The organism is Rhodococcus sp. BH5 (genome assembly GCF_027583855.1).
Lineage (GTDB): Bacteria > Actinomycetota > Actinomycetes > Mycobacteriales > Mycobacteriaceae > Rhodococcus_F > Rhodococcus_F qingshengii.
Map to the genome: position 1 here is coordinate 57,283 of NZ_JAJHVW010000002.1, position 461,373 is coordinate 518,655.

Sequence of the window (461,373 nt, forward strand, 5' to 3'; positions counted from 1 at the left end):
GAAGGCCGGACAGTGATGCGAGCGAGGAGAATCCGGCGCCGAACTCGTCCACGGTCAGCGCGATTCCCATGTCCGCGATGGCGTGCAACGCAAACTTGGACTCGTCGGTGATCGCCGATGATTCGTTGAGTTGGAGCTCGAGCTGATGTGCACTGACACCTGATCGTCGAAGCGAGTCCCCTATCGCGACGACAAAGGAATCCGATTCGAGCTGACGCGTCGATACCGCGACGGCTACCCGCAGGTGATCAGGAAGGCGGGACGCCGCCTCGCAGGCCAACTCGAAGACGGTAGTCCCCAGTGAGTACGCCAAACCGGTGTCGTCTGCGACGCTCATGAATTCGGCGGACGTAACGGCACCGAGGCGGGCGTTGTGCCAGATCACGCGGACTTCCACGGCCACGATCTCGCGGGAAACCACGTCGATCCTGGGCAACAGCTCGAGTTCGAGGTCCTTCTCCGCGACAGTGTTTCCCAGATCTTCGAGCAGGCGGGCCCGCCGATCGGCCACGGACTTCATCGAGTCTCGATATTCACGTACGGCCCCGCGCCCGGATTCCTTTGCCGCGAACAACGCCAGGTCCGCAGCGCCCATCATCTCGTCGGCGGAGGACGGCAGCTCGTCGGGGAGGTAGTACCCGATGCTGCATCCGATCTCCAACCGCGTACCGGCCACTGTGATCGGCTCGTGCAGAGTTTCGATGTAGCGGCCGAGCAGAGTACGAACTTGTGAGCTGTCACCCACATCGGTGAAAAGAACCGCGAACTCGTCTCCCCCCAGACGTGCAAACAACTGTGACACTCCGCCGGCTTCGGACAGGCGATCCGCGACCTCTCGCAGAACCGCGTCGCCAACGGTGTGTCCCAGTGTGTCGTTGACCGACTTGAAGTTGTCGAGGTCGAGCATGGCCAACGCGAGACCACTTTCGCTTGTGTACGGCTCGCGCAGCAGTCGCTCGAGCTCGGTCCAGAAGCTGTGCCGGTTCGGCATACCGGTGAGTGCGTCCACACGACCCATCCGCACGATCTCGTCACTCTGCAGTTTTACTTCCGTGACGTCGGAACCGACTCCTCGCCAGACGAACTCGTCGGGTGTACGGCCGGGGCGCGGGCGTCCGGAGATCTGCCACCACCGAATTTCACCGTGAACTCGGACCGGAACGAGCACGTCGACGAATGCGGTCTTCGTGTGGCGGGCCTGCTGCAACTCCATGAGCGCATCGATCCCGCCGGGGATCCGTAGGGTGCCCAACTCCATGAACAGGTCCTGCCACGCCGTTCCCTGCAACTCGGTGGAGTCCAGCCCCGCTTCGACCGCGAGCCGCGTCGGGATTCGGTTGAACTTGCCTTTCTGGTCCGTCTCCCACACGAAGTCCCCGGCGTTGCCTTCGAAGTCTTCGAGAAGCATCTGCACGACCGATCGTTCCGACGCGGCGCTCAATTCAGCTCGATAGCGAGATTCCAGGTTGCCCGAGACCACTATCGTGCCGCCGATCAGAGCCGCGCCATAGGCGATCATTCCAATGAGAATTCGTTCGAACTCGGGTCCCGGCTGAAGCCAGAATGCCACCCCGAGGATTATCAGATTGGACAGGACCCAGGTGACCCCCACCACTCGCAACATCGCGGTGGCCACGGCTCCGGCACCGGTGATCGATGTGGTGACCGCTATCAGGATCAGATCGCCGGAATCGTCCAGGATCGGGTACAGGACCAGGGCGAGCGAGGAATACAGGATCCCGACTACAGCAAATTCGACGATGAGAAACGCGTAGGACATCCGGTACGTGGGTGTGATCAGGTTGAAATGAATGGCGAGACCCACGCACATCCCCACCAACCCGATCACGCCGGACAGCAAGGGCCACACACGCGGCAGCGGTCCGCCGTCCGGGGGAATCACATACAACGTCAGCCCGAGTGTGACGACGAGGTGGACGGCAGCGGCCCATGGCAGCACGCCGAAGGTAACGGCTATCTGCTCACGAGTTACGTCATCACGTTGGGCGGGCGTCAGTCTTTCTCTCTGGCGGGGTTGCAGAAGCGACAGGACTGGCATCACTTACCTCCCGCTCCCACGACTCAATTGAATCGGACGTCCGACTCAGCAATTCTTCCGTAATTGGACGTTGCCGTGTCAACCAGTGCGTCCACCCTATTTCGGATTCGCGTCTGCCCACAGACACAGTAATCAGCAAACTGCTGGTCTGCCGCAAGTTGGCGCCGCAAGTTTGATGCCCATGGGTTGAAATCAGACATGAGGGACAATGGCCGGAGATCGCCGATCACGTCGGTGGAGATTCCTCGACGGGTAACACGATCGGACTCATTCGAGTTCAGACAAGGACTATCACGATGGCAATCGACTACACCCGACGTTCCGGCGAGTCCACTCCGTCGCAAGCGCCGGTCAGCTTGAGCAAGATCACGCTCACAAAATCGGCGCCGACGGTCAACCTCGCGAAGGCGGGTGAACGACAAGGCAATATGCGCGTGAACCTCAACTGGTCACAGGGGGCACCACCGAAGAAGACCGGTTTTCTCGCCAAGCTCGCCGGCGCAGGCTCTGGTGCGGTCGACCTGGACCTCGGATGCCTCTACGAACTTGCCGACGGGTCCAAGGGAGTAGTTCAGGCCTTGGGTAACAGTTTCGGTTCACTGACTTCTCCGCCCTACATCTCCCTCGACGGCGACGACCGCAGTGGTGCGAACACCGGCGGCGAGAACATGCACGTCAATCTTGGTGACCCAAGCGCCTTCCGGCGAATCCTGATCTTCGCGATGATCTACGACGGCGCTCCCAACTGGGCGGCGGTGGACGGCGTCGTCACCTTGTATCCCACCAACGGACCGGAGGTGGAAGTGCGACTCGACTCCACCAGCAACCAGGAGCGACTGTGCGCGATCGCTCTCATCCAGAGTTCAGGTCAAGGCGTGACGGTGACGCGCGAAGTTCAGTACATCAACGGCAGTCAGTCAGATCTCGATCGGGCCTACAACTGGGGAATGAAATGGGCTGCCGGACGAAAGTAGGGGCTGCGGACGGGATCTCCCCCATCCGAATGACAATGTCCGAATCATCCACAATGTCGCAAGTTACTGGATAGTGTCGAGAAGTGGGGTCGGACATGAGGGGTCACGCTCGACACCGATAGTGGGTCGGTGACGCTATGTGCTTGGCGGCGCCGACGTTCGACCGGAAAGGCCCTCGATTTCCCCCGAGATCGAGGGCCTTTTCGTATCTTGCGTCACTGTTCGCACCCTTTCATTAGTTGATCGTTAAACTAGGCGTTCGTCCAACATGCACCGATGGAGAACGTGAATGTCCACGAATTCAGATCGACGCCCGCGCCTGCCCGTGAGAATCGCCTACCTCGCCGCAGGAGTTCTCTTTGTCGCCGCCATGCTCCTGTTGGCAAGCGTCGTCAACCCTGATCGGGACCGCGATTTCTCGATGAACCACGTCCCCGCGGGGACGTCGACGACCGCCTTCGCCGCAACGTCCGACCTCGGCTAACGAAGGTACCGGTACGTAAGTGGCGCACGTCACGAACTGTGGGTAGTTTCAACGCCGATGGTTCGCCGTAGGTCGGTATTGAGAGGGACGGCCAACCACTGCCCTGCCTGGTTGCCCCACCCAAGCAGGCAGGGCACCCCAGATCAGGCAGGCACCCCAGATCAGGCAGGCACCCCCGATAATTTAAGTCTCAAGTAACTGTTACTCGGGAAAGACTTGTATCAAACCGGGACGAATCGTACATTTCATCCGGCAGTCGGCCTTCGTCCGACGCCTTTGCCGTCAATGTCGACGGAACTTCTCTGAACACCACCACAAGTCGGCCACTTGTCGTGACCGCATTCGTCCTCGCGAAAGGCTCGCCCATGTTCGATTTCTTCGGCGCAATCTCCGGCTTCTTCGGTCTACTGTTCGGCACCGGCTCGTCGAGCGGGAGCTCGGGAGGAAGCAGCGACGCACCCGTCGCCCCGCCTACCTGATCCACAAGCCTCACCCGGCACCGATCCGCCGGGTGAGGCTCTCGCGAATCTCTTTGAAACACAACGTAACAGCACTTCAACTCCACCGACTTTTCTGCGGATCCACGCCGACGCACTCCGGCGTCCGGACAGTTTCACCACATCGCCTGCAGTAATGGGTCCTGTGTCCGCCATTCTCCGTCGAGGCACACCCGCAGACCTCCCAACCGACAAGGCATGTGTTCGCCGTGAGCCGGTGTCCGTTGGGGCAGCAGTCCGGGGATTGCTCGGTCAACCGCATCTCCACATTTTCGCACACATGTTCGACAAGTTGGTACTGCACGCTGCACATTCGATTGCACCGGCCGCTTCCGGTCGGCCCGAGCGCAACTATCCCTTCCGTCACTTCGGTCTGCCTTAATACGAAGGCTTTGTCGGGGGTTTACCAATGTCCGAAGTTGTCGAGTTTCTGCGAGCACACGCAGGCGAACACGGGGTTGAACTATGGGTTTCTTCAAGAAGGCGGCAGTGACTGCTCTAGCGGTCGCTGCAGTCGGAGCATCAACAGGGATCGCATCAGCTGATCCGTCGACCGACGTGAATTACGAAGCGAAGGTCGTCGACAAGTCGATCGTCACCACCATCGACGCCGGGCTGTTCAAGGTATCCGGCGACGGCAAGTCCGTCGTCTTGCAGGACAGCAAGGGAGCCGACCTTGTTTCCCTGCCTCTCGCATACAACCTCGGGGATCTACAGTTCCCCTTCGATCGCACGATCAGTGAAGACGGTAAGACCCTCACGCTGACACCGATCACCGATTCTGCGAAGGCAACACCTCGACCCGAGAGTGCGCCTGCGGCAAAGGAATGGACGCCCGTCGCCTCGCCCGAGGAGAATGATCGGGCGATTGCGCACTTCCAGAGCCAACTCGGCCTCGGCACTCAGGTCGGCAGCCTGCTCGGCACCATCGTCGGCGCCGGAATCGGTTGCGCTGTCGGCGCTCCGCTGGGCTTGACCATCGTCGGACTCCCCGTCGCCGCGGCACTGTGCCTGGGTGGCCTCGCAACAGGCGCCGGAATCGGCGGTGTCGCCGGAACGATCCTCGGCGGCGGCGCGGCTGTCGTAGCCGGCATCGATCTCGTCAACACGCTGAATGCTCCTGCCGGGACGACCGTCTGGGCTCAGTAGCCACTTGGTGGTCAGTCGTTGCTCCACGGAAAACCCCGCCCGTCCCTATGAGGACGAGCGGGGTTTTCAATACCTCATTGAATGTTGGACTGCGCCCCGTCGGGCTCGAACCGTTACTCACTGCAGTTAGGGCACAACGACCACATTGAGTTGGGACCCGAATTCTGCGGGCCTGCCAGTGACGCAGCGCACGAAGATCCAGAATATCAGGCCGCGACAAATCCTGATGGCTTAGCGAACTCGCAATCGCGTACAGCAAACTCATGGGTGAAAAAAATTTGACCTGACCAGGGCGCAACTACTCGTTGGCTATGTGATTCAATTATCGAGACCACGATACTGAGCGACGAACTCAATGTGGATCAACAGAATATCGTCGACGAATCGAGCCGCATCGACGTGCTCTACGGTACGATTCTCATGACTTTGTTCGTCTCGAAAGCCTTCGACTCGATCCACTCATGACCGTGTATTCCAACTGATGATTCTTCCTGCACCGGGATACTCGACCGATCGGTAGAAGTGGGCGCGCATCCGATATCGACTCGTTCAGATAGCCGGAACCGACCGTGATTTAGAAGTGGAATCTCCAGCGCACGCCCCTGGCTGCCGATGGCGCGGCACCGAGGCGTCATCGAATGTCAGTCCAGTAAATGAGAGAATTTTAAGAACACCTTTGGAACTTGCGGCGGCTGTCGTGCCCGACTGGCAGTCCATTGGCACTCACGGTACCTAGCTAGCAGGACGCAGAGCGGAGCCCGGCGTTGCGCGGTCAGAACTTTGCGGCGATCGCCGATTGAGGCCGTAACGGCGGAAGATATAACGCCGTCACTGCTATTCCTCGATTCGCCTGAGTCGTCGGGCGGAAGAAACCGAGAGAACGGCTGAACATTCAGCTGATAAGTGGCACGATTTCATCATCTTTTCGTAGTTGCCGTTCAGCGACCAAAGTCGCTGCAATCGCTACCAGTCCGGCGACAAGTAGATACGCGCCGCGCATGTTCATGATGTTGACGCATGGATCATAGCCTCGCGTGGTGCAGATTTCGGTCATGTGGTTTCCATCCCACCAAAGGAGGGCGATACCGATTACCGTGACGCAACCTGCAATTGTCCACAGTCCGCTGATCACTGCCTTCTGGTTCTGATTCATAAGCTGATTAGTACCAGATCGTTTCGGACCCCTATTCGATGCGGGTGGCTTTTCGATCGCGTGCGGGTTATTTCACCCTCCGACAAATACGGATCACGGACCTTCTACCAGCAATTTCACTGTGCCCCCAGCCGGACTCGAACCGTTCTGGGCATGCAGGTTAGAGGAAATCTCTTGTGCACCTTACCTTTTCCCGCCTGATCTTACCTCAACTCGACCGTCCTTACTGCAACAATTTGGGCAAAATGTGGGCAGAGATCACAGAGAGCCACAGTTGGGTTGATGCGACCAACGTCAGTGATGAATTCAGTGATCGTGGTCAAACTGCTCATGCTCGTTGATATAGCGCCACAGTTCGACAGTCGACACCTTCCTCCCCCGCCCGATGCGGACACACTTCAACTTGCCATCTCGCCATAGCTCTCGAACGGTTGTCTGGTCCCCCCGAGGAACTCGCCAGCTTGAACGGCGGTGAGTAGACGCGGAGTTATGACGTCACGGTCTACTGGCTCGGTGACGTCCGGTTGTCTGCTCAACGCAAGTTTGTCGATCGCGAGGCGCGTGAGGATCATGCGAAGTTCGCTGACGATAGCCGGCGAGACGAGATAACAATCGGTTCAGTTTTGGCCATACACCGATTGAAACTCAGAGCACCGGCCATAGTATATCCACATACACCTTCACGCGTGTCCGGACGGTCTGGTATGTATTTGTCACCGATCTGTTGAGAGGACCCAGGGCAATGGGCATCATCCGCAAAACCATCAGCATCAGTACTGCAGGCGTCGTTCCGTTCCGCAATACCGAGGAGCGCACTGCAAAATACACGAAGCAGACCCGCAATGCTGCACGCGCTCAGGTCGTTCAGCAGGGCGTGAATCTAGACCTTCAGCGTCAGCAACTCGCGGCACTTAACCACGCGAACACTCGCGAGGAACTGCGTCCGAACACCACACCCGCGAACTGGTATCCGGACCCCGGAAACCCTGGCTACATCCGGTGGTACGACGGCGCCCAGTGGACCTCCCACGTGCAGCCATCTGCGACTCCCCCACCGCCTCCGAGTTACTAATTCAGACAAGGTATGTATTTGCGATGAAGAAGACTCTCACGATCGCCGCCCTAGCCGGCGCGCTGGTCCTCGCAGGTTGCAGCAAGAACGAACCGCAATCGGTATCCGAGCCGATTATGCCTTCCACTTCTGCCAGCGAGGTGGCAGCCACAACGTCGGCAGCCGCCACGACCACGAAACCCGGAAGTGGCGTTCTCGCACCCAATGAAATTGGTGTCTCGAAGAACTACGGCATCGAGACCAGCATCCTTTCGGTGACTACCGAACAGTCATCGTCATACGGGCCGCTCACTGTTTTCACACTTCAGCTCAATAACGGCAGCGACGAAATCTTCGAGGGATACAACTTCCCAACCCCTACCCTGACGTACGGGGAGGCTGGGTTGCCTGCCGAATCGCAGTTCTCGATTTCTGATGGTTTCGGCGACGGCGTTAAGGGATCGATTCCACCTGGATCCCGACAAACCGTGAAATATGCCTACGACGTCGACATCGCAGAATTGAATCCCGCTGTGGTGACGATCGGGTCGATCGTCTGGAAGGGCGACTTCACCGCCTTCTCACGCTAACCAGCTGTTACATCCGAAGGCCCCACCAAACGGTGGGGCCTTCACTGCATGCAGACCGAAAAGCCAGGTTCGGATGATGCTGACAGATTGCTGCACGCGATGATTCTCGGACAACAGAGAACAGCCCCGGCGGATACGGCAAACACCCCCAAGGCCCGGCCGACAGGCGAAATGTCGACATGAAAAATAGAAGCGCCTTGTCGCAACGGCTTAGCGATGCCAAGGCACTAAAGTATGACCCCGCCATAGCCGCGCGGAGTGTGACCTAGTACGCCGACCTGAGGTCGGCGACACAAACCTCTGGCGGCCATGTCACCTTGAGACATCCAGTGGTCTGAGTGGGCCATCGTTGAGAGGTGTCATGTCGAAGTTCAGAAACAAGTTCGCCATGACAGCACAGTTTTCAATTCTGCTCAGATGTTTCGACCGAACAACGGAAAGGTCCGCGGCGCACGACAAGGAATGACTCCTGGCTCAGTGGAGCTGTAGCTCGATGACAGGAAGGCTGCCGCTGCCGCACGCGAAGCCGAGGGTAAGAACCCGACAACTCCCCCATTTCCTCGCGTCACCGCGCACGACCTCCGGCACACGGCCGCTTCCTTGGCAATCTCCGCCGGCGCGAACGTGAAGGCAGTAGAAGATGCTCGGGCACACGAGTGCAGCCATGACTCTCGACGTCTACGCCGACCTTTTCGACGACGACCTGAATGCCGTCGCCGCGAAGTTGGATTCAGTTGTGGGCAAATTGTGGGCAGAGACCGCGTAGGCGTTCGAACTAGCTACCGAAAAACTCTTCTGACCTGCATGTTCGAATATCCAATTCTTGTGCCCCCAGTCGGACTCGAACCGACACTTGACGGATTTTAAGTCCGTTGCCTCTGCCAATTGGGCTATGGGGGCCTTGCCGCACCCGACGGGTCGGGTGCGGCAGGGATCAGACTATCGGGTCGGTCTGAGCTACCGACATCGCGATGCCGTCGAGGATGTCGTGTTCGCTGACAACCAGTTCGGTGATCCCGGCTTTGGCTTCGAACGCTTGAGCCAGCACCGTGGTGATGATCGCTCCGCCGCCGATGACGTCCACCCGCCCCGGATGCATCGGGCCGAAGGCAGCACGATCAACCCGAGGCATAGCAATGAGACGCTCGCACACGTCGAACAGTTGATTGAACGAAATCCTCGACAGGTGCACCTTCTCGGCGTCGTACTCCGGAAGATCCTGCGCGATCGCGGCCAGCGTCGTCATGGTTCCAGCGACACCCACCCACGTGTGCGCCTTCTCGACGGGTACGGCCTCGAACGCCTCGGCAAGTTTCGCGGTCGCGAAAGCCGTCGCCTCGGAAACCTGCTCTGCTGTAGGCGGATCCGACGGTAAGCACCGCTCCGTGACGCGCACACAGCCGATGTCGGTGGAGTACGCAGCCTGGACGCCCGACGTGTCGCCGAGGACAACTTCGGTGGATCCGCCGCCGAGATCGACCACCACGAAGGGGCCCTCGGACGGATCGAGTTCTCCCACAGCACCGCTGAACGAGAGGCGCGCCTCTTCGTCGCCGGTGATGACCTCTGCTCCGGATCCGGGAATCACCGCGCCGAGCACGTCCCGCGTCATCGTGAAGAATTCTTCCCGATTCGCAGCGTCGCGAGTAGCCGAGGTGGCGACCATGCGAACGGCGGTTGCTCCGGCATCGGCGATCATCGACGCGTACTCGACCAGCGCGACCCGGGTGCGTTCGATGGCCTCGGGCGCGAATGTCCCTGTCGCATCAACACCTTGACCGAGTCGCACGACGCGCATCTCGCGCCGGACATCCACCAGACGACCGTCGGCGCCGAAGTCCGCGATCAGCAGTCGAATGGAGTTGGTACCGCAATCGACTGCGGCGACACGGCGAGTCACCGGTCGGTGTTGTCGGCATCGTCGATGCCAGGCCAGTCCGCGGGAATTGCAGTGCCGCGCAGCTTTCCGTGACCGGCCAACGCGACGGACTCGTCACCGAGCGGATTGACGCCGGGTCCCTTGGCAAGCGAATGTGCCATCAGCACGTGCAGGCACTTGACACGATCCGGCATCCCACCGCCGGCAAAGTCGGTTCCCAGAGATTCGATCGCGTCCCGCTCGGCAAGGTACGACTCGTATGCCCGTCGGTAGGCCGCGGCAAGTTCCGGATCCTGGGTCAGGCGTTCGGTCATTTCACGCATGACGCCGGCGGATTCCTGACGGCTCGCTTCGGCAGTCAGTCGCGGGTCCGTGAGGTAGTACAACGTCGGGAACGGTGTTCCGTCCGGAAGTTTGGGGGCGGTCTTGACCACGCCCGGCTGACCGTCCGGGCTGCGGTACGCGATCTCGATCACTCCGCGTGGCTCACGGCCCAATTGAGCGGCAACGGCGTCGAGATCCGCTTGTGAAACCTGTGGGGAATTTTCGGACGTGTTGCTCACCCGGTGGGTACTCCTTGTTCTTCTGGCTCTATCGGCGCCAACGGCATCGGGGCCGGTGTCGTCGTCTCGGGAACCACTGGCGGTTCCGAAATCGTTTGCCACAGATCGCGATACCACGGACCTGTGAGCGGTGTTTCCTTTTCTTGCTTCTTCTCGGGTTCCTTGTAGTCACCGGGAAGCTGAACCTGGAACGGGGTCTCGCCCGGTTTGACGTACCGAAGGCGTTCTCGTGCAAGAGCTTCGATGTACGCAGGGTCGTCGAAGCGCGCGTTCTGCCCTTGCAGCTTTCGCAGCTCTTCCTCGAGTACCTGACGTTCCGCCGCCACCTGCGCGGCGTCCGAACGCTGGCTGATGTAAGTACGGAGCGGCACTGCCAGTGTCAGCGCCAGCATGAGCACAACCATCGCGAGCACAACTGCCCGACTGGTGGACAAGCCGAAAATGGTGTTGTCCGACTTCGGAAGCCGAGACCAGAACTTGTTGGTTCCGCTCTTCCCCCGGGCCGACTTCGACCCTCGCGCCGACGCTTTCTCGGCGGAGACCCCCGGTTGCGCGGGGTCTGTCACAGCGGAATCGACTGCTTCCGGATCTACCGAAGGTTCCGACACGCGTGGGCGTCGGGCACTGTCCCGACGCGCACGCGACGGTGTGTCCCCACGACGGGAACCACGACCCCCCGGACTTCCGCCGGGGGATCGTGGCTTACCGCGCTGTGCAGACACTACTGAATCTTAGATTTCCGTCAGGCCTCGAAAGCGAAGCGCGGGAACGCAACCTCGCCGGCGTAACGTGCTGCGTCGCCGAGGTTTTCCTCGATGCGCAGCAGCTGGTTGTACTTGGCAACGCGCTCGCTGCGTGCCGGAGCACCGGTCTTGATCTGGCCGCTGCCGACGGCAACCGCGAGGTCGGCGATGGTGGTGTCCTCGGTCTCGCCGGAACGGTGGCTCATCATCGTCTTGTAGCCGTTGCGGTGAGCGAGATCGACGGCGTCGAGGGTCTCGGTCAGGGTGCCGATCTGGTTGACCTTCACCAGGAGTGCGTTGGCCGCACCCTTGACGATGCCTTCTTCGAGGCGCTCGGGGTTGGTGACGAAGAGGTCGTCGCCGACGAGCTGGATCTTGTTGCCGATCTGATCGGTGAGTGCGACCCAGCCGTCCCAGTCGTCTTCGTCGAGCGGATCCTCGATGGAAACGAGCGGGTAGGCGTCGATGAGCTCGGCGTAGAACGCCGCCATCTCGGCCGCGGTACGGTTCTTGCCCTCGAACTTGTAGCCGGTGCCGTCGGTGTAGAACTCGGTGGCAGCGACGTCGAGAGCGAGCGCGACGTCGGTACCCAGCTTGAGGCCGGTCTTGTTCACGGCGATCGTGATGAGGTCGAGTGCTTCCTTGGTGCCTGCGACGTCGGGCGCGAATCCGCCTTCGTCGCCGAGACCGGTGGAGAGGCCCTTCTCCTTGAGAACCGACTTCAGAGAGTGGTAGACCTCGGCGCCCCAGCGCAGCGATTCCTTGAAGCTCGGTGCGCCGATGGGAGCAACCATGAACTCCTGGACGTCGACGCCGGTGTCTGCGTGCGCGCCACCGTTGAGGATGTTCATCATCGGGACAGGGAGAACGTGAGCGTTGGGGCCACCGACGTAGCGGAACAGCTCGAGGCCCGAGGACTCGGCGGCGGCGCGAGCCACGGCAAGCGAGGCACCGAGCAGAGCGTTTGCGCCGAGACGCGACTTGTCCGGGGTGCCGTCCGCGTCGAGCAGCGCCTGGTCGACCGTGCGCTGCTCGGTTGCGTCGATGCCGATGATGGCAGGAGCGATCTCGCCGAGCACAGCCTCCACGGCCTTCTCGACGCCCTTTCCGCCGTAGCGTGCGCCACCGTCGCGCAGTTCGACGGCTTCGTGCTCACCGGTCGAAGCGCCGGACGGCACCGCAGCCCTGGCGAAACTTCCGTCTTCGAGCAGAACCTCGACCTCAACCGTGGGGTTACCACGGGAATCAAGGATCTCGCGAGCTCCGACCTGCTCAATACTGGCCACTGTGTGGTTCTCCTTCGAATGGGCTTCGCATTGGGGCACGCTCTGCGTGCTTGACACTTGGGCTCCGACCCCTCCGGTCGAAAGAGGACCACGATCGCGGCTGGGCCTCTGCAGTGCCAGCACCTCTGTAGTGCCAGCACCTCTGTAGTGCCAGCACACAGCCTAACCGCACGGGCCGAAGGCTTCTTTATCGACGCGCGGTCACGGGTCCGACCTGCGGATCGATCACCGTCAGTCCGGCCGTACCCCGACTGAATACGCCGACGCACGATCACGAACGAGTGCGAGATAGTCGCCCGAGAGGTTGTACGCCATCAGTGCCTGCTGCCATCCGGCAGCGGAAGTGAGGTCTCCCCCGCGTGCACACAGGTAGCGGGCGGCCGTGAGGGCAGCGTCGTCGATGTTGTCGGGGTCCACCCGGCCGTCGCCGTTGGCGTCGACTCCCCATTTGAGCCACGTTTCGGGGATGAACTGCATGGGCCCCATCGCACGGTCGTGCACTGGATCGCCGTCCATCGCCCCGCCGTCGGTGTCGGGGATCTCGGCAACTCCCGGGCCACCGTCGAGGGGGATTCCCCGAATGATCGGAGCAACCTGGCCGAACGCGTCGACCGACGAGCCGTCGTAGGTCCCGTGGCGGCTCTCGACGCTGCCGATACCGGCCAAAGTTGTCCACCCGATTCCGCAGCCGGGAAGCGTCTCGGCCATGACCGCAGCGGCGTACCCGTAGGCCTCGAGTGCCGTCGTCCCGATCCCGATGTCGTCCGACAATCCCGCTGCCCAGTCGGCGAGTTGATCAGCACTGCGGCCGGGAGCATTGATGTCGATCGGCGGCGTCGGAGAGCCGGTACCTGGGGGTATGCCCTCCGGAATGGCTACTTTCGGTTCGTTCGATCCGCAAGCCACGACGCCTGCGCCCAGCAAAGCTGTTCCGGCAGCTACTGCTGCTACGGCTCGCGAGAGACGCCGGGGACTTCTGCGGGCTGCGGGAGTTCGGTACACCCCTCCATCATCCACATGCGAGTGAACTACTCCCGAATCCATTGGTAAAGAACAGCAAAAGTACAGGTGAGAGCATGGTTCACTGTCGATGATGGAGTATCTTCTTCTGAGTTAAGGCTGGCCTAGCCTCATGCGTTCGTCAGAAGCTGTTGCACTCACTCAGTCAGGAGTCGCCCGTGCCCGTGTCGGTACTCGCTGCCGCGAGCACACCATCAGTTGCCACCCAGTTATTCGGCAGTGGCCTGATCGGTCTGCGCGAAGGCCTCGAAGCGGGCATCGTGGTGATGATTCTCGCCGCCTACCTCGTGAAGGCCCAGCGCAAGGACGCACTGAAATGGGTGTGGCTCGGCGTCGCGATCGCCGTCGCGATGGTGGCGATCATCTTCTTCGCGATCCACTACGGAACGTCGACGGTCGACGGCCTGACCGCGGAGATCATCGCGGGCGTTGCCTCCCTGATCGCCGTCGTCATCGTCACGATCATGGTCCTGTGGATGCGCACGGCCGCCAAAAACATTTCCGGAGATCTGAAAGCGGGGATGGAGAAGGCGTTGATCGCCGGACCCGTCGCCATCTTGTCGCTGTCGTTCTTCGCGGTCGGTCGTGAAGGCGTCGAGACTGCGTTGCTCATGGTCGGTTACGCCGAGAACACCGCAGGCAGCTCCTGGCCGTTGGTCGGACTGCTCCTCGGAATTCTCCTGGCCGCCGTCTTGACCGTCGCCATGTACTTCGGCGCCCTCCGTCTCAACCTGACGACCTTCTTCCGGTACACGGCGATCTTCCTCATCGTCGTAGCCGCCGGAATCCTCTCGTACGGTGTTCGCGCTCTGCAGACCGGAAACGTCCTGCCGGGCGGTTCGAATCTCGCGTTCAACCTGACACCCGGCTACGACCCGTCGACCTGGTACGGCACCGTCCTCGCCGGAATCTTCAACTTCCGCCCGGACCCGACCGTCCTGCAAGCCGTCGCATGGGTCGTCTACCTCGTAGTCGTCCTCGCGCTCTTCCTACGTCCCCTTCCGTCGAGCCCATCGGAACCGACAACCCCGCCTGCGCACGACACACACGTTCCCGAAAAATCCTGAGAGGCATTGCCGACATGCGTAAATCCACCCTCGTACTGGCCACGGCCGCGGTACTTCCCTTCTCCCTCGCCGCATGCACCGAGAAGACGACCGCGAGCGACGGCGACATCGTCGTCACGGCCACCGACGATTCGTGTGACGTCAGTGCCACCACTGGAACCACTGGCAGTTCGACGTTCCAGGTGACGAACAACGGCTCGAAGGTCACCGAGTTCTACGTCTTCGCCGAGGGCGATCGAGCGATGGGCGAAGTCGAGAACATCGGCCCCGGCCTTACCCGGCAGCTGATCGTCTCCCTCCCCGAGGCTGCGACCTATCAACTCGCGTGCAAGCCGGGCATGGTCGGAACCGGCATCCGTCAGGACTTCGTCGTCACGGGCGATTCGCAGGCGGCCACCGACGGGAGCGGCCAACTCGCCGAAGCTGCCGACGGCTACCGGAGGTACATCCGCAGCCAGATCGTCGCGCTGCAGGACACCGCAGCTCAGTTCGTCGCCGCCGTCCAGTCCGGCAACGTCGACCAGGCGAAGGCACTCTTCCCGATCGCACGTACCTACTACGAGCGCATCGAACCCGAAGCCGAGAGCTTCGGCGAACTCGATCCCAAGCTGGACCTGCGCGAAGCGGATCTGGAGCCCGGTCAGGTCTGGACGGGATTCCACCGCCTCGAGAAAGATTTGTGGGTGACCGGGCTTCAGCCGGATACCAACGCGGTCGCCGATCAACTGCTCGAAGACATTCAGTATCTTGCCGACCAGCTGAATGCCGAGGATTACACGATCGATCCAACCAAGATCGCCGGCGACGCCCAAGGACTGCTCGACGAGATCTCGACTTCCAAGATCACCGGCGAGGAAGACATCTTCTCGCACACCGACCTGTGGGATTTCCAGGCCAACGTCGACGGCTCGCAAGCGGCGATCGCGGCACTGAACCCGATTCTGCAGGAACGTAATCCCGAGCTCGCCCAGCGCATCGCTGACCGATTCGCCGACCTCGACGCTGCGCTGGCGCAGTTCCGGGTCGGCGACGGATTCGTGTACTACGACACCGTCACCGAGGCGCAGCGTCAGGAACTCTCGCGTAAAATCGATGCACTGTCCGCCGAGGTCAGCCAGGTCCAGGAAGTAGTCGCGGGACAGTAGATGACTGATTCACCAGAAGGCACACCCGCTGCGGAAAACTCAGCACCGCACGCAGTCTCACGACGCCGACTGTTCGGCGCCGTGGGGGCCGGCGCCGTCCTGGCCGGTGCCGGTGCCGTCATCGGGCGGGTGACCGCCGACGAGAGTTCCGGCGCCGATCACGCAGACGTGGTCGCCTTTCGCGGCGAGCACCAGGCAGGCATCACGACGCCGGCCCAGGATCGTATGCACTTCGTCGCTTTCGATGTGACGACGAAGTCGCGCGACGAACTGATCACGCTGCTGCAGACGTGGACGGCGATGGCCGAACGAATGACGGCGGGTCAGGAAGCAACCGAAGACGGAGCGACCGGCGACGGTCCGTATGCACCACCGAGCGATACGGGTGAGGCACTCGATCTCGCGCCGTCGCAACTCACCCTGACCATCGGATTCGGACCGTCACTTTTCGACGACCGTTTCGGGCTCGCAGACAAGAAACCTGCTGCCCTGCTCGATCTCCCCCACTTCCGTGCGGACAACCTCGACCCGAATCGGAGCGGGGGCGACATCGCCATCCAAGCGTGCGCCAACGATCCCCAGGTTGCCGTCCATGCGATCCGCAACCTCGCGCGAGTCGCGTTCGGGACCGCGTCGGTCAAATGGTCGCAACTCGGGTTCGGACGAACATCCTCGACCTCGACGACGCAGGCGACGCCACGAAATCTGTTCGGGTTCAAGGACGGAACAGCCAACATCAAGGCGGAAGATCCGGACGCACTCGCCCAGCACGTCTGGGTTGATCCCACTGACGATCAGGCCTGGATGGCAGGCGGATCATTCCTCGTCGCCAGACGAATCCGCATGCTGATCGAGCAGTGGGATCGCGCAGTACTCAAGGAACAGGAAGCTGTCATCGGCCGCTCCAAACGGAGCGGAGCGCCGCTCGGTGGCAAGGACGAGTTCGACGAGCTCGATCTCGATTCCAAAATGGGACACGACTTCGTCATCCCGGAGGATTCACACGTGCGCCTGGCCTCTGCCGAGGAACTCGGTGGGATTCAGATCTTGCGCCGCGGATACAACTTCACGGACGGCTCCGATGGCTTCGGCCACCTGGACGCGGGACTGTTCTTCGTTGCGTACTGCCGGAATCCGGTCGAGCAGTTTGTTCCGATGCAGCAAAACCTTTCACGACACGATGCGCTGAACGAATACATCCAGCACGTCGGTTCTGCGGTCTTCGCTTGCCCCGGCGGTCTCGCCGACGGCAAGGACTGGAGTTCCCAACTGTTCACCTGACGCGAGTCTCTGTGTTCAGTACCTCCACGAACGCACCAAATTGACCGGTGCCCGATTCCGCTCGGTCAGTGGATCGATTGCTCTGGTCGTGGTCGGCGGCAGCAAGTCGGAGGTAGGTACCGGCGCGACAATTGCCGTTGTTTGCGCCTGCGGCGGTTCCGCCTGTGCAGGATCCGAAAACGGGCGCAGCACCGCCCACGCGAGGAAGCTGGTCAGCGCAACCATCGAGAACCCGACGCCCACAAGGATTTGCATCCTCCCAAGCCCACCAGCAGGTAGCGAATCCGATTCGGTGTCTTCTTCGGTTTCACCGACGCTGTGCACCACGGCCTGATCGGAAGACATTTCTACAGTATCCGTTGCGATTTCCGAGTCGGAGACTGCCGAAACCGCGACGTCCGAAACCGCGACTTCCGAGCTGGGGTGCTCCTGATGTAAGACCTCGGCTATCAATGCTGCGCCCTTGGCCGAGGCGAGCTCGGGCTCGGCCGGCCTGATCACCGGTACCGAAAACTCCCGCGCGAGTATCTTCTCCACCAGTGAAATTCGGGCGCCTCCTCCGACGAGAACCAAAGCGTCAGGGACACACCGAGCTCGTGCCGCAACTTCTCGAATCACCATCAGCGTGTCTTCGACTTCACGCTCGACAACCGAATCGAAACGGATGCACATGGATTCGGGAACGGGCATCACCTGCGCACGACGGGAGCCACTGGCGAGATACTCCTTGACTTCGCGGGCGTCGAACGCTGAATCAGCGTCGAGGGCTGCATCAACAGTGGTTGCCGGAAGTAACTCCGCGACAACCCCGTCGAGCCTGTCACCGGCGAGCGCCGTCGACCGCGTGGACGCGATGGTTGTCGCGGTCCCGATCTCGATCATCGAGACAGTCACTCCGGTTCGACCGATATCGAGAACTGTAAGTAACCGAAAACCTTCGGCCGCACCCGAAGTCCGTACCAACGCGACAACGGCAACCGCTTCCGGCACCGTGACAACGCCCTCGATACCTCGGGCACGCAGTTCTGATTCGAGCGCTACGTTCTGCCGCTCGTCGGGAACCGAAATGACCATCCGTGACGTGTCCCCGCGAACCGCAGCAACTAGGTGAATCGCGGCTGTCCGGACCGGAGAGGCGTCGTATGCATCTACAGTCCGAGTCAGGAATCGACCGCTCGTGGATCCGGTTTCCGGCTGGGGGTCGGCCCGAACAATACGAACCGAGGCAGCGCCCAACGACGCACCGAACACTGGATCCATCGCTGTACGCACCCCCATATCCAACTCTTGCACTGTTCATCCGCCGCAAAACATACTTGCGGTATGTTATCTGTAGCGGGAAGTTTACCGGATCCTCTGGAAACCGGAGAACTACGCGAAACTGGCAGGCCGAATCAATGTGTGGAGAGGTCCTTGAACAAATCGATGGCCAACATGACAACCGTGATGTCCGCACTACACGCACCCAACCCCACCCTGCTGGCGATCACCACCCGGCGCCTCCGCGACCGCCAGACACCGACCGGGATTCGCACGATCGACACGTGGATTCCGGGCCCTGGTGATGGGGCACTGTTCGCCTCGGTTCACCTGCCGTCGGATGCTGCCGTGCGCGGTGCCGTGGTCATATGTCCACCCCTCGCGAAGGAACACATCAGCGCTTATCGGGGACTGCGCCAACTCGCCCAAGAACTTGCCGAGCACGGATTCCTCGCTCTTCGTTTCGACTATGAGGGACAAGGAGATTCATCCGGTCGGCAGGATGACCCGCTAGCAGTTGCGCACTGGCAGGCCAGCGTGACAGCAGCCGTTTCGTACGTGCGGCGCACAGGTATCGAGTCCGTTGCCGTCGCAGGTTTGCGTGCAGGGGCCCTACTGGCCGCGTCCGCCGTAGATACACTTGGCGACCTACGTGCGATGGTCTTGTGGGATCCGGTCATATCCGGTAGGGCTTATGTTCGAGAACTGACGTCGCTGTACCGCGTTTCGGTCGACGACGACCCCCACCACGACGATTGCACATCGATCGTCGGCGGCCTGCTGGCTTCCGCAGCGGTGAATGACCTTTCCGGACTTGACCTCAGCACGTTCGATCCGAGTTCGTCGACAAAAGTCCTCGCCGCGATTCGCCCTGAATTCGCTGATTCGCCCCGCGTGGTACGGATGCGCGAGCGATCCGGTGCTGAACGCATATTCGTCGAACGCCAGAATCAGTTCGTTTCCCCCAGCAGTTTCGTACTCTCGGTGCCTACGCACGACATACAGCGGATTTCGAGTTGGGTGTCGCGACAATTCGGCGAGGACAAGACTTCCGTCGATCCAGAGATCACGTCGGCGGCGCATGTCGCGACGGCTGACGACGGCGAAGAAGTCTGGGAAATATTGGAACGACGGTCCACCGGATCACTATTTGCAATCTCCACCGCATCCCGCACGACCGCGAGCCACGCTGCCACAGCGATCTTTCACAGCACCGCGAACGAGCACCGGATCGGGCCGGCGAGACTGTGGGTCGAGTCCGCTCGAACTCTCGCCTCGCACGGTATTCGCTCGATTCGCTTCGACAGGATGGGCACAGGAGACAGCGGCACGGTCTGCACCGACGAGAGCACGCCCATCGTGTCTCCGGAAGCGCGCCGCAATGTGTTGGATCTCGTCGACACTCTCGACGTGCCGCCGTCCCGCCGGATGCACGTCGGAATGTGTTCCGGCGCATGGATGGGCGCCTTTGCAGCAAGCCAGCGCGGCGCAAGGTCCGTGGTGCTTCTCAACATAGTGAACTGGTCGATCAACAATCGCCGACCACCAGTGAAGAAAGCACACGTCGATGCAATGGAGTCTGACGTTGCAAACCGAATTTTCCTCGTGGCCAGAACAATTCGCAATTCCGGACGACGAGCTCAGCGGTACGTTCCCTACCCGGTGTGGCTCGGTCTCGGTTTCCTCGGATTGGTCAATGCCCCCGAGTCGATGCTTCGGACCTTGACCCGCCGCGGGACAAAAACTGCAGTGTCACTCTCGCCGGAAGACGAAGCGTGGTTCGAGGCGAACAGAGGCCGACGAGGTATAGCGCGTCTTTCGAGATCGAGGAATCCTCCACAGGTCTTGTTCTCAGGCTCCGGCGATCACAACCTGTTCCATCGCAGTTCGCGAGAACGCGTCCGCCGGTTGATAGTTGCCTCTGCACTCGATGCGTTCGGAGACCGAAAACTCGCCGTGTCGAAGCGCGATCAGGAGCGACTCGGAGCATGATGCGCACGTCTACCCGGGACGGAATTACAACGTCGTCCCAAGTATTTGTAGTCGTTGCAGCGACAACCGTGGCGCTTCTGACCGGTTGCACTGCCCACACAAGGCCCTCAAAACCGACTCCTACGTCCGTACCTCTTCCCTCGATCAGCGCCGACGCCGTCGCGGCCAGAGGCAAACTGGAAAGTGCGTCCGCGTTCGACGAAATCGATCCACTGATCGCCGACGTGGGCGCGACTGCCCACCAGATCACGTACCGATCAACTTCAGGTATGGACGGAAGCTCAACGGTCGTGTCTGGAGTCGTCTTCGTTCCGGAAGGCGATCCACCACCCGGCGGGCGGTCTGTTGTCACCGTCGGTCACGGCACAACGGGAGTGACTGCGGAGTGCGGACCTTCGATGTACCCCAATCTCCTGGGTTACGCGAGCACGATCGTCCCTTTGATGAAACTTGGGTTCGTCGCAGTCATGACCGACTACCAAGGATTGGGTCCGGCAGGCGGCATCAACCCGTACCTCGATCCGAACACCAGCGCATTCAACCTGATCGACGGAGTTCGCGCGGCGCGAGAAATGGTCCCGGACACGTCCGGGAAATGGGCAGGACTCGGCGTGTCGATCGGCGGGCAGGCGACATGGGCGGCGGCAGAGTTGTCCGGTTTCTACGCGCCCGAATTGAATTTTGTCGGATCGGTAGCGCTGGCTCCGGCGGCAGATCTTTCCAAGCTCGCCGACTTGGCCCAGTCGCAGTGGCTGACGCATGAACAGCAGATCATGATGTCGTACGTAGTATCTGGGCTGACCATCGCTCGACCCGGCACCGATCCAGGCAACTACCTACACGGCGCGCTGGCGAGCAACTCTGCGATGTGGCTGGCATGTGCGGGTCCGGTGTTGAAAGAACGCGGCGAACAAGCATCACGACTGAATCCCGCCGATACCCTGCCGAACTCCGACGAGGCCGGAGCAGTCTTGCGCGACTGGCTCATATCGATCGCCCTTCCGCAGCGTCCGGCCGGAGGACCACTCTTGGTCATCAACGGCGACGCTGATCAGACGATCCGCCCGCAGTGGGTGCAAGAGGCCGTCGACAATGCCTGTGCGTTCGGCGATTCGGTGCAGCACATCGTCAGGGCAGGCCAAACTCACAATAATCTGGATCCGGGGTCCGAGACCGCAGTCTGGCTCCAAGCGCGCTTCAGAGGCGAGTCACCGCCGTCGGACTGCTGATTATCGTCCAAAACTCGAATCGACCAGGTACTCCATGTTCTGAACCGCAGGAGTGGACACGACGTCTGAATGTGCCTTCGCCGAAGCCACTTCCGCCCCGTTTCGAACCACGCTGACCGAGACGGCGCCGACCGCCGATGGAACCGTGCAGATGTCCATCCCTGTATCGGCACTGCACGTGGTCGTCGTACCGCCGACCGTAACTTTCACTTCGGCACCTTCGACCAAGAAGGTCAAAACCTCGATCGTGTCGCGAACCGGGGACGACCCCGCACGCAGAATCATCGGTGATACCGAGGGTAGTGCGGGTTGCGCGGACGACAGCTGGTTCCGATAGGTGACGTACGCGATATCACGTGCAATCGCCGGTGCCGTTCCGGTCTTGAACCAGTCGACAAAATATGCGTTCAAATCGAGCAGCGCACGACCGTGCCCCTCGCTCGGTGCAAACGCCGTACCTTCGCTGTAGTCGTTCCACGAAATTAGTTGCACCCATTCGCTATCCGATTCGCGCGCAATCTGCCAGGTGTTTCGGAGATTCCCAGTGTTCTGCGCTTCGTCGAAAACCGATTGGCTGGGACGCGCATCCTGGAACGAGACCGACTGCATCCATATCTTGCCGAGAGCGTGCGCTCGGTTCACCTGATCCAGTGGCGAGCCGATCCCGGTGTCCGTCACTGGATTGAAGGAAGGGTTACGTCCACCCCACGTCGACATTCCATAGCTTATCGACGCGAATGAATCCATATTCGTGGTGGAGTTCAGGAAGAGTGGAACGAAGGCCACCTCGATCCCGTAGCGGGCCTTCATGATTTCGAGAAACTGCGACCACCACGCCGGGTCGTGTTTCTCGGCAAGAAAGGGCGAAATCACCACCCGGTTGTCCGTCAATCGAAAAACCGACGGCGATGACGCGTACTGCGACAACTCGCCTGCCAGATTCGCGGGGTCCAATGTGCCGAGTTCGCCGTTCATATCCGGCATCAGCATTATTTCGAACGCAGGATCAACCGCAGCCGAAGCGGCGAGAAGTTGGGACGGAACGGACGAAGACCACAACGGGTTCGACGACTTCGTCAGAATGTCAACCGAGAACCCACTGATTCCCGCGTCGATTGCCTGCCGCACTTCATCTTCGAGATCTCGCTGCCTCCACTGTGGGTCAGCTGAAACAGGCCGTGGTTGCGGTCGGTCTCGAAGAAACCCTCCGAATGCGGCGTATGAACCTCGTTCACCGTTCGGATTGAGATACTGCGTGGCGTAATAGTCTTCGCCCGACGGTAGGTTGTCGATCGAAAGGGGATACGGCGGGAAGTAGTGCGCAAAGACCATTTTGGCGGTCGACTGTCCGTTGTCCGGAAGCTCGACGGCGGGATGTGATGACACCGCCGCGTCAACCCTCGCGTTTGGGTCCACTCCATCAGAGAGCCTGAGGCCGGCCACTACGAGAAGCACTGACGACACCAGCGCAATGCCGATGGCAACTGCACGAAATTTCCTGTCCCGCGAACCTTCGATACTCACCCGTTTCCGTTTTCGAGCATCGGCGTTCACCGAATCAGCCACCCCTTCTCACACACGGCCTTACGCCGCAATGTCCGGTGACGTTGACATCCCGAACCTGGAAATCGAATTCCAATTCAATTCTGCTGCACAGAATCCGAAGCTTGCGGCGGGTGATTCGACCTGGAATCGGAATCGCCGTTCCCACCGAGTGATCTTACCTGCCGCTTATCGGTCGGCAACTCGTCACTCGAGAGGTTCGCCTTCTGCGCGACCTTTGTGCGGAGCATCGAGCGAGGGATCGCCACTGTCGGACTGTCCAGATCACTGCGCGTGTAGCGCCCCTCAGTCTCCGCCGGCTCCCATTCGTCGAAATCGATGCGCATATCTTCGGCCGGAGATTCGACCGAATCCCCCGAATCATGCTTCTCCACTTCATTCTTCCCCGTCGATCCCACACCTGGTTCTGCGTGTATTACCTGCGCGCCGGCTCCTCCTTCAACGGGAGGCCACGCGCCGACTGGTTCATTCGATGCATCATTCACCGGAGGCTCGTTCGCCGCAGGCTCGTCCACCACACTCACACGGCTGCGGACCTTGACCAAGCCACCCCGTCCGACACCCGACAGCACCGCGCCCAACAGGTTCGCGCCGGCAGCGCGCAGCGTGGTCGCTGCGCCTTCCACCTCGTCGACCGACGAAATACTCTGTGTTGAAACAAGAACCACGCCGTCGACGACTGAGCCGATCACAGCCGAATCGGAATAGAGCGACAACGGTGGACCCACGACGATCGTGTATTCGAATTTCTCGGAGGCTTCCGAAAGCATCTCGCGTGCCGAGACCGATGCGATGGCATCACCGGAATCGGATCGTATCGAGCCGGCGGGCAGCAGAGTCAATGAGCGACCGGGTACCTGAACGAGCACGTCCACGAGCGGAATCGCACCGGCCAGCACGTCGGAAAAGCCGACTGCCGGCTTGATACCGAGGTATGAATCCAAGCTCGGCGACCTCAAGTCACCGTCCACCAACAGCACTCGACGTCCCGCTTCGGACAGGACAACCGCGAGATCGGCTGCGATGCACCCCGCAGGCTCCGAGTACCGAGGCGAGGCGATGAGGACCGAACGGATCGCGTCGGCACTCGGGCCGGCGAACTCGATACCTGTCCTGAGCTTGCGTATCGACTCGGCATAGGCGGTCGCGCCGTCGGCGGGGAACGTCAACGCGCGAAATCCCCGCGAGGCCGATTCCGGAACTGTCGCCAAAATCGGTACACCTGCAACGGCCGAGAGCATGGAAGCGCTTCGAACGGACCGGTCGAGTCGCCCAAGGAGCACCCGGACGCCGATGCCGACGACCAGGCCACCGATGAGGCCGAACAGGGACGTCATCACGAGATTCGAACCCCCACTGGCATCTTCAGCGTTGGCCTCGGTGACCACCTGGACGGAGGTATTCGGACGGCCACCACCGTTAGGGGTCTCCAACTGCCCCACATATTGTGCAAAATTCTTCGCATACGCATTGGCGATACCGGCCGATCCTTCGGCCGTCGAATCCGTGACAGAGACCTGCAAGAGCACAGTTTTCTCAACTGCTGCCGCCGAAACCTGCGAGGCCAACTCATGTCCGCTCATTGGAAGACCCAGGTCGTCGATCACCTTGACCGCCAGATCGTCGCTCGAAAACAGTTGGGCATAGGTCGCCGCTCGTTGCTGAGAAAACAGATCGCCCTGGTAGGCGCCAGCCGAGTCAGCACTGATCGGCGAGCCGATGAACAGCACAGTTGTCGACGTGTAGGACGACGGACTCGAGATGGCCATGAAAGCACCGAGGATCAAGCCGAGCACCGCGAAGACAGGTATTGCCCACCCCCGCCTCAGAATTCGCGCGGCAGTGCTGAGTGCATTCATGTGTTCGCCTTTCTTGGAGATCGCTGTGTGCGTGTGTCTCCGTCGCGCCGTGGCGTGTAACTTGCCACCGAGTCAGTTGTGTCTGGCCGATTCACGGGCAACACTGCCCCTCGCTGCGTTCGGCGCGTGGTCGTCAAGAGGACCGAACCTTCGATTTTCGCTCCTGCGATTTCCAGATCGTGAATCTTCGTCATCACCGTCTGCATGTTTGTCGAATGAGACTGAACGACAAGGATTATCGAACGGCATACCTTGGCCAGTCGGCCCGAGTCGGCGTACTGCGTCCCGCCGGAGTCGAAAACAACCACTACGTCGAACCTGGCACTCAGATCTCGCAGCATGCGCCTGAACGACTCAGACTCGAAGACTCGCTCCGGAGTTTCGGTCGGCGAACCGCTCCGGAGGAGAGTCGGATGCAGCGGTGTCGAGATCAGAACATCATCGAGGACGCTGTCCGACATGACGATGTCGGTGACCCCGAACTCGATATGTGCACGCGAGGATCGGAAGTTGCAGTCGACGAGAACCACCGAATACCCCAGAGCGCAAGCAGCATCGGCGATGCCGCCAGCTGCGAACCTGCTGATCTTCCCCTCGTCGGCAGCGGTCACGAGCACGGGTGACGCGGGCGTACCTGACCCGATGAGATCTCGGTTGAACTGCAGTCTCTCAAAATAACTTCTCGATGCCGACTGAGCACCTTCCTCGGCGGACAATCCCCTGTCACCGAGGTACGGGATCGACTCGAGCACAGGTAGACCCGTCCAGGCCGCTAATTCGTCGACACCCTGAACTGCTCTCGACCTCGCAGCAGCCAAGATCACACCAGTCACTCCAACCAGCGATCCGACGACCAACCCCAGAAGAACGTTCGGAATCGTCTGCGGACCAGCCGGGCTCGTCGGTGCTGACGCCGTGACGACAGTCAGCGGCTGAACCGTCGGGATCAAAGTCCCACTCGGCGTCTCGAGTCGCCGGATCGTCTCGTTCATCTCATCCGAAGCCGCGTTCGTCAGTTGCAACGCCCGGTCTGCGCTGTCGGTGGTGCCAGAGATTTCGAGCAACACGGTGTCGGGCACAACGCGAACCGAAATGCTTTCGACGTCACGCAGACCACTCTCGCCCAGACGACTTGCGACGCGGGCCGAGAAGTCGGCACCCTCCGCCAGACGCGTGTACGTACCCGCTCGTTGCTGCGAGAATTCGTCACCTTGGAAAGGGCTCGAATCGGCATTGCCCAGAGTGGTCGGTGTACCCCACCCTGGCGTGGTGAGAAAGAGCTGGGTCGAGGACTTGAAAGTGGTCGGCGTGAGCAATGTCAGCAGAACGCCTACCAGCAGGCCGAGCAATGTCGAGATGCCGACGACAACCCACTTGTCACGAAGGACTCCGAAGAAGCGGGACGGGTTCATCGCAGAATCCCCCCATTCGGCGCGCCCTCGCGAATCACACCGGAGGCGGTCAGCGATTCCACCAGTTTCTGAGCAATCACTGCGTTCCCCACTGCATTCGGGTGCACACCGTCCTCGAATTTCAGTGTCGTGAGGTCCACGTCGGCGTACCAACCGTCGGCAACAGGATCGATCACGGTCGCGGCAACCGATTCCCCGTAACTTCGCAGCGCTGATACGAATTGGTCGTATCCGTCGTACGGCACAGGTGTGACGTATGTCGGCACGATGATCACCAGACGCGCATCCGGCCATGCATCCCGGACGGTATCGATGTACGACGTCATGACGGGAAACAAATCCATCGGACTCATGTGCAGATCGTTTCGCCCACCGTCCACGAAAATGATGTCCGCTCGATACCGCTCGATCGACACCTGTAGTCGATTCTCGAATCGTGTTGTAGTTCCCTGATACTCGGGTGCGCCGTCGTTGGTGAAACCGGTGCTTCCCTGAGCATCGACATTGCAGTCCCACCCCATCCGGACGCAGATGATTCTCGGGTATGCCCCGAGCCCGATTCCGTTGATGCCCGCAGTGAAGCTGTCGCCGAACCACATCGATGCCGGCGCTGTGTCCGGCGGCAACTGAGGAACCGTTGTCGCTGCTGTGAGGGCGGACCGGCCGTTTCCGGCAGCCGAATTCTGACGCACCGCCAGCGCCGTCGCACAAACGACCAGTACCACCAGCAGAGCAAGGCCCACGAGTTCCAGCGGGCGACGGGCAGAGATTCTCGACGAGAATCGGTTCGTCCGAGTCATCGAGTCACCTCCCGCCGTGAGACAAAGAATGCACAACCGATGATGACGAGGAAGTACGACATCGCTTGCAGCAGTGATCCTCTGAGCAGAATGATCAGGTAGAAGGGCAGGATGCAGGCAAGGATCGTCGGCGCCCTGGACTGGCGCAGCGACAGTTCGATTCGCCTGTCCTGAATCCCTGCGATCAAGCCTAGAGCAACCATTCCGACAATCAGCGCGATCCACCCACCGTTGACGAACAGCTCGGACCACAACGGAGCAGAAAGGTTCTTGACCGTGTAGTTGCGGCTCTCCGCGAGCAGGATGCCCGTGTCCGTAGCTTTGCCGGGCCAGATGGTCCGCGGAATCCAGAAAAGAACAACTCCGAGTGCCTGCTTGCCATCGGTAACCCCGTGCGTATTCACAAAGTTGACGGTGTTGTTGACCTGCGCAAATGCGTCGTAGTCCGGAGACGTGAGCGATTCGAGAGGCGAGCTTGTCTTGAACTGTGCCGACGTGCTGTACCTGAACGCATCGGCGAGCGGAAAGACCAGGACAAGTGCAGCCACGGCAAGCAAGGCAACCACACGGAAACGACCACGGGTCGCGAAGAGTCCGAAAAGTGCCGCCACGGCTAGTGCTGCAGTACCGAACAGATACCTCGCACTCGAGATCGGATTGAAAGTCAACAACAGCACGGCTCCGAGCACGATGGCGCAGAGAAGAAATAAACGATCGGCTCCCGGATTCTGATCACGGTATTTGACCACCGCGATGAATGCGACAAGCAAGGACATCATCGCGACGGCGCCGATGATGCTGGCGACCGTGGATTGCCCCAGCGACGCACTCGCCTGCTCCACCACGGCACTTCGGCTCGACAGAAGCGTCCCTACACCAAGTTTCTTGATGTAGTACGCGTTGGCGACCAGGGCGCAACCGGCAAGAATCAAAACCCGAACGGGATCCACACGCACGCTTGTGGCGTTTCCCCATCGCGTGTCTTTGATTCGACGCCACACCGCTCCGGAGAACACTAATCCCACCAGGAAGCCGCCGATTCCCAGAAGGACGATAGCCACCGCTGTCGAGTTGAGGGACGGATCCACTCGGGGCGTCGTAGGAGGAATCTCTCGCAGGCGGAGCTGGGCAAGTGGGGCAAGACCCATGAAGACATAGGTGAAAACCCAGAACGACATCTCGACGAGCCGACGAAAGCCCTCGCCCACAATCCACGCATAGCGCAGTCCCGAAATCGTGGTGACGGCAAGTACCGCCATCCATACACGCCCTGGCGGTGTCGGAGTGAACTCGACGACTGCGAAAGGCACGATGATCACCATGATCACCGCGGTCCAGATCGCAATCAGCGGTGGCATCAACGAGTCCTGCCGCCCGACGTCGAATTCCGCGAACTCGTGAGGCTTTGTCCGCCCGCTGGAAATTGTTTTCACGTGGTCGTCCCGGCCAGTGCGCCTGTTCGTGTTCGGCGCAGATCGCCTGGTTCGGCACGATCAGCAGTGGACGGCACGCTCGCGGGGTCTTCACGGCCGGAGTGCTTCCGTTGGGCAGCGACCACCAGGCACACCGCAACGAGGACGGACGAGACCGCCAGCCCGATCGCGACTCCGACCGCGGTTCCCGTGAGGGCCGCGGCCGCGCTGCAGATGACGATTGCCGTGAGACTCTGGACAATTCGCAGCTTGAGCAGTCGTCCGCTGGCTCCTTGAGTGCGGTAGAGATTGTAAACACCCGCTATCCAACAGATCGCCGCGTACTCGAGTCCGAGAAACGGCAGAACATGGCGAGCCTCGGCCCAGGACTCTCCTAGAACGACTCGGCCGAGTGCATCTGGAAGGAAGGGAGCGGCGAATCCGATCGTTGCCGCCATCGCAGATGTGAGCCACGCTGCATAACGCAGTGTGCTCCACACCTGGCGCGCGGTATGGCCGGCCCGCACCGATTCGGGAATGACGATCAGTGGAAGAGAACTGATCAGCACGGCGAACGGCCCCAGGACGGTCACGGCTCCGCGCAAAGACGCGGCAGCCACCGTTCCGATGAAGGCCGTGGACACCGCGACGATCACGATTGCAGCCAGTTGGTCGATGCCACTCTCGAATCCGAACCGGATTCGATGAGTCCAGAACGACGCCCACCAGCGATACAGACCAGTCAGTCGCGGTAGCGTCTGTACGCGAATCATCAGGTAAACGAGTGCGAGTCCTCCGGCGACGGACCACAACCAAATCATCTCTGCGATCGAAAGTGCCTCTGGTCGAATCCAAGTCACGACAAGGACACCGAACGCCGCACTCGCCCACAACGCGTCGCTGAAGAACGCGTGTTCCGGTTCTCCCATCGACATCGCGGTGAACCGCAAGGCATCCTGCGCGAGAACAACCGGCGCGGCAACGGCGTATGCAATCCCTACCTGCGGTTCGTGAAGGAAAACCGAGACTCCGAAGGCAACGATCCCAACCAGGACTCCGAAGGTGGCAGCACCCGAGATCGCATGTCTGCTCTCCGCGCGAATCCTGTTGCGACTGTGGGCACTCATCAACAGCAGGGGTGTGCCAACTGCACCTCGAACGAATCCGAGCGCAGCCGTGAGGATGGAGAAAACAAGGATCGCCAGACCGAACTCACTGACGGAGGACGGTCCGGCCATCGCGAACAGAATCAACGCGTTACTTACGCTGGACAGCACTTGGTCACCCGCACTGAACAGCACTCGCAGCTTCAGACCTGCCACGACCCCACCTCCCTTGCACACGTGGTGTCTCCAGACTGAGATCAAATTGAAACCGTCGGTCGGCTCAGTCCACCTGAAACAGTCTATAGGATTGTTTACTGCGAAGTAGCCGGGGTTGCCTTCGTGCATTCCTCCAGAGAGAGAACCTCCTCCAGACGAACCTTCTCTAGTCGAAGTGCGAGCCAGTGTTGACCGCGATTCGAAGCCCGAGGTAGGCGGCCGCAGCGTTGACGGCCGAACGCATCTTCTCGAGATCGACGAAATTACCCGAATGGCTGTATGTACAGTCGGCGTAGCGGCCCGTCGTGCGCATGTTGGACGCGAGAACTGCCGGCTCGAGTGTCTGCATTCCCCTCGCGAACGCCAGATCACCACCACTGAACGCATGATCTCGATCACCGGGCACCCGAAAACACGACATTGTAGTTGCAAGCACCATCGGGGACGCCACGCCATCAGGGTCGGCCCGGGACCGACTATTGCGCCGTCCGACCAACTCCCCAGCAGCACGCCGGACGAGCGCCTCGCCGGAGCGAATCCTCGACCGAACCTGCGAAGCCACTTCGAGGGGACTACTAGCTGTCCAATCTGCCCGGAAAGGAATGTGACTGAACGCATTCCCCCCTGTCCTCGCCAGTAGGGGCGATGCCGATCGCAGGTCGACAACCACGTGATGAGTGACGTCGGGGCCGCACTCCAGAGCCGCGAGCACTGCGCAATAGAAATACACGGAAGGCACACGGGTTCCAGGTGCTGCAACCAAACGAACGGAGAGCCACCACCCGCGAACAGGTTCCGTGGATACGGCCGAGGACGAGATTGCGTTTCCCGATGCCCGCCGACTCACCACCTCACGCTGGAACATACTTGTACCACTGAGGATTCGCCTCAGGGACGTCGCGGCAATCAAGGGATTGGTCGACGCCATCAAAAGCCCGGCAGCAACGATCCGACGCTTCGACAATCTGCGCACAGCGGGAGAGCGCGGACCAAGCGCCGGATCCAGACCCGACAACGCAAGAAAGAGTCGTTCTGATTTCGGCATGAAGACCGTCTCGTCACCAAACATGTGTGAATAGATCAGGCCGATCATGTTGCGTGCAACGACGACAGTGATCTCGCGAGGGTCACTGAATCGTCGCGCATTGAAATACTTGAACAATGTCCGGTCGAATACCTCGACGCCTATCGCCGAAGACACGTCGGCCACGCGCATTCCTTCGACGGCACCCAGTCCGTGTAACGAGGCAGTAGGCGAACCCTCACCAGCGGTACGCATCTCGAAAATCAGGGGGAAGACCCCGATACCCGCTTCGAAAGTCTCCGAGATCCACTCGTTGACAACGGCTACGACACCAGCTCTATCAACTGGGCCGAAGGACTCCTGCGCGTGACAGCAGTACGTGCTTGCCAGCGGATCGACCTTCACTTCATCCCTCCACGATCACGTGTGCCCGAAATTCAATCCTCACCGACCAATTTCCCTTCGTTCGCGGCAAAACAACCGTGCGCCGGTTTCAGCGAGTTTGCAGAACCTCCGAGGGAACCCGCGGCCGGATCGAAATCTCCGCCTTCCGCCAGTGCGCTCCGCCACATTCGAAATTGCCTAACGAGGCCAGTCCACCCATCACCCTGTTGCAACCTGCTGGTTAACACTACGCGCGCACAGGCTCGCCTCCATCTGATGCAGCAACATCGCTCCCGGCGATCGAAGCACGACATGAGACCAGTTGATAAACCGTGGAAATAGGGCTTAAATAGCGTAAACCAAACCATTTGACTGTTTGAAGCGCAGTTTACCAACTGGAGGTTCGTCATCAGCACCCAGATCGACCAGATGCACGACAAACCTGGTGACGTCTCCGCGACTTTCGAGTTATCCAATCGTGGTCCCGTCGAATCGCTGAACATCACGATTCTCGGCATCAACTACGCGCCGGAAACCACGGGGATAGCCCCGTACATGACGGACCTTGCCGAGTCCCTCGGCGAGCGCGGGCACAAGGTGCACGTCGTCACCGGGTACCCGCACTATCCGGCGTGGGAAATCGACGCTTCCTACCAGGGACGGTCGATCGACGAGGTCGTGAACGGCGTTCACGTTCACCGACGCCGCCACTTCGTGCCCAGCCCACCGAATGCCTTGGGACGAATCAAGATGGAGCTGAGTTTCGGCGCACGTGCCACCAGTTCCGGATGGAACACACCTGACGTAATCGTGTGCACCAGTCCGGCATTGCTGGCCACTGCGATGGTCCTCGGACGTGCTCGGCTGACACCCAAACGTCCGGCCATCGGGGTCTGGGTACACGACTTGTACGGTCAAGGCGTCGTGGAGACCGGTGCGATGACAGGCCGCAGTGCCCGCGCAACGTCCAGGCTCGAGGCGGCTGTCGTGAAGTCCGCCGACGGAATCGCCGTCGTCCATGACCGTTTCGTCGACCATGTCGTCAACGAACTTCACGTCCCACGCGAACGAGTCACAGTGGTTCGGAACTGGACGCACGTGACGCCGATCGATGTGGACGATCTCACCGCCGCACGCACCAAATTCGGTTGGTCGCCTGACGAAACCATTGTTCTGCACACCGGAAACATGGGCCTGAAACAAGGTCTGGAAAATGTCGTCGAGGCCGCTCGACTCGCCGACGAGCAGAGTCTGCCAATCCGATTCGTTCTGGTCGGTGACGGCAATCAGCGACCGAACCTCGAAGCCGCGGCAGTCGGAGTCGATCGAATCGACTTCGTCCGCCCACTCGACGACCAGGATTTCCGCACTGCCATGGCCGCCGCCGACGTTTTACTGGTCAACGAGGCACCCGGGATCGTCGGGATGGCAGTGCCGAGCAAGCTGACGTCGTATTTCAGCAGCGGTACCCCGATTGTCGCCGCAACCGATGTGGCATCTACGACTGCCGACGAGATCCGTGCCTCCGGTGCTGGGGTCGTCACTCAGAACGGTGATCCCGCAGGCCTGCTCTCTGCAGCCCTACAACTCGCGGGCGACGCGGAGACTTCCGCCAGACTTGGTGCCGCCGGGGTCCATTACTGCGCCACCTCGGTTGGCAAAACCGCGTCCATCGACAAATGCGAAAAGTGGATCCGCGAGCTGGTGGCCGGCCGCAGTTAGTACGCGAGCCGCTCGGAACAAAACCTCACACATCTCGACTCGGATCTGAAGACGACGAACATAGACAAGGCAGCTGACGCTCGATGACCAAACGCGCACTCATCACAGGGATCACCGGACAGGACGGTTCCTACCTGGCAGAACTGTTGTTGGCCAAAGGTTACGAAGTTCACGGATTGATCAGACGCGCATCAACTTTCAACACGTCACGCATCGATCACCTCTATCAGGACCCTCACGAACTGGGCGCACGGCTGTTCTTGCACTACGGTGACCTGTCCGACGGCGCACGACTCGTCACGCTCCTGTCGAAGATCGCACCAGACGAGGTATACAACCTCGCTGCGCAGTCGCACGTGCGGGTCAGCTTCGACGAGCCCGAACACACAGGCAACACAACCGGAATCGGGTCTATTCGTTTGCTCGAAGCAGTCCGCATGACGGGATTGCAGTGCCGCTTCTACCAAGCTTCGAGTTCAGAAATGTTCGGAGCCAGTCCGCCTCCACAGAACGAGGACACCCCGTTCTATCCGCGGTCGCCGTACGGCGCTGCAAAGGTGTACTCGTACTGGGTCACCAGGAACTATCGCGAGGCCTACGGAATTCACGCGGTGAACGGGATCCTCTTCAATCACGAGTCACCCCGCCGCGGTGAAACATTCGTCACGAGAAAGATCACGCGTGCAGTCGCGCGAATCCAGGCCGGGATCGAAGATTCCCTGTACCTGGGCAATTTGGACGCGGTCAGGGACTGGGGCTACGCACCCGAGTACGTCGAGGGTATGTGGCGGATGCTTCAAGTCGACGAACCAGATGACTACGTGTTGGCCACTGGAGGAAACTTCACGGTCCAAGATTTTGTCGTGGCCTCATTCGAACATGTGGGTCTCGACTGGCAGAAGTACGTCAAATTCGATCCTCGTTACCTTCGCCCCACAGAGGTGGACGCTCTGGTCGGCGATGCAGGCAAGGCCGAGGACAAACTGGGCTGGAAAGCGACAGTACAGACCCCAGAATTGGCTCGAATCATGATGGACGCCGACATCGCAGCATTGGCGCATGCCGGCACACCGTGGATCGACACGCCGCATCTCCCTGATTGGAAGATCTCGCTCTCATGATCACAACGAAATCGATTGCACCTCTTGATCGCAGCGCCCCGACTTACATCGCCGGACACAAGGGACTGGTGGGATCCGCGCTCTGGCGCAAGCTCGAACAGAGTGGCTTCACCGACCTGATCGGCCGCACATCTGCCGAACTCGATCTGCGAAACCGAGCAGACGTATTCGCCTTCTTCGAAGCCGCCAAACCGTCGTGCGTCGTCTTGGCTGCCGCGAAGGTCGGAGGAATCGTCGCGAACAACACGTATCCGGTCGATTTCATCTCCGACAACCTTCAGATCCAGACCAATGTGCTCGACGCAGCGCTGCGGCACGGCGTGCGCCGATTGCTGTTCCTCGGGTCCTCGTGCATCTACCCGCGCCTGGCGCCACAGCCGATCAGAGAAGATCAATTACTGAACGGCCATCTCGAACCGACCAACGACGCATATGCGATCGCCAAGATTGCGGGAATCATCCAGGTCCAGGCTGTTCGTAGGCAGTTCGGGTTGCCCTGGATCTCGGCGATGCCGACAAGCCTGTACGGACCCGGCGACAACTTCTCGGAGAATGTTTCGCACGTACTTCCTGCGATGATCCGCCGTCTCGACCAAGCCAAGAACGAGGGAATTGAATCAGTCACAAACTGGGGTTCGGGGAGCCCACGTCGAGAATTCCTCCATGTGGACGACTTGGCCGATGCACTCCTTCACCTACTTGACACCTTCGACGAGTCCGGGCATGTCAACGTCGGTACCGGTCACGACGAAACCATTAAAGAGCTCGCAAATATTGTGGCCGAAGCAGTGGGATATGAAGGCCGAATGGACTGGGACACAAGCAAGCCCGATGGTGCACCGCGCAAACTACTCGACGTGTCCACATTGATGGCCACCGGTTGGAAACCACAGATCTCAACCCGCGAGGGCATCGAGTCGACCGTAGCCTGGTATCGCGAGCACGTACGGGATTCGTCTGCAGCGGTCCGACTGTGAGCACAAACCGCACTCTGTCCGGGTTCACCGGTGCAGGATACGACAAGGGACGCGGCCCGCTGGTCCAAATCTCCTGGCTCGCGATTTCCGGTGTGCTGCTTTCTCATTGGTGGTGCCCCAATGGAGTACGCGTTGCAGTTCTCCGGCGGTTCGGTGCCGACATCGCCGACGGGGTCCTGATTCGACACCGCGTCCGTATCCACTGGCCGTGGAAACTGACGGTCGGAGCAGACTCGTGGATCGGCGAGGGAACATGGATACTCAATCTCGAACCCGTCACGATAGGGGCGAATACGGCTATCTCGCAGGATGTCCTCCTGTGTACGGGCAGTCATGATCACCGAAGTCCCACATTCGAGTTCGACAATGCTCCCATCGTCATCGGTGACCAAGCATGGATCGCCGCCCGTGCGACGATACTCCGCGGTGTAACGATCGGGGACAACGCAATCGTCGGCGCGACGGCTTTGGTGACGTCCGATGTTCCCGCCGGAGCCACGATGTTGGCGCCACGGGCCGGCGCTGCACGATGAAGATACTGCAGATCGTCACTCTCTTCTCACCGGACGCCGCCTACGGAGGGCCTATCAGGGTCGCCCTAAATCAGTCGAAAGCATTGCAGGACAATGGGCATGACGTAACTATCGCCGCGGGTGAGCGTGGATACGCGGTGCCACCGACACGCGAGCAGGGTATCGCTCTGCAATTGTTTCCGGCGCGAACCGTGATCCCCAAAATCGGGTACGCGGGAATCGGCGCGCCGTCGATGCTTGTGTGGCTTCGCAAGCACGTACGAGAATTCGACGTCGTGCACATTCATCTCGCGCGTGACCTGGTGACCCTTCCTGCCGCGAAATTGGCTCTTGCATACGGTATTCCAGTTTTCGCACAAACTCACGGGATGATCGACGAGACAGACAAATTGCTGGCAAGGCCGTTGGACGCTGCTTTCACGATCCCGGTCCTCAAACGAGCACGGACAGTGTTCTATCTGACCGAACGAGAGCACACAGACCTGCAGTCTGTTGTCGGAGACAGTCGCGTCAACTTGGTGGAACTCAACAACGGGATCCCCGAGGCCGAAGACCTCGAGTCACGGCCAGTCAACAGTTGCGACCCGCCCGAGGTCCTCTACCTAGCACGACTACAGGCAAGAAAGCGACCCCAGGTCTTCGTCGAAGCCGCAAAAGAGTTGTTGGACAGCGGACACACGGCGCGCTTTTCGATAGTCGGACCGGATGAGGGTGAAGCAGAAGCCGTCAACCGACTGATCGAACGCTCCGGACATAGCAATTGCATCCAGTACGAAGGCCCACTACCGTTCGACAAGTCTCCCGAACGATTTCGTCAAGCCGCTGTATATGTCTTGCCCTCCGTGAACGAACCGTTCCCGATGTCTGTACTCGAGGCGATGGCCGCTGGACTGCCCGTAGTCGTCACCGACACGTGCGGCCTCGCACCACTGATCCGGGATGGTCGGTGTGGCCTCGTGACCGATGACGCCACCGAATCAGTGACCGCGGCGATCTCGTCGCTCTTGAAGGATCCCGTCGCCGCTGCAGAGATGGGCGCCCGCGCGCGAAATGTTGCTCGCGAACGACTAGGAATGCCTGCCGTTCGTGCGGTGCTCGAAACCCAGTACGGGCTCTGAGCGGCTCCCACATCTGCACTACAGGAAGTAATTGTGAAATCCACTCGCCCCAAGGTCCGTCGACGCGTACTCGTTCTCAGCGGGATTGTCGGCGGACTTACTGCAATCACTGCCGCCGGCTGGCCGGTCTACGTCGATCCGGTGATCGACACACCCGAAATGGCCGACGCGATAGTTGTTCTCGGCGGTGATCACGACGGCAGAGAAGAATACGGACTGTCCTTGGCCGAGCAGGGCTACGCGCCCCAGATCATCTTTTCGAATCCGTATCGAAGCAATGATCCGAGGATCACCGCAATATGCGAGGGCACCTACGACTTCGAGGTCAGCTGTTTCAAGCCAGATCCGTCGACCACGCGTGGTGAAGGACAGGAGATTCGGCGTCGCGCCGAGGCACAGGGATGGAAGCGTGTCATCGTTGTGACCTTCGTTCCCCATGTCTCTCGCAGTCGCTACATCATCAACCGTTGCTGGGACGGTGACATCGACGTAGTCGCGGACCCCCGACCACTTCCGGTCTGGGTCTGGGCCGCGAACTATGTGTGGCAAACCGCCGGGTATGTTCGCGCCCAGTTCCAGGAATGCTGACTGCCTCTGTCCGGTCAGTACGCTCCGTCGCTCCTGAGCACTGCGGATACGGTCCTGGTGATGATCGAGATATTCTGCGCCGCAGACCAATTCTCCACGTAGGAAGAGTCGAGACGAACAGATTCTTCCCAGGAGAGATCACTGCGACCACTTACCTGCCAGAGACCGGTGATGCCAGGCTTGACCAGCAGGCGCCGGGCAACCTCGTCGTCGTACATCTCGACCTCGCGACGCAATGGCGGCCGCGGGCCGACAACGCTCATCTCTCCGCGAATGACGTTGAAGAACTGCGGTAGCTCGTCGATACTCAATCGACGAAGGATCTTGCCGACGGACGTGATTCGTGGATCCTCACGCATCTTGAACAACACACCTCCGGCGCCTTCGTTGTCCCCCATCAGATCGACAACCTGCTGATCGGCGCCTTCCACCATGGTACGAAACTTGAACATGGGGAACGGTTTCCCGTTGAGGCCGATGCGTTCCGCCTTGTAGAACACCGGGCCTTTGGACGTGAACTTGACTGCAGCGGCAGCGGCGAGCATGACCGGCGCCACGAGGAGGATCATCAGCATCGAGAACACCGCGTCGAAAACAGCGGGCTCAAGCCGGTTCGCGCCCTGGTAGCGCGGCCGCGCAACGTGAATCAACGGGAGTCCCGCCGCAGGGCGAAACATCAAGCGAGCCTTCGACACATCGGCCACGACCGGTGAAACCACCATGTCGACGCCCTCGGCTTCGAGGTCCCACATCAGTTTGCGAATGCCCACCTGTCCGAGGTCTTCGGTCCCGGTTACGATGACGGTGTCTGCGCCACTTGCGCGCATCGCCTCGACTACCTCGAACTCGTTGCCCATTACCGGGACTGCTGCTCCGTCGACAACGATGTGATCGTCCAACGCGGTCGCCCGACGCGGAATGCACGCTCCCACAACGTCGTAGCCTGCCGAGGATTCCCGCACGAAGGCACGCGTAGTAGCAACGACGGACGCATGTCCACCAACCAACAGCACCGAGTTACGGCAATCCCCGATCGCACGCTTCTTTCGAATGTCGCGTCGCCAGAGGTAGCGTCCGAGAAGCAGCGCAGCGAGTCCGACGGGCAGTGCGATCATGAGGTAGCTTCGCGCAATTCCCACGCCCAGAATGATCCCGGCCAATGCGCCTACTCCGAAGACCTGGCCGGTAGCGAGCAGTACCTTCTCGTACTCGTCACTGCCCTCGCCCAGCATCGCCTGATGACGGCTACGCCCCCGTGCGAGGGCGATCATCCACAGTCCGCCCAACGCTGCAGACGCGATCACTTTAAGTGGTGTCAGCCACTCGATGGGATGCGGCCACATACTGCCGATCTGAGCGAGTGCGATCACGAACAGGACCGTGATCGAATCGCTCACTGCGATCCGCTTCCGGTATGCCCGGCGCCAGTCTGTTCCGACATGAGCGGAATCCTGCGATACCGCCGACCGGCTCTCCACCTCAGCATGAACGCTCATTTGCCATCAGTCTTTCTTGTCATACGAACGGCGTCAGCGGATCGAACGGCTTGGGGGATCGCTGATCGGTAGCCACCGCGAGCGTCCAGGTACGGCAACACCCCGCCGGTTGCCGTACCTCGCTGCTCGCAGTGCAGAAATGAACCGTCATCGGACCCCCCTACATAACCGCCGATCAAAGGCCAATTCATGCAAGAAAACGACCCAGTGTTGCTCATTTCGTACGTAAACATACCTTAGGTTTGTTTCAACTGCACTCACCAAGCCCAAGCTATTTTCCGATTGCCAGGTGATTACCGGGCAATTACGTCAAAGTGGGCTAATCCTCCACGTCTTCGAGACGTCTTCCCTCACGAATCCGAATGTCGGCGATCAGCATGTCCAGGGCGCCCAGGAGTGCAGTGTCGGCGCGTCGGCACTGCTCGATCAGAGCTTCCAGATCAGCTTCATCGGCGCTTTCGATCACACCAGCTTTGGCGGCCCTGCTCAGTACTTTTTCGGCGAGGAGCAACGGCGGCTGCGACCGAGCGATGCCGTCCATGGATGACGCGCGAGCCTTCTCGGCAGCCTTCAAAGCGTCCCACGCCCGCTCTTGCTCAGCGATGTCGACCGCCCCGGAACTGACCAGGTGCGGGCTGCGGTGCACGAGTTTCGCGATCAATGCACCGGCCACGTCGTCCAATTCGAAAACACCGTGTGCTTGAGCGATCCGCGAGTGGAACAACACCTGAAGCAACAGGTCTCCGAGTTCCTCCCGAAGATCGCTCTCGTCGTCGCTTCGAATCGCGTCGAGTACCTCGTAGGTCTCCTCGACGAGGTAAACGGAGAGGCTCTCGTGCGTCTGGGTCGACTCCCAACCGCCGCGATTCCACAACCGGTTCATGATCGACGCCGCTTCCACAAGCCGATCGCCGTGAATGGGTTCGGCGCGAATCATCTTTACACCAGCGGCAGACAACGCCTCGGTCTTCGGCTCGGCGGTGTCCATCATCACAGTCACCGCGGCGCCGGGTGTCGTGGCCGGCAGAGCGCCGCGTACCGAGTCGGGAACGTCCGGGTCGATATCGATCGCGCCGGACAAGAACGGGAGCGCCTCCAGCGGAAAGACATGCGGCCGCAAAGGATCGAGCAGTACGACGACGGGCGATTCGTTCACCGTGTGCTCACGCCTCGACCAGGACGGCACCGGCGGCGCGCCCGTCAATCGCCAGGATGAAGTCCGCGATGTACTGGAGCAATTCGACGTCCCGCAGGCGATCCGAGCCGACTCCGCCGGTGCGAGGCAGCGGGAGTTGCACGAGCCCGGTCGTTGCCCGGTACTGCGCGCTCGGATAGATCCTCTTGAGCCTGATCTGTTTGGAATCGGGCAGTGACATAGGCGAGATCTTGAGCTGAGTTCCGGTGACGGCGACTTCCTCCAGTTGATACTCGCGGCAGAGCAGTCGAAGCTTGGCCACCGAGATCAGCCGTCGAACCTCTTCGGGCAGTGGGCCGTAGCGATCGACCAGTTCTTCGACTACGGCAGCGATGCCGTCGGAATCAGTTGCCGCAGCGAGCTTGCGGTACCCCTCCAACCTGAGCCTGTCACTGGTGACGTAGTCGGGCGGGATGTGCGCGTCCACCGGTAGGTCGATCCGGACTTCCTTCGTGCCCTCGTCCATTGTGATCGGTTTGCCGTCGGCTGCAGCCCGGAAGGCTTCGACCGCCTCACCGACCAGCCTGACGTACAGATCGAACCCGACCCCCGCGACGTGGCCGGACTGCTCTGCGCCCAGAACGTTTCCGGCTCCACGGATTTCGAGGTCCTTCATCGCGACGGCCATACCCGCGCCGAGGTCCGAATTCTGCGAAATCGTTGCCAGTCGGTCGTATGCCGTTTCCGTCAAAGGCTTTTCGGCCGGGTACAGGAAATAGGCGTATCCACGTTCACGACTACGCCCGACGCGTCCGCGAAGCTGATGCAACTGCGAGAGGCCCAGCGAATCCGCACGTTCGACGATCAGTGTGTTCGCGTTCGAGATGTCCAGACCGGTTTCGATGATCGTGGTACAGACCAACACGTCGAAGTCGCGTTCCCAGAATCCTTGCACGGTCTTTTCGAGAGTGTCCTCGTTCATCTGACCGTGCGCGACGACGACGCGAGCCTCCGGGACGAGTTCGCGGATCTTCTTGGCTGCCTTGTCGATCGAGCTGACACGGTTGTGAACGTAGAAGACCTGACCGTCGCGCAGAAGTTCACGCCGGATGGCCGCGGCAACCTGCTTGTCCGCATACGCGCCGACGTACGTGAGGATAGGATGACGTTCTTCCGGCGGTGTGAGGATCGTGGACATTTCGCGGATCCCGGCCATGCTCATCTCGAGAGTACGAGGAATCGGGGTAGCCGACATCGTCAGGACGTCGACGTGGGTGCGTAGCGCCTTGATGTGTTCCTTGTGCTCGACTCCGAATCGCTGTTCCTCGTCGACGATCACAAGCCCGAGGTCCTTCCAGCGAATACCGGTCTGCAGCAACCTGTGAGTACCGACGACGATGTCGATCTCACCTTCCGCCATGCCTGCGATGATTTCCTTCGAGTCCTTGGCGTCGGTGAACCGGGACAGCCCTCGCACCTTTACCGGGAACGACGCCATTCGTTCAGTGAAGGTCTGAAGATGTTGCTGTGCAAGCAGAGTCGTCGGCACCAGCACCGCCACCTGCTTGCCGTCCTGCACTGCCTTGAACGCGGCGCGAACGGCGATCTCCGTCTTGCCGTACCCGACGTCACCGATCACCACCCGGTCCATCGGAACCGGCTTCTCCATGTCGGCCTTGACCTCACTGATGACGGTCAACTGGTCGATCGTCTCGGTGAAAGCGAATGCGTCTTCGAGTTCCTTCTGCCACGGGGTGTCCGGGCCGAACGCATGCCCGGGAGCAGCCTGACGCGCTGCGTAGAGCTGAACCAGCTCGCCCGCGATCTCACGAACTGCCTTGCGGGCCTTACGTTTGGTGTTAGCCCAGTCGGATCCACCGAGCTTACTCAGCGCCGGCAACTCCCCACCGACATATCGGGAGAGTTGATCGAGCGATTCCATCGGGACGAACAGACGATCGCCCGGGTGACCGCGCTTGCTCGGCGCGTATTCGATGACCAGGTATTCACGACGCGCCCCACCGATGGTGCGTTCGACCATTTCGACGAACCGGCCGATACCGTGCTGATCATGCACGACCATGTCCCCTGCCGACAGCGCGAGGGGATCAACCTGATTGCGGCGCTTGGCCGGCAAGCGCTTTCCGTCGCCGACCGCAGCAACGCGGTTGCCGGTCAGATCGGACTCGGTGACGATCACCATCCCAGGCGTCGAGTCGTCGCCGGCGAGTACCAGTCCGTCATGCAGTGATCCGCGGAGCACCGCGACCTGTCCACGGGCGGGGGTAGCGCCGGCATCGAGCATCTTGGCGGGCACTTCGGCTTCACCGAGTCGCTCCACGACGCGGCTTGCGGTTCCGGCACCTGCCACCACGATCGCCGCGCGACCGCCCGTGCTCACGTGCGCCCGAAGGCTGACGAACAGCTCGGCCAACAGGTCGTCGGAACCGCGCACCTGCGGTGCCGCATGCACCGGGAGTTCGAGTTCTTCACCGTTTCCCGACGCCAGCGGGCTGACTGTCCACCAGGGTCGGCCGGCAGCTTCGGCAGATTCGCGAACATAACGAAGCGACCGGTACGCGGAGGCACCGAGATCGACTCCTCCGCCGTTGAGGATCGACGTGTCGAGCGGTGCAGCGCCGCCGATCGACGCCGCCGTCCACGATGCTTCCAAGAATTCCTGGCCGGTGCGCACCAGGTCGGTGGCGCGGGTGCGCACCTTTTCCGGATCACACAGAAGAATGTGCGCCCCTTCGGGAAGTACATCTGAAAGTAGTTGCAGTTCACCGGGTTTGAGAACCGGGAGCAGAGCTTCCATCCCCTCGACGGGGATACCTGCCGAGATCTTGTCCAGCATCTCGACCAACGACGCGTCAGCCTGGTTCTCAGCAGCGAGTGCGGCAGCTCGATCACGAACATCAGCTGTCAAAATCAGTTCACGACACGGCGGCGCGATCACGGAATCGACGTCGACGTCCGCTAGCGAACGCTGATCGGCAACTGAGAAGTAGCGAAGCTCCGATACCTCGTCGCCCCAGAATTCGATACGGACCGGATGATCCGCCGTCGGCGAGAACAGGTCGAGAATGCCACCACGGACCGCGAACTCACCACGCTTTCCCACCATGTCGACGCGGCTGTACGCCATCTCCACCAGACGAACCAGAACGGAATCGAAATCGATCTCGGTGCCGACGCGCAACGTGATCGGTTCTATCTCGCCCAGGCCTGGTGCCATCGGCTGAACGAGAGAGCGCACCGTGGTGACGATCACCCGAAGAGGCGATCCGTACGAGGCGTCGTCTGGTCTGGCGAGTCTGCGCAGTACCTCCACCCGTCGCCCAACGGTATCCGCGCTCGGCGACAGTCGCTCGTGCGGCAATGTTTCCCACGACGGGAACTGCGCCACGCCTCCACCGAGCATCTCGGTGAGTTCCGAAGTGAGATCGTCGGCTTCACGACCGGTGGCCGTCACCAGCAGCACCGGCGTGCGAGCGGCGAGTGCAGCGGCGATGAACGGTCGAGCCGGCTTCGGAGCCACGATGTCCAAGGCGGCCGAGCCGATGGATTCGATCACCGGAGTGAACGCGGCATCTGCGAGGGCGACCTCGGCGAGTCCAGCGAGCGCAGTCTGGGCAGAGGACAAGGAAGTCAACGAACGCGCTCCTGAACAGTGATGACGGGTTGCGGACGCACAGCCCGAGCGCAATATCCCCACCGAGGCAGAGTTGTGCGCCGGTTCGATTCTATCGGTGTGCGATCTCGCAGCGCAGTCCGATCCGTTCAGTTTCCCGTAGCACTCGTCTTCTTCGACGTCCGCTTGGACGGCGAGGATTGTGTGACCGGAGTGATCGGCGGCGCCACGGCCGCACTCACGTATGAGTTGAGCGCCCGAACGCGACCGATCACCTTCGTCGCCTGACCGGTTCTCCGTAGACGTACAGTCCTGCGACCGTTCGGCGCGAGGTGGAACCAGGAGTCTTCGGGCTCGAAGCCCTGCAGTTCGAGGGCAACGTATTGGGCGGAAGCATCCGTCGAGACGTCGACTACCCACTCCGAGTCACCGACGTTGCGCGCTGTGGCAACAAGTCCGACCGATCGCTCGCGAGGCCGCGCCGAGCCACCCAGGAGGTGGACCGCTTCGTCCACCATCTCGCCGTCTTCGTCTTCGAGTGTGACGGTGACGGCGTCGTATGTCCGCGCCCCGAACCGAAAGACGTGAGTGAGGTCGGTGAAACGTCCGACAAGGCTGTCCACGGACCAGGTCAGACTTGAATGCGCTTCCACCTTGACCGGTAGCGCGACGTCGACCGGGACGACACCTGACCGACTGTGCGCTCGAAACCTGATCTCGCCGACGACAGGTTCGGCGGTCTCGTTGATCGCGTCGAGCCTCAATCCGTCCATACCGTCGTCCGTGACGAGGAGCGCGATCGGTTTGGCGCTCCTACGGAGCACGAACCACGGAGCTTTGGGGCTGCCGCTCCAATCGAGGACCCCCCACCCCGGTCCGGGCTCCATGTCTCGCAGTGCGAGTGTCAAGGCGCCGTCGCACCGAGAGTCCGGGCGACGCCAGTATCCGAGCGTCGATGCGAACGCCTCACATACAGCTGCTCGCCCCAGGTCGAGATAGCGTTCCGGGTCGGACCACCGGACTTCACGAGCGTCTTCGCCGAAAAGCGCGTGGACGTAGTGGTCCCGAACATCCTCGAAATCCCACGACGATCCGTTGTCCCGAGGCACCGCGGCTTTCCATGCCGGGTGGTGCCCCGCGACGGCGAGTGAACCGAATTCGTTCTCGATCACGGCATTCGACGGTGGAATCGAAAATGCCAATGATTCGGTCGCAAAACGTACTCGCGCGCTGAGCACGTCGGCCAGTGGACGACGATAGGCACCCACCCCGAAGTAGTGAGCGACCCCGCTTCCGACATGCGTTGCCAATTGCTCGCCCCCGCGAGGCGCCGAGGGGGACGACGTCACGTACTCGAGTTCGGGTGCCACCGTCGAGATCAAGTCCGGCAGTCTCGAATGAATGAGCGGGATGTGCTGATCGACCAAGCCCAGCATGGTCGGCTGCTGTTCGGTCTCGCTGCCGCCGCAGAAGACTGCCAAAGCGGGATTTCCGCGCACTCTGTGCAAGAACTCGGTGACCTCGGTGGCAACGAGTTCGAAGAATTCGTCGGTGTCGGGCGGATCGAGCGTCGCCAACATCATGTCCTGCCACACGAGAATGCCCAGTCGCGCGCATTCCTCCCAGAAGTGGTCGCTCTCGTAGACCATCGTCCCCGGGATTCGAATCATGTTCAGTCCCGCCTCTGCCAGGCGTTCCAAGACACGAGTGGTGCCGGCGTCGCCTTGAAGCGAGATCGGGTCGGTCGGCACCCACACCGAACCACGGCAGTACACCCGGATGCCGTTGACATACAAACGGAATCCACCATCGGATCTGTCGAACTCCACCGTCCGGAAGCCAACTGAACCGAGATGCTCGGAGACTCCGACCGCTTCCATCGTCACCGGATAAGTGCGCGGGGTGCCATGAGTGTGCGGCCACCACAACTGCGCGTCCGGCACTACGACGACACCGGACACCTCGAGAAATCCATCCGGTCCGGCGGATACAGCCAATTGCCGCGAGTGTTCGCCGACGCGCACGGTCACGTACTCCAGCGAGGCCGGCAATCCGGTGAGCCGAGCACTGACGGCAACGCGACCGGTTGTGCCGTCAACACTCGCATGCTTGACAGCAGAGACTACGGCGGCAATCCCCTTGTCCAACAAGCGGATACCCCGCCACGGACCCACCGGTACCGGTACACCACTGAACACGGGAGCCATACCGAGCATCGTGGTTCGGATCCACCGAAGGCCCTGTTCACGGACCATCGACGAGCGCCAACGTCCTCGAGGACGCCTCGATCTCAAAATCGCGGAGAGAGAATGAAAATGAACAGCCACCTGGACACGTTTACCAGCGCCGACTCCGGCCGGAATGCTCACTTCCCCAGGTGCGAACATGGATTCAGTGGACGCGACACGGACACCGCCGATCCAGACATCCGCAAACGCCGTCATACCGTCGAACTGGAGCAGCCACGACCCCTCACCGGTCGTGGCCACGGTAGTCACGAACCACCAGTCCGATGATGAAACAGACGATTCTGAAACAGACGACGACGAAACGGACTTCGTGCGTCCGGCGTCCGTCTGCTCCGCACGTAACGCACCGACGACTGTTCCAGGCACGGACGCTGCGACCCACTCGGTCACGGCTTCGAGGGCATCCGGGTCGGATATGGATCCGGGTTCGGTTGCAGCGCATCGCCATATCGCGCCGGCCAGCAGGTCTGCTGACGAACGAGGCACTGTTAGACCAACCTCAAGTGTCGATGCGAGTCGACGCCGACTGTGTCGGCAACGATTTCCATCGCCCTCTTCCACGACACGGCCATCTCGTCGAGTTGCTCACGCGGGTCCACCGCGCGGCCCCTGGAGGCACGCGCCATCTGAAACTGCACGCTCTTGGCACCGGATGCCACTTTGCGGAAATCTGGCGCAGCTTCGCCTGTCCCGGAGAAACCTGCAGTGTCCAAGAACTCGCTGGCGTCGGCAGCCAGCTCCGCGCTGGCCCCGCACTGACGAAGTAGCCCGAAGGACCAGAGGTGAAACGCATCCATACCCGCCCCCTGCACCCATTCGAGGTCGTCGATCACCTTGCGTCCCAGCTCTCGCACCGGATTACCCACCGCTCGAACCGCTACATTCCGCCGAGCCACTTCGGCGATGTTTCCGGCGTTGGTCGCGTGAACCGGATTCAACCTGATCTGTTCGACATAGGGCACGAACGAAGGAAGTGAGGAACGATCGAGATCGAAGACGCCGGAGAAATCGTCGCCTCGCAGCAAGTAGTAGCCGCTGTTGTGAAAGTACTCGAGCTCGCCGGCAACGCGATCGATCCGATTGGGCACGATCGTGGTCTTGGTGTGCCCCTCGTGATAGCTCGTTCCAAGAGTGTCGGGAAGCCAGTATCCGTCCACTTCAACCGTCGACAGCATCCCAACCGCGAGGTTGTCCTCGACATGGATCAGCGGTGCCCGCCAGACGTTCATCTCGGCGACTTCGATTCCGTACAGCGCGTAGATGTCCTCGGCCTTGAGCTTGAGGAACGTCCACTGAGTCCCGTCGAACCGCGATGAGAAGGCACATGCCAATGCCGGGACGGGGTCCAATCCCAGCGAATGCAACACTTCGATCCACAGATCCGTGTAGCAGTTGGTCTGCGCCCACACGCGGTCGTCCTGGTGCAACGAATGGGGCCGGTAGCGATCAGGTGAAATGTCGATGAGCCGTGACATCAGATGCCCATTCGTTCACGAACGGAGGTTGGCCATGCAGCCACGTCAAGACCATGAGTCCGCAACAAGGACAACGCGATTCGCTCCATCCCGAAGCCGACGCACGAGCTGTGTGCCACCTCCCCCTCCGCCGTTCGGATGTCGAAGTTGACACCGAAATGGTCGAGATGGTTGTTCGAGGACACGATCGCCGTGCCCTCGTCGAGATCTCCGTAGAGCCGAACTGTCAGTTCCGTCTTGAGATTCTCTTCACGCTGGTTGGCTGCAAGCATCTTTCCGGCGCGCCCGAAGAAAGGATCATTGGCGATCACCGGGGTAGCGTCGAGTTCGAGCCGGCCGAGCACCTCGAGCCCCCGCTCGATCCAGTGCTCGCGATGCGCTCGCGCTGCCGCGGCGTCACCGATCGTCACGAACTCGTGCATCCGAAACGCTTGCATGCGAGCCGGATCGATGGCCGGTTCGTGCCGGAAGCAAAAACCGTAGATGTCCAGCAGCACTCCGCCTTCGGGCAGAACTCCGGTGTACCGCGCATAGGCAGGATGGCACGCTGCGGACACGAGCATGGTCTCGGTCGGCTCGAGGTGGCGGTCCCACGATTGTCCGTCGGCGCGATCGGCCAGCAGTCGCGCGTGATCGCGATTGGAACCGGCGAAGGTGTTGATGGCGCCGGTGAGGTTGGGAAACGAAGCGATGTAGTCGGTGCGCTCGAAACTGCTCCGCGGGAACACCGGCGGGAACCGCAGCCGAGTCGCGGCGTCGCCTGGCCCCGCTGCAATCACCACTCGGTCGATACCGTCGACGATGTCCTCGAACACTCCGGAACGCCCGTAGAGTCCCGGCACCTCCGTCTCGACGAGAAGTCCTTCGACGAGCAGTTCACGTTGAAATGCAGCCCGGGCCCGATCCAGATCGGTCTCGCCTGTCACAGTCTCGGTCGTCACAGTCTCGTTCGTCATAGCGTTCCCCGGTATCCGATGGCCATGTGCGCTGAACCTGCCATGATTCGATCGTTGTTCACCATCACCGCTGCGCCGTGCGCGTCACGAAGGTGCCGACCGAGCGAAAATTCGGTGTCCTCGCGATATCCCGAGATTCCACAGATCAACATTGTCTGCCCCACGATTTCCACCACCGCTGTCGACGCTGTGACTTTCAGGTTGTTCATCGCGAGCGAAAATCCCACCGCTCCCGTCGCCTCGAAATCGGCAACGCCTTCCTCCGCGTGGACTGCGCGGTCGTACCTGCGCGCAGAGGCGCCGACGAGATCGGCGAATTGTTGTGCCGAAGCGGCAACTTCGGCGAGCCGCAGCGCTCCGGGGGAAGTGACCCCGGGCTGCTTGCGGGCGGCGGCACGCACGTACTTGCGCGCCTTCTCGACTGCAGCGTCGGCAATTCCCAACCACACCGAACTCCAGACGACGTGCGAGACCGGAAGCATGGTGTGGGTGGAGATATCGGAATACGGTACGCCGGCGACCATCTCCGGCGTCGAGGTGGCCCGAAGGATGTAACCGAGACTGCAAGTACCCCTCAGCCCCAGCGTGTTCCACTCGGTGGTGCGTTCGAGCGTCAGGTCTGGGGTACGACACACCACGAGAACCTGATCGTTCGGCTGACTCTCCGGTGTTCGCCGAGCCGTCACGACTATCGCGTCGGAGTGTTCACCGTACGAAATGACAGGCGCGTTCTTGATCAACAGCAGGTGACCGCCCAAGTCTTCCACCGCGCAGTAACTCCGGCTGACGTCACCACCGATTCCCAGCTCAGTGGTTGCCGATGCCAACAGCAATTGCTTGTCGACCGTTTCTTCGACAAACTCGCGTAGTGCTTCGGTGTTGCCGTGCTTGACCAACGAGTATATCTGCGTCTGATGCATCGCGAAAATCATTCCGCTTGCTGCACAGCGCGTTCCGATCACACGGGCGATCTGCGACACTTCCTGCAGCGAGAGCCCTTCGCCGCCTAGTTCCCTCGGCACAGCTACGGACAGCAGCCGTTCGCTTCGCATGGCGTCGACAGCTTCACGCGGAAACCTTGCTTCTGCATCGACTTCGTCGGCCCACACCGCTGCAACTTCGTCGGCCAACCGTGCGGCCCGCTCGAGGGCCGTTCCGGTGGAGCACTGCGATTGCGGAGCGTTCATGCAGCACCCAACTCCGTCAACGCACCCTCGATCGCCTTGACGCTTGCGAAAGTACTCTTCCGCAACAACTCGTCAGGGAACTCGATGTCGAACGAATCCTCCAGCGCCAACATGACATTCACGCTCGCGTGCGACGTCAAACCCAACTCGTAAAGATCGGCCTCTCCGTCGATCGTGCTCACGTCGACTGCCAGCCGACCGTGCTCGACGAGCACTTTCCGAATTGCCTGATCAATCATCAGCGATGTCGTCCTTCTTTTCGATGCGAGCGCCCGAGCGTGTTGCGATCACCATTGCGATGGCCACGTCCGCTTCGTGCGAGATAGATACTTGAAAATCGTGCAGATCCTGGGCCCGCGCGAGTTCCGCGGCATTACCGGACAGTGTCACCCCACAGCCACCCCACTCGGCCCGAGTGATTTCGATGGAACTCCACGGAACGGGAACGTCACCAGGCCGCAGTACCTTCACCACAGCCTCTTTGGCAGCGAAACGTGCAGCCAATCGTTGATCCCGCGCCGGCCCGGCGCACGTCTGCAATTCGTGCGGGGTGAAGGTCCGATCGAGATACCTCCGCCCGAAGAGTTCGATACTTCGAGTGACATCCACGACGTTCACTACGTCACAGCCGATCCGCGGGCCGATGTCGAGCATCGGCGTCGGCGCAGTGTCACCCATCTGTTGACTCCCCATCTGGGGTCGTACACGCCGGGCAGCCCCCTATGCTGCCCGGTGCGCCGACGCCGTCACCCTGCCCTGACAAACCTTCATTCTCAGCAATTCTTCAGCTACCGATAGAACATACCGTAATCCGAAGATTGACGGCAAGATCGGACTTCCAGATTCCCATCAACACTATAAACATACTCTTAGTTTGTTTCGAATGCAGAACAAAGAGAACAATGTCCCTACCAGGACATTTGCAGCAAATTGACCAAAGGAGCAGTGCGGAGAGCCAGTGATTTCAGTGATCACTGGCAAGGCGACGGGCCGCGAATTGCCTGAAGTACTCCACTTTCGATTCCGGGACCACGATCGGAAGTATCAGATTCCACGATGCCTTCATGGAGTCCGAAAGCTCACGAACGGTCCCGGTCGCGGCTGCCATCAGCCGAACTCCCGACGCAACTTCCAACAGGAAACGAGCAATGTCAGCAGAATCCGCGTCCGAACGCAGATCACCTTCGTCGGCGGCACGGCTGGCAAGTTCACGGTAAATGTCGAGCCACACGTCCAGAGTCGCCGGCCCGGAGCCCCGATAGTCCCCGATCTCGACCAACAAGCGGAACGTCGCTCTAACCATGGCGTCATGCGCACCGATGTCGACGATGACCGACGAAATACCGATCAGTGACTCGAGCGCGGGAGTTCGACGGTCCAACCAGAGCTCACATTTTGCGTCGAAACGTGCCGAACCCTCGTCGATCACTGCCCGCGCGAGTTCTTCCTTGGACCCGAAATGGAAGTACAGGGCGCCTTTGGTCACCTGCGACTCGGCGATGATCTCGCTCAAGCTGGCATTGGCATAGCCCAGGCGCAAGAACACACCCGCTGCTCCGCGCAGCACCGAATCACGGGTGGCTTCTGCCCGCTCTTGCCTCACCATCGATCCGGCCTCCAATCACCACACATCGAACGAATTCTTGGTCTTACCCGTTCACAGCGTCAAAATGGATGGCACGGTTCGGCATTCAACCCACCCTGCAAACAAATGAGACATTTGCCCATCAAACGATCGTGATACAGCGAACACAGCTTAGACCGCGATCCATCTCTGCGCGGCAGGCGCGCCTGGTTAACCCTCCAATTGTGGATCGGCTTCCAGATTCGTCAGCCCATTCCAACACAAATTCACGAGGTGAGCGGCGACAACTTCCTTCGACGGAGTCCGTTCGTCGAGCCACCAAGTAGCCGTAGTGGACACCATGCCGACAAGCGCCTGTGCGTACATCGTTGCTAGTCCGGGGTCGAAACCGCGTCTGGAGAAGTCCCCCGCCAACAGGTAGCCCACCTGACTGATCGCGTCGTTGAGGAGGCTCGAATATGTCCCACTGGGCGCGACAACGGACGAATCGCGCACGAGTATCCGAAATCCGTCGGTGTGCTCTTCCACGTAGGTGAGCAAAGCCAACGCAACCCGCTCGACTCGAACTCTCGAGCGATTTTGTGAGAGCGAAGACGTGATCATCTCGAGGAGTCGCGACATCTCCCGGTCCACTACGACGGCGTACAGCCCCTCCTTGCCGCCGAAGTGCTCGTACACGACAGGCTTGGACACGTTCGCGCGCTGGGCGATCTCCTCGATCGAGGTCGCTTCGTATCCCCGTTCGGCGAACAATGCCCGCCCGATCTCGATCAGCTGTTGCCGACGTTGGGTACCGGTCATCCGGATCCGTGTCACTCGTTCGGGAACTGGATCCCCGCCACCCGAACCGGACACCGTCGCCATTGTCTTCCTCTCGCCGACACACAAATCACTGCTGTGGACGCTCAGCCTATCGGGACTTCGGGGGCCCGATCGGAGGAGCGGTTCGACCTACGGCGGGTCGGCATGCGATTATTCTTTCGCGCGTTCGGCCGCAAGGCTCGGCAATGCGTGGCAATCCGCCGTGGTGTAATGGCAGCACCTCTGATTTTGGTTCAGATAGTTCAGGTTCGAGTCCTGGCGGCGGAGCTGGTGAACAACATGCTTTCCCGAGCGGAATGTATGTCTTGATCGACAGTTTGATCGACAGTTTGATCGACAGAGGGAGCTCAAACCAGTGCAGACCGCCGTGATCGTTCTCGCAGCGGGTGCCGGTACACGAATGAAGTCGAAGACTCCCAAGGTCCTCCACACTCTCGCCGGACGCAGCATGCTGGCACATTCGCTTCACGCGGCAACCTCACTGAATCCCACGCACCTGGTGACCGTCGTCGGTCACGATCGTGAGCGTGTCACCGAAGCCGTGAACGCAGTCGCCGGGGAACTGGACCGTTCCGTCACCGTCGCTGTTCAGGACGAGCAGAAGGGCACCGGGCACGCTGTCAGTTGTGGGCTCGAGGGGTTGCCGGCCGACTTCTCCGGGACCGTACTCGTCACAGCCGCCGACGTGCCTCTGCTCGACGGCAAGACCATCGCAGACCTCCTCGCCCAGCACACGGCTGCTCCCGCGGCCGCGGTGACGGTGTTGACGTCGACGGCCGTCGACCCCACCGGCTACGGGCGAATCCTTCGTACGACGGACGGCGAGGTGAACGCCATAGTCGAGGAGAAGGAAGCCACCGATTCGCAGCGCTCGATCACCGAGGTCAATTCAGGGGTCTACGCCTTCGACTTCGAAACTCTGCGCGACGCGCTGGCGTCCCTCGACTCCAACAACGCACAACACGAGTTCTATCTCACCGATGTGATCATGATCGCCCGTCGCGCGGGCAAGCGTGTTCGTGCTCAGCACATCGCGGATTCGGTTCTCGTCGCGGGCGCCAACGATCGCGTGCAGCTCTCGACTCTCGCCCGCGAGATGAACCGTCGGATCCTCGAGAAGTGGATGCGTGCCGGCGTCACCGTCGTCGATCCTGCGAGCACATGGATAGATTGCGACGTGCACGTCGCACAGGACGTGACGCTCCTGCCCGGAGTTCAGTTGACCGGCACGACCTCGGTGGGCGAAGACGCCGTGATCGGCCCGGATACCACCTTGGACAACGTGAGAGTCGGCGAGCGCGCAGTCGTCGTCCGCTCGCACGGGACCGACTCCGTTGTCGGCGCGGACGCGACTGTCGGCCCCTTCGCCTATCTCCGGCCTGGTACCCGCCTCGGGGCACACGGCAAGATCGGCGCCTACGTGGAAACCAAGAACGCGGATATCGGCGAGCATTCGAAGATTCCGCATCTTACCTACGTCGGCGACGCCACCATCGGCCATCACAGCAATATCGGAGCTTCGAGCGTCTTCGTCAATTACGACGGGGTGAACAAGAGCCGTACTGTGGTGGGGTCGCATGTCCGAACAGGCTCCGACACCATGTTCGTCGCCCCTCTCGTCGTGGGAGACGGCGCATACACGGGTGCGGGCACGGTCTTGAAGAACGACGTACCGCCTGGGGCGCTCGCCGTCTCGGGTGGGGTGCAGCGCAACATCGAGGGCTGGGTCCAGAAGAATCGTCCCGGCACACCCGCGGCCGATGCCGCTGCAGCAGCTGCACAACCTGACGGCCCTGCAACAACCTGACAGCCCTGCACAACAGACAGCACAGATCACCACCAGATCGACCGGCAAGTACAAAAGGACGGCATGAACCAGTGACTGCGAATTGGATCGACAACCAGAAGAACCTGATGTTGTTCTCGGGTCGCGCACATCCCGAGTTGGCGGAGCAGGTGGCGAAGGAACTCGACATCCGCGTCACCCCGCAGACCGCGCGCGACTTCGCGAACGGTGAGATCTTCGTTCGATTCGAAGAGTCGGTTCGCGGCTCCGATGCGTTCGTCCTGCAGAGTCATCCGGCACCGCTGAACACGTGGGTGATGGAGCAGCTCATCATGATCGACGCTCTCAAGCGTGGATCGGCAAAGCGCATCACCGCCGTTCTTCCGTTCTACCCGTACGCCCGCCAGGACAAGAAGCATCGCGGACGCGAGCCGATCTCCGCTCGCCTGATTGCCGACCTGCTCAAGACCGCCGGCGCCGATCGCATCATCACGGTCGACCTGCATACCGATCAGATCCAGGGCTTTTTCGACGGCCCCGTCGATCACATGCACGCACACAGCCAGTTGGCCAACCACATTCGCGCGGGCTACAACCTCGAGAACATCACGGTGGTGTCCCCCGACTCGGGGCGCGTTCGTGTCGCCGAGAAGTGGGCCGACTCGCTCGGCGGAGCACCGCTGGCATTCATTCACAAGACGCGCGACCCGTTGGTACCCAACCAGGTCAAGTCCAACCGCGTCGTCGGTGAGGTCGAAGGTCGCACCTGCATCCTGATCGACGACATGATCGACACCGGCGGAACCATCGCCGGCGCGGTCAAGGTGCTCAAGGAGGCCGGTGCAGGTGACGTCGTCATCGCTGCAACCCACGGCGTCCTCTCCGACCCTGCGGCCGAGCGTCTGTCGACGTGTGGCGCGAAGGAAGTTGTTGTCACCAACACACTTCCGATCGACGAGTCGAAGAAGTTCCCGACGCTGACGGTGCTGTCCATCGCACCGCTGCTCGCTCGCACCATCAAGGAAGTTTTCGAGAACGGTTCTGTGACTTCGCTGTTCAACGGCAGCGCCTAGTCTCGCGCCGCACTACGGGCGCGTACCTGTGACTTCACGGTCACCGGTACGCGCCCGTCGTCGTCTTCGTGAAGGTCTCAGAAACAGACCACCCGGTCATCATGAAACCACCTGTGGGACACACGAATACCGCCGAATGCGGCGATTGACATGATCTTGATCACGCTCCCGTCGAGAAACCCAGGTCGATGTTGGGGCGGTGTTCACCGCGCCGCAATCTTCGCCTAGTGTGGCTCGTCGTGATCGACGCGCAAACCCTGGAATCCCGGCCCGAATCTCATTCCCTGAATTCATCAGTTCCGACGATCCGGCGGTGGCGCCCAGGATCTTGTGTCTGGTGCGGAGACGACAACTCCGTGGACATGTTCCGCAACGAACCCCGCTGCGGAAAATGCCGTGAAAACGAAGGCATCATCGACGACGCCAAGCGCTTCCTCGGCATGTACGGTCTGCGCCCGCTCGGCGGCACGCTGCAGTCCGACGACGACGAAGAGCGCGAGTACCGCGTCAACGCACGCGAGGCACGCCGAGTCCTGAACGAGATCCGTATGGACGTCCTTCCTGATGCGGCCGCTGTTCGCAAGGCAATTCGGCCCCGCGCCGCAACGGTTGTCGCCGACACGTCACCCGCACGCGCTTCCCGCCCCGCCAGCACGGGCACAGCGACGCGTGTTGCCGCTCCGGTCAAGACCGACACCGTGGACATCGACACGCTCCAGACGCGCGTCCTAGGGCTTCTCGATCAGCTCGGTTCGATCGACGAGCAGATCAAGGTCGCCGAACTCGCACAAGGGTTGCCGGCTCGCGCACGACTGAGCGATCTGAACAAGCAGAAGGCCACGGTTCTTCGCACGCTGGCCGCTCTCGAGAAGGCCCGCATCGCCGCCTCCAACTAATTCCCCTCGCGTCCGTCCCACGGCCCCGTCTCACTTGCGAGACGGGGCCGTTCTGTATGAGCAGGTACCTTTACGAATCGTGAATGACATCACCATCACTTTCGTCGTGCTTGCACTGGTCGTGGCGCTGTTCGTGATCGGCCGAATCCCGGTCGGCATCATCGCGATCGGCACTGCCCTGGCGCTGTACGCCACCGGTGTGATCACGATGGAGCAGGCGCTCGCCGGATTCGGCGATCCCACGGTGGTGTTCATCGCCGCGCTTTTTGTCGTCAGCGAAGCCCTCGACGCCACCGGTGTCACCACATGGGCGGGCGAGAAACTGCTGGCGAAAGTCGGCGAATCCCGAGTCCGTCTCGTGAGTGCGATCATGTTGCTGGTTGCCGCGTTGACCGCATTGATCAGCGTCAACGGGGCCGTAGCCGCGTTGGTACCGATGGTGGTCGTCTTGGCGGTACGTCTCGGTAAATCGACGTCACAACTGCTTCTGCCGTTGGCATTTGCCGCCCATGCCGGATCGATGCTCACCTTGACCGGAACACCGGTCAACATCATCGTTTCCGAAGCCGCCGAGGAATCCGGGGCCGGTGCTTTCGGGTTCTTCAGTTTCACCTTGGTCGGTGCGCCGCTCGTATTGGGAACGATTGCGATCGCCGTACTTCTCGGTCCTCACGTCCTCCCCCATCGTGCGGGGACGTCGATGTCGCCTGACCTGAGCCGGCATGCCAAGACCCTCGCGAAGCAGTATCAGCTCATGGGAAAGGATGCGCCGTCCGCAGAGCCCTTGATCACCAAGCACGACGGCGTGGTCGAAGTGATCATCCCGCCGCGCTCGGAAATGATCGGCGACAGGGCTTTTCCGGGCATGGTGACCGACAGTGGAGATCTGGTGATACTCGCAGTCCAGCGCGCCGGTGAGGACTGCGGCCCCAAGGGCGTCAAGTTGGCGGCCGGTGACACGCTTCTCCTGCAAGGAAGCTGGGACGATCTCGACACCCACACCGCCGTCGATCCGAACGTCCTCGTGGTCGACGCACCTGCCCAGATCCGTAAGCAGGCAGCCCCGTTGGGAACCCGCGCGGTCATCGCTCTCGTCGTCGTTGCGGCGATGGTAGTGATGCTGACGTTCGGATTGGTGCCGTCCGCGATAGCCGGACTCCTCGCGGCATGTGCGATGGTGCTGCTACGAGTCATCAGCGTCGAGCAGGCGCATCGGTCCATCTCGTGGACCACGTTGATTCTCGTCGGCGGAATGATCCCGCTGTCGACCGCAATCCAGCAGACCGGCGCGGCCGAAAAGCTCGCGCATGCGTTTGTCGACGTCGTCGGTGGGGCAAGCCCGTATGTCGTCGTCGCTGGACTCTTCGTCGTGACGGCGACTCTGGGCCAGCTGATCAGCAACACTGCAACCGCGTTGATCATCACGCCGATCGCGATCTCGGTCGCCATCGAACTCGACATCTCGGTGCTGCCCCTTCTGATGACGGTCACCGTCGCTGCCGCGGCCTCCTTCCTGACGCCCGTAGCCACTCCCGCGAACATGATGGTGATGGGCCCTGGTGGTTACAAGTTCGGCGACTACTGGAAGCTCGGACTCCCGATGTTGTTGTGGTTCCTGATAGTTGCAACGGTGTTGATCCCAGTGATCTGGAGTTTCTGATGTGCTCACCGAAGGTCTTGTCGGAGGTCTACGAATCGATAGGACGCGAAGGCACGAAGATCAGCCGTCGATCGATGTTCGCGGCGCTGGGCACCGGTGCCCTCGGCGCGACCGTCATGGCCGGCGCTGTACAGCCCACTGCGTCGGCAGCACCAACAGGTCAGACCATCGTCGATCTGACCCACGTACTGACGCCGGAGTTCCCGGTGTGGCCGGGCGCGCGCTCGTTCGAGATGAGGAACCTAGCGAAGATCGCCGACGCCGCCGGATCTCTGGGCTCGCTCGGCTCCGCCGGGTCAGGTGGAAACTTCTACCTCAACGAACTCCGCCTCGAAGAACACACTGGTACTCACATCGACGCTCCCGCACACGCCAGTGCGGACGGAATCACCGTCGAGAAGATTCCCGTCGCCGACCTCGTCGTGCCGATTGCGGTCGTCGACATCAGTGCCCGAGCCTCCGTCGACCCCGACACACTGCTCACCCGCCAGGACATCCTCGATTGGGAGTCCCTCCACGGGACCATCGCTCCCCGCAGCCTGGTTGCGATGAACTCGGGTTGGGATACCCGGGCCGGTGCCGGTGGCGCCTTCACGAATCGAGATGCACTCGGCGTGCAACACACACCGGGATTCAACCCCGAGGCGATCGACTTTCTCGTCCGCGAGCGCAACATCTTCGCCGTGGGCTCGGACACCCTCAGCATCGACGCGGGCCGAAGCACCACCCACGGGGCTCACCGAAGCGCTTTGGGCTCAGGAAAGTACGCAGTCGAAGCCCTCGCAAATCTGTCCGCACTTCCGGCCGTCGGCGCCACGGTGATGGTGGGAGCGCCGACGCATGCGGGTGGTTCGGGTGGTCCGTGCCGGGTCATCGCCTGGTACTGAAGATCAGGGCGTAGGCGTCACCCGCAGCACCTTGTCGCCGGCGCCGTTGTCGGTGGTCACCAGGAGCGAGCCGTCGGGCGTCGGGGTCACCGACCGCAAGCGACCGAACTGGTTCTCCAACCCGAAGGTCTGCGCGTCGACCGAGCGTCCGTCGGCACTCAGGCGGAGGAAGATCAGTTCCTTGCTCTTGAGGCCACCCATTACGAGCGCACCGTCCCAGGCACCCCATGCAGCTCCACCGGTGAAGGCAGCGCTGGCGGTAGCCAACGTCGAGCTACCCGAACGCCACACCGCCGCAATCGCTCCCGGCACTCGCACGGGATCGGTCATCGGCACGGATTCGTCGTACGTTCCGGGAAGCCGATCCGGGCGGTAGCCGTAATTTCCGCCGGGGGTAAGCAGGTTGACTTCGTCGTCGACGCTTGTGCCCTGTTCAACCGAGTACACCCGGCCGGTTCCGGGTTGCACGGCCAAGCCTTGGACGTTGCGGTGCCCGAGCGTGTAGACCGGGCTGGAAGCATTCGGATTCCCCGCCGCCGGAGTTCCGTCGGCGTTGATGTGCAAGACCTTGCCGCCCAGCGAATTCGGATCCTGGGGGACGCTCGGCGTCGCGGTGTCACCCGTCCCGACGAACAGCGTTCCGTCCTGCGCCGCAAGAATTCGGCAACCCCCGTGACGCCCGGACGAGACCGGGATTCCTGGCAGTACAGTTCCGGTTCGCGTGAGTGCGGTCCATCCGGCGTCGACGGTCCACGAGATCACTCGAACGTCCGTGACTCCCCCAGCGCTGAATCCCTGGCAGGTGTAGAGGGTGCGCGACTGAGCGAAGTCGCGGGCAAGCGCGATACCCATGAGACCGGTTTCGGACTGCGCGTAGAGATCCGAAAGGTCAGCAGCGACTGGACCTGTCGTGTTGTCGCCTCGGCGAACGAAGAATCCGCCGGATCGTTGTCCGGTCAGGATTGCACCGTCCGGGGCCGCCACCACGTCCCAAGGGTGGTCGAGTCCGTCGACCAGTGTGGTGACCGACAACTGCGGGAGGGTGTCCTCGATGGGTATGTCCGGGTCGTCGCTCCCCAACGATCCGGTGCTTCCGTTGCCGAAACTGCCGGGGTCGAAGGGGAATGGTTGAGCCACGCTCTGCGTTACCGGCATCACCAGTACTGCAATCAGGGCCACGGTCAATGCGGCGAGCTTCGGATGACGCACGCGTTCTCCTCGGGTCGGAAACCGTTCTGCGCCTCACTATAAACAGACAAACACCATTTTTCGGGCCCTCTCGCTATACCCGCAGGCCACAGGAGAAACGAAACCCCTTCAGAAGTCGGCAAACTCCGGCAAAGCGTTCGCCAGTGGGGATGCGTTACGTCTTGATGCAGATCGTGCCTTCCGCCAGCCGGGCACACTCCAGTCCAGGAGGTATTCGAGATCCGCTTCCACTCCCCTGTCCCGAAGTCCGAAACGTCGTTCCAGCGCATCGCCGTCCGTCAAATGCAGTCTCGCCGCGTCGGGCACTCTCAGTTCGGGGTCACAGAATGGGCCTACGGGCGCGGTAACCGTTCGTCGTCCTGACGGATCTTTCCACTCCAGAAGACCACCTCCGATTTGCTTCACTGTCCACCTGCCAAACGTCTTCAGTCGGTGATGTTTTCGACACAGACAGGCCAAGTTCCGTTCTGCAGTAGGCCCTCCCTGAGCGGGGTTGCCGTGATCGAACGGCACCGTGTGATCGATATCGCAACTATCAGAACGCACAACACAATTCGGAAAGCGGCACGTACCGTCTCGCGTCCTTACAATCGTCACCAACGCCGCGGACGGCTGGTACGTGGATTCACCGCGCCGCGAACCACTGTTCCTTCGCGAGCGATTATCCCTTGCCGCAGCGGGCAATATCTCCGGTGAGCGCATCGACCGACCCACGCCGAGCACCGGTCCGGCTGCCCCCGCAGTCGAACAATGTTGCACCTCGGACGGTGCAAGGGTGAGGACTCTCTGCCACGTGGCGTCCGCGGCGATCGCGCGCGCAAGGTCGGCATCGATGTGGCCGTACCCCTGCAAATAGCCTGGCAGGTCGTCGAATCCGAGCAGGGTGGAAGCGTTGACACCCACAAGAATTGTCGCAATCGGGAGCGCGGAGGTCTTCGTATCATCCCTACGGGTGCAATCGCCGTCGCACTGACAATCCAACGACGTCTTTCCTTCCGCCAATGCGATCAGTGCATCGGCACGCCGTTGCCCGAAAGTTCTCGGATCGGAACCACAGACCTGCATCGACATCGCACGGAGCCTCGTGGCCAAAGTCTGAGCGCCGACCGCTGGAAGCATTCCGTCCAGAGTCGACATACCGTCGTGCGACGCGCACGTCCGAACGTCCCGATCCGCCTCCGCACGAACTCGCCTGGCACGCACCCCATCAGGGTCGTGCCGAGCAATGAGACCTCGTGCGCGCGCCTTCAACTTGTTACCGGTTACACGGCAGGCACCGTCCACGAGGAGTCGCTCGATGTCATCGAGCGCGTGCTCGGAGACGTTGGCGAGAGCTTCGGACAGTGCCATCGCTTTGGCCAGATCGATGTCACCGCAAGCAAAAGCGGCCGCCACCCGCGGAAGTCGCCAGCGCAGGTCACATCCCAGTGCAATCATTTTCTGCGCGGCGTACTCCGTAATGCTCAGTATCGACGCGATCTCCACGTGCGCGAATTGACCCCGAAAAGCCTCATTGACTCCAACCGCGGCATCCTCCTCACAACGGTCCAAGTACAGCGCAGTGACCGCGTCGATCTCGAGGAAGTGGGCGCGCGCGATTTCCGCATGCTGCCGAAACAGCGCGTCCGCGGAAGTCTTCGATTCGAACATATGAGCGATTCTACGGGCGCCCACCGACAAGTTTTTGCGAAATCCCGGGGTATTCACCGATACCTTTTGCGCTCCGATGTCACTACGTTCAATCGCATGACTCAGCATCCGACACGAGATCAACCGTACTTCGGCATAGCGATATTCGAGTTGGGGAAGAATGACGGGGTCGGGTGCTTCCACCGAGAGGACTGTTATCTCATCTGGGCTGGCGACCCCGCTGAGGCGCAGTCAAAATTCGAGCGCAAGGCCGGCGAGCAGGAGTATCCGCTCGGCGCGAGCGATGACCAGTCCTATGTAAAACTCGCGCATCTCGTGGATCTTGCGCCGGTGTCGGACGCTGTCCATACTGGCACCGCAGATCTCTACTCTCGACACTTCTCAAATATTGCCGCCTACAGAACTTTTGAGACACTTCTAGGGGGAGACAGCATCCTCTGACAAGCGCCCACTTCACGCCCGCTGCGCACACAACAGCGCAAAGCGCTGATCCCGATCCGTCCACACCTTCCGCACCCCGAAGCCCGCGGACGCGAGTTCCGCGGCAATCCCGTCCTCGGTGAACTTCGCCGAGATCTCGGTGCGCAGCTGCTCGCCCGCTGCGAAGGTGATCTCCAGATCCAGGTCGTCGATGTGCACCGAGACTTCACGAAGTGCTTCCAGGCGCATCTCGATCCACTCGTTCTCGGCATCCCAGAGCGCGACGTGACGGAAGTCCTCCAAGGGAAAGTTCGCTCCCAGTTGCTTGTTCAGGACCGAGAGAACATTGAGATTGAACTGCGCAGTCACACCGGCAGCGTCGTCGTAGGCGGGCACGAGGACTGCGGGATCGATCACCAACCCCACGCCCAGGATCAGGTTCTCACCGGGATCGAGCACCGCTGCAATGCCCGAGAGGAACTCGGCGCGTTCCGCCGGAACGAGATTGCCGAGAGTTCCACCGAGAAACGCGACCGCCCGCCGTCCACCACCTGGCAGATGATGCAGCGAACCGGTGAAGTCGCTGACCACTCCGAGCACGTCGATTCCGGGAAACTCGGCACCGACTTGCTGCGCCGCACCTTCGAGGGCCGTCACCGAAACATCCTGTGGTACATACGTTCGCAGAGTTCCGCGAGCCGTCATCGCGTCGAGGAGCAACCGCGTCTTCTCAGAGGAACCTGAACCCAGTTCGATCAGGATCTCGGGTTCGGTCAACGCCGCGATCTCGTCGGCGTACCGAGCGAGCAGGCCGCGTTCGGTACGGGTGGGGTAATACTCGGGTAAGGCCGTGATCTCCTCGAACAGTTCACTTCCACGCGCGTCGTAGAACCATTTGGGCGAGAGCCACTTCGGCGTAGCGGTCAAGCCCTCCCTGGCCTCGGCTCGCAATGCGTCGACCGATTCGGCCGGTGTCAGATAAACCTCGAGCGTAGGGGTTTTCATTGTTCTCCCATCGGTATCGGGGTGACGATCAAATGGCCGGGACGCGCGCAGACGATGTGCCGGTCCGGCACCTGCTCCCAGTCCGGCGAACCATCGGACGGTTCGGAAACGATCAGTGCCCGCGACTCGTCGACCCGTGTGTACAACGTGTGGCCCCACGCCGTGGCCCACAGTTCCTGCCCGTCGCCGAACAGGAGGTTCAATCGTGAATCCGGTGCCGCCGCAGCCACATCGTGAACGAGGCTCGTCACGGCGGCTTCCGCGGGCTTCGACTTCAACCGATGCCGAAGCACTGTCCACAACAAGGCAGCATCCGTCGGCGCGGGCATCTTCAGCAATTCGACGGCCGGAACTTCTGCTGCCAAGTCGGCGAGTGAGCCAGGCCAACCGGATACCGCTCCGTTGTGGCTGAAAGCGTAGGTTCCGTCGACGAACGGTGCGCAGGCACCGATCTCGACGGCCATCCCCTCCGTCGCGGAACGTACGGCGGCGAGAACGGATCCGGAAACGATGTGGGACAATGTCTCGTCGACTGTCGGGTCTGACCAGATCGGCGAGATACTGCGGTACCGTCCCTGCCTTCCACCGTTCCACCACACCGCGCCGAATCCGTCGGCATTGATGGTCCCGCCGCCACGCATCTCGCGAGGTGCCCACGACTGTCGCATCAGTGAGTTCTCGCCGTCGTGGAGGAGTTCACGAACCGAACGCGGCGGCCCGAGATACCCGAGGTGCCGACACATGTCAGGATCTACCCGAAATCGTTCTGGCGCAGCGAAAACCCGAGAAGATCTGGCGCCTGATCGGGTGGTCCCAGTTGCGGAACGTCCCCCGGCAGGCAACGCTGTCGGTCCCGAACGATCCCCCTCGCAACACTTTGTAGTCGCCGCCGAAGAACACCTCCGAGTACTCCCGGTAGGGGAAGGCCCGGAAACCCGGATACGGATGGAAACCCGAAGACGTCCACTCCCACACGTCACCGATCAACTGCTCGACACCTGCTGCCGATGCACCCGCCGGGTACGAGCCGACGCCGGCGGGACCGAGATGGCGCTGACCGAGATTGGCAAGTTTCTCGTCTGCGGACACGTCCCCCCACGGGAATCGTCGCGATCTTCCGGATTCCGGATCCCACCGCGCGGCCTTTTCCCATTCCGCCTCGGTGGGAAGCCGTTTGCCTGCCCAGCACGCGTAGGCCTCGGCTTCGTAGAAGCTCACATGCACGACGGGCTTGTCCGGTGGGACCGGAGCCTCGACGCCGAAAGTCTCGTGCCACCAACCCGAACTGTCGCGTTCCCAGAACAGTGGTGCACGGAGCTTCGCGTCGACGCGATGCCGCCAACCGTCACGGGACCACAGTTCCGGTCGGGAATAGCCGCCGTCCTCGATGAATTCGACGAACTGCCCATTGGTGACCGGGAATCTGTCGATCGCGAAGTCGGTGAGATAGACCTGATGCGCAGTGCGCTCGTTGTCGAGTGCCCACGGTTCGTCGTCGGTCCCCATGACGAAGGGGCCGGCGGGGATCGTGACCTCGTCGAGTTCCGGCATGCGGGCCGCTTGCGGAGCGGGTGTGGCAACGAGTGCCGTGGGTCCCGAACGCAATTGGTGTGTTGCGAGCATGGTTTCGGCGTGTTGCTGCTCGTGCTGCGCGATCATCCCGAAGGCAAAACCGTCCATGTCGAGTTCTGTGCGTCCGAAGGTGCTGGCTTCGAGCACATCCCAGACCTTCCCGCGAACCGTACGTACGTATTCGCGCGCCTCGGCCGGGTTGAGCAGGGGAAGTGTGGGTCTCGACGATCTCGAATGCTTGAACGCGTCGTACAGCTCGTCTATGTCGCTACGCACCGGATCGCGGCCACCGACATCTCGCACCAGCCAGAGTTCCTCTTGATTGCCGATATGCGCCAGGTCCCACACGAGTGGACTCATCAACGGGGAATGCTGAGCGACCAATTCGGTATCGTCGACGCAGTCGGTGAGCAGCGTCGACCGCTCACGCGCTCGCAGAAGTACGGCCTCGACCGCTTCCTTGGTGATCTCCCCCGTCATGTGTCGCTCTCACCGGGCACAATTGCGCGACAACACCGTTCGGCTGCGGCATCGAGAAGACGGACAAACTGCGGCTCCGGCGCGTATGACGCGGCAAGCGACATCAGAGAGGTTGCCGCCGAACGCAGTTCGACGTCGTCCAAACCGTACTCTGCCGCATCCCGCCATCTCCCGGCCGTCGACGCTGCGGCATCACTCGCCTCACGCATCACGGCAGGCCCGGACAGCAACGCGTCGATCGCTGCTACCGGTACTCGCCACAGATCTCCCGGCTGCGCATCGATGTAGCGAACCTCCAGATGGCCGACAGCGCGAACCGGCGGGAACAGCGTGGACAGGTGATAGTCCAAGTCCGCCCAGACGGGTCGGCGTCCGATCTCGGCATCCACAGCGCCGTCTATCCAGTCCCCGAAAGTGGCACCCCGCGGAGCCGTCCAATCGTCGCCCTCGTTTCGCACACACATCAGCGGAACATCGAGCGCCCAGCCGGCGTAGTCCTGCACTTCCGGGACTGCGACCGTTCGCCAGGAATCGAGTTCGAGCCACGTCCGCATGCGTTGGGACGCCCAATCCCCTCTCGGAACCCCTTGCAAGCGTGGAGAACACGCAAACGCAGCGATGAGCGCCGGCCCCATGTCCCCGAGGAGCCGCCAACGCTGGGCAATGGACTCCGGGCTGCCGCCGGCATCGACACTGACCTGCACTGCTGCTGTATTGCACATCATCAAGGTGCCGTACGGTCCTATCCCGGCGAAGCGGGATTCCATTGCGCAATAACGTGGCAACCGGAGAATCCGGGAAGGTGGTCGGGCGACGTCGGCCGCGGCAGAACTGATTTCGATGGAGTACGACGCGAGGAGTGTTTCGAGAGTACGACGGTCTTCGTCGAGACAGTCACACAGTTCTCGGGCGGACGTCCGCGGCGCTGACGAGAGTTCGATCTGTCCGCCAGGTTCTACGGTGACGAGGCTGCCACGAGGAAGCGGAACCGCTGGTGAATCCGGGTCGATACTGGTGGGTGCGTGTCGCCCGAGTGCCTTTGCCAGAGTCGCTGCTGACGGCCGCTCCCCACCGGGAACCTGGCTGGTCAGCCATTCGAGCTCAGCTCCGACCAAACGGGGTGGCCCCTGTTTGAAGCACACACCACCGACGTAGGCCTCGGCCGCAGGACGTGAATCCACCTGCGTGGTCTGTGCTGCTGTCAACGCTGCTGTCACCATTCGACTTCCCCTTCGGGCGGTCTTCGCGGTCGCTACCGACGATAGAACGCCAACGTCCGAGATGCACCCTTTGTGGTGTTACGTGTCGTTGAATTTCTTCAGTCGTATCCACCGGTACCCACAACCGGCCAGAACCACACCTGCGCCGGAAACAACCGCGATCCACGGAAGTGTGACCACCAGAACGACACAACCAGCCGCGCCGACCGCTTGCAGCCACTTCGGATACATCCGGTCCACACCGCGTTGGCTGTACGCACTCACGTTCGCGACGAAGTAGTAGAGCAGCACTCCGAACGACGAAAAGCCGATCACCCCACGAAGATCGGTTGTCGAGACCAAGGCGATCACAACGGCACCGACCACAAGTTCCGCATGGTGAGGGACCCCGAACCGTGGATGGACTGCAGCGAGGGCCACTGGCAGATCGCGCTCGCGGGCCATCGCCATCGCCGTACGACTCACGCCGGCGATCAGAGCCAGCAGCGCCCCCGCCGACGCCGCCGCGGCACCGATCACCACTACGGGAACGGCCCAACTCCAACCGACTGCGCCCACCGCATCTGCCAGTGGTCGCGCCGAATTCGCCAGCCGATCAGGTCCCAGCGTCACCAACAGCACCACCGCTACCAGCGCATAGAGGATGACGGCGACGGTGAGTGCGATCAGGATCGCCCGCGGAATCGTTCGACGCGGATCACGCACTTCCTCCCCCAGCGTCGCGATCCTGGCGTACCCGGCGAAGGCAAAGAACAGCAGTCCCGCCGATTGCAGAATGCCGTACCACGACCCGAATGCGAGATCCGGGAACTCGCGCACCGCACCAGGACCGACGACGGCAACCACCAGCGCTACACACAGCGCCGTCGTCGACACGGCGACGATCACCCTGGCCATGTGCGCCGTCCGCGTGACTCCGCGGTAGTTGACTGCAACCAGCGCTGCCACCACCAATACCGCGACGGGGACACGCCAGGCCGTAGGCGCAACATACGTCGCGAAAGTCAGGGCCATTGCCGCGCAGCTCGCGGTCTTCCCGATCACGAACGACCAGCCGGCGGTAAACCCCCACCAGGGTCCGAGCTGCTCACGTCCGTAGACGTAGGTCCCGCCTGAAGTGGGGTATCTGGCCGCAAGCTGCGCCGACGACGTCGCGTTGCAGAATGCGATGAACGCTGCAATCGCCAGGCCCACAAGCAACCCGGTACCGGCTACTGCGGCAGCGGGCGCGAACACCACGAAGACTCCGGCGCCGATCATCGCGCCGAGGCCGATCACCACGGCATCGGCCGTGCCCAGTCTTCGCTCCATCGGGACAGCTTCGTTCACAGGTAGTTTGAACCACACCGACATGAACGGAAGGTGCCATGTTCGATCTCGACACGATCCGCCGCGACACTCCCGGATGCCTTGACAAGGTGTTCCTCGACAGCGCGGGATCCTCGCTCCCGCCCGAGCCGGTGCCGGCCACGATGATCGAGCACCTGCGACGTGAAGCCGACGTCGGCGGATACGTCGCAGCTGCTCGTCAGAGCGGCGCCCTCGCTGCTGTTCCCCATTCGCTGGCCCGGGTCATCGGTGCTCAGGCAACCGATATCGCTTTGACGGACAGCGCGACCCGTGCGTGGAACGACTTCCTCGCTGCCGTTCCGCTCGGACCTGGTGATCGAATCCTCATCAGCGGAGTCGAATACGCGAGCAACGCCATCGCGGCACTGGGGCGGGCGCGTTCGACCGGTGCCCACGTCGAGATCATCCCGAGCGATCAGTACGGACGCATCGACCTCGACGCACTCGAGAACATGCTCGACGATCGGGTTCGCGTCGTCTCCGTCGTCCACGTCCCCACCAACGGCGGCCTGATCAACCCCGTCCGCGAGGTCGTCGAACTCGCGAGGGCCCACGGCTCGCTCGTTCTGCTCGACGCATGCCAGTCCGTCGGCCAATTGCCCATCGACGTCACCGAACTCGGCGTCGACGCCCTCAGCGCAACCGGCCGCAAGTGGCTCCGCGGGCCACGCGGAACCGGATTCCTGTACGTCCGCCCCGGACTCGTCGACGCACTCGAACCCGCTGCGATGGACCTGCACGGAGCGGAATGGACCGGCGAGAACAGCTTCGTACCCGCACCGGACGCAACACGATTCGAGCTCTGGGAAACGAGTGTCGCGGCGCGCCTGGGTCTCGGCGTCGCCGCCGACTATCTGCTCTCGATCGGCACCGACACGGCGTGGGAGCAGATCGAATCCCGAGCAGTCACGCTGAGGGAAGGTCTGGCAGCGATTTCCGGAGTCGAAGTCCGCGATCGAGGAACCCATCTGAGCGGCATCGTTTCCTTCACCGTCGACGGTATTTCCGAGCACCTGGTTCGGGATCAGCTTGCAGCACAGAACATCACCGTCACCGTCAGCGGTCGCGGGTCCACCCTCCTCGACATGGATGCCCGCGGGCTCGATGCCGTGGTTCGCGCATCGCCGCACTACTTCGTCGACGAAGCCGACCTGGACACATTTCTGGGCGCGGTCAGGGGATTACAAACCTCCCGTTGACCGGGACCATGCCTGATCTGCGGAAGTCGAAACTGCAACTGTGGGGTGATCAGCAGTTTCGCCTTCCGAGAGGACTATTCGCATGGCCGACCCCACCGTCAGACCGATCTCCGCTGCCGACATCACCACCTGGGACTACGAGGCCGACGTCGTCGTCGCGGGATACGGCATCGCCGGCGTCACCGCTGCGATCGAAGCAGCGCGTGCCGGCGCCGAGGTGCTCGTCCTGGAGCGGACGGGCGGTTGGGGCGGAGCCGCGTCATTGGCTGGTGGATTCATCTACCTGGGCGGTGGAACGCCGTTGCAGAAGGCGTGCGGGTTCGAGGACTCGGTCGAGAACATGAAGACGTTCATGAAGGCAGCGCTCGGCCCCGGAACCGACGATACGAAGATCGACGCGTACTGCGAGGGCAGCGTCGATCACTACAACTGGCTCGTCGACGCCGGGGTCCCGTTCAAGGAATCGTTCTGGGGTCAGCCCGGCTGGGAACCGCCGTACGACGACGGCCTGATGTACTCGGGAGGCGAGAACGCCGCGCCGTTCAACACCCTCGTCGATCCCGCGCCCCGCGGACACGTTCCGCAGATGTCCGAGAAGAACACCGGCGAGAAGGGCGGCGGCTACATGCTGATGAAGCCACTCGTCGAGACGGCCGAAAAGCTCGGTGTCCGAGCAGAATACGATCTGCGCGTCCAAACTGTGGTGGTAGACGGCGATCGGGTTGTCGGCGTCGTCGCCAAGCGCTACGGCAAGGATGTCGCGATTCGTGCCCGCAAAGGCGTAGTGCTTGCGATGGGCAGCTTCGCGTACAACAACGAGATGGTGCGCTCGAACGCACCGCGCATCTTCGGCCACCCGGCGGCCTCCATCGAGGCGCACGACGGCCGCGCAATCCAGATCGGTCAGGCACTCGGCGCCGACACCGCACACATGGACGCCACCGAGGTCGCGTTCTTCTGCGACCCACAGTTGATGGTGCGCGGCATTCTTGTCAACGGCCGCGGTCAGCGATACATCCCCGAGGACACCTACCCCGGCCGCATCGGCCAGGCAACGCTGTTCCAGCAGGACAACCAGGCATTCCTCGTGATCGACGAAGCTGCGTACGAGGAAGGCATGAATGCCGAATCGTCCAGTGCACAGTTGCGGGCGCAGCCGAGCTGGGTGGCGGAGACCGTCGAGGAACTCGAAGGCGAGATGGGATTGCCCGTCGGATCGCTGCAATCCACCGTCGACCTCTACAACCGGCACGCGGCTGAAGGTTCGGATCCGGTGCTCGGCAAGAAGTCCGAGTGGGTGAAGCCGATCGTCGGCCCGTTCGCGGCAATCGATCTCCGTGGCCGCACAGGCGGATTCACGCTGGGAGGATTGAAGACCACCGTCGATTCCGAGGTTCTGCACGTCTCGGGTGCGCCGATCCTCGGACTCTTCGCAGCGGGTCGCTGCACGTCCGGTGTCTGTGCGGGCGGTTACGCCAGCGGGACAAGTCTCGGCGACGGCAGCTTCTTCGGACGTCGTGCCGGAATCAGCGCGGCGCGCTAGATCACCACAACTCGCACGCCCTCGGCAAAGCGGTACGGCTGAGTCTGCAGGACCGCGCCGAGGTGTTTCCTCAGTCTGGACACCTCGGCGCGCACTGCCACGACATGCTCGCGATCACCGAAGAGCACTTCGCTCAGGCCTGCGGCATCCACACCTGCCGAACCGACGGCTGCCAGTGCCCGCAAGATCTGGGCGTGACGCGGCGAAAGCGCGCGCGTCCAGTTGGCGTCACCACGCACCGTCACCTGCGGCGATGCTCCGAGGGCCAGCTCCAGCTCGATCAACGGCCCGCCGACGCCGGTGCGCAACAGCCAGCCGTCTCCCAGCGGCTCAGGCAGACACATCCCCAGACCTGGCACGATGACGGGCTTTCCCGCACTGGGTGCTGCCACACGGTCGGGCGCGGCAATCCCGCTGGCGCCGGCTACCCAGCCGAACTCGTCGACCACCAATGCCGGACCTGTGCCTGCCGCGAACAACGGCGCCGCGCGCGAGCGCAGGCGCTCGAGCGAAGCTGCGTGCTCGCGCCACAGCGTCGCCTCCGCGAGGCGAACCGCGGTGCGCACCAGCGCGACGGTGGTGGGATGAACCGAAGCTGCGGATCCACTGATGTCCACCACGCCCAGGATCTCGCCCGTCCGTGGGTCGTGCACGGGCGAGCCGGTACACGACCAATTGTGATGCGTGGGCGCATAGTGCTCGGCCGAGAAGAGTTGCACCGCAGAGTCTTCGATCAGCGCGGTACCTATCGCGTTGGTCCCCACCGACTGCTCCGACCAGCGTGCGCCTTCCGCGAACCCGAGAGCGTCCGCCGCACGTTTGACGGTCTTCGCCCCTTCGCGCCAGAGCAGGACACCGTCGGCGTCGGCAACGACCACGATGAAGCCCGCGTCCTCGGCGACCTCGGTGAGCGTGGTTCGCAGTTCGGGCAGAACGCTTCGCAGCGCGGTACGCGAACGCCTCGCCTCCAACTCGGAGAAATCGGCGACAGTAGACGCACCGCAGTGATCCGGCGTGAGCCCGCCGGCGGCCACCCTCGACCACGACCGCGCCACGACGGTCCGCGGCTGCGCCGGTGGTTCCTGGCCGGAGAGAACTGCGTCGTGCACCCGACTGAGTAGGCGAGCATGCTGCGACAGGTCGGTACCCGGCACGACGGCACCGAGCCGACTGCCTTCGGGAGCGTTCCCCACGATGGTCACTCCGTCAGGCTACCGCTTTCGATGTGACGCGAACCACGTCCACACGGCCAGGTCCCCACCACCTGCGATTAGCGGCCGGGAGCAAACTCCGGTAACGTATCCAAAGTTGTCTCGGCGAGGGTGAATCGCAGCAGTTCCACACGTTGCAGGTTTACCGTGATCGACGCGGCTACGGCTCAGCTCGAGCGTTTCGCTCCTGGCCGTGTGCGCGCCTGTCCGCCTTGCCGCAGGCAAAACCACACGTCAGTAAACCGAGCACGAACCCCGTGAGTTGTAGGAGCCGTTTCATCATGTCTGAAGAAAACAACCTCGTCGCCGTCGTCCGCACCGAATTCGGCAAGGGCGCAGCTCGCCGCGCACGTCGTGACGGCCAGGTCCCCACGGTTCTGTACGGCCACGGTGAAGATCCCCGCCACCTCAATGTGCCGGCTCGCGACTTCGCCGCCATCCTCCGTGCACACGGCACCAACGCCATCCTCACCCTCGACATCGAGGGCACGGAGCAGGTTGCACTGACCAAGTCGGTCGTCGTGCACCCCATCCGCAACTACATCGAGCACGCCGACCTCCTCGTCATCAAGAAGGGCGAGAAGGTCACGATCGACGTGAACGTCATCGTCGTCGGCGATGCTGCTGCAGGCACGATGGTCGCGCAGGACGCATCCACGATCTCCATCGAGGCCGACGCGCTTCACATCCCCGAGCAGATCGAGGTTTCGGTCGAGGGTCTCGAGATCGGAACCCAGATCCTGGCCAGCCAGCTCGAACTGCCCAAGGGCTCGACCCTGCAGGCTGACGCCGACACCCTGATCGTCAACGTCGTTGCTGCACCCACCGAGGCAGACCTCGAAGAGGGCGCAGAAGCTCCCGCCGCCGACGAGGCTGCAGAAGAGGCCTGATCCTCTCGGTTCCAACAGAACTCACTGCGCGCGGCGCGTCATTCCGATTCGGAGTGACGCGCCGTTCGTGCGTAGCAGGAAAAATCAAGCCAGAAAGTAGCGTCCGTTGAGCACAGATACCGCCCTCGTCATCGGCCTGGGTAATCCCGGCCCCCAGTACGAGAAGACCCGGCACAACGTCGGCTTCATGGTCGCCGGCACCCTTGCCGGGCGCATGGGCGGAAAGTTCAACGTACACAAGAAGAGTGGTGCCGAAATCGTCGAAGGTCGCCTCGCCGGCCGGCGCGTGATTCTCGGAAAACCACGCTCGTACATGAATCTCTCGGGTGGCGCTGTCGCCGGTCTCGCACGGTTCTTCTCGGTCGACGCCGCGAACATCATCGTCGTCCACGACGAACTGGATCTCGATTTCGGGACGATCAGACTCAAACTCGGCGGCGGCGAAGGCGGCCACAACGGCCTGCGGTCCATTTCGAGTTCGTTGACCACCAAGGACTACCTGCGCACGCGCGTCGGGATCGGTCGTCCGCCGGGCCGCATGGACCCGGCGGACTACGTTCTCAAGCCGTTCTCGTCCACGGAGCGAAAAGAACTCGATCTCGTATGCGAAGAGGCTGCGGATGCAGTGGAGCTACTGCTCGAACTCGGGTTGGAAGCCGCACAGAACCGCCTGCACTGACGGTCAGTTACCCAGCAGTGCAGCCGAATTCGCGCGGCGGAGCTTCCCCGACGACGTCTTCGGGATACTGCCGGGACCCAGGACCGCAACGGCGCGAGGTCGGACACCGACGTCGGCAACCACGGCGTGGACCACTTCGCGTTCGATACGCTTGACCTCTTCCGGATCTTCGAAAGCGTTGGTCTCGACGGCGACTGCAAAGCTCTCACGCTTCTGGCCGGCGTCGAGACGAATCGCGACGGCGTTTCCGGGACGCACACCGGCAACGGTTCCGGCCGCCCGTTCGATGTCTGTGGGGTACACGTTCCGGCCGCCCATGATGATGACGTCCTTGACACGCCCGCACACCACGACCAGTCCTTCCTCGGTGAAGTACCCGACGTCACCGGTGTCGAGCCAACCGTCGGCGTCCTGGGCCGGCTTGTGTCCGTCGACCGTGACGTACCCGGGGGTGACTGCCTTGCCGCGAACCTCGATGATTCCGACACCGCGGGCCGGAAGCACCTGACCGTCACGGTCGACGATGCGTCCCTCGAGGTCAGGCACCATCTTGCCGAGTGTGGCGAGGGCACGAGCGTTGGGGCGATTGGACGGCACCGCTCGAGACATCGATTCGAGAAAGTCTGGATCGACGTAGTCGAGGACCTGACCTTGATCGGGATCCGGAATCGACACGGCGAGCGTGGTTTCCGCCATTCCGTACACGGGCGCCAGCGCAGTCGGGTTCAAACCGAAACGCGCACCTGCCTCGGCGAGTGCATCCATCGTTTCGGGATCCACCGGCTCGGCGCCGTTCCACATGTATCGGACGCTGGACAGGTCGACTGCCCCGTCTTCCGCCTGTGCGAGTCGACGAGCCAAGAGCGAGTACGCGAAGTTCGGTGCGGCGGTGACGGTTCCGCCGTACTTGCCCATCAGTTCGGCCCACAGCACCGGGGTGCGCAGGAAATCCATCGGCGTGATGCTGATGACCTCTGCGCCCACCTGCATCGGAACCGTGAGAAAACCGACCATGCCCATGTCGTGGAAGAGCGGAAGCCAGCTCACCATCACGTCGTCTTCGATGGAGAACTTGATGCGGTTGATCATGGCGTAGGCATTTGTGTAGAAGTTCTCGTGCGTGATCTGCACGGCCTTGGGCGAACCGGTGGAACCGGACGTCAACTGCTGGAGTGCGATATCCGATTCGGCCGTCTCCACGGGATCGATCGACGTTCCGCTGCGAAGCTCGTCCACCGTCACGACGGTGATGCCACGCTCTTCGAGGAGCGGCTTGGCCGCGTCGAAGGGCGCACCAAGAATGACGGCTTTCGCGGAGATCATGTCGATCACAGTCTCGGTGTCCTGAGCCCAGACGCCCAGATCCGTTCGGGGGGTCGGCTGATGCAGCATCGTCACCGACGCACCGCGCATCCACGTCGCCTGGCAGGCAGGTGCGATGTCGACGGGCTGTCCGGCGAGAATGCCGATCGCGACGCCGCGATCGATACCGACCTCGGCCAGGCCGCCGGCCATGCGCCTAGCCTCCTGGTGGATGTCGCCCCAGGTCTGACGGAAAGCGTTGTCCGGCTCTCCCGTCACCAGGCCGCGGTCGGTGACTGCGGCGGTCGCATACATCTCTTCGGTGAACTTGCTCAACGCAACTCCTCGGTCAGTGTCACTCTTCGATCAGTGCAACTCTTCACAGGACACAAATGGCTGTGTGTTCGAACACACACATACATGGATAATCAGCGATCGTTCGCCGAGTGTTACGCCGCAGTGGCTATTGCATCGTGGTCTGCGAGTATCCTTTCTCTGTTGTGCTGCCGCACTCTCCACCTGTCCGCGCACCGGCACGTCGCCGGCACCGACGCCCACTTCGAGAGGTTCTTCGTTGACTACCCCGTCCGACTCGACCGTCCCTTCCGACTCGACTGTCCAGTCCGACACCGAAGGCCCCGATTCAACCGAGAGCGGGTCGGTCGCGGTCACGACGACGACCAAGGGCCTGTCCGCCGAGGCAGAGCGTCGCCGCACCTTCGCCGTCATCTCGCATCCCGACGCCGGAAAGTCGACGCTGACCGAAGCGCTGGCACTGCACGCGAAGAAGATCTCGGAGGCAGGAGCCGTCCACGGCAAGGCAGGCCGCAAGTCGACGGTCTCGGACTGGATGGAGATGGAGAAGGCCCGCGGCATTTCCGTCAGTTCCACCGCACTGCAGTTCAACTACCACTCGTCCGAGACCCCGGACGAGCAGATCAACGTCATCAACCTCGTCGACACCCCCGGTCACTCCGACTTCTCCGAGGACACGTACCGCGTCCTGACCGCCGTCGACGCGGCGGTCATGCTCATCGACGCTGCCAAGGGCCTCGAACCGCAGACGCTCAAGCTGTTTCAGGTGTGTCGTCACCGCGGCATTCCGGTCATCACCGTCATCAACAAGTGGGACCGTCCCGGTCAGACTCCTCTCGAACTGCTCGACGAGATCAGCGAACGGATCGGCCTCACGCCCACCCCCCTGTACTGGCCGGTCGGCATCGCCGGCGACTTCCGCGGACTGCTGCGGCGCGGTGAAGACGGTGAGGCTCGCGAGTACGTCCGCTTCACCCGTACCGCAGGCGGCGCGAAGATCGCCCCCGAAGAGGTCATGGACGCCGACGCGGCGCTCGCCAAGGAAGGCTCCGAGTGGGAGACCGCGGCCGAGGAGAGTGAACTGCTCTCCGCTACCGGCCAGGACCACGATCAGGAGATGTTCCTCGCCGGTCAGACTTCCCCGGTGATCTTCGCGTCCGCGATGCTCAACTTCGGCGTCCGCCAGATCCTCGACACCCTCGTCGAATTGGCGCCGCCGCCGCGTGGGCGCGAAGACCTCAGCGGCAAGCCGCGCGAGGTCACCGATCCGTTCAGTGCGGTCGTCTTCAAGGTGCAGGCCGGTATGGACACCGCGCACCGCGACCGTCTGGCGTTCATGCGCATCGTCTCCGGCGTGTTCGAGCGCGGCATGGTTGTCACACACGCCCAAACCGGCAAGCCCTTCACGACCAAGTACGCCCAGACGGTGTTCGGACGTGAACGTTCCACCGTCGAATCCGCGTTCCCCGGCGACGTCGTCGGCCTCGTCAACGCCACCGCACTCGCACCCGGCCACACGCTGTACACCGAGAAGAAGGTGGAGTTCCCGCCGATCCCGTCGTTCGCGCCGGAACACTTCTCGATCCTGCGCGCCGAAAGCGCCGGCAAGTACAAGCAGTTCCGCCGTGCTGTCGACCAACTCGATTCCGAGGGCGTCGTCCAGATTCTCCGCAACGACATCCGCGGCGACGCCTCCCCCGTCATGGCGGCCGTCGGCCCGATGCAGTTCGAGGTCGTCGCAGCACGCATGAAGGCCGAGTTCAACGTCGAGGCCAAGATGGAACCGCTCGGCTACGCATTGGCTCGCCGTACCGACGCCGCGTCCGAGGTCGAACTGAACCGTCAACGAGGTGTGGAGGTCTTCACCCGTTCCGACGGTGTTCTGCTCGCCCTGGTCAGTGACAAGTGGCGCCTGCAGTACATCCAGAAGGAACTCCCGGATCTGACGCTCGAACCCCTCGTCGCTGCTGCGGACTGATGAGCCTGATCGAGGCGCTGTTCGACGCCGAACTGCACATCGGCAGCGCCACGATTCTCTGGCGAGAGATCATCGGAAACGCGTTCGGAATCGGCTCCGCGATCGCGGGCGCGCGACGCTCGGTATGGGCGTGGCCCGTCGGTATAGCCGGAAATGCCTTGTTGTTCACGGTGTTCATGGGCGCACTTTTCCACACGCCGCAAGAGCTCAATCTCTACGGCCAGGCCGGCCGTCAGTTGTTGTTCATCACCGTCAGCGTCTACGGGTGGACTCAGTGGCGACGCGGGGCACGCGACTCCGGTCGCGCAGTCCTGCCCCATTGGGCGACAACTCGCGAGCGCGTCGCCATGATCGCCGTCATGACCAGCGGCACAATCGCTTTCGCCTGGATCTTCGACCTCCTCGGCTCGTACGGAGCGTGGGCAGAGGCCTGGATCTTCACCGGCTCCATCCTCGCGACATACGGCATGGCGCGCGGCTGGACCGAATTCTGGCTCATCTGGATCGGCGTCGACGCCGTTGGTGTTCCCCTTCTTTTCCGAGCCGGCTATTACCCTTCGGCGATCCTCTATCTGGTCTATGCATTCTTCGTCCTGTGGGGCTTCGCAATGTGGCTGCGCATTCAACGCCGAACTCCACAAGGGGTGTGACCGTAAACCAACTCCTGGTATGTTTGCGTCGATTAAGCAAACCGGCGGTCTGTTTACGGGCATCAGGAGCGAAACAATGGAAGACAAGAATTCTCACGGAATAGCGGGCCCCAACGGTTCCGGCAACGGATCGAGAGCCAATAGTTCCGCAAGTAATGGTTCTGCAAGCAATGGTTCTGCAAGCAATGGTTCTGGGAGCAACCTTTCCACGGGTAACGGTTCCAGCAGTGCCACCGCCACAGCGGATTTTCTGTCGACCGCACCCAAGCAATCCGATGCATTCACGTTTCCGCTTCCTGCCCGAACCACGGCCGCACACAGCAGCGGAGAGGACCTTTCAGTGCCAGCTTCAACACGCGAATCATCGAGGACGCTCGAAACTCGGAGTCGTACCGTCGTACGTCGCGACGCGATGGGCGTAGCCGCCGTTCGAGTGGCCGGTCGACTCACCCACACCGAACTCATCGCAAATCAGGCCTCACCCTCGAGCGCACATTCCTCCGATCCCACGACGGATCTGGACGAGTTGCTCACGATGCTCGGCAGCTACCTGTTGTCCTCGGGGTTCGAACATCCCGAAATCCACGCCAAGCTGGGCGGACAGTCGATCGTCGTCAACCTCGTATCGCCGGAGATCAGCGCGAGCTGATCTGGGCCCAGCTGCCCCTTAGGGCCACAGCACTGCTCGTGTCCATGCTCGGTCCGAGCCGCGCCGGTACAACCACCGCTGATGCCGACGCCCGGAGTCTGCCTGCCAGAACTCGACAGACTCCGGCTGGAGGCACCACGCACGCCAGTCCTCCGACACGAACCCTGGGTCGTCGCTGATTCTTGCTTCCGCAGCGGCCACCGACGTGTCGTACGCCCCTAAGTCTTCGAGCACCTCGCTCTGCTCACTTGCCGTCGCCACCGCTCTCGCCGTGACGGAGCGTTCGACGAAGTCTCGGCGTCGAAGTGCGTCGTCGCCCTCGCGAACCGTTCCGCGAATCCGGATCTGTTGGCCTGTTTCGCGCCAGTAGAAGGCGAGCGATGCTCGCGGATTTTCTTTCAGCTCAACACCTTTCGGCGAAGCAGCTGAACCAGAGAACCAGAACCCACCCTCGGTCACGTCCTTGAGGATGAGGAAGCGAGAATCAGGCATACCGTCGCCGTCCACGGTCGAGAGCGCACACACGTGTGGCTCGACGACGCCGAAGGCCACGGCCGCACGGAGCCAGTCGAGGAACAACTCCCCCGGCTTTTCCGGAAAACACTCGGGCGCGGGCGGCGGAGTTCCGGTCAGCGCGGGGATACCGCGAATCCACGTCCGTACGTCAGGCAGCGAAAAATCTGCATCAACCATGAGCCGACTCTAATCGCGGGCGACCTCAGGAGACGTTGCGAACTACCGAGTCGCCGAACGACGGTTGCTGCAGCAGCGCCCACTTGTTGGACGTCAATCGGAAACTCGGCATGTCGGCGAGCGCCACCACCGATTCCCAGGTCCGCTCGTAGCTCGTGTGGGAGATTCGCCATTCACCGTCGCTGCAGCGGGTGTATCTGTCGTGATAGAAGGCCGATCCGCGAAGCAGCATGCCATCTTCGGGGATGACCACTGTGTCCGCGAGGCACCAGATCCCGGTTGCGGTGTCTCCGTCGACGTCGATCTCGGGTTGCCCGCACTGATGTTCGGTGATGATGTGTGATCCGAGAGTGTTCTCGAGGAAGGAGACGAACGAATCTCGGGAATCGAAACTGAGTTGTTCTCCGTAGATCGCGGTGGCGTCGACGGTCAGAGTGTCGGCGAATTCGACCCACGATTTGGTGTCCAAGGCGCGTGCGTATCGGTACTTGAGTCTTTGGATGAGAACAATCGCTTCGAGATCCATGATCCCCGCCTCCCGGTGCAGCAACCACCCGTCCTATGTGTGCACATTAGCCTGTATCACGCCGAAACGGGCATTACTCTCAAAGCTAGTAGAAATGTCAGCCGATAACACGCTTTTCCAGGCCGTCGAGCATGATCGTGATCTTCTCGTCCAACCAACCTCGCCCGTGCCACGTCGATTCGTCGCCGATTCCCTCGACCAACGACTCCGATGCATTCCAACTTTCCTGATACGCCTGTCGCGCGGAACGTGAATCGGCGGAGCTGACGGTCTTGTCCATCGCCGCCATCATTGCGAACTGCGTCATCGTCACCTCGGAGATGAAGTCCACCGCCAATATCGCATCGTGGGGTGTGAAGCCTTGCGCAGTCAACGAACCGACCAGTTTCTCCACGATGTCGATTATCGCCGGCGGCGTGCCCGGAACTGCGAGACCGACCTGGGCCAGACCTGGATAGCGCTCGAACGAGGACCACAGAACGTCGCAGAAATCCCTCAGGAATTCGCGCCACGGACGATTCGTATCGGGCCATACAGTCTGACGCACAACATGATCCGAGCAGGCACGCAGCAGCGCTTCGCGGTCTGCGAAGTAGCGATAAAGTGCAGAATGACTGACGCCCAGCCGCTTTGCCACGCTCGGCATCGTCAGTTCACTCAGATCACCGGCGAGGGCGGCCTCGACGATGTCCGTTGTCGACAACGTCGGCGGCCGCCCCGTCTTCTTTCCGGTCTTCTTTCCGGTCTGCATTCTGCTCAGCTTGCCACCAACCGCCATCCCGACGCACGGTGGCGCTGGTTCCAGAACGCGGCGTAGTTCCCACCGGCTGCGAGCAGAACTTCGTGGGTTCCCACTTCGACGATCGATCCGTCGTCACCGAGCACGATGATCTGATCTGCGGCCACGACGGTCGACAGTTTGTGAGCGATCACGAGCAGTGTGCTTTCCCTGGCGAGTTCTTGCATCGCACGCTGCACGTGTGCCTCGTTCTCGGGATCGAGCGCGGCCGTCGCCTCGTCGAGCAGAACGACAGGTGCGCGTTTGAGGAGTGCGCGCGCAATGGAGACCCGCTGCCGCTCTCCACCGGACAGTGCCGTCCCGGCCTCACCGACACGGGTGTCCCAACCCCGCGGAAGCCGCTCGACGATTTCCGCGACGCCCGCGATCCGAGCCACGTCGAAGACTTCCTCGTCCGTGGCTTCGGGGCGGCCGAGGCGGATGTTCGCGATCAACGTGTCGTCGAAGAGGTACACGTCCTGGAAGACCAGAGACAGCTGCGACATCAGGTCGGCACTCGTGAGGTCCCGCACGTCGACGCCGCCGACACGCACCACACCGGAGTCGACGTCGTAGAAGCGCGAGATCAACCGGGTGACGGTGGTTTTGCCGGACCCTGACGGACCGACCAACGCCGTCAACGACTTCCGTGGCACGTCGAAGGAGATGTTTCGCAGAACCTGCCCACCGTCCGCGTATCCGAAGTCGACGGCGTCGAACTGCACTGCCGTCTCCCCCGTCGCCGTCCCGCTGGTATCGGGTTCGACCATTGGTTCAACTTCGAGGATCTCGGACATTCGCCGGATTTCATTGCGTGCCATTCTGATTGCACCGCCGAACTCGCCGATCTCACCCAGCGGCTGGATGAACCGTGCGGTCAGTCCGAGTAGCGCGATCAACGTGACCGGATCGATGTCGCCGCCGAGCGCGAGGAACGCGCCCAAGATGATCACGGCAGAGAACACGAATTGCAGGGCGATCCCGTTGACCAAGGACCCGATCACCACGAACCACAGTTGTGAACGACCCGCAGTGTGTTGCGCTTCGATCGCGTCGTCGAGCGGTTCGTACACCCCGTGGGTGCGTCCGAAAGCACGCAGGACCGGTTGGCAACGCGCGTATTCGAGCACTCGATTGTTCGATTCGACAGCTGCGGCATGGGCCTGATCGTCGGCCTTGGCAGTCATCGTCGAAGCAAATCGTGCTGCCGCGAAGAGAATCGGAACGCTGATTACCAGCGCGAGCCCGAGCCGCCAGTCGAAGAACAACATGCACACGACAATGGTTGCCGGGCTGGCAATTCCGGAGATGATCGGTGTCATCAGGTGCGCAGCCGCCCCCATCACCGAGATGGTGCCCTTGCTGGCAACCTGCGATACCTGCCCGAGTCGGCCGGCGCCGAACCAGCCGAGCGGCAGAGTGACGAGATGATCTCCCAGGCGCAGATGCATCGTCCGCAACAGAGTGAGGGCCGACTCGAAGCCCTTCATCGCCTGCAGGTAGTGCGCAATCGAACTGATCACAGCGCATACGGCCATGGCGACGAGCCACCGAACGAAACTGCCCCAGTTCTGATCGAACAGTGCCTGCACCGCAGGGACCAGAAGCGCCACTGCCAAACCCTGCATCACGCCGTACAACACTGCCCACACCAGGAACTCGCGATAGCGGCCCTGATTCTGCGGGCCGAGTATCCGGAAGAGATCGCGAATCATGAGTTGGCCTTTCCTGCTGCGTCAGACGTACCTGCGATGCTGTCGGCCCGACTGTGCTCAATCGAGTCGGCCCGACTGTGTTCAATCGAGTCGGCCCGACTGTGACTCGCCCACATCCGGGCATAGGTTGAACCACTCGCCACAAGCTGATCGTGCGTGCCCTTCTCCACGATCCGTCCGGCGTCGAGGACCACGATCTGATCGGCACTCACGATCGAAGCCAATCGGTGCGCGATCACCAGCACGGTGCGGCCGACCGTCAAGCGCGACAACGCCTCCTGGATATCGGCTTCGGACTCCGGATCGGCGAACGCGGTTGCTTCGTCGAGCACGAGAACAGGAGTGTCCGCGAGAATCGCACGCGCAATGGAGACTCTTTGGGCTTCACCACCCGAGAATCTGGCGTCGACCCCGACCACGGAGTCGTACCCTCTCGGGAGCGCTTCGATTCGGGTGTCGATCTGCGCGGCTGCGGCAGCGGCCTTCACCTCGGCCGAAGTCGCCTGCGGTCGGGCAAGCCGAATGTTGTCGAGCACGGTCGCTTCGACCAGCTGCACGTCTTGCAGGACGAATCCGACGTGGCGGTACAGCTCGTCGGTAGCGACTTCCCTGACGTCGACACCACCGATGGCCACGGATCCGGCACGCACGTCGTGGAACCTCGGAACCAGCGTTGCCAGCGTCGACTTACCCGAACCCGAAGGTCCGACCAACGCCGTCACCGTGCCCTCCGGCAGCGTCAGATCGATGTCGGACAGGACGTCGGCGCCGTCGTCGTATGCAAAGGAGACTCCGGAGAATCGAACTTCGTTCCCCACAGGCTTTTTCGGATGATCGGTTTCCGGCAGAGCGTCGGTTGCGAACAGCGCAATCAGTCGCGCCGCAGCGGCGGCTGCCTCACGGCGAGCCTGCATACCGAAACCGATGGTCGTCACCGACACCGGAATCACCATCGCGACAAGAGAACTGGTCAGCACATCGACGGGTGGCACCCATCCGGAGTGAACGAACCACGAGCCGAGGCCAAGGTTGACCACCAGCACAACCGGTGCGCTCAACGCAATCGAGGCCAGCGCCTCGGTCCGGAGCATCGGGCGAACCCAGCCCTCGTACGAGACGGCAAACGCCTTGGCAGCGTCGCGGTATCGAGAATGTGACTGCTTGTCCTGACCGAAGGTCTTGACCACTGCGATGCCGGTGACGAACTCGACGATGGTGTTGCTGATGGCCGCGATGCCCTCATTCATCCGGCTCATCTTGACGGCCATGTCCTTGGTCATCATCGCGTAGGCGATCATGTAGATCGGGAGGGTGGCAATCGCGACCAGTCCCAGACGCCAGTCGATCGAGATCACGTAGCCGAGCCCGACGAGCGGCACCGCAATGGCGCCGGTGGTCTCGACGGCGCTGTGCGCAACCAGGTAGTGGAGATCGGAGATGTCGTTCTGCGCGGCTTTTCGCACGGTTCCGGACGAGTGGGAGGTGAACCAGCCCAGTGGAAGTCGACCGAGTGTCGCTGCGATTCGACGCCGAAGCACAGCTTGAAGATTGACATCGGCGAAGTGCGTCACGATCAATGCACCGCCTCCGAAGAACGCGCGCATACCCAGACCGAAGACGACCACCCACACTATCGTCCAGACGCGAGACGAGTCGATGTCGCCGCCCACGATCAGCGTCTTACCCAACTCGGCGATGGCCACGTACGGCACGATGGCCGCGACCGCGGCGATCACCTGCATCACCATCGCGATGGTGGTCCGTGTACGAACTGGCGCAAGGAGTTCGCGAAGCGCGCTCTTGTGCGCCGCCGCTTCAGCTTTGGCTTGCGAGGCTTCGGCCGTCGCTCCTTGTGATGCGTCGGCCTCTTCAGATGAAATGTCTGCTTTCGTAGCCTGTGTCGTCGTCATTTCGAGAACGCCTTCCATCGGGTTACTGCGTCGGCGTCGGATGCGATGCGGCCTTGGAGTTCCGCGCCGGTGAGAGTGCGATCGGCAAGAGCCTCGAGGTCTTCGAGGATCCAGTAGACCGCGAAAGGATAACTGCCGAAACAAAGTTCACCGCTCACGTCCGCCGTGCGTCCGGCCTTCACTGCGGAGATCTCGTTGAACAGTGGATTTGCGTGAACTAGAGCGCCGTCGTAGATGTTGCCCGAGGTCACGACCATCGCGTCCGCCGCGTGCTGTCCGACCTCCTCGCCGGACACCGAAGACGTGGCAACACCTGTGTTGGGGCCGATCTTCGCGTCGAGTTCGGCTTGCGGGCGCCCGAAACCGGCTTCCTCGATGATCGAGGACATCGGCGACTGTGGGATGACGGTGTAGATGCCGCCGGAGAATCCCACCAGCACTGACAGTGTCTGCGGTTGCGCCTCGACCGTTCCGGATACTTCGGCAAATTTGGCCTCGAGCCTCGACACGATTTCGCGAGCTTCGGACTCTCGACCCAGTGCAGTCGCCGCGGTATTCAGAACTTCGCGCCACGGCGCCGCATAGGCGAGCACCGTCGTCGGGGCAATCTCGTTGGCCTGCACGGTGATCGACGTCAACGAGCCGACATCACTGAGCAGGATTCGGTCAGGATGAACGGCCGCGATCTGCTCCACATCTGGTGATTGGAAGAACGTCGGTTTGTCGACGACCTCGATCCCCTCACTCTGCAATATCTCCTTCGCCGCCTGCGACTGCAGCGTGGCGAAGACCGTATCGGGCTTGACCCCGAGCGTGAGTGCGTTGAGCGCTGCGAACTCGTCCAGTGCGAGCAGTTTCTGAGATGCAGGTACGGCCGACGACTCGCCTGTTTCCGATGCGTCTGCGTCATCGCCGCCCACGGAGCAACCGACAAGCGCCGTTGCTGTCGCTGCGAGTGCCGTTGCTCGCAGGCCCCACTGCTGCCGCATCCTTCTCTCCCCGCTTTAGTTACACGCTGTCTCGATTAGGGGAGCCTACAATAAGTCACGCCTTTTGTGCAGTCCTCGTCGCTGGAAGTGCAATCGCCGGCAGACAGGCGACAACACTGATGACGGCACCCATCACGAACGCCAGCGCGAACGAGTCGCCGGAAATGCCGATCGCCAGGACCGCTGTGGTCACCGGGGCGCCCACCGCCGAACCGACGGTTCTGATCACACTGTTGACTCCACTGGCTGCTGCCATTTCCGATGGCGGGACGATCGAGGCAACCAACAGAGCACAGACCGCGAACCCCACGCCGTTCCCCAATCCGACGAGGGAAAAGAACGCCACGATCGCAACCACCGAACTCGGCCAGATCGCGAGTCCGACTGCGCCCGCCGCCATGAGGGCCAGCGCTATGACAGCGGGCACCCGCGGCCCGAATCGCCGCGCGAGAGCCGGCGTCAAGCGGCCACCGAGAAAGACGAGGACAGCGGCGGGCAAGAGCGCCAAGCCGGTCTGCACAACGGTGAATCCGCTTCCATACGTGGACGTTTCCGGCGCCTGGAGGATCCGCGGCAGACAGAGATAGAAAATGTACGGCACGAACCCGAACACCAGGGTGAGTGCGCTGGTGATCATCATCGGCTTGTCCCGAAAAACTCGCATGTCGACGATCGGCGCGTCGTGGCGGGAATCGACGGCAATCAGTGTCGCGAACGAAACGAACGCGACTACCACCAGACCCCAGAATCCGAGCGACAAAACTCCCCAGTCGGAGGCTTTCGTGATCGCCAATAGCAGGCTCACCAATCCGAACGCCAGAGCGCCGGCACCGGCCCAGTCCGTCGGCATACCCGGGCGGCGATGCGAGCCCGGAACCACGGCCACCACTGCGACCAATGCGAGCACGATCAAGATCCCGGTGATCACGAACAACCACTGCCAACTGAGATACTCGAGGATGACACCGCCGATCACCAATGCACTTCCGGCACCGATTCCCAAAGTCCCAGCGAGCCAACCTATCCCTGAAGACAACTCGGGACCTACTACCGTTCTCCGCAGTACTGCCATCGCAAGCGGGAAGCTCGCCATGCTCACTCCCTGGACAGCTCGAACGACAAGCAGCACCCCGATATTCGGGGCGGCTGCCGCGGCAAATGTCGCGAGAGCGAAGATGATCAGGACGATAACCCGGACTCGCTTGTCGCCGAATCGGTCACCCATCGCGCCGACTATCGGAGCCATCACCGCGGCCGCCAACAGGTACGCCGTCAGGATCCAGCCGGTCACCGCCACGGACGTGTCGAAATGCTCACCCAACACCGGCAACGCCGGTACCAGCATGGTCTGCATGAGCGAGTAGACGAGTACCGCCCCCGCAAGCGCGGCGATCACCCGGCTCCCGGATCGCGTGGGCGCCTCCGCCAAGGTTGTCATCGACACCTTCCTCCAATCATGAATCGAATCGGAACGGAACACTCCGTTCCGATTGAGTAAACCATGCATTGCTAGCCTGTGGGAATGGCGAAAGAGAATGCGAGCCTCCCCGGACGCGCCCGAGAAGCCGCAGACAACGACGTCACCGTACTGCGAGCAGCGCGCGAGATTTTTGCCGAACAGGGTTGGAATGCACCGGTATCGGCAATTGCCACCCGGGCCGGAGTGGGAGTAGGCAGCATCTATCGCCGATACCGAGGCAAGGAGGAACTGGCGCAATCCCTGCGCGTCTGGGCGATCGACCACCTCGCCACCCTCGCCCGAGAGTGCATGAGCACCGCGAAAACCGATGAAGCCGTATTGAAGACGTTCTTCTCGCGATATCTCACCGAATCAGTGGGACCGCTCATTCCGGTCCTCGGCGGCAAGTTACCTGAACACGCCGAAGTCACTCGTGCCGCCGAAGAATTGGAGGCCGCACTGCAATCGATGGTCGACGTCTGCATCGACGCTCGCGAAGTCCCGCCCGACTTCACTGCTGCAGACGTCATGCTCATGACAGTGCATCTGCGGCCGACTCTGCCGATCGAGGGTGATCGAGCCACCGAAATACACACGCGCTATCTCGACTTCATGCTCGACGGACTTCGTGGCGGAACACCTCGACCAACGATCACTCCCCCGTCCTGGAGCGAATGGCTTCAGATGTGGCAGGGCAACTGACCCCGAGAACACCCGAATGACATGTCAGGTTAGGCTTACCTAGCTTATTTCGCCATGTTCGGAAGGTTCTCATGAAAATCAATCGCCGGCTCGCCGGCTTCGCCGCACTACCCGCCGTCGCCACGCTCCTACTCGCCGGTTGCGGAAGTAGCGACGCAGCGCCCTCTACCGAGACCAGGTCTGCCGACCAGTCCTGGAGTTACACAACGGGATACGGAAACACGATCACCCTCGACCACGCCCCGGAGCGGATCGTCGTCGACGCGTACTCCGCTGCGGCTCTGTGGGACTACGGCATTCGGCCGGTCGGCATCTTCGGTTACGGCGTCGGCAATCCAGACGTCACCGATCGCGCTGACGAGTCGACGATGACCGTCGTCGGCCGTGAAGGTGAACTCAGCGCGGAAGCTCTTGCGGCGCTGGACCCAGACCTGGTCATCGGGTACGGCAACAGCGACGACCCGACACGATGGACTTGGTGGGACGAGCCGATGGGCAAGACCGTCAACAATGTTGCACCGTTTGTCGGCGTCAAGTTCTCCGGAGCCTCGACACCGGACGTGTTGAACGAGTACGCCTCACTCGCCGAAGCACTCGGCGGGAACACCGACACAGCCGCAGCACGCGAGGGCAAGGAAGCATTCGAATCCGGTGCAGAGCGCATCCGAACTGCTGCGGCCAAGGTCGACGACATCGAAGTCCTCGCCCTGAACGGTGACAGCTCCGAGTTGTACGCAGGCACAACGGCGCTCGCTCAGTTCGGGTACCTGAAGGAACTGGGCGTGAAGTTCACCGGTCCGGGAGGCGACAAGGGCTGGGCCGATCTCAGCTGGGAACAGGTACCGGACTATCCGGCGGACATCGTGTTCCAGTTCGCGAAGTCGGCAGAGGCATTCGCGGCATCACCCGTGTTCGTCAAGCTGCCCGCGGTGACCGCGAACCAGGTGATCGACTTCGACGACAAGCGTCCCAACACCTACGCCAATTACGGCGCCTGGTTCGAGCAGGTTGCACAACTACTCGACCAGGCCCGCAACGTCGCCTGAATTACTGCCCAGCAGTGATTCGTCCGGCCGCTTCCTCGAGAACGTCGAGGAAGATGGCCGCGGTGAGCGCAAATCCTTGGTTGTATCGCGCGTCGCTGGTCAACACGCTGCCCGCTTGAACTGCAGGCAACCGCTGCCACGTCGGCTGCGACTTGATCGCGTCGAGCGCTTCCTGATCGCGTGCTTGGGCGATGATCACATCCGCCGGAGCCAAGGTGTCGAGTTGCTCGAACGACAACTCGAACGAGTTCTCTGCATTGTCGTCGTCACGGAAAAGCACGTCCAGGCCGGCATCGAGTGCAACACTGATTCGCAGATTCCGTTGATGCACAAGGAAGCCCGTCGGCGTCTGAACGCCGAACACGATCTTCTTTCCGCCCAGCTTCTCCTGCAACATCGGTCGCAGTCTCGCGAGCTTGTCGTCGTACTCCGCAATGGAAGCCTCGGCGATCGTCACCCGGTCGAGCTGGCTCGCCTGCGCCATCAGAGCACCTCGCCAGTCGACCGGGTGCCCGGCAATCGGTTCGACGTCGTCGCCGACGACCAACAGCGGCGCGATGGAAGACAAGCGCTCGGTGCCGTACCAGTCACTGGTGTATCCGATCGCAGTGATGACGATCAGATCGGGCTCGAGAGCGAGCAGAGCCTCGAAGTTGGTGGAGAAGTCGCCGGCGACGTTGACGAAGCTCGCGTCCTCGATGGTGCGGCCGGGAAACTGGAATCCTGCCTTGGCGTCGGGGAACCAGAAGTTACCCGATCCGACGATCGGGTAGTCCATCATCATCGCGAATTCGAGGTCGACGCGGCCGTCGAGCACCACCACACGCCTCGGGTCGCGCGGAACGTCGCCGCTGAACTCGGCCCACGTGTACGGGAGAGTGTCACTGGCAGAGTCGGATTCGCCATCGGAGCTTCCGCAGGCGCTCAGCGCCAATGCTGCAGCCACACCAGCTGCGCCACCGAAGAATCGGCGTCGCGAAATGCGGTCGACGATCTGAGCCCACTCCGTGTCGGTAACCTGCGCATCCAGGACGAGTGTCATACCTTTGCTCCTTCGATGTTTCGCTGACGCTCGCGTCCCAGCGGAATGACCAGCGGTGTGTGGGAAACCGGATCGTCGATGATGCGGCACGCCATGCCGAACACCTCCTGCACCAGTTCTTCGGTGATGATCTCCGCGGGCGGGCCCTCGGCGACCACCGCGCCGTCCTTCATCGCGATGATGTGAGTTCCGTAGCGGCACGCGTGATTGAGATCGTGAAGCACCGCCACCAGCGTGTGTCCGTCGTTCTCGTTCAGATCGCGGCAGAGTTCCAGCAGTTCGATCTGGTGCGCGATGTCGAGGAACGTCGTCGGCTCGTCCAGTAGCACCAACGGAGTCTGCTGCGCGAGAACCATAGCTACCCAGACACGTTGGCGCTGACCACCGGACAGTTCGTCGACCGGCCTGGCCGACAGATCCGTGACCTTGGTTGCTTCCATCGCCTTGATGACGGCGGCCTCGTCCTCTCGGGACCACTGGCGGATCAGCTTCTGGTGCGGATAACGCCCTCGCGCAACCAGATCGGCGACTTTGATTCCGTCCGGCGCGATCGACGTCTGCGGCAGAAGCCCGAGTCGCCTCGCAACTTCCTTTGCCGGGTACGACGTGATCGCCTTACCGTCGAGAAGGACCTTGCCGGTGGTCGGCTTGAGCAACCGGGACAGCGCACGCAGAAGCGTCGACTTGCCGCAGGCATTGGGACCGACGATGACGGTGAAGCCACCGTCGGGGATTTCGACGTCGAGGTGTTCCGAGATGACGCGCTTGTCGTAACCGATCGTGACGTCCTCGGCGCGAAGCCGATTCGTCCTTTCGACCACGACGGCGGCCGTACTTGTCTCGTTCACGCTGTTCCTCGTTCCTTCACCGATCACTGCTTACGTGCCTCTCGCGCGAGAAGCCATACGAAATAGATGCCACCGATGGAGACGGTGACGACGCCGACCGGCAACTGTGTCGGCGCGAAAGCTCGCTGCGCCACCCAGTCGCTGACCATCAGCAACGCGCCACCCATTGCTGCCGACGGCAGCAGGGTCACTCCGGCACTACCGGTCAATCGCCTCACCAACTGCGGAGCCGCCAGCGAGACGAACCCGATGGGACCGGCCGCTGCTGTCACCATGGCCGTCAGGGCGACGCCGAGAACAACCAGGGATAGCCGCGTGGGTTCGGCCCGGACGCCGAGCGCCTTGGCGGCGTCGTCGCCCATCTCGAGCATCTGCATCCGCCTGCCCAACACCAGGATCAGCGGAACGAGGATCGCCAGCACGACGACCACCGGCCACACCTGAGTCCAGCCGAGGCCGTTCAACGAACCGGCACCCCACACTGCGGCAGCCATGGCGTCGTCAAGTTTCGCCTTGAGGATCATCCAGGTGTTGACCGAGCCCAACATCGCGCTGATGGCGATACCGACGATGATCAACCGGAATCCCTGCACACCTCGCTTGTACGCAAGGAGATAAACAACTGCTGCGGTGGCGATTCCGCCCACCAGAGCACCGACTGCGATCTCGTAGTAAGTACCACCGATGAGGAGGATGACCACCAGAGCGCCCGTGTACGCACCGGAGTTGAAGCCGATGATGTCCGGGCTACCCAACGGGTTCCTGGTCAGCGATTGGAAGATCGCACCGCTCATACCGAGCGCCGCACCGAGCATCAGCGCCAACAGAACTCGGGGCAGACGCCATTCCACGACGACCATGTGGATACGCGCGGGGGCTTCGCCGAACAGTGCACCGAGGACGTCCCCGATCGGCACTTGGTAGTCACCACTACCGAGCGCGATGACACCGATGGCCAATGCAAGCGCAACGAGGACGAGGCAGACTGTGACCGTGCGGACGTCGATCCGCGCGGACCAGCCTTCTTTGGGTGAGCGCACCACCGTGGTGGCGCGCCCGAAATCGATGCTCACAGACCGCTCACCTTGCTTCGACGCACCAGCATGATCAGCACCGGAGCGCCGATGAAGGCCGTGACGATACCGACCTGAAGTTCACCCGGGCGCAGCACGATTCGGCCGACGACGTCGGAGAAGAGAAGAAGAATCGGCGAGCACACCAACGTGTACGGGAGAATCCATCGCTGATCCGGTCCGACGAACCATCTCGCGACGTGCGGAACCATCAAACCGACGAATCCGATCGGCCCGGCCGCAGCTGTCGCCGCGCCGCACAGCAATGTCACCGCGATGACACCGAGGATGCGAGTACGAGTGATGTTGGCACCGAGCGAACGTGCCAGATCGTCACCCAGGGCCACCGCGTTGAGTTGGCGCGCCAACGCGAGCGCCAGGAAGAGCCCGATGAGAATGAATGGGGCAACGGCCAGAACGATTTCCAACGAACGCCCGCTGAGTGAGCCGGCATTCCACTGGCGCATCTGGTCGAAGGCGGTCGGGTTGAGCAAGGTGATCCCGGACGAGATGCCGCCGAGCACGGAGCCGATGGCAACACCGGCAAGCGTCAGCCGAATGGGCGTCGCACCACCTCGACCGATCGAGCCCAGCGTGTAGACGATCGCCGTGGCTATCACCGCTCCGAGGAACGCGAACCAGATGTACGACCAGATGCTGGTCAGGCCGAAGACCGCGACGGCAACGACCATCGCGAAGCCTGCTCCGGCATTGACACCGAGAATTCCGGGATCAGCCAAGGGATTTCGTGTCATCGCCTGGATGAGGCCACCGGCCACACCCAGTGCCATACCGACTATCAGACCGAGCAGAGTACGCGGTAGTCGCAGGTCACGGATGATCACGTGATCATTGGAATCGTCGTAGTTCACCAGCGCGTCGATCACGGTGCCGAACGGAATGGTCTTCGATCCCACCGCGATACTCAGAAGGAGCACGGCGGCGAGCACCACCAGGCACACCAGAAGACCCGCCATACGACGAGAGTTGGTCGATACCAGCCCGTCCGGTTGCTTCTGCTTCTCGTGCAGCGACTCGTCGATCAGTTCTTCGGTGTGTTTGTCGACTGCGCTCTTGTCCGCCGCACCGCTGTCGACAGCACTCTTGTCGAATCCAACGGTCACAAGCCGGCGCTCTCTAGAGTCTTCTCGACCTCGTCGCGGATCTCTTCCTCGTCGCGGTCCGATTCCCAGGCCGCATCGAGTGCCGCGCGGACACTTTCGTCGAGGGCCTCGTACTTCGCGTTCCACACCTCGGCTTTGTACGTCCAGTAGCCGATGACCTTGTACTGCTCACCCGGCAACTTCAGTTCGTGGCGAAGGTACTTGCGGATGTCACGGAGCATCGTGCTCTCGCCTGCAACCCACACGTATCCGAGTTCGGTGGGCAGGTTCATCGCGCGAACCGCGTCCGGCAACTTCGACGGTGCAACACCGTTGCCACTGCCGACCAGCCAGATGAACTCGACGTCGGCGTCCGAGGTGATCTGCTGCTTGTGAGACTCGTCCACCACCTCGACGATCGCCTTGGCCGACATCCCGGCGGGCAACTGTTCGATCAAGCGCCCAAGTGCGGGGAGTCCAGTCGCGTCGGCGACGAACACCTGCCAGCGTGCGTCGGCCGGGGGCTCGTAGAGGCCACGAGACTCGCCGATCGCCAACTTGTCACCGATCTCGGCCTTCTGTGCCCAGTCGCTGGCGATACCACCCTCGTGAACGACGAAGTCGATCGTCATGCAGCTGGTTTCGGAATCGAACCGTCGCACGGTGTACGGCTGGCACGGGGACGGTTCCTCTCCCTCCGGGTATCGCCAACCGCGCGGTGCATCCGGATCTTCCGCCGGTAGAACGAACTTGCCTGTAGCCGGGACCGGGAAGTGGAGGCGCAGGTATTCGTCACCGGTACCGGTGGTTTCGAAGGCGGTCAGCTCCTCCCCACCGAACACGATACGAACCATTCCCGGGGTCACGTACTCCTTGTGAAGTACCTCGCCGAACACAAGACTCACAACAATCTCCAACATCGATGGAACATGAACCGGACCCGAACACGAGGATCTATCCGACTTCCGGACATAGTTAACCCGCGCTAAGTAAGGTAGACCTTAATTTATTGCAGTGTCGTCGATGAGTCGATGCCTTCTCCGCTGCAACGGGGCCAACTACTATCGCAATTCGGCCAACGCAATACGTATGGCCTGTTCACGACAAGTATTGGCACCGGTGTGACTTCTGACTACCGCCCACGATCCCTAGCGTGGACCCAGTGCCTTCGACACCACTTCTTTCGGCCGAGACAAACGGTCCCCCAACCAGCCCGGCGATCACGCCGCGTCAGGTAATCACACGCGCGATCGCTTCCGAAGGTCGCGGAGCCAAGCTGGCGGCCGCGTCCGTCGGCTTCACCGGCCACCAGGTCGCGGAAGCGTTGGTGCCGGTGGTGATCGGTGCGGTCATCGACCGTGCTGTGGCGACCAGCGATGCCGCCGCACTCGGAAAGTGGATCCTCGTTCTCGGAATTCTCTTCACCGGCTTGTTGCTCAGTTGGCGCTTCGCGGCGCGCATCTCCGATTCCGTCACCGAGCACGGAGCACATCGCTTGCGGATGGACATCGCGCGCCGAGGCCTCGATCCGCACGGCATGTCGCCGCGGCGTATGCCGGGCGAGGTCTACTCGATTGCAACATCCGACGCGGGTTCGGTGGCCGGATTCACGCACACGCTGAGCACCAAACTTGCGGCCGCCTGCGGAGTGCTGACCGCCGCGATTTCGCTACTGGTGATCTCGGTGCCACTCGGCCTGCTCGTCATCCTCGGCACTCCCCCGGTGCTGGCTCTCATGCAGGTGGTCAGTCGGCCGCTCGAACGCCGAGCCGAAACCGATCAGTGGCAGGGCGCCAAGGCCGGCGCGCTAGCCGCGGATCTACTCTCCGGACTCCGAATCCTCTCCGGAATCGGCGCCGGAGATGCTGCAGCGCAGCGGTATCGGGGAGCCAGCCGGACTTCGTTGGGAGCAACCCTTCGCGCACAGAGATACCAAGCGATGTACTCCGCCGCCAACGTTGCGATCGCCGGCGCTTTCCTCGCCGTCATCGCGTACGTGGGCGGACGGATGGCAGCGTCCGGGAGCATCTCGGTCGGTGAATTCGTTGCCGTGGTTGGTCTGGCACAGTTCCTTCGGGGTCCGTTGATCGACATCATCTACTTCGGCGCCGGTCTGGCACGGGCGCGTGCTTCCGCCAACCGCGTCGCAGCACTTCTCGGGACCACCGAGGCTGTGACTCCCGCGGGTGAACCTGTGTCCCTGAATCACTCCGAGTTCCTGACGCTGCGCGACGTCGTGTTGGCCGGAGCGTCACCAGTCGATCTCGACGTCAAACGCGGCGAGATCATCGGCATCGTCACCGAGAATGCCGCCTGGGCGGATGCGTTGGTCGACGCACTGGCGCGTCGAATCGAGCCTTCGAGCGGAACAATTCATCTCGGCGACAACGCCATTCACGAGCTGCACATCGACGAACTTCGCACTCACGTTCTGGCAGCACCGCACGACGCGGCACTGTTCATCGGCACAGTCGGCGACAACATCGACGCCCTCGCACCGATCGGCAGCCGCAACGACGAGGCCATCGCCGCTGCTGCGGCAGATCAAGTGATCTCGGCACTGCCGCTCGGCCTCGCAACCCGAGTCACCGAGCAAGGGAATTCTTTGTCCGGCGGTCAGCGTCAGCGCATCGCGTTGGCGAGGGCACTGGCGAGCGAAGCTCCCGTCCTGGTGCTGCACGATCCCACCACTGCCGTCGACTCCGTCACCGAAGCGCGCATTGCTCGCGGGATCGCCGAGGTACGCGGGGCACACGCCACAATACTTCTGACCAGCAGCCCCGTGCTGCTCGATATCTGCGATCGGGTGATCGAGCTGTGAACGAACTACTCCCCACCGCAACACCGAAACAGGCGCGGCGCGCGGCACTTCGGTTGATGGGACCCCACCGAATTTCCGCGATCGCAGCAGTCGTCACCCTGACCGCCGCGACCGCGATCGGTCTGCTCACACCGCTGGTCCTCGGCGCCATGGTCGACGCCGTGACCGACGCAGACGGCGACGCTGTCTCTCGCATCGGCACACTGACTCTCGCGTTGGTCGGTATCGCGGTTGCCTCATCCTTTCTCGTCGGAGTGAGCAACTACCTGCTCGCCGGCGTCGGCGAGCGCGTTGTCGCCGACCTTCGCGAAGAAGTCGTCGTCCGGGTTCTCGACCTTCCGCAGAGCGACGTCGAACGCGCCGGGCGCGGAGATCTCGTCTCCCGCATCACCGGCGACGTGCGGTTGGTGACCCGGGCCGTATCCGAAGCACTTCCGGTTTTTGCCACCGCGGCACTGACCATCGTGTTGACGCTGATTGGCTTGGGTAGCCTCGATTGGAGATTCGCCGTCGCCGCGGTGATCGCGGCACCCATCCAGATCCAGGCGCTGCGCTGGTACCTCTCGAGGTCGGCACCGGTCTACCGCGAGGAGCGGGAGGCAGAAGGTGCACGTGCGCAACAGCTCCTGGACTCGCTGAGCAACTCCGACACCGTCGGATCGCTTCGCCTGGCCGAGTCGCATCTCGAACAGATCGAATCTCGATCGATGACGGCCGTCCGGCTGAGCTTGTTGACCACGCGTCTACGCACCAGGTTCTTCGGCCGGCTCAACATCGCGGAGTTCATCGGCCTGTCCGCTGTGCTGATCACCGGCTTCTGGCTGGTGAAAGACGGTCAGATCAGCATCGGTGCCGCCACCGCCGCAGCCCTGTTCTTCCACCGCCTCGTCGATCCGGTGGGCGCGGTTCTCAGCGTGTTCGACGAATTGCAGGAAGGCACAATCGCGATGGCTCGCCTGGTCGGAGTCACGCTTGCGCCCGTGCCATCTGCACCGACCGATCCGCAGGAACCTGTCGACAGCTCAGCTTCTTTGGAACGCGTCACATTCTCGTACCGAAGCGGCGACGCTCCTGTTCTGCGAGACATCGACATCACCATTCCGGCAGGAACCGTCACCGCACTGGTGGGCGCTACCGGAGCCGGAAAATCTACAGTCGCAAAGCTGATCGCGGGAACCTACGAACCGACCGAAGGCGTCGTGAAGATCGGGACGGTGCCCCGGAACGAACTGCCACCGTCGACATCTCGGAGCGCGGTGGCCCTCGTGACTCAGGAGGTCCACGTCTTCGCCGGCACGTTGGCCGAGGATCTGCGGCTGGCCGACCCGTCGGCAACCGACAACGACATCACCGCGGCGCTCGATACCGTCGGCGCGTCGGATTGGCTGCGGGCTCTCCCGGACGGACTCGAAACCGTGGTCGGAGACGGTGGACACCGGCTGACCGCAACACAGGCACAACAACTTGCGTTGGCAAGAATCGAATTACTGGATCCGCCGCTGCTGATTCTCGACGAGGCGACCGCCGAAGCGGGCAGCGCCGGAGCCAGGGTCCTCGACGATGCCGCTCTCGCTCTGACCCGGGGTCGCACTGCTGTCACAGTGGCACACCGACTCTCACAGGCCGTCGACGCCGATCAGATCCTGGTGATGGACGACGGCCGCGTCGTCGAGCACGGCTCTCACGACGAGTTGGTCAACCTCGGGGGTCGGTACGCAGAGCTGTGGGAAGCGTGGTCCGCGCCGCGGAGTTGACCGCGACGGTTGCACCGAGCACTTCCGCCCGGTGCAACCCAACTCAAGCGTGCAGAAGGTACGGCACCGATTCGGGCGCCACACTCCCCTTGTTCATCATGCTGCCGGGTGTGCGGCCGGTGACCCGGCGGAACACTGCGACAAAAGCACTCGGAGTTTCGTATCCGACCCGCCTACTGACAACCGAAACCGGCACTCCAGCAGCTAAATACGTCAATGCTGCGCGGACACGTACCTGAATTCGCCACTGCGCAAAAGTCATTCCAGTGCCCTGCGCGAACACACGCGTCAGCGTACGGACGCTACCGCCAGCCGTCAGCGCCCATTCGGACAGCGACCGCTGGTCTGCCGGATTGGCGACCAACGCTTCGGCGACGAACAACGCTCGCGGATCGGTCGGCATCGGAACCTCCACCGCAGCAACTTCGAGCGGCTGCAACATGTCGAAGGCCACCCGCTCGGCGCGACTGCGCGCCTCGTCGGGCATGTTCCGCCGATGCATGTGCAGGAGTACCTCACGCAGGAGAGCGCTGACACCGAACAAGCCCGGAACACCCGACGGCGCCTCGTGAGCCTCGGGCCGGAAGTAGGTGCAGAAGAACTCCGTACCCGGACCGGCCTTCACGGCATGCAACGCCCCGGCAGGCAGCCACAGTCCGGCCGAAGGCGGCACCTCCCAAGTGATGCCGTCAGCGACAACCGTGAGCATTCCACCGGAGTTTCCCCAGATCAGCTCATGTTCAGGATGACGATGCGGGGCCCACTGCCGCTGATGAGAGAGCTTCAGAGTCACCGTTGTCATCGAGTAGGGGTGATCGATGGAACGCGGCCCCACGGGCACCGAAACTCTCTCTGCCACAGCTGTCATGAAGACGAGTATAGGACTTTCGTTAGGCATACCTAAATAGGAACCCGAAAATCGTTGACTGTGACCCCAGAGTTACACATACCAGGGTCCCCGATATCGTGACTTCAACTCCCGGCTACGGGTCGGCAACGAGAGGTACATGATGGTTGACGCATCACGAATCCCGGTCATCGTCGGCGTCGGCGATCTGCGCTGGAATCCTGCCGACGGGCACCGCGAACCCCTCGATCTGATTCACGACGCCACCGTCGCCGCGTTGAACGACAGTGGACACGCTGAACTGGGAACACAGATCGATTCCGTGTTCGCGATCAAGACAGTCAGCTGGTCGTACGACGATCTCCCCGGGCTGCTTGCCTCACGATTAGGCGCGACCCCCACGGTCACCTCTACCTCGCCGATCGGTGGCCACTGGCCCGCGGCGCTCCTCGATCGGATCGGCGCGGCCATCGCTCGCGGTGAATCCTCGGCTGCTCTGCTCGTGGGCGGCGAATCGCACGCCAGCAGCACCGCGCTGCGAAAGTCCGGAGTCGCCCCCGACTCGATCGGGTGGACAGCCGCGCCCGGTGGGCCTCCCGGATTCGATCCGACCGACCTGGGAAGCCCCGAAATGCAGCGCGCCGGTTTCATCGTGCCGACTCGTGTCTACCCGCTCTTCGAGAACTGTTTCAGTGCTGCCGAGGGCCACGACGCCCGTGAATCGCTCGACTGGTCCGCGCGGATGTACGCCGCGTTCTCGGAACTGGCTTCGAAGAATCCCGCCTCCTGGACGTCGGAGATCCGATCGGCAGACGAGATCGGCACCGTCGGCCCCGGCAATCGGATGGTCTCCGAGCCGTACCCGCTGATGCTCAACGCCATGCCTTTCGTCAATCAGGCTGCGGCCGTTGTCGTCTGCTCGTTGTCGACGGCCCGCGAGTTCGGGATCGATGAAAACAAGCTGGTGTACCTCTGGGGCGGCGCAGGTGCGAGTGATCCGTTGGACATACTCAGCCGCAACAGCTTCGACAGCTCGGCCGCGATGCATGACGCCGTACATCGCACACTCGACGGTGCCGGAGTCGGCGCCGACGCACTCGACATCGTCGATGCCTACAGCTGCTTCCCGATCGTGCCCAAGCTGTTGATCCGCGAACTCGGACTTCCCGATACCGCGATCCCAAGCGTCACCGGAGGACACTCGTTCTTCGGCGGACCGCTCAACAGCTACACCCTGCATTCCGTCGCTGAAGTCACCAGGCGAATTCGCGACGGCGCGAACCTTGCCCTCGTCCACGGCAACGGTGGATTCCTCACCTACCAGCACTGCGTACTGCTGTCGTCCGCCGCTCATGCTGGCGGGTACGTCGGTGATCCCGACGCACGCGCGCTAACTGCGGAGGTTCCGGAACTGATCACTGATTACACGGGCACGGCGGAAATAGTTACGGCCTCTGTCGAATACGGCCGCACCGGGGAGCCTGAGATCGGGTTCGTGATCGCGGCAACGCCGGACGGCGGCCGCGTCGCCGGTCACACCGGTCCCGAGAATGCCGCCGAACTGACCCAGCTTCGCGGTGACAACCCTCCGTCGATCGGGCGAACTGTTCACATCAGCGACGAGAACGGGCGACTCACGCTCACGTTCTGACAGTAGCGTTCTGACAGTAGACAGCCGTCAGCACCGGGGCATGGTGATGCCCCGGTGCTCACGTCTTCAGTTGTCGCGGTTCACGCCGCTGTCGGTGGGCTGTTCCCGCCGATCGGCTGCTGATACGGATCAACAGACATCGGCGGATAGAACACCGATTTGCGATCCGGCCCGATCTCCACCCGCCATTCGGTGTGGTGCATCGTCCGATGATGATGACCGCACAACAAGATCAGATTGTCGAGATCCGTTGGGCCACCATCGTTCCAGTGAACAATATGATGGGCATCGCACCACCCCGATGGTGTCCCGCACCCCGGAAACGCACACCCGCCATCACGAACCGCCAACGCCCGCCGCTGGGGTACCGTCGCGGTCCTTGCTTCTTTGCCGCAGTCGAGCGGAACACCGTTCTCGTCCAACAAAATCCGGGTGACCGTGCAGTCGCACGCCAGCATCCGGGCAGTATCGATACTGATCGGACCTACCCTATCCGTCCACGCGAAACCCAGTTCCTGAGTCGACGGCAGTAGATCCTTCAATGCTTTGAGGTCGGTCATGTCTTTTGCACTGGCGGTGACTGTGATGTGCGGTTTCACTCCGCCTTCGATCGGACCCAGCCCCGCCCGCTCGTACCGCCGCAACAATTCGCAGAACCCATCCGCCCGTCGTAATGCCGGCGTGCGGGCGTCCTTCACGCCGTCTTTCTCCGGCGTCGGCGCCGACAGGCTCGACAACAACGTGATCAGACGTGCCCCGTTCACAGCATCCAGATCACCCTTCACGGTCACCCGCCCGTACAAGCCTTTCGAGGCGTAGAACTCGTTACGCTCCGAATCCTCACCCACCGGGACGCCGTCCTCACGCCTGCCGTACTGCTTCTCGATCCGCCGGATCGCTGCCCGCACCGCATCACAATCGGCGATGTTCTTCGACGCCAACCCCAACAGAATCCCGCGGGCCTTGTCCACATCCGCCGGCGTCATGTTCTTCGGCGGATGCTGACAAAACGACGCCACCTGCCGCGCCTTCAACGCATCCACGTCACCGCGATGGAATGCATCCGCGACAACAGGTTCGAGCATCAACAACCGCGCCAACCCGACCAGCAGGCTGCACTCACCGATCTCCAGATTCGTCGAACCATGCAACCACTGCGCGATCGCCCGAAAACCCTTCCCGCCGAGAACCTCACGGGAAAACATCTCCACGATCAGCAACACCATCCGCGACTGCAATTCGTGTCGGGCGCGCACCAGATCCAGAACCTCACTCTTGAGGTCCTCGCCATCCAGCTGCCACGCTTCCCGACTGTCCATGCTCAAAGTTTAATCGAACATACTTTCGATAACCAGAGACAAACCGGACAACTTCGGGAACCTGAAGACTCGAGACCTGTTGAAGTACATCACCATTCAGCTAGCCGTCAAAGACGACGCGATAGAGTACGTATCCCGCGAAACACACAATCGCAACAACGCACAGCACAAGCAGGATGTCGAAAAAGATGACCACGCTTCACCCCAATCAGTTCGACCCACCGGCCACTTCTCCGTGCGGAGAAATTCTCCAAGCGGAGAAGAGGATATCACGGTATCTTCTCTGCGTGGAGAAATCGACTCGAGAAGCACTTCTGGACGCCGGGCTCGACCTGCTGGGCCGGGTTGGGTTTCGAGCCTGGTCGATGAGAGGCGTCGAAGACGAGGCGGGCGTGCCACACGGCAGCGCACGGCACTACTTCGGAAATCAACGTGGACTGATAGTCGAGGTGGTGCGACACCTTCTGGACGGCGATCTTCCTCGCCCAGGCGAGACGCCGAAGCAACAGGTGGCCCGGTGGCTGGGGCCTGAATCCGGCCGCACTCGGGCGCGTTACGAACTGATCATCGCGTCATTCCACGATCCCGACCTCGCAGTGGAACTGGTGCGTGGTCGGGATCGGTTTGTCGACATCTTGATCGAACGCGGCATGACCTCGTCCGATGCAGCGGAATTGGTCGCAGCACTGGACGGGCTCGTTCTGGACGCACTGCTGCGCAGGCATGCTCCGGAAACCCTGGATCCAGAGCGAACCTTCAAGAGGTTCGGGGCGAAGTTCCCCTAGCCGTCCAGCTCGGCGAAGAGCTCCATCCACTGCTCTTCGGCCGCTTCCTTGTCGGCGATGACCTGCTTGAGTTCTGCGCCGAGTTTCTGCAGCTTGTCCGGGTCGGTGGCCGCGTCGGCGAGGGAAGCGTGCAGCTTCTTCTCTCGGTCGTCGAACTTCGCAATGGACCGCTCGAGCTTCGAAAGTTCCTTGCGTGCAGCGCGATCCGCGGCGCCGTCGCGGACCTGCTTGCTCTTCGACGCACCACTCGCCGTCGAGGCCACCGACGGGTTGTCGCCATCCCCCATTGCTGCGCGCCGACGCAGGTAGTCCTCGATACCACCGGGCAGGTTGGTGAGCTTGCGGTCACCGAAGAGCGCCCAGGTGGTGTCACAGATGCGCTCGATCAGGTACCGGTCGTGCGAGATGACCACCATGGTGCCCGCCCAGCCGTCGAGCAGATCTTCGAGTTGCTGAAGCGTGTCGATGTCGAGATCGTTGGTCGGCTCGTCGAGAAGCAGGACGTTGGGCTCGGCCATGAGGACACGTGTCAACTGCAGACGTCGGCGCTCACCACCGGAGAGATCACCGACTGGGGTGCGCTGACGCGCCGGTGTGAAGCCCAACCGCTCAGCCAGCTGACCCGCCGATACTTCCTTGTCTCCCAGCGTGATTCGCTCAGCTACATCCTTGACCGCGTCAAGTACGCGCATGTCGGTCGGTAGATCGTCGAGTTCCTGCTTGAGCCAACCGATGTGGACGGTCTGCCCCTGAATGCGCTTGCCTGCTGCCGGCTCGAGTTCACCGGCCAGCGTCCGCAGCAGAGTCGTCTTGCCCGAGCCGTTGACGCCGACCAGGCCGACACGCTCACCCGGAGCGAGACGCCAGGTCAGATCCTCGACGAGTACGCGGCCGTCCGGGGTCTCCAGACGCGCGTCTTCGAGTTCGATGACAACCTTGCCGAGCCGTCGCTGCGCGAACGACGCAAGAGCGACCGCGTCACGAGGTGCCGGAACGTCGGCGATCAGGGCCTCTGCGGCCTCGATGCGGTACTTCGGCTTGGACGTACGGGCCGGCGCACCGCGGCGCAGCCATGCGAGTTCCTTGCGCGCAAGGTTGCGTCGACGCTCTTCGGAAGCGTCAGCCTGACGCGAACGCTCGGCGCGAGCGAACACCCAGTCGTTGTAGCCACCCTCGTAGCTTTCGACGCCGCCGCCGACAACCTCCCAGGTGCGGGTGGCGACGGTGTCGAGGAACCAGCGATCGTGGGTCACGACGACAAGCGCGCTGCGACGCGAGACGAGGTGCTCGGCCAACCACTGAACACCTTCGACGTCGAGGTGGTTGGTGGGCTCGTCGAGCACCAGCAGGTCGAGGTCCTGAACCAGGGCCGCAGCGAGAGCCACGCGGCGACGCTCACCGCCGGACAGGCCGTCGACCTTGGCGTCCAATGCGGACCGCTCGCCACCGGCGCCCAGGTTGTCGATGCCGATACCCGAGAGCACCGAACGGATGCGCGCGTCGCCGGCCCATTCGTGTTGCGCCACTCCGAGCGGCCCCAGGACCACTTCACCGACAGTGGAGCCGGGAGGCAGCACACCGCGCTGCGTCACGACGGCCATACGCAATCCGCCGACGCGGCTGACGCGTCCCGAATCCGGCTGCTCCACACCCGCGAGGACTTCGAGCATGGTCGTCTTACCGCCACCGTTGAGGCCGACGACGCCGATGCGCTCGCCCTCCTCGACGCCCAGGGAGACCCCGTCGAGCAACGGCTTGACGCCGAAAGACTTCGACACGTTTTCCAGATTGATCAGATTCGCCATCAGTGCTGTCCCTTTGCCGCATTGTCGAGTATTCGTGCTCCGGGAACGGGTCCGCTCGCCACGCGAACGGTGCGGCACACCCCCGCTCCCGCAAGTTCTGCGCTCACTTCCACCGCGGACTGTGCGTCGGCGCAGAGAAAGGCGCATGTCGGTCCGGAGCCGGAGACGATGCCGGCCAAAGCTCCGGCTTCGACGCCCGCTCGAAGCGTCCGTCGTAGATCCGGGTTGAGTGAGAGTGCCGCAGCCTGCAGATCGTTGCCGAGCAGCGACGCAAGCAGATGAGCGTCACCCGTGGTCAGTGCCTGGATCAACGCATCGGCGCTCCCCAACCGTTTCGGGGAGCCTTCTGCCCGCAGCTTGTCCAGCTCGCGGAACACGACTGGTGTGCTCAAGCCACCCTTGGCCAGCGCCAACACCCAGTGAAAAGTGTGGCGGGTCAACACGGGGACAAGTTGTTCGCCGCGGCCGGTTCCGAGGGCAGTGCCACCGTGCAGCGAGAACGGAACGTCACTCCCGAGGCGTGCCGCAAAAGCGTCGAGATCAGGCCGCGAGAAGTCGAGCTTCCACAAAGCGTTGAGCGCAACCAAAGCGGCGGCTGCGTCGGCACTCCCGCCGGCCATTCCGCCTGCGACGGGGATGCCTTTCTCGATGACTATCTCGACGTTCGGGGCCACGCCACCCTCGACGGCGAGCATCTCGGCGGCACGCCACACGAGGTTGGTGCGATCGGTCGGCACGGCCGCGGCGTCGTCGCCGATCACCCGCACGGTCAAGGTGTCCGCAGGCGCCACCGTGAGGGTGTCTGCCAGCGACAATGCCTGAAAAACCGTCGTCAGCTCGTGATAGCCGTCGTCTCGCAGGTCCCCGACGGCAAGGTGGAGATTCACCTTGGACGGGGCCCGGACGACTACGGGGCGTGGAACGACGGAGAGCACAAGGAACAACAATAGGCGCTGCGAACACCTGGGCGAAAACCTGCGACCGCAGCAGCCCGTCCGACAGCCAGCACACCCACGCTATTTCACCGCGCGCACACCTACGCCCAGACCGACCACCGCCACGCCCAAGGCGGCGACGATTCCTGCCAGAACGCTGCTCGACGCGAAGTCTCCGGCAAAGAGTGCCCGCTCGGCGTCTACGACGTAGCCGAGCGGATTGATGTTCACGAGGACCTTCATCCAACCTGGTGCGTCCTCGAGTGGAAGCATGGTTCCCGACAGGATCAGGAGCGGGAACATCAGCGTCTGCTGAACGACCCAGAACATCCAATCCTGCTCCCGCACAGCCAGAGCGAGAGCGTACGAGAGCGCACCGAGTCCGACGCCGAACACTCCCAGCAGGACTATCCCGAGCGCGGCTCCCGCTGCATTGACGTCCAATCCGAGCGGAAGTGCGACCAGAATGATCAGAATCGCCTGCGCGGCAAGCGGAACCATCTCCTTGCACGCTCGCCCGATCAACAAGGACGAGCGTCGGAGCGGAGTCACCAACATTCGCTCGTGCGATCCCTGCTGCATCTCCATCAGGAGGTTGGACCCGGTCATCGTCGTTCCGAAGATCGCGATCATCACCAACACACCGGGAATGAACCAATTCCATACGTCGTCACCGGTACCCGGAACCCCTTTGAGCAGAGGCCCGAACAACGCCAACAGGATCAGCGGCTGGATGAGGCTGAAGATGACGCTGACCGGGTCGCGCAACATCGGTCGCAGCTCACGGCCCATCACGATTGCGCTGTCTCGAACGATGTTGCCGTGCACGGTACGTGGGGTATCGAGTGTGATTGTCATGGCGGATTCCTGTTCGTCGAAGTTCTTTGTCGTGTTTCAGGAAGCGACCGCGGCGGCGCTCTCGCGCAGGCTGCGGCCGGTGAGAGTGAGGAAGACGTCGTCGAGAGTCGGCCTGGTGATGTCGGCAGTGAGTGCGCGGGCACCACGGGCATCGGCTTCACGCAGCAACACCGGTAGCGTCGAATCACCCTCGCCGGCACGGATACTCACCGAACTCGCCTGGACGGTGACGTCACGCACAGTGACAAGTCGCTCGGCCACCGACGCTGCGACGGCGGCCGCCTCGACGCTGTCGAAGGTGAGCAACAAATGATCTCCGGCAAGATCAGCCTTGAGTGCGGCAGCGGTGTTGTCCGCGATGACAGTGCCTTCGTCGATGACGATGACCCGCTCTGCCATCGAATCCGCTTCTTCGAGGTAGTGCGTGGTCAGCACGATCGTGGTGCCCATCTCGCGCCGCAGCCGGAGGATGTGGTCCCAGAGGTTGGCCCGACTCTGCGGGTCCATGCCCGTGGTCGGCTCGTCGAGGAACAGGAGCGGTGGGCGATGGACCAGGCCCAGAGCGATATCGAGCCGCCGGCGCTGCCCGCCGGACAGCGTACTGACCTTTCTAGTACCCAACTCGGTGAGTTCGAGATCACGCAGCAATTCGTCGGCCCGGACCTGCGAGTCGCCCTTGGGCATTCCGTAGCACAACCCCTGCGTCACCAACTCGTCGCGAACTCGCTGGTTGTGGCCGGCGCCGTTCCCCTGTCCGACGTATCCGAGGCTGGAGCGCACCTCGTTCCGCGCCGCGGAGATGTCGAATCCTGCGATTCGCGCAGTACCGGACGTGGGCTCGAGCAAGGTGGTCAGCATGCGCAACGTCGTCGATTTCCCGGCGCCGTTCGGCCCCAGCAAGGCAACCAACTCACCCTCCGCTACGTCGAGCGTGACTCCCTTGACTGCTTCCACGAGTTTCTTGCCCTGAGCGAAGTGCTTGGTGAGCGCCTTCGTCTCGATCATCGGTCTGCCGTCGTTGATGCGACTCATGACGTGGCCCCAATTTCTTCTCGACTGGTCGGATGTGGACCAACCTAAATTCAATTGAGGACTCATACGGTCCTAAATGTTTGGCAGACTTCTGGCCATGAAGGAGACATCGGCTCGCCTACTGCGGTTGCTGTCACTGCTCCAGACGCGTCGAGACTGGTCCGGTGCCGAACTCGCAGACAAACTCGCGATCACCCCGCGCACGGTTCGACGTGACGTGGACCGCCTCCGCGATCTCGGCTATCCGGTCGACGCGACAGTCGGAGTCGGTGGCGGATATCGTCTGGGTGCCGGCGCGGAGATGCCCCCGCTACAGCTCGATGACGAAGAAGTGCTCGCGGTGGCACTTTCACTGCAATCCGGAGCGACCGGCTCTGTGGTCGGCATCGGCGAGGCTTCGATGCGCGCGCTGGCGAAGCTGCGGCAGATCATGCCGTCGAGGCTGCGACACCGTCTGGAGTCGCTGTCGATCGATGTCGTGCCACGCGAGCCCGCCGCGAGCGCAGTCGATGCGTCGGTCTTGTCCGCCATCGCGTCGGTGTGCCACAACCACGAACGCCTGCGATTCGACTACAGCACTCACGACGGCACCCAGAGCCGGCGCGAGGTGGAACCGTACCGGCTCGTACGGTCGGGTGTCCGGTGGTATCTGGTGGCCTGGGATCTCGCTCGCGAAGACTGGCGATCATTTCGCGTAGACAGAATGGAACCCAAGATCCCCACCGGCCCACGATTCGTGCCGCGGGAACTACCCGCCGGTGGTGCAGCAGACTTCGTTTCCCGCGGTGTCGCTCGGGCCTATTCCTCCACGCGCGCAACAGTTCTACTGCATGCACCCATCGAGCAGATAGCACCCATGGTCAGCGAACAGTGGGGATCGGTGGAGTCCACCGACGAAGGGCGTTGCGTCATAGTGCTTTCGGGCACTTCTCTGCGATCGATCGCACACTGGCTCAGAGCTTTCGACGTCGATTTCACCGTCGTGAATCCACCTGAACTCCGCGAGGAATGCCGCACGATCGCGGCGGAGAGGACAGTCGCCACTCAGCGGTATCTCGATGCATGACAGCGTTTTTCACCCAAATACAACAAGACCCCAACTCCGAAGAGTTGGGGTCTTGTCAGTACGTCATGCGTCGGTTGCCCGACTCACATGGACGTCTTAGACGATGGTAACGCCGGTGGCCTGCGGGCCCTTGTTGCCCTGACCGATCTCGAACGCCACGCGCTGGTTCTCCTCGAGAGTGCGGAAGCCGCCACTCTGGATCTCGGAGTAGTGAACGAAGACGTCAGCACTGCCGTCTTCGGGAGCGATGAAGCCGAACCCCTTCTCGGAGTTGAACCACTTCACGATGCCCTCTGCCATGTAAATCTCCTCTAACACAGTGTCAACAGGCAGTCGCTTCGACCGCCCGGGTCACTTACTACGACCGTTCTGAGACAAATCCGTGGAGGATGTCCAAACGCTCGCAACCTAACCATTTGCGAGCGTGGAAACACAAACACAAACACTTACGACCACCACAAGTAGACCACACATCCGCCGTGTTGTCTTCCCTGAGGCCTTCATCACTGCCCAGCCCGTTGACAGGCATACCCCCTGGGGGTACCTTCGATTGCAGAGCGATACCTACACCGGGTATCCGTAAAATAAGCTTTCCACAACCGAAGGGACCTGCGATGACCACCGCCGAATACACCGTTTCCGGAATGACCTGCGGACACTGCGTCGGATCCGTCAAGGAAGAGATCGGCAACATCGCGGGAGTAACCGCGGTGGATGTCGAACTGGCGAGCGGACGCGTCGTCGTCACCAGCGATGCTCCCGTCTCCGCAGCCGACGTCGTCGCAGCAGTCGACGAAGCCGGCTACGCAGTCGTACCAAGCTGAGTCAGCCGTGCGCACCTCGACAACACTTGCCGCCTACGCCGTAGGGCTGGTCGCCGTCTTCGGCGCCGCCCTCGGCGTGGGGGCCGCAATCGGAAGCCCGATAGACATGTCCACCACCCAGCACAGCACCCACGAATCAACCACCGAATCGATGCCAGGCATGGATTCGGCAACACCTGCAGGACTCGAAGTCTCTTCCGGCGGATACACACTCACCGATGTGACCGCACCCGGTCGAGCTGGGGAGCCGGGAACCTTGACCTTCCGGATTCTCGACGACACCAACACACCCGTCGTCGATTTCGACCTCCTGCACGAGAAGAAACTCCACCTCATTGTCGTCCGAAACGACACCAGCGAATTCCGCCACGTACATCCGTCCCTCGCTGCAGACGGCACCTGGTCGATCGACTGGGCCTGGCCCGCCGCCGGCACCTACCGAGTCTTCGCGGACTTCGATCCCACCGACGGCACCCAACTGACACTCGGCCGAAACTTCGACGTGGCAGGCGAATTCACTCCCGCGCCGCTACCTGCGAAGAGCGCGACCGCAACCGTCGACGGATACACCGTGACTCTCGACGGTGATCTGACCACTGCCGGCGGCCCGATCACGCTGAGCGTTGCTCGCGACGGAGCCCCGGTCACCGATCTCGATCCGTACCTCGGTGCCTTCGGTCACCTCGTTGCCCTGCGCACCGGCGACCTCGCCTACCTGCACGTGCACCCCGAAGGCGAGCCAGGCGACGGCGTCACAGCTCCTGGTCCGGACATTTCCTTCCACGCACAGGCACCGAGCGAAGGCACATACCGGCTGTTCCTCGACTTCCAGCACGAGGGCGTGGTTCGGACCGCCGAATTCACTGTTGATGCAGGCACTTCCACAGCTTCAGTTCCAGACAATCACGAGGGAGGGCACTGATGACGTCACCGACTGCGGTCGACAATGCTGCCAACTCGAGCAGCGTCGAACTCGCGATCACCGGGATGACCTGCGCCTCCTGCGCGTCACGAATCGAGAAGAAGCTCAACAAGATCGACGGCGTCACAGCCACCGTCAACTACGCGACGGAGAAGGCCAAGGTCACCTTCCCGGACGGGGTACCCGTCGAAGATCTGGTCACTGCCGTCGAGAACGCCGGTTATTCCGCCGCGCTCCCCAAGCCGCCCAGCGCGCCGGACACCGTCGACCCGGATGCGGAAACCCCGCAGGATCGTGATCTGCGCGAGCTCCGTACCCGCCTGATCATCTCGACTCTTCTCTCCGTGCCGGTCATCGCTATGGCGATGATTCCTGCGCTGCAGTTCGACAACTGGCAATGGCTCTCCCTCACACTGGCCGCACCGGTCATCGTGTGGGCGGCCCTCCCCTTCCACCGGGCTGCCTGGGTGAACCTGCGTCACGGCGCGGCCACGATGGACACGCTCATCTCGCTGGGCACCATCTCGGCCTTCGTCTGGTCGCTCTACGCACTGTTCTTCGGCACTGCGGGCGAAGCCGGTATGAAGCACGCCTTCCGGCTGACGGTCGACCGGATGGACGGCAGCGCCAACATCTACCTCGAAGTTGCCGCGGGCGTCATCACGTTCGTGCTGGCCGGACGCTACTTCGAGCACAAGTCCAAGCGCACGTCCGGCGCCGCACTACGCGCACTCATGGAACTCGGTGCGAAAGACGTCGCGGTATTGCGCAACGGCGTCGAAGTACGAATCCCCGCCGAAGAACTGGCAGCGGGCGACTCCTTCATCGTCCGGCCCGGCGAGAAGATCGCCACCGACGGCATCATCACCGAGGGCCGCTCAGCCGTCGACATGAGCATGTTGACCGGCGAATCCGTGCCGGAGGAAGTCGGTGTCGGGGACACTGTCGTCGGCGCCACCGTCAATGTCGGTGGAACCTTGACCGTCGAGGCAACCCGGGTCGGGAGCGACACCCAACTCGCCCAGATGGCGGCACTGGTCGAAGACGCCCAGAACGGCAAGGCCGAAGTTCAGCGCCTCGCCGATCGGATCGCCGGTATCTTCGTACCGGTCGTCATCGCGATTGCCGTTGCGACACTGGGCTACTGGCTCGGCACCGGTAACCCCATCGAGATGGCCTTCACCGCTGCGGTCGCCGTCCTGATCATCGCGTGCCCCTGTGCCCTCGGATTGGCAACGCCCACAGCCCTGTTGGTGGGCACGGGTCGCGGAGCTCAGATGGGAATCCTCATCAAGGGACCCGAGGTGCTCGAATCGACGCGCGCAGTCGACACCGTCGTGCTCGACAAGACGGGAACCGTCACCACCGGTCAGATGACATTGCTGGACACCGTGGTGGGCGAAGGAACAACCGTCGACGAGGTACTTCGGCTGGCCGGCGCACTCGAACATCGCTCCGAGCACCCCATCGCCGCAGCGATCGCGAAGGGTGCGACCGAAGCTGTGGGCGAATTGCCTACGGTCGAGGATTTCGTGAACGTCGCCGGGCGCGGCGTACAGGGAATGGTCGACGGTCACGCCGTCGTCGCGGGCCGAGACGCGCTGCTCGCCGACTGGTCGATGCCGTTGCCGGAAAATCTCCGCGAGGCGAAGGCTGCAGCAGAGAAGGCCGGGCGCACCGCAATCGCGGTGGGCTGGGACGGCAAGGCGCACGGCATCCTCGTGATCGCCGACGCGGTCAAGGACACGAGCGCCGAAGCAATCGCGCAGTTGAAAGCACTCGGCCTCGAACCGGTTCTGCTGACCGGTGACAACGCCACCGTTGCTCGCACTGTCGCGGATCAGGTCGGGATCAGCACCGTCTTCGCCGAGGTCATGCCTGCGGACAAGGTCGACGCCGTCAAGAAACTGCAGGCGGAAGGACGCGTCGTGGCCATGGTCGGCGACGGCGTGAACGACGCGGCAGCCCTGGCTCAGGCCGATCTCGGCCTGGCGATGGGCACGGGTACCGACGTTGCGATCGAGGCCAGCGACATCACTCTGGTGCGAGGTGACCTGCGGTCGGCAGCCGATGCAATTCGACTGTCCCGCAAGACGCTCAAGACCATCAAGGGCAACCTGTTCTGGGCATTCGCCTACAACACGGCTGCGATCCCGCTGGCTGCGGCCGGCCTGCTCAACCCGATGCTCGCCGGTGCCGCAATGGCATTCAGCAGTGTGTTCGTGGTGAGCAACAGCCTGAGGTTGCGGCGGTTCAAATAAGGGGGCAAGCCCCCTGTGCGCGGTTAGGGAGTCCCTGCACTCCTTAACCGCGCACGGGACTATTCGCCTCCAGCCAGCCGAACGAAGGCTGCTGCGTCGAGCATCTCACCACGCGTCTGTGGCTCGATGCCGGCAGCGAGGAGCCGTCGTTCGGCCTCGGCAGGCGAACCTGCCCAACCGCTGAGAGCGGCACGCAAAGTCTTGCGGCGCTGTGCGAACGCGGCGTCGATCGCCGCAAAAACCTGCTTGCGGTGCTTCTCGTCCATCGGCCACGGCGGCTCCGCGTACCGATCGATACGAACCAGTCCTGATTCGACCTTCGGCACCGGCCAGAACACGTTGCGTCCGACGGCACCGGCGCGGCGAACCTCGCCGAAGAAGTTGGCCTTGACGCTGGGAACGCCGTAGATCTTGCTTCCCGGATCAGCCGCCAGGCGATCGGCAACCTCGGCTTGCACCATCACGAGTGCGGTCCGCAGACTCGGAAGCGACGCGAACAGGTGCAACAGCACCGGCACCGCGACGTTGTACGGCAGGTTCGCGACAAGCGCGGTCGGCTCGCCGGGAATCTGCGAAGGCAACACACGCATCGCGTCGGCTTCGACGACGGTCAGGCGATCGGCCAGTTCCGGCGCTCGCTCGGCCACCGTCTTCGGCAGGCGAGCCGCGAGGTTGGGATCGATCTCGACCGCGATGACCCGATCGACCACGTCCATCAGCGCCATCGTCAGCGAACCGAGACCAGGCCCTACCTCGAGAACGACGTCGTCACGTGTCACGCCTGCCGTGGTGACGATGCGCCTCACGGTATTGGCGTCGTGAACGAAGTTCTGCCCCAACTGTTTCGTGGGCCGGACACCGAATTCCTCGGCAAGAGCGCGCACCTCGACCGGACCGAGCAGGGCTGCCTGCCCGCGCGGAGTAGCGATGGGTTCGTTCGATTGTTCGGCGTCTGACACCAGTAGAACTTATCCCAGTCCGAGGCGACCCGAGCACGACGGCCATGCGCCCCAGCCCTGAGTGCGCTGGGTCTGTGTCGCAATCGCGATCTGTTCTTCACGGGTGGCGAGGTCGGCGCGGGGCGCATACTTCAACCCGCCCTGTCGTTCCCAGGTGTTCTGATCGAACTGCACGCCGCCGTAGAAACCGTTGCCGGTGTTGATGGCCCAGTTACCGGTGGCCTCGCACTGTGCGAGCGCATCCCACGTCGAACCGTTCTCCACGGGCGGCACCTCGGTGCCCGGCTTCGTTCCGACACGCACGACCTTCGGCTGCGCCGGTGTGGTGATCGTCTCCGCGACCTGGGTACGTCCGGCTTCGACACCGTTGACGAGATTCACGGCGAACGTCACGTCACGCACACCGGGCACGCCCGGGTTCTCGACGATCGTGCGACTCTGGTTCATCGTCGGGTCCTCGATGCGCTGATCCGGCGGATCGAGCGGCAAGGTCTCGACCTTGTTCTCGGTGCGGTTGCGCGTCACCGTGACCTCCAGGCCCTCGGTCAGTGGAGCGTCGGCGGCGGGAACCACCGTGTCCGACTGCTCGAGCGGAGTGCCGTTGGCGGTAAGGAACTCCCCGACCGTCGGCGCCGCGATACGCACGTCTGCTGCCGCGTTTGCGCCGTCGACCAGTTTTGCGACGACCGGTGTCAGCACGTCGAGCGCGGCGCCGTCCAGCGGAAGACGCTGCGAGCGCGAAGCCGACACGTGCACATCCGCCGCGACGTCCAACTGCTTCAACGCGTCGTCGACGGTCAAGGCTGTGGTCCAGAGCTTCTGCGGCTGACCGTCGACCGTCAGCGTGATCTCACGGGCACGACGGAGCACCACGGTGTCGCCGTCGGACAGCGAAGCGTCGGCCGCGGGAGCAACTGCATCCTTGTCACCGATCGGGTAACCCGCGTCCTCGAGAGCGCCGTCGACGTTGGTCGACATGGTGCTCAGGCGAATCTGCTCACCGTCGACATCGAGAGTGATGGTCTTGTGCCGGACGACGGCCAGAACACCACCCACGAGAACCGTCAGGAGAAGAGCGGCGATCGCCGAGTACAACAACGGCGACCTGGTCGAGTTGATCTTGGCGAACGGTGACATCGGTTCCTGTGTTCTGTGAGGTGTGAGCGCGTCAGCGCAGGCCCAATTTGCTGGTGCAGGACGGCCAAGCACCCCAGCCCTGACCGGCGCGGACTTTCTCGCCGATCGCGATCTGCTGTTCACGTGATGCGAGATCGGCGCGAGCTGCGTACTGACCGCCGCCGAATGCTTCCCAGGTGCTCTGGGTGAACTGAAGTCCTCCGTAGAAACCGTTGCCGGTGTTGATGGCCCAGTTTCCGGTCGCCTCGCACTGAGCAATGGCATCCCACGTCGACGCGTTGGACACAGCGGGAGTGGAAGCCTGCTTGGTACCGACCTTCACCACTGCTGCGACCGGTTCCTTGATCACGGTCGCGGACAGTTCCGTGCGTCCGGCCTCGACACCGTTGACGGTCTTCACCTCGACGGTGGCCGTGCGCTCACCCGGAACACCCGGGTTCTCGACGACGGTCTTGTCCTTCTCGAGCTCGGGATCTTCGACCTTGTTCTCCGGCGGCGCGATCGGCTGCGTCTCGACGCGAGTGTCCGTGCGGTCGCGAGTGACCTGGATGGTCAGGCCGTTGGTAACGGGTGTGTCGGCGGCGGGAACCACCGAGTCGGCCTGCTCGAGCGGCGCATTCTTGGCCGCGAGAAGATCACCGACGGTCACGGCGGCGAGCTTGACCTCCGCCGCGGGAGCGCCACCGTCGCTGACGCTGACGGTCTTCGGGCTGACGACGTCGAGCTCGGTCCGTTCGAGCGGCAGACGATGCGAGCGCGAAGCTGAGACTGCGAAGTCGTCGGAAACATCTACCTGCTTCAATGCCTCGTCGACCGTCAATGCGGTGGTCCAGATGGTGGTCGGCTGACCGTCGACGGTCAGAGCCAACTCACGGGCACGGCGCAGTACGACGGTATCGCCATCGGACAGGGAGGAATCGGCACTGGGTGCGAGCGCGTCCTTGGGATCGACCGGGTATCCGGCGTCCTCGAGAGCGGTACCGACGCTGCTCGACATCGTGGACAGCGAAATCATGTCGCCGTCGACGTCGAGGGTGATCGTCTTGTGCCGAACCACGGCGAGCGCACCCCCGACGATGAGCGTCAGAAGCAACGCACCCACCACTGAATAGAGAAGTGGTGACTTCGTGGAGTTGATCTTGGCAAAAGGCGACACAGGAAATCCCAAGGCAGACGACGTTCGATCACAATACGGTAACGACCGAGCGTTGTATCGGCAACCAAATCACAACGAAATGCGACTTTTGTCACGGAACGGCAACGGCGTGTCGTGTGTTCTGCACTTTCCGGCTCCGATACCCGTGTATCGATTCAGCTCTGGGCGCAGTATGTTCTCGTCTGGTTCAAAGCAGTCCGGCGATCCCGGGCGCGACAGAAGAAAGCTGGGCGATAGTGCGAAGAAGATTCGACAGACCACGTAATGCCAGGTGGCCGATCCTGGCCATCCTGCTGGCGCTGATCGCAGCGCTGTTCGCCCCCGGAATCGCGAGCGCGCAACCCGGCCGCACCTACACGATCGCCACCGATCTGACATTCGCCCCGTTCGAATTCGAGAACGAAGACGGCAAACTCGTCGGCATCGACATCGACCTGCTCAATGCGATCGCCGAGGACCAAGGCTTCAAGGTCGACATCAAGCAGCTCGGCTTCGACGCGGCCCTTCAGGCCGTGCAGGCCGGGCAGGCGGACGGCGTCATCGCGGGCATGTCCATCACCGACGCCCGCAAGCAGGTGTTCGACTTCTCCGACCCGTACTTCGAGTCGGGCGTGCAGATGGCGGTCCTCGAGACCGACAACGACGTGAAGTCGTACGAGGATCTGAGGGGCAAGCGCGTCGCCGTCAAGAACGGCACCGAGGGCGCCAGCTTCGCCGAGTCCATCAAGGACCAATACGGCTTCACCACAGTCTATTTCGCCGACTCCGCCAGCATGTACGACGAGGTCCGCACCGGGAACTCCGTCGCAGTCTTCGACGACTACCCCGTCCTCGCCTACGGCATCACACAGGGCAACGGCCTCAAGACGGTCACCGAAAAAGAGGTGGGCGCGAGCTACGGCTTCGCAGTCAACAAGGGCCAGAACGCCGAACTGCTCCAGATGTTCAACGCCGGACTGCAGAACCTGCGCGACGACGGCCAGTACGACGAAATCGTCTCGACCTACCTCGGTCAGGGCGCGTCGACGTCGGACAACTCCATCATCGGCTTGATCAAGAGCACCTACCCGCAGCTTCTCAAGGGCCTGTGGTTGACGATCGTTCTCTCCGTCGTCTCGATCGCGATCGCTCTGGTCCTAGGCGCGATCTTCGGTCTCTGCCGCGTGTCCACCAACATGTTCGTCCGAGGTATAGGCACAACCTACGTCGACATCTTCCGCGGCACACCGCTGTTGGTGCAGGCATTCTTCATCTACTTCGGCATCCCGGCAGCCCTGCATTTCCAGATGTCCGCCTTCACCGCAGGCATCATCACGCTCTCGCTCAACGCCGGCGCGTACATGGCTGAAATCGTCCGCGGCGGCATCCTGTCCGTCGACAAGGGACAGATGGAGGCGTCACGAAGCCTGGGCATCAGCTACATGAAGTCGATGCGAAAAGTCATCATGCCGCAGGCAATTCGCACGATGATCCCGTCGTACATCAACCAGTTCGTGATCACCCTCAAGGACACGTCGATCCTGTCGGTCATCGGACTCGCCGAGCTCACTCAGACAGGGCGCATCATCATCGCGCGCAACTTCCAGTCGTTCAACATGTGGCTGATCATCGGCGTCATGTACTTCATCATCATCATGGCGCTCACCAAGCTGTCGAACCGCCTCGAGAAGAGGATCAACAAGTGACCGAAACAGCCGTCAACATGGGCAAGTCCGCCACCGAGGTCAAGATTTCGGTCAAGGGACTGAAGAAGTCGTTCGGCGACAACGAGGTCCTCAAGGGCCTGGACGTCGACATCAAGAGCGGTGAAGTGGTCTGCGTCATCGGGCCTTCCGGTTCCGGCAAGTCGACCTTCCTGCGTTGCCTCAACCGCCTCGAAGACATCACCGCCGGATCCGTGCGCGTCGACCAGTTCGACCTCACGAACAAGGATGTCGACATCGACAAGGTGCGCCAGCACATCGGGATGGTGTTCCAGCACTTCAACCTGTTCCCCCACATGAGCGTCGTCGAAAACGTGATGCTCGCTCCGGTGCAGACCGGGCGATCGACCAAGGAGCAGGCTCGCGAGATCGCCGTCAAACTGCTCGGCCAGGTCGGTCTCGCGGAGAAGGCAGATGCCAAGCCCGCCAGCCTGTCCGGTGGGCAGAAGCAGCGCGTTGCCATCGCCCGCGCACTCGCGATGAGTCCGGACATCATGCTCTTCGACGAGGCCACCAGCGCCCTCGACCCCGAAATGGTGGGTGAGGTTCTGCAGGTGCTGCGCGACCTCGCCAAGCAGGGCATGACCATGGTCGTCGTGACCCACGAGATGGGCTTCGCCCGTGAGGTTTCCGACCGAGTCATCTTCATGGCCGACGGATACATCGTCGAAGAAGGTAAGCCGGAGAGTCTGTTCGGCAACCCCCAGCAGCAGCGCACCCAGGACTTCCTGGCGAAGGTTCTCTAGGGGCAAGCCCCCTGTGCGCCTTTTCGGTAGCGGGGACTACCGGAAAGGCGCACGGGTGGTGGCCAATTCGACGACCAGCCCGGTCTCGATCCGATTCTGCAGCTCGAAGTCGAAGTCGCCGAACCTTCGGAACCACCGAGGACTGGCCTCGACCCTTCGATAGGTCTCGCTACCTTCGACGGGCAACCACATGCGTGGACTTCCGACTTCCTCGTACGTCGTCGTGACCACGAGAATCCCGAGCACCACGCCGGTGGTCACGACTCCCGACGCCGGCATCCCGCCGTGAACCCAACCGTCGAACGCGTCGTCCTGCGATCGCGGTGTCAATGTCCACGAGCATTGTTCACCGACTACAGGAAACGGTCCGCAGCACTCGACTTCGACCGCGTCGACATGAACGCTGACGATCCGGACCGAAGAGTCGACCGGCGTCGGCTCAGTGAAGCTGTGCGCCTTCATTCCCTCCCGGGATGCGAGAAATTCGCCGCGCTCGAGCCGGATCGAGAGGACTGTTCGTCTGTGTGTTCGACGTCGTCGGGATAGACGTCGGAGGGATAGATGCGGTCATTCATCTGAATACTCCGCGCAGTAGACGTACCAGGACACGACGGTCCCGGGCGCGGAGTTACCTGTCAGACCACCATAGCGTCAGAGCTTGTAGACGCGCTCCGCTGTCGCCGTGGACGCTGCTGCCAGCGCCTGCGGATCCTCACCGCGGATGTCTGCGAGCGCGCGCACTGTGTACGGCAGGCAGTACGACTCGTTGGGCGCACCGCGGAACGGGTGCGGCGTCAAGAACGGCGCATCCGTCTCGACGATCAGTTGATCCGACGGCACCAACAGCGCGGCCTCACGCAGCGCCTTCGCATTCTTGAAACTCACGGTTCCCGAGAAACTCAACACGTAGCCCGCGTCGATGCACGCACGGGCCATCTCCGAATCCGAGGAGAAGCAATGGAACACCACGGTCTCCGGCGCGCCTTCCTCGTGCAGCACCCGCAGCAGGTCCTCATCGGCTTCGCGATTGTGAATCATCAGCGTCTTGCCGAGACGCTTCGCGAGGTCGATGTGCCACCGGAAACCGTCGATCTGCTCCTCGATGGTGGCGCACCCTTCGAGCTTGCCTGGCCAGTAGAGATCCAGCCCGGTCTCCCCCACCGCGACGACCCGCGGATCGGACGCCAACCGTTCTATCTCGGCTCTGGTGTCGACATCAAGGACGTTCGCCCTGGTCGGATGGATTGCGACGGCTGCGTAAACCCTCGAATCCCAGTTCGCAGCGTCGACGGCAAAGCGTGCGGCATCAAGGTCGTCGGCCACCGTGACGACCCGTCCGACGCCGACGGCCTCGGCCCGATCGACAATTTCGGCCACGGTCGCAGCGTCGTGCGCACCACAGGCGTCGAGGTGCGTATGTGCGTCGATCAGAGGCGACAAGGGCTCAGGGGCATCGGGGGCGGGACGGTCTTTGCTCACGCCCGATAGAGTAAGCCCACCATGACTGTGCCTGCCTCACCCTCCCAGACCCCGCGCCCGGACTCCGCTGCCCCGGAAGGCGCGGAACGATCGCCGTTCTACATCACGACAGCGATCGCGTATCCCAACGGCGCTCCGCACATCGGCCACGCGTACGAGTACATCTCCTCGGACGCGCTCGCCCGCTTCAAGCGGTTGGACGGTCATGAAGTGTTCTTCATGACCGGCACCGACGAGCACGGTCTGAAGATGCAGCAGACAGCGATCAAAGAGGGCATCGACGTCCGCGAACTCGCGGCTCGGAACTCCGACGTGTTCCAGAACCTCGACAAGGTCCTGAACATCTCGTACGACCGGTTCATCCGCACCACCGACGCCGATCATCAGGTCGCCAGCAAGGCGATCTGGGAAAAGATGGCCGCATCGGGCGACATCTACCTCGACACGTACTCGGGGTGGTATTCGGTTCGTGACGAGGCCTTCTACACCGAAGCCGAGACCACGCTTCTGGACGACGGCACCCGTCAGTCGACGGAGACCGGCACTCCGGTGGAGTGGACCGAGGAGTCCAACTACACCTTCCGTCTCTCGGCCTACGAGGACCGTTTGCTTGCTCTGTACGAAGAGCATCCCGAGTTCATTGCCCCCGCGACTCGTCGCAACGAGATCGTCAGCTTCGTCAAGGGCGGCCTCAAGGACCTGTCGATCTCGCGCACCACGTTCGACTGGGGCGTCGAGGTTCCCGGAGACCCCGACCACGTCATGTACGTCTGGGTCGACGCCCTCACCAACTACCTGACCGGCGTGGGTTACCCGAACGTCGACTCGGCGGAGTTCGAGAAGTTCTGGCCCGCGAGCCTGCACATCATCGGCAAGGACATCACGCGTTTCCATACCGTGTACTGGCCGGCGTTCCTCATGTCTGCCGGCATCGAACTGCCGGAGCGGGTCTTCGTCCACGGGTTCTTGTACAACAAGGGCGAGAAGATGTCGAAGTCGGTCGGCAACGTCGTCGACCCCATCGCGATGGTCGATCAGTACGGCCTCGACGCGGTCCGTTTCTTCCTGCTCCGCGAGATCTCGTACGGCCAGGACGGCAGCTACAGCCACGAAGCAATCGTGACGCGTATGAACGCAGACCTGTCCAATGAACTGGGCAACCTCGCGCAGCGTTCACTGACGATGGTCGCGAAGAACTGCGATGCCCAGGTACCGACCCCCGGCGAGTTCACCGAGGACGACCTGGCGATGCTGGCGTCGGCGGATGCCCTGCTTGCCAAGTGCCGCAGCGAGTTCGACGTGCAGGCGCTGCATCTCGCACTGGAAGCCATCTGGGGCGTTCTCGGCGAGACCAACCGGTACTTCTCCAAGCAGGAACCGTGGGTTCTGCGCAAGACGGATCCGGCACGCATGGCGACGGTTCTGTACGTGACGCTCGAAGTGGTCCGTATCGTCGGGCTTCTCGTTCAGCCGGTGATGCCCGACGCGGCGTCACGCATCCTCGATCTGCTTGGCCAGAGCGAAGAGAACCGGCAGTTCGCCGACATTGCGGTTCGCATCGACGCGAACCGGAAACTGCCTGCTCCGGCGCCAGTTTTCCCCCGCTTCGTCGAGGAATGAGCTAAGCGAGAGTGCCGCACGTGGGGTCCGAGATATCCGGTTACAGGCGGATGTGTCGGACCCCACGTGCACACTCCAGCCATGACGACGAATAGAACATACATTCGAACCAGCGCTTCGGCGCAGACACTGCCATGGAACGGAGCGCGGGTGTCCACTCAGGAGGTCAGCCCTCAATCCGTTTCCGCGGTGCGAGATCTCGTTTCAGAACTGTCCGCGGCGTACGACCGCGGATGGCAGCCGGCGGATCTGATTCATCTGGCGCGTCGAAGCAAAGACGCGTCCGACGCCGATCTCGCCGCCACCACCATCCTGTTCGACGCGAAGGCGTCGCGCGCCTCCGATCGCGCTCCGCTCGAATGGGTGGGGCAGTTGCAGACGATCGGCGAGCAGTATCCGAAGTCTCGGCACATCGCTTCTCGAATCACCGTGGACGACGACGTTTTTCGCTCCCTCGCGGCCGGCCTTCTGTTCCAGGATCCCTACTTCCTCGTTTCGCAGATCGTCGACGTCGCGCGATCGTGGATGCGCCTACCTCAGTGGACGGTGTTGCTCGCGCCACCATCCACCTGGCCGTCGCAACGCACCGATACCAGCTATGCCGGCGTCGGCGATACCGAGGTCGACGCCAAGGTACTCAAGCGAATTCGTGGACTACTCGCCAAAGCGGAAGCAACCAACTTCGCGGAAGAAGCCGAGATTTTCACCGCGAAGGCCCAGGAGTTGATGACCCGGTACGCCATCGACTCCGCACTGCTCCACAGTCGCGCCGGGGTCACCGACACATCCGTCAATGCCCGACGCATTCACATCGAGAACCCGTACGTGAAGGAAAAGGTTCACCTCCTGACCGAGATCGGCGAATCGAATCGTGTCAGGACTGTCTGGTTCAGCGACATTGCACTCGCGACCGTCGTCGGCACTCCGGTCGACCTTCAGCAAGTCGACATGCTGTTCACTTCCCTGCTCGTACAGGCAACCCGTGCAATGCAATTCGCCGACTCGAGCAATCGTGGCGGCTCACGCACCACCTCGTTCCGCAAGGGATTCCTGGCCGGGTTCGCCAGCCGCATCGGACACCGCCTGCGTGACGCCGGCACCAAAGCCACCGCCGAAGCGGCCGACGCGGCATCGATGGACGTCGCGGATCTTCTGCCGATCCTCGCCACCACATCCGAGGCCGTCGACGCCGAATTCGATCGATTGTTCCCGACAACCCGCAAGACTCGCGGACGGTCCGTGGACGCCGAAGGCTGGCACGCCGGCCAGGCTGCAGCCGACGACGCCAACCTGCGTCCCGGCGCACCCGCCGTGAACCGCTCCCGCTAGTCCTTTCGAGCGGCCAGGACCGTCTCGTACAACTCACGCTTGGAGACTCCGGCCGTTGCGACCAGAGCACACGCGTCCTTCAATCGTGCTCCCCCCTCGACCAGCCTTTCCACCTCGTCGACCAGATCGGCAGGATCAGATGCCACCAGCACTGCGCCTTCGAGCACCACCGTGATCTCACCGCGAACGCCCTCGGCGGCCCAAGCAGCTAACTCCCCGAGAGTGCCGCGCTTCACTTCCTCGTAGGTCTTGGTCAATTCCCGGCACACGGCCGCGCGGCGATTCGGCCCGAGCACTTCCACCGCATCTGCGAGGCAGTCGGCAAGGCGATGAGGCGCTTCGAAGAACACACACGCTCGCTGCTCGGTTGCCAAGGCAGAGAGCCACGTCTTGCGCTGCCCCTGCTTACGCGGCGGGAACCCGTCGAAGCAGAACCGCTCGACGGGCAATCCGGAGAGTGCCAGCGCCGTCGTCACCGCCGACGGACCGGGCAAGCACGTGACGGCGAGGTTCTCGGCTACGCAGGCGGCGACAAGGCGATATCCGGGATCGCTGACCGACGGCATGCCCGCGTCCGTGACCAGCAGGACGGTCTTGCCTTCGGCGACGTCGGCGACCAGCGCGGGCAGCCGGGAAATCTCGACCTGATCGTAGAAACTGACGATCTTCCCGGTGATGGTTACCTCGAGCGCGGACGCCAGAGACTTGGTGCGTCGTGTGTCCTCCGCAGCAACGACGTCGGCGGTTGCGAGAGCAGACCGAAGACGCGGAGACGCGTCACCGACATCTCCCATGGGTGTTGCGGCGAGTACCAAGCGACCAGTCATACCTGACAGCCTACGATTGCCAGGTGACTGTGCAGACGGACGAGCGGCCAACGCCCGCCACGAGCGATCGGGTAATGCGTAGTCCCGGCCCGCTGGTACCGGATCCTGATTTCGGCCCGACCGACAGATTGCGCGGCTGGATTGTCACCGCTTTCGTCACCGCTATCGCGGCGATCACACGCTTCACGATGCTCGCCTACCCGACCGACGCCGGCACACCTGTCTTCGACGAGAAGCACTACGTTCCGCAGGGCTGGCAAGTTCTGACCGGTGGCGGCATCGAGGACAATCCCGGTTACGGATTGGTGGTACACCCGCCGATCGGTAAGCAGATGATCGCGATCGGCGAAGCACTCTTCGGTTACAACGGTTGGGGGTGGCGATTCTCGTCGGCCCTGGTCGGGACACTGATGGTCTTGCTGATCATCCGGATCGTGCGCCGCATGACGCGCTCCACGCTGATCGGCGCGATTGCCGGAATCCTGCTCATCGTGGACGGCGTCACCTTCGTCTCCTCACGCCTGGGGATGCTCGACATCTTCCTGGCTTTCTTCGTCCTCGCTGCTCTCGGATGCCTGGTGGTCGATCGCGACCAAGTCCGCGAACGGATGGCGAAGGTATACGAAGAGGGCCGAATCGGCGACTGTGCCTGGGGTCCGCGGCTGGGTTTCCGGTGGTGGAGGTTCGGCGCCGGCATCCTGCTCGGCCTGGCCTGCGGAACCAAGTGGTCCGGCATGTACTTCATTCTGTTCTTCGGATTGCTCAGTGTTGCCTTCGACCTGTCAGCGCGCCGCGCCTACCGCGTGCAGCGCCCATGGGTCGGCACTGCAGTTCGCGACATCGGGCCTGCTCTGTATGCGTTGGTGATCATTCCGCTCGGTGTGTACCTCGCGAGCTACTGGGCCTGGTTCACCAGCGAGACCGGCGTCGACCGTCACGCCGTCGGTAACGAGATCGGTGAGGGGGGCACATGGAGCTTCATTCCCTCCGCGCTGCGCTCACTCTGGTACTACAGCGGAAACGTTCTCCAGTTCCACGCCGGTCTGACCAACTCCGCCGGAAACCACCACCCGTGGGAGTCGAAACCGTGGACGTGGCCGATGGGGCTACGACCGATGCTCTACTACTACGCCGACGGCGAGCAGGTCACCGGTTGCGGGGCCGCCAGCTGCGTCAAGGCCGTGATGCTGATCGGCACACCGGCGATGTGGTGGCTGGCCCTACCGATGTTGGCGTGGGCGATCTGGCAGACGTTCGTGCGCAGGGACTGGCGATACGCCGTGGTCCTGACCGGCTACGGTGCCGCTTACCTCCCGTGGTTCGCGACGCTCGACCGCCAGATGTACTACTTCTACGCAGTTGCACTCGCCCCGTTCATGGTCATGGGATTTGCGCTGGTCCTCGGCGATGTACTGGGCAAGGCGAGCGCGTCCGTCGAGCGTCGTACCACCGGACTTCTGGCAGTCAGTCTGTACATCGGTCTGGTCGTGGCCAACTTCGTCTACCTCTGGCCGATACTCACCGCCATGCCGATCACGCCGGAATCGTGGCAGAACCATCTGTGGCTGCCCAGCTGGAAATAACCAGACGACAAAAGGGGCACCGAACCGCAGTTCGGTGCCCCTTCACAGTTCAAGTCCTACTCCGCTCAAGTCCTACTCCACAGACTTACCCACACGGCGTCCTCGGCGCGGGCGTAGGAGAGCACGTTTCTGCTCCTTCGCCGCAATGATGATCGGGTCGTGCGAAAGATCCTTGTACAGCGAGAAGCACAATCCGATCATGACCAGCACGAACGGCGCCGCAGCGATGATCGTCATGGTCTGCAAGCCGTCGAGCGCTTCGGAACCACCGGTCCACAGCAGAAGCGCCGCGACGCCACCGGTCAACATGCCCCAGAACACCACGACCCAGCGACTCGGTTCGAGCGTTCCACGCTGCGAGAGCGTCCCCATCACCATCGACGCAGCGTCGGCGCCGGAAACGAAGAACACTGCCACGAGCAGCATGACGAGGACAGTCGTCACTCCGGCCAACGGCAGATTGTCGAGCATCCCGAACAATTGAGCCTCTTCCGAGCCTCGGCCGGACAAGCCGATTCCGTCGCGTTCCTCGCCGATGCCTGCGCCGCCGAAGATCGCGAACCAGAGCAAGCTGACAGTCGTGGGAACGGCGATGACGCCGACGATGAACTGGCGGATCGTGCGGCCGCGGCTGATGCGGGCCAGGAACATGCCGACGAACGGCGTCCACGACACCCACCATGCCCAGTAGAAGATCGTCCACGACGAAAGCCACGCGCCGGTTTCAGGATTCGACGATGCACCCGTGCGGGCCGACATCTGGGCGAGGTCGGAAACGTATGCACCAATGGTCGTCGGGAGCAGATTGAGAATCAGCACGGTCGGCCCGAGAACGAACACGAACAGGGCCAAGATCAGCGCTAGCACCATGTTGATGTTGGAGAGCCACTGAATTCCCTTGGCCACACCGGAAACTGCCGAAGCGACGAACGCCAGGGTCAGCACCGCAACGATGGCCACGAGCAGGAATACGCCGGCTTCTTCCATCCAGCCGACTACCTCGAAACCGGAGCCGATCTGAAGTGCGCCGAGCCCCAAAGATGCTGCGGTGCCGAAAAGTGTCGCAAAGATTGCCAGGATGTCGATGACCTTGCCGATCGGCCCTTCGGCTTTGCGACCGAGCAACGGGATGAAGGCCGAACTGAACAGTTGCTTGCGTCCTCGGCGATACGACCCGTACGCAATGGCAAGGCCCACAACGGCATACATCGCCCAAGGATGAAGACCCCAGTGAAACATGGTGGTAGCCATGGCAGTTCCGACGCCACCGTCGGTGCCGGGAGGCGGAGTCACGTAGTGCGCAAGCGGTTCCGCGACACCGAAGAACATCAGGCCGATGCCCATGCCGGCGCTGAACATCATGGCGATCCAGCTGACGGTTCGGAACTCGGGCTTCTCACCGTCTTTGCCCAGCGGAATGTCGCCGAATCGACTGACAGCGAGGTAGATGGAAAACAGCACGAAAGCCGAAGCTGCGAGTACGAAGAGCCAGCCGATGTTCGTCACCAACCAGCCGAGAACACTTCCGGTTACCGAGTTCAGGTTGTCGGGAGCTACGAGACCCCACACGACAATAGCCAGCACCGCTGCGGCCGCCACGGAAAACACCACGTAGTCGGTCCGAACGCCTACCCGAGTAAAGCCCGTCTCCGGGCGCTCTTCGTTGGCCCCGGAATCTTGTTCGGATCGATCAGATTTCGTCACCATAGATGACTACGTTCGTCACTTTGTGGGCCAAAAGCAAGCTGGAAGGCGGGCTCAACAGCCGTTGAACCCGCCTTCTCACCCCGATCAAGCTGGGGTTTTAACCCAACCGTTGCCCTTGCCGATCAATCCGTCGATGCTGATGCGTCCTGCGCCGATAACAGCGATCAAGAGCGAACCGACACCGAGTGCGACGACGAGTTCATAGCCGCCGTTGTCTATGAAGACGCCCTTGTCGGCGTGCACGATGAAGAACGCGCCGACCATGTCGAGGAACAGCAGTGCGCCGACGAGCGGGGTCAGCAGACCCGCGATGAGCAGGATGCCGCCACCGAGTTCGATGGATGCTGCCAGAACTGCAGAAATCTTGGGGAGCGGGGCGCCCATCCCTTCGAATGCGGCCTGCGTTCCGGCGATCTTGTAGGTGAAGAACTTCTGCCAACCGTGGGCGATGAAGATGATCCCGAGGCCGACACGGGCGATGAGGAGTCCGAGGTCACGAGCAATCGACGAATTCATGAGCCAAGACTGACAGCTTTAAGTTGAAGCGTCAACTTAATCAATGTGTCACGCACCTCTCAATGCCGACTCCACCATGGCGACGATCTCAGTGTCGGAGTACCCGAGCGAGCGGACCTTATGCGCAAACGCGGTCGCCGCCTGCTCCGCCTGCGCCTGCACCGGATCGGTCCCCGAAGCGATGAACGTCCCTTGCTTTCCCCTCGTCTCGATCACGCCCTGATCGCTGAGCGCGCGATAAGCCTTCGCGACGGTGTTGGCCGCCAATCCCAGCTCCGAGGCCAATGCACGCACCGTCGGGATCTTGGTTCCCGCAATCAATCCGCCGCCGTGAACCTGCTCGATAATCTGTTGCCGCAGTTGGTCGTACGGAGCTGTGGAGGAATCGTGTTCGATCGCGATCTTCATCGTCACCCTCGTCGTATCTTCTCGGTCACAGCATCTTCTCTCTCACAAACCCTCGATCGCTTCGCGGATCGTATGCGGGCCGGAGGTCAGAACCAATATCTTGCCGACACTGGACGGCGCGTCGATGAGCGCTTCGATCACTGCGGCGACATCTGCACGAGGCACAGAGCCTCGATCGACGGGTGGCTCTGCAAGAAGGACTTCACCGGTGGGGTCGTCGTCTGTCAGAAGGCCTGGCCGAAGAATCGTCCAATCCAGCGAAGTCCTTGTCTTCAGGTCTTCCTCTGCTGCAGTCTTCGCCCGCAGGTAGGCGGCAAAAACCTCGTCGGTGTTCTCCGGTATTTCGTCACCAGCACCCATGGCGCTGATCTGTATGAACCGACGCACTCCCGCTTTCTCGGCGGCATCGGCCAACAGCACCGCCGCAGCTCGGTCTACGGAGTCCTTCCGCTCGATCGAGCTACCAGGTCCGGCGCCCGCGGCGAAGACCGCGACGTCGGCACCGTCGAGTACCTTCGCAACTTCCTCGACCGTGGAGGATTCCAGATCGATCACCACGGGGAACGCGCCGAGTGTGCGGACCGCACCCTCGTGCGCGGAGTTGCGGATCAGCGCTACCGGCCGATCACCATGTCCTGCCAGCAGGTACGTCAGGTGCTGCGCGATCTTGCCGTGCCCACCGGCAATGACCACGCGCCGTTCGTCCACACTTCGATGTTCCGTCATCGTTTTCTCCTCACAAGTCGGTACTTCAAGTGCAGCGCGCCGGAGGTGTCCGTTGTTCCCCTGTTTGTCCCACGAGTTCGGACACAGAGGCAGAATGACGGACATGGCATCTGCAACCATCTTCCACAATCAACGGTGCAACACGTCGCGGACTGTTCTCGGACTTATCCTCGACGCCGGCATCGAACCGACCATTGTGAAGTACCTCGATACTCCGCCTACCCGATCCGAGCTGGAAAAACTCCTCGCCGACGCCGGCCTCGAGCCCAGCCAAGCCGTTCGCAAGCGCGAAACGCAGTACAAGGAACTCGGGCTCGCCGATGCATCCGAATCCGAGATCCTCGACGCGATGATCGAGCACCCAATTCTGATCGAACGCCCGTTCGTGGTCACCGACAAAGGCACCGTCCTCGCGCGGCCTGCAGCCAAGGTGGAAGAAATTCTCTGACAGCGTCGACGGCTTACAGCGGATCGCGGGCGATCGGGCAGGACATGCACCGAGGACCACCTCGGCCGGACCCCAGTTCCGAACCCGCGATTCGCAAAATCTCGATACCCGAGGCCTCCAGCCTGGCATTCGTTTCGACGTTGCGCTCGTAAGCGACGACGACGCCAGGCTCGACGGCGAGGGTGTTGTTTCCGTCGTCCCACTGCTCACGCTCGGCAGTCACCGTGTCGAGTCCGGTGTCGATCACACGCAGTTTTCCGATTCCCATGGCGTCGGCCGCCGCTTCGAGGAACGGCGTCGCACCGCGAATACTCACCCCGTCGTCTTCCTTGCGCAGAGTGAACGCCGCCAGGGTGTCCTGAATGGCCGGATACATGACGACCGCGTCGGCCTCGACCATGGTGCAGACCGTGTCGAGATGCATCGACGCTCGGCGTTGCTCGATCGGAACAACCAACACCGTGTGGGCGAGGCCGTCGTCGAACACGCTACGCGCCAATGCTTCTGCTCCGGCGGGTGACGTACGTTCACCGACACCGATTGCGATCACCCCCGGCGCGAGAAGCAGCACGTCACCTCCCTCGACAGGAGCCGTGTGCGACTCGTACGCGCGGCGCACGCCTTTGAATCGAGGGTGATGCGCGTAGACGAGATCCGTTATCGAGGATTCGCGAGCTCGCGCTGACAACGCCAAGGACGTGATGATGACCCGTGGCCCGACCCAGAACGACGAATCACGGGTGAAGAGCAAGTTGGGCAACGGGTCGATCACGAAGTCACCGCCGTGATGCATCCTGCGCACCAACGAGGTCGAGTCGGCATCGATCGGCAATTCGTCGAACGTCATTCCTGCAGTAAGGATCGACGAAAGCTCCTTCGGCTCCACCTTTCGCAGGTAGGCGGCCAGGTGTTGCCCGAGCGCGTGGCCGATCTTGCGTGCGTCGACGGCGGCCGCGATTCCCTGGATCCTCGCTGCGCCACTGACCTCGAGCGCCTCGGTGAGGAGATCGGACAAAAGCAGTACCTCGACGCCGCGCTCACGAAGGACGGTCGCAAACTGATCGTGTTCTTCCTGCGCGCGGTCCACCCACGGCAACGCGTCGAACAGCAGCTCGTCGTTGTTGCGCGGAGTCAATCGTTTCAACTCGTCGCCAGGACGATGAAGAATGACCGATCGCAATCGGCCCACCTCGGAATCGACACCGAGGGGGACGGAGCCAGAAGCGTTCATGAGTGAACACTAATCCCGTAGGCCCCACCCAGCAGGGATAAGCAGCTGTCGTACCGGCCCGCGTAACGTCTGATCCGACGCAGGCGAGAGGACCAGGCAATGAGTAGTACGGATCAGGCAGCGCTGAACGGCGCCGGAATCGAGAGGTTCACCGGGCGCTGGGTCGGCGCTGGAGCCGGACATTTCCCCACCATCGACGACTTCGAGTACTCCGAGGAGATCGAGTTCGCGCCCACCCCGAAACCGTTTCTCACCTACTCGTCGCGCACTCGTGGGCTCCCCGACGGACGACCGCTTCACATGGAATCGGGATACCTGCGCCCAACACCGGGTGGTGAGCTCGAATTGCTGGTCAGCCAGCCCACCGGATTCGTCGAGATCCATCGCGGCACCCTCGACTCCGAAGGCACTCTCGCCTTGACCCGTCTCACGCTCGCAGCATCACCCGACGCAAAACCGGTTCACGACGTTCGGCGAGTCATGTGCGTTCAGGGCGACACGCTGACATACGACCTGTGGATGGCGCACGGCGACACCCCGCTGACGCATCATCTCCACGCCACCCTCCACCGCGCGACGGACCGGTAGTCGCCATGGAGATGCCGTCGTGGAAGGCAAAGGAACTCACGCCCGGCCAGCTCTCCGAGCGCAGCGGTGTCGCCGTCTCGGCCCTGCATTTCTACGAACGAGAAGGGCTCATCGTCAGTCGCCGGACCAGCGGAAACCAGCGCCGATACCAACGAGACACGCTTCGACGCGTCGCCTTCATCAGAATCTCGCAACGCGTCGGCATTCCGCTGTCGGAAATCAGAGAGGCCCTCGGCACACTTCCTGAAGGCCGTACCCCGAACCGCGCAGATTGGGAAAGATTGTCGACCGGGTGGCGGCGCCACCTCGATCTACGCATCGAGCAACTGGAACGTCTACGGGACAACCTCACCGGTTGCATCGGTTGCGGGTGCCTCTCGTTGGAGGGGTGCGCCCTCGCCAACCCGCACGATCAACTCGCATCCGCCGGCCCGGGTGCGCGCGTTCTGGAAGTAGATTTCGGTGCAGGCTCAGGCGAGAAATGACTCAACGGCGTCCCGATCGCGCCCCAGCAAGTCCTCGACGGTCTTCTTCAGCAACTTCTCGATCTGGCCGCCGATGATCGGCATCTTCACCTCAGCCGTTCCGTCGACGACCAACCGCGTGCAGGACTCGGCGGCGGTGAGATCGAGCGTCGTCTCGATTCGGATCGGCAGTCCCCGCGCGATTCCGGTGACCGACCCTGCTGCACGCCCGTCCGACAGCGGTCCCCACCGATCGACCCGTTTCAGACCGAGCCGACTCGGCGCAACCTTGGCGACCAGGCTCGGGAGGGAGGCGGAGTCGATTTCCTCGGACACGGATACTTCGATCGATCCGTCTCGAACTTCGATGTCCGAGGTGGCATAAAGGTCTCCGAGTCTGCCTTTCCAATAATTCGGGTCGGTCAAAGTTCGATGCACGTCGTCGATCGGATATTTGAATTCGATATCGAAGTGAAAACTCTTCGGCATGACTTTGGTCCCTATTCGACTAGATAAAAGTCCCGGCGGAGTTAACGCTCATCGCTTGAGCAATTTACTGAACTGGTCGTTCGCTTTTTGCATCACGAACTCGTAAGGCAGGGCGAATTTGCGCGCCCACCAGTATCCGAATCGGATGTCATTGGACGTATATACGAGGTACGTATTCTTCTCGATTCCCCGCAGAATGCACGACGCCACCTTCTCCGGGGAGACAGCACGCGCCTCGAACCGGTGCGTGAGTTTTTCGACCCGCGGGTCGCTCCTGTCGATACCCGCTATTTCCACGGTTCCCACCAATGGCGTCTTCACCCCACCCGGCACAACCAGACTGACCCCGATTCCGTGCCGCTTCAGATCGAATCGCAGCACCTCGGACACCCCGCGAAGGCCGAACTTGCTCGCACTGTAGGCGGCGTGCCACGGCAGGGCCAAAAGTCCGGCAGCCGAAGACACGTTGACCAGGTGTCCACCCTTGCCGGCACGAATCATGGGTGGAACAAACGTCTCCATGACATGGATCGGCCCCATCAGGTTGACGTCCACCATGGACTTCCAATGCCGATGTTCGAGGTTCTCGATAGTTCCCCACGCTGAAATGCCGGCGATATTCATGACGACATCCATCGAAGAAAATTGAGTGTGAATCTCGGTACCGAATTTCACGACCTCGTCGTAGTCCGAGATATCGAGTGCCTTCGCCATGCTGACCGTGCCGCCGCCGGCGCCGACCATCGCGACCGTCTCTTCCAATCCGACGCTGTTGATATCGGTGAGAAACAATTCGGCGCCGACCTCTGATGCACGCAGCGCAGTTGCACGTCCAATTCCACTACCGGCGCCGGTGATCAGGCATTTCTTGCCGTCGAGCGACCTTACAGACATGGATGAACACTCCCCCGCACTCGTACTGTGGACATGCGGGAAAGTCTACGCACGCACGGTGCGGCCGCCCTGAAACACGCAAGACGACCTGCGGGGCACGGCCGTACTCCGCGCAAACACCGCACAGAGACGACCGCAGCGAGCACTAGAGACGCTGCATCATCTGCTCTTGATAGCCCTTGACCGTACGGTCGAGTTCTTCCGCCGCTACATCGTCCCCACGCTTGCGTGCGTCGTGGGCTCGATCCTGAATTTCACGGATTGCGCGGCGCAATTCATCATCGCTCATCGTGTGTTTCATGTCACAATTCTGCACCCACTCGGAGGGTTTAGCTAGCACAGATCGCAATCCGGCAAACCGTTCAAGGTTCAACCCCGAGGTGATCCGCATGACATCGCAACCAGCCACCCTGATCGCGACCCCAAACCTTCAAACATCGCTTGAACTGCAGTTTTTCAATCGAAATAGTTGTGAAAAACCAGGCTAACGCATAGCTAATATCGCCAAAACGGGTAAAAGGTTTGATATTGGGCATATTGGCCAAGTACTGGAAGGTTCGAATAGCGCAGTCGTAGCTGCACATTTCCGTGTGGCGGAAACTCAATGTGCGCTGAGACATAGCTGAGCACTCATTGGCCGGACGAATCGAATCTCGGACACATTTGACAACTAGTCCACTAAACAGACTACGGTGAGCTACCGATCGGTTATCCGCGTGATACCGTAGGATTCACTGAACGGACAATTGCTAGCTAGAGAGGATTACGGGGCGGTTCACAATGGCTGACTTTGCAGAACGATTGAACAAACTGTTCGACAGTGTTCATCCTCCGGGGCGCAAACCCCATACCAACGCCGAGGTTGCGGCAGCGCTCATCGAAGACGGCCATCAGATCTCCAAGCCGTACATCTCGCAGCTCCGCTCGGGACAGCGCACCAACCCCTCAGACGAGACAGTCGCAGCCTTCGCCCGGTTCTTCAAGGTGAAGCCCGACTACTTCTTCAACGACATCTACGCAGCCAAGATCGATCACGATCTCGAACTGCTCTCACAGCTCCAAGGCTACGGGCTTCGCCGCCTCTCGAGCCGTGCATTCGACCTCTCGGAAGAATCGCAGAATCTACTCACCACGATGGCTGAAAAGCTCCGCGCGAGTGAAGGTTTGCCAGAGGTTCCGCCTGACGCGTCACGCTGATGTGAACGTGCTGAAGCACTGACTCGATCTCGAGCACTGCAATGACATGGAGTAGGTCGACTACGAACGTCGACCTACTTTTGTCGTTTCATCGAGTTCTTTCGCCAACAACAACACCCATCGGCGCGCCGACATCTTCTCAGGAGGCGCAATCCACCTGGTGTCCAACACATCCGAGGCCAAGGGATCGGCGATCCACCCCGCCAAAATCCCCGCGTGTGCAGTGACGGCCCGCGGCGGTTCCTGACCACCGACGTCGAACATCCCGGCGCCGGACTGGATGTACATCGCATCCATGATCTGCGCGATCATGTCCGATGCCCGCAGCACAGAGGTACTCCCGGCGCTGTCCGCGTCGACTACCTCGGGGAATCGCTTGACGAGAAGCGCGTGCATCCGCCGCAGCCGGTACAGATCTCGTCGCGCACGTAACCAGGTCTCGAGAAGCACCCACGTGATGCCCAGCGCAATCAGAACACTCGAGGCAGCGATGAACCACACCCCTGCGCCCGTCCAGATATCCGATTCGAGTGCGCCGGTGCCACCGATCGATTCGACAAGCATCACGACGACCACGACGAGCAGGATCGACGAACCGGTCACGATCAACGCGATTCCGCGCCCCAACGGCGCCCACGCAACGTGCCGTAGCCCCGTCGAAATGACAAGGGACAGAGCGACGATGATAAAGATCAGGGCCGGCGCCGGGTAGCCGAAGAGAACCGCGATCGCCACCAGGAGCCCCACTGAGTACAGCACGGTGGCGAGGCCGCGCATAGCCGGACGTGACATCACCGGCCAGGCAGACACGGCGCCGACTGCACTGGCCGCAGACAACGCTGTCCACAAGACGATGACGATCATCGCGGCGGCATGCTGCTCCGGCGCAATGCGATCGACGATGTCCCATACCGCCGGCACCATGACCGTCGACGACAATGCGACCGAGAAGCCGGCGAAGACCATCGACATTCGCAACGGCGTCGCGGTGCGCGCGACAACTCGACCCAGTCTCGCGCCGGCTGCAACCCAGACGAGAAGGGCCACAGCCCAAAAGATCATCCGATCGCCTCGTCGTACCGCAACACCGACAGCGGTGTCCCACGGCCACTCATCGTTCGCAGACGCATGATCAACATCGACGCGAACGTCTCGGCTTCCCACTCCGCGATGTCATCCATCGGCACGGGTTCGTTGCGCCGCAGAGAACGTTGACTCAACATGTAGGCGATCAAATCGTCACTGACCTCGAGCGTCGCCTCGGCGATCTCGGCACCCTCGTGCCGAAACACTATGTGCCCCAACTCATGTGCCAGAGTTCGCTCGACATTGGGAAGTCCGGGGGCCAAGACGATGACGTCGTGGTCGTCGTAGGCTCGGCGCTGACCGCACACTCCGGTGGCGAGCGGGGTTTCCAGATCGATCTCGATCGGGCGCCCACGCTCGCGGGCAACTGTCTGCACTACCGTCAGCAGTGACACAGCCTCCGACGACGCTGCTGCGTCGCATACGGCATCCACCGCGGCCAGAACGCGGCGATGTGAACGTCTGTCCGGCACGACTCACGCACCTCCCTGTGATCCGGGTGCCAGGAATTCGGCACGCGCGGCAGCCAATCGCGCCTTCTGCAGCGATGCTCCGCGAAAAGTCAGTGCTCCCGCACCGGCCGCTACCACTGCCATTCCGCCTACACCGCCGGCGACGGCGGCGGCGTTGAGAATCGGCGGAAGCCCTTGAGTGAACGCCGTCGGAAATGCCTGCGGGTTGTCAGTCGGAGCCGCGACGTTCGGAACGTTCGACGGTACCTGCGGAGCTACGGGTGCGGGTGCGGCCAGAACCTCGGGTGCGGAAGGGGCTGCGACTGCGCCCGGCGCAGCGTTCGCCGGTCCACCGGCAGAGGGTGCAGGCGCTCCGCCGCCCGCTGACGGTCCCTGCGGATCAGACGGTCCAGCCGGCGGAGCCGCTACCGCGGACGACTGCTCGGAACTCGGCTGCGATTCGGAAGGAGACTGCGTCTCGGAGGGTGCTTGGCTCGAAGGACTCTCGGTCTGCGAAGTTGCGTTGGTCGCAGAAGTTGCGTTGGTCGCGGGGGAAGCGCTGCTGCTCGGACGTTGCGACGCCGAAGGGTTGGTCGTGGGCTCAGTCGTGGTCGTGGGCTCAGTCGTCGTGGGCTCAGTCGTCGTGGGCTCAGTCGTGGTCGGCTCAGTCGTCGTGGTCGGCTCAGTCGTGGTCGGCTCAGTCGTGGTCGGCTCAGTCGTGGTCGGCTCAGTCGTGGTCGGCTCAGTCGTGGTCGGCTCAGTCGTGGTCGGCTCAGTCGTGGTCGGCTCAGTCGTCGTCGGCTCAGTCGTGGTCGGCTCAGTCGTGGTCGGCTCAGTCGTCGTGGGCTCAGTCGTCGTCGGCTCAGTCGTGGTCGTCGGCTCAGTCGTCGTGGTCGGCTCAGTCGTCGTCGGCTCAGTCGTCGTCGGCTCAGTCGTCGTCGGCTCAGTCGTGGTCGTCGGCTCAGTCGTCGTCGGCTCAGTCGTCGTCGGCTCAGTCGTGGTCGTCGGCTCAGTCGTCGTCGGCTCATTCGTCGTGGTCGGTGTCGGAATTACGGTCGTGCCGCAGTTGTGACGGTGACAATGCCAGCCATAGTTGCCGTTGCCGTTGTTGCCGCCACCGTTGCCGTTGTGACCGCCACCGTTGCCGTTGTTATTGCCGCCGTTGCCGTTGTGACCGCCACCGTTGCCGTTGTTATTGCCGCCGTTGTTGCCGTAATTGCCGTTTCCATTGCCGTTGTTGCCACCACCGCTGTTGCCGCCAGGTTGGGCGGCGACGATAGCGGGGAAGACCGATACGGCAAGGACGCCGATACCCATCAGGCACATCACAGCAACAAGCATCATCGCTAGCCGTCGTGGCTGGCTCATCGACATTCCTCCCCGACACATACGTCCGACCTGCGGAAAACTGCGGCAGACTCACCGTGCCTATCGCACCGGACACACCCTCGTTACATTTCCGGCAAACATGTATCCGCCCAAGGATCATCCCTCACTTGGAAGCTCAACGGTCCGGATCAGCGGTCGCAATCGTATGAAACGGCGCACACTCAGATCGAATCCTCGCAATTCGGGCAGGCCCTGAAAATGCAGGAAAGGGTCGTTCAACTTTCGTTGAAAGACCCTTTTCGCTGGTACTTCTTGGTGGAGCTGAGGGGAATCGAACCCCTGACCTCTTCGATGCGAACGAAGCGCGCTACCAACTGCGCCACAGCCCCGTGCCACCGCCTCAGCGGTGCTCGGCAACTCTAACAGGAACGAATACTCCCGTTGGAATCACCCGACACGAACTTTCGGCCCGACGAGATCGGCCCAGAAGATCACTGACCGGACGCGCGACGCATCTCGGTGTGCCTGATCTCTTCTTCGTAGTGATCCAGGTGATCGAACACCGGATCTTCGTCGTCGACCTCGAGGACAACCGCTCCTGGCCGACGCAGTCGCGCCGGAATCAGGCGAAGCTCTTCGTCGGTGTGCGATTCGACTCCGAGTCGCGATCGGTTGAGGCGTTCGGTACGACGGCGGCGAATCTCTTGCTCGATCCGAACCTGCCGACGCAAGTACGCCATGTACCCGCCGAGGCCGCACACGGTCAGCGCAAACAACCACCACACCATCGGCGAGATGATCAATGCGAGAGCGCCCGAGAGAATCGCGACGAACGCAAGTCCCAGCAACGTCCGCTGACGGAATGCATACCGCGCCTCCCGGGCGATGGCATCCGCTTCGGGGTCGAATCCGCCTCGGCCGCGCCGAACCGGAACAAATTCTCCGACCGGTGCACGACCGCCGGCGTAGTCGTCTTCTGCGTGAGTGTCCATCTGGTCCTCCGCGTCGTAGCTGCTGCGCACTGGTTCTGGTTGCCAGTTCGGATCGCTTCGATGTCCTGCTGCCGGCCCGCGCTGAACAGGGTTGCTGTCGCCGCGGTGGAGTACTCGAGTCGCGAGTGCCGCGTCACTCGTCTGCCGGATCCTGGGGCGCTTGTTGACAAGCATCGGCACCAGGACGAACAGCCACACGGCCACCAGCCCGATCCACACGAATGAGCTAGGCATGCCGCGGCCTCCTCCCGATCACCTACCAGCACCTATGCCAGCCGTTGACGAGTCAAGGTTAACGGCCGACGCCCTCGCATCGTTGCCGACGCGCCGAACCCCACCATACTCATGTGTCACACGCGTACCGAACTGAACTTCCGGTTCAGGCCCAAAAGTCTCAAGTTCTGGTTGAATCAAAAACCACATTTTCCCGACCGAAAGTTAGACTACTCAGCGGTAACTGCTGTTTAGCTCGCGTTTCTCACGCTTCTGGCGCCGTCTTCGTCACACCCACGAAGCGCGTCCGGACCGCACCAATCTGTCGACGACGGTGGTGGGTACTTCCTCGATGGTCATTCCGACCAGAAGATGATCACGCCATTGGCCGTCGACATCGAGGTAGCGCTTGAGAAGACCTTCCTCCCGGAACCCAACATTTCGTAGGACTGCGCGACTCGACGCGTTCTCCGGCCGAACAGTGGCCTCCACTCGATGCAGACCGACCTTCGAGAATGCGTGATCGAGTGTGAGTGCAACGGCAGCTGTGGCTACGCCCCCACCGGTCACGTGCGAGGCGACCCAATAGCCCACCCAGGCGGACCGCAGAGCGCCGCGCACCACATTTCCGATGGTGACCTGCCCGCAGTACTTCCCGTCGAGTTCGATCACCAGGGGAAGGATCCTGCCCTTGCGCGCTTCGGAGCGAAGGTTTCCGCACAGGGACGGCCAGACGGTGATGTGGTGGCGAGCATCCCAGGGCGATTCTCCGGTGGGCTCCCACGGCTCGAGGTGCTCGCGATCGCGAATGCGGAGACGACTCCATACAGCAGCGTCACGGAGCTTCACGGGGCGGACGGTCACCACTCCCGCGGGCACTCGCAGCGGGCCGAGATCTTCCGGCCATCCTGGATGGACTGACATCACACCCCACTCGGGTCGGCGTTACCCACGTTGGGCGAGAAAAGCTACGTCGACTTCTTCACCGATGTGCACTTCGGTGACGTCTCGATCGACCAGAACCAAGCAATTGGCTTCCGCCAAGGTCGCGAGGAGATGTGAGGACGCACCGGGCGCACCCCCGAGGGCCTGCACGAGGTACTCCCCTGTCGCTTCGTCACGCATCAGCTGACCACGCAGAAAACCCTTGCGATCGGCAATCGACGTGATCGTTCCCACTGTCCGCGCCTTCACTACTCGCCGCATCGGCTGGCGGCGTCCGAGCGCGATTCTGATCAGCGGGCGAACCATGACTTCGAATACCACCAGTGCGCTGACCGGGTTGGACGGTAGGAGAAAGGTCGGAACCTCGTCCCTTCCCAGCTTTCCGAAGCCTTGCACCGATCCCGGATGCATGGCAACGCGCTCCACCTCGAGTGTCCCCAGGTCGGCAAGCGCCTCACGAACCTCGTCGGACGCTCCGCCGCCCACGGCACCGGCGATGACAACGATTTCCGAGCGAATCAGCTGTCCCTCGACTACTTCGCGAAGACGACGCGAGTCGTTGCCTGCGATTCCCACACGGTTGACGTCGGCGCCGGCATCGCGCGCTGCGGCGGCGAGGGCATACGAATTGACGTCGTAAACCTGACCAGGTCCCGGCGTGCGATCCACGTCGACGAGTTCTCCACCGACGCTGATGACGGAGAGGCGCGGACGCGGATGGACGAGTACTTTGTCGCGGCCGACCGCGGCAAGCAACCCGACCTGTGCGGCTCCGATGATGGTGCCTGCCCGAACGGCCACGTCGCCCGGCTGGACGTCGTCGCCTGCACGGCGAACGTAATCGCCCGAACGCACCGGCTCGAAGATCCGAACGCGAGCGCGACCACCGTCGGTGTTCTCGAGCGGAAGAACTGCGTCGGCCAGCGTGGGCAAAGGCGCGCCGGTGTCGACTCGGACGGCCTGGCGAGGTTGCAAGCGGATCGGTTGGCGTGAGCCCGCCGTCACCTCACCGACCACCGGCAAGGTGAGGTCGGTAGGCTCGCCGTCCTCGCCTCGGAGGTCGGCTCCGGCGCCGGCGACATCGACACTACGAACCGCGTAACCGTCGATGGCAGCTTGATCGAATCCCGGCAATGGGCGTTCGGTCACCACTTCCTCGGCACACAGCAGTCCCTGCGCCTCCGAGATGGCGACCCGAACCGGACGGGGTGCCACTGCAGCAGCGGTAACCCTGGTCTGCTGCTCCTCAACCGACCGCATCTGGTCCGCGTCCTCCTGTGTCTGGAAATTCGGTGATATCCGTCAGCTCATGATGCCTTGCCGCCGAAAAGGGACAAGCACATTGATACTGCGTTATCGGGCGATCAACCACCGTGGCGACACGCTCAGCGGTCGAGCCGATCCGCGAGCCACTTACGCAAGGACGGGCCGTAATCGTCACTGTCGAGCGCCAGGTCCACCGAAGCGCGGAGGTACCCGCCGGGGTTGCCCAGGTCATGACGCGTTCCGCGGTGCACCACCACGTGAACCGGATGGCCCTCGGAAATCAGGAGAGCGATGGCGTCGGTGAGTTGCAACTCACCGCCGGCTCCCGGCTCGATGCGACGAAGTGCGTCGAAGATCGCACGATCGAGCAGATAGCGACCTGCAGCGGCAAAGGTCGACGGCGCGTCTTCCACAGCCGGCTTCTCGACCATGCCGACGACCTTGAGGACATCGGGATTGACCGCGTCGGGAACGATCTCGACGTCGAAGACGCCGTACGCGCTGACTGCGTCTTTCGGGACGTCGATTGCACAGAGAACGGACCCGCCGCGCTTGGCACGAACACGCGCCATGATCTCCAGGACGCCACGCGGTAGTACGAGATCATCGGGCAGAAGGACCGCGATGGCGTCTTCGTCGTCGTCGAGAACCGACTCGACGCAACCGACTGCATGCCCGAGGCCGAGGGGCTGCTCCTGAATCACGGAGTCGACTTCGAGCAAACCCGGCGCTTTGCGCACCTTCGCCAGGGCAGCGAGTTTTCCGCTTGCTTCCAGCTTGCTTTCGAGCACGAGATCCTCGACGAAGTGGGCAACCACGCCGTCTTTGCCCGGGGACGTCACGATGACGAGCCGCTCGGCTCCCGAGTCCGCAGCTTCACCTGCCACCAGTTCGATACCCGGTGTGTCCACGACCGGCAGCAATTCTTTCGGAACCGTCTTGGTGGCAGGCAGGAAACGCGTACCAAGTCCGGCTGCGGGAACCACGGCCGTACGGAAGGCCCTCGTGCTGCTAGCGACAACGTCTGTCATGCCAACACCTTAGCCGCCGCTTGTTACCGCTCGGTCAGCACGACGAATATCGTTGCGGGGTGACACCTCAGACAAAAGCACAATGGCGACAAATCACACTCGCAGCACGTGATGCAGTCTCCGAGCACACTCGAAACACGGAAACTGCGGCGTTGATCACGCACATACGTTCAGTGATTGTCGACGGCTCGGTCGTCTGTGCGTACGTCCCCACCCGCACCGAACCAGGATCCACCGATTTGCTCGACGCCGTTGCCGAGATCGCTCAGCGTGTACTACTTCCGATCACCGGGGAGCCGGGACCGTTGTCCTGGGTCGAGTACAGCGGCGCGGACGGTTTGCGCCCCGCGAAGTACGGCATTCGGGAGCCTGTCGGACCCGTCTTGCCACCGGAAGCCCTGTCCGACGTGGAATGCATGCTTGTCCCTGCTCTCGCGGTGGATCTTCGCGGAACACGCCTCGGCCGTGGCGCAGGCTTCTACGACCGGACGCTCGGGTCGGTCGGACCACAGACTCGGCTCGTGGCAATTGTCAGAGACTCCGAACTCGTCGAGGCCTTGCCTGCCGACGACCACGACATTCCCATGGGCTGGGCATTGACGCCAAGCGGCGGTCTCACGCCGCTCCAAGGCGATTGATCTGCGGGAATAGATCCCTGATTAGCGCTGTTGGCACTGTCACTTGTAGAGTGCTAAAGGCTGCGGTGTAAATACGCGGCTGCTCGAACATCACAGTGCGGAGGAAGCCCGGTGCCCACCTACTCATACGCATGTACGGAATGTGACAACCGTTTCGACATCGTCCAGTCCTTCAGCGAAGATTCGCTGACGGTCTGCCCAGCTTGCTCAGGCAAGCTCCGCAAGCTGTTCAACTCTGTTGGCATCGTGTTCAAGGGCAGCGGCTTCTACCGCACCGACAGCCGCGGCGGCTCCGGGACTGCGAGCGAGCCCGCCAAGAGTGATTCGGCACCCGCTGCGAAGTCCGAGTCCAAGTCGGACTCCTCTTCGACATCGAGTTCGTCGACCAGCACGCCGGCGCCCGCAAAGGCTGCCGCGAGCTGATTTCCACAACCTCCGGGTTGTCCACAGTTTCACATGGTTAGGGCCGGAAGCACCGCTTCCGGCCCTAACGTGCATGAATGCCGTCAGCACGTTCTCGCTCGCCGAGGCGCTCCGATCCACTGCGCGCCCAACTCGATCTCAGCCCGAGCACCTTCGATCGCGTCGTCGAACTGACACGGGGCACACGATTCCGCACGGCGACAGTCCGTAAGATCGCAGCCGTTGTCCTCGCCACACTCGGCGTTGTTCTCTTCTTTCGAGGCGATCCCGCGACCAATACGGTCGCCGTAGTTGTCTCGAGCCGCGATCTCACTCCGGGGCAGGTGATTGCGGATTCGGATGTCGAGATGCGAGAGATCGACTCGAAACAACTTCCCGAAGGAGTTGTCTCCGACACCGACCTGGTGGTCGGGAGAACCGTTGCCGGCCCGATTCGCTCCGGAGAAACCGTCACCGACGTGCGCGTTCTCAGCCCACGGCTGGCCGGGTTGTCGGTAGGAACCGACGACGCCCGCATCGTCCCCGTCCGATTGGCCGATGCGGCCGTCGCGGACATGTTGCGCAGCGGGGACGTCGTCGACGTCCTGACCGTCGGCCCTGACACATCCCGCCCAGACACACCCCACCCCGACACACCCAACGAATCAATTGCCGACAAGGCCCCGCAGATTCTTGCAGCGGGAGCAGTAGTCGCGTTGGTCACCACGTCGGAAAGTACACGTAACCAGCAGGAACAGGTGATTTTGCTGGCCCTGCCGACACCAGCAGCCAACGTCGTAGCCGCGGCATCTCTGTCCAATGCGATCACCGTGACATTCCGCTGACCGCACAAAGCGTCCGAAGCTCCTCTAGGATTTTTCCAGTCGGTTCGGTATCAACGGACCATCTGGCACTTGCCATCGGAGACTCGAGGGGACACCGACATGCTCAAGGGATTCAAGGACTTCCTGCTTCGCGGAAACGTGCTCGACCTGGCCGTCGCAGTGGTCATCGGCGCGGCCTTCACCGCCATCGTGACTGCCTTCACCAGCAATATCATCAACCCACTTGTCGCTTCGATTGGCGGAGCCAACGAATACGGGTGGGGCATTCAGCTGACGGGTGACTCCGCTGAGACGTTCCTGAACTTCGGTGCGGTCGTCACCGCGATCATCAACTTCATCATCATCGCAGCGGTCGTCTACTTCGTGCTGATCGTCCCTGCGAATGCGGCGAAGAAGAAGTTCGTCTCCGAGCCCGAGGACAAGGAAGCCAGCGAAACCGATCTGCTCATCCAGATCCGCGACATCCTCTCGGCCAATGCCGGTGGCGCCGACACGGGAGCGCACGCCAAGACTCTCGAATAGGCAGTGCCCACAGATCAAATCAGGCCCTCGGACAATTGTCCGGGGGCCTGATTTACTTCTCAACCCCCGTGGTGCGGGGGCCGCTGACTGCGCAGCCAGTCGTCGTCCGAGGACCGCGAGGATCCCTCGGGACCCCGCTCGTCCGACGTCGTCTCGGGAAAGACGTCCCCGAAGATGCGCGCCAGGCGCTTCTTGTCGACTGACGGCTTCTTCGGGGTATCTCGTTGCTCCGACAAGCTGTCTCAGCCCTCGAGGCTGGAGAGCTCGGCGATCACGTGACTCGCCAAAGCCGTCAGGGTTGCCATGCCGTCGCGAATTGCCGGCCTGGTCGACGCCAGATTGGCGACCACGGTGCTTCCCGAAACTCCGACGAGGCCGCGGGACAAGCCTGCTTCGAGCGATCCGGCCGAAAGACCGGAAGCACGAAGTGCTTCGGCAATTCCCGGGATCTCGCGATCGAGAACCTCAGCGGTCACGTCAGGAGTGACGTCACGCGGGGATACCCCGGTACCGCCGACCGAGATGACGAGGTCGACGCCACCGATGACTGCGGTGTTGAGAGCGTTGCGGATCTCCACTTCGTCGGCGGCGACGGCGACCGTCGCATCGACGAGAAAACCCGCTTCGTTCAGCAGTTCCGTGACCAGTGGACCGATGGAGTCGGTGTTGTCGCCGTGGGCTGTGCGATCGTCGACGATGACGACCAGAGCGCGGCCGGCCGATGTGGCTTCGAGTTCCATGACTCCTACCGTAGTGTCCGATCCCGACGCCGTTGCGATCTGGCCGAAGATCGGGTCGATCGTCTGCTGATCGCCGAACATCATCGACCGCCCTGCGCTGCCGCGGTTCCCAACGTGACGTCGACGGTCTTGGTCTGCCCGCCGTCGCTGTACGTGATCGAGACCTTGTCGCCGGGAGCATGTGAACGCACTGCCGCGATCAGCGAATCACCATCTGCGACAACACGATCGTCGACCTTGGTGATGACTGCACCCTTCGGGATACCGGCCTTGGCTGCCGGCCCGTCAGCAGTGACATCCATGACGGTTGCGCCGTCGGCGTTGTCCTGCGACGGCACGGTCACGCCGATCATGGCCTGAGTCGCCTTGCCGGTCTTGATCAGTTCGTCGGCGACGCGGCGTGCCTGATCGATCGGGATGGCGAAACCGAGGCCGATCGAACCGCCTTGGGTACCCGACGACGCTCCGAGCGAGGCGATCGCCGTGTTGATGCCGATCAGCTGGCCGTCCATGTTGACGAGGGCGCCACCGGAGTTGCCGGGGTTGATCGCTGCGTCGGTCTGCAGAGCGTCGATGACGGTGTTCTGGTTGCCGGACTCGCCGCTCGTGGACACCGGGCGATCGAGTGCGGAGATGATGCCTTCGGTGACCGTGCCGGCCAGGCCGAGTGGGGACCCGACGGCAACCACCTGCTGTCCGACCTGGACGTCGCCGGAGTTGCCGAGATCGATGGGGGTGAGGTCGTTGCGACCGTCGACCTTGATGACGGCGATGTCGGAGACGGGGTCGGCACCGACCAGAGTGGCCGAGGCCTTGGTTCCGTCGGAGAACGCAACGCGAAGTTGCGCTCCCTGTGCGCCGGCAACGTGGTTGTTGGTCAGGATCAGACCGTCGGAGGACAGGATGACACCGGAGCCCTCACCCCCCTGTCCCTGCGCGGTGGCTACCTCGATCTGCACGACGCTGGGCACGACCTTCGAGGCAACGGCCTGAACCGAGCCGGCGGGAGCGTTGGACGTGTTGGTCGCAGTGGGCTTCGGAGCGTTCAGAGAGTTGGTGACCGTCGCGGTTCCACCGTTGCGGTCCGCGACGACTGCGCCGACCACGCCACCGACACCACCACTGACCAGGACCAGGGCGAGAGCGCCGGCAACCAGCGCCATGCGTCCCGACTTCGGCTTTGTGGTGGTCGAACCGGAGTTCGGCCCCTGCAGCGGTGCGGGGATCTGGTTGTGGCCGCCGCCCGGGCCGTTCGGACCGCCGGGGCCACCAGGGTTGGGTGCGCCGTACGGGGCGCTCTGCTGGTACGCGGCCTCATGGGCACCGTGCGGGTGGCCGAAAGCCTGCGTGGGCTGCTGCTGCTGCGCCTGCCCGAAGGCTTCGGTGGGCCGGCCTTCAGTGGGTCGGGCTTCGGCGGGTCGGGCGAACGATTCGGTCGGCTGGTACGGCTGCTGAGGCGCCTGCCCCTGAGGCTGCTGCGGCGGCACGGGAGGCTGTGCCTGAGGTGCTGTCGGCTGTGCTTGAGGTGCTGTCGGCTGCGCCTGGGTGGTGGGCTCGCTGTTGGGCTGCTCGGGCCGGGTCGGCCCGACGTTACGGTCCTCGGTCATCGGCTCGCTTTCGTCTACGGTGACCACCGGACGGGCAGTCACAACTGTTCTGCCGACAATGCTGCCTTGCGCTGCTGAGAAGGCGCTGAGACGTGCCTGTCACTTTACCCAGAGTTCGACGTGAAAAACCGGTGTTGTCGGTTCGGCCCGAAAGACTTTCGGGCCGAACGCATTAAGCCGTGACGTCAGTCACCGAAGCGAGGGACCAACGGGTCTACAGAACACGCTACTCGGCACTCGGCCCCGGTTCACCGGGAAGCACGATACGAACAAGCGCTCCCCCACGATCGGATTCGTCGATCGCGATGGTGCCGCCGTGCTTGACGACGACCTGACGCACAATCGCAAGTCCCAGACCCGATCCCGGCATCGAACGTGCCGCAGTCGACCGGTAGAAACGATCGAACACCAACTCCCGATCCTCCTCCGGAATGCCAGGTCCCGCATCACTTACGGTCAATTCCAACAATCCTTGACCCACCGGACGCATTTCGACGCGTACCTGTTCGCCCTTCGGACTCCACTTCGCAGCGTTGTCGAGGACGTTCAGCACGGCACGCGACAGGCCCGCTTGATCTCCGTAGACGTACCACGGAGTGGTGACCGCCTCGAACTCGATTTCGTTGCGCCTGCGCCGCGCTCGTTCGAGCGCACGCTCGACGACGTCGCTGACGTCGACGCGCTCGTACACGGTTTCGGGTGCGTCTTCACGGGCCAGGTCGACGAGGTCGCCGACCAGAGTCGAGAGTTCCTCGATCTGCGCGACGACGTCGGCACGAAGTTCTGCCATGTCCTCGTCGGGAATCTGCGGCGCACCGGGGCGACTTGACGCGATCAGCAATTCCATGTTGGTGCGCAACGAAGTCAACGGCGTCCGCAACTCGTGTCCGGCGTCCGCGACGAGGCGCGACTGACGCTCACGGGACTCGGCGAGCGCCCGCAGCATCGTGTTGAAACTCTCTGTCAGGCGCGCCAATTCGTCGCTGCCGGTAACGGGGATCTGCGTCAGATCGTCGGTCCGAGCGACTCGTTCGGTGGCGGCAGTCAGCCTGGCAATGGGTCGTAAACCGGTGCGGCCCACGGTAGTACCCGCCACCGCAGCCAGGATGACACCACACCCACCGACCACGAAGAGCACCCAGGCCAGCCGATCCAGTACCGCAACGGTCGGCGCGAGCCGCTGACCGATCACCAAAGTGCTTCCGTCATGCGTTCGTTGAGCCAGCACTCGCTGGCCGTCGACGGTTCGCAGCGAAGAATCCGATTCACCACGCGCAACGGCATCTTCGGCTTCGCCGATCGGCACGTCGGAACCGGGCGGCTGGTACGTGCTCAGGTCCGAGAAGATCAGGGCCACACTGATGTCGGTGGTGTACAGCGTCGCACCGGAGATGTAGCGAGGATCGAATCGCACGACATTGCTGTCGATCAGCACCGCCGCCCTGGTACGCAACTGGTGATCGACGTCCGCGTAGAGCGCACGCGAAACCACCGCGTAGGCAGCGATCGCCATGACTGCGACGGCAATGGCCACCACCGATGCAGCGAGGAGCGTCACACGCCAACGCAATGACACCGAACGGGTCAGTGGCATCGGCGGGCGCATTTCGACGGACGCTTGGGTGGTGGAGGATTTCTTCGGTTCGGCGTTCTTGCCGAACGGAGCGGTGATCACGGAGGCGTCTCCCGCAGGACGTAGCCGACTCCGCGGACGGTGTGGATCAACCTCGGTTCGCCGTCGGCTTCCGTCTTGCGACGCAGGTAGCCGACATACACCTCGAGGGCATTGCCGGACGTCGGGAAGTCGTATCCCCACACTTCTTCGAGAATGCGTCCACGGGTCAGCACGCGGCGTGGGTTGGCCATGAGCATTTCGAGGAGGGAGAACTCGGTGCGCGTCAGGCTGATCGATCGTTCGCCGCGCTTGACCTCACGGGTGACCGGGTCGAGGGTGAGGTCCTCGAACGCCATCATTTCGGAATCGGCGTCCAGATCGGGCGCGGTGCGGCGAAGTAGTGCACGCAACCTGGCAAGCAACTCTTCCAAAGCGAAGGGCTTGGGCAGGTAGTCGTCCGCTCCGGCATCGAGACCGGCCACTCGCTCGCTGACCGAATCGCGGGCGGTGAGCACGAGGATGGGCAGGTCGTCGCCGGCACTGCGAAGACGACGGCACACTTCGAGTCCGTCGAGTCGCGGCATCATGACGTCGAGCACGACGGCGTCGGGCCGGTTGGCGAGGATCTTCTCGAGTGCGTCGAGTCCGTCGACCGCGAGCTCGACCGTGTAGCCGTTGAAGCTGAGCGACCGCCGAAGCGACTCGCGAACCGCCCGGTCGTCGTCGACCACCAAAATACGCATACCGACAGTTTGGACTGAAGTGCTGAGATGCGGCTGAGAGGGTCCGATTCCGGCCTCCGGCGTGTCGCGGTCAGTCCCGGGTTCGCCTCGGCCCGGGCAGGCTCCAATGACGCCATAACGCAAGCAGTCTGAACACCGCGGCGAACGCTGTGCCGCACACCAGCGCGGCGTTGGTGGACAGTCCGGCTTGCGAGACTGTGACCACCAACGCAGCGCCGAGCAGTGCGGGAACCGCGTACAGGTCCTTGTGCAGGAGCAGTGGCACCTCGTTGACGAGAACGTCGCGGATCACGCCGCCGCCGATCGCCGCGGTCGCACCGATCAACGTCGCCGCCAGCGAACTGGCGTTGTTGTCCAGCGCGATGACGGCGCCGGTGCTCGCGAACAAGCCCATCCCCAGTGCGTCGAGCGCCAGGATTTCACGACGCAGTCGATTGAGCGGCTCGTGGAGGTAGAACACGGCGAGTGAGGTGGCGGCGGCCGTTCCGAAGTACGGCCAACTGCTCAGAGAGCTGGGCGGATGGACGCCGAGGAGAACGTCGCGGACGATACCGCCGCCGATGCCGGTGAACACACCCACCGAGCACACCCCGAAGATGTCGAGTCGCTTGGTGACGCCCACCAGGGCACCCGAGGCCGCGAACGCCACGATGCCCACCAGTTCGAGGATCCTCAGCAGCACCGGCCAAGGATCGCACGGTCAGATGCGGCTCGGGTCGATCACCCCGAGTCGAACTGCTTTGACCAGTCGCCGAGGGACTCGGTGGGTCTGGCCGAAGGCCGTGACCTCGACCAGATCGGGCGCCGTCGCCTTCCACTGGGCACGACGGCTGCGAGTGTTGGAACGGGACATCTTCCGCTTGGGAACGGCCATCAGAGTGCCTTGCGCTTTCCGTAGCGCCGCTCGAACTTCTCGACGCGTCCGGCGGTGTCCATCACACGTTGCGCTCCGGTCCAGAACGGGTGAGAGTCGCTCGTGACGTCGACGACCAGCAGCGGGTACGTGCCACCATCTTCCCATTCGACGGTGCGCTCACTCGTCACGGTCGATCGGGTCAGGAAGCTCTTGCCGGTGCTGGCGTCCTGGAAGACCACCGGGTGGTAGTCGGGGTGCATCTGCTTCTTCATTCGTTTCCCTCTCGCGTTGATTCGGTTTCGGCATAAGGTGATTCGGATTCGTCACACGGGTCTTCGTGAAACTCGCCGAACGGGTCTTCCCACGTTGCCCACGACGCTTCGTCCGCCAATTCGTCGTCGGTGACCAAGGCGTGCTGCAGTGTTCGGTCGATCTCGAGCGGGTTCGCACCGCACGTCAGAACGACCATCGAGGTGTCGCGATCACCGAAACGCTCGTCCCATTTCAGGGCCGCGAGTGCACGGCGTTCAGCTGGAACGCGGTCTCGTTCCTCCGGCGTCATCGCGGCAAGCCAGGTGTCCGCGCTGGCAACTCGCAGGCCACCGCCCGCCGATTCGAGCCAGAGCGCTTCACCCGGTTGCGTTGCCACCCAGACTCGTCCGCGGGAGTACACGACGCCTTCGAGCAGGACGTCGATCGCCTCGTGCAGACGACCGGGGTGGAACGGCCGGTTCGCGGTGAACTCGACGAGCATCACTCCGCCGTCGTCGTCGAGCGGCGGCTGGCGACGCAACAGCGGTGAGTGAGCGTCGGCCAGTTCACCGCGTCGCGCATCCGCAGGCACCTCGAGGAGCAGTGCCTCGATGTCGTCTCCCTCATCGAAGACGGGTACCCGTGGAGCGATGCGCGCGAGAACCGCGTTCAAGCGGGACCGCTGCCAGCCGTCGAGCGCATCGGACCCGCGTAGGACGAGCGCGTCGGCGAAGTCGACCTGCCCGACGACGACCTGAGCCAGGGTGCGGTCGTCGTCGAGGGCTTCGTCGCCGGTGGCGTCTGCCAGCCAGGTCGCCGCGTCGATGCACGTCACGACGGCATCGACGCGGACGTCCCGCTGCGCCGGTCCTTCCAGTTGGCCGACGACGCCGGTCACGACGACGTGCTCGATCGCCCAGCACAGCGCCTCGGGCTCGAGTTGCCGGTCCAACAGCAACACGATCCGCTGCACCGAACTGTGCGAGTGAAGCCGGCGCAGGAGCGGCAGCAAGTCTTCGCGCAGGGTGCAGGAGACGCAGCCGTGCGCGAGCTCGAGGATCGTCTCGCGCTCGGACACAGTGCCGGCAGACCCGGCACTCCCGGTCATCGAGGTGACCGTCCGCCGGACCACCCCTTCACGGACGTGGCTCAGGTCGTGGTGGACCAGAACAGTTCCCGTTCGCAGCAACGCTCGTGCGGTGTGTGGGGTGGATTCGCTCATGCCGGCGACCAGGACCAGCGGAGTCCTGCCGTCCAAGATCGTGTTCACAGCGGGCCTTTCTGGGAATGATTGTCATTACCGAGGTTGAACGGTACATTGATCTCACCGCATTGTCGAAAATGATTGTCATCTGCAAGTTGAAAGGAACACCCATGTCGGCTCACTGCCAAGTGACCGGACGTGTGCCGGGGTTCGGAAAATCCGTCTCGCACTCTCACAAACGTTCGAACCGTCGCTGGAACCCGAACATCCAGCGCAAGACCTACCTCCTGCCCAGCGAGGGGCGTCGCATCACACTCACGCTCTCGACCAAGGGCATCAAGACGATCGACCGCGACGGCATCGAATCCGTCGTCGCCCGGATCCGCGCGCGCGGCGAGAAGGTCTGAGCAGATGGCACGCAACGAGATCCGCCCGATCGTGAAACTCAAGTCCACCGCGGGCACCGGGTACACGTACGTGACCCGCAAGAACCGTCGTAACGACCCCGATCGACTCGTACTGAAGAAGTACGACCCGGTGCTGCGAAAGCACGTCGATTTCCGAGAAGAGAAGTAGGCATGGCCAAGAAGTCGAAGATCGCGAAGAACAACCAGCGACGGGTCGTCGTCGAGCGGTACGCGGAGCAGCGGTCCGCTCTCAAGGAGACGATCCGCTCCCCGAAAAGCTCGGCAGAGGAGCGCGCGAAGGCCCAAGCGACCCTGCAACGTCTACCACGCGACGCCAGTCCGGTACGATTGCGCAATCGAGACGCTGCGGATGGACGTCCGCGCGGCCACCTGCGGAAGTTCGGGCTCTCCCGGATTCGCGTGCGAGAAATGGCGCACCGTGGGGAACTGCCTGGCGTACACAAGTCGAGCTGGTAAGGAAGTCGGATGGCAGTCAAGCGTTCACCGTCGAAGAAGCCACGCCCCGTAGAGGGTCGTAAGCCCAAGAAGAACCCGTTGTTCGCAGCGAAGATCACGCATGTCGATTACAAGGACATCAACTTGCTTCGCACGTTCATCTCGGACCGCGGCAAGATCCGCAGCCGTCGCGTCACGGGCCTGACCCCGCAGCAGCAGCGTCAGGTCGCCGTTGCAGTGAAGAACGCACGCGAAATGGCGTTGCTCCCCTTCACCGCCGCCCGGTAGTCATACGTGCTCGGTAGTCACACGTAGAAGTACCGAAGAGGTCGCGCAGTCACTCGACTGCGCGGCCTTTTTGTTGCCCTGACTAAGATTTTCCCGAAGTCGTTCATTCCAGTCGAGAGGTGCCCGCAGCGTGTCGGGAGTTGTTGCGGGTTTCACCGTAATTTTTGTTGTCATCGCGGTCGGGTATCTCCTCGGCCGTCTCGGCACCCTCGGTAGCCAAGGACAGTTCGTTCTCGGTCGACTCGTCTTCTTCGTCGCGACGCCTGCCCTGCTGTTCACCACCCTCGCGTCGTCCGATCTTTCGGTGATCTTCTCGCCGACGCTCGCCGTTGCGTCGGCTACTGCCTTTGCCGTCGGCGCTCTGTACGTCGTCGTCGCAAAGATCTGGCTCAATCGGCCGCTACCCGAACTGACCATCGGCGCGCTGTCGGCTTCGTACGTGAATTCGGCCAACCTCGGAATCCCGATCGCGGTGTTCGTGCTCGGCGATGCCACGTTCGTCGCGCCGCTCCTGCTCTTTCAGATCGTCGTGTACTCCCCGATCGCCTTGACGATCCTCGATCTGACGGCCCTTCGCGGCGCGGATGCCGAGAAGCTCTCGTTGATCGACACCGTCACCGCCCCGTTCAAGAATCCGATCGTGCTCGCGGGCGCTGCGGGGTTGATCGTCGCGTTGATCGGTTGGGTACCGCCCCGGCCGCTGATGCAGCCTTTCGAATTGATCGGCGCGACGTCCGTACCCGGTGCGCTGTTGGCATTCGGGCTCTCGCTCTACGGCGTGCGGGTGCTGGAGAAGGGCTCGAGTCCACGCCGCGACGTCGCGCTGGCATCGACGCTCAAGATCGTGGTCCAACCTGTGCTGGCCTATCTGATGGCGCATTTCCTCCTCGGCATCGACGGTCATCAGTTGTTCGCCATCGTGGTCGTCTCGACGTTGCCGACGGCGCAGAACGTCTTCATCTATGCAAGCCGCTATCGGCGCGGAATGGTCCTCGCCCGAGACAGTGCCTTTGTCACCACTTTGGCGTCAATTCCCGCAATTGCGCTGGTCACAGCGCTACTCGCTTGAGCAGGGTTACGGTGGATTCATGCGTGTACTAACCCTCGCCGTTCTGGCCTGCCTTGCTGTGGCCGGATGCTCCGTCGGGGCCCAGACCACGGGGCCGGTTGCCGCACCGAATCCGATGGCGGCCAACGAAGCAAGTCCCGCCGACTGGTCGCTCGGAACCCCCGTTCCCGACGAGGTCGACGACAGCGAGATGGGCACGGAGTTCGACAGCCGCACCGACATCGTGGGTGCGACGGCCACCATGTTCGAATCGTGGTCCGAGGTCGACGATCACACGGTGGCAGTCCACTTCGTGACCGGTACTCCGGAGTGCTACGGCGCGTACGCAACCGTCGAAGAGACTGATACGACGGTGATCGTCACGCTCCGAACCGGAGCATTGCCGGAGGCCGCGGACAAGATGTGCATCTTGGTTGCCGTGTTCGGCAGCCTGGACGTTCCGCTGAGCCGACCGCTCGGCGATCGCCACGTCATCAACGGCTAGCCGCGCCTAAACGGCACAAGATCACCGATCGAACACTCCGTTTCGTCAGGTGTGGTGTGCGTCTCCTCGGGACAGACTGAAAACCGACACCCGTTCACTCGCTCGTCGGCATCTTTCGACTCGAGCGGTGCTCAACATGAAGGAGCTCGCAAGTGCCTACTCTCCAGAGAGACGTTGCAATCGTCGGCGCCGGCCCCTCTGGCCTGGCAGCTGCAACCGCGCTGCGCAAGGCCGGTTTGACCGTCGCTGTGATCGAAGCGCGCGACCGCGTCGGCGGCCGCACGTGGACCGACACCATCGACGGAGCAGTTCTGGAAATCGGCGGCCAGTGGGTCTCCCCCGACCAGACCGCGCTGATCTCCTTGCTCGACGAACTCGGCCTGAAAACTTTCGAGCGCTACCGCGAGGGCGAGTCCGTCTACATCTCGTCGGCAGGTGAGCGGACGCAGTACACGGGCGATTCCTTCCCCACGAACGACACCACGAAGAAGGAGATGGACCGTCTCATCGACGAGATGGACGATCTCGCAGCGCAGATCGGCGCCGAGGAACCGTGGGCACATCCCCTCGCCCGCGATCTCGACACAGTCTCCTTCAAGCAGTGGCTGATCAATCAGTCCGACGACGCCGAGGCACGTGACAACATCGGTCTCTTCATCGCCGGTGGCATGCTCACCAAGCCCGCCCACTCGTTCTCTGCCCTGCAGGCCGTACTCATGGCCGCTTCCGCAGGCTCGTTCTCCCATCTCGTCGACGAGGACTTCATCCTCGACAAGCGAGTGATCGGCGGAATGCAGCAGGTATCGATCCGCATGGCAGAGGCCCTCGGCGACGACGTCTTCCTCAACGCACCCGTGCGTACGGTGCAGTGGAACGAATCCGGTGCAACGGTGTTGGCGGACGGCGATGTTCGCGTCGAGGCAAGCCGAGTGATCCTGGCCGTACCGCCCAACCTCTACTCCCGGATCTCGTACGATCCCCCGCTGCCGCGTCGTCAGCACCAGATGCACCAGCACCAGTCCCTCGGCCTCGTCATCAAGGTTCACGCGGTGTACGAGACGCCTTTCTGGCGCGAAGACGGCCTCTCCGGCACCGGCTTCGGCGCGTCCGAGGTAGTGCAGGAGGTGTACGACAACACCAACCACGAGGACGATCGCGGCACCCTGGTCGCTTTCGTCTCCGACGAGAAGGCCGACGCGATGTTCGAGCTTTCCGTCGAGGAGCGTAAGGCCACGATTCTGGCCTCACTTGCCCGCTATCTCGGCCCGAAGGCCGAAGAGCCGGTTGTGTACTACGAATCCGACTGGGGCTCGGAGGAATGGACCCGCGGTGCGTACGCAGCGAGCTTCGACCTCGGAGGCCTGCACCGCTACGGCGCGGATTCCCGCACGCCCGTCGGCCCGATTCACTTCTCGTGCTCCGACATTGCGGCCGAGGGGTACCAGCACGTCGACGGTGCCGTTCGGATGGGTCAGCGAACCGCAGCCGACATCATCGCTCGCAGCAAGGCCTGACGGCCGCTTTGCCAAGTCTCGATCATTGCCCGGCAGTCACGATTGCCGGGCAATGATCGAGAGCAGTAGTTCGGCCCGAACCCTGGCCACTTCCAGCCGACAGTCGATCAGGCTCTCCACCTTCGCCATTCGGCTCCGCAGTGTGTGCCGGTGAACGCCCATCGTGATGGCGGCCGCTTCCCAGTGTCCGTTGGCCTCGAGAAATGCCCGCAGCGACGCCAGCAGTTCGGTGCCGTTGTCACGGTCGTAGTCCTCGATCGGTGTGATCATCGTTTCCGCCAGCGTGTTGAGCACTTCACGCGTCGAATCGAAAGACAGCAGCACACTTCCGGTCAGAGCTGCGAATTCCAAAGGCTCGCCACCGATTTCCGCCGCCGACGCACACAGCTGGGACTGTTCGACGGCGACCGCCAGCGCAGCGACCACCCGTCGCGCGCTCAAGCCGACACGAAGCGCGCGAAGATCCGACCTCGATACCCCGCCGAGCAACTCTCGGGCGAACTCGACGTCGTCGGTTCCACGCAGCAGCACCGTGACGCGAGTGTCGTTGATCCGCGAGAACAACTGCCGCCCCGCCTTGTTCATGAACTCGGCAATCTCGGCTCCGACGCGTCCCGCTACGTCGGACGCGTCGGCAAGAACTGTCAATCCTCGGATCATTCCCTCACCGTCGGCGGCCTGCCTGATCTGTTGCCACGCCGGCGCCGGGTCGCGATCCTCGGTGAGCAGCAGCCCGAGGGCGTGCGAATTCAACTGATCCTGAGTAGCACGCAGACGCGCGGGTTTCTCGAAGTCCAACGCCAACAACGAGTTCGCGTGACCGAGCAGTATCTGATCGACGTAGCTGAGCGCCGAAGCACTGATCACCGCCAGGTATCCGTACGGCGTTCGCCCGACGCTGATCTGCTGCACCGCGATCGACGCTCCAGACCTTGCGAGCGTCACGCTACTAGAGGCACCGCCCCCGAGAGTTGCTCGCAGTTCGTCGATCACGTCGTCCGTCGGCAGTTGAGGTGAGCTCTCGAGAACTCTTCCGGCGACGTCGAGAAGAAGCACCGTCGCCGAAGTCGCGATCGCCAGTTCACGCACGGTCGCAGCCGTTCCGCCGGAAATGACGGCACGCGTCATCCGCGGTTGCGCCCGCGACGCCCGGAGGACAGCTTCATATTCCTGCTCTGCCAACCGGCTCATCACACGCTTGACGACGGCAGCAAAAGGCGTCGGCAGCGGCACCTCGATCAGCGGGAGTCCGATCTCGTCGGCGACGGCCACCAGATCGGCCGGGACCTCGGGGTACGAGAGCCCGGTTCCGAATCCCACCGCCGCCACTCCCGCCGCGTCGAGCATCCGGAGATAGCGGCCGCGCTTTTGCTGAGTGGACGGCAATCGGATGCCGGTGGTGAGGATGAATTCGCCGCCGGTCAACCATCGAAACGGGTCGAGCAACTCCGTGGCGTGCGCGAATGTGATTTCGCGACCGACACCCTGGGCGCCACCTTTGAGTTCCAGCGCGAGATCCGGCTGCGCCAACATCCACCGCACAGCGATCGTCATGGGCAGGACTGTACAACTCGGTGCGTCGGGGATCAAAGATTTCACCTTTTCGGCAGCTGCCTTTACTTGTGAGTCAGCGCACACTTGCTCACACACGCCCCACAAAGTGCGAGTTCCGTGCTGATCACCTCGGCCGGAACTCGTTCGACCTCGAGAGGAACCGGTACCGATGTCGATCGTCGTACTCGAGAACTACATCAACGGTGAATTCGTCGCCTCAGCCGCGACGGAAACACTCGACCTGATCAACCCCGTGGACGAGAGTGTGGTCGGGCGTACGCCGGTCTCCACGAAGGAAGACGTCGACGCCGCCGTCGAAGCCGCACAGAGAGCATTCGAGACCTGGGGCAAGACGACGCCGAGCGTGCGGCAGGCTGCACTCCTCAAGCTCGCCGACGCCATCGAAGCGCACAGCGACGAAATCGTCGCAGCCGAAAGCGCCAACACCGGCCAGGCCCACCAGATGATCGCCGACGAAGAGGTCAAGGTCGGAGCCGATCAGATGCGGTTCTTCGCCGGAGCCGCACGACTTCTCGAGGGCAAGGCGGCCGGAGAGTACATGGAGGGTTTCACCTCCTACGTCCGTCGTGAGCCGATCGGCGTCGTCGGTCAGGTCACGCCCTGGAACTACCCGTTCATGATGGCGCTGTGGAAGATCGGGCCCGCCCTCGCGGCCGGCAACACGATCGTCCTCAAGCCCAGCGACACCACACCGGGCAGCACGCTGGTCCTGGCGAAGCTCTCGAAGGGCATCCTGCCGGACGGCGTGTTCAACGTCGTGCTCGGCAACGGCGGAACCGGCGCGACGTTGGTGGAGAACCCGGCCCTCGGTCTCGTCTCGATCACCGGTTCGGTGCGGGCAGGCATCGCTGTCGCCGTGTCCGCAGCACAGCAGCTCAAGCGCGCACACCTCGAACTGGGCGGCAAAGCGCCGGCGATAGTCTTCGGCGACGTCGACATCGAGAAGACCGCCACCGGCATCGCCGAGGCAGCGTTCTTCAACGGCGGCCAGGATTGCACCGCGGCCACTCGCGTGATCGTTCACGAGTCCATCCACGATCAGCTCGTCGAAGCCCTCGTCCGGAACGCCGAGAAGCTGCGCCCCGGAGCGCCTTCCGATCCTGATGCCTTCTACGGCCCGCTCAACAACATCAATCACTTCAACGCCGTGAGCGACAAGATCGCGAACCTGCCGGCGTTGGCCAAGATCGTTACCGGCGGAAAGCGTTCGGGCGAAACCGGATTCTTCTTCGAGCCGACCGTCATCACCGGCGTCGCGCAATCGGACGACATCGTGCAGGAAGAGACTTTCGGTCCTATCCTCACAGTCCAGAGCTTCTCCGACGAGAAGGAGGCGATCACGCTTGCCAACGACGTTCGGTTCGGCCTGGCCTCGAGCATCTGGACCAAGGATCACGGTGTCACGCAACGCGTCTCCGCTGCTCTCGACTTCGGTGCGGTGTGGATCAACTGCCACATCCCGCTCGTCGCCGAAATGCCGCACGGCGGCTTCAAGTATTCCGGTTACGGCAAGGATCTCTCGGCCTACGGAGTCGAGGACTACACCCGTCTCAAGCACGTCATGAGTTCGCACGACTGAGTCGCCGCCCCTCCTGCTGTGCGCCTTTATCAACCCCCCGCGGTTAATAAAGGCGCACAGCAGATTCCTCCAATCCGGAAAAGAGCCACCATGCGCCTTATCGTCGGATACCTCGCCACACCCAGCGGTAAAGACGGGCTGGTCCTCGGGGCCCAGCTCGCGCGCAGTCTCGGCGCGCAACTCGACATCTGCATGGTCCTCCCACCGGATCGGACACTGCCGGCCAAGGTTCCCTCGGAAGCCGGCTACGACGACATCCTCGCCGCGCGTGCACACGACTGGCTCGCCGAGGCGAAAGCGTCGGTGCCCGAGGACATCCAGGTGGAAGTACACCTGAGCTTCCACGAGTCGTTCGCTCAGGGCCTGCTCGACGAAGTGGACCGACTGAATGCGCTCGCGATCGTGGTGGGAGCTTCCGGCGACGGTCTGCTCGGCCGTCACGCGATAGGTTCGGTCTCGACCGAACTGCTTCACTCCGCCCATGTCCCGGTAGCGCTGGCGCCTCGCGGAACGCGGCACTCGGCGGCCACTGTGATACGAGAGGTCACCTGTGCACTCGGCACCCGCGTCGGCGCCGACATCGTCTTGAACACCGCCGTGCGCGCCAGCGAACTGATGCAGGTTCCGCTCCGACTGGTCTCACTGGTAGCGCTCGACCCCCAGAACGATCTGCGCGATCATCGCGACACCGCCGAGTCGGCCAGGGAGCGTGCACGAAATCACGCTCAGGACACACTCGACGTCGCAAGAGCCGCGCTCCCCGCGGAGTTCCCCATCGAGGTCATCATTGCCGACGGATCTACCGTGGAATCGGCAGTGCGTCAACTGGACTGGCAGGACGGCGACCTCGTGATGGTCGGTTCAAGTCGACTCGCACAGCCCCGCAAACTGTTCCTGGGCTCAACCGCCGCCAAGATGCTGCGCGTACTGCCCGTACCCATGGTCGTAGTGCCCAAGCACGAATTCACCCAGCCGGAGGCACTGTCATGACCAGCACCGAACTGAGTTCCAAAGGCCTCGCCACCGGCAAGATCGGCATGATCTCCGGCGCGGTGCTCGGAATCTCCTCCGTGGCACCGGGTTACACCCTGACGGCCAGCATCGGATTGATCGTCGCTGCGGTCGGTCTCAAGATGCCCGCCATCTTCATCGCCGGCTTCATCCCGATGTTCCTCACCGCGTACGCGTACCGCGAACTGAACTCCGACACTCCTGACTGCGGAGCGTCATTCACGTGGTCCACCAAGGCATTCGGACCGTACGTCGGCTGGATGTGCGGCTGGGGCATGGTGATCGCCACCATCATCGTGCTCTCGAACCTCGCTGCAATTGCCGTCGACTTCTTCTATCTGTTCATCGCGCGGGTGGCCGACAATCCCTCCATCGCCGATCTGCCGGGCAATAAATTCGTCAACGTCGGCACCACACTGGTGTTCATCGCGTTGGCCACCTGGATTGCCAGTCGGGGAATCACCACCAGCGAGCGCGTACAGTTCGCGCTCGTCGGCTTCCAGATGGTGCTGCTGGTCGTCTTCGCCGTCGTTGCACTGGTTCACGTCGGCGCCGGCGACGCCCCGGCCGGATTGTCCTTCGACCTGAGTTGGTTCAACCCGTTCAGCGGACTCGCCATCGGTGCGTTTGTCATCGGACTCACCGGATCGATCTTCGCGTTCTGGGGCTGGGATACCTGTCTCACGCTGGGCGAGGAGTCGAAGAACCCCAAGAAGACCCCCGGCCGCGCCGGTTTGCTCTGTGTCGCAACCATTCTCCTTACCTACCTGCTGGTCGCCGTTGCCGCGATGATGTACGCCGGCGTCGGCGAGGAAGGCCTCGGCCTCGGCAATCCCGACAACTCCGAGAACGTCTTCGGCGCTCTGGCCGACCCGGTCCTGGGCAACTGGGGCGGAATGCTTCTGTTCCTCGCGGTCTTCGTCTCTTCAGTCGCCAGCCTGCAGACCACGTTCCTGCCCGCGGCACGAACCATGCTCGCCATGGGTGCATACGGAGCTTTCCCCAAGAAGCTCGCCGAGGTCTCGCCTCGGTTCCTGGTGCCGTCGTACGCGACCGTCGTGGCCGGCGCGGTAACCGCAGTGTTCTACAGCGTCGTCACGTTCCTGTCCGAAAGTGCTCTGCTCGACACGATCGCCGCACTCGGCATCATGATCTGCTGGTACTACGGCATCACCGCATTCGCGTGCGTGTGGTACTTCCGCAAGACGCTTTTCGAGAGCGTACGAAACTTCGTCTTCCGGCTCGCGTTCCCACTCATCGGTGGCCTCATGCTGCTTGCGGTGTTCGTCATTTCGGTCCAGGAGAGTATGAATCCGGACAATGCTAGCGGAGCATCCATCGGCGGAATCGGCCTGGTCTTCTTCCTCGGCTTCGGAATCCTCATCCTCGGCGCGGTCCTGATGATGGTCATGCGAGTGCGCAATCCCGAGTTCTTCGAGGGCAAGACCCTCAACCGCGACACGGAGGCTCTGCGCGACGAGAACGACCTCAGCGTGTCCTAGGAGACAGTAGATTCGGGGGCCTGCGCGATCAGGCCCACCATCAACACGCGCAAGCCGAATTCGAAGGCGGCGTCGGCACGTTCGGGATTTTTCCCGGACGTTGCCAACGCCGCCTTCATCGCGTCGTTGGCTTCGGGTCCCGACGCCCACTGGACGTCCGGCGCCGCCAGGTCCAGGGCCGAACCGAGAACAAAACTGTCGACGGTCGTGATCGCGTGCAGTGTTTCGGTCGGGTCGAAGCCACCATCGGCAAATGCCTGCGCCAATGCGTTGTAGAGGGTGAACGCCACACCGGCCTGCACCGTCTGGGCCGTGAAGAGCGGAATCAGACGAGGATGCGCGGCGTAGCTTCGCCGGTACTCGGCTGCCAGCGCCGCGACGGTCTCACTCCAGGTCCCCGAGGCCGACTCGACGTCGATTCCTGCCATCAGCTGAGCCCTCATCAGTTCGACGATCTCGGCTCGTCCGGAAACGTGGTTGTAGAGCGAGGACGGTCGAACCTTCAGTCTTGCGGCGAGTCCCGGCATGGTGAAGTCGCCGGATTCGTCCACCGACTCGATCGCTGCCTCGGTGATGATCGCCGGTGAGAGCAGTCGTTGCGATGGCCGCGGCATATGTCCTCCTGTAGTGATCCACACCGTTCGGGGCGCTGCAAAAAACAATTCCTCGAAAGTCCTTGATCAATCAGCGCTCACCCACCATACTTAACGAATCACATTCGTTTTACGTTGAACGTCGAATACCCGAGCACCGAGGAAACCCCATGCTGACGATCACCGCCCTCACCCCACCCGAGTCACCGGCCGCGACTTCGCCGTCCACGTCCACCCCTCTGCGTGTAGGTCTCGTCCAACATCGCTGGCACGAGGACCAAGACGACCTCCACGCTGAATTGAGCGAAGGCATTGCGTCCGCAGCGAAGCTGGGCGCTTCCGTGGTCTTTCTTCCGGAGCTGACGCTCAGCCGCTACCCCGCCTCCACCCCGGCCGGCGACAATCCCGGACGCGCGGCGGAAGACCTGCTCACCGGACCCACTTTCGCCTTCGCCACCAAGGCCGCCGCGGAGAACCAGGTTCTCGTTCACGCGTCGTTGTACGAGCGCAGCGACGCCGAGGACGGCCTGGGCTTCAACACCGCGATCCTGGTCTCGCCCGGGGGTGAACTTCTCGGTCGTACCCGCAAGCTCCACATTCCGGTGACGGCCGGGTACTACGAGGACACGTACTTTCGCGGCGGTCCGTCCGAGGACGCATACCCCGTTCACGAGGCACTCGGCGCCAAGTTCGGACTCCCGACATGCTGGGACGAGTGGTTCCCCGAGGTCGCACGTGCATACTCCCTCGCCGGTGCCCAGGTCTTGGTGTACCCGACGGCGATCGGCTCGGAACCCGATCACCCGAACTTCGACACCCAACCGCTGTGGCAGCAAGTGATCGTCGGAAACGGTATCGCCAACGGCACTTTCATGGTTGTCCCCAATCGCCACGGCAGTGAAGGTCTCATCACCTTCTACGGTTCGTCGTTCATCTCGGACCCGTACGGACGCATCCTCGTTCAGGCTCCGCGCGACGAATCAGCCGTCCTGGTCGCAGATCTCGATCTACAGCACCGTGAAGACTGGCTTGCGCTGTTCCCGTTCCTGGCCACTCGCCGACCCGACACCTACTCGGGCCTGACCGCACCGGTGAACACTGCAGGAGCCAACCGATGACCTGGCGCATGCCCGCGGAAAGTGAGCCGCACGAACGTACCTGGATGGCGTACCCGAGCGCCGGATACTCCCTCGGGGACACCGCGGAAGAACAGCACGAAGCGCGCTCGACGTGGGCGGCCGTCGCCCACGCCGTCGCCGAATTCGAGCCGGTCACCGTCGTCGTCGATCCCGCCGAAGTCGAAGAAGCACGAAAGTACCTGTCCGAGAAGGTCGACATCGTCGAGGCACCTCTCAACGACGCGTGGATGCGCGACATCGGGCCGACGTTCGTCCTGTCCGACGAAGGCCGTCTCGGCGGAGTCGACTGGGTGTTCAACGGCTGGGGTGCACAGGATTGGGCGCAGTGGGACAAGGACTCGAAGATCGGCGCATTTGTCGTCGAACAATCCGGTGCCCAGTTGATCGACTCACCAATCGTCAACGAGGGCGGCGGTATTGCGGTCGACGGTCTCGGCACCGTCTTGGTCACCGAAACCGTCCAACTCGATCCGGGACGAAACCCCGACCTGACGAAGGCCGACATCGAGGCCGAACTCGCCCGCACCATCGGCGCCAAGCACGTGATCTGGCTTCCCCGCGGGTTGACCCGCGATCAGGAGACGTACGGAACGCGCGGACACGTCGACATCGTCGCTGCCATCTCTTCCCCCGGAGTGGTACTCGTCCATGACCAACGCAATCCCGTGCACCCCGACTACGCCGTCAGCAAGACGATCATCGAGTTGTTCGAAAGCTCGACGGACGTCGGCGGCCGGCCGTGGAAGGTCATTCGGGTACCCGCTCCCGAAATCCTGCGCGACGACGCGGGATTCGTCGACTACAGCTACATCAACCACCTCGTGGTCAATCGTGGAGTGATCGCCTGCAGCTTCGACGATCCGGCCGACGCCGAAGCGGCCCGGATCCTGTCAGCCGCTTACCCCGGACGCAATGTCGTCACCGTCGACGCCAGACCGCTGTTCGAACGTGGCGGCGGCATCCACTGCATCACCCAGCACCAGCCCGCTGAACAAGACTGACGGCGGCAGAATTAACGGCGACCTCGCATGTAGTCACTCACGACGGCTGCGCCGAGGCCGTCCAGGTCCGGTGCGATGACGCGTCCACCCACCCGGTGCGCCATCCGGTCGACCACCCTGGCCAGACCTGGATCCTCACCGAGGCGGAAGAACGTGACCTTGGCGCCCAGCCTGGCCACTGCGTCGAGTGCTCGAACCGTCAAACCGAGGGTTCGTGCACTCGGCGGGTAGTCGAACCTGGCTTCTCCGTCCGCTTCGAGATGAGCCGTCGGCTCACCGTCGGTGACGATCAGTACCACCGGCTGTGCGTTGGAGTGGCGTCGAAGATGCCTGGCCGCCAACAACAGTGCGTGGTGCAGGTTGGTTCCCTGGTCCCACGCGCCGTCCAAACCAGCGAGCTCCGACGGGCTCAGCACGTGCGCGTGGCGTCCGAAGGCGATCAACTGGAGTTCGTCGCTGCGAAATCGCGTACTCACCAGATGATTGAGTGCCAGAGCGGTGCGCTTCATCGGCACCCAGCGATCTTCCATCACCATCGAGAACGACGTGTCCACCAGGAGAGCAACCGCAGCCTGACTGCGCTGTTCGGTTTCGGCCACCTCGACGTCGACGACGCTCAGCCGCACCGGCATTCGGCCCGGGTCACGCAGGACGGCGTTGGTGATGGTTCTCGTGACGTCCCACGGTTCCGTGTCCCCGAATTCCCATTCGCGGGACGCTCCGGTCGGTTCACCCATCGCACCGGCCCGACGCGTATCGCGTTGACCGGTTCGCGACGACAGTTGCCCGGCGACATCGCGCAGAGCAGTCTGCCCGAGCTGTCGCATGGCTTTGGGCGACAAGCGCCATTGACCATCCGGTGCACGATCGAAGAAACCCTGTTCCTGCAAAGCCTTTTCGAGATCGGCCAGGGTGCGAGCATCAGCGGCGGCTTCGTCGCCGAGTTGCCGCGCGAGTAGCTCGGGGTCGATGTCGTCGAGCGCCGCGCCCGCGTATTGCTGCGACAGTTGATCCGCCAAGGATTCCAGCTCGGCGATGTCCTGCAGGGCACCGGTCCCCTCACCCAACCCCATTCCGTTGTCGCCGCGGAACTGTTGCGAACCTTCCCAGTCCTCACCCGGCCGAGCCGCCTGAAGGAACTGGTCGAGTTGACTCAGCTCACTCATCAGGCTCGGATCACCGAACGCCTGCTGCGCCAACGCATCCAACTCGTCACGCTGCTCCTGCGAGAGCGAGTTCCGCAATCGTTGTGCAGCCGCCGCGCGCTGCGCCAAAGAATCCAGAAGTTCCTCGACGTTGCGCGGGTTGTCCGGGAAATACTGCCCGTGCTTGTCCATGAACTCCGCGAACTGCTCCGCAGTGTCGACGCCGCGAGAGTGCGCGTCGAGCAGTTGATTCAGATCAGCCAGCATCTGGCGTATCTGCTCACGATCCTCGTCGGTGGCGCCCTCGAGTGCCTGCTTCATTCCCGAGAAGCGTTGATCGAGGACCTCTCGCCCGAGCAGATCACGAATCTTCTCGTAATCCGCGCGCGCCTGTTCGCTGCGCCAGTTGTAGTCGGCCAGATCTTGCACGGCCTGAGCTGTCGACGGCGGTAACTCCTCGATCCGCATTTCGTTGAATCGTGCGTCGTCGTCGAGAGCACGTGCCAGTTCTTTGCGCTCTTCGAGCACCGCCTTGTCGAGAAGCTTGCGAACCTCGTCGAGAGTTCCGTCGAGATTGTTGCGGCGCAGCAACTCGCGTCGACGCCGGTTCGCCTGGGCGGCAAGGTCGTCGAGCCCGCGCATGTCCCGGTTGCCTCGGCGCAGGAGCTCTCGGAGGGCATGGCGCGGCGACGTGCCCGACAACACGTCGTCGCCGATTGCTGCCAGGGCCTCGCGCAGATCCACGGGAGGCGCCAGCGGATCGGGACCACCGTCGTAAGGCCCGTACCGCGGATTGTGGATCATCACTGCCCCTTACGAATACACCGAGCGGCCGCCCGGGCCTTGATCTTTGGAGATCCGGCGCGCGAGGTAAAGCCCTTCGAGGGCAAGTTCGGCACCGGCGGCACGCTCGCCGTCGGATTGCGCGCCGAGGCGTTCGGCTACTTCGTCCAGGACCTCGAGGTCCGGAAGCTCGTCGAGAAATGCCTTGGCCGTGACAGATTCACCGGTGACGATCGTGTTGCCCATCTCCACCGCAGCAACCAGCATCCCCAGGTCGATCCCGCCGAGACGTACCCGAACCGTATCGGCCGTCGCGCGACGCAGCAGGTGCTCGAGCACCTCCAGTTCTCGTCCCTCTTCACCGGATTCGAACTCGACCTTGCCGCGAAGAACCTCGACCACGGACTCGAGATCGACGGGCCGTGCAACAGGATCGGCTTCGCCGAGCACCGCTGCCCGTCGTACCGCGGCGGCACCGACGGTTTCCGCGCCGGCGACGGCAAAGCGTGCCGACACACCCGATCGCTGGTCCACCGAGGTGGATTCGCGTAGCAAGCGCGTGAACCTGGCAAGAATTTCGAGAAGGTAGTCAGGCACCTCCGCGGCCAGGTGCGCCTCCTGCTCGATCACCGCGATCTCGCCCGCCAACTCGACGGGGTAGTGAGTGCGGATTTCTGCGCCGAAGCGGTCCTTGAGCGGTGTGATGATGCGCCCGCGGTTGGTGTAGTCCTCGGGGTTGGCGCTCGCGACCAGAAGAACGTCCAACGGAAGCCGAAGCGTGTACCCGCGGACCTGGATGTCCCGCTCTTCCATCACGTTGAGCAAGGAGACCTGGATGCGCTCGGCGAGGTCGGGAAGCTCGTTGATGGCCACGATTCCGCGATGCGCGCGGGGCACGAGACCGAAGTGAATGGTCTCCGGATCACCGAGGCTCCTACCTTCGGCCACCTTGACCGGGTCGACATCTCCGATCAGGTCGGCGACCGAGGTGTCCGGCGTCGCCAACTTCTCGGAGTACCGCTCGCTGCGGTGGCGCCAGGCGATCGGGAGGTCGTCGCCCAGTTCCTTGGCTCGACGTATCGAAGCCGGGGTGATCGGCTCGTACGGGTGCTCCCCCAGTTCCGAGCCTTCGATGACGGGCGTCCACTCGTCGAGCAGGAGCCCGAGAGTGCGAAGCAGCCTCGTCTTTCCCTGACCTCGTTCGCCGAGCAGAACCACGTCGTGGCCGGCGATCAGCGCCCGCTCGAGTTGCGGGGCGACCGTGTCCTCGAACCCGACTATCCCGGGCCAGGGGTCACGGCCGTCCCGCAACGCGGCGAGAAGATTCTCTCGTAGTTCTTCCTTGACACTTCGCTGTACGTGTCCGGAGGCGCGTAGCTCTCCGAGGGTTTTTGCGACAGTCACCACTCCACGCTACGAGTGTTTTCGGGGTTTCGCCTCTCGCCGAGGAAGTTCGGTCGCTCAGCCCTCGATGTTCTCGGGATTCATCCAGATGATTTCCCAGATGTGGCCATCGGGATCCTGGAAGCTGCGGCTGTACATGAAGCCGTGATCCTGCGTCGCGTTTCCTTCGGAACCGCCGGTCTCGAGCGCCTTGTCGACGAGGGCGTCGACGGCCTCACGGGTCTCGGCCGAGAGACCGAGCAGCGCTTCCGTCGACGTCGAGGTGTCGGCGATGCCCTTGGCGGTGAAGGTCTTGAAGAAGGGCTCGGCCAACAGCATCACGACGATGGTGTCACTGATGACCATCGACGACGCATTCTCGTCGGAGAACTGCGTGTTCTTGGAGTATCCGAGGCCCTCGTAGAAGGTGGTGGCCTTGCCGAGGTCCTTGACGGGCAGGTTGAGGAAGAACATCGGCTGCGGGTTTGTCGCCATGAAAGGTCCTTTCCGAGACTTTGCTGTGCGCCTTTATTAACCGCCGGCGGTTAATAAAGGCGCACAGTAGACCTAAACTCCACCCATGGATACCTGGGTGTTGCCCGCCATGCTCGGCCTCGGACTCGCCGCAGCGTCCGGAATGCGAACCTTCCTGCCGCTGCTGATGCTCAGCGCTGCCGTCCATTTCGAACTGTTCGGGATCACCGTCGGCGAGTCGATGCGGTGGATCGGATCGACCGGCGCGCTGGTCGCATTGGCAATCGCCGCGGTGGTCGAACTGGGTGCCGACCTCATTCCGTTCGTGGACAACGCACTATCGGTGATCGGGAACGTCACCGGACCGATTGCCGGAGCGATCGCCGCCTGGGCGGCCTTCAGCCATCTCGACCCTGCGATGGCCGCGTTGGCGGGCATCATCGTCGGAGCGCCGACGGCGTTGACGTTCAGCGCCGCGCAGACCGGCACTCGCGCGGTCAGTACGGCCACTACCGGTGGGCTGGCAAATCCCGTCGTTTCCGTCATCGAGGATGTGCTGACTTTCTTCACCTCCTTGATCGCGATGATCTTGCCGCTCCTGATCATTCCCCTGCTCGCCGCGCTCTTGTGGTTCAGCTGGCGTGGCTGGCGTCGCGTCCGGAGTCTGCGCACCGCCTGACCGCACCGACCTGGTAGACAAGTCGTCATGTCCGACACCGAGATCTCGTTCCAATCCGGCGACGTCACCCTGTACGGGAGTCTTCGCCTGGCCGCCTCACCCGACGCCCCTGCCCCGGCCGCGCTGATTCTGGCCGGCAGCGGCCCCACCGATCGCAACGGCGACAGCGCCCTCCTCGAAGGCGACATCGGAACTCTGCGGTTCATCGCGGATCTTCTTGAAAAACAAGGGATTTCAAGCCTGCGTTACGACAAGCTCGGCAGTGGCGAAACCGCCCTCGGTGACTACGACATCGAGGACATCGCCGATCTCGGCTTCAACACTTTTGTCGACGCCGCCTCCGACGGACTGGACTACCTCGCCGGGCAACCCGGTGTCGATCCCGAGCGCTTGTTCGTGGTCGGACACAGCGACGGCGCCGTAGTCGCACTGGCTCTCGCCACCGCGAAGGAGGGCGCCAGAGTCAGTGCCCTCGCACTGCTCGAGCCACTGAGCGTCAGACTTCTCGATCTACTCACGACGCAGATTCACCGCCAGCTCGATGCGGTCGTCGGCGCCGGTCAGTTGCCGGTCGAACTGGCTGACGAACTGCGCGTCGCGCTCGCCGATGCCGTCGAGTCGCTGCGATCCGAGGGCACTGTTCCGGATGACCTGCCCGAGCCGCTGCAGAATGCGGGACTCGTACACGCCAACGCCAAGGCACTCGCCGAGGAAGACGCATTGGACCCGGTTGCGCTCGTGGCGGCGCTACCGGCGGGCATGCCCGTTCTCACGAGCTGCTCGGACAAAGACATCCAAGTCATTCCCGCCGATGTCGCGGCACTCGACGCCGCGCTCTCACATACAGCGCTGACTTCCGTGCGGATGCGCAACGCCAACTTCGTACTCAAGGACATCGGCGACGAACAGTCCACCGGGGCCGACTACGTCGCGCCGCTTCCGTACTCGGCAGAGTTCTCGGAGCCCTTCACAGCGTGGGTCCGCTCGTTCTCCTGATCACGTACAGACCGAACGTCCTCTTTTTCAGGTAGAAAGTTCCCTCCGCGAACCATCGCGGAGGGAATTCTGCTTTCTACGCCTGACCTGCAATGAAGACTCTTTCAATCCAGCGAACCTGGGGACAGAAGTCACCCGGAGTTTACGTTCGCGGCGCTTTTTATTGGTGCGAACCCTCGATCCGTGCTGTACGGTCATCCATTAACCAGCAACGCCACACAGAAAGGAACGGACATCATGTCGCTACACCCGCACGTCGTATCCGTACCTTCGTGGCGCAGCTGCACCGCAGACAAGCACATTTTTTCGGCCGCAATGTCGGCCAAGCACATGGGCAACAAGCGCGGTGTACCCCGAGAATGATCCCCAGTTTCACCGGATTCGTTCTCGGGCACCCAGGGCAAACGCCTCGGGTGCCTTTTCTTTTACCTTTCACACGCAGGAGCACCACATGAAACTTCGAGTCAACCAACTGTCCATCGCGCCGCCGTATGTCGATCTGCCCGGTGACCTCACCGGATACGCCGTCACCCTGGATCTTTCACACTCCGATGCGGCCCACGAAGCTACCCTCGGCGCATTGATCAGCGAGATCCGCAGTCGCGGAGCCTCACGCGTCGTCATCACCGGCTCACCGCGCGAACTCCAGGGCACCCACAGCAGCGCCGCCTGAAAGACCCGGGCGGACTGAATGCAGAACGGGCCCCGAACTCCCGTTGAGGAGTCGAGGCCCGCTACCGACGCAGGAGTCAGTGCGCGAAGTGGCGCGCACCGGTCAGATAGAGAGTGACACCGGCTTCCTTGGCTGCGGCAATCACTTCGTTGTCGCGAACCGAACCACCCGGCTGCACAACAGCCTTGACGCCGGCATTGAGCAGCACCTGCAGACCGTCAGGGAACGGGAAGAACGCGTCCGAAGCTGCAACCGAACCTACGACGCGGTCACCGGCTCGCTGAACAGCCAGATGCGCTGCATCGACGCGGTTGACCTGGCCCATACCGACGCCGACGGACGCGCCGCCGGAGGCCAGCAGGATCGCGTTGGACTTCACCGAACGGCTGGCGCGCCAAGCAAATTCGAGGTCAGCGAGAGTCTCGGCATCGGCAGCCTCACCGTTGGCGAGGGTCCAGTTGGCCGGGTTGTCGCCGTCAGCGTCCAGAACGTCGCGCTGCTGGAGCAAGGTACCGCCGGAGATCGGACGCAGTTCGATTCCGGTAGCGGTCGGAGCGGCTGCCTTCAGAACACGAATGTTCTTCTTACGCTGCAGAACCTCGACAGCTCCGTCTTCGTACGAGGGCGCGATGACGACCTCGGTGAAGATGTCGGCGATCTGCTCGGCCAGTTCGACGGTGACCTCGCGGTTGGCAGCGATCACACCACCGAAAGCACTGACCGGATCGCATGCATGCGCCTTGCGGTGGGCGTCGGCGATGTCGGTGCCGATGGCGATGCCACACGGGTTGGCGTGCTTGATGATTGCGACGGCCGGATCAGTGAAGTCGTACGCTGCGCGCCACGCTGCGTCGGAGTCCGTGTAGTTGTTGTACGACATCTCCTTGCCGTGCAACTGCTCCGCCTGAGCCAAACCTGCAGGCGCAGCCGGGTTTTCGTACAGCGCAGCGTCCTGGTGCGGGTTCTCGCCGTAGCGAAGAACAGCGCTGCGGTTCCAGGTCGCACCGACCCAGGCCGGGAACAGCGAACCGTCCTCGTCAGCGGCGATCGTGCTCGTCATCCAGCTCGCAACCGCGACGTCGTACGACGCAGTGTGCTGGAAAGCCTGCGCTGCAAGCACAGTGCGCTCACGCAAGGTGAATCCGCCACCGGCAACGGCAGTCAGGACGTCGGCGTACCGAGCCGGATCGACCACGACGGCAACCGACGGATGGTTCTTGGCTGCAGCACGCACCATCGACGGGCCGCCGATGTCGATCTGCTCGACGCACTCGTCCGGGCTAGCGCCCGAGGCAACCGTCTCGGTGAAGGGGTACAGGTTCACGACAACCAATTCGAAGGTCGCGATGCCGAGTTCCTCGAGCTGAGCGAGGTGATCCGGCTTGCGGGTATCGGCGAGAACGCCGGCGTGGACGCGCGGATGCAGCGTCTTCACACGGCCTTCGAGGCATTCCGGGAATCCGGTCAGAGCCTCGACCGGGGTCACGGGGATTCCGGCGTCGGCGATCTTCGACGCGGTCGAACCGGTCGAGACCAACTCGACACCGGCCTCGTGCAGGCCCGTGGCCAGCTCGATCAGACCACTCTTGTCGTAGACGCTGACAAGTGCACGGCGCACAGCCTTGCGTTCACTCACTGGGGATCACGGCCTTTCGTCCATCGGAAACCACTCCGCGCGTAGCAACAGCGGCGATGACGTCCGCCAACAACCGTCGCTCCACAATTTTGATGCGTTCATGCAACGAAGACTCGGTGTCGTCGTCATGCACCGGCACAGCTTCCTGCGCCAAGATCGGCCCGGTATCAACTCCGCCGTCGACGAGATGCACCGTGGAACCGGTGACCTTCACGCCGTACGCCAGAGCGTCGGGAACCGCGTGCGCGCCGGGAAAGGCAGGCAGCAACGCGGGATGAGTGTTGATGATTCGGCCGCCGAAACGCTCGAGAAAGCTGGGGCCGAGGATTTTCATGAAGCCTGCACTGACCACGAGATCGGGTTCGTACTCGGCCACTGCTGCTGTCAGCGCCTCGTCCCAGGCGGCACGATTTTCGTAGGTCTTGATCGAGACCTTGAAGGACGGGATCTTCGAATCCGCAGCGTGCTCGGCGGCGAGGCAGTCACGATCTACACCGACGGCAACGATCTCGGCGGGGTATCCCTCGGCATGCGAAGCGTCGATCAGCGAAGTCAGCAGGGTTCCCGCGCCGGAAGCGAGTACGACTACCCGCGCGACAGAGTCGCGAAATTGGACCCTGTCGGGCATTGTCGGCTGCGGATTGTCGGCCGAGGCAGTCAGCGCACTACTCCTGAGAACTGGAAGATGATGCGGCCGGAGTATCGGCCGCATGACAGCCTAGTCGCTGGACTCCTGCGGCTTCGAGGGCAGGTCGGTCTCCGGCTCGGCCCCGGCTGTGGGGTCCGCCTCGGGTGCCGCGACAACCTCCGCGTCGACTACTTCGATCTCGACGGTTTCCTCTGTCACTACCTGCACGGGTTCGCCTGATTCTTCGACAATTTCGGCTTCGACGACCTTGGTCACTACCACCGCAGATTCCTGGGCGAGCACTTCGTCGGCGTTTTCGTCGTCCTCGCCATCCGTTGTGGCCGCGGCCGTGATCGCAAGTTCGGGCTCGGATTCTCGAGCCGGTTCAGCCGTCGGCGGCGCAACCTCGTCCTTCATGTGTCCGCGGTGTGAGAACCACATCGCGAACAGCGCCGAGACGGTTCCGAACAATCCCAGCCACGCGAAAGTCAGAAGACCGAAGCCCCACCACAGGACCTCGACGGTGCCGAACTGCCCGAGGTCTCCCCCCGCAGCAAGGGCAAGCAGAGCCATGACGACGCCGGCACCGGCAGCTGCCGTCAGCACTGCGAGCACACTGTCCTGCCCGGCGATGCGTCGAGCGCAATCACGGCCGAGCATCACACCCACCGCAGCCGGAACGATCAACAGCACCGGCCAGATTCCGCCGGCGACGCCTTCCGGAACCGCTCCGAGAAGGGGCAAGGGTGGCAGATCTCCACCGATGTTGCCGAACACGCTGATGGAGACGTTTCCGAAATCGGCCGTCGATCCCGTCATCACCGCGGCTGCACCGACCACGAGGTTCGGCAGGTAGAGCAGCGACAACACCGTCAATCCCAGTACGCCGACAAACCCGTTGCCGCGTGCGAGTAGGTCACCGACCGTCGACCACGACACGAGTAGCGACACCACGACGGCCACGGCGCCCGCAGCCAGCAGCGCTGCCGACGCAGCCGCGGCCGGACGAACAGCGGCAGATGCCCACGGCGGAATCTCGGCGACGACGCGATCCCAGTGCGCAGCAGCAACACCGACGGACGCGGCGATCAGGTGAATCCCGGCGACCCAGCCGAAAGCGGCCAACGTGTTGGGGCTCGACAGCGGAATTGCCGCGGAGGCGTCGGCGACAACGGCGAGAGCGATTGCCGTGATAGTCAACGGTCCGGCTACCGCCGCCCCCACCAGGCGGAGGGTGTCGTCACGGGAGTCGGTGTGCACCGCAGTCGACGCGCATCGGCGTGCGACCACCCACATCATGACCGCCGTTGGAAGCAGTGGCAGTACACCGAGTTGGACGCCGCTGATAGTCGCCGGCACCTGGTGGATGGCCAACCATGTAGTGGCAATGGCGCCGAAGGTTCCGGTCAGATCGCTGCTCGCCGATACCAAAGTGACCACGACGACAGCCGCGATCAGCAGCATCGTCAGGCCCGACGGTCGGAAGGCGACGGTCAGCAGCTTGCGCGCCAGGTCCGGGTTCGGTCCCGGGCGACCGCCGCCGACGCGGCCGCTGCCAGTACGACCACGTCCGGGTCGTGAGGACGTGGGACGGGACCGGGTGCCATCAATCAAAGAACTCATCCCCTCGAGGGTTTCACTCGACAGTGCGCCGCGCACTCAGGCGCGCCGTCGGGCTCACGGAATGTGGCCTCCACCCGCAGCGGGTCGGAGGCCACATTCATGTTCGTGAAACGAAGAAGTACTACTGCTGACGCTCGTCGGGGTTCTGCGAGCCGAAGACCTTGGTCTCGGCCGCGGAATCGCTGCTGCCCTGGTCAGGTTCCGCAGACGGCGTCGGCGCTTCGAAAGTGGGCGGCTCGAAGCCCGTCGGCTGCTCGGTCGAGCCAGTCTGCTGCTGGTTGTACGGCTGGCCGTAACCGCGTGGAGCGGTGAACTGATCCGACGAGTAACTCGGGTTCGGCTGGCCACCGGGCTGAGAGGTCAGCGGATAGTAAGACGACGTCGTCGCGGCCGACGAGTCGGTCTGTCCGGGATTTTGCACCGGGTTCTGCCCGTAGGGAGACGCAGTCTGGCCGTAAGGCGGCTGCGAAGCGGTCGGGTCGACGGGGGCGGCGTGCGCTCCCCCGTATCCCTGCTGCTGCGCCTGCCCGTACTGCGGATTCTGCTGGTACTGGCCCGGCTGCTGAGCCTGCTGAGGCTGGCCGTACTGAGCCTGTCCGTATCCCTGTGGCTGACCTGGCGCCTGCCCCGGCGCCTGGCCCTGGGGCTGGCCGTAAGGCTGCTGCTGACCGTACTGCTGAGCTACCGGTCGGGGCGCGGGCGCCTTCAGAATTCCGATCTCGAACAACAACGCGGCGACTGCGACGACGGTCTGCACGAACGAGAGGATCAGCACGATGATCAGGCCCCAACCGAGGCTGATGTCGACGTAGTCGCTGGTACCGACGGAGAACGCGGCGAACACCAAAGCGAAGAAACCCGTGAGGGTGAGCGCTGCGGCAATGCCTGCATACGACTGCTTCGGGAGGAGCGATACGCCCGCAACCACACCGCCGGCGAAAACGAATCCGAGGCCGTAGATGCTCGATTCGAAGAAACTCGAACTGGTATCCAGGCCGCTACCGATGCCGCTGCTGCTTCCACTGATCGACGTGAAGGGCGCAAAACCGAGCAGGAAATTGATCAGGCCGAGTGCCGCGACGGCGATGAGCAGGATGAATCCGAGATTCTTGGTTCCACCGCCCGCTGCCGGCTGATTCGGTGGCCCGAAGCTGGGCCCTTGCGGCGTGAACGTCATGACTTCTCCTCGTAGACGGTCTTCGATGGTTACCAGCGTATGTGTCTCGACTTCGCACGCTAACACCGACAGGAGACAATGGGCAGATGCCCTTCACCCTCGCGCCCGGCGCCGACCACGTCGTCGAAACCGAGGTGAAGCACTCACGATTCATCGCCGCGCTTCACCGAGTAGACGACGCCGAAGCCGCCACGGAGTTCGTCGCGGAGCAGAAATCGCTGTATCCCGATGCGCGCCATCATTGTTCGGCTTTCGTGATCGGATACGAGGCGAACTCACGCGTCGAGCGTGCACACGACGACGGTGAACCGGGCGGCACTGCCGGGGTGCCGATGCTTCAGGTTCTCAAGTCTCGAGATCTGGTCGATGTGATTGTTGTCGTCACGCGCTATTTCGGCGGAATCAAGCTCGGCGCCGGTGGATTGGTCCGCGCGTATTCGGGAGCGGTCTCGGTGGCTCTCGATTCGGCCGAGCTTGTGGCCAGGGAGAGAAAGGTCCTGCGCACTTTGGCGATCCGGCACTCAGAGGCCGGTCGGGTGGAAGCGGAGCTGAGAGCGCGGGGCGTCTCGGTGCTCGGAACTACGTATGGATCGAAGGCGGTGATGACGCTCGCCGCCGGTGACGCCGACGATCTCGATTCGATCGTCGCATCCATCACATCCGGTGCGGGGCAGTTGGAACCTGCCGGGTCGATGTGGGTCGATACCACTGTGCGTGGTTAAGGAGTCCGGAGACTCCCTAACCACGCACGGGGGCGAAGCCCCTTACAGGGACTGAAGAATCTCGCGAGCGAGAGCAGCGGTGGCGGACGGCGTCTTGCCGACCTTCACGCCTGCAGCTTCGAGAGCTTCCTGCTTGGCCTGAGCCGTTCCCGAGGAACCGGAGACGATGGCGCCGGCGTGGCCCATGGTCTTGCCTTCGGGAGCGGTGAAGCCTGCCACGTAGCCGACGACCGGCTTGGTGACGTTGGCCTTGATGTAATCGGCTGCACGCTCTTCGGCGTCGCCACCGATTTCACCGATCATCACGATGACCTTGGTCTCGGGATCCTTCTCGAACGCCTCGATGGCGTCGATGTGGGTGGTTCCGATGACCGGGTCGCCGCCGATGCCGATGGCGGTGGAGAAGCCGAAGTCACGGAGTTCGTACATCATCTGGTAGGTCAGGGTGCCCGACTTGGAGACCAGGCCGATGGGGCCGGTGCCTGCAATGTTGGCGGGCGTGATGCCGACGAGGGCCTCACCCGGGGTGATGATGCCGGGGCAGTTCGGTCCGATGATGCGAGTCTTCTTGCCCTTGGACTCGTTGTACGCCCAAGCGTAAGCGGAGTCCTGAACCGGGATGCCCTCGGTGATGACCACGAGGAGCGGGATCTCCGCGTCGATGGCCTCGACGATGGCGTCCTTCGAGAAGGCCGGGGGAACGAATGCGATGGAGACGTCTGCGCCGGTCTCCTTGATTGCCTCTTCGACCGTCGCGAAGACGGGGAGCTCGACAGGGGAACCGTCAGCTGCAACGTGCGAGACCGTGGTGCCGGCCTTGCGAGCGTTGACGCCGCCGACGACCTGGGTGCCGGCCTTGAGCATCAGAGCGGTGTGCTTGGTGCCCTCGCCGCCGGTGATGCCCTGGACGATGACCTTTGAATCCTTGGTGAGGAAGATTGCCATTGTTCTGTGAGTCCCTTACTTCGCTGCGTGAGCGAGTTCGGCGGCCTTGTCGGCGGCCTCGTCCATGGTTGCGACGACCGTGACCAGCGGGTGGTTGGCCTCGGCGAGGATGCGACGACCCTCTTCGACGTTGTTTCCGTCCAGGCGAACGACGAGCGGCTTGTTGGCCTCGTCACCCAGGGTCTTCAGTGCGCCGACGATGCCGTTGGCAACTGCGTCACACGCGGTGATGCCGCCGAAGACGTTGACGAACACGCTCTTGACCTGTGCATCGTTGAGGATGACATCCAGGCCGGCAGCCATGACTGCAGCGGAAGCTCCGCCGCCGATGTCGAGGAAGTTGGCGGGCTTGACGCCACCGTGGTTCTCGCCGGCGTATGCGACGACGTCCAGCGTGGACATGACCAGGCCTGCGCCGTTGCCGATGATTCCGACCTCACCGTCGAGCTTGACGTAGTTGAGGTCGTTTTCCTTGGCCTTGAGCTCGAGGGGATCGGTAGCGTCGCGATCCTCGAATGCCTCGTGGCCGGGCTGACGGAACGCTGCGTTCTCGTCGAGGGTGACCTTGCCGTCGAGGGCGAGGATCTGATCGTCAGGCGTACGAACGAGGGGGTTGACCTCGACGAGGAGTGCGTCTTCGCCGATGAAGACCTCCCACAGCTTCTGGATCGTCACGGCCGCTGCGTCGAGCACCTCTGCGGGCAGCTTTCCTGCCTCGGCGATGCTGCGCGCGAACGCGAGGTCGACGCCCTTGACTGCGTCGACGGGGATCTTGGCGAGAGCGTCGGGGTTCTCCTCGGCGGTGACCTCGATCTCGACGCCGCCCTCTACCGAGCACATGGCCAGGTAGGTGCGGTTGGTGCGGTCGAGCAGGAAGGAGATGTAGTACTCCTCGGCAATGTCACTTGCCTCTGCGACCAGCAGCTTCTTGACGACATGGCCCTTGATGTCCAGGCCCAGGATTGCCTCGGCGTTTGCCACTGCGGCATCCACGTCGGGCGAGTACTTGACGCCACCGGCCTTGCCGCGGCCGCCTACCTTGACCTGTGCCTTCACCATCACGGGCTTACCGATTTCTTCGGCAATCTCGCGTGCGCCGGCGACTGTGTCTGTAACACGTCCAGCCGAAGTCGGCACTCCGTGCTTGGCGAAGAGTTCCTTCGCCTGGTATTCGAAGAGATCCATCTGCTCACCGTCTCGTCTGCGTTGTCACCCGCTCGAGGGGTAGGAGCGGGTCTGTTCTGGACTTTAACCAGTTGCCGCGTTCGGTTTGCGCCCGCATTGATGCTATGTGGCCCAAGTCACGCGCAATTGCTCGATGAGGCACGCCTCACCGATTCGGCAAGGTGGCCACACCGAATTTGTCAAGCATCAGTCTCACTGATTCTTGCGCTCGAGAACGCTGCAACGAGAAGCAACACTATGCCCGTGGCCGCTGTGATCGCACCCACCCCCACGGTTGCGTCCGATATGCGCGATGACGTGAGTGGCCACTCACCGACGTACACCAGAGCTGCCACGGCAGATCCGATCAGCAATGCCGCGCCCCGCGACGGCCGCGCGGACGCTGCGATCACAGCGGCGATCACGACGGTGACGCCGACGAGCAGTTGACCCCAGACGTCAATTCCCCACGGCCACTCCAGAACTGAGGCCGCCGTATAGGCGTCGCCCTGATAGAGGGGAAGCGCGGTTCCGATCAGGACAGCGACGGCGCCGATCCCACCGACGAGAAGCACCAGCCCTCTCGAACCGCCACCTACCGACGTGTCGACATCCTCACGCTCGGCGCTTCCCGCCAGCCAGACGAGCAGTCCCGTCGCCGCAGCGAGGAAAGCCGCGCCGCAGAGCACGAAGGCACCGGCCCCCAACCCGACGCCCGGTACGTCCGTGGCGATGACAGCCGACTGCATGACAGCGGCGACTCCCATCACGACCGTGGTCCACAACACGCCGACGGCCGGCCGCACCACCGCGGCGCGGCCCGGGGCGAACAGGCCCAGACCGGCGACCAGCAGTAGAGCAGCCGCGAGCAAGACAACTCGAGACGACAGCATCGACGGCTCCGGGATTCCATCCGGCAACGACAGGACAGGCAAAGCCGAGCCGACGCCCGCAACAGCCGCAGTGATGATTGCGGCGGTACCGGCAACGCGGTGAAGTCTGTTCACCCGCGCTTGCGCCGCCCGGGACTGAGCCACCATCGCCGCTTTCAGCGCACCCTTTGTCGTCTTCGCGGGTGCGCGAACCACACTTTCAGCGGGACTCGCATCTGTTTCACGCCTGGAAGCGAGGTAGGGAGCTGAAACTCCGATCACGGCGATGACCACAGCGGCCAGTGCCCCGACCACCGATCCCGAACCGACGCCGATCCGATCGCCGGCCGCGAACCCAGCCATCACCCTGGTTCCACTGACTGCGAGTGCGCCGAGACCGACACCGATCAGGGCGCCGCAGCCCACCGGTAGCGAGATGGACGTCAATGCCGCCGCGACCGCAACGAGTACCGCGACGCCGACCAATCCTGTACCGACGGCGGTGGCCGCCGCCGAGTCGACGAGCGGTTTGACCAGAAAGATCGGATCCTGCGAACTGAAGGAAGAACCGAACAGGGAGAGCACGAACACCACCGCGGCCAGAATCAGCAGCGCAGTCGGCCATCCGCCGATCCGCCCGCCAACCGATCGCCCGTCGAATTCCGCGGCGCGAGCGCTGCCGTATCCGTCCCGCTCCGATTCACGATGGACGACCATGAAGCCGAGGACACCGGACACCACAAGAAGTCCGTGGCCCGCGAGCGCGAGATAAGCGCCCGGACCCGCATCGATCGAACCCGCCGAAATCGGACGGAAAAGGTCCAAGCGGTTTGCATCGATTGCGTCGACGAACAACTGAACGTCGAGGATCGCCGCGCCGAGGGACACCGCGCCGATACCTGCCAGGAGTCCACCTGCGAAGGCGGGCCTGCGCCCCGAGGTGAGCACCGCAACCAGCGGCACGACGATCGTGCAGACGGCAGCGAAGAGAGCGGCAGAAGCAAGAGCCCCCGTCGTGTCGACCCCGCGGCCACTCCCGACTCCGACGACGGGACTGGCTGCCACTCCGACGGCACCGAGCAGTCCGATTACCGCCGCGAGTGGCGCCCCGGACTTCACTCCGGGGTCGTCGATACGCGCCTGCGACGTAGTTCCAGGTGTTGTGGACACTCGATCGACGGTAGTGCCTGAACGGACCGGTGATCCGGTTGTGACACGCGCGATCACGAAACGAGATGATTCGTCCGTTTTGCCCGGATCGACATATTCCCAGGTCAAGCTGTGAGGCACGTCACATAATCGGACAGGTTTCCGCTACGGCTTGCGCCCATCGCAATCATTTCGTTACCGTCAGTCGGTCTAAGTCACGGGCTGATCACGAACTCGAGGAGAGAACCGGCATATGCATCACCGCAGCCAGTTCACCGCTAGTAGGTTCTCGAACTCAGCTCCAGACGAGGTCACGACCACTTATCCAACGCACTCGGCCAGGCGTTACACCGAGACCAAAAGTTCTGAGATCTCTACCGATATGTTCACTCGAAATTCATCCTCCACGTCGTCAGATTCCGACTCTCACGAGTTCGTCGAGTCCGACGTGATCAGCACCCCCACTTACGCCTCCTCCGCACCGACAGTCGATGTCGAATCTCCGGTTCGCCGCAGCGGTGCTCACCGACTCCCCACCCCTCCCTCCGCTCTCAAGGGCCGCGCCGCCGTTCTGGCAGTTGCAGCCGGCGCGGTTGTCGCCGCGGGCCAGGCAGTTGTCAACGACGGTTCCTCTTCTGCCGCCGACCACTCGGAAGTTGCACTCGCCAACGAGTCCTCCGCGATCGGTACCACCGCAGAACCGCAGGCCGCTCAGTTCGCTCCGGCCACCACCGAGGCCGACGCTCCGCAGGTCCTCAACGTCGCAGCGCCGACCGACCTCTCCCAGTTCAGCAACCTGCTTGCCAAGGGCCAGCGTTTCAGTGACGAGCGCGCAGCACGCGAAGCCGCTGCCCGTCGCCCGCTGTTCGTCCTGCCGGCAGTGGGCACGTTCACGTCCAATTTCGGCACCCGCTGGGGCACCCTGCACGCCGGCGTCGACATCGCCGCCCCGATCGGGACGCCCATCGTCGCCGTCGCCGACGGCAAGGTCATCGATTCAGGTCCGGCTTCCGGGTTCGGCATGTGGGTACGCCTACAGCACGCAGACGGAACGATCACCGTCTACGGCCACATCGACACGTCCACCGTCACGGTCGGTCAGCAGGTCATGGCCGGCGACCAGATCGCCACTGTCGGCAACCGCGGCTTCTCCACCGGCCCGCACCTTCACTTCGAGGTTCATCTCGCCGGCGAGAACAAGATCGATCCCCTCCCCTGGCTCGCCTCACGCGGCATCAGCCTCGGCGTCGAGCAGGACTGATCGCAAGCCCAACGCTTCTGATGAAAAACTTACGGCCCGTACCTTTCCAGGTACGGGCCGTAAGTTTTTGCCTGTCTTCTACAGCTTGACCATCGGCACACCGCCGATGAGCATCAACCGCACCTTGCCCGCGCTACCGAAGTCGATGGTGACCGTCGCGGTGGGGCCAGTGCCCTTGGTTTCCAACACGGTGCCCAGACCGTACTTGTCGTGACTGACGCGGTCACCCGTGGCGAGGACCAGAACGTTGTTGCGGCCACGCGCGGCACCGAAACTGGGAGTCGACGCGGCCTTGCCGGACCCTCCCCCGTAGTTCTGCCCGCCGCCGTATCCCTGGCCGCCCTGGCTGCCGTAGCGGCTTCCGCTGCCGTAACCCGGCCTGCCGCTTCCGAATCCGCCACCGGTGCCCGGATCCTCACGGCGCCAGTTGATCAGGTCCTCCGGGATCTCCTGGATGAACCGCGACGCCGGGTTCTGGATCGGTTGCCCCCACGCCGAACGCATGATCGCGCGCGTCAGGTACAGGCGCTGCCTGGCACGGGTGATGCCGACGTAAGCAAGTCGACGCTCTTCGGACAGCTCCGCCGGATCGCCGAGGGCGCGCATGTGCGGGAACTGCCCGTCCTCCCAACCGGTGACGAAGACGACCGGGAACTCGAGGCCCTTGGCGGTGTGAAGCGTCATCATGGTCACGACGCCGTCGTCGGAGTCCGGCAGTTGATCGGCGTCGGCGACAAGCGATACCCGTTCGAGGAAGGCGGCAAGCGAACCCGGATCGGGTTCACCTTCACGCATTGCTGCGGTTTCCTCGTCGTCCGGATCGATCAGCCCGGCCGCGTTTCGCGCGTCGGAACTGAATTCCCTTGCCACGCTGACGAGTTCGTTCAAGTTGTCGAGTCGCGCGCCATCCTGCGGATCGCTGCTCGCCGCAAGCTCGGCGCGGTAGCCGGTGCGCTCGAGCACCGCCTCGGCAACCTCACCGATGTCACCGAGCTCGAACGGTTCGTCCTCGTCGGCGGCCGCTGTCGGTAGCAGGGCCCGCAGCCCGTCCATCATCTCGAGGAACGACGCGATGGCCTTCTGTGACCGCGTATTGAGCAGCGCCACTTTGCCTTCCGCGCCGTCACGGAGAGCGGCGGCGAAGCTGATGTTGCGATGCTCGGAGTGCACGGCGACGCAGGCTTCGGCTCGATCACCGATACCGCGTCGGGGCGTGTTGAGAATGCGTCGCAGGCTCACGGTGTCGTCCTCGTTGGCGAGGACGCGCAGATACGCGACGATGTCCCGAACTTCCTTGCGCTCGTAGAAGCGAACGCCGCCGACCACCTTGTACGGCACTCCGAGTCGAATGAAGATCTCCTCGAGCGCGCGCGAGGAGTTGTTGGTCCGGTAGAACACCGCGATGTCGGCGAACTTGGTCTCGCCCTGGTCCACCAGCCGATCGATCTCCGAGGCGACAAACGATGCTTCGTCGTGCTCGTTGTCTGCAACGTAGCCGACGATCAGTTCGCCTTCACCCGAATCGGTCCACAGACGCTTTTCTCGTCGGCCGGTGTTCTTGGAAATCACGGAGTTGGCCGCAGACAGAATGTTCTGCGTCGAACGGTAGTTCTGTTCGAGAAGGATGGTCCGAGCATCCGGGTAGTCGCGTTCGAACTCTTCGATGTTGCGGATAGTGGCTCCGCGGAACGCGTAGATCGACTGATCGGCGTCACCGACGACGCACAGTTCGGCCGGGGCAACGGCGTGGTCGGACTCGCCGGCTCCACCGACCAGTTCACGCACAAGCATGTATTGCGCGTGGTTGGTGTCCTGGTACTCGTCGACGAGCACGTGACGGAAGCGGCGGCGGTAGTACTCGGCGATCTGTGGAAACGCCTGAAGAAGCGCGACGGTCTCACCGATGAGATCGTCGAAGTCGAGTGCGTTCGCCGCACGCAGCCGCTGTTGGTAGTGGCCGTAGACCTTGGCGATCAGTCGCGGAAGTTCGGCCGGATCCTGATCGGCTGCGACAACCGCCTCTTCCGGTCCGACGAGTTCGTTCTTCAGGTTGGAGATGTGAGTGGCGAGAAGCCGCGCGGAGAATCGTTTGGTGTCGAGCTCGAGGTCCTTCGAGATCATCGTCAGCAGTCGACGCGAATCGTCGGAATCGTAGATCGAGAAATTCGAGTTCAAACCGGGTAGGAGCGCCGCCTGTGCTCGCAGAATCCGCACGCAACTGGAGTGGAACGTCGATACCCACATGGCGTTGGCACGCGGTCCGACAAGAGCTGCCACACGCTCGCGCATCTCGGCCGCAGCCTTGTTGGTGAACGTGATGGCCAGGATCTGACCGGGGGTGACACCCCGTTCGGCCAGCAGATAGGCGATGCGACGCGTCAGCACTGCAGTCTTGCCCGAGCCGGCTCCCGCGACTATCAGCAACGGCGAACCGGCATGGACCACGGCCTCGCGCTGTTGCGGGTTGAGACCCTCGAGGAGGGCGTCCGAACCCGCGTCGTGTCCCCGCGCGCCGCCCCCGTCGTGCTGGGAATGTCCGTCGTGCTCACCGAGTGCTGGGTACGTGTTCATCGCCTGTCCACGCTACCGGCGTCCACCGACACGGTCGTCAGTGCGTCCACCTGCTGGTAGAGGCACTTGGATTACCTGTGTCGAGCATGGCAAACTGGACGCTATGTTCAGCATTTCCGTTCGCGACAACACGGCCGACCCCGTCGGCCCGCTGTGGCGTTACTTTACGTGCCCCGGACCTCGGTGCACGTGATCTGAACAGCTCACCCGCCCCTGGTCCGAATCGGATCCGGGGCATTTTCGTCAGTGTGCCTGGATCGGTAACGACCCGAGCCGAGACCACGATCCACGCAGTAGGAAGAGGAGACGAATAGCAATGAGCACCCAGGCTGCAGCCCCCCATGGAAATACTGTAAATACTGCTCCGACAGACGTCGAGATCCCCCAGAGTGAGGCGGAGATCGACGAACTACGGAAAGAAATCGACCGTCTCGACGCCGAGATCCTCGCGGCCATCAAACGTCGCTCCGAGGTCTCCCAGATCATCGGCCGTACCCGGATGGCATCGGGTGGTCCGCGTCTGGTGCACAGCCGCGAGATGAAGGTCCTCGAACGATTCAACGAGCTGGGCCAGGAAGGCCACACCCTCGCGATGCTGCTCCTGCGCCTGGGCCGCGGACGCCTGGGCCACTAGCGCACGACCTGTTCACTTGCGAACGGCCACATCGGATGCCTCTGGCAGTCCCGATGTGGCCGTTCGCGTGTGTATCAGCTCTCGAGCGCGATGTACTTCGTGTTCAGGTATTCCTCGATCCCCTCGGTCCCGCCCTCGCGGCCGAATCCGGATTCCTTCACGCCACCGAACGGCGCTGCCGCGTCCGAGATCACTCCGCGGTTGACGCCGATCATTCCTGATTCCAGTGCATCGGAAACCCGAAGCGCACGGTCGAGATCCCTTGTGAAGATGTACGCGGCCAGTCCGAACTCGGTGTCGTTGGCGGCTGCGATTCCCTCGGCTTCGGTGTCGAAGCCTGTGATCGCGGCGACGGGTCCGAACACCTCTTCTTTCAGAATCCGCGCGCTGGCCGGAACGTCTGCCAACACCGTGGCTGGATAGAAGTACCCTTCACCACCCGGCGCTTCGCCGCCCAGTCGCACCTTCGCCCCGGCATCCACCGCATCTGCAACCAACTCCGCGACCGTGTCGAGTTGGTTCTGGTTGATCAGCGGGCCGAGCTTCGTCTCCGGGTCGGTACCGGGTCCCATCGTGAAAGTCGCCATCTTCTCGGTCAGCTTGGTCGTGAACTCTTCACGCACGGCGTTGGCGACGTGGAACCGGTTGGCGGCGGTGCATGCTTCGCCTCCGTTGCGAAGCTTCGCCAGTACCGCGCCCTCGACTGCCTTGTCGACGTCCGCGTCGTCGAACACCACGAAGGGTGCGTTGCCACCCAATTCCATCGACGTGCGGAGCAATCGCTTCGCGGACTTCTCCACCAGCATCTTGCCGACGCCGGTGGACCCGGTGAAGGTGAGCTTGCGCAGTCGAGGGTCGTCGATGAGAGGGCCGGTCACTTCACCGGATTTCGATGTCGGCAACACCGAGAGGACTCCGTCGGGCAACCCGGCTTCGGCCATGAGCTGAGCAAGCAACAACATCGTCAACGGGGTCTCCGAGGCGGGCTTGACGATGATCGTGCAGCCGGCGGCCAACGCCGGGCCGATCTTGCGGGTACCCATCGCCAACGGGAAATTCCAGGGAGTGATGGCCAGACACGGTCCGACCGGCGCCTTGGTGACAAGGATCCGGCCGTTGCCCGCCGGCGCCGGCGTGTAGCGCCCGCCGATGCGAACGGCCTCCTCGCTGAACCACCGGAAGAACTCCGCCCCGTACTTCACCTCGGCGCGACTTTCGGCGAGTGCCTTGCCCATTTCGAGGGTCATCAGCAGCGCCACGTCCTCGGCTCGCTCGGTGATCTTCTCGAAAACGGCTCGCAGGATTTCACCACGCTCGCGCGCAGGTGTGCTCGCCCACTTCGACGAGACGGCGACGGCTTCGTCGAGAGCGCGCAGCGCGTCCGCGGGGCTCGCATCGGCGACATCGGTCAACGATTTCCCGGTCGCCGGATCCGCCACCGGGAAGGTCGCGTTGTTCTCCGCGGGCACGAACCGACCGCCGACGAACAACTGGGTGGGAACTGATCGAATGAATTCGAATGTGTCCATGGGTTCCATGATGCTCGTCGGAGCCGCGTCCGTCTGCCCGCGAGCGAGACTCACGCGGAAGTTTCCAGCTTGTGCCACTAAAGTCGATGATCGTGAGCACTGACATCACCGGAACCTCAGCCTGGCAGAAACTGCGCGCTCATTACGCCGACATCGAAGGCGTTCACCTGCGAGAACTCTTCCAGGACGATCCAGCCCGCGGGCGAGAGCTGACGATCGACGCCGGTGATCTTCACATCGACTACAGCAAGCATCGCGTCAGCCGCGAGACTCTCGCGCTGCTCGTCGACCTGGCCCGCGAGGCCGGCGTCGAGGCACGACGCGACGCGATGTTCGCGGGCGATCACATCAACACTTCCGAAGACCGCGCCGTACTACACACAGCGCTGCGTCTGCCCAAGGATTCTGCGCTGACCGTCGACGGTCAAGACGTCGTCGCCGACGTTCACGAAGTTCTGGACGCGATGGGCGCTTTTGCCGATCGTGTGCGCAGCGGCGAGTGGACCGGAGCTACCGGCAAGCGCATCCGCACCATCGTCAACATCGGCATCGGCGGTTCCGACCTCGGGCCGGTGATGGTCTACCGCGCATTACGGCATTACGCCGACGCCGGAATCAGCGTCCGGTTCGTCTCCAACATCGACCCTGTCGATCTGGTCGGACAGCTCGACGACCTCGATCCGGAGACGACGCTCTTCATCGTCGCATCCAAGACGTTCTCCACCCTCGAGACCCTCACCAACGCGACAGCGGCAAAGCGTTGGCTGTTCGCCGGTCTGGGCAGCGAAGACGTCTCGGCCGTAGCCAAGCATTTCGTCGCAGTCTCCACCCACGGTGACCGCGTGGCGGAGTTCGGCATCGACACCGCGAACATGTTCGGGTTCTGGGATTGGGTCGGCGGGCGCTACTCCGTCGACTCGGCGATCGGCTTGTCGGTCATGTGTGCCGTCGGACCCGTTCGCTTTGCGGAGTTCCTCGACGGTTTCCACCAGATCGACACGCACTTCCGAAACCAACCGCTCGAGCAGAACGCGCCGGTCCTCCTCGGCCTCATCGGGCTCTGGTACTCCAACTTCTTCGGCGCACAGTCCCGCGCAGTTCTGCCCTACTCCAACGACTTGCTGCGCTTTCCCGCCTACCTGCAGCAGCTGACCATGGAGTCCAACGGCAAATCGGTTCGCGCCGACGGCTCACCGGTGACCACGTCCACCGGTGAGATCTTCTGGGGCGAGCCCGGAACCAACGGCCAACACGCCTTCTACCAACTCCTGCATCAGGGCACCTGGCTGGTGCCTGCCGATTTCATCGGGTTCGCGGAATCCACCGACGATCTGCCTACTGCGGACGGCACGGGATCAATGCACGATCTGCTCATGAGTAACTTCTTCGCTCAGACAAAGGTTCTCGCGTTCGGGAAGACTGCCGAAGAAATCGCGTCAGAGGGCACTGCTCCGGAGCTGGTGCCACACAAGGTGATGCCAGGCAACCGACCGTCGAGCACTATCTTGGCGAAGGAGCTGACCCCCTCGGTCGTCGGTCAGCTGATCGCACTTTACGAGCACCAGGTATTTGTCGAAGGTGCTGTCTGGGGTGTCAATCCGTTCGATCAGTGGGGCGTCGAACTCGGCAAGACACAAGCCATGGAACTGGGGCCTGCGCTCTCTTCCGAAGCAGCACCCGGCGACCTCGGCGACACATCCACAGATGCTCTGGTGCAGTGGTACCGCAGAGAGCGCGGACGGGCCTGACTCACGCGGCCGCCGGGCCGAACCAACTTTCCGTTGTGTACACGCGTCCGGATCGGTCGACGAGCCGAGCCCGAAGCTCTTGCTGTTCAACCCATTTGATGGCGCTTATCCCCCGGATCAACGCAGCTTCGCTCGCGGCGTACGCCCACACCGCGTCGTCAGCAATCACCGAGACCTGTGCCCATTCCGTGGAGGGCCGCTCCTGGTTCGGCTCCCAGGAGGGCAGCTCCAGCGCCCGCGCCGTCGCCATCGCGGTTCCGTTGATCAGTTCGACTTCTTCGCTGTCCGGCACCGGAATCTGCCAGCCACCAGCCGGTGCATGGCCGGCCGTGGCGATCACGTCGCCGATCCGCACAGCAACGCCGCATTGTAATTCGGCGGCGACGATCTGCGCGGCGCGATCGACGGTGTCGGCCTTGGCAACTCCGGTGATGTCGAACGACGCACCCCAGGGCGCGTACACCACGTCTCCGTCGAGCTGTACGTCCTCGAACGTCGGGGTCGGGTGCACCGGAGGGATGGATTCGTCCTCGGAGTAGTTGTCGGCAAGCGGATTGACTGCACCGCCGGTCATACGGGCAGCCCACAGCGCCGACCGCAGCAGAGCCGACATACGTCGTGTCACTTTGACCGGAGTTCCCTGAGCGAGGTTGACGGCGTGAATCTCGGCGTCTCCCCGGCGAAGGTCGCAGACCGCTTCGGTTTCGTCGATGGCAGCTGCGATCAACGCGTGCGCAGTAGGCAGCGCAGCGCCCTCGGTGACGTCCACCTCCACGGCGGAATCCCACATCGCCCACTTCTCGACACTGACCATGTCAGTCCTGCCCTTCGAACACACTGTGTTGTAACCAGTATGCGCCGGTCAGCAACCCCCGTGCCATAAAGCGCTTCCGAGGCCGAGGCACACATGCCGCAGGTTGAGCAGCGCACGGCGGGACTGGATGGTAGATCTGTGCGACAGAATTGCCGCCCGGACTGTCGCCCTCCGTGTGCAAGACGTGTAATCCTCCACATGGTTCTGACATGCACCTGACTGCGACGACGTCGACTACTACTGGCGCAGCGGGCAATTCCGATCCGAAAGACGCAGAGTCGACGCTCGACATGTCCGGCCGGGCCGGCTGCGCTTCGAGCCCGGTCCGCCGCAGCAACACGCCCGGGCGGCGCTGATGTCACCGCATGAACCTTATGTCACCGCATGAAAAAGTGGGGACCGACGAGAAGCGCTGTGTTCCAACGTCGATGACATACCAATCGGCCGCTTTCAATGCGCGTCACTTTCGCAGGTGGACACACCTGAGCGCTCACTCTCGAGTGCAGAAAAATACGGGCCCATCACTGCGCGCGAGCGTCGAGCAGAGCACCGAGAAGAAGTCCCGAACACGCGGCGCGCCAACCGCCGGCACGACGACGCCCGGTGCCCGGCGGCAGCGCTTCGCACGTTACAGACCGAGCAGGAATGCATCGACACAAAATGGATAGGACCGGCTGAAAGAACCTGCAGCACAATGGCGTAACCACCACCGTTCGGCTTATACGCTACCGCCGTACACCTTGGCAAAACGAACGGTCAGTACGCGGCGAAAATCACATACTTTACAAAGTCTTTGGAATTTTTCTGCGCCAAATATCCGCAGGTGAAAGGACTTTCGACCAGAGTCCAGAATAACCGTGTCGTCTACTATGTGAAAACTGCGAAGTAGCTGTGACGCTGGGTCACGCTCGAGGGAGGAATTGTGACCGATTCATTCAAGGACCGTTTGAACGCCTTGTACCCGGCCACAGCACCGAGACTCACCAACGCACAAGTTGTGGAAGCCCTTTCGCAACGTGGATGCAAGATTTCGACACCGTACCTCTCGCAACTCCGGAGCGGTGTGCGCACGAATCCATCGGAGCAAGTCGTTTTGGCATTGGCCGATTACTTCGGCGTGGCAGCAGAGTACTTCTTCGGCCCGACACCTCGCCAAGATCCCGAACTGATTCCGGAAGAAGACCGTTCGGTTGTCGAAGAGTTCCACGACAGCGAATTACGTTCTCTGGCCATAAAAGCGGTCGATCTCTCCCCTGAATCGCAGGACTTGCTCTCATCGATTGCGGAGAAACTTCGCTCGTCCGAAGGACTCCCGGCCGTCCCTCCGGATTGCAGCACGTACACCCCACCGTTCACTCGCGACTAGTCCGCAGCGAAGATCAGCGAGTCAGATCAGCTAGTCAAGCGGCCCAATAGTGCCGAAGCTGTGATGATTCCGAGCAGCGCGGCACCGATCAGCACGCCGAAGTCGACGAGGTAGTCGGTCGGCATTCCGATCAGCAGACCGCGCAGCGCTGACACCTCGTAGCTCAGCGGATTGATGCGACTGAGCCACTGAACCCACGTCGGCATGAGTTCGACCGGGTACAGAGCGTTGGACGCGAAGAACAACGGCATGGTGATTGCCTGCCCGATGCCCATCAATCGATCTCGTTTGAGTACGATCCCCGCGATCGCAACCGACAGACAGGCGAAGAACGCCGAGCCGAGGACAACGACAGCCACGACGCCGAGCAGCTTGATCGGGTTCCACGTCATGCTCACGCCCAGCAGCGCCGCTACAACGACTACGACCACGGCCTGGGCGACCGCACGGATACCGGCTGCAAATGCCTTTCCGGTGACCAGCGCGGCTCGTGGCGTCGGCGTCACCATGAGTTTGGTGAGGACTCCCGCGTCACGCTCCCAGATGATCTGGATTCCGTAGAAGATCGCAACAAAAAGCGCGGACTGCGCAATGATGCCCGGCGCGAGAAAGTCGAGATACGGTACGTCGCCAGTCGGGATCGCTCGGATATGACTGAACGTCTGACCGAAGATCACCAACCAGAGGATCGGCTGGATTGCGCGCGTGACCAATTCAGATCGGTCGTGCCGCAACTTCTGAACTTCCACGAGGCAGAATGTGTAAATTCTCGAGAGCAATCGAGCAAGACTGTTGGTAGTGGGATCAGCCCAAGCGGCGCGCTGTGCGACGGGCACTGCGGACATCGTGGAGACCTCCTGACTTGCCGCCGGTGAGGTCGTCGCCGGTGTAGTGACGGAACACGTCTTCGAGAGTGGCCTCCGGCCCCAGTTCGGCGGCCAACGCGCTCGGCTCGCCCACTGCACGAAGTGCACCGTGATGCATCAACGCAACACGATCACACAACTCCTCGGCTTCTTCCATGTAGTGCGTCGTGAGCAGGACGGTCATGCCGTATCGCTTCTGCATCTCCGCCACTCGCTTCCAGACGGATTCGCGGGCAATGGGATCCAACCCCACCGTCGGTTCGTCGAGCACCAGCAGCGACGGTCGGTTCACCAGTGCCTGCGCAAGTTCGAGCCGTCGCACCATACCGCCGGAGAAGCTCGACGCGAGACGCTCACCTGAATCGAGCAGATCCACCATCTCGAGCGCCTGGTCGACGCGCTCGCGTCGTTCGGACCGCGGAACGTCGTACAGGCGCGCGAACCAGGTCACGTTCTCGCGTGCGGTCAATGCGCTTTCGATCGAGAGCTGTTGTGGCACGTACCCGAGGTAGCGCCGAATGGTCATCGCTTCGCTGCGAACGGAGCGACCGAGAATTCGAATGTCACCCTCTTGCAGAGGAAGTAACGTGTTGAGCAATCTGATCGTCGTCGTCTTTCCTGCACCGTTGGGACCGAGCAGGCCGAAGCCTTCCCCCGCGTTGACGACCAGACTCAGGTTGTCCACCGCCCGATGACCGCCGAACTTGTATGTGACCGAGTCGATCTCGACCGCGGGTGCGTCAGGGTCAGGCATGTGCACTGCTCGGCTCCTCCACCACTGCGTCAGCATCTCACTGCCCCCCGCCTTCCGATCCGGCTGCTGCCAGAGCGCTCGCCAATCGAGACAGGGCCGGTAGAGCAGCCTCGATACTTGCCCTGTCCTCTGCGGTCAGAGTCGACAATGCCTGACCGACAATCACACTCCGGCGATCACGCCACACCTCGACGCGGGCGCGCGCCTCGTCCGCGAGCACCAATCGCGCGACGCGGCGGTCGGCCTCGTCGGCAACGCGTTCGATCACTCCATCGTCGACGAGCTGCCGCACCAAGGTGGACACCGTGTTTGCCGCGACACCCAATCGCCCGGCAGCCTCGGCCACCGACAGACCCGGGTTGCGTCGTAGCAGCCTGACGAGTTCGATCTGGGCGCCGGCGAGCGGTCGTTCCGCAAACGGCCGCCCCGACGCCTTCCTCGTGCCCCGGCGCAATTGTCCGAGCGTCTCCAGGACGTCATCCGCAAGATTTGCTCCGCTTCCATCCACAACCTCACAATAGCTCTGTAACAGAGCTATTGTCGAGGAATCCGGACGCCCGGCGTTTTCAGCTCGTCCGCAACGGGTATCCCCGATTGCTTGTCCCGAGCACTCCCGCCCAGAACGGAGACGTCATGCGCAGACAGTGGTTGTTCGCGACAGTTGCGAGTACCGCCCTGATCCTCACCGGTTGCTCGCCCGACGCCCTCGATTCCGGGGACAGCGCAGACAACGTCACTGCCATTTCGACGTCGCTGTCGCCACCCGCCGCCGCTGATGCACCCCTGCTGAAGACCGCCGACTCCCCACTCGGGACGATCGCCGTCGACGGCGAAGGCATGACCGTCTACGTCTACAACCCGGACGAGGAGAACTCACAAGCCGGGTCGTGCGACGAAGCGTGCCTGCGTTACTGGCCGGCGGTCACCTCGGTCACGGATTCGCCGATCGTCGAAGGAATCGACGCTGTCATCGGTACCATCGACGGGCCGGAAGGATCTTTCCAGATCACCGTCAACGGCAAGCCCGTCTATCGGTACCTCGACGACAAGGTTCCCGGCGACATGCTCGGACAGAGCGTCGGCAGCCTGTGGTGGATGATCGACACCGCCGGAAACCCCGTGTTCAAGACCGAGTAACCCTCAGTTGTACGGCTGCCGAGCGGTTTCGGGGTCGCCGTACGTGATTGCCCGTTCCCGACGCGTCTTCGACGCCAGGGTTGCGCCCCAGTTCAGCACCGTGCTGGCGCGATTGCGGAACCCCGCGAGGAACGCGATGTGGATGATTCCCCATGACACCCATCCGATGAACCCGGACAACTGGACCGGCCCTGCCTGAAGCAACGCGTGGCGTCGCGAAATGTAGGCCGCGGTTCCAAGATCGCGGTACTTGAACGGTTTTCGGCTGGGCACTCCGTTTTCCACGGTTGCAGCGATCCGGGCACCGGCGTGCCGACCACCCTGCATCGCGACCTCGGCCACCCCGGCAAGTTTGTCCCGCGACATGAGGTCGCCCACCACGTAGACGTTCGGGTGGCCGGGAACGGTCAGATCGGCTTCCACCTCGATGCGGCCACCGCCGACCTGCTTCACACCCAGCGCCGTGGCCAGTGCCTCGGCGAACGGCACTGCTTCGACGCCCGCGGTCCACAGAATCGTGCGGGTCTCGTACTGCCGCTTCTCTTTTGTCTTCTTGTCCGTCGTCTCGATGCTGGTCTCGCACACGTCGGTGACGTGCACGCCGAGGTGAGTCTCGACGCCGATCCCGTCGAGAGTACGTTTGGCGGCGGCCGAGAGCTTGCGACTGAACGAAGGGAGCACCCGATCGTCGCCGTGGAAGAGCAGTACCCTTGCCTCGTCAGGGTCGATGGACCGGAACTCGTTGGTGAGCGCGTGCATCGCCAATTCGCGGATCTGTCCGGCTAATTCGACGCCGGTGGGTCCGCCGCCCGCCACGGCGAATGTCAGCCACGGTCGACGTTCTTCCGCAGTCGGGAGCGATTCGGCCATCTCGAACGCAGCAATGAGACTGCGCCTGATCGCCAAAGCGTCGTCGAGGGTTTTCATGCCGGGCGCCCATTTGATGAACTCGTCCTGGCCGTGGTAGGACTGGCGCATTCCAGCCGCCACGATCAGGTAGTCGTACGGCAATTCGAAGGTCGACCCGTCGAAGCGACTGGCAGTCAGTATCCCGGCGTCGGCGTCCACCGACTTGGCCTCGCCCAGAACGACGTTCGTGTTCTTGTTGTCCTCGAGCAGATGTCGCAGCGGACTTGCGATCTGCCCTTCGGAGAGCAGACCCGTGGCGCACTGGTAGAGCAGGGGCTGGAAGACGTGGCTGGTCCCTCGGTCGATCAGAACCACCTCGACGTCAGCCTTCTTGAGTCGTCTCGCTGCATACAGTCCACCGAAGCCGCCACCGACGATCACTACCCGGGGCTTACCGTTCGAGATGTGGATGCTCATCAGACAAACCTCGCTGTCACGGAGTTGGGCAGGAATCGTAGGGCCGCATCTATCCCTTGCCACTTGAGGCCGGGTAGCGCCGCTCGGGTGGTTTCCTTCTCGATAGCGTCGACCATGGCACTGACGCCTTCGTCCAGACTGGCCATGAGCGCAGCGTCGTCGCCGGCGCCGGCGGACATGTCGGTCTTGATGAAGCCCGGCAGCAGCGTGGTGACCCGAATAGGTGTGCGCGCCAACTCGATACTGAGCGCCTCACCCAGCGCCGCTACTCCCGCCTTGCTCGCCGAATAGGCCGCTTTTGGCCCGGGTAGCCCCCGATCCGCGCTTATCGAGGACACGAGAACCAGGTGTCCGGAGTCCTGCGCGCGGAAGATCTCGAGCGCAGCTTCACACTGCGACAGCGCGCCGACAAAATTCGTCTGCGCTGTTGCAAGATTCGCGTGCGCTTTTCCGGTTCCGATCTTGGCGCCCTTGCCGAGCCCGGCGTTCACGATCACCCGGTCCAGGCCACCCAACTCGTCGCGCAGCTCACCGAAAACCCGGACGACGGAATCGTGTTCGGTCACATCGAGTTCGCGCACTGCGACGCTGATCGACGGGTACTGCGCCACCAGCTCCCCACGCAGCGTGTCGAGACGATCCGTCCGCCGGGCACACAACGCGAGGTCGCGACCGGCCGCGGCGAATCTCCTGGCCATCTCCTCACCCAGACCCGAACTGGCACCGGTGATCAAAATCTTCTGCCGCGTCATGGGTGCAACTGTAACCATCATCGAGTTCTCGTACCCGGCGGTAACCGAGCGAACTCGGACCGATCCGACATACCGTGGAGCAATGACCGACGAATTCGATGTCATCGTGATCGGCGGTGGACCCGCCGGCGAGAACGCCGCCGCATACGCCATCGCCGGAAGTAATCGCACCGCCGCAATCGTGGAACACGAACTGGTCGGCGGTGAATGCTCGTATTGGGCCTGTATGCCCAGCAAGGCACTACTGCGCCCGGGGCAGGTCCTCGAGGCGGCCGACGCCTTGCCCGGGATCCCGGCCGGACCGCTGGACGTCGATGCCATTCTGAAACGGCGCGACTCGTTCACCCACAACCACGACGACTCGTCCCAGGTCGACTGGGCAACCTCCGCGGGCATCACCGTGATCAAAGGCCACGGGGTCATCGACGGCGAGCGAGCAGTGACCGTCGACGGGACCCGTAAGCTCCGTGCCCGCCAGGCCGTCGTACTCGCCACGGGAACGACCGCCACCGTCCCGAAGACACCGGGATTGCGCGAGGCACTCCCGTGGACCTCGCGCGACGCCACCAACCTGCACGAGGTTCCGTCGCGAGTGGCGGTCATCGGCGGCGGAGTGGTCGCAACTGAGTGCGCAACGTGGTTGTCGTCGTTCGGCGCTCACGTGACGTTGCTCGTGAGGGGCGATGCTCTGTTGAAATCAGCAGAACCGTTTGCCGGAACGATGGTGGCCGAAGCACTCGGCGCCCGCGGTGTGGACGTTCGACTGAGCACTGCCGTCAACTCGGTCTCACGCCCCGATGCCAAGGACACCGGCGAAGGTCACATCCACGGTGGACCCGTCAGCATCGAGACATCGTCCGGCGTGATCGAAGTCGACGAGGTCATCGTCGCGGCGGGCCGCGGGCCGACATCTGCCGATCTCGGCTTGTCCGTCATCGGCCTCGAGGACGGCAAGTACGTCACCACTGACGATCACCTCTGTGCCCAAGGTGAGTGGCTCTACGCCGTCGGCGACATCAACGGTCGTTCTCCCCTCACCCACATGGGCAAGTATCAGGCGAGAGTCTGCGGAGACGTCATCGCCGCGCGGGCCGAGAGCCGCGGACTCAGGGGACCTCGGTACACGGCGTCGGCGGACAATGGACAGGTCCCCCAGGTGGTGTTCACCTCACCCGAAATCGCCTGGGTGGGACGCACCGAGAAGAAAGCTCGCGACGACGGCTACGACGTCGAAGTCGTGGAGATCGAACTCGCAGTCGCGGGATCTTCGCTGCTGCGCGACGACTACTCGGGGCGCGCGAAGTTGGTGATCGACAAGGCCACCGACGTGATCCTCGGCGCTACCTTCGCCGGGCCCGAAGTATCCGAGCTGGTGCATGCGGCGACAATCGCGGTCGTCGGCGCCGTACCACTGGAAACTCTCTGGCATGCGGTGCCCTCGTATCCGACGGTCAGTGAAGTCTGGCTTCGATTGCTGGAGGCTCGCCGCTGACGCGCTCCCGAAGTACGTATAGTCGCGACATGGCGTCCGACATACTTGTGACCACGGCCGACGGCACCCTGCGCGGCCGCCGGGTGGGAAAACTTCGTGCCTGGCGCGGAATTCCCTACGCCCGGCCGCCGGTCGGAACACTGCGTCTGACGCGACCACAGCCGGTCACGCCGTGGACCGGAGAACGCGACGCGACCAGGTTCGGCGACGCGTCTGTCCAACACAAGAAGGGGCTGTTGCTCGCGCCCGGGAAGTACCAGCCGAGCAGCGAGGACTGCCTGACGCTCAACGTGCTCGCCCCCGCGAACACCGGCAATACTCCGCGTCCCGTCATGGTTTTCATCCACGGTGGGGCAAACACCATCGGGACCTCGGCCACCGGCTTGTACTCGGGCGTGTCCCTCGTCGAACGCGGCGACGTCGTCTACGCCTCGATCAACTACCGACTCGGCGCTCTGGGCTACCTCGATTTCACCCCGTTCTCCACATCCGAGCGCGTATTCGACTCCAACCTCGGACTGCGCGATCAGGTCGCGGCCCTGCAGTGGGTGCAACGCAACATCGCCGCCTTCGGTGGGGATCCTGAAAAAGTCACGATTTTCGGTGAATCCGCCGGAGCCACCGCCGTCACCACCCTGATGGCGACTCCGGCCGCCAAGGGACTCTTTGCCGGCGCTATCGCCGAGAGTTCGGCTCCGGATCTGGTCTCGAGCACGCAGCGATCGCATGCCTGGGGCGCGCGTTTCGTCGAGATCCTCAATTCCGGCCTACCACCCGCGAAGGCCCTGACCTCGGCGACAGCCGTCGAATTGGGCAGAGCCGGAAGCAGACTGGGCGCCGAGGTACTCGCGAACACACCTGGACTACATCCCTTCGGACCGGTCGTCGACGGCGACTTCCTCCCCCGCTCCCCCTTGGACGCATTCAAAGAAGGATCGGCACACCAGGTGCCGATGATCATCGGCACCAACAGACGGGAGGGGACGCTGTTCCCGAAGGTGCTCGACGCACTTCCGACCAACCCGTCGCGCATCGACACCATGTTTGCCCTCACCGATCCCGAGGCCGGGAAGCGCATCCTCGCGACCTATCCCGGCTACCCGGACGAGCAGTCCGCGATCGACGTCGGCGGAGACGTCACGTTCTGGCACCCGTCCGTGGAGTTGATGCAAGCGCACGCACAATCGGCGCCGACGTACGCCTACCGATTCGACTTCGCGCCGACGATGATGCGCTGGCTCGGCCTCGACGCCACACACGGATTCGAGATGTTTGCAGTCTTCGGCATCGGTGACACCCTTGTCGGGCGCGGCCTCACCCTTCCCGGCGGTCGACGCGGACTGCGCGCAGTCACCGAATCTGTTCAGGGACACTGGCTTCACTTCGCCGAGCACGGCTCGCCGCGCGGATCGTGGCCGCGCTACGAGGGGCAGGAGCGTCGGACCATGATCTTCGACGAGATCGTCCGCGTCGAGAACGATCCCAGACGTGAACAACGCTTGGCCTGGGCGGGATACAGCGGTTACCGTAGCCACGGCACCGACATCTCCCTACCGTGACGAGCCCCCTCGAGATCACTCTCGATTCCGGGGTCGTACGCGGGCGCCTCGATCGAGGACTGCGCACCTGGCGAGCAATCCCCTACGCAACGGCCCCGACCGGTCCTCGGAGATTTCGCGCACCGCAGCCGGTCGAGGCTTGGCATGGTGTCCGCCCGGCGGAAGCATTCGGCTCTCCGTCTCCGCAGCGCAAGAGCAATTTCGACGAGAACTCACTCTTCGTCAATGTCGTGGCTCCGCAGGTACCGTCGGATTCGTTGCGACCGGTCATGGTTTTCATTCACGGCGGCGCGTACAACGGCGGGAATCCGTCGACGCCCATGTACCGCGGAACGAGCCTGGTCGAACGTGGCGACATCGTCTACGTCTCGATCCAATATCGTCTCGGCGCGTTGGGCTACCTCGATTTCAGTGAATATTCCACTGCGGAAAGATCATTCGAGACGAACCTCGGATTGCGCGATCAGATCGCCGCGATGACGTGGGTCCAACGCAACATCGCCGCTTTCGGCGGCGACCCGAACGCCGTCACCGTCTTCGGTGAATCGTCCGGCGCCAACGCGGTCACCACTCTGATGGCAACGCCGGCGGCACGAGGGCTGTTCGCCCGGGCCATCGCTCAAAGTCCGCCGGCTGCTTCGGCATACGGAAAAGTGCGAGCGCACCGTTGGGCACGCGAGTTCCTCGAGATCGCACAGGCTCCGGATACCGATCCGGGATCGTGGCTGCGCTCCGCTTCGGTGAAGGACCTGGTCGCTGCCGGCGAAGAACTTACGCGCCGCGGCGCGGACGAAGAACCCGGAACGCGGGCATTTGCCCCCGTGGTGGGTGACGACGTCCTTCCCGAACACCCGCTCGACGTGTTCGCCGCCGGACGCGCCCACCCCGTTCCGCTGCTCGTCGGTTCGAATCTCCACGAGGGAAGAATCTTCCCGCGCGTTCTCGACATCTTGCCTACCGACCCGGTTCGGATCGAGAAGATGTTCTCCCACACCACCCCTGAAGTGAAAGCACGTGCGCTCGCGGCGTATCCCACGTATCCGCACCGGTTTGCTGCCGCAGATCTCGGCGGCGACATCACGTTCTGGGAGCCCGCGATACTCTGCGCACAGGGTCATTGCCAGGTAGCTCCTACCTACAGTTACCGCTACGATTTTGCGCCTCGCCTGCTCAGACTCGTCGGCATGGGCGCTACCCACGCCACCGAATTGCTTGCGGTCTTCGGGCGTTCGGATGCACTCACCGCGGCCTTGACCGCGGTCGGTGGGCGCCGCGGACTGACTGCGGTGACCTCCACCATGCAGCGCCACTGGATCCATTTCGCCCGCCACGGAGTGCCGGACCGGGATTGGCCCGCCTACTCCGTACCGGAGCGGCAAACAATGATCTTCGACGAGACGTCCCGAGTGGAGAACGACCCGATGGGTGAGCGTCGACGGGCTTGGATCGGCTACGAGCACAGGCGCTGAAGCCCGATCAGAAGAACTGACCTTTCACGAAACCTGCGAGTAGGACGGCAAATCCGCCCACCTCACCGAGGATCAGCAGAAACATCCCGAGGTGCAGGGGCGGACCGGCGGACTCGAACTGATTGTCGGTGTCCTTCATCGCACCGTGAGCGATGTAGCTGAATATCGCTGCGAGAAAGAAGAACACGACCACTGCGGCACTGGTCAGGTTGATCCACGTCGGCCACGCACTGATTTCGACGAACACCGCGATCAGCAGCGTCGCAAACGAGTACATCAGGGCAGCGCGGTGTGCGATGTCGACATACGGATGGGCGAGGTGATTGTCCGAAGTGGCCATCTGTCGGTATTTCCAGATTCCCAGGCACAGGGAGAGAAGGAAGATCAGACCGGCCGCGAGAAGCGTCAGTGTCGTGTCGATCCCCAGCGTCATCTGCCCACCCCGCAGTGCGTTTCCAGCGAGTCACCGCTGGGTGATCCAGCCGAAGGCTTGTCGTAGACGACAACCAGCACCACCGCACGATCCGCCGACACCGACCGCATCCGGTGCGGCGTATTCGCGTCGAAGTACAAGCTGTCGCCGGCGTCGAGGTGCATCGTCTGCCCGGGGATTTCGAATTCTACGGATCCGGAGTGCACGAACACGAACTCCTCTCCCGTGTGGTCCATGAACTTGGGACCCATCACCGAGGCCGGATGAACCACGAACGGCTGCATGGCCTTTCCGACCAGTGAGGGCGCGATCGGATCGTAGACGGAAGACTGCACGGAGTTGGCCGGGTCGATCACGCGGTCCTTCGCGCGCACGATCGTCATGGCATTTCCCTCCATACTGTCCGAGAACAGTTGCCCCACATCGGCGTCGAGCACACGCGCAATCTTGAGTGCCACCGCGATCGACGGGGTACTGATACCCCGCTCGACCTTGGAGAGATAGCTCTTCGTCAGACCGGTCTGCTCGGCCAGGCCCTCGAGCGTCAGACCGGCGCGACGCCGATGTGTTCGCAAAAACGCTGCCATTCGGTTCCCCTCACGAGACTTTGTGTCATCACCCTACCAATACATTGACCTGCGGCGATCAGCGATGCAGGAATCGAGGGTTGCGCATTTCCGTCCTATATGACACTTTGTGTCTTATAGGTGACTGAATGTCATTGATTTCCGGGTCCCGAGAAAGGCACACCCCATGACCGACACGATGCATGCGAGCAAGCAGGAACTCATGGCCACCGCCGAGACGAAGATGCTCACCGAAGTAACGACAGGTAGTTGGACTCTTCGACAGAAGATCGCACTGACCTGCCGGGCACTGTCGGACGCCGGCCACGACTCCGGCCTTGCCGGACAGATCTCCGCCCGCGGTGGGCAGCCAGGAACGTTTGTCACACAGCGACTCGGCCTCGGGTTCGACGAGATCACCGAGGACAACCTCCTGCTCGTCAACGAGGATCTCGAAGTCCTCGACGGGGAGGGCATGCCGAACCCCGCCAACAGGTTCCACAGTTGGATCTACCGCGCACGACCCGACGTCAACTGCATCGTCCACACACACCCACTACATGCGACGGCGCTGTCGATGCTCGAGATTCCCCTCGTCGTCTCCCAAATGGACATCGCGCCGCTCTACGACGACTGCGCATTTCTCGCCGACTGGCCCGGGGTTCCCGTGGGAAACGAGGAGGGCGAGATCATTTCGGCTGCACTCGGCGACAAGCGGGCAATTCTGCTCGCCCACCACGGCCAACTCGTCGTCGGCAACACGGTCGAAGAGGCATGCTCTCTCGGGCATCTGATCGAGCGAGCGGCCAGACTGCAGTTGCTGGCGATGGCTGCCGGAGACATCAAGCCGCTACCGCCTCGCCTGGCGAAGGAGGCACACGATTGGACACTGACTCCTCGGCGCAGCGAGGCGAACTTCGCTTACTACGCCCGTCGCGCTCTCCGCAATCATCCCGACACACTGACCAACTGACTTTTGTTTCCCACCAACAGAACTGAGAGCCTCATGAGCAGCACCATCAAGGGAATCGTCGCCTATCCCATCACCCCGTTCGACCGGGACACCGGAGCATTCGACCCCAAGCCGCTACACACGCTCCTCGACAGCATGATCAGCAGTGGTGTCGACGCGATAGCCCCACTCGGCAGTACCGGCGAGAGCGCCTATCTCGACGATGCAGAGTGGGAGACGGTCGCTCGGGAGACTGTCGACTACGTCGACCGCCGAGTCCCCACCGTCGTCGGAGTGTCGGATCTGACGACGGCGGGAGCACTCCGCCGAGCATCGATCGCGGCAGACGCCGGAGCCGACGCAATGATGATCCTCCCCACGTCGTACTGGCATCTGGGTGAGCAGGAGATTCGTGAACACGTCACCGCGGTGGCCGATTCCGTCGACATTCCCACGATGATCTACAACAATCCGGCCACCACCGGGATCGACATGTCGCCGGAATTTCTCGTCGATCTCGTCTCCACCGTCGACGGCGTCACGATGATCAAGGAATCCACCGGCGACATCACCCGGATGAACCGCATCAACGAACTGAGCGGTGGCACGATCCCCTTCTTCAACGGCAGCAATCCTCTTGCACTGCAATCTTTCTCTGCCGGTGCAAGCGGATGGTGCACGGCAGCCCCGTGTCTGGCCCCCGAACAGGTGGTGCACTTCTGGCGTCTACTCGAATCCGGTGATCGGTCGGGTGCCGCCGCTGTGTTCGAACAGATCGAGCCGCTACTGAAGGTCCTCGTCAGTCGCGGACTGCCGTCGACGGTCAAAGCCGGGTTGGAATCTCTCGGCATCGACGCCGGCCTTCCCCGCCGGCCCCTGCTGTCCCTCGACGACAACACCAGGACAGCTTTGTCCGACGCTCTGTCGGTGGCTCGCGGTGTAATCGTCGCGTCGTGACCTGACGTGGGAGTGGGTTCCGGCAAGATGGGATGCACACCGACCGAAGGAGGGGCACCATGTCCGTAGATTCACGGTCTGCGAGGATCGCCGTCACCGGCGCGACCGGTCATATCGGCGGACTGGTGGCCCGGTCGTTGGCCGACGCCGGTGTCCCACAGCGGCTGATCGCACGGTCGGTCAACCGATTACCGCAGCTCCCCGGTGCCGATTCGGCCGAGACCACGTACGGGGATCAGAAGCGCGCTCTCGCGGCTCTGGCCGGAATCGACACCCTCTTCATGGTCTCGGCGGCCGAAAGCGCAGATCGTCTGGATCAGCACCGCACCTTCATCGACGCCGCAGCGGAGGCCGGGGTCAGGCACATCGTGTACACGTCTTTCCTCGGCGCTGCTCCGGACGCGACGTTCACGCTCGCTCGCGATCACTGGGTCACCGAAGAACATATCCGCGCTTCCGGGCTCGCATTCACCTTCCTGCGCGACAGCTTCTACCTCGATTTCCTACCCGCTCTCGCCGGTGAAGACGGTGTGATCCGCGGACCCGCAGGGGACGGTCTCGTCGGCGCGGTAGCGCGCTCCGACATTGCTGCCGTCGCTGTGTCGGTTCTGCAGGATCTGGATTCTCATGTCGGACAGACGTACAACCTGACCGGACGGGAGGCACTGACGCTCTCCGAGGCCGCGAGCATCATCACCGAAGTCACCGGCAAGCGAACCACGTACGTCGAGGAAACGCTCGAGGAAGCTTACGAATCGCGGGCGTCGTACAACGCACCCGCTTGGGAACTCGACGCATGGGTGTCGACGTACACCGCAATCGCGCAGGGTGAATTGGCGCTAATCACGGGCACCGTGGAGGACCTTGTCGGCCGGCCTGCGCTCACGCTGCGTGAATTCCTCACAGCAGAAACCGCCTGATGCCACCACGCAAAGCAACCACGGCACGCAAGGCTGCCGCAAAGAAGGCTGCACCGAAGAAGGCTGCACCCAAGAGGAACACGACCAGAAAGACCGCCCCGAAGAAGACTGTCGCAAAGAAGAGCTCACGCGCGACGATGCCGGATGTGCCGACTGCCGGCCCTGGTGAGAGAGTCTGGCTCCTCGACGTTCCCTTTCGGACGCCGGCGCCTGGTGCGCAGTTCGTCAAGAAATGGAAGAGCTACGCGTGGGTCGGTACGGAGTTGCCCGTAGAACTCGCTCCATTCAAGGCACTCCCCTTCTCTTATCAGCAGTGGGTAGAGGACGACATCAATGACAGCACCGGTGAACGTCCCGTTGCTGCACCCAAAATTCCTCGGCCCGAGCAGGTTTCGGGGGCTGCAGCCGTCGTCGATGCCGCTCGCGCCGGCAAACGCGGATTTCTGTTGGCAGACAATGCAGGCCTGGGTAAGACGCTGATCGCAGTGATGTCTGCCAAGACGATTGCCGAGGAGCGCGGCGAAACCAACATCCTCGTCCTCGTCGATCGACCCGCACAGATCACCATTCCGCATTGGCGCTATTCCATCGCCTCGGTGGGCGACGGTGGATTCCGCTGGTTGATCATGTCGCCTGACCAATTGAAGAAGCTGATCGCGCGAAACGGCCGCCCCAAGTACACGTTCGGTGTGGTGATTGCCGACGAGGCCCAGCTGTACAGCAACGACACACAGCGCACGGCGGCATTCGAGAAGGTCGCGCGCTTTTCGAATGCTCACGAGCAAGCGCCGTTCGTCCTGTCCGTGACGGCAACACCGGGACACACGCCGGCCGACCAGCGTTACCTGGCACCGCTTTTCGCGCAGCTGCATTCAGAACCTTCGGAGTACTGGTCCGACCTGGGCGCCAGGCTGGTCGAGTCCGGCCTTCCGCTGGACAAGTCCTACGGGAAGTGGACGTGGAGCGCAGAGGCGAAGGAATCACCTACGCTGCAATCTCGAGCGCTCGAGACCGTGCGTGGGTGGATGTCGAACAGCAAACCGCCCTTGATGATTCATCGACCGACTCCGTGGGGACCTGTTCCGCTCGACGGTATGCCGATCGACCTCACCCATGCCCAGCGCGCCGAGTACGAGACGGAGTGGGCCGAGTACGCCTACGAAATGGGATTGGCCCGCAAGAGTCGCAACATCGCGCGCGGCCGTGCGCTGGTTCTGCGCTACCGACAGAAAGCGGGCATGATCCGCGCCGAGTCGACGGCCCAGTGGGCGCAGGCGCAGGTCAAGGCAGGCAAGCAGGTGTTGGTGGCCGTCGAATTCGTCTCCACGGCAGGTGATCCACTGGTCGAGATGATCGAAGACGCCGGGATCTCGGTGGCAAAACTGTTCGGTGCGGTGCCGGACAAGGAGGGTCAACGTCTGCGGTTTCAACGCGGGGACGCACCGGTCATCGTCTTCAATGTCACGACCTCGATCTCGCTCCATGCCAACGAAGCACTCCCGGACGGCACTCACGCGTCCCCGTTGCCACGGACGGGAATCTTTCATCAACCGCGATACTCAGGGATCGCGGCAGAACAGACGTTCGGTCGGTCGCATCGCGACTACCAGACGTGCCCGTGGGTCATACCCTTCGGCGTGGGCACCAAGGAAGAGGACGTCGCCACGGTCATGTTGCGCAATCTCAATTCGGTCACAGGTCTGAAAGGTGGTGATCGATCCGGTCTGCGGTCGCTGTCCGAACTGCTCGGCGTCGAGTGGCTAGAGCCTGATGTCTTGACCTCGGAGGGTTGATCTTCCAACGACCGTCCAACGCGCACAAACGAACGGTTTCGGCGGTATGCCCCAATTCTACTCCACCAAAACCGAATTCGGCTGACCGCTTCATTCCTTTCGGGACCTTGGGACTCAGGTATCTGTGACCAGACGTGGCAGACTCTTTCGAGTCGAGGTGCACCAGCCTCGAAACAGTGCCGAGAATGCGAGGGGTCCGATGCGCAATATCTACCGGTCATTGATGCGCAATGTCGGCCATACACAATGGTTCTCGGATCTCGGCAAGGATCTGGTTCCGCTCGATCGAGCAGTGCAGAGAGTGTCGGGAGGCAAGCTCTCACTGGTCGGAGAGAACACCGTGACTCAGCTACTGCTCACCACGACGGGCCGTAAGACCGGCCGTTCTCGCACCACGCCACTCCTGTACGCACCCGACGGTGATGCGTTTGTCGTCGTCGGTTCCAACTGGGGGCAGGATACGCATCCAGCATGGACACTCAATTTGATGGCAAACCCCACCGCAATCGTGACAGTGAAGGGCGTCGAAATACCGGTCGGTGCGAGTCTGGCGGAGGGCGCCACGCGTAAGAAGCTGTGGGAGCTCGCGACCACCACGTGGCCGCCGTACGAAACCTACGCCGATCGAGCATTCGGGCGCCAGATCCGCGTATTTCGACTCCAACCTGTCAAATAACTGCTGCCGGGCGCAGGATGGGAAGGACCACCCTGCCGATCTCAGGAGCATTCGCGAATGTCCACAGCACTGACTCACGCAGAAGACACACAGATCACAGCTTCCAACGGGCGGATCGCACTGGAGCCGAACCCCCGCCGAATTCGAGCCTTCTTCGCTGGTCACGCCGTCGCAGACACCACTCGTTCGGTATACCTTTTCGAACGCGGCCGCCTGCCGATGTACTACATCCCCCTCGCGGACGTTCGTACCGAATTCCTCGTCCCGACGTCGACGACCACCCATTGCCCATGGAAAGGTGACGCCACCTACTGGACGATCGAGATCGGGGATCGCCGGGCCGAGGACGCCGTCTGGACCTACCCTGAACAGTTCGACGGTTCCCTGGATCTGAGTGAGTACGTCGCATTCTATTGGGATCGCATGGACGCCTGGTACGAGGAGGATCAACAGGTCTTTGTCCACGCCCGCGATCCATACGTACGTATCGACGCACTCCCCTCGTCCCGCCACGTCCAGGTCTTTGTCGGCGACGTACTGGTCGCCGAGACGAGACGACCCAGACTGCTCTTCGAAACCGGACTGCCCACGCGGTACTACATTCCGAGAATCGACGTTCGCAGCGAGTACTTTGCGCCGTCCCCGACCACCACGGCCTGCCCCTACAAGGGCACTGCGTCGTATCTGTCGTTCACCGGCACAACCGAACTCGCTCCGATCGAGGATCTGGCGTGGTTCTATCCGTTCACTACCGCCGAAGCGTCCGGGATCGACGACCACGTGTCGTACTATCCCGAACGCGTCGGCAAGATCCTGGTGGACGGTGCCGAAATCTGAAAGGTGCTGGAGCCGAGAAGGTGTGGGTGCCTACCCCACTGCAACAGGGGATTGCGGGATTCGCAGTTCAGCCGTCTCCAGTCGGCGATCATGCACCCACACCATCGCCGTTGCAACGGAGAAGACCAACCCGGCGATGCATACTCCGTTCCAGCCGTACGACTTCCACACCACTGACCCCACCGCCGAGCCCACGGCAGCACCGACGAAGTAGGTGGTCATGTACACGGAATTCACACGCGAACGCGCTTCGGGGACAAGGGCGTAGATCACGTTCTGGTTGCTGACGTGCACTCCCTGCAGCGCGAGGTCGGCAAGGACGATGGCAACGAGAAACCACACCACGTGGGTGGCACCGGCGACAAAGGGAAGCCACGACACCAAGAGAATCGCGATGGCGCCGCCGGTCGCCAGCTGACCCAATCCCCGATCGGCCAGTCTGCCCGCCACCGTCGCCATCAAAGCTCCCGCCACACCGAGTAGTCCGACCAAGCCGATTTGAGTGTCGCTGTAGCCGAATTCGCCGGACAGAAGAAAGGCCATCGTCGTGAAGACGGTGCTGACAGCAGCAAAAGCCAGTCCGCCCATGGCCGATCGGGTTCTCAGGCGCGGCAAGGTCGCAGCCAACTTCCCTACCGAAGCGAGCGTTGCGCGGTAGCTTGCCTTCGGGCGATCTGCGGAATCGGAAGGCAGAGATCGCCACAATGCCACGGCCATCACCACCATCAGCACCGCCGCAACCTTGTATACCGTCGACCAACCTCCCAATCCGGAGAGGACGCCGGCAACGCTGCGCGCCAGCAGGATTCCGATCAGCAGTCCACTCATGATCGTGCCGACCACCTGACCGGACCTCTCAGGTTCGGCCAGCGAGGCGGCAAACGGAATCAGCACCTGGGCGGCGACCGAAAAGACGCCAGCGACAGCGATTCCCACTGCCAGCGTGGCAAAGTTGGGCGCAAATCCGCTGACCGCTTGACCGGTCGCCGCCAGCAGCATGAGCCCTACCGTCAGCTTGCGTCGGTCCACCATGTCGCCCACCGGAACCAGAAGTATCAATCCGAGTGCATACGCGACCTGCGCGATGGTCACCGTCGCGGCCGCTGCGGAGGCCGACACATTCAGGTGATCTGCGATGGAATCGAGGAGTGGCTGGTTGAAATAGTTACCGCCCGCGCACAGGCCCGTCGCTGCAGCCATCAGCAGCACTATCGGTAGTCCGAGCCTCGGACGCGCGTCGCTTGAAATCATGTCGTCAAGCATGACCGCCTACACCGACGCGCGTCCAATAGATAGATATGCATGATCTATCTCCAGAAACGATAGATTGGTGCAATGGAACTACGTCACATCCGCTACGCCCTGGCAGTCGCGGAAGACAGACACTTCAGCCGAGCAGCGTCGCGGTTGCACGTTTCCCAGTCCGCCTTGAGTGCCCAGATCAGAGACCTCGAAAAGGAACTGGGAGTCGAATTGTTCAACCGGAACAGCCGAAACGTCGGCCTGACTGCTGCAGGCGAGGTTTTTGTCGCCCGCTCCCGCGAGGTACTCGGCGCCGTGTCGAGACTCGTCAGTGATGTCTCCGCACGGAGCAACGAGCAAGTGCGGTTGACGGTCGGCACCATCACCTCGGCGGGGCGCGTCGACGTCGGACGCGCGCTGGCAGATCTGACACGGCGCCACCCTGCAATCAACATCACCGCGCGACCGTACGGCAGTGAAGTAGTTATCGAAGGAGTCCGGTCCGGTGCAATCGACGTCGGCATTGTCGGATTGGCCGCAGGTCGCCTACCCAAGAGCTTTGCCGCCGCGCCGCTGTGGAGTGAACCCACCGCAGCGTTCGTTGCTCCTGACCATCCCTTTGCCCAGGCTTCGTCGATCAGGCTCGAAGACCTACGCGATCACACTCTCGTGGACTTCGCCTCCGGCAGCGAGGCCCGTGTCCAAACCGACCAAGCCTTCGCCGAATCACAGGTCCCTCGGGGAAAAACACTTGAAGCCAACTCGGTAGACCTGATCTGTTCACTGACCGCCAACGGCCTGGGCGTAGGTTTGCTCCCCCGGTCCATGAGCGCCCTGCACCCCGAATTGGTCTGTATTCCGATCACCGATGCGCCGCATCGGATCGTCCACGCAATCACCGAACCCACCCATTCGTCGGCGCTCGCCCGCGAGTTCGTCGAACTACTCGCAGCGCAGTTCGCTACTTGAGCAGTTTCGACATTCGCCTGTCCGCCAACGGCTTACCGCCGGTCTGGCACGTCGCGCAGTATTGAAAAGAGCGCTCCGCGAACGACACTTCGCGTACGACGTCACCGCACACCGGGCACGGAAGTCCGGTACGAGCATGCACTCGCATCCCCGAGCGTTTCTCACCTTTGAGCCGGGCCGCGTCCTGACCTTCCGAACGCTCGATCGCGTCGGCCAGCGTGGATCGCATCACGGCATACAGCGTCGAAATCTGATCCGGCGTCAGCCGCGACGAGGTCGCGAAAGGCGAGAGTTTCGCGGTGTGGAGGATCTCGTCCGAGTAGGCGTTCCCGATACCGGCGATCAACGACTGCTCGACTATCGAGTTCTTGATCCGCGCCGACGTTCCGCCCAGAATCTGTGCGAACTCGGCTTCGGTCACGGCCATCGCGTCCGGCCCCAACCGGGCGATGCCCGGAACCTCCTGCGGATCGTTCACGACCCAGACGGCGAGGCGTTTCTTGGTGCCGGCTTCGGTGAGATCGAATGCCGGCGTCAACCCTTCGGGTGTGAAGAAATGAACGCGCAGCGCCAACGGCCCCTTCCCCGGCTTCGGCGGCGTCGCCGATGGATTGTCCAGCCAGCGCATCCAGCCGGCACGGGAGAGATGCGTGACCAACCACAACCCGTCGCAATCCAGAGCCAGATGCTTCCCGAAGCGGGCGGCGCCCGTGACGTCACGCCCCTGCAGAGCAGTGATCGGCGGATCGAAGGTCTTGAGCACACTCAATGCAGCGATGTCGACGCGTCCCACCACTGCGCCGACCGCGTGCTGACGAAGGAACCCTGCCAGCGCTTCCACCTCGGGTAGTTCAGGCATGGCAACAGACTAACGCCGACCACGGACACTCACAGCGCGCTCAGTCCGTTTCCGTCTGCAGCACCACCGAATGCCCACCGCGTGCCTTCGCGGAGTACATCGCCCGATCCGCTCGCCGCAGCAGAGTCGGGTAGGCGACCAGCGCATCATCCGCTGATTCGAAAGGCCCTGCGATCTTCGCGATTCCGACGCTCATCGCCACCTCGGGATGATCGGGCGAGGTGATCGTCGAACGGAGTAGCTCATGTTCGAGTCGATGGAACGAGCGTTGATCGACCGAATCGACGATGACGAACTCGTCGCCGCCTATCCGTGCGATCAAGGCCGCCGGGCCGGCGCATTCGACCAGTCTCGATCCGACTTTTTCGATCACAGCGTCACCGACGGTATGTCCGTACTCGTCGTTGATGGCCTTGAATCGATTGATGTCGACGGCGGCGACTACCAAGAGCGCCGAGTGCGTGTACGACCGCTCCAGCAACAGTCGCACTTCGTCGGCCAGTCCCCTCCTGTTGAGCAGTCCCGTCAGTGGGTCCAATTGCGAGTTCAACGCGTCGGTGCCGAGGATGGAGAAAATGAACTGACAGGCAAAGGGAATCACGTAGATTGCCGCGCCGACCAGTACTACCAACGCGACCAGAACCGGAGTATCCACATCGTTTTCGACCACGGCCGTACGTGTCACGATGCCGATGACCACGACGAATACCCACAACATGTGAAGGCTCTGTATTCGAGCATTGTGGAAGAACGCGATGTATCCGCCGATCACCGAGAACATCACGGCGTGTGCCAGTGCTGCAAGTGGATTGGAGTACAGCAGCATTGCGGCCGCTATTCCCACTTCCGAGTAGAGCACAAAGGCGTAAGACCAGGAACGGGAGAGATTGCGCCTCGTCGAGAGGGCGACGGCCATCATCACGGTTATGACCATGATGACTGCGTTCGCGGTGCGCGCGTGCGAAGTGGTCGGTCCCTGTGGACTGAAGCGAGTGAGGAACATGATCACGGTGACCAGCACCAACGAGCAGACGACGAGAAACCGCGAGGCGACGGTCAACCCTTTGTCCGCGAGATAGCGATTGAAGGTGTCGAATTGGTCCGGACGCCGATACCAATCGACAAGTTGAGAAGAGATCAGCCGGAACGCGGGACCCGAGAGCGGTCGTCGAGACGCCACGGCGTCCGAACGCTCAACACTCTCGGCAGATTCCATAGGGTCAGGGTAATCCAGTCAACTCCCCGCAATCAGACAATTTTCACTGTTTGCCGTCCCACATCACAACCTGATCGCCGCCGGCGGCCTTCGCGCGGTACATCGAGGCATCGGCTACTCGAAACAATTCCGTCAACTCCTCGTCGGAAATAATCGACGACCATTCGGCAGAGGTGATCGCGACTCCGACGCTGGTGGTCACTACCGGATCACGATCGTCGATTCGCAAGTGCCTTCGCAGATTGTCTTCGAACGCAGGCGCTGCGCCGACGTCTATCGTGTCTACCAACACGAACTCGTCCCCACCGAATCTGGCGAAGAGCGCCTTCTCGCCGCCGCACCACCGCAGTCGATCAGCAATCTGGCGAAGTACGAGATCGCCTTCTTCGTGCCCCTGTGAGTCGTTGACGCTCTTGAACGAATCGACATCGACAATCGCGACGACATACGACGACTTGCTCGACGCATGCCCCGTCGCCCCCATTTCGACAACAGCTCGCTGCAGCCCGCGCCGATTCAGAAGCCCTGTCAACGGATCCACATCCGAACTGTCCGCGTCGGAGCCGAGAAGTGAGAGGACGAACTGGCAGGCGAACGGGATGACCACGATCCCGGTGGCGATGATCAGGCACAGTGCTGTGGCCAACGCAAGATCCGCGTAGACCGCAACCTTTCGGCCGACCACTGCCAGAACCACGATGGACAGCGCGATGTGAACCGCCTGGAGTCTCGCGTTGTGAAAGTACGCGATGTAACCACCGATCAGTACGAAGAGCACACACTGGATCAACCCGATGAAAGGGTCGTTGTTCAAGAACACACCGACGAATACGCCGACCTCGCAGTAGGCGACAAAGAAGTACGATCACCGACGCGTGATTTCGGGCAGAAGGCAGAAGAGCACGATCACCGCAATCGTGACGGCGATGATAACGGCGTTGACGACGCTGGTGACGTGGTTGTGCACGCCAGCGTCGCTGAAGCGCAGCAGAGTCATCGCAATGATGACCGTCGTCAGCGAGCCGATGACCAGCAATCGGACAGCTAGCTCCAGGCCCTTCGTGGCGAGGTATCGATTGAAACTGTCGAATTGATCAGGACGCCGATACCACTGAACCAGAAGGTCGAAAGCCGACTTCACAGCTGATTTTTCACGGCCACGCGGCGCGGGCAGAATCGACTGCAGTCGGTCCTGCCCGAACGATGTCATGCGCAGATCATAGGTGCGCAGACCGCCGTTCGGGATCAAGAGTGCAGGATCGAGGCGGCAAATCCAGGGTCGGTTGTCAGCGCCGAACGAGGTACGTATCCATGATCCAACCGTGCTTCTCACGCAACTCCGCCCGGCGAGCGACGATCCGATCTTCGACGTCACGCAGTTTGCCGGAAATCAACTCCTCGTCCGGGGTCCCGAGGTACGCGCCCCACCAGATCTCGGCGTCGTTTTCGCTTACCTGAGTGAAGGTGCAATGCGCGTCGAGCATCACGACGGCATTGTCCACGCCGTCGGGCAATCCCTCGGCCAGTTTGCGGCCGGTCGTGATGTGGATGGGTTCGCCGATTCGGTTGAGGACGATTCGGTGTTGTGCAGCCAGCGACTGCACGCTGGTGATTCCCGGGATGACGGAGTAGTCGAACGAAACTCTCCCGCGAGCGAGCACGCGCTCGACGATCCGCAGAGTGCTGTCGTAGAGGGAGGGATCACCCCAGACGAGAATCGCGCCGACGCCAGGTTCGGCCGCAAATTCCGCTTCGAATTTCGCGGCCCGACGCTCGTGCCAGTCCTCGACAACCCCCTCGTAATCGGTGGGGGTTCGGTCCCGCGGCGGGTCCGTGATCTCGACCACCTTGTAGTCGAGGTGAACGTGCTCGTCGAGAATGCCGGTGCGCAAGTCGACCAGGGCCTGCTTCTCGTCACCCTTTCCGATGATGAAGAAGGTATCGGCCCTGTTCATAGCCTTGATCGCCTGAACCGTCACCTGGTCGGGATCACCAGCACCGATACCGATCACCAAGAGTTCGCGCATGTGCCGAGGCTATATTGCCGTGCGCCTTTATTAACCGCCGGAGGTTAATAAAGGCGCACGGCAAGGCAGGCCCTAGACTGATTCCCGTGACTGTCTCCACTGCTTACGAAGACCTCCTCCGGCTCGTCATGGAGACGGGTACCGCCAAATCCGATCGAACCGGAACCGGCACCCGCAGCATCTTCGGTCACCAGATGCGTTTCGATCTTGCCGACGGCTTTCCGCTCGTCACCACCAAGAAGGTCCACCTCAAGTCGATAGTCAACGAACTCCTGTGGTTCCTGCGCGGCGACTCCAACGTGGCGTGGCTGCACGAGCACGGCGTCTCCATCTGGGACGAGTGGGCCGACGAGAACGGTGAACTCGGCCCCGTCTACGGCGTCCAGTGGCGTAGCTGGCCCACCCCTTCGGGCGAGCACATCGACCAGATCGCGCAGACCGTCGAGGCTCTGCGCTCCAACCCCGATTCGCGGCGGATCATCGTTTCGGCGTGGAACGTCGCCGACATTCCGCAGATGGCCCTGGCGCCGTGCCACGCTTTCTTCCAGTTCTACGTCGCCGACGGCAAGCTCTCCTGCCAGCTGTACCAGCGCAGCGCCGACATGTTCCTCGGCGTTCCGTTCAACATCGCCAGCTACGCGCTGCTCACCCACATGATGGCCCAGCAGGCCGGACTCGACGTCGGCGAGTTCGTCTGGACCGGCGGCGACTGCCACATCTACGACAATCACGTCGACCAGGTGACCGAGCAGCTCGGCCGCGAACCGCTGCCGTTGCCGACCCTGAAGCTGAACAAGCGCGACTCCATCTTCGACTACACCTTCGAGGACGTGGAGATCGTCGACTACCAGCACCACCCCGCGATCAAAGCACCGGTAGCGGTCTGACGATGACCGATCGCACAGTCACCCTCATCTGGGCGCAGGCCCACGGCGGCGTCATCGGCGCCGACAACTCGATCCCGTGGCGCGTGTCCGAGGACATGGCTTACTTCAAACGCGTCACCATGGGCCATCCGGTAATCATGGGGCGGCGCACCTGGGACTCCATTCCATCGAAGTTCCGTCCGTTCAGCGGGCGTCGGAACATCGTCGTCACACGCGATCCGCAATGGCACGCCGAAGGCGCCGAGGTAGTCCACAGGCTGGACGACGCCCTGGCGTTGCCGGACGGTGACGTCTTCGTCGTCGGTGGCGGGCAAATTTATTCGGCTGCACTGCCATTCGCAACGCATCTACTGGTGACCGAGATCGACCTCGACATCGCCGGCGATGCTTTTGCTCCCGAGATCGGCCCCGAATGGAACCTGAAATCCGACGAGCCCTGGCAGACCTCGGAGAAGAGCGGCCTGCGCTTCCGCTGGTTGGAGTACACGCGCTGACCGACTTCCGCCGATAACGAGGCACCTCGCGAGTGAGTCGGTCATACTCCAAGAAGGACATTCACCGCTTCCGAGAGGTCTTCGATGGACAAGAAGTCACTGACCGCTCTCGCTCGCCAACAGTTGAAACTGGCGGGCTCGGCGACCAGCGGTCGCAGTTCACAAACCGTCTACGGCGGCCACCAGCGCAGCCTGCGACAAACGGTGATCGCGCTGAGCGCCGGCAAGAGCCTCGCCGAACACGACAGTCCGGGCGAAGCCACGTTGTTGGTACTGAGCGGGAAGCTGAATCTTGTATGTGGGAGCGACCAGTGGAAAGGATCCACGGGTGATTTCCTGACCGTCCCGGCCGACCGGCACAGCGTCGAAGCGCTCGAAGACGTTGCATTTCTACTGACCGTCGCCATGAAGGGCTGAAATCGGTAGCGTCTTCCGCGTGAGCGAAACCGTGATCGAAGTGTCCGTCGTCGCAGCCCCGTCCGTACTCTGGCCCGCGCTGCGCGACCCGTCGCTGATTCGACGTTGGTTCGGCTGGGAGTACGACGGACTCGACGACGAAATCACCCAGATCTACTCCACCGCTGAGGCCGACCCCGAAGCGTTGACGCTGAAACTCGGAAACGGTGACCGTTTCTCACTTCGCGAACAGGACGGCAAGACGGTCGTCCGCATCGATCGGCCGGCCAAATCTGCCGACGACGACTGGTACGACGACATCACCGAGGGCTGGACGACATTCCTCCAGCTGCTCAGATTCGCAGTGGAGCACCACGGACTGGCCGAGCGTAAAACCATTTATCTCGACGGCCTTCTGCTCCCCGGTGAGAACGTGGCAAGCGTCCTCGGGCTCACCGAAATCGAATTGGAAGCGGGAAGTCGGTACGCGGTGACAATCGCTCCCGGCGACTATTTCGAAGGCGTCGTCGACTACGTCACCGACCACCAATTCGGGCTGACAGTCGAGGATCTCGGCCCTGGCCTGCTGTCTGTCGCCACCCAGTCGGTGACGGCGCAGCGGCCCGACGGAGGCATGTCCATCCTGCTGACCACCTACGACCTGAGCGATGACGAGTTCGACGAGATCAAGCATCACTGGTCGTCGTGGTGGGAAGGTCGCCGCCAGGAGAGCTGACGTTCGGTGAGGCGATATGCTTCGACCATGGTCGAAGCTTCGGGTCACAGTCCGGCACGTACGTTCGGCGAGTTGCTCGACCGCCTGGGCGATTCCAATGCCGACATACCGACACTCCACCGCCTGCTCGAGGCGGTCCTGGTGGTCGGCTCCGGCCTGGACCTCGACCTGACGCTTCAACGGATCATCACCTCTGCGACAACGGTTCTGGATTGCCGCTACGGCGCCCTGGGGGTCGCGGCGCCGGGGGGCGGGCTCTCGGAATTCGTGTACGAGGGAATCTCCGGGTCCCAACGCGCGACCATGGGACATTTCCCCGAAGGTCATGGCGTGCTGGGTGTTCTGATGAATCACCCGCAGACTTTGCGTGTGGCCCATCTCGGCGACCATCCCGAATCGGTGGGATTCCCCGCAAATCATCCACCGATGGAGAGCTTCCTCGGAGCGCCGATCATGATGCGGGAAAGGTGTTCGGAAGCATCTACCTGACCGAGAAACGGGGACAAGCCGAGTTCACCCAGGAAGACGAGGTCATTCTCGAAGCCCTCGCCATCGCAGCCGGTATCGCTGTGGAAAACGCCCGACTGTTCGAGCAGTCACGAACTCGTGAAAGATGGCTCACTGCAACATCTGCCATCCGCTCGCGGTTGCTGGCCGGTGACTCGCTCGAGGACGGCCTGCAACTTCTTGCCAGTCGCGTTCGGGACCTGACCGGCGTCGACGACGTGATCGTGGTGATCTGCGAGAACGGCTACGCACAGGTTCACGCCGCGGCCAGCGCCCGGACCACGTCACGTGGAGTCAGAATCCCGGCGACCACTTATCCGTTCGACGTGGTGCGGAGCACTCGAAAGCTACAGGTACTCACCACTTTAGGCGCACTCACCGAACTGGTGCCGTCGGCTGGGAGTGCGGTCGTGGCACCGATGTGCGTCGCCTCGGGTGTAGTCGGCGCGGTCATCGTGGCGTCGAATTCCACCAACACACACTGGGATCACGACGAACTGACCCGGATCGAGTCGATGGCCGAACTCGGCTCCGTTGCAATCGAGTTCGACGAGAAACAAAAGGCGCAACGCCTGTTGTCCGTTCTCGCCGACCGCGACCGCATCGCACGAGACCTGCACGACAACGTCATCCAGCGACTGTTCGCGAGCGGAATGAGCCTGCAGAGCACGCTTCCGGACGAGACCCTCCCGGAGTCGGCGCGCGCGATTGTCAAACGATCTCTCGAACAGCTCGACAAGACAGTCCGCGAGATCCGGACAACCATCTTCGATCTGCAGACTCCGACAGCCACCGATTCGTCGAGCCTGCGCCGGCGCCTCCTCGATGTCATCGGCGACGCCACCGCACAGTCCGCGGTGACCCCGAGCGTCCAATTCTCCGGCGCCATCGACACTCTGGTGAATCCCGGGATCCACCAGCACGCCGAAGCCGTGCTGCGTGAGGGGTTGAGCAACGTCCTTCGGCATGCACACGCACGCCACATCACCATCGCTGTCACCGCGGACCTCGAATTTGCGATCACGATCGAGGACGACGGCGTCGGACTCCCCTCCGACTTCCACAAGAGTGGACTGCACAATCTGGAGCGCCGCGCCGAACATTGCGGCGGTACGTGCACGATCGTCAATCACGATCCGAGCGGTGCACGCCTGCTCTGGCGAGTACCGCTCGGTCGCACCAACTCGAATCGACCGAAATCCGGTCGTTAGATCCTAGCGACTGCCGCTACGGATTTCGGTCGCCAACACCGCAGCCTGAGTACGACGCTGCATGCCCAGCTTCGAGAGCAGACGCGTCACGTAGTTCTTGACCGTCTTCTCTGCGAGGAACAATCGCGCGCCGATCTCCCGGTTGGTGAGCCCTTCTCCGATGAGGTCGAAGACTGCTCGCTCCTGATCGGAAAGTTCGGCCAACGGATCAGCTGTACGGTCGCTGCGGATCCGCTGCATCAGCGCCTCGGTTGCACGACTGTCGAGCAGTGAACCGCCGCGCCCGACTGTGCGGACTGCAGCGACCAGATCGGTTCCGAGAATCTGCTTGAGGACGAATCCCGAGGCGCCCGCCATGATCGCGTCGAGCAACGCCTCGTCGTCGGCGTACGACGTGAGCATCAGGCAGCGGAGGTCGGGAAGCATCGAGCGGAGTTCTCGGCACAGTTCGACGCCGTTGCCGTCAGGCAGGCGTACGTCCAGAACAGCGACGTCGGCGTTGCTCTGCGGTACCGCGGCCAGCGCTTCCCCCACGGACGCCGCCTCGCCCACCACCACGAAGTCCTCGACCCCACCGAGTAGGTCGAACAATCCGCGTCTGACGATCTCGTGATCGTCGACCAGGAATATCCGCGTTGTCATCGAACCCCTCCAAAAGACATCTCACGTCGAACGGTACCGGAGACGGTGGACTCAGAACTCATGGAATGCATTCTCTTCACTTGTTGACGTGCCGGACGATGAGAACCGGGCAATCCGCGGTGTGCAGGAGCGCCCGACTGGTCGATCCGAGGAGCATTCCTGCGAATCCGCCGCGCCCGCGACTGCCGACGACTATCAACTGCGCCGTCTCCGCATATTCGCTCAGGACTCGGACCGGACGGTCACGCGCGACGACTCTTTCGACGACGACGTCCGGGTAACGCTCGGTGAATCCGGCCAATTGCTCCGCGAGGACAACTTCCTCACCCGTCTGGATGCTGCTCCACAGTGGGTCGTCGGGGGTGGCGCCCAACGAGGGCTGCACACTCACGTCGCTCCACACGTTGACGGCGATCAAGGTGGCGCCCCGCGCGGAGGCCTGCTCGAAAGCGTGCTCGACTGCCTCGATGCTGCTTTCGGATCCATCGACACCGACGACGACGGGGCCCTCGGTCGGCGGTCGACCGTCGAGCGTCCGTCCTCGGACAACTGCAACCGGAGATTCGCCGTGCGAGACAACCGAGACCGTCGCAGAACCGACGACCAATCCGGTGAATTCGCCGTGCCCGCGAGGGCCGAGCGCAATGATGTACGCGCCCTTGGACAATTCGATCAGGCGATCGGAGACGCTGCCGTCGAGTAGTTCGGTGACGATCTCGAGGTCGTCGTCGATGCTTTGCCGCGCGAGAATCTGTGCGCTGTCCAGACGAGCGGTGGCAGTGCGCCGCAGTTCGTCCTTGAAGCTCTCGGCGAGGTAAGGCTCGGAGTAGTAGAAGGCTGGGATGTGCACCACCGTCGCGATGTGGAGCGGTCGACCGAGCGCCACCGCGGTCCTCGCCGCCCAGACGACAGCCGACGACGCCGATTCCGAACCGTCTACCGCTACGACGACGGGTTTGGTTGCACTCATGTTCGTCCCTCCACAATCGACCACAGAATCTCTTCGCCCTCACACTATTGCCCAATGACGGCAAAAAGGATTCATCAGCCGACGCGAGTCCCGAATCGGACATTGGGTGTTCGGGTGGACTGCGGCAACGGCCCCGCCAACATCCCTTTCGGGCGTCAACGAGGCCACCGGTGCCGGATTCGCACGCAAACCCTGGCTACTCGATCCACGTTAGGTGAAGAACCCGACCGGTCAGAAGTGAAAAAAGTCCTGTCAACAAGCGCCCAAAATCGGGTTTCGTACGCAGGAGATCCCGAACCACCTGCTCTGCTGTGCGCCTTTGTTAACCGCCGGCGGTTAATAAAGGCGCACAGCAGGGTCAGTCACAAATCTTGCGGAACTTCTCGATCAGCTGCACTCGGCCGTTGCGGTCGGCCGCCAACGGCGTGACGTTGAGCGTCGTGACACCGGCTTCGGCGAAGGCTGCGACGCGTTCCTTGACGTAGCTCTCGGGACCGATCAACGACACTGCGCGAACCAGTTCGTCCGGCACTGCTGCGGCGGCTTCGTCCTTCTTGCCCGCGAGGTAGAGATCCTGGATCTTCTCGGCGGCCTCTTCGTAGCCGTAGCGCACCGCGAGATCGTTGTAGAAGTTCTTGCCCTTGGCGCCCATGCCACCGATGTAGAGCGCAAGGCTCGGGCGTACCCAGTCGAGCATGTGGTCGACGTCGTCACCGATGGCCAGTGCCGGCGACGCGTACACCTGAAGCTCACCGAGGCTCGGATCGCGCTTGGCCTTGCCCTTGGCGATCGGCTCACCCCACACGCTTGCTGCCTTCTCCGGATGGAAGAAAATAGGTTCCCAGCCTTCGGCGATTTCCGCCGTCAGCTCGACGTTCTTGGGTCCGAGCGAAGCGATCAGGATCGGGATGCGCTCACGCACAGGATGATTGATCAGCTTGAGCGGCTTTCCGAGTCCGGTGCCCTTCTCGGCGGGGAGGGGAACCTGGTAGTACTTGCCCTGGTACTCGACCTTCTCGCGGCGCCATACCTGACGGCAGATCTCGACGACCTCACGTGTGCGTCCCAGCGGAGCGTCGTACTTGACGCCGTGGAACCCCTCGATCACCTGCGGTCCGGAAGCGCCCAGTCCCATCACGAAGCGACCGTTGGAGACGAAGTCCAGGCCCGCCGCCGTCATGGCGGTCAACGAAGGGGTACGGGTGTAGATCTGAAAGATTCCCGAAGCGAGTTCGATGGTCGACGTCTTGGCCGCCAGGTAACCGAGCTGGCTGACGGCGTCGAAGGAATACGCCTCCGGGACGAAGGCGATGTCGAGGCCCGCCTTCTCCAGGTCACCGACCTCTTCGACGGTTTCGGCGAACCCGCCGCTGTAGTTCAAACCCATACCGATACGCACGTTGTAACCCCAATCCTGACGATTGCTGCCGTGTGCGACGCGCACACGAGCAGTGGTACTCCCATCGAACACTTACTCACATCGAACACTACGGAACCTGAGTCCGCATTCATGTGACTACCCCGTTCATATTCGATGACCGAAATGAACGGGGTAGTGGGAGAGCCTGTCGAAGGTCAGGATTCTTCGGGGCGAACCACCATGACGGGGCACTTGGCCGAAGCGATCAGGGTGTTGCTGGTCGAGCCGAGCAACATGCCGCGGAATCCACCGCGACCACGGCTTCCGACTACGACGAGCTGCGCTTTTGCCGACCAGTCCAACAGCCGTCCGCGTGGGTTGTCGAGGTATACCTCGCGCCGGACCTTCACGTCCGGGTATTGCTCGGACCATCCGGCCAAGCTCTCGCTGAGTACCGCGTGCTCTTCCTCTTCGAGAGACTGCGGGGCAAGCGCAGCGGCCCTCGGGTCTTCGAATGCCGCACTGCCGAGGTCACTCCACACGTGCAACGCCACCAACTCGACTCCGCGGAACGACGCTTCCTCGAAAGCCGCACCGACGGCCTGGGCGCTCAACGCGCTGCCGTCGACGCCGACCACTACGGGTCCTTCCGAGGGCACCGCACCATCGCGGTCCCGAACGACGATGACCGGACACTTGCCGTGACTGGCCACACCGACCGCGGTATTGCCGAGGACTGCTGTCGCCGCCTTGCCTGAGGCCGACGCTCCGACGACTACCCGCCTGGCTTGTGCCGAACTCTCGATCAGCCACTGAGTTGCGCTGCCGATGGCGATTTCGGTGTGAACTTCGAGTTTCGGATCGATCTCACGGGCGAACTGTTCCGCCTCCGCCAAGATCGCTTTTCCGGCCTCTTCGACCCATTCGTACACCCCACCCGCGTCGACGTACGGTCCGCCGAAACCGTAAGGCGCGAAGTCGAGAGCGTGGATGATGTCGAGTCGCAATTCGCGCTGGGCGGCGATTTTCGCGGCCTCGCGGAGCGCTGTGGACGCAGTGTCCGAACCCTCGACTCCGACAACAACACTGTTATGTTCGCGTGAACTCATGTGCCCACCTTCCTGAAGAAGTAACCGAGCCACTTTCACTCTAACCATCCCACTTGTCCGGCTTTTTTGGGGTCGCCCCCTCTTCATTTCGGGGACTTAGGTCCCCGAAACTGTTGACGGATAGGAGAATTAGCAGAGCAATCAGGACCAGGTGTGAACAGGATCTCCCGTCCGCATGTTCTCCACGTAACCGCGGAGCATTCCGGTGAGCGCAGTCGAGCGGTCCGCGCCCGAGGCCTCCGCGTGCGCCACTTGCTCGCGTTGCCAGGCGGCACCGGTCTGCCGATTCATGCACCGCCCTTCGATCACGCCGAGGTACCGATCGCGGGCCGCGGCGGACAATCCGAAGTCGGCCAAACCCTCGTCCGCCAACGGCAGCAGCCTTCGCAGGACCAACTCGTCGGCACCGACCCAACCGATCTCCGGCCAGTACAGGGTGGCGTCGAGTCCGTACTTGGCGCCGATGTGCAGGTTCTCTTCTGCCGCATGGAACGACATGTGCGACCACAGTGGCCGCTCCGCGTTCACCAATGCGCGAACGGTTCCGTAGTAGAAGGCCGCATTGGCCATGATGTCGACGACGGTCGGCCCGGCCGGCAGCACCCGATTCTCGATACGCAAGTGCGGCTTGCCATCCGAGCAGTCGTAGACGGGCCGATTCCAGCGATAGACCGTGCCGTTGTGCATCTGAAGCTCGCTCAACTCCGGAACCCCGCCCGCCGCGAGCACTTCCAGCGGATCGGTGTCCGAGACATCAGGGAGCAGCGCCGGGAAGTACCGTGAATTCTCCTCGAACAGGTCGAGAACCGAATGGATCCACCGCTCACCGAACCACACTCGCGGTCGCACACCTTGGTTCTTGAGCTCGAAAGTTCGGGTGTCCGTTGCCTGTTCGAAGATCGGAATGCGTGATTCGTGCCAAAGCGCCTTCCCTGCCAGGAAAGGAGAATTGGCCGCAAGCGCCACCTGTACTCCGGCCAGACACTGCGCGGCATTCCAGTGCGCTGCGAATTCTTCCGGCGCGACGCGCAGGTGCAACTGCATGGACGTACATGCCGCCTCCGGCACCACCGAATTGGTGTCGGCCCGAAGGATTTCCACGTCGCCGCCGGGTAGCGCGACACCTTCGACGTCGAGTTCGATGTCCTCTCCTCGCGCGGCAAAAATTTGCTCGTTGAGCAATTCGTAGCGCGGGTTGGCGGTGATCCACTCACGATCGAGATGCTCGAGCTGCAGTGTCGGCAGCATCCCGATCATCACCATCTCGGCGTCGTGCGCGTGGATTCGCGCGTCTGCGACGTCGAGAGACGCCCGCAGTTTCTTCTCCAATTCGAAAGTCGCATCACCGGTGAGTGGGCCGGGCTCGACGTTCATCTCGACGTTGAACTGTCCGAGCTCGGTTTGGAAAACCGCAGAGTCGTCGATGGATTCGAGCACTTCACGGTTGGACATCGCGGGCGTCATGTCGCCGGTCACGAGGTTGAACTCGATCTCCATGCCCAACAGCGGAGCGGGCTTGTCGACGGCGTCTCGGAAGTCACCACCGTCGAGCATCTGCTTCATGGCGTCGACGCACGAGCGCACCTTCTTACGAAAGAGCCTACGGTCGGCTCTGGTGAATTCTCGCGCCGTGACCTCTGCACCCATTGCGCATTCCCCCTTCGACGATCAACGTCACTGAAGGCTATCCGTCCGGTGTCACCGACAAACGAGAACTGCGGTGGCACCGGGAAGAATTTCCCGACGCCACCGCAGTTCTCCGAAAGTTTCTTCTACGAGTTGTCGACCCAGGTGACAGCTACGCCGCGAGCCTGCAGCCACGCTGCGGGATCGACCTTTGCGCCGTTCTCGGCAACCTCGAAGTGCAGGTGCGGGCCGGTGGACTGGCCACGGTTACCCACGGTGGCGATCTGCTGGCCGGCGTTGACGCGCTGGCCGACGTTGACCTGGTAGTCGTTGACGTGGCCGTACGTGGTGACCGTGCCGTCGTCGTGCTGGACGCGGACCCAGAGGCCGAAACCTGACGCCGGGCCGGCGTCGATGACCTGGCCGTCGGCTGCAGCCAGAATCGGCGTACCGATCGGAGCCGCGATGTCGAGGCCGCCGTGGTGTGCTCCCCAGCGCGAACCGAAGGTGGAGGTCAGCGTTCCGGACACCGGCTGCACGGTACGAGCTGAGGTGCCGGGGTTGATCCCAGCGAGGAACTGCTGTGCCTGCGTGTTGAGGTCGGCAGCAAAATCGGGAAGCTCGGGGATGTCGAGAGCCGGAAGTGCCGCCAATTCAGCCGGAACGACAACGCCCTCGGGGAGCAGACCCTGCGGGATTTCGATGCCGGCGATGGTCTGTGTTGTCGGCGCCGCAGCAGCGGTTCCTGCACCCATCTGGCCTGCACCGACGAGGAGTGCACCGGTAGCCGCAGCTACGACACCTGCCTTGACACCGGCACCAGGGCCAGCCGACGGGGTGCGGTGGCGGCCGCTTGCTGCCTCGGGATCGATCTCGAAGACAACATCGTCATTGCCCGTGCGGTGGTGGTTTCCCACAGTGTGTACTCCGTCAGTCGTCGGCGTGCAGCGTCCTTCTGATGAAGCCCGCTCCTCTGTCTGCCGAAGAATGTAACAGTTTGATCAAGGCGGCCGCCACCGTTACCCGATCTTGACCAAAACTATTTGTCGCCGTTCTGTCGGCTGGCGTCCAGTTCTGACTTGAATGCGTCGTATCGTGCCCGGTGAGCGGGTCGACGCCGGATGATCGCCCACGCGATGCCCAGAACCACGAACCAGATCGGCGTGACGAGAAGTGCCTGCAGGGTGTCGTCCTTGGTTGTCAGTGCCCAGAGGATGAAGACGAAGAACGCGAGCACGACCCAGCACATCACGATGCCGCCGGGCATCTTGAACTTCGACGCCTCGTGCAGGTGCGGACGACGCTTCCGGTACACCATGTAGCTCGCCAGGATGATCGTCCACACGAACATGAACAGCAGCGCCGAAATGGTCGTGACGACGGTGAAGGCCTCGATCACGGAATCGCCCGAGAACAGCAGGATCAACGACGCCAGCAGGAAGATGCACGAGAACATCAGGGCGTTCGCGGGGACCTTGCGTGAGTTCAGCTTGCCGAGGGCCCTCGGTGCGTCGCCCTCCTGCGCAAGGCCGAACACCATGCGCGAGGTGGAGTAGATACCCGAGTTGGCCGAAGATGCCGCGGAGGTCAGCACGACGAAGTTGATGACAGATGCAGCGATGCCGAGGCCGGCGAGTGTGAACATGGCGACGAACGGACTCTTGTCTGCGCTGATTTCACGCCACGGAGTCACCGCGATGATCACGGTCAGTGCAACGACGTAGAACAGCAGGACACGAATGGGGATGGAGTTGATGGCCTTCGGCAGGTTCTTCTCCGGGTCCTTCGCCTCGGCTGCCGTCGTACCGACGAGCTCGATACCCACGAAGGCGAACACGGCGATCTGGAAGCCGGCGACGAAGCCCATGAATCCGGTCGGGAACATCCCGCCGTCGTTCCAGAGGTTGTCGATACCGGAGGTGGCACCGTTCGGCGCCGTGAACCCGGAGACGACCATGACGATGCCGACGACGATCAGGCTGACGATGGCGATGATCTTGATCAGCGCGAACCAGAACTCGGTTTCACCGAAGGCGCGAACGGTCGGGAGATTGAGGAGCAACAGCGCCGCGATCGTCAGCAAAGCAGGAATCCACGCCGCGAGCCCTGGCCACCAGTACTTGAAGTACCCGGAAATCGCGATGACGTCCGCGATGCCGGTGACGATCCAGCAGAACCAGTAGGTCCAGCCGGTGAAGAATCCCGCCCAGGGGCCCAGCAGATCCGCGGCGAAGTCGGAGAACGACTTGTACGCCATGTTCGAGAGCAGCAGCTCCCCCATCGCCCGCATGACGAAGAAGAGCATGAATCCGATGATCATGTACACGAAGATCACGGAGGGCCCGGCGAGCGAGATCGTCTTGCCCGATCCCATGAACAGTCCGGTGCCGATGGCACCACCGATGGCGATCAGCTGGATATGCCGGTTGGACAGCTGACGTGAGAGGTGGGGGTCTTCGCCGGACGGCTTCGTCAGGTCTGGTGTATTCGCGTGGTCGGACACGGAGGATCCCCCTCGTCATACGGTTCATCCGGGGCATCGAAATCGTGCCCGTCGGGGGAACCTCGGAAAATGTGCTCTCTCAAAGTACGCGTGCACTGGCTCACATCACGCATCGGAAAGCGGACGCCGATAACCTGTCGAGGTGAACACTGACAGCACGGCCCATCAAGACGGACATATCGCCGCGACGCTGTTCGATTTCTCCGGAACCCTCTTCCGTTTGGAGGAGAGCGACGATTGGACCGAGCACCTCGTCGATCACCAAGGCGATCCGCTCGACGTGCACGCTCAAGCCGAGCTGATGCGTCGGATGACCGCGCCGGTGGGCAGAACCGTGGAGATGGACGAAGCGGGGATCTACGCGTGGGAGAACCGCGACCGGGATCCGAAGTTGCATCGTCAGGCTTACCTCGACGTGTTGAGTAAGTCCGGGGTGCCCGATCCGGTTCGGGCCGAAGCTTTCTACGCCCTGCTGGTCGATCCGGATCAGTGGTCGCCGTACCCGGATACCGGCGAGGTCCTGAAGTCACTGTCGGAGAAGGGCATACGCACTGCCGTCTTGAGCAACATCGCCTTCGACATCCGTCCGGCGTTCGCCGACCGCGGCTGGGACGTCTGGGTCGACGAGTTCGTTCTCTCGTTCGAGGTGGGTGCAGTCAAGCCCGAACCGGCGATCTTCGAGTACGCCCTCGCACAACTCGATGTGGATGCGGCGCAGACTCTGATGGTCGGTGACAGCGACATCGCCGACGGCGCTGCCCGTGACGTCGGTTGCCAGTTCGCACTCGTCGATCCCCTGCCGACGACCGAACGCCCGCACGCGCTACTCGACGCAGTGCGGAAGTTCGGGCTTCTGTAGGGAGCGCTCAGACACCTTCGGTGAGTTCGCGCAACGACGCGTAGCGCTCGCGCACGTGGGGAGCTGGTTCGGCGTCGAATCGTCGCTCTTCCGGTTTCGGCCACACCGGCGGCTGCGTGTCCCCGGACAGTGCCCATGCTGCTTGCCTGCATGCCCCTTCGGCGACGTACTCACCCGGAGCAGGGATCACGACCGGCACTCCGAGAATTGCCGGCGCGATCTCACAGAGAGCGCGCGACTTCGCTCCGCCTCCCACGAGGAGAACTCGCTTCACCTCGACGCCTTGACGAACCAGGTCGTCGACGCCGTCGGCCAAGCCGCACAGGAGCCCTTCGATTGCGGCTCGTGCAAAGTGCGCAGGCGTCGAGTTCTGCAGCCGGAATCCGTGCATGGCCCCCGTGGCGTCAGGGCGGTTGGGCGTCCGTTCACCCTCGAAGTACGGAATCATGACCAGCCCGTCGTTTCCGAGGGGCGCCGTCGACGCCAACCGCGACAGTTCGGCGTGATCGACACCGAGAATGGACGCCGTCGCATCAAGAATGCGCGCGCCGTTGAGAGTGCACACCAGCGGCAAGTGCAGGCCGGTTGCGTCCGCGAATCCTGCCACGTTCCCGCCGGGATCATGCGTGGGGGTGGCCGATACAGCCGAGACGACGCCGGATGTTCCGATCGAGATGATCACGTCACCGGGAACTGCCCCCAAACCCAGTGCGGCTGCGGCATTGTCACCGGTGCCAGGCCCGACAATACCTCCGGAACGTGTACTTCCGATCTTTTCGTTCGGCGATGCAACTCGGGGAACATGCGGGGTTCGACCGCGAAATGCCAACGCCAGCAAATCTTTACGATATTCGCGCGTCGAGGCAGCATAATAGCCGGTTCCACTGGCGTCGCCCGCGTCGGTAACAAGCTCCTCGATCGAGCCGGACCCACCCAACTTCCAGGACAACCAGTCATGCGGAAGACACACCGCGGCAGTGCGATCGGCATTGCCGGGTTCGTGATCTGCCAGCCATCGAAGCTTGCTTGCCGTGACCGCGGCGACCGGAACTACACCAACTGCGTCGGCCCACGCCTTGGGTCCGCCGAACTCTTCGACCAGATCGGTCGCAGCCTTCGCCGAGCGAGTGTCGTTCCACAGCAACGCCGGTCTGACGACCTCGCCGCCACTGTCCAGACACACCATGCCGTGCTGTTGAGCTCCGACCGATACGGCTGCGACGTCGCCGAGCCCACCCGCTGCGGCGATTGCACTGTCCATCGCCTCGAGCCAGCATGCCGGATCTATCTCGGTACCGACGGGATGCGCCGCCCGCCCTTCTCGTACCAGCTCTCCCGAATCGGCATCACGGACAATGACTTTGCACGACTGGGTAGACGAATCGATACCGGCTACGAGGGCCACACTGGCGTCCTTTCCGAAGGACCGTCAGCTCGCGTTGGCGACCGCGGGCATCCGGTTGCTGCGCTTACGCAGCGATCGCACATATTCTGCGCGCTCGGTCTCCGTCATTCCACCCCAGATGCCGTACGGCTCGTGGACGGAGAGTGCGTGTTCGCGGCACTGCTGGAGTACAGGGCACGTCGCGCAGACCTTCTTGGCGTTGCGTTCACGGTTCTCGCGGGCGTGTCCACGCTCGCCGTCCGGATGGAAGTACACCGCGGAATCGTGCCCGCGGCACGCTCCCTGCAGCTGCCAGTCCCACACTTCGGCGGTCGGGTACGGCATCGGAAGGTGCTTGTGCATGATGGCGACCTCAATTCCTTACTCGGGTGACACGGATTCGGGTGACTCTGGGCTGACGCCGGGTCGGACTTATCGACGCCTGACCGATTGGCCGAGTCGATGTGCACAGACCGTTGCGAGTTCGCCGGTGACCGGCGGAGTCAGCGCTACGACGCCGTCGTCGAGAATTGCCTGCAGCCTGCGGAAATACTCGTCCGGGGCGAGGCCGAAGGTTACAAAGATCTCTTCGTCAGGTCCACCGTCGAACTGCTGCCACTTACGTGCGAACTCGACGATCTCTTGTGTATCGGTGCGGCTCATCAGGTTCTCCCCTGTTTGTGCGCCCTGCTTCACAGAAACTGCGACTCGTCTCCTCGGACGCCCGTGGCAGTGAGTCAAGACACAGACTATGCCTACTTCTGCTTTTTCACAAGACCTACTTACGTCTTTTTGTGGACAAAGTATGCGAACTTTCGCACGCTGAAGTTACCGACGAGGAATGCTTGAATAGGACAATGACCCGACCGTCCACGACTCCGGCTACCGCGGGAGAGGTATTCACGCTGATACGCAGCGGTTCCGCGACCACGCGCAGCGAGATCGGGAAGCTCACCGGCCTGTCCAGGACGGCGGTATCGGCCAGGGTTGCAGCACTTCAATCGCTTGGTTTGATCGCCGATGACGACGAGGGCCCGTCGACGGGCGGCCGGCCGCCGTCCACTCTCACCTTCGCGAACTCGTCCGGCGTGGTTCTCGTCGTGGCCATCGGTCGATCGCGGGCACAACTTGCCGTCACCGACCTGGCGGGCACGATCCTCGCGGCAGAAGACATCGACAAGTCGGTCGGGGTCGGCCCCGACGAACTGATGCCCGAAATTGCCGAGCATCTTTCGTCACTACTGGCCCAGGTCCACCGCGCGTCTACCGAGGTCATCGGAATCGGACTGAGCATTCCCGGAACGGTCGACGTCGCCGCGGGAGCAAGCCTCGACTCTCCGATGATGGCGGGATGGGACGGAGTCGCGCTTGCCCCCTATCTGGCATCGGTGACCACGGCTCCGCTGTTCGCGGACAACGATGCCAACGTGATGGCTCTGGCCGAATTGAGCGAGCGACGCGAGAGTGCGCCCAACCTCCTGATGATCAAGGCGTCAACCGGCCTCGGCGCAGGAATCGTCATGGGCGGAGTCCTCCAACGCGGTTCACTCGGAGCGTCCGGCGAGATCGGGCATACCAAAACCGCTGCAGCGCGGGGCATGAAGTGTCGCTGCGGCGACGTCGGCTGCGTCGAAACTGTCGCCAGCGGTTGGGCTCTCGTGCATGCCCTCCGAGATCAGGGCCGAAGCGTCGGTCACGTGCGTGATGTCGTCCGCCTCGCCCTGGACGGCGACAGCGAAGCCCGCCGGCTCATCAGAAGCAGCGGCCGACTGATCGGCGACGTCATTTCCGGCGCGGTCAATCTCCTCAATCCCGAGGTCCTGATCATCGGCGGCGACATGGCCGAGGCGGACGAACTCTTCCTCGCCGGGCTTCGGGAGTCCGTCTACGGCAACGCAACGGCGCTTGCCACCCGAAAGCTTCAGATCGCTTCGGTCAGCCACGGCGCACAATCCGGCATCCTCGGTTGTGCGGTTCTCGTCCTCGACCATCTGCTCAGCGCCAGGGAAATCGATCTGCGGATCGCGGCGTCACTCCACACGTGAGTCGCTGACTTCTCGCACGCTCCGCATCAAACAATCAGACTTTTCCGGCATCGCTTGTGTTGACGCTCACACTTCTGCATAATTCATTACCTACCGATCATTCGGTTGTCGATATCGACGATGAGATCGCGCAGGAACGCTCCGAGTCAGCCAAAAGCATGCACCGAGCACACCGGCAACGTCGCAGATCGAACAGCGTTTCTCCCCTGTTCCGACTTCGCAGTTTCACCGTGTCGGTGAACCACGTGACTGGCAGAAAGTAGCTCGATGACCACAACCAGAACTGGCACCAAGCCCGCCGCGAAGGAATACGACCGCGCCGCGATGGCGTCGATGGTCGGCACCACCGTCGAGTGGTACGACTTCTTCATCTACGCCCAAGCTGCAGCCCTGATCTTTGCCGACCTGTTCTTCAAGCCGATGGGCTCGGCAGGCCAGATCGTCTCCTACGTCACGGTCGGCATCAGCTTTGTCTTCCGTCCTCTCGGTGCCATCGTGGCCGGCTATCTCGGCGACAGGCTCGGCCGCAAACGTGTCCTGGTCGCGACGTTGGCGATGATGGGTGCCGCGACGGTTCTCATCGGCGTGCTGCCGACGTATGCATCGATCGGAATCTGGGCACCGATCCTGTTGATCCTGCTTCGCGTCGTCCAAGGATTCTCGACGGGCGGCGAATGGGGCGGGGCCGCTCTTCTTGCCGTCGAACACGCACCCACCAAGCGTCGAGGATTCTTCGGAGCGTTCGTACAGATGGGAGTACCGCTCGGAATGTTGCTCGCCACCGGCGTTTTGGCACTGTGCACGTTCACCCTCACGGACGAACAGTTCACCACCTGGGGATGGCGAGTGCCGTTCCTGCTCAGCGTCGTGTTGATCGGCGTCGGCTTCTACATTCGAAGCAAGGTCAGCGAGTCACCCGTATTCGCCGAACTCAAGGAACGCCGCACCGAGAGCAACACGCCTATCCGAACTCTGTTCAAGAAACACCCGAAGCAGGTCGTACTCGCGGCGCTGTCCTTCATCGGCACAAACGGCAACGGCTACATGGTGATCGGCGGATTCATCGTCGCGTACGCAACCAAGACCTATGGCCTGGGTAAGACCGAACTACTGATTGCCACGCTCGCAAGTGCCGTCACGTGGGGCGTTTTCACCATGATCGGCGCCTACTGGTCGGATCGACGCGGCCGCACCACGGTGATGAACGTGGGCAACCTCGCGATGGTCCTCTTCGCGGTGCCGTTCTTCCTCCTCATCGACACCGGGAATCTCGGCTGGATCTACGTGGCGATGATCCTGTTCTCGGTCGGACTCGGGCTGTCGTACGGACCTCAACCCGCGTTGTTCGCCGAAATGTTCCCGGCTTCGATCCGTTACAGCGGTGCGTCGATCTCCTACGCGGTAGGCACCATCTTCGGCGGCGCCTTTGCTCCCACCGTCGCACAGTGGCTCCTCGGCAAGACCGGTGGCACCCTTGCCATCTCGATATACCTCGCCCTGCTGGCCGCGGTCTCGTTCGTCGCCACGATGCTCATCAAGGATCGATCAGGACGAGACCTGATGGTGTAATCGACCTGAATGTGGACGCCCAACGGCGTCGCGATGCCGGAGTTTGTCAGCCGAACTTTCGAAAGGCGAACTCCGGCAACTTCTTCGCAGCATTCGCTGTGCGCACGATCTTGTGGTTCTTGCCTCGCATCAGCGCCAGTTGGATCCGCGATTCGATCCAGAACGCGCCGCGAGGCGAGCGGTTCCAGGTCTTGTGCAGCAACGTCTTCGTCGCTGCGACGGCGTCCGGCGAGCGAACCGCGATCTGCGACAGCAGTTCCTGCGCCGGCTTGATCGGATTGTCGCTGACTCCGCTCACGAACCCCCACTCGAGAGCCTGATTTCCGTCGAACAGTTCAGCAGTCATGGCGAGGCGTTTCACGACGTCCATTGCCGCGAGTTCGCGCATCGTGACCGTTCCGGTCATGTCGGGGATCAATCCCCACTTCGCCTCCATCACCGAGAACGTGCAATCGGGGGTGGTGAATCGAAAGTCTGCGGCGAGCGCCAATTGCAGTCCCCCACCGAAGCAGTGCCCGTGAACGACCGCGATGACCGGCACGGGCAATTCGCGCCACACCCAGCACGCGCGTTGAAAGAGGTTGGTCTTCTGACCGGGAAATTTCGCGAAGGCCTTCGCCATGCGCCTCGGTTGCTTACCCGCAGAGGCGAAGTCCAACCCGGCCGAGAACGCGTCACCCGCGCCTTGAAGAATCACGCCCCGGATCGAACGATCAGCTTCGATAGTTCGAGCGGCGTCCACCAGGGCGTCGAGCGTCCAGATCGAGACCGTTGAGTTTCTCCGGTCGGCTGAGCGTCACGTACGCCACCGACTGCACTACCTCGACACGAACGCGATCACTCACGGCTACTCCTTCGGTTAGACATACCCCCGACGAACTTACCTGAGAGTAAGTTCGTCGGGGGTCCGTCATGCCATCTCCGCAAGAAGTTCCATGGTCACTTTGCCGGCAGGATCCGAATCAGTGGATGAAGGCACGGCCACGACGGAGTCCACTCCCGCCGCTCGGTACGCCTCGAGTTGCTCGCGGGCATCGGCCGGAGTCCCGACGATTCCCACCGTTGCCACCATCGCGTCCGAGACCTGGCTCAAGAGCTCGCGCGGCGCGGCCCCGGCCCTGGCTGCCTCGATCACATCAGCGAAGCCCGCGCGGACGAACATGTCCGAGTACCCCGGAGCAGCCAGATACGGTACGAGCCCGCGTCGAAGTTGATCGATCGACACCTGTGACGGTCCATTCTCGGCGACGGCAGCCGGTGCCCACACCGACACGAAAGGCATGCCGGTTTCCAACTCGGCAGCGATTTCCTTGCACCGTGTGATCAGGCGCCCCGCTTGCTCCGGGCTGACCAGATTGAGCACCAGTTCGTCGCCCAACTCCACCGCGGCCCGAAGCGCCTTGTCCCCGAATGCCGCAACGATCAGCCGCCCACCTGGCGGCTGAAGTCGCAGCCGATATCCGCTGGTCCGCATCACCGTTCCGGCGACTTCGCCCCGTTCACCGTCCATCAGCGCTCGTACACCGCGGGCGGACTCCGCGAGCGCCCGAGCTGCCCCGGACCTGCTTCGTCCATGCCATTTTTCGACCACGACAGTGCTGGACGTACCCAAGGCGATCGACACGTGGCGCCCGGTGAGATCGGCCACCGACGCCGCCCCGATCGCGATCATCGCCGGATCACGAACCGTCACCGCGACTGGGCCGACCACCAGTTCGGAGTACTCGAAGCCGACGCCGACCGACGTCGCCAGCGCAAAGGCGTCGTACGTCGCCATCTCCCCCACCCACACTCGGCCGAACCCCAGTTTGTCGGCGAGGCGCGCGGTAGTGGTCACCTCCCGCGGCGGACGGTCCTGCCACAACCCCAGGGAGATGTCGATGGTCGGCAAACCTCTACTCGAAGTCGGAGACAAGACCCATTCCCTCCAACAGTGTCGGACGGTCGTAGTACTCGAGCCACTCGGTGATCCGTCCGTCTGCCATGCTGAGGATTCCGACAACAGGAACGACGCCATGGGTACCGTCGAAGTGGAAGTCGTCCACTCGCTGCACAAATACCCTTCCGTCGATCACGCCGAGAGACTCGATCTTCAGTGTGATCCGTTCACACTTGCTTGCCAGTAACGCAATTCGGCCCGCAACGGCCTCCTTGCCGACAAGAGGTTCCTGCATGACGCTGTGGAGCACACCGTCTTCGGCGAACAGGTCGACGACGCGTGTCCAGTCCATGACGTCCCACGCCTGGAACATCTCACGCGCCAACGCAAGCTTGTCACTGTCGTTCATCACACTCATGCCACACTCTTCTGTCGAAGCTCACGCTTGAGGATCTTTCCGGTCGAATTGCGCGGCAGTTCTTTCCGAATCTCCAGCCGCTCGGGAAGTTTGTACGACGCGATGCGCTTGTCCTTCAGGAACGCGACCAGAGCGTCCAGCTCGAGTTCCGTCTCGGGCCGCAGCGTGACCACTGCTGCGACGCGCTCACCGAGTACTTCGTCGGGGTCGCCGATGACGGCCACGTCCGCAACGGCCGGATGCTCGGCGATCAATCCCTCCAGTTCGGCTGGGGCGATGTTCATTCCGCCGCGGATCACGAGGTCCTTCCCCCGGTCCAGGTAGCGGAGAAACTGCCCGTGATCACCGGCAATCTCGAAGATGTCTCCGGTGCAGAGGAATCCGCGCTCGTCGAACGGAGACGGCCGATCGCCGAGATAGCCGGCAAAGACCGTCGGTCCGCTGATTCGCAACTCACCCGGGTGCCCGACTTCGGTGATGTCCTCGCCGGTGACCACGTCGACCAAGCGCACGTCCATCCAGTCGGAGATTCTGGTGCTCCAGCGAAAGTTCTCGACACCGAAGCGGGGGAAGTACCGTGCGCGGTCGTCCGGATCCGGCATGTCCGCAGGCGAGGAGAGCAGACTGATGCCTTCGTTGGATCCGAAGAAGTTGATGACTCCGATTCCGTATCGCTCCTGCCATCCCCGGACCATCGGAGGTTGCAGTGGCACCGAACCCGAACCGATCCGAGTCAAGCTCGACAGGTCGACCGCCGCGAGCATCGACTCGTCGGCGAGCAGCATCCACAACAGCGCAGGCGGCGCTACCGTGTACGTCACGCGCTCGGCCTCGATCTGCCCGAGGAAAACTCGAAGATCGAACGGGTGGTGCTGTACCAGTACACATCCCGTGCGGAGCCACGGCAGGAACATTCCGTTGATTCCGGCCATGTTGACCATCGGGAACGGGTTCAGCAAGACGTCGCCGACGCCGATGTCGGGAGCGTCGATCGTGGCCCAGCAGATGGCCAGCCACTCGTAGTGCGAACGTGGGACCCCCTTCGGTTCGCTTTCGGTCCCGGAGGTCCAACAGATCGTCATCGCATCGTTGGGGTCGTTGGGATCTTCGGTGATTCGGACATCCAATTCACTGCGCTGTGTTTCGGTGGCCGCCCGAGGACTCAGCCCCACGACACCGGCCGGCAACTGGGCCGGAAGCTCGGATGCGGGAGCGTAGGCGAACACCGATCTCAGAGAGGGAATCCGGGATCTGATTGCAGCGATCTCCGTAGCAGGGAGTCTGTCACCAAAACTGGGTACGGTGACAAATGCTGCAAACGCCGCCTGGTTTGCCATTCCTTCCACTTCACGTTCGCGGTACTGCATGGGCAATGGCGAGACCACGATCCCCAGAGACCACGCTGCAAGGTAGACCTCGACCAATTCGACGGTATTGGGCATCTGCACGCCCAGAACATCTCCCCGGCCCAAACCCACCTCGGAGAAGCCGGCAGCGAGCGCGATGACTTCGCTCTCCAGTTGGTTCCAACTGAGGCGTCGCGGATCTCCGCCGGACAACTCGCTCCGGTTCGCCGGATCAACCACGGCAAGTTCGTCACCGCGTACCCGCACCTGCGCCCGGAACACCTGATCGATCGTCTCGTCGGACCACCACCCCTTCGAGGTGTATTCGTCCACCTTGACGCGAGGGTGTAATCCCCTGTGTGCCTTGTTCATTCGCGTACTCGTTTCAGTTCTCGTAACGGCCGGAAATGTCGATCACGTCGCCTTGCTTCTCGAACGCCTGGGTAGCGGCGTTCCACTCGAACGGCTGGAATGCCAGGATTCCCAATGCATGGTCCGCGGTCATCGTGAATTTGATTCCGTCGATGAACATCGGCGGGTGGTAGTCCTGCGTTCGTGCGGCACTCATGATGCTGGCGCGTGAGAGTCCGTCGGATGACTCAGAGGCCCGAGTGAAGTTGTCCACCAACAGGTCACCGATGGCCCAGCCGTTCACGGTGTAGCTGTTGGTCGGGGAATCGGCACCGTGAGCAGCCGCACCGGCCAGGTAGTCACGTACCGCCGCGTCATCCTTGTAGAGGGCGTTGTTGGGATCCTTGAGCCACACCATCACCTGCTGCCCGTCGGCAGCATCACCGGCGGGCGCATACAGCGTCGCACCGTCGACGCAGTTCGACGGTTGAATCACGGTGTCGGGCTTCCATCCGACACGTCCGATCGCCTGGGTGATCGCGAGGCAATCGGTGGTGACACCGGCCACCACCAATACCTCGGCGCCACTGGCTTTGAGGGTCGATGCCGCCGTCTTGGGGTCGGTCAGCGCCTCTTCGGCTGCGATCTCGAAGTTCGTTCCTTCGATCGCGGACTTGAAGCCGTTGGCGATCCCTTGTCCGGACTCGGTCTGGTTCGTGGCCAAGGCAACCTTGGCGCCGCTCGGATACTTCTTCTTCAGGCTTTCGACCACTACCTCCATCTCGACGCCCGGATCCGGTAGATACTCCGTGGTCCACGGAAAGTCTTCGATCACCCGGAACTCGGGCATGCCTGCCTGCGCGAAGAGCAGTGGAACACAGGCAGTGGTCTGGTCGTCCGCGATGGCGTTCAACTGGCCTGCTCCGAACGTGCCCAGAACGTCGACCTTGTCCTTCTGAATGAACTCTCCGACATTGGCTTTGGCGCGCTCCGGGGAGAAGGCATCGTCCTTGACCACGACGTCGAGCTTGACGCCGCCGACGCCGCCGGCCGCGTTCTCGACCTCGAACCGTGCTCGCATTCCTTCGATCACGTTGCCGACCGCGTCGGCGAGCGGGCCGGACGTCGGCCCACTCCACCCCACCGTGAGTTTGTCGGTGATCGGCGCCGCGGCACCACTGGGATCGCTGCAGTCGTCGACCGATACTGCTCCGGCCGAGGTCGACGTGTTGCTCTCTGCGTCGGAGTTACCTCCGCAGGCCGAAAGGAGTAGTGCCGCAGCGGCGATGACTGCGGGAATCGTGGTCTGCCTTTTCATATCGTCCAGTTCCTTGCTGTGAGTTGAGAGAAACGAGAGTGGGCGAGGGAGACGGCGCTCAGGTGCGGGGTTCACCTTCGCGATACTTGGGATGATCTGCGGGAACCACCAGGACAAACCGTCGGAGAACGCTGTTGATCCGGCCGACGATTCCGTCCGGCATTAAGAACACGATCGCGATCAGCACCGCGCCGAACACCACTCCCGACACGGGGCCGTCGGTGACGCTTCCGGTGTAGTACGGCAGGAACACCACTGCCGTAGCCCCGACGATCGGGCCGAATTGCGTTGCGATTCCGCCCAACACCAGTCCGGTGATGAACTCGATCGACTTCATCAACGAAAAGGACTCGGGTGAGAGCGCGCCGATGTACATCGTGAACAGCGAACCTGCCAGACCGGTGATCGCGCCGGAAAGTCCGAAAGCGAGAATCTTGACCCGCGCGACGTTGATGCCGTTTGCACTCGCCGCAATCTCGTTGTCGCGCACCGCAACCATTGCCAGACCGAATCGACTCTTGACGAGATTGCGGATCAGGAGCATGACCACTGCCAGCGTCACTACCGAAACCCAGAAGATCCAGAGATAGGTGTCCGCGCGGGTCAAACCCGTCCATTTCGGCGGGACCAGAAGATTCGCACGAACGACCATGCCGGCCGCGCCACCGGTGAGATCCCCGGTCTTGCGGATCACTTCGGGAAACGCCACAGCGACGGCGAGGGTAACGAGGGCCAGATACAGCCCTTTGATCCGCAAGGAGGGAAGCCCGACGAGAAGTCCTAGTACGAAACACAATACGACTGCCATCGGGATTGTGGTCAACGGCGAGTATCCGCGATCGACGATCAGAACGCCGGTCGTGTACGCGCCGAGGCCGAAGAAGGCAGAATGGCCGATCGACAGAAGTCCGGTGTACCCGCTGACGATATTCAGTCCGGCGATGGCAATCGCGATGATGAAGACACTCGTGAACTGCCCTACGCGAAACGGCGCGCTCTGCGACACGAGGAGCAGGGCACAGACGGCAGCCACCAGCAGAACCAGTTGGAGTATCCGGTACGACGTCGATCCGGCAACCACCACGCGAGGCTGCCTGACTGCCTTTTCGGCGACCGCGGGTTCATTTCTCTCGGCAAGCGTCGTCATACCCGCTCCAGTTTCTTGGTACCGAACAGTCCATTGGGTCTGACGAAGAGGATCACCACGATGATCAGTAGCGCGGATGTCTGCTGCAGCGAACCGCCGATGACCGAAATGTAGCCGCTGAGCATCGATTCCAGAACACCGATCGTCAACCCACCCACAACTGCGCCGACAAGACTGTCCAGACCGCCGAACAGCGCTGCCGCAGATGCTGCGATGAAGATCGGGAACATGGTCGTGAGGCCGAGTTGTTGCGGCGAGAGCGGAGTGACCAGGACACCGGCCAGTGCGCCGATCGCTGCCGCAACACCCCAGCCGATTGCGAGTATCCGGCTGGTCGGAACTCCGGCGAGAGTGGCAGATTCGGCATTGTCCGCGACGGCACGCATGTGCAGACCGACTCTCGTCTTGCGAAAGAGCAAGGACATCAACACAAGTAGGACAACGAGCGCAACCAGTACGCCCAGTGCGTCGCCGTACACGCGCGCGCCGCCCACTGAGATGTAGTCGGTGGGACCGTTGGGAAACGGGCTCGGCATGATCTTCGTTTCGCTCCCCCACAGCATTCCGGCCAACGAGTTGAGCCCGGTGAACAATCCCAGTGCCACTATCAGCACTGCCATGTCACTTCTACGTTGAACCGGCCGGATGAGCAGACGCTCCATCAACGCCCCGAGCAGGAAGCCGAGAGCGAGAGCCGCTCCGATCGCGGCCCAGATCGGCCAGGACATCGTTGTGAGCCACCACGCCACGAAGGTTGTGAACAGGGCCAACTCGCCCTGAGCGAAGTTGATCGTGCCGGTGGCACGGAACACCACCACGAGTGCCAGCGCGAGAATTGCGTAGATCGAGCCGTTGGTCAATCCGGAGATGAGTCGTTCGAGAAAGAGTGTCACCGTTTACTCCTGGTACCCGAGATAGGCGCTGCGCACGACGTCGTCCGAACGAAATTCCTCGGGCGTGCCGGCAGCGACGATGGTGCCTACGTCGAGCAGGAAGACCTTCGACGCGAGTTTCATCGCGAGATCGGCATTCTGTTCCACGATCAGCAATGCAGTTCCGTCGCTCCGGTTGATCGCACCGAGCGTGTCGAACAATTCGGCGATGACGATGGGCGCCAGACCCAGGCTCGGTTCGTCGCACAAAAGCAGGGTGGGACGGCTCATCAATGCCCGCGCGACCGCGAGCATCTGCTGTTCACCGCCTGACAGCGAACCTGCCAACTGTGTGGACCTCCTCGCGAGCACCGGAAATGTCTCACACCACCGCTCGATGTCGGCCTCGATCTCCGCCTTGTCGTTGCGAAGCGCAGCGCCGACGAGCAGGTTGTCACGTACCGACAGTTGACCGAGAGTTCCACGGCCCTGTGGGACAAGGCTGACGCCGGCGGCCACGGCGCGTTCAGGTTTGGATCCGAGCGGCGAACCGTTGAAGGTGATCGTTCCCTGGTGCGGAATCAATCCGGCAAGCGCACGCATCATGGTGGTCTTGCCGGCACCGTTCGCGCCGAGAACAACAGCGACCCCGCCGGGTTCCACGTCGAGCGAAACCCCGTGCAGTACATTGCCTCGCCCGTAACCGGCATGCAGATCATCGACGCTCAGCAGGCTCATGCCGCTCGCCCCAGATAGGCATTGATCACGGCGTCGTTCTGCTGGATCTCCGCCGGAGTACCTTCAGCGATCTTGTGGCCGAAGTTCAGTGCGACAACGTGATCGGAGATACCCAGCACCAATCCCATGTGGTGTTCGACCAGAAGCGCTCCGAAGCCGAAGTCGTCGCGGAGCGAGACGATCAGTTCTCCCAACTCCTTGACTTCGCTGTGTGTGAGCCCGCCGGCGGGCTCGTCGAGCAGAAGCAGCGAAGGCTCGGACATCAATGCTCGTGCCAGTTCGACGCGCTTGAGTGTTCCGAACGGAAGGCCTGCTGCCGGCGCGTTCGCGACGTCGACGAGTTCGAGGCGTTCGAGCAGGTACCAGGCCTTCTCTCGCAGTTCTCGGACTCGGGCGCGCGCTGGAGGCCAGCCGAGAACCCCGCTCGCCAGTCCGAAGCGGCCCCGAGACGATCCGCCGACCATGGTGTTGTCGAAGACGCTCATGCCGCTGAACAGTGCGAGATTCTGGAAGGTCCGAGCGATCCCTGCAGATGCCAATGCATAGGGCCGCAATCCCAAGAGGTCGGTTCCTTGCCAGGTGATGACACCGCGACTCGGTTCGTAAATCCTTGTGATGCAGTTGAACAGCGTGGTCTTACCAGCGCCGTTCGGCCCGATGAGTCCGCAGATCTGGCCGGCGTGGACGTCGAAGCCGACGTCGTCGAGAGCCGTGACTCCGCCGAATTCGATCGATACATCGGAGAGCGTGAGTACGACCGGGTCATTCGCAGGTTGTGCGGGTGGTGTGTTTCCAAGCATTGGTTTCACCTCCTCGTGACACTTCAATTAACAGTGTGATAGAGATTACTACAGTAAACAGAGGCACTCCGTCAACGTGCGGCCCCCGATCCGGAGCCGAGAAGGGACATCATCGTGAGGTCCAACAACATTCACGCAGTCGACAGCGGCGGGGGCCCAGACGTCAGGGACTACAGCCGGGTCGACGCTCTCGTCGCCAAGCAGGAAATCTACGAGGTTCTGGCTCGTTTCCTCCGAGCTGCCGATCGCGGCGACGTCGAGGACGCCAGGCGGTGTTATCTACCCGGCGCAACCGAAGACCACGGGGGTGTCTTCACCGGCACCGCCGACGACTACATCGACCACATCGCCGGGGCCATCACCCACCCACGGTCACTGACCACCCACGCAATGACCAACGTCTTGGTCGAACTCGACGGGGACACAGCACACGTCGAGTCCTACGTGCTTGCCTTCGCGCGAATCAAGCACTCGGACGGCATAGCCGACACACTCACCTCGGCGCGCCTGATCGACCGCTTCGGCTACGAGGACGGCAGGTGGGGAATCCGCCACCGCGCACTGCGGTGGGACTGGAACCACGACATGGCCACAGCCGAAGGCTGGATCTTCGGGATGCTCGCGCCTGAAACGTCTTTGAAGAAGAGCAAGAAATTTCCCGACGACCTCATCTACACACGGCAGACACAGGAGCACTCATGACAAGGTTTCGCGGAACGCCGATAGAGGGCGCGACTGTCCTCGTCACCGGCGCCAATCGAGGGCTCGGCTTGGCCTTCGTCCAACAGGCGAAGTCGATGGGTGCCGCCAAAATTTATGCAGGGGTGAGAAATCCCGACGAGGCGCCCGCCGAGCTGCGATCCACCGGAGCACACATCGTCGAACTCGACGTGACCGATCCAGGACTCGTCGATGCAGCGGCCCGGGCGTGCGGTGACACCACAGTGGTCGTCAACAATGCCGGACTGTTCACCGGGAATCGGTTGATCGAGGCCGACGACCAAGCGGCTGCGCGAGCCGAGATGGAGGTCAACTACTTCGGGCCTCTGACGATGATCCGCGCCTTCGCGCCGGTACTCGCCGCCCGCGGCGGAGGATCGATAGTCAACGTCCTGTCGGTGGCCGCAATCGCTCCGACCGCCTTCATGGGTGGCTATTCACCGGCCAAGGCGGCTGCTCTGTCGCTCGGCGGCATCGCTCGCGCCGAACTCGAACCGCACGGCATCACCGTCACGTCGTTGATCGTCGGCAGCGTCGACACCCGCATGGCGTCACATGTGCAGGGCCACAAGGAAAACCCTCTCGACATCGCGGCAACCGGACTCGCCGCCATGCAACGCGGCGAGTGGACGTGCGACACCGATTTCATGGCAATCGACGCGCGTGCGCGCCTGGCCCGCGATCCGATTCGGTACGAACGCGGACTGGGCAAGCTCCTCTTCGCCGGCGAACTGACCACCCGATCATGAGCGATCCGATTCGTGTTGCCCAGTGGGCGACCGGCGCCATCGGCAAGACGGCGCTACGCGGAATCATCGATCGTCCCGACCTCGAGTTGGTCGGCCTCTACGTGTACAGCGACGCCAAGGCGGGTCGAGACGCCGGTGACATCGCCAGACGAGCACCGACGGGGGTGATCGCTACACGCGACGTGGACGAGATCATCCGCTCGCGCCCACAGGTTCTCATCCACAGTCCACGGTTGCAGATTCCGTACGAACGCCACGACGACGATCTGTGCCGTCTGCTTCGCGCCGGGATCAACGTGATCACGACGGCCGGGCAGCACTTCCCCCGCGCACACGGCACCGAACGCGAGCACATGTTCGCCCAAGCATGCAAGGAAGGCGATTCGACGCTCTACGGGGTCGGCGTGAGCCCAGGTGTCATCGGCGAGCGATTGGCGTTGGCGCTGACGGGAACATCGATCGAACTCGACCGAATTACGATCGACGAGGTGCTCGACGCTCGCGGCATGCCTGACCCCGACTTCGCGTTCACCGTGATGGGAATGGGTTCGCCCCCGAAGGACCTGGACGGCACCGGGCCGTTGCCCTCGCTGTACGCGTCGCTGTACCTCGAGACCATCGCGTTCATGTGCGAGCGCCTGGGCGTCACCTACGACGAGGTCGTGTCCGATCACAGGGTCGTTCCGGCACGTACGGATCTCGACGTCGCCGCCGGACGCATCGCCGCGGGAACCGTCGGAACCACCGAATGGCGCTGGCACGCAATGGTCGACGGAAAGCAGTTCCTCACCCTCGCCATCATCTGGACCATGGAACCTGATCGCGACGAATACGCGGGACGGGACCAATGGGAAGTCCACCTCTTCGGCAAACCCGAGATCGTGATGACCGTCAACCTGGTCGAACCACAAGATCCGAACAGTCGCACGACAGCCGGTCAGTTCATCACTGCAGGCCCGGCACTACGCGCCGTCGAGCATGTACTCGCTGCTCCCGCCGGCATTTTCGAACCCCCTGTCTTTGCCCCCTTCAGATTGGAGCATTCAGCATGACAACTCAGCCGACGGACGTAGGTTCGACTGCCACCCGTGAACCTGCCACCCGTGAACCTGCCGTCCGTGAACCTTCCGTGAACGCGCTCCTGCCCGACGGTCGCCCCGTGCAGAATCTGGAAGACTTGCTACGCAGCCGGGCGATTGCCAGTCCGGAGAGCACCGCCGTCATCTCCGATGACGGGCGTACCAGTTTCCGCGAACTCGACATCGAAACAAATCGTGTCGCGAATGCACTTCTGCGCGATGGTGTTCGACCCGGCGACCGGGTGGCGTACATCGGGGCCAATGCACCGTCTTTCCTCTCCGTCCTGTACGGATCTTCGAAGATGGGCTCGATCCTGACGGCCGTCAACAATCGGCTGGCACCGGGCGAGGTCGACTACATCCTGAGCAACAGCGAGCCGACTGTTGTCGTACTCGGAGCAGGCGATGAGGGCCTCTCCGACGTCGCCGCGGCGGTCGGTAGCGTCCGGACCGTCGTCACGGTGGACGGTTCCGGAAACTCGATCTCGTGGAACGACTGGCTTTCCGGTGTCGGCGACGACGATCCGGGGTCGTCGCGCCGCCCCGACGACACAGCGCTGATCTTCTACTCGTCGGGAACCACCGGTCACCCGAAGGGAATCGAACTCACCGGCGCCAACCTCGGCCGTGCCCTCGCCACCATGTATCACCTGCTCGATCTCGACACCGACTCCGTGGCTATGTGCCCGGTTCCGTTCTTCCATGTGGCCGGACTGGGTCTCGCCCTGGTCACGACGCTCGGCGGTGGCGCTCTACTGCTCAAGACCATCGCCGGACCTCTCGAACTCGTCGCGCTGATGCAGGAGTACAAAGTCACGCATGCGGTCGCCGTTCCCGCGGTGATCAGCGTCCTGACCTCCCTTCCGGCTGTGCGCGAGGCAGATTGGAGTGCCCTGCAGTTCCTGGTCTACGGAGCCGCGCCGATGCCACTGCCCCTGTTGCAAGACGCGACCGAGGTCTTCGGGTGTAGTTTCCTGCAGGCATACGGACTCACCGAGTCGACCGGCGGCGTCACCATGCTGACCCCGGAAGATCATCGGGCGACCGACGAGTCGACCGCGCATCGGTTGAAGTCCGTCGGGCAGCCGATGTTCGGAGTGCCCATCCGCATCGTCGATCCCGTGACGCTCGAAGACGTCCCGGTCGGTACCCGCGGCGAGGTCGTCATCGGCGGCCCTCACGTCATGAAGCGTTACTGGCGTAACGAAGCAGCAACTGCGGCCACCATGTTGGACGGCGACTGGCTTCGCACCGGAGACGGCGGATCGTTCGACGAGGACGGCTATCTCTACCTCCACGACCGCCTCAAGGACATGATCGTCTCCGGCGGTGAGAACGTCTATCCGGCCGAGGTGGAGAGTGTTCTCTCCGGGCACCCCGGCATCCGCGAGGTGGCGGTAGTCGGCGTTCACTCCGATCGGTGGGGTGAGACTCCCCTTGCCGTGGTCGTTCGAGCTGCTGATTCGGATGCAACCGAAGCGGAGATCATCGAGTGGTCACGCGAGCGACTGGCTCACTTCAAGTGCCCCAGTGCGGTTCGGTTCATCGAGGAGCTGCCACGCAACGCTAGCGGGAAGCTGCTCAAGACTCGTTTGCGACAGGACTTCGCTTAAGTCCATGACACGAATTCGGGGCCGGTCGCTTCGAGCGATCGGCCCCGATTTCTGTCGTTCGATGTGAAGCACGCTCAGCGTGGGTGAATCCGGAACTCCACGCCGCCGACGATCAGCCCCGGCTCGACGGCAGACGCGCCGCTCGACGCCGCCAGATCGATTGCAGTGAGCATCGATCGCTCCCCCGGAACGAACGACACGACGCGTGATCCCAGCCTGATCGAGAGTGGTTGCGCCGAGACCGGTTCCTTTCCGAACACTTCGGCCCACAGCGTCGCCGTCCTGGCCGGATCGGGCGAGGACACGTCGACGCCGAGGATGTCGTCGACCCAGGGATCGAGGGAAACTTCCTTCTCCGTCTCATCCCAGAACCACTCGTCGGCGTCGGGAATCTCGTCGAGTTCCACGAGCAGTCCGAGATCACCGGGATGAAGTTGGACGATCCGGTGACCGTAGGCCTCGAGATCGGCCACCGTCCGAACATCGGCCGCAGCTGCACGTTCCAGATAGGGCTCGATGTTCGAAACCTGGATCGAGAGTGCATAGCCGCCCTCCCCTCCGCCCTTGCGGATCCATCTCGCCAGCGAGACCGTCTCGTCGAGCGGCGCGACGATCTCGAGAAATGCCTGCGGCCCGACGGCCAAGGTCTCGTCGGCCAAACCGATGCCTTCGAGCAGTGGATCCGCGAATCCTGGCGCCAGATTCAACGCTTCACGTAATTGTTGACCGGTCTTGTCCAGGTCTCGTGCACCGATCACCACCTGCCGCAGGATCTCCCACGTGCCCGCGTCGTGCGTGCCCGTCACAGTCCGACCGCTTCGGCGGCTGTGTCGGTACTCTGCCAGCGTCGGAGCTCGGCACCCGGCGCCCACGTCGAGTGGGTGCCACTCGAAATCCGTTCGGGAAGGCGAAGTTTGCACAACGGTCCGTCTCCGACGCGGGCAGCGTCGAAGATCAAGCAGAAGGACGCGTCCTCGTTCATGTCGGTGGTCAACGTGATGAGATAGCCGTCGTCTTCAGCGGTACCGCCCACGCGTGGTGCCATCGAGGTCTCGCTTCCATACACGCCGTCACCGAAGGAGAATCGTTCCTCGTTGCCCGTCAGCAGGTCGTGTTTGACCAAGCCGTCGAACAGGAACCACGACGGCTTACCCGAAGCCGCATAAGCGTATCGGTACTTCTCACCCGCGAAATTGCTGTTCATCATGCCGAATTCAGTGATCGAGTCACTGAGTTGCTCTTCACGCGTGGCTCCGGTGACCAGGTTCAAACGCCAGCGGTGAAGCCGGGTCTGCATGCGATCGAGAGCGAGGAAACGGAAGGCGCGCTCCCACTGATTGCCCATACCGTTGTCCGACGGTTCCGGATCACCCTGGTAGAAACCGTCCAGAACAATCTCGTCCCCCTCTTCGTAGGCGTTCACGAAGTGCAGGACATAGGTCGGATCGGCCTCGAACCACTTGATGTCAGCGGTGTTTCCGCGGCGTGGGATGACTCCGAGACGGAGCGGGATATCGGGATGGAAATTCGCGACGTGCGCGCCCTTCTCCAGCAGAACCGGATCCCAGAACAAGGGGCAGTCGTTGAGGATCGCGTAGTTCTCCGTGAAGGCCATGTCGTGCGGCAAGCGTGGACCTGGAAGCGGGACGTCGACGTAGTGGACCAACTCGTTGGCCGAGTCCACGACGCCGTAGTGCATGTACGGCGCTTCCTTGCTGTAGTTGAAGAACAGCATTTCTCCGGTCTTGTCGTCCACCTTCGGATGCGCGGACACACCCCATTCGAAGGGGAACTTGCCGTTCCAGCTTTCCTTGCCGAGTGTCTCCGCCGACATCGGATCGAGACGATACAGATCTCCGCACTGGTAGAAGCTGGTGAGAGCAGTCCCCCTGTGAACGACGACGTCGGTGCTGGACGCGTCCTTCATCCGGGTGCGCGCACCCTTGCCGCCCTCGGGGCGACTGAGTTTGGGAGACTCGGCAAGCCCGGCCCACAACGCAGCGCCGGCGTCCTGCTCGGCCGCCAAGCCGTCGGTACGTACGAATCGGTTGCGGTAGAACGACTCTCCGTCGCGAAAGCCCACGATGTGAATCATGCCGTCACCGTCGAAGGGGTGATACGCCTTCATCGAGGGATGGAGCGGATTCTCGGTGTTACGCAGGTAGACACCGTCGAGGTCTTTCGGAACCTCACCGAATACGACTTCGAGGTTGTCCGCTTTGAACTCGGTGGTCTGGGGTTGCCACGGGCCGGTGCGATACGGGTGATCGTCATCGGCGGGAAGGGTGGACAACAACTTGCCTACGATTTCGACGTCCATGGAATTCTCTTTTCGACTGATGGGGAAAGGCTGGACTGCACTTTCAGGAAACTGCGTCGACGACAAAACTGACGGTGGTGGCCGTACTTCCACCGAAGTTGAGCGTCGCAAAGCGGCTCGCACCCTCGACTTGGAAACCGCCGGCCGTTCCCGTCACCTGATGGGCCGCGTCGAGAAGCATTCGGACACCACTGGCACCCACCGGATGACCACCGCCGATCAGACCGCCGCTGGGGTTGATCGGTAGCTTGCCGCCCATGGCGATGTCACCACTCTCGATGGCTTTCCACGACTCGCCGGGTGCGGTCAGACCGATGTGGTCGATCGCGAGATACTCACTCGCCGTGAAACAATCATGTGTTTCGATCCCGTCTATCCCGGCCAGGTCGACTCCGGCCCGGGAGAAGGCACCCATCACCGCATCCCGAACGTGTGGCATCACGTAGGGATTATCGGCGTCGCGGGCCAGCTTCTGCTCGAGACCTAAACCAACAGTCCGATGACCCCAGCCCGCGATGTGGGCCAGCGGAGTCGCCGCAGCACCAGGGTGTTCACGCAGGTACTTGTCCGTCACCAGCACCACCCCGGCGCCACCGTCGGTCACCTGGCTGCAATCGAATCGTCGAACACCGCCTTCCACAACAGGATTGGTGGCGTCGTCGCCGCCTGCATTCCCGAGCAGATCGGGTACCGCCCAACCGCGTGTCTGCGCGTTGGGGTTGTTCTTCGCGTTTGCGAAGTTGATCTGCGAGATCGTGCGAAGGTGAGATTCGTCGATCCCGTAACGCCGCCCGTACTCCTTCGACACACGGTCGAACATGTACGGCCACATGAATTTTGCTTCCTGACCTTCGTGTCCGACCCAGGCTGCAGCGCCCAGATGGCCGGCCGCGTCATCACCCGGAACCGTCTTCTCCAGTTCGATACCCATCACCAGAGCCGCGTCGTAGTTGCCGGCGCGCAGGTCTGCCATCGCTGCAAGTACAGCGATACTGCCCGATGCGCACGCCGCCTCGTGCCGAGACGAGGGCACACCCCACAGGTCTGGATGCACGGTGGCGGGCATCGCGCCCAGCTGACCTTGGCCGGCAAACAATTGACCGAAGGCATTACCGACGTGGATCACCTCGATGTCGGTGGCAGGAACCTTCGCCGCGTCCAGGGTGTGGTTCACCACCTCTTCGGCAAGGTTCGCGAAATCGAGTTCCTCACGGGTGAAGTTCCGTGCGAAGTCGGATTGGTACCCGCCGAGAATCCAAATGTTCGAAACAGTCATGACCTCTCCCCTTGCCGATCCGGCCTCGGTGACGTCACCGAGATACCCGCGCAACGGCGGTTGTAATTTCACCGCAACCGTACTACAACTAGCAGAGTAACTCTACTAATTGAAGGGTTGAAAATGACTGATGCTTTTGTCCTCGACTACGTGCGCACGCCGCGCGGTCGAGCATCGGCGCGAGGCGCCCTCCACGAACACAGCCCCGTGGACCTTGTCGTCCATCTGGCCAAGGCTCTGCAGGGTAGAACGAACCTCGCCGCAGAACAGATCGACGACGTCGTTCTCGGTTGCGCATCGCAGGTGGACGAGCAGGGCGCGAACATCGCGAGAACTGCCGCACTCCTTGCCGGTTGGGGCGACTCCGTCCCCGGCGCAACCCTCAATCGATTCTGCGCATCCGGCGTCGACGCAGTCGGCCAGAGCGCGGCCCGCATTCGCGGCGACGACGTGTCCCTCGTCGTGGCCGGTGGCGTCGAAAGCGTCTCCCGGACTCCGATGTTCAGTGATCGCGGACCGCTGTGGACCGACCCGGCAACCATCGCGCAGATCGGCTCCATCCATATGGGTGTTGCCGCCGACTTGAATGCCACGATCGAGGGGTACTCCCGCGACGAGTTGGATGCATACGGCGTCGAAACCCAACACAAGGCTGCCGAGGCCTGGCGCAACGGCGCATTCGAGCGGTCCGTTGTGCCAGTTCCCGGCAGAAATGGTGAAGCCGGAATCGCGCACGACGAACTGGTCAGGGCAGAGACGACGGCAGAGGGACTCGCAGCGCTGCCTGCCGCCTTCGAAGGGCTCGGCGCCGCCGGTCAGGATGCACTCGCGCTCGCTGCCTATCCCGAGGTAGGAAAGATCGAACACCTGCACACCGTCGGATCCTCTCCCGCCATGGCCGACGGCGCAGCGCTCCTACTCCTCGGATCCGAGAAAGCCGCGGCGAGAGCCGGCCTGACCCCTCGCGCACGGATCATCGGATCCGCCTCGACTTCGGTGAATCCGGTCCTCATGCTCACTGCGGGTCAGAGCGCCGTGGAGGCAGTCATCGCGCGAGCCGGGCTTCGTCCACAGGACATCGACGTGTTCGAGTTCGCAGAGGCCTTCTCCGCGCTATGCCTACGGTTCCGCCGCGACCTGGACGCCGGGCCGGACCGCATGAACCCCAACGGAGGCACGATGGCGATGGGCCATGCATTCGGCGCCACCGGAGCAATTCTCGTCGGCGCATGTGTCGACGAACTGGTACGGAGCGACGGTCGCTACGGTGTGGCCGCGGTCAGCGGCGCCGCCGGTGTCGGAGTCGCGGTGCTCGTCGAACGGATCGCCTCATGACCGTCAGTTCACTCTCCGGCCGCGTTGCCGTCGTCACGGGAGGGGGTAAGGGCCTCGGCCGTGCCGTCGCACTGCATCTCGCGAGCCGAGGGGTCACGGTGATCGTCAACAATCGGAATCGCACACTCGATTCGAGCGGCCGAGGCCCCGCAGATCAGGTTGTCGACGAAATCCTCGAAGCCGGTGGACAGGCCGTCGCCAACCACGACGACGTCACCGACCCCGACGTCGGCCGAAAGTTGGTGGACGACGCTCTCACTCGGTTCGGACGACTCGATTTCTGCATCACCAGCGCCGCGGTCAGCGCACCGCAGATGCTTCATCGCACCACCGCCGAGAACCTCAGCACCGTCATCACGACAAACGTCGTCGGAACCGCACTGGTCGCCGCCGAAGCCTCCCGAGTGATGCGCGAAGCCGGATTCGGGCGCATCGTGATGATTTCCTCGACCGCAGGACTGCACGGAGAACCCACCGTGTCCGCCTACGCCGCCAGCAAGGGAGCAGTCATCGCATTGGGACGTACCGCAGCCGGCGAAGGTGCGAGTCGCAACGTCTTCACCAATGTCGTACTGCCCTATGCCACTACGCAGATGACCGAGTCCGGAATGGATCCACGATTCATCGACATCATGGGTGCCGACCTGGTAGCCCCGGTGGTCACCGCCCTCGTCGATCCCGAGTCCACGACCAACGGGCAGGTGATCGTCACGGCAGGTAACGGGGTGCGTTCGGCCGACGCCGTCGAGGGCTCGACCGAGTTCTTGCCCACCACCACAGAACTCGATGCCAAAGCGCTCGACGCGCTACTCGTGACCAGCCGACTCGGCGCTCCTCACACCTATCCGAGCGCACAGGAAGCCTTCGCGGACTTCGCTTCCGAACTGCTCGACCACCACAATCGGAAAGCGCGCGCATGACCGACATCCCACTGGGCGACCTTGCACTGAACTTCGGTGTGAGCGCACTCGCCGTCCTCGTCTTCATCGCAGTCGTGATGGCCGTCGCCATCCGGATGAACAATCACTCGATCATCGACATCTGCTGGGGGCCTGGCTTTGCCGTCGTCGCCGTCGTCTCGTACCTGACGTCCATCGGGTCGGACGGCAACGATCTGCGTCGCCTCGTCGTGCTGGCTCTGACCGTGGTGTGGGGAATGCGACTCGGCCTCTACATCGGCTTCCGAAACCGTGGGCACGGGCAGGACAAGCGCTACACTGCCCTGCTCAAACATCAACAGGGACCGCTGGTTCCGTTCCTGATTCGCAAAATCTACGGCCTCCAGGGCGTTCTCATTCTCGTGGTGTCGCTGCCCGTCCAGTTCGCGATGTACGAGTTTCGCGCCCTCGGAGTCCTCGGCGCGATCGGCATCGCGGTCTGGACCGTCGGCTTCGTCTTCGAATCGGTTGGAGACTACCAACTTTCCCGCTTCAAAGCTGATCCGGCCAATGCCGGGAAGGTGATGGACCGTGGGCTCTGGGCCTGGACCCGCCATCCCAACTACTTCGGTGATGCATGCGTCTGGGTCGGACTGTTCATCCTCGCGCTTGGTGATCCATTGGCGCTGATCACGATCGTCTCTCCGATCGTCATGATCAAACTGCTGGTGAGCTACAGCGGTAAGGCCCTTCTCGAACGCGGCATGCGCAAGAGCAAGGGGCAGGCCTACGACGACTACGTCGCCCGGACCAGCGGATTCTTACCTCGTCCACCCCGTCCGGCACGAAACCACACGTCGTGAGCGCCCCCACGAGTGGTCTCGCCGACGTCTTCGATCTGGAATCGACCGGCCCGGACCGGTGGCAAGGGTCGAACGACGGTGTTCGGCTGCCTCAGCTGTTCGGCGGCCAACTGGTAGCCCAGTCGATTCTCGCAGCCGGGCACGCGGTTACCGACGGCAAAGCGATCAGTTCCGTCCACACCCACTTCCTTCGCCCGGGGTCGACGAATCGCGCGACCGAGTTCTCGGTAGATCGCCTTCGGGACGGAAAACGCCTGTCCACCAGAGGCGTCGACGTCCACCAGGACGGACGACTCGTCTGCCGTTCGACGGTCTCTGCCTCCTCGATCGACGAGGGCATCACTCACAGTCGCGCAGTACCTACCGCACTCCCGCCCACTGAGTGCGTGACGTTGCAAGAGTTGGCCGAGGCAGACGGCGGGTTGGGTGAGGTGTGGGAGGAGTTCTCCGCCATCGAGATTCGTGTTTCCCCCCTTGATTCGCACTCCCCCACCGCGCATTCGGCGGCGCCTCCGCGCAACATCTGGATGCGTTCGGCTCAGCGGCTGAGCGACGATCCACTGATTCACGTGGCTGCTCTCGCTTATGCCAGTGATCTGATGCTGATGGCAACCGCACTGACTCCGCACGGCTACGACATCGGGCAGGAGCACTCGCTCGACACGGACTGGACTGGTGTGTCCCTCGATCACACGATGTGGTTTCAACGCCCTGTGCGGGCGGACGAGTGGCTGCTCTTCGAGCACTCGACCCCCACAGCTCACACCGGCAGAGCAGTAGTGAATGCCGCGGTCTTCGATCAGTCCGGACTCCAGATCTGCCAGATCACTCAGGAAGCGTTACTCATTGCCCGCACCGAGTGATTCCCGACTCTTTCTGCAGACCATTCGGTACGGTCTCGCGGTGCCGCAGGGTTCGCGGCCTATGATTTCGGGGTGGTACGAGTGAATGCAGCCGGATCTTCGACACCCACCGCGTCGGCGGGCGTCACCGAGTTGCCTGCCGGCGGTCCGAACGCACTGGCCGTCACGCTCGGGTTGTTGGGGGACGAGTGGAACCTCTGGATTCTGCGATTCGCCCTGTTGGGGTCGCGGCGATACAACGACTGGCTCGCCCTCGGGGGAATCTCCAACTCCGTATTGTCCTCACGGTTGGCGGTCCTGACGGCCGGCGGAATGCTCGAGCGTCGTGAGTATCAGCAGAACCCGCCCAGGCACGAATACTCGGTCACCCGCAAAGGGCAGTCGATCTGGCCCGTCCTCATCACCATGTGGTCGTGGGAGAAGCAGTGGGCGCCCAATGAAACCCAGCCGCTTCCACCACTGCGGCACAGCACCTGCGGAAACGACTTCACCCCGATCCTGCGCTGCAAGGAGTGCGGCGAGGACGTGGACGTACGATCCCTGGACTCCCAAATGGGTCCGAGTGGGGACTTCTCACGCAGTGTCCCGGAAGCAACATCGCGGCGACGCTCCACCAAGTCCGAACGCCGTCCGGAGATTCTGGCTCACACGATGGAACTTGTCGGCAATCGCTGGTCAGCGGCGATCATCGGTGCAGCTTTCCGAGGCGCTCGCCGTTACGGAGAGTTCGCCGAGATCACCGGTGCACCACCGGCGATAGTCGCGGATCGCTTGAAGCACCTCACCGAGATCGGTGTGATGGAAACGCGTCCGCTTCCGGATCGCCCACAGTGGTCGGAGTATCGACTCACCGCCAAGGGCACGGCGTATTTCCCCGTGGTGATGTGCATGATCTCCTGGGGTCAGCGTTGGTTCAGATCCGCGGACGGCCCGGACATCGTTCTCCATCACAAGGCCTGCGGTAAACGGTTCGAAGCACGCTTGGGTTGCAGTGTGTGCGGTGAAGAGTTGAGGTCTTCGGACATCGAGGCCGTCGACCTCACCACCTCGGTTCACGTACCCGGGTCCGGTTGGTCCTGAGGTCCCCGCTCAGCCGGCAGTGCGGATCCGGTCGAAGCTCCGGCCTCGGTGTTCGAGCGGCAGCCTGTCCCCTCGCCCGAACAGTTTGTTGCGCAGCGTTCCCTCATCGTAGTCGTCCTGGTAGGCACCTCGTTTGATCAGCTCCGGAATCACATGCTCCACAATGTCTTCGAAGGTTCCGGGAGTCACCGCGTACGCGAGATTGAAACCGTCGACGTCGGTCTCGGACACCCACTCCTGCAACTCGTCGGCGACCTCCGCGCCGGAACCGACAACGATCGGGCCGAGCCCGCCGATGCCCGCCCACTCCGCGATGTCCCCCACCGTCCATTCGCCGCCCTTCTCGTCGGCCTGACGAAACGATGCGACCGCGGATTGAATGGCATTGCTCTCGACGTTCCCGATCGGCTCGTCCGCTCGGTATCCGGAGAGGTCGATTCCCATCCACCCCGAGGTGAAAACGAGCGCGCCTTCACTACTCGCGTAGCTGCGGTAGTCCTCGAGCTTCGCCTGGGCCAACTCGGGGGTTCGGTCGGTGATGATCGTCAACAGTGTGTAGATGCGGGCCGAGTACGGATCTCGCCCGACCTTCGTCAGTTCGTTTCGGATTCGGGCAACGGTGTCTTTGAGAATCGCCTTTGTCGGTGCACCCACAAAGATCGCCTCGGCATTCGCAGCGGCGAACCGCACCCCACGAGGCGACGCGCCGGCCTGGAAGATGACCGGCGTCCGCTGCGGAGAAGGTTCGGAGATGTGGATGCCCGGAACCGTGAAGTGCTTGCCTTCGTGCTCGATCGGATGAACCTTGGCGGGGTCCGTGTAGACCCCGGTGGTTCTGTCACGCACCACCGCGTCGTCTTCCCACGACGTTTCCCACAACTTGTAGAGAACTTCGAGGTACTCGTCCGCGTGGTCGTAGCGATCGTCGTGCTGGAGTTGGTCGTCCTCGCCCATGTTCCGCGCGGCCGAGGGGAGGTATCCGGTGACCACGTTCCACCCGATTCGCCCGTTCGTCAGGTGGTCGAGGGTGCTCAAGCGCCGAGCGAACGGGTAGGGATGCTCGAAAGCTGTACCTGCGGTGATCCCGAAGCCCAAGTGCTCGGTCACGGCAGCCATCGCCGACGCCAGCAGTAGCGGGTCCGAGACCGGTACCTGCGCGCCCTGCCGCAGCGCTGCGTCGTGATTGCCGCCGTACACGTCGTACGTTCCCAACACGTCAGCCAGGAACAGCCCGTCGAATCGTCCACGCTCGAGGAGCTTCGCCAACTCCGTCCAGTACGTCAGATCCGTGTACCTGGACGACTGGTCCTCCGGGTGGCGCCACAGACCTGGCGATTGGTGGGCGACGCAGTTCATGGCAAAGGCGTTGAAGCGGATTCTGCGGGTCATTCCCGCACGATGCCGTGCCTGCTCCGCGGTGAACACCATTGCGATCAGTGCGATCGGTACGGCTCCTGCTTGCACCCGGCGATACCGTCGACTTCGCGACCTCGTCGGCGGGCCGCTACACTGACTAGCGCAGCTGTGACGCCCGAGGCTTCGTGCCGACAGGTCGAGCGGATGCAACAGCAGTATCGGGAAGCGAAAACCCCGGCAGCACAGGGTTTTCAGTGCTTGTCGGTACGCTCCCCGCCCTCGTAGCTCAGGGGATAGAGCATTCCTCTCCTAAAGGAAGGGTCGCAGGTTCGAATCCTGCCGAGGGCACCAGGTGGGACTCTCCCCACATCGGCGCGACCAACGTGCCATTCTTGAATTCATGACGACGCCTCACTCCACGGCAACTCCACCGAAGAACATGTCTTTGATCCCGGGTGGGACGTACTGGATGGGCTCCGAAGACTTCTATCCGGAAGAACGCCCAGTTCACCAGGTCACCGTCGACGGATTCTGGATGGACACGACGGCGGTGACAGTCGCCGAGTTCCGACGCTTCGTGAAGGCAACCGGCCACGTCACCACTGCTGAAATCGCCCCAGACGCCGCCGACTATCCCGACGCCGATCCAGCCCTCCTCGTCCCGGGATCGTTGGTCTTCACTTCGCCACCCGGCCCGGTTTCACTTGACGACTACACCCAGTGGTGGTCGTTCACTCCCGGCGCCGATTGGCGCCATCCCGAGGGCGCCGACAGCAACATCGGGGGACGTGAACGGCACCCCGTCACCCACGTGTCGTACTTCGACGCCCAGGCCTATGCCGCGTGGGCCGGCAAGGAACTCCCGACCGAGGCCGAGTGGGAGTTTGCCGCCCGCGGTGGACTCGATCGCCAGGCGTACGTGTGGGGCGATCACGACTCTCCGGGCGGGCGGCCCGGTGGCAACGTGTGGCAGGGCCAGTTCCCCTGGGAGAATCTGCTCGAGGACGGTTACGAGCGCACCGCTCCGGTCGGAAAGTTCCGGCCCAACGGCTACGGACTGTTCGACATGGCCGGGAACGTGTGGGAATGGACGGCCGATCACTACACATCGGACCACGCCCACAGTTCCAAGAACGTCGCGCCGGCCTCGTCGTGCTGCATTCCTCGTAATCCCCGAGCGGAGTTCGCCACGGAGGCGTTGGTGGGCGAACCCTACGCACGACGGGTGATCAAAGGCGGCTCACATCTGTGTGCACCGAACTACTGCTTGCGATACCGCCCCGCCGCGCGGCAGGGCGAATCCGAGGAGTCCTCGACCTGCCACGTCGGCTTCCGGTGCATCATCCGCATTCCGCAGGAGTAGATCAGAAGGGCACGTCCCCCAGGATGGCCACCCGCTCCATGACGCGGCGATGCGGGAAGTAGTCGCTCGCAGCGTAGTGCTGGGTGGCCCGGTTGTCCCAGAAGGCAATGGAATTCGGCGCCCACTTGAAGCGGCACTGAAAGTCCGGGACCTTGACCTGCGCGAACAATAGGTTGAGCAGATCGTTGCCTTCGACAGGATCCATATCCGGAATGTGGGTGGTGAATAGGCTGTTGACGAACAGAGTTTTACGCCCGGTCTCCGGATGCTTACGCACCATCGGATGCAGAACCGGCGGGTACTGCTCCTTCATCTGCTCCAACTTCTCCGGGCTCATGCCGCGTCCGAAGGACGGTACAAAATCGTGGATGGCGTCCTTGCCGTCGATCAAGTCCTTGATCTCGTCGGGGAGGCAGTCGAAGGCGTTACCCATATCGGCCCAGAGCGTGTCACCACCGGCAGGCGGTACGTCGATCGCCCGAAGTACTGAACCGAGCGGCGGCGTCTTCGTCCAGGTGACGTCGACGTGCCAGATGTTCTCCGTTCCTGGACTGTCCTCTCCGCGTTCGAATCTGACGACTGCCGGGACCTCTCCCTGCGGGAGAAGTGGATGAACCTCGAGTTCACCCCAATGGGCCGCGAAGTCACGATGATTCACGCTCGAAATCGGCTGGTCCCGAAAGAACACGACCTTCCATTCGAGGAGGGCCCGACGCACGTCCTCGATCTGCTCCTCCGACGGATCATGCAGGTCGATGTCGCTGATCTCGGCACCGATGAACGGTGTGACGGGTGTCAGAGTGAACCGCTCGTACGGCCTCGATTCAACGCCTTCCGGGTTTCGCCTCATTCCGCGTGGTCCGAATTCGATTGTGTGATTGCCGATTTGGACTGTTCGTGAGGATGTAAGGGTAGCCATCGAATGACTCCGTCCTGTCGTGTCGTGTCGCGGGGTCACACGTCAGTCGACGCGTGCACCCGCTTTGCTCGTGTACGTTTGTGTGCGCTTTGGGGCGCGGTCAGTGCTCCTACCGCGAGATCGACCAGATGATCCACTGTCGTATCGAAATCTGCCTGCACAACCGGGTTTTCGTCTTCGCGGCGCTGCTCGAAGATTGCCAGAGCGGAGACGCTCATGTTGAACGTCAGATCGATCCGTTCGACCGCGACGCGGCGAGATAGATGCGGCAACGCCCGCGTCAACCTGACGACAACTTCGTTGATCCCCTCGCTGACCTCGCGGAACTCAGCACTCTGCGTATCCACCGACGGTGAGATTCGGGCAATGAACCTCGCATAGTTGGAACCGTCGACCGTCGCCAGAAAATCTGCCAGCGGGTACAGAAAGGCTTCGACCAAAGCACGGACCAAGTCGGTCCGCCCACTGGCGTCGATGTCGTCGAGATACGTCAGTCGCGCTGCGTTGATCTGATCCATCCGATGCCGGAATACGGCCAGCACCAGACCGTCTCGCCCACCGAAGTGATACTGAACTGCAGAGTTGTTGCGCTGCCCGGCCGCAGTCGCCACGTCCCGCATGGACACTTCGTGAATACCTTGCTCGGCGAACATCCGCTCGGCGACGGCGATCATGGCGTTCTTGGCATCCAACGAGGCGGGCATACACCGACCATATAAGTCACTGTCTTAATTCCGCAAGTCCCATCCCCTGTGCGCGGTTAGGGAGTGCAGGGACTCCTTACCCACTCACGGGGGTAGTTGTCCCAGTCAACGAGACATACGCCGCCAACTGAATTCCGATCGATACACTCCAGATTAAGACGACTGCTTAAGCCACCCGGTTTTGCACACGCCAAGGAGCCTGCTGGTGAATCGCCATTCCATTCCGATCATTCCCGAGACGCCGAACGTCGCGGCCGCCGTGTACTACCCCGATCAGAATCCCCCGTACACCCGCCCGGAACCGCTTCGCCCGCCGGCCGGGGCCCCGAACGTGCTGCTGATCATGATCGACGACGTCGGATTCGGCGCACCCTCCGCGTTCGGTGGCCCGTGCCGCACCCCCACCGCCGAGCGTTTGGCCGAAACCGGCGTGAAATACAGCCGATTCCACACCACGGCTCTGTGCTCGCCGACGCGTGCCGCCACACTGACCGGGCGCAACCACCACAGTGTCGGTATGGGTGTCATCTCCGAAATGGCCAACGCGGCACCGGGATACAACGGGACCCGCCCCGCCTCTGCCGCCACGGTCGCACGCGTCCTACAGGGAAACGGCTATGCGACAGGTGCTTTCGGCAAGATGCACCAGACCCCGACGTGGGAGACCACCGCTGCCGGGCCGTTCGACCGTTGGCCAGTCCGTGAGGGTTTCGACAAGTTCTACGGTTTCCTCGGTGCCGAGTCCGACCAGTTCACCCCGGTTCTCTACGAGGACTTCACGATGGTCGACTTACCCAAGACACCACAGGAGGGTTACCACCTGTCCGAAGATCTCGTCGACCACGCGATCGAATGGGTCGAGGGCGTCAACACGATGGACCCCGACAAGCCGTGGTTCTGCTACCTCCCCTTCGGCGCGTGCCACGCTCCACTCCAGGTCCCGGACCGCTACCTGGACAAGTACGTCGGCGAATTCGATCACGGGTGGGATCGCCAACGCCAGATCACCCTCCAAAAGCAGAAGGAACTGGGCGTCGTCGCTCCTGACACCGAATTGGCCCCGTGGGCTCCGGGGCTCCCACACTGGGACGAACTCGACGACGACCAGAAGAAGGTCTCGGCCCGTCTGATGGAGTTGTACGCGGCATTTCTCGAGCACACCGACGACGAGGTAGGCAGGCTCGTCGACCGGTTGCAGGACATGGGTGTACTCGACAACACTCTGGTGCTCTACATGATGGGTGACAACGGCGCTTCCGCGGAAGGCGGAATGGAGGGCTCGTTCAACTACCTCGCCGGCCTCAACGGTTACAAGAGTGCGACATCCGACGTACTGGCGCGCTACGACGAATTGGGGACCGAAACCAGCTACCCGCACTATCCGGCGTCTTGGGCTCTGGCTCTCGACACCCCGTACCAGTGGGCCAAGCAGGTTGCGTCCCATTACGGCGGTACCCGGAACGGCCTGATCGCCCACTGGCCCAAGGGGATCGACAAGCCAGGCATCAGGGAGCAATGGCATCACTGCGTCGACATCACGCCGACGATCCTGGAAGCTGCCGGTATTCCGGCACCGTCCAGCGTCGACGGGGTGACCCAGAAACCGATGGAAGGCGTGGCGATGAACTACACCTTCGCCGAGCCCGACGCCGAAGAGCGCCACACCACACAGTATTTCGAGATCTTCGGCAACCGCGGAGTCTACGATTACGGTTGGACCGCAGTCACGGCCCACCGCGCACCCTGGCTGATGGCCACTCACGGCCTCGAGCTCACACCGATGAGCGAGGACCGTTGGGAGCTGTACGACACCTCGGTCGACTGGTCGCAGGCCCGCGATCTCGCAGACGAGCATCCCGAGATCCTGGCCCGGCTCAAGGAAAAGTTCCTCGTCGAGGCGGCCAAATATCAAGTGCTGCCGCTGGACGACAGAACGGTCGGTCGCCACGCCACCGCGGAATCACGACCCCCGCATCCGATGATGGGCCGCAAGACCCTCACTCTGTACCCACACATGAACGGTCTGGTCGAGAAAGCCGCGCCGACGTTCTTCAACCGCTCGTACACGCTGACCGCGAGTCTGGGTAGCGTCGCCGACGGCATGCTGGTCAGCCTCGGTGGCCGGTTCGGCGGATTCGCTTTGTACATACTCGATTCCGTCCCCGTCTACTGCTACAACTTCAGCGGCGGTGGTCGGACCTTCGTGCGTGGGCGCAACCCGCTGGCACCCGATACGCGCGAGGTGTCCGTCCACTTCGAGTACGACGGCGGCGGAATCGGCAAGGGCGGAACCGCCACCCTGATTGTCGACGGCGAGGTGGTCTCCGAAGGCCGGATCGAGAAGACCACTCGGGCGATCTTCAGCATGAACGAACAGCTCGACGTCGGCATCAACCGGGGAAGCCCGGTCGCGGAAGAGTTCGCGGAGAAGGGCACGTTCCGCTACGGCGGCAAACTCCACAGCGTGACCGTCGACTTACGATCCACCCGAGACGTGGTGTCCGCAGAGGAACGGGAGAAAATCTCACTCGCCGTGCACTGATCGACCAGGCGGCGCTCGCCGATTATGCAGCCGCGCAGGCCATCTGCCGCGCGGCTGCACAATCGCCCTGCGTCTATCCGACCGTGTACATCTGCAGGCACGGCCCCACCGGGCGAGCTTCCAGGATGTCGCGGGCCTTCTCACGCGCTACGTTGAACTCCCAGGGTGCAGTGGTGCCCGGCACTCCGAATCGATATCTGCTCAAGGCACATGAACGCTGCGGTTCCGGTAGACGATCCAAGGCAGGTACCGCGTCGACGGAGAGCCCGCGTAAGTAGGAAACGTCGATGCTCTTGCCGCCCTCGAACCGTTCCATGTTCTTTTGCGCGATGTACGCGTCGGGGTTGAACACCGCGAAGGCCAGCAGCGCGACGGCCGAAGTGGCGAGAACAGCTGTGGGCAGCCACTTCCCGGACATCCGAATACCTGCGACGAGCAACAACACGAACACGAAGCCAAGAAGCAGCTCTGTCGCGAAGACGCTGACCCGGAGCACCGTGAAACCGTACTGATTCTCGTACAACCACATCCGGTGCACAGCGGACGCCACGATCACCAGGCTGAAAACACACAGGGCACCCAGCAGTCCGCGGGCAAGACGCCTCGATCCAGCGTCGCGGCGGTCGATGTACCGCACTGCGACGGCGATGACGAGCAGCGTCAGCACGGTAACCGCCATGAGCTGCCAGAAACCCTCACGCGCATAGTCCGCATAGGTCAGTCCATCGGTCACCTGTACGTGCTCGTCTCCCCCGAACAGCGTCTTCGTCTGTACTGCAACAAAACCGAGGAACAGCACGTTGAGTACTCCGAGCGGGACCGCCCACTCCCACATCGGCAACGGCGTCGCCTGCGCAGGTGCAAACGCGTCCACCGTCGGCGTTCTGCGGCGCAGGTACACCGCAACCAGCGTGCCGAACGCCATCACGACGCCGGCAAAGATCCGTGCTCCCGGGTTCGACACCGAGATGGCCGGAGCGAAGCCGTCGAAGATCTTCGCGAACTCCGGATCCGCACTCACGAACAAAGATCCGAAAATCAGCAGGAGAAGAATCGATACTGCGCTTACGACGACAACTCGCGCCGCCGGCACCCGCGGAGCAGAGCGGGTAGCAAGTTTTCGACGACGAACGAAGTTGACCGTCCGGTGCGGTGCCCGCCAGGGAGCGACCGTTCCCAGAAGTATTCCGGTCCACGTCCGCCCGCCGATCAGAGTCCACGTGAACAGAACCCACGCAGCTACGACGCAGAGGAACACCAACCACTCCGCACCGCGAACGGCGGCAACACCCAGCAGTGCGAGCATCCCGATGGCGGCGACCCACTGCGTCACGGTCATCCGCGGCGGCGTCAGAATCCCGAAGACGATCACCACACCGGCACCCACGATCACGTACGCGATACTCGCGAACCCTGGGTCGAGGATCAGGGCCGCAAGCACCCCTACTGCGGCCGCGCCGAGGAGCATCGAGCGGGTGGCCATCGAAGTGCGATCGGGACGCCAGAACCGGCTGGAACGCTTGGGTTTTACGGCCGGCATCGGCGGTTTCGGTGGAATTACTATCGGAGCGCTCATGTGATCTCCTATGTGTCTGGTTCAATTTTTCAGGGTCGGAAGTACAGACGAATGCCGATGAAGACATGCGCCATCGCGAGATCTCTCGATCTCGTCAGGGACTTTGATTCAGTTCTGCGGCAGCACTACTCGAATGCAACAACCCGACGGGGCATCGACGACGGCAATCCTGCCGTCATGTAATTCGACCGCCCACTTCGCGATCGCGAGGCCGAGTCCGGTGCCTCCGTCGGTCGAGCCGCCGCGGATGAAGCGGTCGAACACTCGCTCACGGGCCTGTGGTTCGATGCCGGGGCCGTCGTCGTGGACGTCGAGCACCAACTCCCCCGCGCTGCCGGTACGTACTCGGATGACAACTTTGGTGTCGACGTTCCCGTGCTGAACCGCATTGTCCACCAGGTTGGTCACCACCTGGTGGAGGCGATCCGGATCGGCGACCACGGACAATTGTGGAGGCTTGACGTCTATCTCGATGTCGCCCGCACTCACACTCGACAGCTCGCGTAGGAACGGCTCGACCTCGAAACGGCGGCGTTTCAACGGCATTGCGCCACCCTCGAGTTTCGAGAGATCGAGAAGGTCGGCTACCAGCGCGCCCAGTCGTTCCGTCTGCCGCAGCGCCGATTTCATCATCGCCGGATCCGGTTCTTCGACACCGTCGACGACGTTCTCGAGCATGGCTTGCAAAGCGGTGATGGGCGTGCGCAGTTCGTGGGAAACGTTGCCGATCAACTCGCGGCGGTACCGGTCGTCGGCCCCGAGGTCCTCGGCCATCCGATTGAACGCATGGGCGAGTTCGCCTACTTCGTCTCTGGAAGTCGCTCGTACTCGCCGCGAATAGTCGCCGCGCGCCATCGCCTTCGCCGCGGCCGTCATCTCGCGAAGCGGTGACGTCATCCCGTGTGCGAGCACCTGCGTAACGCCGAGAGCGACAACCAACGCCGTCAGTAGAGCAAAACGAAACGGTTGTTGCGACGTCAGCCAGAAACCACCCGCGGCGAACACCAGTGCTGCGACAACCAGGAGGCCGACCTTCACCTTGAAGGACCGCATCGGGTCCAGCGGCCGCGGCCACCGTGCAAAGAGTCGGTCGACGCCGCTCATCGCGGCACGTCCCAGGCGTACCCGACGCCGTGAACGGTCCGGATCACGGAAGGTCCGAGCTTGCGTCGCAGTGCCTTGACGTGGCTGTCGACGGTCCGACTGCCCGCTCCCTCACCCCAGCCCCAGATCTCCTCGAGCAGCGACTCCCGCGGGATCGCGGCTCGCGGCCGCTCCGCCAGATAGGCGATGAGATCGAATTCGGTGCGAGTCAGGTGAACTTCTTGCGCATCACGGCGCACTCGACGTTCGGTCAGGTCGATCACGACGTCACCGAACTCGAGGAGGTCGGCCACCGGGCGAGCAGCGTGCTCCGCGCGATCCGCACGCCGAAGCAGAGCCTGCACCCGGGCGACGAGCACACGCATGCTGAACGGCTTGCTCAGATAGTCGTCGGCCCCGACGCCGAGACCGATCAGCATGTCCGTTTCATCGGCGCGAGCGGTCAGCATCAGCACAGGCACCGGGCGCACGGCCTGGATGCGGCGGCAGACTTCGAGTCCGTCGAATCCCGGCATCATCACGTCGAGTACCACCAGGTCTGCGTCCATCTGCTCGCAGCGGGCCACCGCGCTGGGACCGTCGAACGCCAGCTCGACGTCGTAGCCCTCGGCACGCAGCCTCGCCGCGATGGACTCGCAGATGCTGACCTCGTCGTCGACCACGAGCACTCTTCGCTGACTCATGGAACTGACTGTATTCGGCCCTCGTGGATGAACCTGGGAGGACTTGTGAAGGTTCTGTGCAGGTTCTAGAACCTGCGGATGTTGTTGATCGGCAGATCCGCCAGCGGCGTCAGTCCGGTCGGAACACCAACTCCGTAGGCGTTGAACACCATTCCGAACCCAGCGTAGATGCCGACGTGCGTCGCACCGGGGTAGAAGGTGATGACGTCGCCGGGGGCGAGGGCCCACCGGGGAACCGGCTGTCCGACGTTGGCCTGCTGTTGGCTGGTCCGTGGCAGATTCACGCCGGCCTGCCGAAACGCCCATTGCACCAGCCCGGAGCAGTCCCACGAGTTCGGCCCGACGCCGCCCCACTGGTAGGGCTTTCCGGTCTGAGTGCTCGCCGCTGCCAACGCGATCAGCCCTGCCGGACTCGGAATCGGAAGGGCGGCTGATCCGCTGCTGATGCTGCCCGTGCTTCCCAAGCTTCCGGAACTCCCGCTACTGCCACCGCTACCGAGGCTTCCCGGGTCGGCTGAGGCAGGGGCAGCGGAGAGCAACAGGACACTTCCGGTCAGCAAAGCCGCGACCGTTCCCGTTCGGAGTGTCGACTTCTTCATGCATCCGTCCTTCGTGGGAGTCGTTTCGGCGCGCGGCAGCGCACCTCGATAGCCGTGAACTGGTAAGACACGTGAAAACAAACACTTCGTTCGGATGTTAACGGCGTGGACGTGGTGTTCGGACAGGAATGATTGATCCGATTTGTCGGTTTTGAACAAACGGGCCTTACGTCCCGGGCGGGCAGAAGATCAGGGAATGATGGGGGATTTCCTGGATCCCGCGGCACGACTAGGTCCATAGATTCGACTCATGCGCCCATACCTGCTCGTCGCCGCGGTCATCATCGGAGCCACCACGGCACTCGTCGGTTGCTCGACGCTCCAGCACGCAGTGGAGATTCAATCGGATCTCGACGGACTCACCAGGTCGGGTGTCGTCGGGTCGATCGCAACACTCGACGACGGCACCACGACGGCTGTCATGACCAGCGGCGTGCCCAACCGGACCAACGGCGATTCGATCGGCAAGAATGATCGCGTCCGGATCGGAAGTGTGACAAAGACATTCACAGCTTCGCTCGTTCTGCAGTTGGTCGCCGAGGGCAAGGTCGACCTCGACGCACCGATCGAGCAGTATCTCCCGGGCCTACTGCACAGCAGTGACATGGACGGCAGTGGCATCGACGGTAGCGCGATCACCGTGCGGCAACTGCTGCAACATCGCAGCGGCCTTCCCGAGTTCGCCGGAGAACCCGGCGCCGACGAATGGATTGCAGCAAACGAGAACCGAACGCTGACGCCGTCCGCCGCGGTCGCCATCGCCCTCGGCAAACCGGCGCAATTCGTCCCCGGAACGTCGTTCGTCTACACCAACACCAACTACATCGTTCTCGGAATGCTCGTCGAATCCGTGAGCGGCCGCAGCTACGCCGATGAACTCCGGTCTCGGATACTCGATCCGCTGGACTTGGAAGACACGTACCTCCCGCCGGCCGGTGAGCTCGACATCAGGGGCGATCACCTGACGGGCTATCAGGATCTCGACGGTGGCCTGACCGACGTTTCCCGCACGGAACCGTCGATCCCCTGGTCTGCCGGAGCGATGGTCTCGACGGGCACAGACCTGAACACCTTCTGGCGTGCACTACTCGACGGGCAGGTGGTGCCGGCCGAGCAGCTTGCCGAGATGACCACCCCTCAGGTCGCCGCCACCGAAGCCGAGGGACTCGGGTACGGGATGGGCGTCGGCGCCACCGAACTTCCCTGCGGCGTCACCTATACCGGCCACAGTGGCGGGATCTACGGGTACTACACACTGTCCGGCGCGACGCCGGATCGTGCGTTCACTGTGACGCTGACGTCGACGCCGAAGGACCAGCCGGACACCGTCGCGATACTCTCTCACGCGCTCTGCCCCTGACGCTGTTACCAGTACTGATGACGCTGCCCGTCGGTATCCGCGACGAAGATGACCGCGTCGGCGCCGTCCAACTCCGAAGGTTTCAGCGGCAGGTGGCCGGGCAGGATCGCCTCTCCCGCGGTGACGGACGGGTCAAGTGCTGCGCGAAGTGCGGGCGCCGGAAACAGGGCACGCCGACTGGTCGCATCGGCCAACGCTCCCTGCAGAGTGCCCGGATCACTGTCGGGGTTGGCGTCGGTTGCCACGAATACGTAGCGCTCCCCGAGGACAAGTCCGACAAGTGAGCCGGCGCTCCCCCAGCTGACCACGTCGCCGTTGACGGGCATGTCGGACGGCACTCGCAGGAGATGGGCATTGTGTGCGAAGAGCAGGATCGGCCCGCGTCGCTGCTCCTGGGCGACGACCGCCAACAGGTTCTCGGCCATCATCTCGGCACGCAGACTGAGCAGAGTGCCGATGCGATCAGGAGCGGAACTCGCCATCGCGGAGTGATAGCGCAAGAGCCCCAGAGCGGTGCGTGAATGTGCAAGGGCCAGGTCGTACCCGGCCGGGTCGGCGGGCCGCAGCACAGGTGCGGCGCGCCGCAGGACGCTGGCGAGGTCGTCCGCAATGATGCGCAGGGCACGAGCCTGATCGGAGTTGCCGACGGACGCAGCCGGTTCGAACATCGCCGCCGGGTTGGTCCAGTCGGTGTCCTGCCCGAGCAGAAGGTCGATGCCGTCGAACGAGTGCGGCCGCATCGCAGCGGGCAGGAAGTCACCTGCTGCAGACAGCGCGCCACGTGGGCTCGGTGCACCGGAATACTCCACCGGAGCGTCGAAGCCGTAGAAGCGAACTCGGTCGGCCGGAGCGCGGCCGTGGTTGTACTCGCGTAGCCATTCGACGAGTTCGCGGTTGCCCGGTACCGCACCGAATCCGTGGCTGAAGCCTGTGGCGAGCACCTTCTCGATGTCCGCCTCTCCCCCGTTCACGTAGTCGTTCACGAGCAAAGCCGCACAGACATCTGTTTCGAGCACGATCGACCGATATCCTCGTTCGACCAGTTGGCCGAGAAGTTCGTTGCGCAGCAACGGAAATACCTTGACTCCGTGGGTCGGCTCGCCGAGGGCGAGCAGAGTCGGCACCTCGGTTAGCGTGGCGAGCAGTTCGTCGACCGCACGACCAAGACTTGCCGCGTCTTCGAGTTGGTGGCCGAACTCACTCAGCGCTGGGGCAGTGGACATGATCATCCCTTTCGAAGGTGGACTGCCTTCGACAGTATCGTTGAAGATTCGAGTGAAACTTTCACTGGCAATTACCTGGGGTATACCGCGAAAAGCCTCAATCGGAGGTGATCAGTGCGGCCCATAGACCTTGCCCGTGAACACGGGTTGTCCGCACAGGCGATCCGCAACTACGACGATGCCGGCATCCTCCCTCCGAGCGAGCGCAGCACTTACGGCTACCGGCGATACACCCCAGTGCACGCGCAAGCCCTGCGCACTTTCCTCGCATTGCGCGGCGGTCACGGGCACCAGCGGGCCACGGAAATCATGCGGGCGACCAACCTGGGCGACACCGAGTCCGCCTACCGCCTGATCGACAGTGCGCACGTGACGCTGCTCGCCGAGCGAAAAACTCGCACCGAGGTAGCCACAGCGCTGGGGACTCTGTCCACCATGGCACCGGCACTGGTGCACGGTCCAGCGCTGACGGTGGGTGAGCTGGCGCGCCGTCTCGGCGTTCACCCGGCGACACTGCGCACGTGGGAAGAGCACGGCATCCTGCACCCCGAGCGCGAACGAGCAACGGGTTATCGCGAATTCGGTCCGGAGTGTGTGCGCGACGCCGAGATCGCGAGGCAGCTGCGGCGCGGCGGCTACCGACTGTCGCAAGTCGCCCAGTTTCTCGATTCGCTGCGCGAGGCCGGCGGAGCGGACTCATTGGCAGCGTTCCTCGAATCCTGGCAAGACCGGCTGGCCACACGCAGTCGCAACCTTCTCGCCGGCGCGGCTCAGCTCGATGCCTATCTCACGATGCTGGATCAGACCTCGCCTGGTTGCCGATCAGCAAACGGTTGAGGTGTCAGTTCACAAGCCGCGCAAGGCTCCTCACCATCTCACCGACGGTGTCGGTCGACGGCCACGGGAATTCCGGGAGATCGGCCCGCAACATCACCTGTCCGTGCAGCGAAGTCCAGATCGATACCGCATCGACAAAAGTGTCTGTGCTGGCCGACCTCCCAGCGGCGACGCACGCGGCGAGGTTGGTCACCAGCGTGTTGAAGGCGGCCAGTCCTCGCGTATCCGATTGTGGTGACTGACCTTTCGGCCTGGACCACCCGAACAAGACCCGATACCGAGCGGGCTCGGAAATGCCGAACTCGACGTATGCCGAGCACCCGGCATACAGACCCTCGACCGGGTCGGGGTGTGCGGAAACGGCGTCGGCCACGGCGAGATGCAACTGCTCCAGCGATTCGGAGACCACCGCTTCGACAATGGCATCGCGATCGGAAAAGTGTCCGTAGATAGATGGTGCGGATATCCCGACTTCGCGAGCGACTGATCGGAGCGTCACCGCCTGATCCGATCCGGTGCGGGCGATGAGCGTCGCCGCTGCGGCGACGATCTCTCCGCGGAGCCGTGCGCCGCTTCCTCTCGGATTTCGGGCGCGAGTACTCCGAGAACCACTCGTCCCAGTTACATCGGCATCTTCGGAAACATCACTCACCCGACAAACTTTACACATGTAAGGCGAGGGGGTACGTTCTCATCACTAAACATTCGTAAGGTTACATTCGTAAGGACATGATGAATTCCCTCGAACCCACTGACCGGCGACGATGGGCAGCACTGGGCGCCCTCTGCACATCCCTCGTCGTAGTCACGATCGACAACACCATCCTCAACACCGCTATCCCGACCCTTGCCCGCGAACTGCGGGCGACCACCGTCGACCTGCAATGGATCACCAACGCATACACATTGGCGTTCGCCGCCTTGCTCATCACGGCAGGTGGACTCGGCGCGAGATTCGGTCACCGTCGGATACTTCTGACCGGCCTCACCTTGTTCGCTCTCGGGTCAGCCTTCGCTGCCCTCTCTCACACGTCGTTGCAGCTGATCGGCTGGAGAACAGTGATGGGGGCAGCCGCCGCACTGGTCATGCCGGCGACGCTGTCACTTGTCGTCTCGATGTTCGCCCCGCACGAGAGAGGCCGGGCGATAGGAATCTGGTCTGCAACCGCCGGACTGGGAATCGCGATCGGCCCCGTAGCCGGTGGCGTACTACTCGAACATTTCAGTTGGGGAAGCGTCTTCTGGATAAACGTCCCACTGGTCGCCGTTGTGATAGCCGCGACGGTTTCTCTTGTGCCCTCAGCAGGAGGAATGGTCAAGGGTTCCTTCGACATCCCCGGGCTCCTGTTGTCCGCCGGCGGACTGGCTTTGATCGTGGATGCCCTCACCCAAGCAAGCCTTCGCGGATGGTCGTCGCCCATCACGGTGCTGGAGATCGTCAGCGCAACAGCACTTCTCGCCGGGTTCGTCTGGTGGGAGCTGCGGGCCCCGGCGCCGATGACCGACGTGCGCATCTTCACCAGCCGAGTGTTCAGCATCTCCAATGCCATCTTGGCCGCAACGTTCTTCGCCTTGTTCGGTGTTCTCTTCACGTACACGCAATACCTCCAATTCGTTCGCGGTTACGGTCCATTGGTTGCCGGCGTCGGTGCAGTTCCGTTTGCACTGGTGATGGCGGCTGTCGCCTCCAGCAGCGATCGTGTGGTTGGCCGACTCGGGGTGCGCAGCTCGATCGCGGGCGGCCTCGCGGTCATGTCCGTGGGACTGTTGGTCTTGTCGATCGCCGCGGGTAGGTACGCACCGTTCGGGGTCCTGGCTGCGATCATGGCACTGGTTGGCGCCGGGATGGGGCTGGTCATGGCTCCGGCAACAACTGCGTCGATGTCGTCGGTTGCGCCCCAGCAGGCTGCGATGGCAAGTTCGATCAACAGTGTCGTAAGGGAATTGGGTGGAGTTCTGGGCGTCGCCGTCGTCGGGACAGTCGTAGCAACGGTTTTCCGGTCCCGCTTCGAACCCGGAGTCGGCACTTCCACAGTCGATCTGGCGCAGATCCACGCCGACGCTCCCCCGGTGAGCATTGTGGCGGAAGCAGCGAATCAGGCTTACACTTCGGCGATGTGCATGGGAATCCAGATCTGTGCCGCAGCAGCGTTCCTCGGCGCGTTGGCCGTTATTGCCTTGTTTCCCGCACCACGTCGCCCGGCTTCTTGTCCTCCCGCAGACCCCGCCAACTCGGATGGCGAAGGCGTCCGGTCCCCGTCCAATCCATGAACCGCGCCTCACCGACGAGTTCAGGCCTCACCCACACCGCACCCTTGCGGTCATCTGCTGGAAGTTCCGCCTCGAACGGACTTTCCTTCTGACGCAACGGTTCCAGCAACGCAAGCAGTGACTCCAAATCACGATCACTGAAGCCGGTACCGACGCGTCCCACGTAGGTCAATCCATCCTCACCCGGAATTCCCATGAGCAGCGCCCCGATCCCTTGCGCTCGATTGCCCTGCCCGGTGCGCCACCCACCGATCACCACCTCTTGGGTGCGCCAGTTCTTCACCTTGATCCAACTCGACCCCCGCCGCCCCGGAAGGTAGACCGATGCACGACGTTTGGCGACAATCCCTTCCCACCCGGCATCGGTGCTCACCTCCAACGCGTTCTCCGCCGTGCCCTCGATCTGTGGAGGTACCTCGAGCTCACCGACCTTGCCCGCCAACGCATTCAACACGGTGCGCCGGTCCGAATAGGACTTCCGCAGCAAAGACACTCCGTCGAGGTACAGAAGATCGAAGGCCAGGAACACCGGCTCCCCACCTCGCTGGAGAAGACCGAAATCGGTGACCCCCGCGTCGTTGTACGCCACCACTTCACCGTCGAGAACCACGTCATGACCGTCCAGCACCGCGGCCAACCCGGCAAGGGCGGGATAGTCCCCGGTCTTGTCGTTACCCGCGCGACTGCGAAGCGACATTGTGCCCGAATGATATTCGAGAATCACTCGAATCCCGTCCCACTTACCTTCGAAAGCCCACTCCTGCGAGTCGAGACCTTCGAGCGTTCCAGCGGTGGCAAGCATCGGCTCGAGATTCTTGGGAAACTCCGTTCCGAAACTCGCGTTCTGATCCTTCATCAGATGCATCAACCACTGATCACCCTTCGTCCGGATCAGCGCGAAGCGTCCCTGCACCCGTTTCCCACTCAAGCGCACGATCACCTCGTCTTCACGCCACTTCTCGGTCTCGTACGTCCCGGAATCCCAAATCGTCATCGAACCGCCGCCGTACTCCCCCTTCGGAATCGTGCCCGAGAACGTGGCGTACTCGAGCGGGTGATCCTCGGTGTGCACGGCCAACCGATTCTCTCCGGCACTGGTCGGCACGCCCTTCGGAACAGCCCAGGACACGAGCACACCATCCCGCTCCAGCCGAACGTCGTAATGCAATCGTCTGGCGTGATGTTCCTGAATCACAAAGGTATTGCCCGCTGTCTCCTTGGTCACCGCAGCAGGGATCGGCTCCGGCGTCCGGTCGGCCGACCGCTTGTTGCGATAGTGCGTCAACGTGTCGGCTACAGCCGCCGAGACCGGCGGATCCAGATCGCCCAGCAGATCACCATCGGATTCGACGCGCTCCAGAACCTCGTCGAACAACAGATGCCGTAGTTTCGGATCGTCGAGTTCGTCCCAACTGCGCGGCGCGGCAACATAGGGTTGATCGCGACCACGCATCGAGTACGGCGCAATGGTTGTCTTGGCTGCGTTGTTCTGACTCCAGTCCACGAAAATCTTGCCTGCCCGCACATTTCGAGCCATCGTCGCGGTGACGAGATCCGGGTGAAGCTTCTCGAGTCCGGTGGCGATCTGCTTGGCGACAGTCGACGCACCGCTGCCGTCCAAGGCTCGATCCAGTGGAACGTAGAGGTGAATTCCCTTGCTACCACTGGTTACCGGATAGGCAGTCCACCCCAGAGTTGCGACCAGATCTCGAATCGACCTCGCCACCTCGGCGCACTCGGTCAATCCGACGCCTTCGCCCGGGTCGAGATCGAATACCAGTCGTGTCGCCGGACCACGCTCGGAACCGTCGAATCGCCATTGGGGAACGTGCAATTCGAGTGCGGCCTGCTGCCCCAGCCACGCCAGGGATGCAACGGAATCGAAGACCGGGTAAGTGACGACACGATCAGAATGTTGCAGCGACGCACGCGTGAGCCACTGCGGGGCAGACGACGCCAGGTTCTTCTCGAAGAAGGACTGACCGTCCACGCCATTGGGCCAACGCTTACGAGTGCCCGGTCTACCGACAACATGCGGAAGCATGACTGCGGCGATACGGGTGTAGTAGTCGATGACTTCGGCCTTCGTGGTGCCGCTCTCGGGGTAGAGGATCTTGCCCAGATTGGTCACGGACACGGTTGTGCCGTCGAGAGTGATCTGACCCCGATCCGTCGTTGCCATCTCCTCATTGTGCTGGATAGCGCTGCGTCTGGCAGTAGAAATCTGATGGATCGGAAACCTGCCGCTGCGCCAGGCCACGGGCAAGACTGGATTCTCGATGGGAGAGGAGACCACGATGACAGTTCGCAGTTCCGTGGAGCCGTTGGTGGACAACAACTGGCGGATGTTCGCCACCTGTAAAACAGTGGACCCGGCGGTGTTCTATTCGCCGGGTGAAGAGCGCGGACGCAATCGGGCTGCACGGGAAAATTCCGCCAAGCAGGTGTGCTTCCGCTGCCCGGTCATTCGGGACTGCCTGACGTTTGCACTCGACACCGCTGAACCACACGGAGTATGGGGTGGGACGACACCGTCGGAGCGCCTTGCACTACGACGCTCAGCTGCGTGAACTCCGCTCACACGAGACCCCCGTCACGTCCGTACCGGACAAACAGGCAAGATGGCCTTGTGCCTATGACACGACGCGCTGTTGCCGTGACCGCGATCTTCGCTTCCTCGATCTTGTTGGGCTCGTGTTCGTCGCAGCCGGAGGCACCTGCGGCAGCGGACACCACGACCACGGTTCCCGAGGCATTCACCAAACTGCCCTCGACCACTGCCGTGGACAAGTGCGGACCCCAGAGCGGGACCACCCTCGAAGACGGTGTCTTGACCATCGCCACCGATTCGCCGGCGTACGCGCCGTGGTTCGTCGACAACACTCCGTCCAACGGCAAGGGCTTCGAGGGGGCGGTGGCCCGGGCCGTCGTCGACAAACTCGGGTACAACGCCGATCAGGTTCGCTTCACCACGGTCGCCTTCAACGACGCACTGAAACCAGGCCCCAAGGATTTCGACTTCGACGTCAATCAGTTCACGGTTTCCGGGGATCGCCGCGAGAACGTCGACTTCAGCTCGCCGTATTACGCAGTGGCGCAGTCGGTGATCGCTCCGCGCGGGAGCAAAGCCGCTGAGGCAAAGAATCTTGCGGATCTTGCCGGCTACCGACTGGGCGCTCAGACCGGTTCCACCAGCCTCGCGGCGATCACGGACACGATTGTTCCGACCACTGCGCCACGCGAGTTCGCGACCACGGACGATGCGAAAGCTGCGCTGGCCGCAGGCGAGATCGACGCACTGGTCGTCGACATCCCGACCGGATTTCACATCACCGAGAACGAACTGCCCGGGTCGGTCATCGTGGGTCAGTTTCCGCGGCCCAACGCAGTCACCGAATTCTTCGGGTTCGTGCTCGAGAAGAACAGTCCGCTGACGGCGTGCGTCTCTGCCGCCGTGGATGCGCTCTACGCCGACGGCACCCTCGAGAAACTCGCAACCGAATGGATCACGGACAGCGCCGACGCGCCAGTCCTCGAGTAGTTCAGCCGGCGCGCCCACTGATCGCGCCGACGAAGACCTTCGGGATGTCTGCCGGTGTCGGAGCGAAGTGGCTGTTGCCGCCGGTGAGAGCCGAAATCTGCTCGAGCACATCGGTATCGGCGTCATCGGTGACACCGATGGTGATGATCGGCACCGGCCGCGTCGGGTCCTGCTCGCGAGTCAGGGCGTCGAGAAGTTCCTGCAGCGAGATACTCGACGGATCATCGTTCGCACCGTCGGTCAGCAGAATCACCGAATTGATCGAGGCCGGATCGTAGGTCTGTTGCATGGACCGATACGCGGCGAGAACGCTGTCGTACAAACCTGTTCCGCCGCCGACGATCGAAGAGAGGCTGTCGATCCGAGACAGCAGTTTGCTCCGATGATCCGTGTCGCCTTCAGTTGCATCCATACGGGCGACAGGTTCGAGTTCAAGGTAGTCCGTGCCCTCGCCGAGGTCTACGGAGAATGCCCAGAGACCCAATTGTGCGTTGGCGGGAAACATTCGGATCGCAATGTCACCGGCCTGTGCAGTCGCGGCCATTCGAGTGACCCCGTCCTGCATGTAGTCCATGGACCCCGAGACGTCGACAACTGCCAGTGCACGGGAAGGCCTGGACAGAATCTCGTACCGCGCAAGCGCTTTGGCGACCACAGTCGGATCGGACGGCACCAGCGAGCCAACTTTTCCCACCCCACCGGCGACCGGCGGGGCCTGATCCGCGCCGCGGAACCCGAGGCCGGCAAGTACGGAGCGCCCGGTGTCCGATGTCAGCGCTGCCGCCAGCAGTTTGCCGGCGTCGACCGCCGCCGACGAGTCTGCACCCACACTTGCCATCGGGTAGTCCATGAAGACCGAACCGGAAGACGGTACCGACGCGGTGAGTCGACTGTCCGCATGTGCGGCGAGATAAGCCTCGAAGGTCTGCTCGGTCGTCACCGCGGTCCCGCCGTCCGCGTCCACGGTTTGAATGCGTCCGGTCGAACCGGTTTCCTTCAGATTTCTGTACTGCGCTTGCGCCACCGGGACCAGGGCTGCCGAAATGGACGTGAGGTCACCGCCCCGCGACTGGGCCTCGGCAAAGGCTGCCACGATCGGTGCGCTGGAGACGGCACTGGTGAGGGGATCGCCGATGTGCAGTGCTGGAGCGCCGAGGACATCCGTCCAAGCGGCGGGTGCCTCGCTACCCGGCGCCGAGACAGTGACAACAGGGGTGGACGCGACCGAGTTGCTGATCCGGCGAATCTCCTGCCCGCTAGCCGAAACCTTGTCCAACCATTCGCTCGAATCAGGGATCCACAGTGCGGGTGCCGAACCGTCGGCGATCGCCGCGACGGTGAGCACGGGATCTTGCGGCGTCACGCTGAGCGAGCTGCACCCGAGTTCCGTAGCGGGGATGGCAGCGGCGACAGCTTCGAGTCCCGAGGCGATCGACGGATCGGCGGCCACGGTCACGGTTTCCGGGTTCTCACAGCTGGTTGCCGTCGCAGCTGTGACAGCACTCGCACCGAGTTCTCCCTTGTCGCTGACGCTTTTGAACGTCACGGCGAATGCTGCGGTTCCACCGACTGCGACTACTGCCAAGAGTCCGATCAGAACCTGCACGGATCGAGGCATGGACGCAGGTGGTGCGCCGTACCCATGACGAGACGACATTGATCGAATCCTTTCCGGCGGGACCCGCATCAATAACCAACCGATGCCCGGTTTATCCCGCCGAAAAGAATCCTAACTCATGTTAGCGGTGAAGTAGCTCGATGTGGAAATCTCCACAACTTAGGTGTAGATCTGGACAAACTGGGCCAGCGACTTCTCCACATCGCCTTTGAGCGCCCGCGCCACACTCGAACCGATCGGGCCGAACAACGGCGCGCCGCCCAACTCGACTGTCAGCGCGAGTTCCGACCCGTCGCCCTTTGCCTTGACGTCGAGTTCGAGACCGAGCTTGACCCCGCCCTTGCCGTCTCCCTTGAGCGAGATCGCCTTCGGGACGTCGTACTTCTTGATGGTCCACCGAACGCGGTTGCGCAGGCCCTTCACAGTCACGACCGAGCTGATCTCGGTGCCGACACCCAGTTGTTCGGGAAGTTCACTGCGCCATCCGTCGTGAACCACGAGCCAGTTTTCGTATCCACTGAGATCGGACGCCTTGTCCCACACTTCCTGAGGAGGAAGCGGAACGTCGATTTTCACTGTGAGCATTGCCATGGCAGAACAATAAGCCCCGTGCGCCTTTTCCGTAACCAGAGGTACCAGAAAGACGCACGGGGCTTTGCCCCTCTTAGTGGCTGACAGCCTTTTCGACGCCGACGCCGGTGAGGGAGCGAACTTCCATCTCCGCCTGCTTTGCCGGATCTTCGATCTTGTTGCGTCCGATGTACGTACCGACGATGCCGAGGACGAATGCCAGCGGAATCGAGACGATGCCGGGGTTCGAGAGCGGGAACCAGGCGAAGTCGGAGTTCGGGAACATCGACGACGGCTTGCCCGACACTGCCGGGGAGAACACGATCAGCGTCAAGCAGCTGACCAAACCGCCGTAGATGCTGAAGAGCGCACCGGTGGTGTTGAACTTCTTCCAGAACAGCGAGTACAGCAGGGTGGGCAGGTTCGCCGAGGCCGCCACTGCGAAGGCGAGGGCCACCAGGAAGGCGATGTTCTGCCCCATCGCCATGATGCCGAGAACGATGGAGACGAGTCCGATGACCACGACGGTGATTCGAGAAACTCGAACCTGCTGCTCCTCGGTTGCGTTGCCGCGCTTGATGACACTGGCGTAGATGTCGTGAGCGAACGACGCAGAAGCAGTGATCGCGAGACCGGCAACGACGGCGAGGATAGTCGCGAACGCCACCGCGGAGATGATGCCGAGGAAGATGGTGCCACCGAGCTCGAAGGCGAGTAGCGGAGCGGCCGCGTTCTCCTTACCAGGCGCTGCCAAGATCTTGTCCGGTCCGACCATGCTGGCCGCGCCGTAGCCGAGAACCAGTGTGAACAGGTAGAAGGCACCGATGAGCGCGATCGCCCAGGTCACCGAGCGGCGAGCTTCCTTGGCAGTGGGCACCGTGTAGAAACGCATCAGCACGTGCGGCAGGCCCGCGGTGCCGAGCACCAAAGCGATTCCGAGAGAGATGAAGTCGAGCTTCGTCATTCCGGAAAGACCGTACTTGGCACCGGGGCCGAGGATGTCGCGTCCCTGCACACCCTTGGTGGTGGAACTGTTGACCATGTCCTGCGCATTGGCGAGCAACTGAGAGAAGTTGCCGCGCACTGCCCACAGAACGAGTACGAACATGATTCCGGCTCCGGCAACCAGCAGAACTGCCTTGACCATCTGTACGTAGGTGGTGCCCTTCATGCCGCCGACCAAGACGTACACGATCATCAGCACACCCACGATCGCGACGACGATCGACTGTCCCACCTTGCCGTCGATGTTGAGCAGCAGCGCGACAAGTCCACCGGCGCCGGCCATCTGGGCAAGAAGATAGAAGAGGGAAACGGCCAGAGTGGACAGGGCCGCCGCCATGCGCACCGGACGCTGCTTGAGTCGGAAGCTCAGCACGTCGGCCATCGTGAATCTGCCCGTGTTCCTGAGCAATTCGGCGACCAGGAGCAGTGCAACCAACCAGGCGACAAGGAAGCCGATGGAGTACAGGAAGCCGTCGTAGCCGTACACGGCGATCGCACCTGCGATACCGAGGAACGATGCCGCCGAGAGGTAGTCACCGGCGATGGCGAACCCGTTCTGCGGGCCGGTGAACTGCCCACCACCGGTGTAGAAGTCGGACGCCTTCTTGGTGGTCCGGCTGGCGCGGATCACCAGCGTCATGGTCACGACGACGAAAGCGAGGAAGATCGCGATGTTGAAGGCTGGGTTTCCTACGTCCGTTCCGGACGCGGCGAGTGTGGTGATCACTGTGCGGGACCTTCCAGTTCTTCACGGATGGCGGCGGAGCGGGGATCGAGCTCACGACCGGCGAACTTCACGTACCACGCGGTGATGGCGAAGGTCGTGACGAATTGCCCGAGGCCGAGGATGATGCCGAGATTGATGTTGCCGAGGACCTTGGTGGCCATGAAGTCGTGGGCATAGGTAGCCAGGACGACGTACACCGCATACCAGAGCAGGAAGAATGCAGTGATGGGGAAAACGAACTTGCGCAGACGCGTTCGGAGTTCCTGGAATTCGGGACTCGCTTGCATGTCTATGAATGCCTGGGCATCCGGGGTGCGTCGCTCTTGCGGCGACCCCTCACTGATTTCTGCTGTGGACACTGCCGGCTCCTCGCCTCGCGTGTGAAGTGAACTACGCACAGACGTTAGTGAGATCGGAGTCACATGAAGACGCTGTGGCGCCAGTCACACGGTGAGCAGTCGCGCGCTGCGCCGAACGGTCAGGCAGGCGCGACCAACGGCAGAGGGTTCGGGCGGTGAAAGTCAGGGTCGGCGGAGATCGTCTTCGCGATCGGAGCCCATTCCGAGACGTTCCGGGGCGTGCATCCGCGTGAAGATTCGCGCAATATCTGCCGGTATCTGCTTCGACGACACCTTGCTCACGACGATCATCGTGAGGAACGCCAGCGGCACGCTCACCGCGGCCGGGAACGCGAAAATGGCTGCCGGCCAGCCACCGAGGACGTCCTCCGACAAACCACCCAGGACGGCGACAGTAGCGGCAGTGCCCGCAACACATCCACCGACAACCATCCCCGCCCCCGCGCCGACGGCGGTCAGACCGCGCCACCAGATACCCAATACGAGCAGTGGGCAGAGCGTCGACGCAGCGACTGCGAACACCAAACCGACGGTTCTCGAGAGGTCGACCGACACCACCGCCAGCGACAGCACGAGAGGAACGACCCCGGCCAGTAGCGCTGCAATACGGAAGTCTCGAACTCGCCCACGGAGAACGTCGGTACTGACGACGCCCGCGATGCTGACGAGCAATCCGGATGACGTCGACAAGAAGGCGGCAATGGCACCGGACGCGACGAGGGCTGCCAGCAGTTGTCCGCCCCACCCCGAGAACACCGAGCCCGGCAGCAGCAGCACCGCCGCGTCGGAGGTGCCGGTGATCAGAAGTTGCGGAACGTACAGGCGAGCGAAGACGCCGAGGAGTGTCGGAAACAGGTAGAACACGCTGACCAGACCGACAACGGCGAGCGACGTCAGACGGGCTGCCCGGCCGTCGGGGTTGGTGTAGAACCGGACGAGAACATGAGGAAGGCCGAGCGTTCCGAGGAAGGTCGCGAGCATCAGCGAGTACACCTGGTACATCGGGTGCGGCCCACCGAAACCCCAACCCGGGGTGATCCAGTCAGAGTTCTGCGCGGGCGCTCCGGCGACGACAGGGACAGCGGCTCCCGCGTCGAGGACCATGGACATGCCTTCACCGAGAGTGTGCTCCCCCGGCCCCAGGGTCATCGTGCCTTCGACCGCTCGCCCGTCGACTGTGCCGCCGCTGACCGTCACCGGCTCGGACACCTGGACGACGACGTCGGTGGTGATGTCGACGGTCGTCGCAGTGGTGACCGTCGGCGGCATCGACGCGCCGACGTCGTGGTGATCGCCGAAGAAGTAGAAGGTCAGTGCCACAGCGGGAATCGCGACGGCAGTCAGTTTCAGCCAGTACTGGAAGGCCTGAACGAAGGTGATCGAGCGCATCCCGCCGCCGACGACGTTGGCGATGACGATGACCCCGACCGCTACGCCGCCGATCCAACTGGGAACCCCGAGCAAGATATTGAGCGTCAGTCCCGCGCCTTGGAACTGTGGAATCAAATACAGGATGCACACCATCGCGACCACGAGCATCGCGAGCTTGCGCAATCGCGGTGAGCCGAGACGGAACTCGGCGAAATCGGGGACGGTATACGCACCGGAACGCCGAAGCGGCGCTGCGACGAACAGCAGCAGGGCGAGGTATCCGGCGGTGAAGCCGATGGGATACCAGAGTGCGTCGGCGCCGTACTTGGCGACCAGCCCCGCAACACCGAGAAACGAAGCAGCAGAGAGGTACTCGCCGGAGATGGCCGTCGCATTCCACCGCGCACTGACGGTTCTGGACGCGACGAGAAAGTCCGAGGTGGTACGAGCGAGCCGAACGCCGTAGATTCCGATAGCCACCGTCGCGACAGCTGCTGCCACGATGCCGAGCACCGTCAACACCGGGATAGGTTGTCCTCCCACAGTGCCGCGCTCAGTCGTCCACGATGTCGTTGAAGTCCTGCTCGTTTCGCTCCGCACGACGCACGAACACCCAACCGGTCGTCAACAGCAAGGGATACACGGCGCCGCCCATCACGAGCCACGGCAACCGGATGCCAAGGACCGCGACCTCCGACAGCGTCGGGAAGAGATGCGTCAGCAGCGGCACCGCACACAGGAGCCCGGCTGCCACGACGGCAAGGCGAATCGCCAGTCCCAACTGCGCGCGAACGAGACCGCGGATCATGGCGTCACCGACTTCGGTCTGTTCCTGCACCTCCACCCGTGTTCGCACGATCCGTGCGCCACTACGTTGCGCCAACACAACGCGCTCACGCTGCGGAGGATCGGACTGCGACGTCACCGCGACAACCAACTCTGCTTGGGCGCACGAACCAGTCGATCCTTGAGTTCACGGGTGTGTCTGCGACTGACTGGAAGCTCGACGGGAGGTTTGTCACCGTGCGGGCGCAAACAGACCACCAATCCACTGCCTACTGTTCGGATGCCGGTGACCAGCGCCAGAGATACCAGGTAGGAGCGGTGCACACGCAAGAAGCCCGCGTCGGCCCAGCGTGATTCGAGCGTCGAGATCGGGATGCGCACCAGGTGCGACTTTCCAGCGGTGTGCAAACGCGCGTAGTCCCCGTCGGCTTCCACCCACTCCACCGAGGAACGCTGAACGAGCGTCGTGACACCGCCCAGTTCCACCGGGATCACCTCGTCCGTGGGCGCAGCTTCGGGTTTGCTCTCACTCTTGGTGCGCCCGGCCAGCCCCACGATCCGCTGAACGGCCTGAGCGAGACGCTCCTCCCGGAGCGGTTTGAGTAGGTAGTCGACGGCGCCGAGATCGAATGCGTCAACCGCTCGATCGTCGTGCGCTGTCACGAACACCACGGGCGGTGGCGTCGCGAAATTGGAGAGGATGCCGGCCAGTTCGAGACCGTCGAGTCCGGGCATGTTGATGTCGAGAAACACCGCGTCGATGCTTCCACCGCGCAGTATCCGCAACGCTGTCGTCGCATCCGATGCCGTGTGAACGTGCGCCACCGAGTCCTCGGCGCGCAGCAAGAAGGCCAGCTCGTCGAGGGCTGGTTTCTCGTCGTCGACGGCAAGGACGGTCAGCTGGGCATCAGTGTCAGTCTCGTTCACAACAGGTCCATGTTCCCACGACGGTTTCAGCCTGATCATCGAAGGCGAGAATCAGACGTGAATACCCTGCTTGAACTTGGGAACACGCATGCTGACCTTCGTACCGGCACCCGGCGCTGTCTCCACCACGAGTCCGTAGTCATTGCCGAACGCGGCACGAAGTCTGTCGTCGACGTTGGCCAAACCGACGTGAGCAGCTTCTCGTGCGCTGGGTCGCCCCGATCCCGACTCGATGGCGTCGAGCGAACCGGAGCGCAGTAGTTCGGGGTCCATCCCCACACCGTCGTCCTCGACGCTGATGATGCAGTCCGGTCCCTCGTCCGCAGCCACGATGCTCACGGTCCCGCCCTCCGGCTTACTCGAAATGCCGTGACGAACCGCGTTCTCGACCAGCGGCTGGAGGGCAAGGAAAGGAAGAACCACGTTGAGCACTTCGGGTGCTATCTGAAGGCGGACGTTCAGAGCCTCCCCGAATCGCGCGCGTTCGAGGGTCAGGTAACGATCGATGTTGCGCAGCTCGTCGGCAAGCAGGGTGAACTCACCCGCAGATCGGAACGAGTACCGCGTGAAGTCCGCGAACTCGAGGATCAGTTCTCTGGCCCGCGCCGGATCGGTTCGAACAAACGATGCGACCGTGTTGAGCGCGTTGTAGATGAAATGAGGACTGATCTGTGCGCGCAGGGCACGCACTTCGGCTCGATCCAACAGGGCTCTGGACGCGTCGAGGTCGGCGAGTTCGATCTGACTGCAGGCATATCGTGCCACCTCGGTGACCGCTCCGAGCATTCCCGGCCACGGGTCCTCGCTGGTGACGATTCCCAGTACGCCGACCACGCCGATGTCCTCGATCAGCAGGGGCTGAGCGATCAGCGCTCGCACATGGTGATCGCTCGGTCCGCGCACCAGGTCCGAGTGCGTGACGAGTACCCGGCGTTCGCCTTCGATCGCACGAATGGCGGCGTCGTGAAATTGTTCGGACAACGCTTCGTGACGGCCGTCCCACGCCAACAGGTTTCCCGACGCGTCTGCCAGGCCCAGACCGGAGCCGCCGGTCAGCTCACGTAGGTGAGGCGCCGCCTCGGCGGCCGAATTCTCGTCGAGTCCACGCCGAAGTGGCCGCGCGGCAAGCGAAGCCGTATGGAGAGCGGCATGGACGGCACGTTCGGTGGGGGTGGTCACCTCACGTCTGGTGCGCATCCACACAGCCGTCAGCGCCCCGGCCACTGCGAGAATCAGCACGCTGAGAAGCGCGACCACGGCCGGACTCAACGCGAGTCCTCGTCCAGTTTCCGTATCAGTGTTTTCGGAGCCACCGTGCGGTACGCATCTTCGACGACGTCGGCTACGTCGTTCCAGAATTTCTCGTCCTCGGTCTCGTCGGCACTCGGAACGTCGAGGTACACGCCGATCCATCCCCGGCCACCCACGTACGGAGGGACGAAGAACCTCGACGGGTCACGACTGACCCAATCTGCCTGCGCCCCAGGTGGGGCCGCGGCCCAGATCGCGACGCGATCGTCGTGGTGGTGATCTGCCATGGTGACGAACTGCGGCGCCTTGCGCACGAACCACGACGCTTCACCGTGGCTGACCCGCTCGGTCGCCTCCGGCAATGCCAGTGCAAGAGCGCGGATTCGCTCCAACGGCGTCATCGATTCACGACCCGCAGGTATTCGGTGCCGGAACACCTGCAAATCGATCCTTCACCCACGCGACAGCTCCCGGCACAGCGGCGCCGTCCGCATGACCTTCACCCGGTCGCGCCTGGAATTCGATGACGTCACCGTCGGCGCAGGCGCGTTCGACTGCCGCCTCGGTCCATTCCGGACGGATCAGGTTGTCATTGGTACCGACGACTACGTACATCGGACCGCTCGCGCGTTGACGGGGAAGAGCAACGTCGCTGAGCCACGCGTGAATTCGGTCCGCATCCTCGGCGGTAGCCGGCCGCGTGTCGGCGGGCGTCACCTTTCCGACCAGACCCAACTTCTCCGTCGCCCGAGAGGTCAGGCACGAGGTGAGCAGGTCGTAGTTCTGCTCGAATGCACCGCGCACGTAGTCGGTTCGTTCGAGGTCCGGATGGGTGAGGGACAGCCCTTCGAGTACATAGGGCAGCAGCAGTTGCTGAGGCAGTGACAGATTCACCTCGGAATCACTCGAGATGATCGGCGAGATGTCCGCTGCCGGGGACAGGTTTGCTGCACCGACGAATTCGAGTCCGTCGCCGTAGGTGTCGGCTTCCTCGGCTGCCGCCCAGGATGCCTGCCCGCCTTGGGACAGCCCCAGAGTTGCCCAACGAGTCGAGGTGTCCGGAACGACGTTGCGCGCCGCTCGAACCGCGTCGATGACGTTGAACGCCGCGGTGTCCGGTTGCAGGTAAGGATGCGGGTCCGGAGTGCCGAGGCCCTCGAAGTCGGAGACAGCGACCACGTATCCCGAGTCGAGGAACGGCGCGACCAGGCCGATCGTGCCGAACAGGGTCGGCGAGGCCGACGGCGCGCAGTCGTCCGAAATACCCGTCGTGCCATGGCCGATGGAGACGATCGGCCAACCGCCCTCCGGCGGAGTTCCAGGCGGCGTGAACACCGTTCCCGACACCTGAGTCTCTCGGCCGTCGATACCGGAGGTGGAGCCGTACAGGATTTTCACCGCGCTTGCTCCGGACGCCGCCACTTCGGCTGTGCTGGTGAAGGGTTCACTGTCGAACACGACGCCACGTTGCGCACTGCTCTCGACCGACGGGGTTGTCGTGGTCGAGGTGTCGGTGACGGAGACATCCGGCGAGGCATCCGATCCGCAGCCGACGCTCACGAGAAGTGCGCTCGCCACCACGACTCCCCAGACTGCGCGAACCCTCGAACTCCGAACAGTCATACGCAGTGTTCCCCTCTATTTGCCCGCACCGCTACCTGCTCGGCGACGCCTGACACGTTCCTCTGCTGCGGCCTCTTCGATGTCGAGTCCTTCCAATACGGTACGCAATACCTCGTCGTCGAGATCTCCGTCGTCACGTGCGGCGATCAGCGCAACTCGTTGCGAGCGCAGTGACTGATGCCGGAACTTGTCGAACAGAGCTCCCGCATTCCACAAGGCGGCCTCGCGATCGGCGTCCTCGTCGACCTCCTGGAGTTGAAGCCTCGCCTGCATCGAGCGTCGTACGCGTTCGACGATCGCCTGCAGTTCCTTCCCGTCGATCCCCGGCGGAGGGTGCGCGGCCGCGTCTGCCAACGCCTTCTCTCCCGCCTTGCGAGAAATGTTGCGGGCCAACTCCATCTGTTCCTGCGTGCGCAACTGCTCGTAAGGATCCGCGACGTCGAGGCGACGGATCATGAACGGCAAGGTAGATCCCTGGATGAGCAATGTCCCGACCGCGACGATGAACGCGATCGCCTGGATGACGCCGCGTCCGGGGAACGGCTCGCCGGACGAGAGTGCAAACGGGATACCGCCGGCCGCAGCAAGAGTGACGACGCCGCGCATTCCCGCCCACGAGACCACCAGATTCTGTTTCCACGTCAGTTGATTCTCGCGATCACGGCGCAGGGTTACACCGAATCGCACACGCGAGTAGCTCAGGAACAGCCACACCGGCCGAATCACGATGACAACGGCCAGGACTGCGAGACCGTACGCGAACACGTGAAGCACCGGAAGTCCGTCGGCGACAACATCGTCGATCACGAAGCTCAGCTGGAGCCCCATGTATGCGAAGACGAACATCTCGAGAAGAGTGTCCAGGCTCGACCACACCGAGCGCTCCTGCAATCGCGTCATGATCGACGCGTCCGTCGAATAGTGCCCGATCACCAGACCAGCGACCACAACGGCCAGAACACCGGACGCGTGTAGTTCTTCGGCGGCCAGGTAGGCAGCGAACGGAAGCACCAACCCCAAGCCGGTTTCCAGTGGAGAGTCGTACATGCGGGCACGAACGAACTTGACGACAAACGCGAGCACCAAGCCGACGACAACGCCGCCGATCACTTCGTACGCGAAGAAAAACAGGGGCGAATCGGTGGCAATTCGCGTTCCGGTCACTGCTGCGACGGCGACGGTGAAGAGCGTGAGCGCGGTGGCGTCGTTGACGAGCCCCTCGCCCGTCAGGATGGCTATCACCCGTTTCGGGAGCCCGAGCTTCTGACCGACCGCCACCGCGCTGACGGCGTCGGTCGGCGCGATCACGGCCCCGAGCACCAGGGCGGCGCCGATCGTGAACTCGGGCACCATCCATTCGGCGAAGAAGGCAACCACGAACGCCGTCACCAACACCATTCCGACGCCGAGGCGCAGGATCGGGGCCAAGTTGCGTTTGAAGGTCGCCACCGAGAATTTCAGAGCGGCCGAGTAGAGAAGCGGCGGCAGGACCACACCGAGAATGACGTGGGGATCGAGTTCCGGCCGCGGCATACCGGGTATGAAGGATGCGACCGAACCTACCGTCACCAAAACCAGCGGAGCCTGCAGGTTTCGTCGATTGGACAGCCCGGTGACTGCGATGGCGGCAATGACGACCAGCAGAATCCAGGTGAAGTTCACGCGTTCATTCTGCCCGCCGACCCTGGGAGTTCACCTAGCGGACGCACAGAAGCCCGCAACCTTTTCGGTGACGGGCCCCTGAGCAACGGTGCTACCGAAAAACGGTATGCCGAATCCGGTACTACTGCTTTTCGGGAACAGCCTTCTTGGCGGCCTCAGCTGCCTTGTCGATCTGATCGCCGTACTTGTTGCCGGTCTTGTCGTCGGCGATGTCGGCTACCTTGTCGATAGCGTCGTGAACCTTGTCGGAGTTCTCCGCTGCGAGCTCCTGGCCCTTTTCGACCAATCCCTTGACGTTGTCCAAGAAACCCATGTCCGTGTCCTCTCCCGGTGCTGACGCACATCCTTCGGCGGAATCGTTCCTCCGCGCCCTTCGATTCTCACAGGTCGACGGCCTCTGCGCCAGAAAGCAGGTCCGTGCGTTCGAGCCGTGCGCAACTCGAGGTAGCGTTAACCCGCCAATAGCTGATTGACCACCCATCGACATCGACAGGTGCCCGGTTTGAATGCAGGACTGCGCGGGACGGGGAGCGACCCCTACCCCACGCGTGAACTGCTGTCCCGGTGGTGGTCGGATCGCACCGATTACACCTGGCTCCCCCGATTCCTCGACACTCGCGGGCTGACCGTTCCCGGACGCAAATTAGTCGCGGTGTGGTGTTTTCTCTTCGCCCTGATCGCGGCGACCATGCAGTTGAGCCGCTTCGGTTCCGACACCGCCCTGGCGCGGTCGATCTTCGCCCTCGGAACTATCAGTGGCGCCTATGCGGGCTACCGCTGGGCGCGTAATGAATCGTGGCCAACTTGGCGACAATCCGTGGCCTTTGTCGTCTGGGCCGACCTGTGGCTCGCCGTCACTCTCTTCTTCGCCGTACGCACCGCTTTCGTCGGAACCATCGGCTGCATCTTGTTCATCATGATCGGCTTCTATGCGGCGATAGTTCACAGCCCTCGCGTTGCCATCAGCCACATCGGTTGGGCTCTTGCTGTCTGCACGACGCTCGCTGCCATGGCGATGTCCGAGCCGGTCAACGACGACTGGGTGGTCGTGAATCTCTATCTGATGGTTGCCGGTGTGGTTTTCTCCACCGCATGGATTCTGCAGATCGTCTGGCTGCGCCTGACCGACGACGCACGCAACGCCCACCGGGACTACCTCACCGCGACACTCAATCGCCGCGGACTCCAGGACGAGGCACAGCATCTGCTGCGCAGTGATCGAACGCAGGCTCTGATCGCACTACTCATCGACGTCGACTCGTTCAAAAACCTCAACGACACACACGGCCACGTCGCGGGCGACGACGCGTTGACCGCTGTCGCCGACCGCCTCCTCGCTGCCGCCGGACCCGATGCGGTGGTGGCTCGAATCGGTGGAGACGAGTTCGCCGTCCTGCGCGGAGTCGATCGAGGAGATATCGAGCAGGTCGCCACCGAGATACATTCGGCGGTCTCGTCCGACTCCGATCCCTATCCTGTGTCCGCCAGTACCGGCGTCAGCGTCTATCTGAGTCCCGAGACGGACTTACCGGATCGAGCTGTAAACGAACTGATCGAGCACGCAGACAATGCGATGTACCGAGCCAAGAAGCGCGGCGGCGATCGCATTGCCTGGGTGCAGATGTTCAGGCGCTGAAACTACTCACTCACTGTGGGCATGGTGATGCTCGCCGGGCAGGTCGTCGGGTGTCGCGAACATCTTTCGTTTCTCCCCGTGCAGGCGTGCGCTGATCCACCACGAGAGTTCCACGAGTACAACGCCGATCGCGCCGAGGGTGATCGCGAGCGTCGTCGCAGCGACGTTGCTCGGATCCAGTTTGAAGAACTCGCGGGTGAACGGCAGCGCGAACAGGATGAGGTATCCGGCCACCGACCCGCCGATCAGAACGAGCTTCCACCAGACGTACGGCCGAGCCACGACGGCCAGAACCCACACGGCGATCATGATCAACGTGATGAGCGCACTGGTTCCGGCCTGGATCTTCTGGGTTTCCGTCTGGTCCGGGCCTTGGTAAGCCAATACGTAGGAGATGAACGTGGTGATGCCGATGATCAGGCCCGACGGCAACGCCAGACGCATCACGCGCGAGACGAAACCGGTTCGCGCGCGCTCGTTGTTGGGTGCCAGAGACAAGATGAAGGCCGGGATACCGATCGTGAACCACGCTGCGATCGTGACGTGGCGGGGCAGGAACGGGTACGGCAGCGGTTCGAAGTCGAAGACCTGGGACAGGACGCCGGTGATGCCGATCAGGAACGCAAGCACCACCGAGTAGACGGTCTTGGTCAGGAACAGATTCGACACACGCTCGATGTTGCCGATCACTCGGCGGCCTTCCGCGACGACGTACGGGAGCGTCGCGAACTTGTTGTCCAGCAGCACGATCTGGGCCACGGCTCGGGTAGCCGGGCTGCCCGAACCCATCGAGACTCCGATGTCGGCGTCCTTGAGGGCGAGCACGTCGTTGACGCCGTCACCGGTCATCGCGACGGTATGTCCGCGAGACTGCAAGGCCGCGACCATTTCCCGCTTCTGATCCGGTCGCACTCGACCGAACGTCGTTGCTCCGTCGAGAGTGTCCGCCAGCTTTTCCTGATCGCTCGGCAGCTCTCGCGCGTCGATGGGACGGTCGCCGCCTTCGAGTCCGAGGGATCCGGCAACGGCGCCGACGGAAACCGCGTTGTCGCCGGAAATGACCTTGACCGCGACCTTCTGGCTGGCGAAGTACTCCAACGTCTCCTGGGCGTCCGGGCGCACCTTCTGCTCGAGCACGACCAGAGCTTCGGGGGTGACGGTGCCAGGGGCGTCGGCGTCGTCGACGGGGAGGTCGCTGCTGCCGAGCATGAGGACACGAAGTCCGCTCGAACCCACTTCCTCGGCCTTGCGGGCCATTTCCGAGTCGGGATCGAGCAGCACGTCCGGGGCACCGAGTACCCAGTTGCCGTGACTGCCGTACGACTGGCCGCTCCACTTCTTCGCCGAGGAGAACGGCGCTACCGCTGTCGCTTCGCCCCACCCGGAGTCGTCGGAGAGAGACTCGCGAATCGCCAGGACACTCGCGTTGGGGCGAGGGTCGGACGCGGCCATCGCGCTCAACGCGGACTTGACCGCAGTCTCCCCCGACCCACCCGGTGCGACGTCGACCTCGGACAGCCGCATACCGTTCTCGGTCAGCGTTCCGGTCTTGTCCGCGCACACCACGTCGACACGAGCCAGACCCTCGATCGCCGGCAACTCCTGAACGAGGCACTGGCGCTTGCCCAACCGGATCACACCGACCGCAAATGCGATGGACGTCATGAGCACAAGGCCTTCGGGAACCATCGGAACCAGAGCTGCCACCATGCCGTTGAGTGCCGGTCGGATCGGCAGGCCGATCGTGAAGAGCTGATTGAAGATGATCAGCGCACCCGCCGGAATCATCAGGTAGGTGATGAACTTCAGGATCTTGTCGATGCCGCTACGCAGTTCGGAATGCACGAGGGTGAACTTGCTCGCCTCTTCGGCCAGCTTGGCCGCGTATGCATCGCCGCCGACCTTGGTGGCGCGGTATGCACCGCTGCCCGCGGCAACAAAACTGCCCGACAACACTTGCTGGCCACTCGCCTTGTGAACCGGATCAGCTTCACCGGTGAGCAGCGATTCGTCGACCTCGAGTGCAGCCGAACTGACCACCTCACCGTCGACGACTATCTGGTCACCGGATCCGAGTTCGATAATATCGTCGAGCACAACATCTTTGGGCGCCATCGCCACGGCGACGCCGTCACGCCTGACCATGGGCTTGGCCTGACTCACGATGGCCAGAGCGTCGAGCGTGCGCTTGGCGCGGATCTCCTGGATGATGCCGATACCGCTGTTCGCGATGATCAGCAGTCCGAACATGCCGTCGATGATCGAACCCGTCGCGAGCACGATCACCAACAACACGGTCAGGATCGCGTTGATGCGAGTGAAGACGTTGCCGCGAATGATGTCCTTGACCGAGCGGGACGCCCGGTCCGGTACATCGTTGGTTTGTCCCGACGCGATCCTTGCTGCAACCTGATCGGCGGTCAGACCGCGGGCGACGTCGACGTCGTCCGGCAATCGCTCAGGCGCTACCGCCACTGCTGTCTCTTCTGAACTGGTGTGCTCGTGAGCCATGGTCAAAGATTACGCACCCGGAGCAACTAATCAGGGTCGGACTCGTGTGGCAATGACGGCTACACGAAGATCACACCCGTGCGCCGCGGTTCTGCGATGCTGGTCGGAACGAGCAGAGAAGGCCATCGAGGAACGGTATGAAATACGTCTACAACGGTCTAGACGAGGCGCTTCGGTGCGAACGGCCCGTCGACCTGCCGATTTCTCTCGACCTCAACCGGACCGACAACGTGGTTGTCTGGTTGTCGGCGATTCGGGTTTACTCGTTCGGGATGATGTTCGCGATTGATGCCCGCTACGAGGATCCGGCACTCTCGCTGAGTCTCGGCGCTTACGACGGGCGTCCCACGTTCACACATTTCAGCGCGCCGCTACTCCTCGGCCTCGGTTTCGCGGACGGATCATCGGTGACAACCGCGCAAAGAACGCGAGGCTCGCTGCTGGAGTTACGCACGGCTGAAAGCCGCTCGGGCTCAGTGCGCGGTGAGTATTTGCTGGCTCCGATACCGCCTGCCGGGCCGATCGATGTCGCAACTGCATGGCCTCAGCTGGGAATGGACGAGAAGGTTGTCACCCTCGACGGAGAAGGCATCGCATCCGCATCCGCATCCGCATCCGCATCCGAAAGTGTCACACAACTATGGGAACCGAAACGACAACCCGATCCCGACCTCACCAGTGAACAAGTGACACATCAACTGCAGTACCAACGTGGGGGTTGGTTCGGAATCCGACTGGATTGAGGAAGATCCCGGGTGACTTTCGAGCACGGGCCGCAGTCAGCCCAGCGGTATCCACCACTTCGACGGCGGTGTCGGTGACAACGCGTCGATCCTGCCGCCCGGCATCGGGACCGACACTGTTGTGCCCGCATCTGCAGCCGACTCGTCGAGGCGAATGATCGGCTCCGACCACGAGTGAAACGCGAGGTTGAACGTCGCCCAGTGAATCGGGACGAAGACACCGCGCGACCCGTCGCCCTTGTTGAGGTCGATGTGCGTCTGCACTGCCTCTTCCGGATTCATGTGGATGTCCGGCCAGCGCACGTCGTACGCACCGACGGGGAGAAGCGTCAGATCGAAAGGCCCATAGGTTTCACCCAGCTGTTCGAAACGTGATGTGTATCCGCTGTCACCGCCGAAGAACACCCGGTGCTTCGGACCGGCGAACACCCATGACGCCCATTGGGTCGTGTTCCGGACGAGACCGCGACCGGAGAAGTGACGAGCCTCGGTGCACGTGAGAACCAGCTCGTCGATTTTTGTCGACTCGTCCCAGTCCAATTCCACGATCCGGTCCTCGGGCACCTTCCAGTGCCGCAAGTGAGCACCGATACCGATCGGCACGACAAACGGAGCCGTCTGTGTGCGAGTCAGAGTCTTGACAGTCGCCATGTCGAGATGGTCGTAATGATCGTGGGAGATGACGATCGCATCTACCGCCGGGAGATCGGCCAAGGCCACCGGAGTGGGGTGCATGCGCGCGGGACCTACTGTGGCCGAGGGTGATACGCGTTCACTCCACACCGGATCGGCGAGAACGCGGTAGCCGTCGACCTCGACGAGAACGCTCGAATGGCCGTACCACGTCACCGCCGCGTCGCCGGCTGCCGCCGGTGCCAGCGGAGTGGCCAACGGAATCGGCCGACGCGGCCGACCCGTCGACCCTCTCGTAGCCATCGACTTGAACATTCCGACATCGGTGCCCGGAACCAGTGTGCTGCTGGGCTCCGAGTTGTGGAACTGGCGGTCCCGGTATCGCGGGGACATCGCCGCATACGGTTGCACCGTGCTTCGCGAGGCCCCGATCTGCGTCGGGATGCCCCATGCGGCTCGCGCCACCCACCCCGTCGCCGCGGCAACAGCAGCAACTCCGAGAACCGTCGTCTTCTTCATTCAGACGAGCGTAGCCACTATCTGCCCTGAGTGCCCGGCGCCTGTTTTCCCTGCAACCAGCTTTACTTACCCTTGAATACGGGAGGGCGGTTCTCGATGCGGGCAGCGCGGGCTTCCTGGACGTCCTCGCTGAGCCAGGCGGCGTGAAGCGCGTCGAGCTGCTCGGGAGACTGCTCCTCCATGGTGCCGTCGTCGTTGAGAACCATCTTCATGTGCCGCAACGACAGCGGTGCGAGATTCGCGATGCGGTGTGCCCATTCCTGAGCGTCGTCGAGGGTTCCGATTTTGTTGGCGAGGCCGCGAGTGAAGGCTTCTTCGGCGCCGATCTGTTCGATGCCGAGCAAAATGGTGCGCGCGGGACCGCCGCCGACCAGCGACGCGAGCCGACGCATCGTCCACTTGTCCACCGAGACACCGAGGGTGGCGGCCGGGATTCCGAAGCGAGCGCTCGGCGCTACGACGCGAAGATCCGACGCGATGGCCAGTTGCGTACCCGCGCCGATGGCCGGACCGTTGACGGCAGCGATGACCGGGATGGGCGCCGTGTCGATAGAGCGAAGCATCTCGAACAGGCGATCGGTGAAGCCCTCCATGTAGACGTCGCCGGAAAGGTCCGCGCCTGCACAGAACGCCGATCCCTCACCGGTGATGACGACGACGTGCGCGTGCTCGGCTACCGCCGCGTTCATCGCGTCCCGTATTGCGATGCAGAGTTCCGCGCTGAGCGCATTACGACGCTCGTGACGCTGCAACTCGATGGTCACGACGTTGCCGTCACGGGAGAACCCGATCATGTCCGCTCACTTTCGTTTCTGGAAGGCTCGACACAGGGATGTTCCGAGGCGCCGATACCGTCCGCATACTTCTCTGCAGCTAAGTTCTGTACATCAGGAGGTTAGATTACCGATGAGTACAGACGACCTTGCCGCACAGCAACCACACCCGGTTGACGTGGTGGTGATCGGCGCCGGACAGGCCGGACTCTCCGCCGCGTACTACCTGCGCAAGTTCGGAATCGAGCCCGAATCGGGGTTCGTGGTGCTCGATCATGCGTCGGGGCCGGGCGGGGCGTGGCAGTTCCGTTGGCCGAGCCTGACACTGAGCACCGTCAACGGCGTCCATGACCTCCCGGGAATGTCCTTCGCGGAAACCACCGGTACAGACGCCGAACAGGTGCCTGCATCGGTGGCGGTCCCCCACTACTTCGAACTGTACGAAAAGCAATTCGAACTTCCCGTCCACCGCCCGGTACACACGCGAGTGGTGTGTCCGAGGGAAGAGCGCCTGCGGATCGAGACCGACCAGGGAGTATTCGCGGCGCGAGGCTTGATCAACGCGACGGGGACCTGGGAGCGGCCCTTCATCCCCCACTATCGCGGGGCCGAGTCGTTCCGTGGCCGACAACTGCACACGAAGGACTATCGAACCGCTGCCGAGTTCGAAGGCAAACATGTCGTCGTGGTCGGCGGCGGGATCTCGGCCGTCCAACTGCTCGACGAGATCTCACGCGTCACGACCACTACCTGGGTGACGCGGCGCGAACCCGAGTTCCGCGACGAGCCGTTCACGCCGGACATCGGCCGCGCTGCGGTTGCCATGGTCGAAGATCGTGTACGACGCGGCCTGCCACCGGGATCCGTTGTCTCGGTGACCGGCCTCCCGGTAACGCCTGCCATCCGGGCAGCGCGAGAGCGTGGTGTGATGAATCGACTGCCGATGTTCTCCGAAATTCTTCCGAACGGCGTGAAGTGGGCCGACGGTACCGTCGCCGACGCCGATGTCATCTTGTGGTGCACCGGTTTTCGTAGCTCACTCGATCACCTGGCGCCGTTGCACCTGCGCGGACCGGGTGGCGGAATCCCGATGACCGGGCGCCTCGCCACGCAGGTCGAAGCCGACCCTCGCGTGCACCTGGTGGGATACGGACCGTCGTCGTCGACGATCGGAGCCAACCGCGCCGGCCAAGCGGCAGCGCGCGAACTGACCGCGTACCTGGGAATCGGCGAATGAACAGAATCCTTGTTCCGGGCGAAACCTGCTGGCGCATCGAACCGGCGGACAATCTTGCCTGCATCGTCGACGCCGCTGACTACTTTCATCATGCGAAGTCCGCAATGCTGCAAGCTGAGAAGCGAATCATGTTGATCGGCTGGGACTTCGACACGCGCATCAAACTCGAACCAGGCAAGCAGACTCTCGACGGCCCCAACCGGTTGGGAATGTTCCTCCGCTGGCTCGTCCGCGAGAAACCCGACCTCGAAATCCTCGTACTCAAATGGAACATCGGCGCGTTCACCGCAATCGGCCGCGGTATGACTCCCGTCTTCGTGTCCAACTGGTTGACCGACGAGCGCCTTCGGTTCGAGATCGACGGCGCCCATCCGGTGGGCGCGGCGCACCATCAGAAGATCATCGTCATCGACGACGCCCTGGCGTTCTGCGGCGGCATCGACATGACTGTGGACCGCTGGGACACCTCGGATCACGTCGACCGAAACGATTACCGAATCACTCCGAGTGGAAGGCGTTACGGCCCTTGGCATGACGCGACCACGGCGGTCGACGGCAATGCGGCGGCGGCCATCGGCGAATTGGCGCGGGCACGTTGGAAATCCGCAACCGGCGAGGATCTCACACCGGTCGAGAGCACCGCGACTCCGTGGCCCGTCAATCTGGCGCCCACCTTGCGGGTTGTCGACGTAGCCGTCGCCAGAACATTGCCGGAGCTCGGCGAACGCACGGAGGTGCGTGAGATCGAGGCGCTGTATCTCGCGGCCATCGCCGGGGCCGAGCACACGCTGTACATCGAAAGCCAGTACCTCGCCTCACGCACTCTGGCCGAGGCGATTGCCGCGCGCCTGCGTGAGGACGACGGACCGGAGATCGTTCTGGTCATTCCGCGCAACGCCGACGGTTGGCTGGAACAAAAGGCGATGGACGGGGCACGCCACGACCTGCTGCATTTGCTGTGGTCGGCCGATATCCACGACCGTTTCGGTGCGTTTTATCCCGTGACCTCTTCTGGCGCACCTATTTACGTACACGCCAAGGTTCTCGTGATGGACGATCGCCTCCTGCGAATAGGGTCGTCGAATCTCAACAACCGTTCGATGGGCTTCGACACCGAGTGCGACATCGCCGTCGAATCCGACGACGACGCAGATGTCGAGTTGCGCGCCTCGATCATCGGATTGAGGCGCCGCCTACTCAGCGAGCACCTCGACGTCACCGAGGAAGAAGTCGACGACGCGTTGGGCGAGCAGTCACTGTTGTCGACGGTTCGCGCTCTCTCGACCTCCGACGCTCGCAGTCTGCGCGAATTCGACCGGAACACAGTCGACGGCGAAGACCACGTGCTCGCTGAAAATGCACTGATGGATCCCGAGCGCACGCCACCCAGACTGAGCGATCGAATCGAAGGATTGCGCCGCCTGCTCGGCAAACGCTGAGACTCTAGAACACGCGCACGCAGTGCCCGGTTGCCAGCGCGAGTTCGACGAGCGTTGCACCGTGAACACTCGGGACGAGCGCGAGGAGAAACGTATCGCTGTCGCTGTCGAGCCAGGCAAGTGAAACGCCCGTGTCGGTGATGTTGTCGCCGATACGGGCGAGAAGCGATTCGAGTCCAGCAGCTCGATCGAAGGCCACGACAAGACTGTCCGCCCACTCCCACGATCCCGCCGGCGCCGACGTGAGCACTCGCAGCTGACCCAGAACCTCGGCAGCATCCTCGTTCCAGTCCACCCAGACCAGGCGTTCTTGTTCGTGCAATGCGTCGACGAGAGCAAACCACGCCATTTCCGGGTGTGGCTTCTCGAGCGTCTGTGAGTACAACTCGTTCTGTACTTCGACATACCGTTCCGGTTGGTCGATCGCGAGAGTCACACGATCGATGACAACAGCGCTGTCAGGGGCGAGCAGTTCGGCGATCGCGCGCAACGCGTCGCGAGCAGTTCCACTCACTATGGCTCCAAGTTCAATTCGGTCATCGGTGCGGTTTCCACATTCTGACATGCGTGTGCACCTCGTTCGGACGTGTCCTCGATGTCGGGACACGAGCCAGATGCTTGCCGTGAGTTCCACGAATTCCCGGGCAGCACCGCTCGCCGAGCTACCAAATTGGACTTTCCGGCTATCCCATTCGCCGCACTTGTCCGTTTACCCTTTCACCTGGCCTTACAATCCGGATATAGTCATCGGCGATCCAAGAAGCCAACTGGGATGTAGCGAGCCAGCGAACAGTCTGTTACCGTTCAGCTAACTACCCCTTCTGGTCAAACCGGATCGAAGGGGTTCGGGCAATGACCCACGGGGGGTTGACGTGAAGGGGCCATGTTCCGCATGAAACACGATTCACACACGACAACCTCTTGGTGGTCGATCGGCGAATGGCGCCTGGGATGGAAGGTCATAGCCGTTCTCGCATTGCCGATGATCGTCGCCGTCGTCCTCGGAGCCCTTCGCGTTCAGACGGAACTCGAAGAAGCCGCACAGCTGAGTTCCTCGTCCGAGCGCGCCCTCGCTGTGCCCGCCGCGATCAATCTCGAATCCGCACTGTACGAGCTCGCCGAAGCCGCATCGGCACGCACTGACACCGGCCCCGCCACACAAGCGGTTTCGGACGCAATGGATCAACTGGTCGACGCCGCGCGCGCGTTCCAGTCCGACGACGACCTCAACGACCAAGTGACTTCGGCGCTCGCAGAGAGCCGTTCCATCACGGAGGAGGTCGCCGCCGGCGCGGTGGCTCCCGCACGCTTGGTTTCGCGGGTCGGCGAAGTCTCTCGCGCACTCTCGAGCACCTTCACCAGCGTCGTCGAGCATTCTCAGCGTCCGGCGCTGCGCGAAGAGGGTGGCCGACTCTCAGCACTCTGGGATGCGCGACGAGCACTGGCCGAACAACGAATCCTCTTCGGCTCAGGTGATCCGGACCAGCAGGCTCGTACCTCGATGGTCAGTGCCGCCGGTGCCGAACTGGTCGCTCTGAACAACATTCTCGCCATCGACGGGAGCAACGACACCGTCCGGACCCTCAGCAACTCCGCTCAGAACCGGATCAACGCACTCGGATCAACCCCGTCGACCTCTCCTCTGGGGAGCCGCGTCGGTACCGATCTGAAATCCGGAAACGACCAGTACAACAGCCTGACCGACACCACCGTCACCGAGTTCGGCGATACCGTCACCGCTGAATCCAATGCAGCACGAACCGCAGCACTTCGTGACACTGCAATCGTGCTCGGCGCGGTCCTGCTGGCACTGGCCATCGCCCTCGTCATCAGCCGATCGCTCATCGATCCGATCCGTCGGCTGCGATTTGCCGCATTGCAAGCAGCACGACGCGGACTCCCCGACGCGATCGAACGAATTCGCGCAGGTGCCAGTATCGACGACGTCGACTTCGCCCGTGTACCGATCCGCACCCACGAGGAAATCGGCGAGCTTGCACGCGCGGTGGACGACATGCACGGTCAGGCCATCACGCTGGCCGGCGAGCAGGCCACCCTGCGGCGCCAGGTCAACGACATGTTCGAAACGCTGTCGAGGCGTAACAAGTCCCTCGTCGACCAGCAACTCGGTTTGATCGAACAGTTGGAGCAGGACGAAGACGACCCTCGTCGCCTCGAGAATCTGTTCCGGCTCGACCACATCGCCGCGAGAATGCGTAGAAACGGCGACAACTTGTTGGTTCTCGCCGGAACCGATGTACGCCGCGCCAGAACCGCCCCCGTCGCTCTCGGCGATATCCTTCGTGCGGCGGTATCAGGCGTCGAGGAATATCGACGCGTCGAACTCGGGCAGATACCGCCCGGAGTCGTCACCGGTCATGCTGCCCCGGACGTCGTTCACCTCATCGCTGAACTGCTCGACAATTCTCTGCGGTACTCCCCGCCGGAGACCACCGTCTCCATCAACGCTGCCCGCACCATCGACGGCTCCATGATCGTCGAGATCGCAGATCTCGGTATCGGCATGTCGCCTGCCGATATCCTCGATGCCAACGAGCGCCTCGCCGCCGGCGGCGAGATGAGCGCGGATACAGCGCGTCGCATGGGTTTGTTCGTCGTGAGCCGAATCAGTCGTCGCTACAACATCTCTGTGCGCCTGCGCCCGACGGCAACGTCGTCGACGCACAGCGGCATCACCGCAACGGTGCTCCTACCGACGTCGATACTCGATTCTTCTCGGGGACCCGAGATCCGCACGCCGCGAACCGGACCCGTGCCCACGCTCGATCGGACTCCGCCGCCCGCACCGTCTGAACCGTCCTGGTCACAGCCTGTCCCGACCGAATTGGCACCCCCGCAGCCTGCGACCAGAAGTTTCGCAGATCTCCCGCGTCGAACGCCCAGCAACAGCACCGACCGGACTGAGACGTCCGCCCCGATCACACCGCAATCCATTCCCACGACAACAGCGCCTTCGGGGTTGCCACGTCGCACTCCGGGCACAAGTGGAGTACCGGCGGTCAGTACCTCGACTCCGACCACTGCTGCACCCGCCACCTCGGTGTCGTCCTTCGCTCCTCTGCCCGATCCCGAAGGCACAAGCGCATCGACGTCCCTTCCCGTGAGTACTCCGTCGCCGGAATTCACCTCGCCGGCACAGGGTCCCGAGATCCCGGTGGGTCCACACCCGTCGACAACCCCGCCGCCACGGCACCGGCTCTCAGCCCCGACGCCGACAAATACTGCGGCGTTCTTCTCCTCGCGCACCCGTGACGGGCTCTCTGCTCGCGCATCGGCGCGCGCTGACGGCGCGGGAGAGGGCAACTCGAACGGCGTACTCGCTGCCCCGACCACGATGCCGATTTTCGCCCGGATGGTGTCCGAGTGGCTCGTGGACCCGACGGCGGAGACGTCAGCTGCTTCCACCGGCAGTGCGTGGACCACCGACGCGGATCAAGGCTGGCTGGCCGCTCGGACCTCGTTCGAGATGCCGGTCACCAAGATCGCCGATTCCGGACTTCCCATTCGAGACCGCGGAGCCCGCCTGGTTCCCGGCGCAGTCGGGAGAGGTGGAACGACACAGCGCCATGCATCCAATCCGGCGGACGTCCAACGTGGTTGGAGCAGTTACCAATCCGGAGTACAACGAGGGCGTCGGCGCGCTGCCGACCATCAGCCCGATGGCGGACAGTCTTTCGAATCGTCCACGATGTTGCACAACGATGAAGGAGAACAGTGAACACTGTCGGAGCCCAAGAGACTCCCCGCGCACTCGACTGGCTGGTATCGGCTTTTGCCCGAGACGTGCCGGGTGTGAGTCACGCGATCATCGTCTCAGCCGACGGGTTGTTGACGGCCTCGAGCACACATCTTCCGCTCGACCGGGCCGATCAATTAGCCGCTGTCACTTCCGGACTCGCCAGCCTGTCCGCGGGGGCGTCACGCCTCTTCGACGGTGGAGCCGTCATGCAGTCCGTCGTCGAGATGGAGAACGGCTACCTGCTTCTCATGGGCGTCGGTAGTGGCGCTTACCTTGCCGCTCTCGCTGTCGCCGGATGCGACATCGGCCAGATCGGTTACGAAATGGCGACTCTCGTCGATCGCGTCGGCACCACCATGGACATTGCCCCGAGAACATCGCAGGGTATTTGAGTTCGATGCCTCACCATCAATCCGAGTACGACGACGCCGAACCGAGCTTGGTCCGGCCGTACGCGCTCACCGAAGGTCGGACCCTGCCGTCCATCGACCTCCCACTCGAAGCGATCATCGCGACGATCGAAGACGCGGTCTCGAACAATCTTGCACCGCAGGATATTCGTGCATCGATCGTCGCACTCTGCGAGCAGCGGATCTCGGTTGCCGAGATCGCTGCCCACCTGGGTGTTCCGATCGGAGTCGTGCGGGTACTGGTCGCCGACCTCGTAGTAGCCGGATCACTGGAAATACATGCCACTCTGCGAAGCGACGCATCTCGAGTCGAGCGACGCGAACTGATCGAAAGGACCCTCAGTGGACTTCGGGCACTCTGACTCATCGTCTCGCGTGAAATCGACAAAAATCGTGATCGCCGGGGGTTTCGGTGTTGGCAAGACAACACTTGTGGGGACCGTCTCCGAAATCGTCCCCCTTCGCACGGAGGCCATGGTCACCGACGCCAGCGACGGTATCGACAATCTCGGATCCACTCCCGACAAGAGCACCACGACGGTCGCGATGGACTTCGGGCGCATCACTCTCGCCGACGACCTGGTCCTCTATCTGTTCGGAACCCCGGGACAGCGCCGCTTCTGGTTCATGTGGGACGACCTGATCACCGGTGCGATCGGTGCGGTCATTCTGGTCGACACGCGTCGCCTGGAAGACAGCTTCGCCGCAGTCGACTTCTTCGAGGCGCGAGGCCTCCCGTTCATCGTGGCGGTCAACCGTTTCGACGGCGCACCAATCCATTCGGCGAGCGATCTCCGCCAGGCGTTGGCTCTACCCAACCGGGTTCCCATGATCGAGATCGACGCCCGAAACCGCGAATCAGCCAAACGCGCGCTGATCGCCGTCACCGAATACTCCCTCGAACGACTTGCAGCTGAAGCAGTCGTCTAGATGAATCACCAGATGCGAATCGTCGCCGAAAGGAACTGGCATGTCGGATGAAATGCACCATTTCTCGATGGGAATCTGGCTGCTCGGACTCGCCTACGTCGTGTCCGTGATCGGGTCGGTAGTCGGCCTGGCGTGCACCAGGCATTCAGCGTCGGCGACGACAACCGCCACACGCATGCGATGGCTCGCCATGGCTGCCTTGTCGATCGGTGGCGTCGCCATCTGGCTCATGCATTTCATCGCCATGCTCGGCTTCGCGGTCCCCGGCAGTCCCATTCGATACAACCTCGGATGGACCGTGATCTCCGCGATCATCTCAGTAGGGGCCGTGTTTGTCGGCCTGCTGATCATCGGGACCGAATTTCGCTGGACGCGGCTTCTGATCGGGGGCGTGGTAACCGGTCTCGCCGTGAACATCATGCATTACACGGGTATGCGCGCCTTGCGCTTTCAGGGCGAGATCCACTACGACCTGCTCTTCGTTGCACTGTCGGTTCTCATCGCAGTCGTCGCCGGAACCGCTGCACTGTGGTTCACCATGGTGCTCGAGTCCACGATTCTGCGTTTTGTCGCCGGAATCATCATGGGCATCGCTGTCGTCGGTATGCACTACACCGGAATGGCCGCTGTCGAGGTTGTTCACGACGCGGCAGCCCCGGCGCCACAGGGACTCGAAGTGTTCTCGTTCCTCTTCCCTGTCTTCGTTCTCGGCCTGCTGGCGTTGGCAGTTCCGATTGTCGCAGTGCTGACAGCACCCAACCGCGCGACGGCACGAATGGAATCCGCCGCCGACGATCTGGCGTTCGAAGCACGAGAGTTCGCGATCTCGAACTGAGCAGAGTACGGGGCGAGTTCACGTAAATCGACAACGCCCCGTACATTTCGGGGATGGTGGATGCCGGACACAACCCCCAGCCATCGACCCGCGCAACGCTCGTCGTGATCGGTGGTTTGCCGGCCACCGGCAAGTCGACGATCGCGCGGGCGCTTGCGCAGCGTCACCAAATCCCCTTCGTGCGGATCGATACCATCGAACAGGCGCTGATACGCAGTGGTATCGCTGACGCGTCCGGGACCGCCGGATACATCACCGGCTACGCGCTCGCCGCCGAACAATTGCGACTGGGACTTTCGGTCGTGGTCGAATGCGTCAACCCCGTCGAGGCGACACGAGACGCCTGGTCCGCTACCGCACAACATAATTCGGCGCGCCTGCTCGGTGTCGAGGTCATCTGTTCGGATCCCGACGAGCATCGCAGACGCGCTGAACGGCGAGTCGTCGACATCCCGGATCTCGTACTACCGACGTGGCAGGAAATTCTGGATCGAGACTACGAGCCGTGGACTACGGAACGGCTGGTGCTCGACACCGCAATCATGGACTCCGACAGTGCAGTACGACGCATCACAGCCAAGATGCTGTAGCGTGCAAGCTGCTCACAAGGTGAGAACGAAGAATGCGCTGTTCGGGTCTTCGCGGTAGTTCCCGAACGGTGGACAAGGCACGAACCCGAATTTCGCGTACAACCGGCGAGCTGGATCGAAGAACTCTTGCGTACCGGTCTCCAATTCGAGTTGCCGGTAACCTCGTTGTCTCGACTCGTCCACGACGTGTTGAAGAAGTCGCGTTCCCACGCCACGCCCCCTTGCTGCCGATGACGTTCGCATCGACTTGATCTCGCCGCCGGCCGACGACCGTTCCTTGAGCGCGACGCAACCGAGTAGCTCGTCACCTTCGCTCCACAGCGTCCACATGGTCACAGAGATATCCATCAGCCCCGTGACGTCCAGCGCGTGAACGCTGTCCGAGGGCGAGGTCGCGTGCATGTCGGCGAGATGTTCGGTGAGTAGAGCACGGACCGCATCCCGACTCAGGTCGTCAATTTCGATTCGCACAGACCCTCACTGTCCTCTTCGCTTCCGGCAGCATCGAATGAAAGTATGACTGTCCGTCACTTCGCCGAAGGCCTGGCCCGAACGTGGATGCGTTCTCCTTGGGGGCCGAACAGACTCAGTACCTCGACCGGGCCGCGCCCGTCACTGCCGAACCAATGCGGGTTTCGGGTGTCGAATTCAGCAGCTTCACCCGTACCCATCACGATGTCGTGATCGGCCAACACCAACCGCAACCTCCCCGACAACACGTACAGCCATTCGTAGCCGTCGTGCACTTGGGGATCCGGTTCCGTCTGGCTTGCCGGGATGGTCATCTTGAATGCCTGCAACCCACCCGGTTGCCGAGTCAGCGGCAATACCGTTCGCCCACTGACGCTTCGAGGCGCACTCTGGATGCGTGGATCGGCGACCTGCGGTGCCGCCACCAGTTGGTCCAACGGCACTTGGTGGGCAAGCGCGATCGGAAGCAGCAACTCCAAGCTCGGGCGACGCTCCCCCGCTTCGAGCCTCGACAGGGTGCTCTTCGAAATACCGGTGGACTCGGACAGCGCAGTGAGTGTGACGTTCCTCTGTGTACGAATGCGTTTGAGGCGCGCGCCGATCTGCGAGATGGCGGCATCGATGTGCGGACCGTTGACATTCATGGTGCCGAGTCTGACGACGATTCCCAGAAATGGCAACATTAGTTGCTGATGAACCTCCTCCGCGAGCAATCTGTGCTCATGCGAACACACACTGAAACTGAGATCCTCGACGCCGTGATCGTCGGCGGTGGCGCCGCCGGACTCAGCGCAGCCCTGGTGTTGGGTCGTGCTCGGCGCTCGGTCGCCGTCATCGATTCCGGCAAACCGCGCAACGCACCGGCAGCACACATGCACGGCTTCCTCTCGCGCGACGGCATGGCGCCACGTGAGTTGCTCGCCGTCGGACGCAGCGAATTGCAGACGTACGGAGTGGAATTGACACAAGATGACGTAGTCGACATCTCCTGGCACGGTATCGAACCCGGCTTTGTCGTCGAACTTTCAGGAGGCACGACGCTCGAAACTCGTACTGTGCTGGTTGCCACCGGTCTACGGGATTCACTCCCGGAAATACCAGGCATCCAGGAGCTTTGGGGACAAAGCGTGCTCCATTGCCCGTACTGCCATGCGTACGAGATCAGCGACCAACCGATCGGCATTCTCGGCGCAGACGCTCGGGAGATGTCACTTCACCAGGCGCTTCTACTCCGACAGTGGTCGTCGGATGTGACGTTCTTCCCCCACAAGATCTCGCTCACCCCCGACGAACGCGCGCGACTGGCTGCGCGTGGGGTGACGGTTGCCGACGGATCGGTATCTGGATTGATCGGTGAGAGAGGCGAACTGAGGGCCGTCGAACTCGACAACGGCCAGTTGGTCCCTCGCTCAGCATTGTTCGTTGCGCCACGTTTCGTTCCGAACGACGCACATCTGACGCGACTCGGCTGCAAAACCAGCCCCACGGGATTCGTGGCTGTCGATCGTTCCGGCGCCACCAGCGTTCCGGGCGTCTGGGGCGCCGGCAACGTCGTCGACCCTCGCGCTCAGGTAATCAATGCTGCGGCTGCAGGTTCGACCGCGGCAATCGCGATCAACGGATATCTGGTCGAGCAAGATGTCGAATCGGCTCTTCGTTCGACCGAGCCGGAAGGGGGCTTCTCGGCGACCGTGGAGCAACGCGTCTGTGAGATGAACGGCGGCAGCACCCTCCACGGCATGTGACCGAGGTGTCTACGTCGCGGGGCCGCCGTGCAACTTCTCGTAGGCGGCCTTCTCGGCGTCGTGGCGCGAGATCTTCTTCGGGTTCTCGAGGTCGGAAGGCAAACCGTGACGCTCGAGGCGGCGCGACCTGTTCTGAGCCATGTAGGAGACCGAATAGAACAGTGCCAGAAGCACTCCGAGCAGCACCATCGATGCCCGCAGGGCCCACGGTCCGGGGAAGAGCATGAAGGCCGCGAACACTGGAATGAACGGCACCATGCTTCGGATCAGGTGACGCGGCACGGCCCAGTCACCGATCAGGTCGTTTCGTACCCAGTCCTGCATCGAATCGGGCAGTTTGCGCCCCACTGAATAACCCAACCACTGAAGAGGATTCGGGCTCGTACGTTGCTTTTTGGAAGTCACGGAAGTCACCTGTTCGGTACGCATCGACGGTACTGACGCAGTCATCACGTTTCTTTCGGATGCAGTCATCACATTTCTCTCATTGGTCCAAGGCTCCGGCGCGGAGCGCGGCCTCGTTGACCCGCGTCAGAACATTGTGGAGTTCTTCGAGTTCGGCGAGGCTGACGCCGAGCTTCGCGACAACCGCCGGCGGGATCTTCTCCGCCTCCGCGCGCAGTGCCACACCGGCTTCGGTGAGGTCCACGTCCAGTTGCCGTTCGTCGGCGCGGCTACGGGTTCGCGTGATCAGCCCGGACGCCTCGAGTCGCTTGAGGAGCGGCGACAGCGTCGGCGAATCGAGTTGCAGTGCCTGCCCGATTTCCTTGACCGCCATCGGCGACTTTCCCCACAGTGCCAGCATCACCAGGTACTGGGGATGCGTGAGGCCCATCGGCTCGAGCAGTGGCCGGTAGACGGACAGCACCGCCCGGTTCGCGACCGCAAGTGCAAAGCACACCTGCCGGTCGAGAGCCAGCGGATCATCCATCTGCGTCTGCGGAGCCTTCGTCGTCATGAATCCGATGTTATCAGATTAATTAGTGCAGCAACTATTATTGCACTAATCAATCTGGCGATGATCGTCACTCTTCTCCAACGTCGACGTGGGTTGCCCGGTGAGACCCACGTGCGCTTCCGCCCTCATTCGCTCCACCATGTGCGGGTAGTGCAGCTCGAACGCCGGGCGCTCACTGCGGATGCGCGGCAACTCGGTGAAGTTGTGACGCGGCGGCGGGCAGGTGGTTGCCCACTCCAGCGAGTTTCCGTAACCCCACGGATCGTCGACGGTGACAACTTCGCCGTAGCGGTAGCTCTTGAAAACGTTCCAGATGAACGGAAGCGTCGAGGCACCGAGCACGAAGGCAAAGATCGTGGACACCGAGTTCAGCACCGTGAACCCGTCCGAGGGCAGGTAGTCGGCATAGCGACGCGGCATCCCCTCGCCGCCGAGCCAGTGCTGAACGAGGAACGTGCCGTGGAAACCGACGAACGTGGTCCAGAAGTGCCACTTGCCGAGACGCTCGTCCATCATGCGACCGGTCATCTTCGGGAACCAGAAGTAGATACCGGCGTACGTGGCGAACACGACCGTACCGAAGACCACGTAGTGGAAGTGGGCGACGACAAAATACGTGTCGGTGACATGGAAGTCGATCGGCGGGCTCGCGAGAATGACACCCGACAGACCACCGAAGAGGAAGGTGATCAGGAAGCCGACCGAGAACAGCATCGGCGACTCGAAGGTCAACTGCCCCTTCCACATCGTGCCGATCCAGTTGAAGATCTTCACACCTGTCGGCACGGCGATCAGGAACGTCATGAACGAGAAGTACGGCAGGAGAACAGCACCCGTCGCGTACATGTGGTGAGCCCACACCGCGATCGACAGAGCTGAAATCGCCAGTGTCGCATAGACCAATCCGGTGTACCCGAAGATCGGCTTACGGCTGAAGACCGGGAAGATCTCCGAGACGATGCCGAAGAACGGCAGCGCGATGATGTACACCTCGGGGTGACCGAAGAACCAGAACAGGTGCTGCCACAACAGAACTCCACCCGACGCAGGGTCGAAGATGTGTCCACCGAGGTGACGGTCGACGAACAGACCCATGAACGCAGCGGTCAGCAACGGGAACGCCATCAAGATCAGAATGCTGGTGATGAAGATGTTCCACGTGAAGATGGACATCCGAAACATCGTCATACCTGGTGCGCGCAGGCAGATCACGGTGGTGATCATGTTGACCGCACCGAGAATGGTGCCGAGGCCACCGACCGTCAGACCGAAGACCCACAGGTCGGCGCCGACGCCGGGACTGTGCACCGCACCCGACAACGGGGTGTACGCGGTCCAACCGAAGTCGGCAGCGCCGCCCGGCGTGAGGAATCCGCCGAGAACGATGAGACCACCAAAAGTGAAGAGCCAGAACCCGAATGCGTTCAGACGCGGGAACGCCACGTCCGGGGCACCGATCTGCAGCGGAAGTATGTAGTTCGCGAAGCCGAAAACGACGGGCGTCGCGTACAGCAGCAACATGATCGTGCCGTGCATGGTGAACAACTGGTTGAACTGCTCGTTCGAGAGGAACTGCATCCCGGGGACAGCCAGTTCCGCACGCATGAACAGGGCCATCAGGCCGCCGATCAGGAAGAACACGAAAGCCGTGATCATGTACATGATCCCGATCTTCTTGTGATCGGTGGTCTTGATCATGTCGAACATCCACGACCCCTTGGGATCACGGCGCTTCGGGTACGGCCGCTCCGGAATCGGCTCCAACTCTCCGGTCCGCTCGTCCGGCACCGTTGTCGTCATGCTCGCGCGTCCTCTTTCGTGCTCGATACCGCCTCAAGAACTTTCCGCACGACCATATCGCATGTTAATAGTTAATGCACAAACTAAGTGTGGTCGACGTGAGCATCTATCGAAAACCGAACGTACGCAACCTTTTGCAGATTTCGGTGAGATAAAGTCAGGCGGCGGAATAGGTCGAGGGTCCGCCGCGTTGAACAAACCCGTGACTCTTCCCGACACATCGACAGCACCCGAGGCCTCCGCGTTGCGCGGCCTCTTCGAGCCTTTCGAGGTCAAATCACTCTCGTTGCGTAACCGTTTCGCCATGGCCCCGATGACGCGCGCCTTCTCGCCGGACGGAATCCCCGGCGCCGACGTAGCCGAGTACTACCGTCGTCGCGCAGCAGGTGGTGTCGGCTTGATCATCACCGAAGGCACGTACATCCCGGACCCGGCAGCCGGCCCGCACACCCGCGTACCGCGCATCTACGGCGATTCGAGCCTGGGTGGCTGGAAGTCGGTTGTCGACGCCGTCCACGCCGAAGGCGGATCGATCATTCCTCAGCTGTGGCACCTCGGAGTCGAACGCGGCGAGAACTCGCGCCTGAACCCCGAGGTCGAAACCGTCAGCCCCTCCGGCCTGGCACTGGACGGCACCCGCCTGGGACGAGAATTCACCACCTCTGACCTCGACGACTTGAAGCAATCGTGGGTCGACGCCGCACTCAACGCGAAGAACACCGGCTTCGACGGTCTCGAGTTGCACGGAGCACATGGCTACCTGCTCGACGAATTTCTCTGGGCGGGAACCAATGTCCGAACCGACGGATACGGCGGATCACTCGAGGCCCGCACCCGTTTCCCGGCCGAGGTCGTCGCCGCAATCCGAGAGGCCGTCGGGGACGAGTTCGCGATCGTCTACCGATTCTCGCAGTGGAAGTCCGGCCATTACGACGCTCGTATCGCCCAGAGCCCGGCAGAACTCGGCCGCATCCTCACTCCCCTGGTCGACGCCGGCGTCGACGTTCTGCATCCGTCCACGAGGCGTCATTGGGAACCGGCATTCGCTGAACTCGACGGTGAAGACGGAACACTCGGCCTCGCCGGTTGGACGAAGAAGCTGACCGGGTTGCCGACCATCACCGTCGGTTCGGTCGGACTCGATTCCGTGTTCACGACGGCATTCACCGGCGACGCTGCATCTGCCGTCACCGGGCTGGAGCGTCTCGAAGCTCAGTACGAGAGGGGTGAATTCGACATGGTTGCCATCGGGCGCGCGCTGCTCGCCGATCCCGAGTGGGTCGAGAAGCTCCGCACCGGACGCGCGGACGAGCACATCGCATTCACCGCAGAACATCGCACACACCTGAACTGACCTCGCACGACAAAACGGCACTCCCGCAATTGTGGGAGTGCCGTTTGTGGGTCTGCCGGAAGTACTAGCTGCCGAGCATGACCGGGTCGGGGCCGATGCGGCCGGCCGGGTCGTCGAGAGCACCGATTGCGTTGATCTGTTCCGGTGTCAGTTCGAATCCGAAGACATCGAAGTTGGCGGCGATACGTTCGGGGGTCACCGACTTCGGAATCACCACGTTTCCGATCTGCAGGTGCCAGCGAATGATCACCTGAGCCGCGGTGACGCCATGAGCGTCGGCGATAGCGGTGATGACGGGGTCGCCGAGAACGGTTCCCTGTCCGAGCGGGCTCCACGCTTCCGTCGCGATTCCCTTGCCGGTGTGGAAGGCGCGCAGTTCGGCTTGGTTGAACTTGGGGTGAAGCTCGATCTGGTTGAGGACCGGCACCTCACCGGTTTCACCGATGACACGCTCGAGGTTCTCGATGGTGAAGTTGGAGACACCGATGGATCGAACCCGTCCGTCGGCCTTGAGCTTCTGGAATGCCTTGAACGTCTCGACGTACAGGTCCTTGGACGGAACCGGCCAGTGGATCAGGTACAGGTCGAGGTACTCGAGACCCAACTTGTCGAGGCTGGCGTCGAATGCCGCAAGCGTCGAGTCGTAGCCTTGGTCGTCGTTCCACAGTTTTGTCGTGATGTAGAGGTCTTCGCGGGCGATGCCGGATTCGGCGATCGCGCGGCCGACGCCCACCTCGTTGCCGTAGATCTTGGCGGTGTCGATACTGCGGTAGCCGGTCTTCAGGGCTGTGGAGACGGCTTCCTGCGTCTCGTCGTCCGGAACCTGGAACACACCGAATCCGAGTGCGGGGATCGTCTTACCGTCGTTCAGAACAATGGTCGGTACAGAGGTCACATCGTTGGTCTCGGTCATATATGGATCCAACGCGCGAGGGCCGGGAGGCATTCCCCGCCGAACCTCCGGGCAGTGCCCTTGTACCGCCCGAAATGCCGGTCTACCTTGGAAGACAAGTATTGGAATCGCCTCGAGAAAAGAGAGAGCGATGAATCTTTCATATCGTCTCGCCTACAAGGTCGGCGTCACTCCGTGGGAGCACACCGGGCACGGGTTCGACGCTCAACTGTCCGGCCTTCTGGATGCGATTCCCGTCCCGGAAGGTGGCCGTGCACTCGATATCGGTTGCGGCACCGGACGCCATTCCATCGAGCTGGCGCAACGCGGTTGGCACGTCACCGGCGTCGACGCCGAACAGGAACCGCTGGACAAAGCGCGCATACACGCGCGTGAAGCACACGTCGACGTCCGGTTCCTCCACGAGGACGCGGCAGACCTGCACATTGCTGTCGACGGCGGGCACATGCTGGTGCTCGACATCGGCTGTTTTCACGGGCTCACCGATCATCAACGACGGGACTACGGGAGATCCGTAAACGCGATCACCGCACCCGGGGCGTCCATGGTGATGTTCGCATTCGGACCGGGGCACCGTTGGCCGATGCCACACGGCGTCTCGGAGGAGGACGTCATGCGAGCATTCGACGGTTGGTCGATGGCCTCGAGCATGGCCGCGGACGTGAGTGAATCGCCACTTCCGGTCCGTGCGGCACATCCGTGCTGGTATCACCTGGTCCGTGGCTGACTGCTGTGCGCCTTTATTAACCGCCCGCGGTTAATAAAGGCGCACAGCACCGGGGATACTTCTCAGGTGACTGCAACACTGCGCATCAGCGGCCTCTCTGCTTCCCGGGGAGAACGCACCCTGTTCTCCGACCTCGACCTCACCGTTGCCCCCGGCGACGTCATCGGCCTCGTCGGCGCGAACGGCGCCGGCAAGTCGACGCTTCTCACCGCACTGGCCGGAATCGGAACTGCCGACGTCGAAGGTTCGATCATCCTCAGCCCGCCGGATGCTGCGGTCGGTTACCTCGCGCAGGAACCCGATCGCATCGAGGGTGAGACCGTCCTCGAGTTCCTCGGCCGCCGCACCGGCGTCGCCCACGCCGAGGAAGTCATGAACGCCGCAGCCGAAACCCTGGCCGAAGCCGAAGAGGATCTGTACTCCCCGGCTCTCGAACGCTGGCTCGCTCTCGGCGGCGCCGACCTGCTCGAGCGCGCCGAGAAGGTGGTCGAAGAACTCGGTCTCGGAGTTCCACTCGATGCACATATGACGGCATTGTCCGGCGGTCAGGCCGCGCGCGCCGGCCTCGCGTCACTGTTGCTTTCGCGCTACGACATTCTCTTGTTGGACGAGCCCACCAACGATCTCGACCTACGCGGTCTCGAGCAGTTGGAGCGATTTGTCGCCGAGACGCGCGCAGCACTGGTTGTCGTGAGCCATGATCGCGAGTTCCTCTCGCGCACCGTCACCGGAATCGTGGAACTCGATCTGGCACAACAGGACATCGCCGTGTACGACGGCGGCTACGAGTCGTACCTCGCCGAACGCGAGATCGCCCGCCAGCACGCACGCGAGGCGTTCGAGGAATACGCAGGCACCCGCTCCGATCTCGAAGATCGCGCACAGATGCAGCGCAACTGGATGGAACACGGCGTCCGCAACGCGCGTCGTAAAGCCAAGGACAACGACAAGATCGGACGCGGATTGCGGACCGAGTCGACGGAGAAGCAAGCCGCGAAAGCCCGCCAGACTCAACGCCGCATCGAGCGACTCGAAGTGGTCGAGGAACCGCGCAAGGAGTGGGAACTTCGTATGGAGATCGCGGCGGCGCCGCGGTCCGGATCCGTTGTCGCGACCACGAACGGCGCCAAGGTAACTCGCGGTCAGTTCACGTTCGGTCCGGTCACGACGCAGATCGACTGGGGTGATCGGATTCTCGTCACGGGCGCGAACGGGGCAGGCAAGACCACCCTCCTCAACGTCCTGCTCGGCAAACTCGTCCCGGACGAGGGCATCGCGTCGCTGGGTTCCGGTGTCGCGATCGGTGAGATCGATCAGGCGCGTGGATTGTTCGAAGGTGATCAACCAGTCGTGGAGGCCTTCGGTGCGCAGGTTCCGGACTGGCCCGATGCCGATGTCCGCACTCTCCTCGCCAAGTTCGGCCTGCGCGGACACCACGTACTCAGATCTGCCGCTTCCCTGTCCCCCGGCGAGAGAACAAGGGCTGCACTTGCTTTGCTCCAGGCTCGCGGCGTGAACCTACTGGTACTGGACGAGCCGACGAACCATCTCGACCTTCCGGCGATCGAACAGCTCGAGCAGGCAATGGAGTCGTTCGAGGGAACCCTCCTTCTGGTCACTCACGATCGACGCATGCTGCAGTCCACCCGAAGCACGCGCCGGTGGCGAATGGAGAACGGACAGCTCTTCGAGGAGTAGCCGATCGACTCTGCTTGCGCAGACAACCCGCGTGTGCAACTATTTATCAGGCGCACGCAATAGTTGCATGCGCGGCATAGGTGGCCCGCGGATGACATGATCCCCCGTCGAGCTGCCACATCCCAGTCCCGAAAGGCACTCTTCAATGTTGTCGATCCCCGACCGCACACTGACTCACGGAACCACCGGCGAGCCGATCACCATCCCGCAACTCGGGTACGGCGTTTTCCAGGTACCGGACGCACAGACCGAAGAGGTCACTGCCGCAGCTCTCGAGATCGGCTACCGCCACATCGACACGGCCGCGATCTACGGAAATGAAGCCGGAGTCGGCCGCGCCATCGCAGGTTCGGATATCCCTAGGTCAGAGCTGTTCGTCACCACCAAGCTGTGGAATGACGATCAGGGCCACGACCGAACACTCGCCGCTTTCGACACCAGCCTCGACAAGCTCGGACTCGACTACGTCGACCTCTATCTGATTCACTGGCCCGCGCCGGCAAAGGGCCTGTTCGTCGAGACCTGGGCGGCATTCGAGCAAATTCTCGCCTCCGGCCGCACCCGTGCGATCGGCGTGTCCAACTTCCTGCCCGAGCACCTCGAACTGCTGGCCCAGCACAGCGCGACCACCCCGGCCGTCAACCAGATCGAATTGCACCCCAGACTGCAACAGCACACTTCTCGGGAGTACGCCCAGAGTCGCAGCATCGAAATCGAGGCTTGGAGCCCATTGGGACAGGGAACTATCCTCGACGACCCGGCCATCGGGAAAATTGCTGCAGCACACGGCAAGAGCCCTGCACAGATCATTCTGCGTTGGCATCTCGAACAGGGCCACACCGTTCTGTCGAAGTCGGTCACGCCTGCCCGTATGCGCGACAACGCCGCAATCTTCGACTTCGCACTCGATACCGACGAGTCAGCTGCCATCGCAGCGCTGAACACCGACAGCCGTGTCGGACCCGATCCAGTCGAATTGAACTGAATCGAAACGGCTTCAAGAATTTTCGTGGGGAGTCAACGTCAGCAGCACAGAATCGACGGACTGCTCGGCCAGGAGCGCGTCCAGCGGTAGGTGACGGAACAACGCTCGGTAATAGATCGGCGACGCCAGCGCGTCCAGGACGAAGTCCAGGTCGAAGTCGCTCCGAATGTCTCCGCGTAGCCGCGCCGATTCCAGCACTGCCGCAGTGGAATCGCGTCGAGGCTGAAAGAATGCCGACTGGAAATCCCGCGCCAATTCCGGGTCCGCCGCCAGATCCGCGACCAACGCGGGCAGGATCCGACCGACTACCGTTTCACTCAGTCCCACAACCAATGTCGTGATGCCGGCGACCAGGTCTGCCCTGAGATCGCCGGTGTCCGGCGTTGGATCAGTACCGATGTGTGCCACGACGACGTCGACCACCAGATGCCGCTTCGACGGCCATCTCCGGTAGATGGCGGGTCGATGCACGCCCGCTCTCGTCGCTACCGAACCGATCGACAGCTCCGCATATCCGTTCTCCCCCAACAACTCCAGGGTTGCCGCCAGAACGGCGTCGTCGATCCGCTCGTCGCGGGCGCGCACCATCTACAGCACCGGCCGCGGCATGAGCACCAGACGCCAGCCGTCGGGATCTTCGAAAGTCATCCCCGCATTCTCCTCCCAGTACGGATTCTCGGCGCCAACGGGTTCGTGCCCTGCTTCCCCCAACCTCTGAACTACCTCGTACATCGCCGACTCGCCGGCGAAGTAGAGCACCAACAGGTTGTCCTGCGTCGGCGCCGGGCACGGGCTTCCGTCTTCGTGGGTCGTGAATTCGAGGTGATAGTTCGAATCCGGCAGACCCAGCATGATTCCGTCGTACCCGGCATGACCGGAGAACCGGTAGAGCTCTGGCAATCCCAGACAGTCGCGATAGAACGTAATCACGTCGTCGAGCCTGTCGGTGGGTCGCGCTACGCGCACTTGCACTACTGCGAGGTCGTTCGGCCAAGTTGTCATTCCAAAACAGTACAGTACGTACCGTAATGCTTCGAGAAGATGGCTGCCAGCCTCCCGACGGCAGCTCGCTGCAACTACAAGCGATCATTCTCCGGAAACGCCGCCTTGGGCATGAACTTCGGCCTGGCGAACAGCACAGACAGTTTAGTGGGCTGCGACTCCACCGGGCGATCGGACCGGTACAGCAACGCCTGCTGCGGGGTACTCACCCATTCACTGGCGAAGATCTCACCGAGGCGCGAAACCGGCACGTGCGACCCGTCCTCGAGTCGAACGGTGACGTCCGCCCCGATGTCCGACTGGCCGTACACGACCCACCACGATTCGCCTTCCACATCCCCCGGAGTGTGCTGCCCGATACCGATGACTGCACCCTTCTCCATCGGATCGCGCCAGACCGCTTCGCGCCCTTGCGGTCCCACGCAGTAGCTACCATCCTCGCGCACCTGCACGACCAGGCCGGACTCTTCGAGCACCAACTGTTCGACCACCATGCCAAGCCCCTTCCGTTGCCCGAACCTTATCCGCCGGCACGCCCCAGAAGCGGAACAATCGCGGTTCGTGTTGACAAACTGTTGGGTTTTTACAACACTTTGATGCATGAGCCCAGTCCGGCGGGGAGACGCGCTCCCCATCTTCAATCGCATCGGAGTGCTTCGCGCCGAGCGGAAGATGAGCCGGGCACAGCTTGCGCAACTCGTCGACGTGAATCCGCAGACGGTGGGGGCACTCGAACGCGGTGACCACTACCCCAGCCTGGATCTTGCATTCCGAATCTGCTGGGTGTTCGACCTCCCGGTGGAGGCGGTGTTCTCCCGGACGGAGTTCGGGCCGCTGTCGACGGAGGTCTACCGGAATGCACCGTCGACGGAGGTCTACCGATCTGACCGCACTACCGAGGGGAGTGAAAAGCCAAGTGCCTGAATCAAATCTGATCGACCGCTACCAGGCCCACCGCACTCGGCGGTTCCTGCAGAACGAGGAGACGTTCCGACATTGGCTCCCGAATTGGCGAACCCGTCGACGTCGGCGCGTACTCGTCGTCGCCCTGGCGGTCCTGTTCACCACGATGGTTGCCGTCAGCACAGCATGCCTGTTCAATCCGCTCTTCGCCGTGGCATGGCCGGTCCTCACCCTGCTGTTCCTGCCGACGTGGTCCTCACTTCAAATCGTGTCGGGCCGGCAAGGGGATGCTCCGCGGCAGGCGTTGGACGAATGGGAGATCCAGCAACGCAACGACGCTCGCTCCGTCGGGCTCAGCGTGACCCAAACGTTGGTCTTCATTGTCGCCATTTTCCTCATTTTCACCTCGTCGGTGCAGTGGAATGTAGAGAGGCTGCCTTACACGGGAGGTTTATTGGCACTGACTGCAATGCTGATCGGAGCGTGCACGCCCGCGATGATTCTCTCGTGGACCAATCCAGACCCGGATCCGATTGATTCGGAAGAGTTCGATCTCTGACCCGTATTACCGAAGCGCACCACTCGACCGATGGGAAGGACCCATGTCAGCCACCCTCACGATCGACGGCATCTCGAAACGCTACGGCGACGTCGTCGCACTCGACAACCTGAGTTTCGAAGTGCGCCCAGGCGAGATCTTCGGATTCGTCGGCAGTAACGGCGCCGGCAAGACGACCACGATGCGCATTGCGCTGGGTGTGCTCGGAGCAGATTCGGGAGAAGTTCGCCTCGGCGGCAAACCCGTCGACCTCGACGTGCGTCGCACTATCGGATACATGCCGGAGGAACGCGGCCTCTACCCCAAGATGAAGGTGGGAGCGCAACTTTCCTATCTGGCCGAGCTACACGGACTGTCGAAGGCCGACGCGCACGCGGCCACTGAGCGGTGGACCGAACGTCTGGGCATCGCCGAACGCGTCAAGGACACCGTCGATTCCCTGTCCCTCGGCAATCAGCAACGTGTGCAGCTCGCGGCGGCGCTGGTTCACGACCCATCGGTACTCGTTCTGGACGAACCGTTTTCGGGCCTCGACCCCGTAGCGGTCGATGTCATGAGTGACGTGTTGGTCGAGAAGGCTCGCACCGGTGTTCCCGTAATCTTCTCCAGCCATCAGCTGGATCTGGTGGAGCGCTTGTGCGATCGCGTGGGCATCATCAGCCGCGGCAGCATGCGAGAGATCGGAACCGTCGACGAGCTACGAGGCAAGGGTGACGGCCGAATCGAAGTCTTCGCCCCTGACGCGCCGGTCGGTTGGGCACACCATCTGATCGGTGTCACCACACTGAGCCACCTCGACGGTCGAACGCTCCTGATCGTCGACGGAACCGCCGACGATCAGCAGATCCTGCATGCAGCATTGAAAACCGGACCGGTGCACGAGTTCACGCTACGACGTCCGTCACTGACCGATCTGTTCCGAGAGGTAGTAGCCGCATGAGCAACCAGTTGAGCGGAGGTCGAGCCATCGGGTTGGTCGCCCGACGCGAATTCATGACGCAGATCTCGAAGAAGAGTTTTGTGATCAGCAACGTCATCATTCTGGTCGCGATCATCGGCGGCATCATCGCCTTCTCGCTCTTCTCCGGCGGCGACGAGGACAAGTCGAAGATCGGCTTGGTCGGCAACCAATCACTCAGTGCCACGATGGTGTCCATCGGCGACACCCTCGGAAATCCGGTGACGGTAACGGAGGTTTCCGACGACGGCACCGCGCGTGATCAAGTCAAGGACGGCGACCTCGACGTGGCCGTGATCGCTGGATCGGGCGGCGGCGTCACTGTCGTGACCAAGAAGGAAGTAGCCACGAATCTGCGGGCCGTCATCGAGAGTTCCGTTGCACAGCAGGCACAATCGAATGCGCTTTCCGCTGCGGGGATCGACCCGGCTCAGCTCGCCGAAGCCACGTCCACCGCAGTGGTCACCATCGATGCCATCGATCCCCCGGATCCCGAACAGGGCCAACGTATAGCGATGTCGATCGCTGCTGTGGTGCTCCTGTACATGCAGATCCTGTTGTTCGGAACGTACGTGGCGATGGGCGTCGTCGAGGAGAAGTCCAGCCGTGTCGTCGAGTTGCTGCTCTCCACTCTCCGTCCACTGCAGTTGTTGTGGGGCAAGGTTCTCGGAATCGGTGCTGTCGGCCTGATGCAGATGGCTGCCTATGCCGTCGCGGGCGTCGCCACCGGACTGGCGACGGGTGTCCTGACCGTGACGGGCACCGCAATCGGCGTTCTGTTCGGCACTCTCGGGTGGTTCATTCTCGGCTTCCTCTTCTTCGCCGTGCTGTACGCCGCGGCCGGGTCCATGGTCTCGCGACAGGAGGACGTCAACGCCACCGCGATGCCTCTCGCGCTGCTCGTCATGGCAATGGTCAGCGTGGCTTTCGTTTCGGTGAGCAATCCAGAAGGAACCCTGAGCAACGTGTTGAGTTGGATTCCGCCGTTCTCGGCAATCCTCATGCCCCTGCGCATTTCCGCCGGTGTTGCTTCTCCGTTCCAGATCGTGGGAACGATTCTGCTGATGCTGGTGGTGACCGCTGCGCTGTCGATGATCGCGGCAAAGATCTACCAGCGCTCCATCCTTCGCATCGGCAAGGTCGTTTCGTGGAAAGAGGCGTTCGGACGCTGATTTATCCGGCACACAACTGACGCCACACGATCCCGGCAGCACCCCGTCCAGGTAGGTTCATCCTGGACGGGGTGCTGCTTACTTGGAGGACGTTGTGCGAATCTCGGCCGAAGAACTACTCACTGCGGTACTCGATCCCGAGAGCTTCGTCTCTTGGGACTCCCCGCCCGTCGACGTCGGACCTGGCGCGAAATACGCGGAAGACCTGGCGAAGGCCCGCGAGAAGAGCGGAGTTGACGAGTCCGTCGTCACCGGCGTAGGTACGGTTCGGGGACGTCGGGTCGCGGTAATTGCCTGTGAATTCAGCTTTCTCGCCGGTTCGATCGGAGTTGCTGCAGCCGAGCGGATCGTGACCGCTGTCGAACGTGCTACGGCAGAACAACTCCCGCTGCTGGCCTCGCCCACCTCCGGCGGAACGCGGATGCAGGAGGGCACCGTGGCGTTCGTTCAGATGGTGAAGATCGCTGCGGCAGTGGCTGTTCACAAAGCGGCACACCTGCCCTACCTGGTTTACCTGCGCAATCCCACCACCGGCGGGGTCTTTGCCTCGTGGGGATCCCTCGGCCACATCACCGTCGCGGAACCCGGTGCTCTGGTGGGATTCCTCGGACCCCGTGTCTACGAATCCCTGTACGGCGAAAAGTTTCCCGACGGTATCCAGACGTCCGAAAACTTGTATCGCAACGGCGTTATCGACGGCGTCGTACCCGTCGACCGCCTCCGTCTGCTGGTTAATCGAGCGTTGTGCGTGCTCACCGATCCCCCGGCCCCGGCGGCCACGGACCCGATTCCCTCACCCGAGATTCCCGATGTTCCCGCCTGGCAGTCGGTGATGCTCTCGCGCCGGGCCGATCGACCCGGCATCCGGCAGTTGCTCCGCCATGCCGCAACTGAACAGGTACCGCTCAGCGGCACCGGGCAGGGTGAAACCGACAAGACGATCTTGCTCTCGCTCGCCCGCTTCCGAGGCTTTCCGTGCATCCTGCTCGGCCAGGACCGCAGTGGCCAATCCGCGCTCACCACGATGGGACCGGCCGCGCTCAGGGAAGCGCGACGGGGCATGAAACTTGCCGAAGAACTACAACTCCCGCTTGTCCTCGTGATCGACACTTTGGGCGCGTCGCTGTCCAAAGAAGCTGAAGAACGTGGACTGGCCCCTGAGATCGCCCGTTGCATCGCCGACCTCGTGACGCTGAAGACCCCGACAGTGTCGGTGTTGCTCGGCCAGGGAACAGGCGGTGGGGCGCTCGCGCTGCTGCCCGCCGATCGGGTACTCGCGGCACAGAACGGGTGGCTCGCTCCCCTGCCACCGGAAGGCGCAAGCGCGATCGTCCATCGCGACATCAGTCACGCACCGGAGATGGCGGCAGCGCAGGGCGTTCGTTCGTTGGATCTGCTTCGAGACGGCGTGATCGACGCGATCATTCCCGAAACGCCTGACGCGGCCGATGAACCCGTGGAATTCTCCAAGAGGGTAGGGGCTGCGATAGCGCACGAACTCTTCGTGCTTGCCGAAGAGTCGGACACCGATCGCCAGTCCTCCCGTATCGCGCGCTATCGAAACCTGGGAGTTCCGCAATGACGACGAAGGACCGGAATGCGCTGACGCTGCCGCACAGTTACGACCGCGCGGCACTGGCTCGTTTCGAATTGTTCCTGTTCGCGGGCATCGCCACCGTGCTGATCACCCGCGCATATCTGGCGGCAACGGGCTATCCCCAGATCGGGGGCGGCGCCCTCCACATCGCACACGTTCTCTGGGGCGGATTGCTGATGGCCGTCGCCATCGTGGCGACCGCCATCACCGAAGGTTCTCGCACGCGTGACCTGGCCACGCTCGTCGGCGGAATCGGGTTCGGTCTCTTCATTGACGAGGTCGGAAAATTCGTCACCGCCGACGTCGATTACTTCTACCAGCCTGCCATCGCGATCATGTACGTCGTCTTCGTTCTCTTCTATCTTGCCGCGCGCGAGGTGGTGATTCGGCGCGGAATGAATGATCGTCATCGGCTCGCCATCGGGGCGCGAGCGCTCTCGGACCTCGCTCTCGGTCAGCTCGACGAGATCCAGTACAACCACGCCCTCCGCGTACTCGACGGCGTCGAAGACCGCAGCCTCACCGACCTCGTCGATTCGATCAAAGCCGGCCTGCATTCACAGACTCCGCCGACCGGCGGTATCGAATCGAAGATCACTCGTGGCCGCAACGCGTTCTTCCACCGTGCCGAGGAACTGCTCCGGCACCGGGTCGTCCGCCGACTGGTACTGACCCTGTTCGTACTGCAGGCTCTTCTGGCGATTGTCCAGGTGATCTACGCGTTGGTTTCCGAGAACGTCGTCGAGGCCGACGACGTCTCCGACCTGGTGGTCCAGATCTCCACCGTCGCAACCGGAGTTCTTGTGGTTCTGGGAGTGTGGTTCCTCTTCCGCGGTCCGTACCTGCGAGCCCTGAGACTCCTGCGTGCATCCCTCATCGTGAGTCTCCTGGTGACGCAGGTCTATCTGTTCACGCAGGACCAGTTCGGCGCGCTTTTCGGTTTCGCAGTGTCACTGTTCATGCTCGCGACACTTCGCATCGCGATTCGAAGCGAAGAGTCCGCCGCAGCTCTACCGCAGTAATCCTCTACCGCAGTGGGACCGCAGGCCGACTCGGTAGATCGCGGATCCCGCGGAGCGGGCTGAAGAGCAGGACCAATCCGCACGGCGCGATCAGGCAGGCCATGATCCACATCGTCCCGCGCGGTCCCACTGCGTCGCCGAGGTAGCCTGCCGTCAGCGCACCGAGCGGAATGCTGCTGTGCAGCAGGAACATACTCGTTGCCACCACTCGTCCGAGGCGGTCCGGCGGACAGTAACTTTGACGGAAACTGCCGAGCACCACGTTGCACGACACGACGCCCGCAACCATCACCATTCCGCCGATGCAGAACCAGAACAGGCCGGCACCGTACGTCGTCAGAGGTGCTAACAGGATGAACGGTCCCGTCACCAACTGACAGGTGAGAACGCTTCGGGCAGTGCCGAATCTGCGGCCGAGCGGGCGCGCGATCATCGATCCGACAATTCCGCCCACCCCGGCAATCGCCAGGAGAAGCCCGAGTCCGAACTCCCCCACGCCAACCGTCTTTTCCAGGAACACGATCTGGATCGTGGAGTACCCGGTGAGACCGAAATTGAGCAGAGTGCCGTAGACGACGATCGACCGCAGATACGGATCACCGGCGACGAATCGCAGTCCGAGCGCAATCTGGCGTCGCAACGGTTCTCGCTGATTCTGTCCGCGATGGACGGTCTCCTGCACACGAATCAGCCAGATGCATACAAAGCAGAAGGCGAACGTGAACGCGTCGACAACCAGACCGGCCGCGAGCCCGACAGTTGCAACCACCAGCCCACCGACACTTGGGCCGATCACCCGAGTTGCGGCCTCGGCGCCCTGAATCTTCGAGTTCCCTTCGACAAGATCCGCTTCGGCGAGCACCGTGGGGAGATACGAGTGATAGGCCGCCTGGAAGAAAACGGTGGCTGTACCGGTGAGCAGCGCGACCAGGAGCAGGTGGCCGTATGTCATCGCCTCCAGGAAGCCGGCGATCGCGAGGCTCGCGAAGAACAGCGCGCACGCAGCGTTCGCGATCATCATGATCGGACGCCGAGGCAGCCGGTCGATCTAGGCACCGGCTGGTAGTCCGACGATCAACCACGGCAACCACACTGCCGATGCCAGCACACCGATCCGGAAGCTACTCGCGTCCAGTTCGCGAAGCGCGATCAGCGGCAGTACGACGGTCGTGACACCGTTTCCGATACCGCTGACTGCGTCGCCAGTCCACAGAAGTCGGAAGTCACGCAGAGCGAGGACTCCCCAGAAGCCTGCGCGTTGCGCTGCACCTGTCACATCGATCCCCCCTTTCAGTCCCTGCCCTATCCCACCCCTGCGCGCCACTGGCCGACGGGACAGGCCCGCCCGGCGCAAAGGGACGGTACCCGCACCGCTACTGAGGCGCACCGCACTGACGGTGACCTAAGGTGTTTCAGGTCACCGGTAAGCGAAGTTCACGAGAGGACACACGTCGATGAGCTCTTCCGAGCAGGCGTCCCACACCACGTATGCCGACGCATATCGCGAGAGCATGGATCAGCCGGAGAAGTTCTGGCTCGACGCTGCGCGGGCCGTCGACTGGGATGTCGCCCCCACCAAGGCTCTCGACGACTCTGCCGCGCCGATCTATCGCTGGTTCCCAGATGCTTCGCTCAACACCAGCTTCAATGCCCTCGATCGGCACGTCCGCGACGGCCGCGGCGATCAGACCGCGTTGATCTTCGACTCCGCGATGGTACCCACCAAGGCCACGTACACCTACGCCGAATTGCTCGAGCAGGTCTCACTCTTCGCCGGCGTCTTGAAAGATCAGGGTGTGGTGGCGGGCGACCGCGTGATCATCTACATGCCGATGATCCCCGAGGCTGCGATCGCGATGCTCGCGTGTGCGCGAATCGGCGCTGTGCATTCGGTGGTGTTCGGCGGCTTTGCGGCCAAGGAGCTCGCAACCCGTATCGACGACGCCGGTCCAGTGGTGCTCGTGACGGCGTCCGGCGGCCTCGAACCCGGACGAACAATCGAGTACCTGCCGATGGTCGAGAAGGCTCTGCAACTGTCCGCCACTCCCGCGCACACCGTGATCGTGAAGAATCGCGAGCAGATTCCCGGTGCAGCTTCCGACTACAAGTCAAGTGCCGCAGCCTGGTTCGACTGGGACGAGCTGATCGCCGACGCCACCCCGGCCGACCCGGTGTCGGTCGCCGCGACGGATCCGCTCTACATCCTCTACACCTCGGGAACGACCGGTAAGCCCAAGGGCGTCGTCCGGGACAACGGTGGCCATGCCGTTGCGCTGACGTGGACCATGAAGAATCTGTACGACATCAGCCCAGGACAGGTGTGGTGGACCGCCTCCGACGTCGGCTGGGTGGTCGGCCACTCCTACATCGTCTACGGACCGTTGCTCACCGGAGCTACGACGGTCATGTACGAAGGCAAGCCCGTCGGCACCCCCGACGCCGGTGCGTTCTGGCGCATCATTTCCGAATACAACGTGTCGGCACTCTTCACCGCTCCGACAGCGATCCGCGCGGTCCGCAAGGCCGACCCGGACGCAAAAGAGCTTGCCAAGTACGACATCTCGTCGCTCGACACACTCTTCGCGGCCGGCGAGCGCTTGGATCCCGACACCTACGAGTGGGCTACTCGGATTCTCGATCGCCCGGTGGTCGATCACTGGTGGCAGACAGAAACCGGTTGGGCCATCTGCGCGAATCTGCGCGGCCTCGAACCCATGGAGATCAAAGCGGGCTCACCCACCGTCGCCTGCCCCGGATACCGCGTCGAAATCGTCGACGGCAAGGGCGAACTCGTGGGTCCGGGCACCGAGGGCAACATCGTGATCGGCCTGCCGCTTCCTCCCGGAACACTCGCCGGACTGTGGCGTGACGAGGACCGGTACGTGAAGTCCTACCTGTCGACTTTCGAAGGGTATTACCTCACCGGCGACTCCGGGTACATCGACGAGGACAACTACGTCTTCGTGCTCGGACGAAGTGACGACGTGATCAACGTTGCCGGACATCGCCTTTCGACCGGAAGCATGGAGGCCGTCGTCGCCGGCCACCCGGCTGTCGCCGAATGCGCGGTCATCGGCATTCACGACGAACTCAAGGGGCAACGGCCGAGCGGTTATGTCGTGCTCAAGTCCGGCGTCGACATCGATCCCGAAACACTCCGACAGGAACTGGTCGCGCGGGTGCGAGACCAGATCGGTGCCGTCGCCACGTTCCGGGACGTCACCGTCGTCGCCGCACTACCGAAGACTCGTTCCGGCAAGATCCTCCGCAAGACCATGCGGCAGATCGCCGACAACGAGGAGTACACGGTCCCGTCGACCATCGAGGACGCGAGCGTATTGGACGAGTTGTCCAAACTCCTTCGCGGATAAGGATTCAGCGAATTCCCCTGTCTGTCTGCCTCCGGACGTAGCAGTATGAACACGTTCCAGTTTCGGCGATTCACACGGGCAGGGGAAGTTCGATGGGCAATTTGGACGGTCAGGTCGCATTCATCACCGGAGCGGCGCGTGGTCAAGGGCGCGCGCATGCCGTCAAGCTCGCGTCCGAGGGCGCGGACATCATCGCGGTGGATCTCTGCGCGCCGGTCGCAACGGCGGGGTACGACATGGCCACCGAAGCCGACCTCGCCCAGACCGTCGCCCTGGTCGAAGCTCAGGGCCGGCGTATCGTCGCATCCGTCGCGGACACTCGCGACCTCGATGCCCTGAAATCAGCGGTCGACGCCGGAGTCGAGAAACTCGGCCGACTGGACATCGTGATCGCCAACGCGGGAATCGCGGCGTCGGCGAAATTGTCCTGGGACCTGAGCGCCGAAGAGTTCCGCGAGCTGATGGACATCAACGTCACCGGCGTCTGGTTGACGACCAAGGTGTCGATTCCGCACATCATGAACGGCAATCGAGGTGGATCCATTGTGTTGATCAGCTCGATGGCCGGGCTTCGAGGCGTGCCGGGGATTGCACATTACTCCGCGTCCAAGCACGCCGTTCGGGGGTTGGCGAAGTCTCTGGCCAACGAACTCGGCTGGGCAGACATCCGAGTCAACTCCGTACACCCGGGCAATGTGCGAACGACGATGATCGACAACGAACCGATGGTTCGTGCGTTCCGTCCAGACTTGGAGAATCCTGTCCTCGCCGATACCGCTCCGATCATGTCGAAGCTGAATCTGCTGCCCCACCCGTGGGTCGACCCCGAAGTGATTGCGGATGCGGTGTTCTATCTGGTGGGGCCGGCCGGGCGCGGGATCACCGGCATCGCGTTGCCGATCGATCTCGGCACCTCGGAAAAATTCGCCGGCGGCTGAAGGCCCGAACTGATGCAGAATTGCCTCTGCCGGATGGGTCTCGAGCACCATCCGGCAGAGGCAATTCCGGCTTGATCAAGCCTTCGTAGCAACAGAACAAGTAGTCGACAACCTCATAGGCGCTCCTCGTCTGGTGTGGGAAAAACCGTTGTGGGATGCGCAACAAACCCAAGACCCAGCGTAGAAGCATTTGGCCGCAAACGCGCGTCATTCGGCACTATTTTTTTGGATTCGGGCATACTGGGCAACGCTCCCACCACGTATTTAGGACCCGAGTTCACACTTACAGGGGGTAGGCACAGTGACGGTCAAATACGCCGTAATGGACCCGATTCACGGAAAAGTCGAGATCTCGTTCGATGTCGACACGGGGGTCGTCGACGTCCGAAACGGCAACTCACACGCTCTGTTGACGCGTCGAGTCGATGCCCCGCGCCGTGAAGGCACACCCATCGGAACGCGCGCCGCCGCCGACTTGTTCTTCACTGTCGGTGGCGACGAAGTCGAACTCACTGTCGGCAAAGGGTTTCTGTCCCGTCGCTCGTACTCTGTCTCGGCACTCGTCGACGGCGTGAGTTTGAACTTCGCCCCAGTCGACGACGCGAACAGTGCATTCACCCGCGACGGATTGCGGATCGGGCACTTCTCCAAGAACGAGGAATCCGATCCCAGACAGACCGACGCAGTCTGGTCGAGTACGCCGAGCAACGACGAACTTGTCATCGGTTACGCCCTGGCCGAAGCCTTCGATTGCGGAGCACTCAACGGGGCTTTTGCTTTGATCGAATCACTGGTGCTCGGCGGCGGATAGAGACCACTCAGAGCAGGTGGATTACCAGCAGAACAACGGCAATAGCTGGGAAAAGCATCTGTACGACGGCTGCGCGGGCTTTGTCGGGAGACGAGAGAATCAGCACCAATCCCGCGGCAACCATCGATCCTGTGCCTACCAGTACGAGGGCAATTCCGACCGACGCGGAGCCGGTCGCCGCAATCACGATGCCGACCGCCGACACGATCGCCAAGAAAAGGTTGTAAAAGCCCTGGTTGAAGGCGAGCGGCTGCGTGGTGATCGCCTCTTCCTCGGACTTCACGCCGAACGTGGCGCGGGTCTTCGGGGCCGTCCAGAGAATCGATTCGAGGACAAAAATGTACACGTGCACTGCTGCGGCCAGTCCCGCGAAGATGTAGCCGGCGACGTTCATCGGTGAGCTCCTGTTGCTTCGAGTGAATTCTGTATCGTTCGGTCCAATATATACTGGACCGAACGATACAGAAAGAGCGAGGCTTTGATGGGCAGATCACAAGAATTCGACACAACAGCCGTGGTCGCTGCCGCTTTGGACGTTTTCTGGGCACGCGGATACGAAGGTGCCTCACTCGGCGACCTCGAATCCGCGACGGGGCTGAGTCGGTCAAGTCTCTACAACTCGTTCACCAACAAGCGCGGATTGTTCGACGCCGCCGTGCAGATGTACCTCGACCATGTCATCCGGCCACGTCTGCGCAGCCTCACGACAAATCCCGGGGCAGACGCAGTCGACGACTACCTTTCCTCGCTTGCGCACGCGATCGGCACCATGACCGCCGACTCGCCTCGGCGCGGTTGCCTACTTCTCAATACGGCTGCCGGACTCGGCGCGCACGACGATGCGGCGGCCGCAGTGATCCGCGCGTACCGCCGAGAACTCGCCGACGCGATCAACAGTGGATTACACGCCGCGTTTCCAACCGAGACAGACGCCACGCTCTCAGATCGCACTCGAATCCTTCTCTCCTGCACGGTAAGTGCATTGGTACTCGCACGAGTTGACACCGAAGAGGCCATCGCAACTCTGGAATCTGCGCGCCGACTGAACGCAGAGTGGCAGGGATAATGACCGGAGAGCTCACGCCATTGCCCGCCATCAGGCGGGTAGGCGATGATGCTTCACGTGCCCAAGTTGACCACGCCCGCTATCGCCGCTGGATATCTCCGGGGAATGGACCAACCCTCGATCCACGTCGGGACTTTCGCGATTCTCCGACCCTGGACCCGCGACGACGCACCGGCCGTCATGGAAGCCTTTCGCGATCCGTCGATTCAGCGTTGGCACATCCGCCGCGCCGACTCGATCGACGAAGCACTGGGTTGGCTCACCCAGTGGAGAGACGGGTGGGCAAGCGAATCCGAATGCCATTGGGCGATCGCCGCTCCCGAGACAAATGAACTCCTCGGCCGAATCGCAGCAAAGGGGGTGAATTTGTGGGACGGCACTGCCGAGCTCGCGTATTGGGTGACCCCAGCGGCGCGCGGCCGCGGACTGTGCACCCAGTCTGTAACCGCACTGTCCGAGTGGGCATTCCGCGAAGCGGGGTTTCATCGACTGGAACTCGAGCACTCGATCCACAACCCACGATCGTGCCGAGTCGCCACCAAAGCAGGGTTCAGCGAAGAAGGTGTTCGACGAAGCTCCGCCAGGCACGCCGACGGCTGGCACGACATGCACGTCCACGCCCGACTACGTAGCGATCAGCCTTCGGCAACGACTCGCGCCGCGAGGGCAAGCGTCTGATCCACCAATTCCGCAACTCGCTGCGGCACAACCGGTTCGAGGTCGAACAGAATTCGGTAGATGATCGGCGCCACTACATGGTCGACCACCGAATCACCATCCACGCCGGCAGCTTCCGGCCAACGCGCGAGGATCACGTCGATCTGCGTCCGACAGAAGAAGGCACACTTGAACTTCTTCGTACCGTCCGGTGCATGCGTCTGATCGTCGCTCATCAACACGTCACGCAACGAAGCACGACCGACAGGCGCAGACATCTCCTCGAGGTACTCCTGCGCCCAAATCGTCAGATCCCCTCGGAGCGAGCCCGTTTCACGCGGGTCGGCGTCCGGGCGCAATCTCTCGATCGAGACGTCGGCAAAGACTTCGTTGATGTCACCCCACCGCCGATAGATGGTCGACGGGGTCACTCCCGCATCGGTCGCGATCATCGGCACCGTGATCTCTGCCCGATCACGCTGTTCCAACAACTTGCGCGCCGACACATGCACGGCCTGTTGGATGCGCGCACTACGGCCACCGGGGCGCGGACCTGCGGACGGACTCATAAATCCAATACTAACGCAAAGATGTTGCATTAGGCTACGGCCAGGCGTAGCGTCCCAAACGCAAAGTATTTGCGTTTGAAGTCTTCACCACCCGCACGGGAAGCGCTACGACAATGACAACGACCGTTTCACCTCAGACCGAGAGCACTTCACGCCCACGCCTTGGGCGAGGCGTCGCTTTCACACTCATCGCCGTCATCATCGCTACGTTCCTGGGCGCATCCGCGACCCCGACACCGTTGTACGAGCACTATCAACAGTTGTGGGGATTCTCCTCGCTGGCGTCGACGCTCGTGTTCGGCATCTACGCTCTCGCATTGCTCGCCACGCTCCTGACCGCCGGATCCCTGTCCGATCACATCGGCAGGCGCCCGGTCCTGCTCGGAGCACTCGCGCTCGAGGCAGTCTCGCTCGCGCTGTTCGCCTCGGCCGACGGGTTGACCATCCTGCTCATCGCCCGGGTCGTACAGGGTGTTGCCACCGGCGCTGCAATCAGTGCTCTGGGTTCGGCATTGATCGACCTCGAACGCACTCCGGGCCGAGGATCGATCATCAACAGCGTCGCTCCGACGATGGGGCTTGCAGTCGGAGCAGTGGGTTCGAGCCTCATCAGCGAGCACCTGCCCCGGCCCACCAGCACTGTCTACCTGGTCCTTCTCGTGCTTGTCATTCTCGAGATCTTCGGAGTATGGGCCGCTCCCGAGACTTCGGGCGGACGCCCCGGAGCCTGGCAGTCCCTGCGCCCCACACTGGCCGTTCCTCGTCAGGCGCGCACGATGATTGCCCTGACCGCACCGTGCCTGATCGCGGTCTGGGCGCTGGGAGGTTTCTACCTCTCACTCGGACCTGCATTGGCGCGCAACGCACTTGACGTTCACAGCTCCCTCATCGGTGCCATCATGGTTGCAACACTGACAGGATTCGGAGCGGCAGCAGTACTCACCTTCCGCAAACTCGGCGGCCGGACCGTGATGCTGATCGGAACCACCGCCTTGGTGCTCGGGGTGGCCGTCACACTCATCGGTGCTGAAACATCCTCTGCCGTATTGATTCTGGTCGGTACGGCTGTTGCAGGTATCGGCTTCGGAGCAGGATTCCAAGGAACTATCCTCACCGTCATGCCGCTGGCCGAGAACCACGAACGCGCGGGTTTGTTGTCCACCGTCTACGTCATCGCATATCTGGCCAACAGTCTTCCCGCCTTGCTGGCCGGCTACCTGGTCGGCAAGGTCGGATTGGTGGATACGACGCGTGGCTACGGAGCACTCGTCATGGTGCTCGCGGCGGCCGCACTGATCGGACTGCTGGTCACCGGCGAGCGAAAGGTCGAAGCCGTCTCGGTGTCGGAGTAGGTGTCCCCCGATCGGTGGACACACCGTTCCGCCTGCACAGGGTCCGGGGAGTGGACATACGACATCGATCTGCTCCGACATAGTTGTCTTCGAGAGAGCCAACCGAACGCTCACCCGGACAAAGGACACCGTCGATGACGAACCCACGCTACGTAGTTGCCGCAATCACAGCTCTGGCCGCCGGCGCCCTCACGTTGGGATTGAGCGGAATCGCCAGTGCCGGAACCCTTCCCACAACCGGCAACAGCATCACGATGACGATCAGCAACGACACCGAACAGACAATTCATCTCGAAGGCGCCGACAACCCCTACGGACAGTGGATGCAGAGCCCACGCCAGTCGCTCGCGCCCCACGAGACCGAAATCGTCACGGCGTACAACCAGGACCCGCGCGGCCTGACGGTCGACGTCGTCTATTCCACTCCCGGCGGCGGACAAGCCGTCTTCATGGCCAACGACTATCCGCAGTTCGACACCGACGGAACCCGCACCACCGACCCTGATCACTACTTCATCTCGAGCTACATCGACGGCTACTACCCGAACCTGAGCGTCGGGTACCACCTCAGTGCGGTGTGACTGCAGCAGTCGTCATAAGTAATCCATCTGCCTCTCAGACGCACTTGTTCTTGGACATTCGTCCGGCGCGCGGGGATTGTTGAACGCAGCCCCGCACGACCAGGCACACGCCCCGTTGCCGGTGGCCCGAACATCAACGGGAGAGGGAAAACCACAGTGCGACTACCCAACCAGTTTCTGATCTACGTCAGCGATGCCGCCTCCGCAGCAGCGTTCTACGGCGAATTGTTCGACGCGAAGCCTGAGGTCCTCAGCCCTCGGTACATGACCTTCGACCTCGGCGGCGGTGTGGTCCTTGCACTGTGGAGCGGCAAGTCCCGCGACCTCGATCCCGCGACACCGCGCAATTTCGAAGTCGGCATCTTGGTCGACGGCGGGAGCAACGAAATTCGGGCGATCCACGACGAGTGGGTGGCCAAGGGAGTCGAGGTCGTCGAAGAACCCAACGAAGATGTCTTCGGTCTGACGTTCGTCATTTCAGATCTGGACGGAAACCGCGTCCGCGTAGCGCCCGCAGATCACTGAGCACTCAGCCTTTGATCTCGCCGTACCGGCGCAAGGCTTCCTCACGCTCGTGCGCGTGATCGACGATCGGGTCCGGGTAGTCGACTGGGCGCATCGCCTTCAACGAGTGGACGGCCTTCCCGGGAACATCGCGAAGTTCGGGGACCCACCGACGGACGTATGTGCCGTCGGGATCGAACTTCTCCCCTTGCGTGATCGGGTTGAAGACGCGGAAGAAAGGCGAAGCATCCGTACCCGACCCGGCAGTCCACTGCCACCCGTGCTGATTGGAGGCCAAGTCACCGTCCACCAGTTGCGACATGAAGTACCGTGCGCCGCGCCACCACGGAATGTGCAGGTCCTTCACCAGGAATGACGCGACGATCATTCGGACCCGATTGTGCATCCAGTTCTCGGCGGCGAGTTGCCGCATGCCGGCATCCACGATCGGGAAGCCGGTCTTGCCTTCACACCAGGCCGTGAAGGCGGCGTCTGCGTCGACTCCCTCGTCGTGACGTAAACGGTCGAACTTGTCGTCGTAGTTCTTCCGCGCGCTGTCGGGGCGCTGAAACAGGATGTCTGCGTAGAAGTCTCGCCAAGCAAGCTGGCGACGGTACGCCTGAGCGCCGTCTCCGAGTCGCTTGGAGAGATCTGCCAACATGGTTCTCGGATGAATCGTGCCGTACTTGAGCGGGATCGACATCCGACTCGTGGTGTCGAGGTCGGGGCGATTTCGTTCGTCATCGTACCGGTCAAGATCGTTCTCGCAGTATTCTTTCCACTGTTCGAGCGCACCGGTCTCACCGACGACATCGCTGACGGTGCCGGACGGCGCGGGGATACTCACCCGGCGCGGGCCACCGTCCTTCTCGCTCGGATCGAACCAACGGACCGTCCCCGCATCGGTCGACGCGGGGCCCCGCCAACCATGTTCCATCCACTGACGGAAGTACGGCGTGAACACCTTGTACGGATCACCGTCCGCCTTGGTGACGCGTCCGGGCGCCACGGCATATGGTGACCCGGTGGCGATCAACTCCACCTTCTCGGCCACGGCCGCGTCGCGCCGTCGGCCGTAGGGCCCGTAGTCGGCACTGATGTGAACTTCTTCGGCGCCAACGGATTCCGCCACGCGGGGCACCACGTCTGCCGGATCACCTCGAACAACCATCAATCGTCCGTCGAGCTGGTTGTCGAGTGCCGACAAGTTGGCGAACAGTTGATTCTGGCGGGGTGAGCCTGCCGGTCCGAGCAACTTCTCGTCGAGGACGAACAAACCCAACGTCTGTCCGCCGGCATCCGCCGCTGCAGTCAGAGTCGGAAGATCACCGACCCTCAGATCGCGTCGAAACCAGATCACAGAGTTACTCACCCAGTCGAGCCTACCGATCAGATCTCAGAACGCATCCCACCGCGCGGGCCGCCAGTTGCGCCGCTCTTTCGGCTGTCGGTTCGGAGGTGAGCCCGAGCAGTCGCCGCCGGTGCTCCTCCCCGAGCAGCAAGGTGTACAACTGATCCGCGCACAGCGCAGCCTTCTGGCCGTGCTGATCGATCAATATCTTCTCCAGAAAGGCAATCGACTTGGCCGGGCCGGATTCGTAGAACGCTGCGGCCAATTCAGGGAACTGCACTGCCTCGCCGATCATCATGCGGTGCAGCGCAATCGAGTTGTCGCTGTGCAGGGCGATGACGATGTCCACTGCAGCGGCGAGCAGGTCGGACTGGCCCTCGCCGGCATTGTCGACGTACGCGTGCTGACGCGCAACCGCAGCTGCAAAGACCGCAGACTTGTCGCCGAAGTAGCTGTACACGGTGCGCTTGGCGACGCCGGCCACCGTGGCAATGCCCTCGATGGTAGTTCGGGCGAACCCGACATCTCGAAACGAGTCGACAGCGACGTCGAGAATCTCGTTGCGTCGTTCGGCGCGCTCGGCGTCACTGGTTCTCCCACGTCTGCGCGGTTGCTCCATCAAGTCCCCTGTTACCCTGCCGGTGAATTAATGCTACGTTGACGTTTCATTAATTCGAATACTACAGGAGCACTGCATGACCGGACAACGACTCGTCCAAGTCGCCATCGCCGACGACTGGGAGGCATGCAAGCGTTTCGGTGAGTACGAGGTCTCGACGCGCGGAATCAGTTACGACGAGGCAGGATTCATTCGCGCAACGAACCCGGACGCACTCGCTTCGGTGCTCGATCTGGTGTTCGGCGACCTCACATTGCCACTGGTCGTCGCCGTCATCGATCAGGACGCCCTGACCTCCGCAGCCATCGACGTCGAATGGGAGGCGGGAAAGCCCCGAATCCTCCGACCTCTACCGATGGACGAGGACACCGTGGTCGCCGAACTGGCCGTGGAACGCGTTGACGGGGTCTGGCCGATTCCCGACCTGACCCCGTACGCAAGCTGCGCCGGCTAGACCAGCGCAGCCTCCGGTTCGATAACCGGCGCCGACGCCTTCTTCCGGCCGGCAGCCACGCACAGCGCGATCCCGACGGCAATCCAGCACACCAGCACCAGAAGTGGCGTGGTGGCGCCATGGCCGTCGAAGAACGCCATCGAACGGACGGATGCTCCTGCGGCGCCAGGTGGGAGCAGCTGCCCCAATGCGCCCCAGCCTGCGGGCAACCACGCGGCAGTTGTCGCCATCCCCGATAGTGGGTTTCCGATGAACATCATCGTGACGGCGCCCAACGCGAACCCCTTCATCCCGAGCAGGGATTCGAGCCCCAAAATGGGAAGCGAGACGGCCGACATGCCCATGGTGAGTGCGAGCGCGGTGAGCAGGTAGTTTCCGTCAAGACTGTTGGTGCCGAACTGCAGAATGGCAGTCAGTGCAAAACCCGCGACCACCGCGACGCCGGCAGCGCCCAACACTCGCTTGACGATGCTGCGCGGAAACAGTTGCACGAGAACAACAGCGGGCATGATTCCGCCGAACACCAAGGGCAAGGCCAATGCCGTGAGCCCAGCACCGGTCGGGTCGTCCGCAGTCAGCGGCACAACGTCTTCGACGGGCACCTTTGCCCCCGAGGCCTCCGGGAGGCCGTTGGCCACCCCGGTCAGGGTCTGGGCGATCGGGGTTCCGCCTGCAGTCGCGATCAACACGTGAGGACCGTTGGCATCAACGGCGATTCCGCCGACCACGTCGCGATTCCGAATCGCGTCACGCAGGGCGTCGGCGTCGGCGAATTCTCGAGTATCGAAGGCGCCTTGCTTACTCGCCTCGAGCGAGGTGCTGATCTGTTCGGTTGCCGCAGCTGGACCGGTGATGCCCAACTTCAGTTCGTGCGGGCCACTGTTGACCGAGGGCAGTACGAAGGCAAGCAGCATCAGCCCGATCACGGCGGACAAGCCCAACACCACAGCCACCAACTTCTTGCGGTCCTGTGCTTCAACTTCGGCGTTCATAACTACCCTCCCCAAGTGGAAGTTTTTCCTCCACTATTTGTGGAAGATATTCCTCCGGTTATGATGAACTGTCAATACCGGAGGTGGATGTGCGAGCCGATGCACGTGAACGCAGAAACGCAATAGTCGACGCCGCACGAGCGGTGTTCACTGAGCGCGGGCACGACGCGCCGCTCGATGCAGTCGCAGAACTCGCGAAAGTGGGCATCGCCACGCTGTATCGGAACTTTCCGACGCGCGAGGACCTCGTGACCGCCGTCGCCGTCGCAACACTGACCGATGTCCGCGAGGCTGCCGACATCGCACTCACGGCAATGTCCACCGATCCCACAAACGCGTGGCACACGCTGGTGGACCGCCTCGTGGAACTGCGCCTGGGTGCGCTCATTCCTGCACTGGTGGAACGCAGTTTCACCGAGCTGGCGCCCGAAGTTCTGGCGGTGCGTGAGGTGACGAAAACGAAGATGACCGCGACGATCGGCGCCGCTCAGAGCGCCGGACTGGTTCGCGCCGATCTGCAACCGCTCGAATTCGTCATGGCTCTGGCCAAACTGACGCGCCCGCAAATCGAGTTGTCCGACGAAGCCATGCCGAACCTGGTCCCGCGGTTGGTCGCGGTGTTCATGGCCGGTCTGCGTCCGGACGGTACCGACTTGCCGGTCTGATCGGCGAAACCCGACGTACCAGGCAAGGCACAATGGGGCTGTGACCGAGATACCGAAAATCCTCGTAGTCGACGACGACGCAGACGTCCTGACCTCACTCGAACGCGGATTGCGGCTCTCGGGATTCACCGTACTGACGGCGGTGGACGGCGCCGACGCGCTCCGAGTGATCTCCGACAAGCGACCGGACGCGGTAGTCCTCGACATCAACATGCCGGTGCTCGACGGCACCGGTGTGGTGACGGCGCTTCGTGCCGCCGGCAACGAAATCCCGATCTGCGTGCTCAGTGCGCGCAACTCGGTCGACGATCGCATCGCCGGGCTCGAATCCGGTGCAGACGACTACATGGTCAAACCGTTTGTTCTTGCCGAACTGGTTGCCCGGATCCGCGCAATGCTCCGTCGCAGCAACACTCCGGCCGGCGATCACTCCGAGGGTACGAATACCCTGCGGGTCGGAAACCTCGACATCGATCTCTCCGGTCGCCGGGTTCGTGTCGACGGCAAGGAAGTACCGCTCACCAAACGCGAATTCGAGCTACTCGAAGTGCTCGCACACAATTCCGGCATCGTGCTCACTCGCGAACGTCTCCTCGAACTGGTGTGGGGCTACGACTTCGTCGCCGACACGAACGTCGTGGACGTCTTCATCGGCTATCTGCGTCGAAAGTTCGAATCCGGTGGTTCACCTCGTCTGCTGCATACGGTTCGCGGCGTCGGGTTTGTGCTTCGGGAGAACCCGTGAAGCGTCGCCGCTTCTCACTACGAACTCGCGTTGCCGCGGCCGCGGCACTGGGGGCGACGTTCATCGTCATCGCACTCGGTGTGGTCGTTGCACTGGCTATCGCACGAAACAATTTGGCGCAGTTGGACCGTCGATTGGAGACGGCATCGACGGTCATCGTGGCCAATGCGGCTACAGCGGGACCTTTTCTCGGCGCGTTCGGAGACGGCGGCGCCTTTTCCGTGACCATCCGCTCCGACACCGACGGAACCGTCAAATCCAGTACCCCGACGCGACTGCCCGAACTACCGGTCGGCTCGGCGACCGTCGACGTGGACGGTACGAAGTACCGGGCATATACCGCCGAGGCCGACGGGATCAATGCCCTTGTCTCGCTGGCGGTTCCCTATGCCGAAGCGCGAGACATCACAGTCGACCAACAGCGACAGGTTGCGTTCTTCGGCGTCGGGGCCGTAGCGGCCGCAGCTGCGTTGGGATGGTTGTTCGGTGGCCCGGCGGTGCGCCCCCTCGTGGAGTTGACCCGCCGGATCGCCAGGCGCGATCCCGATCTCGCCACCGAGGTTTCCGGAATCCGTGAAGCGGACGAGCTTGCCGCAGCAGCAGAATCGATGCTCAGCGACGTCGCTCGAGCGCAAGCCGCAACCAACTCCGCCCTTGCCGCCGCCCGAGATTTTGCGTCCGCCTCGGCTCACGAACTCCGAACTCCGTTGACAGCAATGCGAACCGACATCGAAGTGTTGTCCATTCACGACCTCGATCACGAACAAAGACGCGAGATCCTCACAGATCTGGCCCGCGCGCAGGGCCGCGTCGAGTCAACTCTGAGAGACCTCGAGCGCCTGGCGAAGGGTGAACTCTCGACGGCCGAGGATTTCAAGGACACCGATTTGACCGAGGTCTGCGACATCGCTGCCGACGACGCACGCCGACATCATCCTGGGCTCGACGTCGGCGTCGTCACGGTGGATTCCCCACTCCCCTATTGCATCCGGGCCCTTCCCGGCGGAATCCGGTTGATCCTCGACAACGCGATCACCAATGCAGTCCGCCACGGCGGCGCGAGCGCGGTGCGCATCACCCTCGCTCGCCCGGCAGATTCACCGGACACCGTCACGATCACGATCGACGACAACGGTTGCGGAATACCGGCCGAGGAACGCTCGAGCGTGTTCGAGCGCTTCACTCGCGGATCGACGGCAGGCAAGACAGGCTCCGGTTTGGGCCTGGCGCTGGTGGCGCAGCAGGCGGCCCTGCACGGCGGACGGACGACATTTCACGACAGTCCACTCGGCGGGGCTCGCCTGCTGGTCGAACTCAGGGATCAGCCCGGACCCGAATAGCCCCTTCAGGTCTCGATCAACTGGCCGATCCCTGACGCTGTCACTTCGATGACCCGAGCCGAGCCGATGTCGAAGAACAGTCCGGCGATACGCAGGCGACCATCCACACGGGCCTGACCGACGAGAGGATGGCGTTCGAGAGTCTGCAATTGGACTGCGACATTGACCATTCCGAGCTGATCGACCTCCGAGAAACCTGCCTCGGCCGCAGCACGCGCGACCGGATGGCCACTCGTATAGGCCTGCAAGCTCGTCTCCGCATGCCGCAGCCATTCCCCGACGACTCCCGATTCCGACGAACCGTTCGTCAGGAGTGCTTGCATCGCGCCGCAGCCCGAATGTCCGCACACGACCACCGAGCTGACACCCAACTCGTCGATCCCGAAGGCCAGTGCCGCTTCCACCGACGTATCGCGGCCGCCGGCAGGAACCAGGTTTCCGACATTGCGCACGGTGAACAGGTCGCCGGGGCCACTGCTCGTGATGATGTTCGGCACCACTCGCGAATCTGCGCAGGTAAGGAAAAGAGAGTCGGGGTTCTGCCCGTCGCGCAACTGATCCATGTGCGGCCGTATCGCTTCGGCGCGATGGCGATGATAGTTGGACACCCCGTCGAGAATGGGCCGCAAGGCCGGCGGGCTGCTCAGATTCCTCCCCGAAGCCTGTGGTTGCCAACTGCCCCACGGCGCGAGCAAGCCGCGCAGGTCGGTGACTGCGGCGCCGCGCTTCGGCGGACCGGTGGTCGCGCTCTCCATACTCACCGAGCCGACTTCGTCGATGACCACCGAACCACCTGCCAACTCGTACTGCCTCGCCCACTCTTCGATGACGTCGAAGACGGCATGGTCGAGGAAGTCGACAGACAGCTCGACGGTGACGTCCGACCGCGGTGGGAGTCCGGCGAGCACCGACGTCAGCTTGGGCAGCACCAGGAAGGTGCACGAGCCTTCGACCAGGACGCGCCACTTCCCGGAATCGTTGTCGCCCAACTCTTCTGCGGTGACAGTTGCGCGGATGACACGCCACACCAGGAGGGCGATGGCCAGCGCCAACCCGATCAGGACGCCCTCGATCAGATTCAAGAACACGACGCCGACCACCGTGATGCCGTACACCCACAGATCACCGGTCCGTCGCGCCAACCGAATGTGCGCCAGCTTGACCAGTTGAATACCGATGACAATCAACAGTCCGGCCAGTGCAGACTTCGGAATCTGCTGGACCAACCCGGCGAGCGCAGCCGAGAACAGCAGAATCCACAGGCCGTGCATGATCGACGACGCGCGGGACTTCGCCCCGGCCTCGACATTGGTCGCACTGCGCACGATCACCCCGGTGACCGGAAGGCCGCCGATGGCCCCGGACACCATGTTCGCGGTGCCCTGGCCGAGCATCTCGCGATCGAAGTTCGACCGCGGGCCCGAGTGCATCTTGTCCACGGCCACGGCCGAGAGCAGACTCTCCACACTGGCGATCAGGGCGATGGTCAGGATGCCGGTTGCGACGCCGAGCCACTGGCCGTCGGGCAGAGCGGGGAGTCCGATCGAGTCCAGCAAAGATCCGTCGAGAGCAATACGCTCGACGTCGATCGGCAGCGCCAGCGAAGCGAGAGTTGCCAATACGATGCCCACCAACGCCGCCGGAACCTTGCGGACACCGGCAGGGAGATAGCGCCACCCGAGAAGGGTGGCGATGACGACGAGTCCGATCATCAGGTCCTCGACATGCAAGGCACCGATCTGTGCGGGCAACTGCCGTAGATTGTCCAGCGCCGAGCTGGCCGAGCTTCCACCCAACAACACGTGAACCTGTTGTAGCGCAATGGTGATGCCGATACCGGCGAGCATCGCATGCACCACCACTGGAGCAATAGCCAGCGCCGCACGGGCAATTCGGCTGAGCCCGAACACGATCTGCAGAATTCCGGCGCCGACGGTGATCAGGCAGGTGACTTTCCACCCGAACTTGCCGATCAGTTCGGCGACCACCACGGTCAGGCCGGCTGCGGGACCACTGACTTGCAGCGGTGAACCTCCCACAGCTCCGGCCACCACTCCGCCGACGATTGCGGCGATCAGACCTGCCATGATCGGCGCCCCGGAGGCGATCGCAATTCCCAATGACAGGGGAAGCGCCACCAGGAATACGACCAGCGACGCCGGCACGTCGTATCTGATCAGTTGCTCGAGATATCGCCGGCTTCCACCACCCGGCGGAGACGAATCCCCCACGACGCTCTCGTCTGCGGATGATTGTGCGTGCACTACGGACTGCGTCGACATAGATCTCCTCGCCGGACCCCGGATCCGGCTGCTGGGCAACATGTTCGAAGCGAATCGGCGATCGGTATCGCCGATCGACTGTGACCATGGTAACCGCGATTCCTTACCGTTCCCTTAGATGCGAGCCCAGACGTGGTCGACGTCACCGCCGCCCGGCACTGTGACTCGAACCTGAACATCGGTCCAAAAGATCGATCGAATTGCTTTAAACCGCAAGCATTTTGACTGACACACCTCCAGCGGCCGGCACACCTGAGCGCCGTCGGCGATAATGGTCGGGAGTGAACGCTCAACCGCAAACACAACGATGTGAAGGCAGGCACCATGTCCGATCAGTACGTCGCCGCGCAGGACCGCTACGAAGCCATGCCGTACCGCCGAACCGGTCGGAGCGGTCTCAAACTCCCGGCCATCTCGCTGGGCCTCTGGCACAACTTCGGCGACGACGTACCGATCGAGAACCAGCGCGCAGTTCTGCGGCGGGCATTCGATCTCGGAATCACCCACTTCGATCTTGCGAACAACTACGGTCCCCCGTACGGAAGCGCCGAGACGAACTTCGGCAGGATCCTGCGTGAGGATTTCTCTTCGTACCGCGAGGAATTGGTCATCTCGTCCAAAGCCGGCTGGGACATGTGGCCCGGCCCCTACGGATTCGGTGGTTCCCGCAAGTATTTGCTGTCGTCCCTCGATCAGTCGCTCGGACGACTCGGCGTCGACTATGTCGACATCTTCTACAGCCATCGCCCTGACGCCGAAACTCCGATCGACGAGACCGCAGGCGCCCTGATCAGCGCTGTCCAGCAGGGCAAGGCCCTGTACGCGGGTATCAGTTCGTACTCGCCGGAGCGCACCCGTGAAATCGCCGCACTGCTCGCCGCTGCGGGGGTTCCGCTCTTGATCCACCAGCCGAGCTATTCGATGCTGAACCGCTGGATAGAGCAGGACCTGCTGTCGGCTGTCGACGGACTCGGCGTCGGCGTCATCGCGTTCTCACCACTCGCTCAAGGCATGCTCACCGATCGCTATCTGAACGGCGTCCCCGAGGATTCCCGTGCAGCTCAAGGTAAGTCACTGGATCCGTCGTGGTTGACCGACGACGCTCTCACCCACATCCGCGCGCTCAACGACATCGCGGCAGACCGCGGCCAGTCGCTGGCTCAGCTGGCACTGAGCTGGGCACTCCGCGATTCGCGGGTCACCTCGGTACTGATCGGTGCGTCCAGTGTCGCCCAACTCGAAGCCAACGTCGGCGCGCTCGACAATCTCGAATTCAGCGCAGCCGAACTGGCCTCCATAGATCAGCACGCCAAGGACAGCGGCATCAATCTGTGGGCAGAGGCCAGTTCGATCTGAGCGATCACCTGCGCTAGAGCTGAGGCAACTCCACGTTCACGTGCTCGCCCTCTTCGAATACGGCCGACGCCGGCCCGACGATCAAGGGATCCGGAGTACCGACAGCCCGGTGATCCTTGTTGGGATAGTCGAAGCTGGCGAGCACGTGACGCATCGCCTCGAGGCGAGCGCGCTTCTTGTCGTTGCTCTTGATCACCGTCCAGGGCGCATCCCCGGTATCGGTGTAGAAGAACATGGCTTCCTTGGCCTGGGTGTAGTCGTCCCACTTGTCGAGCGAAGCCAGATCGGTCGGTGAGAGCTTCCACTGACGCACCGGGTCCGTTCGGCGGGCCGCGAACCGCGCCAACTGCTCTTCGCGGCTGACCGAGAACCACAGCTTGTGCAGATGAATCCCGGAGTTGACGAGCATCCGCTCGAAGTCCGGGGTCTCTCTCATGAACTCGAGATACTGCGTCGGCGTGCAGTAACCCATCACTCGTTCGACGCCGGCGCGGTTGTACCAGGACCGGTCCATCATCACTATCTCGCCGCCGCTGGGTAGGTGTGCGACATAGCGTTGGAAATACCACTGCGTCCGCTCGATGTCGGTGGGCTTCTCGAGCGCGACCACGCGGGCTCCACGGGGATTGAGATGCTCGGTGAATCTCTTGATCGACCCGCCCTTACCGGCAGCATCGCGACCTTCGAAGATGATGAGCACCTTCTGACCGGTTTCCTTGACCCACAACTGCAGCTTGAGCAGCTCGATCTGCAGACGCCGCTTCTTCCGCTCGTACTCGCGGCGCGACATCTTCTTCTCGTAGGGGTAACCCTGCTTCCAGGCATCCGCGAACTCCGAAGGCTCCAGCACGCCGAGCTTGTGCTTGAGACTCGACAGCTCGTCGATCTCGGCCGCGTAATCCTCGGTGACGGAAATTCTGGTCGACGGGGTCGGCAGGTCAGGAACCCGACCGTCCACACCGCTGGCGTCGGGGCTCATGAATACGCACTCCCTGTCGTCGAAATGAACGAACGTCCGGAAAGTGAATTTTACGCGCCGAAGCCCGCTCCCGCGGGTCCGAAGAGAATGTTGCTTGGCATCGAGGAGGTAACGACAGGTCCGGCTTCCCAGTCGCCGAACCCTCACGCGGTACCTTGATCGAGGTAACTGAGACGGTCGGTAACCCCGAGAGAAGAGAGTTCTGGCGAGATGCGAGTAGACGGACGGGAGATCCCGGTAACGGGAAGCCTCCTGCCACCACTGCACCGCCGTACGAGCGACATCATGCGGGTTGCGATCGCTGCTGTGCTGCTCGGCGGCGTGATCGCGGGATCTCTGATCACTCGAAGTCAGTGGGACGCCCTCGAAACGTCGGTGTCCAACATCGTCGGTGTTCTCTCGCCGAGCCTGTCCGACACTGTGTACCTGCTCTACGGCATCGCAATTCTGGCGCTACCGTTCGCCATCCTGATCGGCCTGATCGTCGGGCGCCGGTGGAAGTTGCTGGCCGGATACGCCGCCGCCGGCCTGTGCGCCGGTGTCGCGCTGTCCTTCACCGGAACAGGCCTGGCGGCACCGAAATGGCACCTCGACGTGCCGGACCGACTCGATGCCACCTTCCTGTCTCAATTCCTCGACGATCCGCGATGGATCGCGATGCTCGCGGCGGTGCTCACCGTCTCGGGCCCGTGGCTTCCGAAGAAGTGGCGACGAGCCTGGTGGACGCTGCTTCTGCTCTTCGCTCCCATCCATCTGATCGTCAGCTCGATCGTTCCCGCACGATCGATGCTGGGTCTCGCCGTCGGTTACCTGATCGGCGCGGTGATCGTTCTCGCCGTCGGCACCCCTGCCCTCGAAGTGCCGTTGGACTCGGCAGTACGCGTACTCGCGCGGCGCGGTTACCGCGTCACCGCGTTCCGCGTCGTGAGTCCCTCGGGAATCGGGCCTCTTGTCATGTCCGCAGCCATCGATCAAGCACCGGACGACGAACCTTTCGACGAACTCGTCGTCGAGTTGTACGGACAGAACCAGCGAAGCAGCGGAGCAATTCGACAGACGTTCCGTTGGATCTCGTTCCGGAACCGTGAAACTCCGCCGCCCTACGGATCACTTCGTCGCGCCGTCGAACACCGAGCGCTCATGGGTATCGCTTTCGCCGACATCGGTCTGGCCAGTTCCAAGGCCGTCGCAATCTCGGTACTCGATCGCGGGTGGGAGATGTACGCGCGCCCGAGTCCTCGTGGCATCCCCCTTGCCGTCGCCGTCGAGAACCAGGCGGGCGAGGAAGAATCCACCAAACTGATCGACGCGCTGTGGCAAACACTGCATACCGCTCACGTGCACCAGATGGCGCACGGCGACCTGCGCGCTTCCGAAATTCGTGTCGAAGGCGGAACCATCCTCTTCGGCGGGTACGCGTACTCCGAATTCGGCGCCACCGAAGTTCAGATGCAGTCCGACAACGCACAACTTCTCTTCGCCACCGCATCATTGTTCGGGGTCGATGCAGCGGTGGACGCCGCGATTCGAGCGCAAGGCGCAGACACGATTCTCGCCGCCTCCGGCCGATTGACCACCGCTGCATTGCCCAACCGAATTCGGCGGACGGTCACGGATTCCGCGAAACTGATGACCGAGATCCGAGACGAGGTCGGTGCCAAGAACGGGATCGAAAAGGTCGCTCCCGCACAGGTCACCCGATTCAGTCGCAACCAGCTGATCCAGCTCGTTCTGCTCATCGGTCTGGTCTACGTCGCCTATCCCTTCATCAGCCAGGTCCCCGCGTTCATCACCGAGCTGAAGACGGCCAACTGGTGGTGGGCACTGCTCGGCCTCGGCGTCTCCGCACTGACGTACGTCGGCGCGGCTGCGGCCCTGTGGGCCTGTGCGTCGTCGATGGTCAGTTACCGCAACCTCTTGATCATGCAGGTGGCCAACACCTTCGCGGCGACGACAACTCCGGCCGGAGTCGGCGGGCTCGCGCTGAGCGTGCGGTTCCTGCAGAAGGGCGGGCTCGGTACCGTCCGCGCAACGGCCGCAGTCGCGCTGCAACAGACGGTCCAGGTGGTCACCCACGTCGGCTTGCTGATCTTCTTCTCGATCGTCGCCGGACGTGATACGAACCTCTCGCACTTCATCCCGGGATCCACTGTTCTGTACCTGGCGGGCGGCGTCGCGCTCGGAGTTCTCGGTGCATTCATGTTCATCCCGAAACTCCGTGGGTGGCTGCGCGACGATCTGCGTCCTCAGATCACTGAGGTGTTGGGTGAACTGAGCCAACTCGCGCGAAATCCCACGCGCTTCCTCATCATCGTGGGCGGCAGCGCCGCAACAACTCTCGGTGCCGCCCTGGCTCTGTGGGCGAGCGTCGAAGCATTCGGCGGCGGAACGACGTTCATCACCGTCACCATCGTGACGATGATCGGTGGGACGCTCGCCTCGGCGGCTCCGACACCGGGTGGCGTCGGAGCCGTCGAGGCCGCCCTCATCGGTGGTCTGTCCGCATTCGGACTGCCGGCAAGTATCGCGGTCCCGTCGGTCCTGCTCTACCGAGTGCTGACCTGCTGGCTCCCGGTGTTCTGCGGTTGGCCGACACTGCGGTGGCTGCAGAAGAACGACATGGTCTGAGCCGTTCCGCTACTTTTGGCGAACGACGTGAGCCTGCAGTGCTTCGCCGTCCTCGTCCACCCAGCCTTTGCTCTGGGCGTAGTCGACCATCGCGGCAACACCTTCGACGTCCGTGGTGCTCTCGCGAACGCGGGCTACCGAGATGAATGCACTACCACCGCTGACGTATCCGTAATCCTGAAGGCGCAAGAGTTCGTCCAGTTCGGCTTCGGAGATGTCGGCACTCACCTCGACGTGAAAGGCCTTCAGGTTGTCCACATCGTGGATGCTGACGCGGCCGTCGTCCACCAGTACATACATGGCTCTCCTTCCTAGAGCACTGACGTCGGTGCGTGCGTACCGAATACACGCCGGTGGTAGGTCAGTGGATTCGACTCGCGGTGCTCGACCTCGTCCACCGATCCTGTCACGATCTTGTGATCACCACCGTCCACGACGGCATCAACGGTGCACGCGATCCAGATGGATACGTCCGGCAGTCTCGGAACACCGAGATGCTCCGCCCACTCGACACCGTCGAACTTCGCACGGCCCTTCCTCGCAAAGGCAACCGCCAGTGAGCTTTGCGCGGTCCCGAGGACATTGATCGCGAACCTCCGCGTTCCTTCGATGAGGCCGAGAACTTCCGACTGTCGATCCAGAGCCACCGCGGTCATCGGCGGGTCCATCGACAACGACATGAATGCGCTGACCGTCGTGCCGTGCGGCCGGTCGCCGTCCATTGCCGTGACGACGGCGACCGGTGAGCACACGTGCGCCATGGCTTCTCGAAAACGCAACGCCCGGTTGCCCTGTGGGACATTCACGATGTCAGCCCTTGTCTGCCAACTCTTGTGCGTACTTCTTCGTCATGTGGTCGACGGCGTCGAGTTGCGCCTTTGCATGCCCTTCCCTGACAGCGCGCGCGTGAGCTGCCGCGTCGAGCGTCGCCTGCGCCTGCCCTTGGAAGTGCGGAAAGACCTCCTGCGCGAACAACTCTGCCGAACGTCGGGTGTCCTGCGGGTTCGCCCAATCGTGACCCATCTGCAGCATGCAGCCGAAACCACCGGACTGGTCCCACAGCCGTTGTACCTGACGTCTGGCCTGCTCCGGTGTGCCGATGACACCGATCCCGGCCTCGTTGATGAAGTCGATCATCTCGCTCAGACGCGCACCGGAGACCGCCATCTGAGGGAAGGCCGCGACGTGCTGGAAATAGTCGAACCACTCCTCGATGCCGTACTCGACCTGCTTGCGTGCTTCCGCCTCGGTTTCGGCGATGTGGAAAGGTCCGGCAAGAGACCACTGCCGACGATCCACCGTCGTCCCGTTGACCTCAGCGCGTTCCTCCATCACATTCCAGTGGTGCGCCAAGGCGTCGAAACCGTCGGCGGACAAGGTTGCTCCGATGGAGAGCAGACCGAGACCGTGCGTACCGGCCAGGCGAGGTCCTGTCGGGGAGGCCACTGCGGCCACGGTGATTTCGATGCCGTTCTCCGAGTACGGAGCGAGCTGCAGCTTGGCGTCGTACAGCTCGTGGGTTCGTGTCTTCGCGGAAACCGTCTCGCCACGAAGAAGGCGCACGACGATGTCGAGGTTCTCCTGCAACAACTCTCGGGTGTCCGTCGGGTTCAGACCGATCATCGCCGAGTCGGTGGGCAACGAACCGGGCCCGACTCCGAAGATGGTGCGCCCCTGAGTCAGGTGATCCAACTGCATGATTCGATCCGCTGCCCACAGCGGGTTGTGATACGACAACGACGTGACACCCGTGCCGAAACGAATCCGAGGTGCGCGCTGCGAGGCTGCAGCGATCATGATTTCCGGCGACGCGATGATCTCGCTTCCGGCAGAGTGATGCTCACCGAACCACGCCTCGTCGTAGCCCAACCGGTCGAGGTACTCGACCAGTTCGAGATCACGCTGCAGTGCGGCGGTGGGATTGCGTCCGGGGACGTGGAACGGTGCCATGAAATACCCGAAACGAAGCCTACTCATGAGTTCTCCTAGTGCTGTGGGCCAACTCCTGGCCGTGCACCGAAAACGCTATCCGTGCCGTGACCGCGGTCACAGTGCACGAAAGTGGACAATCTCAAGCGCGTTGATCGGCAAGTTTCTGCGCGTAGACCAACTTCACGAACTCGGCACGGTTGCGAACGCGCAGAAGAGCAAGGATGCGGCTTACATACTTCTTCACCGTGTCCGGACTCAGCGACAGGATCACCGCGATCTCGTCGTTGGTATGGCCGTCCGCCAACAACTCCGCGAGATCGATCTGCCGGGGCGTCAGCTTCTCTCGCCATCCCGGCTCGCGTTGCCCGGGCAGCGTCTGACACAACAGCGACAATTGCTTGCCCAGAATGCCCAAGCCCACGATGTCGCGCCCCGACAGATCCTTGCCTTCTGAATCGAAAATCCCCACCAGACCGTGACCGCCGTGGGCCAACTGGAGATGCATCACCGACGCGCTGTGAAGGCGTTTGCGATAGAGGAAATCTCGCAGGTACGTCGCCGACTGTGAAGGGACGTCGGCCAACTGAGTGTGCGTGATGGCGGGAGATGCCAACAGCGTTGCCCGCGATTGCGCCGTCGCAAAAACGTCGTCGAGGTACCAGTGCGCTTGGTACTCGTCGAGGATCGGCGTGATCCGCCCGGTCGTCACCGGATCCGGGTCGGCGAAAGCCGTCGTGAAGGTCGGGCCGGCAAGGAAGGTGGTGTTGGGACAGCGGTAGTGATCATGGAGCGCGACCATGAGGAGATCCTTGAGCTGATCGAGCGTTCTCGCGGCCGAGCAGTAGTCGAAGACAGCGAAGACACGGTCGTAGTCCGCAGCGGACAGAGCGACGTCACCGCTACCGTGCACGTCTACCACCTCACCCGAACTATGATCCAGATCACTCATCGGACAGCATATGCATTACTTCGAGAGAACGGACAACTTCGCCGCCTACCAGCACTGTTGATGCCGATAGCCGATACTGAGCTGTATGTCGGAACTCGGAAATGAACCAGACTCGAAGCAGAAGGCGGTGCTCGAGCGACACGCGTCATGGATCGAATTGTTCTTCGACCTCGTCGTGGTTGCCGGTATCGGTCAGCTGGCTCACCTGCTCCACGGTTCGCCGTCGTGGTCGGATGTCGCGCTCTACGCGTTGCTCTATCTCGCGTTCTGGACCGCGTGGGCGACGTTCACGATGTACGGCAACGTTGCTGGTGACCGTGTCCGGATCCCGAGCATGCTGATCGCCATGTTCGGACTGGCCGTCATGATGGCGGCCGTGGCCGGCATCCACGACAACCATGCGCTGGCCTTCGCTGTCGCCTACGTGGCCGTACGTCTGCTGGCGAGTCGGGTGTGGCACAACGGCCAGATAGTCGTGGACTGGCCGATCGCCCAGATGTCTCTCGGTGTGATCCCGTGGATCGTCTCGTTCTGGTTCGAGGGCGAAACTCGGTTCTGGCTCTGGACCGCCGGTGTGACCATCGACCTGCTGATCATGTTCGTCGTCTCCGGCAGCGCGATCATGGAAGACGCGCAGGAAAAGCTCGACCGCATCATCAAGGTTCGGGGGTTCAAGGACGACCGGATGCCCGAACTCGAAGCCCTGCACTCCGATCGGGCTCACCTTGCCGAGCGCTTGGGCCTGTACGTCATCATCGTGCTGGGCGAGGGTGTGATCCTCGTGATTTCTGCGGCCTCGAAGCTCACCTGGGACTCGACGGTGGTCAGCCTCGCAGTCGGATCGTTTGTCCTGCTCTCGGGCATGTGGGCACTCTCGCTTCTCTACGGCCACGCCGGTGTTCCGCACCTGCAGCCCGAGAAGTTTCCCGCTCGCATCGACATGGCGCTGCACTGTTTCACCACCGGCGCTATCGCGGTTCTGGTCGCGGGGCTCGGAGCGGCAACCGAACACGGTGCGGAGCACACGCCCGCGAACCTGCGGTGGTTGTTGTGCGGAAGCATCGCAGTCTATTTCGGAATCAGCCTGGTGGCAGGGCTGTTCGCGCGATCGGACCGACGGTGGCTGCTCGGCTGGGCGCTCCCGTGCACCGCCGTCCCCATCGTCATGGGCATCGTCGGCACGCACATGAGCGCCACGTGGATCATCTGGGTTCTGGTGGCCACCGTGACCTGGCAGAACGGCTACGAGTACGCGCAGGTGCGGCGTTCGCGCCGCTCTGCTGTGCGCCTTTATTAACCCCCCGCGGTTAATAAAGGCGCACAGCAGGGGCGGTTTTTACCCTCACCGCCGGGTCGAAGCGATAGGGCTGAGCCAACAGGATTCCGGCCAATCGCTTACGCAACCTCGACATCTCGGCCCGGACGGTCACCGTCTTGCGCGGATCGCCGAACAACTGTGAGGCGAGCTGCGAGGCCGTGAGGCCCTCGGGCGCCTGTGTCAGAGCCACGAGGATCTGCGAATGGCGCGGGCTGAGGTCGATGCTCCAGCTCCCCATTGCCGAGGAGTACCGCAATTCCATCGCATTCGGATCTTGCACATCCAATTCGACTTCGGCACAAACCGTTCCGGACGCCGGATCCATCTGTGGGCGGACGAGCCAACCACCCGGAAGCGGCTCGCACACACATAGTCCGAGCGACGGGAGCCAATGCTCGCCGCTGCTCATCACTTTCGGCAGTGCGATTCTGTAGATCGGCGCCATCGAGTCCACCGCCGCGACCCAGCCACTGCGGTCCACGACCACAGTCGGCTGACTCGCGCGAGCCAGCGTCGATGCCGAGATCATCCGGAGCTGATCCAATCCGATTCGATGCTTCTCCCGCAGTGCGGATTCCGCCAGCCTGGCCACACTGTCCACCAGAGCGAGAGTCGACGGGTGGACCGTGTCTGCTGCGCCGGCGACGTTCACGACGGCGATGGCCCGGCGACTACGCGGATCTCGAACCGTCGCCCCGGAGCAGGTCCACGGATGCTGCGAGCGCGAGTAGTGCTCGGCCGAGAACACCTGCACTGCCGAACCTGATGCCAAGGAAGTGCCGATCCCGTTGGTACCAACAGCTTCCTCGGTCCACGACGCACCCTCGATCATCCCGAGCCGTTCGGCCCGATCCAACATTCGACTGGACCCGTGTCGCCAGAGGATACGTCCGTAGCGGTCCGCCACCACGATCAGATTCGCGTCGTCCGGGCCGACGAGTGGTGCCAGACCGTGCACCGCCTCGTCGAAGATCTCCGCCATGCCGGCTGCGCGTCTGCCTTCTTCGATCTCGGATTCGCGGCCCGTCTCGGTGATCGAGCACCGGTCCGGATCGAGTCCGAGCGCACGCAAACGCGACCACGAATTCGCGATGACGGAGCGCGGACGCGCAGGCGGCTTGCGTCCCGACATCGTTGCTTCGTACACGGATTCGAGAACACGTGCGTACTGCGCCGGGTCTTCACCACTGGCCAGGGCCGGTTCGAGTCGATTCGTTTCGCCGATCACACTCCAGTCCTATGTGACGGGGTCATCGAAAGCGAGCGTTGCACCCGGTTGCAGAGTTGTTCGCGTGCGTGAACGAAAGGACGGCGTTCACGCACGCGAACGGTGCTCACGCGTTGAGGGGTCTCCCCAGCGCCGAGAGCACAGACTCGTGCATTGCCTCCGAGAGCGTCGGATGAGCAAACACGACCTCGGCGAGATCCTCGCCGGTGGCTTCGAGGGATCGAGCGATACCGAAACCCTGAATCTGCTCGGTCACATCCGGACCGACCATGTGCGCGCCGAGAAGTTCCCCGGTATCGGCGTCGAAGATCGTCTTGACGAAGCCTTCGGCCTCGCCGATCGCCAGTGCCTTGCCGTTCGCCTGCAGGTCGAAGTGTCCGACCCGCAGCGCGCGACCAGTACCGGCGCACTGCTTCTCCGTCAGACCCAGGCTCGCCACCTGTGGGCGGGCATACGTGCACCCCGGAACGTAGTCGCGATCGAGCGGATGAACGTCGGGCACGCCTGCCAACTTTTCGACGCACAGGACAGCTTCGTGGCTTGCCTTGTGCGCCAGACATGGAGCGCCCGCGACGTCACCGATCGCATAGATCCCGAAAGCGCTGGTACGGCACCACTGGTCGGTGACGATCGCACCGCGCTCGATCTCGACGCCCAGAGCCTCCAACCCCAGATCCTCGACGTTGCCGGTGATTCCGGCCGCCACCAACACCCGGTCCACGGTCAACGACTCGACACCGTCGCTCGTCTGCACATTCACCTGGACGGCGTCGTCGCCGACGGTCACCGCCGACACCGAGGCTCCGGTGTGAATCGTGATGCCACGCTTCTCGAACTGCTTGCGAACGAAGGCCGAGATCTCTTCGTCCTCGACCGGCATGATGTGTGGTGCCATCTCGACGATGGTCACCTCGGTTCCGAGATCGCGGTACAGGCTGGCGAATTCGACTCCGATCGCGCCGGACCCGATCACGAGCAGCGACTTCGGCAGTTCCTTCGGGACGAGCGCGTCGAAGTAGGTCCATACCCGATCACCGTCGGGGGCAACGCCGGGAATCGAACGCGGCCGGGCACCGGTTGCAATGATCACGTGGTCGGCTCGATACGTCTGTCCTCCCACGGATACGACGCCTTTGTCCACCAACTTCGCGGCGCCTGAGATGGCGTCGACGCCGTTCTTCTTCATCAGATAGGCAACACCGCCGGACAACCTCTCCGAAACCCCTCGGCTGAACGACACCAACTTCGAGATGTCGAACTGGACAGACGCCGAACTGAATCCGTATGTGTCGAGTTCACTCAAGGTATGCGCGACGTCCGCGCCGTGCAGCATCGCCTTGGTGGGGATACAACCCCAGTTGAGGCAGATACCTCCGAGGCGATCACGTTCTACCAGCGCGACGCTCAACCCCAACTGGGCAGCCCGGATCGCCGCCACGTAACCACCGGGGCCGCCACCGATGACAAGAACGTCGTACTTATGCGACGTATTGTTTTCCACCACAGCCCCTTACACCAACATCAGCGCGGGAGAAGCGACAAAGCGCTGGAGCTCCCGAAGGAAGGTCGCACCCAGGGCTCCGTCGATAACCCGGTGATCGCACGAGAGGGTCACGGTCATCACGGTCCGGGCAGAAACACTGTCACCGACCACCACCGCGCGCTTCTCCCCCGCACCTACGGCAAGGATCGCTCCCTGGGGCGGATTGATGATCGCGTCGAATGCCTTGATCCCGAACATGCCGAGGTTGGACACCGTGAAGGTTCCGCCCTGGAATTCTTCGGGACGAAGTTTGCCGGTCTTCGCCTTGGTGGCCAACGAGAGCACCTCACCCGAGATGTCCGCCAACGACTTGGTATTCGCGCTACGCACGATGGGCGTGATCAGCCCGGTCGGAAGTGCAACTGCCACCGAGACATCCGCCGACGCGAATCGAAGAACCGAGTCGTTCGCGGCATCGAACTGGACGTTCACGTCCGGCACCTTCATCAGTGCAGCCGCGCAGGCCTTCACGATGAAGTCGTTGACCGACAGCTTGACCGCCGGGACAGTCGAATTGATCTCCTTGCGCAGAGCGAGGAGCGCATCGAGCTCGAGATCCGCCGTGAGCCGGAAATGGGGAGCCTGCTGCTTGGACGCCTGCAACCTGCCCGCGATTGCCGATCGCATGGGCGTGAACGGAATTGTGTCGTACTCGGGTTCGACGGCAATGGTTCCCGTCTCAGCCGCCGCCTCGGGCAGGAGCTGCGCGGAACGAGCGGCGTCGTGCACATCGGCGACGCAGACGCGCCCCCGCGAATCCGTCGGACGACAGTCATGCAGGTTGACGCCCAGTGATCGGGCAGTTCTGCGTGCGACCGGGGTGGCAGGCACGGCACTGTCGTCGGCGGTCGATCGCAGCGGGAGGCCGGATCTCGCGGCCGGCACTACCGGCGCAACAGTGCCACCGGCGTCACGAATCGCGTCGTCGATGTCGCGGACACTGATCCGCCCGAGGGGACCGGTACCCACTACGGCGGCGAGATCGATTCCGAGCGATTCGGCACGTCGGAGTGCGCGAGGACTCGCAAACACGTCGCTCTGCGTCGTGCCCTGCAGAACACTCGGTACGACGGTGGAACCGGTTGGTGCAGGTTTCGCTGCAACAACCACCTTCGCAGCCGGTGTAGCCGCAGGTGTCACGGGAGCCGCCGGCGCAGCAGCTGGTGACGGTGCCGGCTCTTCCGCCGGCGCGGTTGCGCCGCGAGCGGCGAGGAACTGCTCGATCTCCGCATCCGTCGTGGACGCATCGGCGGACACACCGATCACGGCACCGACGGGCAGAGTCTGCCCCGGTGTGCCGACGATCTTGCGGAGAACACCGTCGAACGGCGCCTCCAGCTCGTTGGTGATCTTGCTGGTCTCGATCTCACAGATCAACTGGCCCTTGGTGAACGAGTCACCTTCCTCGATGAGCCACGCGTTGACCAACCCCTCCTCCATGGAGAGCCCCCATTTGGGGATGTCGATAGCTTTGATGTCAGCCATGATCAGGCTCTCACCAGCTTGCGAACCGACTCTTCGATGCGCGCCGCGTCAGGCAGCCAGGCAGTTTCGAGGGTCGGTGAGAACGGAACCGGAGTATGTGGCGGCGTGATCAGTTCGATCGGCGCTTTCAGGTAGTTGAATCCCTTGGTGGCGATCAGCGCGGCCACGTCGTGCCCGAAACCGCAGCGGGCGGCGGATTCGTCGACGATCACGACGCGACCGGTCGATGCGACGGATTCGAGGATGCCGTCCTCGTCCAATGGTGAGACGGTACGAGGATCGACAACCTCGACCGAAATACCCTCGGCGGCCAGCTTGTCTGCTACGTCGTTGGCGCGGTTCACCATTGCGGACAACGCGATGATCGTGACGTCGTCGCCCTGCCTGGTGTAGTTGGCGACACCGAACGGAATCGCGTACGGCTCGTCCGGCACCTCGCCCTTGAGGTCGTAGAGCACCTTGTGCTCGCAGAACACAACGGGATCGTCGTCCCGGATGGCCTGGATGAGTAGGCCTTTGGCGTCGTAGGCGTTGGACGGCGCGACCACTTTCAGGCCAGGCACCGCGGCAAATACGTTGTACGGAGACTGAGAGTGCTGCGCAGCGGCGGAGAAGCCTGCGCCGATCATGCCTCGCACCACCAGCGGGGTTCTGGCCTTGCCACCGAACATGTAGCGGAACTTGGCAGCCTGGTTGTAGAGCGCGTCGTAGGAGACTCCGAAGAAGTCCATGAACATCAGCTCGGCGACCGGCCTCAGTCCGGTCAGTGCGGCTCCGGCAGCCATTCCGATGATCGCGGATTCGGTGATCGGGGTATCGATTACACGCTCCGATCCGAACTCCGTCCACAATCCCTTGGTGACACCCAGGACACCGCCAAATGCCTCGATCTTCTTCGTCTCCAGATCGGGATTGGTACCGGCATGCCCACCCCGTACGTCCTCACCGATGAGAACGACGCTCGGGTCGCGTTGCATTTCTTGGGCGATGGCCTCTTTGACGGCCTCGCGGTAGGTCTTCTTCGACACGTTCTCGGCTTCCACGCTTGTCATCTCGGGCTCCTCAGTACGACACGTAGACATCGGTCAGCAGATTCTCGACGGGTGGATACGCCGCGGCACGCGCCTTCGCTACCGCCTCGTCCACCAGCACTCGCGACTGCTCGTCCACCGCGTCCAGATCAGCGGTGCTGACCTTCTTCACATCCACGCTGCTACGGAAATTCTTGAGCGGATCCTTGGTTTCCCGTAGTTGCGCAACCTGTTCCGCCGTGCGGTACAGCTGCGCGTCACCCTCGAAGTGGCCGTGCCAACGGAATGCCGCCGCCTCGATCGTGGTGGGGCCACCGCCGGTCCTGGCGCGCTCCGATGCTTCCGCCATCGCGTCGTAGACCGCGAAGAAGTCGGTGCCGTCCACCTTGACGGCAGGCATTCCGAAGGATGCAGCGCGGGCGGCGATGTCGGGTGCGCCCACCGCGTAGTCGGTTCCTGTTGCTTCACCGAATCCGTTGTTCTCGATCACGAAGACGATCGGAAGATCCAGCACCACAGCCATGTTCATCGCCTCGAAGACGGTTCCCTGGTTGGATCCACCGTCTCCCGTGAACGACGCAGCGATGACACCGTTTCGAAGCGTCTTGCCACTCAGTGCAGCGCCGATCGCCAACGACGGGGCTCCGCCGACAATCGCGTTGGCGCCGAGCATTCCCACGGACAGGTCGGCGATGTGCATCGAGCCGCCCTTACCGCGACACAGGCCGTCGTCCTTGCCGAAGATCTCGGCCATCATGCCGTTCAGATCGCAGCCCTTGGCGATGCAGTGCCCGTGACCGCGGTGAGTGGATCCGATGTAGTCGGCGTCGCTCAGGTTCTCGCACACTCCCACCGCGATGGCTTCCTGGCCCGAGTAGAGGTGAATGAAGCCGGGGATGTCACCGGTTGCATTCTCTTCGTGCAGTCGATCCTCGAACGCACGGATGCGCGACATCTTCTCGTACGCCTTCAGCAATGCATCCCGGTCCAGCCCTGAATGAGGCTTGGCGCCGGTCCTTTTCGATCCTGGGGTTGTCGGCTTCTGCGCCGTCCGTTGAACCACAGACACACTCCTCGTTCTCGATCACTCGTCGCCATGCAGTGTCGTGTAGGTCACGGGCGAAGGGAAAGAGTTGCGTGAGGTTGCCGGGAGTTGCGAAGGGTTGCAGCTGTTGACTTTCGAGCGTTGATTCAGGCGCCGCTCAGGCTGCCGCGTCTGATCTTGGCCAGCGCGCGGTGTTGGGCGAGTTCGACGGCGCTCGTTGTCGTTCTCAGTGACAGCGCCGTCTCGCGCACGTCGAAGCCGACAACGATGCGAGCTACCAAGACGTTGCGTTCTGCGGCCGACAGATCACCGAAGGGCAGAGTGAGTCGACTGGAGGCGGGTAGCGAATCGATTTCGCGACTGATCGCGTCGTACAGGTGCGCGAGGAACGCTTCTCCGGCACGTCTACGTCGCCGAATGTCGGACAGGACGGATCGGCAGATACCGACGGCAATACGATCAGCGTCGAGCGGTCGCAGTTCGGCACGACAGCGCCGCGTCACCAGAGGCACGATGCGTTGAAGGAGTTCTGCAATCGCGTCCCGATCCCCTCGGGACGCATCGTCGGCAACACTGTCGATCGAACGTCCACCTGCCCTGCTTGTCATTCCGATCTCCCCCTGCTTCGGCTCTTGGTCGAATTCCCGACTACTGCTCAGGTTTTGAAGTCGCTAGGGGCGTATCGGCTCGGGGCAGATCCCGGTTTGTTCCCCGATGATGTTGATCTCGGCGTTGGAACGAGGGTCAGCGCCGTAGTTGATCTGGTCGGTGCACTTCTCGGAGGGCTCGACGGCATCGGGCGGGAGCGGCGCCGGGCACGAACCCATCTGCTCTCCGATGCTGTTGATCTCCGCATTCGAACGAGGGTCACCCACATAGTTGATCTGATCGGTGCACTTGGTCGACTCGGTAGCCGGACCAGGGGCCGCAGGGGCAACCGCGCTGGTCGAGACCGGGGTCCAGGCCGGCGCTGCTCCGCCCGCCGGGACTCCGGGGGTGGAAGCGTCCGTACCGCCGCCCACCGAGTTCGAGCCTTCGACTGTCTCCGAAGTGGTCGCTGCGGTCAGCGGCGGTGGGGTCGTAGACGCCGCAACCACCGATGTAGTCGTCGGTTCGTCTCCTGGAGCGCTGTTGTCATCACTCGAACACCCTGTCATCGCGCACACCACCCCGATCGTCAGTACGGCGAGCAGCACTCGCAGACGCCGAGTCTTGTTGGTCAGCAATAGTTCAGGCATTTGCTCTCACACTCCTCGATACGCGGATCAGCTCGTTCCGCCCAAGCGGTGAACACCGACGTGACTCACTCTAGGAGCCTGATTCCATCGGTTTCGTAACAGAATTCCGTCGGTCGCGTACCAACTCTCGACGGTCCTGACATTCATACGATTACGTAACGGTGGGTGGCAAAACTCCGATATCGAGATCACCTGTGATCGTATGAAAACGCACATGCCGATGAGAGGGTTCGCAGCGGCCGGGGAGGGGAACGTGTTGTATCGGAGTGACATCTGCGGCGGTCGATCAGACCGTACTCGCAGCCTGTTCGGTACAGCGCTCGCGGCAGCAACCCTCGGAGCGTCCGTGATCACCGGCTGCGCGTCCACCCAGGGCGTTGTGATCGAAGGCGATGTCGCTTCCACCGGGTTGCCCGTCACACAACCTGCAGACCTGGCCAGACGGGTTGCCGAAAACTCGAGGTTGGGCCGGGCGCTCCTCGACGATCCTGGGGTGTCCGAGGGAGTGAAGACAGAACTTCGGTCGTGCCCTGACTGGTATCCGATCTCGGTCGGGTCCATCCTTCTCGATCCAGGCGCACCGCGTATCGTGCCGGAGACCGAACTCGTCGTCATGAATGTGTATCCGTGCCAACCGGCCCACCAACCCGGGACCGGAGTGTCGATTTCGGTCAACCTTGCCGGCTACGTCTACCGCAGCGGCAAGGCCGGTTCGAGTGAAGACGATCCCGAACTGGGTGAGCGCCTGTTCTCCGTCGAAGAGCGCGGAAAGTTCATCGTCAGCGGTCAACGCGCCGCGAGTTTGTCTGTCCTGGAAACGGATCCGCGGCCACCGGAGTTCGAATGTTGCCCCCGTCCACCGCTTCGGACCGAGTTCTACTGGGATGGAATGGAGTTCATCCGTGATTGATCGCCGTCGCCGCGCGATGCTCGCCGGTGTTTGCCTGCCGGTCGCGTTTGCTCTCGCCTCCTGTTCCACCGAGCCTGAATCAGAACCCACTCCGAATATCGCAGCATCACTCGACCCCTCGGATCTCTCACAGGGCTTGAGCATCGATCCTGTTGCCCTCCTCAGAGCAGACCCGGAAGTGTCCGATGCGGTCAAGGACAGTCTCCGACTGTGCGGTGATGCGAACTTCCCCTACGAAATCCGGTACTCCCCCGTGACAGGCGCCGTTTGGCAAGATGCCGTCGTCAATGTCTTCACCTGCGAGTCTGTCGGCATCTGGGGACGACCGGCCCCACCGGTCAGCTTCATGGTCGCCGGATTCGTCTACCAGATCGACGAATCGGGCGCTCACAAAGTCTTCGGAGTGCAAGACCCAGGACGCTACGTCGTCGGCTCAACCGGAGGATTGTCGGTTATGGTCGACCTGTGCAAAGACCCCGGCATTCCGGAGTTCTGTCAATCGTCGACTGCATACAAGTGGACCGGTGAAGGGTTTGAGAGTGTTCCGTTCCCATGAAAGCGAAGGCCGATGACCGATCCGTTGATTTTGCTGGTCGAAGACGACGCTGTCATCCGCGAAGCAACGCAATTGAATCTCGAACGCAACGGGTTTCGGGTGATCACCGCATCGGGTGGGTTGACCGGAATGGATATGGCGGTCGACGCCAAGCCGGATATCGCCGTCCTCGACGTGATGCTTCCCGACCTGAACGGAATCAGCCTGTGCCGGCGCATTCGTGAGGAACTGTCGGTGCCGGTCATCATGCTGTCCGCGCGCGACGACCCGGTCGACATCGTTCTCGGATTGGAAGCCGGTGCCGACGACTACGTCACCAAGCCCTTCGACAGCGGTGTCCTGGTGGCCCGTATCCGAAGTGTGCTCCGGCGGGTCGAATCCCATTCCGGTACGGAGAAAGACATCGTGACTCTCGGCGATCTGGAGATCGATCGCGAGTTGGTGACCGTCACGCGTTCGGGCGCCGAAGTGGCTCTCACGCCCACCGAAATGAAGCTGCTCCTGGTCATGGTGAGTGTGCCGCGCAAAGTCTGGTCTCGCTCCGAACTGCTCTCGGACGTCTGGGATTACGACTGGGGCGGCGATACGCGCATCGTCGACGTTCACGTTCAGCGATTGCGCACGAAGATCGGCTCCGAACAGATCCGGACCGTCCGGGGGTTCGGCTACACGATGGACAACCATCGGTGAGATCGCGGGATCTCGCCGCCAAGCTCCCGTCCACCGGGAGGCGGTTGTCGTTTCAGTGGAAGATCGCGGCGGCCATCACGTTCGTGATCGCCGTCGCCTCGATCACGCTCAGTACCGTGATGCATCAAACCTTTTCACACAACCAAGAGGATGCAGCGCGGGCGGCAGCTGATCGCAATCTCCAACTAGTGCTGCAGGACGAAACGGGCAGCATGCGTGCGCTGTTCCGCGCCACCACAGATGGTCTCGACGTTCCGGAAGAGTTGCGTCAGGCCGTGGTGGGCGGCAAACGTGCCACCTACCTTGTCGACAGCGGGGACCAGCCATTTGTCTGGGCTGCTGCCGACGTCAACACTCAGGTGGTGGCGATTCGCGTCCCGTACACCGCGCAGCGGGAATCGATCGCCAGCGTCGATCGGACACTTCGCAACGCCACCATCGCAGTGATCGCAGCGGGTGGCGTCCTGGGTGTGCTGCTTGGACTCGCGATGTCGTATCGATTGCGCTCGGCCGCCCGTGCGGCTCGCAAAGTGTCTACCGGAGCGGACATCCGCGTCCGCTCGGTCACCTGGTCGCTTTTCGACGACGAGATCACCGAGCTGGCGGATGCGGTCGACGCGATGTCCGATGCTCTACGGGGACAATTGGACGCCGAGAAGCGCGTGACAGCCAACATCGCGCACGATCTCAGAACACCCATCTCCGGACTGGTCGGCGCCGCAGAGCTCCTGCCACCCGGTAGGCCAACCGAATTGGTGCGCGACGGCGTCCATAAACTCAGGAGGCTCGCCGAGGACGTCATCGAAGTGGCACGCCTCGACACCACCTCCGAGCAGGCTGACATCCAATCGGTGGAACTGGCGCCGGTGGTGCGTCACGCGATTTCCACCACAGGAGTCGAGTGTGAAGTGAGTGTTCACGGCACCCCCGTGTCGTACACCGACGCGCGCAGACTGGAGCGGATCATCGCCAACCTGATCTTGAATGCTCGCAATCACGGAAAGTCGCCGATCAATGTCCACGTCGACCACTCCCGCATCACGGTCCGGGATCGGGGCGTCGGGTTCACTGAAGAGTGGCTTCGCCAGGGGCCGAAGAGATTTCAGACCAACTCCGTCGAACGCGGCCCGAACTCGGGCCTGGGCCTCGGCTTGACGATCGTAGTGGGACAAGCGGCGGTCATCGGCGCTCGTATCGACTTCGCGAACCATCCGAACGGGGGCGCGGTGGTGACGATCGACCTCCCCGAATGTTCGGCAGACGAGTTCGATTGACACCGAGGCAGTTCGGTCGATCGGCCGGGACACAGGGTCCCGGCCGATCATTGGTGGTGTCTCGGACTCAAACCTGTCCGACAGCGACTCCGGTGCGAACGTCCGGTGCACCAAGGCGCGCCGCATCAGCGGTCAGGTCATCGGGCTGCTCCTGAGATTCCCGCTCGGCTGCAACACGCAACCGGTAGTGTTCGATCTCCTCGGCAATGTGCTCGGGAGTCCAACCCAGCACCGGCGCAACCAGTTCGGCTACTTCCGCTGCTGCCGCGTCGCCGCGATCGGTAACCTCGATGGAGATGCGGGTACGACGGGTAAGGATGTCGTCGAGATGCTGTGCACCCTCATGGCTCGCAGCGTAGTGGATCTCCGCCTTGAGGTACTCGGGGGCGGAGTCCAACGGCTGCCCCAGTTCCGGTCGCGCCTCGACGAGTTCGAACAACTCGTCAGCCAGAGTGCCGTACCGACCCAGTAGGTGCTCGATAGTCGAAACGTGCAGTCCCGTGCGCTCAGCGGTGAGATGCCGATTGTTGTGCGCGGCAAAGTAGCCGTCGGCACCCACAAGTTGGATACGCTCAGTGCAGGACTTCGGCACCTTCTGTTCCAATCCGTGCACCGCGGAATCGACAGCGTCCTTGGCCATCACGCGGTAAGTGGTGTACTTGCCACCGGCGACCACCGTCAAACCTCGGACCGGACTCGACACCGCATGCTCACGCGAGAGAGTGCTGGTCGAATCTGATTCGCCGAACAGCAACGGACGCAACCCCGCGTACACACCGACGACGTCCTCGTGCGTCAACTCGTCCTGAAGGAGCTTGTTGACATGTCCGAGGATGTAGTCGATATCGCTTCGGCTCGCTGCCGGATGGGCGAGGTCGAGGTTCCAGTCGGTGTCCGTCGTACCGATGATCCAGTGGCTTCCCCACGGGATCACGAACAGCAGACTCTTCTCGGTCCGCGTGATGATTCCGGTAGAGGAGTTGATGCGGTTTCGCGGGACGACCAGGTGCACACCTTTCGAAGCGCGAACCTGGAATTGCCCTCGCCCACCGACCATTTCCTGGATCTCGTCGGTCCAGACCCCGGCGGCGTTGATGACCTGACGAGCACGGATCTCGAACGCGCGACCCGTTTCCAGATCCACGGCCTTCACCCCGACTACGCGGTCCTCCTCACGGAGAAAGCCGATTACGCGGGTGCTGTTCACGCACAGTGCGCCGTATTCGGCTGCTGTGCGCGCCAGCATCATCGTGTGGCGGGCGTCATCTACCTGACCCTCGTAGAACTTGACCGAACCCCGGATAGCAGAGCGCTTTCCGGACGGGAACGATTCGAGAGTCTTCTTCTTGCCCACATGCTTGTGGTGTGAGGGAACCCCGCGGCCTGCGCCCATCACGTCGTAGACGCCGATGCCCAGACCGACGTACGGCCGGTCGATCAACTTCTCGAGTGGGTAGATGAACGGCACCGGCTTCGCGAGATGCGGGCACAGCGAATTCAGAACCAACGACCGCTCACGCAGTGCCTCGAACACGAGCGCAAAATTGAACTGCTCGAGGTAACGCAGTCCGCCGTGGAACAGCTTGCTCGACCTGCTCGAGGTTCCGGACGCGAAGTCGCGAGCCTCCACCAAGCCCACCTTCAGACCGCGAGTTGCGGCGTCGAGCGCGCTACCCGCTCCGACCACGCCACCGCCGATAACGAGGACGTCGAGTTCGGTTTCTTCCAACTTCTTCAGCGACTCCGCCCGCGAGGACGGACTCAATGCTTGTGCTGTGCTCATGAAAACTGTTCCTTCACTTGAAAATAGGTAGAAATGGGGGCGCCGCGATCAGTCTGCGTCGACCCAGTCGAGTGTCCGAGTGACGGCTTTCTGCCAGCCTGCATACAGGCGCTCACGCTCGGCCGAATCCATCGACGGCGTCCAGCTCTTGTCCTTCGCCCAGTTGCTGCGAATGTCGTCCTCGCTCTCCCAGTACCCGACCGCGAGACCAGCGGCGTACGCAGCGCCCAATGCCGTGGTCTCCGCAACGACAGGGCGGATCACCTCGACGTCGAGCAGATCGGCCTGGAATTGCATGAGGAGTTCGTTCGCGACCATTCCGCCGTCGACCTTGAGAACCTTCAAGTCGACACCCGAGTCGAGGTTCATCGCCTCGATCACCTCACGACTCTGGTACGCAGTCGCTTCGAGCACCGCCCGGGCAAGGTGCCCCTTGTTCACGAACCTTGTCAGACCGACGATCGCACCGCGTGCATCCGCGCGCCAATGCGGTGCAAACAGGCCTGAGAACGCGGGCACGAAGTACGCGCCACCGTTGTCGTCCACAGAGCGCGCGTTCACCTCGATGTCGGCCGCGTTGTCGATCATGCCGAGGTTGTCTCGAAGCCACTGGACCAGCGAACCGGTCACGGCGATCGATCCTTCCAGTGCGTAAACCGTTGGCTGCTCACCGATCTTGTAACAGACCGTCGTCAACAAGCCGTTCTTGCTCATCACCTTTTCGGTGCCGGTGTTGAGGAGCACGAAGTTGCCGGTTCCGTAGGTGTTCTTCGCTTCTCCGGGCGAGAGGCAGGCCTGACCGAAAGTCGCTGCTTGCTGATCGCCGAGGATTCCGGCGATCGGCACGCCGGACAACGTTCCGCGTTCGCGCACGAATCCGAAAGTTTCGGACGAGCTGCGAATCTCGGGGAGCATCGATTCGGGGATGCCCATGTCGGCGCAGATCGCCGAATCCCAAGCGAGAGTGTCGAGATCCATCAACAGAGTGCGCGACGCGTTGGTGGGGTCGGTAGCGTGCACTCCGCCGTCGACGCCGCCGGTCATGTTCCACAGCACCCAGGTGTCCATCGTGCCGAAGCACAATTCGCCTGCTTCGGCCTTCTCGCGCGCGCCCTCGACGTTGTCGAGAATCCACTTGACCTTGGGGCCCGAAAAGTACGTGGCCAACGGCAATCCGGTGACTTCGGTGTACTTCCTGGGGCCGTCTTCGCCGGCGAGTGCAGTACAGATTCGATCGGTGCGTGTGTCCTGCCAGACGATGGCGTTGTAAACGGGCTTTCCGGTTGCTCGTTCCCAGACCACTGCCGTCTCACGCTGATTGGTGATGCCGACGGATGCGATGTCGGCCGCGGTCAGATCTGCGTTGGCCAAGGCGCCCGCGGTGACGTTGCGGACGTTGTCCCAAATTTCGATCGGATCGTGTTCGACCCAGCCTGCCTGCGGAAAGATCTGTGTGTGCTCGTGCTGTTCGACAGCGACTACGTGCCCACTGTGATCGAAGATCATGCATCGCGTGGAGGTGGTTCCCTGGTCTATCGCGGCTACGAACTGCGCCATCGTGCTACCCCTTTGGTGTCGAAGAAAGTGCGAAAGATTTACTGTCAGAGATGATGATTCGCCATCAGGCCGGTATCGTGGCCGGCTCCTCGGCTGCCTTCTCCACCGACTCGTCAGGCAGGAATCGACCAATCAGCTTGTCGTAGAGGAACACCCCGATCGGAGCGCCGATCAGCGGCCCCACGATGGGCACCCAGAAATACAGGCTCCCGTACTGATCTCGCCAGGCGCTGCCGTAACCGGTGAGATACGACGCCAGCCGCGGACCGAAGTCGCGGGCCGGATTGATGGCGTAACCCGCGTTGGTCGCCCATGCGAATCCGATTGCCACCACGATCAAACCGACGACGAAGGGCGCAAGATTCGCGAGCGGCGGAGTTCCCCGAGTATCGGTCACCGCAACGATGAGGAACAACAGGATCGCCGTGCCGATGATCTGATCTATCAGCGCTGATCCCAGACTGACCGGGAGCGTTCCGTTTCCGGGCATCGTCGAGAAGATCGTCTGAGTCGCCGTTGTGTGTCCGGGATCGATGGCATTGAGCATGTCGTTGTAATTCCACCGGACGATCAGGGCCGCGACAAAGGCTCCAGCGGTCTGCGCCAGCGTGTAGGGCAGGACCTTGCGCCAGGAGAATCCCCGGAAGATCGCAAAGGCGAAGGTTACTGCGGGGTTCAGATGAGCACCCGTCACCCGGCCTGCGACATAGATGCCGAACATGACGCCGAGTCCCCAGGCCCACGCGATACTGTCGTGTCCGCCGAGACCCCCACCGCTCCCGCCGGACACAACCTGCGCCACAACTCCGACGCCGAACAAGATCAAGATCATCGTTCCGGCGAACTCGGCTGCCAACTCGCCTGGAAGCCCTAATCGCTTGGCTTTCTCCATCCCCACCCTCACTTCGTTGTGATGCATGTCATAGTTTGGATTGCTGCACCCGTAGCGTAAAGCCCTTTGCACATTCACGCATAGCTCGTGCACATATGTGCAAATACCCCATTTGCGCACCGTAACGCGGGTAACAGACACACTTCTGGGACTTTGCGTGATCGAGCGCCTCGGCCTGGGCCTACTCGGATAGGATTCGGTTCAATGCTCTTGCACGTACGTGCAGACAGGACGAACCCATGGAAACTCCCACTTCGGACTCCGCTACCTCCGATCCGGCGGACCCGCGCATCGCCGACGCAGTTCAGGCCGCACGCCTCTACTACTTCCAGGACCAGACCATGGCTGCCATCGGCCGCGACATGGGGGTGTCCCGATCCACCGTCTCCCGATTGATCACCTACGCGCGCACCTCGGGTCTCGTCGAGATCAAGATCAGCACCCCGCACGGCCAGGCTCCTCGCATCGAACGCGAGTTCTCGGAACGGTACGGAGTGCGCGCCCACGTGGTGACCGTGCCGGAACTGGTGGGAGATCTCGAGCGACTCGAAAAGGTCGCAACCTTTGCCGGACGCCTGCTGGCGTCGTTCTTCGACAGCGACATGGTGATGGGGATCGCCTGGGGAACCACTCTCAGTGAAGTCAGCAAGCACCTTGCCCCCAAACGCACGTACAACTCGTACGTCGTGCAACTCAACGGCGCCGCGAATACTCGCACCACCGGGATCTCTTACGCCAGCGACATCATCAGAACCATCGCCGACGCCTACGGTGCTCTGCCACAAGGATTTCCGGTGCCTGCCTTCTTCGACTACCCGGAAACCCGGGAGCAACTGTGGCGCGAACGAAGCATCAAACGCGTCTTGGACATGCAGAAGCGAATGGACCTGGCAGTCTTCAGCATCGGCGTACCGGGCGGCAACGTACCGAGTCACGTCTACACCGCCGGATACCTCGAACCCGATGAAGCAGAAGCACTTCGACGCGACGGAGTGGTCGGCGACATCGCAACCGTCTTCTTCCGGTCGGACGGGAGCTACCGCGGAATCGAACTCAACGAGCGCGCGAGCGGCCCGCGACTGGACCTTTTCGAGAAGGTCGCCAGGCGCGTGTGCATCGTCGCCGGAACAGCAAAACTGCCGGCTCTGGAGGGAGCACTACGGGGCGGGCTGATCACCGATCTGATCATCGACGACGTCAGCGCCACCGCGCTGGTGTCCTGACCGCTGCACCAGCTTCTCGATTCCGTCGAGAAGTAAACCGAGCGAGAAACTGAAATCGAAGGCATCGTCGCCGGCGGCCTCACCCTCCGGGCTGCCGTCCTCGAAGCCGCCTTCCTCGATTGCTGCACTCAGGTAGGGGAATCCCTCCCGATTGATGACACGAGCAATGAGAGCGCCGTATGCGACGTCGTCGTCTGCCGACTGCGCTGAACGAGAAGCCAGGTCAGCCGAGAATCGAGCGCGGCCGATGACGAACAACGACACGTTGGTCACCACCTGGAACTTCGACGCGGCGCTCAGGGCGACCCCGTCGAGGGCGCTCAGACCCGCGTCGAGCCACGCCATGTTGTTGGGCCCGGTCGGTGGAGCCGTGATGGGCAGCTTGAGCCACCACGGTCGACTCAGCATCGTGGCATACTCCTGATTCGCCCACGCCTCGAGCTTGACGCGCCAGGTCACGCCGTCGGGAATCACCGGCGGCGGCCCGATCACCCGATCCGAAATCAGTTCGATCAGTTCGTCTTTGCTTGCCACGTAGCGGTAGAGCGACATGGTCGTGAACCCGAGCGCTTTGGCCACGCGGCCCATCGACAGAGCGGTGACGCCTTCTGCGTCGGCCAATTCGATCGCGGTGTCGAGAATTTGCTCGAGACTGAGCCCCTTCTTCGGACCCCGCGTTCCCGGCTGGTCCAGTCCCCAGGCCAGTTCAACTGCTCTCGGTAGCGCTCCGCGATCCATAAGCTCCCACTCTTCACTCTTGCCATCATCCTAGAACTGCGTACGCTATAAACACGAGTTTATGACATACACAGTTCTTACTTGGAGGTCTCGATGTCAGGAACGATCCCCGCAATCTCGGTCCGCGGACTCCGTAAGCACTACGGCGATCAACAGGTACTGGCTGGACTCGACCTGGCGGTCCCGGCCGGATCGGTGTACGCCCTCCTCGGCGCAAACGGCGCCGGAAAGACCACGGCCGTAAGAATTCTCACCACCCTCATCCCCTTCGACGGAGGCGAGGTCATGGTCGCGGGGCATTCACTGCCCGGAGATCCACAGAACGTTCGGCGGCGCATCAGCGTGACCGGGCAGTACGCAGCCGTCGACACCTTGCTGACTGGATTCGAGAACCTCACCCTACTGGGCGAACTGAATCACCTGGGCCGGAAGAACTCCCGTCGCCGTGCCGAGGAATTGCTCGACCAGTTCGTTTTGACGGACTTCGGCGACAAACGCGCCGGTGACTACTCGGGCGGCATGCTCAGACGACTCGACATCGCGATGAGCCTCGTCGCCCGACCGGACGTCGTCTTTCTCGACGAACCCACCACCGGCCTGGACCCGCGAAGCCGCCACGACATGTGGTCGATCGTTCGAGGACTCACAGCGTCAGGCGTCACCATCTTCCTCACCACCCAATACCTCGACGAGGCAGACGAATTGGCCGATACGGTCGGCGTGCTGAGCGGCGGCCGCATCGTCGCCGAGGGAACACCGGACGAACTCAAACGCCTTGTTCCCGGCGGCCACGTCGCACTGCAATTCGAGAACCTGGCTCAACTCGAACTCGCCGCGGCATCACTGCCGCAGGCGCATTCGAATGCCGAGACCTTGACCCTGCACATCCCTTCCGACGGGGCAGTTCCGTCGATCAAGGCGATCCTCGACTCGATCGACGATCCGTCGATCACCGTCGAGAAGTTCTCCGTTCACACTCCGGATCTGGACGACGTGTTCTTCGCGCTCACCGGATCAGGCCAACCCGAGATTGCGAGCGTTCGATGACCTCCACCATTGCAATCGATTCCGCGGTGATGCTCCGCCGGAATCTCAAACACGTTCTGCGCAGTCCGGATTCGATGATCACCGCGATAGCCCTTCCGGTCATGCTCATGCTGCTGTTCGTCTACGTCTTCGGCGGCGCCATCAACACCGGTAGCGAGTACATCGACTACGTCGTGCCAGGAATCATCCTTCTGTGCGCCGGTTTCGGCGCCTCGACCACCGCGGTCAGCGTCTCGAGCGACATGAAGGACGGGATCATCGACCGTTTCCGGACCTTGGCGATCTCTCCGTCGTCGGTCCTGACCGGTCATGTACTGGCCAGCGTCGTCCGCAACGTCCTGACTACGGCGATCGTGGTCGTCGTTGCGCTGATCATGGGATTTCGCCCGACAAGCGATCCGTTGCGCTGGCTCGGCGTCGCCGCTGTGATCGTCGCCTTCGTCTTTGCCATGTCGTACCTCTCGACAGCTTTGGGACTCTTGGCCCAGAACCCGGAGGCTGCAAGCGGATTCACCTTCGCCATCATGTTCCTGCCCTACGTCAGCACTGCTTTCGTACCGGCTGAGACCATGCCGTCCTGGCTGCAGGGGTTTGCCCGGCACCAACCGGTGACTCCGATCATCGAGACTGTGCGCGGACTCCTGATGGGCACGCCGATCGGGAACAGCGCGGCCATCGCCCTCGCGTGGTGCCTGGGCATCGCCGCCGTGGGATTCGTGTGGTCCAACTGGCTCTACCGACGAAAGACCGCGAGCTGACCACACAAGAAAGCCCCACACCTGACGGTGCGGGGCTGCTTGTGCTGTGCGCCTTTATTAACCGCGGGGGGTTAATAAAGGCGCACAGTGGATTACTTGGCGTCCAGCAGATCGATCACGAAGACCAAGGTCTTGCCGGAAAGCTGGTGCCCTGCACCGGCGGGGCCGTATGCCAGCTCCGGCGGAATGGTGAGCTGACGGCGTCCGCCGACCTTCATGCCCGGGATGCCGTCCTGCCAGCCCTTGATCAGGCCACGAAGCGGGAACTGAATGGACTCGCCACGGCTCCAGGAAGAGTCGAACTCTTCGCCGGACTCGAACTCGACACCGACGTAGTGAACGTCGACGGTGCCACCGGGAACGGCTTCGGCGCCTTCTCCGACAACCAGATCCTTGATGACCAGATCGGTCGGCGCGGGGCCTTCCTGGAACTCGATTACGGGCTTGCTACTCATGGGTCCTCCTCGTTGAGGCGAAATGTTGGGTACAGAAGACTAGCGGGTGGTGATATCGCTAGGTCACGCGTCAGCGGGACGTGATGTCTCTGTAGTCACGCTCGGTGTAGCCGGTGTAGATCTGGCGCGGGCGGCCGATCTTCGTAGCCGGATCCTCGTGCATTTCACGCCAGTGCGCAATCCAGCCGGGCAGACGGCCCATGGCGAACAGCACCGTGAACATGCGCGGCGGGAAGCCCATCGCGCGGTAGATGAGGCCGGTGTAGAAGTCGACGTTCGGGTAGAGCTTGCGCTCGATGAAGTAGTCGTCCGTGAGGGCGGCCTCTTCGAGTTGCATTGCGATGTTGAGCAGTTCGTCGTCGCCGCCGAGCTTGGCGAGGATGGTGTGCGCGGTTTCGCGGACCAGCGCAGCGCGCGGATCGTAGTTGCGGTAGACGCGGTGCCCGAAGCCCATGAGCTTCACGCCGTCTTCCTTGTTCTTGACCTTGCGGACGAACTCGGCTGCGGTGCTGCCGCTGGCCTTGATCTCGTCGAGCATCTCGAGCACTGCCTGGTTGGCGCCGCCGTGCAGCGGGCCCCACAGTGCGTTGATGCCGGCCGAGACGGAGGTGAACAGGTTGGCGTCCGACGAGCCGACCATGCGCACGGTCGACGTGGAGCAGTTCTGCTCGTGGTCTGCGTGCAGGATCAGCAGCATGTCGAGTGCCTTGGCGACCTCGGGATCACCCTGGTACGGCTCGGCGGGGAAGCCGAACGTCATACGCATGAAGTTCTCGACCAGGTTCAACGAGTTGTCCGGGTACAGGAACGGCTGTCCGACGGACTTCTTGTACGCGTACGCAGCGATGGTCGGCAGCTTCGCGAGAAGACGGATGGTGGACAGTTCCACCTGCTCCGGATCCTCGGGATCGAGCGAATCCTGGTAGTACGCCGACAATGCGTTCACTGCGGACGAGAGAACCGGCATCGGGTGAGCGTTGCGCGGGAATCCGTCGAAGAACCGCTTGAGGTCCTCGTGAAGCAGGGTGTGTCGACGGATGCGGTCCGTGAAGGACTCGAGCTGGGCGTCGGTCGGCAGTTCGCCGTAGATCAGCAGGTAGCTGACCTCGATGAACGTCGACTTACCTGCCAACTGCTCGATGGGATATCCGCGGTAACGCAGGATTCCCTTCTCACCGTCGATGTAGGTGATTGCAGAACTGGTGGATGCAGTGTTCACAAAACCGGGGTCAAGGGTGGTGTACCCCGTTGTGGCCAGCAGCTTTCCCAGCTCGATGCCGTCATTGCCCTCTGTTGCCCTGGCAATGGACATCGTGTACTCACCACCGGGGTAAGTAAGCGTGGGCTTTGTGTCATTGTCAGCGGGCACGAAGGATCCCTCTCAAGCTCGAACCAACGAGTAACTACATGCGATCAACTAGAAACTAGTCGCACGGGAGAGATCGTGCCGAAGGAGGGTCGCTCCACGGCTATTTTTCGGGTACTCACGAACCCGACATACCCACCGAAACTGAAACATGTTCCAGTCTGGGCTTTCCCATTCGCGTGACCGGTACTCCAGTCTACGGAATCGCGCATTTACCCACACTGATCTGCAAATCTCGGCTGCAATTCGAGAACGGGAGCAACGTCGGACCTTCCGGACCACTGACACGGGGTACCGAAAACCGATTGTTATCGGCTGATGCCTACCTGGTGTTACACGATCCCACGGTATGAGAGCCGGATCACAGCGCCTTGATGCCCCAGCTACCCGTCCAGGTCTGACCCGGATGAAGCACCAGGAGATCGATGCCCGAGTTGAAGGCGTCAGGCGGGCAGGTCATCGGCTCCAAAGCCAATGCGCGGCCGCGATCGGGATACCCCTTGTCGTTGGCGGGATCTGCGATGAAGGCCTGAATCCACGGGAACTCGCGGTTGGTCCACAGGGCAGTGCCCGTTCCATCCGGAGCCAGCAGCTCGTGTTGCGTGCGACCACTGCCGTCGACGACGTCCAATGCGCTGTACGGAGTGTCCAACTGCACCCCGGCAAGCAGTCTCGGTGTCCGGAAGTCGTAGTCCGTACCGGCGACTGCCTGCGAATACGCGTTCGGCAGCATCCTCGCCGGATCGATCGGCAACCGTGTGCCTGCTGCCAGATGCAGAGCACATTCGTCGAGCGGAAAGTCGCCGGCGCGAATGAAGGTGTGCATTCCGAGCCCGAACGGCGACGAGGTCGCACCCTTGTTCGTGGCCGTGTGCGTGACGGTCAGTCCGTCGGCACCGACCTCGTAGGCGACCGTCAGCTGCAACGGATAGGGCCAACCCTTGTGAAGTCCCACGTCGACCGACAGTTCGACGCGCTCGTACGTGTGGTCCACGAGGCTCCAATTGCGACGCCGGACGAACCCGTGGCTCGCGTTCCCCAGCGCAGGTTCGGTGATCTCGAGTTGATGCTCGATCCCGTCGAACATGAAGTGCCCGTCGCGAATTCGGTTGGGCCACGGCGCGAGAACCAATCCGGCCGACAGCGGTGGCTTCGATCCGAGTGCCCAGGTCTCGGTCAGCGCGCGCTGACCGTTCGGTCCTTCGTGATCGAGTAGCCGCAACCCGGCACCGGCCGCGGCGATCTCGGCTCGATAGCCTCCACCACGGATCTCGAACCCTCCCCTACCCGTGCTGTGCGGCGCAGTCATACGTACCAGTTTCCACCACGAGCGACCGGTTAACCAGGACGTCAGACGGCGCGTCCCACCTTGTAGCGAACGAATGCCGGAAATGCGAGGGCAGAAAGGACAACACCGACAATCACCAGGAAGCCGCCGCCCGCTGCCGCGACACCGGTCCCGAACAGGAAGGCTGCACCGCCGTGCAGCACGTCACCGATACGCGGACCACCTGCCACGACCACGATGAATACGCCCTGCAGTCGTCCGCGCATGTCGTCGGTTGCCACTTGCTGGAGCATCGTGCTGCGGAAAGCCGCCGAGACCATGTCGACGGCTCCGCCGAATGCCAGGAATGCGACCGCCACCCAGAGCAGAATCACACTGGAACCGGGACTCGCGAAGTACACGGCAACGCCGAAGCCGACCATGGACAGCCCCCACAGCGCGATGCAGACCAGAACGGCTCGCCCCTGGTACTGAACCCGTGGCAACCAACCCGAGAAGACTCCGCCCAGAACGGCTCCCACCGACATCGCCGCGAACAGCAGTCCCAGCGCAAAACCGCCGCTGGCGGGATCACCGAAGGATTCGTGGGCAATCTCCGGGAACAATGCTCGCGACATCCCGAACACCATCGCGATGATGTCCACCACGAACGACGCGAGCAGAACCTTCTGCGTCGCGAGATACGTGAAACCGCCGAGGACCTCGCTCAATCCGGCTCGCCGAGACGTTCCGGTCGGCGGAATCGCCGGGAGCTTCCATACCGCCCACAGTGTGGCGAGAAGAAAGATCGAGTCGAGCAGGTACAGCAGTTGCAGACCGGCCGACGGTATGAGGACACCCGCCAGTAGCGGGCCGGCTATCGCACCGAACTGCACGACAGTCATGTTCAGCGAGTTCGCGGCAGGTAACTGCCTGCCCGGAATCAACCGAGGGATGATCGCCGCTCGCGTCGGCTGGTTCACCGCGAAGAACGCCTGTTGAACCGAGAACAATCCGAGCACCAACCACACGTTGTTCACGTTCAGGGCAGCCTGGATCCAGAACAGCACCGACGTGACGCCGAGTCCGATCGAGGTGATCATCAACAGCCGTCGTCGATCCATGACGTCGGCCAGTGCGCCGCCCCACAGACCGAAAACGACCAGCGGGACCAGACCGAAGATTCCCGTCAGACCGACGTAGGCCGAGCTTCGGGTGATCTCGTACACCTGTTGCGGTACGGCGACCACGCTGAGCTGAGCGCCGATGACGGTGACGATGCCGGCCGTCCACAGCCGTCGATAGTCGCGATTCTCGAGCGGAGTCGTGTCCGCGAGTAGCCGGCTCACGGCTGGAGACGGACGGCGGACCACTGTCCGTCGACCAGGCTCGTGCGAACTCGATTGTGCATGCGGTTCGCGCGTCCTTGCCAGAACTCGACAGACTCGGGCCGAATCAGAATCCCGCCCCAGTTCGGTGGCACCGGAATCTCACCGTCCACGCCGAATCGAGCAGCGACCTCACGCAGTTGCTCGTCGAGATCGGCACGCGAGTCGATCGGACGAGACTGCGACGACGCCCACGCGCCGAGCTGTGAACCTCGAGGCCTGGTTCGCCAATACTCCTGCGTCAGTTGAGCACTCACCCGCTCGGTGGTGCCGCGGACGATCACCTGCCTGGCAAGGGTCAGCCACGTGAAGTTCGCCGACGCGTACGGGTGGGCGTCGAGGTGACGAGCCTTGTCGGATCCGTAGTTGGTGAAGAAGAGGACGCCGTCCTCGCTGAGCCCTTTGCAGAGCACGGTGCGCGACGCCGGACGGCCACCGTCGTCCACCGTCGACAGAGTCATGGCGTTGGGCTCCGGCGCGTCAGCTTCGACGGCGTCCACGAGCCATTGGCGCATGAGGGGCAGCCAACCGGTTTCGACAACCGAAGTATCCAATTCCGCACTCATGCGGTCCTCGACGGACTCCGATTCGCTGCCTGCTTGCGGATAGCCCACACGCATGGCCGCGAGTTCGTTGTCCACCGCCTGCGGGTCCTGACGTTCATTCGACACAGCCGAGAACGCTACTCCCGGGTACTCACTGGCCAACGGCTACGCGGCACGCGCTAAAGTTTGCCGTGGCTAGACCCGACCCGGACCGCGAGCCGCACCAGCGACAGCGCCGAATCGGGACGAGACGATTGCGCAGTACAAAACACGGTGCGTGCTCATCCCTGCGAGCACCGAGGCGCAGTCACTGAAGCTGAGGCAGTGCGACTGTAGACCTGGCGCACTCGAACGAGGAGAGTCCACGAGAATGGCAGCGAGCGCAGCAATACCGGACGATTTTGTGAGCGGACTCGAAGGCGTCGTCGCCTTCACCAGCGATATCGCAGAACCTGACAAGGACGGCGGCGCACTGCGCTACCGCGGAGTCGACATCGAAGACCTGGTCGGCCAGAGGGTCACCTTCGGCAACGTATGGGCCCTTCTCGTCGACGGCCGCTTCGGCCCCGGCCTCCCGCCGGCCGAGCCGTTCCCCCTCCCCATTCACACCGGCGACGTCCGTGTCGACGTTCAGGCCGGACTGGCGATGCTGGCTCCCATCTGGGGCTACCAGCCGCTCCTCGACATCGATGACGAGACCGCCCGCGACCAGCTCGCCCGCGCATCCGTCATGGCGCTGTCGTACGTCGCGCAGTCCGCTCGCGGCATCTACCAGCCGGCAGTCCCGCAGAGCCGCATCGACGAGGCCAAGACCGTCACCGAACGCTTCATGGTTCGCTGGAAGGGTGAGCCCGATCCGGCACACGTCGAGGCAATCGACGCGTACTGGGTCTCGGCAGCCGAGCACGGCATGAACGCCTCCACCTTCACGGCCCGCGTCATCGCCTCCACGGGCGCCGACGTCGCGGCTTCGCTTTCCGGCGCCATCGGCGCGATGTCCGGCCCGCTGCACGGCGGCGCACCGGCCCGAGTTCTTCCGATGATCGAAGAGACCGAGAAGACCGGCGACGCCCGCGCACTGGTCAAGGGAATCCTCGACCGCAAGGAAAAGCTCATGGGCTTCGGACACCGCGTCTACCGCGCCGAAGATCCCCGTGCACGCGTGCTCCGCGCCACGGCCAAGCGCCTCAACGCTCCCCGCTACGAGGCTGCCGCAGCTCTCGAGCAGGCTGCACTGGCAGAACTGCGTGAGCGTCGTCCCGATCGCGCGATCGAGACCAACGTCGAGTTCTGGGCCGCCGTCATCCTCGACTTCGCCGAGGTTCCCGCGCACATGATGCCTGCCATGTTCACCTGTGGCCGCACCGCCGGCTGGTGTGCACACATCCTCGAGCAGAAGCGTCTCGGTAAACTGGTACGCCCGGCCGCCATCTACACCGGCCCGGCGCCCCGTACTCCGGAGTCGGTCGAGGGCTGGGACCAGATCAGCCACGCGTAGTACCCCGCTCGAATTCGCCAATCACGGTAGTACAGAACACAAGTGAAGGAACAGAAAGAAGCGATGACCTCCACACCGATCATCCCCGCCGACCTCAAGCCCGCCGACGGACGCTTCGGCTGCGGTCCTTCCAAGGTTCGCCCCGAGCAGCTGCAGTCCCTGGTCGAGGTGGGCGCTTCGGTGTTCGGCACCAGCCATCGCCAGAAGCCGGTCAAGAACGTTGTGGCCAGCATTCGTTCCGGCCTCGCCGATCTGTTCTCACTGCCCGAGGGCTACGAGGTCGTCCTCGGCAACGGCGGAACCACTGCGTTCTGGGATGCGGCCGCATTCGGCCTCATCCGCGAGAAGTCGCTGCACCTGACCAACGGCGAATTCAGCTCCAAGTTCGCTTCGGTCGCCAAGGCCAACCCGTTCATCGGTGACCCGATCGTCGTTTCCGCCGATCCGGGCAGCGCACCGGTGCCGGTCTCCGACCCGTCCGTCGATCTCATCGGCTGGGCGCACAACGAGACCTCCACCGGTGTGTCGATCCCCGTCTCGCGTCCCGCGGGTTCGGAGAACGCACTGATCGCCATCGACGCCACCTCGGGCGCCGGCGGACTTCCGGTCAATGTCGCCGATTCCGACGTCTACTACTTCGCTCCGCAGAAGTGCTTCGCTGCAGACGGCGGACTGTGGATCGCGCTGATGAGCCCGGCCGCCCTCGAACGCGTCGCGGAGATCAAGGATTCGGGACGCTGGACGCCTGACTTCCTCTCGCTGCCCATCGCCGTGGACAACAGCTCCAAGGATCAGACGTACAACACCCCGGCCCTGGCCACCCTCTTGCTCTTCGCCAACCAGATCGAGTGGATGAACAGCAACGGCGGCCTCGACTGGACTACCGCTCGCACCGCGGATTCGTCCTCGCGCCTGTACAACTGGGCCGAGGCCAGTGAGTTCGCAACGCCGTTCGTCGCTGATCCGGCACACCGCTCGCAGGTTGTCGGCACCATCGACTTCAACGACGACGTCGACGCTGCCGAGGTGGCAAAGATCCTGCGCGCCAACGGAATCGTCGATACCGAGCCGTACCGCAAGCTCGGCCGCAACCAGCTGCGCGTCGGCATGTTCCCGGCCATCGACCCCGATGACGTCACCGCTCTCACCAAGAGCATCGACTGGGTCGTTTCTCAGCTCGGCTGATTTTCACATTTGCTTCACCGCTCGGCCCCCGGCATGACGTCGGGGGCCGAGCGTCGTTTGCGCCAGGCCTTGTGAGCTACCACACCGGTGGGCGGATCCGAGGTCATCTCGCCCTGCGTGTCCTGCCGAGTCCATGGTCACGAATGAATTACAGTTGAGCGCGGCGCAAAGTCGCGAGCCGGCGCGATAAGGAGGTCAATGTGCGAGAGCTTCGAGTGATCGGACTTGAACCCGATGGATCGCATGTGGTGTGCGCAGATGCTGAAACCGGCCAGAAATTCCGGCTTCCCGCCGATGACAAACTTCGTGCAGCTTCCCGCGGAGACGTGGCTCGACTCGGCCAGATTGAGATCGAAATGGAAAGCCAACTCCGTCCCCGCGAAATTCAGGCGCGCATTCGTTCCGGTGCTTCCGTAGAGCAGGTCGCCGAAGAAGCGAAGATCCCCATCAGCAAGGTCGAGCGCTTTGCGTACCCCGTTCTGCTCGAGCGCTCCCGCGCCGCGGAAATGGCGCAGGGCGGACACCCGGTGCGCGACAACGGTCCGACAGTTCCCACCCTCTCCGAAATCGTGACCCACGCATTCCGCGCCCGCGGCCACAGTATCGACGAGGCCACCTGGGATGCCTGGCGCGACGAGGACAATCAGTGGGTCGCGCAGTTGCAGTGGCAGGCCGGCCGCACCACCAACGCTGCGCACTGGCGCTACCAGCCCGACGCGCACGGCGGAACGATCGTCGCACTCGACGACGCGGCATTCGACTTGATCGATCCCGACTTCGGTCGCCCGCTCCGCGGCCTGGTACCGGTGGTCTCGAACGAACCGGAACAGCTCGAACTGTCCCGATTCGACGTCGAACCGGTGGCGGAGATCGAGCCCGAGCCCGCAGCAGTTTCCGAGCGGACAGCAGTTTCCGAGCGCACAGTAGTCCCCGAGCGGACGGTGGTGGCGGAACGGATCGTGGCGCCCGAACCGATTGCTGTCGAGCCGGAAACCGTCGTCACCGAAGAGGTTCCCGAACCCGCACCGGATGTGACCCCGAAAACCGCTCCGCAGCAGACGCAGACCAAGGACAAGCGCGGACGGCCTGCTCTTCCCTCGTGGGACGACGTACTCCTCGGGGTCCGCAGCAGCGGTCGCTGACCCGAAGGAAAGTATTCTTCTTTCGAGCGAGGCTGAGGAGAGAGGGCTGCCGGTGGCTGCACGGGTATCGACGATCTGGTTTCTGGGCGGCGCAGGCGCTCGCACCGAATTGAGCAGGTACCCACAGCCGGATCAGACCGAGGCCCTGAAAATCGCCATGTCGCTGTACCCGGACAAGGAGTTCGAGTCGCTCGGGCCTCAGCCGCTGTCGATGGCCGCGACGGTGAGCCCCGGCTACGTCTTCGTCGGCGCGTACGGTCGAGTGAGTGTCGTCTGCAGCTCCGAACTCAGCACCTTCGTCCCCTCGAAACTGCCTGATTCCTGGCACCTTTCGGCAGAGGGGGGCTCGACGCTGTTGATCAGCTCCGTCCCCGAAACCGCGCAGGGTTCGTTTGCACTGTGGGAGGACGGCGAGCTACGACGCTCGTTCAGTGCCATCCCGATCGACATCGTCGAAAATCTGGGGATCCCACAGACCTGGGAACTGGAATTCTGGGCCGGCAACCATCCCCTGCGTTACCCGCCCGGGATCCTGCCTGACCCGCAGTCACTTCCGTTCCACCCGCAACAGTTCGCGGAGTCCGCCAACCTCGAGTGGCTGGGATTTCGATACACCGGCGCGCCGCGAGAACACGAACTCGACACAACGCAGATTCTCCTGTGGGGCTTCAAGATTCACCGACCCGGCGAGGCACCCAAACCTGCACCACCAGCCCCCGCGCCGATGCCCGAGCAGGCGCCGACAGAGGTACCCATGCCCGAAAACATGCCGCCGATCCACGACGCACCGGTGGCCAAGCCGCGCGGCCGCCTCGCTCGGTACTTCGGCTTCAAGTAGCGCCGAGCAGCCTCACAGGTTCACGCGGCTATCGCTGCGATCCACCCGAGCGGTACGCCGGCTACCGCGCCGTAGACCACCCATCGCCAGACGGGGACGGCTCGCCAGCGCCAGACGGTCGGCGCAAGTCCGCCTACCGCAATGACATTGACGACAACCGCCAGGAGCACGTTCACGTTGCCCAGCGCGACACAGAACGCCGCGACGGCACTGGTCGAGAGCATGGCTGCGAACACCGACACCGCGATTCCGGTGAACCAGGGCGTGCGGTCCTGAGTCACCGGCCGGTCCTGACACGTTCGTAGAAGGCCATCGCCGCTGCGGTCGCGACGTTGAGCGAGTCGGTGCCGGGCGCCATCGGTATCTTGGCACGAATGTCGGTGGCCCGCATCGCATGTTCGGTCAAACCTGGCCCCTCGGCGCCCAGCAGTAGCGCTACCTTCTCCCCGGTCATCGCTTCGGCCAAAGTGACCGCTTCCGGATTCGGAGTCAAGGAAATGAGCTGAAAACCGTTGCCACGCAGCTCATCCAAGTCGTGTGGCCACTTTGCCACATGCGCGAAGGGCACTCGCAGCACGTGCCCCATCGACACACGGACCGACCGCCGGTACAGCGGGTCGGCACAACCCTTCCCGAACAGAACTGCATCGACACCGAGCCCCGCCGCGTTGCGGAACATCGAGCCGAGATTCTCGTGATCGTTGACGCCTTCGAGAACCACGACGGTCTTCGCGTCCTTCAACACGTCCGAGACCGCGAGCGGTGCCGGGCGTGCTGCTGCAGCGAGGACGCCGCGGTTGAGGTGAAATCCGACGACCTCGGCCATCACTTCGGCGCTCGTACGGTAGAACGGCACGTCCACCCCGTCGAGATCGTCAGCGAGCTCCAGGAGCCGTCGTTCGACGCCGAGGAGACTGATCGGCTCGAACCGCGAAGCCAGCAGTCGCTGAGTGACGAACACTCCCTCGGCGATGACCAGTCCCTTGCCCTCCGGGAGGTCGGGGCGCCGATCCGAAGAGTTGAGATCGCGAAAGTCATCCAGCCGGGGGTCGGCGGGATCTGAGATGTCGATGACGTGAACCACGGGTCTATCGTGCCGTACGCACCGCGAGCCCCCACCACTACTCCCGACCTAACGCAACAGCGTGACAAAATGCGCGTCGAGCACCTGGCTGATCACCTCTGGATTGGTTCGCTCGGGATTGTCGACGCCGTGCGACGCGAGCCCGTCGGCGAGCGCATGCAATCTCATCGCCTCGATGTCGACCGAGGCACCCGGCCGTAGAAAACCCGCTCGATGCGCCGCTTCCACGAACGAACGAAAGTGCTCGAACAAGGTCCGGTCTGTCTCGTCACGCACGGCCGTCAACGCCGAATCGGCTTGGGCGGCAGCAGCAAAGGCCTCCCAAACCTGCATTTCTTCACGCCGATCTTGGTCGAGGGGAACGAACTGATCGGTGAACTGACGGATCGCGCGGCGGATGTCGGGATCGAAGTCGATGCCGGCAATCCTTTCCTCCACCCGGACGGTCACGAGCGTCATCGCGAACAGCAAGAGTTCGGACTGCGTCGCGAAGAAGTGCCGTAGCGACCCCGTCGACATCTTCGCCTCGTCCGCGACCGCCCGGACGCTGGCGCTCGCCACACCGTCTCGACGGATCACACGCCACACGGCCTCGGCGATCTCTTCACGCCGCTCATCCGGACTGCTACGTTTCACCACTTCACAAAACTAACACAGCTGTGCTAGTTTTCAATCACTAACACAGTCGTACTAGAAATGAGCTGATGTCATGATCGTCCACTTGATCATCGCGTGCGAAATCATGTTCTGGGTGTTCATCGCCGCAGGTCTCGCGGCCCGCTATCTACTGCGCCGCAAAACGCTGGGCGCCGCACTGCTCATCTGCGCGCCCCTGGTGGATGTCGTACTGCTCGTCGCCACAGCCCTCGATCTTCGTGGCGGTGGCGAGGCGAACTTCACCCATGGGCTTGCCGCGGCCTACATCGGATTCTCCGTCGCGTTCGGACACAGCCTCATCTCCTGGGCCGACGCCAGGTTCGCCTACCGATTCGCCGGCGGCCCGGCTCCCGTCGCACCACCCAAGTACGGGAGTGCGCGAGCACTGCGCGAATGGCGCGAGTTCGGCAAAGCCGCGATCGCCTGGGCCGTCGCGTGCGGACTTCTCGGCGCGGCCATCTTCCTCGTCGACGACCCCACCCGCACTGGAGCCCTCGACGGATGGATCAGCAAGCTGACAGTGGTACTCGCAATCTGGGGAGCAATCGCCCTGAGCTACACGGTGTTTCCCAAGCGTGAGAAGGTCACGGCGCGCGGCTAGCCTCGACTGCCTGTTCGGTCGCGTCGCATACGATCACCGGACGCAGGACGAAAACCGGCAGCCTGCCACCGTCTTCCGGTCGCGCAAGACGAAGTTTCAGCCCTTCGCTGCGTAGCAGGTACACCCCGGCCACAGTGCCCGAGACGAGCGAGATCACTCCGCCCACGATCAAGGGCGCACGTGGGTCCACGGAGTCGGCGAGCCAACCCAGCAACGGGCTTCCCAGCGGTGTGCCACCGAGGAAACTGAGCATGTAGATACCCATCACCCGCCCGCGCATCTCGGAAGGCACCGACATCTGCAGGATGTTCATCGCGGACGTCGTGAACGTCAACGTCAGTGCGCCCGTGGGGATCAACATCAGCGCCACCAACGCGTAGGTGGGCATCAATCCCACCGCGACCTCGAACACACCGAAAGCCACGGCGGCACCGAGGAACGTCCGCAACCGCGGCGCTTCCTTCCGTCTTGCGGCGTACGCAGCGCCGGCAAGGGTGCCCACGGCGAGCGTCGTGGACAGCAATCCGTAACCGTCGGCCTCGAGGCCGAACGTGTTGCGCGCCATCACCGCCAGGCTGATCGCGAAGTTCAGGCCGAAGGTCGAGACCATGAAGACCGACACCATGATCACGCGAAGGTCCTTGCGGCCCCATACATATCGGAACCCGTCGCGCACCTGCCCCTTGGTGCGCGGGGCCGGTTCCGACGGGATCAACTCCTTCTTGTTCATCAGGTAGAGCGCGATGAGCACCCCACCGAATGTCGCGACGTTGAGCAGGAACACCCACCCTGTTCCGATCAGGTTGATCAGCACACCCGAGATGGCCGGACCGACGATGCGGGCCGTGTTGAACGTCATGGAGTTGAGCGCGATGGCGTTGGACAGGTGCTCCTTGCCCACCATTTCGATGGTGAACGATTGACGCACGGGTGCGTCGAGCGCCGAGACACAGCCGAGGGCAAAGGCAATCAGGAAGACATGCCACAACGCGACGAGCCCACCGACGTCCAGCAGACCCAACACCAGCGCGCATACCGCACTCGCCCACTGCGTGAAGATCAGGATCCGACGCTTGTCGTACCGATCGGCCAGCACCCCACCCCACACCGACAAGAACAGCGTCGGGCCGAACTGCAAGGCCATGACGATGCCCACCGCCAGCGCGTTGCCGTCCGAGAGCGTCAGTACCAGCCAGTCCTGGGCGATGCGTTGCATCCACGTGCCGACCAGAGAAACGATCTGTCCGGAAGCCCAAAGGCGGTAGTTGCGGTTGCGGAGCGCGGCAAACATGCCGGAATCGGGGTCTCGGGGCACCCCACTATCTTGCCCCTCGAGTAATTCGTTTGGGCAACGACCTCTAGGTAGCGGAGCTACTCCGTCTTGTTGACCATCTCGGTGATGATCTCGACGGCACCGCGCAGTGTCGCGAGTTCTTCGCCACCCAGCCCGGCCAGCTGCTCGTTCATCCACGCCTCACGCGCATGGGTTTCGTCCGCGAGCAACGCCTGCCCGGCGTCGGACAGATTCACGATGATCTGACGACCGTCCGTGGGATGCGGCGAGCGCTCGACCAGACCGAGCTCGGCGAGAGAAGCAACAACGCGCGTCATCGACGGCGGCTGCACTTTCTCACGTGCTGCGAGTACGCCAGGAGTCATCGGGCCGTACTGATCCAGGCTCGCCAAGGCGGACAGTTGCGTCAGCGATACCTGAGCGTCGACTCTGCGGCCGCGCAGATGCCTGGTGAGACGCACTACAGCCAGGGAAAGATCGCTGGCCAGCGCACGAGTTTCGGTGGTCACGCGTCAGACAATACGTCAAGAGCTGGCCGGTAGCTCACGTAATCGAATACCGGTCAACCCTGATTTCACGTAAGGGCGTCGGTAATGGGTCCGACAGTGAAGTAGGCCACAAAAAGTGCCGCCACGATCCAGAGCAACGGGTGGATCTTCTTGATACCACCGCTGGCAGCGTGCAGGACCACCCATGAAATGAAGCCGACGCCGATGCCGTTGGCGATCGAGTAGGTGAACGGCATGACGATCATGGTCAGGAACGCCGGGAGAGCAACCGAGAACTTGGTGAAATCGATGTCTCGGACCTGCCCGATCATCAGCGCACCGACGACGACGAGGGCAGGCGCAGCTGCCTCGATCGGCACGACGGAGTAGAGCGGCGTCAGGAACATCGCGACGAGGAAGAGCAGTCCGGTCACGACGTTTGCCAGGCCCGTGCGGGCGCCTTCGGCGATACCCGACGCGGATTCCACGAACACGGTGTTCGACGACGCCGAAGCGCCACCGCCGACGATCGCGCCCGCGCCTTCGACGACAAGCGCGCGACCGACGTTGGGGAGGTTTCCGTCCTTGTCGGTCAGGCCGGCTTCCTTACCGAGACCCGTCATCGTGCCCATGGCGTCGAAGAAATTCGCGAGCACGAGGGTGAAGACAAGCAGGCTGGCGGCCAGAACACCGATGCGGGTGAATGCGCCGAAGATGCTGACGTCGCCGACCAGGCTCAGATCAGGCATACCACCGAGCATCTCCGGGATCGCGGGGATGCTGAGGTTCCAGCCCTTGGGGTTGGTTCCGAGCGAGGGTCCGACGTCGGCAACTGCCTCGATGATCGCAGCGAGGATCGTCGTGACGACTATGCCGATCAGCAGTCCACCACGAACCTTGCGCACTACCAGAACACCCATGAGCAGCACACCGAAGATGAACACCACGGTCGGCCACGAAGCGATCGAGCCGTTGATTCCGAGGCCGACGGGAACCGTCGTACCGGCGGCATCGGGGATACGGCGGACGAATCCGGCGTCGACCAGTCCGATGAAGGCGATGAACATGCCGATACCGGCCGCGATCGCGGACTTCAATGCCGAGGGAATCGCATTGAACACCGCAGTTCGGAAACCGGTGAGTGCCAACAGAACGATGATCACACCGTCGATGACCACCAGGCCCATCGCCTCGGGCCAGGTGACCTGAGGTGCGATTGTGACGGCGAGCAGGCTGTTGATGCCGAGACCCGCGGCGATGGCAAACGGATAGTTGGCAACGACACCGAAGACTATGCTCATCAGGCCCGCAACCAGAGCGGTGACCGCAGCCACCTGGTTGACCGGAAGGATGTTGCCGAGAACGTCGGTCTTCGCTGCAGCGTCGTCAGCCGAGAAACTGCCGAGGATCAGGGGGTTGAGGACCACGATGTAGGCCATCGCCACGAAGGTGACGACACCGCCGCGAATCTCGGTCGAGATCGTCGACCCTCGTTCGCTGATCTTGAAATAGGTGTCGAGGATCTTGCCGGGTGCCGCCATGTTTGTTCTTTCCCCATCGCTGTAGGTCGCCGTGTGCCGGCGCACATGAAGCCGGTCGCACTAGGGAGAGTAGGCCACCGGGGTACGGGTAGCGTTAATTTTGTGACGGAGACTCGCAACACAACAGGCCTGATCGGCAAATTGTCCGCACCCGCGCCGGCACTGATCATCGGCACCGCGTTGTGGGTGATCGCCACGATCGTGGTCGCGGTGAGCGGCGACCGTTGGTCGGATGCACTCCCAATCTGTTACGCGGGTATCGGAGTCGGCTTCCTCGGCTTCGCTCTGTTCTCCATTCAACGACGCGCAGCTGTGCGCGGTGACAAGGGCGCACAACAGGGCGCCGGTCTGGTCGACTGAGCAGGTCGATTCACCCTTTCAGTATGGTAAGCCTACCCTGCACTCCAGTGTCGGTCTTAGCTTGTCAATGCTGAAAGGAACCACGTAGCCGTGAAGATCTCCCACCGAAATCGTTGGAAAAGCCGAGGACGTTGGACGAGACTGACATCCGTTGCTGTGGTCGCCCTGGTCGGCACAGCACTCGTCTCCTGCAGTTCGAACGACGACGCAGCAAGTAGTCCGTCGAGTTCCGGTGGTGGCGCCTTCCCCGTCACGATCGATCACGCTTTCGGCAGCACCACGATCGATTCCGAACCACAACGGATCGTCACCGTCGGTTACAACGACGAGCAGGCTCTGTTGGCTCTGGGCATCAAGCCCGTCGGAATGGTCAACCAGTACCCGGGCGAACCGGACGTCAACCGCACGTGGCCATGGGTCACCGGCCCTTGGGGCGGAACCGAACCGACCGTCGTCGGCAGCAATCCCGAAACCACGATCAGCGTCGAAAAGATCGCTGCGCTCGAGCCCGACCTGATCCTCGCGCTCTACTCGAGCATCGACAAAGACCTGTACAGCACACTTTCCGCGATCGCCCCGACCGTCGCGAAGGATCCGGCCTACGGCGACTACGCAACTCCGTGGCAGATCACGACGAAGACCGCAGCGAAGGCAGTGGGTCGCGAAGCCGACGGCGAGAAGTTGGTCGCCGATATCGACAAGCAGTTCGCCGACGCCAGAAGCGCTCACCCGGAATTTGCAGACCAGACCGCGGTGATCATCAGCGTCGACGCGACCCCGGAGTTCTACGCCTTCTCCTCCGAGGACGCCCGCGGACGGGTTCTCGGCAGTCTCGGATTCAAACCTGCTCCCGCGGTCGAGGCCTTGATGAACGGTGAGTTCTACGCGCCGATCTCCACCGAACGACTGGATCTTCTCGACGTGGACCGTCTCGTTGTCATCGGCAATCCCGATGCCGCACAGGCGGTCCGAAACAACCCTGGCTTCCAGCAACTCGACGTGGTCAAGGACAATCGCGTCGTCTACGTCAACGACGATCAGGCTCCGCAGGTCGGTGCGGCCTTGACCGCAAGCTCGGCACTGAGCTTGCCGTGGGCCACGAGCCAACTACTCGCCGAGCTCACGAAGTAACCAGCGCCCGGCGCTTTCTGATCTGCGCGGTTCCCCAGATCCACACCCCGGCCCACATCATCCCGAACGCCCAACCTGCCAGTACATCGGTCATCCAATGGGCAGCCAGGTAGACGCGGGAGAATCCGACGGCGATCGTGTACAGGCCGAGGCTCGCGAGCATTGCCATCTTCGCGAGCCTCGGCAAGGCAAGACGAAGGATCACGGCGGCAACCGAAGTCGCGAGGATCGCGCTCATCATCGCGTGGCCCGACGGGAACGAATACGAATCGATTTCGATCAACCGCTCCGGCAGGGGTGGACGGGTTCGCGTGAAGATGCGCTTCAATCCGCTCATCACGAGCAGACCGGTCAACATCGATCCGGCGATCAGCAGAGCTTCGGTGCGTAGTCCCCGAACCAGAAGCACGATCGTGAGCAGCGTCGCGATCAGCCACGACGCGAGGGTTCCGCCGCTGTCGGTGATGACGTCGACGACGTCCACGAGCCACGCCGTCCGCTGACTCACTGCGCTGTCGAGTACCCACTGATCAAAAGACATCTGCCCTCACATTCCTTGCGGCAGAGTCCACGTACGCATCACGTGATGAACGCCGTCCGAGTCCACCCACCACGGCACGATCACCGTCGTCTCGACCGCCCCCGTCAGTTCCACCGACAGTTCGTGATGGATCACTACCTCGCCGCCGGGAACCTCACGGCCGAGGGCTGCGAAGCCGAGAACTGCCTGCGGTTCGTTCGCCCACGTCGTCACGACGCCGGTGCTGCTCACTCGTCCGTGAACGGATGCAGACGCCGTCGCGACGTCGAGCAGATCTGCCAGTGCGTCGGCCGTCTCGAAGCTGCCGAGCACCACTCGTTGTGCAGGCAGTGCCGCTCCCAGCCACGGTCGGTCGAGAACAAGGGCGTCGCCGGGATCGACCAGATCGCCGGAAAGGCCTCGCACGAACGGCGGCAGGTGCAGTTCCTCCAGGTCGAGAACCCGTCGCTGCGCTGCCTCCCCCAGTAGTCGGTGCGTCCGCGCGACGACGGCGGAGGCCGGCATCCGTAGTGGGTCGGCAAGCCGATCGAGCAGCAGCTGAGCCAGTTCCGGATCGTCGACGGTATCCGATGCCAGCAATCCGGAGAAGAATCCGGCGTCGGGGTGTTCGGCAGCATCGAGCAATCCCTCGAAGGTGCGATCGCCCGGAGCGCGCAGCAAGCCCAGCACCTCACCGCCGAGTTCGGCATTCGAACGCAACCACCACGCCGTGTATCCACGACGGTCGGTGAGCAGCGCCCGCGTCGCCGGCGACTCGACCAGCAGCGACAACGCCTGCGGCCAGCGGTCTTCGTCTACGAGGTCGAGATCGCGCACGGCTTCGATGTATTCGGGGTCCTCGTCGAGGGTGTCCCACCATGCGTCTTCGGCGTCGAGATCGTGATCGGGGCCGGAAGGCAATTCCTCACGGACCACCGTGAAACCCCACCCGACACCGACTACCCGTAGCGCCTGCTCCCCCACCTGCTGAACAAAATCAGCGTCGACGATGCCGAAGGGAGAATCCTCGACCAGGACGCTTGCAAGGGGAGCTCCCGGAAGCAGAAGTTGGTCGGCGGACCGCAATTCGCCCTCCGAATCAGGAAGCAGCACTTCACCGATCCACGACGGCAGCGCTCCTGGCGCCACGTGGGCCGCCAATCCGAGTACAACCTGCGCCAACTCCGTCGCTACCGAATCATCTTGGTCCGCAGCATCTTCGATCAATGCGCGCAGCGCCGGATCGGACAGCAGGTCGGTGGCACTCGCGGTCTGCGCTCCCAATCGAGACAGCAACGGGTGAACCGCGACGGGATGAACCAACCTCGTCCACTGCACCGACGGCGCGTCTTCGCCCAGTTCGACGCCGACGACGACGGTCCGCGGCCCGGTCACCGTCCGTCCGTCGGAGAGCGGAACCGGCAGTGTTCCAAGCTCTTCCACCGCAAGAGTGTCGATCACCAAGGGCTCGAGAGCCGAATAGAGTCGATTCCACCACTTCGGTTCACGTTCCGAACCGCTGAGCAGTTCCGCGATGCGCGCGAGCCCGATGCGGTGCGTCGACACTGCCGCGAGTGCTCGCTCGTGCTTGGGGCCGGAGAGCTCGGGGACAACCAGGCCGCCGATGATGTCGGTGAGCAACTCGGCAAGGTCATCACCGAGCCCGGGCACCACGGATGCTCGCTGCGGCGCGCGGTCGGGTTCACCGACCACCGGAAGCCACTCGTTTTCCTGCAGCTCCTTCAGAAGCGCTTCGCGCAGAAGCGAATCCGTTTCACTGCGGGCAAAGGCAGGGATCGGGACGAGTGCCGTTCGCTGCCGAGGAGGTAGTGCAGCAAGGAACTTCGCGTACCCCTCGGCAAGCGGAGCGATCGGTGCAGCGGGCATGATGCGTCGCCGATCGGGTTGCATTGCAATGTCGGCAATGATGATCGCGGGGATCGACAGCTCCTCGTCGGATCGCGTCGGCGCCCGCAGGACGTCGTCTGCGACCGGCTCGACGACCCCGTCGCGGACCGGCACCAACCATCGCGCGTTCGGCGCGGTGTACTGCCACCACGTGCGATCACCGATCGCGATCTCGACGAGGCCGGAATCCAGCACCCGTTCCGATCGCCGAAAAGTTTTCTCACCCAGACGAATTGATCCGAGAGCCGGGAGTTCGAGCAGCAGGTCGACTGCCTCACGTGTCATCTGCGAAAGCAGCGCCGCGGCATCGACGTCCGGCCGAAGCGTCAGCACCACTTCCGAATCAGCACCATCGCTCGGCAATTCGCCAGACGGCCACACCAAACGAAGTACGGGGACACTGGTTTCCGGTACCGGGAGTTCGCGAGACTCGATCTCGCGCAGAGTGTGCGAGGCAGAGAATCGAATCGATCCCGTCGACGAGCGCAGTTCCACCTCGTCACTGACCGAGAGAACTGCCGAGAATCCGACGCCGAACCGTCCCGTCACACCTTCGTCGGCGTCGACCTTGTTCGACGCGCGCAGCGCGGTCAGCGCATGTACACCGGATTCGTCCAGTGGACGGCCCGTGTTCGCCACCGTCAGCGTCCGACCGTCCACATCCACCCACAAAGAGCCCTGGACGCCCTCGCGTGCAGCTGCATCGGCAGCGTTCTGCGCCAGTTCGGTGAGCAGACGGTCGCGGTACCCGGCCTTTGCGAGGTCGGATTCCGCAGCCGCGTCTTCACGCAATCGCGTCGGAGATTCCGACCACGCGCGCAGCGTCGCCTCGCGGAGTGCGTCCGTACCGAACGGATCTTCTACTCGGTGGATACCGAATCCTCAACTGCAACAGCGCTCGACGGGCGAGCGGGCACCGCAATCAGCTCGACGGCCCCGTCGTCGAATGCGTCGAACTGCGGCGAGCCCGCACCGAGCGGCAGGCTGGTGTCCGAGTGCGCGCCACAACCGTAGGACACGCTGACCACACGGCCGTCTGCGGAGAGTTCGTTTCCGCACACACCGAACGCTGCGTGCAGCGAACCGGCGAGTGGAAGGAAGAATCCACACAGTCCACACGTCGACGGCGCGGCCTTCGCCATCTCCGACTCCGGGCCGAAGTCACCGTCGAACCAACGCTGCGCGGCATCGAGTCGGCCCTCGCGGCTCATGACCTGTTTGCGGCCGAGCCCGATTTCGAGAGCTACCTCGTCGACTTCCGGGTCACCGGTGGCGACGTAGCCGGGAACGAGGCGAGGATCCTCGGCCGGCGGGGCGAGTAGGTCACCGACGGACAGATCGCCGGGACGAATCCGCTGATCCCATGGCAGCCATTCCGGCGCAACCAACGCGTCGGGACCCGGCAACAGCGCCAACTCACTGATCGTGGCGTGGGTGTCCTCCGGTCCGGCAGCGACGACAACCGCCCACTGCCAACCGCGGTATCCCGGAATGTCTGCTGCAAATCGATGGGTGGCGGCAAATTCGTCCTCCGACGTCACGCCGAGGTATGCCCCCACACCGCCTTCATGCAGGTCGACGACTGCCTTTCGGGCAAGCTCGACCGCATCGGCCAGTACTGGGCGCGGCACTGCACGCTCTGGAGAAGTAGCAACACTCACTCCTCCAGTTTGCCGCACCACCGCAAGTCCGCAACGCACTGGGCTGCCATGCTGGGCAGATGAGTAGGTCACACGCCAATTCCGTGCGCACTTTTGCAGTGGTCGCCGTGATCGCCTCGGCCTTGGCGGGGTGCTCCGATTCCCCCGGCGCTCCCGACAACCTCACGTCCGAAACCGGCTCCGTCGAGATCGTTCGAGTGTCCGCGCACGATCCCGACGCGTTCACGCAGGGCCTCGAGATCGACGGAAACCGGTTGTACGAAAGCACCGGACGCGTCGGGCAGTCCTGGGTGCGCTCGAGCGAGATCTCCGACGAGCAGTCCCCCGCTTCGGGACCGGAAGTTGCGCGTGCCGATCTCGACCCGCCGTTGTTCGGTGAGGGCATCACGGTCGCCGGAGACACACTGTGGCAACTCACCTGGAAAGACGGCGTTGCCATCGCCCGTGACAAGGACACCTTGACCGAACGGGGGCGGTTCCCACTCGACACCGAGGGATGGGGAATCTGTTCGCTCGGGGATCGGATTGTCTCGAGCGACGGTTCGGCCACGTTGACCTTTCGCGATCCCGAAACCTTTGCGCCGATCTCGACCGTCGACGTCACCAGATCTTCGGAGTCCGTCGGCAAGCTGAACGAATTGGAATGCGCCGAAGACGGCTCCGTCTACGCCAATGTCTGGACCACGGACACCGTCGTCCGAATCGACCCATCGGACGGCAGCGTCACGAACGTGTACGACGCTTCGCCGCTACGCGAAGAACTCGTCGCGGACGGATCGACCAGCACCGTCGACGTTCTCAACGGCATCGCGCAGATTCCCGGTACCGATCGATTCCTGCTCACCGGCAAGTATTGGCCGCAGATGTTCGAAGTCCGTTTTGTTAACTGAGTCCGACATGACACAGGACTCGCAGGGGTGTGCGTGGTAGCCGCGCCGACACTAGGACAGAATTGAGTGGTGACCGGACCGCGCGAACCCTACGACCCCGAAACTCGGCGAATCCACGACGAGCCGGAGGGGCAACAGGTGCACCCCGGTTACGACAATTACCCACCCGCGGCCCGCCCGGACAATTACCCACCTTCGGCCCGTCCCGCTGCCCGTCGCACGCCTTTGCCACCGCTGCATCCGATTCCCGAATCGCGGGGAGACTCCGAATCCGCGGCCGGTTCGAAGACGCCGGGGGCGGACGCTCCCAAGGCTCCACCGATGCCTCGCAAGCTCACCGTCACTCGCGTCGCAGCGATGCGCAGCCGCGAACTGACGAACAAGGGCATCGCGACCTTCCAGCGCGCGGCGAAGGCCGACGGCGCGGACAAGTCCGGTCTGACCGCTCTCACCTACGCGGTGATGACGAACAACGCGACCGACGCGGCGATCTCCGTCGCTCTGGCCAACACGCTGTTCTTCTCGGCCGCGACGGGCGAGGACAAGACCAAGGTCGCGCTCTATCTCCTGATCACGATCGCACCGTTCGCGGTCATCGCACCGCTCATCGGCCCCATGCTCGACCGGTTGCAGCGCGGACGCCGCATCGCACTCGCGTCGTCGTTCGGAATCCGGACGCTCCTCGCGGTGATCCTGGTCTTCAACTTCGACAGTTGGATCCTCTATCCGGCCGCGCTCGGCATGATGGTGCTCAGTAAATCGTTCTCGGTGCTCAAGAGCGCAGTGACACCACGCGTCCTACCACCGGAAATAGACCTGGTGCGCGTGAATTCGCGTCTGACGGTCTTCGGGCTGATCGGTGGAACGATCGGGGCCGGAGCTGTCGCAGGTGCGCTCGCGCTCGCTTTCGGTTCCACCGGCGCCTTGTGGTTCGCGGTCGCCGTCACCGTGTTCGGCGCATATCTGAGCATGCGAATCCCGTCGTGGGTCGAGGTCACCGAAGGTGAGGTTCCCGCGACCATCACCTACCACCCGGACGAAGCGCATCACGCCGGCAGCGCCCCACCGCAGCCGGACGCCAAACCTGCCAAGGTCCGTCAGCCTCTCGGACGCGCCGTGATCATCGGACTCTGGGGCAACGGCACCATTCGCGTGCTCACCGGCTTCCTGACGCTCTACATCGCGTTCGTCGCCAAATCACGCACCGATCACGAGCCGCTCCAGCAGGCCATGATGCTCGGCCTGGTCGGCGCAGCAGCCGGTCTGGGTAACTTCGCCGGAAATGCCACGGGTGCGCGCCTCAAGCTCGGCCGGCCTGCCTTGATCGTGCTCCGGTGTACTGCGTCGGTGTGGATCATCGCGGTGATCGCAGCTCTGACGGACAACCTCATGACGGCCGCGCTTGCCACGCTCATCGCATCGGCCGCCAGCGCGCTCGCCAAGGTCTCACTCGACGCGTCACTCCAGCACGACCTGCCCGAGGAATCGATCGCGTCCGGATTCGGTAGATCCGAGACGGTTCTGCAGCTGAGCTGGGTACTCGGCGGCGCATTGGGGGTTCTGCTTCCGACCGAATACTGGATCGGGTTCACTGTTGTATCGGTGTTCCTGACGATCGGGCTTCTGCAGACCTTCCTGAGCTACCGAGGAAGCAGCCTCCTGCCCGGCCTCGGCGGGAAGCGACCCGATCTGGCCGAACAAGAAGTGACCGAAGTGATTTACACCGGTAAATCCAACCGAGGACAAGGAAGTACTCCGCAGTGATGATGCGCTCGAGAACAAAGAAGATCGTGGCAGCGATCAGTGTCCTGATGGTGGTGGCACTGGTTGCTTACGTCTCCGTTCTTTTCGTGATCATCAAGAACATCAACGACGACCCCGACAAGCTGCCGGTCATCACTGCATACGCACACGGCAAGACGATCGAAACGAACCCTGCCGGTTTCTGCACCATCGACCTGTCCCAGTGCGCCCAGGTGGGCGACATCTACGCACTCGACGTTCCAGCGGGCTACCCGCTGCAGCTGTCGTTGTCGACGGACGTCTCGGATGCGCAGTGGGCACTGCTCGCCGTCTACGAGGATGCCGACGGCAACCAGACCGGTGAGCCCCGAGTCTTCGAGCCCGGCGAGGCCCTGGCAGTGACGGTCGAGTCTTCGAGCGATCCCGTCAAGCAACTGGTCGGCGTCGAAATCCACCTCGCCGTCGGTGAGGGAAGCGAACAGGGACTGCTGATCTGGTCGATCAAGACCGCTTGATCCCCGGAACGTCGAAAATGCCCTGCACACCGATTGGTGTGCAGGGCATTTTGTTTCGAAGCCGTGTACGGCAGCTCGTATCGAGCGATCAGGTGTCGAGCTCGCGAGCGACGGCCCGGACGACCTCGGAGATCCGCTGAGCGGTCTTACGGTCCGGGTACTTGCCGTTGCGCAGATCCGGCTGGACCTTCGCCTCGAGCAACGTGATCATGTCCTCGACCATGCCGTGCAACTGATCAGGGGTGTGCTTACGCTCGACGGGCTCACGACGCGTCGCCGTCGCGCCGCGCAACGACGGCGCCGGCTCGAGTACCTTCAGGCTCAGTGCCTGCGGACCGCGGCGGCCCGCAGCCATTCCGAACTCGACGCGCTGGCCGGCCTTCAAGCCTTCGACGCCCTCGGGGAGAGCGGAAGCACGGACGTAGACGTCCTCGCCCTCTTCCTGCGACAGAAAGCCGAAACCCTTTTCGACGTCGTACCACTTCACCTTGCCGGTCGGCACCGCGTTCACCTGCTCATCACTCGACTGGGGCGTCTGCCCCAATGTGCTCGGGAGGCTCTCGGAAGAGCCTCATGGCCTTGCTCGCATCGCTTCCGGTGGAAGAATGCAAAAGAACGCGCCCCACACTTGCTTCAGCGGGGCGCGCAGTCTGTTAACAGTCTACCTGTGACGAACCCGGGTCGGCACCCAGGTTTACAGGCACTATCCTCGTAGGTGTGGACCCTCAACCGAACCCGCGCACTTCCGGCACCGGAAACGGTCTGTTCCGTACGGCGATGGCACTGTTCATCGTCGGATTCCTGGCGATCGTGGCCATCTTCGCAGTCCATATCTTCAGCGACACCCCACCCGGCCTGGCGTTGTACCTGGTAGCACTCGCGTGCCCGATCGGCTTCCTCCTGGCCATCGTCTACACGCTCAGATCCGGTCGACGCGTGCGCTGATCACTCCCGCCTCCAACCGAAAGGTCACTGACCATGAGAATCCTCCTGAACGTGATCTGGCTGGTCTTCGGCGGCTTCTGGCTGGCGTTGGGTTACTTCGCCGCAGGCATCATCTGCTGCATCCTCATCATCACGATTCCCTTCGGAATCGCGGCATTCCGCATCGGCATCTACGCACTGTGGCCGTTCGGTAAGACCGTCGTCGACAAGCCGACCGCTGGTGTCGGTTCGATGATCGGCAATGTCATCTGGGTGATCATCGCCGGTATCTGGTTGGCGATCGGACACATCGTCACCGCCGTCGCGATGGCGATCACGATCATCGGAATTCCGCTCGCGGTCGCGAACCTGAAGATGATTCCGATCTCGCTGATGCCGCTCGGCAAGGAGATCGTCGACGTGGACCGGGTGAATTACGCATAGTCGTGGACCGCGTCGATTACGCATAGCGGGCCCGCGGACCGAAGAACCCGACCACAGCAGTTGCTGTGGTCGGGTTCTCTGGTATCAGGTCGTATCAGCGGCCGAGGCTACCGAGTCCGGGGAGGTTACCGAGCGAACCGGTTCCCGTTCCCGGGTTGCCCGGATCGACGGGGCCGACCGGCCCCTCGGAGACCACGATGGTCACGCTCGAAGCACGCGAAAGCACGCTCTTCGCAGTGATCTCGACGGTGACGCTGCCGACAGCGGTGGGGGTACCCGAGATGGTGCCGTCCTGTGCGAGGGACAGTCCGCCGGGCAGAGTGCCACTGGTGAGTGCAAACGTTGCGCGCGCATCGGCGGCAGTGAGCTTCTGCGAATACGCCTTACCTACCTGAGCGGCAGGCAATTCGACGGTGGCGGGTAGCGGGTACGCAGCAACGACTGTCACCTTGCCCCCGTTGGTCGTCGACGCGATGGCGCCGGTCGAGGTGTCGAGCGCGAGGTTTTTGACCTTCTCCAGTGCCGGAACCTTGGTATCGGTCAGAGCGGTGGTGGCGCGGGTCGTCAGATCGACCGACCACAGGTGTCCGTTCATGACGTCCGCGACATATGCAATGCCTGCCGCAGCGTCGACGACCACGCCGTTGGGAATCGCGGTCGGAGACAGCGTGGTCTTCGACAGAACCGCGCCGGCCGGGGTGATCGCCCACAGGTTGGTTGCCCGGGTGTCGGTCATGTAGATGTTGCCGGTGTTCGTGTCGACATCGACGTCGACCGGGTAGAGGTTGTCGGCACGCACGATCGACTTGAGTGCTCCGCCCTTGCGTACGTCCGCCTGCCACAGCGTGCGGCCGTAATTCTCGTCGAAGAAGTTGGTGTCCGCGATGTAGAGGAAGCCGCGGACACTGTCGAAGGCGAGCTTGGTCGGCGTTGCCGACTTGTGGACCAGAATGCTCGACACGGCGTCGGCGGCGTTGGGGTCGACGACTCGGATGTTGCCGGACTTGTAGTCCGAGAAGTACGCGCGGTGTGTTGTGGGATCGACGACGACATCGTTGATCTGCGGACGCGAGCCGTCGGGGTTCTTCTCGCTCAGCGTGACCGTCTTTTCGACCTTGCCGGTCTTCGTGTCGACAATCGAGATCGCGCCGCCGTAGGAGGAGGACACGTATGCGCGTCCGAGGCCCGAGTCGACGGCAAGTGCCGACGGGTAACCGACGACGCCGTCGATGGTGCCGACGGACTTGCCGGTGTTCGTGTCGACGACGGACAACGAGCTGGTCGGTCCGCCGTACTGCGTGATGTATCCGCGGTGGGTTGCCGCGTCGACGACGATGTCGCCGGGCTGGGTTGCGGAATAGCTTCCGACAACACCGTGTGTCGGATCCTCGGGTGAGGCGTGTGCAGCGGGAGCAGTGACGGCCAGGCCGACAGCAGCAGCGGCAACGGCGAGTGACGCGGTGACCGCACGCCGACGGTATTGCAGTTTCATGAGGGGTGCCCTACTTCTTTGGAAGACTCTGCGAAACCTGCCCAAGCGAGGCAAGTCAGGCAAACCTAACCTAAGTTCCAAAGTCGATGTTGAGACACGGGCCACAACCTTGGGTCCGGATCGACGCACCTCTCAATCGCCCGAAATTCTATTTCCGCATAACGTGTGACCTTGCTCACATTACGGATGGATAACGGAACGGACACAACCGGACATTCACTCGGGCACCCCCACCTACCTGGGAAGAGTCTCCTGCGCTTTGTGTGACGCGTTGTACGTCTTTCGCCACGCCGCGTTATCAAATGGTGACACGAGCGACTCGAGCCGTTACCGTCGTTTTCGGCCGGGAAACTCGGCCACCTCCGGCCCGCCGCGCCAAGCCTTGTCCCGCGGGTACCGGACTTCCGACAGAGCATTCCAGGGACGAGGACGGGGGACCCAAAGTCCTCTGTGAGAACAGAAAAGTTCTCCAGTGGACACCGGTTCGATCGCAAGACCGAATCTTGGGGTGAAGCCAGACCCTTTCCAGCCAGGAAAGGCGAGGCCGGGCGACCTCTCAGCCCGAACCCGACAGCTGACCTCGCAGGCGCGTGTGGAGAGGATTTCGACCATCATGAGCGGACGCCATCGCAAGCCCACCACCACCGGCCGCACTGTCGCCAAGGTCGCCGTCACCGGCGCCATCATGGGCGTAGCAGGAATTGCAGCCACCGGAACCGCAAACGCTGCCCCCGACTCCGACTGGGATCGTCTCGCCCAGTGTGAGGCCGGCGGAAACTGGGCCATCAACACAGGCAACGGTTACCAGGGCGGACTGCAGTTCTCCCCCAGCACGTGGAACGCACACGGCGGCGGACAGTACGCAGCCACCGCAAACCAGGCCACTCGCGAGCAGCAGATCGTTGTTGCCGAGCGTGTTCTCGCAAACCAGGGTTGGGGCGCATGGCCGTCCTGCTCCTCCAGCCTCGGGCTGAGCAGCGGCGCCACCGAGCGTTCCGCTCCGGCCACGACGGCTCCTCAGGCAGCTCCGGCTCCGGCGCAGCAGGTCGCACAGACCGTTGCACACCCGGTCGCCGACGCCATCGATCAGGCAATCGCATTCGCCGAGGCCAACGGCATCCCGGTCGACCCGCAGATCCTCGCAGTCGCCGACACCGCGAAGTCGTTCCTCAAGTAACACCGGCAAGACTGTCCGCTCGGACGCTCGAACATCAAGAAGGCCCGCACCGATTCGGTGCGGGCCTTCTTCGTGTCGAGTTGTTATCGGTTGATGACGGTGTGCGGGTGTACGTAAGGAAGTGACTCCACCGGAACCGGAAAGGTGGTGTCCTCGCCGAAGGGTGAAAGTCCACCTGCGCGGGTCGATGACAATTCGGTCACTGCGTGATCTCCGTCTGCAGTTTCCGGCCATCCTGGATCTACATAGTGTTGCTTCGAATTGTTGGCCACGAAGTCATTTTGACAGGACGCCGTTACGCCGTACAGACCAGGTCTCTAATCTGATACCTGATGACCGAAACACGTGGCACCCCGGCGGGCAGTTCCGCAGCCGAAAGTCTGACCGATTGGCTCTCGGCGCGCAGTGACGCCGAGTTGACGGAGTTGCTGCGTCTGCGCCCCGATCTGGCCGTACCGCCGCCGAGCACGATGGTGGTTCTCAGCGGTCGGGCACAGCAACGCGCGTCGGTCAGCCGAGCCGCAGACGAACTCGACACCCTCGATTTCGGTCTTCTCGAATTGTTGGCGCTGGGCGGCGCCGAGGAAACTCCGATGACGCGGGCGGAGCTCAACAGTGCGATCGCCGAACGAGCGCTGACCGGCAAGGGCAAGGTCACCAAGAAGGCCGTCGACAAGTCTCTGTCGAAGATGCGCGCGTCCGCCCTCATCTGGGGTGTCGATCCCATCAGCGTCGTCCCGGCAGTCATCGGGATGATTCCGTGGCGTGTGGGGCGCGCCCTCGAACCTGCCGAGGCGATGACCGAGACCGAGATCTCGGCTGCGCTCAACGCTCTGGACACCCGCGAGCGGGATCTCCTCGAGACACTCGCCAACTCCAGCCCGATCGGTCGCACCCGCGACGCTGCCCCCGGAACGCCGCCTGAGCGCCCGGTTCAACGACTGCTGGCGGCCGGCCTGCTGCGGTGGCTCGACGAGCAGACCGTCGAGCTTCCGGCGACGGTTCGTCAGGTCATCCGCGGCGAGCCGGTTTTCGATCCGACGACGCTGACCGCACCTGTCATCGGGGGCGACAAACTCAAGCCGGCGGACGTGAACGCCGCAGCAGCCGGCGAGGCGCTCGAGTTGGTACGCCAATGCGAGAACGTGATCGCTGTTCTGGGCGCAGCGCCGGCCCCCGCACTGCGAGCCGGTGGGCTCGGTGTTCGAGAACTACGACGCGTGGCCAAGACGGCCGATCTCGACGAAGCGCGCGTGAGCCTACTTGTCGAGTTGCTCTCGGCAGCCGGACTCATCGCCAGTGGAACACCAGATCCGGCGCCGGTCTCGGACAACGCGGACGAATACTGGACGCCCACGCTCGCGGTCGACGGCTGGCTGAACGCATCCACAGCGCGACGGTGGGAGGTCCTGGCGTCCGCCTGGGTCGACGTACCTCGAGTCCCGTGGATGATCGGGCTGCGCGATTCCACCGACAAGCCGATCGCGGCGTTGTCCGAGGAGGGCCGCGCTCCGGCGGCTCCGCGAGATCGTCAGGCCATTCTCGGGCTGCTCTCCGAACTCGACAGCGGCCAGACCGCGTCGGCCGTCGAGGTAAGTCGACTACTGGCGTGGCGACGCCCGCGATGGAGCGGGCGCCTACGGACGTTCGCGATCGAGCGGACTCTGGACGAGGCCGCCGCGCTCGGGCTGGTGGCCCGCGGCGCGTTGTCGTCACCTGGACGAGCTTTGCTGCACGGCGGGGACGCCGAAGCCGAAATGCAGTCCGCCCTACCCGAGCCCATCGACTACATCCTGGTCCAGGCGGATCTGACTCTGGTTGCGCCCGGCCCGCTGGTACCGGACCTGCTCGAGCAGGTGAGCCTGGTCGCAGACATCGAGTCGGCCGGATCGGCGTCCATGTACCGCATCAGCGAGGACAGCGTGCGTCGTGCGCTCGACGCCGGTCTGACGGCCACCGAACTGCATACGATGTTCGCTTCGAAATCGAAGACTCCTGTCCCCCAATCACTTTCGTATCTGATCGACGATGTCGCCCGTCGACACGGACGACTGCGTGCCGGAGTGGCGGCGTCGTTCATTCGATGTGAGGACGCGTCACTGCTGGCGGAGGTCCTCGCATCCGCAGTGGCCGAGCCGTTGGCACTGCGCGCCTTGGCTCCCACCGTCGCGATTTCGCAGGCCCCTCTCCGCGAAGTCCTGACCGAGCTGCGAGCCGCCGGATTCGCGCCGGCAGGTGAGGACTCCTCGGGCACGTTGGTCGATCTCCGCCCACGCGGGGCACGTGTACCCAACCGTCGCAGCCGACCGGCGTCGAGGATGCCGGCGAGCCCGTCGGCGGATCAGCTGGCGTCGTTGGTCCGCACGATGCGGGCCGGAGACCGTGCTTCCGCCCCCGGCCGCGGCGGAGTGCGAACGGACGGTTCACGGGAGAACAACGCCGCCACCATCGCCTTGCTGGCCACGGCGGCCCGAGACAATTCGAGCGTCAACATCGGCTACGTCGACGCCCAGGGGGTCGCGACGCATCGCATCGTCGACCCCGTCAGCGTGGGCGGCGGACAGCTGGACGCCTTCGACCCCGCGAGCGGCGCGGTTCGCCGTTTCACGTTGCACCGAATTACTTCCGTCAGCCCCGTCGACTCCGGAAAAAAGTAGCAAAAAAGAAGCAACTGGCTTTTTTCTGTAAATGAAGTATGGTCGAGGTCAGTTTGTGATTGCCACTTCGAAAAATGAGGAGCGACAATGGCTGACAAGGCGCCGGGTAAGAACATGAAGAAACCCGCCCAGTCGATCAAGGAACGCCGCGCGGAGAAGCGGGCGAAATCTGCGGAGTCTTCCGAGTTCATCCGTAAGCGGAAGCGGAGCTGACAGCAAAGTCCAGAGAAGACGAGCTGATTGCGAAGCTGACCAATGCCTGCCCCCACCGACACCCTTGTGCACCTGCACGAAACGTTCAACCTGTTCAAGTCACGTAATCGAGGAACTGACGCACGCTCGCGCGGGTACGCAGCGGGCATGACCCTCGCTTCACTCTGCGTCCTCGACGAACACGCTCGGCAATCCGGAATACTTCTATCGGATTTACCGCAGAAAGAGAATCAACCATCGTGAAAAGAACAATCCATACCCTGGACCGCATTCAAACGAGACTCGAATCGGAGCTTGATTCCACTCCGGGTGATTCCGAAAAGAATATCGGTTACCGGTCCGGAATTTCCGAAGCTATTACTCATGTAATGGAAATGCGGAAGTCAGTGGTCGCGCAGAAATAGGAGACGCATCGATTAGGCGCTCACCCCAATAACTGCCGCACACCACCGACCAGAAAGACGACCTGGTCCTCGTAGAAGTCGGCAAGCCGCTCCGGCGCGAGCGGCTTGCCACTTCCGCTCCAATCGTCCGCCCGGCTCAACGCCTGGAGGAAGCCCATCAAGGCAATCGCCCAGCGAGTCTCGAGCCGTTCGGGATCGGTAGCAGGAAAAGTACGACGGACCTGGTCGAGAAGATGTTCACGCAGGTGCAACTCGGTCGCCTCGAGGGCTGGATGGCCCGGTCGTGACATCTGCGGCTGCGAGATCTGCGTGACGATTCTGATCCATCGCATTCCCCGCGTGCGATGGCGAAGGAGCAATGCCTTGTAGGGCGCAGTGACGGCCCGTACCAGCGCCTCCACCGTCGGCGGCGTCTTGTCGGCGGAGAGGGCGTCGACGTTCGCGCTGATCTGATCTCGCACCGACGTTCCCATGTCCAACAGCACCGCTGCGACCAGATCGTCCTTGGTTCCGAAATGGTAGTGGACCGATGACGGCCCGAGACCGGCCGCGGCGTTGACCGAGCGCAGCGAAACTGCATCCAATCCCTCTGTCGCGAAAAGCCTTTCAGCAGTTTTGAGCAAACGCAGACGCGTCGCGTCGCCTTGACGGTTCTGCCGGGAGTCGGTCATACGAACGAGCTTCGCACGGGCTCGACAAACGTCTCAACCGTGGCGAACGCGGAGTCAGAGTGATTCACGGTGTGCTCGCACCCTGTTGTCGCGATCCACCCAGCCGTGGGCGCGTGCGTAGTCCACCATCGCGGAGAACTTCTGTCTCCACTCGGTGTTTCCGATCCGGGCAGCGACGGCTTGCTCCAAGTGGCCGATGTCGAGCCAGACGTGATCCCCCTCGAGTTCCCCCCACGGTTCCAGTACCCGACTCAGAGTCTCGGATCGATCGTCGCCGCCAACGACGACCGAGAGACTGGTGAAGTCGTCGACACTGTTCAGTTCGACGGTCGAGGAGTCGGGGGTGATTGTGACGTCCAGTTGCATACCTCTTCAATACTCCTTCGGAAAGTACTTGGTTCAGTCGATCGACTTGCAACAACGATATCCGACGTCATTGCACCAGATAACGTTGAACTACAGGTGATTACAAATCTCCCACTGTGCGGGAGGCTCAACTTATTGGATCAGGTGATCCATGTTAGACATCTCGATCAGAGCGAGTGATCCAAATCACTCCCCTGTCGACAGGAGTTGTCATCGTGTGGTCCGCATCGTCCATCCGCTTCGGAGCCTTCCTCGCCCCGTACCATCCGCTCGACGCCGATCCCGCCCTGCAACTCAGACGCGATATCGACCTCATGACACACCTGGACCACCTCGGATTCGAAGAAGCGTGGATGGGTGAGCATCATTCGACCGGCACCGAGATCGTGCCTGCCCCGGACATGTTCATCGCGGCCGCCGCAGAGCGAACCGAGCGCATCCAGTTCGGCACAGGCGTGACGTCTCTGCCCTATCACCACCCGTTGATCACGGCCGACCGCATCACTCAGCTCGATCTGCAGACGCGCGGACGACTCATCTTCGGCACCGGCCCGGGCAAGATCCCCCTCGATGCGCACATGATGGGCATCAACCCGTCGGACCAGCGTCGTCGCCAGGGCGAAGCGCTCGAGGCCATTCTCGCGTTGCTTCGCGGCGAGGTCGTCAACATGGAAACCGACTGGTTCACGTTGCGTGACGCACGCGCACAGCTGCCCACCTACCGCGCGGACGGCATCGAGACAGTGACAGCGTCCACGATTTCCCCCAACGGTTCGGCGCTCGCAGGCAAGAACGGCCTCTCCCTGCTCTCATTGGCCGCGAGTTCACCCAGCGGCTTCGACGCACTGGATCGCAACTGGGATGTGTACGAGAAGGTCTCGGCCGAACACGGCCACCGCGCCGACCGAGCGACGTGGCGTGTGGTCAATCCGATGTTCATCGCCGAGACCCGAGCGGAGGCCGAGCGCGCCGTGAGCCGACGGATCGAATCGATGGCTTCCTACGTGAATCGACAGACCGGCCAGAACCCGGCCTGGGCAGATACACCGGCCGGAGTCATCGATCAGTGGCGCAACGACACGCTCGGCGAGTTCGGTCAGGCGATCATCGGTACCCCCGAAGATGCGATCGCACAGATCGAGCGTCTGATCGAGAAGACGGGAGGGTTCGGCACGTTCTTGATCCTTCACGTCGACATGGCGAGCTGGGAGGACACCAAACGCAGCTACGAATTGTTCGCCTCCGAGGTGGTCCCGCACTTCCGGAAGCGAAATGTGGGGCGTCAGGCGAGCATGCAGTTCGCCGAGGACAATCGCGAGTACCTGATCGGCGGGCTGGTCGGAGCGATCACCAAAGCCCATACCGACTACTACGGCCAGCCGGCCGAGACGGGAGCCGTGCGCGCATGAGGGCCGTCCGTTTCCAGCAGGGAGAATTCGCGGTCACCGAGATCGCCGACCCGCCGCCGTTGGCACCCCATCAGATCCGCATCGACGTCGTCGCTTGCGGGATCTGCGGCAGTGACCTGAGCATGTCGAAGGACCCGTGCCGCTTCGTTCAGGTCGCGCACGACGGGGGCTACCCGCTCGCCACCTTCGATCCGGACGCGCCAGTGGTGCTGGGGCACGAATACGCGGGTATCGTCTCCGAGACCGGTTCTGCAGTAGACGATTTCGCGATCGGCGATCGGGTGGCCGGCATCGGCTTGGCCACCGACACCGCTACCGGGATCCCGACGATCATCGGCTACTCGAACGAGTACCACGGCGCGTTCGGCGATCACATCGTCGTCGACGGGTTCTGGGTCCGCAAAGTTCCCGACCACCTGTCACTCGAGCACGCCACACTTGCCGAACCTCTCCACGTCGGCGAGATGCACCTCCAACAGTCCGGCCTCACCTCGGCCGATTCGGCGCTCGTCATCGGTTGCGGAACGATCGGACTGGGCGCCATCGTCGCCGCGAAAGCGCGCGGAGCGCAGATCGTCATCGCGTCGGAGCCCTCCCCCAAACGACGCGAGCTCGCCGCGAAGATGGGCGCGGACATCGTCGTCGATCCGGCCGAGCAGGATCCGATCGAACTGTGGAATCGAATGATCGCCGAAGGCAACCAGCTTGTCGGCCAGGCCGCGAACGGAGTTCTGATCGCCTACGAATGCAGCGGGCGGGCGGGAGTCATCGGAGAACTGATGCACACTCTGCCGTTCAACTCGCGGATTCAGGTTCTGGCTGCGCCGTTCGGCGACGAGACGATCATTCCCGTCGTCGGGCAGTTCCGGAGGATCTCGATCAATTTCGGTCACGGTCCTTACGAGAATGCCTACGACATCACCCTGCAGAGGCTCGCCGACGGCGAGATCGACGCCGAAGCGATCATCACCGGCAGGGTCGGTCTGGATGGAGTCTCGGACGCTTTCGCAGCTCTGCGCGCACCCGACGAACACGTGAAGATCCTCGTGCTACCCGCGGGCCTCCCGGAATAGCGGTCGATCCTGCCCTGTTGACGTAGGGGTGCTCGCACTCGGGCACCTCTACTTCGGGCTGTGCGAGCGTCGCCTGTTGGCGTCTGCGCCCCGATACCAGGACAATGGCAGGGTTGGCGTCAGCCGACAACGCGGCGCAACGCTCTGTGGCTGCCGCGTTTGCTTCACTAGGAGGATTCCGTGACCGACGGACCGTTGATCGTCCAATCCGACAAGACGCTGCTGTTGGAGGTCGACCACGAGCGCGCCGGCGATGCCAGGCAGGCAATCGCCCCCTTCGCGGAACTCGAACGGGCCCCCGAACACGTCCACACGTATCGCATCACTCCCCTGGCCTTGTGGAATGCCCGCGCCGCCGGACACGACGCCGAGCAGGTTGTCGACGCGCTCGTGTCATACTCACGATTCGCGGTTCCACAACCGCTGCTGGTCGACATCGTCGACACGATGGCCAGGTACGGACGCTTACAGCTGGTCAAGAGCCCGGTGCACGGCCTCATCCTGGTCAGCCTCGACCGCGCAGTCCTCACCGAGGTGATGCGACACAAGAAGATCTCGCCGATGCTCGGTGAGAAGGTCGACGACGACACCGTGATCGTCCACCCGAGCGAACGCGGCCGCCTCAAGCAGATGCTGCTCAAGGTGGGCTGGCCGGCCGAGGACCTCGCCGGCTACGTGGACGGCGAAGCGCACCCGATCGATCTCGCTTTCGAAGAGGGCCACTGGGAACTGCGCGACTACCAGCAGATGGCAGCGGATTCGTTCTGGGCCGGCGGCTCGGGCGTCGTCGTGCTGCCGTGTGGCGCCGGCAAGACGATGGTGGGCGCCGCAGCGATGGCAAAGGCCAAGGCCACCACCCTCATCCTCGTCACCAATACCGTTGCCGGTCGTCAGTGGAAGCGTGAGTTGATCGCGCGTACATCGTTGACCGAGGAAGAAATCGGCGAATACTCCGGCGAGCGCAAGGAGATTCGGCCGGTCACGATCGCGACCTACCAGGTGATCACACGTCGCACGAAGGGCGAGTACAAGCACCTCGAACTTTTCGACTCCCGCGACTGGGGACTGGTGATCTACGACGAGGTCCACTTGCTGCCCGCGCCCGTCTTCCGGATGACGGCAGATCTGCAGTCGCGCCGCCGTCTCGGCCTGACCGCAACGCTGGTTCGTGAGGACGGCCGCGAAGGCGACGTCTTCTCGCTCATCGGCCCCAAGCGCTACGACGCTCCGTGGAAGGACATCGAAGCGCAGGGCTGGATCGCGCCGGCCGACTGCGTCGAGGTGCGAGTGACGATGACGGACGCCGAGCGCATGTCCTATGCCGTCGCCGAACCGGAGGAGCGCTACAAACTGTGCTCGACGGCTCACACGAAAATTGCGGTCGTGAAGTCGATCCTGGCCAAGCACCCCGATTCTCCGACTTTGGTGATCGGTGCGTATCTCGATCAGCTCGACGAACTCGGCGAAGCCCTGAACGCCCCGGTGATCAAGGGATCCACCAAGAACAAGGAACGCGAGATCCTCTTCGATCAGTTCCGTAACGGTGAGATCCAGACGCTGGTGGTGAGTAAGGTCGCGAACTTCTCGATCGACCTTCCGGAGGCGTCTGTCGCCGTGCAGGTTTCGGGAACCTTCGGGTCGAGACAGGAAGAAGCGCAGCGACTCGGACGCCTACTGCGACCCAAGCACGACGGCGGTCAGGCTCACTTCTATTCGGTGGTCTCGCGCGACACTCTCGATGCGGAGTATGCGGCACATCGTCAGCGATTCCTCGCCGAACAGGGCTACGCCTACCGGATCACCGACGCCGATGACCTGCTCGGACCTGCGATCGGCTGAGCATTTCTGCAACACGTTTCAGAAACAAATGGACATACGTCCAGTTATCTGTAGAGTGTCCCCTGTCACAGTCGTGTCCATCGGCCGGGGGTCACCAGCACCATGCGCTCAGTTCCACGTCTACGGGGTCGGCTCGCCGGAACCATCTCGCTGCTGACTGCCGCCGTCGTCGTCGCCACGACCGGCGTCAGCGCCGCGGCACCGAGTCCTGCTCCTACTGCGCAGAACTCGGTGTACGCACTTGCGAACGGTTGCTTCGCGCTGCGCACCGAGTCTGGTGATTTCGTCCGTCGTGACGGGTCGGCGTACCTCACCGACGTAACGAAAGCCGCAGACGCCGAACCGTTCCGGCTACATGCGGCCCAGTTGGGTCGATTCATGCTGTACGGCCCGGACGGGTCGATGCTCTCGCACGACGGCGCAGACTCGGTGCTCGCCACTTCCGAAGCAACTCCGTCCACCGACTGGACCGTGATGTCCACTGGCGAGTCCTTCGTTCTGACAGCGACCTCGAACGGCCGACAACTGATCTCGCGAGATTTGATGCTCACGATGTCCGATCCCGGTGACGTTCCCGAATCTGCGTTCACGCTGATCCCGCGCGACGGCTGCGCCGACTTCCCCGAAGCGGAGGTGGGCGCAAACGGCGTTCCGGGAGAAATCGGACCGAACGGTGAAGTCACCGGATTCATCGACACACACGTGCACATGAATGCTTCCGAGTTCATGGGCGGAAACCTGCACTGCGGCCGACCTTTCGATCCTCAGGGCGTCACCGCAGCGCTCGTCGACTGCCCGGACCATCAACCCGACGGGATACCGGCGCTCCTCGAAAACGTTCTGTCGTACGGCAATCCCTTCGAAACTCACGACACCACCGGCTGGCCGAGTTTCACCGACTGGCCGGCGCACGATTCACTGACACACGAGCAGACGTACTACAAGTGGGTCGAGCGGGCCTGGCGTGGCGGTCTGCGAATCTTCACCAACCTCTTTGTCGCCAACCGTGTCCTGTGCGAGCTGTATCCGAGTAAACGAAATCCCTGTGACGAGATGGAGACCGTCCGGATCCAGGCGCAGCAGACACGCGAACTCCAGGACTACATCGACGCCCAGTATGGCGGTCCCGGCCGGGGTTGGTTCCGCATCGTGAGCTCCCCTGAACAGGCCAGGCAGGTGGCCGCCGACGGAAAGCTGGCCGTCACCCTCGGGGTGGAGGTGTCCGAACCCTTCGGTTGCTCTGTGCGCAACGGTATTCCGCAGTGCACCGAGGACGACATCGACCGCGGCCTGGACGAGTTGTACGACCTCGGTGTCCGGCAGATGATCGTCACGCACAAGTTCGACAACGCCCTCGGCGGTGCCCGTTTCGACGGCGGCGTCACCGGAGTGGCCGTCAACATCGGCAACTACCTGGGCACCGGGGAGTTCTGGCAGTCGGAACCATGCACCGGCGTTGCCGAGGACAATGTGCTGCCCACCAAGGTCGACGGCGCACAGAATCTTCTCGCGGTACTCCCACCCGGAGTGACGCTTCCGGTGTACCCCTCTGGTCCGCAATGCAATTCGCACGGCCTGACCGACCTCGGCGCGTACACGATCCGAGGTTTGATGGACCGAGGGATGATCGTGGACATCGATCACATGAGCGTCAAGACCGCCGAAGCGGCTCTCGATATTCTCGAAGCTGCGAATTACTCCGGCGTCGTTTCCAGTCACAGCTGGAGCGACCCGAGCCTGTACAAGCGGATCTACGCACTCGGCGGATTTGTCGCCCTGTACGCCGGACAACTCGACGCATCGGACGAAAAGCCCGAAGAGCGTGGGTTCATCGACCAGTGGCGGGACGCACGGGCGATGCGAAGCGAGAACTACTACTTCGGTTTCGGCTACGGCGCCGACACCAACGGCTTCGGGCCGCAGGCCGCACCGCGCGGCGACGCCGCAGAAAATCCGCTGCAATATCCGTACACCGCCTTCGACGGCACGGTCATGGACCAGCAGCGCGCCGGCACCCGGGTTTTCGACGTGAACACCGACGGCGTTGCCCAGTACGGGATGATTCCCGACTGGATCGCGGACATGCGTATTGCTGCGGGCGCCGACGGCGACACGATCATCGAGGACATGAGCCGTGGCGCCGAGGCTTACCTGCAGATGTGGGAGCGCGCGCGAAACTAGCTACGCTGGTGGACGGTCCCCGGGAGATCGGGGGCCGGTCCTAGATCGTCCGGCACCACCCGAAGGAATTTTTCGTGGCTGACTTCCAGTTCACCGTCGACAAGGCTCACGCCAAGTCGGTCAACGACACACTGGCCGATGTACGCCGCCTGCAGATTTCTGCGGTGATCTTCGCGATCGTCCTCGCCGCGGTCGGGGCCTGGTTGATCAGCATGGGCGAGGTGTGGTCCATCATCATCGGCGCAGTCCTCGCCATCGGTGCGGCCAGTTCCCTGTGGGTTGCCGTGTGGGCACCTCGCAAGGTGGGAAGCGTCGAATCTCTGTATGCGGACAACCCACTGGTTCCCGCGATCGTCACCGAGGTTCACCCTCGAGCGGCGACCTTGACGGCATTGATCGACATCGCGAAGCCTGCGGCCGGAGCACCGCAGTACGCGCTCGTCAGCCGCAACGTTCGACTCAATCCGAAGTGGCGAGTCGGCGACCGCATTCCGTCGGTCGCACTGCGTTCGGATCGTTCCACCCGCAGCAAGGCTGACACGTGGCAGATGGTCAGTCCCATGCCGATCGAGTGGGGGACCAAGGACTCGGCAGTGCTGGCACGCGCGATCGCTGCTGTCAGTGCGAGCGAGTGGAACTTCCTGCAGAGCCGGATTCCCGATTCCGAAGAAGTTCGCACCCACCCCGATCGCCGGGTTCTGATCAACCCGGCCGATCTTCCTGACTCGCTGCGCTAGTCCAAACGGTTACGCGAGCGCGGGCAGCACTTCCTTCTCGAACATCTCGATTCCCGACGTGTCGTACGCGGCCTCGGGGAAGTAGAAGATTCCGTACTCGAGTCCCTGCGCCTCGAGCGCCGACAGGTTCTCGATGATCTGCTCGGGCGTACCCACGGCGGGCATTCCGCGGAACGCATCGAGCGACGCATCGGCGGCAGCTTCGCCGACCAACGGCGTCAGTCGGGCCTTCAGTGTCTCCAACCGCTGAGCCACCTCGGATTCCGTCGCGCCGATGGCCACGTTGTAGTTGGCCGAACGGACGATGGCGTCGAAATCGGTACCGACGGTGTCGCAGTGCTTCTTCAGGATCTCGGACTTGTGCGCGAAGCCGGCCGGGGTGCCGTCGAAGTTCGTGTACTGCGCGTACTTGGCCGCGATCTTGAGTGTGACCTTCTCGCCGCCACCGGCAACCCAGATGGGAATTCCGCCCTCTTGCAACGGAAGTGGACGGCACAGCGCTCCGTCGACCTGGTAGTACTTGCCGTCGAGCGTCGAACTGCCGGTCGACCACGCCTGCTGCATGATCTGGATTCCTTCGTCGAGGCGGCCCAGACGCTCACCGGCAGAGGGGAAACCGTAGCCGTACGCACGCCACTCCTGCTCGTACCAACCGCCGCCGATGCCCATCTCGACGCGTCCACCCGTGATGAGATCGGTGGTCGCGGCGACCTTGGCGAGGTACGCCGGGTTTCGGTAACTCATGGCGGTACACATCTGGCCCAGTCGGATACGCGAGGTCGACGCACCGAGTGCGGCCATCAACGTCCACGCCTCGTGAGTCGCTTCTTCCGTCGGCTGGGGAACGGTGTGGAAGTGGTCGTAGACCCACACCGACTCCCACGGCCCTGCCTCCGCGCGCAGCGTGAAGTCTCGCATCACCTCCCACTGCTTCGCGGGGTCGATGCCGACCAGGTCCAGACGCCAGCCTTGAGGTACGAACAGTCCGAATCGCATGTAGCGAGCCTACCTACAGTTTCCCGACGCGCGACCGGGGTGACACCCGCGGAGAGTAGACCGGAATGAAGCGGAACATCATCGCCGCGCCGGCGAACGACGTCGCGCCCAGAGCGGCGAATGCCCACCCGAGTGGGAGCACCGCGGCGAGTAGACCGATCGCGAGCGGCCCACCGAACATGCCGGTGTCGTGAGTCAATCGCCATGCAGCGAGGAACTCGGCGCGTTCTTCGGGCGGGGCGATATCGGCACCGAGGGTCATGATCACGCCGTTGCCCAGCCCGTTGCCGATCCCGTTGCCGATCCCCATCACGACAGCGACCACGGTCAATCCCACTGCACCCGTCGAGAACGGCAACAGTAGGTACGACACACCGATCACCGTCAGCGAAGGCACCGCGACCAGCCTGCGGCCGTATCGGTCCATGATGTGTCCGGCCGGGTACGAGCACAGCAGGTCCACGGCCGCACCGATACCGAAGATCACACTCACCTGGGCTGCATCCAATCCGAGGTGCAATGCCCACAATGGAAGAACGGCCTCACGCGAAGCGCGGGCGGCGCCCATCAGAAGGGAGCCTGTCCCGAGCGTCGACAGAGCGGCACGATGACGGCGAAGGATCTCCGGGAGCGTAACGTGTCCGTGATCGCTGTTGCCTGCCTGCACCTTTCGTGGCGGGTCGGGAACGCGGGCCATCAGCGCCCCGGCGAGCACGACGCCCACCAACTGGACAAGGAATCCTCCGCGCGCTCCCACCAGGAGAATCACGCCGGCCCCGATGAGCGGTCCCAGGAAGAAACCCAACCGCCACATCGCAGCGAACGACGACATTGCTCGGGCCCGTAGACCGAGTGGCACGGTCTCGGCGAGGTAGCTCTGCCGCGCAAGGCCCCACACCGCATTCGCCAATCCGGTCAACAGTGCGCCGATACCGAGCATCCACGGAGTCTGTGCAAGGAGACAGATCACCACTCCTGTTGCACCCAAGGAACTTCCGCCGATGATCGACCTACGCTCACCGAAACGCGACACGATCCTGCCGGCGGGGAGGTCACCGAGTACGGCGCCCAAACCACCGAGTGCAACGATCAGGCCGGCGACGGCAACCGAGGCACCCAGGTCGCGCGCGGTGACGGCCATGATGGGGGCAGCCGCACCCTGACCGATCCCGAAGATGGCCGCCGGTACGAAAACCGTTGTGACCAGTGGCTTGAGACCGGCAATCGCCGGCTGTTCCTTGGGCAGTGTTTCCGTCACGCGCTCACTTCTGCCGCGTCAGCGGCCCGCGAGAACCGATTCGCCGGACGATCGAGGCCGTAGTGACCCCGCAGGGTGGATTCCGTGTATTCGGTCCGGAAGAGCCCACGCGCCTGCAGAATCGGCACGACCCGGTCGACGAACACCTCGAGCCCTCCGGGCAGATAGGGCGGCATGATGTTGAAGCCGTCCGCGGCGCCCTTGTCGAACCATTCGGTCAACTCGTCCGCGACCTGCTCCGGTGTCCCGGCAAATGTCCGATGCCCACGGCCACCGCCGAGTTTGCCGATCAGTTCACGGACGGTGAGGTTTTCGCTCTCCGCAAGGTCTTTGACGAGCTGGTATCGACTCTTGTTTCCTTGGATGCGATCGATGTCCGGCAACGGGGGCAACGGGGCATCCAGCGAATGCTCGGTGAGGTCGACGCCCACCATGTTCGAGAGTTGGCGCAGCGAGTACTCAGGTGAGATGAGATCCGTGAACGACTGCTCCAGTGCCTTGGCTTCTTCTTCCGTATCCGCGATGAAGGGAACGATGCCTGGCAGCACCTTGATCTCGTCGGGACTACGCCCGTACTTGATCAGCCGCGCTTTGAGGTCGGTGTAGAAATCCTGCCCCTGCTCGAGTGTTCGTTGAGCGGTGAACACGGCCTCGGCATACTTCGCCGCGAAGTCCTTACCGCTCTCGGAGGAACCGGCTTGCACGAGCAACGGACGTCCCTGTGGAGACCTCGGCGAATTGAGCGGGCCAGCCACCGTGAATCGTTGACCGTCATGGTCGATGCGATGGACACGATCAGGATCGGCGAAGATTCCGGTCTCTTCGTCCAGGACAACTGCCCCCTCTTCCCAGCTGTCCCAGAGTCCGAGCGTCACGTCGAGAAACTCCTCGGCGCGCTCGTAACGACCGCTGTGCGTCGGTACCGCATCGAAGCCGAAGTTCGCGGCCTCGTCGGCGCCGGCCGACGTCACGATGTTCCACCCGCCTCGTCCACCACTGATGTGATCGAGGGAAGCGAACTTCCTTGCGAGAGTGTACGGATCGCTGTAACTGGTCGACGCGGTTGCAATCAGTCCCACCTTGTCGGTGGCCGCAGCGATCGCCGACAGCAAGGTGACGGGTTCGAAGATCGCCTGGGTGTTGTACTTGACCCGCGGGCCGACTGCTAGACCGTCGGCGAAGAACACCGAGTCCAGCTTTCCACGCTCGGCGATTCTCCCCAATTCCTGGAAGTGCTTGACGTCCAGGAGGTTGGCCGCGTTTGTGCGTGGGTGGCGCCACGCCGCCTCATGATGGCCGACGCCCATCAGGAAGGCGTTCAGATGAAATTGTCGTTCGGACATGAGTTCGCAGAATCTTTCCGTGAATGTGTGGTCAGGTGGTGACGCGCCAGCGCGAGAGCCGACGTTCGATCAGGACCAGAATCGCGTTGATTGTCAGACCCAACAACGAGATCGCGACGATGCCCGCGTACATGTTCGGGATCTGGAAGTTGAGTTGTGAAGCGGTGATCAGATACCCGAGACCGGCTTTGGCCCCGACCATTTCGGCGGCGATCAGCACGAGAATCGACGACGCGGCTGCCATGCGGATACCCGTGAAGATCGTGGGAACAGCGGCGGGCAGAACCACCTTCTGAAACAGCCGAATCGAGGAGAACCCCAGCGAGGCAGCGGACTTGATCAGCAGCGGATCGACCGTGCGCACACCCGAAATGGTGTTGAGCAGGATCGGGAAGGTGCAGGCGTAGATCACCAGGGCGATCTTCGATTCCTCACCGATTCCGAGAATCAGCACGAAGACGGGAAGCAGCGCCAAGGCTGCTGTGTTGCGGAACAATTCGAGAATCGGGTTGAGGAAGTCGGAGACCGGGCGGTACCAGGCGATCGCAATTCCCAACGGAATCGCGATCGCGATGGCCACGAAGAAGCCGGTCAGCGCACGCGTCAGACTGGCGGAAACATGCTCTTGCAATTGTCCGTTCTCGGCGAGGGTGAAGAATGCGGACACAACTTCGGTGAAGGGCGGGAGGAAGACCTTGTCCACCAGCCCGAGCCGAGGTGCCGCTTCCCAGATCCCGAGGAAGATCGCGATCGCAATCGACGGCTTGGCAATCCGCCAGGCGGTGGAACCAATGTAGCGCGCCGCCTTGCCGCCGGCCTGGCTCCGCTGCGCAACGTCAGGTGTTTTGTCGGCCAACGGTTTCGGGGTGGCGACCACCTCCGGCGTCGCCAATGCGCTAGACATGTGCAACCTCCTTGGCAGGATCGAGTTCGCCGGCCCGAGCGCGCTCGACTTCACCGTGCAGCAGCGTCCAGATCCGGTGCCGGAACACACGGAACTCCTCACCTGATCGCACGTCGTCGCCGGACCGGTCGATGTCGATGTCGACGATCGTCTTGACGCGCCCCGGGCGCGAAGTCAGTACTGCAACACGTTGCCCGAGGTAGATGGCCTCGTCGATTCCGTGGGTGATGAACAGGATCGTCTTGCCGGTGGCCTTCCAGATGCGCAGAAGCTCGTCCTGCAGCGACTCTCGCGTCTGTGCGTCCAGCGCTGCAAATGGTTCGTCCATCAGCAACACTTCGGGGTCGAATGCCAGGCTGCGGGCGATCGCGACTCGCTGCTTCATTCCACCGGACAACTCGTGCGGATAGCGATCCGCGAAACCTTGCAGACCGACCAGTTCGAGGTAATGCTCGGCGAGCTCGCGTCGCTCGCTCTTCTTCACGCCCTTCGCTTCGAGTCCGAACTCGATGTTGTGACGTGCAGTTCGCCATGGAAGCAGCGCGTATTGCTGGAAGACGATTCCCCGATCCAAGCCTGGGCCCGTGATCTGCTTGCCGTCCAGAAGGATTCGACCGGAAGTGGGCGAACTGAGTCCTCCGAGGAGGTCCAGCAGAGTCGACTTGCCGCAACCACTCGGCCCGACGAGGACCAGGAACTCCCCCGGCGCCACGTCGATGTTGATGTCCTCGACCGCGGTGAAAACTTCGTCGGTCCCACGAATGTCGAACTGTTTGGTGACGTGCTCGAGCCGTAGTTTCGGTTCTGTGCTCATTTTGCTGCCTCCAGTGCCTGTCCGTCAGCGCCGCTGTCGGGTGAATACGTTCCGTTGGCGTACGGGTTGAATTCGTTCGTGTAGATGTCCGACGGCTTCAACTTTCCTTCTTCGAGTTCGCCGTTACGGGTGAGCCAGTCGATCCACGTGCTGATCTCGGCATCGGTGATCGTTCCGCCTGGACCGGCGACCCCCGGGCTCTTCCAGTAGCTGATGAGCTTGGTGTCCTCGTTGCGTCCGCGGCTGTTGATGATCGACGTCAGCTTCGCGACCACTTCTTCTCGTGGGTGTGTCTGCGTCCAGCGGATGGCCCTCGCTGTTCCCTGCACGAAATCGGCGACCGCCTCCTTGTTCTGCGCGATGTAGTCGTCACGGAACACCAACGTGCCGTAGGTGAACGAGCCGAACAACGATTCGTCCGTGAACAGCTCACGAAGGCCACCACGTTCTAGCGCGGAGTCACGGAAGACCGAGCCGAGGGTGGCGACGTCGATCTGTCCCTGCCGCAACGCTTGTTCCGTGTTGACCGGCGGAACGACGATCAATTCCACCTGCTTGATCTCGTCCGGCGTAAGTCCCTGCCGCGCAAGCCATTCACGGACGACGAACTCGTGGTGCGCACCGAGGGTGTTCATCCCGACCTTCTTGCCGATCAGGTCCTTCGCCGATTTGATCGGACTGTCGTCGAGTACGTAGTACCCGTTGAAGCTCTCCTTGTCGGAGCCGTAGTACCCGATGACCGAGGTGATCGGTGAACCCGCGGAAGCCAACTTCACCACCGCCCCGTTGAACGCTCCGCCGAACTCGGTTTGACCGGTCGCTGCGTTCTGAATGCTCTGAGGGCCGCTGGTCGTATCGCCGATCCAGTTGAGCTCCACGTCGTTGAAGTAGCCGAGGTCAGCGGCCAGTTCGGGGTAGATGACCTGTCCGGTGCTGCCCTCGTACCGCAGGACGGTCTTGCCGTCGGCGGTCTTGACCACTTCGTCGGAGGAGCCCGAGCAGGCAACGGCAAAACTGGACAGAGTGACAAGAGCGACGACCGCGGCTACCGAGCGCGCGAAACGAGGGCGAATCATGAAGTTGCTTCCTGTAGAAGATGATTGGTTCAGTTCTCGGCTACACCTGTCCGGAGCGCCGTGTGCGGCGCTCGGCACAGGCAGGTGTGGGGAATGTCAGTTCAACGACAACAGTTGAGCGACATGAGCGGGAAAGACCGAAACACGTGAGACTCCAATGAATGTGCAGACAGGATCGAGCCGTGAGCAGTGCCGAAACCATACGTCGGCACCCACTACCTGGGTCAACGGTTACATTCATGCCGGATTTAATGTGTGAGGTCCGTATCATGAGGGCATGCTTTCGCCGACGACTGCGCAGGACTTCGAGCAACACCGTGGCCACCTGACGTCGGTGGCCTACCGTCTCACCGGAAGTTTCAGCGACGCTCAGGATGCGGTGCAGGAAGCGTGGATACGGCTTCAAGTTGCCGAAAACACGCGAGGCGACGAATTGCAGATCCGCGAACTGCGCGGATGGCTCACCACAGTTGTCGGCCGAATCTGCCTCGATCATCTCAAATCGGCCGCGGTCAGACGAGAAAGCTATGTCGGACAGTGGCTTCCGGAGCCGATCGTCACGCCCGTCGACGCCACCGCGGGCACACCCTCAGCGACACCCGATCCGCTGGAGTACGTCGTGACGCAGGAACAGAATCGTTTTGCTGCCCTCGTCGTCCTGGACACCCTTACTCCCGCTCAACGCGTTGCCTTCGTCCTGCATGACGGCTTCGACGTGCCCTTCGCCGAGGTTGCGCGCATCCTCGACATCGAAGTAGCCACTGCCCGTCAGTTGGCCTCGCGGGCCCGTAAAGCCGCAGCGTCGGCGCCGGTCCCGGTCAGTAGCGAGGAGCATGCTGCTGCCGTCGAGCGATTGGTGACGGCTATCGCGAGTGGAGATCTGAACGCCGTGATAGGTGCGCTCGATCCCGATGCCGTCCTGATCGGTGACGCAGGCGGAACTACCCGCACGGCTGTCAACATTGTGCGCGGCAGCGATCGTGTCGCGCGGTTCTATCTGGGATTGGCCCGCAAGTACGGACCGGCAGCGGTGTTCTCGATGTCACCGGTTCTCGTCAACGGACAGCTCGGCGGTGTATTCGCCGGCTCACCGGGGGACGACCAGTACCCGCAGTTCGCCGCTCGCGTTGCCGGCTTCACTGTCCGCGACGGAGTTGTGTGCGCAGCCTACGACATTGCGAATCCAGCCAAGTTCAGCGCTGTGCCGATGCTCGATCACACCGAACCCGAACGCAAGTAGCGAGACTCCCATTCCTCGAGGTGTGATCTGGACACCTGCGTGCCGAACCACAGTCGGTGCAGTACATCCGATCCCAGATGGTGCAATTCGGTGTGCGTCCTCCACTGCTGCGACGCCCACTCGGGTTCGTTGTGGGCGGCGTCGATCCCGGCCATCGCGCTACCTCGCAGTTCGAAGTCCAGGTCCCGTCGAAGCTCCGAAAGCTCCGACCAATTCGCCTGTGGTGCATAGTGCCTCGCGCGAAGTTCGGTCAGCAGCTTGAACAGGACGCTACTCGCCCGTTCGTCGACCCAGATCAGAGTGCGTCGATGCGCACCGCGCCCCACCGTCCACAGGACCACCAACGCCACGACGACGCCGATTGCCGTCTCGAGCATGCGGCTGAGGATCAGATGTCGGACGGTCCCGTGCGCACCACCGGCCGCGCCGAGGAGAATCGCGAGGGCGGTGATGAAGATGACGGCTATCCCGTAATTCCGCACCAGGAACAGCTCGATCCCCGCCATCAGGACTGCAAGTACCGCCACCAACCACAGACCGGTCGGACTCCAGGAGTAGATGGCACCCAACAGAATCAACCCGAGGACGGTCCCACCGATGCGGTGGATTCCGCGATAGGTGCCCAGTATTCGATCCGGTCCTTGATGAAGGACCATCGCCGCGGCGATCACCGCCCAGTCCGGGCGATCGATGCCGAGCAGGACGGTGAGGGTTCCCGCCGCCATACAGGCAATGGACAGCCGAAGTGCCGTCACCGACGCTCGGCTGGACGGATTGCAGGCGCGGAGGAACCGATATCGGATCGTCGGGTCGGGCAGAGGCGGGTGGGCCCCGACCTCGTCGACGTCGAACGCGGGGTCCGCCATGAGCTCCGGATCGTGGTCGTCGGAGATCGCTCTGGCCATCGAGATCTGCGCTCGTTCGAGTTCACGGGTCAACGGGTGGTCTTTCCCGACGATTGCGCCGCGGTAAAGGCACTGCCACGCGTCGTGCAGCCGAAGTGCTGCAGCGTGGCGTTTGTCTCGCGTGAGTTCGGGTGGGGCGTACCTCGCCTGAGCGTCCGTGTACTCCGCAACGGCCGAGACGGCTGCCTGTACAGCGCTGCGTTCGACAGCTCTCGGTGCCCACAGGATTCCCGTCATCGAGACGACCACCGCGCTGATCCCACCGATTGCCGTCCACATCGCGACCTCGACCGGCGGCTGACCGGGAGTGGCGATCACGGAACTGATCTCGGTGGTGAGCAACAGAAAGAACGCGCCCGGTGGACCCAATCGAAGCGCGTCGACGGTGAAGGCGCAGGTCGACACCACGACGGCCATGATCAGCACGACAAAGACCAGCAGCACCGTCGGCGCTCCCTCAGCGATGGCTCGGTGGACGGGCTCACCAACCGATGCCCCGACGAAGGACAGGATCGTCAGCGCCGTCGCAGCGATACCGACTGCCTTCCACCTGCTCCGGTACGGACGACCCTCACCGTAGATCGATGCAAATGCACCGAGGCCGACCAGGAGCGAAGCAGACCCGAATCCGAGCAGTGTGGCGATGGCCGCCGGAATCGCCAGGGCTAGGGCGACGCGAACCGCTCCGGGGTACCTGTTTCCCACCGGCGGCAATCCGAACAGGACGCTGCGCGCCGGCCGCGGAGCCGGGAGGTTGGACTCGTGACCCGCTGATGTTTCTTCGGGGTCCACTGCCCATCCTTCGCGCCGGCCTGTTCGTGTCTGTGTCCTCCCATTCTTGCGGGCGGCCGACGTGGAATTCGAGGCGGGTCCGGAGGTCGATTCGACCACCCCTTTATTGACACTATGTCAACAGTGTGGATGATAGGTGGAGTCGGATCCGCTCGCGGGTCGCACTTCATCGATCGGGAGAATCACGATGACGCAAGGATCTACCGCAACCCGGACCGCAGAACGACGGTCCCCGTGGATGGACGACGAATTGGAGGCCGTGGCCGACCTGGCAAGGAACTTCTTCGCCAAACACGTCACACCGCATCAGAAACGCTTCGCGTCCCAAGGTTTTCCCGACAAATCCGCATATCGAGAACTCGGGGCGCTCGGGCTCGCCGGCATGTCGATCCCCACCGAGTACGGCGGCGGAGGAGGAACTTTCGCGCACGACGCCGTGCTGTTCCACGAGCAGGTCATGGCGGGTGATCATTCACTCCAACTCGGCGTGCACTCGGGAATCGTGCCGCACTACCTCAATGCCTACGCCGATCACGAGCACAAACTGCGCTGGCTACCGAAGCTGGTGAGTGGCGAGTGGGTGGGCGCAATCGCCATGACCGAGCCCGGCACCGGATCCGACTTGCAGAACATCACCACCCGAGCCGTCCGCGACGGTGACGACTATCTGATCAGCGGCGCAAAGACCTTCATCTCCAACGGTCGCAATTGTGATCTGGTGATCATTGCCGCCAAGACCGATCCCAGCCTCGGAGCGCGTGGAGTGTCGCTCATCGTGGCCGAGGTCGATGACAACACACCGGGTTTCGAGCGCGGGCGAATACTCGAGAAGGTCGGACAGAAGGGCCAGGACACCACCGAGCTGTTCTTCGACCGCTTGCGGGTGCCTGCAACAAACCTGCTCGGGGACCGCGAAGGCACAGGGTTTGCCCAGCTGATGCAGCAGCTACTGCCCGAACGATTGATCTGCGGAGTTGCAGCCACTGCGGCAATGGAGCGTGCAGTCGCCCTCACCGTCGAGTACACCAAATCCCGAAACATGTTCGGGCAAAAGCTCTTCGATCTGCAGAACACGCGCTTCGAACTTGCCGAGTGCGCGTCCATCGCTCGTATCTCACGAACGTTCATCGACGACTGCATCGTCAAATACCTTGCCGGGCAGCTCGATGCGACTACCGCCGCGATGGCCAAGTACTGGCTCACCGATCAGCAGTGCGCCGTGATCGACCGCTGCGTGCAACTACACGGCGGGTACGGCTACATACTCGAATATCCCATCGCTCAGATGTATGCCGACGCTCGTATTCAGCGAATCTACGCCGGATCGAACGAAGTCATGAAGGACCTCGTGGCGAGATCACTCTGAGCAATCAGGAATCCGCCTCGCACGCCGGCAGAACGTCACGCACGATGGCGAACAAACTGCGTACCAGCAGAAGGTGCACCTGTTCGCGGTCGAGCGCTCCCGTCACCAACCACTGCTTACTGGCAGCCTTCGCCAAGCCTCCGTACGCCACGATCATCGAATGAACAGCAGCCTCGCTGCCTTCACTCGGTCGAATCTCGAGCGCATCCATCATGCGTCGCGCAGCAACGTCGTCAGCATCCTGCAGGATCCGATCCATCTCGGGATCACGGCGGAGGTCGTCGGACATGACTGTCGAGATCCACATGTCGCGATGACGCCAGGCGACGTCGAGCCACCGATCGATCACGGCGCCGATCCGCTTCTCCTGGCTCGCCGATCGCGGAATGCGGTCCACCGCCACTTCGGGAATGAAGACGAACCGCCGCACGACGTCGAGATACAACTCCCGCTTGGAGCCGAAGTAATGATTGAGCAGCGGACGTCCGACCCCAGCCGCCTTGGCCAACTCGGTCATCGAGACGTCGGCAAAAGACTTCTCCTCGAAAACCTTTGCCGCGCTGACAATGATCTGCTCACGCCGGTCTTCGGGACCGAGACGCCTTCCGCCTGTGGCCGACGCGGACGTCATTCTTTTCTCGCGGGCGTGCTGTTGACCGTCGCCTGCGCCTCGACCATGAGCGAAATGTGCTCCACCAAACGCTTTCGAGAGATCTTGGAGGACGGGGTGTGCGCCTGATAGATGAACGCGAGGGCACCGAACAGCCCCACCGAATTGAGTTCGGAGTTCGCGGAGTCGGTTGCCTCGCCGCCGTACATCAGCTCGAGCGACGCGGAAATCGGATTCGTGAACTCCGCCATCAATTCTCGCCCTCGATCCCACAGCGCAGGTTCCGCCTGGGATTCGACGAACATGATGCGTCCACGTCGAGGATCTTTGAATACGTAGTTGGTGAAGGCCTTCACCACGTGGCGGATCAGGGCCGACGGTTCGGAAGGCGCCGCCTCGAGAGCGTCCAGAATAGTGTCACGCGCACCGAGAACGACCTCGTCGAGCACGGCGACCAGCAGTTCGTCACGGTTGGCGAAGCTCTCGTAGAAGTACCGTTCGGTCAGCGCGGCCTCGCGGCAGGTCGCACGCATGGTCGCGGCGGCCGCTCCCTCGGTACCCATGATCTGCAACCCGGCTTCGATCAGCTGTGTCCGGCGCGCGGCGCGGCGATCTTCCGGTTCCTGCCCACGCCACCTGCGCGGGCCGGTGCGCCGAGCCTCGGTATCCGTCATGTCCCCATGTTCTCACTGACCGGCAGCGCTCTCGACCTCAGGTTATCGCGGCGACCTCCGCAAGCGAACTGACATCGCCCGATGTCAATCAGTTGAATTCTGACATCAACCGCTGTTGACATCACTTGATGTCAGACTTACTCTTCGTTCAGTTGTTCACGCACCAATCAGGAGGCGTCACACATGGTCGACATCGACCCAACCTCGGGGCCATCGGCCGGTGACGAGGAAACTCGAGCTCGCCGAACACGAGTCGTCGTCATCGGAGCCGGTTTCGGCGGCATCGGAACGGCTGTCCGCTTGAAGCAGTCCGGGATCGACGACTTCGTCGTTCTGGAACGTGCCGCGGAGCCCGGGGGAACCTGGCAGGTCAATACCTACCCCGGTGCACAGTGCGACATCCCGTCGATTCTGTACTCGTTCTCGTTTGCGCCAAATCCGAACTGGACGCGGCTGTATCCGCTACAGCCCGAGATCTACGACTATCTCCGGGATTGCGTCCATCGCTTCGGACTGGCCGGTCATTTCCACTGCAACCAGGACGTGACAGAAGCTTCGTGGGACGAGCAAGCCCAGATCTGGCGGGTACACACTGCGGAAACCATGTGGGAGGCACAGTTCCTGGTCGCGGCCACCGGCCCGTTCAGTGCCCCCGCCACACCCGACCTTCCCGGGCTCGAATCGTTTCGTGGTCAGATGTTCCACACCGCGGACTGGAACCACGACCACGACCTTCGCGGTGAGCGGATAGCCGTGGTCGGCACCGGCGCCTCTGCGGTGCAGATCATCCCCAGACTGCAACCGCTCGCGGACACGTTGACCGTGTTCCAGCGGACACCGACGTGGATCCTGCCGCACCCGGATCAGCCGATGACCGGCTGGCCGAGCGCTCTCTTCGAGCGGGTGCCGCTCACCCAACGACTGGCACGCAAGGGACTTGACCTGCTCCAAGAAGCCCTGGTACCCGGATTCGTGTACAAGCCGTCACTGCTCAAAGGGCTGGCCGCACTCGGCCGAGCACACCTTCGCCGGCAGGTGCGGGACCCGGAGCTTCGCGCAAAGCTGCTCCCCCACTACGCATTCGGATGCAAGCGTCCGACGTTCTCGAACACCTACTATCCCGCGCTGGCGTCACCCAATGTGGAGGTGGTGACGGACGGAATCGTCGAGGTGCAGGAGCGCGGAGTCCTCACCGCGGACGGCGCCTTCCGGGAAGTCGACACCATAGTCATGGGAACCGGCTTTCGTATGGGAGACAACCCGTCGTTCGACATCATCCGGGGCAAGGACGGCCGCAGCCTCGCGCAGACGTGGAACGGCAGTGCCGAGGCCTTCCTCGGCACCACCATCAGCGGGTTTCCGAACTTCTTCATGATCCTCGGCCCCAATTCCGTGGTCTACACCTCGCAGGTCGTCACGATCGAAGCGCAGGTCGAGTACATCGTGAGCTGCATTCTTCAAATGGACGAGGGCGGCATCGGCAGTATCGACGTCCGGGCAGACGTGCAGAGAGAGTTCGTGCGCGCGACCGACCGCCGACTCGCCACCAGCGTGTGGAACGCCGGCGGGTGCAGTAGTTACTACCTCGTCGACGGCGGCCGCAATTACACCTTCTATCCCGGATTCAACCGATCCTTCCGCACCAGGACCAAACGAGCCGACCTCGCTCACTACGCGCAAGTACAACCCGTCTCGTCCGAATCACTCACCACTGCCCGAGAAACCGTGAGGAGCCGATAATGCTCGGCATCAACGCCTTCCGAGGCACACCCGTCGTCGCACCGTCCGGCGCGCGCCGCTACACCGACGAAGCACATGCGATCGCCGCCCGTGACGTCGAATTCGACTGGGACGGCGTACCACTGCATTACGTGCCGAACGAACCGATGGTCACCCACGTCATCAACTTCATGCATCTCGTGTTGCCCGAGGGAGAGCGGGCCATGTCCGCAACGCTCGCCGAAGCGCTCCCGCTCATCGAGGACCCCCGCCTGCACGAAGAGGTGGTGGGATTCGTCGGCCAGGAAGCAACACACGCGTCGTCGCACAAAGGTGCACGCGAGCATCTTGCGGACCTCGGCATGGACATGAAACCGATGTCACGCCGGATGGACTGGCTCGTGGACAAGATATTGGGCGACAAAGGATTGACCGGAAAAGCCAAGCACGCCTGGCTCTGTGAACGTCTCGGCTTGTTTGCCGCGATGGAGCACTACACGGCGGTGGTCGGGGAATGGCTGCTCACCGATCCCGCCCTCGAAGATGCCGGCATGCACCCGACGATGCTCGACATGGTCAAGTGGCACGGCGCCGAGGAAGTCGAGCACCGCAACGTGGCCTTCGACGCCTACATGTACGTGGACGGTAGCTACGCCCGCCGCGTTCGCACGGCGCTGCTCGCCAGCTTCACGTTGTTCGTGTTGTTCATCGCCTCGATGAACTACCTCTTCCGGCAGGACCCGTCGAAGGCGAAGGGCCGCCTGTGGCCTCTGCAACTGATCAGCGCCACTCGCCGCGGCCTGGTCCCGAACATGAAATTCCTGATCACCGAGATTCCTCCGTATCTGCGGCCGAGCTTCCATCCGTCCCAGATCGGGGACATGGACGTAGCCATGCGCTACCTCGCTCGCTCACCTGCCGCCAATCGTTCTTCCGAAAAGAGTGAAGGATGAACAAGACGACTGCCGACCGTCCTCACGACGCACAAGACTTCACACCGACCCGGTCGTTGAGGATTGCCGCACAGGCGACGAGCGCATACCGTCGAATCTTTGCGTCAAGTCCTGCAGCGCAGATACTTTCGCGTCCCAACCCGGTCCGCTACAGCGGATTCGACATGACGCTGGACGTGAAGTCCGTCCGGTTCGAGTGCGCAGACGTCCTGAGTGTCACCTTGACCCCGAGGGAAGGAATCACCCTGCCGTCGTGGATTCCCGGCGCTCACCTAGACGTCATTCTCCCCTCGGGAAGGCAACGACAGTATTCGTTGTGCGGAGACCCCGACGACTTGACCTCGTATCGGATCGCCGTCCGGCGGATCGACGAAGGCGGGGGCGGCTCCCGCGAGATACACGAGTCGCTGAAACCCGGAATGGTTGTCGACGTACGAGGGCCGCGGAATGCATTTCCTTTTGTCACTGCTCCGTCGTACCTCTTTGTTGCGGGCGGAATCGGGATCACTCCGATACTTCCCATGGTGCAACGCTGTCACCGCCGCGGAGTCCCGTGGCGATTGGACTATCTCGGACGAACTCGGGCAGCTATGCCATTCCTGAACGAGATCGAGGAGTATTCCAGCGGCCGGGTAACCATCCGACCCGACGACGAGCTGGGTCCGACGGATATCGGAACACTCGTCGCTGCTGCGGATCCCGGTGCCGCGGTGTACACGTGCGGACCGGTTCCGCTGATGAACACGGTGCGTGCGGCAACTTTCGCCGCCAACCCGACCGGATCGGTGCACAGCGAGAGGTTCTCCCCACTCCCGGTAGTCGACGGCAAGGAGTTCACGGTGCATCTGGCGCGCACCGGTCTCACCGTCGATGTGGGCGAGTCCGAAAGCGCCTTGGCTGCAATACGACGCGTACTTCCCGGAGTAGCGTATTCATGCCAACAGGGCTTCTGCGGTACATGCAAGGTCCGGGTGCTCTCCGGGACCGTCGAGCATCGAGACACCCTCCTCACCGAATCCGAACGTACTGGTTCGATGTTGACCTGTCGATCACGTTCCACCGGTGGGTCTTTGGTGGTGGACCTGTGAAGGGAAAATTCTCTCTTTCTGCGGCCGACGCAGCCTTCATCCGCTCCGCTCCGCTGGTGATCACTCACCGGATCGAATCCGAAGCGACATGTGAAAGCTTGTGGCAGACGTTGACCTCGGACGGAGCGCTCACGTCGTGGGCGCACGGGATCACCGGAGCCGACTGGACCTCGGACAGACCATTCGGCGTCGGGACTACGCGAACCGTGCGAGCCGGCGCTTTTGCTGCACTGAACGAGCGATTCTTCCGCTGGGACGAGGGGCGCCGGATGTCGTTCTACGTGGAGTCGGCGTCACTTCCGGGGTTCAAACGCTTCGCTGAAGATCTGGTGTTGGAACCGACTTCGACTGGCAGCCGCCTCACCTGGACGTTCGCTGTGCAAGCGCAGCCGTGGTTCGCCCCCATTCTGACTCTGTCCCGACCGATCCTCCAACGCGTCACCCGCGGCTGGGCCGACGGCGCCGTCCACCACACACTTCAAGGAACTCCACGATGACGGCGACCGAGATCGACACGACCACACAGGCGTCCGACGACACGGTGACACAGGCAGTGCGCGACGCCCGTACTGCTTCCGAGTGGTGGGCAGAACTGACATTCGAGCAACGTGCTCGTCGACTGGATCGGTGGCGAGGAATCATCGCTCGTCGCGCATCCGAACTCGCCGACGTCGTGCACCGGGACATGGGCAAGCCGCACCCTGACGCGATGCTCGAAATCGCCATGGCACTAGAACATCTCGCGTGGGCGTCGAAGAATGCCCGAAAGGTATTGGGCAGGCGCAGCGTCCGCTCCAGTTTGTTGACGGTCAATCAGGCCGCCTCGGTGGAGTATCGACCTCTCGGGGTGATCGGTGTGATCGGTCCGTGGAACTATCCGGTCTTCACCCCACTCGGTTCGCTCTCGTTCTCGCTGGCTGCAGGCAACGCCGTGGTCTACAAGCCGAGTGAGTTCGCACCGGCAGTCGGGCAATGGTTGGGCCGCGCCTTCGCCGAGGTCGTCCCTGAACATCCTGTGCTGCAGGTCGTCACGGGCGATGGTTCGGTCGGCGCGGCACTGTGCCTGGCCGGTGTCGACAAGATCGGGTTCACCGGATCGACCGCGACGGGCAAGAAAGTCATGGCAGCGTGCGCCGAGACCCTCACACCGGTGTTGATGGAATGTGGTGGTAAGGACGCGCTCATCCTTGATGCCGACGGAAATGTCGGTGCCGCCGCGGATGCTGCGGTGTGGGGAGCATTGTCCAACTCCGGTCAAACCTGTCTGGGCGTCGAGCGTGTATACGTGCACGAACATGTCTACGGCGAGTTTATCGACAAGACAATCACTTTGGCTGCCCGAGTTCATGCGGGTCCGGGTGCCGAAGACAAGATCGGTCCGATCACCATGCCCTCGCAAGTGGCTGTAATCCGGCGCCACATCGACGACGCGATGTCGCGGGGTGGACGTGTCGTTCTCGGAGGGCTCGGCTCGATCTCCGGCCAGTACGTGCAACCGACCATCATGGTCGACGTCCCCGAAGACAGCCTCGCCGTCACGGAGGAAACTTTCGGCCCGACGATGACGATCACCAAGGTCGCCTCGATGGACGAGGCGGTGGAGTTGGTCAATGCGTCGCCATACGCATTGGGAGCAAGCGTGTTCGGCAAGGACGGAGCGGCTGTTGCCGATCGGCTCCGATCCGGAGGAGCGTCGGTGAACTCTTACGTGATGTATGCCGCGGTTCCCAACCTGCCACTGGGTGGGGTCGGAGCATCTGGTTTCGGACGCGTTCACGGCCCAGATGGTCTGAAGGAGTTCACCTACGCTCGTTCGACGACTCGGCAACGATTCCGTTCGCCCTTACCACTGACGACGTTTCGAAGGACCGCCCGAATCGACTGGCTGGTCAAGGTTCTCATCCGCGCACTACACGGAAGGCACTGAAGCAATGACGGGACGCTTGTCCGCAATTGCGGGAACAGTCCGCGATCTGGGCATTCCACTGCCCGGACGCCGACTCGACTACGACGTCGCCGGGAAGGTCGTACTGATCACCGGTGGAGGCGACGGTATCGGTGCAGCGCTGGCGCGCACTCTCCACCGGCGTGGGGCCACCGTGGCACTGGTCGACGTCAACGAGAGTTCATTGGCAACGGCCGAGCGCTCATTCGAGTCACAGCGAGTCGTGACGGTGACGGCCGATGTCCGAGATCGGGACGGCATGACCGCAGCCGTGCAAACGATCATCGAGCAGCTGGGCAGAATCGACGTCGTGGTGGCCAACGCCGGAATCACCCCTCCCCCGGCAACATTGCGCCAGATCGATCCCGACGCCTTCGATCGTGTGCTCGACGTCAATCTCACCGGCGTCTTCAACACCGTGCATCCGACCATCGACGAGGTGATCCGCAACAGTGGGCACATCGTCGTCGTGTCATCGGCGGCGTCGTTCGCCCCCGGTTTGGGCGGCGCTTCGTACATGATCAGCAAGGCTGGGGTCGAAGCGCTCGGCCGGGCGCTGCGTCTCGAGGTTGCCGGCTACGGCGCTACTGCCGGCATCGCGTACTTCGGGATGGTGGATACACAACTTGCACGCGCAACACTCGACGACGACGAGATCGGGCGCAAACTCGACGCTCGACTACCTGGTCCCCTCCGTCATCGAATCTCCCCGGACCGTGCCGCCACCGTGATCGCCGATGCGATCGCGCGCCGCGCCGCCCGGACCCTTGCCCCCGCTGCCTGGGAACCCTGGGCGTGGGGACGCGGATTCATCAATGTCCTTGCCGACGGTTACCTGGCAAAAGACAAACAGGCACACGACCTGATCCGCGAACTCGAAGACAGAACCACCGCTGCGGCCCCGACGAGTGCGTCAGCCCTGACAAAGGCATCCAGGAGAACATCATGACTACGTTGTGTGCAGCCTTCCAGCGAGTGTCGGCGGTGGCGCCCGACGCGGTGGCTTTGCGAGACATCGGCGATGCGCGAACACTGACGTGGCGCGCGTACGGCGAACAGGTTCGCGATGTTGCCGCGGGATTGGCCGGAATCGGCGTGGGACATGGCGATACGGTTGCATTGATGATGAGTAACCGCATCGAGTTCTACCCGATCGACGTCGGCGCCCAACACCTCGGCGCGACGTCCTTCTCCATCTACAACACGTCGGCACCCGAAGCCATCCAGTACATCCTCGCCAATTCCGGTGCGCGAGTGCTCGTCTGCGAGGCCCAGTACATGGATACCGTTCGCCGATCCGGTGCCACACTCGACACGATCGTGGTCGTCGACGCGCAACCGTCTGCCCAGCAGTCCGGCACCCTGACGCTGGAGCAGATCAAGTCCTCTGCTGCCGCCGATTTCGATTTCGAGAGCACCTGGCGTGCGGTGAAACCGAACGACGTAGCCACGTTGATCTACACCTCCGGCACGACCGGCAACCCCAAGGGCGTCGAGACGACTCATGCCTGTCTGTTGTTCGAAACCACCGCCGTCAGTGCTGTACTCCCCGTCGAGTTCGGTGACCGCATCACCTCGTACATGCCGTCGGCGCACATCGCCGATCGGCTCACCTGCCTGTACATGCAAATGGTGTTCGGCACCCAGATCACTGTCGTGCCGGATCCGAGCCAGGTAGCGGGTGCGCTTCCGGACTGTCGCCCCACGATCTGGGGCAGCGTCCCCCGTGTGTGGGAAAAGCTGAAGGTTGCAGTCGAATCGGCCGTCGCCAACGAACCGGACGACGCGCGGCGAGCGGCATTGCAGTGGGCACTCGACGTCGGTCGCACTCGGCTCGCACACTTGCGAGCCGGTGAAACAGTCCCCGCCGAACTGGAAGCGGACTACGCCCGAGCCGATGCAATGGTCCTCTCCGCTCTGCGTGCGAAACTCGGTTTTGCCGAACTGAAGTGGGCCATCTCTGGCGCCGCACCGATTCCGCCGGACACCTTGGCATTCTTTGCAGCCCTGGGAGTTCCGATCTCGGAGATCTGGGGAATGTCCGAGCTGACATGCATTGCGAGCACCGCACCGGCCGAGCCGACCAAGCTGGGAACGGTCGGAAAGTTGCTTCCAGGCATGGAAATGCGCATCGAGGCGGACGGTGAGCTACTGGTTCGAGGACCGTTGGTCATGAAGGGGTACCGCGGCGAACCGGCAAAAACGGCCGAAGCGATCAGTGCAGACGGTTGGCTTTCGACCGGAGACATCGTCACGGCCGACGCAGACGGATACCTCACGGTGATCGATCGCAAGAAGGAGCTGATCATCAATGCGTCGGGAAAGAACATGTCCCCCGCTGCCATCGAGACCGCAGTGAAGACGTCGTCGTCGTTGATCGGTGAGGTCGTGGCGATCGGAGACGGCCGAAAGTTCAACACAGCGTTGATCACTCTCAGCGCCGACGCCGCGGTCGGAGCGGCACGCTCACTGGGACTTGCGGCCGAGGCCGCGGTACTCGCCAAGGACGCTCGGATCGTCGACATCGTTGCAACTGCTGTCGCCGAGGGAAACTCGCGTCTGTCGAGGGCCGAGCAGATCAAGCGGTTTCACGTACTCACCACGTTCTGGGAGCCAGGCGGCGACGAGCTGACACCGACGATGAAGCTCAGGCGCAAGCCGATAGCCGAGAAGTACGCGTCCGAAATTGCAGCCCTCTATGCGGATTCGGTCGTAGAGGACGTCTACGAGCCTGCGCCCTGCGCATAGATCAGCGTCTCGGTGGCCTTGACCACAAACGTAGCGGCCGATCCCGGAACCAGATCGAGCTCGGCCGCTGCGCTCGCCGTGATGTCGGCAGACAAGCCCGGCTGGCCGGCTTCGTCCTCGGCTCGGACTCGGACGACATCGCCTCGATTTTCGATCTCCGCGATCGTGACCGCAAACGCGTTTCGTGGGCTCCCGTGAGGCGGATCCAGGTAGACCGACACTGCTCGCGGCTCGAAGACTGCCACGGCGGCACTGCCGGCCGGTAGGTCGGTCTCCGTCTGGCCCGCGATATCCACCCCGACCGGACTTCTGAGCATTCCGTCTCCGGCCATCGTGCCGCTGCGCAAGTTGATCCCTGCGATGCGTGCTGCAAATGCACTACGCGGGCGAGTCAGAACTGTTCGTACGTCACCACGTTCGACGACCCGGCCGCCGTCCAGCACGACAACGGTGTCGGCAAGGGCCAGCGCATCCAGAGCGTCGTGCGTGACGAGCACGGCCGTGCGATCTCCTGTTCGGAGCACTCTACGCAGCAACGACCGCAATGCCGGGGCGGAGGCGACGTCGAGCGCAGACATCGGTTCGTCGAGCAGGAGTAGTTCGGGTTCAGCAGCCAATGCCCTCGCCACTGCGACTCGTTGCGCTTGACCGCCGGAGAGCTGTGACGGCTTGCGGTCAGCCAATTCGGCGGCGTCGACTGCGTCGAGCCAGTGGCGCGCGGAATCGGCGGAATCGCGACGCGACCGCCCTGCACTGCGCGGCGCGAACGCCACGTTCGCGGCCGCACTGAGGTGGGGAAAGAGAAGTGCCTCTTGCGCGAGTAGAACAGTGCCGCGCCGATGCGGCGCCAACGCGACTCCCCTACCTGTATCGGTGAGAACGCGAGAATTCAGTTCGATCAACCCACGCCGCGGGTGATGTAGTCCGGCAACCGCCGCCAGTACCGTCGACTTGCCTGCGCCGTTCGGTCCGAGGACAGCGGTCACCTCACCGGCCGCGACGTCGAACGTCGCAACGACGTCGCGCTCCGGAATCTCGATGTCGACGTGGAGGCCACTCACAACGAACCCGCCGATCCGCGTCCACGCACCGCAACCACGATGACCACCGCGACTACGACCAACACCAGCGAAAGCGCTACCGCTGCATCCGGATCGGTCTCACGCTGGAGATAGATTTCCAACGGCAGGGTACGCGTGACCCCTTGCAGACTTCCCGCGAACGTCAGCGTTGCACCGAACTCCCCCAGTGCGCGAGCGAAAGCCAGCACTGCCCCTGACACCAGACCGGGAAGCACCAGCGGCAAAGTCACCCGGCGAAGCACGGTGGTCGGGCGGGCTCCGAGCGTCGAGGCTACGGCCTCGTATCGTGTGCCCGCAGTGCGTAGTGCACCTTCGAGGCTGACGACGAGGAACGGTAGCGCGACAAACGTCTGCGCCAGGACCACCGCGGTTGTCGAGAATGCTATCTGGATGCCGAGCACTTCCAGCTGCTCACCGATCAACCCTTTGCGCCCGAACGTGTACAGCAACGCGATACCGCCCACCACGGGCGGCAGAACCAGCGGGAGCAGGATCAACGATCGAAGAACGGACAGTCCCCGAAAATGACTGCGCGCCAACACCGCGGCCATCGGTACGCCGAACAGGATGCATAGCAGCGTGCTCATCGCTGCTGTCTTCAAACTCAGTTTCAACGCGGCAACCGACGATTCGGAAGTCACGAGTTCCCAGAACTGCGACCACTGCACGGTGGCCAGCATCGCCGCCAAGGGCGCGATGACAAACGCTCCGCCGATCAGCGCCGGAAGGTAAATCCATACCGGCAACCCGAGCGGAGCCCGGACCGCCGGTCTTAGGTGTGTCACGGGGCAGCGAATCCCGCGTCACTCAGAACTGCCAGGCCCTTGGGCCCCTTCACGAGATCGACGAATTTGGTTGCCGTTCCCGAATTCTTCGAATCCTTCAGCACCGCAATCTGGTACAGGTTGACCACCGTGGTGGCTTCCGGGAACGCGACGGTCTGAACCTTGTCACCAGCGGACTTCGCGTCGGTGACGTAAACGATGCCGGCATCGGCCTGCCCGGACGTCACCTTGTTGAGAACGTCGGTCACCGACGATTCTTCGCTGACGGGCGAGAGGGTCTCGCCTGTGGCCGTCTCGACCTTCTTCGTAGCCGCGCCACAAGGGACCTGCGGAGCGCAGATCACCAGTTGCGTCCCCTCCTTTGCCAGATCGGCGAACGACGCGATTCCCTTCGGATTGCCCGGCGGCACAACAATCGTCAAGGTGTTGCTCGCGAGGTCCGAGGGCGACCCCGCGACGACGCCGGCGTCGGTGGCCTTGGTCATGTTGGCGGCGTCAGCCGAGGCGAACACGTCAGCCGGTGCGCCCTGAGTGATCTGAGCGACGAGGTCCGAGGACCCGGCAAAGCTGAAAGTGACCGATGAACCGGGGTTCTCGGACTCGAATTCCTTGCCGAGTTCGGTGAAGCTGTTCTTGAGTGACGCCGCCGCGAAGACGGTGATACTTCCCGTGGCACTCTCACTCGAAGTGGTTGTGGTCGGAGCGGCCGACGACGTCTCCGACGAAGAATTGTCGGAGGAACTACAACCGGTCACCAGGGCAAGCGAAAAGGCACCTGCTGCAACAAGTCCGACTACACGCTTCACGAATTTCCTCCAGTATGTTCAAAAACTACGGCGTTTCCACGATGACCGTGGTGGCCTTCACGATTGCGACTCCGATACTCCCGACCTCGAGTCCGAGCTCCCGAACCGCGTCGGTACTCATCAACGAGACGACAGTGAAGGGCCCACACTGCATTTCGACCTGAGCCATCACCTTGTCGGTGACGACCTTGGTGACGAGGCCGGCGAACCGGTTGCGGGCCGAACTCGCACCCGTGAGCGGATCGGCCGGTGCGGGTCCGGCGTTGGACCGGGCGAAGCCCGCCAACTCGGCACCGTCGATGACCTTGCGGCCGGAGTCGTCCGTCGTCGCGGTGAGAAGCCCACCGTCGACCCACCGCCGGACGGTGTCGTCACTGACACCGAGCAGGCCGGCAGCTTCGCGGATTCGAATGTTGGGCACCAGGTGATCGTAGGTCGCAAGTGCGGACCTAACAAGCCGAAATGCTCCGCAGATGCGTGAACTAGTCAATCATGATCACGTATCTGCGGAGCATTGTCGATAGTTGCCGTAGACGAATCAGCGCATCATTCTTCTGCCCAGGGCACACGGCAGGAGTCGGTGCTGAACCCCTGCTCGGTAATCCCCAACGCCGAATACATCCGGGCGCGCATGTTTTCGAGCCCGATCTGATAGGTCAGTTCCACGACGCCCGCTCGCCCGAACCTGCGCTCGAGATCCGCGACCTGTTCGTCCGTCACCCCGTTCTCCCCATGGGGGTCACCGGTCATGGCGTCGGCGTAGGCGATCGCGGCCCGCTCGTCTTCGCTGTACTTCGATGAATCCCGGTAGTTCGCGATCTCTTTCAACTTGTCGATGTCCAAACCGTCCAAGCGCGAGAGCATCGTCCCGAAGTCGACACACCACGAGCAGCCGACAGTCCAGGCGACGCGATAGACGGCCAGTTCACGAATGTTCGACGGCAGCACCTTCGACGCCTTCTGCACAGCCATTTCGTGGCGGGCAGCCGCTACGAACAATTTCCGATGGTTGGCCAGGACGGCAAAGGGCTCGGGGACTTCGTCGTACTGCCTGGCGGCGAATTTGTATGCCACTTTGATCAACGGACTGGCTTCTGACGGTGTCACTGCGGGAATGCGAGTCATGGCAAGCCTCCGTATGTTCTGGGGCACCGGATTCGATGCTCTCTACAGAGTTGGACGATGGCGGCGATTCAAACGTGACAAGCACCGCGTCCGAGCGGATGTGAGGATGCGGTGTCAGCCGACTAAGCTGCAAAGATGCCTTCGACGCCCCGCAACCGCACCGTCTCGCGTCTGCAGCCGTTCGCATCCACGATCTTCGCCGAGATGACAGCGTTGGCCACACTTCACGACGCGGTCAACCTCGGTCAGGGCTTTCCGGATACCGACGGCCCTGCTGCCATGCTCGAGGTAGCGCGCCGAGCCATCGCCGAGGGCGTCAATCAATACCCGCCCGGTCCGGGCATGCCCGTCTTGCGTCAGGCCATCGCGGAGGATCGGCGCATCCGCTACGGACTCGACAGTGATCCCGACTCCGAAGTTCTGGTCACCGTCGGCGCCACCGAGGCGATCAGTGCTGCGATTCTCGGACTGGTCGAGCCCGGCGAAGAAGTAGTGCTGATCGAGCCGTACTACGACTCCTACGCTGCATCCGTCGCGTTGGCAGGCGCTGTACGTCGCACAGTTCCGTTGGTAACCGCGGGAGACGGATTTGCGGTCGATCTCGATGCATTGCGCGGCGCGATCACCGCCAAGACGAAGATGCTGATCGTCAACAGTCCTCACAACCCCACCGGCACCGTATTCACCGATCACGAACTTCGAGCGATCGCCGAACTCGCGTGCGAACGCGACCTGATCGTGTTGAGCGACGAGGTCTACGAGCACTTGGTCTTCGACGGCCTCACCCACACACCGATGGCGTCGCTCCCGGGCATGCGTGAGCGCACCGTCACGGTGTCCAGTGCCGCAAAGACTTTCAATGTCACCGGCTGGAAAACCGGCTGGGCGATCGGCCCGCGCGAACTCATCGACGGAGTCCGTGCCGCCAAGCAGTTCATGTCATTTGTTGCCGGTGCACCGTTCCAACCGGCCGTTGCCTACGCGCTCACCAACGAACAGCCGTGGGTCGTCGAACTTCGACAGAGCTTGCAAGGCAAACGCGACGTGCTCGGTAAAGCTCTGACCGAGGCCGGTTTCACGGTGCATTCCGGTGGCGGCACGTACTTCCTCCTTGCCGACATCAGACCGTTGGGCGAAACCGATGCGGGAGATTTCTGCCGCGCACTGCCCGAGCGGATCGGCGTCGCGGCCGTTCCGGTCGACGTGTTCGCGGACAACCGCGACGATTGGAAGCACCTGGTGCGCTTCGCCTTCTGCAAGCAGGACCACATTCTGTCCGAAGCTGCACGCCGTCTCCACCTGCTCCAAGGAGCAGCGCACCCATGACAGCGCGGACCATCCCGACCGCATTCGTCCACCGCTATCTCGCGTTCTCGCCGGACAACGACGTCGATTTGTCGGGTGCACTGCGCGCTGCCGGGATCGACCTCGAGACACTGTCCGACCCGCGCGCCCGGCTGACCCCGACTCAGGTCACCACGTTCATCCAATCCACGTGGCAGATCACCGACGACGAATTGTTCGGCCTCGGATCCGCCCCGGTCCCCCGTGGCACTTTCCGATTGATCTGCCTGACGTTGATCCATTGCCCTGATCTCGGATCGGCCTTCGCTCGAATGTCCGACGTGATCCGTGCGCTACCGGCTCTGGCCCCACTGTCGATCGAAAAGGGCGAGGAAAGCACTCGGGTGAGTTTCGCTGTCCGAGTTCGCGAAGGCGTCGCCGAACCTGATGTCGCAGAACGTGTCACAACCGATTTCGTCCTGATCTTGCTGCACCGATTTTCCGCATGGTTGATCGGAAAGCGCGTCCGACTTCGGGCGGTCGAATTTCCGTACTCGGCACCGGATGCACGGTTGGCGCAGGACTACGACTACATCTTCGGAGCGCCGGTCACCTTCGGCGCGAAGCGCGCGGCACTGGAATTCGACAACTCGGCCATGCGTGCACCGATCATCCAAACCGAGGAGACGTTGGAGGAGTACCTCCGAGAATCTCCGATTCAGCTCATGTCCGAACGCGATTACGACAGCACTGCGTCGGCGCAGGTGCGACGGGTCCTGGAACTCGGGGTGAAGGGGCGAACCTCCACGGCCGAGGAGATCGCGGAGATGCTCTCGATCAGCGTTCCCCATCTGCGTCGACTGCTGCGGCGTGACGGAACATCACTGAATCAACTGCGAGAGGAAGTGCTCCGCGACGTAGCCATCGCTGGTTTGCGGCGCGGAGAATCCGTCGAAGTACTCTCGGCGCGATTGGGGTTCTCCGAGCCCAGCGCCTTCCGTCGGGCCTTCAAACGATGGACCGGCGACACTCCGAGTTCGTACCGCTAGCTGACGCAGAACTCGTTTCCTTCGGGATCGGTCATCGTGATCCACACGCTCGGCCCCTGCGCTCCCCGGTGCAGGATCGTCGCCCCCACCGTCTCGAGGTGCGCTGCGACATCCTCGCGCTTGTCGCCCACTCGTATGTCGAAATGGAGCCGGTTCTTCACCGTCTTCGATTCCGGAACCAGTTGGAACAGAACGCGGGGACGTTCGGGATGCTCCGGATCGCTGATGGCCGCACCTTCGCGCCAGACGAGGACTCCCTCGAATGTCGTGGTGTCGGATTCCTTGGCGTGACCAGCGGCGACGAGGCCCCTGATGAAGTCTTCGTCGCTGGGCTCCGCTGCCCACCCGAGTGCTGCGGCCCACCACTTCGCCTGTTCGTGCGGATGTGCCGAATCTACTGTGACTTGAAATTCGTATCCCATGTTCCGACGTTAACGCCGACCACCGACACCTAGTGAAGGTTCAGCCGAGCCCGGGCATCAGTCGACACTCTTGATGGTCTTCATGGTGATCAGCGATGTCACCCGCGAGACAGCCGGAAGCCCGCTGAGCTTGGTGACCATGAAGTTCTCGTACGTCGCGAGATCTTTCACCGCGACCCGAATGAAGTAGTCGGGAATTCCGAACAACCGCCGACATTCGATCACTTCGTCGAAGGCGGCGACCTGGGATTCGAAGTCCTCGATGGTGGCCTGGTCGTTGACTCCGATCTCGGCGGTGACGATCACCTGAAATCCTCGACCGAGCGCTTCCTGACTGACGATCGCCCGGTACCCGGTAATGATTCCGTCGGCTTCGAGCTTCTTCACCCGACGCAGGCAAGGGGACGGTGTCAGACCCACCAGATCCGCCAACTCGGTATTGGTCAAACTCGAGTCCTGGCGTAGGTGAAACAAAATTGCGTCATCCATGGCATCCATCGCACTATTATTGCGCACTGTTCAATATGTGGGCATTCTGAGCAATCGATCACCTCGATCTTTGTTATAGATTTGCGTCGTGATCGAACCAGCATCGTCGACGGCCGCACCAGCCGTCGAACTCCCACCGCGAACCCCGGCGTGGCGGCACGCCTTCCAGCTGTCGCTACCGGTTGGATTCGGCCTGCTCCCACTCGGGATCGCACTTGGTGTTCTTGTGGTCCAACAAGGGCTCAGCCCTTGGTGGGCAGTCGCTTTCACCTCGCTGATCTACGCAGGATCGCTGGAGTTTCTCGCGGTCGGAATGGTCGCGGCCATGACACCGCTGCCGTACGTCGCTCTGACCGCACTGCTGGTCAACTTTCGACATGTGTTCTACGCCTTGAGTTTTCCGCTGGAAAAGATTCGCAACCCCTTCGCCCGCTTCTACAGCATGTTCGCGCTGACCGACGAGGCCTATGCGATGTCGGTAACTGCCGATCCCAAGGCACTCACCGGACGCGTCATCGTCTACTCCCAGCTGTACCTGCACGGCTACTGGATCGGTGGCGCGATTCTGGGCGCGACAGCAGGACAGTGGATTCCGGACTCGATCGTCGGCCTCGACTTCGCCCTGACGGCGTTGTTCGTCGTCCTCTCGATCGAAGCGATTCGCGCACAAAACGGATTCGCGGTGCCGGTCGCCGCGGTCACCTGCGCTCTGGTCGCCCGGCTCGCAGCGCCGGACCACATGCTGCCAATTGCGATGGGCGCCTTCGTGCTCTTCCTGATCGGGCGCTTTGTCTACGACTCACGAAAGGCGAAGATCGATGCCTGACACCTCGTACATCTTTGCGGCGGTCGCAGTCATGGCCGTGGTCACCTTCGCGCTGCGCGCAATCCCCTTCGCCGCGCTCATGCCGCTGCGCTCCTCCGCCCTGGTCGGCTACCTCGGCATCTACATGCCGGCAGGCGTCATGTTGATTCTCGTCATGTATTCACTCAAAGGGGTGTCGATCACCGCCCCTTCTCATGGCCTACCCGAACTGATTGCAGTGTGCGCCACGATCGCCGCGCACCTCTGGCGAAAGAATGCCGTCCTGAGCATCGTCGTCGGAACGACGATCTACGTCGCGCTGGTCAATACCGTGTTCGCCTGAGCATTTCCCATCGACGAGCAAAATATCTTTACTCCCGAATGGGCAATTTGTAACCTCCAGGCGCTTATCTGAACAGTTGAACACTTATACGATTTCAGTAGCGTGGCCGCCGGCCGCGACTGAAGGATCGGTGAGGTTCGATGTCCACGACAATGACCACGACAGGCACTCGAATCGCCGGTGCTTGGCACAGTCTGGATCGAGGCCAGCGTCGAAGCATCATCGGGATGACCGTCACCGTCGTAGCGCTCAACGTCGTCGGGTGGGCAGTTCTTCTCGGCCTGGTTGTCCCCGGCCACTACACGATCGAAGGCAGTGTCTTCGGCGTCGGACTCGGCGTAACGGCGTACACGCTCGGCATGCGCCATGCTTTCGACGCCGATCACATCGCCGCTATCGACAACACCACTCGGAAGTTGGTAGCGGACGGCAAGAAACCGATGTCCGTCGGGTTCTGGTTTTCGCTCGGACACTCGACCATCGTCTTCGTACTCGTCGCCCTCTTGGCTTTGGGTGTGCGGCAACTGGCCACCAGCCTTTCCGACGACAACTCCGATCTGGAGAAGTGGACCGGCTTGTTCGGCACCACCATTTCCGGCACGTTCCTGATTTTGATCGGAATCTTGAACCTTGTCTCTCTCATCGGGATTCATCGGGTGTACACGAAGTACAAGGCCGGAACCTTCGACGAGGAACAACTCGAGAAGGAACTCGACAGCCGCGGCGCCTTGAACAAGATTCTGGGCCCGGTGATGAAGATGGTTCGCAAGCCCTGGCACATGTACCCGGTCGGCCTACTGTTCGGATTGGGATTCGACACCGTCACCGAAGTCGGGCTGTTGGTGATCGCCGGCGGCGCGGCGGCGACAGGGCTCCCGTGGTATTCGATCCTCGTTCTGCCGATCCTCTTCTGCGCCGGGATGTCGCTTTTCGACTCGATCGACGGATCGTTCATGAACTTCGCCTACGGTTGGGCATTTGCTCAGCCGGTCCGAAAGATCTACTACAACATGGTGATCACCGGACTCTCGGTGGCAGTGGCACTGCTGATCGGGACCCAGGAAATCATCTCGATTTTCACCGACAAACTCGACATTCACGACGGGTTTATCGGCGCCATCGGGAACTTGGATCTCGGCGCGGTGGGCTTCATCATCGTCGGACTCTTTGTCGCCACCTGGCTGATTGCTCTACTCGTGTGGCGGTACGGCCGCATCGAAGAACGGTGGCAGGCTCAGTCCGGTGCAGCAGTAGCGCGACGAGCGACAGCAGACGAAGCGATGTGAGTTCGACTCGGTCTACGCAGAATCATGGGCCACCCGAAAGCGAATAGCTGATGTACGTCTCGCCCCATTTCAGGTACGCGCTCGACGTCGCCTGGCCGCGGATCTGGTCGTTCTGCCACTGGTAGACAGCGCGCCACGGAAATACGGAACTCACTTGTTCCAAGGTGTACTGCTCACGATGGCCCTGCGCGAATCGCTGTTCGAGATCTTCACGAGTGCGCGGCGGGAAATTGCTGATCAGGTAGGTCCGGCCGAGAGACTCGATGCGCCCTGGCGGCGCAAAGACATCAGCGCTGCGATAAGTGAAGGCCAGATACAGGTAGGCCGCCACCACAATCGTTGCCAGCGCTACCGCGCCGATCTTGAATGCACGTCGAAGCAGGGTCGGCATGGCTCACAGTACAATCCAATTCTCCTGTCGAGCACATTCAGTGCGTTTCCCACATTTATCGAAAGACGCATCCCGCGGAGTTGGCGAGATGCAATAGTGGAGTTCGAACGGGGTGAGCCCCGGCTAGGAGAAAACGGTGCGGATACGTCATGCGGTAGTGGGTGTGGCAATCACGGGACTTGTTCTTGCAGTGGCAGGCTGCGGTAGCGGCGACGGCGAAGCTGCCGAAGGACCAGGCATTGCCGTGGCGGCGGAAACCAAGCAAGTTCCAGACCGGGTGACCGTGCATCGACCTGGCCTCATCGACACCAGCATTTCCCCGTTCGACGTGCCTGCATGGCCAGGGCCGCACCCCTCCGAATTCCTCGAGCCCAACCCGCCGTCGGGTGAGAGCGGTGAGATCGCCGGCGACCAAGCTGCGGCAACGTACGCGGCCTCGCTCGACAACCCCGATGCACTATGGAATGTCGGTGGCACGGTGCAGTGGCTGGTTGTCGAGCCGATTCCCTGAAGGTCTTCCATCTAGGTCTCCGCTCTGACCGACTCCAGACGATCTTTGCGAGTTCAGTCCCGCGACAACGCTGCACAGAATTCACCGGGTTGATCGACATGCAACCGCAACCCACCGATCATGGTGGAGCTAGATCCCTTCGACAGCCGTTTCGGGAGCGTGACCGAGACGGGTCGGTCGAAGCCGACATCCACGACAGTGCCGTCGGGCCCCGGTAGAACCAGGCAGTCGCCGACAATCGAGTTTGCGGTCTCACCGAATCTTCGGACCATGCTCACCCGCGAAATCCGTGATCGGTCCACCTCGACACGAACGCCCGTGCCGGAACGAAACACCACCGTTCGAGCGGACACGAGATGCGGGTGCACGACGCGTCCGGCAAGCCAACCGCCAATCGCAATCAGCGACAACACCGTTGCAACGAGCAGCACGACGCGAAGCCACTGCCACGGCACCAGGAAGTGAATCGCCACGGCCTCGATCACACTCGCCGCGACAAATGCCACCGGTATCGACATGGTCCCCTTCGCGTATCCGAAAGTCGCTGTATCACTGGAACCTCCGTCTCTCCTGCCCGTCGAGAGCAACCACAGTGATCGGATCACGCCGTACCGCCTGACATGAGACGTGTTGCGACGCGCGCAACCACTTCACGTTGCGCTGGATCAGGCACCAGATCCGCGATCGCGACCGAAAGGCCGACACCTGCAGAGTCTCCGTCTGAGCACACGTCGCCGAGCACCCCGGCCAGTGATTCCTCCAACTCGCAGGACAGACACGCGATCTCGTCTGCAACGTCGACTACCTCACGCCCAGCCAATGCAGCGAAACGACGGTACAGATCGACAATTCGATTCCGGTCGCCCTCGTCGGACAGCAATCGTGTAGCCGTGGAGAACAGTTCGTGCGGCGCTGCGCCCGAGATCGCCACCAATTCCCACATGTCGCGTTCGCGCTCGAACAAGCGTCGCACCGAACCCGTGGGGGACGACGCGATCAACTCGTCGAACGCCGACAGCAGCTCCATCGGAAGCGGCGAGACCACCCTCCCAGCACCTCGCGCCGACAGCATTTCCTCGAGGCGCACTCGCTGGTCTGCGAGGACGCGCTGCTTCCGGTCTATCTCCGCGATCAGGGAGGAAAGATCTTCGGCGAAGTCGTCCGGTTCTCGTACATCGATCGGCGTCGGTTCGATCATCGCGGCAATGGATCCGAGTGGAATGCCGGCGGCGGAGAGCCATCGAATGCGCATCAGCCTGACCAGATCGGGAAGTTCGTAAGTTCTGTAACCGTTGGACAGTCGTCTCGGCTCGGCCAGCAACCCCAGTCGGTGATAGTGCCGAACGGTCCGCGGAGTGGTGCCTGCCGCACTGGCCACGTCGCTGATTCGCATACGAACAGCATTAACTATGACGCTACGTCATAGTCAAGGCCCGGCATGTCGGGCCTTGAGACATAAGGCCCTGTTCTTCCGTGAGGAGTTTCGCAGACGAATTTCGCGGGTATTGATCACTTGCGGCGGCGATTTCCAGAGCGAGGGGTCAGCCGCGCAAGGTCTGCCCCCGGCTGTCACTCGCCGGGCGGCGGGCCGCCAAAACCAGCGGGCCGCCAGAAACTATCTGTGCCAGGCGATGATTTCGATGCAAACGACACGACTCGACACCATCCTGATTCTGATCGTCGGGACGGCAATCGGACTGAGCGTCTGGCTGGCTACGCAGGAACCATTCGCGTCGATCGGACTCGGAATCGCAACGGTAGTGATCTGCTGGATCTCTTGCTCGATGATCCATGGCTTCCCACACCGATCGACGAAGGACACGCGTCCGCGCGAGAACCAGGATCGCGAGTCACCGAAACGGCGCTGACGCCGCGTAGGGATGAGGCCAACCGTGGAGGCCCGGACACAGCGAAGTGAGTGGTTCACCTACCGCAGGTGAACCACTCACTTCGGTCAGAGGATCACACCTCGTCAGGTCGCCAGGTCGCGACGGCCCAGATCACAGCGACGTCGAGGGCGATGATCACGATCGACCACAGCGGGTAGTACGGCATCCACAGGAAATTCGCCACGATCGAAAGTGCCGCGATGACGAATGCCATCCCGCGGGCCCACGCCATGCCGACGAACAATCCCAGCGACACCGCTATGCCGATGATTCCGAGCACGATGTGGATCCAACCCCATGTCGTGACATCGAATTCGAAGGTGTAATTGACTCCGACGATCAGCAAATCGTTGTCCGCGAGAGCCGCGATGCCCTGCAGCAACGCGACGATTCCCGCGACGAAGAGCAGGCATGCTGCCGCCACCGTGGTCCCGATGGCAAAGCCTTGTCGGACAGGGTGGTTCGCATGAGATTGGTGCGGAGCAGTCATGACATCCCCTTCTTCGGCGAAATAGCGTGAGAACAGTATTCAAAGGTTCACGCCGCCGGACATCACCCAGCAAGGATGAACAGCCGTCCAGCACTGCAATCAAATTTCATGGGAACATATGTTCGATTTCGGTGTACGGTGGAGTCTATGACCGCCACGATGCAACCGTCTCTGTTCGACAACGGTGACCTGGGCGTCTCTTTGGGCGATCTCGAGGGCACGGTGCAGAGACGTATCCTCACAGCCGGCGCATGGGTCGACCATCGCCCGGCCTGGCTGACCGGATCGGAGGCCGTGTTCGACAATCTGGAAGCTACGGTGCCGTGGCGTTCCGAACGGCGTCAGATGTACGACCGCGTTGTCGACGTCCCTCGTCTGGTGTGTTTCTACGCAGAGAATCAACCACTGCCGGACGCACTTCTCACCGAAGCCAAAGACGCGCTGAGCAGTCACTACTTCGACGAACTCGGCGAACCATTCGCCACGTCGGGTCTCTGTTTCTATCGCGACGGTTCCGACAGCGTTGCCTGGCACGGGGACGATACGGGACGAAGTCGCACCGAGGACACGATGGTGGCCATCCTGTCTCTCGGTGCGGCTCGCCCGCTCCTATTGCGCCCTCGTGGGGGCGGCGAATCCATCCGCTTCAATCTCGGACACGGAGATCTACTCGTCATGGGCGGATCCTGCCAACGCACGTGGGAACACTGTGTCCCGAAGAGTGCGCGGGCCCTCGGGCCGAGAATCAGCGTTCAATTCCGCACTCGCGGAGTTAGATAGCGTCGCGGAGTTCGTCTCGCAGCGCCTTCCGATTGAGCTTGCCGACGGCCGTCTTCGGTATGGATTCTGCGAAAACAACCCGACGCGGCTTCTTGTACGACGCCAGTCGATCGCCGACGTGCGCGACCAATGATGCTTGCAGTACGTCGTTTTCGACGGTCCCGTCCTCGAGTACCACCACAGCCGTGACCGCCTCCACCCACTTGGCGTCGGCGGTACCCACCACGGCGACCTCACGGACAGACGGATGCGTCAGGAGTGCATCCTCAACTTCACGGGGGTAGACGTTGTATCCGCCGCTGATGATCATGTCCGAAGCTCGGTCCTTCAAGAACAAGAATCCTTCGGCGTCGAACTGACCGATGTCACGGGTGTGAACCCAGCCGTCTTCGGTGAAGGTGTCCGCATTCAGTTCCGGCGCATTGAAGTATCCGGCGATCGCCGATGGCGAGCGGATCACGATTTCACCCGGTTCTCCCTGGGGCACTTCGTTTCCCTCACCGTCGAGCAGCCTGATCTCGACGTCGATGGCCGGCTGACCACAGGACAGCAGGCGATCTTCCGTGTGATCTTCGGGCCGTAAGACTGCAATACACAGCGGTGCCTCGGTCTGCCCGTAGTACTGGAGAAAACGGTGTTGCCCCCACGCCTGCATTGCACGTTCGATGGTGGCCAGCGGCATCGGCGACGCACCGTAGATCACGGATTTCAGACTCGAGATGTCTGCGCTCGCAAAATCAGGGCGTTCGAGGAGCATCTGAATCATCGTCGGCACCAGATTGATTGCCGTAGCCCGATGCTCGGTTATCGAGTCCAAGAAGGTCGACGGGTCGAAACCGGGGAGGATGACGGTCTTACCGCCACGTAGCCAGAACGGAAGCACGAAGACACCGCTGGCGTGAATCAGTGATGCTGCGTGCAACATCGTGTCGTCCTGAGTCGCCGGAAGCAGATTGAGCAGAACATTGCGGCAGATTCCGGCGTAGCTGCGCTGAGTGTGCTGCGCGGCCTTCAGCGTTCCCGTGGTCCCGGAAGTGAACAGCGTCAGGATCACGTCGTCGGGATCTACCTCGACGTCCGGAGTGGCCGAAGACATGCCCTGTGCTCGATCCAACAGCGAAAGCTGCCCCTCCGCACCTGTTTCCAGCCCGACGAACATCCGATCCGGGAACCTGGCGGACAGTTCAGCAGCTCGGCCGGCAAGGTCAGTACCGAAAACGACGTGCGAGGTGTCGGTGTCCTCGAGCATTCTCGCGTGCTCGTCGAGCGAGAGACGCGAGTTGAGCGGAACCCTGTTGATGCCGGCTTTGACACACGCAAAATCGACAGGCACGCTGGCAAGAGAGTTGTTGACCAGCAACGCAACCCGTGCGCCACGCCCGATACCGAGCGCGATGAATGTATGCGCCAATCGGCTGCTGAGTTCGTCCACTTCCGTGAACGTCATCGATCGATCGCCGAAAACGACGGCTGTTCGCGATCCGTGCTGTCGCGCACCACGGGCGATCAGGTCTCTGGTTATGGGCATCATGGTTCAGTTTCCTCGTTCGAATTCAGGTTGTTCTCGAACCGGCCGTGCCGGCCGGCGCCCGCGGCGAACGCAGCAGCGCCGCGCACACCCTCAGCGATGACAATGGGATTTCCCGCGACGCCCTCGGCCCGCAGTGCTTCGGCAAGTGGTAGATCAAAAGATCGGTAGGCCGACGCGCGATCCGCGAGCATGCAGAGTTGAGGGAAAGCGGACAACTGGTGCGCAAGTTCCTTGGCTGCCTGGAGTGACTGCCCCACTGGAACAACACGATTGGCCAATCCGAAGGCCAGCGCCTCCGGAGCGTCGACCGGGCGACCGGTCAAGATCATGTCGAGCGCTCGCCCCTGCCCGACGATTCGCGGCAGTCGCACGGTCCCACCATCGATGAGAGGAACTCCCCAGCGCCGGCAGAAGACTCCGAACACGGAATCCTCCTCGCAGATCCTCAGGTCCGCGAGCAATGAAAGCTCGAGCCCTCCTGCAACCGCGTATCCGCTGATGGCGGCGATCAATGGCTTGGACAACACCAACCGACTCGGCCCCATCGGGCCGGTGCCGCCGCCTTCCGGATGCAACTCATGCACGCGGGCGGGGTCGGAGACTGCGGTCAAATCCGCACCGGCACAAAATGTGCCGCCCGCGCCCCACAGAATCGCCACCTTCTGACTCTCGTCCGATTCGAACTCCAGGAAGGCATCACGCAACTGCGCCGCCATCGGCCCGTCCACCGCATTCTTGCGATCAGGGCGATTCATCACGATGACGGTGACGCCACCGTCACGCTCCACATAGACATCGCCACCTGGTCGATCGGAGTCGGTCACGATATTTCCTCACTGCTCGCGGATAAGGTTTCCCGGTACCCACCATGCCACTTGTAACAGAATTTGTCAGGAGTTGTTCAAAAGTTGTTACAAACTGATCGAGGAATGTCCGCAACCCGAGTTGTGCTGGACCTCGCAACAGCGAGCCCGGACACCGAGTTCAGCACCGCTGTGCTGACCCGGGCCGGCGAGATCGTCGGCGTCAGCGCATCGAGCATTCGCGTGGCAGCGGGCCGCCTGTGCCGAGAGAACAAACTGCGTCGTACCGCTCGTGGAACGTACGTCCTCAACCCGGACGGTATCCCCACCTACAGCGAAGTGGAGGGGTGGCGAACTCGTACCGATCGCATACGCCCCTGGGACGGCACCTGGATCGCCGTCGAGCACTCGGGGCTCAAACGAAGCGACCGCACTGCCGCCCGCCGGCACGATCAAGCGCTGCGACTGGCGGGTTACGAGGAGTGGAAGCCCACACTCGCAGTCCGCCCGAACAATCTGCTCGGCGGCACGGACAGCGCCCGCCGCACTCTCCACCGACTCGGCGCCGCCCCCGAATCGGCCGTCATGGAAATCGCTCACCTTGCCCCCGAGGATGATTCGACAATCCGCACACTCTGGAACTCGGAAGCACTGTTGGCCGACATCGCGGAGGCCCGTGAAGCACTCACACAGGCGCAAACACGCCTGGCGACAATCAGTCGCGAGGAGGCGGCCCGCGAATCACTTGCTCTGGGCAGCGCGGTGATCGCGGTCATCGTGCGCAATCCGCTCCTTCCGGAAGAACTCGAACCGACGCAGCCACTGCGTGAACTGATCTCGCACATGCTCGAGTACCAGGACGCATCTCGCGAACTGTGGCAGTCACTGCTCCAGTTCTGATCGATTTCTCCCAGAAGGTAATTCAGTATGTTGCGCGGCCGCCGCTGGCGTCGTACACGGCGCCGGTCGAGTAACTCACCGCCGACGACGACAGCCAGGAGATCAGTTCGGCGATTTCGTCCGCCTTCCCCATCCGTGCCATCGGCGTCAAAGACTGCGAACGGGCGAGGATGGCCGGATCGGTGCCGGCATTCATAGGACTTTCCACGGCCGCCGGAGCTATCGCGTTGACCAGCACACCGGTGGTGGCGACCTCTTTGCCGAGTGATTTCGTCAGCGCGACGACGGCCGCTTTGGACGCGGAATATGCACTCTGATTCGGGTTTCCGTCCTTGGCCGCAATACTTGCGAGGTTGACAACCCTCCCCCACCCCGACGCAACCATCCCCGGCACGAACGCCCGGCACATCAGGAATGTCCCTTCGACGTTGATGCGGAACGTACGCTGCCAAGCCGCGAGGTCGACGTCGACGAGTGGCGCTGATGGTCCTACGATTCCCGCACTGTTGATCAAGATGTCGACTCTGCCGAGCCTGGTTCGAAGCGCATCGACTGCTGTCGGATCACTCACGTCGAGTTGTTCGTCCGCACCCTCGGCAAGATCTGCCGTTACCACCCGAACTCCCTTCTCCGTCAGCAGCTTTGCACTTGCGGCGCCGATTCCGCTCGCACCGCCCGTAACGAGCGCGGTGACACCCTCTGGGTAACCCTGCATCGCATTCACTCCTGAGTTTCTGTGCGCTTCGCACTCAATTTATGTTGCAAACAGGCATAATTGCCGTCACACTGTGTAGAAATTCTGAATATATGGCGTTTGTTGTCAACGTCAAATACCTGGAGGCCTTGCCGATGGAAACCCGCTGGTTGCACGCGTTTGTCGCGGTTGCGGAAGAACTTCACTTCGGGCGGGCCGCATCACGGCTCCAGATGGCCCAGTCGCCGCTCAGCCAGATGATCCGAAAGCTCGAAAAGGACATCGGCGTCAAGTTGTTCGAACGAAGCACTCGCAGCGTCGCACTCACATCCGGCGGACATGCCTTTCTCCCCCACGCCTATCGCGTCATCGAGAACATGGAGACGGCACGACACGCTACGCGCGCGTCGTCGGGAGGCGTCTACGGACGAGTCACAATCGGGTTCACCGGAGTGCTCAACTATCAAGCACTTCCGCCACTGACACGCGCGTTGCGTCAGCGTTATCCGGAAGTCGAACTGACACTCCTCGGCCGGATCATGACGCGCGACGCGGTCATCCAACTCGAGAGCGGCGCCCTCGATCTCGCCTTCGTCGGACTACCCGTGGAATCCGCATCACTGTCTACCCGGCTGATCCGACGGGAGGCATTCGGCGCTGTGCTTCCGATCGACCATCCCCTCGCAGAGAGAGACGCGATCGACCTCCGCGAATTGGCCGACGACGGATTCGTGACCACCCCGCTCTCGGCCGGCTCGGCCCTCCAGGAAACCGCGATGCGCGCCTGCATGAACGCAGACTTCAGGCCTCGCGTCGTCCAGGAGATCACCGATCCGTACATGATCCTGATGCTCGTTGCCGCCGGCGTTGGTGTAGCGCTGATGACGTCCGGCATGGCTGCTATCACCCCACCTGGCAGTGTGTTCGTCCCACTCACCGGCGAGCCGACGTTCATGAATCACGGAATTGCCTGGTCACCGCGGCACATGTCCGATGCGCTCGCCGTCGCATTGGAGACATCCGAGGAAATTCTGCCGACGCCGGAGATTGAGACCAAAAACGTCATTATCTGAGACTCATTTAGTGTTGGACGCGCCATAGTCCTTCGTGGCACTGTCGTCTCAGCCGCCGAAAGGTGAGGGACGTCACCGATGCGTGGTGCATCTCCAAACGTGCCGCCACGGCCGGCCCATCGGGACGAAAGGACTTCACATGGCACCTCCGATCACCTCCACCGGATCCACGAACTCGACCGAGGAACATCCGAATGCGAACGCGCACCGCGCCGCCGTTTCGGGCTTCCTCGGCAGCACCCTCGAGTACTACGACTTCTTCATCTACGGCTCCGCGGCCGCGCTGGTGTTCCCCAAGATCTTCTTCCCCGGCGGCGGATCAACGGCAACCCTGCTCTCGATCAGCACCTTAGGTGTCGCCTACGTCGCCCGCCCGCTCGGCGCGGTGCTGTGGGGTCACCTCGGCGATCGGTACGGACGCAAGAACGCGCTTCTCGCCTGCCTGCTCCTCATGGGTGTTGCGACGGTCATCGTCGGTTGCCTGCCGACCTACGACCAGATCGGCATCGCCGCGCCGATCATTCTCGTCTTGCTTCGCCTACTTCAAGGGCTCTCTGCCGGCGGTGAATCACCCGGATCTTCCGCACTGACGCTCGAACACGCGCCGGATCACCGTCGTTCGTTCTTCACCTCGTTCACCATGAGCGGGATCATGTTCGGCATCGTCGTCTCCAGCCTGGTATTCATCCCAGTGGCGAGCCTGCCCGACGAAGACCTCTACTCGTGGGGTTGGCGAGTTCCCTTCTGGCTCAGCATCATCGTGACCGTCGTCGCGCTGTGGCTACGTCGCGCCCTCGATGAACCCGAGGTATTCGAAGAACTCAAGGAACAGGACGAGACGGCCGGAATTCCCGTCGTCGAGATGTTCCGCTCGCACTGGCGCACTGTGATCCGTATCAGCATGAGCTCGACCTTCGCGATGATCAACACCATCGTCAACGTCTTCGCTCTGGCGTACGCCGTCGAATCCGGCTTCGAACGCTCCACGATGCTGTGGGCAATCGCGACCGCTAATTTTGTTGCCGTACTGACTCAGCCGCTGTTCGGCATCCTCTCGGATCGCTACGGACGCAAGCCCATCTTCGTCGTCGGCGCGATCGGAGCCGGCCTGATGATCTTCGTCTTCTTCCATTCGATCGGAACCCAAAGCGTCCCCATGGTCTTCGCTTCGGGAATCGTCATGATCGGCATCTTCTACGCCATGCCCAACGGCACGTACCCGGCGTACTTCCCGGAGCAGTTCCCCGCGAAGGTCCGATACACCGGAATGGCCGTCAGCCTCATGCTCGGACTCCTTGTTGCCGGCTTCACACCGGCTATCGCTCAGGCGATTTCAGCCGGAGACAAGAGCAACTGGACACCGGTTGCCTGGATGTGCCTGGGCTTCGCCGTCGTCTCCGCCATCGCGGCAATGACCGGACCGGAAACGTACCGCACGCCCACAGCTGAACTGGGCCAACCGAAGCCGAGCCTGCCAACCAAGCAGGACTCGGAGCTCACCAGCAACAACGCTTGACCGGACCGGCCCCTCGCGCTGAATTGCCGCGAGGGGCCGTCCCCACTTATGCAGGAGAATGTCATGACTACCGAATTCACACGTCACCGAATCGGCCTTGTCGGAGCCGGGATCTCGACTTCCCTCTCGCCGGCGCTGCATTCGCACGAAGCATCAGCACTCGGACTCGACGATTACAGCTACGAACTGGTAGACCTCGAGAACCTGACGGTCTCGGTCGAAAAGACCGGCGAGGTGGTGCGGAGCGCCGTCGCAGCCGGCTTCACCGGACTGAACATCACCCATCCGTGCAAGCAGGTTGTCGTGGACGCACTCGACGAACTGTCCGACAATGCCCGACTGCTCGGTGCCGTCAACACGATTGTCGTCCACAACGGCCTTCTGATCGGCCACAACACCGATCACAGTGGATTCCTCACCGCACTGCGACGCGGTTTACCCGACGCCACCTTGGACCGAGTGGTACTCGCAGGCGCTGGCGGGGCGGGTTCCGCCGTGGCGTACGCACTCGCCGCCGCCGGTACGACGGATCTTCGCATCGCAGATATTGATCCCGATCGCGCTGCCGATGTGTGTTCTCGCGTCGCCTCGGCCTTTCCTGTCACGCGCACAACGGCTTTGGCGATCGATGAGATCGCCGTCAACCTGACGACGTGCGACGGCGTCGTCAACGCATCTCCGATCGGCATGGTGGGTCACCCCGGAACTCCCTTCGACCCTGCGGCGTTGCATTCCGGATTGTGGGTCGCTGACATCGTTTATCGACCGATGCGCACCGAATTGCTCGACGCTGCAGCTACTCTCGGATGCGCAGTTCTCGACGGTGGGCAGATGCTGGTGGCTCAAGCCTCTGACACCTTCACACTCCTGACTGGTGTCGAAGCCGATACGGATCGCATGCGCAGCCATCTGAGCGAGCTGCTCTCCGAGACGGCATGCGCATGAGCACAACCGAACACCTACTTTCTCGCGAAGTACCAGGAGCACTGATGAATGTGACTGCGCCGTTCGCCGAACCTCTCGACATGGGCAGCGTCCGCCTCCGGAACGGGTTCGTGTCCGCCCCGATGGAACGCAACTACTGCGAAGTCGACGGCACTATGACGGACGAGTACATCGCGTACCTCGCTCGCCGCGCCGAAGGTGGTGCTGCACTGATCTTCACCGAAGCAAGCTACGTGCGCGCCGACGGCAAGGGTCGCATCCGGCAGATGGGCGTCGACGTCGACGAACGGATTCCCGGCATCAAGAAGATGGCCGACGCGATCCACGCTCACGGCGCCCTCGTCGGAGTCGAACTCAACCACGGTGGACGTACGGCGCAAGGTTCTGTCAGCGGGTTTGTTCCCGTTGCCCCGACACCGATTCCGTGTTTGGTTGTCGGCGGCGAGATGCCAGAACAACTCGACGGCGACGACATCGAGCACATCATCGAATGTTTCGGTGAAGCCGCGGCACGCTGCCAGCAGGCCGGCGTCGACGTCATCTCCCTGCACGGTGGCCACGGGTATCTGATCCACCAGTTCCTCTCCCCTGCTTACAATCACCGCGACGACGAGTGGGCCGACCCCACCTTGTTCGTCAACAAGGTCATCGCCTCCGTCCACGAGCACGCACCGGGAATCACTCTGGGACTCCGATTCTCAGCCTTCGAAGGCATCGACGGCGGACTCGACGCCGAGATGACTCGCGCTCGCATCGGCGCCATCGACACCGACCGACTCGATTTCCTCGACGTCTCGGCCGGCAACTACGAAGCGGGACAGTGGATCATCCAGCCCGGTGAATGGTCGCGCGGTCTCCTCGCGCCGTACTCCGAGCAGTACCAGCGCGACTTCGACATCCCGGTGGGAGTGGCCGGACGCATCACGTCGCCGGAGATCGCTGCGCGGATCATCGAATCCGGGCAGGCGAACTTCGTCAGCATGGCTCGTACGCTGCACGCAGATCCGGACTTCCCGAATCGTGCCATCGACGGTGGCCGGTACCGCCCTTGCATTGCCTGCAACTACTGCATCGACAGCCTGGCCGCCGGCCCCATTCCCTGCTCCGTCAACCCGTGGGTCGGCCGCGAATTGGATCAGCCTACAAAGCCGGCTGATGCCACCGTGCGGGTCGCCGTCATCGGTGCCGGGCCGTCGGGAATGGCCGCTGCCCGCGACCTCGCACTTGCCGGTCACCGCGTCGACCTGTACGACGAGCGACCCAGCCTCGGTGGCGACTTCGCTCTGGCATCGAAGCTTCACGAGTATCCCGAATATGGACGGATCGTGGACTGGTACGCCGCGGAACTGGCTGAACTCGGGGTCCACTGCCACACCTCGACCCGGGTAGATGCTGCTTTGCTCTCCGGTGTCGATTTCGACGCCATAGTTCTTGCCGCCGGCGGCGTCGGCCCCGTGGTCGATCTCCCCGGAGCAGCAACCCGTACCGTTCGCGACGTCCGCGAATTCCTCGTCTCCGGCGATCCAGCTCCTGCCGCTGTCACCATCTTCGGCGCCGACCGTGAGGCTGCGGCCGTCGCCGACGATCTCCTTCAGAAGGGCACCCAGGTCGTGATGATCGGCCCGCAGGAAACCATCGCGCACGACGTCGGACGCCGCGGAAAGATCGTGCTGCTGCCGCGCCTGGCTGCAAGTGAGAACCTCACGACCTACCTCAGCTCGATCGTCACCACAGTCGCCGCTGACCGCGTCACGATTTCGACGGCCGGTGTGCTGAGCGAGGTCGATGCTCCGGGCGAACTGCTGATCTCGCAAGGCGTCGAGCCGCGTTCGGAACTTCTTGCCGAACTCCGTTCACTGGCACCACGACTCGGAGTACATACCGTCGGCGACGCGAGCGGTGACGGCGGGTCCATCCATGCCGCACTCGTGACCGCAGCCGACGTTGCCGTCGCGATCACCGCCGCCGCTGCGGCACGTCAGGAGGTTCACGCATGACCACACAGGCAGCCACACCCGTGGCAACTGCATTGCCGCCCATTGGACTCGGAACCTGGCCCCTGGTCGGTACCGACGCCACGAACTCGGTTCTCTCCGGCATCGAGGCCGGGTACCGCCTCATCGACACCGCCGCGATCTACGGCAACGAGGGCGCCGTCGGTGTGGCGCTGGCGGAATCAGGTGTGCCGCGAGAAGAACTGTTCGTCACCACCAAACTTCGTGGCAACGACCAGGTTTCCGGCGACATTCGGGGCGCCCTCGAGCAGAGTCTGGAACTACTGGGACTCGACCAGCTGGATCTGTTCCTGATCCACTGGCCACTCCCGCGAATCGATCGCTATGTCGCGTCGTTCGAGTCGATGCTGGCCTGCCGCGACGCCGGACTGGTTCGGTACGTGGGTGTGTCGAACTTCCTGGAGCTCCACCTGCGCCGCGTCGTCGCCGAAACCGGCGAGGCACCGGCAGTCAACCAGATTCAGATGGACCCGTCGCTCGCTCGGATCCCGGTTCGCCGCGCAAACGACGAACTTGGCATCTTCACTCAGTCGTGGAGTCCGCTCGGCCGGGGTGACGTGCTCGACAACGCCGTTGTGAGCGAGATCGCCGGTCGAATCGGTTGCACACCAGCTCAAGTGGTCCTCGCTTGGCACGTCGCGCAGGGTGTGGTTCCGGTCGCGCGATCAGCGAACCCGACGCGTCAGGCCGAGAACCTGGCAGCACTCGACGTCACCCTCACCAGCGAGGACATCGAAGCACTGAACAGTCTCGACCGCGGCGAATCTGCGGCGCGGGACGTCGAAGCAGAGGAACATTTCTGATGACGTTGAAAGTCGGAATCGTCGGCTGCGGCAAGATCGCCGGCAACCATGCCCGCGCGCTGCAACAAGTCCCCGGTGTCGAGGTGATCGGCTGCTGCGATCCCGATCTCGGACGCGCCCAGGAGTTCGCGGCAGCGCACGGCATTCCCGCAGCCGTGAGTTCAGTGGAGCAACTTCTCGCCCTCGGACTCGACGCCTGCACCGTTTGCACGCCGCACCCGGTACATGAAGAGGTAGTCGTGGCCGCTGCCGAAGCGGGTGTACATGTTTTGTGCGAGAAGCCCATCGCAGTCGATGTTGCTGCCGCCGACCGCATGATCGAGGCCGCCGACCGCGCCGGTATCACGTTCGGGGTGCTCTTCCAACGCCGATTCTGGCCGGCAGCACGTCGGATCCGCGACGCCATCGACGACGGGCGGATCGGACTACCCATGCTCGGTGAGGCGTCGGTGATCCTGCACCGCCCGTCTAGTTACTACTCGGCCGATGCGTGGCGCGGACGCTGGGACACCGACGGCGGTGGCGTGCTCATGACACAGGCCGTGCACCAGATCGACATGCTGGCCTGGTTCATGGGCGAGGCCGTCTCGGTCAGCGGCTTCATCCGCACCCACACCCACGGTGAGCACATCGAGACCGAAGACAGCGCGTCAGCTGTGATCTCCTTTGCCTCGGGCGGCACCGCCACCGTCACCGCGACTACCGGTGCCAATCACAATCTGGGTAACCGCGTGACGGTGATCGGGCGCACCGGCGCCATTGCCAGCGTCCTCGAATTTCCTGAAGGGCACGAGGGTGTCAACGAAATCTGGACGGTGCCGGGCGAAGTGGAGTTCCGGTCGCCGTACTCCGCCGACATCGACGCCAATCTCGATGTGGGAGCGGTCAATGCGGCACTGACCGACTTCCACACCCTGCAGGTTCAGGACTTCGCCGACGCGGTCCTGACCGGGCGCGAACCCGCCGTCACCGGTCGAGACGCGCGCGCGTCACTTGCCATCATCGCCGCAATCTACGAATCGTCACGAACGGGCAAGGTTGTCGAGCTGACATCGACACCGACCCTCGCAACAACTGCCAAGGAGCAGAAATGAGTAGCAGTACCCCCCTCACCTACGACGTGGTTGTCGTGGGCTCCGGCGCAGGCGGGCTTTCCACAGCAATTGCCGCAGCACATGGCGGCGCGTCGGTACTCGTTGTCGAGAAGGCCGACACCTGCGGCGGCGCAACGGCCTGGTCGGGCGGGTGGATGTGGACCCCACGCAACATGTTTGCCATCGCCGACGGGGTTGTCGAGGATCGTTCGGCGCCGCGGACGTATCTGGAAAACCGACTCGGCGACAACTTCGACGCCGCCAAGGTCGATGCACTCCTCGACGGCGCCCCGGAGATGGTCGAGTTCTTCGAACGCACGACTGCTCTGAAGTTCGTGCCCGGAGCCAAGATCGCCGATATTCACGGTGACACACCGGGCGCCGGCACGGGTCACCGTTCCGTCGGACCGAAACCGGTGAGTCTGCGAAAGCTCGGACCAGATGTCGCGGCGCTACTGCGTCGGCAGCTGTACGAAACGTCGTTCCTCGGTATGGGCATCATGGCCGGGCCCGACCTGCAGGCTTTCCTGCACTCGACCCGCTCACCAAAAGCCTTTGTGCACTGTGGTGTTCGGGTGACTAAGCACATGTTCGATCTCGCCACCAAGCGTCGTGGCCAGCAACTCGTCAACGGCACCGCGCTTGTCGGCATGATGCTGCGCTCGGCACTCGATCTGGGCGTCGAGTTTCGGGTGAAGACGTCCGCGACCGCGTTGCAGACCGATGACGACGGCCGCGTTGTCGGCGTCCGCCTCGAAGGTCCGGATGGCGCGTACTCGGTAACTGCCACGCGCGGCGTCGTACTAGCCACCGGCGGCTTCGCCCAGGACATCGACCGCCGACGTGAACTGTTCCCCCGTACCCCCACCGGAAACGAGCACTGGTCACTCACTCCGAAGACAACCACCGGCGACGGCATCACCCTCGGCGAATCCGTGGGCGGCCGACTCGACCGCACCCTCGCCTCCCCCGTCGCGTACTGCCCCGTCTCCATCGTTCGCTACCGCAACGGCAAGGAAGGTGTGTTCCCGCACATCCTCGATCGCGGAAAGCCCGGTGTCATCGGAGTTCTCGCGAACGGCAAGCGGTTTGTCAACGAAGCACTCGGCTATCACGACTACACACTCGCGATGGTCGAGCAGGTTCCCGAGGGCGAAGAGGTGTGCTCGTGGTTGATTGCCGATCAACAGTATGTGCGATACCTCCCGCTGGGCATGGCGAAGCCCTTGCCGATCCCGATCCAGCCGTACCTGCGCTCGGGGTACCTCACGCGTGGGCGCACTCTTCGGGACTTGGCCGAGAAGATCGGCGTCGACCCCGTGCAGTTGGAGAAAACCGTCGCAGCTTTCAATATCGGGGCCGTGGCCGGTGAAGACCCCGAGTTCGGTCGCGGTACAACACCGTTCAACCGAGGTTCCGGAGATGCTTCCAATCCGTGGCCGAACCCGTCGCTCGCGCCCTTGCAGAAGGGCCCGTACTACGCGGTGAAAGTCGTGCCAGGGAGTTTCGGCACCTTCGCCGGACTGGTCACGGACTCGTCGTCGCATGTGCTCGACGACAACGACCGCCCCATCGAGGGGTTGCTCGCCGTCGGCGTCGATCAGGCGAGCGTGATGGGCGGGCACTACCCGTCCGGGGGCATCAACCTCGGACCGGCCATGACATTCGGTTACCTGGCCGGCCGGGAACTGGCCGGAGCCGAGACAGTTGGAGCGCACGCATGACACTCTCACTCGGACTGGCAGCCCTCACAGTGCTCGACACCGCACCGATGCAGCACGTCGACTTAGCTGAAAAGCACGGCTTCGACACCATCGGTATCCGTCTGATGCCCGCGGCACCAGGTACGACGGCCTACCCTCTGCACGAGGACAAGCAGTCGTTGGACGAACTGGTGCGTCGACTGGGCGATTCACCGGTCGAGGTATTCGACCTCGAAATCATCCGTCTTGCAGCCGACTTCGACCCCACCGACTACGCTCCGCTGCTCGAAGCCGGAGCACAGCTCGGAGCCAAAGCCGTTCTGGTGGGCGGCGACGACCGCGACCGCGCTCGGCTCACGGACTCCTATGCCCGCCTCGCTGAACTGTGCGCGAACTACGGCATCGTCGCTTCCCTCGAGTTCATGCCGTGGACTGCGGTGCCCGATGCACGTGCGGCCATCGAGATCGTCTCGGCGGCAGACGGTCCGGCTCGTAGTGTCCTGGTCGACGCATTGCACACCGACCGCTCGGCGACAACGCTCGAGGATCTTGCGTCCATCCCGCGCGAGTGGTTGCACTACGCCCAGATGTGCGACGGTTCGACCCCCGCTCCCACTGGGGACGCAGAGCTGATCCGTCAGGCCCGCGAGGAGCGTCTGGTGCCCGGCACCGGCGGCATAGCCCTGGCCGACATCTGGTCGACTTTGCCTGCCGGACTGCCGGTCAGCATCGAACTGCCCAACGAGCCACTGCGCCGCGCCGTCGGCACCGACGCCTGGCTGGAGCACCTGGTCGAGGCCACGCGAGAAGTGTTGGCCTAGCGGCCCTGTGCGTCTTTTTGGTAGTTGGCGCTACCAAAAAGGCGCACGGGGGCGTCAGCCCCTCCGAGCCGCAACGGCCTGCGCCAGACGATCCAACTGCGCTGCGGTGGTGGACCAGTCGATGCACGCGTCGGTGATCGACTGGCCGTAGGTGAGCTCGTCCGCCTTGCCCAAGGTCAGGTCCTGACGGCCGGCCTCGATGAAACTCTCCAACATGACGCCGGCGATTCCCTGCTCGCCCTCGGTCAGACGTCGGGCAATGTCGTCGAGCACGATGACCTGACGCTCATGGTCCTTGCTGCTGTTACCGTGGCTCGCGTCGATGACCACGCGCTCGGGCAGGTTCGACTTACGCAGGCGGGCAAGGGTGTCCGCGACTGTCTCGGCATCGTAGTTCGGTCCGTCGCTACCGCCACGAAGAATGACATGGCAGTCGGGGTTGCCCGCGGTACGGATCAAGGCAGCCTGGCCGTCGAGGTCCGTTCCGGGGAACACGTGGCTCGCTGCCGCGGCGCGGGTGCCGTCGACGGCTACCTGCACGTCACCTTCGGTGGAGTTCTTGATACCGACGGGCATGGACAGCGCGCTGCACAGCTGACGGTGAACCTGACTGGCGGCGGTCCGGGCGCCGATCGCACCGTAGCTGACCAGGTCGGCAATGTACTGAGGCATGATCGGATCAAGGAACTCGCAGCCGACAGGCAGGCCCAGGCTCGACACGTCGAGAAGCAACTTGCGGCCGATACCGAGCCCGGTGTTGATGTCGAACGTGCCGTCGAGGTGGGGGTCGTTGAGCAGGCCCTTCCACCCGAGTGTGGTGCGCGGCTTTTCGAAGTAGACGCGCATGACGATGTGCAGATCGTCCCGCAGTTCTTCGGCCTTGGCGGCCAACCGGCGGGCGTAGTCCATCGCCGCTTCCGGATCGTGCACAGAGCACGGACCGACTACGACGATCAAACGATCGTCGTCACCGTTGAGGATGTTGATGGTGTCGGCCCGACCGGTGCGCACAGTGGCGGCCGCGACCTCGTCCGGAGCGTGCTGAGCACGAACAGTCGCCGGTGACACGAGCGGACTGATACTCACAGTGCGCTGATCGTCGAGGCTGTCCGAAGCTGCGGTGGTATCGATGGTGACAGTCATGGGGTTTTCGGTTTCCTGTTCTCAGGCCGACCCCAGAGATGAAGAGAAACTCCAGCGAGCCGGTCTGTAGTCCGGCTCTTGGGTGGAGGTTGTCAGCGCGTGGTTACGCCGGCAGGCCCACCCGGGGCCGGCCTGCTAAACCAGAAATAGACGCGCTGCATGTCGGCCACGATACCTCGAGTTCGGATCAGATGGGCGCGCCCCTCCACAACGAGCCGAATCCGAGGGGAGAGTCCCGTGGCACGAGCCCGTGACGAATGGCCAAATCCGCTGAGCGATTGGCGCTTTCGAGCAAGGCTGCGGCTACGGAATTCGAATACGTTGGTCAGGCACCTGCCAATGCCCGGAACATCAGATGGAGCTGCGCCTTCTCATGCCTGTGATCGAATCGACCGAAACCTTCCACCCGACGGTGTCCCCTTTTGCGACCGATACCCCCTTGCAGTCGACAAGAGATGTGGACGGCGAGTTCACCCGTCTGATCGATTCCTTGACACGACGCGGATTCCTGGCCGGTGCGGCGGCGCTCGGTGCACTAGGCGCACTCTCTGCATGTTCGAGCGAATCCAGCGGCACCGAAGCCTCCGACGAGTGGGTCGACATCGTCGTCGCGGACCAGGCCTACCGCCTGCCGCGGGCCCCCAAGCGTGTCGTGGTGCTCGAAGCTCGAGGCGCCCTCGATTTTGCACTACTTGCCGAGTACCCGATCGTCGCGACCAATTGGGATCCGAAGTCTCAACTCATGCGCCAGGTACCCGCCGGCGCGGCTCGCCTCGGTGGGACGAACAACGAACCGAATGCCGAATCGATACTGAGCCACGACCCCGATCTTTTGGTCGTCGGGAAAGGCTGGTGGAATTACTACCAGGACAAGGGCCTGCTCGGCACTGACATCGCACCGGTGCTCGTCGTCGACGAGGGCACGACGGGCTCGTCGTGGAAGCAGGCCATGACCGCGCAGTTCACGGCTCTCGATCGCCGCGAAGTCGCCGAACGCGTCATCGCCCGATACAACGCCGAACTTGCACAAGCGCGGGCCAAGATCGGTGGTCTCCTCGAAGGCAAGTCGATTGCGATCGCCGGCGCAGACAGCGGTCAGATCTGGCTGCAGAACAACACGTTCGCCGTCTCGGTTGCGCAGGACCTCGGCTTGAACGTCTTGACCGACGCTGCCCATGCCGCACCTGATCGGAGGGATTCGACTTTCTACAGCCTCGAGGAGCTTGCGATCTTCGACCAGGCCGACTTCGTCTTGCTACAGAACCCCGACGCTGTGGAAGCCGAGTCGCCCACGTGGAAACGAGTCCGCGCTGTCCAGGACGGCCATGTCGGGCATCTGCGATATGACCTCAACAACGGCCTCGCTCTGACTGCGATGGCCCTGGCCGCTGACATCGCCGAGCAGGTACAGGTCATGCGCTGACGTCTTCGGGATCGCCTTCCGAATCAGAAATCGACCGGATTCTCTGTCATACGAACAGTCGATACTGACTCACTCGGAAACGGATTATGTTGTCACCTGCCCGTGCTCTTCGCACGTCAGAGGGTGTTTCTCCGAACGCCCTGTTTCTCCGAACGCTAGGTGACCAATGACGCAGAACCCGTACTACGGCCAGCAACAACCGGTCGGCCCTCCGCCGGACAACAATCTGGTCTGGGCGATTCTCGTGACAGTGTTCTGCTGCCTCCCGCTCGGCATCGTCTCGATCGTCAAATCAAGCCAGGTCAACACTTTGTGGGCGCAAGGTCAGTTCGACGCTGCGCGAAAATCAGCTGACGATGCCAAGAAGTTCGCCTTGTGGTCAGTCGGCGCAGGTGTTGCCGTCGCTGTTCTGTACTTCCTTTTTGTCGTCGTCCTTGCCGGATCGAGTTCCCTGTGACCGCCGACGCCGACCGGCGACACTGATCGACGGCCAAACACCGAACTGCAATGACACCGAATTGTGGTGACACCGAGAACGATGACATATCACGACTCGCCGCACTGAAGGCGCCAGCGGCAGTTGCGTTCACGGCAATTGCGCTGTGCGCCTTCATCTCCTGGAGTGACCCCACCACACCTGGTGGGGTCATTCCCGTTTGTCCGACCAAAGCGCTGTTCAACGTCAATTGTCCCGGTTGCGGTAGCACTCGGATGGTGTACAGCCTCATCCACGGCGATTTCGGTGCAGCGATGCGTTTCAATGCGTTTGGCCTCGTGATGCTGCTTGCACTGGCGTTCACGTACGTCTCGTGGACGACCGCCCGCACCCGTGGAAGACCCGTCGTGCTCTGGCATCAGTTGCGCTGGTCACCGGCTGTGATCTTGACACTCGTGTTGATCTGGACGACGGTCCGCATAGCCCCGATCCCGATATTTGCCGGTCTCCGCGTCTAGGCCGGATCTCCTCACGCGTCCAAACGGAATACACCTCGCACCTGGCGTACGCCGTTGATCTGCACCTCGACGGCATGTTCGCCGGCGTAGTACTTCCGGGTGCTGATCGGTTTGAAGGAATGCCTCTTCGCGATACGGGCCGGCACCCCGGGTTCCAGCGTTCGTGTTGTCAGTTTGAAGACCTTGGGCGTCGTGGTCCCGTTGGCCTTCACGTGGTGGACGATGTAATCGATCACGACGGTGACGGACTCGCTGCCATTGTTCGTGACGGCGAAGTCGAAGGTGAGTTCTCCACCCGCATCAACTGTTTCGCGGTCGATGACGAACCCCTCGACCACGACGTCGGTGGGCGGCGAGAACCCCAAGAGGGACAGAGCATCTGGATCGCCGGCCTTGATCAACGTCCGCAATGCATGTTTGACGATTTTCAGTGTGTTGGCATCCGGTGTCTGCAGCCAACGCTTCGCAGTCGATACTGCGAGCGCAGCGTCAGCACGACTGAGATCGTTGAGATGGTTTGCGACCGAACGTCGTACATAATCCGAATCATCCCGATACAGCTCGTCGAGAATGACGATTGTCGACTCGGGACGCGCCGTCAATTCTTTCACTCGTCTTCCCCAGGGCAAACGAGTACGAGTGCCTTCGGTCGCCAAGCGCCGGACGTGTTCGTCTTCATGGCCGGTCCAGGTGAGTGCGATCGCCAGCGAACGGTCAAGGTTCGTTTCGAGAAATGTGCGAATTGCGAATTCGGCCGTCAGACGCGACGTCAACTCGGCAAGCAGAGCCATTCCCTCGTCGAAATCCGACTCGGAGCCACTTCGTGTCGCCGTGACGGCGACGGCTTCGGTCACCGGCCAGATCATCCAACCGGTGAAGGTCTCTTCTGAAAGCGCACGGCGGATGATCTCGGCGAAGGCCGGAAGATCCTGAGGCAGTTCGGCAGTCATCGCGTCCCGCACAACGCGCGTACGTTCGCCGAGACTCATACCGTCGAATTCGGATGTACTACCCCGAACGAGGGCGAGGCGTGTGTGACCGGAGGCTCGCTCTAGACAGCCTGCCAGATCGGCGACGACGGATTTCCCGAGCAGTTCGTCAGCGGTGGGCATCAGGGGCACACCGTGAGAGCGGAAATCCGATCACCGTCGAGAGTGAAATGGTGATGTAACTGGACGGGGCTTCCGGGAAAATCACCCTCGACCTTCACCGACACGACAACGGCCGAGCCTGGGGTGTTGACCGACTCGATCTTCTGGGTGAAGGTGAACGCCGTCGACACGGCGGACTTCCACGCCACGATTTCTTCGATCCCGACATACGTCCGGCCGTCGTCACGAACCACTGCGTCTTCGGTGAAAACGCCGCGGACGTCGCCGCCGTCGAAATACGCGCGCGCTGCGCCTGGCACCTTCGCTGAGTCGATCATTCGCGAAGAGTACTGCTGGGGTCCGACAGGTTCGGCGAACTCACTGCCCGAGCAGACGCCGCCAACTGAATCTCCATCAACAGCCTGGCCGACGGCTCGGAGAGGTCGGTATCCGTGATCTCCTCGACCCTCTTGATCCGATACCTGAGGGTGTTCGGGTGAATCCGAAGCTGCTCGGATGCACGTCGGACATCGCCCGAATGTGCGAGGTAAACGGAGATGCTTTCGCGCATGTTCGACCCGTTGCGTCTGTCGTAGACGTCCAGGGCGTCGACTCTCGGATCGTGCAGTTGCTCGTCGGCCGCAATGGTGTCCATGATTTCGCCCAGCAGCACCGGTGTGCGCGAGTCCGCGAGGGTGGTCACACGAACATCCCCCGACGTTCCGTCCAAGACCCGATCCACTTCGGCCCGAGCCTGGGCCACCTCCGCAAGCGTCGAAACCGGCGACGAGACCGCGGCCCGTAGCCCCGAAGGCGACACCTTGTCCAAACGCGCGACAACTTCGCGGGTCCACGAGACTGTGGATTTCACGGATTGGGTTCGCGGAAACAGCACATAGATCCGGGTGCCGACGGCACTCACCAGCGATTCACGCTGAAAGGCGCTGGCGTGCAGTCGCAAAGACGACACGAGTTCGCCCGAAGACGGCAGCCCACCGTTTCCGATACTCGCCACTCCGACCACCATCGCCGGTCCGGACATCGGGATGGTCAACGAGGCGGCGAGCGAAGGAACGTCGACACCGCCGCCGCGAACCCCGAGCAACCGCTGAATCTGTATCGCCTCGTTACTCGGCGCGTCTCGGATGCGCGAAATCAGCCGAGCAGCAACGGCCGCGGCACCGCGGAGCACGCTGTCGGCATCGCCGGCAATGGGAACCGGGCCTTCCTGCACCCAGATCGTGCCGAGAAGATCAGAGCTGAAACCGCTCTCCCCCTTGACATTGTCGGATATTCTCCGAATCGGAACCACCAACCGTCGCCTGATCGCAAGGTCGTCGTGAGCGGGCACCTCCACTACGTCGTCGCTTCGCCGCAGGCTCTCGAAGACGCCCCACTCCTGTAGCTTTCGGAGGTATTCGCGAGGTCCTTCGCGGCCGAGGATTGATTGCCGACGTAGCTCGTCCGCAGCATCTCCCGATGCCGAATAGGCCAAGACGTGGGAATGCTCGTCCTCGATGCTGACCATCCCCCGCGTGATTGCGGCGACGTTCTGCGCCAGCTCGAACAAGTCTGTGTCACTACCGAATACGATGTCGTCCGAATCCTGTCGGGACACCGAATGATCGAGCACGCCCCGGATGGTCGTGAACAATCGATCCCAACGAGCATCCGGATGGACCGCTATCAAGGCGATCCCGGCGCGCTGTGCCGCCGCACGCACCGACGTGTCCGAGGCCTCCTTCGACATGACGGCCCGAGGCGCTGATCCCTTCTGATCGAGGCGGTTCAGCCAGGCCGCCAATTCGGCTGCGCCGATACCGACAGCGAGCCAGAGCTCAGAGGATTCGACGGCCGCGGTTCTGGGGCGCGTGAGGTCCCCGACCTCTGCGAACACCACGGAGTCGACGAAGACGTCATCACCTGACGGCGCGAGGACGAGCTCGACAAAAGCTCCGCCCAGCGCCCGAAGGACCGCGTCGAGCCTGACCCCACGGATAGACACGTACCACCCACTCTCCGGACCGTCGCAACGCCTCAACTTCGAGAATAGTGCATTTTCCTGCGAAAACGGTTCAGCCGATCGGACAAACACGGACACCGATGTTTGGCCGCTCAGCGGATTACTCGCCGACGTCTTTCGACTTGACTGGTTCACGACACGACAACTGCCCACTCCTGAGTCTGCCGAAGGATCGTCATGGACGCCGTTACCAATGTCCCCCACCCAGCCAACGAACCGGTGAACAATTACGCGCCGGGAAGCCCGGAACGATCGCGCCTCCGTACGAAACTGACCGAACTGGCCGAATCGCCGACCGACATCAGGCAGGTCATCGGCGGCATCCACCGAACTGCGGAAGGTAAGCGAGAGAGCGTTGTTCAACCACACCGTCACAGTTCGGTGCTCGGATCGTATGCGGGCGCAACCCACTCGGACGTTCGTGATGCCATCGACGCCGCCACACTCGCCGCCCCGGCCTGGCGCGACCTCTCGTTCGACGACCGCGCTGCGGTCTTCCTCCGCGCCGCCGATCTACTTTCCGGCCCGTGGCGCGAAACCATCGCCGCCGCAACAATGCTCGGCCAGTCGAAGACCGCATACCAGGCCGAGATCGACGCGCCCTGCGAACTGATCGACTTCTGGCGTTTCAACGTCGCGTTCGCACGTCAGATACTCGCCGACCAACCCGTTTCCGCTCCGGGAGTGTGGAATCGCGTCGAATATCGTCCACTCGAAGGTTTCGTCTACGCGATCACTCCCTTCAATTTCACCGCCATCGCCGGAAATCTCCCCACAGCACCGGCCCTGATGGGCAACACCGTGATCTGGAAGCCGTCACCCACGCAGGCCGTCGCGGCGTACCTGACAATGCAACTACTCGAAGCTGCCGGCCTCCCGCCCGGGGTGATCAATCTTGTTCTCGGCGACGGCCCCTTGGTGTCCGAGGTCGCGCTTGCCGACCCCCGACTGGCGGGTATCCACTTCACCGGATCCACCGCAACGTTCCAGCGTTTGTGGCGTGAGGTCGGAGCCAACATCTCGAACTACCGGACGTATCCGCGTCTCGTCGGCGAAACCGGCGGCAAGGATTTTGTACTCGCACACAGTTCCGCTGACCCGGACGTACTCACGACGGCATTGATTCGCGGGGCCTTCGACTACCAGGGCCAGAAATGTTCGGCCGCATCACGGGCGTTCATCCCGAAGTCGGTGTGGGCCAAGATGGGCGACACGTTCATCGACACTGTGTCGTCGCTGAAGTACGGAGACGTCACCGACCTGACGAACTTCGGCGGCGCCGTCATCGACCAACGTTCGTTCGACCGAAACGCCGCCGCGATCGTCCGCGCCAAGTCGACCAGCAGCCTCACCATCGCAGCAGGCGGCGACTACGACGACCGCGAAGGATTCTTCATCTCGCCGACGGTCCTGCTCGGTGACGACCCCAGTGACGAGGCCTTCAGCACCGAGTACTTCGGCCCCATCCTTTCGCTTCACGTCTACGACGACTCCGCACCCAATGCCTACGCCGACATCCTCGCTCGTATCGACAGCGGATCCGCTTACGCCCTGACCGGTGCCGTGATCGCCACCGACCGTGCGGCCGTCGATCAAGCTCATCATGGTCTGCGGTTCGCCGCCGGAAACTTCTACGTCAACGACAAGCCGACGGGAGCGGTTGTCGGACAACAACCCTTCGGAGGTGCGCGGGCTTCGGGTACCAACGACAAGGCCGGTTCGCCGCAGAATCTGCTCCGTTGGGCGTCGACACGCACCGTCAAGGAAACCTTCGTTCCTCCCACCGATCATCGTTACCCCCACCAGGACGTCGATCCAGCCGAGAGCGAGAACCGTTGATGAGTGCCGTCTCGCTGAGCAACCCACTGCGCCCGGTGCTCCTCGCGGCGGCACGCTCGTCGCGACTGGAGAAGACAGTCTCCGGGATGACCTTGACCCGCAAGCTTGTAGACAGGTTCGTCGCCGGGGACGCGGAACCCGCAGCGATGTCAGCGGTGCGCGACATCCTCACCAGTGGCCGGTTCGTGACGGTCGACTACCTCGGCGAGGACACCACCGATCCGGCTCAGGCAACAGCTACCGTCGATGCCTATCTCTCCCTTCTCCGCTCGTACGCAACGCTTTCCGAGATTGCCGGGACGCAACACTCCCTGGAGGTTTCGCTCAAGCTCTCCGCGTTGGGGCAGTCACTTCCCGGTGACGGCGAGAAGATCGCCCTGGCGAACGCTCACCGAATCGTCACAGCGGCAGACGAAGTGGGCGCGTGGGTCACCGTCGATGCGGAGGATCACACCACCACCGACTCGACACTGTCCATCGTCGAAGAGTTGCGCCGCGACTTCCCGACGCTCGGCACGGTCCTGCAGGCGTACCTACACCGCACCGAGGCCGACTGCCGGCACTTCTCCGGATCAGGTTCACGAATTCGGCTGTGCAAGGGTGCATACAAGGAACCGGCCGGCGTCGCGTTCCAAAAGGCCGCCGAAGTCGACGCGTCGTACGTGCGTTGCCTGAAGGTCTTGATGGAAGGTGACGGATACCCGATGGTGGCCTCCCACGATCCCACCATGATCGACGCCGCCCTCGGACTCGCCACACTGACCGAGCGGACAGCCGCGGATTTCGAGTTCCAGATGCTCTTCGGCATCCGCGACGGCGAACAACGCAGATTGGTAGCCGAAGGCAATCACCTGCGGGTCTACGTTCCCTACGGCAGCCAGTGGTACGGCTACTTCATGCGTCGCCTGGCGGAAAGACCGGCCAACCTCATGTTCTTCATGCGCTCACTCGCTTCCAACAACTAGACACCGGAAACCGGTGGCAGCGGTGGCAACTCGAGGTTTTCGCGAAAGGTACCGCCGACGTAGTCGGATCCCACGATTCCGCGCTTGCGCAGCTCCGGCAGCAGCCCGTTCGTGACGAAATCGCGTGTACGCGGATCGGCAAGGTCACCGAGCGTGATGACGTCGAGTACGCCCGCGTCGTATCGTTCCTCGATCGCGTCCGCGAGCTGTTCCGGGGTGCCCGCCGCTGCCCAGTGGCCGGTGTCCTTGGACGCGATGATCAACTCACGCAGAGTCTTTCCTTGTGATGCGAGCTTGCCGAAGATCTCGACCCGGCCCCGTCGTCGATTCACCGACGACGGGTCCGGCAACAACGACTCCGGGATCGGCCGATCCAGCGGCAATTCCGAGAAATCCACGTCACCGCCGAACATGTCGGCAAGCCTGGTGCGTCCGGCGTCGAAGTCCGTCGATTCCTCGGCTTCTCTGACCAATCGTTCGACTTCGGCTTCGGTAGCGCCGTACGTTGCGTGGAACGAGCTGAAAATCAGTGGCAGTTCGTCCCCACGCCCCAACTCTGCCGCCCTGGCGCGGATGGTCTTCGTGTAGGTGACCGCGTCCTCGAAGGTTGCGAGAGAAGTGAATACGACCTCGGCGAAGCGAGCACCCAGTTCGATACCTCCGGCAGATTGGCCTGCCTGGAATTGGACCGGACGACGCTGCGGCAGGGATGGAATGTTCAACGGCCCCTGCACGGTGAAGTACTTGCCTCGGTGCTCGATGGGGACCACCCTCGACGGATCTAGCACCGCAGAGCCCTCTCCCCGGATCAAGGCGCCGGGCTTCCAGCTGTCGAAGAGCGCGTTGACCACCTCGAGCGATTCGGCCGCTCGGGCGTACCGCTCCTCCGGACTCGGCAGGTCCAGGTCGCTGTAGTTCTCTTCTCCGAGTGAGGAAGTGACGGCATTCCATGCGGCTCGACCATTGCTGACGTGGTCCAGGGTGCCGAACAACCGTGCCAGGTTGAACGGGTGATGAAACGTCGTCGTGACGGTGGCGATGAGCCCCACATGGGTGGTGACCGCACTCAGCGCGGCAAGGAAGATCAACGGCTCCTGCGCACCGATCGCGCCCTGCGCACCGAAACTCAGCAGGTCGGCGGCAAACAGTCCGTCGATCTTGTTCGCCTCGGCCGTCTTTGCGACGTCGATCGCGGACGCGACCGTCGAAGTCGTCGGATCGATCGCGGCGTCGTAGATACTCACCGCCCCGCTGACACCGGTCACCGTCTTGAGTGGACGCCTACGATCGGCCACCGACCATCCTCCTGGCTTCGCGAAATCTGTTCCGAATTCACAACGCTAGACCGATCCTGGCTCCCGACAAGGTATTCACTCAGCCTGGTTCTATCCCTCCGAACGCCGCTTGGTCACGCCCCGGATTTACGGGCACGATAGGCGGCGACGTGCGCCCTGTTCCCACAGTTCCCGGTGTCGCAGTATCGCTTCGAACGATTGCGCGACAAATCCACGAAGACCGCTTCGCAGTCCGGGGCCTCGCACCATCGCAACCTCGAGAATTCGTCGGTTCGGATCAGATCGAGCACACCCATCGCCGCTTCTGCGGCCATCCGGTCCACCAGTGGCGAATCGTCAGCGGTGACGTGCAGGTGCCAGCCGAGGTCGTCGTGCCTGGTGAGCCGCGGCCTCGCGCCCGATTCGAGTAGCAGTGTGTTCACCACCTCGACGGCGTCGTCCACTCCCGCGGCTTCCCAGAACTTTCGCAGTCGTGGACGCAGCGCACGAACCGCCGTCAATTCCTCCGGTGTGCCGTCCCGCCTGCCGGTCCAGCGATCCGCGTCGAGAAACCGTGTCAGCTCCTCTTGATCCGGAAGCAGTTCGGCCCCGCCGCGGGCCGTGTTGACCAACGACGCGGCGAAGACGAGCGCCGATTCCGTGTCACCAGCAAAATGCACTTTGACTCCTGAGCCGTATCAACCTAATGTCAACATCGTAATCGCTTTTACTCCTGACGGGTGACGACGTGAACTCTCGCAACGGCTTGATCTTCGCTCTGCTGTCCGCGGCAACGTTCGGCGTATCGGGCCCGTTCGCGAAATCTCTCATCGAATCAGGGTGGTCCCCCGGCGGCGCAGTGTTCGCGCGCGTTGCCGGCGGCGCACTGGTGATGATGGTGATCGCCGTAGCCACCCAATGGCCTCGCCTACGACAGGTGAGCACCCACACGCGAACGGTACTGCTGTACGGGGTGTTCGCGATCTCGGGCGTTCAACTGTGCTTCTTCAATGCCGTGCAACATCTTTCGGTCGGCGTCGCATTGCTTCTCGAGTACCTTGCACCGATCATCGTCATCGGGTGGGTGTGGATAACCAAGGGCGCGCGTCCGAGCGTGCAGACGCTTCTCGGTGCGGCGGTGGCCTTGATCGGCGCCGCCGTGGTGATCGACGTCTTCGGATCGGCAGAGATCAGTGCCGTCGGAGTCGCCTGGGGACTGGCCGCCGCGGCATGCCTTGCAGTCTATTTCGTCATTTCCGAACGTGCGGACGGTGATCTCCATCCAGTTGTGCTCGCGGCATCGGGGCTCACGGTCAGTGCGGTGGTCATCGGCGCGCTCGGACTCGTAGGCGT

Annotated in this window: 444 protein-coding genes, 4 tRNA genes, 3 pseudogenes and 1 riboswitch (2 of these 452 cut by a window edge); of the genes and pseudogenes, 208 read left to right on the forward strand and 243 right to left on the reverse strand. The window is 62.6% G+C overall.

Annotation, left to right across the window (positions count from 1 at the left end):
• Positions 1-2,059, reverse strand: partial view of a putative bifunctional diguanylate cyclase/phosphodiesterase gene (locus tag RhoBH5_RS06540; RefSeq protein WP_225320105.1) — the 5' portion only. Its footprint begins 245 nt before the window's first position; only the first 2,059 of its 2,304 coding nucleotides appear in the window; it begins with the start codon at positions 2,057-2,059; its stop codon lies beyond the left edge, outside the window.
• A 296-nt stretch (positions 2,060-2,355) separates the two neighbouring features.
• Between RhoBH5_RS06540 and RhoBH5_RS06545 the strand changes: the two genes are divergently transcribed.
• From RhoBH5_RS06545 to RhoBH5_RS06560, 4 genes are all read left to right on the forward strand, one after another.
• Entirely contained in the window at positions 2,356-3,033 is a 678-nt protein-coding gene (locus RhoBH5_RS06545) for a TerD family protein (RefSeq protein ID WP_193595093.1), read from the forward strand.
• A 289-nt stretch (positions 3,034-3,322) separates the two neighbouring features.
• The gene (locus RhoBH5_RS06550; RefSeq protein WP_007728824.1) at positions 3,323-3,517 is read left to right on the forward strand and encodes a hypothetical protein; all 195 of its coding nucleotides are present in this window, start codon (positions 3,323-3,325) and stop codon (positions 3,515-3,517) included.
• Between the two features lie 332 nt (positions 3,518-3,849).
• A complete protein-coding gene (locus RhoBH5_RS06555) occupies positions 3,850-3,996 on the forward strand; it encodes a hypothetical protein (RefSeq protein ID WP_166502511.1) in 147 nt (48 codons plus the stop codon).
• Between the two features lie 483 nt (positions 3,997-4,479).
• Complete coding sequence (locus tag RhoBH5_RS06560; RefSeq protein WP_193595092.1) at positions 4,480-5,163, forward strand: ammonium transporter; 684 nt, start codon at positions 4,480-4,482, stop codon at positions 5,161-5,163.
• 892 nt (positions 5,164-6,055) lie between these two features.
• Here the strand turns inward: RhoBH5_RS06560 and RhoBH5_RS06565 are convergent.
• Together RhoBH5_RS06565 and RhoBH5_RS06570 are read right to left on the reverse strand one after the other, a co-directional pair.
• Positions 6,056-6,316: a hypothetical protein gene (locus RhoBH5_RS06565; protein ID WP_193595091.1), complete on the reverse strand. Its 261-nt coding sequence runs from the start codon at positions 6,314-6,316 to the stop codon at positions 6,056-6,058.
• Positions 6,317-6,714: 398 nt separating this feature from the next.
• Entirely contained in the window at positions 6,715-6,888 is a 174-nt protein-coding gene (locus RhoBH5_RS06570; RefSeq protein WP_270008079.1) for a hypothetical protein, read from the reverse strand.
• Positions 6,889-7,058: 170 nt separating this feature from the next.
• Here RhoBH5_RS06570 and RhoBH5_RS06575 point away from each other — a divergent pair, with 170 nt between their 5' ends.
• From RhoBH5_RS06575 to RhoBH5_RS06585, 3 genes and pseudogenes are all read left to right on the forward strand, one after another.
• Positions 7,059-7,388 (forward strand): DUF2510 domain-containing protein, encoded by a 330-nt coding sequence (locus RhoBH5_RS06575; protein ID WP_193595090.1) that lies wholly within the window; start codon positions 7,059-7,061, stop codon positions 7,386-7,388.
• A gap of 23 nt (positions 7,389-7,411) precedes the next feature.
• Positions 7,412-7,957 (forward strand): hypothetical protein, encoded by a 546-nt coding sequence (locus tag RhoBH5_RS06580; protein ID WP_193595089.1) that lies wholly within the window; start codon positions 7,412-7,414, stop codon positions 7,955-7,957.
• 558 nt (positions 7,958-8,515) lie between these two features.
• Positions 8,516-8,723, forward strand: a pseudogene (locus RhoBH5_RS06585) (tyrosine-type recombinase/integrase); the annotation flags it as partial.
• Positions 8,724-8,783: 60 nt separating this feature from the next.
• Here RhoBH5_RS06585 and RhoBH5_RS06590 read toward each other — a convergent pair.
• From RhoBH5_RS06590 to RhoBH5_RS06615, 6 genes are all read right to left on the reverse strand, one after another.
• Positions 8,784-8,857, reverse strand: a tRNA-Leu gene (locus tag RhoBH5_RS06590).
• 34 nt (positions 8,858-8,891) lie between these two features.
• Entirely contained in the window at positions 8,892-9,857 is a 966-nt protein-coding gene (locus tag RhoBH5_RS06595) for a Ppx/GppA phosphatase family protein (protein WP_270008080.1), read from the reverse strand.
• Positions 9,854-10,399: a DUF501 domain-containing protein gene (locus RhoBH5_RS06600; RefSeq protein WP_003946286.1), complete on the reverse strand. Its 546-nt coding sequence runs from the start codon at positions 10,397-10,399 to the stop codon at positions 9,854-9,856. The genes RhoBH5_RS06595 and RhoBH5_RS06600 overlap by 4 nt, the downstream gene beginning before the upstream one ends.
• The gene (locus RhoBH5_RS06605) at positions 10,396-11,121 is read right to left on the reverse strand and encodes an FtsB family cell division protein (protein ID WP_074447086.1); all 726 of its coding nucleotides are present in this window, start codon (positions 11,119-11,121) and stop codon (positions 10,396-10,398) included. The genes RhoBH5_RS06600 and RhoBH5_RS06605 overlap by 4 nt, the downstream gene beginning before the upstream one ends.
• Positions 11,122-11,141: 20 nt before the next feature.
• On the reverse strand, positions 11,142-12,428 hold the full coding sequence (gene eno / locus RhoBH5_RS06610; RefSeq protein WP_003946309.1) for a phosphopyruvate hydratase: 1,287 nt from the start codon (positions 12,426-12,428) through the stop codon (positions 11,142-11,144).
• 231 nt (positions 12,429-12,659) lie between these two features.
• Positions 12,660-13,472, reverse strand: coding sequence for a lytic transglycosylase domain-containing protein (locus RhoBH5_RS06615; RefSeq protein ID WP_116058051.1), 813 nt, complete (start codon positions 13,470-13,472; stop codon positions 12,660-12,662).
• A 140-nt stretch (positions 13,473-13,612) separates the two neighbouring features.
• On the opposite strand from RhoBH5_RS06615, the gene efeU reads away from it, so the two are divergent.
• From efeU to efeB, 3 genes are read left to right on the forward strand one after another with little or no spacing between them, the layout of a single operon-like run.
• Entirely contained in the window at positions 13,613-14,515 is a 903-nt protein-coding gene (efeU, locus tag RhoBH5_RS06620; RefSeq protein WP_003946279.1) for an iron uptake transporter permease EfeU, read from the forward strand.
• Between the two features lie 14 nt (positions 14,516-14,529).
• The gene (gene efeO / locus RhoBH5_RS06625) at positions 14,530-15,660 is read left to right on the forward strand and encodes an iron uptake system protein EfeO (protein ID WP_234551764.1); all 1,131 of its coding nucleotides are present in this window, start codon (positions 14,530-14,532) and stop codon (positions 15,658-15,660) included.
• Positions 15,661-16,941 (forward strand): iron uptake transporter deferrochelatase/peroxidase subunit, encoded by a 1,281-nt coding sequence (efeB, locus tag RhoBH5_RS06630; RefSeq protein ID WP_270008081.1) that lies wholly within the window; start codon positions 15,661-15,663, stop codon positions 16,939-16,941.
• A 15-nt stretch (positions 16,942-16,956) separates the two neighbouring features.
• Here efeB and RhoBH5_RS06635 read toward each other — a convergent pair whose 3' ends face one another.
• Entirely contained in the window at positions 16,957-18,201 is a 1,245-nt protein-coding gene (locus tag RhoBH5_RS06635; protein ID WP_047270306.1) for an Hsp70 family protein, read from the reverse strand.
• A gap of 153 nt (positions 18,202-18,354) precedes the next feature.
• Between RhoBH5_RS06635 and RhoBH5_RS06640 the strand changes: the two genes are divergently transcribed.
• Both RhoBH5_RS06640 and RhoBH5_RS06645 read left to right on the forward strand, forming a co-directional pair.
• Positions 18,355-20,193 (forward strand): serine aminopeptidase domain-containing protein, encoded by a 1,839-nt coding sequence (locus RhoBH5_RS06640; RefSeq protein WP_270008082.1) that lies wholly within the window; start codon positions 18,355-18,357, stop codon positions 20,191-20,193.
• On the forward strand, positions 20,190-21,422 hold the full coding sequence (locus tag RhoBH5_RS06645) for a lipase family protein (protein WP_082238945.1): 1,233 nt from the start codon (positions 20,190-20,192) through the stop codon (positions 21,420-21,422). Before RhoBH5_RS06640 ends, RhoBH5_RS06645 begins: the two co-directional genes overlap by 4 nt.
• Here RhoBH5_RS06645 and RhoBH5_RS06650 read toward each other — a convergent pair whose 3' ends face one another.
• The 7 genes from RhoBH5_RS06650 to RhoBH5_RS06680 all read right to left on the reverse strand — a co-directional run bounded on the left by RhoBH5_RS06650 (position 21,423) and on the right by RhoBH5_RS06680 (position 31,219).
• Complete coding sequence (locus RhoBH5_RS06650; protein WP_136471215.1) at positions 21,423-22,808, reverse strand: glycoside hydrolase family 71 protein; 1,386 nt, start codon at positions 22,806-22,808, stop codon at positions 21,423-21,425.
• A gap of 254 nt (positions 22,809-23,062) precedes the next feature.
• A complete protein-coding gene (locus RhoBH5_RS06655; RefSeq protein WP_007728844.1) occupies positions 23,063-24,844 on the reverse strand; it encodes a polysaccharide biosynthesis tyrosine autokinase in 1,782 nt (593 codons plus the stop codon).
• Positions 24,841-26,256: a capsular exopolysaccharide biosynthesis protein gene (locus tag RhoBH5_RS06660; RefSeq protein WP_007728846.1), complete on the reverse strand. Its 1,416-nt coding sequence runs from the start codon at positions 26,254-26,256 to the stop codon at positions 24,841-24,843. The genes RhoBH5_RS06655 and RhoBH5_RS06660 overlap by 4 nt, the downstream gene beginning before the upstream one ends.
• On the reverse strand, positions 26,253-27,056 hold the full coding sequence (locus RhoBH5_RS06665; protein WP_007728848.1) for an SGNH/GDSL hydrolase family protein: 804 nt from the start codon (positions 27,054-27,056) through the stop codon (positions 26,253-26,255). Before RhoBH5_RS06665 ends, RhoBH5_RS06660 begins: the two co-directional genes overlap by 4 nt.
• Entirely contained in the window at positions 27,053-28,489 is a 1,437-nt protein-coding gene (locus RhoBH5_RS06670; RefSeq protein WP_007728850.1) for an oligosaccharide repeat unit polymerase, read from the reverse strand. Before RhoBH5_RS06670 ends, RhoBH5_RS06665 begins: the two co-directional genes overlap by 4 nt.
• A complete protein-coding gene (locus RhoBH5_RS06675; protein WP_007728852.1) occupies positions 28,486-29,790 on the reverse strand; it encodes a hypothetical protein in 1,305 nt (434 codons plus the stop codon). The genes RhoBH5_RS06670 and RhoBH5_RS06675 overlap by 4 nt, the downstream gene beginning before the upstream one ends.
• Positions 29,791-29,956: 166 nt before the next feature.
• On the reverse strand, positions 29,957-31,219 hold the full coding sequence (locus RhoBH5_RS06680) for a hypothetical protein (RefSeq protein WP_007728853.1): 1,263 nt from the start codon (positions 31,217-31,219) through the stop codon (positions 29,957-29,959).
• Between the two features lie 408 nt (positions 31,220-31,627).
• Between RhoBH5_RS06680 and RhoBH5_RS06685 the strand changes: the two genes are divergently transcribed.
• From RhoBH5_RS06685 to RhoBH5_RS06710, 6 genes are all read left to right on the forward strand, one after another.
• Positions 31,628-32,920, forward strand: coding sequence for a glycosyltransferase family 4 protein (locus tag RhoBH5_RS06685; RefSeq protein ID WP_270008083.1), 1,293 nt, complete (start codon positions 31,628-31,630; stop codon positions 32,918-32,920).
• 83 nt (positions 32,921-33,003) lie between these two features.
• Positions 33,004-34,041, forward strand: coding sequence for a GDP-mannose 4,6-dehydratase (gene gmd / locus RhoBH5_RS06690; RefSeq protein ID WP_007728857.1), 1,038 nt, complete (start codon positions 33,004-33,006; stop codon positions 34,039-34,041).
• Positions 34,038-35,018, forward strand: a complete 981-nt coding sequence (locus tag RhoBH5_RS06695; RefSeq protein WP_007728859.1) for a GDP-L-fucose synthase family protein — start codon at positions 34,038-34,040, stop codon at positions 35,016-35,018. Before gmd ends, RhoBH5_RS06695 begins: the two co-directional genes overlap by 4 nt.
• On the forward strand, positions 35,015-35,551 hold the full coding sequence (locus tag RhoBH5_RS06700; protein WP_007728861.1) for a DapH/DapD/GlmU-related protein: 537 nt from the start codon (positions 35,015-35,017) through the stop codon (positions 35,549-35,551). Before RhoBH5_RS06695 ends, RhoBH5_RS06700 begins: the two co-directional genes overlap by 4 nt.
• Positions 35,548-36,669 (forward strand): glycosyltransferase, encoded by a 1,122-nt coding sequence (locus RhoBH5_RS06705; RefSeq protein ID WP_030536278.1) that lies wholly within the window; start codon positions 35,548-35,550, stop codon positions 36,667-36,669. Before RhoBH5_RS06700 ends, RhoBH5_RS06705 begins: the two co-directional genes overlap by 4 nt.
• Before the next feature lie 33 nt (positions 36,670-36,702).
• Positions 36,703-37,257: a YdcF family protein gene (locus tag RhoBH5_RS06710; protein ID WP_007728868.1), complete on the forward strand. Its 555-nt coding sequence runs from the start codon at positions 36,703-36,705 to the stop codon at positions 37,255-37,257.
• Between the two features lie 14 nt (positions 37,258-37,271).
• On the opposite strand, the gene RhoBH5_RS06715 is transcribed toward RhoBH5_RS06710, so the two are convergent.
• From RhoBH5_RS06715 to RhoBH5_RS06765, 11 genes are all read right to left on the reverse strand, one after another.
• The gene (locus RhoBH5_RS06715; protein WP_007728870.1) at positions 37,272-38,753 is read right to left on the reverse strand and encodes a sugar transferase; all 1,482 of its coding nucleotides are present in this window, start codon (positions 38,751-38,753) and stop codon (positions 37,272-37,274) included.
• A gap of 319 nt (positions 38,754-39,072) precedes the next feature.
• Positions 39,073-39,909, reverse strand: coding sequence for a MazG family protein (locus RhoBH5_RS06720; protein WP_047270346.1), 837 nt, complete (start codon positions 39,907-39,909; stop codon positions 39,073-39,075).
• Between the two features lie 7 nt (positions 39,910-39,916).
• Complete coding sequence (mfd, locus tag RhoBH5_RS06725) at positions 39,917-43,543, reverse strand: transcription-repair coupling factor (protein WP_058226035.1); 3,627 nt, start codon at positions 43,541-43,543, stop codon at positions 39,917-39,919.
• Positions 43,544-43,671: 128 nt separating this feature from the next.
• Positions 43,672-46,257, reverse strand: a complete 2,586-nt coding sequence (locus RhoBH5_RS06730; protein ID WP_058226036.1) for a glycosyl hydrolase 2 galactose-binding domain-containing protein — start codon at positions 46,255-46,257, stop codon at positions 43,672-43,674.
• A gap of 2 nt (positions 46,258-46,259) precedes the next feature.
• Positions 46,260-47,246: a DUF1839 family protein gene (locus RhoBH5_RS06735; RefSeq protein WP_003946304.1), complete on the reverse strand. Its 987-nt coding sequence runs from the start codon at positions 47,244-47,246 to the stop codon at positions 46,260-46,262.
• Positions 47,246-48,202 carry an amino acid--[acyl-carrier-protein] ligase gene (locus RhoBH5_RS06740; RefSeq protein WP_054781160.1) on the reverse strand — a complete coding sequence of 319 codons (957 nt, stop codon included), beginning with the start codon at positions 48,200-48,202 and terminating at the stop codon, positions 47,246-47,248. Before RhoBH5_RS06740 ends, RhoBH5_RS06735 begins: the two co-directional genes overlap by 1 nt.
• Positions 48,199-49,389: an acyl-CoA dehydrogenase family protein gene (locus RhoBH5_RS06745; protein ID WP_003946288.1), complete on the reverse strand. Its 1,191-nt coding sequence runs from the start codon at positions 49,387-49,389 to the stop codon at positions 48,199-48,201. The genes RhoBH5_RS06740 and RhoBH5_RS06745 overlap by 4 nt, the downstream gene beginning before the upstream one ends.
• Positions 49,386-49,628, reverse strand: coding sequence for an acyl carrier protein (locus RhoBH5_RS06750; RefSeq protein ID WP_003946296.1), 243 nt, complete (start codon positions 49,626-49,628; stop codon positions 49,386-49,388). The genes RhoBH5_RS06745 and RhoBH5_RS06750 overlap by 4 nt, the downstream gene beginning before the upstream one ends.
• Positions 49,621-50,067, reverse strand: a complete 447-nt coding sequence (locus RhoBH5_RS06755) for a holo-ACP synthase (RefSeq protein ID WP_003946314.1) — start codon at positions 50,065-50,067, stop codon at positions 49,621-49,623. The genes RhoBH5_RS06750 and RhoBH5_RS06755 overlap by 8 nt, the downstream gene beginning before the upstream one ends.
• 286 nt (positions 50,068-50,353) lie before the next feature.
• On the reverse strand, positions 50,354-50,995 hold the full coding sequence (locus RhoBH5_RS06760; protein WP_003946317.1) for a ScbR family autoregulator-binding transcription factor: 642 nt from the start codon (positions 50,993-50,995) through the stop codon (positions 50,354-50,356).
• A gap of 189 nt (positions 50,996-51,184) precedes the next feature.
• Entirely contained in the window at positions 51,185-51,838 is a 654-nt protein-coding gene (locus tag RhoBH5_RS06765; RefSeq protein ID WP_003946303.1) for a TetR/AcrR family transcriptional regulator, read from the reverse strand.
• 154 nt (positions 51,839-51,992) lie between these two features.
• On the opposite strand from RhoBH5_RS06765, the gene RhoBH5_RS06770 reads away from it, so the two are divergent.
• The 6 genes from RhoBH5_RS06770 (at position 51,993) to RhoBH5_RS06795 (ending at position 58,098) form a co-directional block, all read left to right on the forward strand.
• A tRNA-Gln gene (locus tag RhoBH5_RS06770) sits at positions 51,993-52,063 on the forward strand.
• A gap of 88 nt (positions 52,064-52,151) precedes the next feature.
• Positions 52,152-53,603, forward strand: coding sequence for a bifunctional UDP-N-acetylglucosamine diphosphorylase/glucosamine-1-phosphate N-acetyltransferase GlmU (gene glmU / locus RhoBH5_RS06775; RefSeq protein ID WP_082654795.1), 1,452 nt, complete (start codon positions 52,152-52,154; stop codon positions 53,601-53,603).
• Positions 53,604-53,674: 71 nt separating this feature from the next.
• Positions 53,675-54,655 (forward strand): ribose-phosphate diphosphokinase, encoded by a 981-nt coding sequence (locus tag RhoBH5_RS06780; protein WP_003946284.1) that lies wholly within the window; start codon positions 53,675-53,677, stop codon positions 54,653-54,655.
• Positions 54,656-54,894: 239 nt separating this feature from the next.
• Positions 54,895-55,551, forward strand: coding sequence for a hypothetical protein (locus RhoBH5_RS06785; RefSeq protein WP_030536285.1), 657 nt, complete (start codon positions 54,895-54,897; stop codon positions 55,549-55,551).
• A 79-nt stretch (positions 55,552-55,630) separates the two neighbouring features.
• Positions 55,631-57,211, forward strand: a complete 1,581-nt coding sequence (locus tag RhoBH5_RS06790; RefSeq protein ID WP_007728891.1) for an SLC13 family permease — start codon at positions 55,631-55,633, stop codon at positions 57,209-57,211.
• The gene (locus tag RhoBH5_RS06795; RefSeq protein ID WP_270008084.1) at positions 57,211-58,098 is read left to right on the forward strand and encodes a cyclase family protein; all 888 of its coding nucleotides are present in this window, start codon (positions 57,211-57,213) and stop codon (positions 58,096-58,098) included. The genes RhoBH5_RS06790 and RhoBH5_RS06795 overlap by 1 nt, the downstream gene beginning before the upstream one ends.
• Positions 58,099-58,101: 3 nt before the next feature.
• Here RhoBH5_RS06795 and RhoBH5_RS06800 read toward each other — a convergent pair whose 3' ends face one another.
• The 7 genes from RhoBH5_RS06800 to RhoBH5_RS06830 all read right to left on the reverse strand — a co-directional run bounded on the left by RhoBH5_RS06800 (position 58,102) and on the right by RhoBH5_RS06830 (position 67,007).
• On the reverse strand, positions 58,102-59,307 hold the full coding sequence (locus RhoBH5_RS06800; RefSeq protein WP_270008085.1) for a PQQ-dependent sugar dehydrogenase: 1,206 nt from the start codon (positions 59,305-59,307) through the stop codon (positions 58,102-58,104).
• A gap of 108 nt (positions 59,308-59,415) precedes the next feature.
• Positions 59,416-61,065 (reverse strand): HNH endonuclease signature motif containing protein, encoded by a 1,650-nt coding sequence (locus tag RhoBH5_RS32645; protein WP_082920614.1) that lies wholly within the window; start codon positions 61,063-61,065, stop codon positions 59,416-59,418.
• Positions 61,066-61,410: 345 nt separating this feature from the next.
• A complete protein-coding gene (gene egtD / locus RhoBH5_RS06810; protein WP_270008086.1) occupies positions 61,411-62,382 on the reverse strand; it encodes an L-histidine N(alpha)-methyltransferase in 972 nt (323 codons plus the stop codon).
• Entirely contained in the window at positions 62,379-63,125 is a 747-nt protein-coding gene (egtC, locus tag RhoBH5_RS06815) for an ergothioneine biosynthesis protein EgtC (RefSeq protein WP_269612833.1), read from the reverse strand. The genes egtD and egtC overlap by 4 nt, the downstream gene beginning before the upstream one ends.
• A 1-nt stretch (position 63,126) precedes the next feature.
• Positions 63,127-64,434, reverse strand: coding sequence for an ergothioneine biosynthesis protein EgtB (gene egtB, locus RhoBH5_RS06820; RefSeq protein ID WP_042920949.1), 1,308 nt, complete (start codon positions 64,432-64,434; stop codon positions 63,127-63,129).
• On the reverse strand, positions 64,431-65,654 hold the full coding sequence (egtA, locus tag RhoBH5_RS06825; RefSeq protein WP_054826087.1) for an ergothioneine biosynthesis glutamate--cysteine ligase EgtA: 1,224 nt from the start codon (positions 65,652-65,654) through the stop codon (positions 64,431-64,433). Before egtA ends, egtB begins: the two co-directional genes overlap by 4 nt.
• Positions 65,655-65,732: 78 nt before the next feature.
• Positions 65,733-67,007, reverse strand: a complete 1,275-nt coding sequence (locus RhoBH5_RS06830) for an APC family permease (protein ID WP_162113671.1) — start codon at positions 67,005-67,007, stop codon at positions 65,733-65,735.
• Positions 67,008-67,021: 14 nt separating this feature from the next.
• On the opposite strand from RhoBH5_RS06830, the gene RhoBH5_RS06835 reads away from it, so the two are divergent.
• Together RhoBH5_RS06835 and RhoBH5_RS06840 are read left to right on the forward strand one after the other, a co-directional pair.
• Entirely contained in the window at positions 67,022-68,203 is a 1,182-nt protein-coding gene (locus tag RhoBH5_RS06835; RefSeq protein WP_047270291.1) for an aminotransferase class V-fold PLP-dependent enzyme, read from the forward strand.
• An 82-nt stretch (positions 68,204-68,285) separates the two neighbouring features.
• The gene (locus RhoBH5_RS06840) at positions 68,286-69,746 is read left to right on the forward strand and encodes an FAD-dependent oxidoreductase (RefSeq protein ID WP_047270290.1); all 1,461 of its coding nucleotides are present in this window, start codon (positions 68,286-68,288) and stop codon (positions 69,744-69,746) included.
• Here RhoBH5_RS06840 and RhoBH5_RS06845 read toward each other — a convergent pair.
• The gene (locus RhoBH5_RS06845; RefSeq protein WP_228232777.1) at positions 69,743-70,948 is read right to left on the reverse strand and encodes a GAF domain-containing protein; all 1,206 of its coding nucleotides are present in this window, start codon (positions 70,946-70,948) and stop codon (positions 69,743-69,745) included. The genes RhoBH5_RS06840 and RhoBH5_RS06845 overlap by 4 nt on opposite strands.
• Positions 70,949-71,238: 290 nt before the next feature.
• Here RhoBH5_RS06845 and RhoBH5_RS06850 point away from each other — a divergent pair, with 290 nt between their 5' ends.
• On the forward strand, positions 71,239-71,847 hold the full coding sequence (locus tag RhoBH5_RS06850) for a 50S ribosomal protein L25/general stress protein Ctc (protein WP_003946242.1): 609 nt from the start codon (positions 71,239-71,241) through the stop codon (positions 71,845-71,847).
• A gap of 106 nt (positions 71,848-71,953) precedes the next feature.
• Positions 71,954-72,526, forward strand: a complete 573-nt coding sequence (gene pth, locus RhoBH5_RS06855) for an aminoacyl-tRNA hydrolase (RefSeq protein ID WP_003946229.1) — start codon at positions 71,954-71,956, stop codon at positions 72,524-72,526.
• 3 nt (positions 72,527-72,529) lie between these two features.
• Here pth and RhoBH5_RS06860 read toward each other — a convergent pair whose 3' ends face one another.
• On the reverse strand, positions 72,530-74,164 hold the full coding sequence (locus RhoBH5_RS06860; RefSeq protein ID WP_050654518.1) for a fatty acyl-AMP ligase: 1,635 nt from the start codon (positions 74,162-74,164) through the stop codon (positions 72,530-72,532).
• Between the two features lie 352 nt (positions 74,165-74,516).
• On the opposite strand from RhoBH5_RS06860, the gene RhoBH5_RS06865 reads away from it, so the two are divergent.
• The 3 genes from RhoBH5_RS06865 to RhoBH5_RS32650 all read left to right on the forward strand — a co-directional run bounded on the left by RhoBH5_RS06865 (position 74,517) and on the right by RhoBH5_RS32650 (position 77,420).
• Positions 74,517-76,121 carry a peptide chain release factor 3 gene (locus RhoBH5_RS06865; RefSeq protein ID WP_135000451.1) on the forward strand — a complete coding sequence of 535 codons (1,605 nt, stop codon included), beginning with the start codon at positions 74,517-74,519 and terminating at the stop codon, positions 76,119-76,121.
• Positions 76,121-76,771: a nicotinamide riboside transporter PnuC gene (gene pnuC, locus RhoBH5_RS06870; protein ID WP_050654516.1), complete on the forward strand. Its 651-nt coding sequence runs from the start codon at positions 76,121-76,123 to the stop codon at positions 76,769-76,771. The genes RhoBH5_RS06865 and pnuC overlap by 1 nt, the downstream gene beginning before the upstream one ends.
• Before the next feature lie 340 nt (positions 76,772-77,111).
• Positions 77,112-77,420 carry a hypothetical protein gene (locus RhoBH5_RS32650; RefSeq protein ID WP_306669658.1) on the forward strand — a complete coding sequence of 103 codons (309 nt, stop codon included), beginning with the start codon at positions 77,112-77,114 and terminating at the stop codon, positions 77,418-77,420.
• A gap of 18 nt (positions 77,421-77,438) precedes the next feature.
• Here RhoBH5_RS32650 and RhoBH5_RS06880 read toward each other — a convergent pair whose 3' ends face one another.
• The 7 genes from RhoBH5_RS06880 to RhoBH5_RS06910 all read right to left on the reverse strand — a co-directional run bounded on the left by RhoBH5_RS06880 (position 77,439) and on the right by RhoBH5_RS06910 (position 85,469).
• Positions 77,439-78,113, reverse strand: coding sequence for a pyridoxine/pyridoxamine 5'-phosphate oxidase (locus tag RhoBH5_RS06880; protein WP_050654515.1), 675 nt, complete (start codon positions 78,111-78,113; stop codon positions 77,439-77,441).
• Between the two features lie 25 nt (positions 78,114-78,138).
• Positions 78,139-78,639, reverse strand: a complete 501-nt coding sequence (locus tag RhoBH5_RS06885) for a nuclear transport factor 2 family protein (protein ID WP_003946235.1) — start codon at positions 78,637-78,639, stop codon at positions 78,139-78,141.
• A gap of 97 nt (positions 78,640-78,736) precedes the next feature.
• Positions 78,737-79,390: a TetR/AcrR family transcriptional regulator gene (locus RhoBH5_RS06890; RefSeq protein ID WP_270008087.1), complete on the reverse strand. Its 654-nt coding sequence runs from the start codon at positions 79,388-79,390 to the stop codon at positions 78,737-78,739.
• A gap of 5 nt (positions 79,391-79,395) precedes the next feature.
• Positions 79,396-81,132 carry an ABC transporter ATP-binding protein gene (locus tag RhoBH5_RS06895; protein ID WP_270008088.1) on the reverse strand — a complete coding sequence of 579 codons (1,737 nt, stop codon included), beginning with the start codon at positions 81,130-81,132 and terminating at the stop codon, positions 79,396-79,398.
• Positions 81,129-83,042, reverse strand: coding sequence for an ABC transporter ATP-binding protein (locus RhoBH5_RS06900; protein WP_270008089.1), 1,914 nt, complete (start codon positions 83,040-83,042; stop codon positions 81,129-81,131). Before RhoBH5_RS06900 ends, RhoBH5_RS06895 begins: the two co-directional genes overlap by 4 nt.
• The gene (locus RhoBH5_RS06905) at positions 83,039-84,031 is read right to left on the reverse strand and encodes an ABC transporter substrate-binding protein (RefSeq protein ID WP_270008090.1); all 993 of its coding nucleotides are present in this window, start codon (positions 84,029-84,031) and stop codon (positions 83,039-83,041) included. The genes RhoBH5_RS06900 and RhoBH5_RS06905 overlap by 4 nt, the downstream gene beginning before the upstream one ends.
• A gap of 55 nt (positions 84,032-84,086) precedes the next feature.
• Positions 84,087-85,469, reverse strand: coding sequence for an MFS transporter (locus RhoBH5_RS06910; RefSeq protein ID WP_270008091.1), 1,383 nt, complete (start codon positions 85,467-85,469; stop codon positions 84,087-84,089).
• A gap of 84 nt (positions 85,470-85,553) precedes the next feature.
• Here RhoBH5_RS06910 and RhoBH5_RS06915 point away from each other — a divergent pair, with 84 nt between their 5' ends.
• Positions 85,554-86,192 carry a TetR/AcrR family transcriptional regulator gene (locus tag RhoBH5_RS06915; protein WP_030536301.1) on the forward strand — a complete coding sequence of 213 codons (639 nt, stop codon included), beginning with the start codon at positions 85,554-85,556 and terminating at the stop codon, positions 86,190-86,192.
• Positions 86,193-86,263: 71 nt separating this feature from the next.
• The gene (locus tag RhoBH5_RS06920) at positions 86,264-87,238 is read left to right on the forward strand and encodes an ABC transporter substrate-binding protein (protein WP_042448946.1); all 975 of its coding nucleotides are present in this window, start codon (positions 86,264-86,266) and stop codon (positions 87,236-87,238) included.
• Position 87,239: 1 nt separating this feature from the next.
• On the opposite strand, the gene RhoBH5_RS06925 is transcribed toward RhoBH5_RS06920, so the two are convergent.
• From RhoBH5_RS06925 to RhoBH5_RS06945, 5 genes are read right to left on the reverse strand one after another with little or no spacing between them, the layout of a single operon-like run.
• On the reverse strand, positions 87,240-88,280 hold the full coding sequence (locus RhoBH5_RS06925) for an ABC transporter substrate-binding protein (RefSeq protein WP_270008092.1): 1,041 nt from the start codon (positions 88,278-88,280) through the stop codon (positions 87,240-87,242).
• A complete protein-coding gene (locus RhoBH5_RS06930; RefSeq protein ID WP_050794099.1) occupies positions 88,277-89,128 on the reverse strand; it encodes an ABC transporter ATP-binding protein in 852 nt (283 codons plus the stop codon). The genes RhoBH5_RS06925 and RhoBH5_RS06930 overlap by 4 nt, the downstream gene beginning before the upstream one ends.
• Positions 89,129-89,151: 23 nt before the next feature.
• The gene (gene fepG / locus RhoBH5_RS06935) at positions 89,152-90,201 is read right to left on the reverse strand and encodes an iron-enterobactin ABC transporter permease (protein ID WP_003946259.1); all 1,050 of its coding nucleotides are present in this window, start codon (positions 90,199-90,201) and stop codon (positions 89,152-89,154) included.
• Entirely contained in the window at positions 90,198-91,325 is a 1,128-nt protein-coding gene (locus RhoBH5_RS06940; RefSeq protein WP_003946222.1) for a Fe(3+)-siderophore ABC transporter permease, read from the reverse strand. The genes fepG and RhoBH5_RS06940 overlap by 4 nt, the downstream gene beginning before the upstream one ends.
• Positions 91,322-92,209, reverse strand: coding sequence for a siderophore-interacting protein (locus RhoBH5_RS06945; RefSeq protein ID WP_228232781.1), 888 nt, complete (start codon positions 92,207-92,209; stop codon positions 91,322-91,324). The genes RhoBH5_RS06940 and RhoBH5_RS06945 overlap by 4 nt, the downstream gene beginning before the upstream one ends.
• A gap of 257 nt (positions 92,210-92,466) precedes the next feature.
• Between RhoBH5_RS06945 and RhoBH5_RS06950 the strand changes: the two genes are divergently transcribed.
• Both RhoBH5_RS06950 and RhoBH5_RS06955 read left to right on the forward strand, forming a co-directional pair.
• Positions 92,467-94,125 carry an ABC transporter ATP-binding protein gene (locus tag RhoBH5_RS06950; protein ID WP_228232783.1) on the forward strand — a complete coding sequence of 553 codons (1,659 nt, stop codon included), beginning with the start codon at positions 92,467-92,469 and terminating at the stop codon, positions 94,123-94,125.
• Positions 94,122-95,879 (forward strand): ABC transporter ATP-binding protein, encoded by a 1,758-nt coding sequence (locus RhoBH5_RS06955; RefSeq protein ID WP_270008093.1) that lies wholly within the window; start codon positions 94,122-94,124, stop codon positions 95,877-95,879. Before RhoBH5_RS06950 ends, RhoBH5_RS06955 begins: the two co-directional genes overlap by 4 nt.
• Positions 95,880-95,922: 43 nt before the next feature.
• Here the strand turns inward: RhoBH5_RS06955 and RhoBH5_RS06960 are convergent, their stop codons facing one another.
• Positions 95,923-96,747 (reverse strand): helix-turn-helix domain-containing protein, encoded by an 825-nt coding sequence (locus RhoBH5_RS06960; protein WP_007729004.1) that lies wholly within the window; start codon positions 96,745-96,747, stop codon positions 95,923-95,925.
• Between the two features lie 139 nt (positions 96,748-96,886).
• Here RhoBH5_RS06960 and RhoBH5_RS06965 point away from each other — a divergent pair, with 139 nt between their 5' ends.
• The gene (locus RhoBH5_RS06965) at positions 96,887-98,377 is read left to right on the forward strand and encodes an acetyl-CoA acetyltransferase (protein ID WP_058037027.1); all 1,491 of its coding nucleotides are present in this window, start codon (positions 96,887-96,889) and stop codon (positions 98,375-98,377) included.
• An 80-nt stretch (positions 98,378-98,457) separates the two neighbouring features.
• Here RhoBH5_RS06965 and RhoBH5_RS06970 read toward each other — a convergent pair whose 3' ends face one another.
• Entirely contained in the window at positions 98,458-99,696 is a 1,239-nt protein-coding gene (locus RhoBH5_RS06970; protein ID WP_270008094.1) for an HNH endonuclease signature motif containing protein, read from the reverse strand.
• 287 nt (positions 99,697-99,983) lie between these two features.
• Here RhoBH5_RS06970 and RhoBH5_RS06975 point away from each other — a divergent pair, with 287 nt between their 5' ends.
• A complete protein-coding gene (locus tag RhoBH5_RS06975; protein WP_037126361.1) occupies positions 99,984-100,481 on the forward strand; it encodes a TetR/AcrR family transcriptional regulator in 498 nt (165 codons plus the stop codon).
• Here the strand turns inward: RhoBH5_RS06975 and RhoBH5_RS06980 are convergent.
• From RhoBH5_RS06980 to RhoBH5_RS06995, 4 genes are all read right to left on the reverse strand, one after another.
• Positions 100,478-102,286 (reverse strand): ABC-F family ATP-binding cassette domain-containing protein, encoded by a 1,809-nt coding sequence (locus RhoBH5_RS06980; RefSeq protein ID WP_003946255.1) that lies wholly within the window; start codon positions 102,284-102,286, stop codon positions 100,478-100,480. The genes RhoBH5_RS06975 and RhoBH5_RS06980 overlap by 4 nt on opposite strands.
• On the reverse strand, positions 102,286-103,221 hold the full coding sequence (locus tag RhoBH5_RS06985) for a 4-(cytidine 5'-diphospho)-2-C-methyl-D-erythritol kinase (RefSeq protein WP_030536307.1): 936 nt from the start codon (positions 103,219-103,221) through the stop codon (positions 102,286-102,288). The genes RhoBH5_RS06980 and RhoBH5_RS06985 overlap by 1 nt, the downstream gene beginning before the upstream one ends.
• Positions 103,222-103,302: 81 nt before the next feature.
• Entirely contained in the window at positions 103,303-104,079 is a 777-nt protein-coding gene (locus tag RhoBH5_RS06990; protein WP_270008095.1) for an ABC transporter permease, read from the reverse strand.
• A gap of 36 nt (positions 104,080-104,115) precedes the next feature.
• Positions 104,116-105,111 carry an ABC transporter ATP-binding protein gene (locus RhoBH5_RS06995; RefSeq protein ID WP_270008096.1) on the reverse strand — a complete coding sequence of 332 codons (996 nt, stop codon included), beginning with the start codon at positions 105,109-105,111 and terminating at the stop codon, positions 104,116-104,118.
• Positions 105,112-105,208: 97 nt separating this feature from the next.
• On the opposite strand from RhoBH5_RS06995, the gene RhoBH5_RS07000 reads away from it, so the two are divergent.
• Positions 105,209-106,177, forward strand: a complete 969-nt coding sequence (locus tag RhoBH5_RS07000) for a helix-turn-helix transcriptional regulator (protein ID WP_270008097.1) — start codon at positions 105,209-105,211, stop codon at positions 106,175-106,177.
• A 96-nt stretch (positions 106,178-106,273) separates the two neighbouring features.
• Here RhoBH5_RS07000 and RhoBH5_RS07005 read toward each other — a convergent pair whose 3' ends face one another.
• A complete protein-coding gene (locus RhoBH5_RS07005) occupies positions 106,274-106,477 on the reverse strand; it encodes a cold-shock protein (RefSeq protein ID WP_003946232.1) in 204 nt (67 codons plus the stop codon).
• Between the two features lie 314 nt (positions 106,478-106,791).
• On the opposite strand from RhoBH5_RS07005, the gene RhoBH5_RS07010 reads away from it, so the two are divergent.
• From RhoBH5_RS07010 to RhoBH5_RS07020, 3 genes are read left to right on the forward strand one after another with little or no spacing between them, the layout of a single operon-like run.
• Entirely contained in the window at positions 106,792-107,001 is a 210-nt protein-coding gene (locus RhoBH5_RS07010; RefSeq protein ID WP_003946267.1) for a heavy-metal-associated domain-containing protein, read from the forward strand.
• Between the two features lie 7 nt (positions 107,002-107,008).
• A complete protein-coding gene (locus RhoBH5_RS07015) occupies positions 107,009-107,923 on the forward strand; it encodes a hypothetical protein (protein WP_007729015.1) in 915 nt (304 codons plus the stop codon).
• Positions 107,923-110,184, forward strand: coding sequence for a heavy metal translocating P-type ATPase (locus RhoBH5_RS07020; protein ID WP_003946240.1), 2,262 nt, complete (start codon positions 107,923-107,925; stop codon positions 110,182-110,184). The genes RhoBH5_RS07015 and RhoBH5_RS07020 overlap by 1 nt, the downstream gene beginning before the upstream one ends.
• Before the next feature lie 59 nt (positions 110,185-110,243).
• Here RhoBH5_RS07020 and rsmA read toward each other — a convergent pair whose 3' ends face one another.
• The 3 genes from rsmA to RhoBH5_RS07035 are packed head-to-tail and all read right to left on the reverse strand — an operon-like array spanning position 110,244 to position 113,436.
• On the reverse strand, positions 110,244-111,143 hold the full coding sequence (gene rsmA / locus RhoBH5_RS07025) for a 16S rRNA (adenine(1518)-N(6)/adenine(1519)-N(6))-dimethyltransferase RsmA (RefSeq protein ID WP_003946263.1): 900 nt from the start codon (positions 111,141-111,143) through the stop codon (positions 110,244-110,246).
• A 9-nt stretch (positions 111,144-111,152) separates the two neighbouring features.
• Complete coding sequence (locus RhoBH5_RS07030) at positions 111,153-112,280, reverse strand: resuscitation-promoting factor (RefSeq protein ID WP_065455355.1); 1,128 nt, start codon at positions 112,278-112,280, stop codon at positions 111,153-111,155.
• A 31-nt stretch (positions 112,281-112,311) separates the two neighbouring features.
• On the reverse strand, positions 112,312-113,436 hold the full coding sequence (locus RhoBH5_RS07035; RefSeq protein ID WP_270008098.1) for a resuscitation-promoting factor: 1,125 nt from the start codon (positions 113,434-113,436) through the stop codon (positions 112,312-112,314).
• 236 nt (positions 113,437-113,672) lie between these two features.
• Between RhoBH5_RS07035 and RhoBH5_RS07040 the strand changes: the two genes are divergently transcribed.
• Together RhoBH5_RS07040 and RhoBH5_RS07045 are read left to right on the forward strand one after the other, a co-directional pair.
• A complete protein-coding gene (locus RhoBH5_RS07040; RefSeq protein WP_003946214.1) occupies positions 113,673-115,121 on the forward strand; it encodes an amino acid ABC transporter substrate-binding protein/permease in 1,449 nt (482 codons plus the stop codon).
• Positions 115,118-115,885, forward strand: a complete 768-nt coding sequence (locus RhoBH5_RS07045; protein WP_003946239.1) for an amino acid ABC transporter ATP-binding protein — start codon at positions 115,118-115,120, stop codon at positions 115,883-115,885. Before RhoBH5_RS07040 ends, RhoBH5_RS07045 begins: the two co-directional genes overlap by 4 nt.
• Positions 115,886-115,921: 36 nt before the next feature.
• On the opposite strand, the gene RhoBH5_RS07050 is transcribed toward RhoBH5_RS07045, so the two are convergent.
• Complete coding sequence (locus RhoBH5_RS07050; RefSeq protein ID WP_270008099.1) at positions 115,922-116,347, reverse strand: DUF6578 domain-containing protein; 426 nt, start codon at positions 116,345-116,347, stop codon at positions 115,922-115,924.
• 189 nt (positions 116,348-116,536) lie between these two features.
• Positions 116,537-117,364, reverse strand: coding sequence for a TatD family hydrolase (locus tag RhoBH5_RS07055; protein WP_270008100.1), 828 nt, complete (start codon positions 117,362-117,364; stop codon positions 116,537-116,539).
• Positions 117,365-117,385: 21 nt separating this feature from the next.
• Here RhoBH5_RS07055 and metG point away from each other — a divergent pair, with 21 nt between their 5' ends.
• Positions 117,386-118,984 carry a methionine--tRNA ligase gene (gene metG / locus RhoBH5_RS07060; protein ID WP_003946248.1) on the forward strand — a complete coding sequence of 533 codons (1,599 nt, stop codon included), beginning with the start codon at positions 117,386-117,388 and terminating at the stop codon, positions 118,982-118,984.
• An 81-nt stretch (positions 118,985-119,065) separates the two neighbouring features.
• Complete coding sequence (locus tag RhoBH5_RS07065) at positions 119,066-120,313, forward strand: DUF2786 domain-containing protein (RefSeq protein WP_172826980.1); 1,248 nt, start codon at positions 119,066-119,068, stop codon at positions 120,311-120,313.
• On the opposite strand, the gene rsmI is transcribed toward RhoBH5_RS07065, so the two are convergent.
• On the reverse strand, positions 120,310-121,140 hold the full coding sequence (gene rsmI / locus RhoBH5_RS07070) for a 16S rRNA (cytidine(1402)-2'-O)-methyltransferase (protein ID WP_003946264.1): 831 nt from the start codon (positions 121,138-121,140) through the stop codon (positions 120,310-120,312). The genes RhoBH5_RS07065 and rsmI overlap by 4 nt on opposite strands.
• Before the next feature lie 74 nt (positions 121,141-121,214).
• Between rsmI and RhoBH5_RS07075 the strand changes: the two genes are divergently transcribed.
• Positions 121,215-122,723 carry a dolichyl-phosphate-mannose--protein mannosyltransferase gene (locus tag RhoBH5_RS07075; protein WP_070160304.1) on the forward strand — a complete coding sequence of 503 codons (1,509 nt, stop codon included), beginning with the start codon at positions 121,215-121,217 and terminating at the stop codon, positions 122,721-122,723.
• A gap of 72 nt (positions 122,724-122,795) precedes the next feature.
• On the opposite strand, the gene RhoBH5_RS07080 is transcribed toward RhoBH5_RS07075, so the two are convergent.
• The 4 genes from RhoBH5_RS07080 to RhoBH5_RS07095 all read right to left on the reverse strand — a co-directional run bounded on the left by RhoBH5_RS07080 (position 122,796) and on the right by RhoBH5_RS07095 (position 126,080).
• Positions 122,796-124,430 carry a BCCT family transporter gene (locus RhoBH5_RS07080; RefSeq protein ID WP_003946258.1) on the reverse strand — a complete coding sequence of 545 codons (1,635 nt, stop codon included), beginning with the start codon at positions 124,428-124,430 and terminating at the stop codon, positions 122,796-122,798.
• Positions 124,431-124,514: 84 nt separating this feature from the next.
• Complete coding sequence (locus RhoBH5_RS07085) at positions 124,515-124,946, reverse strand: DoxX family protein (RefSeq protein ID WP_003946228.1); 432 nt, start codon at positions 124,944-124,946, stop codon at positions 124,515-124,517.
• Positions 124,947-124,994: 48 nt separating this feature from the next.
• Positions 124,995-125,354 carry a GntR family transcriptional regulator gene (locus tag RhoBH5_RS07090; RefSeq protein WP_003946225.1) on the reverse strand — a complete coding sequence of 120 codons (360 nt, stop codon included), beginning with the start codon at positions 125,352-125,354 and terminating at the stop codon, positions 124,995-124,997.
• Between the two features lie 42 nt (positions 125,355-125,396).
• Complete coding sequence (locus tag RhoBH5_RS07095) at positions 125,397-126,080, reverse strand: SDR family oxidoreductase (RefSeq protein WP_003946268.1); 684 nt, start codon at positions 126,078-126,080, stop codon at positions 125,397-125,399.
• A gap of 94 nt (positions 126,081-126,174) precedes the next feature.
• On the opposite strand from RhoBH5_RS07095, the gene arsC reads away from it, so the two are divergent.
• Positions 126,175-126,528: an arsenate reductase (glutaredoxin) gene (gene arsC / locus RhoBH5_RS07100; RefSeq protein ID WP_270008101.1), complete on the forward strand. Its 354-nt coding sequence runs from the start codon at positions 126,175-126,177 to the stop codon at positions 126,526-126,528.
• A 13-nt stretch (positions 126,529-126,541) separates the two neighbouring features.
• On the opposite strand, the gene arcA is transcribed toward arsC, so the two are convergent.
• The gene (arcA, locus tag RhoBH5_RS07105) at positions 126,542-127,759 is read right to left on the reverse strand and encodes an arginine deiminase (protein WP_270008102.1); all 1,218 of its coding nucleotides are present in this window, start codon (positions 127,757-127,759) and stop codon (positions 126,542-126,544) included.
• 99 nt (positions 127,760-127,858) lie between these two features.
• Here arcA and RhoBH5_RS07110 point away from each other — a divergent pair, with 99 nt between their 5' ends.
• Together RhoBH5_RS07110 and soxR are read left to right on the forward strand one after the other, a co-directional pair.
• Positions 127,859-128,347, forward strand: a complete 489-nt coding sequence (locus RhoBH5_RS07110) for an FABP family protein (protein WP_042921290.1) — start codon at positions 127,859-127,861, stop codon at positions 128,345-128,347.
• A 5-nt stretch (positions 128,348-128,352) separates the two neighbouring features.
• Entirely contained in the window at positions 128,353-128,832 is a 480-nt protein-coding gene (soxR, locus tag RhoBH5_RS07115) for a redox-sensitive transcriptional activator SoxR (protein WP_003946250.1), read from the forward strand.
• Here the strand turns inward: soxR and RhoBH5_RS07120 are convergent.
• The 3 genes from RhoBH5_RS07120 to RhoBH5_RS07130 form a co-directional block, all read right to left on the reverse strand.
• Positions 128,818-129,300, reverse strand: coding sequence for a DUF2505 domain-containing protein (locus RhoBH5_RS07120; protein WP_030536322.1), 483 nt, complete (start codon positions 129,298-129,300; stop codon positions 128,818-128,820). The genes soxR and RhoBH5_RS07120 overlap by 15 nt on opposite strands.
• 48 nt (positions 129,301-129,348) lie before the next feature.
• Positions 129,349-130,194, reverse strand: coding sequence for an SDR family oxidoreductase (locus RhoBH5_RS07125; protein WP_270008103.1), 846 nt, complete (start codon positions 130,192-130,194; stop codon positions 129,349-129,351).
• 145 nt (positions 130,195-130,339) lie between these two features.
• On the reverse strand, positions 130,340-130,495 hold the full coding sequence (locus RhoBH5_RS07130; protein ID WP_003946253.1) for a hypothetical protein: 156 nt from the start codon (positions 130,493-130,495) through the stop codon (positions 130,340-130,342).
• 479 nt (positions 130,496-130,974) lie between these two features.
• Here RhoBH5_RS07130 and RhoBH5_RS07135 point away from each other — a divergent pair, with 479 nt between their 5' ends.
• Entirely contained in the window at positions 130,975-131,391 is a 417-nt protein-coding gene (locus RhoBH5_RS07135; protein ID WP_003946231.1) for a helix-turn-helix domain-containing protein, read from the forward strand.
• Between the two features lie 60 nt (positions 131,392-131,451).
• On the opposite strand, the gene RhoBH5_RS07140 is transcribed toward RhoBH5_RS07135, so the two are convergent.
• Together RhoBH5_RS07140 and RhoBH5_RS07145 are read right to left on the reverse strand one after the other, a co-directional pair.
• Positions 131,452-132,453 (reverse strand): hypothetical protein, encoded by a 1,002-nt coding sequence (locus RhoBH5_RS07140; protein WP_003946245.1) that lies wholly within the window; start codon positions 132,451-132,453, stop codon positions 131,452-131,454.
• Positions 132,450-132,950, reverse strand: coding sequence for an ImmA/IrrE family metallo-endopeptidase (locus RhoBH5_RS07145; RefSeq protein ID WP_003946241.1), 501 nt, complete (start codon positions 132,948-132,950; stop codon positions 132,450-132,452). Before RhoBH5_RS07145 ends, RhoBH5_RS07140 begins: the two co-directional genes overlap by 4 nt.
• A gap of 178 nt (positions 132,951-133,128) precedes the next feature.
• On the opposite strand from RhoBH5_RS07145, the gene RhoBH5_RS07150 reads away from it, so the two are divergent.
• Positions 133,129-134,001, forward strand: coding sequence for a hypothetical protein (locus tag RhoBH5_RS07150; protein ID WP_270008104.1), 873 nt, complete (start codon positions 133,129-133,131; stop codon positions 133,999-134,001).
• Positions 134,002-134,003: 2 nt separating this feature from the next.
• Positions 134,004-134,279 (forward strand): hypothetical protein, encoded by a 276-nt coding sequence (locus tag RhoBH5_RS07155; RefSeq protein WP_270008105.1) that lies wholly within the window; start codon positions 134,004-134,006, stop codon positions 134,277-134,279.
• 292 nt (positions 134,280-134,571) lie between these two features.
• Here RhoBH5_RS07155 and RhoBH5_RS07160 read toward each other — a convergent pair.
• The 5 genes from RhoBH5_RS07160 to RhoBH5_RS07180 all read right to left on the reverse strand — a co-directional run bounded on the left by RhoBH5_RS07160 (position 134,572) and on the right by RhoBH5_RS07180 (position 138,705).
• Positions 134,572-134,647 (reverse strand) — tRNA-Ala (locus tag RhoBH5_RS07160).
• 102 nt (positions 134,648-134,749) lie between these two features.
• Positions 134,750-135,484 (reverse strand): divisome protein SepX/GlpR, encoded by a 735-nt coding sequence (gene sepX, locus RhoBH5_RS07165; protein ID WP_007727521.1) that lies wholly within the window; start codon positions 135,482-135,484, stop codon positions 134,750-134,752.
• 267 nt (positions 135,485-135,751) lie between these two features.
• Positions 135,752-136,387: a GNAT family N-acetyltransferase gene (locus RhoBH5_RS07170; protein WP_007727523.1), complete on the reverse strand. Its 636-nt coding sequence runs from the start codon at positions 136,385-136,387 to the stop codon at positions 135,752-135,754.
• Between the two features lie 21 nt (positions 136,388-136,408).
• Positions 136,409-137,668, reverse strand: coding sequence for a molybdotransferase-like divisome protein Glp (gene glp / locus RhoBH5_RS07175; RefSeq protein ID WP_007727526.1), 1,260 nt, complete (start codon positions 137,666-137,668; stop codon positions 136,409-136,411).
• 125 nt (positions 137,669-137,793) lie between these two features.
• The gene (locus RhoBH5_RS07180) at positions 137,794-138,705 is read right to left on the reverse strand and encodes a UTP--glucose-1-phosphate uridylyltransferase (RefSeq protein WP_003946415.1); all 912 of its coding nucleotides are present in this window, start codon (positions 138,703-138,705) and stop codon (positions 137,794-137,796) included.
• 59 nt (positions 138,706-138,764) lie between these two features.
• Here RhoBH5_RS07180 and RhoBH5_RS07185 point away from each other — a divergent pair, with 59 nt between their 5' ends.
• The 4 genes from RhoBH5_RS07185 to mscL all read left to right on the forward strand — a co-directional run bounded on the left by RhoBH5_RS07185 (position 138,765) and on the right by mscL (position 141,112).
• Complete coding sequence (locus RhoBH5_RS07185) at positions 138,765-139,343, forward strand: 5-formyltetrahydrofolate cyclo-ligase (protein WP_042921299.1); 579 nt, start codon at positions 138,765-138,767, stop codon at positions 139,341-139,343.
• A gap of 111 nt (positions 139,344-139,454) precedes the next feature.
• A complete protein-coding gene (locus RhoBH5_RS07190; protein ID WP_003946378.1) occupies positions 139,455-139,766 on the forward strand; it encodes an FmdB family zinc ribbon protein in 312 nt (103 codons plus the stop codon).
• 77 nt (positions 139,767-139,843) lie between these two features.
• The gene (locus tag RhoBH5_RS07195) at positions 139,844-140,590 is read left to right on the forward strand and encodes an SAF domain-containing protein (protein WP_270008106.1); all 747 of its coding nucleotides are present in this window, start codon (positions 139,844-139,846) and stop codon (positions 140,588-140,590) included.
• Positions 140,591-140,689: 99 nt separating this feature from the next.
• Positions 140,690-141,112 (forward strand): large conductance mechanosensitive channel protein MscL, encoded by a 423-nt coding sequence (mscL, locus tag RhoBH5_RS07200; protein WP_030536328.1) that lies wholly within the window; start codon positions 140,690-140,692, stop codon positions 141,110-141,112.
• 59 nt (positions 141,113-141,171) lie between these two features.
• Here mscL and RhoBH5_RS07205 read toward each other — a convergent pair whose 3' ends face one another.
• The 9 genes from RhoBH5_RS07205 to mrf all read right to left on the reverse strand — a co-directional run bounded on the left by RhoBH5_RS07205 (position 141,172) and on the right by mrf (position 148,195).
• Positions 141,172-141,348 (reverse strand): hypothetical protein, encoded by a 177-nt coding sequence (locus RhoBH5_RS07205; protein ID WP_165639126.1) that lies wholly within the window; start codon positions 141,346-141,348, stop codon positions 141,172-141,174.
• A 6-nt stretch (positions 141,349-141,354) separates the two neighbouring features.
• Positions 141,355-141,852 (reverse strand): MogA/MoaB family molybdenum cofactor biosynthesis protein, encoded by a 498-nt coding sequence (locus tag RhoBH5_RS07210; protein ID WP_176720912.1) that lies wholly within the window; start codon positions 141,850-141,852, stop codon positions 141,355-141,357.
• Positions 141,853-141,932: 80 nt separating this feature from the next.
• The gene (locus RhoBH5_RS07215) at positions 141,933-143,459 is read right to left on the reverse strand and encodes a S1C family serine protease (protein WP_234551792.1); all 1,527 of its coding nucleotides are present in this window, start codon (positions 143,457-143,459) and stop codon (positions 141,933-141,935) included.
• A 226-nt stretch (positions 143,460-143,685) separates the two neighbouring features.
• Positions 143,686-145,065 carry a HAMP domain-containing sensor histidine kinase gene (locus RhoBH5_RS07220; RefSeq protein WP_020908630.1) on the reverse strand — a complete coding sequence of 460 codons (1,380 nt, stop codon included), beginning with the start codon at positions 145,063-145,065 and terminating at the stop codon, positions 143,686-143,688.
• A gap of 65 nt (positions 145,066-145,130) precedes the next feature.
• A complete protein-coding gene (locus tag RhoBH5_RS07225) occupies positions 145,131-145,817 on the reverse strand; it encodes a response regulator transcription factor (protein WP_003946387.1) in 687 nt (228 codons plus the stop codon).
• A 70-nt stretch (positions 145,818-145,887) separates the two neighbouring features.
• A complete protein-coding gene (locus tag RhoBH5_RS07230) occupies positions 145,888-146,499 on the reverse strand; it encodes a trimeric intracellular cation channel family protein (RefSeq protein WP_003946409.1) in 612 nt (203 codons plus the stop codon).
• An 18-nt stretch (positions 146,500-146,517) separates the two neighbouring features.
• A complete protein-coding gene (gene rpmF / locus RhoBH5_RS07235; protein ID WP_007727540.1) occupies positions 146,518-146,691 on the reverse strand; it encodes a 50S ribosomal protein L32 in 174 nt (57 codons plus the stop codon).
• Positions 146,691-146,945 carry a type B 50S ribosomal protein L31 gene (locus tag RhoBH5_RS07240; protein ID WP_003946367.1) on the reverse strand — a complete coding sequence of 85 codons (255 nt, stop codon included), beginning with the start codon at positions 146,943-146,945 and terminating at the stop codon, positions 146,691-146,693. Before RhoBH5_RS07240 ends, rpmF begins: the two co-directional genes overlap by 1 nt.
• Positions 146,942-148,195 carry a ribosome hibernation factor-recruiting GTPase MRF gene (mrf, locus tag RhoBH5_RS07245; RefSeq protein ID WP_270008107.1) on the reverse strand — a complete coding sequence of 418 codons (1,254 nt, stop codon included), beginning with the start codon at positions 148,193-148,195 and terminating at the stop codon, positions 146,942-146,944. Before mrf ends, RhoBH5_RS07240 begins: the two co-directional genes overlap by 4 nt.
• Before the next feature lie 104 nt (positions 148,196-148,299).
• Between mrf and rpmB the strand changes: the two genes are divergently transcribed.
• The 7 genes from rpmB (at position 148,300) to RhoBH5_RS07280 (ending at position 152,347) form a co-directional block, all read left to right on the forward strand.
• Positions 148,300-148,536 (forward strand): 50S ribosomal protein L28, encoded by a 237-nt coding sequence (rpmB, locus tag RhoBH5_RS07250; RefSeq protein ID WP_003946346.1) that lies wholly within the window; start codon positions 148,300-148,302, stop codon positions 148,534-148,536.
• 4 nt (positions 148,537-148,540) lie between these two features.
• Complete coding sequence (gene rpmG, locus RhoBH5_RS07255) at positions 148,541-148,705, forward strand: 50S ribosomal protein L33 (RefSeq protein WP_003946358.1); 165 nt, start codon at positions 148,541-148,543, stop codon at positions 148,703-148,705.
• Between the two features lie 2 nt (positions 148,706-148,707).
• Complete coding sequence (gene rpsN / locus RhoBH5_RS07260; RefSeq protein ID WP_003946379.1) at positions 148,708-149,013, forward strand: 30S ribosomal protein S14; 306 nt, start codon at positions 148,708-148,710, stop codon at positions 149,011-149,013.
• 9 nt (positions 149,014-149,022) lie between these two features.
• A complete protein-coding gene (rpsR, locus tag RhoBH5_RS07265; RefSeq protein WP_003946414.1) occupies positions 149,023-149,280 on the forward strand; it encodes a 30S ribosomal protein S18 in 258 nt (85 codons plus the stop codon).
• Positions 149,281-149,410: 130 nt separating this feature from the next.
• Entirely contained in the window at positions 149,411-150,349 is a 939-nt protein-coding gene (locus RhoBH5_RS07270; protein ID WP_003946401.1) for an AEC family transporter, read from the forward strand.
• Between the two features lie 19 nt (positions 150,350-150,368).
• Positions 150,369-150,833, forward strand: a complete 465-nt coding sequence (locus RhoBH5_RS07275; RefSeq protein WP_007727550.1) for a hypothetical protein — start codon at positions 150,369-150,371, stop codon at positions 150,831-150,833.
• A gap of 152 nt (positions 150,834-150,985) precedes the next feature.
• Entirely contained in the window at positions 150,986-152,347 is a 1,362-nt protein-coding gene (locus RhoBH5_RS07280; protein ID WP_050656887.1) for a flavin monoamine oxidase family protein, read from the forward strand.
• Positions 152,348-152,383: 36 nt separating this feature from the next.
• Here the strand turns inward: RhoBH5_RS07280 and RhoBH5_RS07285 are convergent, their stop codons facing one another.
• Positions 152,384-153,901 (reverse strand): PucR family transcriptional regulator, encoded by a 1,518-nt coding sequence (locus RhoBH5_RS07285; RefSeq protein WP_270008108.1) that lies wholly within the window; start codon positions 153,899-153,901, stop codon positions 152,384-152,386.
• 169 nt (positions 153,902-154,070) lie between these two features.
• Between RhoBH5_RS07285 and RhoBH5_RS07290 the strand changes: the two genes are divergently transcribed.
• The 3 genes from RhoBH5_RS07290 to RhoBH5_RS07300 all read left to right on the forward strand — a co-directional run bounded on the left by RhoBH5_RS07290 (position 154,071) and on the right by RhoBH5_RS07300 (position 158,014).
• Entirely contained in the window at positions 154,071-155,501 is a 1,431-nt protein-coding gene (locus RhoBH5_RS07290; RefSeq protein WP_270008109.1) for a gamma-aminobutyraldehyde dehydrogenase, read from the forward strand.
• 90 nt (positions 155,502-155,591) lie between these two features.
• Positions 155,592-156,491 (forward strand): universal stress protein, encoded by a 900-nt coding sequence (locus RhoBH5_RS07295; RefSeq protein ID WP_058037884.1) that lies wholly within the window; start codon positions 155,592-155,594, stop codon positions 156,489-156,491.
• Entirely contained in the window at positions 156,488-158,014 is a 1,527-nt protein-coding gene (locus tag RhoBH5_RS07300; RefSeq protein WP_003946397.1) for an APC family permease, read from the forward strand. The genes RhoBH5_RS07295 and RhoBH5_RS07300 overlap by 4 nt, the downstream gene beginning before the upstream one ends.
• Here the strand turns inward: RhoBH5_RS07300 and RhoBH5_RS07305 are convergent.
• The gene (locus RhoBH5_RS07305) at positions 158,011-158,628 is read right to left on the reverse strand and encodes a TetR/AcrR family transcriptional regulator C-terminal domain-containing protein (protein ID WP_116058021.1); all 618 of its coding nucleotides are present in this window, start codon (positions 158,626-158,628) and stop codon (positions 158,011-158,013) included. The two genes, RhoBH5_RS07300 and RhoBH5_RS07305, sit on opposite strands and share 4 nt — an antisense overlap.
• A 149-nt stretch (positions 158,629-158,777) precedes the next feature.
• Between RhoBH5_RS07305 and RhoBH5_RS07310 the strand changes: the two genes are divergently transcribed.
• Both RhoBH5_RS07310 and RhoBH5_RS07315 read left to right on the forward strand, forming a co-directional pair.
• Positions 158,778-159,725, forward strand: a complete 948-nt coding sequence (locus RhoBH5_RS07310; RefSeq protein WP_083057004.1) for a nitrilase-related carbon-nitrogen hydrolase — start codon at positions 158,778-158,780, stop codon at positions 159,723-159,725.
• Positions 159,722-160,747 carry an agmatine deiminase family protein gene (locus RhoBH5_RS07315; RefSeq protein ID WP_116058020.1) on the forward strand — a complete coding sequence of 342 codons (1,026 nt, stop codon included), beginning with the start codon at positions 159,722-159,724 and terminating at the stop codon, positions 160,745-160,747. Before RhoBH5_RS07310 ends, RhoBH5_RS07315 begins: the two co-directional genes overlap by 4 nt.
• 11 nt (positions 160,748-160,758) lie before the next feature.
• On the opposite strand, the gene RhoBH5_RS07320 is transcribed toward RhoBH5_RS07315, so the two are convergent.
• Genes RhoBH5_RS07320 through RhoBH5_RS07330 form a run of 3 tightly spaced genes read right to left on the reverse strand, consistent with a single transcriptional unit; the run spans position 160,759 to position 164,553 of the window.
• A complete protein-coding gene (locus tag RhoBH5_RS07320) occupies positions 160,759-162,696 on the reverse strand; it encodes a VWA domain-containing protein (RefSeq protein WP_058226066.1) in 1,938 nt (645 codons plus the stop codon).
• 9 nt (positions 162,697-162,705) lie between these two features.
• Complete coding sequence (locus tag RhoBH5_RS07325; RefSeq protein ID WP_270008110.1) at positions 162,706-164,082, reverse strand: ATP-binding protein; 1,377 nt, start codon at positions 164,080-164,082, stop codon at positions 162,706-162,708.
• Between the two features lie 54 nt (positions 164,083-164,136).
• Positions 164,137-164,553, reverse strand: coding sequence for a VOC family protein (locus RhoBH5_RS07330; RefSeq protein ID WP_047272569.1), 417 nt, complete (start codon positions 164,551-164,553; stop codon positions 164,137-164,139).
• A gap of 85 nt (positions 164,554-164,638) precedes the next feature.
• On the opposite strand from RhoBH5_RS07330, the gene RhoBH5_RS07335 reads away from it, so the two are divergent.
• The 3 genes from RhoBH5_RS07335 to RhoBH5_RS07345 all read left to right on the forward strand — a co-directional run bounded on the left by RhoBH5_RS07335 (position 164,639) and on the right by RhoBH5_RS07345 (position 166,880).
• Positions 164,639-165,211: a DUF4126 domain-containing protein gene (locus RhoBH5_RS07335; protein WP_270008111.1), complete on the forward strand. Its 573-nt coding sequence runs from the start codon at positions 164,639-164,641 to the stop codon at positions 165,209-165,211.
• Positions 165,212-165,238: 27 nt separating this feature from the next.
• Entirely contained in the window at positions 165,239-166,207 is a 969-nt protein-coding gene (locus RhoBH5_RS07340; RefSeq protein WP_003946348.1) for an alpha/beta hydrolase family protein, read from the forward strand.
• A 451-nt stretch (positions 166,208-166,658) separates the two neighbouring features.
• On the forward strand, positions 166,659-166,880 hold the full coding sequence (locus tag RhoBH5_RS07345; RefSeq protein ID WP_003946391.1) for a hypothetical protein: 222 nt from the start codon (positions 166,659-166,661) through the stop codon (positions 166,878-166,880).
• Between the two features lie 76 nt (positions 166,881-166,956).
• Here RhoBH5_RS07345 and purH read toward each other — a convergent pair whose 3' ends face one another.
• The 4 genes from purH to RhoBH5_RS07365 all read right to left on the reverse strand — a co-directional run bounded on the left by purH (position 166,957) and on the right by RhoBH5_RS07365 (position 171,944).
• Positions 166,957-168,516, reverse strand: coding sequence for a bifunctional phosphoribosylaminoimidazolecarboxamide formyltransferase/IMP cyclohydrolase (gene purH / locus RhoBH5_RS07350; protein WP_003946407.1), 1,560 nt, complete (start codon positions 168,514-168,516; stop codon positions 166,957-166,959).
• The gene (gene purN, locus RhoBH5_RS07355) at positions 168,509-169,228 is read right to left on the reverse strand and encodes a phosphoribosylglycinamide formyltransferase (protein WP_030534875.1); all 720 of its coding nucleotides are present in this window, start codon (positions 169,226-169,228) and stop codon (positions 168,509-168,511) included. The genes purH and purN overlap by 8 nt, the downstream gene beginning before the upstream one ends.
• A gap of 6 nt (positions 169,229-169,234) precedes the next feature.
• Positions 169,235-170,767, reverse strand: coding sequence for a cell division protein PerM (locus RhoBH5_RS07360; protein WP_270008112.1), 1,533 nt, complete (start codon positions 170,765-170,767; stop codon positions 169,235-169,237).
• A 121-nt stretch (positions 170,768-170,888) separates the two neighbouring features.
• Positions 170,889-171,944, reverse strand: coding sequence for a DUF5336 domain-containing protein (locus tag RhoBH5_RS07365; RefSeq protein ID WP_042921326.1), 1,056 nt, complete (start codon positions 171,942-171,944; stop codon positions 170,889-170,891).
• Between the two features lie 86 nt (positions 171,945-172,030).
• On the opposite strand from RhoBH5_RS07365, the gene RhoBH5_RS07370 reads away from it, so the two are divergent.
• Positions 172,031-172,666 carry an IMPACT family protein gene (locus RhoBH5_RS07370; protein ID WP_003946418.1) on the forward strand — a complete coding sequence of 212 codons (636 nt, stop codon included), beginning with the start codon at positions 172,031-172,033 and terminating at the stop codon, positions 172,664-172,666.
• Between the two features lie 42 nt (positions 172,667-172,708).
• Here the strand turns inward: RhoBH5_RS07370 and sucD are convergent, their stop codons facing one another.
• From sucD to RhoBH5_RS07385, 3 genes are all read right to left on the reverse strand, one after another.
• Positions 172,709-173,611 carry a succinate--CoA ligase subunit alpha gene (sucD, locus tag RhoBH5_RS07375; protein ID WP_003946432.1) on the reverse strand — a complete coding sequence of 301 codons (903 nt, stop codon included), beginning with the start codon at positions 173,609-173,611 and terminating at the stop codon, positions 172,709-172,711.
• Positions 173,612-173,626: 15 nt separating this feature from the next.
• A complete protein-coding gene (gene sucC / locus RhoBH5_RS07380; protein ID WP_003946426.1) occupies positions 173,627-174,796 on the reverse strand; it encodes an ADP-forming succinate--CoA ligase subunit beta in 1,170 nt (389 codons plus the stop codon).
• 179 nt (positions 174,797-174,975) lie between these two features.
• The gene (locus RhoBH5_RS07385; RefSeq protein ID WP_256670045.1) at positions 174,976-176,817 is read right to left on the reverse strand and encodes a hypothetical protein; all 1,842 of its coding nucleotides are present in this window, start codon (positions 176,815-176,817) and stop codon (positions 174,976-174,978) included.
• A gap of 232 nt (positions 176,818-177,049) precedes the next feature.
• Here RhoBH5_RS07385 and RhoBH5_RS07390 point away from each other — a divergent pair, with 232 nt between their 5' ends.
• The gene (locus RhoBH5_RS07390; RefSeq protein ID WP_270008113.1) at positions 177,050-178,057 is read left to right on the forward strand and encodes a M23 family metallopeptidase; all 1,008 of its coding nucleotides are present in this window, start codon (positions 177,050-177,052) and stop codon (positions 178,055-178,057) included.
• 78 nt (positions 178,058-178,135) lie between these two features.
• On the opposite strand, the gene pcrA is transcribed toward RhoBH5_RS07390, so the two are convergent.
• Positions 178,136-180,628: a DNA helicase PcrA gene (gene pcrA, locus RhoBH5_RS07395; RefSeq protein WP_003946394.1), complete on the reverse strand. Its 2,493-nt coding sequence runs from the start codon at positions 180,626-180,628 to the stop codon at positions 178,136-178,138.
• 316 nt (positions 180,629-180,944) lie between these two features.
• Here pcrA and RhoBH5_RS07400 point away from each other — a divergent pair, with 316 nt between their 5' ends.
• Positions 180,945-181,262: a chorismate mutase gene (locus RhoBH5_RS07400; protein ID WP_007727611.1), complete on the forward strand. Its 318-nt coding sequence runs from the start codon at positions 180,945-180,947 to the stop codon at positions 181,260-181,262.
• A gap of 74 nt (positions 181,263-181,336) precedes the next feature.
• Here the strand turns inward: RhoBH5_RS07400 and RhoBH5_RS07405 are convergent, their stop codons facing one another.
• Positions 181,337-182,791, reverse strand: a complete 1,455-nt coding sequence (locus tag RhoBH5_RS07405) for an NAD-dependent succinate-semialdehyde dehydrogenase (RefSeq protein WP_007727613.1) — start codon at positions 182,789-182,791, stop codon at positions 181,337-181,339.
• A gap of 92 nt (positions 182,792-182,883) precedes the next feature.
• Between RhoBH5_RS07405 and pgi the strand changes: the two genes are divergently transcribed.
• Positions 182,884-184,539 (forward strand): glucose-6-phosphate isomerase, encoded by a 1,656-nt coding sequence (pgi, locus tag RhoBH5_RS07410; RefSeq protein ID WP_007727615.1) that lies wholly within the window; start codon positions 182,884-182,886, stop codon positions 184,537-184,539.
• Between the two features lies 1 nt (position 184,540).
• Here the strand turns inward: pgi and RhoBH5_RS07415 are convergent, their stop codons facing one another.
• On the reverse strand, positions 184,541-185,353 hold the full coding sequence (locus tag RhoBH5_RS07415) for an FAD:protein FMN transferase (protein ID WP_007727618.1): 813 nt from the start codon (positions 185,351-185,353) through the stop codon (positions 184,541-184,543).
• Between the two features lie 209 nt (positions 185,354-185,562).
• Here RhoBH5_RS07415 and RhoBH5_RS07420 point away from each other — a divergent pair, with 209 nt between their 5' ends.
• Complete coding sequence (locus tag RhoBH5_RS07420) at positions 185,563-185,709, forward strand: hypothetical protein (protein WP_156423122.1); 147 nt, start codon at positions 185,563-185,565, stop codon at positions 185,707-185,709.
• Positions 185,710-186,275: 566 nt separating this feature from the next.
• A complete protein-coding gene (locus RhoBH5_RS07425) occupies positions 186,276-186,719 on the forward strand; it encodes a helix-turn-helix domain-containing protein (RefSeq protein ID WP_003946341.1) in 444 nt (147 codons plus the stop codon).
• A gap of 26 nt (positions 186,720-186,745) precedes the next feature.
• On the opposite strand, the gene RhoBH5_RS07430 is transcribed toward RhoBH5_RS07425, so the two are convergent.
• From RhoBH5_RS07430 to RhoBH5_RS07440, 3 genes are read right to left on the reverse strand one after another with little or no spacing between them, the layout of a single operon-like run.
• Entirely contained in the window at positions 186,746-187,564 is an 819-nt protein-coding gene (locus RhoBH5_RS07430) for an ABC transporter permease (protein ID WP_270008114.1), read from the reverse strand.
• The gene (locus RhoBH5_RS07435; protein WP_442972453.1) at positions 187,524-188,339 is read right to left on the reverse strand and encodes an ATP-binding cassette domain-containing protein; all 816 of its coding nucleotides are present in this window, start codon (positions 188,337-188,339) and stop codon (positions 187,524-187,526) included. The genes RhoBH5_RS07430 and RhoBH5_RS07435 overlap by 41 nt, the downstream gene beginning before the upstream one ends.
• A 37-nt stretch (positions 188,340-188,376) precedes the next feature.
• Positions 188,377-188,847, reverse strand: coding sequence for a MarR family winged helix-turn-helix transcriptional regulator (locus RhoBH5_RS07440; protein WP_058037873.1), 471 nt, complete (start codon positions 188,845-188,847; stop codon positions 188,377-188,379).
• 125 nt (positions 188,848-188,972) lie between these two features.
• On the opposite strand from RhoBH5_RS07440, the gene RhoBH5_RS07445 reads away from it, so the two are divergent.
• Positions 188,973-189,476, forward strand: a complete 504-nt coding sequence (locus tag RhoBH5_RS07445) for a COG4315 family predicted lipoprotein (RefSeq protein ID WP_007727629.1) — start codon at positions 188,973-188,975, stop codon at positions 189,474-189,476.
• Positions 189,477-189,479: 3 nt separating this feature from the next.
• On the opposite strand, the gene RhoBH5_RS07450 is transcribed toward RhoBH5_RS07445, so the two are convergent.
• Together RhoBH5_RS07450 and RhoBH5_RS07455 are read right to left on the reverse strand one after the other, a co-directional pair.
• The gene (locus RhoBH5_RS07450; RefSeq protein WP_003946361.1) at positions 189,480-190,802 is read right to left on the reverse strand and encodes an NAD(P)/FAD-dependent oxidoreductase; all 1,323 of its coding nucleotides are present in this window, start codon (positions 190,800-190,802) and stop codon (positions 189,480-189,482) included.
• Positions 190,802-191,554, reverse strand: coding sequence for an SDR family oxidoreductase (locus RhoBH5_RS07455; RefSeq protein WP_007727631.1), 753 nt, complete (start codon positions 191,552-191,554; stop codon positions 190,802-190,804). Before RhoBH5_RS07455 ends, RhoBH5_RS07450 begins: the two co-directional genes overlap by 1 nt.
• Before the next feature lie 82 nt (positions 191,555-191,636).
• Here RhoBH5_RS07455 and RhoBH5_RS07460 point away from each other — a divergent pair, with 82 nt between their 5' ends.
• Genes RhoBH5_RS07460 through RhoBH5_RS07470 form a run of 3 tightly spaced genes read left to right on the forward strand, consistent with a single transcriptional unit; the run spans position 191,637 to position 196,074 of the window.
• On the forward strand, positions 191,637-193,046 hold the full coding sequence (locus RhoBH5_RS07460; RefSeq protein ID WP_042449247.1) for a dihydrolipoyl dehydrogenase family protein: 1,410 nt from the start codon (positions 191,637-191,639) through the stop codon (positions 193,044-193,046).
• A gap of 29 nt (positions 193,047-193,075) precedes the next feature.
• On the forward strand, positions 193,076-194,605 hold the full coding sequence (locus RhoBH5_RS07465; protein WP_270008116.1) for a carboxylesterase/lipase family protein: 1,530 nt from the start codon (positions 193,076-193,078) through the stop codon (positions 194,603-194,605).
• Entirely contained in the window at positions 194,602-196,074 is a 1,473-nt protein-coding gene (locus RhoBH5_RS07470) for a carboxylesterase/lipase family protein (protein WP_209909602.1), read from the forward strand. The genes RhoBH5_RS07465 and RhoBH5_RS07470 overlap by 4 nt, the downstream gene beginning before the upstream one ends.
• 7 nt (positions 196,075-196,081) lie before the next feature.
• Here RhoBH5_RS07470 and RhoBH5_RS07475 read toward each other — a convergent pair whose 3' ends face one another.
• Positions 196,082-196,507, reverse strand: coding sequence for a hypothetical protein (locus RhoBH5_RS07475; protein ID WP_054188822.1), 426 nt, complete (start codon positions 196,505-196,507; stop codon positions 196,082-196,084).
• Positions 196,504-197,094, reverse strand: coding sequence for a helix-turn-helix domain-containing protein (locus tag RhoBH5_RS07480; RefSeq protein WP_003946400.1), 591 nt, complete (start codon positions 197,092-197,094; stop codon positions 196,504-196,506). Before RhoBH5_RS07480 ends, RhoBH5_RS07475 begins: the two co-directional genes overlap by 4 nt.
• A gap of 166 nt (positions 197,095-197,260) precedes the next feature.
• On the opposite strand from RhoBH5_RS07480, the gene RhoBH5_RS07485 reads away from it, so the two are divergent.
• From RhoBH5_RS07485 to RhoBH5_RS07510, 6 genes are all read left to right on the forward strand, one after another.
• Positions 197,261-198,046: an aldolase gene (locus RhoBH5_RS07485; RefSeq protein WP_030534888.1), complete on the forward strand. Its 786-nt coding sequence runs from the start codon at positions 197,261-197,263 to the stop codon at positions 198,044-198,046.
• Positions 198,047-198,079: 33 nt separating this feature from the next.
• Positions 198,080-198,982, forward strand: a complete 903-nt coding sequence (locus tag RhoBH5_RS07490; RefSeq protein WP_007727643.1) for a dihydrodipicolinate synthase family protein — start codon at positions 198,080-198,082, stop codon at positions 198,980-198,982.
• A 59-nt stretch (positions 198,983-199,041) separates the two neighbouring features.
• Positions 199,042-199,902: an SDR family oxidoreductase gene (locus RhoBH5_RS07495; RefSeq protein WP_054188823.1), complete on the forward strand. Its 861-nt coding sequence runs from the start codon at positions 199,042-199,044 to the stop codon at positions 199,900-199,902.
• Positions 199,902-201,695: a DEAD/DEAH box helicase family protein gene (locus RhoBH5_RS07500; protein WP_050655573.1), complete on the forward strand. Its 1,794-nt coding sequence runs from the start codon at positions 199,902-199,904 to the stop codon at positions 201,693-201,695. The genes RhoBH5_RS07495 and RhoBH5_RS07500 overlap by 1 nt, the downstream gene beginning before the upstream one ends.
• Before the next feature lie 199 nt (positions 201,696-201,894).
• Complete coding sequence (locus RhoBH5_RS07505) at positions 201,895-202,371, forward strand: nitroreductase/quinone reductase family protein (protein ID WP_003946395.1); 477 nt, start codon at positions 201,895-201,897, stop codon at positions 202,369-202,371.
• A gap of 57 nt (positions 202,372-202,428) precedes the next feature.
• Positions 202,429-203,208 (forward strand): DUF427 domain-containing protein, encoded by a 780-nt coding sequence (locus tag RhoBH5_RS07510; RefSeq protein ID WP_270008117.1) that lies wholly within the window; start codon positions 202,429-202,431, stop codon positions 203,206-203,208.
• 30 nt (positions 203,209-203,238) lie between these two features.
• Here the strand turns inward: RhoBH5_RS07510 and RhoBH5_RS07515 are convergent, their stop codons facing one another.
• Positions 203,239-204,471 (reverse strand): MFS transporter, encoded by a 1,233-nt coding sequence (locus RhoBH5_RS07515; RefSeq protein ID WP_030534893.1) that lies wholly within the window; start codon positions 204,469-204,471, stop codon positions 203,239-203,241.
• Positions 204,472-204,543: 72 nt separating this feature from the next.
• Here RhoBH5_RS07515 and RhoBH5_RS07520 point away from each other — a divergent pair, with 72 nt between their 5' ends.
• Positions 204,544-205,419: a LysR family transcriptional regulator gene (locus RhoBH5_RS07520; protein ID WP_073512718.1), complete on the forward strand. Its 876-nt coding sequence runs from the start codon at positions 204,544-204,546 to the stop codon at positions 205,417-205,419.
• Here the strand turns inward: RhoBH5_RS07520 and RhoBH5_RS07525 are convergent.
• The 5 genes from RhoBH5_RS07525 to cobF form a co-directional block, all read right to left on the reverse strand.
• Positions 205,412-206,278, reverse strand: a complete 867-nt coding sequence (locus RhoBH5_RS07525; RefSeq protein WP_007727653.1) for an Fpg/Nei family DNA glycosylase — start codon at positions 206,276-206,278, stop codon at positions 205,412-205,414. The genes RhoBH5_RS07520 and RhoBH5_RS07525 overlap by 8 nt on opposite strands.
• A gap of 40 nt (positions 206,279-206,318) precedes the next feature.
• A complete protein-coding gene (locus tag RhoBH5_RS07530; protein ID WP_073512717.1) occupies positions 206,319-207,494 on the reverse strand; it encodes a GGDEF domain-containing protein in 1,176 nt (391 codons plus the stop codon).
• 43 nt (positions 207,495-207,537) lie between these two features.
• Positions 207,538-208,308, reverse strand: coding sequence for a GGDEF domain-containing protein (locus RhoBH5_RS07535; RefSeq protein ID WP_270008118.1), 771 nt, complete (start codon positions 208,306-208,308; stop codon positions 207,538-207,540).
• A gap of 51 nt (positions 208,309-208,359) precedes the next feature.
• On the reverse strand, positions 208,360-208,704 hold the full coding sequence (locus tag RhoBH5_RS07540) for a hypothetical protein (RefSeq protein WP_270008119.1): 345 nt from the start codon (positions 208,702-208,704) through the stop codon (positions 208,360-208,362).
• A 76-nt stretch (positions 208,705-208,780) separates the two neighbouring features.
• Positions 208,781-209,521 carry a precorrin-6A synthase (deacetylating) gene (gene cobF / locus RhoBH5_RS07545; protein ID WP_003946376.1) on the reverse strand — a complete coding sequence of 247 codons (741 nt, stop codon included), beginning with the start codon at positions 209,519-209,521 and terminating at the stop codon, positions 208,781-208,783.
• A gap of 86 nt (positions 209,522-209,607) precedes the next feature.
• Here cobF and RhoBH5_RS07550 point away from each other — a divergent pair, with 86 nt between their 5' ends.
• The 5 genes and pseudogenes from RhoBH5_RS07550 to RhoBH5_RS07570 all read left to right on the forward strand — a co-directional run bounded on the left by RhoBH5_RS07550 (position 209,608) and on the right by RhoBH5_RS07570 (position 213,752).
• On the forward strand, positions 209,608-210,408 hold the full coding sequence (locus RhoBH5_RS07550) for a thymidylate synthase (RefSeq protein WP_064443891.1): 801 nt from the start codon (positions 209,608-209,610) through the stop codon (positions 210,406-210,408).
• A 2-nt stretch (positions 210,409-210,410) separates the two neighbouring features.
• Positions 210,411-210,902: a dihydrofolate reductase gene (locus RhoBH5_RS07555; RefSeq protein ID WP_047272583.1), complete on the forward strand. Its 492-nt coding sequence runs from the start codon at positions 210,411-210,413 to the stop codon at positions 210,900-210,902.
• A gap of 84 nt (positions 210,903-210,986) precedes the next feature.
• Entirely contained in the window at positions 210,987-211,319 is a 333-nt protein-coding gene (locus RhoBH5_RS07560) for a cupin domain-containing protein (protein WP_003946336.1), read from the forward strand.
• Positions 211,320-211,338: 19 nt separating this feature from the next.
• Positions 211,339-212,034: a hypothetical protein gene (locus tag RhoBH5_RS07565; protein ID WP_042921344.1), complete on the forward strand. Its 696-nt coding sequence runs from the start codon at positions 211,339-211,341 to the stop codon at positions 212,032-212,034.
• Positions 212,035-212,061: 27 nt separating this feature from the next.
• Positions 212,062-213,752 (forward strand): annotated as a pseudogene (locus RhoBH5_RS07570) (GAF domain-containing protein).
• 3 nt (positions 213,753-213,755) lie between these two features.
• On the opposite strand, the gene RhoBH5_RS07575 reads toward RhoBH5_RS07570, so the two are convergent.
• From RhoBH5_RS07575 to cycA, 7 genes are all read right to left on the reverse strand, one after another.
• On the reverse strand, positions 213,756-214,394 hold the full coding sequence (locus RhoBH5_RS07575) for a response regulator (RefSeq protein WP_003946380.1): 639 nt from the start codon (positions 214,392-214,394) through the stop codon (positions 213,756-213,758).
• 76 nt (positions 214,395-214,470) lie between these two features.
• Positions 214,471-215,364 (reverse strand): universal stress protein, encoded by an 894-nt coding sequence (locus RhoBH5_RS07580; RefSeq protein ID WP_003946389.1) that lies wholly within the window; start codon positions 215,362-215,364, stop codon positions 214,471-214,473.
• Between the two features lie 358 nt (positions 215,365-215,722).
• On the reverse strand, positions 215,723-216,763 hold the full coding sequence (locus RhoBH5_RS07585; RefSeq protein ID WP_007727670.1) for an LLM class F420-dependent oxidoreductase: 1,041 nt from the start codon (positions 216,761-216,763) through the stop codon (positions 215,723-215,725).
• 176 nt (positions 216,764-216,939) lie between these two features.
• On the reverse strand, positions 216,940-217,833 hold the full coding sequence (locus RhoBH5_RS07590) for a universal stress protein (RefSeq protein WP_007727672.1): 894 nt from the start codon (positions 217,831-217,833) through the stop codon (positions 216,940-216,942).
• A 141-nt stretch (positions 217,834-217,974) separates the two neighbouring features.
• The gene (locus RhoBH5_RS07595; protein ID WP_050654664.1) at positions 217,975-219,480 is read right to left on the reverse strand and encodes a glutamate-cysteine ligase family protein; all 1,506 of its coding nucleotides are present in this window, start codon (positions 219,478-219,480) and stop codon (positions 217,975-217,977) included.
• A 125-nt stretch (positions 219,481-219,605) separates the two neighbouring features.
• Positions 219,606-220,376, reverse strand: a complete 771-nt coding sequence (locus RhoBH5_RS07600; RefSeq protein WP_221741763.1) for a M23 family metallopeptidase — start codon at positions 220,374-220,376, stop codon at positions 219,606-219,608.
• A gap of 122 nt (positions 220,377-220,498) precedes the next feature.
• The gene (cycA, locus tag RhoBH5_RS07605; RefSeq protein WP_003946351.1) at positions 220,499-221,962 is read right to left on the reverse strand and encodes a D-serine/D-alanine/glycine transporter; all 1,464 of its coding nucleotides are present in this window, start codon (positions 221,960-221,962) and stop codon (positions 220,499-220,501) included.
• Between the two features lie 142 nt (positions 221,963-222,104).
• Here cycA and RhoBH5_RS07610 point away from each other — a divergent pair, with 142 nt between their 5' ends.
• A complete protein-coding gene (locus RhoBH5_RS07610; RefSeq protein WP_007727677.1) occupies positions 222,105-222,821 on the forward strand; it encodes an HAD family hydrolase in 717 nt (238 codons plus the stop codon).
• Positions 222,822-222,828: 7 nt separating this feature from the next.
• On the opposite strand, the gene xylB is transcribed toward RhoBH5_RS07610, so the two are convergent.
• The 3 genes from xylB to RhoBH5_RS07625 all read right to left on the reverse strand — a co-directional run bounded on the left by xylB (position 222,829) and on the right by RhoBH5_RS07625 (position 224,868).
• A complete protein-coding gene (gene xylB, locus RhoBH5_RS07615) occupies positions 222,829-224,226 on the reverse strand; it encodes a xylulokinase (protein WP_073512714.1) in 1,398 nt (465 codons plus the stop codon).
• 24 nt (positions 224,227-224,250) lie between these two features.
• Positions 224,251-224,568, reverse strand: a complete 318-nt coding sequence (locus RhoBH5_RS07620; RefSeq protein WP_003946343.1) for a WhiB family transcriptional regulator — start codon at positions 224,566-224,568, stop codon at positions 224,251-224,253.
• A gap of 69 nt (positions 224,569-224,637) precedes the next feature.
• Positions 224,638-224,868, reverse strand: coding sequence for a DUF3263 domain-containing protein (locus RhoBH5_RS07625; RefSeq protein WP_030534904.1), 231 nt, complete (start codon positions 224,866-224,868; stop codon positions 224,638-224,640).
• Positions 224,869-225,062: 194 nt separating this feature from the next.
• Here RhoBH5_RS07625 and RhoBH5_RS07630 point away from each other — a divergent pair, with 194 nt between their 5' ends.
• On the forward strand, positions 225,063-226,250 hold the full coding sequence (locus RhoBH5_RS07630; RefSeq protein WP_003946405.1) for an ROK family transcriptional regulator: 1,188 nt from the start codon (positions 225,063-225,065) through the stop codon (positions 226,248-226,250).
• 267 nt (positions 226,251-226,517) lie between these two features.
• Positions 226,518-227,819 (forward strand): MFS transporter, encoded by a 1,302-nt coding sequence (locus tag RhoBH5_RS07635; RefSeq protein ID WP_270008120.1) that lies wholly within the window; start codon positions 226,518-226,520, stop codon positions 227,817-227,819.
• Positions 227,820-227,865: 46 nt separating this feature from the next.
• Here RhoBH5_RS07635 and RhoBH5_RS07640 read toward each other — a convergent pair.
• The 9 genes and pseudogenes from RhoBH5_RS07640 to RhoBH5_RS07680 form a co-directional block, all read right to left on the reverse strand.
• A pseudogene (locus RhoBH5_RS07640) lies at positions 227,866-228,664 on the reverse strand (crotonase/enoyl-CoA hydratase family protein).
• A gap of 65 nt (positions 228,665-228,729) precedes the next feature.
• A complete protein-coding gene (locus RhoBH5_RS07645) occupies positions 228,730-229,734 on the reverse strand; it encodes an LLM class F420-dependent oxidoreductase (RefSeq protein WP_270008121.1) in 1,005 nt (334 codons plus the stop codon).
• A complete protein-coding gene (locus tag RhoBH5_RS07650) occupies positions 229,715-230,116 on the reverse strand; it encodes a nuclear transport factor 2 family protein (RefSeq protein ID WP_021345212.1) in 402 nt (133 codons plus the stop codon). Before RhoBH5_RS07650 ends, RhoBH5_RS07645 begins: the two co-directional genes overlap by 20 nt.
• On the reverse strand, positions 230,113-231,834 hold the full coding sequence (locus tag RhoBH5_RS07655; RefSeq protein ID WP_030534908.1) for a class I adenylate-forming enzyme family protein: 1,722 nt from the start codon (positions 231,832-231,834) through the stop codon (positions 230,113-230,115). The genes RhoBH5_RS07650 and RhoBH5_RS07655 overlap by 4 nt, the downstream gene beginning before the upstream one ends.
• Before the next feature lie 13 nt (positions 231,835-231,847).
• The gene (locus tag RhoBH5_RS07660) at positions 231,848-233,131 is read right to left on the reverse strand and encodes an ABC transporter substrate-binding protein (RefSeq protein ID WP_003939841.1); all 1,284 of its coding nucleotides are present in this window, start codon (positions 233,129-233,131) and stop codon (positions 231,848-231,850) included.
• A 58-nt stretch (positions 233,132-233,189) separates the two neighbouring features.
• A complete protein-coding gene (locus RhoBH5_RS07665; protein ID WP_030534909.1) occupies positions 233,190-234,278 on the reverse strand; it encodes a branched-chain amino acid ABC transporter permease in 1,089 nt (362 codons plus the stop codon).
• The gene (locus RhoBH5_RS07670) at positions 234,275-235,171 is read right to left on the reverse strand and encodes a branched-chain amino acid ABC transporter permease (protein ID WP_003940241.1); all 897 of its coding nucleotides are present in this window, start codon (positions 235,169-235,171) and stop codon (positions 234,275-234,277) included. Before RhoBH5_RS07670 ends, RhoBH5_RS07665 begins: the two co-directional genes overlap by 4 nt.
• 3 nt (positions 235,172-235,174) lie before the next feature.
• Positions 235,175-235,888 carry an ABC transporter ATP-binding protein gene (locus RhoBH5_RS07675; protein WP_003939931.1) on the reverse strand — a complete coding sequence of 238 codons (714 nt, stop codon included), beginning with the start codon at positions 235,886-235,888 and terminating at the stop codon, positions 235,175-235,177.
• Complete coding sequence (locus tag RhoBH5_RS07680) at positions 235,885-236,688, reverse strand: ABC transporter ATP-binding protein (protein WP_021345217.1); 804 nt, start codon at positions 236,686-236,688, stop codon at positions 235,885-235,887. Before RhoBH5_RS07680 ends, RhoBH5_RS07675 begins: the two co-directional genes overlap by 4 nt.
• Before the next feature lie 114 nt (positions 236,689-236,802).
• Between RhoBH5_RS07680 and RhoBH5_RS07685 the strand changes: the two genes are divergently transcribed.
• The 4 genes from RhoBH5_RS07685 to RhoBH5_RS07700 are packed head-to-tail and all read left to right on the forward strand — an operon-like array spanning position 236,803 to position 240,849.
• Positions 236,803-237,390: a nuclear transport factor 2 family protein gene (locus RhoBH5_RS07685; protein ID WP_064111724.1), complete on the forward strand. Its 588-nt coding sequence runs from the start codon at positions 236,803-236,805 to the stop codon at positions 237,388-237,390.
• Complete coding sequence (locus RhoBH5_RS07690; protein ID WP_003940078.1) at positions 237,387-238,157, forward strand: SDR family oxidoreductase; 771 nt, start codon at positions 237,387-237,389, stop codon at positions 238,155-238,157. The genes RhoBH5_RS07685 and RhoBH5_RS07690 overlap by 4 nt, the downstream gene beginning before the upstream one ends.
• Entirely contained in the window at positions 238,154-239,209 is a 1,056-nt protein-coding gene (locus RhoBH5_RS07695) for an NAD(P)H-dependent amine dehydrogenase family protein (RefSeq protein WP_073512710.1), read from the forward strand. Before RhoBH5_RS07690 ends, RhoBH5_RS07695 begins: the two co-directional genes overlap by 4 nt.
• A complete protein-coding gene (locus RhoBH5_RS07700; protein WP_270008122.1) occupies positions 239,206-240,849 on the forward strand; it encodes a long-chain-fatty-acid--CoA ligase in 1,644 nt (547 codons plus the stop codon). Before RhoBH5_RS07695 ends, RhoBH5_RS07700 begins: the two co-directional genes overlap by 4 nt.
• A gap of 74 nt (positions 240,850-240,923) precedes the next feature.
• On the opposite strand, the gene RhoBH5_RS07705 is transcribed toward RhoBH5_RS07700, so the two are convergent.
• Genes RhoBH5_RS07705 through RhoBH5_RS07715 form a run of 3 tightly spaced genes read right to left on the reverse strand, consistent with a single transcriptional unit; the run spans position 240,924 to position 244,445 of the window.
• Complete coding sequence (locus tag RhoBH5_RS07705; RefSeq protein ID WP_054827291.1) at positions 240,924-241,655, reverse strand: hypothetical protein; 732 nt, start codon at positions 241,653-241,655, stop codon at positions 240,924-240,926.
• Positions 241,652-243,169 (reverse strand): carotenoid oxygenase family protein, encoded by a 1,518-nt coding sequence (locus tag RhoBH5_RS07710; protein WP_054827292.1) that lies wholly within the window; start codon positions 243,167-243,169, stop codon positions 241,652-241,654. The genes RhoBH5_RS07705 and RhoBH5_RS07710 overlap by 4 nt, the downstream gene beginning before the upstream one ends.
• Before the next feature lie 43 nt (positions 243,170-243,212).
• Positions 243,213-244,445: an acetyl-CoA acetyltransferase gene (locus RhoBH5_RS07715; protein WP_073512708.1), complete on the reverse strand. Its 1,233-nt coding sequence runs from the start codon at positions 244,443-244,445 to the stop codon at positions 243,213-243,215.
• Positions 244,446-244,568: 123 nt separating this feature from the next.
• Here RhoBH5_RS07715 and RhoBH5_RS07720 point away from each other — a divergent pair, with 123 nt between their 5' ends.
• The 5 genes from RhoBH5_RS07720 (at position 244,569) to RhoBH5_RS07740 (ending at position 249,464) form a co-directional block, all read left to right on the forward strand.
• On the forward strand, positions 244,569-245,780 hold the full coding sequence (locus RhoBH5_RS07720; protein WP_270008123.1) for an acetyl-CoA C-acyltransferase: 1,212 nt from the start codon (positions 244,569-244,571) through the stop codon (positions 245,778-245,780).
• Entirely contained in the window at positions 245,777-246,700 is a 924-nt protein-coding gene (locus tag RhoBH5_RS07725) for an SDR family NAD(P)-dependent oxidoreductase (RefSeq protein WP_270008124.1), read from the forward strand. The genes RhoBH5_RS07720 and RhoBH5_RS07725 overlap by 4 nt, the downstream gene beginning before the upstream one ends.
• Complete coding sequence (locus tag RhoBH5_RS07730; protein ID WP_270008125.1) at positions 246,697-247,521, forward strand: DUF1295 domain-containing protein; 825 nt, start codon at positions 246,697-246,699, stop codon at positions 247,519-247,521. Before RhoBH5_RS07725 ends, RhoBH5_RS07730 begins: the two co-directional genes overlap by 4 nt.
• Positions 247,518-248,384: an acyl-CoA thioesterase gene (locus tag RhoBH5_RS07735; RefSeq protein ID WP_270008126.1), complete on the forward strand. Its 867-nt coding sequence runs from the start codon at positions 247,518-247,520 to the stop codon at positions 248,382-248,384. The genes RhoBH5_RS07730 and RhoBH5_RS07735 overlap by 4 nt, the downstream gene beginning before the upstream one ends.
• A gap of 81 nt (positions 248,385-248,465) precedes the next feature.
• The gene (locus tag RhoBH5_RS07740) at positions 248,466-249,464 is read left to right on the forward strand and encodes a winged helix-turn-helix transcriptional regulator (RefSeq protein WP_003940366.1); all 999 of its coding nucleotides are present in this window, start codon (positions 248,466-248,468) and stop codon (positions 249,462-249,464) included.
• A gap of 9 nt (positions 249,465-249,473) precedes the next feature.
• Here RhoBH5_RS07740 and RhoBH5_RS07745 read toward each other — a convergent pair whose 3' ends face one another.
• On the reverse strand, positions 249,474-250,853 hold the full coding sequence (locus RhoBH5_RS07745) for an LLM class flavin-dependent oxidoreductase (protein WP_181991944.1): 1,380 nt from the start codon (positions 250,851-250,853) through the stop codon (positions 249,474-249,476).
• Between the two features lie 242 nt (positions 250,854-251,095).
• On the opposite strand from RhoBH5_RS07745, the gene RhoBH5_RS07750 reads away from it, so the two are divergent.
• Together RhoBH5_RS07750 and RhoBH5_RS07755 are read left to right on the forward strand one after the other, a co-directional pair.
• Positions 251,096-251,171: transfer RNA gene (locus tag RhoBH5_RS07750), tRNA-Arg, on the forward strand.
• A gap of 49 nt (positions 251,172-251,220) precedes the next feature.
• Complete coding sequence (locus RhoBH5_RS07755; protein WP_214925576.1) at positions 251,221-252,183, forward strand: formylglycine-generating enzyme family protein; 963 nt, start codon at positions 251,221-251,223, stop codon at positions 252,181-252,183.
• Between the two features lies 1 nt (position 252,184).
• Here the strand turns inward: RhoBH5_RS07755 and RhoBH5_RS07760 are convergent, their stop codons facing one another.
• The gene (locus RhoBH5_RS07760; protein WP_030534931.1) at positions 252,185-253,102 is read right to left on the reverse strand and encodes a TauD/TfdA dioxygenase family protein; all 918 of its coding nucleotides are present in this window, start codon (positions 253,100-253,102) and stop codon (positions 252,185-252,187) included.
• A 35-nt stretch (positions 253,103-253,137) separates the two neighbouring features.
• A complete protein-coding gene (locus tag RhoBH5_RS07765; protein WP_030534932.1) occupies positions 253,138-253,806 on the reverse strand; it encodes a TetR family transcriptional regulator in 669 nt (222 codons plus the stop codon).
• 205 nt (positions 253,807-254,011) lie between these two features.
• Here RhoBH5_RS07765 and RhoBH5_RS07770 point away from each other — a divergent pair, with 205 nt between their 5' ends.
• Positions 254,012-256,348 (forward strand): arylsulfatase, encoded by a 2,337-nt coding sequence (locus RhoBH5_RS07770; protein ID WP_208690354.1) that lies wholly within the window; start codon positions 254,012-254,014, stop codon positions 256,346-256,348.
• A gap of 73 nt (positions 256,349-256,421) precedes the next feature.
• Here RhoBH5_RS07770 and RhoBH5_RS07775 read toward each other — a convergent pair whose 3' ends face one another.
• The 4 genes from RhoBH5_RS07775 to RhoBH5_RS07790 all read right to left on the reverse strand — a co-directional run bounded on the left by RhoBH5_RS07775 (position 256,422) and on the right by RhoBH5_RS07790 (position 260,310).
• Positions 256,422-257,924, reverse strand: coding sequence for a DUF4153 domain-containing protein (locus RhoBH5_RS07775; RefSeq protein WP_306671692.1), 1,503 nt, complete (start codon positions 257,922-257,924; stop codon positions 256,422-256,424).
• A 108-nt stretch (positions 257,925-258,032) separates the two neighbouring features.
• A complete protein-coding gene (locus RhoBH5_RS07780; RefSeq protein ID WP_050654680.1) occupies positions 258,033-259,028 on the reverse strand; it encodes a HAMP domain-containing sensor histidine kinase in 996 nt (331 codons plus the stop codon).
• Positions 259,025-259,711: a response regulator transcription factor gene (locus RhoBH5_RS07785; protein ID WP_003940586.1), complete on the reverse strand. Its 687-nt coding sequence runs from the start codon at positions 259,709-259,711 to the stop codon at positions 259,025-259,027. Before RhoBH5_RS07785 ends, RhoBH5_RS07780 begins: the two co-directional genes overlap by 4 nt.
• Positions 259,712-259,776: 65 nt before the next feature.
• Positions 259,777-260,310 carry an NlpC/P60 family protein gene (locus tag RhoBH5_RS07790; protein ID WP_020970417.1) on the reverse strand — a complete coding sequence of 178 codons (534 nt, stop codon included), beginning with the start codon at positions 260,308-260,310 and terminating at the stop codon, positions 259,777-259,779.
• A 250-nt stretch (positions 260,311-260,560) separates the two neighbouring features.
• On the opposite strand from RhoBH5_RS07790, the gene RhoBH5_RS07795 reads away from it, so the two are divergent.
• Positions 260,561-261,670, forward strand: a complete 1,110-nt coding sequence (locus RhoBH5_RS07795; protein WP_064443875.1) for a serine hydrolase domain-containing protein — start codon at positions 260,561-260,563, stop codon at positions 261,668-261,670.
• 5 nt (positions 261,671-261,675) lie between these two features.
• On the opposite strand, the gene RhoBH5_RS07800 is transcribed toward RhoBH5_RS07795, so the two are convergent.
• On the reverse strand, positions 261,676-262,899 hold the full coding sequence (locus RhoBH5_RS07800; RefSeq protein ID WP_270008127.1) for an erythromycin esterase family protein: 1,224 nt from the start codon (positions 262,897-262,899) through the stop codon (positions 261,676-261,678).
• Between the two features lie 108 nt (positions 262,900-263,007).
• On the opposite strand from RhoBH5_RS07800, the gene RhoBH5_RS07805 reads away from it, so the two are divergent.
• The gene (locus RhoBH5_RS07805) at positions 263,008-263,730 is read left to right on the forward strand and encodes a TioE family transcriptional regulator (RefSeq protein WP_208690353.1); all 723 of its coding nucleotides are present in this window, start codon (positions 263,008-263,010) and stop codon (positions 263,728-263,730) included.
• 4 nt (positions 263,731-263,734) lie between these two features.
• Here RhoBH5_RS07805 and RhoBH5_RS07810 read toward each other — a convergent pair whose 3' ends face one another.
• Positions 263,735-264,382: a TetR/AcrR family transcriptional regulator gene (locus RhoBH5_RS07810; RefSeq protein ID WP_208690352.1), complete on the reverse strand. Its 648-nt coding sequence runs from the start codon at positions 264,380-264,382 to the stop codon at positions 263,735-263,737.
• Positions 264,383-264,459: 77 nt separating this feature from the next.
• On the opposite strand from RhoBH5_RS07810, the gene RhoBH5_RS07815 reads away from it, so the two are divergent.
• Positions 264,460-266,001 (forward strand): MFS transporter, encoded by a 1,542-nt coding sequence (locus RhoBH5_RS07815; protein WP_019744830.1) that lies wholly within the window; start codon positions 264,460-264,462, stop codon positions 265,999-266,001.
• Here RhoBH5_RS07815 and RhoBH5_RS07820 read toward each other — a convergent pair.
• Entirely contained in the window at positions 265,901-268,183 is a 2,283-nt protein-coding gene (locus RhoBH5_RS07820) for an ATP-dependent DNA ligase (protein ID WP_208690351.1), read from the reverse strand. The genes RhoBH5_RS07815 and RhoBH5_RS07820 overlap by 101 nt on opposite strands.
• A 115-nt stretch (positions 268,184-268,298) precedes the next feature.
• On the opposite strand from RhoBH5_RS07820, the gene RhoBH5_RS07825 reads away from it, so the two are divergent.
• Both RhoBH5_RS07825 and RhoBH5_RS07830 read left to right on the forward strand, forming a co-directional pair.
• Positions 268,299-268,571 carry a WhiB family transcriptional regulator gene (locus RhoBH5_RS07825; protein ID WP_037128762.1) on the forward strand — a complete coding sequence of 91 codons (273 nt, stop codon included), beginning with the start codon at positions 268,299-268,301 and terminating at the stop codon, positions 268,569-268,571.
• Positions 268,572-268,636: 65 nt separating this feature from the next.
• Positions 268,637-269,542, forward strand: a complete 906-nt coding sequence (locus tag RhoBH5_RS07830) for an ABC transporter substrate-binding protein (protein ID WP_270008128.1) — start codon at positions 268,637-268,639, stop codon at positions 269,540-269,542.
• Between the two features lies 1 nt (position 269,543).
• On the opposite strand, the gene RhoBH5_RS07835 is transcribed toward RhoBH5_RS07830, so the two are convergent.
• The 12 genes from RhoBH5_RS07835 to RhoBH5_RS07890 all read right to left on the reverse strand — a co-directional run bounded on the left by RhoBH5_RS07835 (position 269,544) and on the right by RhoBH5_RS07890 (position 281,754).
• Positions 269,544-271,199 (reverse strand): substrate-binding domain-containing protein, encoded by a 1,656-nt coding sequence (locus tag RhoBH5_RS07835; protein ID WP_270008129.1) that lies wholly within the window; start codon positions 271,197-271,199, stop codon positions 269,544-269,546.
• A 120-nt stretch (positions 271,200-271,319) separates the two neighbouring features.
• The gene (locus RhoBH5_RS07840; protein WP_270008130.1) at positions 271,320-271,751 is read right to left on the reverse strand and encodes a type II toxin-antitoxin system Rv0910 family toxin; all 432 of its coding nucleotides are present in this window, start codon (positions 271,749-271,751) and stop codon (positions 271,320-271,322) included.
• A gap of 73 nt (positions 271,752-271,824) precedes the next feature.
• Complete coding sequence (locus RhoBH5_RS07845) at positions 271,825-273,462, reverse strand: solute symporter family protein (RefSeq protein ID WP_003939876.1); 1,638 nt, start codon at positions 273,460-273,462, stop codon at positions 271,825-271,827.
• The gene (locus RhoBH5_RS07850; RefSeq protein WP_003939976.1) at positions 273,459-273,821 is read right to left on the reverse strand and encodes a DUF485 domain-containing protein; all 363 of its coding nucleotides are present in this window, start codon (positions 273,819-273,821) and stop codon (positions 273,459-273,461) included. The genes RhoBH5_RS07845 and RhoBH5_RS07850 overlap by 4 nt, the downstream gene beginning before the upstream one ends.
• A 162-nt stretch (positions 273,822-273,983) precedes the next feature.
• Positions 273,984-275,735, reverse strand: a complete 1,752-nt coding sequence (locus tag RhoBH5_RS07855; protein ID WP_037128497.1) for a sodium/solute symporter — start codon at positions 275,733-275,735, stop codon at positions 273,984-273,986.
• A gap of 10 nt (positions 275,736-275,745) precedes the next feature.
• Positions 275,746-276,117 (reverse strand): membrane protein, encoded by a 372-nt coding sequence (locus tag RhoBH5_RS07860; protein WP_003939880.1) that lies wholly within the window; start codon positions 276,115-276,117, stop codon positions 275,746-275,748.
• Positions 276,114-276,905, reverse strand: a complete 792-nt coding sequence (locus tag RhoBH5_RS07865) for a LytR/AlgR family response regulator transcription factor (RefSeq protein WP_003939723.1) — start codon at positions 276,903-276,905, stop codon at positions 276,114-276,116. The genes RhoBH5_RS07860 and RhoBH5_RS07865 overlap by 4 nt, the downstream gene beginning before the upstream one ends.
• A 51-nt stretch (positions 276,906-276,956) precedes the next feature.
• A complete protein-coding gene (locus RhoBH5_RS07870) occupies positions 276,957-278,174 on the reverse strand; it encodes a sensor histidine kinase (RefSeq protein WP_030534943.1) in 1,218 nt (405 codons plus the stop codon).
• On the reverse strand, positions 278,171-278,557 hold the full coding sequence (locus RhoBH5_RS07875; RefSeq protein WP_042921394.1) for an MmcQ/YjbR family DNA-binding protein: 387 nt from the start codon (positions 278,555-278,557) through the stop codon (positions 278,171-278,173). The genes RhoBH5_RS07870 and RhoBH5_RS07875 overlap by 4 nt, the downstream gene beginning before the upstream one ends.
• A gap of 4 nt (positions 278,558-278,561) precedes the next feature.
• Positions 278,562-279,779 (reverse strand): lipase family protein, encoded by a 1,218-nt coding sequence (locus tag RhoBH5_RS07880; protein ID WP_030534944.1) that lies wholly within the window; start codon positions 279,777-279,779, stop codon positions 278,562-278,564.
• Between the two features lie 15 nt (positions 279,780-279,794).
• Entirely contained in the window at positions 279,795-281,441 is a 1,647-nt protein-coding gene (locus RhoBH5_RS07885) for a Na+/H+ antiporter (protein WP_064443871.1), read from the reverse strand.
• Positions 281,442-281,562: 121 nt separating this feature from the next.
• Entirely contained in the window at positions 281,563-281,754 is a 192-nt protein-coding gene (locus RhoBH5_RS07890; RefSeq protein ID WP_003940164.1) for an antitoxin, read from the reverse strand.
• 180 nt (positions 281,755-281,934) lie between these two features.
• On the opposite strand from RhoBH5_RS07890, the gene RhoBH5_RS07895 reads away from it, so the two are divergent.
• Positions 281,935-283,077 (forward strand): GGDEF domain-containing protein, encoded by a 1,143-nt coding sequence (locus RhoBH5_RS07895; protein ID WP_270008131.1) that lies wholly within the window; start codon positions 281,935-281,937, stop codon positions 283,075-283,077.
• Positions 283,078-283,083: 6 nt separating this feature from the next.
• On the opposite strand, the gene RhoBH5_RS07900 is transcribed toward RhoBH5_RS07895, so the two are convergent.
• Entirely contained in the window at positions 283,084-285,588 is a 2,505-nt protein-coding gene (locus tag RhoBH5_RS07900) for a cation-translocating P-type ATPase (RefSeq protein WP_003940410.1), read from the reverse strand.
• Positions 285,589-285,725: 137 nt separating this feature from the next.
• Here RhoBH5_RS07900 and RhoBH5_RS07905 point away from each other — a divergent pair, with 137 nt between their 5' ends.
• Positions 285,726-286,331 carry a hypothetical protein gene (locus RhoBH5_RS07905; protein ID WP_270008132.1) on the forward strand — a complete coding sequence of 202 codons (606 nt, stop codon included), beginning with the start codon at positions 285,726-285,728 and terminating at the stop codon, positions 286,329-286,331.
• A gap of 36 nt (positions 286,332-286,367) precedes the next feature.
• Here RhoBH5_RS07905 and RhoBH5_RS07910 read toward each other — a convergent pair whose 3' ends face one another.
• Complete coding sequence (locus RhoBH5_RS07910; protein ID WP_270008133.1) at positions 286,368-287,483, reverse strand: MBL fold metallo-hydrolase; 1,116 nt, start codon at positions 287,481-287,483, stop codon at positions 286,368-286,370.
• A 62-nt stretch (positions 287,484-287,545) separates the two neighbouring features.
• Complete coding sequence (locus RhoBH5_RS07915; RefSeq protein ID WP_003940192.1) at positions 287,546-288,277, reverse strand: enoyl-CoA hydratase; 732 nt, start codon at positions 288,275-288,277, stop codon at positions 287,546-287,548.
• 112 nt (positions 288,278-288,389) lie between these two features.
• On the opposite strand from RhoBH5_RS07915, the gene RhoBH5_RS07920 reads away from it, so the two are divergent.
• Both RhoBH5_RS07920 and RhoBH5_RS07925 read left to right on the forward strand, forming a co-directional pair.
• The gene (locus RhoBH5_RS07920) at positions 288,390-289,493 is read left to right on the forward strand and encodes an NAD(P)-binding domain-containing protein (RefSeq protein ID WP_042451119.1); all 1,104 of its coding nucleotides are present in this window, start codon (positions 288,390-288,392) and stop codon (positions 289,491-289,493) included.
• A complete protein-coding gene (locus RhoBH5_RS07925) occupies positions 289,490-290,932 on the forward strand; it encodes a phospholipase D-like domain-containing protein (protein ID WP_270008134.1) in 1,443 nt (480 codons plus the stop codon). Before RhoBH5_RS07920 ends, RhoBH5_RS07925 begins: the two co-directional genes overlap by 4 nt.
• Positions 290,933-290,936: 4 nt before the next feature.
• Here RhoBH5_RS07925 and RhoBH5_RS07930 read toward each other — a convergent pair whose 3' ends face one another.
• On the reverse strand, positions 290,937-291,446 hold the full coding sequence (locus RhoBH5_RS07930; RefSeq protein WP_030534948.1) for a DUF6630 family protein: 510 nt from the start codon (positions 291,444-291,446) through the stop codon (positions 290,937-290,939).
• Between the two features lie 378 nt (positions 291,447-291,824).
• Between RhoBH5_RS07930 and RhoBH5_RS07935 the strand changes: the two genes are divergently transcribed.
• Genes RhoBH5_RS07935 through RhoBH5_RS07960 form a run of 6 tightly spaced genes read left to right on the forward strand, consistent with a single transcriptional unit; the run spans position 291,825 to position 297,457 of the window.
• The gene (locus RhoBH5_RS07935) at positions 291,825-294,671 is read left to right on the forward strand and encodes a HAMP domain-containing sensor histidine kinase (protein ID WP_270008135.1); all 2,847 of its coding nucleotides are present in this window, start codon (positions 291,825-291,827) and stop codon (positions 294,669-294,671) included.
• Complete coding sequence (locus RhoBH5_RS07940) at positions 294,668-295,084, forward strand: roadblock/LC7 domain-containing protein (protein ID WP_003940329.1); 417 nt, start codon at positions 294,668-294,670, stop codon at positions 295,082-295,084. The genes RhoBH5_RS07935 and RhoBH5_RS07940 overlap by 4 nt, the downstream gene beginning before the upstream one ends.
• Before the next feature lie 5 nt (positions 295,085-295,089).
• Complete coding sequence (locus tag RhoBH5_RS07945; RefSeq protein ID WP_007727785.1) at positions 295,090-295,464, forward strand: DUF742 domain-containing protein; 375 nt, start codon at positions 295,090-295,092, stop codon at positions 295,462-295,464.
• Positions 295,445-296,032 (forward strand): GTP-binding protein, encoded by a 588-nt coding sequence (locus tag RhoBH5_RS07950; RefSeq protein WP_003940118.1) that lies wholly within the window; start codon positions 295,445-295,447, stop codon positions 296,030-296,032. The genes RhoBH5_RS07945 and RhoBH5_RS07950 overlap by 20 nt, the downstream gene beginning before the upstream one ends.
• A 40-nt stretch (positions 296,033-296,072) precedes the next feature.
• A complete protein-coding gene (locus RhoBH5_RS07955; RefSeq protein ID WP_228401242.1) occupies positions 296,073-296,867 on the forward strand; it encodes an MHYT domain-containing protein in 795 nt (264 codons plus the stop codon).
• A 53-nt stretch (positions 296,868-296,920) separates the two neighbouring features.
• A complete protein-coding gene (locus RhoBH5_RS07960) occupies positions 296,921-297,457 on the forward strand; it encodes an AAA family ATPase (protein ID WP_208690344.1) in 537 nt (178 codons plus the stop codon).
• Positions 297,458-297,469: 12 nt separating this feature from the next.
• On the opposite strand, the gene RhoBH5_RS07965 is transcribed toward RhoBH5_RS07960, so the two are convergent.
• Positions 297,470-297,928 (reverse strand): GNAT family N-acetyltransferase, encoded by a 459-nt coding sequence (locus tag RhoBH5_RS07965; RefSeq protein WP_007727787.1) that lies wholly within the window; start codon positions 297,926-297,928, stop codon positions 297,470-297,472.
• Between the two features lie 56 nt (positions 297,929-297,984).
• The gene (locus RhoBH5_RS07970) at positions 297,985-298,611 is read right to left on the reverse strand and encodes a helix-turn-helix domain-containing protein (protein WP_007727793.1); all 627 of its coding nucleotides are present in this window, start codon (positions 298,609-298,611) and stop codon (positions 297,985-297,987) included.
• A 33-nt stretch (positions 298,612-298,644) separates the two neighbouring features.
• Here RhoBH5_RS07970 and RhoBH5_RS07975 point away from each other — a divergent pair, with 33 nt between their 5' ends.
• Positions 298,645-299,673, forward strand: coding sequence for an NAD(P)/FAD-dependent oxidoreductase (locus RhoBH5_RS07975; RefSeq protein ID WP_442972454.1), 1,029 nt, complete (start codon positions 298,645-298,647; stop codon positions 299,671-299,673).
• Positions 299,674-299,682: 9 nt separating this feature from the next.
• Here RhoBH5_RS07975 and RhoBH5_RS07980 read toward each other — a convergent pair whose 3' ends face one another.
• The 3 genes from RhoBH5_RS07980 to ctaD are packed head-to-tail and all read right to left on the reverse strand — an operon-like array spanning position 299,683 to position 302,431.
• A complete protein-coding gene (locus tag RhoBH5_RS07980; protein ID WP_042451127.1) occupies positions 299,683-300,102 on the reverse strand; it encodes a DUF5313 family protein in 420 nt (139 codons plus the stop codon).
• Positions 300,103-300,157: 55 nt separating this feature from the next.
• Positions 300,158-300,631: a MarR family winged helix-turn-helix transcriptional regulator gene (locus RhoBH5_RS07985; protein ID WP_003939892.1), complete on the reverse strand. Its 474-nt coding sequence runs from the start codon at positions 300,629-300,631 to the stop codon at positions 300,158-300,160.
• Between the two features lie 45 nt (positions 300,632-300,676).
• Positions 300,677-302,431, reverse strand: coding sequence for an aa3-type cytochrome oxidase subunit I (gene ctaD, locus RhoBH5_RS07990; RefSeq protein ID WP_020970441.1), 1,755 nt, complete (start codon positions 302,429-302,431; stop codon positions 300,677-300,679).
• Between the two features lie 202 nt (positions 302,432-302,633).
• Here ctaD and RhoBH5_RS07995 point away from each other — a divergent pair, with 202 nt between their 5' ends.
• Positions 302,634-303,785: an NADH:flavin oxidoreductase gene (locus RhoBH5_RS07995; protein WP_158170075.1), complete on the forward strand. Its 1,152-nt coding sequence runs from the start codon at positions 302,634-302,636 to the stop codon at positions 303,783-303,785.
• A 64-nt stretch (positions 303,786-303,849) separates the two neighbouring features.
• Here the strand turns inward: RhoBH5_RS07995 and RhoBH5_RS08000 are convergent, their stop codons facing one another.
• Entirely contained in the window at positions 303,850-304,698 is an 849-nt protein-coding gene (locus RhoBH5_RS08000) for an aldo/keto reductase (RefSeq protein WP_231782441.1), read from the reverse strand.
• Between the two features lie 130 nt (positions 304,699-304,828).
• On the opposite strand from RhoBH5_RS08000, the gene RhoBH5_RS08005 reads away from it, so the two are divergent.
• From RhoBH5_RS08005 to RhoBH5_RS08015, 3 genes are all read left to right on the forward strand, one after another.
• Entirely contained in the window at positions 304,829-305,425 is a 597-nt protein-coding gene (locus RhoBH5_RS08005) for a class I SAM-dependent methyltransferase (protein WP_030535396.1), read from the forward strand.
• 66 nt (positions 305,426-305,491) lie between these two features.
• Positions 305,492-307,123 (forward strand): ABC-F family ATP-binding cassette domain-containing protein, encoded by a 1,632-nt coding sequence (locus RhoBH5_RS08010; protein ID WP_030535395.1) that lies wholly within the window; start codon positions 305,492-305,494, stop codon positions 307,121-307,123.
• 145 nt (positions 307,124-307,268) lie between these two features.
• The gene (locus tag RhoBH5_RS08015) at positions 307,269-308,108 is read left to right on the forward strand and encodes an aldo/keto reductase (RefSeq protein ID WP_007733407.1); all 840 of its coding nucleotides are present in this window, start codon (positions 307,269-307,271) and stop codon (positions 308,106-308,108) included.
• Between the two features lie 12 nt (positions 308,109-308,120).
• Here RhoBH5_RS08015 and RhoBH5_RS08020 read toward each other — a convergent pair whose 3' ends face one another.
• From RhoBH5_RS08020 to RhoBH5_RS08030, 3 genes are all read right to left on the reverse strand, one after another.
• On the reverse strand, positions 308,121-308,696 hold the full coding sequence (locus RhoBH5_RS08020; RefSeq protein ID WP_007733408.1) for a TetR/AcrR family transcriptional regulator: 576 nt from the start codon (positions 308,694-308,696) through the stop codon (positions 308,121-308,123).
• Positions 308,697-309,110 carry a VOC family protein gene (locus tag RhoBH5_RS08025; RefSeq protein ID WP_042451168.1) on the reverse strand — a complete coding sequence of 138 codons (414 nt, stop codon included), beginning with the start codon at positions 309,108-309,110 and terminating at the stop codon, positions 308,697-308,699.
• Positions 309,111-309,184: 74 nt separating this feature from the next.
• Positions 309,185-309,604: a hypothetical protein gene (locus tag RhoBH5_RS08030; protein ID WP_007733415.1), complete on the reverse strand. Its 420-nt coding sequence runs from the start codon at positions 309,602-309,604 to the stop codon at positions 309,185-309,187.
• A 106-nt stretch (positions 309,605-309,710) separates the two neighbouring features.
• On the opposite strand from RhoBH5_RS08030, the gene RhoBH5_RS08035 reads away from it, so the two are divergent.
• From RhoBH5_RS08035 to RhoBH5_RS08060, 6 genes are all read left to right on the forward strand, one after another.
• The gene (locus RhoBH5_RS08035; protein ID WP_003940147.1) at positions 309,711-310,034 is read left to right on the forward strand and encodes a helix-turn-helix transcriptional regulator; all 324 of its coding nucleotides are present in this window, start codon (positions 309,711-309,713) and stop codon (positions 310,032-310,034) included.
• Complete coding sequence (locus RhoBH5_RS08040; RefSeq protein ID WP_003939943.1) at positions 310,027-310,572, forward strand: hypothetical protein; 546 nt, start codon at positions 310,027-310,029, stop codon at positions 310,570-310,572. The genes RhoBH5_RS08035 and RhoBH5_RS08040 overlap by 8 nt, the downstream gene beginning before the upstream one ends.
• A gap of 43 nt (positions 310,573-310,615) precedes the next feature.
• The gene (locus RhoBH5_RS08045; RefSeq protein WP_270008137.1) at positions 310,616-311,512 is read left to right on the forward strand and encodes an ABC transporter ATP-binding protein; all 897 of its coding nucleotides are present in this window, start codon (positions 310,616-310,618) and stop codon (positions 311,510-311,512) included.
• Positions 311,509-312,702, forward strand: coding sequence for an ABC transporter permease (locus RhoBH5_RS08050; RefSeq protein WP_007733417.1), 1,194 nt, complete (start codon positions 311,509-311,511; stop codon positions 312,700-312,702). Before RhoBH5_RS08045 ends, RhoBH5_RS08050 begins: the two co-directional genes overlap by 4 nt.
• A 94-nt stretch (positions 312,703-312,796) precedes the next feature.
• A complete protein-coding gene (locus RhoBH5_RS08055) occupies positions 312,797-314,284 on the forward strand; it encodes an acetyl-coenzyme A carboxylase carboxyl transferase subunits beta/alpha (RefSeq protein ID WP_270008138.1) in 1,488 nt (495 codons plus the stop codon).
• The gene (locus RhoBH5_RS08060; RefSeq protein WP_007733419.1) at positions 314,281-315,321 is read left to right on the forward strand and encodes a hypothetical protein; all 1,041 of its coding nucleotides are present in this window, start codon (positions 314,281-314,283) and stop codon (positions 315,319-315,321) included. Before RhoBH5_RS08055 ends, RhoBH5_RS08060 begins: the two co-directional genes overlap by 4 nt.
• A gap of 4 nt (positions 315,322-315,325) precedes the next feature.
• Here RhoBH5_RS08060 and RhoBH5_RS08065 read toward each other — a convergent pair whose 3' ends face one another.
• On the reverse strand, positions 315,326-316,369 hold the full coding sequence (locus tag RhoBH5_RS08065; RefSeq protein WP_333482239.1) for an MFS transporter: 1,044 nt from the start codon (positions 316,367-316,369) through the stop codon (positions 315,326-315,328).
• A complete protein-coding gene (locus tag RhoBH5_RS08070; RefSeq protein ID WP_270008139.1) occupies positions 316,370-316,597 on the reverse strand; it encodes a hypothetical protein in 228 nt (75 codons plus the stop codon).
• A 178-nt stretch (positions 316,598-316,775) separates the two neighbouring features.
• Between RhoBH5_RS08070 and RhoBH5_RS08075 the strand changes: the two genes are divergently transcribed.
• The 3 genes from RhoBH5_RS08075 to RhoBH5_RS08085 all read left to right on the forward strand — a co-directional run bounded on the left by RhoBH5_RS08075 (position 316,776) and on the right by RhoBH5_RS08085 (position 320,441).
• Positions 316,776-318,692 carry a propionyl-CoA synthetase gene (locus tag RhoBH5_RS08075; RefSeq protein ID WP_270008140.1) on the forward strand — a complete coding sequence of 639 codons (1,917 nt, stop codon included), beginning with the start codon at positions 316,776-316,778 and terminating at the stop codon, positions 318,690-318,692.
• Between the two features lie 92 nt (positions 318,693-318,784).
• A complete protein-coding gene (locus tag RhoBH5_RS08080) occupies positions 318,785-319,630 on the forward strand; it encodes a mycofactocin-coupled SDR family oxidoreductase (protein ID WP_020970454.1) in 846 nt (281 codons plus the stop codon).
• Positions 319,631-319,931: 301 nt separating this feature from the next.
• The gene (locus RhoBH5_RS08085; RefSeq protein WP_235808376.1) at positions 319,932-320,441 is read left to right on the forward strand and encodes a hypothetical protein; all 510 of its coding nucleotides are present in this window, start codon (positions 319,932-319,934) and stop codon (positions 320,439-320,441) included.
• Between the two features lie 7 nt (positions 320,442-320,448).
• Here RhoBH5_RS08085 and RhoBH5_RS08090 read toward each other — a convergent pair whose 3' ends face one another.
• Positions 320,449-320,835: a DUF1304 domain-containing protein gene (locus tag RhoBH5_RS08090; protein WP_136470776.1), complete on the reverse strand. Its 387-nt coding sequence runs from the start codon at positions 320,833-320,835 to the stop codon at positions 320,449-320,451.
• 87 nt (positions 320,836-320,922) lie between these two features.
• Here RhoBH5_RS08090 and RhoBH5_RS08095 point away from each other — a divergent pair, with 87 nt between their 5' ends.
• Both RhoBH5_RS08095 and RhoBH5_RS08100 read left to right on the forward strand, forming a co-directional pair.
• Positions 320,923-321,507 carry a TetR/AcrR family transcriptional regulator gene (locus tag RhoBH5_RS08095; RefSeq protein WP_136470778.1) on the forward strand — a complete coding sequence of 195 codons (585 nt, stop codon included), beginning with the start codon at positions 320,923-320,925 and terminating at the stop codon, positions 321,505-321,507.
• 57 nt (positions 321,508-321,564) lie between these two features.
• The gene (locus RhoBH5_RS08100) at positions 321,565-322,185 is read left to right on the forward strand and encodes a GNAT family N-acetyltransferase (RefSeq protein WP_051720802.1); all 621 of its coding nucleotides are present in this window, start codon (positions 321,565-321,567) and stop codon (positions 322,183-322,185) included.
• On the opposite strand, the gene RhoBH5_RS08105 is transcribed toward RhoBH5_RS08100, so the two are convergent.
• Positions 322,143-322,733: a TetR/AcrR family transcriptional regulator gene (locus RhoBH5_RS08105; protein ID WP_270008141.1), complete on the reverse strand. Its 591-nt coding sequence runs from the start codon at positions 322,731-322,733 to the stop codon at positions 322,143-322,145. The two genes, RhoBH5_RS08100 and RhoBH5_RS08105, sit on opposite strands and share 43 nt — an antisense overlap.
• A 113-nt stretch (positions 322,734-322,846) precedes the next feature.
• Between RhoBH5_RS08105 and RhoBH5_RS08110 the strand changes: the two genes are divergently transcribed.
• The 3 genes from RhoBH5_RS08110 to RhoBH5_RS08120 all read left to right on the forward strand — a co-directional run bounded on the left by RhoBH5_RS08110 (position 322,847) and on the right by RhoBH5_RS08120 (position 325,191).
• On the forward strand, positions 322,847-324,085 hold the full coding sequence (locus tag RhoBH5_RS08110) for an MFS transporter (RefSeq protein ID WP_003940229.1): 1,239 nt from the start codon (positions 322,847-322,849) through the stop codon (positions 324,083-324,085).
• A gap of 134 nt (positions 324,086-324,219) precedes the next feature.
• On the forward strand, positions 324,220-324,666 hold the full coding sequence (locus RhoBH5_RS08115; RefSeq protein ID WP_021332236.1) for a hypothetical protein: 447 nt from the start codon (positions 324,220-324,222) through the stop codon (positions 324,664-324,666).
• A gap of 156 nt (positions 324,667-324,822) precedes the next feature.
• On the forward strand, positions 324,823-325,191 hold the full coding sequence (locus RhoBH5_RS08120; protein ID WP_003939994.1) for a VOC family protein: 369 nt from the start codon (positions 324,823-324,825) through the stop codon (positions 325,189-325,191).
• Between the two features lie 4 nt (positions 325,192-325,195).
• On the opposite strand, the gene RhoBH5_RS08125 is transcribed toward RhoBH5_RS08120, so the two are convergent.
• Both RhoBH5_RS08125 and RhoBH5_RS08130 read right to left on the reverse strand, forming a co-directional pair.
• The gene (locus tag RhoBH5_RS08125; protein WP_031330882.1) at positions 325,196-326,542 is read right to left on the reverse strand and encodes a cryptochrome/photolyase family protein; all 1,347 of its coding nucleotides are present in this window, start codon (positions 326,540-326,542) and stop codon (positions 325,196-325,198) included.
• A 10-nt stretch (positions 326,543-326,552) separates the two neighbouring features.
• The gene (locus tag RhoBH5_RS08130; protein ID WP_047270920.1) at positions 326,553-327,140 is read right to left on the reverse strand and encodes a TetR/AcrR family transcriptional regulator; all 588 of its coding nucleotides are present in this window, start codon (positions 327,138-327,140) and stop codon (positions 326,553-326,555) included.
• Between the two features lie 76 nt (positions 327,141-327,216).
• Between RhoBH5_RS08130 and RhoBH5_RS08135 the strand changes: the two genes are divergently transcribed.
• Positions 327,217-327,594 (forward strand): DUF952 domain-containing protein, encoded by a 378-nt coding sequence (locus tag RhoBH5_RS08135; RefSeq protein WP_270008142.1) that lies wholly within the window; start codon positions 327,217-327,219, stop codon positions 327,592-327,594.
• Here RhoBH5_RS08135 and RhoBH5_RS08140 read toward each other — a convergent pair.
• Positions 327,591-328,586, reverse strand: coding sequence for an ABC transporter permease (locus RhoBH5_RS08140; RefSeq protein ID WP_270008143.1), 996 nt, complete (start codon positions 328,584-328,586; stop codon positions 327,591-327,593). The genes RhoBH5_RS08135 and RhoBH5_RS08140 overlap by 4 nt on opposite strands.
• 89 nt (positions 328,587-328,675) lie before the next feature.
• On the opposite strand from RhoBH5_RS08140, the gene RhoBH5_RS08145 reads away from it, so the two are divergent.
• Genes RhoBH5_RS08145 through RhoBH5_RS08155 form a run of 3 tightly spaced genes read left to right on the forward strand, consistent with a single transcriptional unit; the run spans position 328,676 to position 331,336 of the window.
• A complete protein-coding gene (locus RhoBH5_RS08145) occupies positions 328,676-329,251 on the forward strand; it encodes a TetR/AcrR family transcriptional regulator (protein ID WP_029256004.1) in 576 nt (191 codons plus the stop codon).
• A 40-nt stretch (positions 329,252-329,291) separates the two neighbouring features.
• Positions 329,292-329,996 (forward strand): response regulator transcription factor, encoded by a 705-nt coding sequence (locus RhoBH5_RS08150; RefSeq protein WP_003939853.1) that lies wholly within the window; start codon positions 329,292-329,294, stop codon positions 329,994-329,996.
• On the forward strand, positions 329,993-331,336 hold the full coding sequence (locus RhoBH5_RS08155) for a sensor histidine kinase (protein ID WP_003939972.1): 1,344 nt from the start codon (positions 329,993-329,995) through the stop codon (positions 331,334-331,336). The genes RhoBH5_RS08150 and RhoBH5_RS08155 overlap by 4 nt, the downstream gene beginning before the upstream one ends.
• A gap of 5 nt (positions 331,337-331,341) precedes the next feature.
• Here the strand turns inward: RhoBH5_RS08155 and RhoBH5_RS08160 are convergent, their stop codons facing one another.
• A complete protein-coding gene (locus RhoBH5_RS08160; protein WP_270008144.1) occupies positions 331,342-333,618 on the reverse strand; it encodes a bifunctional SulP family inorganic anion transporter/carbonic anhydrase in 2,277 nt (758 codons plus the stop codon).
• 324 nt (positions 333,619-333,942) lie between these two features.
• Here RhoBH5_RS08160 and mgrA point away from each other — a divergent pair, with 324 nt between their 5' ends.
• Positions 333,943-334,974, forward strand: coding sequence for an L-glyceraldehyde 3-phosphate reductase (mgrA, locus tag RhoBH5_RS08165; protein WP_270008145.1), 1,032 nt, complete (start codon positions 333,943-333,945; stop codon positions 334,972-334,974).
• A gap of 13 nt (positions 334,975-334,987) precedes the next feature.
• On the opposite strand, the gene ppk2 is transcribed toward mgrA, so the two are convergent.
• Positions 334,988-335,953, reverse strand: a complete 966-nt coding sequence (ppk2, locus tag RhoBH5_RS08170; protein ID WP_003940295.1) for a polyphosphate kinase 2 — start codon at positions 335,951-335,953, stop codon at positions 334,988-334,990.
• Positions 335,954-336,163: 210 nt separating this feature from the next.
• On the opposite strand from ppk2, the gene RhoBH5_RS08175 reads away from it, so the two are divergent.
• Positions 336,164-338,581: a lysylphosphatidylglycerol synthase transmembrane domain-containing protein gene (locus tag RhoBH5_RS08175; protein ID WP_007733454.1), complete on the forward strand. Its 2,418-nt coding sequence runs from the start codon at positions 336,164-336,166 to the stop codon at positions 338,579-338,581.
• A 9-nt stretch (positions 338,582-338,590) separates the two neighbouring features.
• On the opposite strand, the gene RhoBH5_RS08180 is transcribed toward RhoBH5_RS08175, so the two are convergent.
• The 4 genes from RhoBH5_RS08180 to RhoBH5_RS08195 all read right to left on the reverse strand — a co-directional run bounded on the left by RhoBH5_RS08180 (position 338,591) and on the right by RhoBH5_RS08195 (position 341,423).
• Positions 338,591-338,881 (reverse strand): hypothetical protein, encoded by a 291-nt coding sequence (locus RhoBH5_RS08180; RefSeq protein ID WP_042451185.1) that lies wholly within the window; start codon positions 338,879-338,881, stop codon positions 338,591-338,593.
• A gap of 11 nt (positions 338,882-338,892) precedes the next feature.
• A complete protein-coding gene (locus RhoBH5_RS08185) occupies positions 338,893-339,342 on the reverse strand; it encodes a flavin reductase family protein (protein ID WP_007733458.1) in 450 nt (149 codons plus the stop codon).
• 49 nt (positions 339,343-339,391) lie between these two features.
• Positions 339,392-340,558, reverse strand: coding sequence for an LLM class flavin-dependent oxidoreductase (locus RhoBH5_RS08190; protein ID WP_007733459.1), 1,167 nt, complete (start codon positions 340,556-340,558; stop codon positions 339,392-339,394).
• A 94-nt stretch (positions 340,559-340,652) separates the two neighbouring features.
• Positions 340,653-341,423, reverse strand: coding sequence for a helix-turn-helix transcriptional regulator (locus tag RhoBH5_RS08195; protein WP_270008146.1), 771 nt, complete (start codon positions 341,421-341,423; stop codon positions 340,653-340,655).
• A 124-nt stretch (positions 341,424-341,547) separates the two neighbouring features.
• Here RhoBH5_RS08195 and RhoBH5_RS08200 point away from each other — a divergent pair, with 124 nt between their 5' ends.
• Positions 341,548-342,759, forward strand: a complete 1,212-nt coding sequence (locus RhoBH5_RS08200) for a low temperature requirement protein A (protein ID WP_030535378.1) — start codon at positions 341,548-341,550, stop codon at positions 342,757-342,759.
• Between the two features lie 10 nt (positions 342,760-342,769).
• Here the strand turns inward: RhoBH5_RS08200 and RhoBH5_RS08205 are convergent, their stop codons facing one another.
• The 7 genes from RhoBH5_RS08205 to RhoBH5_RS08235 all read right to left on the reverse strand — a co-directional run bounded on the left by RhoBH5_RS08205 (position 342,770) and on the right by RhoBH5_RS08235 (position 350,350).
• The gene (locus tag RhoBH5_RS08205; RefSeq protein WP_270008147.1) at positions 342,770-344,008 is read right to left on the reverse strand and encodes a helix-turn-helix domain-containing protein; all 1,239 of its coding nucleotides are present in this window, start codon (positions 344,006-344,008) and stop codon (positions 342,770-342,772) included.
• Between the two features lie 106 nt (positions 344,009-344,114).
• Positions 344,115-345,512, reverse strand: a complete 1,398-nt coding sequence (lpdA, locus tag RhoBH5_RS08210; protein ID WP_151098121.1) for a dihydrolipoyl dehydrogenase — start codon at positions 345,510-345,512, stop codon at positions 344,115-344,117.
• 6 nt (positions 345,513-345,518) lie between these two features.
• Complete coding sequence (locus RhoBH5_RS08215; RefSeq protein WP_270008148.1) at positions 345,519-347,036, reverse strand: 2-oxo acid dehydrogenase subunit E2; 1,518 nt, start codon at positions 347,034-347,036, stop codon at positions 345,519-345,521.
• Between the two features lie 2 nt (positions 347,037-347,038).
• Positions 347,039-348,088: an alpha-ketoacid dehydrogenase subunit beta gene (locus tag RhoBH5_RS08220; protein WP_070385568.1), complete on the reverse strand. Its 1,050-nt coding sequence runs from the start codon at positions 348,086-348,088 to the stop codon at positions 347,039-347,041.
• 10 nt (positions 348,089-348,098) lie between these two features.
• On the reverse strand, positions 348,099-349,022 hold the full coding sequence (locus RhoBH5_RS08225) for a thiamine pyrophosphate-dependent dehydrogenase E1 component subunit alpha (RefSeq protein ID WP_051649553.1): 924 nt from the start codon (positions 349,020-349,022) through the stop codon (positions 348,099-348,101).
• 236 nt (positions 349,023-349,258) lie between these two features.
• Positions 349,259-349,720, reverse strand: a complete 462-nt coding sequence (locus RhoBH5_RS08230) for a hypothetical protein (RefSeq protein WP_003940038.1) — start codon at positions 349,718-349,720, stop codon at positions 349,259-349,261.
• A 63-nt stretch (positions 349,721-349,783) separates the two neighbouring features.
• A complete protein-coding gene (locus tag RhoBH5_RS08235; protein ID WP_042451198.1) occupies positions 349,784-350,350 on the reverse strand; it encodes a hypothetical protein in 567 nt (188 codons plus the stop codon).
• A 253-nt stretch (positions 350,351-350,603) separates the two neighbouring features.
• Here RhoBH5_RS08235 and RhoBH5_RS08240 point away from each other — a divergent pair, with 253 nt between their 5' ends.
• The 4 genes from RhoBH5_RS08240 to RhoBH5_RS08255 are packed head-to-tail and all read left to right on the forward strand — an operon-like array spanning position 350,604 to position 353,780.
• On the forward strand, positions 350,604-351,260 hold the full coding sequence (locus RhoBH5_RS08240; protein WP_233272331.1) for a hypothetical protein: 657 nt from the start codon (positions 350,604-350,606) through the stop codon (positions 351,258-351,260).
• Positions 351,253-351,816 (forward strand): hypothetical protein, encoded by a 564-nt coding sequence (locus RhoBH5_RS08245; protein ID WP_054781865.1) that lies wholly within the window; start codon positions 351,253-351,255, stop codon positions 351,814-351,816. The genes RhoBH5_RS08240 and RhoBH5_RS08245 overlap by 8 nt, the downstream gene beginning before the upstream one ends.
• Before the next feature lie 12 nt (positions 351,817-351,828).
• A complete protein-coding gene (locus tag RhoBH5_RS08250) occupies positions 351,829-352,506 on the forward strand; it encodes a response regulator transcription factor (RefSeq protein WP_003939990.1) in 678 nt (225 codons plus the stop codon).
• The gene (locus RhoBH5_RS08255; RefSeq protein WP_270008149.1) at positions 352,503-353,780 is read left to right on the forward strand and encodes a sensor histidine kinase; all 1,278 of its coding nucleotides are present in this window, start codon (positions 352,503-352,505) and stop codon (positions 353,778-353,780) included. Before RhoBH5_RS08250 ends, RhoBH5_RS08255 begins: the two co-directional genes overlap by 4 nt.
• Before the next feature lie 67 nt (positions 353,781-353,847).
• On the opposite strand, the gene RhoBH5_RS08260 is transcribed toward RhoBH5_RS08255, so the two are convergent.
• The 3 genes from RhoBH5_RS08260 to RhoBH5_RS08270 all read right to left on the reverse strand — a co-directional run bounded on the left by RhoBH5_RS08260 (position 353,848) and on the right by RhoBH5_RS08270 (position 358,012).
• Positions 353,848-355,563 carry a glycerol-3-phosphate dehydrogenase/oxidase gene (locus tag RhoBH5_RS08260; protein WP_065351284.1) on the reverse strand — a complete coding sequence of 572 codons (1,716 nt, stop codon included), beginning with the start codon at positions 355,561-355,563 and terminating at the stop codon, positions 353,848-353,850.
• A 48-nt stretch (positions 355,564-355,611) separates the two neighbouring features.
• Positions 355,612-357,120: a glycerol kinase GlpK gene (gene glpK / locus RhoBH5_RS08265; protein WP_003939742.1), complete on the reverse strand. Its 1,509-nt coding sequence runs from the start codon at positions 357,118-357,120 to the stop codon at positions 355,612-355,614.
• A gap of 64 nt (positions 357,121-357,184) precedes the next feature.
• The gene (locus RhoBH5_RS08270) at positions 357,185-358,012 is read right to left on the reverse strand and encodes an MIP/aquaporin family protein (protein ID WP_003940085.1); all 828 of its coding nucleotides are present in this window, start codon (positions 358,010-358,012) and stop codon (positions 357,185-357,187) included.
• A 239-nt stretch (positions 358,013-358,251) separates the two neighbouring features.
• On the opposite strand from RhoBH5_RS08270, the gene RhoBH5_RS08275 reads away from it, so the two are divergent.
• The gene (locus RhoBH5_RS08275) at positions 358,252-359,235 is read left to right on the forward strand and encodes a sugar-binding transcriptional regulator (protein WP_007733475.1); all 984 of its coding nucleotides are present in this window, start codon (positions 358,252-358,254) and stop codon (positions 359,233-359,235) included.
• Here the strand turns inward: RhoBH5_RS08275 and RhoBH5_RS08280 are convergent.
• Positions 359,170-359,973, reverse strand: a complete 804-nt coding sequence (locus RhoBH5_RS08280; RefSeq protein WP_007733476.1) for a TetR/AcrR family transcriptional regulator — start codon at positions 359,971-359,973, stop codon at positions 359,170-359,172. The two genes, RhoBH5_RS08275 and RhoBH5_RS08280, sit on opposite strands and share 66 nt — an antisense overlap.
• 93 nt (positions 359,974-360,066) lie before the next feature.
• On the opposite strand from RhoBH5_RS08280, the gene RhoBH5_RS08285 reads away from it, so the two are divergent.
• On the forward strand, positions 360,067-361,020 hold the full coding sequence (locus RhoBH5_RS08285; protein WP_054827813.1) for an ATP-binding cassette domain-containing protein: 954 nt from the start codon (positions 360,067-360,069) through the stop codon (positions 361,018-361,020).
• Positions 361,017-361,778, forward strand: coding sequence for an ABC transporter permease (locus RhoBH5_RS08290; protein WP_058037821.1), 762 nt, complete (start codon positions 361,017-361,019; stop codon positions 361,776-361,778). The genes RhoBH5_RS08285 and RhoBH5_RS08290 overlap by 4 nt, the downstream gene beginning before the upstream one ends.
• Before the next feature lie 92 nt (positions 361,779-361,870).
• On the opposite strand, the gene RhoBH5_RS08295 is transcribed toward RhoBH5_RS08290, so the two are convergent.
• From RhoBH5_RS08295 to pdxH, 5 genes are all read right to left on the reverse strand, one after another.
• On the reverse strand, positions 361,871-362,233 hold the full coding sequence (locus RhoBH5_RS08295; RefSeq protein WP_003940440.1) for an FKBP-type peptidyl-prolyl cis-trans isomerase: 363 nt from the start codon (positions 362,231-362,233) through the stop codon (positions 361,871-361,873).
• A gap of 70 nt (positions 362,234-362,303) precedes the next feature.
• Entirely contained in the window at positions 362,304-363,602 is a 1,299-nt protein-coding gene (locus RhoBH5_RS08300) for a citrate synthase (RefSeq protein ID WP_003940509.1), read from the reverse strand.
• 358 nt (positions 363,603-363,960) lie between these two features.
• Positions 363,961-364,908, reverse strand: a complete 948-nt coding sequence (locus RhoBH5_RS08305; protein WP_003939677.1) for an aldose 1-epimerase family protein — start codon at positions 364,906-364,908, stop codon at positions 363,961-363,963.
• Positions 364,909-364,949: 41 nt separating this feature from the next.
• On the reverse strand, positions 364,950-366,215 hold the full coding sequence (locus RhoBH5_RS08310) for an MFS transporter (RefSeq protein WP_021332219.1): 1,266 nt from the start codon (positions 366,213-366,215) through the stop codon (positions 364,950-364,952).
• Positions 366,212-366,925, reverse strand: a complete 714-nt coding sequence (gene pdxH / locus RhoBH5_RS08315; protein ID WP_007733483.1) for a pyridoxamine 5'-phosphate oxidase — start codon at positions 366,923-366,925, stop codon at positions 366,212-366,214. Before pdxH ends, RhoBH5_RS08310 begins: the two co-directional genes overlap by 4 nt.
• Positions 366,926-367,169: 244 nt before the next feature.
• Here pdxH and RhoBH5_RS08320 point away from each other — a divergent pair, with 244 nt between their 5' ends.
• From RhoBH5_RS08320 to RhoBH5_RS08335, 4 genes are all read left to right on the forward strand, one after another.
• The gene (locus RhoBH5_RS08320) at positions 367,170-368,297 is read left to right on the forward strand and encodes a citrate synthase 2 (RefSeq protein WP_003940025.1); all 1,128 of its coding nucleotides are present in this window, start codon (positions 367,170-367,172) and stop codon (positions 368,295-368,297) included.
• A gap of 63 nt (positions 368,298-368,360) precedes the next feature.
• The gene (serC, locus tag RhoBH5_RS08325) at positions 368,361-369,482 is read left to right on the forward strand and encodes a phosphoserine transaminase (RefSeq protein ID WP_007733484.1); all 1,122 of its coding nucleotides are present in this window, start codon (positions 368,361-368,363) and stop codon (positions 369,480-369,482) included.
• A gap of 200 nt (positions 369,483-369,682) precedes the next feature.
• Complete coding sequence (gene sepH, locus RhoBH5_RS08330; protein ID WP_003940223.1) at positions 369,683-370,624, forward strand: septation protein SepH; 942 nt, start codon at positions 369,683-369,685, stop codon at positions 370,622-370,624.
• 52 nt (positions 370,625-370,676) lie between these two features.
• Positions 370,677-371,462, forward strand: a complete 786-nt coding sequence (locus RhoBH5_RS08335; protein WP_270008150.1) for a DUF6928 family protein — start codon at positions 370,677-370,679, stop codon at positions 371,460-371,462.
• 20 nt (positions 371,463-371,482) lie between these two features.
• On the opposite strand, the gene RhoBH5_RS08340 is transcribed toward RhoBH5_RS08335, so the two are convergent.
• Genes RhoBH5_RS08340 through RhoBH5_RS08350 form a run of 3 tightly spaced genes read right to left on the reverse strand, consistent with a single transcriptional unit; the run spans position 371,483 to position 373,185 of the window.
• Positions 371,483-371,743, reverse strand: a complete 261-nt coding sequence (locus RhoBH5_RS08340; RefSeq protein WP_030535366.1) for a DUF2537 domain-containing protein — start codon at positions 371,741-371,743, stop codon at positions 371,483-371,485.
• On the reverse strand, positions 371,740-372,546 hold the full coding sequence (locus RhoBH5_RS08345) for a TrmH family RNA methyltransferase (RefSeq protein WP_270008151.1): 807 nt from the start codon (positions 372,544-372,546) through the stop codon (positions 371,740-371,742). The genes RhoBH5_RS08340 and RhoBH5_RS08345 overlap by 4 nt, the downstream gene beginning before the upstream one ends.
• Positions 372,547-372,594: 48 nt before the next feature.
• Positions 372,595-373,185 carry a TetR/AcrR family transcriptional regulator gene (locus tag RhoBH5_RS08350; protein ID WP_030535365.1) on the reverse strand — a complete coding sequence of 197 codons (591 nt, stop codon included), beginning with the start codon at positions 373,183-373,185 and terminating at the stop codon, positions 372,595-372,597.
• A 70-nt stretch (positions 373,186-373,255) separates the two neighbouring features.
• Between RhoBH5_RS08350 and RhoBH5_RS08355 the strand changes: the two genes are divergently transcribed.
• Positions 373,256-373,804: a hypothetical protein gene (locus RhoBH5_RS08355; RefSeq protein WP_003940103.1), complete on the forward strand. Its 549-nt coding sequence runs from the start codon at positions 373,256-373,258 to the stop codon at positions 373,802-373,804.
• On the opposite strand, the gene RhoBH5_RS08360 is transcribed toward RhoBH5_RS08355, so the two are convergent.
• The 3 genes from RhoBH5_RS08360 to RhoBH5_RS08370 all read right to left on the reverse strand — a co-directional run bounded on the left by RhoBH5_RS08360 (position 373,788) and on the right by RhoBH5_RS08370 (position 377,127).
• Positions 373,788-375,095 (reverse strand): MFS transporter, encoded by a 1,308-nt coding sequence (locus RhoBH5_RS08360; protein WP_064114468.1) that lies wholly within the window; start codon positions 375,093-375,095, stop codon positions 373,788-373,790. The two genes, RhoBH5_RS08355 and RhoBH5_RS08360, sit on opposite strands and share 17 nt — an antisense overlap.
• Before the next feature lie 80 nt (positions 375,096-375,175).
• The gene (locus RhoBH5_RS08365) at positions 375,176-375,607 is read right to left on the reverse strand and encodes a MarR family winged helix-turn-helix transcriptional regulator (RefSeq protein ID WP_003939901.1); all 432 of its coding nucleotides are present in this window, start codon (positions 375,605-375,607) and stop codon (positions 375,176-375,178) included.
• 65 nt (positions 375,608-375,672) lie between these two features.
• Positions 375,673-377,127 (reverse strand): NCS2 family permease, encoded by a 1,455-nt coding sequence (locus RhoBH5_RS08370; RefSeq protein WP_003940242.1) that lies wholly within the window; start codon positions 377,125-377,127, stop codon positions 375,673-375,675.
• Between the two features lie 102 nt (positions 377,128-377,229).
• Here RhoBH5_RS08370 and RhoBH5_RS08375 point away from each other — a divergent pair, with 102 nt between their 5' ends.
• Entirely contained in the window at positions 377,230-377,487 is a 258-nt protein-coding gene (locus tag RhoBH5_RS08375) for a DUF2530 domain-containing protein (RefSeq protein ID WP_007733492.1), read from the forward strand.
• Positions 377,488-377,577: 90 nt separating this feature from the next.
• Positions 377,578-378,618, forward strand: a complete 1,041-nt coding sequence (locus RhoBH5_RS08380; protein ID WP_058037819.1) for an iron-siderophore ABC transporter substrate-binding protein — start codon at positions 377,578-377,580, stop codon at positions 378,616-378,618.
• Here the strand turns inward: RhoBH5_RS08380 and RhoBH5_RS08385 are convergent.
• The 3 genes from RhoBH5_RS08385 to RhoBH5_RS08395 form a co-directional block, all read right to left on the reverse strand.
• Entirely contained in the window at positions 378,608-379,159 is a 552-nt protein-coding gene (locus RhoBH5_RS08385) for a phosphatase PAP2 family protein (protein ID WP_007733495.1), read from the reverse strand. The two genes, RhoBH5_RS08380 and RhoBH5_RS08385, sit on opposite strands and share 11 nt — an antisense overlap.
• A 6-nt stretch (positions 379,160-379,165) precedes the next feature.
• Positions 379,166-381,838, reverse strand: coding sequence for a sacsin N-terminal ATP-binding-like domain-containing protein (locus RhoBH5_RS08390; protein WP_007733497.1), 2,673 nt, complete (start codon positions 381,836-381,838; stop codon positions 379,166-379,168).
• 68 nt (positions 381,839-381,906) lie between these two features.
• Positions 381,907-382,728: a DUF3027 domain-containing protein gene (locus tag RhoBH5_RS08395; protein ID WP_030535360.1), complete on the reverse strand. Its 822-nt coding sequence runs from the start codon at positions 382,726-382,728 to the stop codon at positions 381,907-381,909.
• A 38-nt stretch (positions 382,729-382,766) separates the two neighbouring features.
• Between RhoBH5_RS08395 and RhoBH5_RS08400 the strand changes: the two genes are divergently transcribed.
• From RhoBH5_RS08400 to RhoBH5_RS08410, 3 genes are all read left to right on the forward strand, one after another.
• Positions 382,767-383,597 (forward strand): glutaminyl-peptide cyclotransferase, encoded by an 831-nt coding sequence (locus RhoBH5_RS08400; RefSeq protein WP_073512664.1) that lies wholly within the window; start codon positions 382,767-382,769, stop codon positions 383,595-383,597.
• 69 nt (positions 383,598-383,666) lie between these two features.
• Positions 383,667-385,361, forward strand: coding sequence for an MFS transporter (locus RhoBH5_RS08405; protein WP_223304424.1), 1,695 nt, complete (start codon positions 383,667-383,669; stop codon positions 385,359-385,361).
• A 26-nt stretch (positions 385,362-385,387) separates the two neighbouring features.
• Positions 385,388-385,855, forward strand: coding sequence for a DUF2771 domain-containing protein (locus RhoBH5_RS08410; protein WP_223304425.1), 468 nt, complete (start codon positions 385,388-385,390; stop codon positions 385,853-385,855).
• 88 nt (positions 385,856-385,943) lie between these two features.
• Here the strand turns inward: RhoBH5_RS08410 and RhoBH5_RS08415 are convergent, their stop codons facing one another.
• Positions 385,944-386,357, reverse strand: a complete 414-nt coding sequence (locus RhoBH5_RS08415; RefSeq protein ID WP_007733502.1) for a cold-shock protein — start codon at positions 386,355-386,357, stop codon at positions 385,944-385,946.
• A 215-nt stretch (positions 386,358-386,572) separates the two neighbouring features.
• On the opposite strand from RhoBH5_RS08415, the gene RhoBH5_RS08420 reads away from it, so the two are divergent.
• Together RhoBH5_RS08420 and RhoBH5_RS08425 are read left to right on the forward strand one after the other, a co-directional pair.
• Entirely contained in the window at positions 386,573-386,800 is a 228-nt protein-coding gene (locus RhoBH5_RS08420; RefSeq protein WP_003940194.1) for a hypothetical protein, read from the forward strand.
• Between the two features lie 33 nt (positions 386,801-386,833).
• The gene (locus RhoBH5_RS08425) at positions 386,834-387,223 is read left to right on the forward strand and encodes a YccF domain-containing protein (protein WP_003939919.1); all 390 of its coding nucleotides are present in this window, start codon (positions 386,834-386,836) and stop codon (positions 387,221-387,223) included.
• A gap of 94 nt (positions 387,224-387,317) precedes the next feature.
• Here RhoBH5_RS08425 and RhoBH5_RS08430 read toward each other — a convergent pair whose 3' ends face one another.
• Positions 387,318-388,715: a YncE family protein gene (locus RhoBH5_RS08430; protein WP_007733505.1), complete on the reverse strand. Its 1,398-nt coding sequence runs from the start codon at positions 388,713-388,715 to the stop codon at positions 387,318-387,320.
• A 395-nt stretch (positions 388,716-389,110) separates the two neighbouring features.
• A riboswitch (cyclic di-AMP (ydaO/yuaA leader) is annotated at positions 389,111-389,320 on the forward strand.
• A gap of 8 nt (positions 389,321-389,328) precedes the next feature.
• On the opposite strand from RhoBH5_RS08430, the gene RhoBH5_RS08435 reads away from it, so the two are divergent.
• Entirely contained in the window at positions 389,329-389,892 is a 564-nt protein-coding gene (locus RhoBH5_RS08435) for a transglycosylase family protein (RefSeq protein ID WP_003939675.1), read from the forward strand.
• Between the two features lie 83 nt (positions 389,893-389,975).
• Here the strand turns inward: RhoBH5_RS08435 and RhoBH5_RS08440 are convergent, their stop codons facing one another.
• A complete protein-coding gene (locus RhoBH5_RS08440; protein ID WP_019744939.1) occupies positions 389,976-390,164 on the reverse strand; it encodes a hypothetical protein in 189 nt (62 codons plus the stop codon).
• A gap of 60 nt (positions 390,165-390,224) precedes the next feature.
• On the opposite strand from RhoBH5_RS08440, the gene RhoBH5_RS08445 reads away from it, so the two are divergent.
• Positions 390,225-392,549, forward strand: coding sequence for a helicase-associated domain-containing protein (locus RhoBH5_RS08445; RefSeq protein ID WP_047270951.1), 2,325 nt, complete (start codon positions 390,225-390,227; stop codon positions 392,547-392,549).
• 87 nt (positions 392,550-392,636) lie between these two features.
• Positions 392,637-392,762 (forward strand): hypothetical protein, encoded by a 126-nt coding sequence (locus tag RhoBH5_RS08450; protein ID WP_003940363.1) that lies wholly within the window; start codon positions 392,637-392,639, stop codon positions 392,760-392,762.
• 424 nt (positions 392,763-393,186) lie between these two features.
• On the opposite strand, the gene RhoBH5_RS08455 is transcribed toward RhoBH5_RS08450, so the two are convergent.
• Complete coding sequence (locus RhoBH5_RS08455; RefSeq protein WP_003940633.1) at positions 393,187-393,837, reverse strand: TetR/AcrR family transcriptional regulator; 651 nt, start codon at positions 393,835-393,837, stop codon at positions 393,187-393,189.
• Between the two features lie 54 nt (positions 393,838-393,891).
• Positions 393,892-394,203 carry a hypothetical protein gene (locus tag RhoBH5_RS08460; protein ID WP_003939736.1) on the reverse strand — a complete coding sequence of 104 codons (312 nt, stop codon included), beginning with the start codon at positions 394,201-394,203 and terminating at the stop codon, positions 393,892-393,894.
• A gap of 215 nt (positions 394,204-394,418) precedes the next feature.
• On the opposite strand from RhoBH5_RS08460, the gene RhoBH5_RS08465 reads away from it, so the two are divergent.
• The 5 genes from RhoBH5_RS08465 (at position 394,419) to RhoBH5_RS08485 (ending at position 401,442) form a co-directional block, all read left to right on the forward strand.
• A complete protein-coding gene (locus RhoBH5_RS08465) occupies positions 394,419-395,612 on the forward strand; it encodes an LLM class flavin-dependent oxidoreductase (RefSeq protein WP_270008152.1) in 1,194 nt (397 codons plus the stop codon).
• Positions 395,609-396,685: an alcohol dehydrogenase catalytic domain-containing protein gene (locus RhoBH5_RS08470; RefSeq protein WP_050654728.1), complete on the forward strand. Its 1,077-nt coding sequence runs from the start codon at positions 395,609-395,611 to the stop codon at positions 396,683-396,685. Before RhoBH5_RS08465 ends, RhoBH5_RS08470 begins: the two co-directional genes overlap by 4 nt.
• Before the next feature lie 180 nt (positions 396,686-396,865).
• Positions 396,866-398,524, forward strand: coding sequence for a DNA repair helicase XPB (locus RhoBH5_RS08475; RefSeq protein WP_003940219.1), 1,659 nt, complete (start codon positions 396,866-396,868; stop codon positions 398,522-398,524).
• Between the two features lie 102 nt (positions 398,525-398,626).
• On the forward strand, positions 398,627-400,705 hold the full coding sequence (locus RhoBH5_RS08480; protein ID WP_058037814.1) for a hypothetical protein: 2,079 nt from the start codon (positions 398,627-398,629) through the stop codon (positions 400,703-400,705).
• A gap of 74 nt (positions 400,706-400,779) precedes the next feature.
• Positions 400,780-401,442 (forward strand): DUF3239 domain-containing protein, encoded by a 663-nt coding sequence (locus tag RhoBH5_RS08485; RefSeq protein ID WP_007733514.1) that lies wholly within the window; start codon positions 400,780-400,782, stop codon positions 401,440-401,442.
• 9 nt (positions 401,443-401,451) lie between these two features.
• Here the strand turns inward: RhoBH5_RS08485 and RhoBH5_RS08490 are convergent, their stop codons facing one another.
• From RhoBH5_RS08490 to RhoBH5_RS08515, 6 genes are read right to left on the reverse strand one after another with little or no spacing between them, the layout of a single operon-like run.
• The gene (locus RhoBH5_RS08490; RefSeq protein WP_050654730.1) at positions 401,452-402,438 is read right to left on the reverse strand and encodes an LLM class F420-dependent oxidoreductase; all 987 of its coding nucleotides are present in this window, start codon (positions 402,436-402,438) and stop codon (positions 401,452-401,454) included.
• 13 nt (positions 402,439-402,451) lie between these two features.
• Positions 402,452-403,696 carry an MFS transporter gene (locus RhoBH5_RS08495; RefSeq protein ID WP_270008153.1) on the reverse strand — a complete coding sequence of 415 codons (1,245 nt, stop codon included), beginning with the start codon at positions 403,694-403,696 and terminating at the stop codon, positions 402,452-402,454.
• Positions 403,693-405,039 carry an LLM class flavin-dependent oxidoreductase gene (locus RhoBH5_RS08500; protein WP_270008154.1) on the reverse strand — a complete coding sequence of 449 codons (1,347 nt, stop codon included), beginning with the start codon at positions 405,037-405,039 and terminating at the stop codon, positions 403,693-403,695. The genes RhoBH5_RS08495 and RhoBH5_RS08500 overlap by 4 nt, the downstream gene beginning before the upstream one ends.
• Before the next feature lie 31 nt (positions 405,040-405,070).
• Entirely contained in the window at positions 405,071-405,943 is an 873-nt protein-coding gene (locus RhoBH5_RS08505) for an ABC transporter permease (RefSeq protein ID WP_050654731.1), read from the reverse strand.
• On the reverse strand, positions 405,936-406,757 hold the full coding sequence (locus tag RhoBH5_RS08510) for an ABC transporter ATP-binding protein (RefSeq protein WP_003940477.1): 822 nt from the start codon (positions 406,755-406,757) through the stop codon (positions 405,936-405,938). Before RhoBH5_RS08510 ends, RhoBH5_RS08505 begins: the two co-directional genes overlap by 8 nt.
• Positions 406,754-407,833, reverse strand: coding sequence for an ABC transporter substrate-binding protein (locus RhoBH5_RS08515; RefSeq protein ID WP_050654732.1), 1,080 nt, complete (start codon positions 407,831-407,833; stop codon positions 406,754-406,756). Before RhoBH5_RS08515 ends, RhoBH5_RS08510 begins: the two co-directional genes overlap by 4 nt.
• Positions 407,834-408,110: 277 nt before the next feature.
• Here RhoBH5_RS08515 and RhoBH5_RS08520 point away from each other — a divergent pair, with 277 nt between their 5' ends.
• Positions 408,111-409,073, forward strand: coding sequence for a sigma-70 family RNA polymerase sigma factor (locus RhoBH5_RS08520; protein ID WP_073512661.1), 963 nt, complete (start codon positions 408,111-408,113; stop codon positions 409,071-409,073).
• Here the strand turns inward: RhoBH5_RS08520 and RhoBH5_RS08525 are convergent.
• The gene (locus RhoBH5_RS08525; RefSeq protein ID WP_270008155.1) at positions 409,049-410,770 is read right to left on the reverse strand and encodes an FUSC family protein; all 1,722 of its coding nucleotides are present in this window, start codon (positions 410,768-410,770) and stop codon (positions 409,049-409,051) included. The two genes, RhoBH5_RS08520 and RhoBH5_RS08525, sit on opposite strands and share 25 nt — an antisense overlap.
• Positions 410,771-410,957: 187 nt before the next feature.
• Between RhoBH5_RS08525 and RhoBH5_RS08530 the strand changes: the two genes are divergently transcribed.
• Positions 410,958-412,136, forward strand: a complete 1,179-nt coding sequence (locus RhoBH5_RS08530) for an acyl-CoA dehydrogenase family protein (protein WP_047271188.1) — start codon at positions 410,958-410,960, stop codon at positions 412,134-412,136.
• A 4-nt stretch (positions 412,137-412,140) separates the two neighbouring features.
• Here the strand turns inward: RhoBH5_RS08530 and RhoBH5_RS08535 are convergent, their stop codons facing one another.
• Both RhoBH5_RS08535 and RhoBH5_RS08540 read right to left on the reverse strand, forming a co-directional pair.
• Complete coding sequence (locus RhoBH5_RS08535; protein WP_270008156.1) at positions 412,141-412,767, reverse strand: TetR/AcrR family transcriptional regulator; 627 nt, start codon at positions 412,765-412,767, stop codon at positions 412,141-412,143.
• Positions 412,764-413,420: a TetR/AcrR family transcriptional regulator gene (locus RhoBH5_RS08540; protein WP_007733534.1), complete on the reverse strand. Its 657-nt coding sequence runs from the start codon at positions 413,418-413,420 to the stop codon at positions 412,764-412,766. Before RhoBH5_RS08540 ends, RhoBH5_RS08535 begins: the two co-directional genes overlap by 4 nt.
• A 183-nt stretch (positions 413,421-413,603) precedes the next feature.
• Between RhoBH5_RS08540 and RhoBH5_RS08545 the strand changes: the two genes are divergently transcribed.
• The 7 genes from RhoBH5_RS08545 to fadD11 are packed head-to-tail and all read left to right on the forward strand — an operon-like array spanning position 413,604 to position 421,873.
• Positions 413,604-415,160: a flavin-containing monooxygenase gene (locus tag RhoBH5_RS08545; protein ID WP_270008157.1), complete on the forward strand. Its 1,557-nt coding sequence runs from the start codon at positions 413,604-413,606 to the stop codon at positions 415,158-415,160.
• Positions 415,160-416,092, forward strand: coding sequence for a metal-dependent hydrolase (locus RhoBH5_RS08550; protein WP_003940129.1), 933 nt, complete (start codon positions 415,160-415,162; stop codon positions 416,090-416,092). Before RhoBH5_RS08545 ends, RhoBH5_RS08550 begins: the two co-directional genes overlap by 1 nt.
• Positions 416,089-417,180, forward strand: a complete 1,092-nt coding sequence (locus RhoBH5_RS08555) for a PDR/VanB family oxidoreductase (protein WP_007733536.1) — start codon at positions 416,089-416,091, stop codon at positions 417,178-417,180. The genes RhoBH5_RS08550 and RhoBH5_RS08555 overlap by 4 nt, the downstream gene beginning before the upstream one ends.
• Entirely contained in the window at positions 417,177-417,677 is a 501-nt protein-coding gene (locus RhoBH5_RS08560; RefSeq protein ID WP_007733538.1) for an SRPBCC family protein, read from the forward strand. Before RhoBH5_RS08555 ends, RhoBH5_RS08560 begins: the two co-directional genes overlap by 4 nt.
• Complete coding sequence (locus RhoBH5_RS08565; RefSeq protein WP_047270965.1) at positions 417,674-419,107, forward strand: aldehyde dehydrogenase family protein; 1,434 nt, start codon at positions 417,674-417,676, stop codon at positions 419,105-419,107. Before RhoBH5_RS08560 ends, RhoBH5_RS08565 begins: the two co-directional genes overlap by 4 nt.
• 4 nt (positions 419,108-419,111) lie before the next feature.
• Positions 419,112-420,074: an SDR family oxidoreductase gene (locus RhoBH5_RS08570; RefSeq protein WP_073512660.1), complete on the forward strand. Its 963-nt coding sequence runs from the start codon at positions 419,112-419,114 to the stop codon at positions 420,072-420,074.
• Entirely contained in the window at positions 420,071-421,873 is a 1,803-nt protein-coding gene (gene fadD11 / locus RhoBH5_RS08575) for a fatty acid--CoA ligase FadD11 (protein ID WP_270008158.1), read from the forward strand. Before RhoBH5_RS08570 ends, fadD11 begins: the two co-directional genes overlap by 4 nt.
• Here the strand turns inward: fadD11 and RhoBH5_RS08580 are convergent.
• The 5 genes from RhoBH5_RS08580 to RhoBH5_RS08600 form a co-directional block, all read right to left on the reverse strand.
• Positions 421,849-422,934, reverse strand: a complete 1,086-nt coding sequence (locus tag RhoBH5_RS08580; protein WP_042921720.1) for a sulfate/molybdate ABC transporter ATP-binding protein — start codon at positions 422,932-422,934, stop codon at positions 421,849-421,851. The two genes, fadD11 and RhoBH5_RS08580, sit on opposite strands and share 25 nt — an antisense overlap.
• Positions 422,931-423,740: an ABC transporter permease gene (locus RhoBH5_RS08585; protein WP_020970514.1), complete on the reverse strand. Its 810-nt coding sequence runs from the start codon at positions 423,738-423,740 to the stop codon at positions 422,931-422,933. The genes RhoBH5_RS08580 and RhoBH5_RS08585 overlap by 4 nt, the downstream gene beginning before the upstream one ends.
• A complete protein-coding gene (modA, locus tag RhoBH5_RS08590; protein WP_209909671.1) occupies positions 423,737-424,546 on the reverse strand; it encodes a molybdate ABC transporter substrate-binding protein in 810 nt (269 codons plus the stop codon). Before modA ends, RhoBH5_RS08585 begins: the two co-directional genes overlap by 4 nt.
• A gap of 25 nt (positions 424,547-424,571) precedes the next feature.
• On the reverse strand, positions 424,572-424,967 hold the full coding sequence (locus tag RhoBH5_RS08595; protein WP_003940157.1) for a TOBE domain-containing protein: 396 nt from the start codon (positions 424,965-424,967) through the stop codon (positions 424,572-424,574).
• A 125-nt stretch (positions 424,968-425,092) separates the two neighbouring features.
• On the reverse strand, positions 425,093-425,671 hold the full coding sequence (locus RhoBH5_RS08600) for a carboxymuconolactone decarboxylase family protein (RefSeq protein WP_007733549.1): 579 nt from the start codon (positions 425,669-425,671) through the stop codon (positions 425,093-425,095).
• A 135-nt stretch (positions 425,672-425,806) separates the two neighbouring features.
• Between RhoBH5_RS08600 and RhoBH5_RS08605 the strand changes: the two genes are divergently transcribed.
• Positions 425,807-426,997, forward strand: a complete 1,191-nt coding sequence (locus RhoBH5_RS08605; RefSeq protein WP_003939670.1) for a pyridoxal phosphate-dependent aminotransferase — start codon at positions 425,807-425,809, stop codon at positions 426,995-426,997.
• Positions 426,994-428,004 (forward strand): AraC family transcriptional regulator, encoded by a 1,011-nt coding sequence (locus RhoBH5_RS08610; RefSeq protein ID WP_073512657.1) that lies wholly within the window; start codon positions 426,994-426,996, stop codon positions 428,002-428,004. Before RhoBH5_RS08605 ends, RhoBH5_RS08610 begins: the two co-directional genes overlap by 4 nt.
• Here the strand turns inward: RhoBH5_RS08610 and RhoBH5_RS08615 are convergent.
• A complete protein-coding gene (locus RhoBH5_RS08615) occupies positions 428,001-428,426 on the reverse strand; it encodes a VOC family protein (RefSeq protein ID WP_003940409.1) in 426 nt (141 codons plus the stop codon). The genes RhoBH5_RS08610 and RhoBH5_RS08615 overlap by 4 nt on opposite strands.
• Before the next feature lie 57 nt (positions 428,427-428,483).
• Positions 428,484-428,924: an Lrp/AsnC family transcriptional regulator gene (locus RhoBH5_RS08620; RefSeq protein ID WP_020970517.1), complete on the reverse strand. Its 441-nt coding sequence runs from the start codon at positions 428,922-428,924 to the stop codon at positions 428,484-428,486.
• A gap of 79 nt (positions 428,925-429,003) precedes the next feature.
• Between RhoBH5_RS08620 and RhoBH5_RS08625 the strand changes: the two genes are divergently transcribed.
• The 3 genes from RhoBH5_RS08625 to RhoBH5_RS08635 all read left to right on the forward strand — a co-directional run bounded on the left by RhoBH5_RS08625 (position 429,004) and on the right by RhoBH5_RS08635 (position 431,349).
• Positions 429,004-429,741: an AzlC family ABC transporter permease gene (locus RhoBH5_RS08625; protein ID WP_003940360.1), complete on the forward strand. Its 738-nt coding sequence runs from the start codon at positions 429,004-429,006 to the stop codon at positions 429,739-429,741.
• Complete coding sequence (locus RhoBH5_RS08630; protein WP_003940007.1) at positions 429,734-430,063, forward strand: branched-chain amino acid transporter permease; 330 nt, start codon at positions 429,734-429,736, stop codon at positions 430,061-430,063. Before RhoBH5_RS08625 ends, RhoBH5_RS08630 begins: the two co-directional genes overlap by 8 nt.
• Before the next feature lie 140 nt (positions 430,064-430,203).
• Complete coding sequence (locus tag RhoBH5_RS08635; protein WP_270008159.1) at positions 430,204-431,349, forward strand: HoxN/HupN/NixA family nickel/cobalt transporter; 1,146 nt, start codon at positions 430,204-430,206, stop codon at positions 431,347-431,349.
• 22 nt (positions 431,350-431,371) lie between these two features.
• Here the strand turns inward: RhoBH5_RS08635 and RhoBH5_RS08640 are convergent, their stop codons facing one another.
• Positions 431,372-431,740, reverse strand: a complete 369-nt coding sequence (locus RhoBH5_RS08640; protein ID WP_030535333.1) for a hypothetical protein — start codon at positions 431,738-431,740, stop codon at positions 431,372-431,374.
• Between the two features lie 136 nt (positions 431,741-431,876).
• Between RhoBH5_RS08640 and RhoBH5_RS08645 the strand changes: the two genes are divergently transcribed.
• Positions 431,877-432,251 carry a hypothetical protein gene (locus RhoBH5_RS08645; RefSeq protein ID WP_050654739.1) on the forward strand — a complete coding sequence of 125 codons (375 nt, stop codon included), beginning with the start codon at positions 431,877-431,879 and terminating at the stop codon, positions 432,249-432,251.
• A gap of 53 nt (positions 432,252-432,304) precedes the next feature.
• Here the strand turns inward: RhoBH5_RS08645 and RhoBH5_RS08650 are convergent, their stop codons facing one another.
• Positions 432,305-432,769, reverse strand: a complete 465-nt coding sequence (locus RhoBH5_RS08650; protein WP_270008160.1) for a hypothetical protein — start codon at positions 432,767-432,769, stop codon at positions 432,305-432,307.
• An 83-nt stretch (positions 432,770-432,852) separates the two neighbouring features.
• Complete coding sequence (locus RhoBH5_RS08655) at positions 432,853-433,644, reverse strand: MerR family transcriptional regulator (RefSeq protein WP_270008161.1); 792 nt, start codon at positions 433,642-433,644, stop codon at positions 432,853-432,855.
• Between the two features lie 247 nt (positions 433,645-433,891).
• On the opposite strand from RhoBH5_RS08655, the gene RhoBH5_RS08660 reads away from it, so the two are divergent.
• Complete coding sequence (locus RhoBH5_RS08660) at positions 433,892-434,119, forward strand: hypothetical protein (RefSeq protein WP_270008162.1); 228 nt, start codon at positions 433,892-433,894, stop codon at positions 434,117-434,119.
• A 94-nt stretch (positions 434,120-434,213) separates the two neighbouring features.
• Here RhoBH5_RS08660 and RhoBH5_RS08665 read toward each other — a convergent pair whose 3' ends face one another.
• A complete protein-coding gene (locus tag RhoBH5_RS08665; protein WP_007733561.1) occupies positions 434,214-434,630 on the reverse strand; it encodes a DUF7144 family membrane protein in 417 nt (138 codons plus the stop codon).
• A 147-nt stretch (positions 434,631-434,777) separates the two neighbouring features.
• On the opposite strand from RhoBH5_RS08665, the gene RhoBH5_RS08670 reads away from it, so the two are divergent.
• Entirely contained in the window at positions 434,778-435,410 is a 633-nt protein-coding gene (locus RhoBH5_RS08670) for an alpha-ketoglutarate-dependent dioxygenase AlkB (protein ID WP_007733562.1), read from the forward strand.
• Here RhoBH5_RS08670 and RhoBH5_RS08675 read toward each other — a convergent pair.
• Positions 435,403-436,941 carry an AMP-binding protein gene (locus RhoBH5_RS08675; protein ID WP_270008163.1) on the reverse strand — a complete coding sequence of 513 codons (1,539 nt, stop codon included), beginning with the start codon at positions 436,939-436,941 and terminating at the stop codon, positions 435,403-435,405. The genes RhoBH5_RS08670 and RhoBH5_RS08675 overlap by 8 nt on opposite strands.
• Positions 436,938-437,765 carry a crotonase/enoyl-CoA hydratase family protein gene (locus RhoBH5_RS08680; protein WP_118603306.1) on the reverse strand — a complete coding sequence of 276 codons (828 nt, stop codon included), beginning with the start codon at positions 437,763-437,765 and terminating at the stop codon, positions 436,938-436,940. Before RhoBH5_RS08680 ends, RhoBH5_RS08675 begins: the two co-directional genes overlap by 4 nt.
• Before the next feature lie 105 nt (positions 437,766-437,870).
• On the opposite strand from RhoBH5_RS08680, the gene RhoBH5_RS08685 reads away from it, so the two are divergent.
• Positions 437,871-438,644 carry a hypothetical protein gene (locus tag RhoBH5_RS08685; protein WP_042921741.1) on the forward strand — a complete coding sequence of 258 codons (774 nt, stop codon included), beginning with the start codon at positions 437,871-437,873 and terminating at the stop codon, positions 438,642-438,644.
• Positions 438,645-438,666: 22 nt separating this feature from the next.
• Here the strand turns inward: RhoBH5_RS08685 and RhoBH5_RS08690 are convergent, their stop codons facing one another.
• Positions 438,667-439,359 (reverse strand): SDR family NAD(P)-dependent oxidoreductase, encoded by a 693-nt coding sequence (locus tag RhoBH5_RS08690; protein ID WP_042921794.1) that lies wholly within the window; start codon positions 439,357-439,359, stop codon positions 438,667-438,669.
• Between the two features lie 134 nt (positions 439,360-439,493).
• Between RhoBH5_RS08690 and RhoBH5_RS08695 the strand changes: the two genes are divergently transcribed.
• The 8 genes from RhoBH5_RS08695 (at position 439,494) to RhoBH5_RS08730 (ending at position 449,308) form a co-directional block, all read left to right on the forward strand.
• The gene (locus RhoBH5_RS08695; protein ID WP_050654836.1) at positions 439,494-440,411 is read left to right on the forward strand and encodes a LysR family transcriptional regulator; all 918 of its coding nucleotides are present in this window, start codon (positions 439,494-439,496) and stop codon (positions 440,409-440,411) included.
• Between the two features lie 139 nt (positions 440,412-440,550).
• Positions 440,551-441,927, forward strand: coding sequence for an MFS transporter (locus RhoBH5_RS08700; protein ID WP_270008164.1), 1,377 nt, complete (start codon positions 440,551-440,553; stop codon positions 441,925-441,927).
• Positions 441,928-441,990: 63 nt separating this feature from the next.
• Entirely contained in the window at positions 441,991-442,872 is an 882-nt protein-coding gene (locus RhoBH5_RS08705; RefSeq protein ID WP_054827174.1) for a shikimate dehydrogenase, read from the forward strand.
• A gap of 44 nt (positions 442,873-442,916) precedes the next feature.
• Complete coding sequence (locus RhoBH5_RS08710) at positions 442,917-444,869, forward strand: oxidoreductase (protein ID WP_270008165.1); 1,953 nt, start codon at positions 442,917-442,919, stop codon at positions 444,867-444,869.
• The gene (locus RhoBH5_RS08715; protein ID WP_030535323.1) at positions 444,866-445,690 is read left to right on the forward strand and encodes an aldo/keto reductase; all 825 of its coding nucleotides are present in this window, start codon (positions 444,866-444,868) and stop codon (positions 445,688-445,690) included. Before RhoBH5_RS08710 ends, RhoBH5_RS08715 begins: the two co-directional genes overlap by 4 nt.
• A complete protein-coding gene (locus RhoBH5_RS08720; RefSeq protein ID WP_007733574.1) occupies positions 445,690-446,784 on the forward strand; it encodes a Gfo/Idh/MocA family protein in 1,095 nt (364 codons plus the stop codon). The genes RhoBH5_RS08715 and RhoBH5_RS08720 overlap by 1 nt, the downstream gene beginning before the upstream one ends.
• Positions 446,781-448,508 carry an FAD-dependent oxidoreductase gene (locus tag RhoBH5_RS08725; protein WP_007733576.1) on the forward strand — a complete coding sequence of 576 codons (1,728 nt, stop codon included), beginning with the start codon at positions 446,781-446,783 and terminating at the stop codon, positions 448,506-448,508. The genes RhoBH5_RS08720 and RhoBH5_RS08725 overlap by 4 nt, the downstream gene beginning before the upstream one ends.
• Complete coding sequence (locus tag RhoBH5_RS08730; RefSeq protein ID WP_007733578.1) at positions 448,505-449,308, forward strand: sugar phosphate isomerase/epimerase family protein; 804 nt, start codon at positions 448,505-448,507, stop codon at positions 449,306-449,308. Before RhoBH5_RS08725 ends, RhoBH5_RS08730 begins: the two co-directional genes overlap by 4 nt.
• Before the next feature lie 54 nt (positions 449,309-449,362).
• Here RhoBH5_RS08730 and RhoBH5_RS08735 read toward each other — a convergent pair whose 3' ends face one another.
• A complete protein-coding gene (locus RhoBH5_RS08735; RefSeq protein ID WP_003940571.1) occupies positions 449,363-450,451 on the reverse strand; it encodes a 3-deoxy-7-phosphoheptulonate synthase in 1,089 nt (362 codons plus the stop codon).
• A gap of 373 nt (positions 450,452-450,824) precedes the next feature.
• On the opposite strand from RhoBH5_RS08735, the gene RhoBH5_RS08740 reads away from it, so the two are divergent.
• The 3 genes from RhoBH5_RS08740 to RhoBH5_RS08750 all read left to right on the forward strand — a co-directional run bounded on the left by RhoBH5_RS08740 (position 450,825) and on the right by RhoBH5_RS08750 (position 452,828).
• Complete coding sequence (locus RhoBH5_RS08740; protein WP_270008166.1) at positions 450,825-451,874, forward strand: ABC transporter substrate-binding protein; 1,050 nt, start codon at positions 450,825-450,827, stop codon at positions 451,872-451,874.
• A 166-nt stretch (positions 451,875-452,040) separates the two neighbouring features.
• Positions 452,041-452,331: a CD225/dispanin family protein gene (locus RhoBH5_RS08745; protein WP_003940575.1), complete on the forward strand. Its 291-nt coding sequence runs from the start codon at positions 452,041-452,043 to the stop codon at positions 452,329-452,331.
• 50 nt (positions 452,332-452,381) lie between these two features.
• Complete coding sequence (locus RhoBH5_RS08750) at positions 452,382-452,828, forward strand: DUF2752 domain-containing protein (protein ID WP_003940294.1); 447 nt, start codon at positions 452,382-452,384, stop codon at positions 452,826-452,828.
• 11 nt (positions 452,829-452,839) lie between these two features.
• Here RhoBH5_RS08750 and RhoBH5_RS08755 read toward each other — a convergent pair whose 3' ends face one another.
• The 3 genes from RhoBH5_RS08755 to RhoBH5_RS08765 are packed head-to-tail and all read right to left on the reverse strand — an operon-like array spanning position 452,840 to position 455,924.
• Positions 452,840-453,940, reverse strand: a complete 1,101-nt coding sequence (locus RhoBH5_RS08755; RefSeq protein ID WP_270008167.1) for a DNA alkylation repair protein — start codon at positions 453,938-453,940, stop codon at positions 452,840-452,842.
• The gene (locus RhoBH5_RS08760) at positions 453,940-454,257 is read right to left on the reverse strand and encodes a nuclear transport factor 2 family protein (RefSeq protein WP_007733586.1); all 318 of its coding nucleotides are present in this window, start codon (positions 454,255-454,257) and stop codon (positions 453,940-453,942) included. Before RhoBH5_RS08760 ends, RhoBH5_RS08755 begins: the two co-directional genes overlap by 1 nt.
• Complete coding sequence (locus RhoBH5_RS08765; RefSeq protein ID WP_047270998.1) at positions 454,254-455,924, reverse strand: PucR family transcriptional regulator; 1,671 nt, start codon at positions 455,922-455,924, stop codon at positions 454,254-454,256. The genes RhoBH5_RS08760 and RhoBH5_RS08765 overlap by 4 nt, the downstream gene beginning before the upstream one ends.
• Positions 455,925-456,119: 195 nt before the next feature.
• Between RhoBH5_RS08765 and pruA the strand changes: the two genes are divergently transcribed.
• Both pruA and RhoBH5_RS08775 read left to right on the forward strand, forming a co-directional pair.
• Positions 456,120-457,781 (forward strand): L-glutamate gamma-semialdehyde dehydrogenase, encoded by a 1,662-nt coding sequence (pruA, locus tag RhoBH5_RS08770; RefSeq protein ID WP_058037794.1) that lies wholly within the window; start codon positions 456,120-456,122, stop codon positions 457,779-457,781.
• Positions 457,781-458,746 (forward strand): proline dehydrogenase family protein, encoded by a 966-nt coding sequence (locus RhoBH5_RS08775; RefSeq protein ID WP_003940479.1) that lies wholly within the window; start codon positions 457,781-457,783, stop codon positions 458,744-458,746. Before pruA ends, RhoBH5_RS08775 begins: the two co-directional genes overlap by 1 nt.
• Here RhoBH5_RS08775 and RhoBH5_RS08780 read toward each other — a convergent pair.
• Positions 458,743-460,041: an NtaA/DmoA family FMN-dependent monooxygenase gene (locus RhoBH5_RS08780; RefSeq protein WP_058226146.1), complete on the reverse strand. Its 1,299-nt coding sequence runs from the start codon at positions 460,039-460,041 to the stop codon at positions 458,743-458,745. The two genes, RhoBH5_RS08775 and RhoBH5_RS08780, sit on opposite strands and share 4 nt — an antisense overlap.
• A 113-nt stretch (positions 460,042-460,154) precedes the next feature.
• Entirely contained in the window at positions 460,155-460,700 is a 546-nt protein-coding gene (locus tag RhoBH5_RS08785; protein ID WP_003939872.1) for a CGNR zinc finger domain-containing protein, read from the reverse strand.
• A 68-nt stretch (positions 460,701-460,768) separates the two neighbouring features.
• Between RhoBH5_RS08785 and RhoBH5_RS08790 the strand changes: the two genes are divergently transcribed.
• Positions 460,769-461,373: the 5' portion of an EamA family transporter gene (locus RhoBH5_RS08790; RefSeq protein ID WP_003940332.1), read on the forward strand. The gene runs 343 nt beyond the window's last position; only the first 605 of its 948 coding nucleotides appear in the window; the start codon lies at positions 460,769-460,771; its stop codon lies off the right edge, out of view.

Bases quoted from the DNA above. Each gene is read 5' to 3' on its own strand.
- RhoBH5_RS07935 (WP_270008135.1), top strand. From the start codon at position 291,825: ATGAAACACGATTCACACACGACAACCTCTTGGTGGTCGATCGGCGAA.
- RhoBH5_RS08135 (WP_270008142.1), top strand. From the start codon at position 327,217: ATGACCGGACAACGACTCGTCCAAGTCGCCATCGCCGACGACTGGGAG.
- RhoBH5_RS07485 (WP_030534888.1), top strand. From the start codon at position 197,261: ATGACCGACACGATGCATGCGAGCAAGCAGGAACTCATGGCCACCGCC.
- RhoBH5_RS07635 (WP_270008120.1), top strand. From the start codon at position 226,518: ATGACCACAACCAGAACTGGCACCAAGCCCGCCGCGAAGGAATACGAC.
- RhoBH5_RS07330 (WP_047272569.1), bottom strand. From the start codon at position 164,553: ATGGCGACAAACCCGCAGCCGATGTTCTTCCTCAACCTGCCCGTCAAG.
- RhoBH5_RS07745 (WP_181991944.1), bottom strand. From the start codon at position 250,853: ATGACCCGCAGAATCCGCTTCAACGCCTTTGCCATGAACTGCGTCGCC.
- RhoBH5_RS08650 (WP_270008160.1), bottom strand. From the start codon at position 432,769: ATGTCGATACCGGTGGCATTTGTCGCGGCGAGTGTGATCGAGGCCGTG.
- RhoBH5_RS06925 (WP_270008092.1), bottom strand. From the start codon at position 88,280: ATGACACTCGTCCTGGATGCGCAGGTTACCGACACGGAGTGGGCTCAG.
- RhoBH5_RS08610 (WP_073512657.1), top strand. From the start codon at position 426,994: ATGACAGCGCGGACCATCCCGACCGCATTCGTCCACCGCTATCTCGCG.
- RhoBH5_RS08180 (WP_042451185.1), bottom strand. From the start codon at position 338,881: ATGTATGTACTGGTGGACGACGGCCGCGTCAGCATCCACGATGTGGAC.
- RhoBH5_RS06580 (WP_193595089.1), top strand. From the start codon at position 7,412: ATGAAGAAGACTCTCACGATCGCCGCCCTAGCCGGCGCGCTGGTCCTC.
- RhoBH5_RS07765 (WP_030534932.1), bottom strand. From the start codon at position 253,806: ATGCCCGCCTCGTTGGATGCCAAGAACGCCATGATCGCCGTCGCCGAG.
- RhoBH5_RS07225 (WP_003946387.1), bottom strand. From the start codon at position 145,817: ATGCGTATTTTGGTGGTCGACGACGACCGGGCGGTTCGCGAGTCGCTT.
- RhoBH5_RS08690 (WP_042921794.1), bottom strand. From the start codon at position 439,359: ATGCAGGGTTACCCAGAGGGTGTCACCGCGCTCGTTACGGGCGGTGCG.
- RhoBH5_RS08630 (WP_003940007.1), top strand. From the start codon at position 429,734: ATGCCTGACACCTCGTACATCTTTGCGGCGGTCGCAGTCATGGCCGTG.
- RhoBH5_RS07825 (WP_037128762.1), top strand. From the start codon at position 268,299: ATGACAGTTCGCAGTTCCGTGGAGCCGTTGGTGGACAACAACTGGCGG.
- RhoBH5_RS07020 (WP_003946240.1), top strand. From the start codon at position 107,923: ATGACGTCACCGACTGCGGTCGACAATGCTGCCAACTCGAGCAGCGTC.
- RhoBH5_RS08110 (WP_003940229.1), top strand. From the start codon at position 322,847: ATGACAACGACCGTTTCACCTCAGACCGAGAGCACTTCACGCCCACGC.
- RhoBH5_RS08030 (WP_007733415.1), bottom strand. From the start codon at position 309,604: ATGGTGGTCGAACAGTTGGTGCTCGAAGAGTCCGGCCTGGTCGTGCAG.
- RhoBH5_RS07700 (WP_270008122.1), top strand. From the start codon at position 239,206: ATGACAACTCAGCCGACGGACGTAGGTTCGACTGCCACCCGTGAACCT.
- RhoBH5_RS08710 (WP_270008165.1), top strand. From the start codon at position 442,917: ATGAATGTGACTGCGCCGTTCGCCGAACCTCTCGACATGGGCAGCGTC.
- egtD (WP_270008086.1), bottom strand. From the start codon at position 62,382: ATGAAAACCCCTACGCTCGAGGTTTATCTGACACCGGCCGAATCGGTC.
- RhoBH5_RS08005 (WP_030535396.1), top strand. From the start codon at position 304,829: ATGAATCTTTCATATCGTCTCGCCTACAAGGTCGGCGTCACTCCGTGG.
- RhoBH5_RS06635 (WP_047270306.1), bottom strand. From the start codon at position 18,201: ATGGATCCAGTGTTCGGTGCGTCGTTGGGCGCTGCCTCGGTTCGTATT.
- RhoBH5_RS08740 (WP_270008166.1), top strand. From the start codon at position 450,825: ATGCCTGTGATCGAATCGACCGAAACCTTCCACCCGACGGTGTCCCCT.
- RhoBH5_RS08160 (WP_270008144.1), bottom strand. From the start codon at position 333,618: ATGTCGACGCAGTCCGTAGTGCACGCACAATCATCCGCAGACGAGAGC.
- RhoBH5_RS08370 (WP_003940242.1), bottom strand. From the start codon at position 377,127: ATGGCGGCACCCGGCAAGATCCTCGACACCTATTTCAAGATCAGCGAA.
- RhoBH5_RS08545 (WP_270008157.1), top strand. From the start codon at position 413,604: ATGGTCGACATCGACCCAACCTCGGGGCCATCGGCCGGTGACGAGGAA.
- RhoBH5_RS08115 (WP_021332236.1), top strand. From the start codon at position 324,220: ATGACGAACCCACGCTACGTAGTTGCCGCAATCACAGCTCTGGCCGCC.
- RhoBH5_RS08755 (WP_270008167.1), bottom strand. From the start codon at position 453,940: ATGCCCACCGCTGACGAACTGCTCGGGAAATCCGTCGTCGCCGATCTG.
- RhoBH5_RS07925 (WP_270008134.1), top strand. From the start codon at position 289,490: ATGAACAGAATCCTTGTTCCGGGCGAAACCTGCTGGCGCATCGAACCG.
- RhoBH5_RS08460 (WP_003939736.1), bottom strand. From the start codon at position 394,203: ATGCAACTGGACGTCACAATCACCCCCGACTCCTCGACCGTCGAACTG.
- RhoBH5_RS06840 (WP_047270290.1), top strand. From the start codon at position 68,286: ATGGCCGACCCCACCGTCAGACCGATCTCCGCTGCCGACATCACCACC.
- RhoBH5_RS08600 (WP_007733549.1), bottom strand. From the start codon at position 425,671: ATGACTCGCATTCCCGCAGTGACACCGTCAGAAGCCAGTCCGTTGATC.
- RhoBH5_RS08105 (WP_270008141.1), bottom strand. From the start codon at position 322,733: ATGAGTCCGTCCGCAGGTCCGCGCCCCGGTGGCCGTAGTGCGCGCATC.
- RhoBH5_RS08515 (WP_050654732.1), bottom strand. From the start codon at position 407,833: ATGATTCGCCCTCGTTTCGCGCGCTCGGTAGCCGCGGTCGTCGCTCTT.
- RhoBH5_RS08360 (WP_064114468.1), bottom strand. From the start codon at position 375,095: ATGTTTGCCGCGCTCCGCAACCGCAACTACCGCCTTTGGGCTTCCGGA.
- RhoBH5_RS08215 (WP_270008148.1), bottom strand. From the start codon at position 347,036: ATGGCTGACATCAAAGCTATCGACATCCCCAAATGGGGGCTCTCCATG.
- glpK (WP_003939742.1), bottom strand. From the start codon at position 357,120: ATGGCGCAGTTCGTAGCCGCGATAGACCAGGGAACCACCTCCACGCGA.
- RhoBH5_RS07305 (WP_116058021.1), bottom strand. From the start codon at position 158,628: ATGCCGCGGCCATCGCAACGACTGCTCTCACCGGCGATCATCACCGAG.
- RhoBH5_RS07530 (WP_073512717.1), bottom strand. From the start codon at position 207,494: ATGGAATCTGCCGAGAGTGTTGAGCGTTCGGACGCCGTGGCGTCTCGA.
- RhoBH5_RS06835 (WP_047270291.1), top strand. From the start codon at position 67,022: ATGTTCGATCTCGACACGATCCGCCGCGACACTCCCGGATGCCTTGAC.
- arsC (WP_270008101.1), top strand. From the start codon at position 126,175: ATGACGGACATGGCATCTGCAACCATCTTCCACAATCAACGGTGCAAC.
- RhoBH5_RS06895 (WP_270008088.1), bottom strand. From the start codon at position 81,132: ATGATTCGCGATCTCTTCCGGATACTCGGCCCGCAGAATCAGGGCCGC.
- RhoBH5_RS08280 (WP_007733476.1), bottom strand. From the start codon at position 359,973: ATGGATCGCGGAGCGCTACCGAGAGCAGTTGAACTGGCCTGGGGACTG.
- RhoBH5_RS07140 (WP_003946245.1), bottom strand. From the start codon at position 132,453: ATGATCTTTTGGGCTGTGGCCCTTCTCGTCTGGGTTGCAGCCGGCGCG.
- arcA (WP_270008102.1), bottom strand. From the start codon at position 127,759: ATGAACGCTTCTGGCTCCGTCCCCCTCGGTGTCGATTCCGAGGTGGGC.
- RhoBH5_RS07125 (WP_270008103.1), bottom strand. From the start codon at position 130,194: ATGTCTGTAAGGTCGCTCGACGGCAAGAAATGCCTGATCACCGGCGCC.
- RhoBH5_RS08700 (WP_270008164.1), top strand. From the start codon at position 440,551: ATGGCACCTCCGATCACCTCCACCGGATCCACGAACTCGACCGAGGAA.
- RhoBH5_RS07180 (WP_003946415.1), bottom strand. From the start codon at position 138,705: ATGACAGACGTTGTCGCTAGCAGCACGAGGGCCTTCCGTACGGCCGTG.
- RhoBH5_RS07540 (WP_270008119.1), bottom strand. From the start codon at position 208,704: ATGACATCGTTCGGGCAGGACCGACTGCAGTCGATTCTGCCCGCGCCG.
- RhoBH5_RS07780 (WP_050654680.1), bottom strand. From the start codon at position 259,028: ATGAGCGGCGTCGACCGACTCTTTGCACGGTGGCCGCGGCCGCTGGAC.
- RhoBH5_RS08705 (WP_054827174.1), top strand. From the start codon at position 441,991: ATGACTACCGAATTCACACGTCACCGAATCGGCCTTGTCGGAGCCGGG.
- rpmG (WP_003946358.1), top strand. From the start codon at position 148,541: ATGGCACGCAACGAGATCCGCCCGATCGTGAAACTCAAGTCCACCGCG.
- RhoBH5_RS08385 (WP_007733495.1), bottom strand. From the start codon at position 379,159: ATGTCTTTTGATCAGTGGGTACTCGACAGCGCAGTGAGTCAGCGGACG.
- sucC (WP_003946426.1), bottom strand. From the start codon at position 174,796: ATGGATCTCTTCGAATACCAGGCGAAGGAACTCTTCGCCAAGCACGGA.
- RhoBH5_RS08490 (WP_050654730.1), bottom strand. From the start codon at position 402,438: ATGCGATTCGGACTGTTCGTACCTCAAGGCTGGCGTCTGGACCTGGTC.
- RhoBH5_RS08090 (WP_136470776.1), bottom strand. From the start codon at position 320,835: ATGAACGTCGCCGGCTACATCTTCGCGGGACTGGCCGCAGCAGTGCAC.
- RhoBH5_RS08450 (WP_003940363.1), top strand. From the start codon at position 392,637: ATGGCTGACAAGGCGCCGGGTAAGAACATGAAGAAACCCGCCCAGTCG.
- RhoBH5_RS08220 (WP_070385568.1), bottom strand. From the start codon at position 348,088: ATGACAAGCGTGGAAGCCGAGAACGTGTCGAAGAAGACCTACCGCGAG.
- RhoBH5_RS06905 (WP_270008090.1), bottom strand. From the start codon at position 84,031: ATGCGGCAGCAGTGGGGCCTGCGAGCAACGGCACTCGCAGCGACAGCA.
- RhoBH5_RS06995 (WP_270008096.1), bottom strand. From the start codon at position 105,111: ATGAGTCGCATCAACGACGGCAGACCGATGATCGAGACGAAGGCGCTC.
- RhoBH5_RS08075 (WP_270008140.1), top strand. From the start codon at position 316,776: ATGAGCTCTTCCGAGCAGGCGTCCCACACCACGTATGCCGACGCATAT.
- RhoBH5_RS08095 (WP_136470778.1), top strand. From the start codon at position 320,923: ATGGGCAGATCACAAGAATTCGACACAACAGCCGTGGTCGCTGCCGCT.
- RhoBH5_RS07655 (WP_030534908.1), bottom strand. From the start codon at position 231,834: ATGAACAAGGCACACAGGGGATTACACCCTCGCGTCAAGGTGGACGAA.
- RhoBH5_RS07345 (WP_003946391.1), top strand. From the start codon at position 166,659: ATGAAACTTCGAGTCAACCAACTGTCCATCGCGCCGCCGTATGTCGAT.
- RhoBH5_RS08565 (WP_047270965.1), top strand. From the start codon at position 417,674: ATGACGGCGACCGAGATCGACACGACCACACAGGCGTCCGACGACACG.
- RhoBH5_RS08480 (WP_058037814.1), top strand. From the start codon at position 398,627: ATGCGCTCAGTTCCACGTCTACGGGGTCGGCTCGCCGGAACCATCTCG.
- RhoBH5_RS07300 (WP_003946397.1), top strand. From the start codon at position 156,488: ATGACCAGCACCGAACTGAGTTCCAAAGGCCTCGCCACCGGCAAGATC.
- ctaD (WP_020970441.1), bottom strand. From the start codon at position 302,431: ATGACGACAACGGTGCCGGACGAGCGGACCGGAGAGTTGGAGCCGATT.
- RhoBH5_RS06830 (WP_162113671.1), bottom strand. From the start codon at position 67,007: ATGTCGGTGTGGTTCAAACTACCTGTGAACGAAGCTGTCCCGATGGAG.
- RhoBH5_RS07445 (WP_007727629.1), top strand. From the start codon at position 188,973: ATGCGCAGACAGTGGTTGTTCGCGACAGTTGCGAGTACCGCCCTGATC.
- RhoBH5_RS07830 (WP_270008128.1), top strand. From the start codon at position 268,637: ATGACACGACGCGCTGTTGCCGTGACCGCGATCTTCGCTTCCTCGATC.
- RhoBH5_RS07335 (WP_270008111.1), top strand. From the start codon at position 164,639: ATGGATACCTGGGTGTTGCCCGCCATGCTCGGCCTCGGACTCGCCGCA.
- RhoBH5_RS08225 (WP_051649553.1), bottom strand. From the start codon at position 349,022: ATGTCGCGCATCCGTGCGTTCGAGGATCGACTGCACGAAGAGAATGCA.
- RhoBH5_RS06980 (WP_003946255.1), bottom strand. From the start codon at position 102,286: ATGGCGAATCTGATCAATCTGGAAAACGTGTCGAAGTCTTTCGGCGTC.
- RhoBH5_RS07595 (WP_050654664.1), bottom strand. From the start codon at position 219,480: ATGGGTGCAGAGGTCACGGCGCGAGAATTCACCAGAGCCGACCGTAGG.
- RhoBH5_RS06765 (WP_003946303.1), bottom strand. From the start codon at position 51,838: ATGGCGACGGTGTCCGGTTCGGGTGGCGGGGATCCAGTTCCCGAACGA.
- RhoBH5_RS06900 (WP_270008089.1), bottom strand. From the start codon at position 83,042: ATGACGACGACACAGGCTACGAAAGCAGACATTTCATCTGAAGAGGCC.
- glp (WP_007727526.1), bottom strand. From the start codon at position 137,668: ATGCGGTCGGTTGAGGAGCAGCAGACCAGGGTTACCGCTGCTGCAGTG.
- RhoBH5_RS06920 (WP_042448946.1), top strand. From the start codon at position 86,264: ATGAAAATCAATCGCCGGCTCGCCGGCTTCGCCGCACTACCCGCCGTC.
- RhoBH5_RS08685 (WP_042921741.1), top strand. From the start codon at position 437,871: ATGTCCGCAACCCGAGTTGTGCTGGACCTCGCAACAGCGAGCCCGGAC.
- mscL (WP_030536328.1), top strand. From the start codon at position 140,690: ATGCTCAAGGGATTCAAGGACTTCCTGCTTCGCGGAAACGTGCTCGAC.
- RhoBH5_RS07590 (WP_007727672.1), bottom strand. From the start codon at position 217,833: ATGAGTTCACGCGAACATAACAGTGTTGTTGTCGGAGTCGAGGGTTCG.
- RhoBH5_RS07510 (WP_270008117.1), top strand. From the start codon at position 202,429: ATGTCCACAGCACTGACTCACGCAGAAGACACACAGATCACAGCTTCC.
- RhoBH5_RS07465 (WP_270008116.1), top strand. From the start codon at position 193,076: ATGGCGTCCGACATACTTGTGACCACGGCCGACGGCACCCTGCGCGGC.
- RhoBH5_RS07660 (WP_003939841.1), bottom strand. From the start codon at position 233,131: ATGAAAAGGCAGACCACGATTCCCGCAGTCATCGCCGCTGCGGCACTA.
- RhoBH5_RS08720 (WP_007733574.1), top strand. From the start codon at position 445,690: ATGACGTTGAAAGTCGGAATCGTCGGCTGCGGCAAGATCGCCGGCAAC.
- RhoBH5_RS06890 (WP_270008087.1), bottom strand. From the start codon at position 79,390: ATGCAGACCGGAAAGAAGACCGGAAAGAAGACGGGGCGGCCGCCGACG.
- RhoBH5_RS08015 (WP_007733407.1), top strand. From the start codon at position 307,269: ATGTTGTCGATCCCCGACCGCACACTGACTCACGGAACCACCGGCGAG.
- RhoBH5_RS08190 (WP_007733459.1), bottom strand. From the start codon at position 340,558: ATGAGTAGGCTTCGTTTCGGGTATTTCATGGCACCGTTCCACGTCCCC.
- RhoBH5_RS07835 (WP_270008129.1), bottom strand. From the start codon at position 271,199: ATGTCGTCTCGTCATGGGTACGGCGCACCACCTGCGTCCATGCCTCGA.
- RhoBH5_RS08540 (WP_007733534.1), bottom strand. From the start codon at position 413,420: ATGACGGATACCGAGGCTCGGCGCACCGGCCCGCGCAGGTGGCGTGGG.
- RhoBH5_RS08045 (WP_270008137.1), top strand. From the start codon at position 310,616: ATGTCAGCCACCCTCACGATCGACGGCATCTCGAAACGCTACGGCGAC.
- RhoBH5_RS07905 (WP_270008132.1), top strand. From the start codon at position 285,726: ATGAAATACGTCTACAACGGTCTAGACGAGGCGCTTCGGTGCGAACGG.
- RhoBH5_RS07820 (WP_208690351.1), bottom strand. From the start codon at position 268,183: ATGGCAACGACGGATCGGGGTCAGATCACTCTCGACGGCACAACCGTG.
- RhoBH5_RS08505 (WP_050654731.1), bottom strand. From the start codon at position 405,943: ATGTCTAGCGCATTGGCGACGCCGGAGGTGGTCGCCACCCCGAAACCG.
- egtA (WP_054826087.1), bottom strand. From the start codon at position 65,654: ATGGTGACAGCAGCGTTGACAGCAGCACAGACCACGCAGGTGGATTCA.
- RhoBH5_RS08535 (WP_270008156.1), bottom strand. From the start codon at position 412,767: ATGACGTCCGCGTCGGCCACAGGCGGAAGGCGTCTCGGTCCCGAAGAC.
- RhoBH5_RS07065 (WP_172826980.1), top strand. From the start codon at position 119,066: ATGACGACGAATAGAACATACATTCGAACCAGCGCTTCGGCGCAGACA.
- RhoBH5_RS06695 (WP_007728859.1), top strand. From the start codon at position 34,038: ATGATCACAACGAAATCGATTGCACCTCTTGATCGCAGCGCCCCGACT.
- RhoBH5_RS07730 (WP_270008125.1), top strand. From the start codon at position 246,697: ATGACCGACATCCCACTGGGCGACCTTGCACTGAACTTCGGTGTGAGC.
- RhoBH5_RS06645 (WP_082238945.1), top strand. From the start codon at position 20,190: ATGATGCGCACGTCTACCCGGGACGGAATTACAACGTCGTCCCAAGTA.
- cobF (WP_003946376.1), bottom strand. From the start codon at position 209,521: ATGCGCGAACTCTTGGTGATCGGTATCGGTGCTGGTGATCCCGACCAG.
- RhoBH5_RS06550 (WP_007728824.1), top strand. From the start codon at position 3,323: ATGTCCACGAATTCAGATCGACGCCCGCGCCTGCCCGTGAGAATCGCC.
- RhoBH5_RS07220 (WP_020908630.1), bottom strand. From the start codon at position 145,065: ATGCGCCCGCCGATGCCACTGACCCGTTCGGTGTCATTGCGTTGGCGT.
- RhoBH5_RS08715 (WP_030535323.1), top strand. From the start codon at position 444,866: ATGACCACACAGGCAGCCACACCCGTGGCAACTGCATTGCCGCCCATT.
- RhoBH5_RS07110 (WP_042921290.1), top strand. From the start codon at position 127,859: ATGAGTAGTACGGATCAGGCAGCGCTGAACGGCGCCGGAATCGAGAGG.
- RhoBH5_RS08290 (WP_058037821.1), top strand. From the start codon at position 361,017: ATGACCTCCACCATTGCAATCGATTCCGCGGTGATGCTCCGCCGGAAT.
- rpmF (WP_007727540.1), bottom strand. From the start codon at position 146,691: ATGGCCGTTCCCAAGCGGAAGATGTCCCGTTCCAACACTCGCAGCCGT.
- RhoBH5_RS07090 (WP_003946225.1), bottom strand. From the start codon at position 125,354: ATGAAGATCGCGATCGAACACGATTCCTCCACAGCTCCGTACGACCAA.
- RhoBH5_RS07000 (WP_270008097.1), top strand. From the start codon at position 105,209: ATGAAGGAGACATCGGCTCGCCTACTGCGGTTGCTGTCACTGCTCCAG.
- mgrA (WP_270008145.1), top strand. From the start codon at position 333,943: ATGTCCGATCAGTACGTCGCCGCGCAGGACCGCTACGAAGCCATGCCG.
- RhoBH5_RS07755 (WP_214925576.1), top strand. From the start codon at position 251,221: ATGACGACGCCTCACTCCACGGCAACTCCACCGAAGAACATGTCTTTG.
- RhoBH5_RS07290 (WP_270008109.1), top strand. From the start codon at position 154,071: ATGTCGATCGTCGTACTCGAGAACTACATCAACGGTGAATTCGTCGCC.
- RhoBH5_RS07920 (WP_042451119.1), top strand. From the start codon at position 288,390: ATGAGTACAGACGACCTTGCCGCACAGCAACCACACCCGGTTGACGTG.
- RhoBH5_RS08355 (WP_003940103.1), top strand. From the start codon at position 373,256: ATGATCGTCCACTTGATCATCGCGTGCGAAATCATGTTCTGGGTGTTC.
- RhoBH5_RS06660 (WP_007728846.1), bottom strand. From the start codon at position 26,256: ATGAACCCGTCCCGCTTCTTCGGAGTCCTTCGTGACAAGTGGGTTGTC.
- RhoBH5_RS07295 (WP_058037884.1), top strand. From the start codon at position 155,592: ATGCGCCTTATCGTCGGATACCTCGCCACACCCAGCGGTAAAGACGGG.
- RhoBH5_RS07710 (WP_054827292.1), bottom strand. From the start codon at position 243,169: ATGGACGTCGAAATCGTAGGCAAGTTGTTGTCCACCCTTCCCGCCGAT.
- RhoBH5_RS07910 (WP_270008133.1), bottom strand. From the start codon at position 287,483: ATGAAGAAGACGACGGTTCTCGGAGTTGCTGCTGTTGCCGCGGCGACG.
- RhoBH5_RS08675 (WP_270008163.1), bottom strand. From the start codon at position 436,941: ATGATGCCCATAACCAGAGACCTGATCGCCCGTGGTGCGCGACAGCAC.
- RhoBH5_RS07720 (WP_270008123.1), top strand. From the start codon at position 244,569: ATGACTGATGCTTTTGTCCTCGACTACGTGCGCACGCCGCGCGGTCGA.
- RhoBH5_RS06755 (WP_003946314.1), bottom strand. From the start codon at position 50,067: ATGGGTGACACTGCGCCGACGCCGATGCTCGACATCGGCCCGCGGATC.
- RhoBH5_RS08660 (WP_270008162.1), top strand. From the start codon at position 433,892: ATGCAAACGACACGACTCGACACCATCCTGATTCTGATCGTCGGGACG.
- RhoBH5_RS07500 (WP_050655573.1), top strand. From the start codon at position 199,902: ATGCCACCACGCAAAGCAACCACGGCACGCAAGGCTGCCGCAAAGAAG.
- RhoBH5_RS08400 (WP_073512664.1), top strand. From the start codon at position 382,767: ATGAGTAGGTCACACGCCAATTCCGTGCGCACTTTTGCAGTGGTCGCC.
- RhoBH5_RS08555 (WP_007733536.1), top strand. From the start codon at position 416,089: ATGAACAAGACGACTGCCGACCGTCCTCACGACGCACAAGACTTCACA.
- RhoBH5_RS06990 (WP_270008095.1), bottom strand. From the start codon at position 104,079: ATGACAATCACACTCGATACCCCACGTACCGTGCACGGCAACATCGTT.
- RhoBH5_RS08080 (WP_020970454.1), top strand. From the start codon at position 318,785: ATGGGCAATTTGGACGGTCAGGTCGCATTCATCACCGGAGCGGCGCGT.
- RhoBH5_RS07430 (WP_270008114.1), bottom strand. From the start codon at position 187,564: ATGTCCGCAGTGCCCGTCGCACAGCGCGCCGCTTGGGCTGATCCCACT.
- RhoBH5_RS08530 (WP_047271188.1), top strand. From the start codon at position 410,958: ATGACGCAAGGATCTACCGCAACCCGGACCGCAGAACGACGGTCCCCG.
- RhoBH5_RS08605 (WP_003939670.1), top strand. From the start codon at position 425,807: ATGCCTTCGACGCCCCGCAACCGCACCGTCTCGCGTCTGCAGCCGTTC.
- RhoBH5_RS08230 (WP_003940038.1), bottom strand. From the start codon at position 349,720: ATGACAAGCAGGGCAGGTGGACGTTCGATCGACAGTGTTGCCGACGAT.
- RhoBH5_RS08635 (WP_270008159.1), top strand. From the start codon at position 430,204: ATGTCCACGACAATGACCACGACAGGCACTCGAATCGCCGGTGCTTGG.
- egtC (WP_269612833.1), bottom strand. From the start codon at position 63,125: ATGTGTCGGCACCTCGGGTATCTCGGGCCGCCGCGTTCGGTTCGTGAA.
- RhoBH5_RS07340 (WP_003946348.1), top strand. From the start codon at position 165,239: ATGTCCGACACCGAGATCTCGTTCCAATCCGGCGACGTCACCCTGTAC.
- RhoBH5_RS07475 (WP_054188822.1), bottom strand. From the start codon at position 196,507: ATGACGCTGGGGATCGACACGACACTGACGCTTCTCGCGGCCGGTCTG.
- RhoBH5_RS08200 (WP_030535378.1), top strand. From the start codon at position 341,548: ATGTCGGAACTCGGAAATGAACCAGACTCGAAGCAGAAGGCGGTGCTC.
- RhoBH5_RS07620 (WP_003946343.1), bottom strand. From the start codon at position 224,568: ATGCACAAGCACCTTCCGATGCCGTACCCGACCGCCGAAGTGTGGGAC.
- RhoBH5_RS06880 (WP_050654515.1), bottom strand. From the start codon at position 78,113: ATGGTTGATGCAGATTTTTCGCTGCCTGACGTACGGACGTGGATTCGC.
- RhoBH5_RS06795 (WP_270008084.1), top strand. From the start codon at position 57,211: ATGTGCTCACCGAAGGTCTTGTCGGAGGTCTACGAATCGATAGGACGC.
- RhoBH5_RS07580 (WP_003946389.1), bottom strand. From the start codon at position 215,364: ATGAGTGCAACCAAACCCGTCGTCGTAGCGGTAGACGGTTCGGAATCG.
- RhoBH5_RS08760 (WP_007733586.1), bottom strand. From the start codon at position 454,257: ATGATCGACTCAGCGAAGGTGCCAGGCGCAGCGCGCGCGTATTTCGAC.
- RhoBH5_RS08285 (WP_054827813.1), top strand. From the start codon at position 360,067: ATGTCAGGAACGATCCCCGCAATCTCGGTCCGCGGACTCCGTAAGCAC.
- RhoBH5_RS06565 (WP_193595091.1), bottom strand. From the start codon at position 6,316: ATGAATCAGAACCAGAAGGCAGTGATCAGCGGACTGTGGACAATTGCA.
- RhoBH5_RS06965 (WP_058037027.1), top strand. From the start codon at position 96,887: ATGATGGTTGACGCATCACGAATCCCGGTCATCGTCGGCGTCGGCGAT.
- RhoBH5_RS08050 (WP_007733417.1), top strand. From the start codon at position 311,509: ATGAGCAACCAGTTGAGCGGAGGTCGAGCCATCGGGTTGGTCGCCCGA.
- gmd (WP_007728857.1), top strand. From the start codon at position 33,004: ATGACCAAACGCGCACTCATCACAGGGATCACCGGACAGGACGGTTCC.
- RhoBH5_RS08640 (WP_030535333.1), bottom strand. From the start codon at position 431,740: ATGCCGACCCTGCTTCGACGTGCATTCAAGATCGGCGCGGTAGCGCTG.
- RhoBH5_RS07215 (WP_234551792.1), bottom strand. From the start codon at position 143,459: ATGACCGAGGACCGTAACGTCGGGCCGACCCGGCCCGAGCAGCCCAAC.
- RhoBH5_RS07625 (WP_030534904.1), bottom strand. From the start codon at position 224,868: ATGAGCCGCACCGATACACAAGAGATCGTCGAGTTCGCACGTAAGTGG.
- RhoBH5_RS07400 (WP_007727611.1), top strand. From the start codon at position 180,945: ATGAGCACCCAGGCTGCAGCCCCCCATGGAAATACTGTAAATACTGCT.
- RhoBH5_RS07840 (WP_270008130.1), bottom strand. From the start codon at position 271,751: ATGGCAATGCTCACAGTGAAAATCGACGTTCCGCTTCCTCCTCAGGAA.
- RhoBH5_RS06850 (WP_003946242.1), top strand. From the start codon at position 71,239: ATGTCTGAAGAAAACAACCTCGTCGCCGTCGTCCGCACCGAATTCGGC.
- RhoBH5_RS07505 (WP_003946395.1), top strand. From the start codon at position 201,895: ATGCGCAATATCTACCGGTCATTGATGCGCAATGTCGGCCATACACAA.
- rpmB (WP_003946346.1), top strand. From the start codon at position 148,300: ATGTCGGCTCACTGCCAAGTGACCGGACGTGTGCCGGGGTTCGGAAAA.
- RhoBH5_RS07630 (WP_003946405.1), top strand. From the start codon at position 225,063: ATGACCCGACCGTCCACGACTCCGGCTACCGCGGGAGAGGTATTCACG.
- RhoBH5_RS07075 (WP_070160304.1), top strand. From the start codon at position 121,215: ATGCGTAGTCCCGGCCCGCTGGTACCGGATCCTGATTTCGGCCCGACC.
- rpsR (WP_003946414.1), top strand. From the start codon at position 149,023: ATGGCAGTCAAGCGTTCACCGTCGAAGAAGCCACGCCCCGTAGAGGGT.
- RhoBH5_RS07675 (WP_003939931.1), bottom strand. From the start codon at position 235,888: ATGAGCCTGCTGAGCGTCGATGATCTGCATGCCGGTTACGGGCGAGGC.
- RhoBH5_RS07955 (WP_228401242.1), top strand. From the start codon at position 296,073: ATGTCGGATGAAATGCACCATTTCTCGATGGGAATCTGGCTGCTCGGA.
- RhoBH5_RS06745 (WP_003946288.1), bottom strand. From the start codon at position 49,389: ATGAACGCTCCGCAATCGCAGTGCTCCACCGGAACGGCCCTCGAGCGG.
- RhoBH5_RS06575 (WP_193595090.1), top strand. From the start codon at position 7,059: ATGGGCATCATCCGCAAAACCATCAGCATCAGTACTGCAGGCGTCGTT.
- RhoBH5_RS07650 (WP_021345212.1), bottom strand. From the start codon at position 230,116: ATGAGTGTGATGAACGACAGTGACAAGCTTGCGTTGGCGCGTGAGATG.
- RhoBH5_RS08745 (WP_003940575.1), top strand. From the start codon at position 452,041: ATGACGCAGAACCCGTACTACGGCCAGCAACAACCGGTCGGCCCTCCG.
- RhoBH5_RS07210 (WP_176720912.1), bottom strand. From the start codon at position 141,852: ATGGAACTCGAAGCCACATCGGCCGGCCGCGCTCTGGTCGTCATCGTC.
- RhoBH5_RS07985 (WP_003939892.1), bottom strand. From the start codon at position 300,631: ATGACGACGAAGGCTCCGCAGACGCAGATGGATGATCCGCTGGCTCTC.
- efeO (WP_234551764.1), top strand. From the start codon at position 14,530: ATGCGTAAATCCACCCTCGTACTGGCCACGGCCGCGGTACTTCCCTTC.
- pcrA (WP_003946394.1), bottom strand. From the start codon at position 180,628: ATGAACACGTACCCAGCACTCGGTGAGCACGACGGACATTCCCAGCAC.
- RhoBH5_RS06705 (WP_030536278.1), top strand. From the start codon at position 35,548: ATGAAGATACTGCAGATCGTCACTCTCTTCTCACCGGACGCCGCCTAC.
- RhoBH5_RS08130 (WP_047270920.1), bottom strand. From the start codon at position 327,140: ATGGAGCAACCGCGCAGACGTGGGAGAACCAGTGACGCCGAGCGCGCC.
- RhoBH5_RS08000 (WP_231782441.1), bottom strand. From the start codon at position 304,698: ATGACCGAGACCAACGATGTGACCTCTGTACCGACCATTGTTCTGAAC.
- RhoBH5_RS08175 (WP_007733454.1), top strand. From the start codon at position 336,164: ATGCGAGTAGACGGACGGGAGATCCCGGTAACGGGAAGCCTCCTGCCA.
- RhoBH5_RS08735 (WP_003940571.1), bottom strand. From the start codon at position 450,451: ATGACTGTCACCATCGATACCACCGCAGCTTCGGACAGCCTCGACGAT.
- RhoBH5_RS08615 (WP_003940409.1), bottom strand. From the start codon at position 428,426: ATGGGATACGAATTTCAAGTCACAGTAGATTCGGCACATCCGCACGAA.
- RhoBH5_RS08250 (WP_003939990.1), top strand. From the start codon at position 351,829: ATGACCGATCCGTTGATTTTGCTGGTCGAAGACGACGCTGTCATCCGC.
- RhoBH5_RS08470 (WP_050654728.1), top strand. From the start codon at position 395,609: ATGAGGGCCGTCCGTTTCCAGCAGGGAGAATTCGCGGTCACCGAGATC.
- RhoBH5_RS08665 (WP_007733561.1), bottom strand. From the start codon at position 434,630: ATGACTGCTCCGCACCAATCTCATGCGAACCACCCTGTCCGACAAGGC.
- RhoBH5_RS08695 (WP_050654836.1), top strand. From the start codon at position 439,494: ATGGAAACCCGCTGGTTGCACGCGTTTGTCGCGGTTGCGGAAGAACTT.
- RhoBH5_RS06715 (WP_007728870.1), bottom strand. From the start codon at position 38,753: ATGAGCGTTCATGCTGAGGTGGAGAGCCGGTCGGCGGTATCGCAGGAT.
- RhoBH5_RS07525 (WP_007727653.1), bottom strand. From the start codon at position 206,278: ATGCCTGAACTACCCGAGGTGGAAGCGCTGGCAGGGTTCCTTCGTCAG.
- pnuC (WP_050654516.1), top strand. From the start codon at position 76,121: ATGAGCCTGATCGAGGCGCTGTTCGACGCCGAACTGCACATCGGCAGC.
- RhoBH5_RS07405 (WP_007727613.1), bottom strand. From the start codon at position 182,791: ATGGACACATTCGAATTCATTCGATCAGTTCCCACCCAGTTGTTCGTC.
- rpsN (WP_003946379.1), top strand. From the start codon at position 148,708: ATGGCCAAGAAGTCGAAGATCGCGAAGAACAACCAGCGACGGGTCGTC.
- soxR (WP_003946250.1), top strand. From the start codon at position 128,353: ATGGAGATGCCGTCGTGGAAGGCAAAGGAACTCACGCCCGGCCAGCTC.
- sucD (WP_003946432.1), bottom strand. From the start codon at position 173,611: ATGGCAATCTTCCTCACCAAGGATTCAAAGGTCATCGTCCAGGGCATC.
- RhoBH5_RS06760 (WP_003946317.1), bottom strand. From the start codon at position 50,995: ATGGTGAGGCAAGAGCGGGCAGAAGCCACCCGTGATTCGGTGCTGCGC.
- RhoBH5_RS07900 (WP_003940410.1), bottom strand. From the start codon at position 285,588: ATGGCTCACGAGCACACCAGTTCAGAAGAGACAGCAGTGGCGGTAGCG.
- RhoBH5_RS07980 (WP_042451127.1), bottom strand. From the start codon at position 300,102: ATGCGTACCGAACAGGTGACTTCCGTGACTTCCAAAAAGCAACGTACG.
- RhoBH5_RS07315 (WP_116058020.1), top strand. From the start codon at position 159,722: ATGACCTGGCGCATGCCCGCGGAAAGTGAGCCGCACGAACGTACCTGG.
- RhoBH5_RS07690 (WP_003940078.1), top strand. From the start codon at position 237,387: ATGACAAGGTTTCGCGGAACGCCGATAGAGGGCGCGACTGTCCTCGTC.
- RhoBH5_RS07725 (WP_270008124.1), top strand. From the start codon at position 245,777: ATGACCGTCAGTTCACTCTCCGGCCGCGTTGCCGTCGTCACGGGAGGG.
- RhoBH5_RS07785 (WP_003940586.1), bottom strand. From the start codon at position 259,711: ATGAGTCAGCGAAGAGTGCTCGTGGTCGACGACGAGGTCAGCATCTGC.
- RhoBH5_RS07695 (WP_073512710.1), top strand. From the start codon at position 238,154: ATGAGCGATCCGATTCGTGTTGCCCAGTGGGCGACCGGCGCCATCGGC.
- RhoBH5_RS07170 (WP_007727523.1), bottom strand. From the start codon at position 136,387: ATGTCAGTCCATCCAGGATGGCCGGAAGATCTCGGCCCGCTGCGAGTG.
- RhoBH5_RS07800 (WP_270008127.1), bottom strand. From the start codon at position 262,899: ATGATCATGTCCACTGCCCCAGCGCTGAGTGAGTTCGGCCACCAACTC.
- RhoBH5_RS07370 (WP_003946418.1), top strand. From the start codon at position 172,031: ATGCCCTTCACCCTCGCGCCCGGCGCCGACCACGTCGTCGAAACCGAG.
- RhoBH5_RS07130 (WP_003946253.1), bottom strand. From the start codon at position 130,495: ATGAAACACACGATGAGCGATGATGAATTGCGCCGCGCAATCCGTGAA.
- RhoBH5_RS06885 (WP_003946235.1), bottom strand. From the start codon at position 78,639: ATGGATCTCGAAGCGATTGTTCTCATCCAAAGACTCAAGTACCGATAC.
- RhoBH5_RS07365 (WP_042921326.1), bottom strand. From the start codon at position 171,944: ATGACGTTCACGCCGCAAGGGCCCAGCTTCGGGCCACCGAATCAGCCG.
- RhoBH5_RS06970 (WP_270008094.1), bottom strand. From the start codon at position 99,696: ATGGACAGTCGGGAAGCGTGGCAGCTGGATGGCGAGGACCTCAAGAGT.
- RhoBH5_RS08260 (WP_065351284.1), bottom strand. From the start codon at position 355,563: ATGAGCACAGCACAAGCATTGAGTCCGTCCTCGCGGGCGGAGTCGCTG.
- RhoBH5_RS06960 (WP_007729004.1), bottom strand. From the start codon at position 96,747: ATGACAGCTGTGGCAGAGAGAGTTTCGGTGCCCGTGGGGCCGCGTTCC.
- RhoBH5_RS07450 (WP_003946361.1), bottom strand. From the start codon at position 190,802: ATGAGCATCCACATCTCGAACGGTAAGCCCCGGGTAGTGATCGTCGGT.
- RhoBH5_RS07795 (WP_064443875.1), top strand. From the start codon at position 260,561: ATGCGCCCATACCTGCTCGTCGCCGCGGTCATCATCGGAGCCACCACG.
- RhoBH5_RS08060 (WP_007733419.1), top strand. From the start codon at position 314,281: ATGACGACGAAGGACCGGAATGCGCTGACGCTGCCGCACAGTTACGAC.
- RhoBH5_RS08305 (WP_003939677.1), bottom strand. From the start codon at position 364,908: ATGACTGCGCCGCACAGCACGGGTAGGGGAGGGTTCGAGATCCGTGGT.
- RhoBH5_RS07360 (WP_270008112.1), bottom strand. From the start codon at position 170,767: ATGAGTTCTTTGATTGATGGCACCCGGTCCCGTCCCACGTCCTCACGA.
- RhoBH5_RS07460 (WP_042449247.1), top strand. From the start codon at position 191,637: ATGACCGACGAATTCGATGTCATCGTGATCGGCGGTGGACCCGCCGGC.
- RhoBH5_RS06735 (WP_003946304.1), bottom strand. From the start codon at position 47,246: ATGTCACGGCTCATCGACATTTCACCTGATCGCTACCGGCCCCATTCG.
- RhoBH5_RS06615 (WP_116058051.1), bottom strand. From the start codon at position 13,472: ATGGATTCGGGAGTAGTTCACTCGCATGTGGATGATGGAGGGGTGTAC.
- RhoBH5_RS08670 (WP_007733562.1), top strand. From the start codon at position 434,778: ATGACCGCCACGATGCAACCGTCTCTGTTCGACAACGGTGACCTGGGC.
- serC (WP_007733484.1), top strand. From the start codon at position 368,361: ATGACCTCCACACCGATCATCCCCGCCGACCTCAAGCCCGCCGACGGA.
- RhoBH5_RS08510 (WP_003940477.1), bottom strand. From the start codon at position 406,757: ATGAGCACAGAACCGAAACTACGGCTCGAGCACGTCACCAAACAGTTC.
- RhoBH5_RS07240 (WP_003946367.1), bottom strand. From the start codon at position 146,945: ATGAAGAAGCAGATGCACCCCGACTACCACCCGGTGGTCTTCCAGGAC.
- RhoBH5_RS07760 (WP_030534931.1), bottom strand. From the start codon at position 253,102: ATGGCTACCCTTACATCCTCACGAACAGTCCAAATCGGCAATCACACA.
- RhoBH5_RS06685 (WP_270008083.1), top strand. From the start codon at position 31,628: ATGCACGACAAACCTGGTGACGTCTCCGCGACTTTCGAGTTATCCAAT.
- RhoBH5_RS07005 (WP_003946232.1), bottom strand. From the start codon at position 106,477: ATGGCAGAGGGCATCGTGAAGTGGTTCAACTCCGAGAAGGGGTTCGGC.
- RhoBH5_RS08775 (WP_003940479.1), top strand. From the start codon at position 457,781: ATGAGTGCCGTCTCGCTGAGCAACCCACTGCGCCCGGTGCTCCTCGCG.
- RhoBH5_RS08730 (WP_007733578.1), top strand. From the start codon at position 448,505: ATGACACTCTCACTCGGACTGGCAGCCCTCACAGTGCTCGACACCGCA.
- RhoBH5_RS08620 (WP_020970517.1), bottom strand. From the start codon at position 428,924: ATGGATGCCATGGATGACGCAATTTTGTTTCACCTACGCCAGGACTCG.
- RhoBH5_RS07680 (WP_021345217.1), bottom strand. From the start codon at position 236,688: ATGCTTGGAAACACACCACCCGCACAACCTGCGAATGACCCGGTCGTA.
- RhoBH5_RS07495 (WP_054188823.1), top strand. From the start codon at position 199,042: ATGTCCGTAGATTCACGGTCTGCGAGGATCGCCGTCACCGGCGCGACC.
- RhoBH5_RS06655 (WP_007728844.1), bottom strand. From the start codon at position 24,844: ATGAATGCACTCAGCACTGCCGCGCGAATTCTGAGGCGGGGGTGGGCA.
- RhoBH5_RS07095 (WP_003946268.1), bottom strand. From the start codon at position 126,080: ATGACGGAACATCGAAGTGTGGACGAACGGCGCGTGGTCATTGCCGGT.
- RhoBH5_RS08020 (WP_007733408.1), bottom strand. From the start codon at position 308,696: ATGGTGCGCGCCCGCGACGAGCGGATCGACGACGCCGTTCTGGCGGCA.
- RhoBH5_RS07285 (WP_270008108.1), bottom strand. From the start codon at position 153,901: ATGACGATCGCTGTGCGGTGGATGTTGGCGCAGCCGGATCTCGCGCTG.
- RhoBH5_RS08725 (WP_007733576.1), top strand. From the start codon at position 446,781: ATGAGTAGCAGTACCCCCCTCACCTACGACGTGGTTGTCGTGGGCTCC.
- RhoBH5_RS06740 (WP_054781160.1), bottom strand. From the start codon at position 48,202: ATGACGAACGAGACTGTGACGACCGAGACTGTGACAGGCGAGACCGAT.
- RhoBH5_RS07120 (WP_030536322.1), bottom strand. From the start codon at position 129,300: ATGCCGAAGAGTTTTCACTTCGATATCGAATTCAAATATCCGATCGAC.
- efeB (WP_270008081.1), top strand. From the start codon at position 15,661: ATGACTGATTCACCAGAAGGCACACCCGCTGCGGAAAACTCAGCACCG.
- pruA (WP_058037794.1), top strand. From the start codon at position 456,120: ATGGACGCCGTTACCAATGTCCCCCACCCAGCCAACGAACCGGTGAAC.
- RhoBH5_RS08025 (WP_042451168.1), bottom strand. From the start codon at position 309,110: ATGACAACTTGGCCGAACGACCTCGCAGTAGTGCAAGTGCGCGTAGCG.
- RhoBH5_RS07195 (WP_270008106.1), top strand. From the start codon at position 139,844: ATGCCGTCAGCACGTTCTCGCTCGCCGAGGCGCTCCGATCCACTGCGC.
- RhoBH5_RS07480 (WP_003946400.1), bottom strand. From the start codon at position 197,094: ATGGCAGCGTTTTTGCGAACACATCGGCGTCGCGCCGGTCTGACGCTC.
- RhoBH5_RS07890 (WP_003940164.1), bottom strand. From the start codon at position 281,754: ATGGGTTTCTTGGACAACGTCAAGGGATTGGTCGAAAAGGGCCAGGAG.
- RhoBH5_RS08035 (WP_003940147.1), top strand. From the start codon at position 309,711: ATGAGCCCAGTCCGGCGGGGAGACGCGCTCCCCATCTTCAATCGCATC.
- RhoBH5_RS07490 (WP_007727643.1), top strand. From the start codon at position 198,080: ATGAGCAGCACCATCAAGGGAATCGTCGCCTATCCCATCACCCCGTTC.
- RhoBH5_RS08520 (WP_073512661.1), top strand. From the start codon at position 408,111: ATGCTTTCGCCGACGACTGCGCAGGACTTCGAGCAACACCGTGGCCAC.
- RhoBH5_RS08295 (WP_003940440.1), bottom strand. From the start codon at position 362,233: ATGAGTAGCAAGCCCGTAATCGAGTTCCAGGAAGGCCCCGCGCCGACC.
- RhoBH5_RS07320 (WP_058226066.1), bottom strand. From the start codon at position 162,696: ATGATCCACAATCCGCGGTACGGGCCTTACGACGGTGGTCCCGATCCG.
- RhoBH5_RS07420 (WP_156423122.1), top strand. From the start codon at position 185,563: ATGCACCTGACTGCGACGACGTCGACTACTACTGGCGCAGCGGGCAAT.
- RhoBH5_RS08550 (WP_003940129.1), top strand. From the start codon at position 415,160: ATGCTCGGCATCAACGCCTTCCGAGGCACACCCGTCGTCGCACCGTCC.
- egtB (WP_042920949.1), bottom strand. From the start codon at position 64,434: ATGACGGGGGAGATCACCAAGGAAGCGGTCGAGGCCGTACTTCTGCGA.
- RhoBH5_RS07435 (WP_442972453.1), bottom strand. From the start codon at position 188,339: ATGCCTGACCCTGACGCACCCGCGGTCGAGATCGACTCGGTCACATAC.
- RhoBH5_RS07050 (WP_270008099.1), bottom strand. From the start codon at position 116,347: ATGAAGGCGCACAGCTTCACTGAGCCGACGCCGGTCGACTCTTCGGTC.
- purN (WP_030534875.1), bottom strand. From the start codon at position 169,228: ATGCGGCCGATACTCCGGCCGCATCATCTTCCAGTTCTCAGGAGTAGT.
- RhoBH5_RS06560 (WP_193595092.1), top strand. From the start codon at position 4,480: ATGGGTTTCTTCAAGAAGGCGGCAGTGACTGCTCTAGCGGTCGCTGCA.
- RhoBH5_RS07275 (WP_007727550.1), top strand. From the start codon at position 150,369: ATGCGTGTACTAACCCTCGCCGTTCTGGCCTGCCTTGCTGTGGCCGGA.
- RhoBH5_RS07815 (WP_019744830.1), top strand. From the start codon at position 264,460: ATGATGAATTCCCTCGAACCCACTGACCGGCGACGATGGGCAGCACTG.
- RhoBH5_RS07455 (WP_007727631.1), bottom strand. From the start codon at position 191,554: ATGACGCGGCAGAAGATTTTGATCACCGGTGCCAGTTCGGGTCTGGGT.
- RhoBH5_RS08320 (WP_003940025.1), top strand. From the start codon at position 367,170: ATGGCAGCGAGCGCAGCAATACCGGACGATTTTGTGAGCGGACTCGAA.
- RhoBH5_RS07515 (WP_030534893.1), bottom strand. From the start codon at position 204,471: ATGCTTGACGACATGATTTCAAGCGACGCGCGTCCGAGGCTCGGACTA.
- RhoBH5_RS07715 (WP_073512708.1), bottom strand. From the start codon at position 244,445: ATGACTGTTTCGAACATTTGGATTCTCGGCGGGTACCAATCCGACTTC.
- RhoBH5_RS08435 (WP_003939675.1), top strand. From the start codon at position 389,329: ATGAGCGGACGCCATCGCAAGCCCACCACCACCGGCCGCACTGTCGCC.
- metG (WP_003946248.1), top strand. From the start codon at position 117,386: ATGACTGTGCCTGCCTCACCCTCCCAGACCCCGCGCCCGGACTCCGCT.
- RhoBH5_RS08750 (WP_003940294.1), top strand. From the start codon at position 452,382: ATGACACCGAATTGTGGTGACACCGAGAACGATGACATATCACGACTC.
- RhoBH5_RS07085 (WP_003946228.1), bottom strand. From the start codon at position 124,946: ATGAATTCGTCGATTGCTCGTGACCTCGGACTCCTCATCGCCCGTGTC.
- RhoBH5_RS06910 (WP_270008091.1), bottom strand. From the start codon at position 85,469: ATGACAACCTTGGCGGAGGCGCCCACGCGATCCGGGAGCCGGGTGATC.
- RhoBH5_RS07415 (WP_007727618.1), bottom strand. From the start codon at position 185,353: ATGGTCAGTGTCGAGAAGTGGGCGATGTGGGATTCCGCCGTGGAGGTG.
- sepX (WP_007727521.1), bottom strand. From the start codon at position 135,484: ATGCCTAGCTCATTCGTGTGGATCGGGCTGGTGGCCGTGTGGCTGTTC.
- RhoBH5_RS07030 (WP_065455355.1), bottom strand. From the start codon at position 112,280: ATGTCACCGTTCGCCAAGATCAACTCGACCAGGTCGCCGTTGTTGTAC.
- RhoBH5_RS06665 (WP_007728848.1), bottom strand. From the start codon at position 27,056: ATGACTCGGACGAACCGATTCTCGTCGAGAATCTCTGCCCGTCGCCCG.
- RhoBH5_RS07310 (WP_083057004.1), top strand. From the start codon at position 158,778: ATGCTGACGATCACCGCCCTCACCCCACCCGAGTCACCGGCCGCGACT.
- RhoBH5_RS08655 (WP_270008161.1), bottom strand. From the start codon at position 433,644: ATGCGAATCAGCGACGTGGCCAGTGCGGCAGGCACCACTCCGCGGACC.
- rsmI (WP_003946264.1), bottom strand. From the start codon at position 121,140: ATGACTGGTCGCTTGGTACTCGCCGCAACACCCATGGGAGATGTCGGT.
- RhoBH5_RS08425 (WP_003939919.1), top strand. From the start codon at position 386,834: ATGAGAATCCTCCTGAACGTGATCTGGCTGGTCTTCGGCGGCTTCTGG.
- RhoBH5_RS08570 (WP_073512660.1), top strand. From the start codon at position 419,112: ATGACGGGACGCTTGTCCGCAATTGCGGGAACAGTCCGCGATCTGGGC.
- RhoBH5_RS07010 (WP_003946267.1), top strand. From the start codon at position 106,792: ATGACCACCGCCGAATACACCGTTTCCGGAATGACCTGCGGACACTGC.
- RhoBH5_RS07575 (WP_003946380.1), bottom strand. From the start codon at position 214,394: ATGACAACGCGGATATTCCTGGTCGACGATCACGAGATCGTCAGACGC.
- RhoBH5_RS07665 (WP_030534909.1), bottom strand. From the start codon at position 234,278: ATGACGACGCTTGCCGAGAGAAATGAACCCGCGGTCGCCGAAAAGGCA.
- RhoBH5_RS06750 (WP_003946296.1), bottom strand. From the start codon at position 49,628: ATGATTGATCAGGCAATTCGGAAAGTGCTCGTCGAGCACGGTCGGCTG.
- RhoBH5_RS07135 (WP_003946231.1), top strand. From the start codon at position 130,975: ATGGCTGACTTTGCAGAACGATTGAACAAACTGTTCGACAGTGTTCAT.
- RhoBH5_RS08445 (WP_047270951.1), top strand. From the start codon at position 390,225: ATGACCGAAACACGTGGCACCCCGGCGGGCAGTTCCGCAGCCGAAAGT.
- RhoBH5_RS07970 (WP_007727793.1), bottom strand. From the start codon at position 298,611: ATGTTGCCATTTCTGGGAATCGTCGTCAGACTCGGCACCATGAATGTC.
- RhoBH5_RS07790 (WP_020970417.1), bottom strand. From the start codon at position 260,310: ATGAAGAAGTCGACACTCCGAACGGGAACGGTCGCGGCTTTGCTGACC.
- RhoBH5_RS08235 (WP_042451198.1), bottom strand. From the start codon at position 350,350: ATGCCTGAACTATTGCTGACCAACAAGACTCGGCGTCTGCGAGTGCTG.
- RhoBH5_RS07915 (WP_003940192.1), bottom strand. From the start codon at position 288,277: ATGATCGGGTTCTCCCGTGACGGCAACGTCGTGACCATCGAGTTGCAG.
- RhoBH5_RS32645 (WP_082920614.1), bottom strand. From the start codon at position 61,065: ATGCTGAGTCATGCGATTGAACGTAGTGACATCGGAGCGCAAAAGGTA.
- RhoBH5_RS07555 (WP_047272583.1), top strand. From the start codon at position 210,411: ATGACCGATCGCACAGTCACCCTCATCTGGGCGCAGGCCCACGGCGGC.
- RhoBH5_RS07775 (WP_306671692.1), bottom strand. From the start codon at position 257,924: ATGAGCGCTCCGATAGTAATTCCACCGAAACCGCCGATGCCGGCCGTA.
- RhoBH5_RS07875 (WP_042921394.1), bottom strand. From the start codon at position 278,557: ATGACGCCGTTGGAGCGAATCCGCGCTCTTGCACTGGCATTGCCGGAG.
- RhoBH5_RS07880 (WP_030534944.1), bottom strand. From the start codon at position 279,779: ATGACTGTTCGGAGTTCGAGGGTTCGCGCAGTCTGGGGAGTCGTGGTG.
- RhoBH5_RS06915 (WP_030536301.1), top strand. From the start codon at position 85,554: ATGGCGAAAGAGAATGCGAGCCTCCCCGGACGCGCCCGAGAAGCCGCA.
- RhoBH5_RS07080 (WP_003946258.1), bottom strand. From the start codon at position 124,430: ATGGTGACGAAATCTGATCGATCCGAACAAGATTCCGGGGCCAACGAA.
- RhoBH5_RS07520 (WP_073512718.1), top strand. From the start codon at position 204,544: ATGGAACTACGTCACATCCGCTACGCCCTGGCAGTCGCGGAAGACAGA.
- RhoBH5_RS08430 (WP_007733505.1), bottom strand. From the start codon at position 388,715: ATGAAACTGCAATACCGTCGGCGTGCGGTCACCGCGTCACTCGCCGTT.
- RhoBH5_RS06570 (WP_270008079.1), bottom strand. From the start codon at position 6,888: ATGATCCTCACGCGCCTCGCGATCGACAAACTTGCGTTGAGCAGACAA.
- RhoBH5_RS07390 (WP_270008113.1), top strand. From the start codon at position 177,050: ATGCATCACCGCAGCCAGTTCACCGCTAGTAGGTTCTCGAACTCAGCT.
- fadD11 (WP_270008158.1), top strand. From the start codon at position 420,071: ATGACTACGTTGTGTGCAGCCTTCCAGCGAGTGTCGGCGGTGGCGCCC.
- RhoBH5_RS08455 (WP_003940633.1), bottom strand. From the start codon at position 393,837: ATGACCGACTCCCGGCAGAACCGTCAAGGCGACGCGACGCGTCTGCGT.
- RhoBH5_RS07960 (WP_208690344.1), top strand. From the start codon at position 296,921: ATGGTGGATGCCGGACACAACCCCCAGCCATCGACCCGCGCAACGCTC.
- RhoBH5_RS08275 (WP_007733475.1), top strand. From the start codon at position 358,252: ATGGAAACTCCCACTTCGGACTCCGCTACCTCCGATCCGGCGGACCCG.
- RhoBH5_RS07945 (WP_007727785.1), top strand. From the start codon at position 295,090: ATGCCTCACCATCAATCCGAGTACGACGACGCCGAACCGAGCTTGGTC.
- ppk2 (WP_003940295.1), bottom strand. From the start codon at position 335,953: ATGAGCCCCGACGCCAGCGGTGTGGACGGTCGGGTTCCTGACCTGCCG.
- RhoBH5_RS08500 (WP_270008154.1), bottom strand. From the start codon at position 405,039: ATGTCCGAACGACAATTTCATCTGAACGCCTTCCTGATGGGCGTCGGC.
- RhoBH5_RS08270 (WP_003940085.1), bottom strand. From the start codon at position 358,012: ATGGAGAAAGCCAAGCGATTAGGGCTTCCAGGCGAGTTGGCAGCCGAG.
- RhoBH5_RS06545 (WP_193595093.1), top strand. From the start codon at position 2,356: ATGGCAATCGACTACACCCGACGTTCCGGCGAGTCCACTCCGTCGCAA.
- RhoBH5_RS08185 (WP_007733458.1), bottom strand. From the start codon at position 339,342: ATGGCGCACGTGTGCTCACCGGTCGCCGTCGTCACGGCAATGGACGGC.
- RhoBH5_RS07560 (WP_003946336.1), top strand. From the start codon at position 210,987: ATGGACAAGAAGTCACTGACCGCTCTCGCTCGCCAACAGTTGAAACTG.
- RhoBH5_RS08140 (WP_270008143.1), bottom strand. From the start codon at position 328,586: ATGAACGCCGAAGTTGAAGCACAGGACCGCAAGAAGTTGGTGGCTGTG.